The sequence below is a fragment of the Aurantibacter sp. UH7 genome (assembly GCF_056839165.1).
In genome coordinates this window covers 576,715-1,038,087 of record NZ_CM166388.1, presented here as the reverse complement: position 1 = coordinate 1,038,087, position 461,373 = coordinate 576,715, and the positions used below count along the sequence as shown (strand labels likewise).

Annotated in this window: 418 protein-coding genes, 7 tRNA genes and 2 riboswitches (2 of these 427 cut by a window edge); of the genes, 180 read left to right on the top strand and 245 right to left on the bottom strand. The window is 33.9% G+C overall.

The genetic code is table 11. From position 1 onward, the window contains the following. From porK to UH7x_RS04535, 5 genes are all read left to right on the top strand, one after another. A protein-coding gene (porK, locus tag UH7x_RS04555) for a T9SS ring complex lipoprotein PorK/GldK (protein WP_482362539.1) crosses the window boundary here: on the top strand, window positions 1-225 show its 3' portion. Its footprint begins 1,137 nt before the window's first position; 225 of the gene's 1,362 nt are visible here — the last part of the coding sequence; the start codon falls outside the window, past its left edge; it ends in the stop codon at window positions 223-225. Window positions 226-333: 108 nt separating this feature from the next. Next, on the top strand, window positions 334-984 hold the full coding sequence (porL, locus tag UH7x_RS04550) for a type IX secretion system motor protein PorL/GldL (RefSeq protein WP_482362538.1): 651 nt from the start codon (window positions 334-336) through the stop codon (window positions 982-984). Window positions 985-1,038: 54 nt separating this feature from the next. Beyond that, on the top strand, window positions 1,039-2,598 hold the full coding sequence (gene porM, locus UH7x_RS04545; protein WP_482362537.1) for a type IX secretion system motor protein PorM/GldM: 1,560 nt from the start codon (window positions 1,039-1,041) through the stop codon (window positions 2,596-2,598). Window positions 2,599-2,658: 60 nt separating this feature from the next. Further along, the gene (gene porN, locus UH7x_RS04540) at window positions 2,659-3,561 is read left to right on the top strand and encodes a type IX secretion system ring subunit PorN/GldN (protein WP_482362536.1); all 903 of its coding nucleotides are present in this window, start codon (window positions 2,659-2,661) and stop codon (window positions 3,559-3,561) included. Window positions 3,562-3,660: 99 nt separating this feature from the next. After that, window positions 3,661-4,716 (top strand): NAD(P)/FAD-dependent oxidoreductase, encoded by a 1,056-nt coding sequence (locus UH7x_RS04535; RefSeq protein ID WP_482362535.1) that lies wholly within the window; start codon window positions 3,661-3,663, stop codon window positions 4,714-4,716. Here UH7x_RS04535 and UH7x_RS04530 read toward each other — a convergent pair. Beyond that, window positions 4,706-5,095 (bottom strand): DUF983 domain-containing protein, encoded by a 390-nt coding sequence (locus tag UH7x_RS04530; protein ID WP_482362534.1) that lies wholly within the window; start codon window positions 5,093-5,095, stop codon window positions 4,706-4,708. The two genes, UH7x_RS04535 and UH7x_RS04530, sit on opposite strands and share 11 nt — an antisense overlap. Before the next feature lie 190 nt (window positions 5,096-5,285). On the opposite strand from UH7x_RS04530, the gene UH7x_RS04525 reads away from it, so the two are divergent. From UH7x_RS04525 to UH7x_RS04485, 9 genes are all read left to right on the top strand, one after another. Then, window positions 5,286-7,199, top strand: coding sequence for an ABC-F family ATP-binding cassette domain-containing protein (locus UH7x_RS04525; protein WP_482362533.1), 1,914 nt, complete (start codon window positions 5,286-5,288; stop codon window positions 7,197-7,199). 171 nt (window positions 7,200-7,370) lie between these two features. Then, complete coding sequence (locus tag UH7x_RS04520) at window positions 7,371-8,249, top strand: leucine-rich repeat domain-containing protein (protein ID WP_482362532.1); 879 nt, start codon at window positions 7,371-7,373, stop codon at window positions 8,247-8,249. 25 nt (window positions 8,250-8,274) lie between these two features. Then, entirely contained in the window at window positions 8,275-9,168 is an 894-nt protein-coding gene (locus tag UH7x_RS04515; RefSeq protein ID WP_482362531.1) for a leucine-rich repeat domain-containing protein, read from the top strand. Window positions 9,169-9,397: 229 nt separating this feature from the next. Then, a complete protein-coding gene (locus tag UH7x_RS04510) occupies window positions 9,398-10,276 on the top strand; it encodes a leucine-rich repeat domain-containing protein (RefSeq protein WP_482362530.1) in 879 nt (292 codons plus the stop codon). A 187-nt stretch (window positions 10,277-10,463) separates the two neighbouring features. Next, complete coding sequence (locus tag UH7x_RS04505) at window positions 10,464-11,600, top strand: efflux RND transporter periplasmic adaptor subunit (RefSeq protein ID WP_482362529.1); 1,137 nt, start codon at window positions 10,464-10,466, stop codon at window positions 11,598-11,600. Further along, a complete protein-coding gene (locus tag UH7x_RS04500; RefSeq protein ID WP_482362528.1) occupies window positions 11,600-14,818 on the top strand; it encodes an efflux RND transporter permease subunit in 3,219 nt (1,072 codons plus the stop codon). The genes UH7x_RS04505 and UH7x_RS04500 overlap by 1 nt, the downstream gene beginning before the upstream one ends. Window positions 14,819-14,892: 74 nt before the next feature. Then, complete coding sequence (locus UH7x_RS04495) at window positions 14,893-16,260, top strand: TolC family protein (protein WP_482362527.1); 1,368 nt, start codon at window positions 14,893-14,895, stop codon at window positions 16,258-16,260. A 72-nt stretch (window positions 16,261-16,332) separates the two neighbouring features. Next, window positions 16,333-17,355, top strand: coding sequence for a Gfo/Idh/MocA family protein (locus UH7x_RS04490; protein WP_482362526.1), 1,023 nt, complete (start codon window positions 16,333-16,335; stop codon window positions 17,353-17,355). A gap of 17 nt (window positions 17,356-17,372) precedes the next feature. Beyond that, on the top strand, window positions 17,373-17,555 hold the full coding sequence (locus tag UH7x_RS04485) for a CPXCG motif-containing cysteine-rich protein (RefSeq protein WP_482362525.1): 183 nt from the start codon (window positions 17,373-17,375) through the stop codon (window positions 17,553-17,555). Between the two features lie 6 nt (window positions 17,556-17,561). Here UH7x_RS04485 and UH7x_RS04480 read toward each other — a convergent pair whose 3' ends face one another. The 3 genes from UH7x_RS04480 to UH7x_RS04470 all read right to left on the bottom strand — a co-directional run bounded on the left by UH7x_RS04480 (window position 17,562) and on the right by UH7x_RS04470 (window position 23,778). Then, window positions 17,562-18,932 carry a c-type cytochrome domain-containing protein gene (locus tag UH7x_RS04480; RefSeq protein ID WP_482362524.1) on the bottom strand — a complete coding sequence of 457 codons (1,371 nt, stop codon included), beginning with the start codon at window positions 18,930-18,932 and terminating at the stop codon, window positions 17,562-17,564. Between the two features lie 167 nt (window positions 18,933-19,099). Next, complete coding sequence (locus UH7x_RS04475) at window positions 19,100-20,497, bottom strand: DUF1501 domain-containing protein (protein ID WP_482362523.1); 1,398 nt, start codon at window positions 20,495-20,497, stop codon at window positions 19,100-19,102. A gap of 80 nt (window positions 20,498-20,577) precedes the next feature. Further along, window positions 20,578-23,778, bottom strand: a complete 3,201-nt coding sequence (locus UH7x_RS04470; RefSeq protein WP_482362522.1) for a DUF1553 domain-containing protein — start codon at window positions 23,776-23,778, stop codon at window positions 20,578-20,580. 195 nt (window positions 23,779-23,973) lie between these two features. Between UH7x_RS04470 and UH7x_RS04465 the strand changes: the two genes are divergently transcribed. The 4 genes from UH7x_RS04465 to UH7x_RS04450 all read left to right on the top strand — a co-directional run bounded on the left by UH7x_RS04465 (window position 23,974) and on the right by UH7x_RS04450 (window position 26,388). Next, window positions 23,974-24,048, top strand: a tRNA-Val gene (locus tag UH7x_RS04465). Between the two features lie 729 nt (window positions 24,049-24,777). Further along, entirely contained in the window at window positions 24,778-25,350 is a 573-nt protein-coding gene (locus UH7x_RS04460; RefSeq protein ID WP_482362521.1) for an RNA polymerase sigma factor, read from the top strand. Then, window positions 25,350-25,523, top strand: a complete 174-nt coding sequence (locus tag UH7x_RS04455; RefSeq protein ID WP_482362520.1) for a hypothetical protein — start codon at window positions 25,350-25,352, stop codon at window positions 25,521-25,523. Before UH7x_RS04460 ends, UH7x_RS04455 begins: the two co-directional genes overlap by 1 nt. Before the next feature lie 25 nt (window positions 25,524-25,548). Beyond that, window positions 25,549-26,388 carry a mechanosensitive ion channel family protein gene (locus UH7x_RS04450; protein ID WP_482362519.1) on the top strand — a complete coding sequence of 280 codons (840 nt, stop codon included), beginning with the start codon at window positions 25,549-25,551 and terminating at the stop codon, window positions 26,386-26,388. Here the strand turns inward: UH7x_RS04450 and UH7x_RS04445 are convergent. The 3 genes from UH7x_RS04445 to gldJ all read right to left on the bottom strand — a co-directional run bounded on the left by UH7x_RS04445 (window position 26,380) and on the right by gldJ (window position 30,191). Continuing rightward, a complete protein-coding gene (locus UH7x_RS04445) occupies window positions 26,380-27,654 on the bottom strand; it encodes a UDP-N-acetylmuramoyl-tripeptide--D-alanyl-D-alanine ligase (protein ID WP_482362518.1) in 1,275 nt (424 codons plus the stop codon). The two genes, UH7x_RS04450 and UH7x_RS04445, sit on opposite strands and share 9 nt — an antisense overlap. A gap of 121 nt (window positions 27,655-27,775) precedes the next feature. After that, on the bottom strand, window positions 27,776-27,946 hold the full coding sequence (locus UH7x_RS04440) for a DUF6747 family protein (protein ID WP_482363575.1): 171 nt from the start codon (window positions 27,944-27,946) through the stop codon (window positions 27,776-27,778). A 568-nt stretch (window positions 27,947-28,514) separates the two neighbouring features. Continuing rightward, the gene (gene gldJ, locus UH7x_RS04435) at window positions 28,515-30,191 is read right to left on the bottom strand and encodes a gliding motility lipoprotein GldJ (RefSeq protein ID WP_482362517.1); all 1,677 of its coding nucleotides are present in this window, start codon (window positions 30,189-30,191) and stop codon (window positions 28,515-28,517) included. A gap of 471 nt (window positions 30,192-30,662) precedes the next feature. Between gldJ and porV the strand changes: the two genes are divergently transcribed. From porV to UH7x_RS04405, 6 genes are all read left to right on the top strand, one after another. Further along, a complete protein-coding gene (gene porV, locus UH7x_RS04430; protein ID WP_482362516.1) occupies window positions 30,663-31,811 on the top strand; it encodes a type IX secretion system outer membrane channel protein PorV in 1,149 nt (382 codons plus the stop codon). Window positions 31,812-31,888: 77 nt separating this feature from the next. Beyond that, window positions 31,889-32,371: a cytidine deaminase gene (gene cdd / locus UH7x_RS04425; RefSeq protein ID WP_482362515.1), complete on the top strand. Its 483-nt coding sequence runs from the start codon at window positions 31,889-31,891 to the stop codon at window positions 32,369-32,371. Window positions 32,372-32,517: 146 nt separating this feature from the next. Then, window positions 32,518-33,513 (top strand): pyruvate dehydrogenase (acetyl-transferring) E1 component subunit alpha, encoded by a 996-nt coding sequence (gene pdhA, locus UH7x_RS04420; protein ID WP_482362514.1) that lies wholly within the window; start codon window positions 32,518-32,520, stop codon window positions 33,511-33,513. A 6-nt stretch (window positions 33,514-33,519) separates the two neighbouring features. Continuing rightward, a complete protein-coding gene (locus UH7x_RS04415) occupies window positions 33,520-35,145 on the top strand; it encodes a dihydrolipoamide acetyltransferase family protein (protein ID WP_482362513.1) in 1,626 nt (541 codons plus the stop codon). A 44-nt stretch (window positions 35,146-35,189) separates the two neighbouring features. Beyond that, window positions 35,190-36,248 carry a M28 family metallopeptidase gene (locus tag UH7x_RS04410; RefSeq protein ID WP_482363574.1) on the top strand — a complete coding sequence of 353 codons (1,059 nt, stop codon included), beginning with the start codon at window positions 35,190-35,192 and terminating at the stop codon, window positions 36,246-36,248. Continuing rightward, window positions 36,248-36,928, top strand: a complete 681-nt coding sequence (locus tag UH7x_RS04405) for an SDR family NAD(P)-dependent oxidoreductase (RefSeq protein WP_482362512.1) — start codon at window positions 36,248-36,250, stop codon at window positions 36,926-36,928. Before UH7x_RS04410 ends, UH7x_RS04405 begins: the two co-directional genes overlap by 1 nt. Window positions 36,929-37,024: 96 nt before the next feature. Here UH7x_RS04405 and UH7x_RS04400 read toward each other — a convergent pair whose 3' ends face one another. From UH7x_RS04400 to UH7x_RS04385, 4 genes are all read right to left on the bottom strand, one after another. Next, window positions 37,025-37,237 carry a YgaP family membrane protein gene (locus UH7x_RS04400; RefSeq protein WP_482362511.1) on the bottom strand — a complete coding sequence of 71 codons (213 nt, stop codon included), beginning with the start codon at window positions 37,235-37,237 and terminating at the stop codon, window positions 37,025-37,027. Window positions 37,238-37,449: 212 nt separating this feature from the next. Continuing rightward, window positions 37,450-38,085, bottom strand: coding sequence for a hypothetical protein (locus UH7x_RS04395; RefSeq protein WP_482362510.1), 636 nt, complete (start codon window positions 38,083-38,085; stop codon window positions 37,450-37,452). Between the two features lie 148 nt (window positions 38,086-38,233). Beyond that, window positions 38,234-38,617: a DUF3037 domain-containing protein gene (locus UH7x_RS04390; protein ID WP_482362509.1), complete on the bottom strand. Its 384-nt coding sequence runs from the start codon at window positions 38,615-38,617 to the stop codon at window positions 38,234-38,236. Beyond that, on the bottom strand, window positions 38,607-39,386 hold the full coding sequence (locus tag UH7x_RS04385) for a HipA family kinase (RefSeq protein WP_482362508.1): 780 nt from the start codon (window positions 39,384-39,386) through the stop codon (window positions 38,607-38,609). Before UH7x_RS04385 ends, UH7x_RS04390 begins: the two co-directional genes overlap by 11 nt. A 343-nt stretch (window positions 39,387-39,729) precedes the next feature. Between UH7x_RS04385 and UH7x_RS04380 the strand changes: the two genes are divergently transcribed. After that, window positions 39,730-40,290, top strand: a complete 561-nt coding sequence (locus tag UH7x_RS04380; RefSeq protein WP_482362507.1) for a TetR/AcrR family transcriptional regulator — start codon at window positions 39,730-39,732, stop codon at window positions 40,288-40,290. Between the two features lie 75 nt (window positions 40,291-40,365). On the opposite strand, the gene UH7x_RS04375 is transcribed toward UH7x_RS04380, so the two are convergent. From UH7x_RS04375 to UH7x_RS04350, 6 genes are all read right to left on the bottom strand, one after another. After that, the gene (locus tag UH7x_RS04375; RefSeq protein WP_482362506.1) at window positions 40,366-41,439 is read right to left on the bottom strand and encodes a polysaccharide lyase family 7 protein; all 1,074 of its coding nucleotides are present in this window, start codon (window positions 41,437-41,439) and stop codon (window positions 40,366-40,368) included. A 129-nt stretch (window positions 41,440-41,568) separates the two neighbouring features. Then, complete coding sequence (gene arsB, locus UH7x_RS04370) at window positions 41,569-42,615, bottom strand: ACR3 family arsenite efflux transporter (RefSeq protein WP_482362505.1); 1,047 nt, start codon at window positions 42,613-42,615, stop codon at window positions 41,569-41,571. 3 nt (window positions 42,616-42,618) lie between these two features. Then, window positions 42,619-43,251: an arsenate-mycothiol transferase ArsC gene (locus UH7x_RS04365; RefSeq protein WP_482362504.1), complete on the bottom strand. Its 633-nt coding sequence runs from the start codon at window positions 43,249-43,251 to the stop codon at window positions 42,619-42,621. A 23-nt stretch (window positions 43,252-43,274) separates the two neighbouring features. Next, complete coding sequence (locus UH7x_RS04360) at window positions 43,275-43,742, bottom strand: DUF6428 family protein (RefSeq protein ID WP_482362503.1); 468 nt, start codon at window positions 43,740-43,742, stop codon at window positions 43,275-43,277. 48 nt (window positions 43,743-43,790) lie between these two features. Further along, window positions 43,791-44,123, bottom strand: coding sequence for an ArsR/SmtB family transcription factor (locus UH7x_RS04355; protein ID WP_482362502.1), 333 nt, complete (start codon window positions 44,121-44,123; stop codon window positions 43,791-43,793). Between the two features lie 172 nt (window positions 44,124-44,295). Next, window positions 44,296-44,808, bottom strand: coding sequence for a lactoylglutathione lyase family protein (locus UH7x_RS04350; RefSeq protein WP_482362501.1), 513 nt, complete (start codon window positions 44,806-44,808; stop codon window positions 44,296-44,298). A 118-nt stretch (window positions 44,809-44,926) separates the two neighbouring features. Here UH7x_RS04350 and UH7x_RS04345 point away from each other — a divergent pair, with 118 nt between their 5' ends. Then, the gene (locus UH7x_RS04345; RefSeq protein WP_482362500.1) at window positions 44,927-45,241 is read left to right on the top strand and encodes a winged helix-turn-helix transcriptional regulator; all 315 of its coding nucleotides are present in this window, start codon (window positions 44,927-44,929) and stop codon (window positions 45,239-45,241) included. Between the two features lie 8 nt (window positions 45,242-45,249). Here the strand turns inward: UH7x_RS04345 and UH7x_RS04340 are convergent, their stop codons facing one another. From UH7x_RS04340 to UH7x_RS04175, 34 genes are all read right to left on the bottom strand, one after another. Further along, the gene (locus tag UH7x_RS04340; RefSeq protein WP_482362499.1) at window positions 45,250-46,206 is read right to left on the bottom strand and encodes a tRNA dihydrouridine synthase; all 957 of its coding nucleotides are present in this window, start codon (window positions 46,204-46,206) and stop codon (window positions 45,250-45,252) included. A gap of 54 nt (window positions 46,207-46,260) precedes the next feature. Next, window positions 46,261-47,493: a PAS domain-containing sensor histidine kinase gene (locus UH7x_RS04335; RefSeq protein WP_482362498.1), complete on the bottom strand. Its 1,233-nt coding sequence runs from the start codon at window positions 47,491-47,493 to the stop codon at window positions 46,261-46,263. Between the two features lie 183 nt (window positions 47,494-47,676). After that, window positions 47,677-48,237: a DinB family protein gene (locus UH7x_RS04330; RefSeq protein ID WP_482362497.1), complete on the bottom strand. Its 561-nt coding sequence runs from the start codon at window positions 48,235-48,237 to the stop codon at window positions 47,677-47,679. A 51-nt stretch (window positions 48,238-48,288) separates the two neighbouring features. Then, window positions 48,289-48,825: a Crp/Fnr family transcriptional regulator gene (locus UH7x_RS04325; protein ID WP_482362496.1), complete on the bottom strand. Its 537-nt coding sequence runs from the start codon at window positions 48,823-48,825 to the stop codon at window positions 48,289-48,291. A gap of 57 nt (window positions 48,826-48,882) precedes the next feature. Continuing rightward, window positions 48,883-49,971, bottom strand: a complete 1,089-nt coding sequence (locus tag UH7x_RS04320; RefSeq protein ID WP_482362495.1) for a serine hydrolase domain-containing protein — start codon at window positions 49,969-49,971, stop codon at window positions 48,883-48,885. 195 nt (window positions 49,972-50,166) lie between these two features. Beyond that, a complete protein-coding gene (locus UH7x_RS04315; protein ID WP_482362494.1) occupies window positions 50,167-50,712 on the bottom strand; it encodes a cupin domain-containing protein in 546 nt (181 codons plus the stop codon). An 84-nt stretch (window positions 50,713-50,796) separates the two neighbouring features. Next, window positions 50,797-51,600, bottom strand: coding sequence for a helix-turn-helix domain-containing protein (locus UH7x_RS04310; RefSeq protein ID WP_482362493.1), 804 nt, complete (start codon window positions 51,598-51,600; stop codon window positions 50,797-50,799). Between the two features lie 298 nt (window positions 51,601-51,898). Next, window positions 51,899-52,489, bottom strand: a complete 591-nt coding sequence (locus UH7x_RS04305; protein WP_482362492.1) for a phosphatase PAP2 family protein — start codon at window positions 52,487-52,489, stop codon at window positions 51,899-51,901. Window positions 52,490-52,593: 104 nt separating this feature from the next. Then, the gene (locus UH7x_RS04300; RefSeq protein WP_482362491.1) at window positions 52,594-53,382 is read right to left on the bottom strand and encodes a glycerophosphodiester phosphodiesterase family protein; all 789 of its coding nucleotides are present in this window, start codon (window positions 53,380-53,382) and stop codon (window positions 52,594-52,596) included. Window positions 53,383-53,438: 56 nt separating this feature from the next. Beyond that, on the bottom strand, window positions 53,439-54,014 hold the full coding sequence (locus UH7x_RS04295) for a Crp/Fnr family transcriptional regulator (protein WP_482362490.1): 576 nt from the start codon (window positions 54,012-54,014) through the stop codon (window positions 53,439-53,441). Between the two features lie 384 nt (window positions 54,015-54,398). Further along, window positions 54,399-55,133 (bottom strand): flavodoxin family protein, encoded by a 735-nt coding sequence (locus UH7x_RS04290; RefSeq protein ID WP_482362489.1) that lies wholly within the window; start codon window positions 55,131-55,133, stop codon window positions 54,399-54,401. Window positions 55,134-55,351: 218 nt separating this feature from the next. Further along, entirely contained in the window at window positions 55,352-55,783 is a 432-nt protein-coding gene (locus tag UH7x_RS04285) for a DUF3995 domain-containing protein (RefSeq protein ID WP_482362488.1), read from the bottom strand. A gap of 24 nt (window positions 55,784-55,807) precedes the next feature. Continuing rightward, on the bottom strand, window positions 55,808-56,461 hold the full coding sequence (locus UH7x_RS04280; protein ID WP_482362487.1) for a hypothetical protein: 654 nt from the start codon (window positions 56,459-56,461) through the stop codon (window positions 55,808-55,810). Between the two features lie 157 nt (window positions 56,462-56,618). Beyond that, window positions 56,619-57,203, bottom strand: a complete 585-nt coding sequence (locus UH7x_RS04275) for a RidA family protein (RefSeq protein ID WP_482362486.1) — start codon at window positions 57,201-57,203, stop codon at window positions 56,619-56,621. A 262-nt stretch (window positions 57,204-57,465) separates the two neighbouring features. Further along, the gene (locus UH7x_RS04270; RefSeq protein WP_482362485.1) at window positions 57,466-58,194 is read right to left on the bottom strand and encodes a DNA alkylation repair protein; all 729 of its coding nucleotides are present in this window, start codon (window positions 58,192-58,194) and stop codon (window positions 57,466-57,468) included. Next, window positions 58,195-58,518 carry a hypothetical protein gene (locus UH7x_RS04265; protein ID WP_482362484.1) on the bottom strand — a complete coding sequence of 108 codons (324 nt, stop codon included), beginning with the start codon at window positions 58,516-58,518 and terminating at the stop codon, window positions 58,195-58,197. It lies immediately after the preceding gene. Between the two features lie 103 nt (window positions 58,519-58,621). Then, the gene (locus UH7x_RS04260) at window positions 58,622-59,365 is read right to left on the bottom strand and encodes a DUF6090 family protein (protein ID WP_482362483.1); all 744 of its coding nucleotides are present in this window, start codon (window positions 59,363-59,365) and stop codon (window positions 58,622-58,624) included. Between the two features lie 194 nt (window positions 59,366-59,559). After that, a complete protein-coding gene (locus tag UH7x_RS04255; RefSeq protein ID WP_482362482.1) occupies window positions 59,560-60,957 on the bottom strand; it encodes a short-chain fatty acid transporter in 1,398 nt (465 codons plus the stop codon). Between the two features lie 321 nt (window positions 60,958-61,278). Beyond that, a complete protein-coding gene (locus UH7x_RS04250; RefSeq protein ID WP_482362481.1) occupies window positions 61,279-62,043 on the bottom strand; it encodes a DUF6090 family protein in 765 nt (254 codons plus the stop codon). A 126-nt stretch (window positions 62,044-62,169) separates the two neighbouring features. After that, on the bottom strand, window positions 62,170-63,060 hold the full coding sequence (locus UH7x_RS04245) for an alpha/beta hydrolase (RefSeq protein ID WP_482362480.1): 891 nt from the start codon (window positions 63,058-63,060) through the stop codon (window positions 62,170-62,172). Between the two features lie 110 nt (window positions 63,061-63,170). After that, a complete protein-coding gene (locus UH7x_RS04240; protein ID WP_482362479.1) occupies window positions 63,171-63,632 on the bottom strand; it encodes a nuclear transport factor 2 family protein in 462 nt (153 codons plus the stop codon). Between the two features lie 54 nt (window positions 63,633-63,686). Next, window positions 63,687-65,009 (bottom strand): agmatine deiminase family protein, encoded by a 1,323-nt coding sequence (locus UH7x_RS04235; RefSeq protein ID WP_482362478.1) that lies wholly within the window; start codon window positions 65,007-65,009, stop codon window positions 63,687-63,689. 320 nt (window positions 65,010-65,329) lie between these two features. Beyond that, on the bottom strand, window positions 65,330-66,436 hold the full coding sequence (locus UH7x_RS04230; RefSeq protein WP_482362477.1) for a DUF6920 family protein: 1,107 nt from the start codon (window positions 66,434-66,436) through the stop codon (window positions 65,330-65,332). Window positions 66,437-66,524: 88 nt separating this feature from the next. After that, window positions 66,525-67,958, bottom strand: coding sequence for an amidohydrolase family protein (locus UH7x_RS04225; RefSeq protein ID WP_482362476.1), 1,434 nt, complete (start codon window positions 67,956-67,958; stop codon window positions 66,525-66,527). Window positions 67,959-68,310: 352 nt separating this feature from the next. Next, complete coding sequence (locus UH7x_RS04220; protein ID WP_482362475.1) at window positions 68,311-68,922, bottom strand: mobile mystery protein B; 612 nt, start codon at window positions 68,920-68,922, stop codon at window positions 68,311-68,313. Beyond that, window positions 68,913-69,374: a mobile mystery protein A gene (locus UH7x_RS04215; protein WP_482362474.1), complete on the bottom strand. Its 462-nt coding sequence runs from the start codon at window positions 69,372-69,374 to the stop codon at window positions 68,913-68,915. The genes UH7x_RS04220 and UH7x_RS04215 overlap by 10 nt, the downstream gene beginning before the upstream one ends. 336 nt (window positions 69,375-69,710) lie before the next feature. After that, window positions 69,711-70,217 carry a VOC family protein gene (locus UH7x_RS04210; RefSeq protein ID WP_482362473.1) on the bottom strand — a complete coding sequence of 169 codons (507 nt, stop codon included), beginning with the start codon at window positions 70,215-70,217 and terminating at the stop codon, window positions 69,711-69,713. A gap of 317 nt (window positions 70,218-70,534) precedes the next feature. Beyond that, the gene (locus UH7x_RS04205; protein WP_482362472.1) at window positions 70,535-71,125 is read right to left on the bottom strand and encodes a DUF1349 domain-containing protein; all 591 of its coding nucleotides are present in this window, start codon (window positions 71,123-71,125) and stop codon (window positions 70,535-70,537) included. 161 nt (window positions 71,126-71,286) lie between these two features. Further along, window positions 71,287-72,222 (bottom strand): 5'-nucleotidase, encoded by a 936-nt coding sequence (locus tag UH7x_RS04200; protein ID WP_482362471.1) that lies wholly within the window; start codon window positions 72,220-72,222, stop codon window positions 71,287-71,289. A gap of 240 nt (window positions 72,223-72,462) precedes the next feature. Beyond that, window positions 72,463-73,194, bottom strand: coding sequence for a phospholipase D family protein (locus tag UH7x_RS04195; RefSeq protein ID WP_482362470.1), 732 nt, complete (start codon window positions 73,192-73,194; stop codon window positions 72,463-72,465). A 249-nt stretch (window positions 73,195-73,443) separates the two neighbouring features. Continuing rightward, window positions 73,444-74,412: an HTH domain-containing protein gene (locus tag UH7x_RS04190; RefSeq protein ID WP_482362469.1), complete on the bottom strand. Its 969-nt coding sequence runs from the start codon at window positions 74,410-74,412 to the stop codon at window positions 73,444-73,446. 155 nt (window positions 74,413-74,567) lie between these two features. Continuing rightward, entirely contained in the window at window positions 74,568-75,176 is a 609-nt protein-coding gene (locus UH7x_RS04185; protein ID WP_482362468.1) for a hypothetical protein, read from the bottom strand. Between the two features lie 151 nt (window positions 75,177-75,327). After that, window positions 75,328-75,951 carry a GIY-YIG nuclease family protein gene (locus tag UH7x_RS04180; RefSeq protein ID WP_482362467.1) on the bottom strand — a complete coding sequence of 208 codons (624 nt, stop codon included), beginning with the start codon at window positions 75,949-75,951 and terminating at the stop codon, window positions 75,328-75,330. Between the two features lie 226 nt (window positions 75,952-76,177). Beyond that, on the bottom strand, window positions 76,178-77,590 hold the full coding sequence (locus tag UH7x_RS04175) for a KAP family P-loop NTPase fold protein (protein ID WP_482362466.1): 1,413 nt from the start codon (window positions 77,588-77,590) through the stop codon (window positions 76,178-76,180). A gap of 613 nt (window positions 77,591-78,203) precedes the next feature. Here UH7x_RS04175 and UH7x_RS04170 point away from each other — a divergent pair. The 9 genes from UH7x_RS04170 to UH7x_RS04130 are packed head-to-tail and all read left to right on the top strand — an operon-like array spanning window position 78,204 to window position 86,889. Next, entirely contained in the window at window positions 78,204-79,670 is a 1,467-nt protein-coding gene (locus tag UH7x_RS04170; protein WP_482362465.1) for a phytoene desaturase family protein, read from the top strand. After that, the gene (locus UH7x_RS04165) at window positions 79,670-80,506 is read left to right on the top strand and encodes a phytoene/squalene synthase family protein (RefSeq protein WP_482362464.1); all 837 of its coding nucleotides are present in this window, start codon (window positions 79,670-79,672) and stop codon (window positions 80,504-80,506) included. Before UH7x_RS04170 ends, UH7x_RS04165 begins: the two co-directional genes overlap by 1 nt. 21 nt (window positions 80,507-80,527) lie before the next feature. Further along, window positions 80,528-81,226, top strand: a complete 699-nt coding sequence (locus UH7x_RS04160) for a lycopene cyclase domain-containing protein (protein WP_482362463.1) — start codon at window positions 80,528-80,530, stop codon at window positions 81,224-81,226. After that, entirely contained in the window at window positions 81,223-82,683 is a 1,461-nt protein-coding gene (crtD, locus tag UH7x_RS04155) for a 1-hydroxycarotenoid 3,4-desaturase CrtD (protein WP_482362462.1), read from the top strand. The genes UH7x_RS04160 and crtD overlap by 4 nt, the downstream gene beginning before the upstream one ends. After that, a complete protein-coding gene (locus UH7x_RS04150; protein ID WP_482362461.1) occupies window positions 82,684-83,343 on the top strand; it encodes a carotenoid biosynthesis protein in 660 nt (219 codons plus the stop codon). It begins immediately after the preceding gene. A 23-nt stretch (window positions 83,344-83,366) separates the two neighbouring features. Further along, the gene (locus UH7x_RS04145; RefSeq protein WP_482362460.1) at window positions 83,367-83,960 is read left to right on the top strand and encodes a 1-acyl-sn-glycerol-3-phosphate acyltransferase; all 594 of its coding nucleotides are present in this window, start codon (window positions 83,367-83,369) and stop codon (window positions 83,958-83,960) included. Between the two features lie 41 nt (window positions 83,961-84,001). Then, window positions 84,002-85,057: a glycosyltransferase family 2 protein gene (locus UH7x_RS04140; protein WP_482362459.1), complete on the top strand. Its 1,056-nt coding sequence runs from the start codon at window positions 84,002-84,004 to the stop codon at window positions 85,055-85,057. Next, window positions 85,027-85,785: a tetratricopeptide repeat protein gene (locus UH7x_RS04135; RefSeq protein ID WP_482362458.1), complete on the top strand. Its 759-nt coding sequence runs from the start codon at window positions 85,027-85,029 to the stop codon at window positions 85,783-85,785. Before UH7x_RS04140 ends, UH7x_RS04135 begins: the two co-directional genes overlap by 31 nt. An 18-nt stretch (window positions 85,786-85,803) precedes the next feature. Next, complete coding sequence (locus UH7x_RS04130; RefSeq protein ID WP_482362457.1) at window positions 85,804-86,889, top strand: DUF4056 domain-containing protein; 1,086 nt, start codon at window positions 85,804-85,806, stop codon at window positions 86,887-86,889. An 86-nt stretch (window positions 86,890-86,975) separates the two neighbouring features. Here UH7x_RS04130 and UH7x_RS04125 read toward each other — a convergent pair whose 3' ends face one another. The 3 genes from UH7x_RS04125 to UH7x_RS04115 are packed head-to-tail and all read right to left on the bottom strand — an operon-like array spanning window position 86,976 to window position 90,467. Beyond that, a complete protein-coding gene (locus UH7x_RS04125; protein ID WP_482362456.1) occupies window positions 86,976-88,202 on the bottom strand; it encodes an adenylate/guanylate cyclase domain-containing protein in 1,227 nt (408 codons plus the stop codon). 49 nt (window positions 88,203-88,251) lie between these two features. Beyond that, on the bottom strand, window positions 88,252-88,968 hold the full coding sequence (locus UH7x_RS04120) for a class I SAM-dependent methyltransferase (protein ID WP_482362455.1): 717 nt from the start codon (window positions 88,966-88,968) through the stop codon (window positions 88,252-88,254). A gap of 41 nt (window positions 88,969-89,009) precedes the next feature. Next, window positions 89,010-90,467 (bottom strand): serine hydrolase domain-containing protein, encoded by a 1,458-nt coding sequence (locus tag UH7x_RS04115; protein ID WP_482362454.1) that lies wholly within the window; start codon window positions 90,465-90,467, stop codon window positions 89,010-89,012. 501 nt (window positions 90,468-90,968) lie between these two features. Between UH7x_RS04115 and UH7x_RS04110 the strand changes: the two genes are divergently transcribed. The 3 genes from UH7x_RS04110 (at window position 90,969) to UH7x_RS04100 (ending at window position 93,868) form a co-directional block, all read left to right on the top strand. After that, complete coding sequence (locus UH7x_RS04110; protein ID WP_482362453.1) at window positions 90,969-91,664, top strand: cupin domain-containing protein; 696 nt, start codon at window positions 90,969-90,971, stop codon at window positions 91,662-91,664. Window positions 91,665-91,834: 170 nt separating this feature from the next. Then, window positions 91,835-92,701 carry a helix-turn-helix domain-containing protein gene (locus UH7x_RS04105; RefSeq protein WP_482362452.1) on the top strand — a complete coding sequence of 289 codons (867 nt, stop codon included), beginning with the start codon at window positions 91,835-91,837 and terminating at the stop codon, window positions 92,699-92,701. Window positions 92,702-92,731: 30 nt separating this feature from the next. Further along, complete coding sequence (locus UH7x_RS04100) at window positions 92,732-93,868, top strand: acyl-CoA dehydrogenase family protein (RefSeq protein WP_482362451.1); 1,137 nt, start codon at window positions 92,732-92,734, stop codon at window positions 93,866-93,868. Window positions 93,869-93,971: 103 nt separating this feature from the next. Here UH7x_RS04100 and UH7x_RS04095 read toward each other — a convergent pair whose 3' ends face one another. The 11 genes from UH7x_RS04095 to UH7x_RS04045 form a co-directional block, all read right to left on the bottom strand. Next, the gene (locus UH7x_RS04095) at window positions 93,972-94,565 is read right to left on the bottom strand and encodes a hypothetical protein (RefSeq protein WP_482362450.1); all 594 of its coding nucleotides are present in this window, start codon (window positions 94,563-94,565) and stop codon (window positions 93,972-93,974) included. 69 nt (window positions 94,566-94,634) lie between these two features. Beyond that, window positions 94,635-95,204, bottom strand: coding sequence for a Crp/Fnr family transcriptional regulator (locus UH7x_RS04090; protein ID WP_482362449.1), 570 nt, complete (start codon window positions 95,202-95,204; stop codon window positions 94,635-94,637). A gap of 99 nt (window positions 95,205-95,303) precedes the next feature. Beyond that, window positions 95,304-96,497 (bottom strand): FG-GAP repeat domain-containing protein, encoded by a 1,194-nt coding sequence (locus UH7x_RS04085; protein WP_482362448.1) that lies wholly within the window; start codon window positions 96,495-96,497, stop codon window positions 95,304-95,306. A 72-nt stretch (window positions 96,498-96,569) separates the two neighbouring features. Then, a complete protein-coding gene (locus UH7x_RS04080; protein ID WP_482362447.1) occupies window positions 96,570-97,112 on the bottom strand; it encodes a DUF5655 domain-containing protein in 543 nt (180 codons plus the stop codon). Between the two features lie 508 nt (window positions 97,113-97,620). Then, entirely contained in the window at window positions 97,621-97,884 is a 264-nt protein-coding gene (locus UH7x_RS04075) for a hypothetical protein (RefSeq protein WP_482362446.1), read from the bottom strand. 660 nt (window positions 97,885-98,544) lie between these two features. Continuing rightward, a complete protein-coding gene (locus UH7x_RS04070; protein WP_482362445.1) occupies window positions 98,545-98,916 on the bottom strand; it encodes a nuclear transport factor 2 family protein in 372 nt (123 codons plus the stop codon). A 74-nt stretch (window positions 98,917-98,990) separates the two neighbouring features. Continuing rightward, window positions 98,991-99,662 carry a haloacid dehalogenase type II gene (locus tag UH7x_RS04065; RefSeq protein ID WP_482362444.1) on the bottom strand — a complete coding sequence of 224 codons (672 nt, stop codon included), beginning with the start codon at window positions 99,660-99,662 and terminating at the stop codon, window positions 98,991-98,993. 189 nt (window positions 99,663-99,851) lie between these two features. Next, window positions 99,852-100,745, bottom strand: coding sequence for a 3-hydroxyacyl-CoA dehydrogenase (locus UH7x_RS04060; RefSeq protein WP_482362443.1), 894 nt, complete (start codon window positions 100,743-100,745; stop codon window positions 99,852-99,854). A gap of 116 nt (window positions 100,746-100,861) precedes the next feature. After that, window positions 100,862-101,845 (bottom strand): NADP-dependent oxidoreductase, encoded by a 984-nt coding sequence (locus UH7x_RS04055; RefSeq protein WP_482362442.1) that lies wholly within the window; start codon window positions 101,843-101,845, stop codon window positions 100,862-100,864. An 82-nt stretch (window positions 101,846-101,927) separates the two neighbouring features. Beyond that, on the bottom strand, window positions 101,928-102,503 hold the full coding sequence (locus UH7x_RS04050) for a Crp/Fnr family transcriptional regulator (RefSeq protein WP_482362441.1): 576 nt from the start codon (window positions 102,501-102,503) through the stop codon (window positions 101,928-101,930). A 162-nt stretch (window positions 102,504-102,665) separates the two neighbouring features. Then, complete coding sequence (locus tag UH7x_RS04045) at window positions 102,666-103,412, bottom strand: DUF6090 family protein (RefSeq protein WP_482362440.1); 747 nt, start codon at window positions 103,410-103,412, stop codon at window positions 102,666-102,668. A 703-nt stretch (window positions 103,413-104,115) separates the two neighbouring features. Between UH7x_RS04045 and UH7x_RS04040 the strand changes: the two genes are divergently transcribed. Then, a complete protein-coding gene (locus UH7x_RS04040) occupies window positions 104,116-105,171 on the top strand; it encodes an IS110 family RNA-guided transposase (protein WP_482361459.1) in 1,056 nt (351 codons plus the stop codon). 291 nt (window positions 105,172-105,462) lie between these two features. Here the strand turns inward: UH7x_RS04040 and UH7x_RS04035 are convergent, their stop codons facing one another. The 12 genes from UH7x_RS04035 to UH7x_RS03980 form a co-directional block, all read right to left on the bottom strand. Next, window positions 105,463-105,975 (bottom strand): GNAT family N-acetyltransferase, encoded by a 513-nt coding sequence (locus UH7x_RS04035; protein WP_482362439.1) that lies wholly within the window; start codon window positions 105,973-105,975, stop codon window positions 105,463-105,465. A gap of 261 nt (window positions 105,976-106,236) precedes the next feature. Further along, complete coding sequence (locus UH7x_RS04030; protein WP_482362438.1) at window positions 106,237-106,719, bottom strand: hypothetical protein; 483 nt, start codon at window positions 106,717-106,719, stop codon at window positions 106,237-106,239. Window positions 106,720-106,912: 193 nt separating this feature from the next. Then, complete coding sequence (locus tag UH7x_RS04025) at window positions 106,913-107,980, bottom strand: DUF6090 family protein (RefSeq protein ID WP_482362437.1); 1,068 nt, start codon at window positions 107,978-107,980, stop codon at window positions 106,913-106,915. A gap of 268 nt (window positions 107,981-108,248) precedes the next feature. Further along, window positions 108,249-108,683, bottom strand: a complete 435-nt coding sequence (locus tag UH7x_RS04020) for a nuclear transport factor 2 family protein (protein WP_482362436.1) — start codon at window positions 108,681-108,683, stop codon at window positions 108,249-108,251. 72 nt (window positions 108,684-108,755) lie between these two features. Continuing rightward, the gene (locus UH7x_RS04015) at window positions 108,756-109,865 is read right to left on the bottom strand and encodes an alpha/beta fold hydrolase (RefSeq protein WP_482362435.1); all 1,110 of its coding nucleotides are present in this window, start codon (window positions 109,863-109,865) and stop codon (window positions 108,756-108,758) included. A gap of 357 nt (window positions 109,866-110,222) precedes the next feature. Beyond that, a complete protein-coding gene (locus tag UH7x_RS04010; protein WP_482362434.1) occupies window positions 110,223-110,990 on the bottom strand; it encodes a DUF6090 family protein in 768 nt (255 codons plus the stop codon). Window positions 110,991-111,264: 274 nt separating this feature from the next. Next, complete coding sequence (locus UH7x_RS04005; protein WP_482362433.1) at window positions 111,265-111,753, bottom strand: YybH family protein; 489 nt, start codon at window positions 111,751-111,753, stop codon at window positions 111,265-111,267. Window positions 111,754-111,908: 155 nt separating this feature from the next. Then, the gene (locus UH7x_RS04000; RefSeq protein ID WP_482362432.1) at window positions 111,909-112,736 is read right to left on the bottom strand and encodes a glycoside hydrolase family 16 protein; all 828 of its coding nucleotides are present in this window, start codon (window positions 112,734-112,736) and stop codon (window positions 111,909-111,911) included. Between the two features lie 102 nt (window positions 112,737-112,838). After that, window positions 112,839-114,716, bottom strand: coding sequence for a serine hydrolase domain-containing protein (locus UH7x_RS03995; protein ID WP_482362431.1), 1,878 nt, complete (start codon window positions 114,714-114,716; stop codon window positions 112,839-112,841). A 163-nt stretch (window positions 114,717-114,879) separates the two neighbouring features. After that, on the bottom strand, window positions 114,880-116,106 hold the full coding sequence (locus UH7x_RS03990) for a DUF418 domain-containing protein (RefSeq protein ID WP_482362430.1): 1,227 nt from the start codon (window positions 116,104-116,106) through the stop codon (window positions 114,880-114,882). 331 nt (window positions 116,107-116,437) lie between these two features. Then, the gene (locus UH7x_RS03985) at window positions 116,438-117,106 is read right to left on the bottom strand and encodes an RluA family pseudouridine synthase (protein WP_482362429.1); all 669 of its coding nucleotides are present in this window, start codon (window positions 117,104-117,106) and stop codon (window positions 116,438-116,440) included. Between the two features lie 98 nt (window positions 117,107-117,204). Then, entirely contained in the window at window positions 117,205-119,157 is a 1,953-nt protein-coding gene (locus tag UH7x_RS03980; protein ID WP_482362428.1) for a YgiQ family radical SAM protein, read from the bottom strand. Window positions 119,158-119,460: 303 nt separating this feature from the next. Between UH7x_RS03980 and UH7x_RS03975 the strand changes: the two genes are divergently transcribed. After that, window positions 119,461-120,288 (top strand): sugar phosphate isomerase/epimerase family protein, encoded by an 828-nt coding sequence (locus tag UH7x_RS03975; protein WP_482362427.1) that lies wholly within the window; start codon window positions 119,461-119,463, stop codon window positions 120,286-120,288. Between the two features lie 275 nt (window positions 120,289-120,563). On the opposite strand, the gene UH7x_RS03970 is transcribed toward UH7x_RS03975, so the two are convergent. The 13 genes from UH7x_RS03970 to UH7x_RS03910 all read right to left on the bottom strand — a co-directional run bounded on the left by UH7x_RS03970 (window position 120,564) and on the right by UH7x_RS03910 (window position 133,056). Then, window positions 120,564-121,214 carry a peroxiredoxin-like family protein gene (locus UH7x_RS03970; protein WP_482362426.1) on the bottom strand — a complete coding sequence of 217 codons (651 nt, stop codon included), beginning with the start codon at window positions 121,212-121,214 and terminating at the stop codon, window positions 120,564-120,566. Between the two features lie 277 nt (window positions 121,215-121,491). Continuing rightward, window positions 121,492-122,787, bottom strand: a complete 1,296-nt coding sequence (locus UH7x_RS03965; RefSeq protein WP_482362425.1) for an APC family permease — start codon at window positions 122,785-122,787, stop codon at window positions 121,492-121,494. Between the two features lie 379 nt (window positions 122,788-123,166). Next, a complete protein-coding gene (locus UH7x_RS03960) occupies window positions 123,167-123,667 on the bottom strand; it encodes a hypothetical protein (protein WP_482362424.1) in 501 nt (166 codons plus the stop codon). A gap of 2 nt (window positions 123,668-123,669) precedes the next feature. Further along, window positions 123,670-124,581 carry a helix-turn-helix domain-containing protein gene (locus UH7x_RS03955; RefSeq protein ID WP_482362423.1) on the bottom strand — a complete coding sequence of 304 codons (912 nt, stop codon included), beginning with the start codon at window positions 124,579-124,581 and terminating at the stop codon, window positions 123,670-123,672. Window positions 124,582-124,598: 17 nt separating this feature from the next. Further along, window positions 124,599-125,207, bottom strand: a complete 609-nt coding sequence (locus tag UH7x_RS03950; RefSeq protein ID WP_482362422.1) for an SRPBCC family protein — start codon at window positions 125,205-125,207, stop codon at window positions 124,599-124,601. A 33-nt stretch (window positions 125,208-125,240) separates the two neighbouring features. Beyond that, on the bottom strand, window positions 125,241-126,191 hold the full coding sequence (locus UH7x_RS03945) for an SDR family oxidoreductase (protein ID WP_482362421.1): 951 nt from the start codon (window positions 126,189-126,191) through the stop codon (window positions 125,241-125,243). Window positions 126,192-126,511: 320 nt separating this feature from the next. Continuing rightward, window positions 126,512-127,306: a cation efflux transmembrane domain-containing protein gene (locus tag UH7x_RS03940; protein WP_482362420.1), complete on the bottom strand. Its 795-nt coding sequence runs from the start codon at window positions 127,304-127,306 to the stop codon at window positions 126,512-126,514. Window positions 127,307-127,312: 6 nt separating this feature from the next. Next, window positions 127,313-127,687 carry a DUF3703 domain-containing protein gene (locus UH7x_RS03935; RefSeq protein ID WP_482362419.1) on the bottom strand — a complete coding sequence of 125 codons (375 nt, stop codon included), beginning with the start codon at window positions 127,685-127,687 and terminating at the stop codon, window positions 127,313-127,315. A gap of 60 nt (window positions 127,688-127,747) precedes the next feature. After that, entirely contained in the window at window positions 127,748-128,122 is a 375-nt protein-coding gene (locus tag UH7x_RS03930; RefSeq protein ID WP_482362418.1) for a Fur family transcriptional regulator, read from the bottom strand. A gap of 329 nt (window positions 128,123-128,451) precedes the next feature. Further along, window positions 128,452-129,609 (bottom strand): serine hydrolase domain-containing protein, encoded by a 1,158-nt coding sequence (locus UH7x_RS03925; protein WP_482362417.1) that lies wholly within the window; start codon window positions 129,607-129,609, stop codon window positions 128,452-128,454. Between the two features lie 250 nt (window positions 129,610-129,859). Then, window positions 129,860-130,288 (bottom strand): lipocalin family protein, encoded by a 429-nt coding sequence (locus UH7x_RS03920; RefSeq protein WP_482362416.1) that lies wholly within the window; start codon window positions 130,286-130,288, stop codon window positions 129,860-129,862. A 430-nt stretch (window positions 130,289-130,718) separates the two neighbouring features. Further along, complete coding sequence (locus UH7x_RS03915) at window positions 130,719-131,300, bottom strand: pentapeptide repeat-containing protein (protein WP_211061338.1); 582 nt, start codon at window positions 131,298-131,300, stop codon at window positions 130,719-130,721. A 280-nt stretch (window positions 131,301-131,580) separates the two neighbouring features. Continuing rightward, entirely contained in the window at window positions 131,581-133,056 is a 1,476-nt protein-coding gene (locus tag UH7x_RS03910) for a serine hydrolase (RefSeq protein ID WP_482362415.1), read from the bottom strand. Between the two features lie 170 nt (window positions 133,057-133,226). Here UH7x_RS03910 and UH7x_RS03905 point away from each other — a divergent pair, with 170 nt between their 5' ends. Further along, window positions 133,227-133,403: a tyrosine-type recombinase/integrase gene (locus UH7x_RS03905; protein ID WP_482363573.1), complete on the top strand. Its 177-nt coding sequence runs from the start codon at window positions 133,227-133,229 to the stop codon at window positions 133,401-133,403. A gap of 37 nt (window positions 133,404-133,440) precedes the next feature. Here UH7x_RS03905 and UH7x_RS03900 read toward each other — a convergent pair whose 3' ends face one another. Beyond that, window positions 133,441-135,912: a TonB-dependent receptor domain-containing protein gene (locus tag UH7x_RS03900; protein WP_482362414.1), complete on the bottom strand. Its 2,472-nt coding sequence runs from the start codon at window positions 135,910-135,912 to the stop codon at window positions 133,441-133,443. A gap of 87 nt (window positions 135,913-135,999) precedes the next feature. Beyond that, window positions 136,000-136,821, bottom strand: a complete 822-nt coding sequence (locus tag UH7x_RS03895) for a helix-turn-helix domain-containing protein (protein WP_482362413.1) — start codon at window positions 136,819-136,821, stop codon at window positions 136,000-136,002. 267 nt (window positions 136,822-137,088) lie between these two features. Between UH7x_RS03895 and UH7x_RS03890 the strand changes: the two genes are divergently transcribed. After that, the gene (locus UH7x_RS03890; protein WP_482362412.1) at window positions 137,089-138,564 is read left to right on the top strand and encodes an alkaline phosphatase D family protein; all 1,476 of its coding nucleotides are present in this window, start codon (window positions 137,089-137,091) and stop codon (window positions 138,562-138,564) included. 31 nt (window positions 138,565-138,595) lie between these two features. Here the strand turns inward: UH7x_RS03890 and UH7x_RS03885 are convergent, their stop codons facing one another. The 5 genes from UH7x_RS03885 to UH7x_RS03865 form a co-directional block, all read right to left on the bottom strand. Continuing rightward, window positions 138,596-139,384, bottom strand: coding sequence for a polysaccharide deacetylase family protein (locus tag UH7x_RS03885; RefSeq protein ID WP_482362411.1), 789 nt, complete (start codon window positions 139,382-139,384; stop codon window positions 138,596-138,598). A gap of 81 nt (window positions 139,385-139,465) precedes the next feature. Further along, window positions 139,466-140,503 carry an alpha/beta hydrolase family protein gene (locus UH7x_RS03880; protein ID WP_482362410.1) on the bottom strand — a complete coding sequence of 346 codons (1,038 nt, stop codon included), beginning with the start codon at window positions 140,501-140,503 and terminating at the stop codon, window positions 139,466-139,468. 64 nt (window positions 140,504-140,567) lie between these two features. Continuing rightward, a complete protein-coding gene (gene rlmF / locus UH7x_RS03875; protein WP_482362409.1) occupies window positions 140,568-141,527 on the bottom strand; it encodes a 23S rRNA (adenine(1618)-N(6))-methyltransferase RlmF in 960 nt (319 codons plus the stop codon). Window positions 141,528-141,598: 71 nt separating this feature from the next. Next, window positions 141,599-142,918: an APC family permease gene (locus UH7x_RS03870; protein ID WP_482362408.1), complete on the bottom strand. Its 1,320-nt coding sequence runs from the start codon at window positions 142,916-142,918 to the stop codon at window positions 141,599-141,601. A gap of 71 nt (window positions 142,919-142,989) precedes the next feature. Beyond that, window positions 142,990-145,038 (bottom strand): alginate lyase family protein, encoded by a 2,049-nt coding sequence (locus tag UH7x_RS03865; RefSeq protein WP_482362407.1) that lies wholly within the window; start codon window positions 145,036-145,038, stop codon window positions 142,990-142,992. A gap of 215 nt (window positions 145,039-145,253) precedes the next feature. Between UH7x_RS03865 and UH7x_RS03860 the strand changes: the two genes are divergently transcribed. Further along, window positions 145,254-146,807, top strand: a complete 1,554-nt coding sequence (locus tag UH7x_RS03860) for a M20/M25/M40 family metallo-hydrolase (RefSeq protein ID WP_482362406.1) — start codon at window positions 145,254-145,256, stop codon at window positions 146,805-146,807. 44 nt (window positions 146,808-146,851) lie between these two features. Here UH7x_RS03860 and UH7x_RS03855 read toward each other — a convergent pair whose 3' ends face one another. Further along, window positions 146,852-148,465: a M28 family metallopeptidase gene (locus UH7x_RS03855; RefSeq protein WP_482362405.1), complete on the bottom strand. Its 1,614-nt coding sequence runs from the start codon at window positions 148,463-148,465 to the stop codon at window positions 146,852-146,854. 284 nt (window positions 148,466-148,749) lie between these two features. On the opposite strand from UH7x_RS03855, the gene UH7x_RS03850 reads away from it, so the two are divergent. Beyond that, complete coding sequence (locus tag UH7x_RS03850; RefSeq protein WP_482362404.1) at window positions 148,750-149,379, top strand: class I SAM-dependent methyltransferase; 630 nt, start codon at window positions 148,750-148,752, stop codon at window positions 149,377-149,379. Window positions 149,380-149,383: 4 nt separating this feature from the next. Here the strand turns inward: UH7x_RS03850 and UH7x_RS03845 are convergent, their stop codons facing one another. The 11 genes from UH7x_RS03845 to UH7x_RS03795 form a co-directional block, all read right to left on the bottom strand. After that, the gene (locus UH7x_RS03845) at window positions 149,384-149,959 is read right to left on the bottom strand and encodes a Crp/Fnr family transcriptional regulator (protein ID WP_482362403.1); all 576 of its coding nucleotides are present in this window, start codon (window positions 149,957-149,959) and stop codon (window positions 149,384-149,386) included. Window positions 149,960-149,988: 29 nt separating this feature from the next. Next, window positions 149,989-151,644 carry a hypothetical protein gene (locus tag UH7x_RS03840; RefSeq protein ID WP_482362402.1) on the bottom strand — a complete coding sequence of 552 codons (1,656 nt, stop codon included), beginning with the start codon at window positions 151,642-151,644 and terminating at the stop codon, window positions 149,989-149,991. Window positions 151,645-151,800: 156 nt separating this feature from the next. After that, a complete protein-coding gene (locus tag UH7x_RS03835) occupies window positions 151,801-152,172 on the bottom strand; it encodes a DUF2200 domain-containing protein (RefSeq protein ID WP_482362401.1) in 372 nt (123 codons plus the stop codon). A 150-nt stretch (window positions 152,173-152,322) separates the two neighbouring features. Next, on the bottom strand, window positions 152,323-153,513 hold the full coding sequence (locus tag UH7x_RS03830; protein WP_482362400.1) for an MFS transporter: 1,191 nt from the start codon (window positions 153,511-153,513) through the stop codon (window positions 152,323-152,325). A gap of 6 nt (window positions 153,514-153,519) precedes the next feature. Further along, window positions 153,520-153,972 carry a GNAT family N-acetyltransferase gene (locus UH7x_RS03825; RefSeq protein WP_482362399.1) on the bottom strand — a complete coding sequence of 151 codons (453 nt, stop codon included), beginning with the start codon at window positions 153,970-153,972 and terminating at the stop codon, window positions 153,520-153,522. An 85-nt stretch (window positions 153,973-154,057) separates the two neighbouring features. Next, window positions 154,058-154,585 carry a GNAT family N-acetyltransferase gene (locus UH7x_RS03820; RefSeq protein WP_482362398.1) on the bottom strand — a complete coding sequence of 176 codons (528 nt, stop codon included), beginning with the start codon at window positions 154,583-154,585 and terminating at the stop codon, window positions 154,058-154,060. 221 nt (window positions 154,586-154,806) lie between these two features. After that, window positions 154,807-156,123 (bottom strand): acetolactate decarboxylase, encoded by a 1,317-nt coding sequence (locus UH7x_RS03815; RefSeq protein ID WP_482362397.1) that lies wholly within the window; start codon window positions 156,121-156,123, stop codon window positions 154,807-154,809. Between the two features lie 10 nt (window positions 156,124-156,133). After that, window positions 156,134-157,111 carry a permease gene (locus UH7x_RS03810; RefSeq protein WP_482362396.1) on the bottom strand — a complete coding sequence of 326 codons (978 nt, stop codon included), beginning with the start codon at window positions 157,109-157,111 and terminating at the stop codon, window positions 156,134-156,136. Next, window positions 157,104-157,511, bottom strand: coding sequence for an OsmC family protein (locus UH7x_RS03805; protein WP_482362395.1), 408 nt, complete (start codon window positions 157,509-157,511; stop codon window positions 157,104-157,106). Before UH7x_RS03805 ends, UH7x_RS03810 begins: the two co-directional genes overlap by 8 nt. A gap of 10 nt (window positions 157,512-157,521) precedes the next feature. Next, window positions 157,522-157,758, bottom strand: coding sequence for a thioredoxin family protein (locus UH7x_RS03800; RefSeq protein WP_482362394.1), 237 nt, complete (start codon window positions 157,756-157,758; stop codon window positions 157,522-157,524). Between the two features lie 51 nt (window positions 157,759-157,809). Then, a complete protein-coding gene (locus tag UH7x_RS03795) occupies window positions 157,810-158,115 on the bottom strand; it encodes an ArsR/SmtB family transcription factor (RefSeq protein WP_482362393.1) in 306 nt (101 codons plus the stop codon). A gap of 325 nt (window positions 158,116-158,440) precedes the next feature. On the opposite strand from UH7x_RS03795, the gene UH7x_RS03790 reads away from it, so the two are divergent. Then, window positions 158,441-158,917, top strand: coding sequence for a Dps family protein (locus UH7x_RS03790; RefSeq protein WP_482362392.1), 477 nt, complete (start codon window positions 158,441-158,443; stop codon window positions 158,915-158,917). A gap of 25 nt (window positions 158,918-158,942) precedes the next feature. On the opposite strand, the gene UH7x_RS03785 is transcribed toward UH7x_RS03790, so the two are convergent. From UH7x_RS03785 to UH7x_RS03745, 9 genes are all read right to left on the bottom strand, one after another. Beyond that, window positions 158,943-159,782: an SDR family oxidoreductase gene (locus UH7x_RS03785; RefSeq protein WP_482362391.1), complete on the bottom strand. Its 840-nt coding sequence runs from the start codon at window positions 159,780-159,782 to the stop codon at window positions 158,943-158,945. Between the two features lie 138 nt (window positions 159,783-159,920). Continuing rightward, window positions 159,921-160,868, bottom strand: coding sequence for an L-histidine N(alpha)-methyltransferase (locus UH7x_RS03780; protein WP_482362390.1), 948 nt, complete (start codon window positions 160,866-160,868; stop codon window positions 159,921-159,923). Continuing rightward, the gene (gene egtB / locus UH7x_RS03775) at window positions 160,869-162,017 is read right to left on the bottom strand and encodes an ergothioneine biosynthesis protein EgtB (protein ID WP_482362389.1); all 1,149 of its coding nucleotides are present in this window, start codon (window positions 162,015-162,017) and stop codon (window positions 160,869-160,871) included. It abuts the gene before it with no gap. Between the two features lies 1 nt (window position 162,018). Then, entirely contained in the window at window positions 162,019-162,648 is a 630-nt protein-coding gene (locus UH7x_RS03770; RefSeq protein WP_482362388.1) for a ferric reductase, read from the bottom strand. Then, a complete protein-coding gene (locus tag UH7x_RS03765; protein WP_482362387.1) occupies window positions 162,649-163,029 on the bottom strand; it encodes a nuclear transport factor 2 family protein in 381 nt (126 codons plus the stop codon). A 4-nt stretch (window positions 163,030-163,033) separates the two neighbouring features. Further along, the gene (locus tag UH7x_RS03760) at window positions 163,034-163,231 is read right to left on the bottom strand and encodes a hypothetical protein (RefSeq protein WP_482362386.1); all 198 of its coding nucleotides are present in this window, start codon (window positions 163,229-163,231) and stop codon (window positions 163,034-163,036) included. A gap of 7 nt (window positions 163,232-163,238) precedes the next feature. Then, window positions 163,239-163,865: an O-methyltransferase gene (locus UH7x_RS03755; RefSeq protein ID WP_482362385.1), complete on the bottom strand. Its 627-nt coding sequence runs from the start codon at window positions 163,863-163,865 to the stop codon at window positions 163,239-163,241. Window positions 163,866-164,070: 205 nt separating this feature from the next. Continuing rightward, window positions 164,071-164,520, bottom strand: coding sequence for a MoaF-related domain-containing protein (locus UH7x_RS03750; protein ID WP_482362384.1), 450 nt, complete (start codon window positions 164,518-164,520; stop codon window positions 164,071-164,073). Window positions 164,521-164,616: 96 nt separating this feature from the next. Continuing rightward, window positions 164,617-165,480, bottom strand: coding sequence for an AraC family transcriptional regulator (locus UH7x_RS03745; protein WP_482362383.1), 864 nt, complete (start codon window positions 165,478-165,480; stop codon window positions 164,617-164,619). Window positions 165,481-165,705: 225 nt separating this feature from the next. Here UH7x_RS03745 and UH7x_RS03740 point away from each other — a divergent pair, with 225 nt between their 5' ends. After that, window positions 165,706-166,845 carry an MFS transporter gene (locus UH7x_RS03740; protein WP_482362382.1) on the top strand — a complete coding sequence of 380 codons (1,140 nt, stop codon included), beginning with the start codon at window positions 165,706-165,708 and terminating at the stop codon, window positions 166,843-166,845. A gap of 45 nt (window positions 166,846-166,890) precedes the next feature. Further along, window positions 166,891-167,658: a helix-turn-helix domain-containing protein gene (locus UH7x_RS03735; RefSeq protein ID WP_482362381.1), complete on the top strand. Its 768-nt coding sequence runs from the start codon at window positions 166,891-166,893 to the stop codon at window positions 167,656-167,658. Window positions 167,659-167,667: 9 nt separating this feature from the next. Here the strand turns inward: UH7x_RS03735 and UH7x_RS03730 are convergent, their stop codons facing one another. From UH7x_RS03730 to UH7x_RS03695, 8 genes are all read right to left on the bottom strand, one after another. Further along, window positions 167,668-167,967, bottom strand: a complete 300-nt coding sequence (locus tag UH7x_RS03730; protein ID WP_482362380.1) for a DUF1905 domain-containing protein — start codon at window positions 167,965-167,967, stop codon at window positions 167,668-167,670. A 187-nt stretch (window positions 167,968-168,154) separates the two neighbouring features. Next, window positions 168,155-168,928, bottom strand: coding sequence for a TIGR03915 family putative DNA repair protein (locus UH7x_RS03725; RefSeq protein ID WP_482362379.1), 774 nt, complete (start codon window positions 168,926-168,928; stop codon window positions 168,155-168,157). A 203-nt stretch (window positions 168,929-169,131) separates the two neighbouring features. After that, complete coding sequence (locus tag UH7x_RS03720; RefSeq protein ID WP_482362378.1) at window positions 169,132-170,391, bottom strand: putative DNA modification/repair radical SAM protein; 1,260 nt, start codon at window positions 170,389-170,391, stop codon at window positions 169,132-169,134. 167 nt (window positions 170,392-170,558) lie between these two features. Continuing rightward, complete coding sequence (locus tag UH7x_RS03715; protein ID WP_482362377.1) at window positions 170,559-172,040, bottom strand: cryptochrome/photolyase family protein; 1,482 nt, start codon at window positions 172,038-172,040, stop codon at window positions 170,559-170,561. Between the two features lie 51 nt (window positions 172,041-172,091). Continuing rightward, complete coding sequence (locus UH7x_RS03710; RefSeq protein WP_482362376.1) at window positions 172,092-172,562, bottom strand: DUF4174 domain-containing protein; 471 nt, start codon at window positions 172,560-172,562, stop codon at window positions 172,092-172,094. Between the two features lie 46 nt (window positions 172,563-172,608). Continuing rightward, window positions 172,609-173,769, bottom strand: coding sequence for a DUF3095 family protein (locus tag UH7x_RS03705; RefSeq protein WP_482362375.1), 1,161 nt, complete (start codon window positions 173,767-173,769; stop codon window positions 172,609-172,611). 164 nt (window positions 173,770-173,933) lie between these two features. Further along, on the bottom strand, window positions 173,934-174,143 hold the full coding sequence (locus tag UH7x_RS03700) for a hypervirulence associated TUDOR domain-containing protein (RefSeq protein WP_482362374.1): 210 nt from the start codon (window positions 174,141-174,143) through the stop codon (window positions 173,934-173,936). Window positions 174,144-174,145: 2 nt separating this feature from the next. Then, a complete protein-coding gene (locus UH7x_RS03695) occupies window positions 174,146-174,556 on the bottom strand; it encodes an arsenate reductase family protein (RefSeq protein ID WP_482362373.1) in 411 nt (136 codons plus the stop codon). Window positions 174,557-174,721: 165 nt separating this feature from the next. Here UH7x_RS03695 and UH7x_RS03690 point away from each other — a divergent pair, with 165 nt between their 5' ends. Further along, window positions 174,722-175,315 (top strand): hypothetical protein, encoded by a 594-nt coding sequence (locus tag UH7x_RS03690; RefSeq protein WP_482362372.1) that lies wholly within the window; start codon window positions 174,722-174,724, stop codon window positions 175,313-175,315. A gap of 3 nt (window positions 175,316-175,318) precedes the next feature. On the opposite strand, the gene UH7x_RS03685 is transcribed toward UH7x_RS03690, so the two are convergent. The 14 genes from UH7x_RS03685 to UH7x_RS03620 all read right to left on the bottom strand — a co-directional run bounded on the left by UH7x_RS03685 (window position 175,319) and on the right by UH7x_RS03620 (window position 190,644). Beyond that, window positions 175,319-176,845, bottom strand: coding sequence for a GH3 family acyl-acid amido synthetase (locus UH7x_RS03685; protein ID WP_482362371.1), 1,527 nt, complete (start codon window positions 176,843-176,845; stop codon window positions 175,319-175,321). Between the two features lie 69 nt (window positions 176,846-176,914). After that, complete coding sequence (locus UH7x_RS03680; protein ID WP_482362370.1) at window positions 176,915-177,478, bottom strand: type 1 glutamine amidotransferase domain-containing protein; 564 nt, start codon at window positions 177,476-177,478, stop codon at window positions 176,915-176,917. Window positions 177,479-177,751: 273 nt separating this feature from the next. Beyond that, window positions 177,752-178,465 (bottom strand): SGNH/GDSL hydrolase family protein, encoded by a 714-nt coding sequence (locus UH7x_RS03675; RefSeq protein ID WP_482362369.1) that lies wholly within the window; start codon window positions 178,463-178,465, stop codon window positions 177,752-177,754. Between the two features lie 175 nt (window positions 178,466-178,640). Beyond that, complete coding sequence (locus UH7x_RS03670; protein WP_482362368.1) at window positions 178,641-178,967, bottom strand: DMT family transporter; 327 nt, start codon at window positions 178,965-178,967, stop codon at window positions 178,641-178,643. Window positions 178,968-179,083: 116 nt separating this feature from the next. Then, the gene (locus tag UH7x_RS03665; RefSeq protein ID WP_482362367.1) at window positions 179,084-179,266 is read right to left on the bottom strand and encodes a hypothetical protein; all 183 of its coding nucleotides are present in this window, start codon (window positions 179,264-179,266) and stop codon (window positions 179,084-179,086) included. Between the two features lie 93 nt (window positions 179,267-179,359). Further along, complete coding sequence (locus UH7x_RS03660) at window positions 179,360-179,554, bottom strand: hypothetical protein (protein WP_482362366.1); 195 nt, start codon at window positions 179,552-179,554, stop codon at window positions 179,360-179,362. Window positions 179,555-179,895: 341 nt separating this feature from the next. Next, window positions 179,896-180,987 carry an amidohydrolase family protein gene (locus UH7x_RS03655; RefSeq protein ID WP_482362365.1) on the bottom strand — a complete coding sequence of 364 codons (1,092 nt, stop codon included), beginning with the start codon at window positions 180,985-180,987 and terminating at the stop codon, window positions 179,896-179,898. Window positions 180,988-181,111: 124 nt separating this feature from the next. Next, on the bottom strand, window positions 181,112-183,175 hold the full coding sequence (locus UH7x_RS03650; protein ID WP_482362364.1) for a DUF349 domain-containing protein: 2,064 nt from the start codon (window positions 183,173-183,175) through the stop codon (window positions 181,112-181,114). 148 nt (window positions 183,176-183,323) lie between these two features. Beyond that, window positions 183,324-184,061, bottom strand: coding sequence for a shikimate dehydrogenase family protein (locus UH7x_RS03645; RefSeq protein ID WP_482362363.1), 738 nt, complete (start codon window positions 184,059-184,061; stop codon window positions 183,324-183,326). A 96-nt stretch (window positions 184,062-184,157) separates the two neighbouring features. Beyond that, the gene (locus UH7x_RS03640; RefSeq protein WP_482362362.1) at window positions 184,158-185,189 is read right to left on the bottom strand and encodes a DUF368 domain-containing protein; all 1,032 of its coding nucleotides are present in this window, start codon (window positions 185,187-185,189) and stop codon (window positions 184,158-184,160) included. Between the two features lie 7 nt (window positions 185,190-185,196). After that, entirely contained in the window at window positions 185,197-186,114 is a 918-nt protein-coding gene (locus UH7x_RS03635) for a polyprenyl-phosphate transporter (RefSeq protein ID WP_482362361.1), read from the bottom strand. A gap of 41 nt (window positions 186,115-186,155) precedes the next feature. Continuing rightward, the gene (locus tag UH7x_RS03630; RefSeq protein WP_482363572.1) at window positions 186,156-187,556 is read right to left on the bottom strand and encodes a tetratricopeptide repeat protein; all 1,401 of its coding nucleotides are present in this window, start codon (window positions 187,554-187,556) and stop codon (window positions 186,156-186,158) included. Window positions 187,557-187,656: 100 nt separating this feature from the next. Beyond that, a complete protein-coding gene (locus UH7x_RS03625; protein WP_482362360.1) occupies window positions 187,657-188,832 on the bottom strand; it encodes an aspartate aminotransferase family protein in 1,176 nt (391 codons plus the stop codon). A gap of 63 nt (window positions 188,833-188,895) precedes the next feature. Continuing rightward, window positions 188,896-190,644 (bottom strand): OstA-like protein, encoded by a 1,749-nt coding sequence (locus tag UH7x_RS03620; RefSeq protein WP_482362359.1) that lies wholly within the window; start codon window positions 190,642-190,644, stop codon window positions 188,896-188,898. A 138-nt stretch (window positions 190,645-190,782) separates the two neighbouring features. Between UH7x_RS03620 and UH7x_RS03615 the strand changes: the two genes are divergently transcribed. Genes UH7x_RS03615 through UH7x_RS03605 form a run of 3 tightly spaced genes read left to right on the top strand, consistent with a single transcriptional unit; the run spans window position 190,783 to window position 194,031 of the window. Next, window positions 190,783-191,385: a SprT-like domain-containing protein gene (locus tag UH7x_RS03615; RefSeq protein WP_482362358.1), complete on the top strand. Its 603-nt coding sequence runs from the start codon at window positions 190,783-190,785 to the stop codon at window positions 191,383-191,385. A 47-nt stretch (window positions 191,386-191,432) separates the two neighbouring features. After that, window positions 191,433-192,512 carry a mannose-1-phosphate guanylyltransferase gene (locus tag UH7x_RS03610; protein ID WP_482362357.1) on the top strand — a complete coding sequence of 360 codons (1,080 nt, stop codon included), beginning with the start codon at window positions 191,433-191,435 and terminating at the stop codon, window positions 192,510-192,512. A gap of 13 nt (window positions 192,513-192,525) precedes the next feature. After that, entirely contained in the window at window positions 192,526-194,031 is a 1,506-nt protein-coding gene (locus UH7x_RS03605; protein ID WP_482362356.1) for a DUF389 domain-containing protein, read from the top strand. Between the two features lie 28 nt (window positions 194,032-194,059). On the opposite strand, the gene UH7x_RS03600 is transcribed toward UH7x_RS03605, so the two are convergent. Next, complete coding sequence (locus UH7x_RS03600) at window positions 194,060-194,827, bottom strand: ABC transporter ATP-binding protein (protein ID WP_482362355.1); 768 nt, start codon at window positions 194,825-194,827, stop codon at window positions 194,060-194,062. Next, complete coding sequence (locus tag UH7x_RS03595) at window positions 194,827-195,564, bottom strand: MlaE family ABC transporter permease (RefSeq protein WP_482362354.1); 738 nt, start codon at window positions 195,562-195,564, stop codon at window positions 194,827-194,829. Before UH7x_RS03595 ends, UH7x_RS03600 begins: the two co-directional genes overlap by 1 nt. Before the next feature lie 359 nt (window positions 195,565-195,923). On the opposite strand from UH7x_RS03595, the gene pafA reads away from it, so the two are divergent. Next, the gene (gene pafA, locus UH7x_RS03590) at window positions 195,924-197,606 is read left to right on the top strand and encodes an alkaline phosphatase PafA (protein WP_482362353.1); all 1,683 of its coding nucleotides are present in this window, start codon (window positions 195,924-195,926) and stop codon (window positions 197,604-197,606) included. A gap of 9 nt (window positions 197,607-197,615) precedes the next feature. Next, the gene (gene murI, locus UH7x_RS03585; protein WP_482362352.1) at window positions 197,616-198,398 is read left to right on the top strand and encodes a glutamate racemase; all 783 of its coding nucleotides are present in this window, start codon (window positions 197,616-197,618) and stop codon (window positions 198,396-198,398) included. Between the two features lie 6 nt (window positions 198,399-198,404). Here murI and UH7x_RS03580 read toward each other — a convergent pair whose 3' ends face one another. After that, complete coding sequence (locus tag UH7x_RS03580) at window positions 198,405-198,902, bottom strand: dihydrofolate reductase (RefSeq protein WP_482362351.1); 498 nt, start codon at window positions 198,900-198,902, stop codon at window positions 198,405-198,407. Continuing rightward, on the bottom strand, window positions 198,862-199,287 hold the full coding sequence (locus UH7x_RS03575) for a 2TM domain-containing protein (RefSeq protein WP_482362350.1): 426 nt from the start codon (window positions 199,285-199,287) through the stop codon (window positions 198,862-198,864). The genes UH7x_RS03580 and UH7x_RS03575 overlap by 41 nt, the downstream gene beginning before the upstream one ends. Before the next feature lie 74 nt (window positions 199,288-199,361). Here UH7x_RS03575 and UH7x_RS03570 point away from each other — a divergent pair, with 74 nt between their 5' ends. After that, window positions 199,362-200,447, top strand: coding sequence for an aminotransferase class V-fold PLP-dependent enzyme (locus tag UH7x_RS03570; RefSeq protein ID WP_482362349.1), 1,086 nt, complete (start codon window positions 199,362-199,364; stop codon window positions 200,445-200,447). A 150-nt stretch (window positions 200,448-200,597) separates the two neighbouring features. Next, window positions 200,598-200,897 carry an isoamylase early set domain-containing protein gene (locus UH7x_RS03565; protein WP_482362348.1) on the top strand — a complete coding sequence of 100 codons (300 nt, stop codon included), beginning with the start codon at window positions 200,598-200,600 and terminating at the stop codon, window positions 200,895-200,897. 69 nt (window positions 200,898-200,966) lie between these two features. Here UH7x_RS03565 and UH7x_RS03560 read toward each other — a convergent pair whose 3' ends face one another. The 6 genes from UH7x_RS03560 to UH7x_RS03535 all read right to left on the bottom strand — a co-directional run bounded on the left by UH7x_RS03560 (window position 200,967) and on the right by UH7x_RS03535 (window position 206,799). Further along, a complete protein-coding gene (locus UH7x_RS03560; RefSeq protein ID WP_482362347.1) occupies window positions 200,967-201,830 on the bottom strand; it encodes an energy transducer TonB in 864 nt (287 codons plus the stop codon). A gap of 10 nt (window positions 201,831-201,840) precedes the next feature. Continuing rightward, on the bottom strand, window positions 201,841-202,665 hold the full coding sequence (locus UH7x_RS03555; protein ID WP_482362346.1) for a thymidylate synthase: 825 nt from the start codon (window positions 202,663-202,665) through the stop codon (window positions 201,841-201,843). 160 nt (window positions 202,666-202,825) lie between these two features. Next, window positions 202,826-204,277: a NupC/NupG family nucleoside CNT transporter gene (locus UH7x_RS03550; RefSeq protein ID WP_482362345.1), complete on the bottom strand. Its 1,452-nt coding sequence runs from the start codon at window positions 204,275-204,277 to the stop codon at window positions 202,826-202,828. A gap of 18 nt (window positions 204,278-204,295) precedes the next feature. Beyond that, complete coding sequence (locus tag UH7x_RS03545) at window positions 204,296-204,928, bottom strand: bifunctional nuclease family protein (RefSeq protein WP_482362344.1); 633 nt, start codon at window positions 204,926-204,928, stop codon at window positions 204,296-204,298. A gap of 88 nt (window positions 204,929-205,016) precedes the next feature. Then, the gene (locus UH7x_RS03540) at window positions 205,017-205,985 is read right to left on the bottom strand and encodes an electron transfer flavoprotein subunit alpha/FixB family protein (protein ID WP_482362343.1); all 969 of its coding nucleotides are present in this window, start codon (window positions 205,983-205,985) and stop codon (window positions 205,017-205,019) included. A gap of 73 nt (window positions 205,986-206,058) precedes the next feature. Beyond that, entirely contained in the window at window positions 206,059-206,799 is a 741-nt protein-coding gene (locus UH7x_RS03535) for an electron transfer flavoprotein subunit beta/FixA family protein (RefSeq protein ID WP_482362342.1), read from the bottom strand. A gap of 183 nt (window positions 206,800-206,982) precedes the next feature. Between UH7x_RS03535 and UH7x_RS03530 the strand changes: the two genes are divergently transcribed. From UH7x_RS03530 to UH7x_RS03515, 4 genes are all read left to right on the top strand, one after another. After that, the gene (locus UH7x_RS03530; RefSeq protein WP_482362341.1) at window positions 206,983-207,960 is read left to right on the top strand and encodes a pyruvate dehydrogenase complex E1 component subunit beta; all 978 of its coding nucleotides are present in this window, start codon (window positions 206,983-206,985) and stop codon (window positions 207,958-207,960) included. A gap of 256 nt (window positions 207,961-208,216) precedes the next feature. After that, window positions 208,217-210,718 carry a DUF5686 family protein gene (locus tag UH7x_RS03525; RefSeq protein ID WP_482362340.1) on the top strand — a complete coding sequence of 834 codons (2,502 nt, stop codon included), beginning with the start codon at window positions 208,217-208,219 and terminating at the stop codon, window positions 210,716-210,718. Between the two features lie 168 nt (window positions 210,719-210,886). Next, window positions 210,887-211,414: an inorganic diphosphatase gene (locus UH7x_RS03520; protein ID WP_482362339.1), complete on the top strand. Its 528-nt coding sequence runs from the start codon at window positions 210,887-210,889 to the stop codon at window positions 211,412-211,414. Between the two features lie 127 nt (window positions 211,415-211,541). Beyond that, a complete protein-coding gene (locus tag UH7x_RS03515) occupies window positions 211,542-213,917 on the top strand; it encodes a sodium-translocating pyrophosphatase (protein ID WP_482362338.1) in 2,376 nt (791 codons plus the stop codon). A 57-nt stretch (window positions 213,918-213,974) separates the two neighbouring features. On the opposite strand, the gene UH7x_RS03510 is transcribed toward UH7x_RS03515, so the two are convergent. Further along, window positions 213,975-214,673, bottom strand: a complete 699-nt coding sequence (locus UH7x_RS03510) for an energy transducer TonB (protein WP_482362337.1) — start codon at window positions 214,671-214,673, stop codon at window positions 213,975-213,977. A 190-nt stretch (window positions 214,674-214,863) separates the two neighbouring features. On the opposite strand from UH7x_RS03510, the gene UH7x_RS03505 reads away from it, so the two are divergent. After that, window positions 214,864-215,859 (top strand): App1 family protein, encoded by a 996-nt coding sequence (locus UH7x_RS03505; protein ID WP_482362336.1) that lies wholly within the window; start codon window positions 214,864-214,866, stop codon window positions 215,857-215,859. Here the strand turns inward: UH7x_RS03505 and UH7x_RS03500 are convergent. Beyond that, the gene (locus UH7x_RS03500; protein WP_482362335.1) at window positions 215,856-216,470 is read right to left on the bottom strand and encodes a deoxynucleoside kinase; all 615 of its coding nucleotides are present in this window, start codon (window positions 216,468-216,470) and stop codon (window positions 215,856-215,858) included. The two genes, UH7x_RS03505 and UH7x_RS03500, sit on opposite strands and share 4 nt — an antisense overlap. A 418-nt stretch (window positions 216,471-216,888) precedes the next feature. On the opposite strand from UH7x_RS03500, the gene UH7x_RS03495 reads away from it, so the two are divergent. From UH7x_RS03495 to UH7x_RS03475, 5 genes are all read left to right on the top strand, one after another. Beyond that, window positions 216,889-218,940: an HAD family hydrolase gene (locus UH7x_RS03495; RefSeq protein WP_482362334.1), complete on the top strand. Its 2,052-nt coding sequence runs from the start codon at window positions 216,889-216,891 to the stop codon at window positions 218,938-218,940. Window positions 218,941-219,141: 201 nt separating this feature from the next. Further along, entirely contained in the window at window positions 219,142-220,398 is a 1,257-nt protein-coding gene (gene metK, locus UH7x_RS03490; protein ID WP_482362333.1) for a methionine adenosyltransferase, read from the top strand. 75 nt (window positions 220,399-220,473) lie between these two features. Further along, window positions 220,474-220,596, top strand: a riboswitch (SAM riboswitch). Window positions 220,597-220,717: 121 nt separating this feature from the next. Beyond that, window positions 220,718-221,992 carry an O-acetylhomoserine aminocarboxypropyltransferase/cysteine synthase family protein gene (locus UH7x_RS03485; protein ID WP_482362332.1) on the top strand — a complete coding sequence of 425 codons (1,275 nt, stop codon included), beginning with the start codon at window positions 220,718-220,720 and terminating at the stop codon, window positions 221,990-221,992. A gap of 108 nt (window positions 221,993-222,100) precedes the next feature. After that, window positions 222,101-225,487, top strand: a complete 3,387-nt coding sequence (gene thrA, locus UH7x_RS03480) for a bifunctional aspartate kinase/homoserine dehydrogenase I (RefSeq protein ID WP_482362331.1) — start codon at window positions 222,101-222,103, stop codon at window positions 225,485-225,487. A 28-nt stretch (window positions 225,488-225,515) separates the two neighbouring features. Further along, window positions 225,516-226,679: a trans-sulfuration enzyme family protein gene (locus UH7x_RS03475; RefSeq protein WP_482362330.1), complete on the top strand. Its 1,164-nt coding sequence runs from the start codon at window positions 225,516-225,518 to the stop codon at window positions 226,677-226,679. A gap of 14 nt (window positions 226,680-226,693) precedes the next feature. Here UH7x_RS03475 and UH7x_RS03470 read toward each other — a convergent pair whose 3' ends face one another. Together UH7x_RS03470 and UH7x_RS03465 are read right to left on the bottom strand one after the other, a co-directional pair. Then, entirely contained in the window at window positions 226,694-227,848 is a 1,155-nt protein-coding gene (locus UH7x_RS03470) for a serine hydrolase domain-containing protein (protein WP_482362329.1), read from the bottom strand. 5 nt (window positions 227,849-227,853) lie between these two features. Then, window positions 227,854-228,438 (bottom strand): hypothetical protein, encoded by a 585-nt coding sequence (locus UH7x_RS03465; RefSeq protein WP_482362328.1) that lies wholly within the window; start codon window positions 228,436-228,438, stop codon window positions 227,854-227,856. A 154-nt stretch (window positions 228,439-228,592) separates the two neighbouring features. On the opposite strand from UH7x_RS03465, the gene UH7x_RS03460 reads away from it, so the two are divergent. The 22 genes from UH7x_RS03460 to UH7x_RS03355 all read left to right on the top strand — a co-directional run bounded on the left by UH7x_RS03460 (window position 228,593) and on the right by UH7x_RS03355 (window position 251,339). Further along, entirely contained in the window at window positions 228,593-229,006 is a 414-nt protein-coding gene (locus UH7x_RS03460) for an RrF2 family transcriptional regulator (RefSeq protein WP_482362327.1), read from the top strand. Window positions 229,007-229,195: 189 nt separating this feature from the next. After that, window positions 229,196-229,459, top strand: a complete 264-nt coding sequence (locus tag UH7x_RS03455; protein ID WP_482362326.1) for a DUF2061 domain-containing protein — start codon at window positions 229,196-229,198, stop codon at window positions 229,457-229,459. Window positions 229,460-229,470: 11 nt separating this feature from the next. Next, window positions 229,471-230,094 (top strand): phosphoadenosine phosphosulfate reductase domain-containing protein, encoded by a 624-nt coding sequence (locus tag UH7x_RS03450; protein ID WP_482362325.1) that lies wholly within the window; start codon window positions 229,471-229,473, stop codon window positions 230,092-230,094. A gap of 51 nt (window positions 230,095-230,145) precedes the next feature. Beyond that, window positions 230,146-231,048 carry a sulfate adenylyltransferase subunit CysD gene (gene cysD, locus UH7x_RS03445; RefSeq protein WP_482362324.1) on the top strand — a complete coding sequence of 301 codons (903 nt, stop codon included), beginning with the start codon at window positions 230,146-230,148 and terminating at the stop codon, window positions 231,046-231,048. A 95-nt stretch (window positions 231,049-231,143) separates the two neighbouring features. Further along, the gene (locus UH7x_RS03440) at window positions 231,144-232,391 is read left to right on the top strand and encodes a sulfate adenylyltransferase subunit 1 (RefSeq protein WP_482362323.1); all 1,248 of its coding nucleotides are present in this window, start codon (window positions 231,144-231,146) and stop codon (window positions 232,389-232,391) included. 87 nt (window positions 232,392-232,478) lie between these two features. After that, window positions 232,479-234,569 (top strand): HEPN domain-containing protein, encoded by a 2,091-nt coding sequence (locus UH7x_RS03435; protein WP_482362322.1) that lies wholly within the window; start codon window positions 232,479-232,481, stop codon window positions 234,567-234,569. Further along, window positions 234,570-235,376, top strand: coding sequence for a uroporphyrinogen-III C-methyltransferase (gene cobA / locus UH7x_RS03430; RefSeq protein WP_482362321.1), 807 nt, complete (start codon window positions 234,570-234,572; stop codon window positions 235,374-235,376). A 16-nt stretch (window positions 235,377-235,392) separates the two neighbouring features. Next, a complete protein-coding gene (locus tag UH7x_RS03425; protein ID WP_482362320.1) occupies window positions 235,393-236,454 on the top strand; it encodes an NAD(P)/FAD-dependent oxidoreductase in 1,062 nt (353 codons plus the stop codon). A gap of 196 nt (window positions 236,455-236,650) precedes the next feature. Beyond that, window positions 236,651-236,784: riboswitch (SAM riboswitch) on the top strand. A gap of 95 nt (window positions 236,785-236,879) precedes the next feature. After that, the gene (locus UH7x_RS03420; protein ID WP_482362319.1) at window positions 236,880-237,881 is read left to right on the top strand and encodes a homocysteine S-methyltransferase family protein; all 1,002 of its coding nucleotides are present in this window, start codon (window positions 236,880-236,882) and stop codon (window positions 237,879-237,881) included. A gap of 23 nt (window positions 237,882-237,904) precedes the next feature. Continuing rightward, window positions 237,905-238,261, top strand: a complete 357-nt coding sequence (locus UH7x_RS03415) for a four helix bundle protein (RefSeq protein ID WP_482362318.1) — start codon at window positions 237,905-237,907, stop codon at window positions 238,259-238,261. Then, a complete protein-coding gene (metH, locus tag UH7x_RS03410; RefSeq protein WP_482362317.1) occupies window positions 238,261-241,011 on the top strand; it encodes a methionine synthase in 2,751 nt (916 codons plus the stop codon). The genes UH7x_RS03415 and metH overlap by 1 nt, the downstream gene beginning before the upstream one ends. After that, entirely contained in the window at window positions 241,011-241,253 is a 243-nt protein-coding gene (locus UH7x_RS03405; RefSeq protein ID WP_482362316.1) for a hypothetical protein, read from the top strand. Before metH ends, UH7x_RS03405 begins: the two co-directional genes overlap by 1 nt. Next, window positions 241,253-242,206 (top strand): methylenetetrahydrofolate reductase [NAD(P)H], encoded by a 954-nt coding sequence (gene metF, locus UH7x_RS03400; RefSeq protein ID WP_482362315.1) that lies wholly within the window; start codon window positions 241,253-241,255, stop codon window positions 242,204-242,206. Before UH7x_RS03405 ends, metF begins: the two co-directional genes overlap by 1 nt. A gap of 70 nt (window positions 242,207-242,276) precedes the next feature. Continuing rightward, window positions 242,277-243,377: an acyloxyacyl hydrolase gene (locus UH7x_RS03395; RefSeq protein ID WP_482362314.1), complete on the top strand. Its 1,101-nt coding sequence runs from the start codon at window positions 242,277-242,279 to the stop codon at window positions 243,375-243,377. Window positions 243,378-243,388: 11 nt separating this feature from the next. After that, entirely contained in the window at window positions 243,389-244,210 is an 822-nt protein-coding gene (locus tag UH7x_RS03390; RefSeq protein WP_482362313.1) for a head GIN domain-containing protein, read from the top strand. A gap of 17 nt (window positions 244,211-244,227) precedes the next feature. Beyond that, on the top strand, window positions 244,228-245,331 hold the full coding sequence (locus UH7x_RS03385; protein ID WP_482362312.1) for a serine hydrolase domain-containing protein: 1,104 nt from the start codon (window positions 244,228-244,230) through the stop codon (window positions 245,329-245,331). A gap of 115 nt (window positions 245,332-245,446) precedes the next feature. Then, window positions 245,447-246,565, top strand: a complete 1,119-nt coding sequence (locus tag UH7x_RS03380; protein WP_482362311.1) for a hypothetical protein — start codon at window positions 245,447-245,449, stop codon at window positions 246,563-246,565. A gap of 133 nt (window positions 246,566-246,698) precedes the next feature. Then, window positions 246,699-247,166, top strand: a complete 468-nt coding sequence (locus UH7x_RS03375; RefSeq protein WP_482362310.1) for a hypothetical protein — start codon at window positions 246,699-246,701, stop codon at window positions 247,164-247,166. A gap of 227 nt (window positions 247,167-247,393) precedes the next feature. Continuing rightward, window positions 247,394-248,221 carry a prephenate dehydratase gene (locus tag UH7x_RS03370; protein ID WP_482362309.1) on the top strand — a complete coding sequence of 276 codons (828 nt, stop codon included), beginning with the start codon at window positions 247,394-247,396 and terminating at the stop codon, window positions 248,219-248,221. Beyond that, window positions 248,218-249,363, top strand: coding sequence for a pyridoxal phosphate-dependent aminotransferase (locus tag UH7x_RS03365; protein ID WP_482362308.1), 1,146 nt, complete (start codon window positions 248,218-248,220; stop codon window positions 249,361-249,363). The genes UH7x_RS03370 and UH7x_RS03365 overlap by 4 nt, the downstream gene beginning before the upstream one ends. A gap of 31 nt (window positions 249,364-249,394) precedes the next feature. Then, window positions 249,395-250,252: a prephenate dehydrogenase gene (locus UH7x_RS03360; RefSeq protein ID WP_482362307.1), complete on the top strand. Its 858-nt coding sequence runs from the start codon at window positions 249,395-249,397 to the stop codon at window positions 250,250-250,252. Between the two features lie 4 nt (window positions 250,253-250,256). After that, a complete protein-coding gene (locus UH7x_RS03355) occupies window positions 250,257-251,339 on the top strand; it encodes a chorismate mutase (RefSeq protein ID WP_482362306.1) in 1,083 nt (360 codons plus the stop codon). 86 nt (window positions 251,340-251,425) lie between these two features. Here the strand turns inward: UH7x_RS03355 and UH7x_RS03350 are convergent, their stop codons facing one another. Beyond that, window positions 251,426-251,872, bottom strand: coding sequence for a hypothetical protein (locus tag UH7x_RS03350; RefSeq protein WP_482362305.1), 447 nt, complete (start codon window positions 251,870-251,872; stop codon window positions 251,426-251,428). Between the two features lie 133 nt (window positions 251,873-252,005). On the opposite strand from UH7x_RS03350, the gene rsgA reads away from it, so the two are divergent. The 9 genes from rsgA to UH7x_RS03305 all read left to right on the top strand — a co-directional run bounded on the left by rsgA (window position 252,006) and on the right by UH7x_RS03305 (window position 262,367). Then, window positions 252,006-252,956 carry a ribosome small subunit-dependent GTPase A gene (rsgA, locus tag UH7x_RS03345; RefSeq protein ID WP_482362304.1) on the top strand — a complete coding sequence of 317 codons (951 nt, stop codon included), beginning with the start codon at window positions 252,006-252,008 and terminating at the stop codon, window positions 252,954-252,956. Then, the gene (gene dtd, locus UH7x_RS03340) at window positions 252,957-253,409 is read left to right on the top strand and encodes a D-aminoacyl-tRNA deacylase (protein WP_482362303.1); all 453 of its coding nucleotides are present in this window, start codon (window positions 252,957-252,959) and stop codon (window positions 253,407-253,409) included. Window positions 253,410-253,510: 101 nt separating this feature from the next. After that, window positions 253,511-255,415, top strand: coding sequence for a DUF3857 domain-containing protein (locus tag UH7x_RS03335; RefSeq protein WP_482362302.1), 1,905 nt, complete (start codon window positions 253,511-253,513; stop codon window positions 255,413-255,415). 4 nt (window positions 255,416-255,419) lie between these two features. Then, entirely contained in the window at window positions 255,420-257,405 is a 1,986-nt protein-coding gene (locus UH7x_RS03330; protein WP_482362301.1) for a transglutaminase, read from the top strand. Further along, window positions 257,371-257,697: a nucleotide pyrophosphohydrolase gene (locus tag UH7x_RS03325; RefSeq protein WP_482362300.1), complete on the top strand. Its 327-nt coding sequence runs from the start codon at window positions 257,371-257,373 to the stop codon at window positions 257,695-257,697. Before UH7x_RS03330 ends, UH7x_RS03325 begins: the two co-directional genes overlap by 35 nt. A gap of 117 nt (window positions 257,698-257,814) precedes the next feature. After that, a complete protein-coding gene (locus tag UH7x_RS03320) occupies window positions 257,815-259,044 on the top strand; it encodes a 3-phosphoshikimate 1-carboxyvinyltransferase (protein WP_482362299.1) in 1,230 nt (409 codons plus the stop codon). An 87-nt stretch (window positions 259,045-259,131) separates the two neighbouring features. Beyond that, the gene (gene queA / locus UH7x_RS03315; RefSeq protein ID WP_482362298.1) at window positions 259,132-260,181 is read left to right on the top strand and encodes a tRNA preQ1(34) S-adenosylmethionine ribosyltransferase-isomerase QueA; all 1,050 of its coding nucleotides are present in this window, start codon (window positions 259,132-259,134) and stop codon (window positions 260,179-260,181) included. Between the two features lie 74 nt (window positions 260,182-260,255). After that, complete coding sequence (gene rlmN / locus UH7x_RS03310; RefSeq protein WP_482362297.1) at window positions 260,256-261,296, top strand: dual-specificity RNA methyltransferase RlmN; 1,041 nt, start codon at window positions 260,256-260,258, stop codon at window positions 261,294-261,296. A 93-nt stretch (window positions 261,297-261,389) separates the two neighbouring features. Continuing rightward, window positions 261,390-262,367 (top strand): polyprenyl synthetase family protein, encoded by a 978-nt coding sequence (locus tag UH7x_RS03305; RefSeq protein WP_482362296.1) that lies wholly within the window; start codon window positions 261,390-261,392, stop codon window positions 262,365-262,367. Window positions 262,368-262,371: 4 nt separating this feature from the next. Here UH7x_RS03305 and UH7x_RS03300 read toward each other — a convergent pair whose 3' ends face one another. Next, complete coding sequence (locus UH7x_RS03300; protein WP_482362295.1) at window positions 262,372-262,608, bottom strand: zinc-ribbon domain-containing protein; 237 nt, start codon at window positions 262,606-262,608, stop codon at window positions 262,372-262,374. 136 nt (window positions 262,609-262,744) lie between these two features. Between UH7x_RS03300 and dnaG the strand changes: the two genes are divergently transcribed. Continuing rightward, window positions 262,745-264,724: a DNA primase gene (gene dnaG / locus UH7x_RS03295; protein ID WP_482362294.1), complete on the top strand. Its 1,980-nt coding sequence runs from the start codon at window positions 262,745-262,747 to the stop codon at window positions 264,722-264,724. A 57-nt stretch (window positions 264,725-264,781) separates the two neighbouring features. On the opposite strand, the gene UH7x_RS03290 is transcribed toward dnaG, so the two are convergent. Together UH7x_RS03290 and nadE are read right to left on the bottom strand one after the other, a co-directional pair. Beyond that, the gene (locus UH7x_RS03290) at window positions 264,782-265,411 is read right to left on the bottom strand and encodes a response regulator (RefSeq protein WP_482362293.1); all 630 of its coding nucleotides are present in this window, start codon (window positions 265,409-265,411) and stop codon (window positions 264,782-264,784) included. A 169-nt stretch (window positions 265,412-265,580) separates the two neighbouring features. After that, a complete protein-coding gene (gene nadE / locus UH7x_RS03285; protein ID WP_482362292.1) occupies window positions 265,581-266,369 on the bottom strand; it encodes an NAD(+) synthase in 789 nt (262 codons plus the stop codon). A gap of 77 nt (window positions 266,370-266,446) precedes the next feature. Between nadE and gldB the strand changes: the two genes are divergently transcribed. Together gldB and gldC are read left to right on the top strand one after the other, a co-directional pair. Next, on the top strand, window positions 266,447-267,409 hold the full coding sequence (gene gldB / locus UH7x_RS03280) for a gliding motility lipoprotein GldB (protein ID WP_482362291.1): 963 nt from the start codon (window positions 266,447-266,449) through the stop codon (window positions 267,407-267,409). After that, the gene (gene gldC / locus UH7x_RS03275) at window positions 267,409-267,744 is read left to right on the top strand and encodes a gliding motility protein GldC (protein ID WP_482362290.1); all 336 of its coding nucleotides are present in this window, start codon (window positions 267,409-267,411) and stop codon (window positions 267,742-267,744) included. Before gldB ends, gldC begins: the two co-directional genes overlap by 1 nt. 14 nt (window positions 267,745-267,758) lie before the next feature. On the opposite strand, the gene UH7x_RS03270 is transcribed toward gldC, so the two are convergent. Together UH7x_RS03270 and bla are read right to left on the bottom strand one after the other, a co-directional pair. Further along, window positions 267,759-269,387 (bottom strand): metallophosphoesterase family protein, encoded by a 1,629-nt coding sequence (locus UH7x_RS03270; RefSeq protein WP_482362289.1) that lies wholly within the window; start codon window positions 269,385-269,387, stop codon window positions 267,759-267,761. Between the two features lies 1 nt (window position 269,388). After that, on the bottom strand, window positions 269,389-270,132 hold the full coding sequence (gene bla, locus UH7x_RS03265) for a subclass B1 metallo-beta-lactamase (RefSeq protein ID WP_482362288.1): 744 nt from the start codon (window positions 270,130-270,132) through the stop codon (window positions 269,389-269,391). Window positions 270,133-270,178: 46 nt separating this feature from the next. Between bla and UH7x_RS03260 the strand changes: the two genes are divergently transcribed. Further along, entirely contained in the window at window positions 270,179-270,553 is a 375-nt protein-coding gene (locus UH7x_RS03260) for a GTPase (RefSeq protein ID WP_482362287.1), read from the top strand. Here UH7x_RS03260 and yihA read toward each other — a convergent pair. The 6 genes from yihA to UH7x_RS03230 all read right to left on the bottom strand — a co-directional run bounded on the left by yihA (window position 270,550) and on the right by UH7x_RS03230 (window position 278,519). After that, a complete protein-coding gene (yihA, locus tag UH7x_RS03255) occupies window positions 270,550-271,173 on the bottom strand; it encodes a ribosome biogenesis GTP-binding protein YihA/YsxC (protein ID WP_482362286.1) in 624 nt (207 codons plus the stop codon). The two genes, UH7x_RS03260 and yihA, sit on opposite strands and share 4 nt — an antisense overlap. 12 nt (window positions 271,174-271,185) lie before the next feature. Beyond that, complete coding sequence (locus UH7x_RS03250; RefSeq protein ID WP_482362285.1) at window positions 271,186-271,950, bottom strand: alpha/beta fold hydrolase; 765 nt, start codon at window positions 271,948-271,950, stop codon at window positions 271,186-271,188. 103 nt (window positions 271,951-272,053) lie between these two features. Beyond that, complete coding sequence (locus UH7x_RS03245; RefSeq protein ID WP_482362284.1) at window positions 272,054-273,814, bottom strand: hypothetical protein; 1,761 nt, start codon at window positions 273,812-273,814, stop codon at window positions 272,054-272,056. A 3-nt stretch (window positions 273,815-273,817) separates the two neighbouring features. Further along, on the bottom strand, window positions 273,818-275,020 hold the full coding sequence (locus UH7x_RS03240; RefSeq protein WP_482362283.1) for a DUF4249 domain-containing protein: 1,203 nt from the start codon (window positions 275,018-275,020) through the stop codon (window positions 273,818-273,820). Further along, the gene (locus UH7x_RS03235) at window positions 275,020-277,785 is read right to left on the bottom strand and encodes a TonB-dependent receptor (protein ID WP_482362282.1); all 2,766 of its coding nucleotides are present in this window, start codon (window positions 277,783-277,785) and stop codon (window positions 275,020-275,022) included. Before UH7x_RS03235 ends, UH7x_RS03240 begins: the two co-directional genes overlap by 1 nt. Window positions 277,786-277,790: 5 nt before the next feature. Beyond that, window positions 277,791-278,519 (bottom strand): hypothetical protein, encoded by a 729-nt coding sequence (locus UH7x_RS03230; protein ID WP_482362281.1) that lies wholly within the window; start codon window positions 278,517-278,519, stop codon window positions 277,791-277,793. 303 nt (window positions 278,520-278,822) lie between these two features. Between UH7x_RS03230 and UH7x_RS03225 the strand changes: the two genes are divergently transcribed. The 15 genes from UH7x_RS03225 (at window position 278,823) to UH7x_RS03155 (ending at window position 294,900) form a co-directional block, all read left to right on the top strand. Continuing rightward, entirely contained in the window at window positions 278,823-279,305 is a 483-nt protein-coding gene (locus tag UH7x_RS03225) for a division/cell wall cluster transcriptional repressor MraZ (protein ID WP_482362280.1), read from the top strand. Then, complete coding sequence (gene rsmH, locus UH7x_RS03220; protein ID WP_482362279.1) at window positions 279,286-280,188, top strand: 16S rRNA (cytosine(1402)-N(4))-methyltransferase RsmH; 903 nt, start codon at window positions 279,286-279,288, stop codon at window positions 280,186-280,188. Before UH7x_RS03225 ends, rsmH begins: the two co-directional genes overlap by 20 nt. 18 nt (window positions 280,189-280,206) lie before the next feature. Beyond that, window positions 280,207-280,548, top strand: a complete 342-nt coding sequence (locus tag UH7x_RS03215) for an FtsL-like putative cell division protein (RefSeq protein ID WP_482362278.1) — start codon at window positions 280,207-280,209, stop codon at window positions 280,546-280,548. Then, window positions 280,535-282,541, top strand: coding sequence for a penicillin-binding protein (locus UH7x_RS03210; RefSeq protein WP_482362277.1), 2,007 nt, complete (start codon window positions 280,535-280,537; stop codon window positions 282,539-282,541). The genes UH7x_RS03215 and UH7x_RS03210 overlap by 14 nt, the downstream gene beginning before the upstream one ends. Next, window positions 282,538-284,001 (top strand): UDP-N-acetylmuramoyl-L-alanyl-D-glutamate--2,6-diaminopimelate ligase, encoded by a 1,464-nt coding sequence (locus UH7x_RS03205; protein ID WP_482362276.1) that lies wholly within the window; start codon window positions 282,538-282,540, stop codon window positions 283,999-284,001. The genes UH7x_RS03210 and UH7x_RS03205 overlap by 4 nt, the downstream gene beginning before the upstream one ends. 14 nt (window positions 284,002-284,015) lie before the next feature. Continuing rightward, window positions 284,016-285,236 carry a phospho-N-acetylmuramoyl-pentapeptide-transferase gene (gene mraY, locus UH7x_RS03200; protein ID WP_482362275.1) on the top strand — a complete coding sequence of 407 codons (1,221 nt, stop codon included), beginning with the start codon at window positions 284,016-284,018 and terminating at the stop codon, window positions 285,234-285,236. 1 nt (window position 285,237) lies between these two features. Further along, window positions 285,238-286,572 (top strand): UDP-N-acetylmuramoyl-L-alanine--D-glutamate ligase, encoded by a 1,335-nt coding sequence (gene murD, locus UH7x_RS03195; RefSeq protein ID WP_482362274.1) that lies wholly within the window; start codon window positions 285,238-285,240, stop codon window positions 286,570-286,572. A 9-nt stretch (window positions 286,573-286,581) separates the two neighbouring features. Then, window positions 286,582-287,790, top strand: coding sequence for an FtsW/RodA/SpoVE family cell cycle protein (locus UH7x_RS03190; protein WP_482362273.1), 1,209 nt, complete (start codon window positions 286,582-286,584; stop codon window positions 287,788-287,790). Continuing rightward, window positions 287,777-288,871, top strand: coding sequence for an undecaprenyldiphospho-muramoylpentapeptide beta-N-acetylglucosaminyltransferase (gene murG / locus UH7x_RS03185; RefSeq protein ID WP_482362272.1), 1,095 nt, complete (start codon window positions 287,777-287,779; stop codon window positions 288,869-288,871). Before UH7x_RS03190 ends, murG begins: the two co-directional genes overlap by 14 nt. Window positions 288,872-288,878: 7 nt before the next feature. After that, the gene (murC, locus tag UH7x_RS03180) at window positions 288,879-290,231 is read left to right on the top strand and encodes a UDP-N-acetylmuramate--L-alanine ligase (protein ID WP_482362271.1); all 1,353 of its coding nucleotides are present in this window, start codon (window positions 288,879-288,881) and stop codon (window positions 290,229-290,231) included. Continuing rightward, entirely contained in the window at window positions 290,221-290,940 is a 720-nt protein-coding gene (locus tag UH7x_RS03175) for a cell division protein FtsQ/DivIB (RefSeq protein ID WP_482362270.1), read from the top strand. Before murC ends, UH7x_RS03175 begins: the two co-directional genes overlap by 11 nt. Window positions 290,941-290,945: 5 nt before the next feature. Further along, entirely contained in the window at window positions 290,946-292,292 is a 1,347-nt protein-coding gene (gene ftsA / locus UH7x_RS03170) for a cell division protein FtsA (protein WP_482362269.1), read from the top strand. 43 nt (window positions 292,293-292,335) lie between these two features. Continuing rightward, window positions 292,336-294,273: a cell division protein FtsZ gene (ftsZ, locus tag UH7x_RS03165; protein ID WP_482362268.1), complete on the top strand. Its 1,938-nt coding sequence runs from the start codon at window positions 292,336-292,338 to the stop codon at window positions 294,271-294,273. 89 nt (window positions 294,274-294,362) lie between these two features. Then, window positions 294,363-294,809: a GatB/YqeY domain-containing protein gene (locus UH7x_RS03160; RefSeq protein ID WP_482362267.1), complete on the top strand. Its 447-nt coding sequence runs from the start codon at window positions 294,363-294,365 to the stop codon at window positions 294,807-294,809. Between the two features lie 17 nt (window positions 294,810-294,826). Beyond that, window positions 294,827-294,900, top strand: a tRNA-Arg gene (locus UH7x_RS03155). Window positions 294,901-295,281: 381 nt separating this feature from the next. Here UH7x_RS03155 and UH7x_RS03150 read toward each other — a convergent pair. The 12 genes from UH7x_RS03150 to tamL form a co-directional block, all read right to left on the bottom strand. After that, entirely contained in the window at window positions 295,282-296,667 is a 1,386-nt protein-coding gene (locus UH7x_RS03150) for a BNR-4 repeat-containing protein (protein ID WP_482362266.1), read from the bottom strand. Continuing rightward, window positions 296,664-297,626, bottom strand: a complete 963-nt coding sequence (locus UH7x_RS03145) for a YpdA family putative bacillithiol disulfide reductase (protein ID WP_482362265.1) — start codon at window positions 297,624-297,626, stop codon at window positions 296,664-296,666. Before UH7x_RS03145 ends, UH7x_RS03150 begins: the two co-directional genes overlap by 4 nt. Then, window positions 297,626-298,285, bottom strand: coding sequence for a ribulose-phosphate 3-epimerase (rpe, locus tag UH7x_RS03140; RefSeq protein WP_482362264.1), 660 nt, complete (start codon window positions 298,283-298,285; stop codon window positions 297,626-297,628). The genes UH7x_RS03145 and rpe overlap by 1 nt, the downstream gene beginning before the upstream one ends. 140 nt (window positions 298,286-298,425) lie before the next feature. Continuing rightward, a complete protein-coding gene (locus UH7x_RS03135; protein WP_482362263.1) occupies window positions 298,426-301,080 on the bottom strand; it encodes a c-type cytochrome in 2,655 nt (884 codons plus the stop codon). 148 nt (window positions 301,081-301,228) lie between these two features. Beyond that, complete coding sequence (locus UH7x_RS03130) at window positions 301,229-301,681, bottom strand: tRNA (cytidine(34)-2'-O)-methyltransferase (RefSeq protein WP_482362262.1); 453 nt, start codon at window positions 301,679-301,681, stop codon at window positions 301,229-301,231. Then, window positions 301,681-301,920, bottom strand: a complete 240-nt coding sequence (locus UH7x_RS03125; protein ID WP_482362261.1) for a VF530 family protein — start codon at window positions 301,918-301,920, stop codon at window positions 301,681-301,683. Before UH7x_RS03125 ends, UH7x_RS03130 begins: the two co-directional genes overlap by 1 nt. A 178-nt stretch (window positions 301,921-302,098) precedes the next feature. After that, window positions 302,099-302,962 (bottom strand): sigma-70 family RNA polymerase sigma factor, encoded by an 864-nt coding sequence (locus UH7x_RS03120; RefSeq protein WP_027067982.1) that lies wholly within the window; start codon window positions 302,960-302,962, stop codon window positions 302,099-302,101. A gap of 166 nt (window positions 302,963-303,128) precedes the next feature. Then, window positions 303,129-305,345: a polyribonucleotide nucleotidyltransferase gene (locus UH7x_RS03115; protein WP_482362260.1), complete on the bottom strand. Its 2,217-nt coding sequence runs from the start codon at window positions 305,343-305,345 to the stop codon at window positions 303,129-303,131. Window positions 305,346-305,576: 231 nt separating this feature from the next. Beyond that, window positions 305,577-305,846 (bottom strand): 30S ribosomal protein S15, encoded by a 270-nt coding sequence (gene rpsO / locus UH7x_RS03110; RefSeq protein ID WP_482362259.1) that lies wholly within the window; start codon window positions 305,844-305,846, stop codon window positions 305,577-305,579. A gap of 162 nt (window positions 305,847-306,008) precedes the next feature. Further along, complete coding sequence (gene accD, locus UH7x_RS03105) at window positions 306,009-306,869, bottom strand: acetyl-CoA carboxylase, carboxyltransferase subunit beta (protein ID WP_482363571.1); 861 nt, start codon at window positions 306,867-306,869, stop codon at window positions 306,009-306,011. A gap of 43 nt (window positions 306,870-306,912) precedes the next feature. Then, window positions 306,913-307,980, bottom strand: a complete 1,068-nt coding sequence (gene fbaA, locus UH7x_RS03100) for a class II fructose-bisphosphate aldolase (protein WP_482362258.1) — start codon at window positions 307,978-307,980, stop codon at window positions 306,913-306,915. A 62-nt stretch (window positions 307,981-308,042) separates the two neighbouring features. Next, window positions 308,043-310,646 (bottom strand): translocation and assembly module lipoprotein TamL, encoded by a 2,604-nt coding sequence (tamL, locus tag UH7x_RS03095; protein WP_482362257.1) that lies wholly within the window; start codon window positions 310,644-310,646, stop codon window positions 308,043-308,045. Between the two features lie 27 nt (window positions 310,647-310,673). Here tamL and UH7x_RS03090 point away from each other — a divergent pair, with 27 nt between their 5' ends. Further along, window positions 310,674-311,399 carry a TrmH family RNA methyltransferase gene (locus tag UH7x_RS03090; RefSeq protein ID WP_482362256.1) on the top strand — a complete coding sequence of 242 codons (726 nt, stop codon included), beginning with the start codon at window positions 310,674-310,676 and terminating at the stop codon, window positions 311,397-311,399. 6 nt (window positions 311,400-311,405) lie between these two features. On the opposite strand, the gene porT is transcribed toward UH7x_RS03090, so the two are convergent. Together porT and ubiE are read right to left on the bottom strand one after the other, a co-directional pair. Next, on the bottom strand, window positions 311,406-312,125 hold the full coding sequence (gene porT / locus UH7x_RS03085) for a type IX secretion/gliding motility protein PorT/SprT (RefSeq protein WP_482362255.1): 720 nt from the start codon (window positions 312,123-312,125) through the stop codon (window positions 311,406-311,408). Window positions 312,126-312,129: 4 nt separating this feature from the next. Further along, window positions 312,130-312,858: a bifunctional demethylmenaquinone methyltransferase/2-methoxy-6-polyprenyl-1,4-benzoquinol methylase UbiE gene (gene ubiE, locus UH7x_RS03080; protein ID WP_482362254.1), complete on the bottom strand. Its 729-nt coding sequence runs from the start codon at window positions 312,856-312,858 to the stop codon at window positions 312,130-312,132. Window positions 312,859-313,098: 240 nt separating this feature from the next. On the opposite strand from ubiE, the gene trkA reads away from it, so the two are divergent. Both trkA and UH7x_RS03070 read left to right on the top strand, forming a co-directional pair. Then, window positions 313,099-314,448, top strand: coding sequence for a Trk system potassium transporter TrkA (gene trkA / locus UH7x_RS03075; protein ID WP_482362253.1), 1,350 nt, complete (start codon window positions 313,099-313,101; stop codon window positions 314,446-314,448). A gap of 2 nt (window positions 314,449-314,450) precedes the next feature. Continuing rightward, window positions 314,451-315,944 carry a TrkH family potassium uptake protein gene (locus UH7x_RS03070; RefSeq protein ID WP_482362252.1) on the top strand — a complete coding sequence of 498 codons (1,494 nt, stop codon included), beginning with the start codon at window positions 314,451-314,453 and terminating at the stop codon, window positions 315,942-315,944. Between the two features lie 2 nt (window positions 315,945-315,946). On the opposite strand, the gene UH7x_RS03065 is transcribed toward UH7x_RS03070, so the two are convergent. Together UH7x_RS03065 and UH7x_RS03060 are read right to left on the bottom strand one after the other, a co-directional pair. Continuing rightward, complete coding sequence (locus UH7x_RS03065) at window positions 315,947-317,137, bottom strand: pyridoxal phosphate-dependent aminotransferase (protein WP_482362251.1); 1,191 nt, start codon at window positions 317,135-317,137, stop codon at window positions 315,947-315,949. A gap of 151 nt (window positions 317,138-317,288) precedes the next feature. Beyond that, window positions 317,289-318,389 carry a fatty acid desaturase family protein gene (locus UH7x_RS03060; RefSeq protein ID WP_482362250.1) on the bottom strand — a complete coding sequence of 367 codons (1,101 nt, stop codon included), beginning with the start codon at window positions 318,387-318,389 and terminating at the stop codon, window positions 317,289-317,291. A gap of 125 nt (window positions 318,390-318,514) precedes the next feature. On the opposite strand from UH7x_RS03060, the gene rsmG reads away from it, so the two are divergent. After that, window positions 318,515-319,150 (top strand): 16S rRNA (guanine(527)-N(7))-methyltransferase RsmG, encoded by a 636-nt coding sequence (gene rsmG / locus UH7x_RS03055; protein WP_482362249.1) that lies wholly within the window; start codon window positions 318,515-318,517, stop codon window positions 319,148-319,150. A 5-nt stretch (window positions 319,151-319,155) separates the two neighbouring features. Here rsmG and UH7x_RS03050 read toward each other — a convergent pair whose 3' ends face one another. From UH7x_RS03050 to UH7x_RS03015, 8 genes are all read right to left on the bottom strand, one after another. Continuing rightward, window positions 319,156-322,482 carry a VCBS repeat-containing protein gene (locus UH7x_RS03050; RefSeq protein WP_482362248.1) on the bottom strand — a complete coding sequence of 1,109 codons (3,327 nt, stop codon included), beginning with the start codon at window positions 322,480-322,482 and terminating at the stop codon, window positions 319,156-319,158. Window positions 322,483-322,633: 151 nt separating this feature from the next. Further along, window positions 322,634-324,511: a RagB/SusD family nutrient uptake outer membrane protein gene (locus UH7x_RS03045; protein ID WP_482362247.1), complete on the bottom strand. Its 1,878-nt coding sequence runs from the start codon at window positions 324,509-324,511 to the stop codon at window positions 322,634-322,636. A 9-nt stretch (window positions 324,512-324,520) separates the two neighbouring features. After that, on the bottom strand, window positions 324,521-327,769 hold the full coding sequence (locus UH7x_RS03040) for a SusC/RagA family TonB-linked outer membrane protein (RefSeq protein WP_482362246.1): 3,249 nt from the start codon (window positions 327,767-327,769) through the stop codon (window positions 324,521-324,523). A gap of 760 nt (window positions 327,770-328,529) precedes the next feature. Beyond that, window positions 328,530-329,045, bottom strand: coding sequence for a DinB family protein (locus UH7x_RS03035; RefSeq protein WP_482362245.1), 516 nt, complete (start codon window positions 329,043-329,045; stop codon window positions 328,530-328,532). Window positions 329,046-329,164: 119 nt separating this feature from the next. Continuing rightward, window positions 329,165-330,793, bottom strand: coding sequence for an L-glutamate gamma-semialdehyde dehydrogenase (gene pruA, locus UH7x_RS03030; protein ID WP_482362244.1), 1,629 nt, complete (start codon window positions 330,791-330,793; stop codon window positions 329,165-329,167). Window positions 330,794-331,071: 278 nt separating this feature from the next. Beyond that, complete coding sequence (gene apaG, locus UH7x_RS03025; RefSeq protein ID WP_482362243.1) at window positions 331,072-331,458, bottom strand: Co2+/Mg2+ efflux protein ApaG; 387 nt, start codon at window positions 331,456-331,458, stop codon at window positions 331,072-331,074. A gap of 11 nt (window positions 331,459-331,469) precedes the next feature. Beyond that, a complete protein-coding gene (locus UH7x_RS03020; protein WP_482362242.1) occupies window positions 331,470-332,609 on the bottom strand; it encodes a DUF3667 domain-containing protein in 1,140 nt (379 codons plus the stop codon). Between the two features lie 72 nt (window positions 332,610-332,681). Further along, complete coding sequence (locus UH7x_RS03015; RefSeq protein ID WP_482362241.1) at window positions 332,682-333,929, bottom strand: type IX secretion system plug protein; 1,248 nt, start codon at window positions 333,927-333,929, stop codon at window positions 332,682-332,684. A 147-nt stretch (window positions 333,930-334,076) separates the two neighbouring features. Between UH7x_RS03015 and UH7x_RS03010 the strand changes: the two genes are divergently transcribed. The 8 genes from UH7x_RS03010 (at window position 334,077) to UH7x_RS02975 (ending at window position 341,718) form a co-directional block, all read left to right on the top strand. Further along, window positions 334,077-335,429 carry a Na(+)-translocating NADH-quinone reductase subunit A gene (locus tag UH7x_RS03010; protein WP_482362240.1) on the top strand — a complete coding sequence of 451 codons (1,353 nt, stop codon included), beginning with the start codon at window positions 334,077-334,079 and terminating at the stop codon, window positions 335,427-335,429. A gap of 3 nt (window positions 335,430-335,432) precedes the next feature. Further along, window positions 335,433-336,734, top strand: coding sequence for an NADH:ubiquinone reductase (Na(+)-transporting) subunit B (locus UH7x_RS03005; protein WP_482362239.1), 1,302 nt, complete (start codon window positions 335,433-335,435; stop codon window positions 336,732-336,734). 2 nt (window positions 336,735-336,736) lie between these two features. Beyond that, entirely contained in the window at window positions 336,737-337,483 is a 747-nt protein-coding gene (locus UH7x_RS03000) for a Na(+)-translocating NADH-quinone reductase subunit C (RefSeq protein WP_482362238.1), read from the top strand. Between the two features lies 1 nt (window position 337,484). Next, on the top strand, window positions 337,485-338,132 hold the full coding sequence (locus UH7x_RS02995) for an NADH:ubiquinone reductase (Na(+)-transporting) subunit D (RefSeq protein ID WP_482362237.1): 648 nt from the start codon (window positions 337,485-337,487) through the stop codon (window positions 338,130-338,132). 12 nt (window positions 338,133-338,144) lie between these two features. Then, complete coding sequence (gene nqrE / locus UH7x_RS02990; protein WP_482362236.1) at window positions 338,145-338,909, top strand: NADH:ubiquinone reductase (Na(+)-transporting) subunit E; 765 nt, start codon at window positions 338,145-338,147, stop codon at window positions 338,907-338,909. 2 nt (window positions 338,910-338,911) lie between these two features. After that, window positions 338,912-340,219, top strand: coding sequence for an NADH:ubiquinone reductase (Na(+)-transporting) subunit F (gene nqrF / locus UH7x_RS02985; protein WP_482362235.1), 1,308 nt, complete (start codon window positions 338,912-338,914; stop codon window positions 340,217-340,219). A gap of 103 nt (window positions 340,220-340,322) precedes the next feature. Further along, window positions 340,323-340,682 carry a Na(+)-translocating NADH-quinone reductase subunit F gene (locus tag UH7x_RS02980; RefSeq protein WP_482362234.1) on the top strand — a complete coding sequence of 120 codons (360 nt, stop codon included), beginning with the start codon at window positions 340,323-340,325 and terminating at the stop codon, window positions 340,680-340,682. After that, the gene (locus UH7x_RS02975) at window positions 340,639-341,718 is read left to right on the top strand and encodes an FAD:protein FMN transferase (protein WP_482362233.1); all 1,080 of its coding nucleotides are present in this window, start codon (window positions 340,639-340,641) and stop codon (window positions 341,716-341,718) included. The genes UH7x_RS02980 and UH7x_RS02975 overlap by 44 nt, the downstream gene beginning before the upstream one ends. On the opposite strand, the gene UH7x_RS02970 is transcribed toward UH7x_RS02975, so the two are convergent. The 11 genes from UH7x_RS02970 to UH7x_RS02920 form a co-directional block, all read right to left on the bottom strand. After that, a complete protein-coding gene (locus tag UH7x_RS02970; RefSeq protein ID WP_482362232.1) occupies window positions 341,719-342,483 on the bottom strand; it encodes a class I SAM-dependent methyltransferase in 765 nt (254 codons plus the stop codon). A 59-nt stretch (window positions 342,484-342,542) separates the two neighbouring features. Further along, window positions 342,543-343,361, bottom strand: a complete 819-nt coding sequence (map, locus tag UH7x_RS02965; protein ID WP_482362231.1) for a type I methionyl aminopeptidase — start codon at window positions 343,359-343,361, stop codon at window positions 342,543-342,545. Window positions 343,362-343,386: 25 nt separating this feature from the next. Next, window positions 343,387-344,889, bottom strand: a complete 1,503-nt coding sequence (gpmI, locus tag UH7x_RS02960) for a 2,3-bisphosphoglycerate-independent phosphoglycerate mutase (RefSeq protein WP_482362230.1) — start codon at window positions 344,887-344,889, stop codon at window positions 343,387-343,389. Window positions 344,890-345,265: 376 nt separating this feature from the next. Next, window positions 345,266-346,033, bottom strand: a complete 768-nt coding sequence (locus UH7x_RS02955) for a M48 family metalloprotease (RefSeq protein WP_482362229.1) — start codon at window positions 346,031-346,033, stop codon at window positions 345,266-345,268. Between the two features lie 43 nt (window positions 346,034-346,076). Continuing rightward, window positions 346,077-346,817: a M15 family metallopeptidase gene (locus UH7x_RS02950; RefSeq protein ID WP_482362228.1), complete on the bottom strand. Its 741-nt coding sequence runs from the start codon at window positions 346,815-346,817 to the stop codon at window positions 346,077-346,079. A gap of 147 nt (window positions 346,818-346,964) precedes the next feature. Further along, window positions 346,965-348,131 carry a T9SS type B sorting domain-containing protein gene (locus tag UH7x_RS02945; protein ID WP_482362227.1) on the bottom strand — a complete coding sequence of 389 codons (1,167 nt, stop codon included), beginning with the start codon at window positions 348,129-348,131 and terminating at the stop codon, window positions 346,965-346,967. A 7-nt stretch (window positions 348,132-348,138) separates the two neighbouring features. Beyond that, window positions 348,139-349,299 (bottom strand): hypothetical protein, encoded by a 1,161-nt coding sequence (locus UH7x_RS02940; RefSeq protein WP_482362226.1) that lies wholly within the window; start codon window positions 349,297-349,299, stop codon window positions 348,139-348,141. A gap of 7 nt (window positions 349,300-349,306) precedes the next feature. Then, a complete protein-coding gene (locus UH7x_RS02935) occupies window positions 349,307-350,407 on the bottom strand; it encodes a hypothetical protein (RefSeq protein ID WP_482362225.1) in 1,101 nt (366 codons plus the stop codon). A gap of 43 nt (window positions 350,408-350,450) precedes the next feature. Beyond that, a complete protein-coding gene (locus tag UH7x_RS02930; protein WP_482362224.1) occupies window positions 350,451-358,652 on the bottom strand; it encodes a hypothetical protein in 8,202 nt (2,733 codons plus the stop codon). Between the two features lie 367 nt (window positions 358,653-359,019). Then, a complete protein-coding gene (locus UH7x_RS02925; protein ID WP_482362223.1) occupies window positions 359,020-360,180 on the bottom strand; it encodes a T9SS type B sorting domain-containing protein in 1,161 nt (386 codons plus the stop codon). Between the two features lie 12 nt (window positions 360,181-360,192). Beyond that, window positions 360,193-363,618 carry a hypothetical protein gene (locus UH7x_RS02920; protein ID WP_482362222.1) on the bottom strand — a complete coding sequence of 1,142 codons (3,426 nt, stop codon included), beginning with the start codon at window positions 363,616-363,618 and terminating at the stop codon, window positions 360,193-360,195. Window positions 363,619-363,842: 224 nt separating this feature from the next. Here UH7x_RS02920 and UH7x_RS02915 point away from each other — a divergent pair, with 224 nt between their 5' ends. The 6 genes from UH7x_RS02915 to UH7x_RS02890 all read left to right on the top strand — a co-directional run bounded on the left by UH7x_RS02915 (window position 363,843) and on the right by UH7x_RS02890 (window position 369,392). Beyond that, window positions 363,843-364,589, top strand: coding sequence for a carboxypeptidase-like regulatory domain-containing protein (locus UH7x_RS02915; RefSeq protein WP_482362221.1), 747 nt, complete (start codon window positions 363,843-363,845; stop codon window positions 364,587-364,589). Next, window positions 364,576-365,355 (top strand): peptidase associated/transthyretin-like domain-containing protein, encoded by a 780-nt coding sequence (locus tag UH7x_RS02910; RefSeq protein WP_482362220.1) that lies wholly within the window; start codon window positions 364,576-364,578, stop codon window positions 365,353-365,355. The genes UH7x_RS02915 and UH7x_RS02910 overlap by 14 nt, the downstream gene beginning before the upstream one ends. A 144-nt stretch (window positions 365,356-365,499) precedes the next feature. Further along, on the top strand, window positions 365,500-366,006 hold the full coding sequence (locus UH7x_RS02905) for a DUF6702 family protein (protein ID WP_482362219.1): 507 nt from the start codon (window positions 365,500-365,502) through the stop codon (window positions 366,004-366,006). Between the two features lie 62 nt (window positions 366,007-366,068). Further along, window positions 366,069-368,375, top strand: coding sequence for a M1 family metallopeptidase (locus UH7x_RS02900; RefSeq protein ID WP_482362218.1), 2,307 nt, complete (start codon window positions 366,069-366,071; stop codon window positions 368,373-368,375). Window positions 368,376-368,490: 115 nt separating this feature from the next. Further along, window positions 368,491-368,817, top strand: a complete 327-nt coding sequence (locus UH7x_RS02895) for a Sec-independent protein translocase subunit TatA/TatB (protein WP_482362217.1) — start codon at window positions 368,491-368,493, stop codon at window positions 368,815-368,817. 11 nt (window positions 368,818-368,828) lie between these two features. Continuing rightward, on the top strand, window positions 368,829-369,392 hold the full coding sequence (locus UH7x_RS02890) for a phosphatase PAP2 family protein (protein ID WP_482362216.1): 564 nt from the start codon (window positions 368,829-368,831) through the stop codon (window positions 369,390-369,392). A 6-nt stretch (window positions 369,393-369,398) separates the two neighbouring features. Here UH7x_RS02890 and UH7x_RS02885 read toward each other — a convergent pair whose 3' ends face one another. Continuing rightward, a complete protein-coding gene (locus tag UH7x_RS02885) occupies window positions 369,399-370,040 on the bottom strand; it encodes an O-methyltransferase (RefSeq protein ID WP_482362215.1) in 642 nt (213 codons plus the stop codon). A 64-nt stretch (window positions 370,041-370,104) separates the two neighbouring features. Here UH7x_RS02885 and UH7x_RS02880 point away from each other — a divergent pair, with 64 nt between their 5' ends. The 3 genes from UH7x_RS02880 to UH7x_RS02870 are packed head-to-tail and all read left to right on the top strand — an operon-like array spanning window position 370,105 to window position 373,042. Beyond that, window positions 370,105-370,566: a GNAT family N-acetyltransferase gene (locus UH7x_RS02880; RefSeq protein WP_482362214.1), complete on the top strand. Its 462-nt coding sequence runs from the start codon at window positions 370,105-370,107 to the stop codon at window positions 370,564-370,566. Window positions 370,567-370,619: 53 nt separating this feature from the next. Then, complete coding sequence (gene kynU, locus UH7x_RS02875) at window positions 370,620-371,891, top strand: kynureninase (protein ID WP_482362213.1); 1,272 nt, start codon at window positions 370,620-370,622, stop codon at window positions 371,889-371,891. A 47-nt stretch (window positions 371,892-371,938) separates the two neighbouring features. Next, window positions 371,939-373,042: an MBL fold metallo-hydrolase gene (locus tag UH7x_RS02870; protein ID WP_482362212.1), complete on the top strand. Its 1,104-nt coding sequence runs from the start codon at window positions 371,939-371,941 to the stop codon at window positions 373,040-373,042. Window positions 373,043-373,064: 22 nt separating this feature from the next. On the opposite strand, the gene UH7x_RS02865 is transcribed toward UH7x_RS02870, so the two are convergent. After that, window positions 373,065-373,913, bottom strand: coding sequence for an AraC family transcriptional regulator (locus tag UH7x_RS02865; RefSeq protein ID WP_482362211.1), 849 nt, complete (start codon window positions 373,911-373,913; stop codon window positions 373,065-373,067). A gap of 138 nt (window positions 373,914-374,051) precedes the next feature. Here UH7x_RS02865 and UH7x_RS02860 point away from each other — a divergent pair, with 138 nt between their 5' ends. Next, on the top strand, window positions 374,052-375,203 hold the full coding sequence (locus tag UH7x_RS02860) for an MFS transporter (RefSeq protein ID WP_482362210.1): 1,152 nt from the start codon (window positions 374,052-374,054) through the stop codon (window positions 375,201-375,203). On the opposite strand, the gene UH7x_RS02855 is transcribed toward UH7x_RS02860, so the two are convergent. Then, window positions 375,200-375,853 (bottom strand): hypothetical protein, encoded by a 654-nt coding sequence (locus UH7x_RS02855; protein WP_482362209.1) that lies wholly within the window; start codon window positions 375,851-375,853, stop codon window positions 375,200-375,202. The genes UH7x_RS02860 and UH7x_RS02855 overlap by 4 nt on opposite strands. A gap of 224 nt (window positions 375,854-376,077) precedes the next feature. Between UH7x_RS02855 and UH7x_RS02850 the strand changes: the two genes are divergently transcribed. Both UH7x_RS02850 and UH7x_RS02845 read left to right on the top strand, forming a co-directional pair. Then, the gene (locus UH7x_RS02850; RefSeq protein ID WP_482362208.1) at window positions 376,078-376,626 is read left to right on the top strand and encodes a ClpP family protease; all 549 of its coding nucleotides are present in this window, start codon (window positions 376,078-376,080) and stop codon (window positions 376,624-376,626) included. A 199-nt stretch (window positions 376,627-376,825) separates the two neighbouring features. Continuing rightward, window positions 376,826-378,169 (top strand): FAD-dependent oxidoreductase, encoded by a 1,344-nt coding sequence (locus tag UH7x_RS02845; RefSeq protein WP_482362207.1) that lies wholly within the window; start codon window positions 376,826-376,828, stop codon window positions 378,167-378,169. 55 nt (window positions 378,170-378,224) lie between these two features. On the opposite strand, the gene UH7x_RS02840 is transcribed toward UH7x_RS02845, so the two are convergent. Both UH7x_RS02840 and UH7x_RS02835 read right to left on the bottom strand, forming a co-directional pair. Next, entirely contained in the window at window positions 378,225-379,004 is a 780-nt protein-coding gene (locus tag UH7x_RS02840; protein ID WP_482362206.1) for a zinc ribbon domain-containing protein, read from the bottom strand. Between the two features lie 2 nt (window positions 379,005-379,006). Further along, a complete protein-coding gene (locus tag UH7x_RS02835; protein WP_482362205.1) occupies window positions 379,007-380,101 on the bottom strand; it encodes a Nif3-like dinuclear metal center hexameric protein in 1,095 nt (364 codons plus the stop codon). A 46-nt stretch (window positions 380,102-380,147) separates the two neighbouring features. Between UH7x_RS02835 and lpxK the strand changes: the two genes are divergently transcribed. Further along, the gene (lpxK, locus tag UH7x_RS02830; RefSeq protein ID WP_482362204.1) at window positions 380,148-381,155 is read left to right on the top strand and encodes a tetraacyldisaccharide 4'-kinase; all 1,008 of its coding nucleotides are present in this window, start codon (window positions 380,148-380,150) and stop codon (window positions 381,153-381,155) included. Here the strand turns inward: lpxK and UH7x_RS02825 are convergent. From UH7x_RS02825 to UH7x_RS02785, 9 genes are all read right to left on the bottom strand, one after another. Continuing rightward, window positions 381,136-383,352, bottom strand: a complete 2,217-nt coding sequence (locus tag UH7x_RS02825) for a tetratricopeptide repeat-containing hybrid sensor histidine kinase/response regulator (protein WP_482362203.1) — start codon at window positions 383,350-383,352, stop codon at window positions 381,136-381,138. The genes lpxK and UH7x_RS02825 overlap by 20 nt on opposite strands. Continuing rightward, window positions 383,349-384,359, bottom strand: a complete 1,011-nt coding sequence (gene gap / locus UH7x_RS02820) for a type I glyceraldehyde-3-phosphate dehydrogenase (protein ID WP_482362202.1) — start codon at window positions 384,357-384,359, stop codon at window positions 383,349-383,351. Before gap ends, UH7x_RS02825 begins: the two co-directional genes overlap by 4 nt. A gap of 47 nt (window positions 384,360-384,406) precedes the next feature. After that, window positions 384,407-385,282, bottom strand: coding sequence for a lipoyl synthase (lipA, locus tag UH7x_RS02815; protein ID WP_482362201.1), 876 nt, complete (start codon window positions 385,280-385,282; stop codon window positions 384,407-384,409). A gap of 132 nt (window positions 385,283-385,414) precedes the next feature. Then, window positions 385,415-385,957, bottom strand: a complete 543-nt coding sequence (locus UH7x_RS02810; RefSeq protein WP_482363570.1) for an RNA polymerase sigma factor — start codon at window positions 385,955-385,957, stop codon at window positions 385,415-385,417. 65 nt (window positions 385,958-386,022) lie between these two features. Then, window positions 386,023-386,223, bottom strand: coding sequence for a membrane or secreted protein (locus UH7x_RS02805; protein WP_482362200.1), 201 nt, complete (start codon window positions 386,221-386,223; stop codon window positions 386,023-386,025). Between the two features lie 75 nt (window positions 386,224-386,298). Continuing rightward, window positions 386,299-387,057, bottom strand: coding sequence for an anti-sigma factor domain-containing protein (locus UH7x_RS02800; protein WP_482362199.1), 759 nt, complete (start codon window positions 387,055-387,057; stop codon window positions 386,299-386,301). An 88-nt stretch (window positions 387,058-387,145) separates the two neighbouring features. Beyond that, on the bottom strand, window positions 387,146-387,727 hold the full coding sequence (locus UH7x_RS02795) for an RNA polymerase sigma factor (protein ID WP_482362198.1): 582 nt from the start codon (window positions 387,725-387,727) through the stop codon (window positions 387,146-387,148). A 208-nt stretch (window positions 387,728-387,935) separates the two neighbouring features. Beyond that, window positions 387,936-388,952, bottom strand: coding sequence for a UDP-N-acetylmuramate dehydrogenase (murB, locus tag UH7x_RS02790; protein WP_482362197.1), 1,017 nt, complete (start codon window positions 388,950-388,952; stop codon window positions 387,936-387,938). Then, window positions 388,952-390,142 carry a pyridoxal phosphate-dependent aminotransferase gene (locus UH7x_RS02785; protein WP_482362196.1) on the bottom strand — a complete coding sequence of 397 codons (1,191 nt, stop codon included), beginning with the start codon at window positions 390,140-390,142 and terminating at the stop codon, window positions 388,952-388,954. The genes murB and UH7x_RS02785 overlap by 1 nt, the downstream gene beginning before the upstream one ends. A gap of 143 nt (window positions 390,143-390,285) precedes the next feature. Between UH7x_RS02785 and UH7x_RS02780 the strand changes: the two genes are divergently transcribed. Continuing rightward, window positions 390,286-391,623: an aspartyl protease family protein gene (locus tag UH7x_RS02780; RefSeq protein ID WP_482362195.1), complete on the top strand. Its 1,338-nt coding sequence runs from the start codon at window positions 390,286-390,288 to the stop codon at window positions 391,621-391,623. A gap of 67 nt (window positions 391,624-391,690) precedes the next feature. Here the strand turns inward: UH7x_RS02780 and UH7x_RS02775 are convergent, their stop codons facing one another. Further along, window positions 391,691-392,080, bottom strand: coding sequence for a DUF1573 domain-containing protein (locus tag UH7x_RS02775; protein WP_482362194.1), 390 nt, complete (start codon window positions 392,078-392,080; stop codon window positions 391,691-391,693). A 199-nt stretch (window positions 392,081-392,279) separates the two neighbouring features. On the opposite strand from UH7x_RS02775, the gene UH7x_RS02770 reads away from it, so the two are divergent. The 6 genes from UH7x_RS02770 to UH7x_RS02745 all read left to right on the top strand — a co-directional run bounded on the left by UH7x_RS02770 (window position 392,280) and on the right by UH7x_RS02745 (window position 398,918). After that, a complete protein-coding gene (locus tag UH7x_RS02770) occupies window positions 392,280-394,910 on the top strand; it encodes a valine--tRNA ligase (protein WP_482362193.1) in 2,631 nt (876 codons plus the stop codon). 43 nt (window positions 394,911-394,953) lie between these two features. Next, window positions 394,954-395,376 carry a hypothetical protein gene (locus tag UH7x_RS02765; protein ID WP_482362192.1) on the top strand — a complete coding sequence of 141 codons (423 nt, stop codon included), beginning with the start codon at window positions 394,954-394,956 and terminating at the stop codon, window positions 395,374-395,376. Between the two features lie 47 nt (window positions 395,377-395,423). Beyond that, on the top strand, window positions 395,424-396,017 hold the full coding sequence (locus UH7x_RS02760) for a hypothetical protein (RefSeq protein WP_482362191.1): 594 nt from the start codon (window positions 395,424-395,426) through the stop codon (window positions 396,015-396,017). 20 nt (window positions 396,018-396,037) lie between these two features. Next, the gene (locus UH7x_RS02755) at window positions 396,038-397,303 is read left to right on the top strand and encodes a sterol desaturase family protein (protein ID WP_482362190.1); all 1,266 of its coding nucleotides are present in this window, start codon (window positions 396,038-396,040) and stop codon (window positions 397,301-397,303) included. A 96-nt stretch (window positions 397,304-397,399) separates the two neighbouring features. Then, entirely contained in the window at window positions 397,400-398,014 is a 615-nt protein-coding gene (locus UH7x_RS02750; RefSeq protein WP_482362189.1) for an RDD family protein, read from the top strand. Window positions 398,015-398,156: 142 nt separating this feature from the next. Further along, a complete protein-coding gene (locus tag UH7x_RS02745) occupies window positions 398,157-398,918 on the top strand; it encodes a creatininase family protein (protein ID WP_482362188.1) in 762 nt (253 codons plus the stop codon). A gap of 36 nt (window positions 398,919-398,954) precedes the next feature. On the opposite strand, the gene UH7x_RS02740 is transcribed toward UH7x_RS02745, so the two are convergent. The 6 genes from UH7x_RS02740 to rsfS form a co-directional block, all read right to left on the bottom strand. Further along, window positions 398,955-399,215 (bottom strand): acyl-CoA-binding protein, encoded by a 261-nt coding sequence (locus UH7x_RS02740; RefSeq protein ID WP_482362187.1) that lies wholly within the window; start codon window positions 399,213-399,215, stop codon window positions 398,955-398,957. Continuing rightward, complete coding sequence (locus UH7x_RS02735; protein WP_482362186.1) at window positions 399,190-399,873, bottom strand: phosphatidylserine decarboxylase family protein; 684 nt, start codon at window positions 399,871-399,873, stop codon at window positions 399,190-399,192. Before UH7x_RS02735 ends, UH7x_RS02740 begins: the two co-directional genes overlap by 26 nt. Further along, entirely contained in the window at window positions 399,863-400,672 is an 810-nt protein-coding gene (locus UH7x_RS02730) for a phosphatidate cytidylyltransferase (RefSeq protein ID WP_482362185.1), read from the bottom strand. Before UH7x_RS02730 ends, UH7x_RS02735 begins: the two co-directional genes overlap by 11 nt. Window position 400,673: 1 nt before the next feature. Beyond that, window positions 400,674-401,282: an LUD domain-containing protein gene (locus UH7x_RS02725; protein ID WP_482362184.1), complete on the bottom strand. Its 609-nt coding sequence runs from the start codon at window positions 401,280-401,282 to the stop codon at window positions 400,674-400,676. A 78-nt stretch (window positions 401,283-401,360) separates the two neighbouring features. Beyond that, a complete protein-coding gene (gene ftsH / locus UH7x_RS02720; RefSeq protein ID WP_482362183.1) occupies window positions 401,361-403,358 on the bottom strand; it encodes an ATP-dependent zinc metalloprotease FtsH in 1,998 nt (665 codons plus the stop codon). A gap of 13 nt (window positions 403,359-403,371) precedes the next feature. After that, entirely contained in the window at window positions 403,372-403,746 is a 375-nt protein-coding gene (gene rsfS, locus UH7x_RS02715; RefSeq protein WP_482362182.1) for a ribosome silencing factor, read from the bottom strand. 95 nt (window positions 403,747-403,841) lie between these two features. Here rsfS and UH7x_RS02710 point away from each other — a divergent pair, with 95 nt between their 5' ends. Then, window positions 403,842-404,573, top strand: coding sequence for a biotin--[acetyl-CoA-carboxylase] ligase (locus UH7x_RS02710; RefSeq protein WP_482362181.1), 732 nt, complete (start codon window positions 403,842-403,844; stop codon window positions 404,571-404,573). Window positions 404,574-404,578: 5 nt separating this feature from the next. On the opposite strand, the gene UH7x_RS02705 is transcribed toward UH7x_RS02710, so the two are convergent. Beyond that, entirely contained in the window at window positions 404,579-404,971 is a 393-nt protein-coding gene (locus UH7x_RS02705) for an SRPBCC family protein (RefSeq protein WP_482362180.1), read from the bottom strand. A 1-nt stretch (window position 404,972) separates the two neighbouring features. After that, window positions 404,973-405,617, bottom strand: coding sequence for an orotate phosphoribosyltransferase (gene pyrE, locus UH7x_RS02700; RefSeq protein ID WP_482362179.1), 645 nt, complete (start codon window positions 405,615-405,617; stop codon window positions 404,973-404,975). A 7-nt stretch (window positions 405,618-405,624) separates the two neighbouring features. Here pyrE and UH7x_RS02695 point away from each other — a divergent pair, with 7 nt between their 5' ends. Beyond that, window positions 405,625-406,212 carry an NUDIX hydrolase gene (locus UH7x_RS02695; RefSeq protein WP_482362178.1) on the top strand — a complete coding sequence of 196 codons (588 nt, stop codon included), beginning with the start codon at window positions 405,625-405,627 and terminating at the stop codon, window positions 406,210-406,212. Between the two features lie 5 nt (window positions 406,213-406,217). Here the strand turns inward: UH7x_RS02695 and UH7x_RS02690 are convergent, their stop codons facing one another. From UH7x_RS02690 to UH7x_RS02670, 5 genes are all read right to left on the bottom strand, one after another. Continuing rightward, complete coding sequence (locus UH7x_RS02690) at window positions 406,218-407,966, bottom strand: M14 family metallopeptidase (RefSeq protein WP_482362177.1); 1,749 nt, start codon at window positions 407,964-407,966, stop codon at window positions 406,218-406,220. A gap of 48 nt (window positions 407,967-408,014) precedes the next feature. Continuing rightward, window positions 408,015-408,419: a response regulator transcription factor gene (locus UH7x_RS02685; protein WP_482362176.1), complete on the bottom strand. Its 405-nt coding sequence runs from the start codon at window positions 408,417-408,419 to the stop codon at window positions 408,015-408,017. After that, on the bottom strand, window positions 408,412-410,253 hold the full coding sequence (locus UH7x_RS02680) for a PAS domain-containing sensor histidine kinase (RefSeq protein ID WP_482362175.1): 1,842 nt from the start codon (window positions 410,251-410,253) through the stop codon (window positions 408,412-408,414). The genes UH7x_RS02685 and UH7x_RS02680 overlap by 8 nt, the downstream gene beginning before the upstream one ends. Window positions 410,254-410,452: 199 nt before the next feature. Next, window positions 410,453-410,908 carry a pantetheine-phosphate adenylyltransferase gene (coaD, locus tag UH7x_RS02675; RefSeq protein ID WP_482362174.1) on the bottom strand — a complete coding sequence of 152 codons (456 nt, stop codon included), beginning with the start codon at window positions 410,906-410,908 and terminating at the stop codon, window positions 410,453-410,455. A 35-nt stretch (window positions 410,909-410,943) separates the two neighbouring features. Beyond that, window positions 410,944-411,915 carry a D-alanine--D-alanine ligase gene (locus UH7x_RS02670; RefSeq protein WP_482362173.1) on the bottom strand — a complete coding sequence of 324 codons (972 nt, stop codon included), beginning with the start codon at window positions 411,913-411,915 and terminating at the stop codon, window positions 410,944-410,946. Window positions 411,916-412,098: 183 nt separating this feature from the next. Between UH7x_RS02670 and UH7x_RS02665 the strand changes: the two genes are divergently transcribed. The 6 genes from UH7x_RS02665 (at window position 412,099) to UH7x_RS02640 (ending at window position 419,014) form a co-directional block, all read left to right on the top strand. Next, window positions 412,099-412,686 carry a PASTA domain-containing protein gene (locus UH7x_RS02665; protein WP_482362172.1) on the top strand — a complete coding sequence of 196 codons (588 nt, stop codon included), beginning with the start codon at window positions 412,099-412,101 and terminating at the stop codon, window positions 412,684-412,686. A 2-nt stretch (window positions 412,687-412,688) separates the two neighbouring features. Beyond that, window positions 412,689-413,714, top strand: a complete 1,026-nt coding sequence (locus UH7x_RS02660; protein ID WP_482362171.1) for an RluA family pseudouridine synthase — start codon at window positions 412,689-412,691, stop codon at window positions 413,712-413,714. 93 nt (window positions 413,715-413,807) lie between these two features. Then, complete coding sequence (gene yaaA, locus UH7x_RS02655; RefSeq protein ID WP_482362170.1) at window positions 413,808-414,569, top strand: peroxide stress protein YaaA; 762 nt, start codon at window positions 413,808-413,810, stop codon at window positions 414,567-414,569. A gap of 56 nt (window positions 414,570-414,625) precedes the next feature. Beyond that, window positions 414,626-414,991: a hypothetical protein gene (locus tag UH7x_RS02650; protein ID WP_482362169.1), complete on the top strand. Its 366-nt coding sequence runs from the start codon at window positions 414,626-414,628 to the stop codon at window positions 414,989-414,991. A gap of 617 nt (window positions 414,992-415,608) precedes the next feature. After that, window positions 415,609-416,283 carry a uracil-DNA glycosylase family protein gene (locus UH7x_RS02645; RefSeq protein WP_482362168.1) on the top strand — a complete coding sequence of 225 codons (675 nt, stop codon included), beginning with the start codon at window positions 415,609-415,611 and terminating at the stop codon, window positions 416,281-416,283. A gap of 184 nt (window positions 416,284-416,467) precedes the next feature. Beyond that, complete coding sequence (locus UH7x_RS02640) at window positions 416,468-419,014, top strand: phosphoenolpyruvate carboxylase (RefSeq protein ID WP_482362167.1); 2,547 nt, start codon at window positions 416,468-416,470, stop codon at window positions 419,012-419,014. Here UH7x_RS02640 and UH7x_RS02635 read toward each other — a convergent pair. The 13 genes from UH7x_RS02635 to UH7x_RS02575 all read right to left on the bottom strand — a co-directional run bounded on the left by UH7x_RS02635 (window position 419,011) and on the right by UH7x_RS02575 (window position 435,249). Continuing rightward, window positions 419,011-419,442, bottom strand: coding sequence for a hypothetical protein (locus tag UH7x_RS02635; protein WP_482362166.1), 432 nt, complete (start codon window positions 419,440-419,442; stop codon window positions 419,011-419,013). The two genes, UH7x_RS02640 and UH7x_RS02635, sit on opposite strands and share 4 nt — an antisense overlap. 76 nt (window positions 419,443-419,518) lie before the next feature. Next, the gene (locus tag UH7x_RS02630; protein ID WP_482362165.1) at window positions 419,519-420,484 is read right to left on the bottom strand and encodes a carboxypeptidase-like regulatory domain-containing protein; all 966 of its coding nucleotides are present in this window, start codon (window positions 420,482-420,484) and stop codon (window positions 419,519-419,521) included. Between the two features lie 53 nt (window positions 420,485-420,537). Further along, window positions 420,538-426,759, bottom strand: a complete 6,222-nt coding sequence (locus UH7x_RS02625) for an Ig-like domain-containing protein (RefSeq protein ID WP_482362164.1) — start codon at window positions 426,757-426,759, stop codon at window positions 420,538-420,540. Window positions 426,760-427,136: 377 nt separating this feature from the next. Next, complete coding sequence (locus tag UH7x_RS02620) at window positions 427,137-427,361, bottom strand: hypothetical protein (protein WP_482362163.1); 225 nt, start codon at window positions 427,359-427,361, stop codon at window positions 427,137-427,139. Between the two features lies 1 nt (window position 427,362). Beyond that, the gene (gene trpA, locus UH7x_RS02615) at window positions 427,363-428,127 is read right to left on the bottom strand and encodes a tryptophan synthase subunit alpha (RefSeq protein WP_482362162.1); all 765 of its coding nucleotides are present in this window, start codon (window positions 428,125-428,127) and stop codon (window positions 427,363-427,365) included. A gap of 1 nt (window position 428,128) precedes the next feature. Further along, entirely contained in the window at window positions 428,129-429,313 is a 1,185-nt protein-coding gene (gene trpB, locus UH7x_RS02610) for a tryptophan synthase subunit beta (protein ID WP_482362161.1), read from the bottom strand. Next, window positions 429,314-429,937, bottom strand: coding sequence for a phosphoribosylanthranilate isomerase (locus tag UH7x_RS02605; protein WP_482362160.1), 624 nt, complete (start codon window positions 429,935-429,937; stop codon window positions 429,314-429,316). 67 nt (window positions 429,938-430,004) lie between these two features. Continuing rightward, window positions 430,005-430,802 carry an indole-3-glycerol phosphate synthase TrpC gene (gene trpC, locus UH7x_RS02600; RefSeq protein WP_482362159.1) on the bottom strand — a complete coding sequence of 266 codons (798 nt, stop codon included), beginning with the start codon at window positions 430,800-430,802 and terminating at the stop codon, window positions 430,005-430,007. Window positions 430,803-430,805: 3 nt separating this feature from the next. Further along, a complete protein-coding gene (gene trpD / locus UH7x_RS02595; RefSeq protein ID WP_482362158.1) occupies window positions 430,806-431,801 on the bottom strand; it encodes an anthranilate phosphoribosyltransferase in 996 nt (331 codons plus the stop codon). A gap of 73 nt (window positions 431,802-431,874) precedes the next feature. Next, the gene (locus UH7x_RS02590) at window positions 431,875-432,444 is read right to left on the bottom strand and encodes an anthranilate synthase component II (RefSeq protein ID WP_482362157.1); all 570 of its coding nucleotides are present in this window, start codon (window positions 432,442-432,444) and stop codon (window positions 431,875-431,877) included. 47 nt (window positions 432,445-432,491) lie between these two features. After that, window positions 432,492-433,889 (bottom strand): anthranilate synthase component I family protein, encoded by a 1,398-nt coding sequence (locus tag UH7x_RS02585; RefSeq protein WP_482362156.1) that lies wholly within the window; start codon window positions 433,887-433,889, stop codon window positions 432,492-432,494. Window positions 433,890-434,118: 229 nt separating this feature from the next. Beyond that, window positions 434,119-434,697, bottom strand: coding sequence for a YceI family protein (locus tag UH7x_RS02580; protein WP_482362155.1), 579 nt, complete (start codon window positions 434,695-434,697; stop codon window positions 434,119-434,121). A gap of 105 nt (window positions 434,698-434,802) precedes the next feature. Beyond that, window positions 434,803-435,249, bottom strand: coding sequence for a MarR family winged helix-turn-helix transcriptional regulator (locus UH7x_RS02575; protein WP_482362154.1), 447 nt, complete (start codon window positions 435,247-435,249; stop codon window positions 434,803-434,805). 501 nt (window positions 435,250-435,750) lie between these two features. On the opposite strand from UH7x_RS02575, the gene UH7x_RS02570 reads away from it, so the two are divergent. Beyond that, a complete protein-coding gene (locus UH7x_RS02570; protein ID WP_482362153.1) occupies window positions 435,751-436,365 on the top strand; it encodes an RNA polymerase sigma factor in 615 nt (204 codons plus the stop codon). A gap of 281 nt (window positions 436,366-436,646) precedes the next feature. Here the strand turns inward: UH7x_RS02570 and UH7x_RS02565 are convergent, their stop codons facing one another. From UH7x_RS02565 to UH7x_RS02555, 3 genes are all read right to left on the bottom strand, one after another. After that, window positions 436,647-438,383: a SusD/RagB family nutrient-binding outer membrane lipoprotein gene (locus tag UH7x_RS02565; RefSeq protein ID WP_482362152.1), complete on the bottom strand. Its 1,737-nt coding sequence runs from the start codon at window positions 438,381-438,383 to the stop codon at window positions 436,647-436,649. 10 nt (window positions 438,384-438,393) lie between these two features. Next, entirely contained in the window at window positions 438,394-441,954 is a 3,561-nt protein-coding gene (locus tag UH7x_RS02560; protein WP_482362151.1) for a SusC/RagA family TonB-linked outer membrane protein, read from the bottom strand. A gap of 129 nt (window positions 441,955-442,083) precedes the next feature. Continuing rightward, window positions 442,084-443,238 carry a FecR family protein gene (locus tag UH7x_RS02555; protein WP_482362150.1) on the bottom strand — a complete coding sequence of 385 codons (1,155 nt, stop codon included), beginning with the start codon at window positions 443,236-443,238 and terminating at the stop codon, window positions 442,084-442,086. 154 nt (window positions 443,239-443,392) lie between these two features. On the opposite strand from UH7x_RS02555, the gene UH7x_RS02550 reads away from it, so the two are divergent. The 24 genes from UH7x_RS02550 to rpoC all read left to right on the top strand — a co-directional run. Then, window positions 443,393-443,704 (top strand): rhodanese-like domain-containing protein, encoded by a 312-nt coding sequence (locus UH7x_RS02550; RefSeq protein ID WP_482362149.1) that lies wholly within the window; start codon window positions 443,393-443,395, stop codon window positions 443,702-443,704. Between the two features lie 97 nt (window positions 443,705-443,801). After that, on the top strand, window positions 443,802-445,085 hold the full coding sequence (locus UH7x_RS02545) for a DUF2851 family protein (RefSeq protein ID WP_482362148.1): 1,284 nt from the start codon (window positions 443,802-443,804) through the stop codon (window positions 445,083-445,085). Between the two features lie 9 nt (window positions 445,086-445,094). Next, window positions 445,095-445,322 (top strand): PspC domain-containing protein, encoded by a 228-nt coding sequence (locus tag UH7x_RS02540; protein ID WP_348148766.1) that lies wholly within the window; start codon window positions 445,095-445,097, stop codon window positions 445,320-445,322. A gap of 1 nt (window position 445,323) precedes the next feature. Beyond that, the gene (locus UH7x_RS02535) at window positions 445,324-446,331 is read left to right on the top strand and encodes a potassium channel family protein (protein ID WP_482362147.1); all 1,008 of its coding nucleotides are present in this window, start codon (window positions 445,324-445,326) and stop codon (window positions 446,329-446,331) included. A 102-nt stretch (window positions 446,332-446,433) separates the two neighbouring features. After that, window positions 446,434-448,038: an alanine/glycine:cation symporter family protein gene (locus UH7x_RS02530; RefSeq protein WP_482362146.1), complete on the top strand. Its 1,605-nt coding sequence runs from the start codon at window positions 446,434-446,436 to the stop codon at window positions 448,036-448,038. 6 nt (window positions 448,039-448,044) lie between these two features. Next, window positions 448,045-448,950: a ComEA family DNA-binding protein gene (locus UH7x_RS02525; protein ID WP_482362145.1), complete on the top strand. Its 906-nt coding sequence runs from the start codon at window positions 448,045-448,047 to the stop codon at window positions 448,948-448,950. A 2-nt stretch (window positions 448,951-448,952) separates the two neighbouring features. Then, the gene (locus UH7x_RS02520) at window positions 448,953-450,122 is read left to right on the top strand and encodes an acyl-CoA dehydrogenase family protein (RefSeq protein WP_482362144.1); all 1,170 of its coding nucleotides are present in this window, start codon (window positions 448,953-448,955) and stop codon (window positions 450,120-450,122) included. Window positions 450,123-450,273: 151 nt separating this feature from the next. Continuing rightward, entirely contained in the window at window positions 450,274-450,468 is a 195-nt protein-coding gene (rpsU, locus tag UH7x_RS02515) for a 30S ribosomal protein S21 (RefSeq protein WP_153755503.1), read from the top strand. Between the two features lie 146 nt (window positions 450,469-450,614). Next, window positions 450,615-451,505, top strand: a complete 891-nt coding sequence (locus UH7x_RS02510; RefSeq protein WP_482362143.1) for a tyrosine-type recombinase/integrase — start codon at window positions 450,615-450,617, stop codon at window positions 451,503-451,505. 125 nt (window positions 451,506-451,630) lie between these two features. After that, window positions 451,631-451,933, top strand: a complete 303-nt coding sequence (gene hpf / locus UH7x_RS02505; protein ID WP_482362142.1) for a ribosome hibernation-promoting factor, HPF/YfiA family — start codon at window positions 451,631-451,633, stop codon at window positions 451,931-451,933. Window positions 451,934-452,034: 101 nt separating this feature from the next. Next, window positions 452,035-452,108, top strand: a tRNA-Thr gene (locus tag UH7x_RS02500). Between the two features lie 25 nt (window positions 452,109-452,133). Then, window positions 452,134-452,215: transfer RNA gene (locus tag UH7x_RS02495), tRNA-Tyr, on the top strand. Between the two features lie 100 nt (window positions 452,216-452,315). Further along, a tRNA-Gly gene (locus tag UH7x_RS02490) sits at window positions 452,316-452,388 on the top strand. A 199-nt stretch (window positions 452,389-452,587) separates the two neighbouring features. Continuing rightward, window positions 452,588-452,659, top strand: a tRNA-Thr gene (locus UH7x_RS02485). 89 nt (window positions 452,660-452,748) lie between these two features. Beyond that, a complete protein-coding gene (gene tuf, locus UH7x_RS02480) occupies window positions 452,749-453,936 on the top strand; it encodes an elongation factor Tu (RefSeq protein ID WP_482362141.1) in 1,188 nt (395 codons plus the stop codon). A gap of 67 nt (window positions 453,937-454,003) precedes the next feature. Continuing rightward, a tRNA-Trp gene (locus tag UH7x_RS02475) sits at window positions 454,004-454,076 on the top strand. A gap of 91 nt (window positions 454,077-454,167) precedes the next feature. After that, on the top strand, window positions 454,168-454,356 hold the full coding sequence (gene secE, locus UH7x_RS02470) for a preprotein translocase subunit SecE (protein WP_482362140.1): 189 nt from the start codon (window positions 454,168-454,170) through the stop codon (window positions 454,354-454,356). An 8-nt stretch (window positions 454,357-454,364) separates the two neighbouring features. Further along, a complete protein-coding gene (nusG, locus tag UH7x_RS02465) occupies window positions 454,365-454,916 on the top strand; it encodes a transcription termination/antitermination protein NusG (RefSeq protein WP_348152605.1) in 552 nt (183 codons plus the stop codon). 91 nt (window positions 454,917-455,007) lie between these two features. Then, window positions 455,008-455,445 carry a 50S ribosomal protein L11 gene (rplK, locus tag UH7x_RS02460; protein WP_348152608.1) on the top strand — a complete coding sequence of 146 codons (438 nt, stop codon included), beginning with the start codon at window positions 455,008-455,010 and terminating at the stop codon, window positions 455,443-455,445. A 20-nt stretch (window positions 455,446-455,465) separates the two neighbouring features. Next, window positions 455,466-456,155: a 50S ribosomal protein L1 gene (gene rplA / locus UH7x_RS02455; protein ID WP_482362139.1), complete on the top strand. Its 690-nt coding sequence runs from the start codon at window positions 455,466-455,468 to the stop codon at window positions 456,153-456,155. Between the two features lie 22 nt (window positions 456,156-456,177). Further along, window positions 456,178-456,693 (top strand): 50S ribosomal protein L10, encoded by a 516-nt coding sequence (rplJ, locus tag UH7x_RS02450; protein ID WP_482362138.1) that lies wholly within the window; start codon window positions 456,178-456,180, stop codon window positions 456,691-456,693. A 52-nt stretch (window positions 456,694-456,745) separates the two neighbouring features. Beyond that, window positions 456,746-457,123 (top strand): 50S ribosomal protein L7/L12, encoded by a 378-nt coding sequence (gene rplL, locus UH7x_RS02445; protein ID WP_482362137.1) that lies wholly within the window; start codon window positions 456,746-456,748, stop codon window positions 457,121-457,123. 133 nt (window positions 457,124-457,256) lie between these two features. Then, window positions 457,257-461,066 (top strand): DNA-directed RNA polymerase subunit beta, encoded by a 3,810-nt coding sequence (gene rpoB, locus UH7x_RS02440; RefSeq protein ID WP_482362136.1) that lies wholly within the window; start codon window positions 457,257-457,259, stop codon window positions 461,064-461,066. A gap of 39 nt (window positions 461,067-461,105) precedes the next feature. Continuing rightward, window positions 461,106-461,373, top strand: partial view of a DNA-directed RNA polymerase subunit beta' gene (rpoC, locus tag UH7x_RS02435; protein ID WP_482362135.1) — the 5' portion only. 4,031 nt of this gene lie beyond the right edge of the window; only the first 268 of its 4,299 coding nucleotides appear in the window; its start codon is at window positions 461,106-461,108; its stop codon lies off the right edge, out of view.

Below are 461,373 nucleotides of genomic sequence, written 5' to 3'. Positions count from 1 at the left end.
AGTTACGATTCAGATTCATACGACTATGTTTCTACAATGAACCCTAACGGAAGTAATGGTCCGAACGAAAGAAAAGTTATTCGTGGCGGTTCTTGGAAAGACGTTGCTTATTTCTTGCAAGTGAGTACAAGAGATTATGAATATGCTGATTCTGCTCGTAGTTATGTAGGTTTTAGAACCGTACAAGATTACATGGGAGAAGAAGATTTCAACTTAACAAAATAAAAATTAACCTAAATAGTAACCTGTCTTTAAATTTTTAAGGATAGAAATAAAATCAAAAGTTAACCAAATCCTTATTATTAACATTAAACTTAAATTAAATTAAAAATTATGGCACAGTCAAAAGCAACAAAGAAATTATTCGCAATGGCCTATGGTCTTGGAGCATCAATTGTAATTATAGGTGCATTATTCAAAATTTTACACTGGGAGTTCGGCCCATTAACAGGTAGTTTATTACTTGCAATCGGACTTATTACAGAAGCACTTATTTTTGCTATTAGTGCATTTGAGCCTGTAGATGATGAATTAGATTGGTCTTTAGTATACCCAGAATTAGCTGGTGGTGCTTCTCAAAATAGAAGCAATGAATTAGCTGAAATCAAAGAAACTGAAGCTTCATTATCTGGTAAATTAGATGAGTTATTAAAAGAAGCTGGTGTTGATGCACAACTTATGGAAAGTTTAGGATCTAGCATCCGTAACTTCGAAGGAGCTGCAAAAGGTATCGCACCTACAGTTGATGCAATGGAATCTACAAGAAAGTATTCTGACGAAATGGTTCAGGCTGCTTCTCAAATGGAATCATTGAACAGCTTATATAAAGTACAATTAGAAAGTGCTAGCAAACAAGCTTCAGTAAATGAAGAGCAATTGCAAAATGCTGCCGCTTTAAAAGACCAAATGCAATCTTTAGCTACTAACCTTTCTTCATTGAATGGTGTTTATGGTGGTATGTTGACTGCAATGAATAAAAGCTAATTAGTTTTAGTAAATAACCCCAAATTGAGTATTAATTAAAACTGATTAGAAAACATGGCAGGAGGAAAAGAAACCCCACGTCAGAAAATGATAAACCTAATGTATCTGGTTTTCATTTGTATGCTGGCCCTAAATATGAGTAAAGAAGTTCTTGCGGCATTCGGAATTATGAATGAACGTATGGAAGCTTCTAACGTCAAGACCATAGAAAGTAATGAAGCTTTCTTGGCAAGTCTTGGAACAAAAGCATCTGAAGATGCAGCAAAGTATGACAAGCTGTATAAAGATGCTCAGAAAATCAAAGAAATGTCGAAAGACTATTATGACTATCTAGAAGGTTTAAAGTCAGGAATGCTGAAAGGTGTTGAAGACCCAAAAGATTATACCGTAATGGATAAGTCTGATTGGTTAGACCAGAAGTTTTTTCAAGGTGATGCGCTTGGAGCAGGTGGTAAAGAATTCATGAAAAGATTGAATGATTACCGCATAAATGTTGCAGCTATAGCACCAACAGCAGTTAAAGAAGCAGTTAAGACTCGTTTCGAAACTGGTGATGCTAACGGTAAAGTTGAAAAACGCGATGGTACGAAACAAGATTGGATTAACTATCATTATGAAGGTTTTCCTCTTGTAGCATCTTTAGCGAAATTAACTGCACTACAAGCAGATGTTAAAGCTACTGAAGAAGATGCTTTGAAGTCAATGTTAGCTGGTGAGTTAACTGAGCAAGTATCATTGAAAAACTTTGCAACTTCTCTTTTCGCAAGTAAGTCTGCTTACTATACAGGAGAAAAGTATGATGGTAAAATTATTATCAGCAAAACTGATAATTCTTCTACTCCAGTAAGAGCTGAATTAACTTTAGACGGAAGAAAACTTTCTGAAGGTAAAGATTATAAGATTGAAGCTGGTGGTATTAAAATGCTAATTGGATCTGGTAATGCAGGTGATCACGAAGTAGCTGGTAAATTATTCTTTAAGCAAGATGGCGATGAGATTGAAGTGCCTGTGAAAAATTCATTTGCTACTATAAGTAAGCCTAATGCTGCATTAATTGCTGCTGATAAGATGAACGTTGTTTATCGTGGTGTATCTAACCCAATGTCAATTTCTATACCTGGTATTCCTAATAACAAAGTACGTGCTTCGGCTCCTGGTCTTAAGCAAAGTAGTGGTAGTAAGTATATTATGAACCCTGGTACAGGAAGAACGGTTACTATTACTGCTTCTGGTACATTACCTGATGGTCAGGCAATATCTTCTAAATCTGAATTTAGAATTAAAGATATCCCAAGACCTTCTGGATCTGTTAGAGGTGAAGCTGGTAGCATTAAAATGCCTAGAAAGAACTTAGAAGTATCAACTGTTGGTGCTATGCTTGAAGATTTCGATTTCGATTTAAATCTTAAAGTAAGTGGATTTAAATTGAAAGTACCTGGACAGCCAACTGTAGCTGTAAACGGTCAGAAATTAGATTCTAGAGCTAAGTCTGCTCTTAAGAGAGCTAAGAGAGGTGATGCTGTTCAAATCTTTGACATCAACGCTTATATTACAAATAACAAGAGTTATAAATTGAAGAAAGTATCTCCGGTTGTTGTGGAGATCACAAACTAATAATTAATTGAAGTCCGGACAGTCACTTTGATTGTCCGGATATTTTAAAGTCAAACAGACATGAATTGGAAAAATGTTTTATTGATCGGAGCCGTTACCTTACTGCCCGCATCTATGATGGCTCAAGCGAATATATTAAACGCTAAATTGCCAGAACAGATTGGTGTAAAAACAGAAGCTCAAAAAGCTTTGGATGACGATACTCCACTCGAATACGGATACGTAGATGATAGAGATATCCTATGGTCTAAAACTACATGGGAAACAATTGACCTTGATGAACGTGTTAATTTCCCACTATATTACCCTATTGATACTATCGATATAGGTGCAGATAGAAGATCACTTTACGATGTGTTTATCAAAAACATTAAGAATGGAAAACTTCAAGATGTTTATGTAGATTCATACTTTACTGAGAAAAGACAGTTTTCTGATTTGCAAGCGACTTTGCAAAAAAAGGATACAACTGATCTTGGTTATGAGCAGATTAATGCTGGAGAAGAACTTTCTGCAGAGTATATTAATCAAAGAGATTTAACAGCTGCCGATATCGAAGAATACCGTATAAAAGGTATGTGGTATTTTGATAAACGACAAGGTGAACTTAAGTACCGTTTATTAGGTATTGCACCAGTAGCACCAGATGTTAACTTTATTGATGATGATTCTATGGATGCAAGTGATTCTATGGTTGAACTTTTTTGGGTATGGTACCCGAGTGCCAGGCAGATTTTACATGAAGCCAAAGTTTTTAATCAAAGAAACTCAGCGCAGCCAATATCGTTTGACGCATTGTTAAATTCTCGTAGATTTAACGGAGTTATCTATAGAGAAGATAATGTACATGGTGACCGTAAGGTTAACGATTATATTTCTGATAATGCTTTGTTCCAATTGCTAGAGGCCAAAAGAATTAAAGAGGTCATTAGAGATAGAGAACAAGATATGTGGTCGTATTAAGACAGAATTTATTCCAATTCAATAGATAAAAAAGCCTCAACAGCAATGTTGAGGCTTTTTCATTTCTACTATGCCAATTACAATTTCTACCTTTGCCAAATGTTAGATTATCTTGTAGTAGGATTAGGTATAGCTGGGGTTTCTTTCTGTGAGACACTAGAAAAAAATGGAAAATCTTTTAAAGTGATTTCTGATGCTTCTCAGATATCATCTAAAGTAGCCGCTGGTATGTACAATCCGGTAATTTTAAAAAGATTCTCGTTAACCTGGAAAGCACTTGAGCAAATGGAATTGGTTGTTCCATTTTACGAAAACCTGGAACACAAGTTAAAAGTAAAATTAGATCATAAGCTTTCTGTAGTTAGAAGGTTTGCATCTATAGAAGAACAAAACTTATGGTTCGAAGCTTCTGATAAAAGTGGAATGCAAGAATTTCTATCCACTACAATAATATCAAACAAAAATCCAAGTATTGATGCGCCTTTTGGCTTTGGCGAAGTATTAAATACGGGTAGAATAAATACGAAATTATTACTAGAGTCTTATAATGGTTATTTGATTGAAAAAGGTTGGTTTAAAAATGAGACTTTTAACCATAGCAGGCTAGAACAAGTAGAAAGTGGTATCACTTATGGCGGAATTAATGCCAAATGTGTAGTTTTTGCTGAAGGATTTGGATTGCATAATAACCCTTACTTTAATTATTTGCCTTTAACAGGTACAAAAGGAGAATTACTTACTATAAAAGCACCCGAACTAAAAGAAACATTAGCCATTAAATCATCTATTTTTATTATTCCTTTTGGTAAAGATTTGTATAGAGTAGGTGCAACCTATAAATGGAAAGATAAAACGAATATACCTACACAAGAAGCAAAAACTGAACTTTTAGAAAAACTAGAGACTTTTTTAAAGTGCGATTATGAAGTTGTGGATCATGTAGCAGGTATTCGCCCTACAGTCACAGATAGACGCCCCTTGGTTGGTAGGCATCCAGAACATAAAAACATATATGTTTTAAACGGATTTGGCTCTAGAGGGGTCATGGTGGGTCCTTATGCGTCGGAACAGTTGTATAATGCTATCGAAAATAATGAGCCAATAGTTGCAGAAATGGATATTGAGCGATTTAGAAAAAAATATACTACAGTTTAGCTTTCGCAGCATTTGGATCGTAATGGATGAAAAAATTAATCCAGATATTACGAGAAATACGCACAATAAAAGGCATAAAAACAATTAATGTACCTACAATAGCGATAAATATACCCATCAAAGAAGCATTAAAAACAAAATAAGAAATTACAGCTGCTGCAACAGCAAAAGCAATTCCAACGCTATAACTTACATACATAGCTCCAAAAAAGAAAGAAGGCTCTATCTTATATTTAGTATTGCAGTGCGAACATCTATCGTGCATTTCGAAAATATTTCCTAGATGATAGGGGTTTTTGTCCTTATACATGCTTTCTTCATGACATTTTGGACAAGTTCCTGTTAAAATGCTGTATGCTTTCGATCCTTTTTTTAACATTTGCAAATTCTTTGTGCAAAGATAATATTTTGCATTTTTTTTAATGTTAATATCTATAGCGAAAATCAGTATTAAAATGATTCTTTATAAGGAATATGTTTTCAATTAAATCGTATAGTTTTTAAAATAATGCAAAAACGAAGACTCACAAATAATTCAATATTAATCTCATAAGTTTTAAGGCAATAACATGTTAAACGTACACAATCTTTCTGTCTCTTTTGGTGGAGAATTTTTATTTGAAGAAATATCGTTTCGTTTGAACGGTGGAGACCGCGTAGGACTAATAGGTAAAAACGGTGCTGGTAAGTCTACTTTGCTGAAACTGTTGTCTAAAGAAATGGCTTATGATACTGGTACAATTGCCATTGAAAAGAATGTGAATATTGGTTTCTTAAAGCAAGATATAGATTTTGTTGTCGGAAGAACAGTATTGGAAGAGGCCTATCAAGCCTTTGAAGAGATTAAGTCATTAGAAGCTCAATTAGAAAATATTAACCAGCAACTTGTTGAACGTACTGATTATGAATCGGAAACGTATAATCAACTCATGATTGATTTAAGTGATCTTACACATCGTTTTGAGATAGTTGGTGGATACAATTACCAAGGCGATACTGAGAAAATTCTACAAGGTTTAGGTTTTAAGAGAGAAGATTTCGATAAAAAAACGGATACATTTTCGGGTGGTTGGCGTATGCGTATTGAATTGGCAAAACTTTTACTGCAGAGTAATGAAGTGCTTTTATTAGATGAGCCAACCAACCACTTAGATATTGAATCTATTATATGGTTAGAGCAATTTTTAAAAGGCCATACAGGTGCCGTTGTTATTGTTTCTCACGATAAAATGTTCTTGGATAATGTAACGAACCGTACTATAGAAATTTCTTTAGGCCGTATTTACGATTATAACAAACCGTATACCGAATTCTTAACCCTGCGTGGCGAAATAAAGCAACAGCAGATGAATGCACTAAAGAATCAAGAAAAAGAAATTCAGCAGGCAGAACGATTAATTGAAAAATTTAGAGCAAAATCGAGTAAGGCATCTATGGCCCAATCTCTTATCAAAAAATTAGATAAGATGGACCGTATTGAAGTTGATCAAGATGATAATGCTGCGATGAATGTTAGATTCCCTATTTCTGTAACTCCAGGTAAAGTAGTAACTGAAATTGAAGAGCTATCTAAAAGTTATGGAGATCATCAAGTTCTTAAAGATATTGATTTACTTATTGAACGAAATAGTAAAACAGCTTTTGTTGGACAGAATGGACAAGGTAAATCTACTTTGGCTAAAATAATGGTGGGTGATTTAAAATATGACGGCCACCTAAAATTAGGGCATAATGTTGAAATAGGCTATTTTGCCCAGAATCAAGCTGAATATTTAGATGGTAGTAAAACCATTTTAGATACAATGATTGATGCAGCTAATGAGAAAAATAGAAGTAAGGTTAGAGATATATTGGGTTCTTTTCTATTTCGTGGTGAAGAAGTAGAGAAGTATGTTAAGGTACTTTCAGGTGGTGAACGAAATCGGTTGGCGTTAGCAAAAATGCTCTTACAGCCTTTTAATGTTTTAGTGATGGATGAACCTACCAATCACTTGGATATTCAGTCTAAAAATGTTCTAAAAACAGCATTGCAAAATTTTGAAGGTACCTTAATAGTTGTTTCACATGATAGAGACTTTCTACAGGGGCTTACGAATAAAGTATATGAGTTTAAGGATAGAAAAATAAAAGAGTATTTAGGAGATATTGACTACTACCTAGAACAACGTAAAGCAGCAAATTTTAGAGCAATTGAGAAGAAACAAGAAGTTCAAAAAGCGAAAGTAGTCTCTGATAAGAGTCAAAATAACTTTAAAGATCAAAAAAAGATTAAATCAATTAAGAACAAACTTAGCTCAATTGAAAAGAAAATAGCTGATCTAGAAAAGAGTATATCTGAGAATGATCATGATTTATTGATGAATTATGATGCTACCATAGCGCAAACCAATTTTTTTGACTTATACAATCGTAAGAAAAAAGACCTTGAAGATTTAATGGTTGCGTGGGAAAAAGCGACATTAGATTTAGAGCAATTGGGGTAATTAATAGACGTAATGCACCTTCTATTTTTTTTTACCACAATATTCAGCCTTTTCACAACAAAAAGTTACCGTTCGTCGATATTATTTGTTTTTTAGCGGTCGTAAAAGTTTATTTGTAGGGTAATTCCTATGAGATATTACAATATTTTCTAATAGACCAAATTATTACAGATGAACACGAAACTATACTTTGTTTTACTCTTTATTGCTTGTCAAAGCATAATGGCTATTGTGCCAAAAAGCGAAAAGCGTGCCCTTATAGACTTATATAATAGCACAGCCGGTGAGAATTGGAATCAGAAATGGAATTTAAATGAACCAGTATCTACTTGGCATGGCTTGGTTATAGAAAAAGGAAATGTAGTTGCTATACATTTAATGGATAATAATTTAGAAGGCGAACTACTTGCATCAATTGGAGATCTATCTAAATTGAGAGAACTAGATGTAGCTTTTAATAAATTAGAAGGAAGCATTCCAACTACAATAGGTCAGTTAAAACGACTAGAAGTGTTGCGTTTTGGTAAAAATAAATTTTCAGGAACGATTCCTAATGAGATAGTCAACTTGCATAAGCTAAAAGTGCTCGATTTGTTTCATAATGAGTTGAGTGGAGAGCTTCCTAGAGAGATGGAAAATTTTCAAGAAGTTGAAATTATCTCTATTTCGGATAATTCTTTATCAGGTACATTGCCTGATGGTATTGGTACATTAAAGAATTTAAAAAGATTAGAAATATCTCATAATAAAATTGAAGGAGATATACCCGATAGCTTAAGTAATTTGAAAAATTTAAAGTCTCTTGTATTAGCTGCAAATAATTTTGAAGGTAAATTTCCAAGTTCAATTTTTAGTTTGCCGAATTTGAAAGTTGTCCAAATTCAAAGAAATAATTTTGACCAGTTGGATATTAAAAATAGCATGCCTGCGGAGACTAGTGTAGTTATGTTGGATTATGAGAATAGAGATAAATACTTTAATAATCCGATAGAATCTATACTTCTGGATACTGAAGTTAGAACTGCGGATACAAAATTTGAAGATGAATAATATTGACCGAAAAATGAATAACAATATGAAAATATTGAGACAAAATATTATCGTATTTACGGTGCTTTGTATCTCGGCTATTTTTAGTGTGAATGCACAGGTATCTTCAGTAGAAAAAGAAGCCTTAGTGGATTTGTATAACACAATGGATGGAGAAAGTTGGAATCAACCATGGAAAATTAATGAGCCCGTATCTAATTGGCATGGAGTAGAACTTTCTGGTAACCATGTTGTAGGATTAAATTTGTTTAGAAATAATCTTAATGGCCAATTACCTGAAAGCATTAATAAGCTGAAAAAATTACAGTATTTAAACTTAGCTTTTAATAATATAGAAGGTGCTTTGCCGAGTACCTTAACAGATCTTACACATTTAATAGTTTTAAAACTTGAAATGAATAAGTTGAATGGTACTTTACCTACGGAAATAGGTAAACTAAGAAACCTTAAGGAATTTACCATTTTCAATAATTTTATTTCGGGTACTATTCCAGAATCATTAGGTAAGATGAAAAATTTGAAAATACTAAACTTATCTAGTAATAAGTTTGAAGGTATTATTCCAAGTGCACTAGGTGATTTAACAAAATTAGAAAGTCTTGGACTTTTTGAAAATGGATTAAAAGGAGCTATACCAAGTCAAATAGGTAATCTAACCAACTTAAAAGAGCTGGTACTCGCTAATAATGAATTCAATGGTGAAATACCAATGGAGGTAGGTCAGCTTGCTAGTCTGGAGATATTCCAGATTCAAAATAACAAATTCGATTCTTTTAAAAGCTTAGAGCAATTTAGCTCGCGCGAGTTATTAGTGTTTGATTATGATAAAGAGGAAGCTTCAAAAATCGATTTTAAAGAAACAAATTTCAGCAAATCTCGTATGGCAGATACGAAATTTGAAGATGATGATAATGAGTAGTTGTGTGTAACTTTAGTTAGTTTGGTTAAAAGGGGTGTGAATAGCACCCCTTTTTTTTATTCAAAATGAAAAAAAAACTCGTTGAAAATATCAGAAAACCGGTTTTTTTACGTTAAAAGCTAACAATCAGTTCACTATTGAAAATTTTTAACCTGAAATTTAGGCCCGTAAGGCCTTCAACTATTGACAAAACAAGTGAATTTTTATTGTAACCCAAAATCTAATAATTATGACCAAAAAACTACTTTATGCATCATTTCTTTTCATCTTCTTCTTTCAAACTGCAATACATGCGCAGGTACCAGAGAATGAAAAGTCAGCCTTAATTGATCTTTACAATGCTACAAACGGTGATTCGTGGCTTGTACAATGGAATTTAAAAACACCAGTAAACCAATGGTATGGTGTAGACGTAATCAACAACCATGTTGTTGGATTAAACTTATACAAGAATAACTTGGTTGGTGAAATTCCAAATACTATACAAAATCTTAAAAAGCTTGAAGTACTAGATTTAGCTTTTAATAATCTTGAAGGTAATTTGCCTAGCGAGATTGCTAAGCTAACTAACCTTAAAGTTGTGAAACTTGAAATGAATGGCTTAAAAGGTAATTTACCAAAGAATTTTACTGCATTGCAGAATTTGGAGGAGTTAATATTGTTTGATAATAAATTGGAAGGAAACATTCCGTCTAGTATTGCTGAAGCTAAGAAACTTAAAATATTAGACCTTTCTAATAACTATTTTGAAGGTAATTTGCCTGCTACTGTAGCTGGCTTAACCAACTTAACTAACTTTAGTGTTGCGGGTAATAAATTAGGCGGTGAGATTAACTTTAGCTTTGCTAAAATGAAGAATCTTTCTGAATTAATGTTATCCTTCAATAACTTTAATGGTGAAGTGCCAGAAGGAATTGAAACATTAAAGGATATTCAATTTTTACAACTTCAGGGTAACGGTTTTAGTTCTTTTGAAAGCCTTAAAGAAATGAAAAGTATTGATTTAGTGGCATTTGATACAGATGACCTACAATTGAATATAAAATACAAGCAATTGCACGAAATTGATAATAGTGGAATGGCTAATAACAAATTTGAAGACGAATAATACTTAATTAAGTACTTAATAAATTAGAAGGGATGCATTAGCATCCCTTTTTTTTTGTCAACTATTTAAAAATTCATCTTACCAAAGTAAACATGGCTCATTACATTTAAGATATGTTTAACTTTAATAGCTTAAACTATTAGATAGTTTTGTAATCTTATAAGGAATCAATCTTCTAAACCAATACATGAATACTAGAAAAATTATACTATCAATACTTGGTGTCCTATTGATAATAGGTGCCTTTTATGCTGCAAACCTAATAGTAGACAGTAAAAAAAGTTTTAAGCCAAAGGCTCAAAAAGTGGTTAAAACTGTATTTGCTGAAGTCGTTGAAAACTCAGATGTGGCTATTGTAGTACCAGCTAATGGTAATCTTGTAGCCAAGAATAGAGTTGAACTTTATGCTGAGGTTCAAGGAGTGTTTAAAAGAGGGAATAAGTTGTTTAAAACCGGGGAAAACTTTAGAGCGGGTGAAACTATAATACGAATAGATGCTTCTGAATATAGTGCAAGTGTGCAATCTGCTAAAAGTAATTTATATAATCAGGTAACAGCAATAATGCCCGATTTACGATTAGATTATCCAGACATATTTCCTAAATGGCAATCTTATTTAAGTGGATTCGATTTAAATAAACCAACTCCAGATTTACCTGAAATGGTTTCTGAAAAAGAAAAGTTTTTTATTAGCGGTCGTGGAATACTTACAGGTTTTTATAATGTTAAAAATCTTGAACAGCGACTTTCAAAATATAGAATTGCTGCTCCTTTTAGTGGCGTACTAACAGAAACATTAGTAACTGAAGGTACACTTGTACGATCTGGTCAAAAACTAGGTGAGTTTATCAATACCGATTTTTATGAATTAGAAGTTGCGGTTAGTAAAAATTTTAGTGATTTATTAAAGATTGGGGAGAGTGTAGAATTGTCCACTTTAGATGAATCTAAAAAGTATGTAGGTAAAGTAGCCCGAATAAATGGAAGAGTTGATCAGGCATCACAGACAATAAAGGCATTTATTGAAGTCAAAAATAGTGATCTGCGTGAAGGAATGTATTTGGAGGCTAACCTAGATGCAAGAAATGAAACTGATGCTATAGAAGTTGATAGAGGTCTTTTGCTTGAAGGTGATAAGATATTTGTGGTTAGAGATACCATTTTGGATTTAATTGATGTAAAGCCTGTTTATTTTTCGGATAAAAAAGTGGTGTTAAAAGAAGTGCCCGATGGTACAGTTATAGTTTCTAAACCGATTTTAGGAGCTTACACAGGTATGGCCGTAAGAATCTTCGAAGACAAACCAACAAATACTGATAAATAATGCGGAAAGTTATAGAGTATTTTATTCGGTATCATGTAGCGGTTACTGTTGTGATATTGGCCTTCGCTGTTTTCGGTATTGTAGGTGCTGTTTCACTTAAATCATCGTTTTTTCCGCTTACAGATTCAAAAAATATTGCCATTGCAATTACATATCCTGGAGCCTCACCTCAAGAAATTGAGGAAGGAATTGTTTTAAAAATAGAAGATAACTTAAAAGGTTTAGAAGGTGTAGATCGAGTTACATCTACCTCTAGAGAAAATAGTGGTAGTATTAATGTAGAAATAGAAAAAGGCAGAGATATTGACTTTATGTTGCTTGAAGTCAAAAACGCTGTTGATAGAGTGCCAACTTTTCCAACGGGTATGGAACCTCTCATAGTTTCTAAACTTGAGGTAGTGCGCCAAACAATAAGCTTTGCTATTAGCGGTGAGAAAATACCTTTAGCAACGTTAAAACAGATTGGTAGAGAAGTTGAAAATGATATTCGGGCGATTGAGGGTATTTCGCAAATAGAAATTTCTGGCTATCCCGATGAAGAAATTGAAATCGCTGTAAACGAAAATAGTCTTTTGGCATATAATATATCTTTTACAGAAGTTTCACAGGCTGTTGCTAATGCCAATATTCTAGTTACTGGTGGTAATATTAAAACCAATGCAGAAGAGTATCTTATTAGAGCAAATAACCGTTCGTACTATGGTGACGAATTATCAAATATTATCGTTAGGGCAGATGCGTCTGGACAAACAGTTCGTTTAAAGGATGTTGCTGAAATTAGAGATCGATTCTCTGAAACCCCTAATGCTTCTTATTTTAATGGAAACCTATCTGTTAGTACTACTATCACAAGTACAAATACAGAGGATCTAATTACTTCTGCGGATAACGTTAAAATATATATCGAAGAATTTAACCAAAAGTATGATAATGTAACGCTTAGTATTGTCAGTGATTTATCTGAAACCTTAAAGGGTAGAACGCAACTTCTAATAACTAATGCATGGCAAGGGATGTTATTAGTACTCATCTTTTTGTCTTTGTTTTTAAACACGCGTTTGGCATTTTGGGTAGCTTTTGGACTTCCAATAGCATTCTTAGGGATGTTTATATTCGCAGGCTTCTTTGATGTAACTATCAATGTGCTTTCATTATTTGGTATGATTATCGTAATTGGTATTCTCGTCGATGATGGAATTGTAATAGCCGAGAATATATACCAGCATTACGAAAAAGGAAAATCTCCTGTAAATGCAGCTATCGATGGAACTTTAGAAGTATTACCACCTATTATCTCTGCCATAATAACAACTATTCTGGCGTTTTCTATATTCTTGTTTTTAGATAGTAGAATAGGTGAGTTCTTTGGTGAAGTTTCGGTTATAGTAATCTTGACCCTAGTAGTATCGCTGGTTGAAGCGTTAATTATATTGCCCGCGCATTTAGCACATTCAAAAGCATTGCAACCCGCAGAGAAAACTCCTAAGACCGCAATAGGTAGAGCATTCGCCAAGTTGCGAATTATTAATGAGATGGGCGATAGATTTATGAAATGGATGCGTGATAATTTGTATGCGCCTGCATTGAAATTCACGTTGAGTTATAAAGTATTGACCTTTGGAATTTTTGGTATGGCTCTAATTTTAACCCTGGGTTCTGTGGGTGGCGGTATAGTAAGAACTGCATTTTTTCCTAGGGTAGCTAGTGATAGAGCATCTATTGAATTATTGATGCCAAATGGTACGAATGAAAAAGTTACAGATTCAATTATTTCACTAATAGAAGAGAAGGCTGAAATTGTTAACCAAGAATTAACCAAAAAGTACTTAGCGGGTACGGATAAAATTCTTTTTGAAAATGTAATTAAAAAGGTAGGTCCTGGATCTTCTGCGGCTACACTAACCATTAACCTTTTGCCAGGTGAAGAAAGACCAGATGCTGTTAAGGCAGATTTAATTACTAGTAGACTACAAGAATTAGTTGGTCCTGTAATTGGCGTTGAAAGTCTTATTTACGGTTCTGGTGGTAATTTTGGTGGGTCACCAGTTTCTGTTTCGCTATTAGGAAATAATATAGAAGAGTTAAAAGCGGCTAAACTAGAATTGAAAACGGTTTTAATAAATAATCCTACCCTAAAAGATATTGCAGATAATGACCCAGCTGGTATTAAAGAAATAAGATTGCAATTAAAGGAGAATGCCTATTTATTAGGACTTGATTTAAGAAGTATAATGAATCAAGTTCGTGCTGGTTTCTTTGGTTCTCAAGCACAGCGTTTTCAAAGAGGGCAAGATGAAATACGGGTTTGGGTGCGTTACGATCGAGAGAATCGTTCTTCAATTGCAGATTTAGACGAAATGCGAATAGTTACTCCGAGTGGCGATAGAGTTCCATTAAAAGAAATTGCCACTTATGTAATAGAAAGAGGAGATGTAGCAATTAATAGATTAGAAGGTAGACGTGAAATACAGGTGTCAGCAGATATGAAGGATCCTAGAGATAGCCCTACAGATGTTATGACTCAAATACGGGAAGAAATTATGCCCGAAATACAATCTAAATATCACTCAGTAACGGCATCGTATGAAGGACAAAGTAGGGAGCAAGGCAAGCTTGTTGGGTCTTTGAAATTTGTTGGTTTAACAGTACTCGCATTAATTTACATAACTATCGCCTTTACTTTTAGAAGCTTTAGTCAGCCACTAATGCTAATTTTATTAATTCCGTTTAGTTTAACAGCTGTTGTTTGGGGCCATTGGATACACGATTTTCCTGTCAATATTTTGTCACTACTAGGTATTATTGCCTTAATAGGAATTATGGTGAATGATGGGCTGGTCTTAATTGGTAAGTTTAATACCAACCTGCGTGATGGAATGAAATTCGACGATGCAATATTCGAAGCTGGTAAATCGAGATTTAGAGCAATATTTTTAACTTCAATTACAACTATTGCAGGTTTAACTCCATTATTGTTTGAGACAAGTAGACAGGCGCAATTTTTAAAGCCAATGGCAATTTCAATTGCATATGGTATTGGCTTTGCCACGGTTTTAACACTCATGGTTTTACCGCTGTTTTTATCTTTTAGTAATAAGATGAAAGTAATTACAAAATGGTTGATTTCTGGTAAAGACATTACTAAAGAAGAGGTGGAAAGAGCTATTAAAGAACAACAAGATGATTTGCATTTACAAGGACAAAAAGCCAGACCATAAAGTAAATGTTTTCGACCCTCATTTTCAGGCGAAAATTAATTTTAATTCTACAAAGATTTAGAATGCATATAAAAATGAAAAATTTATATTTAAGTACATTGCTTTTATTATTAACCACCAGTACTTTTTTTGCACAAGAAAATTTACTTTCTAAAGAAGAAGCTGTACAATTAGCATTGGAAAATAATTTTGGTATTATGGTTGCAAAAAACCAGGTAGCAATAGCAGAAAACAACAAAAGTGTGCTTAATTCAGGTTTTTTACCCACCCTTACTGGAAGTGCTACCGCTAATTATGGTAGAAACGATAACCAGATAGAATTTCCAGGTCGACTTGAAACAGATCCAGATACTGGGGAGACAAGACCTTTTCCAGATGCCGAACTTTATAAGGCTGAGGCACAAAATTATAGCACTGCACTAACCGCTAATTATACATTATTTGATGGCTTAGGGCGTTTTTATAACTACAAGCGTTTGAAAGAACAATATCAATTAAGCGAATTACAGGCAAGAGAAACAATAGAAAATACGGTTTTGGAATTGTTCAGTGTTTATTTCGAAATTGCGAGGCTCACAGAAAATGAAAATGTATTACAGCAGACTTTAGAAACTTCTACACAACGTATAACACGTGCCGAATATGCTTTTGAATATGGTCAAAATACAAAGCTTGATATTTTAAATGCTCAAGTCGATGTTACAAATGATAGTATTAATTTGTTAAATGCAAAGCAACAACTACAAAACGCTAAACGCGATTTAAGTGTATTACTAAGTCAAGATTTAAACAGAGTATATGAGGTAGATACATTAGTGAATTTTATTCCTAAAATTAAACTTGAAGAGTACATGTCGCAAGTTGATATAAATAATGTTGCCTTATTGCAAACCGAGCGGAACTTAAATATTAATGCCTACGACATTAAAGTGAGTAAATCTGGTTATTTGCCAACTTTAGGTGTGTCAGGTACTTATGGGTGGGGATTAAATCAATCTGCAGCATCCGCATTCTTTCCAGGAACCAATAATGAAAATACACGGAATTTCGCATTGGGCGCGAGTTTATCATGGAATCTTTTTGATGGTGGGAGTACAACTGTACAAGTGAAAAATGCAAAAATTGCTTACGAAAATCAAGAGTTTTTGAAAGAACAAATACTTTTAGAGGTTAATAGAGACTTGCAAAACGCAAGAACTATTTATGAAAACCGGTTGAGTATTTTTCAAATTCAAGAGCAAAATGTTATAACAAATATCAATAATTTTGAACGCTCAAAAGAACAATTTCAATTGGGACAAATAACTTCGATAGAATTTAGACAAGCACAAATAAATTTGCTTAACGCCCAAACAAATAAGAACCTTGCTAAGTACGATGCAAAATTGGCTGAGTTACAATTATTACAATTAACAGGACAATTATTAAATGTTGAAATTTAGTATAGTTACAGCTTTTTCATTCTTGTTTTGACGTTTAAAAAAAGCTATCTTTTGTGGCTAAATAAAATGTAAATGGCCAAAATTGGAGTTGGAATAATTGGAACTGGATCAATTGTAAACACGTATAAAAAATGTATTTCAGAATTAGATGGCGCTGAATTGCTAGCGCTCTACACAAAATCTTCTTCAAGAGTTGCTGAGGTTGAGAAAAAATTTGGAATACCGGTATTTGACGATATTGATAAATTACTTGCCTTACCAGAAATTCAATTAATATGTGTCTGTAACGAAAGTGGCAATCACGGTGAAGCCATAATTAAGGCTGCTAGTGCTGGCAAACATATCTTAAGTGAAAAACCTTTAGAAGTTACTACAGAAAAAATAGATGAGGTTATTGAAAGCTGTAAAACTAACAATGTAATATTAGGCTGCGTTTTACAAAATAGATGTAGTAAAGATTATATGCTCGCTGAGCAAACCATAAAAGATGGGAAGCTTGGAAAATTACTTATGGGTAATGCCCATATTAATTGGTATAGAAATAAAGAATATTATGCCACAAATCCTTGGCGTGGTACCAAGCGTTTTGATGGGGGTGCTGCTTTTATGAACCAAGGAATTCACACTATCGATTTATTATTGAATTTAATGGGAGATGTAAAATCTGTTTTTGGTAATGTAAAAACAATGGTACACTCAATAGAAGGAGAAGATGTTGGAATTGGTGTATTGAATTTTAAAAGTGGTGCTATTGGTACTATTACCGGTGGTACAGCTCTTTATCCAGGGTATTCTGAACGTCTTGAAATTTATGGAGAGAAAGGTAGTATTATACTTGAAGGAGGTAAAATAATTCAATGGAATGTACTCGATACTGTGAAACCTCAGTTAATGAATGCTTCTAATGATGGTAGTGGGGCATCTGACCCAACGAGTATTGGTCATGAAAATCATAAAACTGTTATTTCAGACATGATTACTGCAATAAAAGAAAACGGAAAACCAATGGTAGATGGTGCAGAAGCTAAAAAAGCTGTTGCGGTAATTACAGCATTTTATCGTTCTTCTGAAGAAGAGAAATTAGTTCGGCTTTAAATTAAAAGACGAATATAATGTATGAACATTTTTTTCAATGCCCCTACTGTTGGGAACAAATATCTATGCTGATGGATACTTCAATACAACAACAGACTTATGTAGAAGACTGCGAAGTATGTTGTAATCCAATAGAAATTACAACAACTTTTACTATGGGTGAATTAACAGCTTTCGATATAATAGAATTAGGACAATAATTAAAATTATCCCTCACCTAGAATAATCTCTAAGTCTTTTTTATTTTCAGAAATGTTTTTAGCAGTTTCTACATTTACTTTAGTTCCCCATAGATAAACACGTTTTAGGCTTCCTATTTTTTCAATGTTTGATAGACATTCATCTGTGACATTAGTGCCATATAAGTTTAAAGATTCTAAATGCTTTAACCCTGCTAAATAAGAAATTCCTTTGTCAGTGATTCCCGTATTCTCTAATTGAAGTCGTGTTAAATTAGTAAATCCAGTGAACGAAGCTAGCCAATCGCTTTCAACATTTGTTCGGGCTAATGATAACCAAGTAATGTGATTTTTAACGGCTTCTAACGCTTTAATTTTTTCTTGCGTTAAGTCGTTTCCTGAGTATTTTATATCTAAAAGCGGATTTGTTGCGCCTAGAGTATTTACAGTAAAACCTTCGTTTAATAAATCAGCAATCTGCGTACTATCTGCAGGAGTTATGGTTACAGTTTCATACCATGGTTTTGGGTCAGTATCAAGACCGAACCTTCTTAATAAAACGGGCTTTATATTTTCATCTACTGCAAATGCAGAAGCGGGGTCTTCAAAAGAAGCTCCTTTGCTAATCCACCATTCTACAGTTTTTATTTCATCATATGTTAGCGCATTATTTGTTGGAGGCATAAATTTAATGTTCTTCTGCGGTAGTGTAATACGTCTAAATAATTCACTTTCTTCTAGATTGCCAGGTGCAATTGCTAGACCACCATCACCACCAAGTTGTAATGAATCGGCATGAGCCATGTTTAGTCCACCTCTTTTAGCTTCATCATTGTGACATGCAATACATTTTGCTTCAAAAATTGGTTCAATTAAATCTGTATATACTAAAACTGAATCTGGAGTGCCCAACAGTATTAAGGAATCTTTTTTAGCTGATACCCCTAAAATACTTTGTACCGATTCTGGAGCATATTCCGTTAAATATGTTTCACCATGAGTTAGATTTCCTCCTTTATGCCCTTCAATTGAAAGCATGAGTAATATCACAATGTTGAATCCGTTCTGAATTAATTTAGAATAGGAATTCGGTTTCATTTTTAACCGCCATCCCACAAAGGCAAATAGAACAAGTGCAATACCAAGCCAACGATGCGAAAATAGCATGTCTTCTTCGTAAAGCCCAGTTTCACCTAGCCACCAACCAGAAAAGGCTGCTGCTGCTGCACTAAGAGCTCCTAAAAGCCATGCAATCGGAATTAGTTTACTCTGAGTTTCAACTTTTCGAAAATTCTCAAACCATTCTAATAAAATGGCCAAGATTAAAAACCCGATAGGTAAATGAACGAATAGTGGATGGAAACGGCCTAAAAATGTTGAAAACTCTAATGCTAACATGCAAACTTATATTTGGTGTGATTATTAAATCCGGTTTATTCAAAATGATTCAGCATCAAATACTGATGCCATCTGTGTTACTAATTTTTACTTTTGTGTTTATTCCAATGGCAAATTTTAATATGATAACCTGACCATTGGTATTCAAATTATTTTTTTCATAATAATTATGCCAAAACTTCTTTTACTACATCTCCATGTACATCTGTAAGACGATATCTTCTACCCTGAAATTTAAAGGTTAAACGTTCGTGGTCTACTCCTAATAAATGCATTAAAGTTGCTTGAAAATCATGTACATGAACTGGGCGTTGAGCAACATTATAACCAAAATCATCAGTTGCTCCTAAAGTAAAACCTTTCTTGATGCCTGCACCAGCCATAAATATGGTAAAACATTTTGGATGATGATCTCTTCCAAAATTATCTGGAGTTAATTTACCTTGAGAATAATTTGTCCTTCCAAATTCCCCTCCCCATATTACTAATGTGTCTTCGAGCATACCGCGTTGTTTTAAATCTGTAATTAACGCTGCAGTGGCTTGGTCAGTTTCTTTACATTGTCTTTTAATGGCATTAGGTAAATTGCCATGTTGATCCCAACCTTGATGATAAAGCTGAATGAATTTTACATCGCGTTCGGCCAATCTACGTGCTAGAATGCAGTTGGCAGCGTAAGTGCCAGGCTTACGACTGTCTTCACCATACATTTTATATGTAGCATCTGTTTCATCTTTTGTATCCATTATTTCCGGAACAGAAGTTTGCATACGAAAAGCCATTTCATACTGAGCCATTCGTGCTAGAATTTCTGGATCTCCTACATCATTATGATTTAGTTGTTCTAATTTTTGAAGATGATCTAGTTGTTCGCGTCTACTTTTACCGTCTATTCCAGGAGGATTGGTTAAATAAAGAACTGGGTCTTTACCTGATCTAAATTGTACGCCCTGATGCTGCGAGGGTAAAAAACCGTTGCCCCATGATCTTGAATACAAGGGTTGGCCATATTTGTCTTTAGTTACTAAAACTACAAATTCGGGTAAATTTTTATTGTCGGTACCTAAACCATAACTTACCCAAGAACCTATAGAAGGTCTGCCTGGTAGTTGAGATCCAGTTTGAAAAAATGTCACTGCCGGATCATGATTAATAGCTTCTGTATACATCGATTTAATAAAGCAAAGCTCGTCGACTATTTTCGCAGTATGTGGCATTAAATCAGACATCCATGCGCCACTATCACCATGCTGTTTAAAATCGAAAACAGTTCCTGCAATAGGTAATGTTGCCTGGCCCGAAGACATTCCTGTTAAACGTTGTTCACCTTGTACACTTTTTGGCAAATCTTGCCCTTGCATTTTATTTAATAACGGCTTGTAATCAAAAAGATCTAATTGCGATGGTGCACCACTTTGAAATAAATAAATTACACGTTTTACTTTAGCAGGAAAATGAGGTTGCCCCAATATTCCTCCACCACCAAGAGCGCTAGTCAAATCTTGTTTGCTTCCTGCAAATAAGTCCATAGGATCTAACATAGATGCCATAGATAATGCTCCCATGCCTAAACTTGTCTTTGTTAGGAAGTCGCGTCTTGTATAATTTTTTTTATGATTGTGTGTACACATTTTGTTTAACTGTATTAACGTTTCATGTAAGCTTCATCATGATTAAGAATAGTATTCGCTACCATGGTGAGCGCTGCTGTTTCTTCATTAATATGAGCGTTATTTATTTTTTTATTACCTACAGATAAAAGCTCGCGTGCCTCAGCAGGATTATTTTGAAATCTTATGTTTTGAGTTTCGAATAACTCTTTAAGTATTGTAGTTTCTGCTGCTTTAGGTTTTCTGCTAACAGCCAATCGAAAACCATAAGCTATTTGATCGTCTAAAGTACTACCGCCTTCTAAAACCATCCGTTCAGCCAGCATTTTTGAGGCTTCCACAAATTGTATGTCATTCATAAGAACTAAAGCCTGTAATGGTGTGTTGGTATTTTCTCTTTTAACTATACAAACCTCTCTCGAAGGAGCATCAAAAGCTGTCATAGCCGGATGCGGAGATGTCCGTCGGATAAAAGTATATAGTCCTCTTCTATATAAGTTATCACCTTCAGATTCTTTATAGTTTAATAATTTGTGGGAGAAACTATTCTTTTCAATCCATAGATTTTTTGGTTGATAAGGTTTCACGCTTTCGCCACCTAAATGTTGTACTAGAAGGCCGCTAGCTGCTAGCGCATTGTCGCGGATCATTTCAGCAGGTAAGCGGTAGCTATTACTTCTTGCTAAGTAAATATTATTTGGGTCTTTTTCTAATAGTTCTTTTGTTGTTTTTGAGCTTTGTCTATAGGTATGCGACATTACCATAGTTTTCAAAAGTGTCTTTATATCCCAATTGTTTTCTACAAAATCTACAGCTAGCCAATCTAATAATTCGGGGTGTGTTGGTAATGCCCCTTGTACACCAAAATCTTGCGGTGTTGATACTAATCCTTTACCAAAAATCATTTGCCAATATCGGTTTACTGTTACTCTTGCTGTTAACGGATTGTCCTCTGAGAAAATCCACTTTGCCAGACCTAATCTATTTTTAGGTGTGTTTTCAGGAAAAGCAGGCAGTACTTCTGGGGTATTCGCATTAACTTCATACATGGGTTGTTCGTAATCTCCACGATTATAGGCAAATGCTTTTCTTTTTTCTGGCATTTCCTCCATCACCATAACTTCCATTACTGGTTGCATTAAATTGAGCCATTCGCCTCTTAAACCTTTTAATTCCTCTTCTAATTTTAGTATATCTGGGGCTTGCTTTGTAGTGACTTCTGCTATTTGTTCTTTGCTTGGTTTTGGTGGGGAATCTGAAGCTAAAGATTCAATCTCAAAGGGTGTTAGCTCTTTGGAATACATAAAAATATCATCAAGCGCACCTTTAAATATACCATACTCGCCAGTAAAACTTCGATAACTTTTAGCGACTTTTACCGGTCTGGTTTCTATGCCATGCACAGCAGATTGTAAAGTTTTAATCGATTTATATAAGTGATTATAAGGAATTACGGTTTCTGTTTTTTTTCCATTTATAAAAAGTGTTAACCCTTCAGCTTTTCCTGAGCCATCATAGGTGAAAGCAACATGTTTCCAATTATTTATCTTTAAAGAATCTTTAGATTTTACTTGAATATAATTATGAGGGAGCGAATGTATAAGTCTTGCGTTTAAGTGATTTAGACTATCTAAATAAAAATCCCAGCCACTCCAATAGTTATTTTTCTCTCCCGAAGTGCCAATTAATTGTTGTGTTTTTCCTTTTTCTCGTTTGGTGGTTTTTAACCAAAGTGCCGCGGAAAATTTATCATTTAATTCGAAATTTGGAGTGTCTCTTAAATAGACTTCATCATATTCTCCAGTAAAGACGAATGCTTTTCCTTTTTTACCGTTAACTATTTCAGGAGTTTTAGAGGCAGTTACTTTAGTATTGTTATCTACAATATAGTTTTCGCCACTTTTACTAATCTTGTCAAGAGGGTAGTGGCCTATTAATTCATTTTCTTTTGTGTTGGAAGGCATTTTTGCTATAAATGAATCAAGATCTTGAAGTTCTTTTTTAGTCAATTTTAATTGACTTACTTTTTCATTAATAATCTCTTCAACTTTTTTTAAATTAGCTTGTGTTTCTTCATCGGGTAGTGCTAACATTGGACCGTAATTACCATCATCACCAGTCATCCCTAATTCTTTTACATTATTAAAGAATGCAGTTAATTGAAAGTAATCTTTCTGTGAAATGGGATCGAATTTATGGTCATGACATCGCGCACATGCAACCGTTAAGCCCATAAGGGCTGTGCCAACTGTTTCAGCACGATCCCAAACATAATTTAAACGAAATTCCTCTTCAATAGCACCGCCTTCTGCGGTCATTGGATGATTTCTATTAAAAGCCGTAGCTAATTTTTGTTGTTTAGTGGGGTTTGGTAAAAGGTCACCAGCAAGTTGCCAAGTAACAAATTCATTATAGGGTCTATTTTCTTTAAATGAATTTATAACCCAATCACGCCAGGGCCACATTAAGCGCCATCCGTCCGCATGCAAACCATGAGAATCGGCATAGCGAGAGAGATCCATCCAATCTACTGCTAGGCGTTCGGCAATGGCATCTGAAGCTAGTAATCTATCAACAACCTCCTCATAAGCATCAGGATTTTTATCATTTAAAAAAGCATCTAATTGAGAAATAGAAGGAGGAAGGCCGGTTAAGTCCATCGATACGCGGCGCAATAGACGTTCCTTATCAGCCTGAGATGAAGGTTCAAATTCTTTTTGCTCCAATGTTTGATAAACAAAATTGTCAATTGCATTTTTTACAGGCCAATTATTAGATTTTACATTGGGTAATTTTGCTTTATTAGGTTTTATAAATGCCCAATGATCTTTCCAAACAGCACCCTGCTCAATCCATTTTACTATCATAGCCTTTTCATGAGCGGTTAATGATAGATGTGAATCTTTGGGTGGCATTTGAATTTCTGTGTCGTTGCTCAAAATTCGTACTACAATCTCACTTTTTTTTGGATTGCCAGCAACAAAGGCATAATTGCCACTTTCTAGTTTCTTGAAAGCTTCTTGCTCTATATCAAGTCTTAAATCTGCTTGTCTTGTATTGTCATCTGGTCCATGGCAGTTGTAACACCGATCTGATAAAATAGGCTTAATGTCAAAGTTAAAATCTAAAGTTTCTGGAAGTTCCTCATAAGCACTACTAACATCTTCTGGTAAGTTGACAGAACAAGATGTTATCAGAATTGCAAAAAAACAAACTATTAAATATTGAATTTTCATTTTTTATTTAGTGGTGTATATAAAAATACATTTTTTTGGAGGATATCTTATAAATGAAGGTTGAATAGCTATAATTAAATTCTATTGTACAGTTATTGTCTAGATTTAGGAGTTGATTAATATCAAATATAGAATGTGATGTTAATCATAACTTTTATTTATTTTTACTCTTCAGTATTAGAATACAAGTAGTTTGGGTTATTAGCTCAGTTGGTTTAGAGCGCTGCCTTGACAGGGCAGAGGTCACCGGTTCGAATCCAGTATGACCCACTAAGGTTACCGTTTCCCCCGATGCTTCGGGGCAGTATAATGCCCTTAATTTTTGATTTAACTGTTTCCTCTTATGCTTTGCGGCGGCATGATGTGTAGTTTATAGGGCTTCCAAAACTTTTAGGAAGCTTTTTTTATTGTCAAAATTCACTTTTTTTATTTTTTTTCAAAAAAAAGTGACTCTAGAAGTGACTTCTTTAAAATGTTGGTGTCTTATTAAATAGAACGCATATGAAAACTGACAATAATGATTAACATTTCTCAATTAGAAATATTTACTATGATGGGTTTACTAATTTTCTTAATCGCAATATGTATGATATTACCATCTTACTTTATTGTTAATTATAAGGAGAGACTAAAAGAGAAAACAAATTATTTGCCAGCATTGATTGCTAAAAAAAAATCTATAAGAAATTAAAAAAATTGTTGGCCTAACTATATAAACACTAGCCAGGGCCGAACAATATACAATCACTATGTAATTGACTATTACTAACACATACACAAGATTTTAGTACTGTGGTGTTCGAAGAAATCAGGATTGATGTTCCCCCTAATTCAGATTACGAAGTTCCCTCAATAGTTTTGAGTTTTGGTTGTAAGAATGAGCCTCATTTAATGAGGCTCTTTCTATTTATACGGTTTAATCTTACCTTAGTCTAAATATATGTGACATTTTTGTCAAAATGGTGTCAAACAGTATATAGGAAGTAATTAAAATAAAATTTGGAAACATCAATTGCCACTGGTAAACTTACCGATGAAGAGCTTGTGCGTAATATTGTAAAAGACAATAACACCGGATTGTTCGGTGAACTTTACGATAGATACGCTACAAGAATTTATAATAAATGTTATGGCTTTTCTAAATCACAGAAAGAGGCAGAAGACTTAACGCAAGATGTTTTTCTACAATTATTTATTAAGTTGGCAAGCTTTAATGGAAAATCTAAATTCTCTAGTTGGGTGTATTCATTTACATATAATTTTTGTGTCAACTATGTAAATAGAAATAGAGAGCGTAAAATTAGTGATGCTTCGGATTCTATTTCTGATAACGAATCTGGAGTAGATGATACTATTAGTGATAATAGTCTTTATAATATGCAGGCCGAAAAGTTAAAGCGTGCATTAGAACTTATTGACCCAGAAGACAAAAAATTACTCCTACTAAAATATCAAGATGATATACCTATAAAAGAGCTTACGCAGCTCTTGCAAATTGGTGAGAGTGCAGTAAAAATGAGACTTAAGCGAGCTAAAGCTCGGATTTTAGAAATATATAAAAAATTGGATTAATGGAAGAACAAAAAAACAATCCTTTTGAGGAGTTGGAACGTTCACTACATGAAGTTCCGCCGAACATGAAGAGTAAAGTAATGAGCGATATTGCAAATGCAAAGTTGGTTATGGAAATGGCCTCTCTTTTCACGTGTAATATAAAATCGGCTATTAACGATTCTTTAAAATAATTAGAAAACATAAATAACTAGTAACATGGAACAAATGAATGATTGGACGAAAATGGCAACAGATACCTTAATGGGTATTATGCGGGATATTGCTTCTGCATTACCAAATATATTTGGTGCTATAGTAGTATTAGTTTTCGGATGGATTATTATTAAGGTAACTAAGTTTATTCTTAAAAAAGTTTTCAAAGTAGCTAAATTAGATACAGTATCCGAGAAGATAAATGAAGCTAAACTTTTTGGGGATAGTAAGTTTAAAATTGATATCAGCAAAATATTGTTGGCCTTTGTTAAATGGATTTTGACTATGGTCTTTATCATAGTTGCTGCCGATATAATGAAGCTTACAGTAATTTCTCAAGAAATTGCGAACCTATTACGTTATTTGCCAATTCTTTTGAGTGCAATGGTCATTTTTATGGTGGGCATGTTTGCTGCAAAGTTGATTAAAAAAGCTTTATTAGGTGTTTTTGAATCAATGGGTTTTAGCGGTGGTAAATTAGTTAGCTCTATAGTTTTTTATCTCATTGCCATCTTTGTTGCTATTACATCATTAAATCAGGCGGGTATTGATACTTCGTTAATTACCAATAACTTTTCTCTTATTATTGGAGCTTTTTTATTGGCTTTTGCAATAGGTTTTGGTTTAGGTTCTAAAGATGTGGTTACAAATCTTTTAAAAACTTTTTATGCCCGAAAAACCTATGCAACGGGTGATAAAATTAAAACTAAAGATATTGAAGGTACTATAGAAAAGATTGATACCATCTTTATTACTATTAAAACTGAAACAGGAAAAGTAGTTGTGCCCATAAATGAAGTGACTGATACTAGAGTTGAAGTCACCGAAACGACATTAAAGTAAGTCTAGTACTCTTTCTAAGGCCATGCCTCTAGATCCTTTAATTAGAAAGCTGCTATTAGAAAATTTAGTTTCTAAGAGATAATCTTTTAGTAAATCGAAGCTCGAAAATGTGAGGTTCTTGGTGTTGGTTTTAGCGAAATTTGCACCAACCAAAATCACTTTATCAAAAGACATAGCTTCGGCAATTTCGGCAATATTTTGATGTTCCTTTTTTGCGGAATTCCCAAGCTCAAACATATCTCCTAAAATAATAACTTTATTGGGAATATGCATTGCTTTAAAATTGTTTAAAGCTGCAGACATACTAGTAGGATTAGCATTGTAAGCATCTAAAATTATTTTATGTCCGTTTTTATTGATTAATTGTGATCGATTGTTTTCCGGTATATAAGCAGCTATTGCAGCATTAATATCAGTAGATGGTACATTAAAATACTTACCCATTAATATTGCAGCGCAACAATTAGTGAAGTTGTAACTACCAATTAATTGTGATGTAATGGTTTCATCTTCAAAACTAAGTTCAACAAACGGGTTAGCTCCTATAAACTTAATGTTGTAATAATCGTGTTGGTTTTGACTGAAACCATATTTCTTGACATAGCCACTTAATATTTGCAGTTGAATTTGATCATCCGCATTCATGAATATCGATTTGTCGTTTTCAATTAAAAACTTATACAGCTCACTTTTACCTTTAATTACGCCCTCTTCTCCCCCAAAACCTTCTAAATGTGCTTTGCCAAAGTTTGTTATATAGCCAAAATCTGGTAAGGCGAGGGTACATAAAAATTCTATTTCTTTTTGATGATTGGCACCCATTTCAACAATGGCAATTTCTGTATCGGGTTTTATAGAAAGTAAAGTTAAGGGCACTCCAATATGATTGTTTAAATTGCCTATAGTGGCAGTAGTTTTATATTTTTTAGAAAGTACGGCATTAATTAATTCTTTGGTAGTGGTTTTACCGTTACTTCCTGTAAGCGCTATAATTTTAGCATCAGATTTTTTTCTATGATATGTTGCTAATTCTTGAAGCGTTTTTAAAACATCTTCGACTAGAATAATTTGATTGTTTATTGCATATTCAGCTTCATCAACAATTGCAATACTCGCTCCTTTTTCAATAGCCTGTACCGCATATTTATTGCCATTAAAGTTTTCACCCTTTAAAGAAAAAAACATACAACCTTCGTTGATTTTTCGAGTATCAGTACAAATAGTAGAATGTTTTAAAAATAAAGTGTGAAGCTTGGCTATTGTCATTAGATAAAAATTGTAGCTATTAATTTCAATTTAAGATTCAAAGCTACGAGTTTTTGATTTGAGATTAATGCAAAAAAAAGCACCCATTTCTGGGTGCTTTAATTTAAATCGCTCTTGTAACCTACTCAAAAGCGAAACCAGTCGAAACCCTAAAAACAAATGCGTATAGCATTATGAAATAATTCGCAAGGCAGAACCATGCAAATACCTTTAAATATTGTTTGGCGAACAAAGATCCTAAGTCTTTGAATGCTTCTAAATAAATCTCTTTAATTAATAGTAAGTTTTTCATCATAAGAATTAAAATTTGGGTTTGTAATTCTATTTTTTTGAGGCGAAATATATCATGTTAATCACGCTACATTATAAGAAAGAAAATTCTTACTTTTTATTTGATTTATTCGATGAACTGATTAAAATAAACGTTGAAATACAAAAAGAAGAAATTTGAACCTGAAAAATAGGCCTTTAATCGATAAACGTAGGTGAGCGCTCGATGAACGACATTTAAGTTTTTTAGAAGAATTTTGGCTTGCTTTAAGCGCTTCAGGAATTTGTATACCTAGATAAAAGTAAGTTGAATAAGCGACAAATTTAATTGAGAGTGTATTTTTCACTTAGTACTGCGGTTGGAAAAAGGGAATATCACTATTCTATATAAGAACTATGATGTGTCTTATTACATGCTAGGAATGCTTTTATGAAGAACTGTCTATTCTATGTTTAAATGTTCTATAGCGTTTTTGAAAAGCTATATGAAGAAGCAGGGGTGCAGGGGTAAATTCTTCTGGTTTAGGTTTTAAACAAAAAAAAACCCTGACGATAATTCGTCAGGGTTAATTTTCTTTTTCAAGCTTATATTATCTCGCCTTTTTGCCTCTTGGGGTTTTGTTCTTAGTTTTAGACTTAGAACCAACTCTGGACATTGCACATCTAAAGCCGATGTAATCTGTCGCCATATATTGAGGTAAGTAGCGCCTTTGAGCTGGATCTAACCAATAAGCTCTATCATTCCATGCACCACCTTTAAATACTCTTACTTCATCGTTGATTAAAGATGTTCTGTTGTTCGATTTGTCGTACTGACGTACTAAACTTCCTGCTGAATCACGCTCTACTTTATGTCTAGGTGAGTCATACATCTTTCTAGCATTTGGATCCTCTTCATCCTCCTCATCACTAAAGCGATCGAAGAATCGTGAAGAACCTGCATCACCATCTCTGTATCCTCTGTTATCACTAGAATCAAAATTCGTTCTTAAGTATGTTTCTTGCTCATCTACAGGCACCATTTTAATTTCGCCTGGTAAATTCACAGCAACGATTTTTCCGTTTGGTAATGTGTCATAAACAATAGAATCTCTAAGTACATTTACTTTACCATCTTCACCGATTGCAGATTTCATATAGATATTTCCTCTATAATAATTGAAATCACTTATTTCATCATCAACTATTGGTCGGTATACATCAGAAACCCATTCAGCAACGTTACCTGCCATATCATACAATCCTAAGTCGTTCGGCTTGTAAGATTTTACTTGAGCAGTAATATCAGCACCATCATCAGACCATCCTGCAATTCCGCCGTAATCACCTTTACCTTGCTTAAAGTTAGCTAATTGATCACCTCTTCCAACACGATTTCCGTTTCTAGTATAATCGCCTTCCCAAGGATATTTCTTTCTACCTCTATAGTTGTTGTATTCACGAGTACCTTGGTTTGCCTGAGCAGCATATTCCCATTCAGTTTCTGTAGGTAAACGATATTCTGGCATAATAACACCACTACTGCGCTTAGCATATGTAGCTGTACTATCTTTTTTCTGCTTTCCTTGTAAAGAATCTATTTGACCATTATAAACAGATTCTGGTCTGTTTAAATACGCCTCAGTACTAAAAGTACCTTGTACTTCACCAGAAACAGCTTGGTATTTAGCATCCTTAGCTAAGTACCCTTCTTTCTCAAGCATAGCTTCGTTAACACGATCCGTTCTCCATTCAGCAAATTGTGTTGCTTGAACCCAGTTTACACCAACTACCGGATATTCTGCATATGCCGGGTGACGTAAATAGTTATTCGTCATTGTTTCATTAAAACCTAAACGGTTACGCCATACCAATGTGTCAGGTAATGCGCCCGTATAAATATTCGTGTATTTAGGATTTTCTGGAGGATAAACACTTTTTAAATAATCAAGATACTCCAAGTACATAACATTGGTTACCTCTGTTTCATCCATATAAAATGACTGTACGTGCTGCGATGTTGGTGTGTTGTTCCAATCGTGCATAACATCATCTTGTACTTTACCTTTAGTAAACGTACCACCTTCTACAAATACAAGTCCGGGAGCAGTTTCTTGCTCCTTAAAATCTGTATTGAACTGAAAACCGCCTTCTTTGGCATTGATTTTCCATCCGGTTGCTCTTGATACGTTCTTTGAAGAGCCAGAAGACTTATTACAGCTGGTAACTGTAAAACCTCCCGCTATCACGGCACAAGAAAGTACAACTTTGATAAACTGTTTTTTCATAATTACGACTTGAGTTCAAACATTTGAACTACTTTAAATGTGTAGTTCGAGAATTGTGTTTTGATTAATTTAAAGGGTCACTTTCGGCTAATTAAACGATGAATTAGACATAATATTTTATGGCTTCAAAAAATAATTGTGTATCTATTATTAGTGTAATGCCTCATTGATCTAATTCGTCATAAATAATAACGATACAAAACATCATATAGTATGGGTATTAAGTTTTCTTTTAAATACGGGGTTATTTGTAACAACATTATTTATAGAAAATAAACTATTTTAATAATTCTTTTAAAATAACTTGGTTGTAACGTATTCACTTGTTAACGGAAACATCAATTTATTTTTATACAGACACAAGATATCATAGAAATGCTCGTTTACATGTTAACAAGGGGTGTCTATGTTACATAAATAGGTATGCTTGTTAGTTACTAATTGTAGACCAATTAAATTTACCGATTTAAGATGAAGAAATTATCGATACTAATTATACTGGTTTTTGCCATCAAATTATCTGCTCAAACCGAACAACGTGTAATTACCACTGCAGTACCGTTTTTAACGATTGCTGCTGATGCAAGAGCTGCTGGTATGGGAGATATGGGAGTCGCAACTTCTACAGATGCATTCTCGCAACAATGGAACCCTGCAAAATTTGCGTTTGCAGAAAGACAAATGGGTATTGGCTTAAGTTATACCCCTTACTTGGAAAGTATTATTACAGATATTTCTTTATTGAATGCTAGTTATTATAATAAAATAAATGATCGTAGTGCTTTCGCAGTTGGGATACGTTATTTTACACTGGGTAAAATTGAACTTAGACAATTTGCTAATGACCCAGGTACAACTGTTAAACCAAATGAATTGGCTTTTGATGGTACGTACTCTTTAAAATTGAGTCCAACTTTTTCAATGGCAGTAGGTGGTCGTTATATTAGATCAAACCTCAAATTACCACAAGATGCTTCAGTAGATTCTCAAGCAGGTAGTACTTTTGGTATAGATGTAGCAGGTTACTACTATTCTAGAGAGAAGGCATATAATAGTTTTGATGGCCGATGGAGAGCTGGTTTCAATTTTTCTAACTTAGGAGGAAAGATTCAGTATGACGAAGGTGGACAAGAAAATTTTATACCAGCTAATATGAAATTAGGTGTTGGTTTTGATTTTATCTTGGATCAAGACAATGTTATAGGTTTAACTACTGAATTTAATAAATTATTAGTGCCAACACCTAAAGATTTTAATGGAGATGGTGCAATTGACGCACTAGATAATGCAGAGTATCAAGAAATAGGTGCTTTTAGTGGAGTTTTCAAATCGTTTGGAGATGCTCCTGATGGATTTGGTGAAGAATTAAAAGAAATGACTTGGGCTCTAGGAGCAGAATATGTTTATCAAGATGCTTTTATGGTTCGTACCGGTTATTTTAATGAAAGTGAAGAAAAAGGTTCTCGTAAGTTTTTTACATTAGGAGCTGGTTTTCGATTTAAAATGACACAAATAGATTTATCATATTTGTTTGCCACATCACAAGTTCGAAATCCTTTAGAGAATACATTACGTTTCTCACTTACGTTTAATTTAGGACAAGAGTATTTTAACGATTAGATAAAATATAATATATAAAACGACCCTGATGGCAATCCGTCGGGGTTTCTTATTTTTGAGTATTACCTTATTGACTTATGCAAAAACAGAAATTAGAATTTGATTATAATTTGTTCGATTCTTTCGAAGAACTCTCTTCTAAACAACAAAATTTGATGCAAAGTGCTATTTCTGCTAGAGAAAATGCTTATGCACCTTATTCTAAGTTTCAAGTTGGCGCAGCTGTACTTTTAAAAAATGGTATAACTGTAATTGGAAGTAACCAAGAAAATGCATCATACCCCGCTGGTGTTTGTGCAGAACGTGTAGCGATACTATACGCAGGTGCAAAATATCCTGGAATAGAAATAGAAGCTATTGCTATTACTGCAACCTCTCAAAATCATAAAGTAGTTGCCCCAGTAACTTCATGTGGTATCTGCAGGCAATCAATGGCTGAATATGAACAGAAGCAAAAAAAGCCTATCCAAATTCTTATGATGGGTGAAATAGGACAGATTATTCAGTGCGACTCGGTTTTAGACTTAATTCCTTTTGCTTTCGATAGTTCTTTTCTCTAGAAGATTTATAGATGCCTTTAAGATTTATATCTATAAATCGTTTTAAAGCCCATTTTTTTCTAAAAATTAATATGTATTTTTGTCTCCCATCCAACTTTTATGGTATGGTAGACTAGCATTTATAAATTCTGAATAAATAGGTATAAATGGATAAAATTACAAAGGAAACATATCTAAAGTGGTATGAAGATATGTTGTTCTGGAGAAAGTTCGAGGACAAGCTTGCCGCAGTATATATTCAACAAAAAGTTAGAGGATTTTTGCATTTGTATAATGGACAAGAGGCTGTATTAGCTGGTTCGTTGCATGCAATGGATCTGACGAAAGATAGAATGATTACGGCATATAGAAATCACGTTCAACCTATTGGTATGGGTGTAGACCCAAAACGTGTGATGGCTGAACTTTATGGAAAAGTAACCGGTACCTCAAAAGGTATGGGTGGTTCTATGCATATTTTTTCTAAGGAACACAGATTTCATGGCGGTCATGGTATTGTAGGTGGTCAAATTCCTTTGGGTGCTGGTATGGCTTTCGGTGATAAATATTTCAAGCGTGATAATGTTACACTTTGTTATATGGGTGATGGTGCTGTAAGACAAGGTTCTTTGCACGAAACTTTTAACTTAGCTATGCTTTGGCAATTGCCAGTTGTTTTTATTTGTGAAAACAATGGCTATGCTATGGGTACTTCAGTTGCAAGAACATCGCATTCAACCGAAATATGGAAATTAGGCTTAGGGTATGAAATGCCTTGTGGACCAGTAGATGGTATGGATCCAGTAGCTGTGGCTCAAGAAGTGAGTAAAGCTGTTGAAAGAGCACGTAGTGGTGGTGGACCAACTTTCTTAGAAATGAAAACCTATCGTTATCGTGGACACTCAATGTCTGATGCTCAGCACTACAGAACAAAAGATGAGGTTGAGGAGTATAAGAAAATAGATCCAATTTCACAGGTGCTAGAGGTAATCAAAACAGAAGGTTACGCTACCGAAGATGAAATAAAAGGAATAGATAAGCACGTGAAAGATTTGGTTAAAGAATGTGAGAAATTCGCTGAAGAATCAGAATATCCGCCATTAAATCAATTGTATGATATGGTTTACGAGCAAGAGGATTTTCCATTTGTACAACATAAATAAAAAAGAATGGCAATAGTAGTAAATATGCCCCGGCTTAGCGATACCATGGAAGAAGGTACAGTTGCCAAATGGTTGAAAAAAGTAGGTGATAAAGTTGAAGAAGGTGATATTCTTGCCGAAATTGAAACTGACAAAGCCACCATGGAGTTTGAGTCTTTTAATGAAGGTACGCTTTTGCATATCGGTATTGAAGAAGGTGATGGTGCTCCGGTAGACACTCTTCTAGCGATTATTGGCGAAGAAGGTGAAGATATTTCTGGCTTATTAAATGGTTCATCCGATGGTGCTGCTACCGAAGAAGTAGCAGAAGCTCCAAGAGTAGAAGAACCAGTTGCAGCAGCACCTAGTGCTGTAGCTGAAATACCAGAAGGCGTTGAAATTATAAAAATGCCGCGATTAAGTGATACCATGGAAGAAGGTACAGTTGCTTCTTGGTTGAAAAAAGTAGGCGATGAAGTTGAAGAGGGAGATATACTTGCCGAAATAGAAACGGATAAAGCTACTATGGAATTTGAATCATTCTATAATGGTACGCTTTTACATATAGGGATACAAGAAGGTGAATCTGCACCTGTTGATGATGTTCTTGCAGTTATCGGACCGAAAGGCACTGATGTTGCAGCTGTATTAAGTTCAGCTGGAGCACCTGCTAGTGATTCATCTGAGGAAAAAACTGAAACTGTAGCTGAGGCTGCTACCACAAGTACTGCACAACCTGCCGCAACAAATGATGGTCAAAGAATTTTTGCTTCACCATTAGCTAAGAAGATTGCTGCTGATAAAGGAATCGATTTAAGTACAGTTAGCGGTAGTGGTGATAATGGACGTATTGTTAAAAAGGATATCGAAAATTATCAGCCTTCTCAAAAAAGTGCACCTGCTGTTGCATCTGCAGATGTTTCAGCATCTAGTGCTGTAGCTACTACACCTGTTAACTTGCCTGTTGGTCAAGAAAGTACAGAAGAAGTGAAGAATTCGCAAATGCGTAAAACCATTGCGAAGCGTTTAAGTGAATCTAAGTTTACCGCACCACATTATTATTTGACCATTGAAGTTGATATGGATAATGCTTGGGCTTCTCGCTTACAAATAAATGACTTGCCTGATATTAAAGTATCTTTTAATGATATGGTAGTAAAAGCTTGTGCAATGGCATTGAAAAAGCATCCACAAGTAAATACAACTTGGAATGGTGATACTACAAAATATAACCATAATGTAAATGTTGGTGTAGCCGTAGCTGTTGATGATGGTTTGGTGGTTCCTGTATTAAAGTTTACAGATCAAATGACGCTTACACAAATTGGAGCATCGGTTAAAGATTTGGCTGGTAGAGCAAGAGTTAAAAAATTAACTCCAGCTGAAATGGACGGAAGTACATTTACAGTTTCTAATCTTGGAATGTTTGGTATTGTTGAATTTACTTCGATTATCAATCAGCCGAATTCTGCAATTTTATCTGTAGGTGCTATTGTTGAAAAACCGGTTGTTCGCAAAGGGGAAATTGTTGTAGGTAAAACTATGAAAGTTACTCTAGCTTGTGATCATAGAACTGTTGATGGTGCAACAGGATCACAATTCTTATTAACTTTAAAAGCGTTCTTGGAAAACCCTGTTACAATGTTGGCTTAATTAAATAAACCAATATTTTTTAATTTTAGTAGCGTAAAGCAATGATGAAAAGATTATTCGTAGTATGTATTGCGATACTTATTTCAGCATGTGGTACTACTAAATTAAAACAAACAGACCCTGCCGATATTCAGTCCACATCAAAGGGAATGGATACAACTGTTGTTGATAGCGATACTAAAAATGTAGTCGACGACAATAGACTATCACAAAATAAATTAATTACTAATCTTCCAACATTTTCTAATTCGGAAAATGTTGGAAAGATTATATCTTTTTTAGCTTCCGATGAACTTAAAGGTCGCGAAGCTGGTACAGAAGGCATTGCTAAAGCTGCAAGTCTTATAGCATATACTTTTAAGGAAAATGGAATAGCTCCTTACTTTGATAGCTATCGCGATACAATTTCAAATTTTGAAGGGATAGCCTATAATGTTGTTGGCTTTCTAGAAGGAAATGATGCGAATTTAAAAAATGAAATTGTTATTCTCGGTGCGCATTACGACCATATAGGAACTGCAACTTTAGTGGGTACAGATTCAATAGCTAATGGAGCTAATGATAATGCTTCGGGAACTACAACGGTATTAGAACTTGCAAGATACTTTAGCACCAACAAACTAAATAAGCGTAGTATTATTTTTGCTCTTTTTACCGCAGAAGAAAAAGGATTATTAGGATCAAAACATTTAGCAAAAAGGCTTAAAGCCGAAAATATAAATTTGTATACAATGCTTAATTTTGAAATGGTTGGTGTGCCACTTCAAAATAAAGATTACTTTATGTATGTAACTGGTTTTCAAAAATCTAATCTTGCTGAAATAGCGAACAAATATGCTAAAGAAAATTTAATTGGTTACTTGCCTTCAGCGGCTCAAATGAATTTATTTAAGCGTTCCGATAATTATGCTTTCCATTTAGAGTTTAATGTTCCTTCACAAACTTTCTGCACTTTTGATTTCACAAACTTTAATCATTATCACAAAGTTGGTGATGAAGCTGCTATCATGAATTTTGATCATATGGCGGAAGTTGTCAATAAAACAATACCTGCTGTAGAAGGCATTGTAAATGCACCTATAAAAGAAATTAAGTACAACTAATGGCTAATGTTATTATTACGGGTACCAGTAGAGGAATTGGCTTTGAATTGGCTAAACTTTTTGCAGATAATGGCCATAAAGTTTTGGCATTGTCTAGAAATGTAACTGCAATAGAAAATTTAAATCACGAGAACATCAATTCCTTCTCTTTTGATTTATCAAATACAGCGGATTTTACAAAATTGGAAAACTTTTTAAATTCCGATTGGTCATCCGTGGATATTATTATTAATAATGCAGGGCGCTTATTAAATAAACCATTTTTAGATACGACATCAAAAGAATTTGAAGAGGTCTACAAAGTAAATGTTTATGGTGTTGCTGATATTACAAGAATGGTAATACCTAAAATGCCTAAAAACGGACATGTGGTAACAATTAGTTCTATGGGTGGTGTGCAAGGTAGTATGAAGTTTCCTGGGCTGTCTGCATATAGTTCTAGTAAAGCGGCTGTAATTACTTTAACAGAACTATGGGCTGAAGAATTTAAAGAATCGGGTCCATCTTTTAACGTACTGGCATTAGGTGCTGTACAAACAGAAATGTTAGCAGAAGCTTTTCCTGGATATCAAGCGCCTACCACGGCCTTAGAAATGGCAGCTTATATTAAAGAGTTTGCCCTGTCAGGAAATAAACTCTATAATGGTAAATTACTTCAAGTAAGTAACAGCACTCCGTAGATTACCAAATACAATTGGTTTTAAGGGAACATTACCAACATATACTTAAGTGAATTGAAATGCTGTGACCTTAGCTTTTAAGTTATTATTGTTCAGTTACTTTTTGCTATCTAACGGACAAGTGTTTAATCCAAACAAAGTATATAAAGGACAAAAACTAATAACACTGGTGAAAATAAATACTACTGATGCTATTAGTAGAATAAGGCCTAATGTACCTGAGATTATATTGGTAAAATAAAGAATACCAATAATTGCGGCTACAATAATTCTGATCATTCTATCTGTATTACCCATGTTTTTTTTCATCGTTATTTACTTTAATTAGTTATTAATGTATCAACAACGAGCGCTATTCCATAAATTATTGCAATGCATGTACGCATACGGCAAGTAGTTTAAGGACTTTGATTTTCATCATTGATTAGTTTATGATGCGAATCTCGACATATGTAATTACCTGTGCAGTGACTTTAGTCACATATGGATTTTTTATTTTTCAATATGGCTAAATATGGTGTTTATTCTGTTATAGTTCGCAAGTTTTGGCTTGGGGTAGGGTCATTCTCTTTAATTCTTTGACGGCATATTTTTTCTATTTTTAACAGATTATCGATGCCCGATATGTGAAGTGTTTCGGGAATAAATTTATCTGGACTATTCTTTCTCGAACTCATTTTACCTCTGCGCATTTCTAGTGAAATATTTTCCTTTTTAATATTAAGTTCTGTATTTCCTGTGAATTGTTCCCAGTCAAAATACTTGATATTCCCATTTCTATAGTTAATTAATCTCGTTGCTGTACCAACAAAAAAACCACCTTTTTTAGTGAGCATTATTATTCCCCAAATGAGCATTCCTAAACCAATTACCATAAATAGAAGTAGTAACAACGAAGGTACAATCATTGGCTCTAGGTTATCTATACTAGCTGTAGTGGGTACATCATTCGATTTAAAATGTACCTCTTCCCCTTTAAATAATGGGCCAAAAAAAGCATATGAACCAATAGCGGGTAATGTCAACCAAAAAAGAGAAAATAGTATTATACCATATGATAGCGATTTGGGTTGATTACGCCTTGCATATGTTGCAAAGTCTATTTCTTCGTCTCCTATTACTGTTTGTAAATCTTTTGGTAATTGCGCTTTATTCATGACATCATTTCTATTTATTCATGTATTTCAAACATGACCAGAATTTTGTAGCTATAGAACGGATATATAATAGATTAGTTGCATTTTGCACGATTCTAAACTATAGGCTTTACCTTATTATATTCAGATGATTTTATAATAAAGGCATTTACATAACACATCTTTTAAATATATTTTCTAATTCTTTTTTAGGGTCATCGCATAAGCCCGGATGCGTTTTAGAACTTTGTATTATGGTGCTTCTGCACGCTGTTAACCAACGAAATCTGTCTGAAATTTCCATTTTTCCAATAGGACCGCCAGATTGATTTCCATCGCAAATTAGTTTCCAAGCATCTAAATAGTCAGTTAGTAACCCCATTTCTAAATCAGGAGCAAAAGCTTTTAATTTCTCTTCATTAATATGATATTTAATATCAAGAAATCTCTTTGGCTTAGAAAAAAGAATTACGCCTACATTAAAAAATTCTTCGCGTTCAACTTTAGGAACAACTCTTATAATAGCATATTCAAAGGTAGATTTATCTTGCATCGCTAGCCTCTTTAACTAATAATGTAATCATCGCAAATTTTGTATTAATAAATTTGACATATGCAGCTCTCATTTCATCCGGACTTAAATCATCTATTTCATTAATAAGCCAATCTTCGGGAATATTCGATATAATTTCAATGATTTTTTCTTCATTTACTAGTTTCAATATTTCGTTTGCAGCCTCTTCTAATCTGGTAGCTTTTGGTAAAAGCACATGGTCTTTTATTAAAGGAAAGGTCCGCGTAAGATGACCCTCCCAATCTTTCCAATTATGATGGAAATAAAAGCTCGCTCCATTATCTATTATCCACAATTCATTATTCCACTGTAACAAATTTGTGTTTTTGGCAGTGCGGTCTATATTACTAATAAGGCTATCTAATACTACTACTTTTGAAGCTGTCATTGCATCAACATTTGAAACCAATGGGTCAAAAGTTATGGAGCCTGAAAGAAAATGTAATCCTAAATTCAAACCAACACTAAATTTAAGTAAGTCTTGTATTTCTTCATCTGGCTCTGTCTTGCTAAATGAATCGTCTAAATTTATAAAAACCAATTCTGGTACTTTTAGTCCCATTGCTCTTGCAAGTTCACCGCCAATGTACTCGGCAATTAAAGCCTTTTTACCTTGGCCAGCTCCTCTAAACTTTAATACATAAAGAAAGCCATCGTCCGCTTTAACTATTGCGGGTAGTGAACCTCCTTCACGCAAAGGCTTTATATATTGAACAACGGCTACAGTTCTAATATCGATTTTACTCATAAAAACTTTAATGAATATTATGGTCTTGGTTAACTACCTATAAAAGTAAATCTATTTTCTCATATAGTTCTATGCAGGTTACATTTTGAAATTTACGTTTTTATACCCTGAGAAGGTTATCTATAATTAATAAAACGCCAGTGTGATAAATTTGATAAAATGTGAAGTCCTATTTTTAGACTTTTGCTTAGTTTGTTGATGAAAATTTAAGTTATAATTTTTCGAATTTGAATGCTAAAATACAGACAATCAAAAATGTAATGTTGGTTTTGTTAAGGGATAAGGTTAAAAATTGAAATCGTACAGACTTGTCTGTATGTATATTTTTGATTAATTTTATAAAATGAGCAAAGTAAGTGTAAAGGATAAAATTATTACAGCTGCGTCTGATTTATTCTATTATGACGGATATAATCAAACCGGAATTAATAAAATCTTGGAAAAGGCTGAGGTTTCAAAAGATAGTATGTACAGGCACTTTGGGTCTAAAGAAGCTATTGCTGTTGCTTACTTGGAAAAAAGACAGGAAACCTGGATGGTAGATTTGAACGAGAAATTATCGGTTCACAAGACCGGATACGATAAAATTCTTGGACTATTTGACTATCTGATTCTTTGGCTGCAGGAAGTTGATTATAGAGGATGTGGATTTCAAAATATTATTACAGATATTCCGAAAGACCAGAATTCTATTAAAGTGGCAGTCCGAAATTCTAAAAATGAAATACATGATTTTGTCTTTAATCAACTTAAAGATACATCTCGAACCATTACTGAGTGTAAAGAATGTAGTGATGAGATAATGGTGCTTTTAGAAGGTGCTTTAATGTTATCTCAAATACAACAAGATTCTTGGCCAATTTTAGCCGCCAAAAAGGCTGGTTCGAAAGTTCTAGGAGAATAACTTCTTTTTATATGTACTTAAAGCAGAATTTTCTGCCTTAAAATAAATTTAAACCAAAGAATCTTGGCTAAGCAGCTATTCGTCGGTAGGTGCTATACTCGGACCTACAGTTGCATTTTTAAACCATACTTCTGCATAACAGCCGTTCGCATATTGCTTTTCAATATCACCACCATACGTTTCAGATCCAGTACTCCAAACAATATTATCTTCAGGTTTCTTTCCATTAGTCTGATTATAGGCACCCTGTTTAAAGTATTGTATTTCGCCAGCATAGGCAGTATCTATTTCTACACCGTCGCGGCCTATAGAAGCATATAGCGTCCATATTTGCTCTGGAATTTTTGCTTTGGTTGAGAAATCTGATTTTAATAAATTTTTCGTGAATTTTACTGTCTCGTGTCCTTCACTAGTAAAGGTGAGATACATTATTCCTTTATATACATTTACTTCATAGCTAAACTCCTCTCCAAGTTCAATGCCATCTACTGGTTCTTCTGGATACGAGGTTGCATTATCGCCAACAACAGACATATCATTACCCCAAACTGCTGTTGAATAGTCCCAGCGTTTAGCATTATCACCTTCCGTATTAATTTCATAATTCCAAAAAACAGAACCTTTTTTATGTCCAGGAAATTTTTTGTAAAAAATCTTAAGGGGTTCATTTTCATTTCCTTCATCACTATGAATTTGACCAACAACTACCGAGTAAGAAGCAGCTACTCGAGCATCAGCTGAGGTAGATACATGCATAACTTTTAACGTTCCTGTTAATTTTCCACCAACTTCAGGAATCCAATGTTCTTTTTGCCCTAGTTCGGTTCTTGTATTACTAGATGTACGAGAGGTAATTCCAGAATTAGGAGTTTTATAAACAACCCAGTCTGCTTTATCATCAGTTGCAACATAAAAGAAATCCTCCTTTTTATAGTTTACCAATTCATCAGATTTTGTTCCATCACCTAAAAGAATTTTCCATTCTTTCATAAACGGAATAACATCACTAGGATACTTGGTAACTACAGAATCTTTTTCAGTTGACTTTTCAGTGGTTTTTTTACCCGTATTAAAACAGCTATTTAGTGTTAGCACTAGGCTAACCAATAAAATAGAATGGAATAGTGACTTGTGATTTCTTGAATTCATCTGAAAGTGTTAGTGTTGCTAATATACTGCAATGTAAACATTCTGTAATAGATGTATTTATTTCAAAAAAAACACCGTATGAAAATATATTACTTTTCATACGATGAATAGTAATTTATGTAGCGGACTTTATGCGATTGCATTCCCGTAATACTTCTTTCGTAACCAAAAAGAAACGCGTACTAATAAAATTAAAGCTGGTACTTCAACCAACGGACCAATTACTCCTGCGAATGCCTGCCCAGAGTTAAGTCCGAATACAGCAATGGCTACAGCAATGGCTAATTCAAAATTGTTCCCTGCAGCGGTAAAAGCAACAGCTGCGGTTTTGTCATATTCTGCACCCATAGCTTTTGTAAAGAAAAAACCAATAATAAACATGAGGGTGAAATAGATTAATAAAGGAACAGCAATTATTAAAACATCCATAGGGATTTCAACTATTAATTCTCCTTTTAGCGAGAACATAACCACAATTGTAAAAAGAAGCGCAATTAAAGTTAATGGCGAAATTGTAGGAATAAATTTTTTGGTATACCATTCTTCGCCTTTAAGTTTTACTAAAATTAGTCGACTTAAAATGCCTAACAGAAATGGAATTCCTAAATATATGGCAACGCTTTCTGCAATGGTTGCGATTGAAATATCTACTATAGCACCTTCAAAACCAAAGTAGGGTGGAAGCACTGTAATAAATAACCATGCATAAAAACTATAAGCGAAGACCTGAAAAATACTATTTAAAGCGACTAAACCAGCGCCGTATTCGCTACTTCCTTCTGCTAGGTCATTCCACACTAAGACCATGGCAATACAACGTGCTAAGCCAATTAGAATGAGGCCTACCATGTATTCGGGGTACTCTCTTAAAAAGGTAATTGCCAAAATAAACATTAAAACAGGGCCAACTATCCAATTTAGAATGAGTGAAATGGAAAGGATTTTAGTGTTTTTAAAAACTTTTGGTAACAATGCATAATTCACCTTTGCTAATGGCGGGTACATCATTAAAATTAAACCAATAGCAATCGGAATGTTGGTTGTACCGCTACTAAAAGAGTTTATAAAATCTGGAAAAGTGGGTATAAAGTATCCAAGCCCAACTCCAATAGCCATTGCTACAAATATCCATAAAGTCAGATTTCTGTCGAGAAAACTTAATTTTTTTATTGCCATTTTTTAGGAAGTAATTTGTGAGAAAACGAAATGTAATTCGGTTGCAATCTGTATGCTTCTTTCATTATATTTTTCGGCTTGCTGTGGCGTATTATCAAATACTTTTGGATCTTCGAAAGTAATTGGTATTCGCTTTTCTGCTCCTGCTATAAACGGACAACCACCATCGGCTTGCGAACAGGTCATAATTGCAGCAAACTCAGATTTCGGATTAAAATCATCATCTAGCTTTTTAGAAAAACCGATTATTGGATGCTCGTTATCCGCATATTTAATGCTATAAATCGGGTTGCTACCTTCTGCTATTTTCTTAATCTGAAAACCAGATTTTTGCAAGGTCTCTGCGGCCATTGGAAAAAGTGCTGTGGCCTCTGTTCCACCAGAATAACACGATACATTTTTCACATTAAAATAATTTGCCAAAGTTTGTGCCCAAACCTGTGATAAATGACTTCTTCTCGAATTGTGCGTGCAGATAAAATTGATTCTGATTTCTTTACCTTCAGCTACTTTGGACTGAATAAATTCAGTTAAAGGTTGTAGAATAGCTTTGCGTTCTTCAGAAATAGTTTCAGGTCTTAACTCTTTAATAACTTCCGATATGCTAGCAAATACCGTTGATTTTGTATCAATCATTTTTTAAATTTTATGAAGTTTAATTAGCAACATCCGCCACCTGGTGTGCAACTAGTTTCATTACTTAAATCGGCAAATTTTAATTTTGGCTTTTCAGCAGGTACTCCGCATTGATCTTTTGCTAAACAGTCTGTTTGTTTGGTTGTTAATAGAAAATTAGTGCCGTCGAAATCTAGACCGAATTTTCCAATGGTATCACCTTGGTATTCTACTTCAACCTCTAAATCTTCTATTCCTAAAACTTTTTCTGAAAGTTCAATAATATGGACTAATTTCTCTGGATGTAATCGATGGTCGTAATCATTTGCATTCCAAAGTTGAAAGTTTACAACTTCTTCGTTTCTTACGGTACCGCCACAATCAATAAAGTGTTTTGTAACTTTACCTACTTCGGTAACATGAAAATGGTTTGGTACTAATTCCCCATTTGGTAATTTAAATGAAATTGTTTCTAATTGATTTAGTTTGTTTTTTATTTCTGATAGTTTCATAACTATATTTGTTTATTGCGATTATACGATTAATTAAAATAATTTTTTTTAGCAGCAGTTCGATTTTTTAGAAATGTCTTGATTTAAAAATTCGGACATTGTTTCCTTCATTTCTGTCCAATTTTTAGTATCAATACAATAGCAAACACTTGTTCCTTCTACGTTACCTTTAATCAGCCCTAAATTTTTAAGCTCCTTTAAGTGTTGTGATATTGTGGGTTGCGCAAGTCCAATTTCGTTTACCAAATCTCCACAAACACACGTATCTATTTTAAACAAGTGCTGTAAAATAGCTACTCTTGCAGGATGTCCAAACACTTTTGCAAATAACGATATCTCGTTTTGCTGGTCTGTAAACATTTCAGTTTTAGCTAAGCCCATTTGTTTTCTTTAATTTGTTCATTGCAATATTACGATTAATAAAATTACAAATCAAAATTTAATTGATAAAAATCTTATATAAAAAATACCTACTAACTTCTAAGATTAGAAAGTTAGTAGTGTTAATTTATAGGATAGACCCTAATTATGATGGTCTCAAAAGCTGAATAACTTAATCTTGGTAAGCTCCAGAAGAATAGGTTAATTCGTAGCTGTGGGTATAAATTTCAAATACAATACCGAAGGGGTCTTCAACATAAACCATTTTATAGGGCTTTTCATTTGGGTAATACTCACGAATAGGCATTCTTTGTTTTCCGCCGTGTTCCACTATTTTTTTGGTTAGATTTTTAATATCTGGATCTTGAACACAGAAATGAAATAAACCTGTATTGAATGGGTTAAATTCCGGCTTTTCTTTTACGCCATGAGGAAAAGAAAATAGTTCAATACCAATACCATCTGAAGTAGACATGTGTGCAATTTCAAAATATTCCCACGCTTCTCCGAAAACATCAATACACATTTGCCCGATAGCAGTATCACTTTCCTTACTAATTTTCGACGGAGACATAATTACATACCATCCCATAACATCTTTATAAAAACTAACTGCTTTATTTATATCAGGTACGGTAATGCCAATATGTGAAAATGATTTGGGGTAATTGCTGTTATTTTTCATTCAATGCTATTTTGAGTACAAAATTATTCTATTTTTGCCATATTGGCAATAACTTACCAAAAAGTAGTATAGTTACCCAAACGAGTTAATTGTTGATTATTAGTTATTTAATACAATTATGTTGAATAAAGAAATGTACTGCCCATTAAATTATACCATGAATCTTATTGGTACAAAGTGGAAACCTTTAATTTTATTCCATTTGTTAGAGGGTGCTTTGCGATCGGGTATTTTACAAAAAAAGATTCCTGGTATTTCGAATAAAATGTTTACGCAAACCGTGCGAGAACTTGAAAAAGATGGACTTGTTACTAGAAAGGTTTACCCTGTTGTACCACCTAAAGTTGAATACAGTTTAAGTAAGCGTGGAAAATCCTTAGAACTAGTATTGCGTAATCTAGATAAATGGGGATTAGAAGATTCTAAAAATTAACTGCTTTATTATGAATGTAATTTTTGAGTAGCGATAATATCCCCAACGGCCTGTACGTATTTATGAGGGTTTTCTGCTTTTTTAATTGCTTTATATACTTTTTGGGGATTATGAGTAGCTTGCGAGAAGAATTCCCAAAAGCCAAGCATTTTCATCTTAATAGGCGTAGGGCCAGAAAGTAAATCGTCGTATTGCTTATAAATAGTATCATGAAATTCTCTAAAAATATCCCATCGATTTTCAGGGTATTCGGTAGTGTCAGCTTTTATCATGCTTGGTAAAAACGGATTTATAATAAGACCTCTACCAATCATAAAATGTTTAATAGAAGGAAACCGTTCTTGCATAGCTTTAAATTGGGCTACTGTGGTTATATCCCCATTATAATATAACGTATGTTTTGCAACAGCTACACACTTCTGGAAGGCTTCAAGATCTACGCCACCTTTGTATAATTGTTTGCCAAGGCGCGCATGTATCGCTACATTTTTTAATGGATATTTTTCTAAGATTGGAAAAGCATCTAAAATTTCATTACTATTCTCATAACCGAGACGCATTTTTATTGAGATGGTAACATCTGTCTCGTTATGCGCACGATCCAAAATGTGATCTATTTTTTCTGTATTGCAAATAAGTCCAGAGCCCATGCCGCTATTTGTTACCATCGGATATGGGCAACCTAAATTCCAGTTTAATTCGGCATAACCTAACGATTGAATATATTTTATCACAAATAAAAAATGATCAACATCTGCTGTCATTACCTGCGGAATTACTTCTAAAGTAGTATTTACATCGGGGTTCAAATCGCGTTGGTACGAACCCTTGATAATCATTTTTCTATTAAAACGTATATAAGGTGCGTAATAAGTGTCTATTCCTCCAAAGTACTTCTGTTGTGCATTGCGAAAGTTATAATCGGTAAAGCCTTGTAAAGGGGAGGAAAGCAGTGTGTACGACATTAATATGATTTGAAGCCGTAAAGATAGTGGAATAAGAAATGTGAACCTTTAATGTTATTCTATCACATTTATAGGAATGCTAAATTTAAAAGTACTTCCCTTTTCCACTTCACTTTCTGCCCAAATGGTGCCTTTTAGTTTATGTACAAATTCTTTGCAGAGCACTAAACCAAAACCAGAACCTTTTTCCCTTTCTGTTCCAGGAGTTGAATTATTTGCTGATATTTCAAAAAGTGTTTTTACTTTTTCTTCTGACATACCAACACCATTGTCTGTAACCGATATTTCAACATGATTGTTTTTTGTAATAGCAGCTACTTCTATTTCACCTGCTACGCGTGTGAATTTAATAGCATTCGAAATTAAATTTCTAAGCACAGTTTTAAGAATGTTTTCGTCCGTGCATAGTATTATTTTATTGGAATTACTATAATGTAGCTTTATATTCTTAGCCTTAGCAAGTGATTTTTCGATTTTTATAGTGTCCTGGATAACCTTGGATAAACTAATGTCGGATGGTCTAATAACAAGTTCACCAGTTTGCGAGCGTGCCCAGTTTAAAAGATTGTCGAGTAAAACCAGTGTGTTTTTTGCAGTCGTATTTATTAACGAGACAATCTCTTTAGTTTCTAAATCCTCTGAAACACTTTTACTGCTTTTTAACAAAGTAGAAAGACTTATAATATTACCAAATGGTCCTCTTAAATCATGTGCTATAATTGAAAATAATTTATCTTTTGTATTGTTTAATAATCTAAGCTGTTCTTCGCTTTCTTTTAATGCCTTTTCTGCTTTTTTACGTTCGGTAATATCACGTATTACACCTACAAGTGATTTGTGTCCACTAGCATCTATAAATCTCGATTTTCTTGTTGAAATTACTAGACTTTCTTTTCCTGCTATAGAAAGCGTCTCTTCATTAATATTTTCGATTCCGTCTGTGAGTACCTGATTGTCAATTTTTAAAAAACTTTCACGCTCGTTAATAGGAACATGTTCGGCAAGTGTTTTACCTATAATTTCTTTGCGTGGTAAATTAAACATCTTAGAAAAAGCATCATTAACCATTATTAATTCGCTTTTTTCATTTTTTACAAATACCGAATCACCCATAGTGTTAAGAAGTGTTTGGGTGTATTTCTCACTTTCTTCTACTTCATCTTTTATACTTTGAAGTTCTAATTCTTGCGCTGTAGTTAATGTTATATGCGATTGAAGAAATTCATTTTGCTTTTTAAGTTTTGCAATCTGATTTATTAGTCCTTGCCGTGTAGGATTTATCTTCATCTTATAAAGTTCGGATAATCAGGGGAATAAATGCTATGATTTTCTAATCGTTTGTCGTTTTTATTAAATTCCTTGATATTATCTTAATAATTTGATCTTTTCTTAAATTTTAATGCAATTAATTATTTTATGGGTGGTTTTTGTTGAAAAACTTGCATAGTATTTAGCATATAAACTACTATTTTATAGTGAGCCTTCTAAGTTGTGGAATGTTTTATGTGCTTGTACTAAATGCCTTTCATTATGATAAACTACAACTCTAAACGTATCTCCTATTTTCAATCTTATTAGTTTTGATATACTTATTGCCGTTTTAGTCTTGTTTAAATTTATTTCTCTAGCGCTGTTCAGAAGTTTCAATAGTTGTTCTTGTTGACCAATATAGCGATCAATCGTCTTTTTATCTAATGTACTACCTAGGGGGTTTTTGTCCTTAAAAGTTTTCATCGTATTCAGTTTCTCTTTGGGTAACATGCTTTTTGCAAAATAATTACCTAAAAATCCTGATTTAAAAACTTCAGTGTCCGCCGTTTTTGAACTTTCAATTTGTGTTTTTATTTCTGGAATATAAAAATTTCCGTATAAGTTTAAATGCTCAAAACATTCTAAAATACTCCAACTACTTTCTTTAGCACGCCAATTGAGTTTTTCGGTTGATAGTGCACTAAATTCTTCAGCTTGATAAATAGTAGCTTGGGTTCGTTCTTTTAGGTCTTGAATTAATTTATCAGATGCTATTTTCATTATTTTTTATGCAAAAGTCGCTACTATGTTAATCAAAAACATTGATTTGGATTAAGACTTTTTAATTCGTGATAATGTTTCTGGCGTCATTCTTAAATATGATGCGATATACTTATTTGGAATTTCTTGAAACAATTGTGGACTCCGCGCCAATACTCTTTTATATCGTTCTATAGGCGAAGAAGTTAAAATATCGCGTTCTCTTTCTAACTGTTGAAAAATAAGGTCTCCGAGCATCTTAAGCCAGATGCTGGTGTTTTCTTCTGAACTTTCTATAAAGTTCATAAATCTGTTTTTTTTAATAATCTTTAGCTCGGTTTTCTTTATGGTCTGAATAATTAAATCGGATGGTTTCTCACTTATAAAGGAATCTAAAGATGCTATAAAATTATTCTTGTAACCAAACCGTATTATATTTTCTTCATTTCCATCCAATACATATATTCTTAAACTTCCACTTACTACAAAATAGAGATTCGTGTCTATGCTTCCTTCAACTTTTACATATGCCTTACGCTTTAATTGAAGTTGCTTATCCCACAAATCTTGTTCGTCAATTTTTGTAATAAAGTTGGTTATCGGATTCATTTTTTTACACTTAGTTGCGTTGGCCTAATATGAAATAATATTTTTATTAGTTATTTTTTATTTTGAAAATGTCGGCAGCAATACATCTTGCACAATTGCAAAAGGTAATTTGTCTTCTTGCGAATTATAAGCTCCCCCTGTAAAAATAGCCACCATATCCATTTCTGGTAAGATTATAATGTACTGCCCACCATTGCCAGTTGCTGTTTTAGAAGCAATCACTTTATCGTTTACTTTGAATGGAATGTTCCACCAAAAATAACCATAGTCAATTCCCGTTATTTGTGTTTTTGGGGTAGTAGCTTCTTCCACCCAATTTTTCGAAACAAGTTGCTTGCCATTCCAAAGCCCTTTATTAAGCACTAGTTGCCCAATTTTGGCCATATCCCTTGAGGTCATATATAATCTTCTGCCAGCAGGAATGATTTCTTTATTCGAAGTATGTCCCCAAGTGATATTCGTAATTTCTAATGGATTGAATAAATATTTTTCGGCGAATTCTGCAATCGTCATTCCGGAAGCCTGATTAATTATTTCTGCAATTAAGATAGCACCCATAGAACAGTAATTCGATACCGCACCGGGATCATTAAGCATTGGTAAGTCTAATGTATATTGAAGCCAATCTTTCTTCTTGTAAACTTTGTCTTCTTGGCCTTTAGATTTTTTGTCCCAATCGTTACAATCGAGTCCGCTAGACATCGTTAGCAGCTGTTTTATTGTGATTTTATTTTTTCTAGGATCTAAGTTTTTATTTGGAACGGGACTTTTTAAATATTTTGATATCGAGTCATTTACATTTTCAATAAATCCTTTGTCTATAGCAATGCCCATTAAAATCGCGCGTATACTTTTTGTGGTAGAACGTAGGTCGTGCGGTTTGTTAGCTGCTGCACCATTGAAATATTCTTCAATAATTAGTTCGCTATTTTTAATTAATAGCACGCTGTGTAGTTTGTTTGCTCTATTTTTTGCTTGACTGAAAAAATTATGAATTAAGGTGGTGTCAATATCTTGTGCGATTAGACTATTTGTTACCCACCCGTCGTTCAATTGTTTTGGCTGCGAATAAGAATATGTTTCTTGACCATAACAAAATGCGTTAATTACAAGCGCTATAACTATAGAAATAGTAAAGTTTTTCATGGTATAGAATAACGGCCGAATTAAGATTTGTTATCGTATATTTTATGAAGAATAATCTAGCCGATTCTAAAGATAGCCAATTGCACTCTTTTCCAAAGAGATATTTAACACGCTTTTAATTGATATACTTAATAAAACGCTGCTATTATTCTGATTTTAAAAATCTTAGTAGAAGCATGTGAATAGCAATGTTATTTATACAAAGCTAATACCGTGTTTAGCGCAAATTTCAGTTACTTTTTCAAAATCTGGAGGCCCGGGAGGTAGTTCAGATAATTCGGAGAACATTTCTTCGATTCCCGATGGAAAAGCAGAGCACATCATTTGGGCGCTTTCGGTTCCAACCACAGTCCAAGAGTGTGGTATGTTTTTGGGAGCAAAAGCCATATCTCCTGAATTCAGAATTGTAGCTACCCCGTCCACTATAATTTCAACCTGACCCTTAATAACTCGGAATATTTCGTCTTCTTTAGTGTGAATATGAGGGGGAATACCAACTCCAGGTTCAACATTAGAAACCCATTCTAATATTTGATTGCCTGTGTCGGACCCTAGAAGTTTATGGGTTTGTACATCGCCAATTACATTTAGTACACTGCCTTCAGCATTGGTAATTATTTTTGGGTCATTAGTGCTAACTGTTTGTGTGTCTTCATTTGATGATTGACCTTGTGCTAAGGTTGGTATTAGTGTTAACCCTAATCCTAATCCCGATGTTGTAATAAATTTTTTTCTATCCATGATTAAATCTTTCCTGTAAATTATATGGATAATGGTATAGTAGCAATGTTAAAATCACGGTAAATACCTTGATTTTAGTAGCTTTTAGTTTTTACGCAAGGTGGAAGGGGTAATACCGGTATGGGTTTTGAAAAAATAACTGAAATAATCGGGTGTCGAAAAACCTAATTCAAAACTGATTTCCTTAATTGTTTTATCTGAAAATTTTAAAGCATGACGAGCCCGCATGAGTAATTGTTCAATAATAATACTTTTAGAACCCATATGAAGGACTTCTTTTACACATTCATTCAAGTATTTTGGAGTTATATTTAGTAGATTGGCATATTCTGCTACCTCATGCTGTTCGGCTATATGTTTGTCTACAAGCTTTTTAAATTTATAGACCATATTCGATTTAGAATTATTATTCGAAACTATAGATTTAATGTTGCATTGTCCGTCACAGTAAACAAAAAATGCATTCAATAAAGACAATATAGCTTCTTCTTTATGATTGAGTTCTGACCCTAAAAGTTCGTCTATCATTTCAAGAATGGCTTGCGTTCTTTTTTCAATACCCGGACTTAATTTAAATAACGGAATTTCACCCGAATTGAAAAGGCGTACTTTATTAATATGAAGATTACTTAAAATAGGATTATTTAAAACTTCACTGGACAAGTGCAATACATAACCGGAAGAGGTGTTCGATTTTCTCTTATGAATGTTCCAATGGCACCTTGGGTCAAGAAAAAAAATTGAATTCGATACATTTTCGTAAAATATATTATCTATCTCAATTCCTTTAACCTGATCTTTTATCCAGCAAACAGCAAAATCATCTGTGCTAATCTTGGTAGTAGTTTCGTTTACTATTTGTGTTATGTTAATAGAATTTGTTTTCATCCATATTCACTTTTAATTTTGGGGGACGAAATAGAAATGTATTAATTTGATTATGGATTTAAATTTAATATTTATAGGCCAATTAATGAAAACAACGTAAACCTTAAATTGATTTTAATAAAATGTTTTGAATTAAGATTCCTGATTCAGGAAAAACAAGAAAAGATACTTGTAGCTCGCCTAGCTTTATATAACCTTCTTCATTCATGTTTTTGTCATTTTATGAACGGCCTAAGGAAATAAGTAGAATTATTAGTAATACATGTTTCATACTAACCATATTTAGGTGAACAATGATTTAAAATTTATAAACAATTGAAACTAGTTTATATTTACCCGATGAATTAAAACCTATTTCAAATTTTGGTTTTTCATATGGTTTTGTAAATAAATAAGTACTTCCTATTCCCACTATAGCCCCTCCAAGCACATCCCAAATATCGTGGTAGTCGTCTGGTCCTTCTAATCTGCTAACCCCTACTATTCCTGCCAGTATATAAGCTGGAATTCCATAATTCCAACCATATCGTCTTTGTAAAAAAGATGCTCCTGAAAATGCGGAGGATGTATGTCCAGATGGAAAGGAGTCAAAACGATCTCTACCTTCTGGTCTCTGTTTTTTTGTTAAATATTTTAATGAATACGTAATAGCCAAGGTCGTTCCATATGACAAGGCCAGTTTTTTAGTTCCTTGATAATCTTTCTTTATGATGGATACTATTCCTGCGGAAAGTGGTAAAGCTATTTGTAGAACATCGCCTGTATCCTCAAGGGTATATTCCCATTTTTCATGCCCAAACGCATCACTCTGTGAGAGCAATTCAGAACTCATTAAAAAGCCTAAAATAAAAAGTAAAATTCCTTTATTTAATTCTATTGTTTGTATCAAAATAAAAATTATTTAAAAAGTTTGCCATTAGTCTACTCCATAAGATTTTCTATCAAAATATGGTATGCAATGAAAAGCTAACAGATTACTATGAGGTGTTACCTTTAGTCTGACAGATGTAATGATTTACTTAATTTTTCTGGATAATCCGTAAATATTCCGACAACTCCTAATTCTTCTAATTTTTCTATTTCTTGAGTTGAATTTACCGTCCTTACCACCTCACCTTCATACATCCATGCCCAAATTGGTTTATTTCTTGTTTTAGCATGTTTAATTACTCGTTTGTTCAATACATTAATCATCCAGTATTTTTTAGGTAGCATTAGTATGTCCGTTTTTATTGGAAAAAAATTGTCTAAGTATAAAAAACTACTATACAACATTTTCTTTGCTTCCTTGGCAGGTACCCCATATGTCCAATTTGGTTTTAGATGTTTTAATTTCTTTATAATTTCATCATATTCACTTACCACTACAAAGTTTCCTTCATGAAATTCTGAATCAATTAATTGGATAAGGATTTTTACAATTTTTGGATTATTAGAATGGATGTCTAGCAAGAGATTCGCTTTGGGAAATTTTTTGAATACATCTATAACTTCTGGAATTCGTATAGGAGAAGATCTGTAGATATAAGTTTCATCTATTTTAAAATTATAGCCGGCATTGAGTTTTTTAACTTCCTCAAGGTTAAGGTCATTTATAAACTTATTTTTGCCAGTAATTCTTTTAGTATGGTCGTCATGAAATAAAACCAATTGTTCATCTGAGGTAATTTGAACATCCATTTCAATTCTCCAATTAGGATTTGTTGCATAGCAATGTTTTATACCTTGTAAGGTGTTTTCAGGATTTTCTCCACGTCCACAACTGTAGCAAATTACTTCCATCTCAAAGCAATGTTACAAGAATTAAAATCTAATTCCATTTACATATGTAAAGATTGTTAAGAACCTCCAATCTTTTTTCTTATCCTACTTAATTGTGTGGCAGTAATTCCCAAATAGGATGCAATATGATATTGAGGGATTTTTGATTCTATATTTGGAAATCTATCTTTTAACAGTAAATATCTTTTGGTGGCATCTAAAGTTGCAAATTCAATGATGCTTTGCTCTTTTTGCAAATAATAGAATTCAGCTATTTTTCTTCCTATCCTTTCTAATTCATGATACTTATCATAGAGCAATACAATTTTAGAATAGTCGGCTTTCCAAAGCGTACAATTCGTTTGTGCTTCTTGAATTATTCTATTGGGTTGGTTCGTCAATAAGGAAGAATAAGCTCCAATTAAGGTTGGTGCTTCAAAAAACTGTTTTGTATATTCTTTGCCATCATTTGTTCTAATAAAGGATCTGATAATCCCTTTTTCTAAGAAACCAATATGTTGGGCATATTCTCTTTCTTTTGTAAATATTTCTTTTTTATCTAAGTGGGTCTTTTTAAAAATCTCACTAAGTTCATTGAATGTATCATCCCCTAGTGTGACAAAATTATTGATGTATTTTCTAAAACCCTCCAATCTAATTCTTGTATTTATTTTTAAAACTGTAGTTAATGTCGCTGCTTAGAAAAACAGAACAACAAAAGAAACTTTTAGTATTCTTAAGTGCTACATTCCAGCCCCGACGCTTCGAGATAGTTTTGCCTGCCTTTACCGAAACCAACTCGATAAGTTCTTCTGGAGGTAGGCATGTTCGGGTAAATATTTATTTTTTTAATTGCCCACCACACATTATACAAAAGATTTGGCGTGCTTGTAATATGCACATGCCATTAAAGATAGCGTTTTATACCATATTTGTTAATGGCATTGCTTTGCCTTCGTATTTTTATTCTTTAGTTTCTCTCTGGTCAATAAAAAATTATTTAAATACCCCTTCATAGTAAAATTGATGTATTGTTTTTATCGGTATTCAGGATTTTCAAATTCCCAGCGTTCTCCATTATCCCATTCTTTTCTAGAATTACCATAACTAGCATAGCCATTATTCTTTTTAAGAATAGATGCCAATTGCAGTAAGTTATAAGTCATAAAAGTGGTATTTCTATTGGTGAAATCACTGTCAAAACCTACCGGATTTTCGAGTTGCTCTCCTTTCCATTCTTTATCACCGTAACTCGGTCCTGGTCCAACTTTTCCAATCCAGCCACAATCTGCTTGCGGTGGTATAGAATAGCCAATATGTTGCAGGGAATACAAGATACCCATAGCACAATGTTTTATGCCATCTTCGTTACCAGTAATAATGCATCCACCTACTTTACCATAATAAATGTATTGTCCTTTTTCGTTGGTTTTACCACTCATTGCATAAAGTCGTTCAATCAGTTTTTGGGCTTCAGAAGACTTTTCACCCAACCAAATTGGTGTTCCAATGATAAGGATGTCTGCAGCCAAAATTCTTTTTGAAAGGGAAGGCCATTCGTCTTTCTCCCAACCATACTCCGTCATATCAGGGTATACACCACTAGCTACGTCATGGTCTATCAAACGAATTTCATCAATGGTGACATTTTCATTAGTCATAATTGCTTTTGAAACTTCGATTAACGATTGCGTATGACTTTTTTCTGATGATTTTTTTAAAGTGCAGTTCACATAAATTACTTTCAAATCACTAAAATCTAATTTATCCATATCAAGGTTTTTAATTTGATTAAAATGTTAGGCGCTATTAAATGGTGATAGGTTGTGGTTATTTGGAATGTGAAGCAAAATATCGATTTACTTCTAGTATTCAATAGATACACATAAATATAAGTTTTTATACTTAATTTTTAGGTGCTCACAAGTATAATACAGCTTTGAAAATTATGCTATACCTTTTATTTCAAATACTATATTGTAGTACAAAATCAATTGCTTAACAACTGAATAGTTATGCCAAGTATTCCTATAATTAAACACAATGGGATAAATAGTTTGGTGTCTGCTTTTGCGAATGTTGTATGTTTTACTTTTTTAAATAAACCTACGTAATTAAATTCTCCAATAGCACGTAAAATAAATATTGTGGGAATAAACCAATATACGTAATTAGCAATCCAATTTGGAATTTGAATGTCGATTAGTCCAGATTTTAGTGCATATAATAATGCAAATGTTGTTAATACTATTCCGACTATTGCTGTTGCTAAATTCGGAATGGCTAAAGAATTTGCTGTATCACCTTTACTCGGAATAGCTTGCTCTAAACCCCATATTCCTCCAAAAAGCCAGTAGAAATGAAATCCTCCAAGAATGAAAAAAATTAAGCATAAAATAATTGAAAGGATAATAACAATCATAAGCATAAGATTTAAAATTCACTTTTATTTTTTTAGTGCAGTAAAGTCTACCTCCTGGAATTTTTCACGCTCATCGCTTTCAAATGGTGGCGGTATTAAATGCGCGTGGGTTGCATCATATATTTCGCCGGTTCCTTTTTTAACTTTATAGCTCGACTCTTGTGTCTCGGAAACTATTTCAATAGCATAAAAATTTTCGTGTTCACGAATTAGTATTTCATCTTCAAAGCCATCATCAACAGTTTCATTACCAATAGCCTTTTTTACAAAATCTATATTTTTCTTTAGTGCTTCAGTTTGTGTAAAATACGGAATGTCTCCTTCTTTAGAAAAGCCGATAGGGTTGGCAAGGGAGTTTTTATAAACGGTTTTGGAAGTAAGATTTACACTAACATCAAAATAATAAATGGAGTTTATTGGTAAATACTTATACTGGTTACGGAAGGAAACATACACTTCTTTACCATTCGTAAGTACTTTAGTTGTTGTAAAATTTTTAGTTGTTACGTTCTCATCTACCGACTTTAATGCCAAAGCTATAATAGCGTTTTCACCCAATGCAATGGTCTCTTGTACTTCTTTTGTCATTTTTACAGCTGTATTATTCGTTTCTTGAGAATAACATTCAAAACAAGAATGGGTGAATAGTATGAATATTAGGGTTGTAAAGTTTCGCATTATTAAACACTTTTTATAAAAAGTAAAGTACGAACATTTGGCTATATTACGGACTATGTGCAGTTGGTCTTTTTGTACTTCACTTAAAAAAAACCAACTTCTAAAAACCTGTTTTGCTTTTCAGAAGCTGGTGAAGCAATTGTTGAATGTTTTGTACTTATTCAGATTTATGAACTTCTAGTTCAATTTCTATCATAAATTCTGGCACTGCTAATTCCTTTACGCCAAGCCAAGAACCTGCCGGAAATTGTTTCGCGTAAATTTCACCTCTGTAGGCCGCGTTTTCGAGAAATAGTGGCATATCGGTTGTAAAAACATTTTCGACAATAACATCATCAAATGTGCAACCATAATGTTTTAAAATCTTTTCTAAGTCTGCATAACAATTTTTCATCTGTTGTCCTAAATCTCCAACTGCGGTGGGGTTACCTTCATCATCCATACTAACAGCTCCAGAAATTTTAATGTCATTTCCAATTTTTACTGCGTGTGTATATCCATACGCTTTTTCTACTTCTGGTCGCAGCGAAAAAAATTCAGGTTTTTCAGAAATAGCAACCACTTCTTTTTCAATTTCCTTCGTTATTTCTTTTGTCTTTTGTTCGCAACTTTGTGTTGCAAAAGCTAGAAAAAGGACTGCAATAATTAATTGGTTTGTTACTTTGGTTTGTTTTTTCATTTCAGTGGTTTTTTTGGTGCCTGCTTTATCGGTTTTTGGCGTTCCCGTTTTTCTTTTCTCCATTGCGTTTGTTATAATTCGCTATTTCAGGGCATACAGTAACTAGTACCTGTACCAATAAGAATAATTATAAATGTTTAGGGGGAGTGTGCACTATGTGTGCTACTGCAATATAAAACTTTTTTAAGGGAGAATCTAGTTTTATGTATAGCTAACTTGTAAGTGTATTTTCTGTATAGTCCAAAGCAAATTTTTAAAGCTTCCCGACGGTGCGAGATGAAAATTTGGCGACTTTGCAAACACGAACCTTTTGGAAAGCTTTATATCAACTATGTTTATAGCCATTGTTAACAACTGGACTTCTGTACTCTGCTCTTGGATAGTCCGACATTCTCAAATTGTCTTTTTGTAATTCGGTCAACGCATTTTTCGCAATCCATTTCGCAGATTTACTTTCAAATTCCAATATTTCGTTAGCAATTTCGATTGCACTTCTATTAAGGTCAATGTTGCGTTTTCCAATATTCCGTAACGCCCAGTTTACTGCTTTTTTAATGTAAAGTCTTTCATCATTTGCCTCGCGTTTTATTATTGGAAAAAATTGTTCAAATAACTCGTTTTCCGATTTTTTGTCTGCCATACAATAAGAAGCCAAAATAGAAAAACCTGCTCTTTTTTCAAATTCAGGTTCTCTTTCAGTCCATTCCAATATTTTGGCAAGTGCGAATTTACTTTTAGAAAAAAGTCCCATACTAAAACTGTCGCAAATTTCCCAATTCTCAAATGTTTTAACCCATTTTTCCATTAATGGTTCGGTCACATCTTTTGGTTTGAATATTTTGCTACATAAAAGTCGACCTTCGTAAATACCACTGTCAAGAAGTTGTAATGCAAGTTCATTATCTTGTCCAACCTCTTTGGCTATCATTTTCAATTCCTTTTGGTAAATCCCCAAAGAATTGTTTGATATTATTCCAAACTTATTTTCTTTAAAAATCACCTTTTCGGCATCTTTTAGGTCATAAAGACATGCTATGGTTTCGTTATAGGTCATTTATTTTTTCGAGTTTATTTCGATAGCTTGCATTATGTAATATTCCACCGCTTTTTTATTCAGTTCCTTTTGTGGCAAAACTCTTATCGCTTTTCCTTTACCGGTTAAAAGTCCTAAACTATCTTCCATTTTTGCACCTTTCAAAAATCCAAAATCGATTCCGTATGGCATCGTCCGCATATGACAAATTCCGCCTTTTTCATTTGAGTACGTTGTAATTCGTTCCTTTTTTGTTTCAATTATCCCCTCAAAGGACAGTAAAAATATCCTTGCTTTTTGAAATAATTCTTTATGTTCAGATTCCAAATCTTTATCGTATTGCATATGTTTCTTTGTCTTGTTGCCAACGTAGCGCTATAGGTAGTATGTAGGTTTTTCGTACGTAGGCCATTACTGGCAATGAATTACACAAGGTATTGTGCTTTCGTTATTTATTCAATTTTTGCTCAATACTTTTTATAGTTACATTAGCATCCTCTATTAAATCATTGAGTCTTTTAATAGCTGTAGTTGATGTATTCTTATTCCATAAATGAAAAGCTTCGAGTACAAGAATTAATTGAGGTTGATTGTCTGTAATTTTTAATTCGTTATTTAATTCTGGCTGAATTTCTAACCTTTTTCTTAAGGGTAAATTTCCTCCAAGCGTAGATGCATTTCGTAACATTCCGATTAATTCCTTTGCGTTGCCATTATTTTCATCAATCATTTTGTTTTGACGACCCAAATAAGTTGTCAAATTTTTATTGATTTCTTGTGGTAAAAGATTTATGTCTCCCGAACTTATTAGTGTATTAATAGTGTTTGTCTCAAAGTCCATAGACACAACGGTATATTCTAAATTACGTAGGTTATGCAAGGTTTTAGTAGTATTTAAATCAGGTTCTTTAAAGGTTTCTGCATAATCTTCATATGACTTTAGATAAATTTTAAAAGTTGAAATTAAATTTTCAACATACGCTTTGTCACTTTGTAAGTCTATTATAAGTTGTCGGTAATATGTTTCTCGTTTTTCATCAAGCTTTCGATTTTCATTCCAGGTATTAATACTCAAAGCAATCAAAATTCCAATAACCACGAGAACAATTTCTCCAATAGCATAAAGTAGATATTGGCTAAATTTATTTTCTGAGAGTAGTCGCTGTCTTATGTGTCTAAAGAACTTAATCATAAGAAAGGTTTTTAAATTTTCCGCAAGTGGCTATCTCCACCAAATGTCCATTGGACATCCGATTTTGCTTTGCAAAATTTTGTTTCGATAATCTAAATAATTTTATCATTGGTTATTTTGGTTTTCCTAATGAAGCACAACATTGTTTTGCTTTCGTTATTTTTAATAATATTATCCTTTTTTATAGAATTAAATTAAAAAGGACAGAAAGAAACTAACAGAGATTGAATAGTAAAAAGGATGATAAAAGGTAATACTAAATAGCCCATAATATCTCGTGCTTGTATCTTAATACCCGTTGCCATTATTGGTAATATTATTAACAGGTAAAAAGGTTGTAGCAAATTACTTAAACTTTCACCATAAGCTACAGATAAGGAGACTCTTGCAATCATTTTAGTAATTTCCACAGGCGGTAATTCCGAACCAATTTCTTTTACGGCATTAATTAAGCTAGGTCCGACCACCGCGAATTCACCTCCAGCCGATGGTATTGCAAAATTGACAACACACCCTGTTAAATAAGCGAAAAAAGGATACGAATTTATACTAGCTTGAGAGGCTAAAATTTGTCCTATTTTTTCACCCAAACCAGTATAAAGCATAATACCCATAATACCAGCATAAAATGGGTATTGAAATAATATTCCGGAAATATTACTACTCGCTTGTTTCATTGAAATAACATAACGCATTGGTGTTTTATGCAGGAGTAAACCAATAATTAGGAATATGAAAATCATAATATTGAAATTCAAATCAAATCCTTTTGTAACGAAATGATAAATGATATAGGCAAACCCCATTAACACAATAATGAGCTGAAGAATAAAACTATTGTTTAATTTATCAGAATATGATTTAAATGGTAACTGTAGACTTAAAGCTTCTTCTTTTATTGTTTGTGTACTTGAAGCTTCTTTTGCGATTATTAAATCTGTTATTTCTTTGTTACGGGTATTTCTTGGCCGTAGAAGGAGCAATATTAATGGTGTTACAACAAGCAGTGTAACAATCATTGTAATATTTAAAATTGACCCCAAGGTGTAAGCTGTTGGAATAACTTCCTTCAATACTCCAGATTTAATCAAAAAGTTATTATCTGTATTCAACAGCAGAGGTATTGAACTTGAAAACCCTGAAACCCAGATTTGACTCGAACAGTAAACACATGCAATCAAAAAGGGATAGTTAACACCTTTAACACGTAATGCCAATTCTCTTGCTAAAACAGCGGTAATAACTACCCATCCAAAACTTACAAGAGCTAATAATGAACCTATTAAAACGACTAAAAAATATACCTGTTTTGGGGAATTAATATATCGAGCAAGAGAATCAATTCCATTTTTAATTATTGGGGATAAAGCGATGCTAAATCCTGTAATAATAATTAATACGATTTGCATCGCAAACCCTAATAAATCAAAAAAGCCATCATACCATGCAGCTATGATTTTTATTGGAGACGTATCCAACCAAAGAAAAGCACTAAGCGCGGTTAAATACGTTAAGAGTAGTGCAAAAACATATGCGTTTGGCATATATTTTAAAAATAGATTCGTCAGTCTCTCTCCAATTTTTTCAATCATATTTAAATTTTATAAATGGTGCCCAACGTATAAATAAAGCAACTAGTTGCTATATTTCGTAATAGCATTGCATACAGCAACTAGTACGTCTATTTTTTTTACTAAAATGTAGGGGGAGTGTGCACGATACGTGCTACTGCAATATAAAACTTTTTTAAGGGAGAATCTAGTGGTATTTGCAGCTAACTTGTAGGTGTATTTCAGTTATGTCCATACCGCCCCGACGGTACGAGATGAAAATTTTGGGGTCTTTGTAATTAAACACAAACCTTTAAATTTAGCAGTTTCTAGCTATGTTTAATACAGGTTGTTGTGCTTTCGTTATTTACACTTTTTATCTTTTAATAGTTCTATAGGTTCTTGTATTTCTTGCTTTAAATTAGAAAAATGTTGTTTCTGCCTAATTTGCATACCCAAAATAAAAACAAGATTATCTTGAAATTTTATGAATATTGGGTGAGTAGGGTCATTTGTCCAATTAATTTTCGGCAAGAAGGCAATATGTTCCTTATCAAGTTCTTGTTTTATATATTCAATATCTTGATATCCTAATTCGGTTATAAGCTCATAATCCGTATATCTTTTAACAATTTCATTCCGGTTTTCTTTTAGTAGATTTAAAGAGTTGTATAAAAATGTACTGTGCTCAATCAGTCTGTTCTTTAATTTAATATCTGTTAACAGTTTTAATTGGCCCGAAGATGTTATATCTTCAAAAGTAATGTTACTAGGTACAGAAACATCTTGTCTTAAAGCAACTACAAATTTATTGAGGATTGTACTTCTATCATTTGGTATGTGGTTTAAATCTTTTATAAGTTCTTTGGTCAATTTTATTCTGTTGGTTGTCTGCTTATAATTTTCATCAATTAACTTCTCATTGAGTTCAAGGTCATCTAAAATTCTACAGTAATAATCAGCTTCAGTAATCTTATTTTTTCTGTTTTCATTCCAATTGTTAATTTGAAGAGCAATTATAATTCCAATAACGACAAGTACAATTTCTCCAACTGCATAAAGTAGATATTTGCTAAATTTATTCTCAGTGAGTAGTTGTTGTCTTATGTGTCTAAAGAACTTAATCATAAGAAAGTTTTTTAAATTTTCTGCAGGCGGCTATCTCCACCAATTGTCCATTGGACATCCGATTTTGCTTTGCAAAATTTTGTTTCGATAATCTAAAGAATTTTATCATTGGTTTTTGGTAGTAATTCATTCTAGTGTATATAGCATAGTAAGCGTCCTACTCATGCCAATGGGCATGATAGTCATGTGTGATTCATGCTCGATAATTTGCCATTTCAAATCTATGTTCTCATAGTTGGTATCTTTCAAATGCTGACTGAAGCTCACCATTGGCGATATCTCCATTGCGCTTTCTTTTTCACCAACCGAAATAAAGACTTTACTTGTTGGTATTTCCCATGTCTTATTTGATTTAAATTTTTGTACAGCCTCTTGCAGAAATTTCTCGTTTTTCCACCATAATGAAGGACTATTTAGTCCAAAACGGGTAAAATATCCATCGGAATTAACGAGGCAAAAAGTTGCAAATAAGCCACCAAAAGAATGTCCTGCAATTCCTCTTTCCTGATTAATTTTATAGTGTTTTTCAATAAATGGAGTGATTTCATTTTTAATGCATTGAAGAAAATTAGCTGCCCCTCCCGAAATCAATTTCCCCTCTTGAATACCAAATTCCACCTCCGCTTTTCTATCATCCAATACATCTGAAGTGGGCGAGTAGTCTAAGTGTCTGTTAGTGTACCAACTTTTCCTGTCATTACCGGAATGAATTCCGACAATTACCACATCTTCAATCATTCCTCTTGCACTAAGTCTGCTATTGATTTGATTAAAAGTCGGAAAAAAATAGGCTCCGTCTAAAACATATAATACGGGATAAGATATAGTGTCTTTTGCTGAATAGCTGGCAGGAAAAGATATATACAGTTGATATTCTTTACCAGTAATTTTAGAAATTATAACATGGTCAGGTTCTAATGACCTTATTTTAGGTTCTAACTTTTGCCCAAATAAGAAATTGCTGAAGAACAGAAACAGTAAAGTAGATAGTAGGTAAAATTGAGTATTTGAAATCATGTTTTTTATATGTTTCTAGTTTTCCTAGGTACTGTCAACGGTTGGTATAAGATTAGTTGGGTGTTTTAAGCAATTAATTTTTACGGTTTTAGCTGCAGGAATTTCTCTCCTCAATGAAGACTAATAACTCTTGTTACAGTCCAATTTTCATCTGTTTTTTTCCAAATTAGAATAAACCTACTTGCTTTTGATTTATTTTCTGGTGTTTCTTTAGCATTAAATGTGTGATACCCTATTTCGACAGCTCCGTAATCTTTTATAGGGTAAACCTCTATACTGCCTTTAATTAGGGTTCGTGTAGTCTTGTTGCAAATATTATTTTTGATGGCAATTAATACTTTTTCTTTGGAGGTGGACAAGCCTCCTTCATCGTGAAAAAACTCTAAATCTTCTGAATAAAGAGCGGTTTGTGTATCCATATCACAGGAATTGTAAGCATCAAATAATTTTTTATCTAAGGATACAATCGTTTCATGCAATTCTTGATTGATAGGAATATAGTCTCTTCCTAAAATATCTTTATATGTTTCTTGTGAATAGATTAATGAAGTATGCAAAAGCATAATTGACATAATAATACTTGCTTTTTGAAAAATCATGTCATTTTGAATTTAGGTTAATGGCGTTTATTTTTTGTTAGCATCAGTTTTTGGCTGTTGTTGCGTAGAGCAATGTATTCCTCCTCCGTCCCAATTTTGCGGCATGAAGTCAAGAAATATGATTTTACGACCAGGGAATTGCTTTTTAAATAGCTGCTCGACCTCTTTCTCTCTTTTTTCAGAAGTGCCCATTTTAGTATAAGTTGGTAGAATTACCAAGCCATTAGTGACTAGGTAGTTCATATAACTTGCTGCAGGTATTCTTAATAATGTGTCTCCTTCTTGGGGTCTTTCAGACGGAAGAAACCAACGAGGAGGCAAATCAAGTGAATTCTTAGAAAAGTCTATATTTTCTGTAGCTATAATTTTCGCAGTAATAAGTTTTGGCAATGGAACCTTAACAATAGTAAATGGCTTGCCATCCTGATCGGTAGAACTTTCAAGAATCCTAAGATTCTCACTCATTCTTTCATAGTTTATTTTATTTATATGATTCAAATCCTTTTCATCCTCGTCAACCCAAGCCAATAAAATCGTGCTTGGATCTGAAAATCGTACAAATTCGTCTGAATGCTGCACACCACCACCGACATAATTGGCAGCAATCCTTCTATAAAAACCATTTGGATCATCTGCCAAGCTTTGTTTGAGCCAAATGATATTTGAGACTCCAAGAACCCTTTTAAACTCTTTTTCAATTTCTTTTTTAGTGCGATTGGGATTTCTGTTGAATACCGCACTTTCACATACAATGAGTGTTCCTTTCCCATTTACTTCGATATTGCCTCCTTCATGTACAACACTGGTTTTTTTTAGAACAGCATTTTCAATTTTTGCCATTAGACTGTCAACCATTGCTGTTTTAGGGTTAATCCAAAGTTCTGAGTATTTGCGGATGCTATCGACATTACCCGCATGCATTAATCGTAAAAATTCAGGAAGGCCATACTGATTAAAGCCAAAATCTGCAACCCCTAATTCACCTTTTTTATTGACCAAAAATGCTGCGCCATAGTCGCGAATCCAATATTGATCGCCTGGTATGACATGAAATTCTACTCTAGTACTGTCCACCTTTTGATGATTCAGATATTTATTTGCCACCTGTAACAGGCTATCTGATGATACAGCAATTTTGACTCTTACAGTAGGGGTAAGCGTCTTTATTAACGCTGCAATCCCTTTGTGAAATTGTGTGTTTTTTCTTTCTCTCCAGCCTAACCAAATAGCATCGTGAGTTTCCCATTCGGCCGGCATATAAAACGCGGCGTCATAAATGTCTTGTTCACCATTTTTTTGATTGCAACTAAAAATAGTAAGGAGAATAAATATGGTTAATATATACTTCATTGGTGATGATTTTATTGATGCTAACAATCGGCAATACGTACTAATACGCTTATTTCGTAATAGCATTGCATACAGCAACTAGTACGTCTATTTTTTTTACTAAAATGTAGGGGGAGTGTGCACGATTCATGCTACTGCAAGATAAAACTTTTTTAATGGAGAATCTAGTGGTACGTGTAATTGACTTGTACGTGTGTTTTCTGTATAGTCTAAAGCCAATTTTTAAAGCTTCCCGACGGTGCAACATAAAAATTTTGCCGCATTGCAATCACGTTCAAACCTATCGGAAATCTTATATTAGTTATATTTTATAAACATTTCTAACCATCCGGCATTTGTTTCACATTGTATTTAATGTCCTTAATCTTTAATTTTAACCAAGTCCAATTACCACTCTCCAATTTCCAACTTGCTTCGCATTCAGTAGGCATTTTTATTCCATTCCGTTCTTCTATTTTTGTCGCAATAACAGTCCATTCGGTTGGTTCTTCTGCATTTGAATCTTGATAACGCATTGCTACAAATTTTTTGAAGTTTCCTTTTGCGTCAAAGTGGAATTCTCCCGAACCTTTTGTTCCTTTAAACTCCATAGTTGCCTTGGCTGAATTTTGGCCTAAAGACTCCCATGTTATATATGGGCTTAAAGACGCTGTAGGAAACCAAACGGTTTCTGCTAAATATCTCTGTAAAGTTGCTTGGTTTACTTTTTCGTGATTTTTAGCATTAGCAACTGGAATAAGTGAAAATAGTTTTATGGTCATTTCACCATTGCCATTTTCAAATTTATCGCGACCTGCAACTTTTAAAATTGAGTTCATTTCGGTTGTAATATTCCAATTAAATGCAGGCGGTTGAACTGTAAAATATTGTTCAGCTGTACCATTGTTCCATTCTAATTGTTCAGGTTTCATTTGTAGTTCTAATTCCTGTACTAAATGAACATTAGAAATTGGCATTTTACCGATAGTTCCGCTGTTAATCAGCCACCTTTGTACAACAGAAGGCAATTCTGATATAGTCTCTTTGGTAATCACTTTTTCACTAACAGGCGCTGAGTTTTCAAATAGTCCTTTCCTTTCTTCGGCAATTTTATTTTTAAAACCAAAGCTTGAATAGGCAATTATTGCAGCTATGAGAATTATAAGGTTTGCTATGGTACCAAATTTTGCATCAGACCAGTAGTTGAAAATTAAAAATTGTGAAACAATTACAGCCAAAAATCCGCTTAACCACCAGTAATTAGACTGAAATATTAATAATACCATTGCAAATGCAAAAAGAAGAAATGTCAATAGCCAAACTAATCCAAAAGTTTTAGAAATCGGCTGTGAAATAGCATTAAATTCAGATATACCAAATGCTTTCAGAAACCCGAATAAGTGGATAATTCCGTGTATTCCAATGAATATGATTAAGGCTATTCGCATTTTTTTTTCTGCTTGTGGCTAACATTGAGTATATGAAGCGCATCGACCAAAAAGGCGCTATGATTTTATATACAGTACCAGCGGTAGTTTATTTTTCAATGATTAAATTTTCCAAAGACCTAAGAGCAGAAGCTATTAGATTCTTCCGTTTCTTTGCTTTTTCATTAAAAGAATCCAAAGTCTCTCTGTTCAATTTTCGCCCGTTTACAAAAACATAAGTTGGATTCTGAAGTGACGATAACTCAATTAGCGGATTTTTATCCAATAATAAAAAATTTGCAATTTTGCCCTCTTCAATAGTCCCAAGTTGGTTCATAATTGAATGTGTTTGAGAAGGGTTTAAAGTAGCTGTTTTTAAAACTTCATAATTGGAAAAGCCAGCTTCTTTATAAAAGGCCAGTTCTTCATGAATTGAAAAACCTGGAAGAGTAATCCCAATGCCTGCATCAGTTCCACAAATTATAGTGGCACCCGCTTCATTTAGCTTTTTAACAATGGTAATGTGAAAATCATGCTGTTTTTTTATGCGCTCAACTGTCGCGGGATTTTCTTTCTTGGCATTAAACCAACGTTCAAACTGTTTTTTGCTATCAAGTCTTTTAATGAGTGGATTCATGTACTCCACTGATTCTGAATCTAAAATTGAATCATCCTCCATCATTTGATAGATTTTATTAAATCCTGTTATCGTAGGGCAAAAGCTGGCTTTCTGTGCAAGGGCAATTGAATCAATGACATTTTGCAGTTTAATTATATTTAAATCATACTGTAACGGTTGTTGTACAATTTCTTCTGCATGCTCAATAGATTTAATTTGTGGATTCAAATGATAAGAAAATGGTACTTTTTGAGAAGGATGAGAAACTATATCAATGTTAGAAATTTTGGCCTGTTCGATTACGGCATCAAAGATTTCTTTATCTAATCCATAGTAAGTTTTGATTAAATCGTAACCTCTTTTTTTAAATGAGATTACTTTTTCTTTAGCTTCATCTGGGCTGTTTAGGTTTAAATTATCATCACCAATAAATTCAGTTCCCGTTAGTTTTGGACCTGTTGTGAAAAAAGAAGGAGAAAAAATCTTGTCATTCGTAATAGCCTCCTTAATTCTTATATGCATGGGCATACCCCATAAATTTCTAATAGCAGTTACTCCATTTGATAGATAAAGACCAAGTTCATATCTATCCCAAACATGAACATGCATATCGATAAGACCTGGCGTCAAGTATTTATTTTTTGCGTCAAAGATTTGAACGCCGTTGACCTTAATTGTGTCTGCAATTTTATCAATAATACCGTCCTTTAAGTACACCATTTTATTAACTAAAACAGTGTCTCGATTCATTGGTATTACATTAACATTGATAATCATATAAGAATTAATAGATGTTAGGTCATTCTTATTGATTTTCAAATAGCTAGTCCTTAATGAATCAGTCCAAAGCGTAATAATTACGATTATAATAAGTACTCCAATTAGAGACAAGACAATTTTTATAGGTCGTTTTAATATTTTCATTTATCTAATTACCGCTAACAATTGAATACAGCAACTAGTTGCTGTATTTCGTAATAGCAATGCTTATAGCAACTAGTACGTCTATTTTTTTTACTAAAATATAGGGGGAGCGTGCACGATACGTGCTACTGCAATATAAAACTTTTTTAAGGGAGAATCTAGTGGTACGTGAAGCTAACTTGTAAGTGTGTTTTCTGTTCTGTCCAAAGCCAATTATTAAAGCTTCCCGAGGGTGCGAGAGGAAGGGATTTTGGTCGCCGCAGGTGTTCCAAGCGCAGCGAATACCTGAATACCATTAAAAACCGTCCCGAAGCTTCGGGATTCGTAAGTAGGGGAGAACAAGCAATTAATTTTATGCGATGTCGGTATTAGTTTTTGCAAATTCAATTAACTGTTTGAAATTTCCTTTATCAGCTTCTCTTAAAGCTTTTATATATTTATTTCTAGTTTCGTTAGCTTCAACCATATTTGATTGATGCCAAGAAAATAGTTCATTCCCAAATATTGATTCCATAAGTATATCAGCCATTATTCTTGAGTGTCTCCCATTGCCATTAGCAAAACAATGAATGGATACTATGCGATGCTTAAATCGTATGGCTATTTCTTCGGGTGGAAAAGTTTTATTTTCTATCCAATACTTAGTGTCGTCCAGTAAATTTTTTAATTCAATTCCAATTTGTGTCCAAGAAATTCCAAGGTTCTTTTCAGTCTTTCTAAATTCGCCTGCCCATTTCCATACATCACCATACATTCTTTGGTGCAAGTCTTTTACAAATTTTTCAGTTAAAATTTTTTCAAGTTTGAATTTTGTATGTATAGTCCATTCGACTGCTTTTTCAATGTTCAATTGTTCAAATTCATCTAGTTCTCCATGCGTAGTAATCGACTTTATTTTAAGACCTTCCTGTTCTTCTTCGGCTAAAGGTGTTTGTCCATCTTTATAATCGAATTCTAATCCCATAATGATTTTTTCATCTCTCGTTTTATTTCACTAGCAAGCTCTTTTATGTTTTCATCTATTTTTTCATCTCCAATTCCTTGGTCCTCCAATTTCATATTTTGGTTAGTTCTTAATACTATTTTTCGGGCCAGCTTTTCAGCTTTTAGGTTTACTAGATTTTCAATGGTGCCATCATTCGGAATAAAACCATAGATGAATTTCATATTCAAAGCATTGCCAACATCTTTTAATTTATTAATGGTTATCTGACCCGTAGCTTCGCGTTCCTCAATTTTTTGTATTGCTCCTTTAGTTACTTTGAGTTTGGTCCCTAATTGCTCCCTCGTCATATTAAGAGTAGTTCTAATCGTATTAACCCATCCCTTTTGTGGGACAAGGATCATTCCTGCATCTTTAAACTTTGCTAATTTTTGGTCCAGTTGTTCTATGAGTAATTTTTTTTTGTTTCTCATTTGATAAAATTTTATACATATAAGTATGCTATAAAACTCAAAAGTATACATATACGTATAAAAAAACAAATAATAAGATACATATATGTATTACTAAGTTTGTGTTGACATTAGTTTTTATTTGTCTCCAATTGCGGTTTGAATAGTGAAATAACCATTGGATTCGACTTATTTTCCTAGTCTTACAAGAAATAAGCATGATTAAAAACCGTCCCGAAACTTCGGGAGAAAATCAGCTAGTCCCGAAGCTTCGGGATTCGTGATTAGGTGATAACCTAGCAATTAATTTTATACGGTGTTTTGCGTTCGGATTTATTTTCTACTTACTTGTTCGTGTTAAATTGGTTCCCATAATTCAATTTTATTTCCCTCTTTGTCCAAAACATGAACAAATTTCCCATAGTCGTAAGTCACAATACTATCAAGTAGCGTTACTTCGTTTTCTTTAAGTTTTTTTACAAGTCCCTCAATATTCTGAACTTGATAATTAATCATAAATTCTTTTTTGGATGGCGAAAAATATTCGTCGCCTTTTTTAAACGGTTTCCATTGAAGAGAGTTAATCTGGTTAGGATTGTTTAAATCTCTGCTATCAAAACTCGAAGAACCCCAATCATTCATTTCAATTCCTAAATTTTCAGAGTACCATTTTTGAGTTTCTTCCAAATTTTCGGAATAAAAGAAAATGCCGCCAACTCCGGTTACTTTTGGTGTATTGTCATCAGGTAAAGTTGGCTTTTCCATTTGTTTTTTTTTATCTGCCATATAGTTTGTTTTTTCAGTTTTCGAGTTACAACTTGTAAAAATAGCAACAATCAATAGTGTTATTATTAGTTTATTCATTTCTGATATTTTTTACTGATAATTTAACGCGATATGTCCAATTTTTAATTTTCCTATGGTAAAAAATGTTGTTTTTTCTGCTTGTGGCTAAGGCTTGAGCTATGAACAGTACGGGAGTAAATTAGCGTTTGCTTTCTGCCTCGCATATTGAGAATTCATTTTGTTTTGAATTATCTTTTATTGTGTTAAGGCTACCCCGACACTTCAGGATAAAAATTTGTTGAACTTCGTAAACACGTCCAAGTCATTAAGTTTAGTACTAACCGCCCGATTTGCTATAGCGAATGTTGGCGGTAGTTTTTTCCGGTATGATGTTTCTATTCCCTATTATTTTTTAACCATTTTTTTCGCCCTGAATCAGGAAGGTTGATAACTTCAAACTCCTCGAACAATGCTTCAAAACCATCTCCATCTGGGGAAGCAGCGGTCATACCAACCATTACTGGTGTGTTTTCAGGAAAATATGCCAAGCGCATCATTTGGAAATCCTGACCGTTTAAGGAATACATTATTTTAATTGAATCCGTAATTCTTATAATTTTTAGCCAAACGGATTTTGGTTTCTTATCTAATGCTATAACGCTCCAATCACTCCATTTTCGAGTGACTACAGCGCTAAGGTTAATTTTCCCGTCTACATATTCAACTCCTGTTTTAATCCAGTTCTTCTGGTCTTTTCTAACCATAAGCCCCATTTGGTCGAACCTGTTTTTGTATGCTCCCGTTATTTTTACTTTTGCCTCGAATTCTCCACCCACTTCTAAATAGCAAAATGGTCCATCGTCAACTGTAAATCCATAATGGGTCTTTCTCCAAAAATCCGTCTCCGGGGTTACGAACATTGATAGTGAAGATTCATTTACTATCTCCCATTTTTCAGGTTCGTTAAACCATTGTATTTTCTTCATTTTGTGTGCTTCTTTAAAATTACTGTCTGCGTTTATATAAGAATAGTTGGGGGTTTGTATGCGAGGATTTTTAAAAGAAAAATCAGACGTTACATACGCGCAACGACCTTTGATTAAGCACTAAACCACAATTATTTTTCTATCGTGTTGTTCGTTCGTTTTTACTTTTTACTTTTCTCATATTTTTTCAAAGGTGAGTTAGTTTTATACAGAACTTTTCCAGATGGTACTACTTTACTGGAGCTATCTAAATGAGTTTCTTGGTCGTCAAAGAAAATATGTGCTCCAAATGCTTGTAGAACCTTATCTTTAGATAAACCACCCATGAAATAGGCTTCGTCAACATAAACGCCCCAATGACGAAGCGTTTTTATAACTCGCATATGACTTGGTGCATTTCTCGCTGTTACAATCGCTAGTCTTAAAGGTGTCAATTCTATAGTTGTTGGTAAAAACTCTTGAATTTTAGATAGTTTTCTTAATAGTTCAGCAAAAGGTCCGTCATTCAAGGGAACATCTTCATTTTCTAATTCGTGTTTATGAAATTCTTCAATTCCTTTCTCTTTATAAATTTGTTCTGACTCTTCTGAAAAAACAACAGCATCTGCATCAAATGCAAATTTAACTCTGTCAATTTCTGGAATATAGTCCGTTGGTGGTTCGTAAATTAAAGCTGTTGCACAGTTAGATGTGTCGCTTATTTTTTGGACTTCTTTTTCATCTTTTGATAAGAATAAATCAATGTCAAATGCATCTATAAATGGAGAAAGAGGTTCTCCGCCAGAAAAAGCCCACCTTGTAATAGGTAAGTTAAAATGTTTAATAGACTTTAAAACTCGAACTCCAGTTTCGGGACTGTTTCTTGACATAATTACAACTTCTACAATTTGTTTAGATGCGATGTCATTTAGTTTTAATAAACTCTTAATCAAAGGAAAAGCAGTTCCTTCGATTAATAATTCATTTTCGTGTTCTAGTTGATATTTCCTAAAACCTTCAATGTTTTCTTTTTCAAATATCTCGTTTTCTACTTCTAAATTGAAAAGTGCTCTCGAGGAAACACCGACTACTAATATTTTTGAAAAGTCTAAAGCCATAAATTTATTTTAATTTTCTTGATGTTTCTTGAAATGACGCACAACGTCTCCGTATATAAAACCTAGCCTGTAAAAGATGCTACATTTTAGGTTTAGCATAGAGCCGAATTATTGTGTTTTGTTTTTAGTTTTACTATTCTAGAAGCCAAATTTAAAAATTTGGTGGTCTTTGTAAATAAACAAAGAACTTTGGGATAAATGCTTAATAACAATGTTTTATAAACATTGCTCTATTCAGTTTTATTCCACAATGTGTTTTGCAATATCTTCTGGCCAAACAACGAATTTCCCATATTGACCACTTTTTTCAATTCCGCCAACTTCTTTCCCACGTTTAGTTGTAATCCAATCATCATCTTTTTTATACATCAGTTTTTTGTCGGTGAACCAGCTATTTACTTTTCTACTGCTCAGACCAGTTAATTGTGATAAATCCTTCGTTGTTAAAAGTTTTGATTTTGAGTTGTTTTTAGATAGTACAATTTCTGAAATTGTTTTTTCAGATTGTCTTTCAAAATTTTTATCAACTTTTTTAACAGAAACTCGAATTTCTTCACTTATAGCTAAAAGTCTTTCAGCTTCTTTTCTAATATCATGATACAATTCTTTGTCTCCTTCTTTGGTTACATAAATTCCCATTTCGTCATTATTCTGTTGTGAAAAAGAATATAAGTTCATAGAAGTCACAATCGCTTCTTTCTTGTTTAAATAACACTTAGCGTGAAGTGAATTGCAAAGACTTGTCCTAATTCCAATTTGACTCTCAAGCCAATTACTTTCTTCAACTTGTAATTTATTCTCTCGGTAGACAATTCGGATATCTTTTTTTTGAATATGTAAGTACTCTAAATTGTCTTTTACTCTTTTATGAAACTGAAGATATGGACTGATTAAAATCAATTGGTCTTCAGTATTTTTTATTAATTGTTCTAAATGATATGAAACACCTGTAGTGTCTAAAAATTTTGCCATATCTTATTCAGTTTATTAGTTTTTTCAAATTGTTTACAACGGTCTTGTATATGAAATGCAGCGTATAAATAGATGCTAAACTTTCGGATTTTACACAGAGCCGCCCCGACGCTTCGGGGTTATTTTTTGTTTTTATCTTTTTTATTTTAAAAGCCTCCCGACGCTTCGGGATAAAAATTTGGCAGACTTTGTTAATAAGCGCTATCCTTTCGATTAAGCACTTTCTAGCTATGTTTAATACACGTTATTCTACACGGTTTTTTCTTCTTCGTCTAGCGGTATGTTCTTTTCTTTACAATACTTTTCAATTTCTGAATCTGTTTTGAAAAAATCATCGCAAAAACTTTCAAATTCCTTTTTCGTTCCTTTTACATACTTTTCAGGAGCAATCAGCATAGTTTCTGTCTGCCCAATAAATTTTTCAAATTCAGGATTTATTTCGCACAACTTGTCCATTGTCTTAAAGTCCAATTCTTTGTAAGTTGGTTGAAACAAAATTTTACTTTCATATGGGTTTCCATTCAGCTCTATTATTCCAATTCCGAAAGATTGGTTAAGTCGCTCCATTTCATTCATTAGGTTTTTACTTATCTCAAATGCGACTAAATATCCATAATTCGCCCAACTTGAATTAGATACGGCTTGAAAGAAACATTTTTTCAATTCGTAATCAGATTTTATTTCTCTTTTTAATTCGTAAGATATTAAGTTAAAAGCATCTGCTTTATTAATAACTTTTAATAAAGCATTACTTGCTGAATTTTTAAGGTTTAAAAAATCTATTCCTAACATATCAGGATGAATCCATTTTTGATGGTCATCTTTACTGTTTGCCGATTTTTCGTGAAATATTGTTTTTGAATAAATGTTTTGACTTTTTAAGTAAGAACTTAAAAGTTTATGTAAATCTCTTTCTTGGTATTTTTTTGAAGCTGGTTTTTTGACAAGAGACTCCTTTTCAACAACTTCGGAAAGATTTAATTCGTTTTCATATTTAGCTAAATAATATTCAAATCCTTTTTTTCCTTTTACACGTTTAACTCTCGAATCATTTTGTCTAATAAAATGACCTAACTGTGCGCCAATAGTGTCAGAAGGAGTTTTTGCATTTCCCCAATCAACATATTTTTTTTCGTCAATCATTTCAAGAACTTTCAAATATGTGAAAGAACCAATGTTATCTTCTAATACTTTTAAAATAGCTTCTTTTATTGTCATTTATCGTGTTGTTGGTTAAATTGTGTAGAACGTATTGGTATAAGAATAGTTGCGGCTTTGTTTGCGACGATTTTCCGAAGGAAAATCGGATGTAGCAAACACGCAACTACCTTTGATTTAGCAAAAAACCGCAATTATTTTATACTGCATTGAGCTTAATTTTTTTTTCGATTTTCAATAATTCCCAGTACTCTTTCCCTATCAGGTCCAACTCGTTGATAGGTAATACCTTCTTCGTGCTTATAATGGTAAAGCTTATCAATTCGATAGTTTTTTGATTGACTTAAATTTGAGAATGTTCCATTGATATATAGATAAAGGCTAGTTATATTTTTGTCAAATGGTATTAAGCCTCTGTAAGCTTTAGTCAATATTTCAGAATTTTTTGGTATCAATTCAATTGGATATATTTTTTTCGAACCATTATTATATTCAGCAAGAATAACACTATTTAATTCGAAATTTGTTGCCCCAGCATTTAAACTCTCTAAACAAAGCCAAAAGTATGGTACAGAGGTCGTTTCTTGAATTTCGATTCCTTTAATGCTATTTATACTTAATATCGGTTCTTTATGTATTGAAGTCGAATTTAAAAGAATTTCCCTCTTTGTATCACTAATTTTTTCCAAAATTATTTTTTGACTATCTGAAGATGATTTGCTCCTTCCTTTTTGAATATAGTAATTGCCCAAAGCTCCAAACAAGGCCATAAGTATGACTCCTATGCATATTAATATTATACCTGTATACATTTCTTTGTTCATTGTTTTAATTAAAATCAACGTTTATGTAGAAGAATAGTTGAGTGTTTGTGTGCGAGGATTTTCCGAAGGAAAATCAGACGTAGTAAACGTGCAACGACATTTGATTAAGCACTAAACTGCAATTATTTTTATACGGTGTTGTAAGCAGTATTTATTTTCTTGCTAAATTCGGAAACTGATAATTATTTCCAATTTTTTCTACCTTAATATCTGCGTTAAACTTTTTGTTATCTATAATTTTTTTTAATTTCTCTTTTGATTTTGAATATGAACATTGATAGATTTCATCAGTTTTTTGTTTTTTACTGTCGTGTTCATAAATTTTAGAAACAGAATACTTGTCAAGTTCTTTCTTGATTTCAATTTCTATTTCTCCAGCATTTACACAACTTATCGCAAATAGTATTTCCCAATCGGAAAATCCGCCATATTTAGTCCGATTTAGAGATTCAGAACGTATTTCGACTCCACTTGTAAATCCAACTTTAATTAGTTTTCCATCTTTTGTTCCTGCTATATATACAAATCCTGCTTTATCATTTCTTTTTTGAAATCCTAAATGAGCAGTATTGCATTGAGCACAATGTCCAGACCTTGTTCGCAAAGTATGTCCTTCTTTCTTACAAGGCGAAACATTAAAAGCGATAACTTTTCCGTCTGGTTTCATTTTCGCTCGATATTCTGCTTTAGTCAAACCTTGCGCATCAAAAGTTTGGTTTAGTCCAATTCCTTGTTCTTCTAAAAACTGAATTTGTGATTTTGTCAATCCGTTCATTCGTTTGGTTATATTGCATTCAACGGTCCTGTGTATGAAAAGTAGCGCTGAAAATAAGCGATAACTTTTCGGATTATAAACAAGCCGAATTTTTAAATTTTACTATTTATCTTTTTACTTGGAAATCGTCAAATTTAAAAATTTGGCGACTTTCCAAAAATGCCTAAACCATTGTGTTAGCAATGACTTGCGCTATTTTTTATATACATTGTTACCTGCTGGCTTTTCACGTTTTTATATCTTCTAATAAATCAATTCGTTTCGTAAAATGTGATAAGTCTAAATCTCCTTCTCCACGACCTCTATTAATACTTTCCAGTATGTGCATAAAGTCATTTTCAGCTCCTTTTTTAATTATAGATGTGATTAATAGTTTATTCTCTCCCGTTTCCTTGTCTCTTTCGTAAAGAGGTTTTCGGTAATATCTTTCTTGGAAATAATTATTATAAACATTTACTAAATAGACTTCGAGCCACATTAGCTGTCTTTCTGTTTCTTCATTTATCTTAATTTTTACTAAATCTAAAAATCGCTCTTGTAATTCTTGAATGCTTAAACTTTTAGATTTCATTTTTTCGTAAAAGTCGTTGTGTCTTATTTTTATAAATGTTAGAAACAGAAAAATATGAGGAACTACATAAGTGTTCCAATTAAAACTTCTCAAAGCTAATCTTGAATGTGCAAAAATTTTCTCTTGCTGTCTTAAAGGGATTTTAGCATTGGTAAATAGTAGTTTACTAGTTTCAAGAAAATTTGATTTATCGGAATCTACATTTCTGTATTTAAGTCTTTCTGGTGAAATGAAGAACTCGTCAAATTTGAAATATTCGTATAAATACTTATAAAAAATATCAGCTTCAGGTTCTGGAATTGAGTATTCTAAGTCAATAAATCGTCTTAAATATTCATCTGCATCCAAATCAGCACTTCCATATACTCCTTTAACAGCATTACCTAATTGGACTTTATCTATAGACAGAATAAAAACAATATTTGGCACGGAAAAGAAGTGCTTTATTTGTTCTAAAATTGAAACCGCATAATTTGGTCTACATCTATCGAGTTCATCAACAATGAATATTAATGGTTTTCCTTCATTTGTACTTGCAATAAATTCGGATAAACTTTGACGAAAATCAGATATACTTTTTTTCTTTTTTTGATATTCATTGACTTCATTTTCGAATACATCGGATAATCCTTTTGTTACTCCGATAATAGCCTCTTTTACACCTTCTGTATCAATATATCTATCGGCTATTGCTTTAGCGATTATAGGTGCAATATGTTTAGTTAAAGTGGAAGCTTTTTTTAATGTTTTTTTGAATTCAGGTTCAGTTTTTTTGGTTGTTAGAGTTTTTAACTCTCCCATCAAAGCTGTTAACGGATTGTCTTCAAAATCATTTTCCCAAGCATTGAAATATAAAGTTTGAAAATCATTGTTTTTCAAGTCTTGTTCCCACATTTTCACAAAAGTGGTTTTACCAGTTCCCCATTTGTTATTTAGGGCAAGAACAAAACCATAAGGATATGAATTTATTATATTGGTTAATACGGAAGAATATTTTTTCCTGTCCAATTTACAATTCGTAAAAGGATTTTCTTCTTCAATTTCAATTTCGTAGTGCTTAATATTCATTTAATCGAGAGGTTTTTTCATCCATGCAGCTAACAATTGGCGATACGTACTAGTACCCTTATTTCGCAATAGCGCTTCCTATGGCAACTCGTACGCTTAGCTGTTTTTTTATTAAAATGTCGGGGGAGGGTGCACTGTAAATGCTACTGCAATATAAAACTTTTTGTAGGAAAATGGCGTAGTACGTGTAGTTAACTTGTAGGTGTTTTTTTGTGCTACACTATATTTTAATTTTGGTTCTTGCGTAGGTCTTACCAATAAAATGCTCGTTACTGCTACTAAAAACCTACAACGTATTGTACCGAAATAGCTGAATAATTTAAACCTAATTTTTTATCCGCTTAAATTCGAAATGCGCCTAAACTACACTTTGTACGAAATAATGAATATGAAGCAGTGCCAATTTCAAAACTAGGCGAGTTTCAAAAAGATTATTACTTTTGCAAAAGATAAATTATTGTCAAAAATTCAACGGAACAAGAAGTAAAAATCATACAGCTTTTTAAATAGTTTTAACGCCTAACCAGCTTTCGGAATGCTACCTTTAACAACAGGCTTGTAAACCGAATTAATGCTTTTAAGTAGTGATTGTATTGCATCAACGTGAAATTGCATGAAGAAAATTGCTATTATAGGCTCTGGATTTTCGAGTTTGTCTGCTGCGTGTTATTTAGCACAGGCAGGTAATGATGTTACCATTTTCGAAAAAAATAACGCTATTGGAGGTAGAGCGAGTCAGTTTAAAAAAGACGGATTTACTTTTGATACCGGGCCAACTTTCTATTGGATGCCCGACGTATTTAAGCGCTTCTTTTCTGATTTTAATCGTAACATTTCCGATTACTACGAACTCTCAAGATTGGATCCTGGCTACAAAGTATATTTCGATAAAGACGATGCTATAGATGTATCGGTAAGCCTCGATAAATTGTATAAAGCTTTTGAGAACGAAGAACCTGGTAGTAGTAAGTTCCTAAAAAAGTTTCTAAAAATGGCGGAGTTTAATTACAACGCCGCAATGGATAAAGTAATTTATCGCCCAGGGAAATCGCCAATAGAGCTAGTGACTTTCGCAACGGTGAGTCGGTTAAATCAATTTGCGACATCCATCAGTAAAACAATACGTAAGAATGTTAAAAGTCCGCGTTTAATTAAAATTCTAGAATTCCCAGTTATTTTCTTAGGTGCTAAACCACAAAATATTCCCACCTTCTATTGCTTTATGAATTATGCGGATATGATTTTGGGAACCTGGCATCCCAAAGGGGGCTTCTATAAGGTTATTGAAGGTTTTGGTAATCTGGCGAACGAATTGGGTGTAACAATTAAAACCAATGCCCCTGTAGAAAAAATTGAAGTCGCTAACAATGTAGCTACAGGTATACGCGTAAACAAAGAATCGCTAGCCTTCGACTTTATTATTTCTGGTGCCGATTACCACCATACCGAGACCTTATTAGACGCGCCGTATAAAAACTACAACGAAAAGTATTGGGAGAAAAAAACCTTTGCACCTTCTGCATTATTATTTTTTGTGGGCTTTGATAAAAAGTTGAAAAACGTTAACCACCATACCTTGTTTTTTGATACAGATTTCGATAAACATATTGATACTATTTATGGAGAACCCTCGTGGCCAACAGCTCCATTATTCTATACCAGCTTTCCTAGCATAACAGATGATACTATGGCTCCGGAAGGAAAAGAAGGCGGTATATTTTTAATTCCCTTAGCGCCTGGGTTAGAAGATTCTGAGGCTATTCGCGAAGAATATTTTAATAAATTAATAAAACGTATTGAGCGAATTACCGACCAAAGTTTAAGTGACAATATACTTTTTAAAAAATCGTTTGGTGTAAACGACTTTGTAACAGATTATAACGCATACAAAGGTAATGCCTATGGTTTGGCTAATACGCTTATGCAAACAGCGTTTTTAAAACCAAAAATGGAAAATAAAAAGATAAAAAATTTAGTGTATTCAGGACAACTCACTGTTCCCGGCCCGGGTGTTCCTACTACTATTATATCTGGTAAGATTGCAGCAGACCTTACTATCGAAAAATTAAAAAAGCAGTAATGAAGGAGTTATTTGATGAGGTATCATTTAAGTGCAGTAAAATTGTCACGCAAAATTATAGCACTTCATTTTCAGCGGGTATTAAGCTGTTTGATAAATCGATACGCAATAGCATTTATAGTATTTATGGTTTTGTACGTTTTGCCGATGAGATTGTAGATACATTTCACGATTACGATAAGGCTTCATTATTTTCAGCATTCGAAGAAGATTACTACCGTGCCTATGACCGAGGCATAAGTCTAAATCCAATACTTAATTCGTTTCAACTTACCGTTCGTAAATATAATATTGATGATGCCCTAATACAGGCATTTTTAAAAAGTATGCGTAGCGATTTATCTAAAAACGAATTTACGGATACAGAAATAGAAGAATACATTTATGGATCGGCAGATGTTGTGGGCCTTATGTGTCTTAAAGTTTTTGTGAATGGTGATGACGAACAATACGAAGCTTTAAAACCTTCTGCCATGCGTTTGGGTTCTGCGTTTCAGAAAGTAAATTTCTTGCGTGATATTAATAATGATATTAATGAGTTGCACCGTATCTACTTTCCAATTTTAAGAGATAACGAACTCACCGAAGACATAAAGAAAATAATAATTAAAGATATTGATGAGGATTTTAGTGTGGCCTTAGAAGGTATTAAACAGCTGCCTAGTAATTCTAGAAGCGGCGTATATGCTGCTTATCTGTATTACAGTAAACTAACTACCAAAATAAAGTGTACCCCTGTAGAGAAATTGCTTAATGAGCGAATTCGTATTCCGAATAGGGTTAAGATGTGGGCACTAATTTCTATATACACCACTAATAAATTTACACCGGCATAGCACATAAGAAAATTACGAACTATGTCACTCTATTTAATTATTCTTATTATTTCAATAGCTGGGCCACTGGCGATGAGTTTTGAGAAAAATCTTAGACTCTACAAACGCTGGAAATTTCTGCTTCCCGCAATTTTAATTACCATGGTATTTTTTGTTGCTTGGGATATCATCTTCACCCATATGGGTTGCTGGTTTTTTAACCCAAAATATAATTCGGGCATTTATATCAATAAACTGCCATTAGAAGAATACCTTTTTTTTATTGCTATTCCGTATGCCTGTGCGTTTTCGTTTTACGCGATACAATTTCATTTTCCGAACTTTAAATTCAATGCGAAATGGACAAAAATTTTGACGTTTTTAATTGTCGGGTTATCGCTTAGCGCTTCCGTTTTATATAGCGACCTTACCTACACTTCCATTAATTTTCTTATACTGGCTGTGATATTAGTATTAAGTTATTATTTTGCCAACAACGTGGTACAATACTATTTAGCAATTTATCCGATATTACTTATTCCGTTTTTTATCGTAAACGGTGTGCTAACGGGTACGGGAATAGAACAAGCTGTTTTTGATTATAACCCCGATGTAATTCTGGGTGTTCGCATACTTTCAGTACCATTAGAAGATATGTTTTATAATTTCTCGTTGTTGTTATCACCATTGGCGCTTACGTATATTTTTGAAAGGCGGTTTAATACAGCTAAAAGATTATGAAAATTGCAGTTATCGGTTCTGGAATTGGTGGTTTGGCGGCAGCATGTAGATTAGCATCTAAAGGACATGAGGTAACTGTAATTGAAAAAAATGATGCTCCCGGTGGAAAAATTAGTGAGATTAAAATAGATGGATATCGATTTGATACGGGTCCATCTTTATTTACTTTACCAGAATTAGTAACAGAACTTTATGCCGCAGCTAATGAGCCTATTCCTTCAAGTTTTGCTTATAAAAAACTCGAGGTACTTTGTAAGTATTTTTTCAATAGTGGTGAACAGCTTAATGCTTGGTCTGATCAAGAAAAATTTACGGATGAATGCGTTCAAAAGTTTGGCGAAGATCCAGTTAATATTACCAAATATTTAAAAAGCGCAGCTTTAATATATAAAATCACCGCAGATATTTTTCTTTTTAACTCGCTGCACAAGGTTAAAAATTTAATGAAATTTTCTGTTTTAAAATCGCTGCTTCAGGTACATAAGATTCGATTTTATAAAACCATGCATGGGGCTAACAAAAGTAATTTTAAAAGTCCGTTGCTGGTTCAGCTGTTTGATAGATATGCTACGTATAATGGTTCTAATCCGTATAAAGCACCCGCTACTTTAAATGTAATAGCACATCTCGAAAATAATTTGGGTGCCTATTTTCCTGAAAAAGGAATGTACACTATCGTACAGCATGTGTATGAACTCGCCCTTAAAAAAGGAGTTCGTTTTAATTTTAATTCGTTGGTAACTTCCATCGATATAAAAAACAAAAAGGCCGTGGGCATAACGGTAGGGGAGACCCAACATGCTTTTGATAAAATAGTATCAGATTCAGATATTAATTATGTGATTAATAACCTGATGGATCACCCAAAAGAAAAGCAAATTAAAAGCTTAGAACCTTCATCATCGGCCTTGGTATTTTATTGGGGAGTGAACAAAGAGTTCCCTGAATTAGATTTGCATAATATTCTTTTTAGCGGTGATTATAAAACGGAATTTAATAATCTGTTTCAAGCGAAAACTATAGATGCTGATCCTACCATTTATATTTTTATCAGTTCTAAGGTGATTGAAAGCGATGCGCCTAAAAATTGTGAAAACTGGTATGTTATGGTGAATGCACCTGCTAATAGCAAAGAAAATTGGGATGAACTAATTCAGGTTACCAAGAAAAATATTATTGAAAAAATAAATGCATCGCTAAAAACTAATATTGAAGATTATATCGAATGCGAAAAAATAGCATCACCGATAACTATTGAACTAAATACACTGAGTAAAGGCGGAGCACTGTACGGAAATTCTTCTAATTCTAAATTCGCTGCATTTTTAAGACACCCGAATTTTCTTAAAAGTGTACAAAACTTGTATTTTGTAGGCGGTAGTGTTCACCCAGGTGGCGGAATACCACTTTGTTTAGCTAGTGCCAAAATTGTTGCGAACGAAATACCTGCATCATAGATGAACCGGACCATAAAATACTTAGTTAACGATGGACTTCCATTAACCTTTGTAGTTTTTTACTGTGTTGGTTTGGCTTTATTCTTTTCGCCGCTTACCCATGAATTGTTTAAACTAGTAACACCATATACCTTGGTATTAGTTACTGGGGCTATCTTCTCGCATCATAAAGGATGGAGTTTAAAAACGATTGCAGTTTTAGTAAGTATTTTTATCGTGAGTATCGTAGTCGAAATTATTGGCGTATCTACTGGTAAATTGTTTGGTGTTTATTCTTATGGAAAAGGCCTTGGTTATAAAGTAGCAGATGTGCCAGTTGTTATTGGTCTTAATTGGGTTTTCTTGGTGTATACCTCCAATAGTATTCTTACGAAATACACCTCTAAAAATATTCCGATTATTATCGGCGCAGCAACTCTCATGATTGTTTACGATATTATATTGGAAAAAGTAGCTCCGTTAATGGATATGTGGCAGTTTTCAGAAAACAATCCGCCCATAAGTAACTATGTGGTTTGGTTTCTACTTGCTTTAGTTTTTAATGCGGCAATCCAGTATTTTAAAGTGATTACACATAATAGACCAGCACGCTGGCTGTTTTTTGTGCAATTTGGCTTTTTTGTAATTATAATAATTCACAATTTATATTTTCAAAAATGATACGAGCCAAGCATACTAAATTCATGATTAAGTTTTCTAATCTTTATACGAAGATTTTAATTCGTATTTTTTTTAGTGGTCTTAACGATATTGGTTCTTATGAGGAAAAGGGACTACCTATTCTTATGATTAGTAATCATTTCTCGTTTTACGATGGCTTTATACAAATCTTATTAAACCTTAAAATATTTAAACGTAGGCTTCACTTTATGATGTTGGAGAAAGAGCTTCGTAAAAATGTTTGGCTAACTAAACTCGGTGCATGTTCAATTAGTAAAGGCAAACGTTCTAGTTTAGAGAGTCTGGATTATGCTGTTGAAGTATTAGAAGATAAAGAGAACATGTTTTTGTTTTTTCCACAAGGAAAAATTCAGAGCATTTACACACGCGATTTTACATTTGAAAAAGGCTTGCTTACCCATATTTTAGAAAATAAAAGAACAGATTTTCAATTGGTGTTTAATATCAACCTTATTAAATATGGCACTAATCTTAGACCAGAAATTTATGCTTACTATGAAACGCAAGACATAAATGAAGCGACCACCACTGCAGCTATAGAAATGGCATTTAATCGTTTTGCAAAAACATGTTTTTCAAAACAAGGTGCTAAATGATATATTGTTGCTACTTTCTTATAGGTTTATTATGCATCAGATTGCTTGTAGCACTGGTTAACTATCTTTCGTTTGCGTATTTGCCAAAAGTAGTTTCGGTCGCGCATAAGCCTTTGGTTTCAATTTTAATTCCCGCTCGTAATGAGGAAGAAAGTATTGGAAATCTACTAGAACAAGTTTCAAAGTTAGCATACGATAATTTAGAAATCATCGTGTACAATGACCTTTCAGAAGATGCTACGGAACGAATTGTCAATGACTGGGCTACGCGAATGCCTGCATTACAATTGATTAATGGTGAGAAACTACCGAAGGGTTGGTTGGGCAAGAATTATGCATGTCACCAATTAGCACAAGCAGCAACAGGTGCGATCTTACTTTATTTAGATGCAGATGTTAGTGTGAAAAAAGATTTAATCGAACGTAGTATTAGTCACTTTCAGAAATACGAGCTTCACTTGCTATCGATATTTCCGAAGCAAATAATGACTACCATAGGAGAAAAAATATCGGTACCCCTAATGAATTGGATTTTGCTAAGCTTATTACCACTAGCGCTCATTCGAAGGTCAAAAAATGTAGCGTTTTCAGCAGCAAACGGACAATTTATGATGTTTAATGCAGTTACATATAAAGCTATTTGGCCGCATGAAAAATGTAAGTCACACCGCGTAGAAGATATCGCTATCTTAAGATTGTTTAAACAAAAAGGTCTTGCAAGTGATACGCTATTAGGCGATGATGCTATTTCATGCCGAATGTATTTTGGACTTGATGACGCAATAGAAGGGTTTACAAAGAATATATTTCAATTTTTTGGGAATAGTATTTTGACAACTATTTTATTCGGAATTGTAACCACAATAGCTCCATTCATCTTATATTATTACATGGGTGTTTGGTGGTCAACAGCATATATTGCTGGCATAGTGGCAATACGAATTTTTGTAAGTTTGGCAAGCCAACAATCAGTCGTTCAAAATGTAGTATTAGCAGTGCCACAACACCTGGTATTTCTGGGGATAATACTAAAAGGACTAATTAATGATCAACAGAAGAAATTAATATGGAAAGGCCGCAACATACTACAAGACTAGTACTGGTGATTTTCACCTTGTTGCTATCCATGCAATTTGGTTTTTCTCAAAGTACTACGTACCGAGATGCCATTTATAAAGCATATTCACGAGGTTATATGGATAAGTGGCTAGTGCTAATGAATGCGTGCGAAAAAAGTGCAAGTCAAGATAATGTAGCTGAGCAAATGGAATTGCTCAGTTATTACTACGGGTATACCGCTTGGTTAATCGGTGCAGAAAAACACGATACGGCTGAGGTCTATATTGATAAATCTGAGGAAATTATCGATAAGTTATTAGAAGACACACCCGAAGACGCAACACTACAAGCATACAAAGGAGCGTACATTGCTTTTACGATTGGTATATCTAATTTAAAGGCGATATACTTAGGTCCGAAAAGCATGCGCTATATCAATAAATCTATAGAATTAGACCCCGAGAATATTCAAGGTAATATTGAAAAAGGAAACTCTATGTATTACCGTCCATCTGCATTTGGTGGGGATAAAGATGAAGCTATTGAATACTATGTAAAGGCAGTTAAAAGCTTTGAAAAACAAGGGCTAGTAGTTAATAATTGGATGTATATCAATACAATGACCGCTTTAGGACAAGCATACGAAGCTACCGATCAAATACAGAAAGCCAAATTGTGTTATGAAAAAATAATTCGCATTTTCCCAAATTTTATGTGGGTTGAAGATGAACTCTATCCAGATATGCTGAAGCGTCACCAGCTTTAAAACTTAGCACCACCTTCCATGAAATCTGATATTTCTAAAACTTTATTAAATAGTATCACACTAGTTGTACTCTTGGGCCTTGTGCTCAGTCCGATAACTTTGCGCGCGCAAACTGCAGCTATTGCCGATGTTAATTTAGATAAAATTCCACCGCGTATTATTCGGGCATGTTGTGCGTTTGGATACGATTTAAAATTATGGGGTGTGCCGTTTGTAAATGTGGATCAAGTGATAAGTGTAGCCGACTTGGGTGAACATCATTACATGGGGAATAAAAGTGAAGGTACAGGTACTATTTATACGAATAAAGGTGGCTTTATTGATATTGGTCACATGCGCGATCAAATAGATTGGACACGCTATTTATACACTACTATTTTAGATAGTAGGGGCAAAGGGGAAGTAATTCTGAATTTGCGTAATGAAGCTGGTCGTAAGACGTTATACTTAAATGTTCCTGCAGCGTTAACTAGTAGCGATTGTATTTTGTTGGCTGGAAAAATAACATACGATCTCTCGCTATGGCACGAAATCTCCACATGGTTTGGTGCATCAACCATTCCGTTAATGCCAGAAAAATTTTCTAGTTTTTCGGTTGAGGATGTATATTCCAACTTATTGGGAATACATGTGGGCATGAAAACCTTGCGCTCTACGTTTCCCTTTAACCAAGCTGCAACAAAGCATATCTCAGCAACATTAGATAGTTTAGCTGTTGTACAAACAGCACAAGAAACCTATGACGCTTATGATGCCGTAAATAGTTTGTGGTACACGAATAAAAAACGAATACCCCGTTCAAAAGTTACGCTAAAAAGAGATCCCGATGTGCTTACCTCTAGCCGCCCATGGATAGTGCCGAAGGAGATAGGAACTAGTGGCGCTCCAATTGTTTTAGAGGTGCCACTGATAACTGCTAATGGTGAGGCGCTTACCAACTACTATCAATTTACAATTGATCTTAATCACAGAATTCCCGTTAAAGAAATTTTCCCTAACAGGGATAGTAAGCTTATCAACCAAAATGATTTTGGGGTTTTACTACATAGAATTACCGATGATATGCAGACTATGGAAGAAAATGCCACGGCGGAAAATGAATGAAGTTTTTTGCACTTGGGTAACGTTAGCGCGAAGTGTAGTAGGACCTTTTGGGAGCATTGATTGACATACCCATGGTTAGCTATAGTTTATTTTACAAAATACATGCCCAATTCTCCTTTTCCCTTTGCAAAAATATTACCTCGAGAAAGACATGTAAAGTCGTCCTTAATTAGTTCATAAGTAGATGATGAGATATTGATTTTGCCAGCTTCACCAGCAGATTCTATCCTGCTCGCGGTATTAATGGTGTCTCCAAAAAGATCATAAGCAAACTTCTTTTTGCCCACAACACCTGCTACTATAGTTCCGGTATGTATACCAACTCTCATTCTCCATTTTGTTTCATGACTCTTATTCCGCTCCTCAAGAAAGGCTAACATTTTTTGTGCCGCTGTGACACACCTAGCAGCATGATTAGTAATATTCCCTTCAAGACCAGATGCAGCCATATATGCATCTCCAATAGTTTCAATCTTTTCGACTTCTGTTTCCTCCATAATTTCATCGAATCTACCAAAAATCTCATTGAGTTCATTGACCAGAGTGATTGCCGAGATGGATGCTACAAGCTTAGTAAAACCTTCAAAATCAGTAAATAAAATAGTTACATTCTTATGCCTTTTCGGAATTGTCTTACCACTTTCTTTTAGGTCCTTTATTATGTTTGCTGGTAAAATATTATGGAGCAGGTCATCTGACTTTTTTTGCTCAGCTTTTAATGAATCTTCTGACTTATCAATTAGCACCGACAAACTCCATATAAGTGTGAGACAAATCAATCCTGTTATGCTGATATTGACAACTTGTGATAAATGAGCATCCATTCTCTCATAGTGCGCATTAATTTTTGATTGAAGTACAACGGTAGCGATTAATGTAACGCAAGCCAACAAACTGAAACTATGGGCATATACCCTTGCCTTTCGTGGAAAAGTCATGTAGGGTAAGATGATGATTAAGAAAAAAATGGTGGCCACCCCTGACGAATATCCCAACAAATAAAGAAATATTAGAACCGAAATATAGGATGTAATAGCAAGCCATATGGAGGCAACTACCCGCCAACCTTTCTTGTTAAGCACTAACACCATAAGAAACATCAACCCCATTAATCCGTTGCTTCCGTAAATTAGAGCGGCTTCTGAACTGTAAATTGTAATTAGCATCCATATTACATTAAACAAAACCCCTAGAATGGCCGCAACGTTTGTAACACGTAAATATCTTTTCTCAGTTACAGAATACTCTTTCTTAGCGCCAATATCAAGAATTCTTTGTGAGAACCGAATTTCGTTTTTATCATCAATTGACATTTGGTTCTTCTTTTTTCCTTTAGATTATTGATTGCTTTTTAATTGTCGCTTACCGTTGCACTTGTAAGTTTGGTTCTTTGTTTGAAGATACTATTATTATATAAACAAAGGCGTCAATAGAAGCGAGAGATTTAGGCTTTATTGTGGGTAGTTTTTTTTCGCACGTTATCATCCATAATTTTTCTTTTGGACTTTCTACTGGCTCGTTAATTTCTTTTGCTTCAAGAATATTGTAACTCCCAAACTCTTCATGAACAGACTTTTCATCATAAAAGTAAAGATTTAGTCCTTGTGGGGAACGGAAAGTGTTTTTTTCTAACTCTTCTCCTACACCATATCGTTTGTCTTTTGTAGACAATGCCACAAAAATCATAATTCCATTATCCTCTATTTGTGAATAACTAGCAGCAATTAGTTTTTTCCTGTCGGCTGAATTCAAAAGGTGAATGAGTGCGTAGCAGTATATTGATTGATATTTAAATCTATCAAATGGCATTTCAGTTACTGAGCCGTAATGTATGGTTACATCACTTTGGAAATATTTACGAGCTCTTTCAATAGCTGTCTTAGATATTTCAATTCCAGTTACATCAAATCCATTATCGTAAAATATCTTCGCATTTCTTCCATATCCGAAACCCGGAATTAATATGTTATTTATATTGCGTTTTTGTAATAATTCAAAGACCGAACGTGCATTTTCAGTGGGGTTCTCTCCCCACATTTTGTTATTACTGCTAAAGGCAGATTCCCAAAATTCAGTCATAACATAATTCGTTTTAAAAGTGCTATTTTATGTATTTAATGCTAGTTTCTTAAATTAAGTTCTGTAATTGAATTCAAACCAGTCTGGTTTTCTGGATTAATTTGAACGGACTTCTGATAACTTTCTATGCTCTCTTCAAATCTACCTTTTTTTCGTAGCGCTTCACCATAATTATTATAGGCGTTCCAATCATTAGGAAATAGCTTTATGTTGATTTCGAAAATGGCAATAGCGGCATCAATATTTTCTTTAAGGTATGTACGGCCCAATCGGTTGAGTGGAAATGAGCCATAACTGAATTCTTCTAGGTTATTGATCACAGAATCTTCAAAAAACGTTTTGGTTATTTTAGGACCGACTACATCAATTTTTCGTGCAAGTTCAGTTGACAAAGATCTTTTAATTTCTTTCAAGGAATCAGAATACATTAAATAGGCACCAATGTCACTTGGATCATGACCAGTAGCAAGAACTACCACGCCCTTTTGCATTGTTTTATTGAAACCAATATAGGTGGTATACCCACCTGTACTTCCGCCATGCCAATAATTATTTCCATCAGAATTTGTAAAGATTATCCAGCCTAAACCCATACCAAGAGGATTATCTCCCCTCCTCACACGGTACATTTCATGACGTTTATGGTGTGTCAGTTCAATGGCCTGCGTCAATGGGGTTTGAGTAAATCCTAATTGTGCTGAGAGGTACTTAATCATATCTGTAGTCGAACTTCTAATCGCACCTGCGCCAGCAAGAGTAGAGAAATTCCAGTTTTGGGTACTTTGCCCAAATTCATTTTTACCTACCGCAAGATTATTTATCATTTGCTCATCGAAAGTGATTTTTGTTTCATTCATCCCAAGTGGACCTGTAATGACTTCACTAACTAAATCCTCATACGTTTTTCCCACATGCAGCGACAGGGTATGACCTAATAATCCAAAAGCTAGGTTTGAGTATTCAAAGTTAGTACCAGCCTCTTGCGTTGGCGTATAATTGGAAATAAACTCATACATCTGTAGTGGGGTATAGTCCGCAAAAGGATTTTTTTGGTTCGCTGGTTTAAAATTTCCAGGCATATTCGGAAGCCCTGAAGTATGATCTGAAAGATGCCCAAGCGTTATTTGTTGCTTTACTAAAACCGGAATTTCGACAGAGTCTGGAAGTAGCTTATTGATAGGATCATCTAATTTTAAATCTCCATTTAAAGTCTGGTCGGCTAATAGCGTAGCAGTAAACGTCTTGGAAATGGATCCTATCTCAAAAATTGAATGTTCATTAATCGCTGCGCCAGCGGAATCTTGTGTTCCAAAATTATAATAACGAATACCGTCCTGGTCGATAATTCCGATGGCAATCGCACCATTAAGTCCGTATTCAATTCGTTTCTGGATATTCTGAGTAATATCGTCTGGTAGCGGCTCTATTTGTGTTGAACAATTAGTAAATAAAATTGTAATTACTGCCAGCCAGATTGATCGATTCAGGTACGATTTCATTTATTTACTTTTTTTATGGAGCATAACAATTGACTAAACGTACTAGTGCGCTAATCTCGAAATAGCAATGCATATAGCAACTAGTTCATATATTTTATTAAATTAAAATGTAGGGGGAGATAGCAATAGGTGCGTTATTGCAATATAAAACTTTTTTAAAAAACACACTACAGGGCGAAAAGGAGCATGTTAAATTTCGTTTTAGCGCGAAGTTTATATTTTTTTTTGGTGATTTTTTTGAGCCTTATATGAGAAAATTTTAATGGGATACGGTGATGGTAATTGTTATTTATTTTTATTACTAATTAAAGTGTGAATATCACTGGTGATAAAAGTTAGTTAGGGTTTAGTAAGTTTTCTAATGTATATTATTCTTTCAAAATTTATATTTTGACATGCTCGGTCAATTTATTGAAAGCCCTAGTCAGTTAAAGTATTTATTTTCTCTATAGTTTTGATTTGTTCAATTGAAATTTAATAATAATCGTAAATAATGCAACCATGATTAAAAACAAAAAGAAGAATGCTATACTAAAATTAGCTGCCTTTACCATGATATTTACCATCGTACAAGGCTGTGGTGATAATGGAAATAAATCTAAACAAGAAGCGGACTCCATTGCAACACTGACTGTCGAAGAAAAAGAAGAATCTCATGTTCATGATAATTCTACGCATTCACATACTTCTGAAAGAATAATCAAGCCCGAAGATGCACAACAACTATGGATATTTCCAGAAAATAAAGACAAACTGGGGTCAGGAGGTTTACTTCAAATTTATATGGATCCTGAAAGTCATCCTGATGCTTCATCTGGTTTTTCAAAATATGAGTTGGGCGTAGGTGGAGCTTTGCCAGAGCATAAGCATGAAAAAACTGAAGAAATTGCTTATTTTATTTCAGGAACTGGTATTGTTATAAGTTATGAGAATGATGAACGTAAAGAAACAGTTGTTAAAGAAGGCTACGTATGGTATACCGCACCAGGAGAATGGCATTCCTTTAAAAATACTGGTACTGAACCTTTAAAACTTGTATTTGCTACAGTTCCAAATGCTAAACATGGTTTGTTAGATTTTTTTAAAAAAGTAGGTGTAGGGCCAGGAACAGCACCGTCTAATGGGCTAAGTGCTGAAGAATTTGCGAAATTAGCTGCAGATAACGATCTAATTTTAAAACCTGCAAAAATTGAATAGAAATCAATTTTGGGTTAGTAATACTTTAATGTCAGCGTTAAAATTTTATTGTATTTAGATGTTTTTTAGCGGCTATTAATCTAGTTAAAAATTGATTTTTTAATGTCAAATTAGAACTTTCTATAGAAAAAATCTTGTACTTTTCAGAGTGTTAAATTTATTTATTAATAATGGGTAACGGTTACGACATAGCAAAAAACACACCGACGTTCAAGAAGATTGAAGTGTCGTCACTAATGTTTTCGGAGTATCGATGTGCGGAGCAAAAGTCGATATTCACTACATGGAATCATCTAAATTATTTTATTTATGTTCTAGAAGGAAAAAAGAAATGGCGAACGTTAGAGCATAGCTACATGGTACATGCCAATGAAGTGCTTTTTGTTAAAAAAGGAGCAAATATTATTGAGAAGTATTTTGATTCCGATTTTTGTGCTATGGTAATTTTCATTCCCGATTCTTATGTCAAAGATTTCATATCTCAAAAACCTGAAATAGGTGCAAATCAAAATAGTAGCCTCCAAAGTGATAGTGCAATTCCTTTAAAAATGGATAGAACATTAAGCACTTATTTTACTTCGATGTTAGATTATTTTTTTAATCAAGAAAAACCATCAAAATATCTGATGGAAATTAAATTTCAAGAACTGTTGGTCAATATTCTTTCACTGCAGCACAACCCTGAAATTGGGAGCTATTTTAAACAGATTGCCCAAGAAGTTAAACCATCGATTAAAAACATAATGGAGGGCAATTATATTTACAATTTATCACTAGAAGATTTTGCACGACTATCACACAGAAGTTTAAGCACTTTTAATCGTGACTTTTATAGTGTTTATGAAACTTCACCAGGTAAATGGCTTACTAAAATGAGACTTCTTCATGCAAAACGATTATTGGAGAATACCACTCAAAAAGTTTATGAAGTTGCTTTTGATAGTGGCTTTGAAAGTCCTGCGCATTTTACAAGAGTGTTTAAGAAAGAGAACGGAATATCCCCTTTAAAATTTCAAAAAGCGCAGCTGTCTTTTTAAGCAGATTAATAGAAAAAATTCAGTCGTAATATGAATGTTCATAAAGAGAGGGTGACAGAATCGACATCAAAACAATTGTTAAATAAAATAGATCAACTTGGAGGTCAATTAGCTTCGAATGGAGTTGCCCATGATCAGACTGATACCTTTGTAGCGGATAATTATAAGTTGTTGAAAGCGCATGGATACCTTACAGCCATGATACCAATAGCACTAGGTGGCTTAGGAGTATCCTTTTCTTGTATGTGTGCCATATTGGTTAAAATTGCACGGTATTGCCCATCTACGGCCTTGGCTTTTTCAATGCATCAACATTTACTTGCGGCCAATATCTGGAAATATAAACAAGAAGGTGCCGGTGAAAAATTCTTAAAAGAGGTAGCTGATAAAAATCTTGTACTGGTAAGTACCGGTGCACGTGATTGGCTAGACTCTAATGGTAGCATGACAAAAACCAACAATGGCTATTTGGTTTCAGCAAAAAAGCAGTTTGCAAGTCAATCTGCGATAGGTGATGTATTGGTCACTAGCGTACCGTATAACAATCCTGAAGAAGGATGGCAAGTTCTCCATTTTTCAATACCTATGAAATCTGAAGGGATTTCCCTTTTGGATGATTGGCACACTTTGGGAATGCGCGGTACTGGTTCGCAAACTGTAATTCTCAATGATGTGTTTGTTCCAGAAGACTCTATTGTGATGACAAGAGCAAAAGGTGAATTTCCTATGTTTTGGAATGTTGTATTAACGGTGGCTTTGCCATTAATTATGGCTCCATATATAGGGATTGCTGAAAAAGCAATGATGATTACTTTAGAAAAGTCAAATGCAAAACAAAGTAAATCTCATCATATTTCTTTCTTGTTAGGAGAGCTGTACAATAGTCTAACATTGGCCCAGGTATTACATAAAGACATGATTGAAATAGCCAATAATTTAGATTTTAAGGCTGAAGAAAAAATAGGTGTTGAAATGCTGTCTAGAAAAACCTTAGTAGCTAAGGCGTGTACAGAAACTGTTAATAAGGCCATGGAAACGGTAGGTGGACAAAGCTTTTATCGCAAATTTGAACTTGAACGACTCTTCCGCGATATGCAGGCCATTGGGTTTCATACTTTACCTGAAAAGAAACAATTGTATTTTACTGGAGAATATTTATTGAAATAGTGTAATTGTTGGTTAGTTACAGTTTACATACTTGTTTACAGGCCAATCTAGTGATACTAAGAACTTTTTATAATTACAGATCTCTTTCGTTTTAGCGCGAAGTTTATATTTTTTTAGGTGGTGTTAGTTCCTGTTTCGATTTTCTTTCTTTAATTTTTAGCATCAGCCAATTTATAGCATATACTACAATTGTTATCCAAGCAATAGCTGTCAATACCCCCTTTAATACCGTAAACGTACTTGCAAGAAGTACAATGGTTTCAGATACCTCAACTGACCTTGTAATTAGTAAAATAATACAAATGTTTTCTAAATAATCGAATAACATCGCCAAGAAAGGAGTGAAAATTAACAAGGAGGCTATTTTGTTTTTTACACCTGTTATTTTAAGCAAACGAAATAGTAAACTACTTAAAAGCAAGGCCAATAAAAAGGGGTACAATAAATCTAAGAAAGTTAACTGTGGAAATAGGTATAATGCTGTAGTCTGATTATCTAAATTGTTTACAATAGATTCCGCCGTGGCCACCGAATATCCAAAAGTTTGCAAGTCAAAAGCTTTGGTTTCAATTTGATTATTTATCACCGGAAAAGTAAATACCATCATAGCTAACAAAACCAAATGGCTGGCTATAAAAAGCAGACATATGCGCTTTACGGAGGACGTTTTTTGAAGTAAGCTTGTGAAAATTGACATACTACTAGTTTTGATTAAAAATCAAAGGTTGTCAATTTATTAGCCTATTCCATTAACAAATGTTAAGGGTTACGATTTTGTGCGTAATCTGCTTAAAGATATGGTTGTAAGGCCTAAATATGACGCTATATCGGCATGCGGTATGCGGTTTTCTATATTTGGGTAGTTCTTTCGTAATAGGAGTAATCTATCTTTTCCTTTAAGTGATGCCAAAGCTATTTCTTTTTGGACCTTCGCCATTAATTCATTTCTTAAGACTGTATTTCCGAAATCTCGTATTTCTAAATTTTCAACCATTAATTGTTCGAAAGCTGTTGCATCCATAGTTGCTATTTCTAGGTCTGTTAATGCCTGAATATTTAGTACAGATTTGCCATCTTTATTTCGTGTTGTACTCGGTGATAGTATGGATTGTGACATGAAAAAAGAAATGGTTACCCCATCACCATCAGGCGTGGTTAGAAAACTTTTACAAATCCCATCAATAATAAAATATTCTAAATTATTATTTTGTCCAATCGAAGTGATTAATGCTCCTTTTTTTACATGAATACATTCAACCAGGTCTACAATCTTCCTTTTAGACGCATCCGAAATAGAAGTTATCGAATTAATAATTTGGCTAATCTTGTCGTACATTTTCTTTTTCTTATTCTAAACGCAAATTGTAGGCGTAGTAGATTTATGGTAATATAGTTATCAGGCTACACTATAGTTTTATGCAAAACTATTCATTCGTTATTTGTTCGGGTTTTCATACCAAACAATACCAAGTCCTTCACTATTAGGACCGTAATTTTCTTCACAAATTAAAATATCCAAATCACCATCTTCATCCAAATCCATTAGCTCAACTTTATCATACTTGGCTTTATGTACTCCTGAAATACTAACCCAATCATGCTCAGTGGCTGTTTTTAATTTTGTTCCACTTAAGTAAATTAAACCATCTTTTTCTTCTTTTAGGGTATTTGTACTCACTATTAAATCGGCAATAGAATCGTTATTTAGATCACCCACTTCAATAGACTTTGCTCGCCCTGTTTTTTTAGGAAGCTGAATCACTTTTTCTGTCCAGCTATTGTTGGTTTTCGAATAGATACGAATGGTGTTTTCTGTGCGTTCCGATACAAGAATGTCATCCGTGCCATCTTTATTTATAGCTGCAATACACATAAACATAACCTCTAGACCTTTGGCTCCTATGAAATGATTTTTCCAAGGTTGCTTTTGGTTTTTGCCAGTTGCAGGATTCTCCAGCCAACGGCAAGCTGCTAGTTCTCCTTTTCTATCCGTTATTACCAAATCTTCGTCCCCATCTAAATCCATATCTTTTTTTAGGATAGACATAATCCAACCGACCTTAGAAATTTCATGCCATTTCCAATTACTTAAATCAGCCGGATTATTAGGGGCTTCATACCAACCGAGAGTGGCATTCGCCCCCTTACTCGCAGCAATTAAATCTATTCCATTTTCAGAATCGACTTGCAGGGGTAAGGCATACATCCAACTTGTTTTTTCGGCGGATACTGGAAATACATCTTGTTGCCAATTCGAAGGATTTAAATAATCATTAGCAAGATTAAAATGCACAAAAATCTTTTGTGTTTTTCCTTCTGTTAAACTTACCACATCCATTTTGTTGTCGTTATTGACATCAAAAAAAACGGCATCTTCAACACTTGGTGTATTTCCAACAAGTACACTTGGCCAATTTTCTTTAATATTTTCAAACTCCGGCTGAAGGTATATTTTGGTAAATCCACTTTCTTCCCAACCAGTAACAATATCGAGCTTCCCATCATTATTAATATCTGAAAATTTAATTCCATCAGCTCCATTTCCATTAGTATCTATGCTATGGCGTTCCCATTGTGCCCATGTGCAATTAGGTAAAACACAAAAAATAAAAATCAAGAAATATTTCATCTTATTATATTCACATTGCGGGTAGCGAATGCTTTAATCAATTTTAGTGTTATCCTCGTTTGTAGTTACTTTTTAAATGGATTTAGTATAGGCCTCAGTAATCCATTTTTTTAATTCACTATCAATTTCAGTGAGCTCCGATAATCTTACGCGGTGCGTGCACATAGTGCCAAATGGACCTGAGTTTTCAAGTCTTTCAGTAATTGGTTTGTCTTTCAGTTTAAAGCCTAGGTCAATTCTAGTTTTAGTAGCAGGTTTAATTAAAATAAATTGTCTTTTGCGTATAATGCTCACACTTCCTTTTTTAGGAGTTATTATTACATCGGAACCCAGGGTATTTACAAAGGCAATTAGTTTTTCATATATAGGAAGTAATAGTTCTTTTCCTTTGTACTGAGCTACTACTAAGTCTTCCGACGTGTTTTTTTCTTCTTTAGATAAAGTCACAATAGTATTTGCAAAGCCGTGCGTTACGTTGTGTTCAGATTTTAAAAACGTAACACCTTCAGAATGTTTAGCAAAGGATTTTTCTTGCAGAATTTTTTTCCATTCGGCTAATGATTTGCCTGTTTTTTCAGGCATATTATCAATCATTGTTTGTAAAGCTTTGTCCATCCTTTTAATTTTTGGCAATCTGTTTCGAAGAACTGATGTTATTACTTCCCTTTTAGCTATTTAATTTTTCATTACAATTTATGAAATTTTAATTAACGTCTGGGTTATGCGTAGTGCGGAGGCACGCCGACTGCGAGAGCAGCGGTCGAGTTGGTGCGGCTGCTTCGTTTCCATCTACCGACGCAGCTAAAGCTTATTGTTTTGCTTTTTCTTTTTTTGTATCAAAACGACCCCGAAGCGTCGGGGCCAAAGATTTAGCGGCATAAGAAATATACACAGACCTTGGCGTTTAGACCGAAGTCCGTATTAAGTATAGGCATTGTTATCTTCTGTAGCGACACACAAGAGTAAGCACGTAACTCTGCGTTTCCGTATGTTCTCCGTTCGAGATGAAAGTCCATCCGCAATAGTTGCGTAGGAGTGAAGTCCATTTGCGCAAACAAGCTAAAAAGTCCATCTGCGTTACGATTAGAAATGAGTGAAGTCCTTTCACGTAAAGTTGCTCAATCTAGTTATTATTTTTCCTCGATTCCAATTCGTTTTTTATTCTTTTAATTGTGCCATGTCCAGTCGGAATATTTGCAATACTAATAACTACGAATACAATCATACCAAAGATAATTGCGTATTCATGGTCTATTATTACACCATAAATAGTTATTGCTAATAAAACAAAGGAGATTCCAAATATTATTCCAGAAATAGCCTTTATTTTCTTAATCTTGGATTTTAACTCGGGAACAGTTTTGTTTTTTAACTCTTCTTTTTTCAAGTATTTCTAAATTTTTGAGCTATTGAAGATAACGCAGCGCTATGGGCAGTTCGTCGTTTTTTTATGGAAATATAGTAAAATCCATCAACGATGAAACGGGAATAGCACTAATTATGAATATGGATCCCGATTTCATCGTTTATCAAGTAGCCCCGTTTTTTCTACGGGGCGTGACTTGTGGATTTTGCGGTATTGAGAATAAAAAAACGACAACCGGATTGCGTATAGCGACTTGATATGTAGCGTTGATAAGCCGCAGCGGCGAACTTGGCAAATAATCACTTATTTTAGATTAGGCTAGCAAGCCGCCATAGCGCTGCGATGATGTAGCATTTCCAAAAGACCGAGAATCGAGGTACGAGATGAAGGGATTTTGGTCGACGCAGGCGTTCCAAGCGCAGCGAACATATGAATACTTTTAAAAACAATAAAAATGATATGAATAATGCTACATCGGTTGTGTATATGAAAAGTAGCGCTGAAAATAAGCGGTTACCATTCGGATGAAACACAAGCCGAATTTTTAAATTTTTCTATTTATTTTTCTTTTCTCAAATAGCCAAATTTAAAAATTTGGCGACCTTTCAAATGCGCGCTAACCTTTTGTTAAGCAATGACTTGCGCTATTTTTTACATACGTTGTTGTAAGCAGGCTTTCTTTTATAATTGCTCCACTAGTTTCCTAGCAGTAACAGTATCATATATAATTTTTAGTTTACTAATCTTGTTTTGATTATTGAATTCAATAATGTCTACTACATCAAATTCCACTTTTTGATTATTCTTTAAAGTCCATTTATAAGTGAAATAAAGAGCTAAATCATTTGAGTCATTATCTTCAAAAATTCCTTTTAAATAAAGTTCAGAATTTGAAGTATCGTTATTCAATTCACGATAAAATTCATCTGCTTTTTTTATTCCGTATAGTGGTGAATCAACCATTCCATTCTGATTGAATAAAGCAACTACTTGTCCAATATTTCCATTTTCAAGGTGAGTTATATATTTCCTTGCGATATCTTTTTTATTCATTATTTCATCAATTTTTAAATTTCAGAATTCGTTTCTCAGTTTGCGTACAAACGGTGTTGTAAGCTGGCTTTTTTTCAATTCTGTCTATTATCAATTAATTGCTGAATTAAATTGGGTAAACTGGAATCCTTAAAATCTGCTTGTAAATAGAAAGGGTGATAGATTTCTTCCTTTCGCTTTACATAGGCAGTTCTAAGACCTGCCTTTTTTGCTCCAAACAAATCCCAATCATGCGTTGCAACCATTACAATATCCTTAGTACTTAAGCCTTCTTGTTTAGCTGCTGATTGGTAAATACCCTTGAATGGCTTGTACTTTTTTACATCATCAACAGAGTAATAAGCATCAAATAGGTCAATAATTCCTGCATTGGTAAGCTGTTCTTTTATCATTGCCAACGATGAATTTGAAACAGCAATTACCCGAATATCTTTATCGCTCAAAAGTTTAAGTGCTGGTTTAACATCATCATAAGCAGGTAACTTTCTAAATTCACCTAATATTTCAGCTTTTGTCTCGGTGCTAAGCGTTTTATTATTTTCAAAAAATAGATTTTCTAAAGCCACATCTGCTAATTCGCCAAAATTTTTATACTCGTCCATAATTCCCATTATACTAGAACTGTATAATAATTTTGTGAACCAATATTTCAAAACATACTTATCGTCAAAGTGCTTATCAAACTGTTTCTTAAGTAAACCCAAATTCAATAAGGTTTCATTCATATCAAAGAATACTGCTTTCATTATATTATTTTTTAGATTAATAATCTGTTTTAATTGGCACTACGTTTCATCGAGCTTGGTTACAACATTTATATATAAGGAAAGCTGCATTTTTGTGTGCTAGGGTTTTATTAAAGAAAATCAGAAGCTTCGAAACATATTTTTAAATATATCAAGATACTTCTGTAAATTTTCTTTCTAGTTAGGCCATTATTTTAGGAAATCAGGCATTTTGTATGCTGGATTTGGATAAGTATATACCCCTTTACCGTTTGCGGTTCCCATTTTTCCTTTGTCTAGATATTCTGCTTTTAACCATTGGGCAACCTTAGCAGAAAGTTCATCTCCATTTTCTCCCAATTCTTTGTACAAATTATAAGGTGAGTTTGGACCAATGATATCTATGAATCCGAACGGACCCATTGGTGCACCCGTTGCAATCATCCAGGTCTTATCTATTATTTGAGGTTCAGTAATGCCATCTGCAGCCATTTGAATACTAGCCTTAAAGTGCGGAATTAATAGCGAGTTTGTAACATAGCCTGGTTGTTCTTTATGCAATGGAATTGGAACCATAGCTATCGCTTTTGCAAACTCAATAACTTCTTCAAATACTTCTGTAGACGTACGCTCATGCTTCATAATTTCAGCAAGATTTAGTCGCCAAATTTCGTTAGCAAAATGCAAATGCAAGTATTTTTCTGGACGATCTGTGTAATCAACAATTTGACTTGGCATCATAGAAGAGGAATTAGAAGCAAAAATTGTTTCTTTTTTCGCAACTTTTGATAATTTTTGATAGAAGTCTTGTTTAATTTTTAGCAATTCTGGAACCGCCTCGATTACCAGATCAGCATTCTCTACTGCTTTAGCCAAATCTGTATATAAAGAAATACGATTGACCGCTTCATCTACTTCTTTTTTTGTAGCATAATCATCTTCTTGATAGCGTTCTTTTAAAACGTTAAATCGTTTTTTTACCTCCTCTAATGCTTCATCACTAATATCGTAAGCTGAAACGTTAAATCCTTTAAGTGCTGTTTGAAAAGCGATTTGGCTACCTAGAATTCCTGTTCCGGCAACTGTTACATTTTTGATTTTCATAATTTTGTTTTTTAATTTAATTGATTGTCTTTCTCTGAAATACAGCTACAGGTTAATCCCGAAACTTCGGGAGATTTTAAGCTGATATTTTATGTGTGATAAAGGGGGGTATTCGTCTATTTGATTTTTACCACAATTTTTCCTTTTGCTCTTCCCGTTGCAAGATGTTCGAATGCTTCCATACTCTTAGAGAATGGATAGGTTTTATCAATAATCGGTTTGATCTTTTCGTCTTCGACCATTAATTTAATTTCACTTAAATGTTCACCGTTTGGGTGCATAAAAATGAATTTGTATTCCGCGTCTTTATCACTACTTGCTTTAGCCAATTCCTCTGGTAATTTATAATCGTCCATACCAAACATTTTAGCACTTGCTTCATCCAAAGGACCAATAATGCTAACTACTATTCCGCCTTTTTTAACAACGGTAAAAGCTTCAAGAGTATAGTTTTGACCAAGTGTATCAAACACAATGTCTAAATCTTTGACTATGTTTTTGTAATCTTCGGTTTTGTAGTCGATTACGCTATCTGCTCCCAATTCTTTAACCCATTTTACGTTGCTTGTACTGGTGGTTGTATATACATAAGCTCCTTTTGCTTTGGCATACTGAATGGCAAAGCTTCCAACGCCACCAGAACCTGCATGTATTAGAACCTTATCATTTTCTTTTATACCTGCGTAGTCTAAAGATTGTAAAGCAGTAAGTCCTACTAAGGGTAAGCTTGCTGCTTCTTCGAATGAGATATTTCCTGGTTTTTTTGAAACGGCATCACTAGTTACAGCAATGTATTCTGCCAATGTACCCATTTGCTCTTGAGGAACTCTTGAATACACTAAGTCTCCAATTTCAAAATTGCTAACGTTATCTCCTTTTTCTATAACAATTCCACTTACGTCGTAACCAGAAGTGCTTGGCAATTGTAAAGGCACCATAGCTTGTAGATCTCCAAGAATAATTCCCTTATCTATAGGGTTAATGGCGGCTGCCTTAACATCTATAAGTACATCATTGGCTTTAACTGTAGGTTTTTTAACCTCGTTAAAGGTTAAACTATCTTTAATTTCGCCGTATTTTACTATTTGTAACGCTTTCATATCTGAATCCGTTTATTTTATTCTTATTCGATACAAATGTAGAATGGGCTATCCGAGAAAAATTTACCCTATGGTAAGAAAACTACTTTTTTACTCTTTCTACCTTAATACGGCTCAAGCTTTGTTGGGTGATACCTAGATAAGATGCGATATGAAAATTTCGAGTATGCTGCTCTATGTCCGGATATTGCTTTAAGAATAAATCATACCTCTCTAAAGCACTTAATTGTAGTTGATTCAAAATTCGTTTATATAAACCAACTGCATGACGCTCTAAATTATGTCTATGACAAGATTCAAGTTCAGGAAAACGTGTGATAATATCATCTAGTTCTTTGACATTGAACTCAACAACTTTTGATTCGGTAAGGCATTCTATAGTTAGTGATGCTAGCTCATTGGTATGTATGGCTATATAATCGCTTATCCACCAACCTTTAATTGCAAATAGTAAGGTGTGCTCTTTTCCATTTTTATCGATAGCGTAAGATCTTAAGCAACCTGAGGTAACAAAAAATGTCTTTTTTACAACTTGTCCTTGGCGGATTAAAACGTGTCCTTTAGAAAGTGTTTTTTCTTTTGAAATGGAATAAAGAAACTCTTCAGCTTCTGGCCTTAAGTGTAATCTGCCTTCTATTTTTTTTATGAGCTCTTCCAATTTCTAAAATAGTAGTTCCAATCACTTAGAACGTGTTTTAAGCACTAAAGTTAGTAAATATATCACAGCTAGAAAGTCCGTCCTGCCACGCATTTGGGCGTGGGAGGATTTTCGGAAATTGGCTAAAACCAGCAATTAATTATACTTGTTGTTGTGCTTTCGTTATTTTTTCAATTCCTTATTAATAAGAATTTTTATTTCTTCCATATCGGATAGAATTTTCTTGAATCTTATAAGACTTCCTTTTTCCGATTCAACCTTCATAAATTGATGCCTTTCTATTATAATAAGAAGCTTGATTAAGTTTTTTTCGTCAAATACATATTCCGATAGTTTGGGTTGATTTTGTATGTTTTTAAATGCAAATTCTACACTCCCATATCTGTTAGCTGCCGTTGAACCCGCTTTAGCAGCTTCATCATTATTGTATTTAGAAAAATTTTCTGTTTCTTCTTTATATTTATCTAAACGAATTAATTGTTCTCTAATAGTTGGTGGTATTAATTTGATGTCACCCGTATTCTGTAATGTATGTATGGTGTTAGATTTGAATTGAACATTAAATAATGGCCAATCTAAATTGTTAGCTTGAGAAATTATTTGGAATACTGGCAAGTTTGGCTGATTATAAATTTCTTTATAGGCTTTAAATTTTACCATATTAGAATCTATGGCTAAAGATGTCTTCTCTATATATGCTTTGTCATTCTTAAAATCTTGTAATAATTGTTTATAATAAACCTGCCTTAAATTTTCAGTTTTTCGTTCATCATTAAGATTGTTTAATTGTAAGGCAATTAAAATGCCTAGAACAACAAGGATAATTTCACCAATGGCATATTTAAGGTATTTTCCAATTTTGCCTTCAGCAAGTAAGTTTTGTCTAATTTTTCTGAAAAATTTTATCATTGGTTAATGATTTGTTATAATGAAGCACAACGCAGCGCTATGGGCAGTTCGTCGTTTTTTTATGGAAATATAGTAAAATCCATCAACGATGTAACGGGAATGGTACTAATTATGAATCTGAATCCCGATTTCATCGTTTATCAAGTAGCCCCGTTTTTTTTACGGGGCGTGACTTGTGGATTTTGCGGTATTGAGAATAAAAAAACGACAACCGTCCCGAAGCTTCGGGAGCGTATAGCGACTTGATATGTAGAGTTGATAAGCCGCAGCGGCGTACTTGGCAAATAAGCACTTATTTTAGATTAGTCTAGCAAGCCGCTCCCGAAGCTTCGGGACTGCGATGATGTAGCATTTCCAAAAGACCGAGAATCGAGGTAGGAGATGAAGGGATTTTGGTCGACGCAGGCGTTCCAAGCGGAGCGAACATATGAATACTTTTAAAAACAATAAAAATGATATGAATAGTGCTACATCATCGGTTAGTATATGAAAAGTAGGGCAGTTGTTAAGCACTTTTTTTCAGATTTGCACTTAGCCATATTTTTCATTTTATTTTTATCTTTTTCTAAAATACATATTAAAAATATGGCGGACTTAGCAGAAAAGCACTAGTCTTTGTTTAAGCACTTTCTCCCTATTTTTTATAGCATCGATGAAAAAGCAGTAAGTCGAGTATCTTTAAAATGAACTAAAGATTAAAGATATGATTACTCAAATTACTGCTGTACCGAAGTTATACATTGGCATTGACATTCACAAGAGAAGTTGGAAAGTACATTGTGCTACAGATTTGTTTTCAGGCAAGTCTTTTTCAATGAATCCGAACCCGGAACAACTTAAAGATTATGTTGATAAACATTTCGCTAATTATGAAGTATCGACCGCATACGAGGCGGGTTGCTGTGGATATTCAGCGCATCGTTGTTTCGAATCTTATGGTTGGTTTTCGTTAGTAGTTAATCCTGCTGATATTCATAGAAAGGGTAAGGAGAAACATACCAAGACCGATAAGATAGATGCCCAGCTTATATCCAGAGAACTTAAAGATGGTAGATTAGAAGGTATTCATATTCCTGATGTTGACCGTGAAGAACTTCGAAGTCTTTTTCGTCGTCGCAATGATTTGGTAAAGGATTTTCGGAGGATAAAGAGTTATATAAAAATGCAGCTTTTATATTTCGGTATTAAAGAGCCAGAAGAATTTGACAACGACCATTGGAGTCATAAGTATAGGAAATGGTTAGATGATATTGTGTTTAAAAACCCAACAGCAAAAGCAACTTTAGAGAGCCGTATGCGTTTCTTTCGTTTTGTAGACCAAGAGCTTCGAGATGTTTCTACTCAGCTTCGTAGGTATTGCAAAACGTACCATAAGAAGGATTATATGTTGCTTCGCAGCATACCTGGCATTGGAGGAATTGTTGCTTGTGGTATTTTATGTGAATTGGGAGATTTACGACGTTTTAATAGTGTCAAACATTTGGCTGGTTATGTTGGTCTGGCACCTGGAGTTCACCAAAGTGGAAGTAACTATAAAACCCTTGGTATAACTCCACGTGCACATCGTTTAATACGGAGTTATTTTGTAGAGGCATCTTGGCAGGCGATACGAGCTGATCCAGTGATGCAAGCATACTATCGTAAGCACCAAGGTAGAAATGTAAAGAGTATCATTATCAAAGTAGCGAGAAAACTACTTAGTAGAACATTAGCTGTTATTAAAACAGAGACTCCTTATTGCATAGGAGTACTAGAATAAAAAAATAACCATAACAAAGCTCACAAAATAGTAGTGAAACTCGTACCACAAAACAACGTGGGTGATCCAAGAAATTGGAATCACATCTTTATAGCAAGTGGCCGAGTTTATTATAATTTATAATCATACAGATGCTGGTGAACCCTGAAAATAGGTGTATCACAAATAGGATGCGGAGCAAGTTATATTAAAAGAAAAAAAGGTGGTTTAAAGCAAAAAGAAAATATTAATTAACTTTAGAGAACTGGACTAGGGCTTTTCATAGGATACATTGTTAGCTACTGGCTTTTCTTACTTCAGCTCTAATTTCATCATTATGTCAGACTGTTCGTCATTCCCAAGTTTAAAAATATGTTTGTCAAATGGCACAAATCCATTTTTTTCATAAAATCGAATTGCTCTTGGATTTGCCTCCCAAACAGATAACCAAACAAATTCCGCATTTTTCTCTTTCGCCAATTTAATAGCTTTTTTATAAAGGTTTTGTCCAACTTTTTTTCCGTAAAATTCTTTTAGTACGTAAATCCGTTCTATTTCGAGTGCATTTTTGTCCTTATTAACGGATTGAGATTGTCCTGTATTTACTTTTAAATAACCAATTATTTTCCCGCTAAATTCACTAAAATAAAATTCAGAATTTTTATCATTCAGTTCTGTCTTAAGCTCTTCGATAGAAAATTTGTTTTCCAAATATTCGGTCATATTTTCTTCGCTATTTACTGAGGAATAAGTCTCAACAAAAGTTCGTTTTGCTATTCCTTTTAAATGTTCAATATCTAGAATGCTTACTTTTCTGATTTTCATTTGTTTTCGATAATGTCTTTTAGCTTGTAGCTAACAATTGGCTATGCGTACCGTGGTACGTATATTTCTATTTTCTAGGTAATTTAATCAAATCTGATAGAACATCAATGTTTCCAATAGTTTAGTGGTATTTTATACGTATAATATGCGTTTACAAACAACTAAGATTAAACTAAGCTCTAAAGTGCTAGTCATCCTTTATTTATAAATTTATAACAGTCTTGTTTATGGTTGGTTGCGAGTTGTGCCCAACTAAAACACTTACTCTTTTTTTTCGAAACGCTTTCTTAAATTTTCTCCATATTCAATAAAAGCGCCATCGAAAAATTGTTTATTCGGACTTTTTAGCAAAGCTCCAAAACCAGGTGATAGTATCATGCCATCAACCAATGATTTTCTGGATTCCCAATTTTTTTTACTTAACATTTTGTTTTCGTTCTGCAAAAATAAATTCTCAACGTGCCGAATTTCCGCAGCAAATAAGTGAAAACCATGGTTATGTTCATCTTCCGATAAGGCATCTGGATTCGCTCTAAAAGTTGAAATTATTCTTGATGATTCTTTAGTAGCACCTAAACTTAAAAGTATATTAATATCTAAAGCAGCAATCTCATGAAACGTTGATGCTTGTGTTGCTTTTGTATTGGCCTTAATTTGTAATCCTACAAAAACCAAGGAAATAACCACAGCAATAGCAGATATGATTTCAGCAATTAAAGCATATTCTTCAAGTATTTCTTTCATAATTATCTTTTACATGGTTATTAATTAAAAATTCTTTAAGTGTTAATTTTGTTGCATTACGTTAGTGGAATCGGAACATATTCATCATTTAAAACAAATACTAATCAGAAAAAATACTGACGAAATTTTCCAAATAAGAACTAGCCAAGGCAATTAAATATACAGGGCTGAATTTTAATTTCTTTTAATTCGTTTAAAGTTTATTTAAGTGAGCTCTCAATCCATTTTTCATAACAATCAAAGATGTAATTTCATTCAAACTATCTCTTACAAACTCTCCTTTAAGGTAAATATCAGTCTGACCAAATATCTTATCTTTTGTTTCAAAATAGAAATGATCCATATCTTCAAGATCACCATTCATAACGCCTACTAGGTTATTGTCTTGTATCTGAATTTTATAGTTTAAATCTGGAATTGGACCATCGTACCCTTCAAACTTTACAACCTTAAAAGTACCCACATATTCATTTAGTTGTGCCGTTGTTAAATGAACTAAATTATGTGGTATAAAATCGGGAAGCGGTTCATTACTTTCTATAAGTGTGTTAATTTGTTTGTATGAATTAATTGCATTTTCTCTAAATATAGTAACATGATTTGTCAAGTTTATCCAGCCAGCATTTTGGTATAGAGCTACATCATTTTTATAGTAAGGGTCATTCAGGAAAAAATCAATCATCTCATCTTCTAATTGAGGCTGATCTAATCTGTAATACCAATCTTTACTTTTGGCTAACTCGTCCATCACTCTATCTGTAATCAAGTCCAATCGATTATCGAACTTGTCTATTTCGTATTTGTTATAAATATATATCTTGTGTAATGGTTCAATAACTGCTTTCAGTTTTTTTGAAACATTATCAACATTTTCTATGAGGTTGGTATATCCATTTGTATGAATTTTCATGTGGAAAGCGTCCATAATTGCAAATCTTAAAGCATTTCGATTATCGTTTTTATAATCATCATAGGTGAGTTTATCTGCTTTTACTAAGTTGATGATTGAATCTCTTGTTTTATAATAGGCAATTAGTTCGTCCGATATTTGAATATCTTGTCCTAAATCATTTTGTACTTCTTTTAAAATAGAAACAATTTTATTTTCGGATTTACGCTGTTCGTTTTTATTATTTATTTGAAGTGCGATAAGAATACCAATAATAACAAGCACAATTTCTCCAATTGCATAAAGTAGATATTTGCTAAATTTATTTTCAGAGAGTAGTCGTTGTCTTATGTTTCTGAAGAACTTAATCATGTTTAAGGGTTTTAAATATTTCGCAAGCGGCTATCTTCGCCAAAGGTCTGCTAGACCTTTGCTTTTGCTTTGCAAAATTTTGTTTCGATAATCTAAAGAATTTAATCATTGGTTGGTGGTTGATTTTAATGAAGCATAGAACGTAATAGAATAGTAATCGATTGCAAGACACTTTTTTGTATAGCTCCAAGAAACTTGATGCGGACTATATATGTTGCATGTACTACTGTCTGGGCTATTATTTTGTGCATTGTAGTCTACAGTAGTTTTATTTTCTAACAGTGGAATGCAAAAAATCCATTTTCCATTTGCCGTCAATTTTCTTAAACGTAGCACTTTCTATCCAGTCAAATTTTACCGTAGTTGTATCGTTGAATACAAAGGCACCATGATTAAAATAATGTATGTTTCCAGAATTATAATCCACATTAATTTTCAGATTATCAAACGTATATTCAGCAGTAAATTTTGGAAAATTATTTATCATTTTAAAAAGACTGTCGTTATTAAAAATTTTGCCATCTTCAAATAACTCAAAGTCAGTTGTGGTTAGGTCTCGCATTTTTTGAAAATCCTTTGTTTCAATTCCGTTAAAATATCCGACTAACACATTCTCTAATTGTTCTGGATGGTCTGTCTTATTTTCTTGACAAGAACTAAGTAGTAGAACTTGCGTTAGAATTAAAATTGATACGTATTTCATATGTTTTAGTTTAGCTTACTTCAGTCCCCTTAATTTATTGGTGTTTTACTTATACATTGTTTACGGTAGTCATTATTTTCCTAGTATTTCATTGCTATATATTGAACGATATTTTTCTGGATATTCAACCTGTACGCCGTGCGTTCCATTTTCAAATAAAAACCATTTTTTGGATGGTGCAATAATTGAGTCAAAGTACGCTTTTGCTACTGGTGTTTCGGTAAAATGGTCGTTGTCTCCTTGTAATATATAAACTGGTACTTTCAATTCGGGAATATCACGCATTAGATTCATATCGATAGCAGTAGGTTGTAAAATCTTAGCAGCAGGATAGTAGGATTCTGGACTGTTTATCATATCAGTAAATTTTTCGCTAAACGTTAATCCATTATCTAAAAACATACTTTTAATAAAATTAAAATCGGTTTCTAATTTTATGGGTGCATACTTCATTACAATTTGTCGTTCTATTTCAAAGGCTTCACCTACTGAGTTTTTTGAATTTTTCACATAAGGTGGCCTTCCAATTTGTTTTAATAGATTGACCGAAATGGTATCATTGTGCTTTTGCGATTCCGATAGTGCAAATTCGTAAGACAATTCTTCTGAAAGTGATAGATTCGCCATCAGACCACTACCAATATAGGCGTGGTATAATTCAGGTTGTTTTTGAACCATATAAGCAGCTACCGCTGTTCCCCACGATAAACCTTCGATGTAAATTTTGTCTTTGTTAAAAGTCTTTTTTAAGTGATTTGATAGTTCTAAACCATCATCTACGATTTGATTTAAGGTAATGGACGAATCAGGTATGCTGTCATTATAAGCTAGTCCGGAGCCTCTTTGATCCCAATAACAAACTGTAAATAAATCTTCTAAATCAATTCCTGTGAGTTTATAAATTATAGGTAAAATGGGTGCTCCTGGTCCGCCATGAACTATTAACAACACAGGATTGTTTTTGTCTTTTCCTCTAATGGTAATCCTTTGGGGTACTCCATTTATTGTCATATCCTCATGCATGGCAATACTATTCGGAAGCACATTACCCTTTTCATCTAAAAAAGGTTCTTCTTCTCCGGAACTATTGATTCTAATAATCAATAATACAACTAAAACAAAGCCAATAAGTGCTCCCAATAAAATCAGAAACCACTTACCTATTTTCTTTACTATTTTCATAAATTATTAATTGGTTGGTTGGTTGGTTTTTTTTAGTACCGACAACAGGGACTATGCCTACTATTTCGCAATAGCAATGCATAACGTAATTCTTACGTTTAGCTGTTTTGTTACTAATATGTTGGGGGAGTGTGCACTATAAATGCTACTGCAATATAAAACTATTTTTTGGAGAATCTAACGCCACGTGTAATTGACTTGTACCCACTTTTTTTATGCAAAAGCTACCTATTTCTGTTTGATTTTGAAACGCCTCCCGAGGCTTCGGAATATAAATTTGGCGGGATTTAAAAATATGCACAAGCTTTTAATTACGTACTATGTACACTATATGGTTATAGCATTGCAGTACCTTCATTATTTCGCTAGTTCTTGCTCGATTTCCTTAAGTATGGTTTCTATCTCCGTTTTTATACGACCAAATAATCGCGGTCCATTTGTAGCCTTAGCTAACAATTGATAACCCAATAGGTAATTTTCAAATTCAACAGATTCGAACATCTGCTTGTTATCCAGTTTTTCCGAAATCGACTCGTGTTCAAAATCCATAAATCCTATATCCATCACTATTTTTCGTATACTTCCCTTTTCATAAAGAATAGTACGCAATTTTTCATCTGTGAATTCTACTCCATTTAACTGCTTGTTTAATAAATCCAATGAACTATCAAAAGAGGCTAAGTTATGTCGTAAGCTTTTATTCAAAATGATATTGAGTTTACCTGAACTAATGATGTCATTTAAAACTCCTGTTGCCGGTATATAACTAATTTCACTGCCAACAATAGGAGCGAACTTTTGAGAAATTGTTTGACTACTGACGGTGTCAAGCACATTTTTATCAAATAAAGTCAATAGATAATCAAGAGATGCTATTCGTTGATTATTTTCTTCAATAGAGGCATCTATTTTCTTCAGGTTCGTTTCAAATTCTGTTTGTAGTGACAACAAATATTCTTGCTCTAGACTTCTTTGTTCGTTATAATTATTGCTGTTATTAATACTCAAAGCAATCAAAATTCCAATTACCACAAGCACAATTTCTCCAATGGCATAAAGTAGATATTGGCTAAATTTATTTTCTGAGAGTAGTCGTTGTCTTATTCGTCTGAAGAACTTAATCATGTTTAAGGATTTTAAATCTTCCGCAAGCGGCTATCGCTACCAATTGTCCACAGGACATTCGATTTTGCAATGCAAAATTTTGTTTCGAGAATCTAAAGAATTTTATCATTTGGTTGTTGGTTGGTTATAATGAAGCATAATGTTTATGTTTAAGAATAATTGCGGTTTTGTATGTGAGGATTTTACTAAGGAAAATCAGACGTAGTAAACATACAACGACCTTTGTTTTAAAACAACACCAACGATTTTTTATATATGGTGTTGCGTGTAATTTTTAATGATTTTGTAAAGTTTCAAAAACTATTTTCCAGGTATCATCTGTTTGTCGTTTCCAATTGACAATGTAAGTTCCAACATTTTTAATTGTATCTGAACTTTCTTTGTTAATGAATATCTCATTAAAAGTATTATAAGAAATAGCCATGTCCTCAGAAGGAATTATAGTTGGTCTTCCACGATGAAGAAGTTTTACATCATATTTCGCGTAAATCTCTTCCCATTGTGTTTTTAGAGAATCTTTTGTTAAATGCTGAATAGGTGAATCTGGATATATGGCTGTATAGTTGTCAGCATAAAATTCAATCCAATCGTAGTCAAATCTTTCATAAACTGAATAAAGACTATCCACTTGTTTTGTTATTAAGGTTGTCAGTTCTGAATCACTTGTTTTGGTTATAGGCTCAATTTTATTTTCATTTTTGCATCCTATTAGGAAGCTAAATAATAAAGTAATTAGTGTTAAATGTAGTTTTAAATGTTTCATATTGTCTAGTTTTAATTGTATACAATGCATATTGTATGATTACCTAAGGGGTTTCGATCAGTTTACCACCCAAAATTGAAGTGGGTGACAATGCTCGCTTACCTCAGAAACCCTTATGAATTTTACATATTGTTATGCCATTTTTAGTATAAAAATCATTGATACACTTTTATAAAATCAATAATCATTTGAACAGGTAAATCATCTTTATTGACCTCTCCAACCCATGATCCGCCAAGTTGTTGGTCTATTAAAACATAAAAGGGTTGGTCATATGGCCATTGTGAGGAATCAACTCCATCAACTCTTGGGTATACAAAAGTTTCTTCGCCATTCAAAGTAAACACTATTTTTTCTGGATTCCACTCCAAGCCATAAGTGTTAAATTCATCTACATTTACTTTTGTAGTTTTTTGATGTGGTGGATTATCATATTGTTTAAGGTCTAAAGTATAATAGGAGTGTGTTGTTTGGTAGACAATATCTTCAAAATTGATGTGTTCCATAATGTCAATTTCACCATTCTTTGGGTAATCACCATACTTTTTTTGTTCAGCTAACATCCATATGGCAGGCCAGGCACCTTGGGCAGACTCTAGCTTCGCATGTACCTCGATTTTGCCATATTGAAAAGCAAATTTTCTTTTAGTATAGATTCCTCCCGTTAAAAATGGTCTTGGGTCAGTCAAAGTATCTGGATTAACAATCCCTTTTAAGTATAGTTTTCCATCTGAAATCGCATAGCATTTTTGATTGGATGTCATGTGTTTTCCCCAGTCCGCTTTTTCTGGTGGAATATAGGTCCATTTGATTGTATCTAAAACAGAATCCGAAAAATTGTCTTGCCAAATTATTTGCCAATCCTTTTTCTCTCTACCATCTTTTTGTAAATAAATATGCGATTCAATAATTTTGGATGGTGTTTCTTTGCACCCTATTATTAAAATGGTTAAAAGTGATATTAGGTGATAGTGTTTTTTCATTTACCATATATTTAAATTTAGCGACTTCCTAAAAATGCCTGAACCTTTGTGTTAGCTAGTACTCGCGTTATTTTTCATAAGACACGTTGTTGGCAACAGTAATTATTTCCAAGTAGTTAAGCCAATGAATCCATTAATACCCAGATAAATTGTACTTAACATAAGGGCGAAAGTCATTAGTCCTAAGTATATATTAAATATTTTAGATTGAGATTCCTTCCATTTTTTAACATAAAAGTATAGTGCACCAATTGAAAATACCCCAAAACATAAAGTCAATAAAAAAATAAGCAATGAAAGCCACGATACCGAAAATATTGTTTCCATTTTTTCATAAAAATTCTCAATACCAGACGCTTCACCTGATGAAAATACAGTACCTACTATTACAATTACAACAACCGAAGTAATAGCAAGTAGACCCATTCGCAAAATTTTACTTGATATGAACTTTCGTTTTTTTACTTTGGCTATTATCCAGCGACCTATGGCTACAAATGGAATACTAAATAGTAATGTAATACAGGTAAAAAACAAAATCAGATTGAACCATATCTTAACTTTGGAAATTTTCTCCCAATTACCATCTGTTTCTCCTCTTTGGATAACCTCATTACCTAGCACATCTTTTCCTCTGTACAAAGACCATTTCTTGGTACTTGGACTGTGGAAATAAGGTCTTTCATTTCCATTTTGATATAATAGATACTTATGGTCATTAAATGCCTCATTAAGATGTAGTCCTTCTCCATCCTTGGAAATAGTGTAAAATTGGAAGAATTTTTCAAAAGGTCTTAAATATGCGTGTTCAGAATTGATAGTTCTATAATACCCTATCCAAGACTCATCTTGAAGGCGGTCATCAAGTTCAGGTTTCCATTCTTTTCTGTCGTATAAAATTTCATTTCTAACTAATTTAGTTACTTCTGAAACTATATCAAACTGGTCATTGGTCATTGCTAAGAAAACGCCTCTATCATAATCATTAATGATAAGAAAGTTAGTCCCAAACGTAGGTGCAGAGCCTCCGTGACTGAACATAGGAACACCTTTTATAGTATAATGAAATACGCCTTTTCCATATTCAGAATGGGAATGATCTCCAATAGGATTACTGGATAAGGTACTTTCAGAATATAGCATCCGCTGTATTGTTTTTGGCTTTACCAATTGTGTACTATCTACTTTACCATTGTTTAGGTAGAATTGTAAATAGTTTGCCATATCACCTGCAGTCGTAAAAATTCCAGAGGCTGGCATATCTACAACAGGCTTGTAAATAAGATTATTGTCACCCATATCTGTCGCAAGCTGTCCCTTAAGTCTTTCATCTGTTGTATTGAGTGTTGTTGAATACATTTCTAATGGTTCCAAAATGCGTTGGGTTATAAAATCTTCATAAGATAATCCTGATAACTTTTCTATGACATAGCCTGCAACGCTCGGGCCATCGTTTGTGTAAGAATAAAATTGACCTGGTGGATATCGAGAGACTCTAGAATCAGGAAAAGCTTGTAAAACTTCTAAAGTACTCTTACCATTTCTGTTGTAAAAAAACTGATGTAATTGGTCTTTGTCCCAACCTGTGGTATGTTCTAAAAGATGAATTATTCTTATTGGATATTCTTCTTCCCACTCATTTGTATATTCTACTTCTGGTACAATATCCTTCAACTTATCTTCCAACTTTAGCTTACCTTCTTCTAATAGCATCATAATGCCTAATGCAGTAAAACTTTTAGTAATCGAAGCTATATTAAAATACGTTTCATTGGTAATGGGTAAGTCATTTCCATTTTTAGTACCAAATGCAGTTTGATGTAGAATACTGTCTTTAGAAACGACGACCATTTGAAACCCATCAACATTGTTTTGTTTCAATATTGAATCAATTTTTGGTTCTAGTAATTCAAACTTATTTTTTTGAGCTTGAGTTGCCGTTGAAATCAGTATGAGAATTAAAATGGTTAGTTTTTTCATTGTTTTGGTTTATTGTTGCCAACAATTGGCTATACGTACTACTATGTTTATTTTGTGATATCATGCGATATACAAAAAAGTTGAAGTGGGCTAAAATCCGTTAATTTATTACTATTTCGGCTATTGTTTTTATACATTGTTACCATGCGCTAATTTCATTTGTTTAGTTATTTTGATAACGGATATTTATTCTTTTTTTGTAAGTCAAGCTACGCCAGATCCATTCCAAGGGTCCAAATTTGAAATGTCTTAACCAGATATTGCTAAGAATAATTTGCGATACTAAAATAAGAATCGCAATACCTGATGTATGTAATAAACCGATTTTACCAATCAGATTAAATCCAAAATTGTAAAAAATAATAATCATGATAATAGTCTGAAACAAGTAATTGCTCAGCGCCATTCTTCCCATAGGAATTAAATATCTAAATGCTCTTCTACCTATCGAAGTTTGAACAATTTTAAATATGGAAGTTATATAGAAAATGCACATAAATATCTGGCCGGCTAATACTAAAAACTTAAAAAGTATATTTAATAGCGTTGGTGGGAACATATAGGAACTTCCACCAATTATTTTCGCTGAAAAAGTAGCCAGAAGACCTACTGTTAAACTGGTTATTAATAATAAGGTTGATTTTGATTTTTTTGTAAAAAAATCTATTGAGGCTAAATAGTAGCCAAGAAGAAAAATCCCAAGAAACTTAAAATAACCCCCTGATGGAATATAACCTAAGTATTTCCATACAAGATTATGAATGTTTAAAAAGAATATGTCAGCAATTGAACCATTCTGGAATGTACTTATAACTGCTTCAACTGTCATGTCGGGATAATGAACGTGTGCAATGGCAGTCGTTTTTTCAGGACTAGCAGAACTCAAAGCCTCAGAAAATGGCAAGAGAGATAAATCGATTAAAAGTGGAAATAGCAGGAAAAATAGCGACCAGCGAATAAGATTCTTTGACTTGACATTCCGGAATAAAATGAGGATAAAACCAAATATCGAATAGGCAAGTAAAATGTCTCCAAACCAAATTAAACTGTGTAAAAGTCCTATCAATAACAAAAAAAACAGCCTTCTTCGATATGTTTTTAAAAAATTAATAGAATCTTCTTTGTTCTTTTCATATTGAATATAGAACCCAACAGCAAAAAGAATGGAGAAGAGGGTGTAAAACTTTCCTGTGACTATGATTCCTAAAAACGAATAAAATTTTTCATCTAACTGAAAGTTAGTTATTTGTTCTAGGTCATCAAAGGGCATAAAAACGTATCCGCTAAAAAATGCCATGTTCATGAAAATGATTCCAAGTAAAGCGAAACCTCTTAGGATGTCTAGAATTTCAATTCTTTGTTTCGGTTCTATTGGCTGATTAGATGTCATTAGTTCAATATTTTATTTGAAAGAGAAATTATATTCTTAGCATAAATTTTAATAAAGTGGTTTTGACTTATGCATGGTACCAATTGGCTATTCGTACTAGTATGTTTATTAGGTGATATCATACGATATACAAACAAGTTGCTTTATCCGTGTTTAATAAATGATGCTAAATTTTAGGGGGAGTATACGCTATGTACGTTACTGCAATATAAAACTTTTTTAAAAGTTAATCTAGCGCTGCGAGAAGCTTTTTAAATACTTGAAAATCTTACGAATTGCTACTACAGGCTAATTAGTAAAGCTACTTTAAAAGTATAAATATTGGAGGTGTCTATATTGACTGAAATGTCCAAATTTCGTTTTGAGGTAAAGTTGCTTCGAAAGTTTGCGTTTCTTTAGAGTCAGTGATTTCGTACGTTAACTTCCATGCGTGCAAGCAAATAGAAAGCGGTTTATATTCTTGATCGGAACCATATTTTTTATCGCCAATAATAGGAAGACCAATATGCGATAATTGCGCTCGTATTTGATGAAAACGTCCCGTTTTTGGTTTAACTGCTAAAAGGTATCCAAATTTGTTTTCGTCAATTACCTCATACGAGAGCATACAGTGTTGCGTGTTTTTGGATTTTGATTCAACGATATCCGCTCTTTTCTCTTTGTTATTTTTCACGAGAAAATTTACCAAATTTCCTTTATTCTTTGCAGGCTTATTTTTAACAACGGCTAAATATGTTTTTTGAACTTTACGACTGCTAAATAGCGTATTAAAGGCAACAAGAATACTTTTTTTCTTGGCAAGAATTAGAACCCCGCTAGTTACACGATCTAAGCGGTGTATGATACCTATATAAGGCTTTCGTTTACTTTTTAAAAGGTGATTTAAAACTTGAGTCTCTACGGTAAGGTCTTCGTAAATACTTTTTTCACTTATTAGGCCAGCAGCTTTGTTTACAACAATAAAATCGTTGTTTTCATGTATTACTTCAAGCTTTGGCATTTATACGTTTCTTTCTTCAAATTTATAAATGGTAGTACTCTAAACAAGATTTTAAAATGCGAATAATTCGCTATTAAAAATAAAGTTTAAAAGATACATTAGCGCCGTTTCTTTTTAGCCTTATGTTTTCTTTTTCTGCGAGAGTGACTTGCAGGTATGGCATCATCAAACGTATTTTTTACAGCTACAGGCTTAACGCTTTTCCAAGTTTTATTTTCTTTTTCAGGCACCAAAACATCAACCAAATCTTTTCTACCCAATTTATTTAAGGTATTTCTAATCCAATCTTTATTGTTCTTTTTATACCAAAAGAAAAAACGATGCTGTTCATCTTTTTCTTTTTTAGATTTTGGTGTTTTTGTTGGCTTTAAAGTATACGGATGATACCCACTATAATAAATAACCGTAGCCACCGTCATTGGAGTAGGAGTGAAGCCTTGTACTTGCTCTAACTGAAAGCCCATGTCCTTGGTTTCAGCCGCTAGATTTGCCATATCTTCTACTTCACAAGCAGGATGATTTGAAATAAAATAAGGAATGAGCTGAAGTTTTAAATTCTTCTTGATATTAATTTTATCGAAGCGCTCTTTAAACTTATGAAAATATTCAAAAGACGGTTTACGCATCAATTTTAAAACAGGGTCAGAGGTGTGTTCCGGTGCAACTTTTAATCGCCCAGAAATATGCTTGGTCATTACCTCTTCTGTGTAATCATCCAATTCTTTTGGGTCCGCGTTTTTATTGAATTCTGGCACCAACATATCATGGCGAATACCACTGCCAATAAAAGATTTTTTTATTTTCGGATGTTTGTCTACAGCCTGGTATAACTCGGTTAACGGTTTATGAGAGGTATCCAAATTACTGCATATTACAGGTGAAATACAGGAAGGTGCAACACATTTATCACAAATGGATTGAACTTTCCCTTTCATCTGGTACATATTGGCCGATGGACCTCCAATATCTGAAAGGTAACCTTTAAAATCGGGCATATTAGCCACCTTGTCAACTTCTCTTAATACCGATTCTTTACTTCGGCTCGCAATGAATTTTCCTTGGTGCGCAGAAATGGTACAGAAACTACAACCGCCAAAACAACCCCTATGAATGTTAATAGAAGTTTTAATCATCTCATACGCCGGTATCGGTCCGCGCTTGTTATATTTTGGATGCGGTAAACGGGTGTACGGTAAATCAAAAGAAGCATCAATCTCCTTCTCTGTCATGGTAGGGTATGGTGGATTAATCACCAATGTTTGCTCTTTTACCCCTTGAAAAATTCGTCTTGCTTTAAGTTTATTAGATTCTTGCTCTATGACTTTAAAGTTAGAAGCAAACTTCTTTTTGTCCTTTAAACAGACCTCATGCGATACAATTTCGACATCTTCCCAATTTTTGTTCTTTGGAATAGCCTCATCTTTATGTACTAGAAACGCAGTTTGTTTTATAGTTCTTAAACTTGAAAAAGGCACTCCCTTTTGCAATAGCTTAACAACTTCTCGCAAGGGCTGTTCTCCCATGCCATAAACCAACATATCTGCCTTTGAAGTTTCTAAAATAGTGGGCAATAGTTTATCACTCCAATAGTCGTAATGCGTTACCCGACGTAACGAAGCTTCAATGCCACCTATTAAAACAGGAACATCTGGAAATTTATCTTTTAAAATCTTGGAATATACTGATGTAGCATAATCTGGTCGAAAACCCTTATCACCATTGGGTGTATAGGCATCCTTATCTCTACGTTTTTTACTGGCCGTATAATTACTCACCATCGGATCCATACAACCACCAGTAACTCCGAAAAATAATTTTGGTGTTCCTAATTTTGTAAAATCCTGTAAATCATCGGTAACACTTGGTTGTGGAACAATGGCCACTTTTAAACCATAACTTTCTAAAATACGACCAATAACCGCAGGGCCAAAGGAAGGATGATCCACATAAGCGTCGCCGCTAAATAGAATAACATCTAGCTCTTCCCAACCTCGAATTTTTACTTCTTTGTTCGTTGTTGGCAACCAATCTGAAAGTTTGTTAATCTGCATATGGCTGCAAAGGTAAGGCTAAATTCGTTTGGCTACCCTACGCTAACGTCCATCTACACACTAGTTTGGCTTAATTACAGCCTAGAAATAAACTTGCTACGAAGACTTTTAGTGAATTGGGTGATTATGAAGGTAATTTACCTTTCAGGATGGGTTCACATTTCATTTTAGTAAAGGAAACACAACGAATAGGCAACGACGTGTTTTTAATACTTTATTTTCGCTCCTAAAGAAATGATAGCATTAGAGTGAAAACTGGGTGTGGATTATACTGGTGATAGAAAAGTAAGAGACAAATAAAATATGGAAGTTAAATTTATTTATCCACGTTGGGGTACTGCAGACAATGCATTTCCAGTATTTTTAGATGTGGTGAAACAGCATGGTTATCAAGGAGTGGAAATTGATTTGCCATTGGGTGAACAAAAGAAGAAAATTACATCTGTACTTAAAGATTTTGAATTAGATTTTGTTGGTCAACATTGGGAAACTAAAGAAGTAGATTTTAAGAAGCATAGGGAAAAATATAAGCGATACCTCTATAACTTAGCGGAAGCAGAACCATTATTTATCAATTCGCATACTGGAATGGACTTCTTTTCCTTTAGTCAAAATGCAGAATTAATTGAATTGGCTCTTTCAATAGAACAGGAAACCGGTATTGTAATTACACATGAAACACATCGCTCTAGGTTTTCTTATGCTGCTCACATTTGTTTCCGTTTTTTAAAAGAGTTTCCTGAATTGAAATTAACCTCAGATTTTTCTCATTGGTGTTGTGTAGCAGAATCAATGTTAGAGAATCAGCAAGAAGCAACAGCGTTGGCTATAAAACATACGTATCATATCCATGCCAGAGTAGGCTCTGCGCAAAGTCCGCAAGTGATAGACCCTAGAAGTAATATTTATGCTCCGGAATTAGCCCAATTTAAAAAATGGTGGATTGCCATGCTTAAAAATGCGCAAAACCAGCAACGTTCTTTTATTACCATTGCACCTGAATATGGCCCATTTCCATACGCGTTATTACACCCAAAAACGAACGAGTTATTAGCAGAACAAATGGATATTAATCAATTTATTAAAAGGGAGCTAGTGAAAGATTGGGATGAAATATCCTCAAAGCAATGATGTAATTTATTGCTATTCAAATAGGTAACAATAATTAGTTGTTTTTTTTGTATCTTATACATATGGATGTATCCTATGAGGTTGTATATATAATGGTTCCAGTTATTCTACTAGCAGCGGCAGTGGCTTTCGTTAGTTACTTTACTAAAAGTAGCAGGAATTTCAGAAGCAGTAGAAATAGAAGAGCTAGGAAACAGTTTTAAACTGTTACAAGTTACTTTTTATAACGAGTGACTTATTACTTGATTGAATATGGTTGTTTATAAAAAACTGGTTTAGACTAGTCTTTTTAAGGCTTCAATAATTTCATCAGGTTCCGAACGTGTTCTATAATCAACATTAACATAGTTCCATTTAACCACACCGTCACTACCTACTATAAAAGTTGCTGGAATTGGTAATATACTCCCATTGCCATTATTTATTTTTTCTAAATCTAGTTCGCGATCTACACGCATATGCTCCAGTAAAAACTCCGGAACTTCCCAAGCAACACCATACGCTGAAGCTACTTTTGCATCTTGGTCAGATAAAACCGTAAACTCCATTTCACTTATTTCACTCTTTGTCAAAGACCCGTCGGGTACTTGCGGACTTATTGCAACCAATGTAGCTCCTAGTGCATGAATATCAGGTAATCTTGCTTGTAATGCTCTAAGTTGTAAGTTACAATACGGACACCAATCTCCGCGATAAAATGTAATAACAACGGGTCCGTTATCTAGTAAGGCCGCTAAAGATGTCGATTTTCCTACTGCATTTGGTAGTGCAAAATTTGGCGCTTTTTGGCCAATTTTAATAGCATTTTTTCCCTGTTCAAATGCTTTAGCCTGGGCAATGATATCATCAACACCTTTCATGAAGTCCGGTTTAGCTTTTCGACCGGCTGCAATTTTAGCATCTGTTTGTTCCCTTAAGTTTTTCATTTTTCTTTTTATTTAAAGCTAAATTTCAGCGTATCGAATTACCAAAATTAAATTTCTGATGAATTAGCTAGCATGCAATATTTTTGGCGAAGTTCTGAATTATTCGGCCGTAAATCTGATAAAATATTAATAATTATTTCATAATTGTTTTAATATTTTATTTTCCTTTTTTAAATCATTGAAGGTAAATTTTGTTGAATATCTGTGAAGAAATCTAGCAACGTGTATAGGGTAGGTTAAAATAAAACACTGGTTTTATATGGGCTGCAAGACAAGGTTATTTTTTATTCAGCTTAGTTTTAAAAAAATATATGAATGTCAAAATAACTACAGCTATTAAAATTACTGCAAATTCATTTCGAGCAAGCTTAGATAATACATAAAGAATAGTTAAGCTCGACAATACTGGAATTATATAACCACCTGGAATTTTAAATTCATTACCAGAGCCAATATTTAGTTTCCTCAATTTAAGTACAGATAAAGACACTCCTAAATAAATCAATAAAATTGTTGCACTAGAAATAACTGCTAATTGTTTAAAGCCACCAAACGAGGCAAACAAAAAGCCAACAGTTGTATAACAAATAATAGCAATGTAGGGTGTACTAAATTTTGGATGAATTTTAGTTAGCGATTTAATCGGTAGCAAATTGTCTTTGGATACGCGAAATAATATTCTTGGCATACTCAATATAGAACTACTTAAATAGCCCAGCATAGAAACGGCTGCAGCTAAGGTCATTGCCGTAAACCCAACAGAGCCAAAGACTTGATTTGCAACTGCTCCTAATGGATTTTCTTTAAATGTAGCCAATAAACTTCCAAGCACTCCCTGGGATACAGTTTGTATTAGAATATAAATAATTAGTATTATACTAATACTTAAGAAAATTCCTTTCGGAATAGTTCTTTTAGGGTTTTTGACTTCACCGCTAATACATAAACCAGATTCGGCTCCTTGAAAGGCAAAAAATAGAATTAATGAAATTTCAGCGATATCACTAAGTGGTGCTATAGTTTCAATGGTAAGATTGTCTAAAGAGATGTGACCCCAAGAAAATAAAATGAGCAACAGCAAAGGAACTAATTTTGTAATCGTAATAAGCTTAACCACCTTCACTCCGTTCTTAACACCTTTTATGTTGACGAGACCAAAGCCTGCGAATAGGAAAAGAAATGTACCTATTTTTACAAAGTGTACTTTGAATACTGGTACAATAGAGCCAATTATATCAACGATAGCATTGGCTACTGCGGCATCTGCTGAAATAGTTGCCAAGATAAAAAGTACTGAAGTGAGAAAACCCAAGTATGGACCAAACGCTGTTTTAATGTAACTATAAGCACCTCCAGAATCGGATATTCTACTACCAGCTTCTGCGAAACAGAGCATAACAAGAGCGATAAGAATTCCACAAAGTAAATAAGCGAAAATACTTGAAGTGCCTAGTCCGGCGGCAATAATTGCGGGTAGAACAAATATTCCAGAACCAACCACCATATTAATAATATTAGTGCTGAATCCAAAAACTCCAATTACCCTTTTTAATTTTTCTTTATTCTCCTCCATTCAATTTTTAAGAGTAATTATATCTACCGTAGCGATATAAGAACAAGTCATTATATTTTGTAGAAACGAAGCATATGACACCGAGTACGCATACTTGTTTATGAAATAAAATTCGCTAAAGTTTAGGGGGAGTTTGTTTTAAAGGGGTCTACTGCAATATAAATCTTTTTTTAAAAAAAATTCAGTCAGATTTAACAATTGTTTTTTGCTCTGAATTTATTTTGTTTAAAACTACTATGGGGCGTAAAGGATGTAAATTTCGCGACTTCACAAATACTCCTAGATCATAATGCTAATCTCTTTTGCACTACTTGTTATCGGCAATGTTGCGTGTGGTAAGTATTAAGGTTCACTTTATGCAACACCAGTCGCTTTCTGTTTATTGATTCTCTATTTTCAATTGCTCTTTATAGGCTTCAATTCTTGCGTGTGCAGTACCATCTATTAATAAAATAACTATCATCATAGCAATAGTGGTAATGCTAATTGCTCGCCAAGTAGGACTATCTACAAAAATGATTAGCAAAGCAGCTACAATTATTATAATCGGAATAGCCTTGAAAACTATTGTTTTGTATTCCTTTAATGTACTATCTGCACGTACAATTTCTGATGCTACAAATGCAGATGCATCTGTATTGTAAGCATTTTCAAATTCTGATATTCTAGATTTATTAGTGAAAAATAATCCAAGACCAATAATCAAAAGTAAAACCCCAGCGACTGCGGTAGGAATAATATATGCTCTTGCTATTTCTGTTTTTCCTAACTGCCAAAACCCAAAACTTGCTGCCACAAAAACAAGTCCGAAGAGAATGAAAAATGGCGTTGAAAAAAGTTCGGCTTTTGCCCAATCGGTTGCTGCTTTTAATATATCCATAATTAATTCATTTTATATAACGCTCTGAATTCTGTTGGGCTAATGCCTTCTTTCTTTTTGAATAATCTTGAAAAATATTGTGGGTATTCAAATCCCAATTCGTAAGCTACTTCTGAAATACTTTTATTTGGTTTCAATAAAATATTCTTGGCTTCATCAATCAAATATAATTGTAAGTGTTCGGTTGTGGTTTTGCCGGTTTCACTTTTAAGTGTGTCGCTAAGGTAGCGCTGCGAAACAGACATTTTGTTTGCTATTTTCTCTAAGCTTGGAATTCCTTGTTCGTGTAATTGTCCCGATTCAAAATAATCGTTTAATTGTTGGTTAAATTGTACTAACAAATCATTCGATAATTCTTTTCGATTTAAAAATTGCCTTTCGTAAAATCTATTGGCATATTTTAAAAGCGTGCTTAATTGAGATATGATAATATCTTTACTAAATTCATCTTGGTTGTTCTGATATTCTATTTCAATATTTTCAACTATAGATTCTATTTGTTTTTCTTCTTTAGGTGAAAGATGAACAGCTTCATTTACCGAATAGGAAAAGAAACCATATTTCTTTATTTGGAGAGCTAATTCTGTGCCTTTTAGAAAATCTTCGTGGAAGTTTATTGAAAATCCTTTTTGCTCAAAAACCACCCTATTGTCCCATTGCAAAACCTGTCTTGGCGCAATGAATATTAATGCACCATTGGTAAAATCATATTTTGTTCGCCCATAGTTTAAGTCTCCTTTTACAAATTTCTTTAAGCTAATAGAATAGCAATCATTGGTAATGGGCGGTGAACTTTCTCTCGGACATGGAAGATAACCATCTCCACTCGCAGTAAACACACTTAACATAGGATGCTCTGGACGAGGAAGCTCTAAATATTCTATATACGATGATAATGTTTTAAAATGTTGCATATTACTTCCCTAAGGTTTTATGATTGATTTCTTGAACCTAATTTACTAACAATTTTTGCTGGCCCTTCTGGAAACCAAGTTTTTATTAGAAATTTTGGAACAGATACTACCGGAATATAGTTTGCATTATAGGTTATTTTTGTTGTTGAATTATCAATTTTTTCAAATTCATAAATGACCTTGTAGCTTGACATTCTTTTAACCTTTGATTTTTTATAATTATTTGAAATTGCAGTCGCAGTAAAAATAAGTTTATTGTCTGTTTTAGTTCGGTTAATTTTTAGTACTACATCACTATTAGCGAGCGGCCAGGGAGCATCAAAAAAATAGTACGCCAACCACTCATTAGCTGATATTTTTTTTATTTCCTCGGTTTCTGTGCCGTCTAAAAATTTATTGTGATTCCCTGTATTAGAAAAATAGCTATTTAATTCATCTAATGAAACATTTGCTGTTGTTTGAGCAATGTAATAAAAATGTAATTTTTTATTTTCCTTTACTAACTCATACTTTACTGTAGACTTGCCATCTTTAGATGATTTAACTGTCCAATTTCTGTCTTGAGAAAAAGCTCCATATGAAATTAAAATAAATGCGATTATACAGCTGTTTTTTATAATTTTCATTTCGTATGGATTCTAATTGTTAGATTGAAGCGTTCAAAAATTCCATTTAAAGCCTGTTGCTTCTTCCGATACATTCCAAAGCTTAGCAGCCACAACCTTATCTTTAGCGTGTGGTTCTAATTTATGCGCTCCAACAGGCCCTGTCCAATTATTTCTACCTGTCGGTCCATAAAAGCCGCTTTCATCAAGATCTGGTTCTGTTGCACACATTAATTGCGGATAAGCACCTTTTTCTGCAGATTGAACCATTGGTGATAGTTTCATTAGTTGCCAAACAAAGCGTGTCATTAAACTACCGCTGGTTTTGATCAAAGATGTTCTGGAAGCACCTGGGTGGCAAGCATATACTTTTACATCAGTTTTACCAGCTTCTTTCAATCGGTCTTGTAATTCATAAACCGACATAATTTGTGCTAATTTACTTTGGCTATAAACTCCATTAGGATTGTAGTTTTTATCCCAATTCATATCGTCAAACTGTATGGTTTTAATCCCTAAATTATACCCCATACTACCTACAACAACTATTCGTCCTTTCGATTTTTCAATAAGAGGATAAAGCAACCCTTGTAGTAAAAAGTTGCCATAGTGGTTTACACCCAACTGACTTTCAAACCCATCAACGGTATGGGTTTGCTTTGGAACTTGTGCAATTGCAGCGTTACATATCAGTGCGTCTATTTGAGGAACCGACTTAAGAACTTCTGCTGCAGCTTTTTTCACAGATGCTTGTTCTGCCAAGTCCATTTGTATGTTAGAAACATTTATATGGCTCCCAAGCTCTTGTTTCAAAGTAGCAATAGTATCCGCTGATTTTTTTGCGTTACGATTAAGCATTACCACTTTAGCTCCCTTTGAAAGCAAAATTTTAGCTGCTTCAAATCCTGTGCCGCTGGTAGTACCTGTAATGACATAAGTTTTGCCATTTAAATCTCCGATGCTATCAGGTGTCCACCCTTTTTTGCCAAATTGATTAGTTTTCATATTTGCCTATTATTTCTAATTAATAAGGCAAAGTTCGGATGGAAGTAGGCTTAACTTCTTATACAGATTTTCGAATGTTGTATACTTTTTCGTTTTAGTGGTATAATTACACACAACGTGTTTGTGTAAGAATAGTTGCGGGGCGGAAATCCAGCGGATTTCCTGTCTCGCGCTAAGCAAAATCTTTTGGTTTTGTTTTTTCTTTTTTATTTAATGCCAAATCCAAAAGATTTGGCGGTGATAGTCGATATTCCGGGTTTATAACTTAAGCAGCCAAGCCCGTATTGTTTATAGGTTTTGTTGTAAGTAGTGCTTTCCGCTCACTTGCTCAATTTCAGTATCCGAAACGCTCCTTGAATTACCAGCACAAAAACGATTGTTCCGATAATCAAATCAGGCTTATTAGAACTTAACCAATTTACCAAAATCCCTGCGATTATTACTCCTAAATTAATAATCACATCGTTCGAGGTGAAAATCATACTTGCTTTCATATGTGCTTCTTCTTTACTTTTTGACTTTTGTAAAATATAAAGACAAATTCCATTTGCGATAAGTGCAAAAATAGAAACGACAATCATTGTCGAGAAATTAGGAAGTTTCTCGTCTCCAAAAAACCGTCTTAAAACTTCCATAAATCCAATAATCGCAAGTGTAATTTGAAAATATCCAGCAAGTTTTGCGATCCGCTTTTTCTTAATTACAGTTCCACCAACCGCAAACAAGCTAATTCCATAAACGAAACTGTCGGCAAGCATATCCAAACTATCGGCAACAAGTCCCATAGATTTTGATATTATTCCAGTTGTCATTTCGATTATAAAAAAGATAAAATTTATTGCAAGTACAGACCAAAGTAGCTTCTTCTGATTTGCATTTTCTTTAAATTCCGTTTGGTCGGTTTGTTCAGTTGCTATTTTTTTTCCTCCTAAATTCAGTTCGCTAATAGACTTTTCGATTTGGTCCATTTCACCACTGTGAAAAATTGTCAACTTTCTATTCGGAATATCAAAGTTCAAATTCGCAATACTTGAAATTCCGTCAAGTTTCATTCGGATTAGATTTTCCTCAGAAGGACAATCCATTTTGGTTATTTCAAATATTGTTTTATTCATTATTAGTTAAATTGTAACGCCAGCTTTTTTAAAAATTTCTTGTAGTTCGTTTTCTATTGGAAATGGCTTTAAAGGTGGAACATTTGAACCGCCAGGATTTCCAACGGGAATTTTGCCAACAAAAGATTTAACTCCTCCAAAAATCAAGCGTGGGATTTGACCAATAATTTCTTTATGGTTTTTGATTTTAAATCCAAATTGTAACATTTTCCAATGAACAAAAGTGTGTGCGTAAGGATATTTTTGTCCAATTATGTGAGCACGTTCTAAATGATTCCACGCATTAATTAAATTTCCAGATGTTTTTTCAGCTCTGTATTTTATTAATTCTGTATTGAAATATGGTTTTAATTCTTTTGGTATTGAAGTGTAAAGTTTCATAATAACGGTTTAATGATATTACAAATTTAAATATCTTATGGTGCAACTCGATTGCAAAGATTAGTTGTTACAGTTGTTGCATAAACCTTTCACAACCATATTAGCTTGTTGTATTTTGAAGTTTTCGGGAAGTTCTATATTTTGAAAAGGAACGTCAAAAAGACAAAATGTTTTATTACACTTATTACAATAAAAGTGATAGTGTAAGTCTTTTGGGTCACAGTTACATCCTTCTGCGCAAACTGCATATTTTACCATACCAGAACCATCCTCGATACTGTGTATAATTTTGTTCTCCTCAAATGTTTTTAAAGTTCGAAAAATAGAACTTCTGTCTGTATAAGCTAATGCGTTTTCGATGTCTTTTAGTGACTGTGCTCTTTCTTGGCTTAAAAGGTGTCGTAAAACCACAGTTCTAACTGCGGTATTTTTCACTTTTTTTATTTTTAGGATTTCATCAACGGTTTGCATATTCCTATAAATATAGTTTTTAATTTTTTTGCATTACTTACAACGCAGCGCTATGGGCAGTTCGTCGTTTTTTTATGGAAATATAGTAAAATCCATCAACGATGTAACGGGAATAGTACTAATTATGAATTTGGATCCCGATTTCATCGTTTATCAAGTAGCCCCGTTTTTTTTACGGGCGTGACTTGTGGATTTTGCGGTATTGAGAATAAAAAATCGACAACCGTCCCGAAGCTTCGGGAACGTACCCGCCTGCCGGATAGGCATGTATAAATCAAGTTTAGAGAATTGGACTAGGGCTTTTCATAGAACACATTGTTAGCAGCTGTATTAAAATAATCGTTTACAATTGAATAGGTTTTATCCGCTAATCTATTTTTAAAAAAATCATTGTTGTTCGCAAGCATTACTATTGTTAATGGGCGCTTTCGCTCATAAATCACAAAAGTATTTGTGCCATTCCAAATGCCGCCATGCATAGCAAGAGAATCTGTGACTTCCCAACCCATAGAATAAAAAGATGGTTTATTCTTTAACAACTCTAAATCCTCTGAACATAATTCAATATCCATTGACAGGGGCTCAAAAATGATATCATGTGATTCATGTTTTAAAATCGATTTACTTCGTAAAGCCTTAATGAAATTTTGATAGTCGTTAAGGCTAAAATAAATTCCTCCGGCTCCTACTACTTCATCCATTGGATGGCCCTCAACTGATTGCCATAGGTTTAGGCTGTCTCTCTCATAACGATACGCATATTCAGGAATTTTTGATGAATCTGCATCATCAATAAATTGAGTTCGACTCATTCCAGCCTTATCAAAAACATACTTTTTAATATAATCCTCATACCTCATTCCGCTCACCTTTTCAATAATTTGGGCCAGTGTGGTGTAAGTTCCATTATTATATTCAAATGCAGTTCCGGGCGGGAAACGTATTATATTATTGTTAGCATACCATTCTATTATATCTTCATTGCGTGTGTATTCACTTGAGTTTTTTGTACTATTTTCTATTATCCAATCGGCATCTTCAATGCCAGAAGTATGCGAAATGAAATGTTTGATTGTTACATTCTTAAAGATTGGATATGGATAGTATTTATAAATTGTATCAGTTAATGAAAGCTTGCCTTCTTCCATTAGTTTTAATAAACCAAGACAAGTAAATTGTTTGGCCATAGATCCTGATCTTAAATTAGTAGAAGGGGTTATTGGCTTTTTTGTTTCAAGATTACGCAAGCCATAACCTTTATTAACTATTTTCTTATTGTCGTATAAAACTAGTAATGCAGCTCCAGGACTATTTTTATTATAGTGAGCACCATATAAAGAATCTAATTTTACTTGAAGATCAGCATAATCGGAATGGTTATTAGCCCTTTCTTTGTTTTCAGTTTTACAAGAAAAAAGACTTAAAATAAATAATACTAAAATTACTCTCATATGGTTTTATTGCTGCTAATCGTTCAGGTTATGATTAGTACGGCGCAGAAATCCAGCGGATTTCGAGCTATAGGCTAAGCAAAAGCTTATTGCCCGCCCGAACGTACCTTTTCGGTACGGGCGGGTTTTGTTTTATTTTTTGTTCTTAGCAAACCCGACGCTTCGGGGCCAAAGATTTAGCGACATTATAAATATAAACAGAACTTTACTTTAAATCCTTAGCCCGTATTAAGTATAGCCATTGATGGCATTAGTTATTTTCGCTCTGATATTTATAGCTGCAACCTTCAATACAAATCGGTCCGCTAGTTGGGGTAAGGATAAAATGATTTGAGAACAATTCTAAATCATATGTGATAAAGCCATCATTATTTTCCGATTGAGTTTCAAATCCATCACAATCATACTCAAGAGATAATTTATTTTCTTCGAGTGAAAATGTTCCAGTTGTACATTCAGTAAACCTATTCGAAGAAAAAGTTCCATTACTATAAAATTCAATTTCTTCTCCATTTTCTATATCGATCCAATATTGGGGTCCACCCGCACTTATAAATGCCTCGTTTAGTTTCCATTGTCCTTCTATCAAATTTGCATTTGGAGGTATTGGTTTATCCGCCACTTTATCACAGGAGGTTAATAAAAATAAAAGCAACATTAAAGAACAGAGATTATTCATTTTCAGGAGTATTATTTATTAGATGCATTTAAATATAAATGGTTGCTTATGATAAATGCCAACATAATGTAAGATATGACAGCTGCAAAGCAGTGTGCGAGTAGGAGCGCTGGCAAAACGAGATGAAGGAATTTTGGTCGACGCAGGCGTTCAAAGCGCAGCGAACACATGAATACTTTTAAAAACAATAAAAATGATATGAATAATGCTACATCATCGTTTACGTATAAGAATAGTTGCGGGTTTTAAGCAACTAATTTAGCAAATACAAACCGAATAGAAAATCTGCGAGTCCCGAGGCTTCGGGATTCGTAAGTAGGCTCGTACTAGCAATTAATTTTATACGTTATTATGTGCTGGCATTACTTTATCAGAGTTCAAATTGTCCGTTTCTATATTTTCAGTAATTAGCACTATTCTCGATTGTAATCTAAAAGCCAGGTTCTATTTTGATATTATATTTTGTTAAAAGTCCAACTACCGTTTCTAAAGTAAATTTAGCTCCTTTAATTTGATTATTTTCTGGGTCAATTGAAAAGTTGTAAGAACTTCTAAAATCAGTATTTTGCAAGTTTGTGTTTTTGAATATTGCATTTTGTAAGTCACAATCATCAAAAACGGATAAACTCAAATCACACTCCGTAAAATCAACTTCTTGAAGTTTGGTTTTCTGAAATGAAAATTTTGAAAGTTTCCGTTTAAAAAATGACGAATGATTTAATTGGCATTTGTCAACTTTTATTAAAAATCCAAAGTCGTTACATTTATCGAATTGTAAACCTAACATTTTACAATCTTTAAAAAGTACATTTTGAAATCCTGTTTGTAAAATATGAGCTGAACTTAAATTACAGTCATAAAATTCGCAGTCTATAAACCTAATTTTCGACAAATCAGAATTCGAGAAATTACAATTTAAAAAAGTACATAATTCATATTCGCCTTTTTCAAGTCCATTTTCCGAAAAGTCCTTTTTTTTAAATGTTTTTTCTTCTATAAACTGTTCATTCATTTAATCTCGATGTTTCTTTCCGCTTGCACATAACGTAGCGCTATGGGCAGTTGGTCGTTTTTTTATGGAAATATAGTAAAATCCATCAACGATGTAACGGGAATGGTACTAATTATGAATATGGATCCCGATTTCATCGTTTATCAAGTAGCCCCGTTTTTTTTACGGGGCGTAACTTGTGGATTTTGCGCCCGCCTGCCGGCTAGGCATGTATAGATGAACTTTAGAGAATTGGACTAGGGCTTTTCATAGGAGCCATTGTTGGCAACAGTTTTTTACTCTAGTCTTTTTTTAACAATTCATTCAATGTTTTCTTTGAGCCTTCACTACCTAATTCCACTGCTTTTGTGTAACTCTTTATAGCTTCTTCTTTTTTATCATATTTTAAGTAAGCTTCACCAAGTGAATCCCATAGATTGCCATCTTCAGGGAATAACTTCACATTAAGTTTAAATAGTTCTAACGCCCAATCAGGTTTGTCTTCTTTTTTCAATCTGCTATATCCTAGTTGATTAAGAATTGCATGATTACTAAAATTGTAATTAAGATTTATTTTTAAATAAGCCGGTAATTTTTCTGCATTTACTGATGGATTCGTTTTCATAAAGTCATGAATTAATTCATAAATGTTCTTTGAAATTGGTGTTGCAGTATAATTGGAATCAAAAATCATTTTGCCTATTTCTCGAGCAACGTTTTCTGATTCACTACCTAAAAACGCATTTGTTATGTATATAAGAACTACATCATCATCTATAAATCTAACAAAATCTGCAAAATACAATCCATTACTACCATTATGAGCAACGATTTTGGTGTCTCTATTACTTTGAGATATTGCCCAACCATAACCATAGTAAGAAGTCATTTTATCATTTTCGGCTACATACGGTGTTTCTTGGATTTCTTTAGATTTTGATGTTAAAACAACGTTGTTTTTTAAAGCTAAATCCCATTTATATAAATCTTCAATGGTAGAATGAATGTCTCCCTTACCTATACTATACCAATGTTTGTCATTGAAAGGAAGGTGCTGTTGGGTTGTTCCCCAATCTTCCCATTGCTCATCATTTCTGTTATAGTAGTAGCCATGTGCTAGTCGTTCTGTACTAAAGTTGATGCTTTTATATCCTGTGCTTTTCATTTGAGAAGGTTCAAACAAATAGTCATTTAGAAAAGAACTAAACGTTTGCCCTGAAACGGACTCCAATATAACCGTTAACATGATGTAGTTGGCATTTGCATATTGGTACTTTGCGCCTGGTTTAGATTGTAATTCTGATTCAAAGAATTCTTTTAGAAACTGTTTTTTACTTGCTTCATCATATCGAAAACCACCAGTTCTATTAGCAATTCCTGATGTATGAGTTAGTAATTGATGAATAGTTATATCCCTTTTATCAATAGGTGTCTGAATAAAATATGAACTTATTTTATCTGATGTTTTGATTTTCACTTGTTCTACAAGTTTTAAAATAGCTGATGCTGTAAACTGTTTAGTTACAGAACCAATATTAAAAACTGTTGATGGTGAGTTGGGTATTTTATTTTCCCTATCTGCCCATCCATATCCTTTGGATAAAATAATTTCTCCCTTTTTAGAAACTAAAACAACTCCAGAAAAGCCATTTGTTACGCTTGCCTCCAAATAAGTGTCAATTCTATTGAATAATTCTTCATTTGTGCTTTGAGAAAAAGAATTTAATGTTAAAAAGGTTATGAAAGCGAAAATTAGTGCTTTAATAGATGAATTCATTTTATGATTTTTTGATTGATTGATGAATAAGTCTGTTAGTTTTCTATTATGTTACAGGCTTTATTCCAATTGTTACCAACGACGATAACGGCTAATTGCAGTCATGGCCTTAGCCTTTATTGCATTTAGCCCATGTTGTATGGTGTTTTTTAACTCCTTAAAGTTAAAAAATAAAAGAACAGGTTTTTGATCCAAGCATTGGCCAGTATTGTTTTTTAGAAGCTGGGGCCGATATGCGTTTTATACAAGAATTACTAGGGCATAATTCAATAAAAACCAAGCAGATTTATACAAAAGTTACTCCACGTAGTCTGGCCAAGATTGCTAGTCCGCTCGATAATTTATAATCTATCTATAGCGAAACTACACCTAAAAAAAATTACTTTAGAACTCACGTTTACCAAATTCACTATCGATAAACTTCGCTTTGTTTTTACCGTTCTTAAAAGTGTAAGCAACATTAAGCAATATCATATCTACTTCGTACACATAATTGGTAGTCGTATAAAATTCATTTGGTCGATAAGTGGTTATGCGCTGTTCGTTAGTATCTAACAAGCCCATATCTATATTTTGCCATTGCAAGGTTGCTGTTAGCCTATCATCTAAAAACGATTTCTGAAAAGTTAAATTCGGAGCATAAAAACGGGAATCTTCACCCTGGGCCGTTATTCTCTCAGACAAATAATTAAAAGTAAATTGTAGCGATGCGTTTTCCCAAAAGTTATAGGTAGAATTTAAATTTATAGAATAGACAGTTGCCTCCGTATTAATTGGTTGACTATCAAAAGAACCATTAATATTATAATTGTAAATATTGACTCCTAAAAAATTAGACCAATTTTGCGTAGCTTTTAATTGCGCGCCAACTTCTATTCCGATTGCTTTTGCCGTACCTACATTCGAATATATTCTGTTTAAAATGGTGTCGTTATAAATAGTATTGACCCGGTTTACCACATTTTTTACATTTCTAAAATAAGCGGTGGCAAAAATAGAATTACCACCTTTTAGTTTCTGAGTAATTCCTAATTCTATGAGATCAATAAATTCTGGTTTTAATGTTGGATCACCCTGTTCTAAAGTTTCTGAATGTTCTCGTTCCGGAAATGGATTCATTTTAAAGGTTGGTGTTCGCTCAACCCTTTTACTATACGAAGCTTTTATATTTGCCTTTTCACTTACGGCATGTTGTAACGATGCCGACGGATATATTTTGGTAAAGTTGTAGGTATATGTAGTGTCTACTGTATTGGCCTTGTCGCGCAACTCTAATGTTCTATTCATACCTTCAATACGAGCACCAGCAGCGTAATTCCATTTGTTGCTTTTTCCAGAAAATTGGGTGTACGCAGAATTTATAGTCCTTTTTAAATCTACCTCACTAGAAAATTCTGGTACGAGTTGGAAGGGTGCAGCGTAGTCGGTTCTTCTTTCATAAACAAAATCGCCAGTATGGTTTAAATTGCGAAACTGATAACCAATTTCTAGCGTTCCAAAGCTAAACGACTTAAAACGATAGTCGGCTTGTAAACGAACTCCGTTTAAGGGGTTGTCATTGGTGTTGTATTCATCTTGATATAAAATTGAACGATCCGGTTCTCCTAAATTTTCACTCACAGTAGGGCCACCCAAGAGGGTATATTCATATAAGAAAGAAGTGGATAGACGTGCATCGTTTTTAAAGATATGTTCGTAATCAAAACTACCCAAAGCAAAATCACTTTTTCGTATTCTTAAATTGTGATTGTAATATTGAAAAGTGCGAAAGCTATTTGCATTATCGGCAGGCGTTCGTGCATTGTTATTATAATAAACAATATCGGCCAAACGATCCTTACTGCGCTTACCTGCAAAAAAACCTAACGAAAAGGTATTGGTGGTATCTGGAGTGAAATCTACCGTAAGCCTTCCGTTGTAATTTACTTCATCAAAACTGCGTTCTCCTGTAGATGGAAACTGCGTTAGCGTATCATTAATAATCGTATAAACATCGCCTTCTCTTCGTCCGCCTAAATCGTTTCTTTGGTAATTGGCTCCTAAAGAGATATTCCACTTTTCATTTCTAATATTGTAGGTGGCATCTATGCCATAACGCTGGTGGTATTTATCGTTATCATAGGTTTCTATAGACGGTAGTCCGCCCTTAATATTCAGCTGTCCATAAGCGCCATCGGTTGCGCCCTTTTTAGTGATTATATTTATAATGCCTGCTTTGCCTTCGGGATCGTATTTTGCAGAGGGTGCAGTAATAACTTCAACACGTTGAATAGCATTGGCTGGCAGTTGCGCCATTAATGCACTAGTATTTCCTTGTGTAGGTTTGCCATTCAATAAAACCATAAACCCAGAACTACCGCGTACACTTATTTCACCTTGCGCATCGATACTAACCGATGGTAAATTTCGAATTACATCTACACCAGTACCACCTTGGGCATTTTTAAACTTTTGGGCATCAAATACCTGACGGTCAATTTTATTAATTACAGTTGCACGTTCGCCTTTTACAATTACCTCGTTTAATTGATTGCCAAGTGTTAGTTGTATGGGTTCTAAGTTTTTAATTGTTTTTGCTGTATAGCTAATGTTGTTTAGCGTCTTTATATCATATCCAATAAAAGATGCCTCCAAATAATAGCTGCCGCTTTTTAAATCTTCAATAAGAAATACACCATTTAAATCGGTGATAACTCCTGTAATTAGGGTGCTGTCTTTTTCATTAAATAAAGCAGCTGTTGCATATTCTAACGGAAGACCTTGCTCGTCTATAATTTTTCCTTGCATTTGTGAAAAACCTGTAGTTGCAGACATAGCGAAAACAAGAAGTACTAGCAATTGATGATATTTTGCCATAATCGGTTTGGTAGTTTAATAGATGTGCAAGTTATAAGTAGCATACAAAGTATAATGGTGTATTCTACAATTAAATGGTATTCCTTGTTATTTAACTACTTTTCTAAATTGTAATGGTGTTACCTTGGTATGGCGTTTAAAGAACTTGGTGAAATTAGAATTGTCTTTAAAATTTAAGTCATAAGCGATATTGCTTATATTCTTTGAAGTATATAATAACTGGCGCTTTATCTCTTTTACTAACTGTTCGTTAATTACGGTTGAAGCAGATTTATCAAAGACTTTCTGGCATACGGCATTTAAATTTTGCGAAGAGGTGTTTAGTTTGCCAGCATAATAATCCACATTATTGTTGAGGTCTTCAGACAATAATTCCATAAAATTATGTTCTAAAGAATTGTTTTGATCTTTGGTGATATTAGATACTGCGATAATTTTTGATAGTAGCGCTTTCAAACAACTCTCAATAACTTCTTGGTTTATGGTATTGGCTTTCATCTCTATATGTAAGGCCCTAAATAAAATGTTAAGTACTTCATCATTTTTCGGCATTACTACCTTTTGTAGCGACTTTAATTCTATCAATTGCATATGAATCGATTGGTCTAAAATAGTGTCTAAAAAAGATGCTTTAATAATAATTACATAGCCTTCCGGAATTTTATCAATATGCCAATGGTGTACTTGGTTTTTATGAATTAAGAAAAGTACCGGGGGTGTAACTTCTAAAGCTTCTTCATCCAAATAATGAAATCCACTGCCTTTGGTAAAATATGCTAACTCAAGATATTTATTGTGCTTATGAGGCTTGGTGTACCTTTTGTTCACATCAAACGGTTCAACCTTTATATCATTATAGGTTGATATTTTATTGTAAACAGGAATGTCGTCATTAAAACCGCCGCTCATTGTAAAATTCTTGTAGACACGATTATCGAAGTTTAGTAGATATTCTTAAAACCATTACGATAAAAGTATGAGGTTAAATTTAAACTATTCCCTTCAATTTGTTTATTCAGATTGTCTTTTTAAAGGGTAATTTTTTATTGTAAAAAATATGATTTGTGGTTTTTTTATATTTTGAATAATGGTAGTCGTAATCTTCAGCTATTGTCTTTTATATTTATTAAATTGATGTGACAAACAGTCAACCTTAATTTTAGTTCAGTTAATAGTATGAAAAGAAGAAAGTTTATTAAGAATACAACCGCAGCTTCAACCGCCGCTATTATTTTACCAAGTTTTGTAAATACTGAATCAGCACCTTTTTTTGGTAACGGAATTCACAATGGTTGGGCGGATCAGAATTCGATTGTATTATGGACGCGTTTAACCGCAAATCCAGAACTGAATTCAAATGGTAAAATGTTCACAGAAATTACGAATGAAGACCATAAGAAATATTCGAAACTAAAAGATGGGGCGTTCTTAGAAAGTGTTCAGATTCCTAAAAATTTATCACTAAAAGATATGGATGGGGCTTGCCCGGGTAGTGCTGGTGAAGTGCAACTTACGTATTACCCTGCAGCTAATAAAGCCGCTAAAATCACAGTAGATTGGCTGGAAGTAGATGCTACTAAGAACTTCACTAAACAATGGCGCTTAACAGACTTGCAACCCAATACGGAATATACCGTTGTAATTAATGCTAGAAAATCAGCTAAACATAGTAGCACAAATACCATAACCGGAACTTTTAATACACCTCCAAGTAACGATGTGCAGCAAAAGATTTCTTTCGGGATTGTTAGTTGTCACGATTATAATAGAAGGGATAACGAGAAAGGACATCGCATTTATAAAGCGCTAGAAAAGGATAACCCCGACTTTTTTATTCATACTGGAGATATAGAATATTACGATAAGAAAAACCCCTATGCATTTACAGAAAAATTAATACGCTTTAAATGGGATCGTATTTTTGCGCTTCCTTTTCAACGGAATTTTTATAGCAATACCACTTCTTATTTTATGAAAGATGATCATGATACCTTAAAAGATGATGCCTTTCCGGGTACTACTTATGGTACGGTCTCTTTTGAGCGTGGACTTGAAATTTTTGATAACGAACAGTTTCCATCTAACGATAAAACTTATAAAACTATTCGTTGGGGAAAAGATTTGCAGATTTGGGTTTTAGAAGGTAGAAATTATCGAAGTAAGAATACAGATCCAGACGGACCAGATAAAGTTATTCTTGGGGAAACACAAAGAGAATGGTTGTTTAAAACCATTGATGCATCTGATGCTACTTTTAAAGTGATTATTTCCGCCTCGCCAATTATTGGGCCCGATAGACCAAAAGGGAAAAATGATAACCACTCCAATAAAGCTTTTGAACATGAAGGCAATATGATAAGAGAGTTTATAAATAAACACGATAACATTTACATGTGTAATGGTGATCGCCATTGGCAATATGTAAGCCATGTTAAAGATTCTAATTTATGGGAATTTTGTACCGGTGCTGGGTCCGACAGTCATGCCGGTGGTTGGGAACAGGAAAATGTAAAACCGCTGCATCGTTTTCTTAGAGTAAAAGGAGGATATTTATCGGGCGAAGTTTACCATGAAGAAGAAAAAACGAAGCTGAAATTTGAGCATAAAGACGTTGATGGTAACGTAATGCACCAAGAGGTTTTTACACGATAATGTTTTAGTATTAAATAGGACATGGCAATACTTAATTGCTGAGCGCTTTATTTAAATCGGGACTTAGTAATTCTTTCGCTTTTTCAATATTGATGTAGGTGCTTAATTCCCGTAGGGAAATAACGGTAAAATTATTTTCTGCTAGATACTGCAAATACTCCTGAAACAATTCAGGTGGTGTATCTACCCAAGGGTGTTCAATATCAGGCACGCCATGTAAGGTTAGCACAACAATTTTTCCATTTTCAGCTTTGTTAAACGCTTCTAATATTTCAGTTTTGTTATTGGCATTGGTTGCCCAACTTGGAATTAAAAAAGGGTGATCTATTAGAAGGTCATAAACACGACTTCCTCCTGCTCGTGCAAATTGGTAATCGCGCTCCTCTAAAAACGGCAATACTTCAGTATTTAGACCGTACCCCGGATAGGCAAAATTCGTAGGTTTCGATATACCTAAAGAGTCGCATTTATTTTCAATATAAGCCAATTCTTTATGAAATTCTTTCGGGGATAATTTAACAACATTGGCATGCGTTTGAGTATGATTGGCAATCTCAAAACCCATTTTGTCCAATGCCTTTATTTGTCGCCAATTCATATAAAGCGTACTGTCTTTATAATTCGGTGGAAATTCACAAATAAAAAATGTGGCTCCAAAATTAAACTTTTTTAATAATGGTGCAACTACTGAATATTGACTAGCTGGGGCATCGTCAAAAGTGAGCACGACCAGTTTTTCTGGTAAAGGTTTTTTTATTATTTGAGAAGTGCTAGAAAATGTAATAAAGAGAGCAAATAGAAAGTGGCTAATTGGTTTCATAATAGTTTCAATAATAAAAGTAGTGCAGGAGTAAGGCTTCACTTTTGCTTAGCTTTCTATACAAAGCTATTACATTCTACTTTACAATGTTTTTTTGAAAAAATTAATGGCTAGCTGTATAGTTTCTTCATGAATGTTTTTTCGATTTACAGTTTCATGGTCAACGGTGATTGCTGGCATTATTTCTTTTCCAAATTCGGTTGCCTCGTTTAAAAATACATAATGACCGACCTGCTTATTAAATAAATGCATTGTACTCGTGTCAATCAAACTATCAAATTTTTCAGCATTACTTTTAACAGGTGCAACTGTATCTCCTTTACCAGCAACTATGTATATAGGATTCTTAATTTTGGCTGTCTGTTCTTTAGAATGAAATCCGAATCCGATTGCTGGAGCCATTACAAAAAATGCTTTTAGGCGTTCATCTTTTACCAAATCTTTATACTGATTGTAAGAAGCAACAATAAGACTGTCATTTTCAAAATCGATAACCTCGTCGGTTTCCGGAAATTCAGCGGGTAAAACGCTGCCTTCTTCATTACTAGCTTCTTGTAATGTTCGATCTACATAACCACCTGCCAATGCTATATTGGTATATCCGCCTAATGAAAATCCAACTCCTCCTAAGCGCGTAGTGTCGATGTGTGTTCCAATTTTTGGGTCCTTTAAAACTTGAGACAAAACATGTTGTACATCAATTGCGCGTTCCCACCATTTTACAAATTCTCGTGGTATTTTATTAAAAGTAGAATTACCATAGTGGTCGAGTGAAACTACAACATAACCTTCTTTAACCATTTTTTCGATAAACCAGGTTAATGAAAATCGGCTGCCACCAGTGCCATGAGAGATTATTAAAAGCGGAAATTTTTTATTTAAAAAAGTCGCATTCGGAATCGTTGTTATGGTTTTAAAAAGTGGTTTGTTTTTTGTTTCCAGAGAAGTATTTGTTATGGTATCTAAAGTTGGATACCATATTTCTGTAGGTAATGGTCGATTACGGGTTTCATCTATATAGGTTAAAGATTTTTGCCCTATGTTATAGTTGTCTTCCTTTGTTTGCTGACAAGAAATAAGGGTTAAAAATACTATTAATAGTACTGCTACGATTTTCATTTATAGTCGTTTTGATTAAAGACAAACGAAAAACCTATTTGTTACAATTTTTAATTTTTTTCACTTATTTCCATCGTGTTGCTTGCCACTGTTTTTGTTCTTCATTCGAAAGAAATGTCCAGGCTACTATGCGACTCGATTTGTTACTGGTGCCCAAAGCAATCGTTTTTACCTGTTTGGCGCTAATCTTTTCTAAGGTTTTGTAAATTCCTTTAAGATTAGATTCTTTTGAAACTATAGTTGAAAACCAAAAGATATTTTTAGCGAAGTGTTTGCTTTCATAAATCATGTTTCGAATAAACTGCTGTTCTCCTCCATCATAAATTAATTCATTGCTAATTCCTGCAAAATTGAGCTCCGGGGTTTTTACTTTTTTTCCTGTCAGATTTTTTATTTTCCGACGCGTTCCTTTTAGAGCATCCTCAATAGAAGAATGAAAAGGAGGATTACAAATACTTATATCTATTTGCTCTTGGTCAGTTAAAACACCCTTAAAAATAGCCCTAGAATTTGCCTGTAAGCGAAGGCTGATTTTATTTTTAAGTGACGGATTCTTTTCTACAATTTGTTGTGCGGCAGCAATAGATTTTGAATCAATATCTGAACCAATAAAATTCCAGCCGTATTCCGTAACCCCAATAATCGGGTAAATGCAATTTGCCCCAACACCAACATCAAGACAATTGATTTTTTCACCCTTAGGCAACCTTCCAAAATTACTTTCACTTAAAATATCTGCTATATAGTGTATATAATCTGCTCTGCCAGGTATCGGTGGACATAAATTTTCGTCTGGAAATTCCCAGTTCTTTATGCCGTAATAGTGATTTAAAATCGCCTTGTTTAAAAGTTTTACTGCTACCGGATTTGCAAAATCGACAGAATCATCTCCTCTTTTATTGGGCTTTATATACTCCTTTAATTCTGGAGTGGACTTTAGTAATGCCTCTAAATTATATTGCTCTCGATTTTTGTTGCGTTCATGTAATCGGGCCCTTACCGGTTTGTTTTTTTCTGAAGACATTTTTTTATTGTTACTGCGATGAAATTTGAATTCTACTTTTTAGTTTCAATGCGATTTCGATTTGATGCAAGTTAATCCTGTACCTTATTTTTTTTGTTTTTTGAAAACCACCTTGCACCAATGGCAAGTAAAATATAAAGTGATACTATTGCTAACATTTGTTCCCAATTATTAGTTAGTTCATAATACAGAATTAAAATTCCACCGATACTTAATCCAATGATTGATAATAAGGTTAAAAATGTAGATGAGTTTGTTTTTTTTCTGATTTTAAAATTGGCTATCGCCATTAATAATGATACCAATAAAAAAGTAACACTCCCGAACTCTAAAATTAATTCTAATCCACCAATTAAGATTAAGAAACTAGAAATTAGCGCCATGGCAATAATTGCATTTTGCGGACTATTATTTTTTCTAATCGAAAGTATTCGAGGAAAATACCCATCTTTAGCAATTACAGACATTTGCCGCGATGATCCAAAGACAGTTCCGCTTATCGCGCTACTCGTAGCTAAAATGGCGCCAAAAATAACCAGATTAGTTCCAAGTTTACCTAAAACATTTCCTGCACCAGCCGCAAGGGCAAATTCTTTATTTTTTATAATCTCTTCTGTTGGTATTGCAAATAAAGCCCCCATCGATATCACTACATAAATCAATATTGCCAATGTAATTGCACTATAAATTGCTCTTGGAATATTTTTTTCTGGATTCGACATTTCATTTACAGCATTTATTACCAGTTGAAAGCCTTCAAAAGCAACAAAGGTTAGCGAAGCAACAATGAGTATCGAGAAAAAATTTGAATTTTCTAAATCTAAAGCCATGTTCGCAACAAAAGAACCAAAGTCTGTGGTTCCATGATACATGAGCACAACCGAAATTATAGTTAAAACGACCAGTTTTGTATACACCATTAGGTCTTCAAGTTTCCCCATGCCGTTTACACTCCAAATATTTATGAAAGTGAAAATGCCTATCACACCGACTGCAATACTTTTACGTATCCAAATGTTATCTGCGAAATCGGTACTGCTTATGGCATACGAAGAAAATGTATACGCATAAAGCGCTAACGTGCTTATATATCCGAATATAATAAACCAGCCTATTGCAGAAGCAGAAAAATTTGAACCTGGATAAGTTCTTTTAAAAAATGAATATGTGGCTCCTTCATCTTTGTAATACAATCCTAATTTCACATAAGAGTATGCGGCTAAAGATGCTATTAAACCACCAATTATTATAGCAAAGGGAGTTAGGTTTCCTATCAGAGAAACAGAAATTCCAAGTATAGTGAATATACCCCCACCAACCATACCACCCAAAGCAATAGCAATTAATTCAGCTAAACCTAAACTTTTATTTCTTTTCCTGTGCTGCGTCATTAGTTCTGAATCGGTATTACATTTTACTACTGGAAAAGAAGCAAATTTAAGGTGTTATATATACTTTCTCCTTATTTAACTTTCAATTTAGCCTTCGCACTATTTTCAAACGGAATTGTCATTTGCCATGATTTCGTTTTCGATTTTACCGATAGCTCAATTTGGTCCGAATCATCTTTAATAATTTTGGACTTTAACTTCGGAGTCGCTCCTTCAGAAGGTACAAGTAACCAAACAAAGGTAGTGTCATCTGCTATCTTAGCGCTATAAGAACTCGAAATGTTTGGTTCAAAAAGATTGTACTCCGGGCTATACCAGCCTTGAATTTCTGGAACTTCTTGTCCTTTAGTAAATTTAATATCAAACTTTTGAGTTCCTACAGGAATAATAGCAAGATTTCCACGCTCATTATTTGTGCGAACTATCTGTTTGTGCTGTTCAACTTTGTTTTCTGGATGCCAATGCCATAACGCATCAATAGTTCTGGGTTTGTCAGTTTCAATTCGATCTACAACCACCCAAAACTCTCCACGTACATAGAAAATAGAACGCGTATGTTTTGCCTCACCCTCTAGATCTATATATTGATCAAAAGAATTAGAGGCATAATCAAAATTATCCTCTAGTTTAAAAAAAGAATCTTCCAATGGTTTTTTAGCGAGTTTGGGACCTGGCTTTTGACCTTTACCATCAATTAAGATGAGGTTATGCCCAGCACTCCCTTTCGCGTAGGGACGAAATTTTTCGGCTACTTCACCTGTATAAGCAAAGCGTCCGGAATCAACTAAAAGATCTCTGCCAAAAGCATGTATCGAGAGGTGTAATTTATCGTTATGTTGGTGGCCACTGCCCCAAGGACCTATATCAAAAAAGGACCAATGCGCATCTTTGTTAAAACCACTTCGTGAAATTAAATGCCCTGCCCATGGATAAAAATAGGAGGGACCGTCTGTAGGTTTTACTCCCGATGTACCATTAGTAGCAATATACTCCCAGTCCGGATGATTAAAGTTTTTTGCTCCTTTTAAAATGTAATTTACATCACTGCCTTTGTCGCCATCATTATTTAACAATCGTAGTCCATTTGGTCGTACCATATGCGATATATACTGGTACATATCTTCTATAGTATTATTGAAAAAGTCAGGTAGTTTTTTGTTTGCCTTTCTGCAGATGTTCTTGAACAATTCAAATTGTAACATAGATACATTGTGGTAGTGCGAGGTTAGTTCGGTTTGCACACCGTCAGCATAAATTTGCTTTTTCATACTTTCAGTCATGGTTTCTATCGTATAGTTTAACCAATCATCCGATTTTTTTAATTCCGGAAAATAAGCAGCGACAGTTGCCAATGCCGAAATTTCCATAGTTAACCAGTTATTTTGTGAATGAAAATTTCTATTGTAATGGGCATGGTCGGGTAAACTTGATAAAATTAAAAGTTTAGTTGCCGGGGTGACATACTCATTGTTAATCATCCCATAGAAAATTTTAGTCCATCTTTTTGCGCGTGCCGCTACTTCTAATCCGCGCCATATTGAAGTGCCACTTTTAACAGCAGGGTAGGGCATACTTTTAATAATGAAATCGCGTAAAAACAAATCGATATATTCGGCGTATTTTGGATTTCCCGTATTTAAATAGGCTGTATAGACTTCGAAAAGCTGCGTATGGCGATTGGAAAGCCATGCCCACTCTTTATCATTATTTGGCCCTTTGTAATACCAATCGCGATGACCATCTGCACCCACAGGGACTTTTCCTCTAACATTTTGTATGATGTAAACATCGGTTAAAGTTGTATCTGCAATAGCAGAAGTATTATTAGTTTGTGGGGGTGTGTCTTGTCGTAAGTCGGGCGCCGTATTCCCATTTTTATAGTATGCAAGTAATTGCTTAGACGCCTCAACAAAATTGTCGTTCTCACGCGCTTGCTTTGCTTTTTCAAGACCTTTGTAGTCTAGATTAAATTGGTCTAACATGTTTTTTACGACTACAGGATAGCTGTCGTAAAGGTCTTCTATTGTTGTTATTTTTTCCCAACTTTCTTGGGCTGAGGTTTGTATAGCTATTCCAAATAAAAATGCAATGAGTAAAAGTGATTTTGAGATTTTTAACATGAGTTTTAAAATGTTTTTGGATTGGTTTTGTCTAGTATAAAGTTGTTGGTCGTAACTTTTGTTTTGCACCTCTAATTTAACGAATACAAACCGAATTAGGAATCTATAATTACAGTAAAAAGAGATGAATTAATAAATGTTACGTGCGTACGTTGACTTTCATATTTCTTTATTAAATTCATAGTATCCAAACCAATTAAATCTTCAGTTACATTATGAAAAGAATTTCCAAAATATGTACGTTAGTATTTTTGATTGTAACAGCTACAATGTACAGTCAAACAAAACCGCAAGCACTATCAAAAATTAATACCGAAGGTTTTCAGAAATCTCAAGTAATGACTTTAATCACAGACTTGTCCGATGTTTATGGTCCTAGATTAACAGGAACAGATCAGTACTTAACAGCTGCAGAATGGGCGAAGAAAACCATGGAAAGTTGGGGTGTAGATAAAGTGTATTTTGAAAATTATTGTGACGATTGTATGGGTTGGGAGGTGAACTCATTTAATATGGAAATGACGGAACCAGCATACATGAAAATACAAGCTTACCCGTATGCATGGACCGAAAGTTCTAACGGTGAGCAAATAGGTGATTTAATATGGATTGAAAGTCATAGCGATTTAGAAAAAGTAAAAAATGAATGGAGTGGTAAACTGCAAGGAAAAACAGTTATTATTGGCGCAGCTCCAAAATCGAATATGTTGTTCGATGCACTGTCATCACGTTATACCGAAGAGGAAATTGAAGAAGCAGAAAAATCGATTGTACCCGCGCCAAATAATCCTCTAGGGCCATCAATTGGTAATGTTGAATTAATAAAAAATATAGACGCTATTTTTAATAGCATCATGAGAAAGAATGATGGCTTTTTTGAATTCTTAAAAGAAGAAGGTGCTTTGAGTATTTTAGGAACTACACCTTTTTACCCTGGTATTCTTCACCCAAGTGGCACCTATAACTTTCGAGAAAGTCATGTAAAACCATTGCCGTATTTTGCACTTTCACCAGAAAATTTTGGAAAATTAACGCGTTTAATAGGAAGAGGGATAAGTCCAAAAATTAAATTCCATTTAGATTCTGAACTCTATTTAAAACCAGAAAACAACGTAAATATAATAGGGGAAATTACAGGGTCTGATAATAAATTAAAGGATGAAGTTGTAATGATTGGTGCTCATTTCGATTCCTGGCACCCTGCTTCTGGAGCAACAGATAATGGTGCAGGTTCTGCGGTTATGATGGAGGTGATGCGAATTATTAAAGCAACAGGATTAAAGCCAAAACGTACGATTAGAATTGCCCTTTGGGGAGGTGAAGAACAAGGATATGTGGGTTCTATGGCATATGCTCAAGAACACTATGGAAAAGTTAAGGAGACGAAGCGGAAAAAAGAAGTTGAGAAAATCTCTGCCTACTTAAATATGGATAATGGAGCAGGACAAATGCGGGGTATTTATTTGCAAGGCAATGAAGCGGTAAAACCAATTTTTGAAGAAATGTTAGCACCCTATTCGCATTTAGATGTAGATAATCTAACGATTCAGAATACAAATTTTACCGATCACGATGTTTTCGATTATTATAAGATTCCTGGGTTTCAGATTATTCAAGATAAACTAAACTATAGCACGGTAACACATCATACAAATTTAGATGCTTTAGAATATGTTCCGGAACGCGATATGAAAATTAATGCCACTGTAATTGCAGCACTTGTGTATCAAATAGCGCAAAAAGAATCACGTTTGCCAAGGGAGGACTAGTTGTTTGATAAATCTTAATTAAAAATAAATGAAGTAAGCAAAAATTACTCTCTTGCGGCCTTAAACTCACTACCCTCGTTCCATTTTGGATAATAATCTTCATTGGCTAATTTTAAACCTACATTAAATAGTAATTGTAAATCTAATCGCACGCCACTTAATTCGGTTGTTTCAGAATCGTACTCATCGGAGGGTTGATGGTATTTATTAATAAGATAATAATTCTTAAGCTCTTTTATTTCATCAATACTATATTCAAAACCTTCGTAAGAACCACTAGCGTATAAAGCAGGAATGCCAATTTTAGCAAAATTAAAATGATCTGATCTAAAGAAGTACCCTTTTTCAGGGTCTGGATCCGGAATTATATATCGGTCTTGTTTCAGTGCTGCTTCTTTAGCATATTCGTCCATTTCAGATTGACCATAACCGGTAATCGTCAAATCTTTCATTTCTCCAGGACTAGCCAAAGCATCTATATTAATATTCGCTACTGTTTTTTTAGGGTCAAATATTGGGTTTTCTGCATAATATGCTGATCCTAATAATCCTTGCTCTTCGCCAGTAAGCGCCATAAAAACAATAGAACGTTTTGTATTTTTACTATTTTTGAAGGCTTCGGCAATTGCCAACAGACCCGCAGTACCAGAAGCATTATCTATTGCTCCATTGTATATTGAGTCTCCATTAATCGCCTTACCAACTCCAAAATGATCCCAATGCGCAGAGTAAATTATATACTCATCTTTTCTATCGGTACCCGGCACGACAGCAATCACATTTTTAGAAACGTCTTTTTTTATAGTGTTTTTAATCGCAACGGAGGTGTTTAAATCTAATGGAATGGGTTTAAAGTTTTTATTTCTTGCTAGTACTTTATAATCTTGTCCTTTCATGACTGATGCATCAAATATTTTTTGAGCGCTCTCACCACTTATCCATGACTCAACTTTTAGTAAGGGTAAATCACTGGTAATAATTAATCGGGAACCAGACCAACCAGATTCTATTACATTCCAACCATACGATGCTGGTTCTGTATCATGAATGATGATTAGGCCATCGGCGCCTTGCCTTGCCGCTTCTTCGTACTTATACGTCCAACGGCCATAGTAAGTCATTTCATTACCCTTAAATAAAGTTGAATCACCAGATTTAAAACCCGGGTCATTAATTAATACTACAGCAGTCTTACCTTTCCAATCGACACTCTCATAATCATTCCATTCATATTCTGGAGCAACAATTCCATAACCTGCAAATACAAGTTCAGAAGTATCAAGACTAACTTCAGAAACTGCTTTATTGGTGGTTGCAACAAAATCTTTTAAAAGGTCTAAATTAAAACTGCCTTCTTTTCCAGAAATAATCATTTTTTCAGATGGAGTTCCAGTAATTTCTACCATCGGTACCTCTTGAAAAAAGCTGGCTCCATTTCCAGGTGAAAGCCCCAATTTTTCAAACTCATTCTCTAAATAATTTACCGTTTTTACTTCACCTTCAGTAAATGGTTTTCGCCCTAGAAACTCATCAGAAGCAAGCCGCTCAATATGTTTGGCTAAAGTAGCTTGATTAACTTTAGCCAATTCGGATTTTTTTGTTTCCGTAGTACAACTAATGATTAGAATGAAAACTAAAAATGTAATGTAATTTTTCATAATTGATATTGTAAATATATTACTAGAAGTAATCTCTGTTATTGCTAGAAAGGGGGGAGAGTGCTGTATTGATTAATACATAATTTAAAAATACAAAAAAGTACTGGACCATAAACAGATAAAATTTTCTTCGCTTTTAGCATTCTAATCCGAGTAGTGCTACACAATTATTTTATATGCTGCCACAGGTGCTTGAGCTAATATTTTCATTTCTTGACTGAAGTCAATGAATTATTCCACTATCTAGCAGACCTTTGTGTTTAATGTATATTGAAAATAGCACCATGAACAAATCTGAGAAATTTTGGAATAAGCTTTCTAAGAATTATGACAAAAAAGCTAAAGACAAAACCTATGAGCAAATATTAACTAGAACTCCTAAATATTTAAAAGAGGATGCTGTAGTACTCGATTTTGCTTGTGCTACAGGCTTGTATGCAATTGCGTTTGCTAATGATGTTAAGCGGATTGAAGCTTTCGATACATCATCTAAAATGATAGCCATCGCCAAAAAAACAGCCAGCGAAAAGGATAACATAGCATTTTCGCAAACAACACTTTTCGACGAAAAATATAAAGAAGGTAGTTTCGATACGATATTGGCATTTAATATCCTGCTCTATTTTAAAGACAGTACAGCAGTATTAAATCGAATGAACAAACTTTTAAAGCCAAACGGACGAATAATTACATCTACAGCTTGTTTAAAAGAAAAGAGAACTTCTATAGGTGTTTTCTCGGGTTGTATAATCTATCTATTAAGAATGTTGACCATCTTGCCTTATTTAAAATTTTTAAGTATCGCAGAATTAAAGGAGTCTATTTTAAATGCTGGTTTCGAAATAGTAGAAGCCGATATTTTAATCGATAAACCTGCAACAGAATATTATATTGTAGCTCAAAAAAAGGAGTAGGGAACTATTTTTGGGTAATTCTTTTACGAATCCGACTTAGTGTTTCTGGTTTAATACCGAGATAACTCGCTAATTGATATTGCGGAACTTTATTGATTAATTCAGGTTTATTTTTTAATAAATCGATATATTTATTTTCAGGACTTAAGCCATTAAAATTTTCAATGGCAGCGATTTTTTCGCCCATCATTTTTTCAAACTCTACGCGACATATTGTTTCGAACCGGGGATATTTTTTATACAATGCAGCTTCTTTAGCTGTATTTAAAACGGCAACCGTAGTTTCTTCGGTACAGACGAAAAAATAATTAGATGGCTTTTTACTCGATAGGCTATTGAAATCGGCAGCGGAATCTCCTTCGATATAAAATTCCATGGTATTCTCCTCACCGTCTTCAAGCGAATATTTTCTAATACAACCCTCAATAACTAAATATGAATCTTTAGCAATTTGTCCTGGCTTTAATAAAAATGTTCCCTTCTCAAAAGTCTTCATGGGAAAACTCTCTTCAATAGACAAAATCTCTTCTTCCGATAATTTCGTTATTTGGTTTAATTGCGCTGCTAATACGTTTGTCATCCTTTAATATAGTTGTATTCTAGGATACTTTATTTAGTAATTACTTTTACGTCTTTAAACATATAAGGGTTACTGCTTACCATTAATTCTTTTCCGCTCGCAGTAGTCACATTTTTAAGAATAACTTCTTTAGTTTTTACAGAAGGATACTCTTCCTGGTATGTGCTATCTGTCATATTCTTATTAAAATTATTGAAAATTGCCGGACCTTCATAATCTTCAGGATGACTAGAATCTTTTATTTGAAGGTTTTCAATAGTGATTTTTTCTGGCATATAACAGATATATCCAAAATCGTGCTTACCAGTATATGTACCACCAAATAAACTAGCGCTGGCAGGTTTTTTTCCTCCTGAAGGTACAAAAACACAATCCTTAATAAATACTTCTCCTTGCCAAGTACTCCCATAATCTGAACGGAGATTGATTAGGTTTCTACCATTAATAGTGCTGTTCTCTATCGTTAAGGTTCCACAGCCAATTGCATTAATTCCCATATGGCCCAATGTTGAATTGCGGATGGTTGCATTGGCAACTCCCTTATGTGCATCGAATCTAGAAAAGGTGCAATTATCATACACTAGATTTTTGGAATAATTAGAACTTTGAAGTCCCCAATAAGCTCCATCGTTTATATCATTAGTTTGACTACAATTTTCTATGGTAACATTTAGTGAACGCGTAAGTGAAAGATCATAAGTGCCCATCGAAACAGGTTTTCCTGCAGAACCTATAGTGCGATAGGTTTTATGGCCCGTTAGTATACTGTTTTTAATTGTTATGTATGCACAATCTCGGGTGCTAACAAAACCTCTGTAGGGTGCTCCATGTTCTCCTTCACCTTTAATATGGTGTTGCAAACCATCAACAATTACATTGGAACGACCAATTACCATATTACGACTGTAATAGGTGTACTTAGATGCTGCCTTATTTGCAATGGTTGTAAAAATACCTCCGGTAATTTTTAAAGTTGTATTGTCGATTGGTAAAGCCGTTACCTCTGTTATTTGGTCAAAGTCCCAAATAATGGGTGCGTCCATATCTACATTTCCATTTTTATCCACTACGAAAATATCGGTCTGATCTGATCCGTTGTCTTGGTTTAATCCATACCGGATGTAGTGTTTGGTATTCGAATTGGTTACCGTAATTAAGCTAGATTCTTCTAAAGAAACATCAATTTTCTTTTGATTCTTTTTTAGTGATGTTAAGCCATTCAGTTTAAATGGTTCGTTGCTCGAGCGAACTAGATAAATAGAAGTGTCTTTATTTTCAACATTCGTGTCATCAATTATAAAAGATGCATTTCCAAAATCGGTGTCCGTTTTTATAACAGCAGAACGATTTTTTCCACCAATATAATAAGTGAAACCTTCATCTGCCTTCACTTTTAAATTGTGAGAATTGGCAAATGCATGCGTTGCCGCAATAGCATTCATATCATCCGTTTTACCGTCGCCTTTTGCATTAAAATCGCTGTATTGAATAACCCCTTTTTTCTTAAAATTTTTGATGTTTTTTCGTGAAACATTTACGTGTAACACACCACTTTCATTTTCAAATACTTTGGTCTCTTTCTTTTTTGAAGAAATTACCACATTTTCAGGTGGATTTTCAACTTGACCGTAGGCTACAAATAAAAAGGAAAATAAACTGGCAATTAGTAAAGAACGCTTTATCATGAACTCATATTAGTTATTAATAATTTTTATTAAAATTATCATATTTATATGTGGTTAGTGACATGTAATTTACACCAATTTAGCAATTAAATGTTGAATAGAAAATTGGAAAGAAATCTATTTATAAGATTTTTTTTAACCTAGAAATTTTTAGCATTACGTTTTTTCGACACGTAGTATTTTTTCCATTTTTCTACCCTTAGCTAACTCATCTACCAGTTTGTCTAAAAATCGAACCTGTTGGGTTAAAGGGTTATCTATTTCCTCAATACGATACCCGCAAATAACACCTTTAATAAGATGGGCATTCGCATGTAAATTCGCCTTCTCAAAAAACGATTTAAAAGTAGTTTTATTCGCTACATAATATTCAATTTTTTTATCATCATATCCCGTTAACCAGGAAATTACAGTGTGCAATTCTTCCTTTGTTCTCCCTTTGTTTTCAACCTTCGATAAGTAATGCGGATAAACGGATGAAAATGTCATTTTCGCCATACGCTCATTATGTGCTGCTGTAACTTTCATTGCTTTTAATTAGGTATTAAGATTAAATAACTTCAAAGGTGTTTCTGAGTACAATGGTAATTTGATTATAAGATAAGAAAAACTAAATATTATTTTGGCTAGATGGTATTTCTTGAGAAAGGAAATATGTTAAGTAAGTGAATTACTTTTTTAGGGAAATACAGTTACTGTTTTATTATATTTCTTTAATAAAGCTATTATTCCAAAAATTGGACCTATCGCTAACAGCGTATACATAAGATTAGTATTATAAATATCAATTAGAAAAGTTAGTATTTGTATGCTGATAATTGATATAGAAAAACCAATACAATTGACGATAGTAAGGGCAGTACCTTTTATTTCAGAGGGTGCATTTTTGGCTACTAGTGTTGATAAAAGTGGCGAGTCTGCCACAACTACCATTCCCCAGAAAGTAAGAAATCCAATAAATAAATATTCAAATTGAGTATTGATTAGTAAGGGAGAAATTAGGCAACATAAACCCGATAATAATAAAGCAATAGTGGCAGTTTGTTTAGTGCCTATTTTTTGGGAAAGATAGCCTCCACAGATACAGGCTATTCCACCTATTCCGATAATTATAAATGATAATAGTGGAATATTAAATGCTGTTTGCGGATGAATAATAGTATAAGTTTTTAGGAGTATCGGTACAAATACCCAAAAGGTATATAGCTCCCACATATGACCAAAATAACCAAATGCAGCCGAACGAAATTCTTGTTTTTTAAATACACTAAAAAAGGCTGATAGATTTGATTGCTGACTTGCTTTACGATAGGGTCCGTCGGGTACTAAGGTCACCATTAATATACCGCCAAGTACTGCAAGAGTAGTGGTTGCAATTAATACTGATTTCCATGAATAGGTTGCTGTAATTTCTTTTAGTAAATGAGGAAATGCAGTGCCTATAACTAATGCGCCTACCAAAAATCCTAAAGATTTACCCAATCCTTTTTCATAATAGTCTGCAGCTATTTTCATGCCTACGGGGTAAATACCAGCAAGAAAAAATCCAGTAAAAAAACGAAGTGTAAGTAAGCTTATTAAATTATTTCCTTCCCATATAATTCCTAGATTGAAAATAGAGCCCAAAATAGCACTCACTAAGAACACTTTCGATGGCGAAAATCGGTCGGCGATGGTCAGAATTGCAAAAACCAAGGTGCCAATAATAAATCCAAATTGTACTGCAGATGATAAATGACCTAAAGCATTACCATTTAAGTTGAAATTTAATAGGAGGTCATTTATTACACCATTACCAGCAAACCAAAGTGATGTACAACAGAATTGCGAGATTACAATTATTGGAAGTATGAGTTTAGATTGTTTCAAATATGCTTATCCTAAATTTTTGTACACATTCGGATTGTGTTTTTCCATATAAAATTCTGGATGGGGTAGTTCGGTAAAACCGAATTTTTTATAGAGCCATTCGGCGGTATCAGTTAACAAAATCCACCTTCTTAAGCCCTGAAGGTTTGGATGTGCTATGATTTCGCTCATAAGCCATTTGCTTAAACCTTTTCCTCTAAATTCTTCTAGTATATAAACATCTCCTAAATATGCAATAGTGGCGTAATCTGAAATTATTCTAGCAAAACCAATTTGTTTGTTTTCAAAGTAAAGACCAAAATTAAGTGAGTTTTCAATGGAAATGGTAAGTGTATCTATCGGAATATTTGCACTCCAATCCGCATCGTTTGCAAGGAATTTATGAATGCTAGATATATCTAGTTTATCTATATCAGTAGAAATAGTGAATTCACCTTTATTACTTTCTATTATTTCCAATTGCTGGTATTTAGGATTATGGTATATTTTGTCGGTATTTGTAAAAGAACCAAACAATAAAATTAATAAGTATTACAAAGCTATATTATTCATCTCTAAATATTATAGGATGACACTTTTTTACAAACAGTTCAATGTCATTTTTAGAAATAAGATTTGGATAGGACAATACTAATAATTGTAATGGCGGTAACCCTATTTCCATTGGCGGTGTTTCGTAATAATGTTGATTTAGTTTAAATCCAACTCTTTCGTAAAATTTTATTCTTCGTTTATTTATGTTTGAATTAGGTAATTCTACTTCCAATAAAATAGGCTTCTCCGAATTATCCATCACTTTATGGAGAATTAATTTTCCGAAACCTTTATTCCGTTGCTCTTTTACAGTTGCAAAATGATCGATGTATTTATAATTTTCAAAATCCCACCAAAGGATAAATCCAATAAATTCTTCCCCTTCAATTAAAATATCAAAATGATAATTTTCTTTTTCTAAAACATCTGCCTGACCTTGCAAAGATCTTTTTTCTTCAATAGGAAAAGCTTCTTGGTAAAGTTCCCATGCTTTTTGAAAGTTATTATCTGAGGTATTCTGAAGTCTTAATTGTTTCATTTAAAATTTTGCAAGCGAATTGTTTTATTTAGATATACGCAATAGTAGACGAATTTAATCATCTAAAAGTATACCAACAATTGGCCAAAGGTTTAATTGAAGAATTTGAAGCTGGGTATTCTTTAATTCATATCGTACTTGTAGAAACTATTATTCTATAAATAAATCAAATTACAACTGTGTTTCACAAGTGTTTACCAGCATCGTCGCAGACTTGTAATTTACTTAATACATTTTACTTTGTTTTTATTTAAAATGTCGGTTTTAGTATAATCGTTTACTAAAACTGGATTCCATTTAAAGTTAGTAATCTCAGTCGTTTTAAAATTATCATTAGGATTTGTAGAAAGTAACATTTCGGTAAAATCATCTTCCATACTTCTTAATTTATCTAAATCACAAGCCGGTAATTTTCTTTTCACAGCAAGTGAACCTAGTTTGTCAATTTCTGCGGGTTTCACTCCCTTTTTCATTGAAACTTTTACCACCTTTTTTGTGTCTATGCGCTGTACGTTAAACAATCCATCTATATCATCGGAAACATAAAAGGTATTATATTGATACCTGCCGCCGGTTGTGTAGATAGCGGCATCGGTTAAACAGGGCGAAGATTTACTTACGATTCGAGTATTTGTACGATCATAAATTCCATCTGAATATAGTTCGCCTAAAGCTTGTTGCAAGGCTAGATGGCCTACGACCAGTCCATCGCAAAGATGTCCGTGAAATTTAACCAGATCATTAAGGTCTATGTCCTGAATATTACCTAAACGACCTTTTGAAAAATCGGTATCATTTACTCGCATACCTGTTTTAATCTTCGATTGCCTTTTGGGGAGATAGAGTTTTAAAGTAGTATTGCCAGATGAGATTTTATCTAAATGCCCCATAAATGTTTGGTCATCTTTTAAAAAGTGGACATGTATAAAACTTTTGGATCCTGTAAATATTCCTTGATGTTGTTTTGAATAGAAACCTATTATTTGACCTTTAACCTTTTCTAAATTGAATTTTTGAGATTTTACGTTTGCTCGATATCCTTCAATAGCAGCACTTCTAGGCGTTACAATATGAACAGTTAATTGTTCCATTTTACCTACAATTCTAAAAGCAAATGGTTCGTCTAAATTGTAACCTTTGCTCTTTGCTATTTCTGCTACCTTATTCTGTATCTCATCAATACTATTTAGTGCACCGTTTAAACTAAATTCTTCCCATTCTTTTACATTGCTATAAACGAAAAAAGGAGAACGAATATCCCAACTTTGGCTAACTACAGCTTTGTCTTCAATAAATGCTGTGGCGTAAAAAGGTTTGCCATCAACAACGGTTATTTCACCTTTCATTTTATCATATGGTCCCATGGCAAACAAATTAGATTTGTTAGGTAAAGTGTCCAACCAAACCTTCAGGTTATATTCGGTACCCATATCTTTCATAGCTCCTTTAGTATAAACTTTTGGAGTGGTCTGCGCTCTTAAAGATTGTGATAAAGAGATAGTAATTGTTAGTAAGAACAGTAGCTTTAATTTATTCATAAATCAATAATTATAAAATGAGATTAAATAGATACCCAGAAATGATAATACAGAGGGTAACAACAGTGAAAAATATCGCTATTAGTTTTATGGTCATTACTTTCTTTAAAAGCATTGCTTCTGGTAATGATAGGCCAACAACGCCCATCATAAATGCGATTGCTGTTCCTAGTGGTATGCCTTTCGATACTAATACTTGTACTACTGGTAAAATACCAGATGCATTAGAATACATGGGTACCGCAAGAATTGTGGCTATAGGTACCGCAAAAAGGTTGTCTTTGTCCATATATTTTTCAAAAAAGCCTTCTGGAATATATCCATGCATTAGTCCACCAATTGCGATCCCTACAATTACATAGGGAATAATGCCTTTCAATATTTTTATTACCTCATTCCAAATTATAGGTAACCGTTGTTTTAATGTTTGCTTTTCTGCAATAAAGGCATCTTGATCTTTTTGTGCATTTGCTAAAACCTCTTTTACCCATGGGGTTAAAAAAGATTCAAGTTTTAATTTCTGAAGAATAATACCCGATATGGTGCCTAAGAGTACACCACTTACTACGTAAATTAAAGTTGTTTTTATACCAAATAAACCAACAAATAGCCCAATAGCAACTTCGTTAACCAAAGGAGAAGTAATTAAAAAAGCAAATGTAACTCCTAACGGAATTCCACCTCTTACAAAGCCAATAAATAGGGGTACTGATGAACAAGAGCAAAAAGGTGTAACTACCCCAAAAATGCTAGCCATTAAGTATTCTAACCCGTATAATTTATTTTTTGAAAGATAATTTTTAACCTTATCTATAGGGAAGTAGCTATTAACAATTCCCATAAAGAAGATTACAACAAAAAGAAGGATTAAAATTTTTGTGGTATCGTAAATAAAGAAATTTAGAGCTTCTGCTAAATGTTGACCTTTATTTAGATTTAAGACATTATAAACTAGCCAATCTGCAATATTTTGAACCCAATCAAACATTCTCTATTTTATTAATCGTGCCCGATATAGTGCAAGATAATTTTACAGTGTTGTAAATGGTTCCGAACTTTTCAATGTTCTTTCGTAACAATGCAGTGTTTAATTTCTGGTCATCACTGTAAATTGTTAAGCTATAAATTATATGATCCATTCTTGGCGGATGCTCTAGCCTAGTAGCATTTACCTCTAGTGTAGTTTTTGTGTACGTGAATTTCATCATAGATGAAAAACGTTCAACATTTTTTAACATACAGGCTGCAAAAGAACTTAAAAATAGTTCAGCAGGGTTTGGCAATGTATCTGCAGTTTTTAAAGTAGTTCCAAAACCTATATTCGATTCCTTTACATGAATTACTGCATCGTCATTAAAAATGGAAGTGGCTTTTATCTGATAATTCATTGTATTTTTTTTAGTTCAATAGTGCTAAAACTTCATCTTTAGATGGTACCCTACCTTTTATAGTGATTACATCATCTATCACTAAAGCTGGCGTGGTCATTACATTATATTTCATAATTTCCATAATATCTTCAATTTTTTCAATACTTGCATCAATGTTATTTTCTGCGATAACATCCCTTACTACACCTGTCATTGTCTTACATTTTGGACAACCAGTTCCTAATATTTTAATTACTTTACTCATAACTATAAAATTTGTTTATCGCCAATAGGCGATAGGTTAATTAAAAAAATATCATTCAAAAAATTGTTGAAATAATACTTTAGCGATATTCCAATTTTTCTTATTAATACAATACTTAATCTTAGGGGGTTCTAATTCTCCTTGAATAAGACCAGCATTCTTCAATTCTTTTAGGTGTTGCGATATAGTAGATTGCGCTAAAGGAAATACCTCTACTAAATCTCCTGTAAAACAACATGATTGACTTTCGAGATGTTTTAAAATTGCAATTCTCGTGGGATGTCCTAAAGCTTTAGCAATCTTTGCTAGTACTTCTGTGTCTTCTTTGTAAATGATATGTTCTAAACTTCTTTTCATAATTCTTATCGTAAAATTACGATGAGTTTTTAAGGTGAAATGTGACTTTTGTCACATAAGCCTATTTTTTTTGCAAATAAATAATTGAACAAAAGATGTCAGTTCTTCTTTTGCTAATATTTGGCTATAGCATTGTGTTAGGTCTTAAAAATCACCACTATGTTTTATATATAAGTGATAGGTGATTATTTAGTTAGGTTTATTTTTTGCAATCATTAAATTATGAATAATAGTATAGTTTAAATCTATAGTGTGTGTAACCTAAGTTACGTTGTAATAGTGCCTTAAGGGCTACTTTTACTTCATAATAAAAAACAATACAATTATGGAAACTTTAAATAAAACAGTAGGATTGAACCAAGAGTATAAAATTGATGTTGCTAATAAACTTAATACGCTTTTAGCAGATTTTCAGGTTTATTATATGAATTTAAGAGGTTTGCATTGGAATGTTAAAGGCAGAAATTTTTTCTTTTTACATGAAAAGTTTGAGGAACTTTATACAGAAACAAATGAAGTAGTTGACGAAATTGCAGAGCGTATTTTGTCTTTAGGGTTAAACCCATTGCATACGTATGAAGATTATATGGAAAACAAATCTATTAGAGTTACTAAAAATGTATCTGATGGCGATACGGCAATTAATTCCATTAAGAACAATCTAAGTGTATTATTAATTCAAGAACGGGAAATTTTAGAATTAGCTTCTGATCATAGTGATGAAGGAACTTCTTCTTTAATGAGTGATCTAATTTCTGGACAAGAAAAATTGGTTTGGATGCTAAATTCCTATTTAAGCTAAATTGATTTAATAAATATGTTGTTTTTTAAAATGCTTTTACAAGTGCTAAAGCAGATTTGTGGGGCCTTCCTGCAGCTTTTTCATAATCGGAAGGAACATTATTTGCACCACTTTTTATTCCCTCATAAATACCTGCAATCACAGTTCCGATGAAATCGCCTAAAGCTGCTTTTCTTTCATTTAAATAGGCTTCAAAAGATACCGGATTGTAAACTAAGTTAGTATTGAAAACTTCATTTATATATTCAGCAAGTTGATGTTGCGTAATCGGTTCACCCACCAAATTGTATGTATTGCCATTGTGTTTGTCTTCTACAAGCATTTTAGCATAAGCAAAACCTAATTCTTCTCGGCTTGTATAAGTGCACTTTCCTTCACCTGCACAATTTCTAATTTCGCCTTCTTTTAAATAAGTTTCTAGGTATTCTAAATCCGGTTCAATATAAATTCCGTTTCTTCCTATGACCCATTCCAAACCGGAATTTTTAACATCTTCTTCTGTTTGGCGATTACTTTGTACGACAGGGCTAAAAGCATTTTTTTCCTCGTCACCCACTATGCTGGTATACACTATTTTTTTTACGCCATTATTTTTTGCTGCATTAATTACGTTTCTGTGTTGTTGAATTCTTTTTTGGGGCTCGTCCATGCCAGAGACTAAAAGCACAGCATCTATACCTTGTAAGGCGCTATTAAATTCCTCAATACTATTATAATCTCCTTTTCTAATTTCTACATCCAAATGCTCAGCCCTTTCTGGAGTTCGAGCGATGCCGATGACATTCTCTTTACCTATTTCTTTAATGAGATGTCTAACAATACATGCACCTAATTTTCCGCTTGCCGATGTAACTGCTATTTTCATAATATATTTTTTATAATCTTTTCACTATTGTTATACAAAGATGGAAATTATCTCCAGCGTGATTAAGATATATCTTGGGTTAAAAATGGTAAATATGAGATGCTGAAAAATAGCTGTTATGAAGGTATTGTTAGCAATTTAATGTCTAGTAAGTATATAGTCGGCAAAATATTCTTTGCTATCCATTATTTTCTTTTCGAGCGTAAAATCTGTTTTGTCAATGATTTTTTCAATTAACACATCGTTATATTTTCGAGAAATTTCTGTTCGTATTTTTTCACCTGCTTTAAAGTTGTACGATTTGCCAATAGCTTTTATTGCTACTGTTTGATTTATAGTGCTGACGATAAAACTTTTTGCAATCCCATCTTTTTCATTGTATTCCGGTTGATGTTCAAAATTAGCTACATTAAAATCGGCGCCTAATTCTTTGTTAATTCTATCTATTAAATTTAGATTGAAAGCTGCAGTTACTCCACTACCATCATTGTAAGCTGGTAGTACTATTTCTTTGGCTTTAATTAAATCTACTCCTAATAATAGTTTGTCTCCTTCGTTTAGATTTGATCCTAAATTATAAATGAATTGTCCTGCTACTTCATCGGTCATATTACCAATATTTGAGCCTAAAAACAATATTACTTTGGGTTTGTTAGTCTTTTTTAAAGAATCTAAGACCCTAAAATAATCTCCTTGTTGAGGTCTTACAGATACATTGGGTAATTCGGTGTTCAAGTCTTTTTGAAGTAACTCGAGTGCATTTGAAGAAATATCAATTGGAAAATAATCAAACTCAAAATTTTGAACGTCTAGTTGCTTTAATAGTTCCTTAGTTTTTAAACCATCACCAGCACCAAGCTCAATAAGTTCGAAATATGAATTTGACTTTACGTCTAAGGCGTCAATTAAATGTTGCGTTTTGTTTTGAAAAATATCTAGTTCACTTCGTGTAAGATAATACTCAGGTAAATTCATTATTTCAACAAAAAGTGCATCTCCTTTTTTATCGTAAAAATATTTTGAGGGAAGTGTTTTCGGACTTGCATCAAGACCTTCTTGCACGTCGATTTTAAATGTGTCTATCATCTATTTAGCTAATCTTATTCCGGTATATTGCCATCTTTCGACCGGGTTAAAAAAGTTTCTATATGTCGGTCGGCTATGGTTTTTAGAAGTAGCTACAGAGGCTCCTCTTAATACCATTTTGCTACTCATAAATTTACCATTGTATTCCCCAAGAGCCCCATTTTCTTTTTTAAAGTTGGGGTAGGGTAGATACGCACTATTTGTCCATTCCCATCGCTTGCCCCAATCTAATTTTTGAGCTGCTATTTCCCATTCAAATTCGGTTGGTAATCGCATATCTTTCCATTCGGCATAGGCATTGGCTTCAAAATAATTGATGTGACTTAGTATAGCATTTTTGTCTACTTTTTGTAATCCAGAAAGTGTATAGTAGTGCCATTCGCCTTTTATATTGTGCCAATACATGGGCGAATTAATATTGTTTGTATTTACCCAAGACCAACCTTCGTCTAACCATAAGTTGAAATCTGTGTAAGCGCCGGATTCTATAAAATCTATAAATTCACCATTAGTTACCAAGTGATTATTAATTTCAAAATCAGATACATAAACTTGGTGTACTTCCAATTCATTATCATAACAAAAATCTTTTCCTTGATGCCCAATTTTGTAGGTGCCACCTTCAATTTTTACACTTTCGTCACTCGAATTATTATCTTTTACTAAATTAAAAGCTGAATCGAATTCAGGAAAAATTGGATTATGTCCGAGCATATATTTTACATCTGTAATTAATAACTCTTGGTGTTGTTGTTCGTGATTTAAACCTAAGGTTACTAAATCGATTATTTTCTTATCAGAATCACCTTTTAATAATTCTTGCATGTTAGCATCTACATGTTCACGGTATTCGAAAATTTTGTCGATACTAGGTCGTGACATATTACCTCGGTTGGCTTGTAGAATTCTATCGCCAGCATTGTTGTAATAACTATTAAACAAGAAATTAAAATTGGAGTTATACGCTGTATACCCTTTTAAATAGTTTTTTAAAATGAAGGTTTCAAAAAACCAGGTAGTATGGGCTAAATGCCATTTCGCAGGACTCGCAAATTGCACCACTTGAATTGAATAATCCTCAATTTCTAAATGGCTACAAAAATCAATAGTTACTTGTCGTACTTGTGTATATTCTTCGCTTATGTTCATCTTATAGTTTTGCAGCTTTTCTACTTTTACGCATTTCAAATATCTTGCCCTTAATTATAGGCATTCTAATAATAAAACCTAAGCCCACGATTACAGCATAAATTATCCAAGTTTTATCTAATATGGCTACATGAATTAAGCTCAATAAAATAGCGGCGTAGGCTAAACTTTGTAACTTCTTCCATTTCGCTTTTAAAAATTTCATTGATTTTCGGTTTGATGTAAAAAGCAATGGAACTATTATTAATATAGCGATAAATCCTGCAACATAATTTACCTGAGTAAAAGTTTCTAAAAAGCCTTCTGCAGCTATGAAAATTATAAAGTGAAGAATGCTCCAAATAGCAGTCGCAATACCCATAGCTTGCCTTACAAAAAGATTAGTAATACCGAAAATAATAAATATAGGTGTTAGTGTTAATACAGCGGTCATCCACCGAATTGCGAATTCACCAGAAACGTGATATAACATTTGTAAAGTAGTTTTACCTTCGCTACCAGAACCTTCAATTAATGAAATTGATATACCATTTGAGAAATCAAAATGAAGCATATTAAAAATAACAAGTAAGGGTAATGTGGCTAAAATGGCCACTATCAACCAGCCGTAATTTCTTTTTAGAAGTTGCATCTATTTATACATGGTATTAGAATTTAATGCAGTTTGTGGTATTTGCTGAATACTGTCCCAGTGCTCAACTATTTTACCGTCTTTAGTAAACCTAAAGAAATCCATAGTGATATATTCATCATTGTCTGGCCAAACTTGATGCGTGTGCAAGGCCACTAAATCTTTTTCGGCTACTGCTCGTACAAATGCTATTGATTTTTTAGGATACTCCTTTTGCATCTGCTCAAAATAATTAATAAATGCTTGAGGACCATCGGCCACTAAAGGATTGTGTTGTATGTATTCTTTGCCAACATATAATTCAACTGCTTTAGTAGGGTTTCCTTCATAAGCCATTTTGTAAAAGGCAATGGCATTACTTTTATTTTGAGCGATATCCATAATTTTATTGTTTTGATTTTAGTTTTTCCAATTCAATTTCTAAAGCCGTTGCTTTAGCTTTAAATTTTTGCATAGCTTTTTTAAGTTGTCCTACTTTTTTTAATACTTCTTCGTCTTGTAGGGCTTCATAAATAGTGTTGCCTTCTTTTTCTTTTATTTTTGATTTGCCACCACATGTTGGGCAACTTGCTACATCACTCATTGTTTAATTATTTTATGTGTATTAATACAGCTTTCCCTCCGAATGTAGGATGTATTTGATATTTTATATTTTGATAAATAGTTTTTAAAAATAACTGGGTGTCTGCCATTTCAGCATTGTCTACGTAAATTATTGTTTTGCTATGGAAGTTAGGTTCTAGCATTCTAAAAAGTGGTAAGTACAAATCTTTCCAACCATCTAGAAATAAAAAATCTATAGGTTCTGTGTGCGTTTTTAAGGTATCCATAGCATTACCAATTCTAACCTCAATTGCATGCTCTACCCCAGCTTTTTTAAAATTTTCAATCGCTTTCTTGGCTTTCGATTCAATTAACTCTGTTGTGATAATACGACCACCAGTATGCTGTGCACCTTGCGCTAAGAATAAAGTAGATATGCCAAAAGAGGTGCCAAACTCCACTATATTTTTTAGGTTATTTTGCTGTATTATTCGAACTAAATGCTGCCCTTGTTCTTTTGTAATTGAAAGATAGGCGTCTTTAAAATCAATTGGTTGCATTTCCCTATTTCTGCTATTGGTCAAACCTTTTAGTATTCTTTTTTCGTCGAACTGCGCATCAATGAAAAGCTCCGACAAAGTATGTTCTATAAGGTTGTTTTCTAATGCTAACATGCTTTTTGTTTAAATAATTAGATAATAGTGCGAATATTCTTTTTTAATTAAAAGACCTAGATTATCAATACAAAGTTGAAAAAATATGCTTTTGAATTCTTTATCAATACGATGATAAAAATGGTAAATGTGAAACCTTTTAGGAGTATAAGTATCTTCTAAGCCTATTAAAGTTTAGAAGATATTTCTATTGAAGAATTATTAATTATTCGGGTCTTTTCAAATGATCAATAATTCCACTGCTGAATACAGTTTTTAAAGTTCTTTCTGGTTTGTTTTCGTAACCGATTATAATAGAGCTATGTACAATCATTTTCTTAAAATCAAAAACAATAGTTAGGTAGTCTTTTATTCCTGTTTCGTGCCAATTAATTAAATACTGGTCGTCTCCTATTTTGCGGGAACGATATGAAATATCTCTATTTCCATTGCCCTTAGCAGGTCCTGCTACCCATTCATATTGGGCCTTCCCGTTGTTAAATTCCATGTGGATAGCAGTACCATTTTGGTATTGAAAATTTAATGAATACCCATCCAAGAAATGTTCAGGTTCTCTGAATTCAAATTTATTTATTGCTGTTGTTTTGTCTTGAGCAGTACTAAGTCCTGTACTAAGTATCGTGATTAATAATAAGAAGGTCAATTTTGTTTTCATCATATTCAATTTTAAAGTTTGGAACAAAATTGAAATAATATGTCGAAATCAAACAGGTGAATATTCGAATAAAAATGGTGAATGTGAGAATGTAGTTTACAATTCTGACTTGAACTGCTTTGGCGTTATTCCAGTATGTTTTTTGAAAAATTTGGTAAAGTTTGTCACTTCATCAAACCCAATAGCATATCCAATTTCTTTTAAACTACTATTAGTGCTCGCTATGGCTCTTTTTGTTTCGAGGATAACAAAATCATCAATAAAAATTTTTGCCGTATTTAAAGTAAACTCTTTTACAACTAAGTTTAGTTGTTTGGTAGATGTAAAAAGCATATTCGCATAATCTTTTACATTTCTGGTAGCCGTGTATTTTTCTTCTACCAAATCTTTAAAAGCTAGGAATATTGGGTAATATTTTGAATTGCTGCTTTGTATTATATCAGTATTTGATTTGCGTTCTAATCGTAATAAATATAAACTTAAGAGCGAAGCAATTATATTTTTTTGCGCATAAGTATTTTCAGATTGGGTTTCTAAAATCAGTTGATTTAGAAAAAAGTCGTTGCCTATTTTATCATTAAAAATGGGAGAGGAGAGGTGGTAATTATATAAATGACTAATAATTTTTACTGAAGATTTAGAGAAATGATTAACTAGAAATTTTTCGGTAAACAGTATAAGGAACCCTTCGTAATTTTCGTTTTTATGGAAAGCATGAATTTGCCCTTTTGAAATTTTAAGCACAGTACCTTCTTTTATAGAATAATCTTTTAAATCTATTTGATGACTACCAGTTCCTTTAGTTACAATCAGCAAAGCAAAAAATGATATCCTATGGGGTAGCATTGGATTATGATCTATTATGCTAGGTATTCGAGCAAATAATTGGGTTAAATTTAAAAGTTCAAAATCTTTGGTATAACCAGAACTATCAAAAGATATGTTGGGAATGTTTTTCAAATATTTCTCCTATTTGTATGAAAGCTAAAACCTAATAAAATAATCAATTGCTATTTCAAATCTTTTCGCTTTATAAAGATACATAAAACAATAGTCAAGATTGAATACTCCTCATTGTCAGCAATAGTAAATACTATAATGCTATTGTATCTACGTGTCCATTTTTGCACACTTTATTAGAAATCTGGTAAACTCAAGACGCAAGATTTAATTGAATTTTGCGGTATGAATAAGATATCAAATTTTGGAATTTTCACATTGCTGTTTGTAAGTAGTTTAACTATAATGGTAGGTACAGTGATTGCACCTTCCCTTTCGGGAATTGTAACTCATAAAAACTTATTTTTTTCGCCGAGTTGGTTGCTAACTTTACCTTCTTTAGGCGTGGTTATTTTTGCTCCCTTAGTCGGACGATTACTGCCTAAGTTTGGATCAATTAACCTATTGTACATGGGTCTTGTGCCTTATGCTATTTTAGGTGTAATAGGAGCATTTATTACCAACGATTATATATTAATTCTGGATCGAATTCTTCTTGGAGGGGCAACTGTGGCTATTCAAGTTTCAGTAACAGCTTATATTGCTGATTTATTTACTGGAGACTCCCGAATAAAAATGATAGCCTGGCAGGGGATGGCTATAGAATTAGGTGGCGTAGTTTTCTTAGCTATTGGGGGTGTTTTGGGTGAAATAAATTGGCAATACCCTTTCTATATTTATTTGGTTGCTTTGGTGTGTTTCTTTTTAGTAATGAAAACATTGCCTAAATCGAAATCTAAGCAGGCAGAGAATGCCATCACTTCTGAAACTGTTAATCACGGTCAATATAGCATTAAATTAATTTTTAGCGCTTCGTTATTGGCAATGATGTTGTTTTTTATAGGCTTCGTTACTTTGCCGTTGTACCTGCCTTTATCTTTTGATTTTAGTGAATCTCAAACGGGCTACCTTATGGCTTTTATTTCGGTAATTGCAATTGTGACTGCAAGTCAAATGCCAAGGATGGTTAAAATTTTTGGTGAAGGTAATACTGTGGTTTTGGGCTTTCTATTTTTTATGATGGGCTATTTGGTGTTAGCTACGACCCTGAGCTTACCCTTTTTAGTGTTAACTGTACTATTTATTGGGATAGGTTTTGGTTTTACCATACCCTTATTAAATCATATGATGCTTGAAGCAAGTACAACTAAAAACCAAGGCAAGAATTTGGGTTTGTTTTCAATGGGAGTTTTTGGAGGGCAGTTTTTATCTACATTTATTGAATACATTTCTAGTAATTATATGGCCATTTATGCGGTCTCTTCGGTTTTGGCATTAGTAATCGGTTGTGCTATTTATTACCTGTTTCAAAAAATTACGAAATAAGAACTTTGATAAAATCATTTACTTTTGTGGTATACTATAAAGTACATGCCGAACGAACATTGGAAAAATAAAATTCAATTGATTAAAGAATTTGAAAGTAATAAAGTATTGCTTTCAAATAATTCAATGGGTATTTACTTTGAATTTGAGAAGGAAGGCAGTATAATTATCCATTTTAAGCCTTTAAACGAGGTGTTTAAAAGTGAAGTATTCAATTGTAATAATGGTCTTTTATTAAATTTTGAACGCGATTTAATAGATGAAGACGACATTGAGTATGTATTAGATGTGATGTCCCTTTTCAATAAATACCCACTTTTTGTTTTAAATGAAAAAACTGAGGTAGAGCAACTTAAAAAATTAATTCAATTACTTGAGATTGAATTTAATAATAAAGCAGTTTCGTATATAATGCTGAAAACGGTATTAAAAGTTCTATTGCTCCATTTAATTCGGTATCAAAATGACGGTTTTTTGGAACAGGATTTAAATCAAAAAAGGGTGTTTGAGTTTTTAGAACTTATGGAAACAAATTTTTTGAATGAAACCAACACTTTGTATTATGCAAAAGAAATAGGGGTTAGTAGTAAACGATTAAATCAAATTCTAAAAGAGAAACTGAACTTAACTGCAAAACAAATTATTCAACAGCGTCAAATTACAGAAGCAAAACGAAGGCTTGTACGAAGCGAAATTTCTACAAAGGAATTAGCTTTTGAATTGGGATTTGATTCTATGAGTAGCTTTTCAAGATTTTTTAAAAAATATGTGGGTGTGCCTCCCTCCGAATTTAAAAAAGAGCGTCTGGAGTAGAACTAAAACTTAAATCCAAACTACAATTTCAACATTATTGTTAATTTCCAAACGTGTTTTTTTTCTGATTTCCGATTTAATTGGAAGTACATAGGTGTCTGATTTAGAATCGAACCAAATTGCTGTATCCCAGTGTACCTCGTCAATTTCCGCATATGCTTTCATTCTACCCCAACCTTCTTCCTGCCAACCGAGATTTTCTCTTATTTCTTTTGATATAATTTTCGGTAATGAAACAAAATACCAACCGCCAGGTGAATCGTGCTGCCACATTTTAGTTGTAAATCGATATTTAATCTTGCCATTCATTTTTTGATGCTATGGGTTCTAATCTCTTAAGAGATTGGTTTACCTAATTCTGACAATTGTATTGTAATCGTCGACTTAAACGAGGGGGAGAAATTTTAAATGTACTTTAGAAATTAAGTGCTGTATTTTATAATAATCATTAAATTAAAAAATAAAAGTATTGTTTTTATCCATTATTACACTTTTATTAAATCTCTTTCTTCTCTGAAAGATACTTCCAATATCTTTTAGGAACGTGCTGTACGTGTAGTTTTAAGTTAATACGTGATTTAATCGAAGTACTTCTAAAATAATTATTCCATAAATCTTGATATTCATATTCTATATCAGAAAACACTGTGTTTTTCGTAGTGCTATTGGAAGGTATGTTTTTTAAATCTAGGGAAATTATTTCTAGTTTTTCTATATCATAATACAAACCATAATTACGTTTAACATCGTAGATAATCCATTGTTGGTCTGCATATCTATTTTTAAAATGTTTAGATATCAATGGCAATAAATCAAAGTCGGGTTCAATAATCGCAAAGTACACATTGTCTTTGGTCAATTGAAAACGAACAAAAGCTTCCATACGATGTTTTTCGCGCCCTACTTTTTTAACTAATTGTTTTATTTTTATTACACAATCATCACTATAATCGGTTGATTTGTGCTGTTTTGTTTGCATTAGTTTTTGAACGAAAATGTACACTAAAGAGTCAATATTTTTTTGTTCACTTAGATAGGCGTAGTATATATTTTTAAGCGCGTTCTTATTTCTTTTCTTTATTCCATTTCGTACACGGTCTGCTTTTTCATGACATGAATAAATGTTTTCTATTTCATTAAATAAACCACTTTGGAGCAGTCCTTTTCGTTGAATATCGACTTGATTTAGTTTTTGTTCGAATGCATAAAAAATGGCCGTCAGTAAACCATTAAAACTGCCGTCATAAACTAGTGTTTTTTCAGTATTCATAGGCGAACCCTACTTTTTATGCAATAATAGATATTTCAAAAGTCGAAGACGTTTTTTTAATTTATGCTTGAGTACTACTACCTTATAGCCCAAGGATAAAAATTGATTCTTACTTCGTAATAGAATTATATGAATAATAGAATTTGGGACGTTTGTAGAGCTGGTAAGGTGTTCCATAGTATAGGTTTTGATGGTTAGTTAATTTAGTTGAACAATGACAATTGATTATTAAAATGGTTTTTGAACTTACTATTTTGAGATTGTAAAATCATGCTTTTAATCGTTGCAGCATCTAAGTCCCGTCGTTCCCAGTCTCGAGAATTACAAATGATAAAATACTTCGCACGATTTAATGATATTCCCATTTTTTTTAAATGGTTCCAATTTAAATTTCGATACTTCCTGCCACTTATAATTTTATGTACAGAACCCATGCCTATCCCTGGTATTCTGGCTAGCATTCTCTTATCAGCTTTATTAATATCTACTGGAAAATAATTTAGATTACGTAGCGCCCACATCAATTTAGGATCAATATCCATCTCTAGATTTGGGTTTTTTGCATCTAAAATCTCGTTTACACTAAAACCATAAAAGCGAAGTAACCAATCGGTTTGATAAAGTCTATTTTCTCTTAGCATGGGTACTTCAGACCCTAATGATGGTAAGCGACTATCTGTGGAAATAGGAACATAGCCGGAGTAATAAACGCGTTTCATTTTATAATTTTTGTAAAAATGGGTGGCGGAATACATGATGTCTTTGTCAGATTCTCCAGTGGCTCCCACAATCATTTGAGTACTTTGTCCTGCTGGTGCATATTTAGCGGTACTACGTATTATTTTTCGCTCTTCTTGGTACCTAATAATTTCGTTTTTCACCTTTAACATCGGCTTAATAAAATCTGCATGTTTTTTGTCTGGTGCTAAAAGTTTAAGACCAGAGATGGTAGGTATTTCTATATTAACTGATAAACGATCTGCATATAGGCCAGCTTCATACATGAGTTCGTCGCTTGCTCCTGGAATCGATTTTAAATGTATATAACCATTGAAATTCTCTTCTTCGCGTAGTTTTTTTGCTACAGCAATTAAGCGTTCCATGGTGTAATCGGGACTTTTAAATATTCCTGAACTCAAGAATAATCCTTCAATATAATTTCTTCTATAAAAATTGATTGTTAAGTCTACTACTTCCTGAATTTTGAAGGCGGCTCTTTTAATATCATTACTCTTTCGAGTTACACAATATGCGCAATCGAAAATACAATGGTTCGTAAGTAGTATTTTTAATAGTGATACACACCTACCATCCTCAGTATAGGTATGGCAAATACCACTGCCAGTATCGCCCAAACCTTTGTCTTTGTTTTTACGATTACTACCACTACTAGAGCACGATACATCATACTTTGCAGCATCTGCTAAAATGTTCAATTTTTCCTTAATTCGATTAAAATCCATAGCAATATGTATTTAATCCAAAATTATGGAAATATTCCTAAATTTGGAAATATTCCAAAATAATAAATGGAAATATTCCAAATTGAAACATATTCGGTATAGTTTTTATAGTGATGTTTAAGAGGAAATCGTTTAAGATAAGTAGAGATGCAGGGTAGGTAGTGTACCTATTTGGTTAGAATGGAGTTAATAAATGAGGTAGCATTATTTACATGTGTAGTTCTTTTTTCTGTAGACATTCTATTTAAAGAATGAACTAACATTGATGTTCGAGGATTAGATTTAAAAAAATCTTGATGGTTGATTACAAAGTTCCAAAACATACCATCCCACAAACTTTCCCAGTTTCCTTTAGGATAATTACTCATTTTTTTAATATAATTCGACCCTCCGATATAGGGTTTTGTGGCAAATGTTCCTCCATCTGCAAACATGCACATACCGTACACATTCGGTACCATAACCCAATCATAAGCATCTATAAACAGTTCCATAAACCATCGGTACACCTCTTTGGGGTCAAATTCACATAGAAGCATAAAATTACCCAATATCATTAATCGTTCTATATGGTGACAATATCCCGTTTTTAGCACCTTTTTAATGGTATTATCAATGGGATCTATACCAGTGGTGCCCGTGTAAAAAGAAGCAGGAATTTTACGGTGAAAATTCCAAAAATTACGTGTTCTTGAGAACTTTCCTTTACAGAGATACATACCTCTTATAAATTCGCGCCAACCTATAATTTGACGTATAAAACCTTCAGTTGAATTTATGGGTATATTTTCTTGTTCTGCAAATGAAAGGCTTCGTTTTATAGTTTCCTCAGGAAGAATGAGTCCGGTATTTAGAAGCGGAGATAAAATACTATGATTTAAAATAACTGCTTCTTTCACAATAGCATCTTCGTAAATTCCAAAATCATAAAATCTATATGTTAAAAATTGCTCAAACCATTGAGTAGCCTCTAAGTGGGTAATGGGATAAAAACGATTTCTTGAAACACTGCCAGGGTTCTCAAAGAAATTATCATTGGTATATTTTATAGCCTCATCCCAAATAGGGGAGGGATTAGGAAAATGAACTGCAGGGGGAATTTTAGTTTTTGGATATTTTTTTCGATTTTCTACATCATATGTCCACTTACCTCCCAATGGTTTTCCATCAGAATTCATTAAAATATCACATTTTTTACGCTGCTGTTTGTAGAAAGTTGTTTGAAAAAATGATTTTTTATCAGGTCTAAAAAAACTATTTAAACTTTCTTTAGTATTTAGGAATTGTGGGTCGGTGTAAGTCTTAAGTTCACAGAGCTTAGCTAAAGCCAGTACCCGCTGTTCAAGCCAGTCATCAGTTAATTCAGTTAAGTGGATGGAAGTAATATTTTTATCTATTATTTCCTTATGGAAGTTTCTTATATCTGATAATACATTTGTAGATTCTATATAATGAACAGTGCAACTCAAATCCTCTAAATGCTCTTGATAGGCTTTCATTGAAGCTCTATGAAAGGCTATTTTCTGTTTGTGAAATTTAAATTGTTTAAAGAATAAAAATTCCTCAATAATGTAAATGTCGAGACCGTTTTCTAAAAGTGGACTATTAAGAAATAATTGATGCGGAAAAACTATATTAATAGCGTACATGAACCTTTAATTTACATTTTATGATGTTTATTCAATTTTTAAAATATTAATTTAATCGTCGGACCTTTTTCTTTTAATCTCAGCACTTCTCATTGGCATAGAATCAACAATTTGATAAAGTTCTTCTTTCGTTAATAAACTTGTTTGGCGAAGTTTTACACCTCCATCTAATCCTATTAATATTATTTCAAAATTTTTATTTTTGGTTAGCGTTGCTTGGGCAAATTCTTTTGTTATGCTTCCTGATTTATTGGGAGTGATATTTTTAAAATCGACCATCTCATACGTTTCTCTAGTTATTTGATACATAACAAATTTTCTTTGTATTTGCTCCTGTTCCGAATTTTTAAATTCATTTAATTGTGCTAGATAAATTTTTGAATGTTCATCAGTAGTTTTAATAATTAAAATTCTTTGCTTCCATTTATGTTTTTGTAAATCTTGGGCACTTAAATTCCAGAATGATAAACACATAATTAGTATGAGATTTAATGTGATTGTACGTAGTTTTTTTGCCTTCATTTTTATTTCATTTTTTGATCCTAGTTTTTAACTTATTATAATAATATCAAACTATTCTTTTCAGTTTAGATTTAAACATTTTGGCAGCAGCGGTATAACCTCCCTCCGTGCCATCTACAAAGTGTGCATGGTTCTTTTTTCTGTCAAGAACATAACAAGACATTATTGAGGCATGTGTAATATGAAGACCATATATTATTTTTTTATCTTTTTCTAGTGCATTTAAATAATTTATAAAAGCGTCTATTTTATTTTGTTCGGCGGTAAATATGGTGTTAATCATACCATCGAGCATGAACGTATGCGATAATTGACCAATCTGATTTAAATATTGTTTTCCGTTAGATGTTAATGTTAAGTAGAGTTTGCCAATGCGTACAACAAACCAATTCTTAATTAAATAAATCCAACTTTTATCTGCAAGCGTAATTTTCATTTCTTGCCAAATTTTAGAAATGCCGTTGTCTAAACTTAGATTATTATTTTTAATAGGTCTTCTACTTTGAAAAGTTCCGAATATGCTATCCATCTGGGTTAATACGTCTTTGTATATCGCCCTCTGGTCTTCTTCATTAATAGCATCTAATAATAAACAAATTACTTTTTTTTGAGTTTTTAAGGGGTTAATTACTTTCCATCTACACTCCATGCCTTCTAAATTTAAAAGGTCTTTTTTAAAATCACTTATATTGTTTTCTATGAAGTTCTTTTTGATAATTTCTTCAGCAATTTTTAAGCCATTTCCGAGTATAATCGGAATCGCTAGTTGTTTGGTGAGTTGATGCTTTGCAAGATTTAAACTATGGTTATTATCAAGTAATCTTTTAACAGGTATATGACCAACTCTAAGAATTAAATTGGTTTTAATTTTTATATGAATACTATAGTTTTCTAAGACAACAATAATTTTTTCTAATAGGTATGTTGGTAGTATAAACGTAGCGCCATCACCACCGAAAAAATACGGAATTTCAACTTTTTGATTTTCTTTTCTAATTGTATTTAAGACAGAAATAATTGCACCTGTAGCGGTTAAATTAATCTGATGATGTTTGCCATTATCAACAGCTTGTGTAGAATTTTGAACATCTACTACAACTACATGCCAGGTGTTTGGAACAGCGGTGAAAGATGTTGGTGTGCCCAATAGATCTACTAGTGACTTATTAGAATTCTTAAGATTGGTATAGTATTTTATGTCGTCCATTACTTTAGTTACCCATTGATAAAGTAACAGGATAAATTAATATCTATAATTATTACCAATAGTTTGTTTATGAAAAGCTGGGCAGTGGATAAGCGCAATTTTAATGGATTAACACGCGGCCTCGCGTTTAAAGTTTAATGCTGCTAAAAATACTACTATTAAATCTAAGCTTTTTTTACTTCGCTTTCAATCTTTAGTACCATATCACCATCGGCTTGTTCTATATATAATGCTTTATTACCTGTTTCACCATTTCTAGTTACCTCAGTACCCTTAATGGTTTTAGTAATTTTATCAGTATAAGTCTCAATAACTTTCCCTTTTGCGGTGCCTTCGCCCCAGTCCCAAATTACTTCTGATCCTTTCCGTATCATGTTTATTTATTTTGATTTTCTAATTCGGCACTGTCTGGATCAATAAATTTCACAATTTCAGATGGAGTATTGATTGTATAATAATTATTACCATTCAATAAAATTGGTTTTGAAACTAATTGCGGATTTTTATCTAGGATTTTTAACCATTCCGATTCATCTAAATTAGCTTTGCTATCCCCATACATTTTTTTGAAATCAGGTTTTTCAATATCAATTAATTCTGAAACTTTAATTTTTAAACCATCCGCAATTTCGGCCCATTGCGTGCCCGTTAGATTTTCTTTTGACGTATCAATCGTAAGTATTGATTTATCAGCAGATAGTACATAAGCCTTTGTTTGTTTCCCTATGGAATTATCTGAGTTGTAAAATAATTTAATCTGATTTTCTGATGTTGCTATTACGCCCATAATTTTGTTTTTATCTAATTTAAGAGCAAATGCAACTTAATATTAGTGCTATCGATACAGATGCTAACGCAAATGCTATTTGGGCTTGCATCTGCTGTAATCGTTTGCTATATTAATTTTAGCTACAACTACCAAGTACAGAATTATTAGTGTTAAAGTATAGAAATGCAATATTTATTAATATTTATTTTAATGTCCATGTCGATTACCGCACAACATAAAATTCCGGATAGTATTAAAGAAGAAACTAAAATCGCTTTGTCCTATTATCCGGAATTAGAAAATACAGTGATACATTTTAAATTTAAAAAGAAGATTAAAAAGTCTACGATGCAGGCACAACCGCTTTTTAAAACGCTCTTTTCAAAAAAAAGATATTATATTATTCTAATAAGTGAAAGATTTACGATTGGTGATACAACCTATCTAACAAAGGATATTCCTGAAGATATATTAATTGGTTGGCTCGGTCATGAGCTTGGCCATGTTATGGATTATCAAAATAAAAGTGCTTTTGGATTAATATGGTTTGGAATTAAGTATGTCTTTTCTAAAAACCATATAAAAATAGCTGAACGAGCAGCTGATACATATGCGGTTAATAGTGGAATGGAAGATTATATTTTAAAAACAAAAAAGTTCATATTAAAACAAGCAGGTATCCCAGAGAAATATAGAAGCAGAATAAAAGCATTATATTTATCCCCTGAAGAAATTATGCAGTTGGTAGAAGCACGTGATATACATAAAGTACTATAAACATTATACTTGTTCGCTAACAAAATTTTCCCAAGTTTCAAATTTATCCTGTCCCATAACACGCTCCATTTTTACCTGTCCTCCTTTTTTCTTGTTTTCGCCACTCCATTCATGAAAAACAGATTGATTAACAACATTTACCTTAACACCTTGTAACGCTTTTGAACGCGCAACTTTATAATTTTTATTTGCAGCTTTTAAAAAACCATCCAAAGAACGTGCAATATTTTTAGGATCTTCATTGGTTTCTGATCCTAAATACCAGGTATGATAAAAACCATCTTCATATTTTTTTGCACATAAAGTATATTCGGGAATTTGAATATCATATTTAGCTTCTACTTCAGAAACCGCTTTATCAAGTTTATTTACAGAAAGCTGAGAACCAACTGTGTTTAAAAAGAACTTTGTACGCCCTGTAATTTTTATTTCTGCTTTTTCTACATCTATGAATTCAATGGTATCACCAATTAAATAACGCCATGTACCAGACACCGTACTCATAATAAGTACATAGTCTTGGTCAACAGTTACCTCTTCTAGAGTTAGCGCTTTGGCATCTTGTTTTATAGATCCGTCTTCATTAATTATTTCTGCAGTAAACGGAACAAATTCAAAATAAATACCGTTGTCCGTGACAAGCTTCATGGCATCTGTCTCGGGTCTACTCTGAAAGGCGATAAACCCTTCTGAAGCAAGATAAGTGTCTATTACGGTTATGGGTTTTCCCAATAATGCATTAAAACTTTTTTCATAAGGACCGAAGGCAACACCACCCGAAGTATAAACTTGCAAGTTTGGCCAAATGTCGTGTATGTTATTTAGTTGATGTGCCGAAATTACTTCTTCGAGCATCAATTCAATCCAAGAAGGAATTCCGCTTAGTGCCCCAATATCCCAATTTGGTGCTTCTTCTACGATTTTTTTTACGCGCTCATCCCAGTCATCAATTTCAGCTATTTCTTGTCCGGGTTTATAGTAACCTCTAAACCACGATGGAATGTTGCTAGCGCTAATACCACTAATTTCACCTTCTACATGATTCTTTTTTTCCGTTAAATCGGTAGAGCTTCCTAACATTAAAATCCCTTTTTCAAAAAATTCAGTTGGAAGATCAAAATTTTTCAGTGCTAAAACTTGTTGTATTCCAGCATTTTTAATAGACGAAATCATGTCTTGCGTCACTGGTATGCGCTTACTCGTTTTTCCTGTTGTTCCTGAACTTAAAGCATAGTGGTCTGCACTACCAGGCCATGTGATATCTGCTTGGTTGTTTTTATATTGTTGTTGCCACCAAACGTCGTGTATGCTATTGTAATCGAAGTAAGGAATTTGTTCCGCAAATGATTTTTGTAGATTATCAGCGGCTAATATTTTATTAAATTTATAGGCTTCGCCAAACTTTGTAGAAGCTGCTTTTTCCAATAACTCCTTCAATACCTGTTTTTGTTCTTCAACAGGGTTGCTATCTGAAGTTATTTTTTCAGCAGTATTAATAAGTCCTTTTATTAAAGATCCTAGAATTGGCATAAGCTTTGTTTTTTAATTGATAAAGTTAAAAGAGCGGAAATTAATTCCGCTCCTTAATATATTTAGTAATTAGGCATTAACCACTTGGTCTTCATGCTTTCCCTCTTTAATTTCCTCAATTATCTTATCGATAAAAGCCGGTAAATCATCTGGATTTCTGCTGGTTACCAAACCTTGGTCAACAACTACTTCTTGGTTTACCCAATTTGCGCCAGCGTTTATAACATCGTCTTTAATACTGTGATACGATGTTACTTTTCTATTTTCAATGACATTTGCACTAATTAGTAACCATGGTGCGTGACAAATTGCTGCTACTGGTTTTCCACTTTTAAAGAATTCACGAATAAATTTTAATGCATTTTCATGGGTGCGTAATAAATCTGGATTAGCAACTCCGCCGGGTAAGATTAATGCATTGTAGTTATTTTCAGTAATGTCGTTTACCAAATAATCTACATCAATGTTTTCACCCCAGTTATCACCGTCCCAACTTTTTATGGGCCCTTTTTTTACAGAAATGACATCAACTCGCGCACCTTCATTTTTTAGTGCTTTCAGGGGTTCAAAAAGTTCTGATTTCTCGAATCCGTCTGTAGCTAAAATAGCTACTCTTTTGTTTTCTAACTTCATATGTGATGTTTTTAATTAATTGAGAATTGCTTTAACTCTCTGATGTAAAATTAGTTATGAAGACTATGAAAGACGTGCTGTTTTGATTCAAATGTTAATGCATTTGAAATACGGAATAACGAATAATTTTTTTAAAAGAGTGGATTAATAATTTAGAAACAACTTCCTTACAAATCTATCTTTTTGAGGGTGATTTTTCTGTTTTAGATGATTAAAAAGCCTTAATAAATAGTAGCATTATTATGTTTAATCAGTGATAATTGAAACGTAAGACTATTCAAAATAAGTCATAATTTCATCTGAGATTAATTGGTGCCCTTTTACGTTCGGATGATTTACTTGCGACATAAAAGTAGAAATGATATCGCCAGCAATAACTTTTTCTTTAAATAAATTATAGCTATCAATAAAGCCAACACTGTACTTATTGGCTAATATTTCAATCTGATTTCTGTGCTGTTCTAATCTATTATTTGCTTCAAGAATATTAATTCTTTGATCTGGTGAGGGTGTCAATAGAAATAGTTTAATTTCATTTTTTAATGATTTCTTTATCATTGTATTCCAAGCCGCTTTTGCTGCTTCCAAGCCTATACCAACATCATTTAGTGCATAGTCAATAAAAAGAATATCTGGTTGATGAGTAAGAACTTCGCTCTCAAATCTCGCTGCTCCACTTACAGAATGTTCACCACCAATAGCTGTGTTAATTATATTGACCACAGCATATGGATATCGCTCTTTTATTTTTTTTAGCAATTGATACGGATAAGAACCAAAGGTGTTTACCACTGGAGTTTTAAAATAACCTGAGGGAACGGAATGACCATGAAATACGATATTAATAGTTTTATTGTTAGGCCACTCTTTTTCAAGTTCTGTTTTTATTTCCTTTAAGTAACTCGATTTATCTGCAGTTCCTTTTGATGTTGTAGTACATGATAATAACAGAATTAAAAGGAAAATATATTTTGTGTTTTGTATCATTAACGGTTTTTTATCCTTGTACTACCTTACTAATTTAATCGCTATTAATAAATAAACCTACTGCCGCAGCGAACGAATTAATTAGAGCCATAGCACTAAAGGCCGTTCTAAAATAAAAGGCTAGTAAATTAAATTTGGGCAAACGGTTACTAAAGTTACTTTTTATGCCAACCGTTTAATTTGAAACTACTTTCAGCCCGATAATTGAAGCAATTAATGTTGAAATGAAAAATAGTCGCCAAAATGTTGCGGGTTCTTTAAAAATTAGAATTCCAACCAAAACTGTTCCCACAGCACCAATACCTGTCCAAACGGCATATGCTGTTCCAATTGGGAGTTGTTGCGTTGCTTTTACAAGAAGAAACATACTTATTCCTAAACAAACTAAAAACCCTATGTACCAATATGTTGTTTCAACTCCTGTTGCTTCTTTAGCTTTACCTAAACAAAAGGCAAAAGCAACTTCAAAAAGCCCGGCAATAACTAAAATTATCCAATTCATTTGTCTTTAATTTCTAAATGTAGTGCTTGTTAGGCTTCAATTTTGGTCAGCTATTGCATTACTCCAAATGAATTGACTCTAATTATCATTTGTGTAAAAATATATTTTACCTTCGGTTAGTCGCATATTTGTGGTCTTTCAATGCCAATTGCTCTCAAATAACTCAACATTTGCCCTGCATGAACAGATTCGTGATATGCAATTCGATTGAGATAATCTCCAAGTTTTTTACTTTGCCCAACTTCTTTTCTCTCAATTTTAATGTTTTCCAAATCAGATTCTTTTAGTTCACTTATCATACTCAAAAAACTACTTCGATATTTTTCAGATAATTCCAGTTCGTTATTTAAATCAAAATATTTTAATTCTTTCCAAGGGGATTGGTAATTTCCTTAATTCCCACGATTTTCGATTATTTTATGGAACAGATGTTCGCCTTCTAAAACGTGTCTAATCATTTCGATAATTGTAAATGCACTTTCATCAGGTTTCCAATTTAGATATTCGCTCGGAATTCCACTCCATAATTTTATACTACGTCTTCTAATTTCGGAAAAATTTAATTGAATAATTTCAGTAGAATTCATTGTTGGTTTTTTAATATGAGCTCGATTTTCGCTTTTTCGACAACCTCAGAATTAAGCATTATGCAAGGCAGTTAAATTTATTTGATTATATGTAAAAATGAAGCTACATCTAATTATTGGACCTAAGTTGCTGATAAAAATGGGCCGTTAGAAATGTTAAATGTTTCTATTCTATTTTTTTAAATAACTACCATCATCAATTCGATAACAAATGATGGTGAATAAACTATAAATCCGGAATGACTTCCAGAGTTTAATACAAAAACACTATTGAATTCAAATCCGTCTACACGTGTAATAAAGGAATTGGCTACAAGTTACTTAGCAAAAAAAACTGTCGCTTATTCTACTTCTAAAAAATCCGCAAAATTTTGATAATACACTTTATGTAATATCTCTTCAGATAAACCCAAACCTTCCGATTTTTGACTGCGAATTTCAACCGAATCGGTGGTGCTTAAATACTGTATGCGCAATGCATATTCTTCTTCTAAATATGCTCGTTCCGAAGCAAGTTCTGTAGCGGTTAATGAATCTTGTTGTACATGATTTCCAAAATCGGTACCGAACATTATTCGGTCTTGGTATTTGCTAAAAAATGCCCGAACTTTTTCTTCATCTTGTCCTACTAAATCTCCAAATCTAGCGGCTGGTTCTACGTACAAGTTATCGTATTTGTCTAAATGCTCTGCTACCATATCAACGTCATGAGACATACTGCCCATATGTGCACATAGTATTTTTAAATCCGGATTTTTAGAAATCCAATTGTCGCGTGCGGCAATAATGGTTTCGTAAGTTGGTATTTCGGAGTGTTTAAATGCGTGGTACTCGGGGTGCTCGTTGTAATATCCGTAATGTGGGTTTTTAGGGTCGTCAAGTGGTCGCCAAGCTTGCACAGGTTCGGCAATATGTGCCATAACCGCTATGCCTTTAGAAGCTAAAAAATCGAAAATAGGCTGTAATCGTTCATCATCTATTTGTATAAATTTTCCGCTTTTGTCTTTGGTAATCATTCCAAAATTCTTCCAGACTTTTACCATTTTAGCACCCTGTTCAATCTCTTTTAGTAAGCGTGCTATTTCTTTCTCGGCATAATCGGCATCATCAATACCCGCACCTATTAACGAAGAACACAACCAAAATAAATCCGGATGCTTCTCTTGTAGCGCCACATATTCGTTCCAACTTCTGTCAGTTCCGTCTGGGGTGTGAAAGGCTACATCTACAAGAACAGCTTGCATGTTCCACTCTTCAAAAAAATCTGGCAAATAGTCGCGGTCATATTGGTAATGAGCATGCACATCTACTTTTTTAAGACTTTTTTTGTCTAAGGAAACTGTGGTTTCAATTGCTTCTTCTTTTTTCTCCGCTTTTGGTTTACAAGCCATGAAGGTTAGAAAAACTAGGAACAAAATGGTGGTATTTTTCATTTTCAAAAAACAAAGATTAATAATTAAACAACGACATTTATTCTCAACTAGCCAGAATATTAAAGGGTACTAATGCGCACAAAATATTTTTTACTATCAAATTGTTATTTAGATTCTTCTCCAACTATTCCTCTTCGTCGATTGTTTCTTCGGCATCGCGAATTAGTTGATTTTCCATAATATTCAACTTTTTTAACTTGGCTTTCCAAGTCTCAATAGCCTCTTTATGGGTTTCAATATTCTTGATTACATTTTGTACTATCGGACTGTCTTCAGATGCGTTTGAAAAGAATTGCATGTTATTTTCTAACTGGCGTAATTCAGTTTTGCTTTCCGAAATTTTACGTCTAATAAAAGTACGTTCGTTAGAAATGGCCGAATCGTTATCTGCATTTGCTAACTGTTTTATCTTGTTGCCGTATTTTAAAAGTTCCGACTCTTGTCTACTAACATCTAGCTTTTTAAAGAGTGCATCTAAAATGGTATTGAACTTCTGGTTAATGTTTTTTCGTTTAAATGGCACACGACCATACGATTTCCATTCTTCAATAAAAGTTTTTATCTGAGCCAAGTCTGCATCTCTTTCACCAGTTAGTTTAAACGCCTTCAGTTTTTCTAAGCAAGCAATTTTTTTATCAAGATTTATGGTTTCTTCTTTTCGCTCGGTATTCTTCGATGCGTGTAGTCGGTCGAAATAATGATTACAGGCAGTTTTAAAATCTGTCCATAGTTTATCGGAATATCTACGAGGTACATGACCAATTTTTTTCCATTCGCCCTGTATTCGTTTCATTTCTTGGGTGGTAGTGTCCCACTCTTCACTATCTTTTAATGAAACTGCAATGTTTAATAGTTCACGTTTCTTACTTAAATTATCTTGTTGTTCTTTTTTTAAATTTTTATAAAAAGAATTTTTGTGCTTGTTAAAATCACGAACTGCCTCTTTAAATGCGGCCCATGTTTTTTCGTTTACTTTTTGGGGTACTTTACCAGCCTTAAAAAATGCATCTCGTAAGGCATCTATTTGTTTTATTTGCTGTTGTAAAACCTTGTGGTTGTTGGCAACGTTGGAAGATACTTTAGTAATATCTGCAATTATTGCTTTTTTCTTTTCAAGATTTTGTTCGTAAACAGCATCCAATTCTTTGTAATGATCTTGTCGTCTTTGGTGCATTGCTTTAGTAGCATTGCTGAAACGTTCCCAAATTTCTTCGCGATGTTCTTTTGCAACCGGACCTATTTCTTCTTTCCAGAGCTTATGTAAAATTTGTAATTCGCGAAATGCCTGCCCTAAATCGTTTATTTCTGCTAATGCTTCGGCACGTGCTACAAGCTTCTGTTTTTCTTCTAAATTATGTTTAAAATCTAAATCACGTAACTCTCTGTTTAGATGAAGAAAATCGTAGAAAATTTCGATGTGGTGGTGGTAGGTACGCCAAACGTCATTATAATGTGTGCGAGGTATTGGACCAGCATTACTCCAATTTTGTTGTAGTTCTCTGAAGTTTTTGTAAGTAGTATTAATGTCCTCTTCTACATTAATTAAACCTTTGAGTTGCTCGATAATAGAAAGACGAGTAGCAAGATTCTCTTTTAAGTTTTTCTCTAAACTTTTATGATACCCGTTACGTTTTTCTCTGTAGTCTTGATACACCTCATTGAACTGTCGTTTGGTGACAGAATTGTATCTAAAATCTATTTCATTACCACCATTGGTAATAAACTCTTCTTTTTTATGTTCTAAAAATTCTTGAAATTTTAAATCAAATTCGTGCTTTATACCATCAACATGTTTTTTTATGGCTTGCACTTTTTCATTTCGCACCAAACGTTGTAATTCCCCAACTAAATTTTCCATAGACATGGCATGGTAATCTAATTCGGGAATATCATGCCGTTGATGGTTGTCGGTATCTTCTGCATCTTCCGCTACAGATTCATCTATTTCTTCAAGTACATCATCTGTAGCTTTTTCTGAAGATTCTTCGATTTTATTCTCGGCATCTTTCTCTTCTGTAGTTTCGGTAACTGGTTCAGATACAGTTTCTTTTGCGGTCTTAGCCGCTGTTCCTTCATCAGAAGTAGCTGTTATGTTTTCTTCTAAAGCATCATCCTGTTTTACCTCGGTTTCTGCAGCTGCAGCTTCAGTAATTTTTTCTTCTTTATTCTCTTCGTTTGCTTCAAGCATTGCCCCCTGTATCTTTATTTTACTATAACGTTAATGTAAGATACTAACTCAAGGGGTAACAACAAAGATTATGTGCGCTCTTTTTAAAAACGACAATTTATATAATGGATTCTGATTTGCTTTTTACTTAAGGATGGAATAGTATTGATTACGAATTCCAGATCTCCCAAGAAGCTTCTGCCTGTAATTCTAACATTTTTAATCCGTTTATAATTGCAGCACCTTTTGCCTCCCCAGCTTTTAAAAAGGATGTCTTAGCCGGATTATAAATTAGATCATATAGTAGGTGTTGTTCAGTTAAGAATTCATACAAAATATTCGGTCTTTTTTCAATATTGGGATGCGTGCCAAGTGGAGTACAATTAACAATTATCGTATGCTCTTGCATAATTTTTTTATTCAAATCATCATAGCTGAGTTGGTCTTTTTTTGGCTGTCTAGACACAAATTTAAAATTAATGCCTATCGATTTAAAAACGAAAGCTACTGCTTTTGAGGCACCACCTGTACCGAGAATTAATGCACTTTTATGATGTGCTTTCAAATGTGGTTTTATTGATTTCTGAAAACCTATCACATCTGTGTTATAACCAGTTAAGTTTCTTTTTGTAATTTTAATTGTATTAACAGCTCCAATTTGTAATGCTGTATCATCAATTTCATTTAAGTATGAAAGTATATCTTGTTTATATGGTATGGTTACATTAAAGCCTTTTATCTCAGAATTATTAATTAATAGCTTATCAAATTCTTCAATTGATTGCAGATCGAAATTCTCATAGGAATAGTTTTCAAGATTTAATTTTTCAAATTTATCTGCAAAATATCCACGCGAAAAAGAGTACGATATGTTTTTTCCTATGAGTCCGAATCTATTTTTTTTCATTTATTTTTTTGCGCTTTTCTGCTTGTAACTATTTAATTTAAAAATGTTTTAATCTTTAGTCGAAATATTATAGATTAATTTAAAACTTGTTGGCAATCATTTGCCTTTCGTTTTCAATCTTTCTTCATTTTTCCCGTACCAACCTAAGGCTAACAAAATTGATATACCAAGAACAACATAAAACAAAGCCCACCAAGTTTCAGAAATAGTAAAGTCTGGTAAGTATCGTTCGTAGTTTGCAATAATTTCTTTACCATTAGAGTCTAGTAGGGCATTTCCATTTTCATCTACTTGCAATAATGTTCTTTTCCAAGGCCAAACAACACCTAAAGAACCTGTAATAAAACCTATTATAACGGCATTGGTAATATGTTTATAATGCTTAAGAACAAAACCAAGTAGGTGAGATAATGTAACAAGACCGGTAGCAGAGCCTAATGTAAAGACTACTAATATTTTTAAGGTTGCAATGCGTTCCTTATTATTTACAAAACTAAAATTGCCTTGAAGAACATCGGCAAAAGTATCATAAAGTGCATTTACAGAATCGACTAAAAGCAAAACATAATTGCCTAATAAAATAAGAATGAATGATCCTGATAGACCTGGTAACGTCATTCCGGATACACTAATCATTCCACAGAAAAAAATAAATATTAGATTGTCATTTTCTTTTGCAGGATTTAAAAAACTAATGGATATTCCTATAATCAAACCTATTATCCCAGCAGGAATTGTGCGCTTATTCCAGTGTTCAAAATCTTTTGAGATATAATAAATGGATCCTAATATCATACCAAAAAAGGCAGACCAAACATAGAGTTCCTTATGTTCTAGAAAATAATCGAGGAGTTTGGAAACACTGAAATAACTTACAAGCATACCAAAAATTAACAGCGTAAGAAATTGACCGTTTATATACCGATAAAAACTTCTTAACCTTCCACTAAAAAATAGTTTGAAAGCCTTGCCATTTACCTTCTGTAGCGAATAAATAAATTCTTCGTAGAAGCCGCCAACATAGGCCACAATACCACCAGATACACCGGGTACTTTGTTCGCAGCACCCATGCACAATCCTTTAATGACCAAAAAAAATCGATCTATAAAAGTACGTGGTTCATACATGTAATTCTCACTTTTTTGAGGCGGTTTTTTCCAAAATAAAAATAAGGGAAAAACCGATGATAGCAGCAATAATCGCATACATTAATTGCGATTCGCCCTCAAAAGCAAAAGGAGAGATACTTTGTTCAGCTATTATTTTTTCTTTATCACCGTACATACGGGTTTCTAAGACTTCTTTCCATGGCCATATTTTATTTAATGACCCCAAAATAAAACCTGATAAAATGGCCAAGGTTATATTTTTGTAATTGTTAAACATCCACTTTAGAACCCTAGCAAAGCTCAATAGTCCGAAAACCACACCAAGACCTACTGTAATAATTATTTTGAAATCTCTTTCGTCTACGGCGTCTAAAACGGTTTTGTATGACCCTAAGAGAACCAGTATAAAAGAACCTGATATGCCCGGCAAAATCATTGCGCAAATTGCAAGTGCTCCTGAGAAAAACAAGAATAATAAACTATCAGAATTTTCAGCAGGCGGTAGTTTTGTAATATAAAAGGCAACTACTGCACCTAATAAAAATAAAATAACCTTAGCAGGGTTCCATTTTTCAATAGCTTTTGCAACAAAAAATACACTTGCCAAAACAAGACCAAAAAAGAATGACCATAATGGAATCGGATGGTTTTCTAGCAACCAACTAATTAGTTTCGAAAATGAAAATATACTAATTAGCATTCCAACGAATAATGCTACGAGAAAATTCCCATTAAGTGCATTCCAAAAACTTTTAAACCCATGACTGCGCCATAAATTCAATGTTTTTAAATTAATGTTGTTTAAAGATGAAATAAATTCTTCGTAAATGCCTGCTACAAAAGCAATGGTGCCACCAGAAACTCCTGGCACAAGTTCGGCAATACCCATGCCCATTCCTTTTAAGGCGATTATTATGTATTGGATAGGATTTCTTGATTCCATTTAATGGGTATATGTGAACTATAAACGGTAAAAGTGGTTTTTTATTTGGATGACTTTTTTATCCCTGCAATTACCTGTTGTGCCCACTCAGTATTACTAAACTGTGGAAATTCCTTTTCAAAAAATGTAAACTCGTCAAAGTTGTTTTTTAATGCATCCACAAGACTAATTCGTGCATTTATTTTATCATTATTCAACAAATAAAAACCTGCCTTTTTAAAAGCTAGCTTTGCGCTATCTGGAAAATATTCTTGCCCTTGATTAAGTACTTGGATAGCACTTTCAAAATCGTGGATATGTGATAAAACATTTGCCCATTTTAACCATGTCTCTAATTCTTTGTTGCCTAATTCAACAGTTTGTTTGTAGGCAAAATCAGCTTCGTGATAATTTCTTAAGGCATTATTTATTTGAGCACACTTTTTCCAATATTCTGAATTCTCTCCATCAATATTTATCGCTTTATTGATATAGTAAAATGCCTTTTTGTAGTTCCTTTTCTTAAAGTAAAAATCTGTTATTGCTAGCCAACCTTTGTCCAGTAAAGGATCTTCGTGTACGGTATGGTAAAAATAATACTTCGCCATTTCGTCATTGCGTAAACGCTCATAACACTTACCAATTCTTAGATAAGCATGTGAAGTGGGATCCTCCATTTTAATGGTGGTCTCATAATTATCGATGGCATCTTTAAAGCGACCTAATTTTTCGAGCATTCTGCCCTTCTCGAAATAGGCACCCATAAAAGTGTCATCAGAAATTATGGCAAATTCATAAGCGGTTAAAGCCTCGGCATATAATTTTTTAGTAGCATATTGCTTTCCTAATTGATGCCAGGCCACGCCACAATAGGGATTCTTATCTAAATAATCATTCAGATAATAAATGGCGCCATCAAAATCTTCTAAAAATTCGAAGCAATAAATTACATTGTATAAAGCAGTATAATCTTGGTCATCAAAATCAAGACATTTTATAAAACACTCTTTTGCTTTTTTAAAATCATCCATAAACAGGTATTCCATACCCATCATAGACTGAATTTCGAAACCGTTTGTTGCTAAGGTTAATGCTTTCTGAAGCAAGGTTACTGCACCTTCATGGTTGTCTTGCTTCGAGTAAATATTAGCACGCTGAATGTATATTTCTTCGTTTTGCGAATCTAATAATTGCAATTCGTCTAATATTTTTTCAGCAAGATCTAGATTGTTTTCAAATACCAAAACTTCTACATCTAACAGCTTAAGCTCAATGCAGCCAGGGTGTTGTTGTAAGCCTATCTTAATTGCTTTTTTAGCTAAAGAAATTTTACCGTTGTTCAAATAATGATGCACAATATCTTCAAAGTCTTCTGCATCGAAGAAATAGATATCGTCTGTTTTTAGCATCGATTCGAACTTTATTACCGGTTCGTCAGGTCGTTCATTTGACTCTGGAGTCATCATATATTTTGGGTTGAACTTCGGATTTAAAAGTAATTGTTTGTGATTGTTTTTTGCTTGAAGTCGAACGATATTATCAACAAATTAGTTAACATCGGTTTTAAATATCATTCAATATACTTAAAATAGTACTGCAGCCTTGCTCAATTTCTTCAATAGATATGGTTAATGGCGGTGATATACGTACAGCATGTGGTTCAAACAAAAGCCAAAATAAAAGCAGGCCTTTTTGCATGCTTTTTAATATAATTTTATTGGCAACTTCTTCATCTTCGACTATTAGCGCTAGCATTAATCCTCTACCTCTAATTTCTATTATTCTTTTGTGCTGCAATAGTTTTCTAAACAATTTTTCTTTTACAAGGGTATCTGCAATTAATTCACCCTGTGTTAATTCTTGTAAAGTGGCTAGACTTGCTGCTGCAATTACTGGATTACCTCCAAATGTTGTTATATGGCCCAATTTTGGATTGCTTTGCAAAGTAGCCATCATTTTGTTAGCGGCTGTAAATGCCCCTACTGGTAACCCTGAGGCCATGCCTTTTCCCATTACTAATATATCGGGGACACAATTGTAGTGTTGAAAAGCAAATAGTCTTCCAGTTCTCCCGAATCCTGGTTGTATTTCATCAAGTATTAATATACTTCCTGTTTCATTGCAACGTTCCCGTACTTTTTCTAAATACCCATCTTTAGGAAGAATAAAACCTGCTCCACCTTGTATTGTTTCTAAAACTACGGCTGCAGTCTTGGCTGTTATTTTTTGTAAATCATCTACTTTATTAAACTCAATAAAGTTTACATCGGGAATTAAGGGGCGAAAAGCGCTTTTACGTTCTTCACGACCTAGTAGGCTTAAACTGCCCATTGTATTGCCGTGATATCCGTTTTTCGCAGCAATAAGTTCGCTTCTTCCGGAATAACGTCTCGCTAATTTTATAGCGCCTTCTATAGCTTCTGTACCAGAATTCACCAAATAAGTGGTATCTAATGTTTTAGGTAATTGCTCTGCTAATAGTTTGCAAAAATTTATGGCAGGGGAGAGGGCAAATTCGCCATACACCATAACATGCATATATTGTTCAGCTTGTTTTTGAACAGCACTTACAATACTTGGATGGCAATGTCCTAAGGTACATGCAGATACACCAGCCACAAAATCTAAATACGCTTTTTCTGCCGTGTCATATACATAACTACCCGATGCTCGTGCTATTTCTAATCCGAGTGGATGGGGACTCGTTTGTGATTGATATGTTAGAAAATCTTCTTTCATATTAATATGTCTTATTGCTTTGGCTGATACCTAATTTAAAGCCTTTTTTGTAAACCAAATAACTTATTGTGTATCGGATTTTTCCTCTGGAAGTTCACTAGACTTTGACTTGTCTGTTGCAGGTTGTGCTTTTGGATCTATAGCTTTTGGTGTTGAAATTGGAATTTTATTAATTGGGTCACCCGCATTTTTAGAACGTGCTTCTTCTTCGGCGTCAATATCAATGGGGCTCTCAATTCCATTGATGGTTACCAACTCTATAGTATTGTCGTCTTCGTCGAAAATATCATCTTTGGTTAAAAGACGTTCGTCTCCACGCCAAATAAATCCTTTTAATAGTCGACTGTTTTCGGGGAGCTCTTTCTCCGGAAATATATCGCCATTAGGATCGGTAATAAAAGTAAGTTCCTCAACATCGTTATTTGCAAGGGTAATATTAATTTCGCTGCATATGGTTTTATCAATACCTATTAATTCATTGTCATCATTATACATGTAGTAAATAACTTCGGTGTTCTTTACTAAATCTATATACTTCATTTCATTTTCAATAAACTTACCATAAAGATTGACTCCTTTCGCTTGATTAAAACCAACTTTGCCAATGCTATCTTGTGAGACTAAAAATGCATTTTCGATTACCTTTAGGGAGTCTATTTTTTCTGTTTTTAAGTCGGATATGATATGAATACTATCACCTGTCATTTGGTTTTCACCATTCCAAACCACCGGATTTTTAATCAATTGTGTTAGGCCATTATATTGCTCTGAATGTATAGAATCACATTTACCGCTCATATCGGTTTTAAAAATTTTAGCATTTCTAAAAGCACGCAATACTCTTTTGTTGGGTTTGCCAGTAGCCATTAGTGTGTCTCCATGAATAAAAACAGAATCGTTTTCCATAAGGCCAATAGATACAGCACGTTTGGTTGCAAAAACAGAATCTTTTGCTTTAAAAACTTCAGCGTAATGTGCTTTAATAAGTCCTTTGTTAATCGTATCTAAAACAGTAATATTGTTGGTTGCTGAGGCAAATTCTGATGCTCTATCAAAATAAACACTATCGCCCTCCATTATTCTATTGTTGTAATGTATGGTTGTGTTTTTAATACCATAGCCATTTTCAATTTTAGTATCATAAAAACCTCTTTCGCAATACATTTTATAATCGGCACCGGTAATTGTTGAGGGGCCATACATGTAAGCGTTTTTAGAGGTGGTATAATAATCTAATTGCTCAGAATCTAATATGTATTTCGCATTATTTATATGTACGCTATCTAAAAATTGGTATTTTTTGGTTTCTAGAAAATACTTACCGATTTCACTAGTAAGGGTATTTGCAGAATCGATTACTGTACCAAAGCTATCGTAATACGATTCTTGTTTTTCACGATCAAAATAGAGCGTATCGGTTTGCAACGTCATGTTACCATTAGCATTGGTTTCGCTTTTTAATAGCACATTTTCCCAAGCCTTTGCCATTTTAAGGTTGCCATCATAATCTACCTTGCCACTTGTCATTAATACTGAGTCACCTTGTTGTACGCGTACATTACCAATAGCTTTTATCTTGTTTTCCTTAATATAGTAAATAGCGATGTCGCACCACATATCAGCGCCTTCGTGCTCGAACTGCACTTGTAGTTCATCTTTCTGAAAAATGGCAGCGTCCGGAAATTTGGACTCATCTTTCGTGAAGTTCGCACCATGTACAATATTAATTTGCGCGGGCTCTTTTTCAGTCTCTTGAGCAAGTAATTGCACTGTTGTACACAATAGCAGTAATAATGTAAAAGCTTTGTTCAAGACTAAAATTTTGGCCAAAAATAGGGTTTTTTTTGAGGAGGTATGTGCTGATTGGCATAGATTTAGGATAGCGATTTATTAATGTTAGATTTTCTTAAAGTTGTACATCTACAAAATCAAATATGTATTTTTGTTATCATGGATAACATCCTAAATAAATATTTGCCCGAAACTGCTGTGTCACCTTGCCTAGAATTGATTCAGCACTCTGGTGTGCATTTAAAAATTGTTAACGATCGCGTTACACGACATGGTGATTATCAAAAACTGGCAAATGGAAAGCATAAAATTACTGTCAACGCATCACTAAATAAATACCGATTTCTAATAACTTTAATTCATGAAATTGCTCATTTAATAGCTTTTGAGAAATTCGGTCGGAATATTAAACCTCATGGTTTAGAGTGGAAACGTACTTTTCAGCATTTAATGCTTCCGTTTATTCGCCCAGAGGTTTTTCCGCCTCAATTATTACCACTTTTAGCGAAGCATTTTAGAAATCCGAAAGCGAGTAGTAGTACAGATGCACGCTTATCAATAGCATTAAAACATTTTGATACGCAACAATCAGAAAATTCCTACGTTTTTGAAATACCATTAGGTAGCATATTTCGTTTATACAATGGTAAAATCTTCAAAAAGGGCAATAAACGTGTAAAACGCTATGAATGTATAGAAATAGCGACGGGTAATATGTATTTATTTCAACCCAATGCTGAAGTAGAATTGATAAAAACTTAAAATAGGCCAAGAATGTTAGTTTTGAAGCTTATTGTAAAACAAACAACATGAATAAGAATTATTACGCAGTACTAATGGCAGGTGGAGTCGGATCACGTTTTTGGCCAATGAGTACAACAGAAAATCCGAAACAATTTCACGATATGTTGGGAACTGGAGATTCTTTGATTCAAAAAACCTTCAAACGCCTAAATAAATTTGTACCCACAGAAAATATCTTAATCTTAACCAATGAACGTTACAACGATTTGGTATTAGAACAATTACCATTAGTTAAACAAGAACAAGTGGTGCTAGAGCCAGCAATGCGCAATACTGCTCCTTGTATTCTGTATGCTGCGTTAAAGATTCAGAAAATGAATCCGGATGGTATTATGATTGTAGCACCTAGTGATCATTGGATAGAAGATGAAACTGCGTTTTCTGAAGATGTAACTACTTGTTTTAAGAAATGTGAAGATGAAGACGTTCTGTGTACTTTGGGAATAAAACCTTCATTTCCGAATACTGGATTTGGTTATATTGAATTTGATAAAGAAAGTACTACAGCGATAAAAAAAGTAAATCAGTTTAGAGAAAAGCCTGATTACGAAACGGCAAAAGAATTTTTGGCGCAAGGTAATTTTTTATGGAATGCTGGTATTTTTATGTGGAGCGTAAAAACAATTGTGAATGCGTTTAAGAACTTTCAGCCTGCGCAATACGCATTATTTGAATCTGGCATGTCTGTTTATAATACAACGGATGAAAGTAGTTTTATAAAAGAAAATTATCCGAAGGCAGAAAATATATCAATAGATTATGCGATCTTAGAAAATTCAAAATCGATTTATGTGCTTCCTGCAACTTTCGATTGGAATGATTTAGGTACATGGGGTTCTCTTTATGATAAGTTAGATAAAGACGAAAACAAAAATGCCATCGTTAATAGTAAAGTAATAGCAGAAGATGCGCATGGAAATATGATTCGTTCACCAAAAGACAAAATTGTTGTGGTAGACGGGCTCGAAGATTATATTATTATTGATAAGGAAGATGTATTAATGATCTATCCGAAGTCAAAAGAACAAGATATTAAACAAGTAGTGGCGAAAGTCAAAGAGAAATTCGGAGATAATTACGCATGATTAATTTATTAGTATGAGCGAGGATCTGAATAAAAAGGAAAAAATTGTTGTAGAAGAAGAGCCGATTAAAAGTAAAGAGGATGTCAAAAAAGATTTTGAAGGTCTTCTAGGAAGTATAAAAAAGTTTCTTTCAGAACTTTTAGATATTAGAACTAATACGGATCAAGAAGCTACGAAAGAGGCTATAATTGCTGATATTCCATTTAAAGGGCATACGTCTTGGATTCTTGTTTGTTCAATTTTTATTGCATCTATTGGGTTGAATGCAAATTCTACTGCAGTGGTTATTGGTGCCATGTTAATTTCGCCGCTTATGGGGCCGATTTTGGGCATGGGAATGTCTTTGGCTATTAATGATATTGATACCCTAAGAAGGTCATTAAAGAATTTAGCGGTAATGGTTGTTTTGAGTGTGCTTACTGCATACTTATTTTTTCTCTTTTTTCCACTTCAAGCAGAATCTTCAGAACTTTTAGCAAGAACAAAACCAGATATTAGAGATGTACTAATTGCCTTTTTTGGTGGATTAGCCCTGGTAATTGCTAGAGCAAAAAAAGGAACTGTAGCCAGTGTTATTTTTGGTGTTGCAATTGCAACAGCTTTAATGCCACCATTGTGCACGGTAGGTTTTGGCTTAGCTATTGGTAATTTTAGCTATGCAGGAGGTGCGCTTTTGCTTTTTGGTATTAATACTATTTTCATCGCCTTGGCGACATTTTTGGTGTTGAAGCTATTGCGTTTTCCTATGGTGCGTTATGCGAATTCCCAAAGACGACGGCTAATTGCGCGTTTGGTTTCTTTAGTAGCTTTTGCTGTAATGATACCAGCAGGACTCATATTCTGGGGGGTTTATAAAGAATTTGAATTTAAAAGTGAGGCCAATCAATTTATTATTGAAAATGTACTGCCATATCAGTTTACAGAGGATGGTAGGTTTTTAAAAGATTTGTCTGTTTTACAATATAATAGTAAAGATTTATCTGGAACAGATCTTCTTTTTAAAAGAAATATTACTTCTACTATTGAACTTATTTTTATGGGTAATGAAGGTGTGCCAGATGGTGTGCTAGCTACCTGGGAAGCTAAAATGAAATCGTATAGTCATTTGGAAAATGTTGAATTAAAAGTAATTCAAGGTTCGCAAGGTAAAGATGCTAACCAACTAAAGTATGTTAGTGAATTGTATGAATCACAAAAAGACCAATTGTCTAGTAAAGATGATAAAATTCTATTATTGGAATCTGAAGTAAATCGGTTGAAAAAGTCATCTAGTATGCAAATACCTTTTACAGATATAAGTGCAGAAGCTCGAACTAATTATGAAAATTTAGTTTCATTAAGTTATGCGCCAACTATAGTTACAGATTTTACTAAAACGGATACTATACCTGTATTTGAAGTACAATGGAATAAAGATGCTAAAAAAGATATCACAGAAAAAGATGTAAAAAAACTTGGTGATTGGTTGAAGCTGCGATTGAAAAACGATAAAATTCAATTGAAAGAAGTAATTGAATAGTGCCTAACTATTTGTCTATTAATTAGAACTAGTTTCTTTCTTCGATATACATCTGACGTACTTTTTTAAATAGTTCAGAAGAATAAACAAAATCGGTAACGGCTTCATTATCAGTTTTGAAGATTTCTTTGTTGGTGCCTTCCCATTCTTTGAGTCCGTTTTTAAGGAAAAGTATTTTTTCACCAATCTCCATCACAGAGTTCATATCATGAGTATTGATTACAGTCGTAATATCGTATTCCTCTGTTATCTCTTTAATAAGGTTGTCTATAATAATAGCTGTTTTCGGGTCCAGACCAGAATTAGGTTCATCACAAAAAAGATACTTCGGGTTCATTACAATAGCTCTTGCTATAGCAACCCTTTTCTGCATTCCGCCAGAAATTTCTGAGGGATATTTATGATGGGCATCAATTAAATTTACCCGCTTAAGAACAAAATCTGCTCGATCTTGCATCTCAGAAGCCGATTGTTTGGTGAACATTTCTAAAGGAAACTTAACATTGCCTTCTACTGTCATAGAATCGAAGAGCGCACTACCTTGAAAAACCATGCCCATTTCTTGCCGTAAATTTCGCTGTTCGCCAGCCGAAAGCTCGTCGTATATTTTTCCGTCATAACTAATACTACCTTCTTCAGGAGTAAATAAACCCAATAGACATTTTAGGAAAACAGTTTTTCCAGAACCACTTTGTCCAATCACTAAATTTGTTTTCCCAGTTTCAAAAGTGGCCGTAACTCCTTTTAATACTTTTGCATCACCGAAAGATTTATGAATGTTGTCTACATGTATCATTATCCGAGAAACAATTGGGTTAATATTAGATTTAAAAAGATAATAGCAACACTTGTCCAAACAAAAGAAGTGGTACTTGCTTTGCCAACTTCTAATGCGCCACCTTTCATATAAAAACCATGATAGGAAGGTATGGTTGCCAATAAAAAAGCAAAAACTAAGGTCTTTATAAAAGCATAGGTAACATGAAAAGGAATAAAATCTAGTTGTATACCTTCAATAAAATCTGCACTTGTTCCATGACCACCAGAAACCGTCGCAAGCCATCCACCAAAAATTCCTAAATACATACCTATTGCAATTATAAAAGGATACAATAATAGTGCGATAATTTTTGGAAATACTAAATAGTTTAAGGCATTTATACCCATAACCTCTAGTGCATCTATTTGTTCTGTAACACGCATAGTGCCTATGCTAGATGTAATATAGGAGCCTACTTTACCAGCCATAATTATGGAACAAAAGGTAGGAGCAAATTCTAAAATAATAGATTGTCTCGTGGCAAAACCAATTAAATACCCAGGTAATAATGGGTTGGTTAAGTTTAATGCTGTTTGTATTGCTACAACACCGCCAATGAAGAAAGAAATGAAAATAATGATTCCTAAGGAACCAAACATGAGCTCGTCAATTTCTTTTAAAATCAACGTTTTCATGATTTTCCATTTGGTTGGTTTTTTAAAAACCTCCCGTATCATAATGGCATAGCTGCCAATTGATTCAAAATAGTTCATGGATTGTTTATAGACTTCAACTTGTAAAAATAAGAATATAATATATCAGAAGGCTTTGATTCGTTGTAAAATTTCCTACATAAAAGGAGTTTTACATTCTAATTGCCTCTTGCCAAATGATGTTTATTCCTTGTATTCTAAAGATATCTTAGATTATTCTATCCATTTATGTGCATTACTTAATGTTTGATTTTTATTTTTTCTTTAAAAAAAGTACTTCTCAAAATGCAATGTTAAAAAAGTATAAAAAATAGGTTGGTGAAATTTGTAAAGGGTGAAATTTCCATAATTTTATGCTAAATATCTACATCGTTTTGAGTACAGAATTCTTTACATTTACTGAATCAAATATCATAAATATGTATTCCAAATTATTAAAGTCTTTCATTCTAATTTTTGTTCTAGTATTCAGTTCAAATTTTGCTAACGCACAGCGGAAATCAAAAAAAAATAATGAAATTGTAAATGAAGTTGCAATTAAAACCACACCAAAGTTGGTTGTTGGTATTGTTGTTGATCAAATGCGATATGATTATCTAACACGTTTTTGGAGTCATTATGAAGAAGGTGGATTTAAGCGTATGGTTAATGAAGGCTTTAATTGTAAAAACAATCATTTTAATTATGCACCAACAAGTACAGGACCTGGTCATACTTCTGTTTATACAGGAACCTCTCCTGCTACGCATGGCATAATTGGTAATGATTGGTATGATAAAGAATTAGGTGAATCGGTTTATTGTGCTGGTGATGACAGTTATACCTCTGTAGGTTCTACTTCAAATGCTGGAAAAATGTCTCCACATCGGATGTTAACCACTACAATAACTGACGAATTAAGATTGCACACTCAAATGCGAGGCAAAACGATAGCTATTGCTTTAAAAGACAGAGGTGCCGTGTTGCCAGGTGGTCATACTGCAAATGCTGCCTATTGGTTTGAAGGTAATACTGCTGCTAATTGGATTACAAGTAGTTATTATATGAATGAATTACCAAAATGGGTGGCCGATTTTAATAGTGCTAAATCCGTAGCGAAATATAAAAAGCCTTGGGTAACCGCTAAACCAATCAACACTTATGTTGAAAGTGTAATGGATAATAATGCTTATGAAGGATTGTTTAAAGGTGAAACAGCACCTACTTTTCCGCATGATTTTCCTAAATTATGGGAAACAAATGGTGGTTACGATATATTAAAAAGTTCGCCATACGGAAATAGTTTAACTGCTGATTTTGCAATAGCCGCTATTGATGGTGAGAATTTGGGAGCTGATAATATTCCAGATTTTTTAGCCGTTAGTTTTTCAAGTACTGATTATGTGGGCCATAAGTTCGGCGTAGATTCTAAAGAAGTACAAGATACTTACATACAATTAGATAAAGATTTGTCTAGACTTTTTAGCGTATTGGATAAAAAAGTTGGTGCTGGAGAATTTACTGTGTTTTTGTCTGCAGATCATGCTGCAGTTCCCGTTCCAGCATATTTGAAAGATAAAAAAATACCGGCTGCTTATTTTGATAGTAAAGGAATGCAAGAAAATTTAACCGAGTTTGTGAAATTTAAATATGGCACTACGGATATTATAAAAGACGTTTCTAATTATCAAATCTTTTTAGACCATGATGTTATTAAAAACTTGGATATGAGTCTTAAAGATGTTGAAGAAAGTTTGGCAACAGAAATACTTAGTTATAAAGATATTGATCGTGTTTATACCGGGTATCAAATGTGGCAAAATGATTTTACACACGGTATACCCTATATCTTACAAAATGGATACAATCAAAAACGTTCTGGAGATGTGCTATTTGTATTAAGACCAGATGTTATAAATTATTCTAAAACTGGATCCACACATGGTTCGCCACAAATTTATGATACACATGCACCACTTTTATTCTTTGGAAAAGGAATTAAAAATGGTAGTACCGTTGCACGAACAGAAATTCCGGATATAGCTCCAACAATGGCAGCTTTATTAGGCGTATCTTTCCCAAGTGGTACAACTGGCAAGCCTATAGTTGAGGTTTTGGAATAAAAAGTATTTATGAGTAAGCAACCCATTGGTATGTTCGATTCTGGAGTAGGGGGTACTTCTATTTGGAAGGAAATACACGAACTTTTACCAAATGAGAATACGATTTACTTAGCAGATAGTAAGAATGCGCCCTATGGTGAAAAATCTGAAAAGGATATTCTTGAATTAAGTATAAAGAATACCGAAATTCTGCTAAATAGAAAGTGTAAGATTATTGTTGTTGCTTGTAATACTGCGACCACCAATGCCATTGATTATTTACGCGCAAATTATGAGGTTCCTTTTATTGGTATTGAGCCTGCTATAAAGCCTGCCGCGTTACGGTCTACTTCTAAGACTGTTGGAATTTTAGCAACAAAGGGCACTTTGTCTAGTAGTCTTTTTCATAGTACTTCGGAAAATCATGCAAGTGGAATTAAAATTATTGAACGCGAAGGTTCTGGTCTCGTAGATTTAATTGAATCTGGGAAAGTAGAAAGTATTGAAACTAAAATACTACTTGAAAAATACTTAGAACCGATGATAGTTGCTGGGATAGATTACTTGGTGCTCGGATGTACGCATTATCCATATTTAATTCCTGTATTGCAAGAGATGCTTCCTTCAGATGTAAAAATTATAGACTCTGGTGAAGCAGTAGCGCTACAAACGAAAGCTATTTTAGAGAAAAATAAGCTGCTAAATTTTTCGAAAGATAAAAGTGCTATACAATTCTATACAAATACCGATGTGGCCGTTCTTAATAGTTTTGTGGATGATGATAGTGCAATGGTTTCTTACCTAAACTTTTAGTCAAAGTTATTTTCTAACATAAGTTAGATAGGTAAAAGCATATTTATGTCGTTCGTCTGCTGGGTGATATTCTTCAAAAATTAATTCCCATTTCTTAAAATCTATTACCGGAAAATAGGTGTCAGCATTTTCAAATGAGCCATGTACACGAGTTAATTCAATTTTATTTGAAAATTTTTCGGCCTGAGCATAAATTTCTCCACCTCCTATGATATAGCTTAGCGATTCACTTTTGCATAACTCTAATGCCTCTAAAAGTGAATTTACTACGAAACAATGTTCATAATCAACTTTGTATTCAGAATCTCTTGTTATAATTATATGCCTTCTATTTGGTAATGGTTTTGGAAAACTATCATAAGTTTTTCGCCCCATAATAATCGAATGCCCTGTAGTTAACCTTTTAAAACGCTTGAAATCGTCGGGTAAATGCCAAAGTAAATCGTTGTCTTTGCCTAGTGCATTATTTTCCGCTGCAGCTGCTATCATACAAAGGGTACTCATTGCTCTTTTTTTTATTGATTTGCGATAGTGGAAAATCTGTTTCAATTTCTTTTTGAAGTTCTGCTATTCTAGCTTTTTGCTTTGCAACTAATTTTTCACGCTGTTTTCTTTCCCAATCTTTACCCATGAACTGTTGCGTAATAAAAACATTAAAAGCATGAATTACAAACAAAAATGCCCAAAAAGTTATGGCCCAAATAAACCAATCGTATTCAGCACCGTATTTTAAAATCTTATTTAATAAGATTAAAAACACACTACCAATTAAAAATATTACAAAATGCGAATACAACCTTTTCTTTTGCTTAACACGAGATTGCGCCGACTCTAGCATTTCATGCTGTTCTAAATCAACTTCCGACATTTTCTTGCTCTTTGAGAACATACCAAATGGTTATCTTTATCACAAAGATAAGATTTAGTAGCACTATCTAAAATGGTCTTATTAAAATTGATATAATGGAGCACATACGAAACGATTTTCCTGTTTTTAAAAAATGTATTTATGCAAATACTGCATCATCAGGTTTGCCATATTCTAAGTTGATGCAATGGCGTAGCGAACATGATCAGGAACTATTGCATGGCGGCAGTATTATGCGAGATAATGCCCGTGAAATCTTAAATGAAACTCGAGAAACTGTTGCGCGTTTTTTTAACTGTAAATATGATAACGTGGCGCTTGTTCAGAATTTTTCTATCGGGATTAATATTTTATTGGAAGGATTAGATAGCAAGGAAAAAGTTCTTTTAATAGAAAACGATTACCCATCAGTTGCATGGCCTTTTGAACGAAGAGGTTTTTCAATCTCTTACGCTAAGTTGGATGAAAATCTTGAAGAAAATATAAGACAAAAAGTAGTAGAAGAAGATATTACGGTATTTGCAATTAGTGTTATACAATGGTTAGACGGAATTAAAATTGATTTAGATTTTCTTAAAAGTCTAAAATTAGAATTTCCCGAATTACTTATTATAGCTGATGGAACACAGTTTTGTGGTACCGATGTATTTGATTTTAATAATTCGGCGATTGATGTTCTAGGTGCTAGTAGTTATAAATGGATGTTGAGTGGTTATGGAAATGGTTTTATGCTTTTTAAGGATACAGTAAAAAGTCGTTCGGATTTAAAAACAATAGGCTTCAATTCCGCTAATGCTGAACCATCTAAAAAAGATTCGCTTCGTTTTGCAAAATTTTTCGAACCTGGACATTTAGATACATTAAACTTTGGAAGTTTAAAGATGTCGATGGAATATTTTGAGAATATTGGAAAAGACAAAATTGAAGAAAAATTGTTGGAATTATCTAACTGTGCAAAAGAAGAATTATCGGCTTTAAATTTATTAAGTTCTGCTGTTGTAAACAGAAAAAAACACAGTACCATTTTTAATATAACTGGTAATACTAGTTTATTTAAAAAGCTAGAAGCAAAAAATATAATTTGTTCGCAACGTGGTGACGGAATACGTTTAAGTTTTCATATTTATAACACCAAAAACGATATAAAAGAAATTGTAAAAATCTTAAAAACAGAGACTTAACAATTGCTTTCTGTTAATAAATGAGTGCTTAAAAATGCAATACTAATTTATTTGATATCCAAATATTATCAAAATGATAAAAATGCAATGGACATTGCATTTGAATATTTTAGTGTAGTAGATTTACGGTGAATTTTAAACTCAGTTATTATGTCAATCGCAAAACAATATTTAAAAACGAAACCAGTTTGTAAAGTTACTTTTACTGTACCTGGTGAAGAAGCGAAAAAAGTTGCAGTTGTTGGTGATTTCAACAATTGGAAAGCAAATAAAGCTAGCGCTTTAAAAAAATTAAAAAATGGTAGTTTCAAAGGGTCTATTGAATTGCCAAAAGAGAGTACTTACGAATTTAAGTATATTATTGACGGGAACTACGTAAACGAAAGTGAAGCTGATCGTTACCAATGGAACGATTTTGCAGGTAGTGAAAATGCTGTATTAGAAGTATAAGCATTTAAGAGAAAAAATCGAAAGCCGAATTGTTTAATGCAATTCGGCTTTTTTGTTTTTAAAATAATACTAATTTTTTATTTTAATGTAACCACTATCATTAGGTCCTTTTATTAATTTGATATCTGTGGTAAAAAAACAAGCTATAAATTCTCCAGAACTATCTTTTGCAGCTTCTTTTATGCTTTTAGTAGTGGTTAAAAATTGCTCAATAGTACTCTTGGTCTTCTGATTAGAATTTAATACGATTACGTTTTTGATTGATTTATCAATAGTTATTTCAAAATAAATTTTGGCGGTGAATTCAGGTTGTTTTGAATTATTTTTAAGCATCATGTTAAATAATTCATCAGTCAATTTTTCTTTAAAACAAACAGAAGTGTTTTTCTCATCTTCGCACCCTATAAATAGTGGTGCTCTGGCAACTGTATTGTACGCCTGTAAAGAATTAGAGTTTTTGCGATTATCTGTATCTATAAAGATTGTTTTTGGTTTTAATTTACCATTCTTATCAGTCGTCATATTAAATGAAATTGGTAAATTGTAGTACATAGCAACGGCAACCCCTTTAATTTTTCCTGGAGTTAATTTAGGTATTAGTGATATAATTCGCGCACCTTCTGTTTCAAAAGATTTGTGTTTTGATCTTGTTTTTATGTCTTTTATAGTGCCATCAGCGTTAATAATAAATTGCACATATACATTGCCAGTTATATTCTTTTTTAATGCATCTAAAGGGTAATTAAAGTGTGCTGTTATATGTTCGTTTAACTGATTTTTAAAACACGCCTTAGAACTATTATCGTGAATACATTTTTTCTCAATGAAATGAGGATACTCGTCAATATCATTTGAATTGTATATGGTTGTATTTTGTGAATTGATAGTGCTAGAAGTGAATAAAATAATTGTTACTAGGACTATTACTCTCATTTTAACTTTATTAAATTGCTACAGCACCTTTAATATGCGGATGTGGATTATAATCTACAAGTGTAAAGTCTTCAAACTTAAAATCGAAGATATCTTTTACATTAGGGTTTATCATCATTTTTGGAAGTGGCCTACAATCTCTACTTAATTGTAATTCTACTTGGTCCATATGATTATCGTAAATATGTGCATCACCAAAAGTGTGAATAAAATCTCCGGCTTCAAAACCACAAACTTGCGCCATCATCATTGTAAATAGGGCATAAGAAGCAATATTAAAAGGTACACCTAAAAAAATATCGGCACTTCTTTGATACAATTGACAAGATAATTTTCCATTGGCAACATAGTATTGGAAAAAGGCATGACATGGTGGTAATGCCGCTTTACCATTCGCAACATTTTCTGAAAATGATTTTGAAGTATCAGGCAGCACACTTGGGTTCCATGCTGAAACTAACATTCTTCTACTATTAGGGTTGTTTTTTAAAGATTGAATTGTTTCTTTAATTTGGTCGATTTCGTCATTATTCCAATTGCGCCATTGATGACCATAAACAGGACCTAAATCTCCATTGTCATCGGCCCATTCATTCCAAATGCGCACGCCATTTTCTTGAAGATATTTAATATTTGTATCTCCTTTTAAAAACCATAGTAATTCATAAACAATGGATTTTAAATGTAGTTTTTTGGTGGTAACCATTGGAAAACCTTCACTAAGGTTAAAACGCATTTGATAACCAAATACACTTTTAGTTCCGGTACCAGTTCGGTCACCTTTTTGGTTGCCAGTTTCGAGTACGTGCTTTAGTAAATCGTGATATTGCTTCATAAGAAAAACCCTAAGCTCCTAAAAGGAAACTCCATTTTGGGTGAGTTTATTTTAACAAAAATAAACAAAGAAGATTTTTTAATCAGCTTAAAAATTTCTCAGTTATCAATAATTATTAACGAAATAAGATAAAAAATCCCTTTTGGTAGCACAGGGGTATTTAGCCTAAAATCATGCCTGCAATAGTAGCAGAAAGTAATGAAGCAATTGAGCCACCTAAAACAGCACGCATGCCAAATTCAGAAAGTGTTTTTCGTTGGCCTGGAGCTAGTGATCCAATACCACCAATTTGAATTCCTATAGATGCAAAATTTGCAAAACCACAGAGCATATACGTTGCCATAATTACCGATTTGTTATAGGTAAAATGTGTTGCACTTGCTACATTCTTTAATTCAGATAATTGTATGTAGCCTATAAATTCACTAGCAGCTAATTTAATTCCTAAAAGTTGGCCCATCAACATAATATCTTCATCGGCTACGCCAATTAGCCACATTAAAGGAGCAAAAACGGTTCCTAGAATCGCCTCTAAAGAAAGTTTGTCGTACATGCTATTTTCGGCAATCCATGTGTTTATAGTAGTCCATTCACCTATCCAACCGAAAATACCATTGAACATGGCAATAAATGCCACGAAAACTAAAAGCATAGCACCAACATTTACAGCTAATTTTAAACCTTCTGTTGTACCATTGGCAATTGCATCTAGAAAATTTGTACCAATTTTTTCTGAAGAAACTTGTACGTCGGTATTTACCACTTCGGTTTGTGGGTATAATATTTTTGAAACTACAATTGCGCCTGGTGCTGCCATTACTGAGGCTGCTAATAAATGTTTTGCAAATTGTAGGCGAAGAATGGGGTCGTCACCACCTAAAAATCCAATATATGCTGCCAATACTGCACCCGCAACAGTGGCCATGCCGCCAACCATAACAAGTAACATTTCTGACTTGTTCATTTTTTCTAAGTAGGGCTTTATTAGCAATGGTGCTTCGGTTTGACCTAGAAAAATATTACCGGCTATACTTAAACTCTCTGCTCCTGAAATACCAAGTGCTTTTGATAGTAACCAAGCTAAAGCTTTAACTACTTTTTGAATTATTCCGAGATAAAAAAGAACAGATGTTAGTGCTGAAAAGAAAATGATTGTTGGTAATACTTGAAAAGCAAATATGTAACCAAAAGTGCTCATGTCGGCCACCAGACCTTCAAATAAAAATTGACTTCCAGCTCTTGTAAAATCCAATATACTTACAAAAACTTGTCCTATTTTTTCAAATATTATTTTTATAAAAGGGACTTTTAAAACGCCTATGGCGATTAGTAATTGAATGGCTAATCCAACGCCTACAGTCTTCCAATTAACTGCTTTTCTATTTGCACTAAAAAGGAAAGATATTAGAATTAGTACGGCCATCCCAAGCATTCCTCGCCATAAACTATGTATAGTAAAACCTTCGTTTGGAATTAGAGTCGCGTTTGCTACATCATTTAAATTAGCAGATTCAACTACATTCTTTAAGTTTTCGGTAATTGGTGTTTCTTGAGATATTACAGGTAGTGCAACAAATAAAGCAATAAGTAAAAACCAGTAGTTCGGTTTCATAAAATGCTTTTATGACAATTAATTTCTTTTTGAGATTTCGTCTCGCAATTTCGCTGCCTTTTCGTAATCTTCGTTAGCAACAGCTTTGTCTAACTCTTTATTTAATTCATCAATAGTAAGCTCTGAATAACCACTTGTTGCGGCTGCAGTATCAATTTCAACAGTTTCGCTTTCTTGTAAAATTTCATCTACGACAATACTGTCGTCTTCATCTTCATTTTCTTTATCTTTTGAAGAAAACTTAAGATAAATTCCAGCTTTGTCTAGAATAGTTTTATAAGTGAATATAGGGGCGTCAAAACGCAATGCTAAGGCAATAGCGTCACTTGTTCGTGCATCTATAATCTCCTCAATTTTCTCGCGTTCACAAATAATACTAGAGTAAAATACTCCATCAACTAATTTATGAATGATAACTTGCTTAACAACTATATCAAAACGATCGGAGAAATTTTTAAATAAATCATGAGTGAGTGGTCTTGGGGGTTTAATTTCTTTCTCAAGAGCTATTGCTATAGATTGTGCTTCAAATGCACCTATTACTATAGGCAACTTGCGATCACCATCAACCTCATTTAAAATTAGGGCATAAGCGCCATTTTGGGTTTGACTGTATGATATTCCCTTGATTTTTAACCGTACTAAACTCATAGTCTATTTAAAAAAAATAAAAGGCCGTTTAAATGTAAGGCGTACCAACTATTTAAACAGGCCTTTATTGGGCGCAAATTAACAAAATTTAGGCGTTTTGCGCCTTAAATTCTTTTAATTTTTGAACTAGTTGTGGAACTACTTCAAAAGCATCACCTACAATACCGTAATCGGCAGCCTTAAAAAAAGGTGCTTCTTCATCAGTATTTATTACAACTTTTACTTTAGAAGCACTAACCCCAGCTAGATGCTGAATGGCTCCAGATATACCTATTGCAATGTATAAGTTACTTGCTACAGGTTTTCCGGTTTGGCCCACGTGTTCACCATGTGGTCGCCATCCCATATCTGATACCGGTTTAGAACATGCTGTTGCTGCTCCTAAAACTTCTGCTAATTCTTCAATCATGCCCCAATTTTCAGGACCTTTTAAGCCTCTACCTCCAGAAACAACAATATCTGCATCGGCAATAGTTACTTTACCAGCGGCTTTATCAATTTCTATAGATTTCACATTAAAATCTCCTTCGCTTAGAGAAGGAGTGAAATTTTCAACGGACGCCGTTGCACTATTTTCATGAGCTCCAAATGCATTGTTAGAAACACCAATGATCTTTACATCGGTATTTATCTGAGTTTGAGCAAAACCCTTATTACTAAAAGCAGTTCTCTTTACAGTAAAGGGACTTGTACTTTCAGGTGAAGCTACCACATTGGGAACATAACCAGCTTTTAACTGAGCTGCCAATATAGGAGCTAAGAATTTTGAATCTGTACTTGAGCTAATAACAATAACTGTTGTACTTTCTGCTTTTGCTGCTTCTACTAGAGCATGGGCATAAGCTTTGGCATTAAAAGTTTTTAGCTTATCATCTGTAATATTTAAAACTTTGGAGACACCGTAAGCGCCTAAAGTATCTGCTTCAGAAGAATTAAAGCTAACAGCTGTAACTGTTGTGCCCATTTGTGTAGCAACCGCATGAGCATATGATGCTACTTCAAAAGCACTTTTCTTAAATGACCCGTTTTCCGATTCTGTATATACTAGTACTGACATAAATTTTTAAATTTCAAATTTGTAAATCCAAATACTACAATTGTCGTAGTTATTTGATACTGAGTATTTATTTTTAAATGACTTTCGCCTCATTATGTAATAAGTTGATTAAATCATCAACATTATCTACCAATTTAACAGCTCCTTTTGCAGCTGGCTTTTCAAACTTAGTGTCTTCAGTAGCACTATTTGCTTCAATAGGCTCTACAACTGACAGGGTTTTTTTACGAGCCATCATAATACCACGCATATTAGGTATACGTAAATCACTTTCAGCAACAAGACCTTTTTGGCAACCTATTACTAGTGGTAGCGCAGTACTTAATGTTTCTTTTCCGCCATCTATTTCGCGAATCGCAGTTGCATTATTTCCGTCTATTTCTAAACTAATGCATGCATTTACGAAGTTCATATCTAATAGACTAGATATTATACCGGGTACCATTCCGCCATTATAATCAATAGATTCTCGGCCACCAATTATTAAATCGTATTCACCTTTTTTAATAACATCTGCCAATTGGCTAGCTACAAAATAACCGTCTGTTGGGGTGGCATTTATACGAATAGCCTCATCAGCACCAATGGCTAATGCTTTTCTCATGGTTGGTTCTACCGAAGCATCACCAACAGTTGCAACATGAACAGTCGCTTGTTGTTTTTCTTTAAACCACATGGCTCGAGTAAGACCAAATTCGTCATTTGGATTAATTACGAATTGTACCCCATTTGTATCAAATTTGGTGTCACCTTCTGTAAAGTTGATTTTTGACGTGGTATCAGGTACGTTGCTAATACATACTAATATTTTCATAGGTATTTATTAAGTAAGATATCATCTAATTTAGAAGGCTAAGATAAGTATTAAAAATCGAAATTACTATGCATGCATAGTAAAATTTCCTGATAATTTTGATTTGATTGAGTGAATTTCTGTGTGTTAATTTGTTATTTTTGTTACCGCTTTGCAAAAATTGCAATTCTGATATAAAATTATATGAAGACACTACAATTTAGACAGGCCATCGCTGAAGCAATGACAGAAGAGATGCGCAAAGATGAAACCGTATATTTAATGGGTGAGGAGGTTGCTGAATACAACGGCGCTTATAAAGCCTCTAAAGGAATGTTAGATGAGTTCGGTCCGGACCGAGTTCTCGACACACCTATTTCGGAACTTGGTTTTGCAGGAATTGGGGTTGGATCTACAATGACAGGTAATAGGCCTATTATTGAATTTATGACTTTCAACTTTGCTTTGGTTGGTATTGATCAAATTATCAATAATGCCGCAAAGATTCGTCAGATGTCTGGTGGTCAATTTCCTTGTCCTATTGTATTTAGAGGGCCTACTGGTTCTGCAGGTCAATTAGCGGCAACGCATTCACAAGCTTTTGAAAGCTGGTATGCTAATTGTCCAGGATTAAAAGTGGTAGTACCTTCTAATCCTGCTGATGCTAAAGGATTATTAAAATCAGCTATACGAGATAATGATCCAGTTATTTTTATGGAATCGGAGCAGATGTATGGAGATAAAGGTGAAGTGCCTGAAGGTGATTTTACTATTCCACTTGGTGTGGCCGATATTAAGAGAGAAGGTTCTGATGTGACTATTGTTTCTTTCGGAAAAATAATAAAAGAGGCATATAAAGCTGCTGATGAACTTGAGAAAGAGGGTATTAGTTGTGAAATTATTGATTTACGTACCGTTAAGCCTTTAGATTACGAAGCTGTCTTGAAATCAGTTAAGAAAACAAATCGTTTGGTAATTTTAGAAGAAGCTTGGCCATTTGGGAATGTAGCAACCGAAATTACATTCCATGTTCAATCTCATGCATTTGATTATTTAGATGCGCCTATTGAAAAAATAAACACAGCTGACACACCAGCACCATATTCTCCGGTATTACTAGAGCAATGGTTGCCAAATAGTAACGATGTTGTTAATGCTGTTAAAAAAGTAATGTATAAATAAAAGAATACAATTTTGTAAGGTTACATTTGCTTCGCTGACAGAAAAGTCTGCGAAGCAATTTTTTTTAATATGTTTTTCATTTTTTAATAATTGTTATAAGACGATTAGCCCTTTTAATTTAGGATGGGTTTCGGTCTATAAATTATTCATTATTAATAGTGATGAAAAAAAGAAATGAGCATATGCAACATCTAGATTTTAAAATTGTCTTTTCTGGTATGTTATTTGTTTACATCAGTTAGAGAATACTTCTACTATGAAAAAAATATTTTTCCTTTTTCTTTTTGTGATTTCCTTTTTTGCTACTGCACAAAGTAAAGTAGGTGGTATTGTTGTGGATGATTTTGGCGATCCAGTAGCGTTTGCTAATGTCCTTTTTAAAAATTCGACAGAAGGTACCATTACTAATGATAATGGGCGGTTTTATATGGAATCTGATAATACTTATGAAACTTTGATAGTTTCTTTTTTAGGATTTAAAACTCAAGAAATTACTTTGACGCAGAAAGTAACGTACGAGATGAATATTAAGATGGAAGAAGAAACAGAACAACTAAATGAAATAATTTTAATCTCCGGGAAACAATCTAAAAAGAACAATCCAGCTGTAGAAATATTAAAGAAAATTTGGGCGAAAAAGCGAGAGAATGGAGTCCGAAAGTTTAAACAATATGCTTTTAATAAATATGAGAAAATAGAATTTGACTTAAATACTATTGACAGCGCTCTAATGAAAAAGAAAATCTTCAAAGGACTTGAATTCGTTTTTGATGATTTAGATACTTCTCGAATTACAGGGAAAACTTACTTGCCAATATTTTTAAATGAGACCTTCTCCAAAGTAAATGGAGATAATATTCTGAATGAAGAAAAAGAAAAAATTCTAGGTAATAAAAATTCTGGTTTTGATAACAATCAGGCGATACTTGCTTTTGTTTCAGACCTTTATCAAGATTACGATATATATGATAATTATTTAAAATTCTTCGATAAGAGCTTTACAAGTCCTTTATCTCGAACAGGGGTAGATACTTATAATTATGCTTTGCGCGATAGTGCTTTTGTAGATAATAAATGGTGTTACAATATCGTGTATTACCCAAGACGAAAGAACGAACTTACTTTTAAAGGAGATTTTTGGGTGAACGATTCTACATACGCAATTAAAAATATTAACCTTGAGGTAACTAAAAGTGCTAATATAAATTGGGTGAAAGAAATTTATATAGAGCAAGAGTTTGATGTAGTTAATGATTCTGTCTTTCTTTTGAAAAGAGATTATATGCTCAGTGACTTCAGTTTTCAGAAAAAGGAAAAATCACGTGGCGTTTACGGTAAGCGCACAACTGTTTATGATAATTATAAGTTTGACCAAGAACTTCCGAAAGAATATTATAAGGTAGATAAAAATCCGTTTGATCCTGCTGCAATTGTTAAAGACGATTCCTTTTGGAAAGAAAATAGATTAGAAGATTTAAATAAAGATGAGACTGGAATTTATAAATTGCTCGATACTCTAAAAACGGTTCCTAAGTTTAAATCGTACTATAATTTGGTGAGTATTTTAGGTTCTGGATATGTAGAAATAGATAAATGGAATTTAGATATTGGTTCTGTTTATGATGTTTTTGGGTATAATGATGCCGAAGGTGCAAGAGTGCGCGCAGGTTTGCGAACTTATTTCGGAGAAAATGACCCATGGCGGTTAGAAGGATATATGGCTTATGGTTTTGCTGATCATAAGGTCAAACATGGTCTTGCTGGGAAATTCTTATTGGATAAAAAGAGCAGGTTAATTGTTTCTGGGGGTAATAGAAGAGATATTGAGCAATTAGGTGTTAGTTTAACAGCCACTAATGATGTTTTAGGAAGAAGTATAGCTTCATCATCCTTATTAACAGTTGGTGCAAATAATAGACTAACGAATATAAACCTTAGTGCATTCAATATTGAAATGGAGCCTTTAACCAATTTTAGAATAGGGGTAGGTGGTACTTTTCGAACGCTGAGTTCAGCATTACCTCAAGATTTTAGTCTCGAATATATGAACCCCAATATGCCAGGTGGTATTTCATCAGAAATAGAACAGTTCGATTTTCAGACTGTTATTATATACACTCCAGGCAAGAGAACCATTGGTTATGGTGTAGAAAGAAGGGATATTAATGATAATTATAGTACAATATTGCTAAAGTACACGAAAGGGATTGATGGTATATGGGGTAGTGATTTTGATTATGATAAATTGCAATTCTCGTATAGTCAACCTTGGCAAGTTGGTGGCTTTGGGAGGCTAACAAGTACTGTTGAAATAGGTAAGACTTTTGGCGAAGTTCCGCTAGGTCTTCTTAGTGTAGTACCTGGTAATCAAACGTTTTTCTCAAATTATGGAACTTTTCCAAACCTTGATTTCTACGAGTTTGTGACCGATACGTATGCATCTGTTCATTTAGAACATAATTTTAATGGAAGACTTTTTTCAAGAATTCCGTTAATTCGAAAATTGAATTTGAGAGAGATAATAGGTTTGCGCGGGGTATGGGGTGAACTTTCTGATGAAAATTTAGCATTAAATGCTCCTGCAGTTGGTACAACACCATTACAAGCTCCTTCCGATAAAATCTACTATGAATATTCATTTGGTATCGGTAATATCTTTAAGATTTTTAGAATTGATTTTAACTTTAGAGGTAATTATTTAGAAAATCCAGACGCAAGACGATTTGGTGTTACTGGTACTTTCGGATTCAACTTTTAGTACTGCTTTGAGATTAATTTGATGTTTTATTCATGTGTAATATTTTCTTAAGCTTACCAACTAATCTTAGAAAATTAAAATTCGTATAATTTACTTGGCTTTTTGTCGTTTCATCAAGTACAAACTTCTATTTTTTAGTACCTTCGCAGCTTTAAAAAAATGATATAAATGGCTAAAAGTAAACCTATAGTTTTTGATGTTTTAATTGAGATTCCTAAAGGAAGCAGAAACAAATATGAATACGATTTTACACTAAATAAAATTCGATTTGATAGAACATTGTTCTCATCAATGATGTATCCGGGTGATTATGGTTTTATTCCTGAAACCTTAGCCTTGGACCACGATCCTTTGGATGTTTTGGTAATGTGTACAGAGCCAACTTATCCGATGGTTGTTGTAGAAGTAAAGCCAATTGGAGTCTTTTATATGGAGGATGAAAAAGGACCAGATGAGAAAATAATTTGTGTCCCTGTATCAGACCCTATATGGAATCAGAAGAATGATTTAGCAGATATAAATCCGCATAGAATTAAGGAAATTGAACATTTCTTCCAAGTATATAAAGATTTGGAAAAGAAAAAAGTTGATGTTGGTGGATGGGGTAATGCTGAACAAGCGATTAAAATTTACCATGAATGTGTAAAAAGATATAATGAAAGCGAGCACAAAGACAAGCGAACTTTTATGATATAAATAAAAATACACCCTAAAAAAAGCCATTCTTTTAATTAAGAATGGCTTTTTTTTATTCTCATCAATTTTACTACATTAGGCCTCGTTTAAAAAGAACGTATAAACCAAATTAAATAACTAATTAAATATGGAATTATTAATTCAATTATTACCAGTTTTTGGAGTAGTGGCCCTACTATTTGTTTTTGTAAAGAACATGTGGGTTTCTAAACAAGAAGTGGGTGATGCAAAAATGGCGAGAATTGCGAAAAACATAGCCGATGGTGCAATGTCTTTTCTAAAAGCGGAATATAAAATTCTTGCAATCTTTGTGGTAGCAGTGGCTATTTTACTTTTCTTTAAAGGAAGCAATGAAGTTGGTTCTAACGGAATGGTAGCCTTATCTTTTGTGATTGGAGCTATTTGTTCTGCATTAGCAGGATTTATTGGTATGAAAGTGGCAACAAAAGCAAATGTAAGAACTACGCAGGCTGCTAAGACTTCTTTAGGTAAGGCACTAGAAGTGGCTTTTGCAGGTGGAGCCGTTATGGGATTAGGAGTTGTTGGACTTGGTGTATTGGGTCTAAGTGGCTTATTTATAGTATACCAAACAATGTGGCCAGGAGCTGAAAACTTAAGTTTAGTATTAAATGTGTTGTCAGGTTTTTCATTAGGTGCATCTTCAATTGCTCTTTTTGCAAGAGTTGGTGGTGGTATTTATACAAAAGCAGCAGATGTAGGTGCAGATTTAGTAGGTAAGGTTGAAGCAGGTATTCCTGAAGATCACCCTTTAAACCCAGCAACTATTGCAGATAATGTAGGTGATAATGTTGGTGATGTTGCGGGTATGGGTGCTGATTTATTTGAATCGTATGTAGGTTCTATTATTGGTACAATGGTATTGGGTGCTTTTATTATTACTCCAGACTTTGCTGGTTTAGGCGCGGTTTATCTTCCTTTGGTTCTAGCCGCTGTTGGTATTTTAATGTCTATTATCGGTACTTTTTTCGTTAGAGTTAAAGATGGTGGAAACCCACAAACTGCTTTAAATATTGGAGAGTTTGGATCCGCTGGTTTAATGGTAGTAGCTTCTTACTTTATAATTACGGCATTAATTCCAGAATCTATAGAAGGCTTACCAATGGGTGCAATGGGTATTTTTTATGCGACACTTGCTGGTTTAATAGCCGGTTTAGGTGTTGGTAAAATAACAGAATATTATACAGGTACTGGTACGAAACCTGTTAACTCAATTGTTAAGCAATCTGAAACTGGCGCAGCAACGAATATTATTGCTGGTTTAGGTGTTGGAATGATGTCTACAATGATTCCTATTCTTTTAATTGCTGCTGCGATTTTAATATCTCACTATTGCGCAGGACTTTACGGTATTGCGATTGCAGCGGTAGGTATGTTAGCAAATACAGGTATTCAATTAGCTGTTGATGCATACGGACCAATCTCTGACAATGCAGGTGGTATTGCAGAAATGGCAGAATTAGATCCAGAAGTACGTGAGCGTACTGATAAGTTGGATGCTGTGGGTAATACTACTGCCGCAATTGGAAAAGGTTTTGCAATTGCTTCTGCAGCGTTAACAGCTTTAGCTTTATTCTCTGCTTTTATGAAAGTTGCAAATGTTACCTCTATTGATGTTTCTAAACCGACAATTATGGCTGGACTATTAGTAGGAGGGATGCTTCCTTTTGTTTTCTCTGCTTTATCAATGAATGCAGTTGGTCGTGCAGCTATGGCGATGATTGAAGAAGTTCGTCGTCAGTTTAGAGATATTCCGCAATTAAAAGCTGCATTAGAAGTAATGAGAGCTGTTGATTCAGATATGTCTAAGGCAACGCCAGAACAACGCGCAATATTTGATGCGGCAGACGGTTTAGCTGAATACGATAAGTGTGTTGATATTTCAACAAAAGCTTCAATTAGAGAAATGGTATTACCAGGCTTGTTAGCAATTATCGTTCCTGTTGCTGTAGGATTTATTGGAGGTGCAGAAATGTTAGGTGGACTTTTGGCAGGCGTAACAACTTGTGGTGTTCTTATGGCCATCTTCCAGTCTAATGCTGGTGGTGCTTGGGATAATGCGAAGAAGATGATTGAATCTGACGGTCGTAAAGGAACAGATGCTCATAAAGCAGCTGTTGTTGGTGATACAGTTGGAGATCCATTTAAAGATACTTCTGGTCCTTCATTAAATATTTTATTGAAATTGATGTCAGTTGTAGCTTTAGTAATTGCACCTAGTATCGCTATGGATGCAACAGGAATAGCTGTTAATGATTCCTCCAATGAGATACATGTTGAAACGACTGCGGCGAATAATGATTTGGCTCAAGCTACAATAGCGTATTCGTCCGTAATTAATGGTGTAAAAGTAACTGAAGAGAAGGTTTTTAAAGGAACAGAATCTGAAGTGAAAACACAATTAGAAATATTTGAAAAAGAAACAATCGAATCAAAAGGAAAGGAAACTGAGATTAAGATTGAAAAAGTTGATATTCGAAAATAGAATTTTTATTTTTTTATAATATGAAGAGGCAAGCCATATAAGCTTGCCTCTTTTTTATTATTGTAGTTTGAAATTAATAGGTATTGTAAAAGCTACTTTTACATTTTTATCTCGTTGTTTACCCGGTTTCATTTTGGGTAATTTATCTATTATACGATTTGCTTCTTTCTCTAAAATTTTGTCGGGACCTCTAAGTAAAATGTTTCCAATATTACCATCAGCTTTAATAGTGAATTGAGTATAAACTTTACCTTCTATTCCCATTTCTTGAGCGGCTTCTGGATATTTAAAAACTTTAGAAATATGCTTATTCATCATTTTTTGAAAACATGCGCGCTTGTCTTTTTCTTTTTCACAACCAGGAAAAATAGGAACTTCTTCTATTGACACCCAATCTACTCTTATTTCAGGTTCTATTTCTTCATACTGAATTTCGGTTATTTCTAGAACGGGTGCTTCTGGGTCAGTTTCAGATGTTTCAATGATCGTTTCTTCTATTATTTTTTCATTATCTACTATTTCAATTATAGTAGGTGCTACTGGTGGAGGCGGTGGTGGTGTAAATTGGATAGTAATTGGCACCTCTTCTAATAACTCTTCGTCTATGTTCATACTTTGCGAAACATAATCTGTTTTATAATAAGTTTTCCATTCCAAAGCAACATAGGTTAAAAACATAATTAATGCTAAGCCGGATACGAAATAAAGACCTCTATTTTTGTTTAGGTCTTTTTTGGGATTCTTTTTTAGTTCCATAATATAAAGTTTGTGTTCAATATTTATATCGAGAATTGATTGAACTTGGTTAAACAACATGATAAACTTAGAGTTTTGTGTTCCTTTATAAAACGTAGAATGAGTGAACGATACTTTTTAATTAGTAAACACGACTTTTTATAAATTTAGACTAGTAAATTGCAGCACTACTTTTTCAAAATTTGATTCTATGGCATTATTTGGAAAAAAGGATAAACTTCAAATTATCTCTTTTCAGACTTACGGAACTAAATCGCATCTTTATTTGCGCGGAAGAGCTTTGGAGGACGAAAGAATAGATTTAGCTGAAAAAGGCTTTTTTAATTTATTGAAGAATACTTGGAAGCGTTTTGAAACGGATGAAATTAAGCACGCGGACATACGAGTTAATTTAGGTGTTAGTGGAGTGGTTCATGGTAAAACAGATAATCATGGTTATTATTTAATAGACGAAGCTAAGGCTGATCTATCGGAATTGACCAATACGGAAGGTTGGTTAAATTTTGAAATTTCTTATGCTGATACATCCTTGAAGCGAGAAATTTTACATCAAAATCGTTTTCCAGGCGAAATGTTGATTCCAACAGAGAGTGCAGAATACGGAATTATAAGTGATATTGATGATACAATTCTGCATACTGGAGTGGTTTCTTCAGTTAAGTGGAGAGTATTAATTAATACTTTTTTTACGCGTGCTGCCTCAAGAAAGGCATTAGATGGCGCCGCTGATTTATATCACTTATTACACAGGGGGAAATCAAGTGAAAATGCTAATCCAATTTTCTATGTAAGTCATAGTCCTTGGAACCTGTATCGCTATTTAGAATTATTTCTACAAACTAATAATTTTCCAAAAGGACCAATTCTCTTGCGAAGCATGGAAAGTTTTGGTAAGAAATTGGAGAAACCTCAGAAGCAACATGAGATTTTGAACATCCTTAAAACCTATCCCGATTTATCTTTTCTATTATTTGGAGACTGCGGTGAAAAAGACGCTGATATCTATATGAATATTACTAAAGAATATCCAAAACAAGTAAAAGCAATTTATTTGCGAAGTGTAAATGATAAAAAGCGAATGATGAGAATTCGAGACTTAGTAAAGAAATTTAATCAAGCTCCTATTTTAATAGCAGATAACAGTCAAGAAGTTATTGAACACGCAAAATCGAACGGGTATATCTAAAAAAGCCCGTTAATTTCACCATCTATTCTAGTGATAATAACTCCTAAGTCTTCTGGGTTTTCTACAACATCGAGATTGTCAACGTCAATTATTAGAAGTTTACCTTTTTCGTAACTATGCACCCATGCTTCATACCTTTCATTTAGTCTACTCAGGTAGTCTATAGATATTGTGTTTTCGTATTCTCGTCCTCTTTTATGTATCTGTTTTACTAAATTTGGAATTGAACTTCGTAAGTAAATCATTAAATCTGGTGGTTGAACCAGACTTTCCATTAATTCGAATAGGCTAGAATAATTCTGAAAATCCCTGTTCGTCATTAAACCCATAGCATGAAGGTTTGGTGCAAAAATATGCGCATCTTCATATATAGTTCTGTCTTGTATAACACTTTTACCACTTTCTCTAATCTGTAAGATTTGACGGTATCTGCTGTTTAAAAAATAAATTTGAAGATTAAAACTCCAGCGTTCCATTTGATTATAAAAATCATCTAAATAGGGGTTGTCCACGACTTCCTCAAAATGTGCATCCCATTTATAATGTTTAGCTAGTAATTTGGTTAGTGTTGTTTTACCTGCTCCTATATTTCCTGCAACAGCAATATGCATGTGTTATTTCGCTTTATGGTTAGCTTTTATAAAAAATTGTGAAGCACAAGATACGAGTTATCATGTCCACGTAAAAATGTTTATTTATTAATTGAAATATAATTTCATACAGTGCTGATTAACTAGTTGGAAAATGTGAGAATTGAAATTGATTTTTTAAATATTTTTAAGTTAAAAACTTACTCACTTCTTGTTCTTTTTAAACGTTTTCTATTTTTTTTATGGATAAGATTGTTAAAATGAAAGATTGAAGTGTAACTTTGATAATAATATTTGCATTTTTCGTAATCGAAAAGTTGAGAATTTGCGTATATATTATAAATAACTGGTTTAAATGATTTTTCAACAATTGATAATTGTCTGATATACAGTTTAAAATGTTAAAAATCTATTAAACAAGTACTGAATACCGCCCCAAATGAATAAACTATTTAGTGCCGTGGAGAATTCCACAGAATGTACTACGGTCTTTTGTGACTTGTATGATACCCTACTTCACCGAACGGTACACCCTCATTACGTTTTAAAGTTGTGGTCAAAGGCCATGATTAGAGAGCTCGGACTGGATTTGGCAATTGATGATTTGTTCTTTATTAGAAAAGCTTCTTTGGAGTACCTTAGTGAAAAACTCGATAAAAAATCTTCTGAAATACCGTATCGAATTCAAATTCGTGAAGTTTATAACAGACTCATGAATCATGATCTTGTTAAAAATTGGACTTTTGAACAATTTCTATCATATTCAAATGCTGCTGATATTCAATCTGAGTTTGATGTTCAGTTTGTAAACAAAAAAGTAAAGTCACAACTATTTAAATTAAAAGATAAGGGTTATAAACTTTATTGTGTTTCAGATTTTTATATGTCTAAAATGCATATTGTAGAGTTACTTAAACTTCATGGTTTAGCAGATTTGTTTGATGATGTTTTTGTGTCTTCAACACGTGAAGCAAGTAAAGAAAATAAAGGTAGTTTGTATTTAAATATTCTAAGAGAATTAAATTTAAATGCAAGTGAAGTGATAATGTTTGGAGATAATAAACAAAGTGATAGCATTAATGCAAACAAACACGGGATAGCATCAGTGCATGTAGCAAATATGCAGCGGAAAATCTCTAGTAAGTTTAAGTTATTTGGTAGTGACAAAAACGATTACGAAAGAGTTAACCGAGAGCTGGAAGAGAGAAGTAGTCGAAGTAGTTATGCTTATGGTGAATATATTATTCTTTTTCACACCTTTATGGAACGGCTTTATAAAGAATCTAAAAAGAAACAAATAAAGAATTTGTTTTTTATTTCTCGGGAAGGTTATTTTTTAAAGAGACTTTTTGATTACTATCAAAAGTCTGTTCAGTTAAGGCCGGAAGACACTATAAATGCTCATTATTTTAAAGCGTCTAGAGCATCTACTATGCAAATTTCACATAAAGAATTAGATGTGGAATATTTTGAGCATATGCAAAGAAAAGATGCGAATATCTCTGTGGAGAATTTTTTGAAGTCATTTTTGTTTAAAGATGATTTAATTAAAGAAATAGCAGAAGAAATTGATTGCGATGCGAGTGAAATGATTATTGATTTTTATGATTCTGAAGTTTTTATAAGATTGAAGAATAATGAAAAATTTGAAAACTATTACGAGGAAAGTAGAAATAAACAAAGAGTGGCATTTCAGAATTATCTTGATACATTCGATATAGATTTCGAAGAAGAGGGTATGAATGTAGTTGATGTTGGTTGGCGGGGTACCATGCAGGAATGTATCCATGCTTTTTTTGATGATAAGGTAAATGTTCAAGGTTTTTATTTGGGTCTAAAAGAAGGGTATAAAATAACAGAATCTACAAAAAGATATGGATTAAATTTTTCTGTTTATCCAACTGCTAGTCCATCGGATAATGTTTTGATGGCGAACAGACAATTGTATGAGCAATTACTAGCTGCACCTCATGGTAGTACTATTGGTTATAGAAATAAGGCTGGCGATTATTCTATTGAGCGTTATGAAGAAAGAGAACGTACCGTTTATTTCGAGCATATTGCTCCTATGCAAGAGTTTATGTTTGCAGAATATTGTCAATTAATTAATGACTTAAATGTTATTTGTTATGAGCACAATGTTGTGCAGGAATACATGACTGATCTCGCTCTTAGATTAGGGTTGTTTGCTGATAAGAAGAAAATCGAGTTCATGCATGAAATCTCAAAAGGATTTTATCAGAACGTAGGTAATAATGAAGTTGGTGTTAGTTATGAGCATTCTCAATTGAGAGAAAGTAAGTTTGGCCTTATTCGACGTTTTATTTTGTTTCCAGAGAAAACATTTCGATTTTTAGTTAAAATTAAACCGATGCTATATGCTAAAGGGTTTTATAGATTGTCGTATCCGGTTAATTTAATTTACTATTATATTAAGTTTGTAAATAAGCTTAAAGGATTGATTTTTAAGAAAAAATTACTTGAATACTAGTTGTCTGTTTTATTTGTTTCTGTACTTCAGTTTTTATTTCCAAAAGTAAATTGTAATTTTGGCCTATTAATAAATGAGGAAGGATTTGTCTGATTGCAACCTCGATAAAAATGCTAAAGCAGTAGATATTGATTCACTTCAAATCAAACTTCTTTCGTGTTAGTTAGCAATTGAAATCTTTTCTTGGATAAAAAGAAGTTTATGTCGTATTTGTTTACTTCAGAATCGGTTAGTGAAGGACATCCAGATAAAGTTGCTGATCAAATTAGTGATGCGTTATTAGATCATTTTTTAGCTTTCGACCCAGAAAGTAAAGTGGCTTGTGAAACTCTTGTTACCACAGGTCAAGTTGTTCTTGCTGGGGAAGTTAAGAGCAATACATATCTAGATGTGCAAAATATTGCCAGAGATGTTATCAATAAAATAGGTTATACCAAAGGAGAGTACCAATTTAGTGGAGATTCATGTGGTGTTATTTCTTTAATTCATGAGCAATCACAAGATATTAATCAAGGTGTTGATCGAGGAGAAAAAGAAGAACAAGGTGCCGGTGATCAAGGTATGATGTTTGGTTATGCTACCAAAGAAACCGAGAATTATATGCCTTTAGCATTAGATATATCGCATAGGATTCTTCAGGTTCTTGCTGAATTGCGAAGAGCAAATGACCAAATTGATTATCTACGACCAGATGCAAAATCTCAGGTAACAATAGAGTATTCAGATGATAATGTACCTCAAAGAATAGATACTATTGTGGTTTCAACCCAACATGATGCTTTTGATCAAGATGATGAAAAAATGTTGGCTAAAATCAAGAGAGATATTGTTGAGATATTAATTCCATTAGTGAAGAAACAATTACCTGAGAATATTCAGAATCTTTTTGATGATCAAATAGAATACCATATTAATCCTACAGGTAAATTTGTAATAGGTGGACCTCATGGTGATACAGGCTTAACGGGTCGTAAAATAATTGTGGATACTTATGGGGGAAAAGGAGCTCATGGTGGTGGTGCTTTTAGCGGAAAAGACCCTAGTAAAGTTGATAGAAGTGCAGCGTATGCTTCTAGACATATTGCTAAAAATTTAGTTGCTGCCGGTGTTGCAGACGAGGTTTTGGTACAGGTTAGTTATGCAATTGGTGTAGTAAAGCCAACTTCTATTTTTATTGACTCTTATGGTACTTCAAATGTAGATTTGACAGATGGGCAGATTGCTAAAAAAGTCGAAGAATTGTTCGATATGCGCCCTTTTGCTATTGAAGAGCGATTAAAATTACGAAACCCAATATATTTAGAATCAGCAGCTTATGGTCACATGGGTAAAGAATCCAAAATAGTTAAAAAAGTGTTCGAATCACCTTATAATGGGCGTATTGAGAAAGAGGTTGAACTTTTTACTTGGGAGAAACTGGATATGGTCGATAAGGTTAAAGAAGCCTTTAAATTGTAAATTTTTCAAAAAAAGTAAGGAATTTTAAATTCCTGAACATATATTTGTTTTTTCTAAGTTCAAACACTTATTGAATTGTTATCAAGAAAGGTTGAGGGAATAGACCCTTTGATGCCTTAGCAACCCTTTGAAATACCGATAACCTGTCGGGTCAAAGAAGGTGCTACGTTCTATCGGCCATTGGCGGACAGATAACGAAAACGAATTACTATAGTAATTTCTACTTTCTTAATAACTTTTTGATTTTATACGACTGCTTTTGTAGCTTTTCGTTGTTTGGATTTTTTAATCGAACTAGTAATATTAAAAATCAAAAGTTATGAGTGATCTTAAATTCTCGACAAATGCCTTACATGCAGGGCATGACACAACACAAACCTCAGGAACTAGAGCAGTTCCTATTTATCAGACATCGTCATATGTATTTAACGATACAGATCATGCGGCGAACTTATTTTCTCTTGGTGAATTAGGTTTTATTTATACACGATTAAATAATCCAACTAATCAGATTTTACAAGAAAGATTAGCTGCTTTAGAAGGTGGTATTGGTGCGGTGGTTTTTGCATCTGGTGCTGCGGCTATTTCAGGTGGACTTATGACCCTCTTAAAAGCAGGTGATCATATTGTAGCTTCAAGTAGTTTATACGGTGGTACATTTACCTTGTTAAATGTTACTTTACCAAGATTAGGTATTACAACTACCTTTGTTGATGCTGCTGATATCGATAACTTTTCAGCTGCTATAAAAGATAATACACGTGCTATTTTTGTTGAATCTTTAGGAAATCCTAAGTTAGATGTGCTTGATTTAAAAGCAATTTCAAAAGTAGCTAAAGAGGCGAAAGTCCCATTTATTGTTGACAATACTGTTGCAACACCAGCGCTATTAAACCCAATTGAACATGGTGCAAATATTGTAATACATTCGCTTACCAAGTATATCGGTGGTCAGGGTACTTCATTGGGTGGAGCTATTATTGATGCAGGGACTTTCGATTGGACTAGTGGAAAATACCCTGAATTTACAGAGCCATGTGCTGGTTATCACGGATTAGTCTATAGTGAAGCACTAGGTGCGGCAGCCTTTACTTTTAAATTAATTTTGGAGGGATTAAGAGATTTCGGTGGAGCATTAAGTCCATTTAATGCTTTTCAAATTATACAAGGTTTAGAAACGCTTTCTGTTAGAATAAAGCAACATAGTGCAAATGCTATGGAATTGGCTACTTGGTTAGAAGGTAGAGAAGAAGTTGAATGGGTTAACTATCCTGGATTAAAAGGCAATAAGTATAATGAACTTGCTAAAGAATATTTGCCAAAAGGACAAAGTGGATTAGTGACATTTGGTGTGAAAGGTGGTTTTGAGGCAGCTAAAAAATTGACTGATGCAACAAAGATATTTTCATTGTTGGCAAATATTGGTGATACAAAATCATTGATAATTCATCCTGCAAGTACAACGCATCAACAGTTAACAGTTGAACAACAAGAGGCTGCAGGTGTAAGTCAAGATTTAATACGTCTTTCGGTAGGATTAGAGGACGTTGAAGATTTAAAAAATGATTTAGAAAATGCTTTTGCAGCAATCTAAATAGCAAATTCAATTTATAATTTCACAAGTTATTTACGGAATCAGGTTAATTTTTAGATTTTACTTGATTCCGTTTATATAGCTATTAACTCTTTAGGTAGGCAAATCATGCTAAACGAATTAAATCTTAAAAAGTTTACAACATTAAGTGGTGTTTCCCAAGATATAAAACTTTCTTATCAATTGTTTGGTAAGGAATTGCATACTGCTCCAATTGTACTAGTTAATCATGCATTAACAGGAAATTCAAATGTAACTGGTAAAGATGGGTGGTGGACTGCCTTAATTGGTGTTGATAAGTGTATTGACACAAAAAAGTATACGGTATTATCTTTTAATATTCCTGGAAATGGTTATGATGGATTTATTATAGATAATTATAAAGATTTTGTTGCTAGTGATGTAGCTAAAATGTTTTTACTTGGATTGGATGAGTTGAATATTCAAAATTTGTTTGCAATAATTGGTGGCTCTTTAGGGGGGGGTATTGCATGGGAAATGGCAGCACTGAAACCGAATATTACGGAGAATTTGATTCCAGTAGCATCAGATTGGAAATCTACCGATTGGTTAATTGCAAATTGTCAAATTCAAGAACAGTTTTTAGTTAATTCTAAACAGCCTGTGCATGATGCACGTATGCATGCAATGTTATGCTACCGAACTCCAGAATCTTTTAAAGAGAGATTTAAAAGAAGTACCAATGAGGAATTACAGGTATTTAATGTTGAGAGTTGGTTAATGCATCATGGTGAAAAGTTAAAAGACCGTTTTCAGCTGTCAGCGTATAAATTAATGAATCAGTTATTAAGAACAATTGATATTACCAGGGAAGGAGATAAGCGTTTTAACGCATTACAAAATAGCGACACCAATATTCATATTATTGGGGTTGATTCCGATTTGTTTTTTACGGCCAAAGAAAATAAAGATACTTTTCGTCAATTGGCACAGGCAAATAGTAATGTTACCTATGGAGAAGTCCATTCATTACATGGACACGATGCCTTTTTAATTGAGTTTGATCAGGTTCAGAATTTACTTTCGGGTATATTTAATAATAATGGAAAAACGGGTAAAATAAAAGTTCTAAAATTTGGAGGAAAATCACTTAGTAATGGTGAAGGGTTAGGTAATGTTCTTGAGATTGTTAAATCTAAAGTAGATAATGATGAAAATATAGCATTAGTAGTTTCAGCTAGAGAAAAAGCAACGGATCAACTAGAGATTATGCTTGATAAGGCTGCGAACGGACAAAATTTTGCTAAAGATTTTTCCAATTTTGAAAAGTATCAAGGTCAAGCTTATAAAAATGTGAATCTCTCAAAAGAGTTCGCAAGTTTGTTTAAACTTTTAGAGGGGGTTTCATTTTTAGGAGATTATAGCGCTAAAATTAAAGACCAAGTGATGGCTTTTGGTGAGATTATTTCGGCAAAACTCATTACAAAATTACTTATCGGTAAGGGTGTTAAGGCTAAATTTATTGATTCTAGAAAGTTGATAAAAACCGATGATAATTTTGGTGATGCACAAGTTTTAGAAGCTATCTCTAAAGAGAATATGCTTCGTGAATTTTCTAAACTTCGTGGTGATACAGTACCCGTAATTACTGGATTTATTGCTTCAACTATAGAAGAGGAAACTAGTACATTAGGTAGGAACGGTAGTAATTATTCTGCAGCTTTAATTGCTAATTTTTTGGATGCATCAGAATTGCAAAATTATACCCATGTAGATGGGATTTTTACCGCTAATCCAGATTATGTGGTCGATGCTAAGAGAATTTCAGAATTATCATATGCAGAAGCTAATGAGCTTGCCAGTTTTGGTGCAAATATTTTACATGCAAAAACGATTATCCCTTTAATAGAAAAGAATATTCCATTACGAATTCTAAATACCTTCAATAAAGATAACGAAGGTACTTTAATAAGTGCCAAGACGAATAAAGAGGGTATAAAATCACTCTCTGTAATTGAGAATGTGGCTTTAGTTAATCTTGAAGGTAGGGGTTTACTGGGTAAAGTAGGGGTTGATGCCCGAATTTTTAGAGCATTAAGCGAAAATAATATTAGTGTTAGTATTATATCCCAAGGTTCGTCTGAAAGAGGAATTGGTTTAGTGGTAAATGCTGAAAATGCATTGCGTGCGAAAACAGTATTGAAAAGAGAATTTGAAAGCGATTTTCATGCTAAAGATATTAACTTAATTAAAGTGGTTAATGATGTTTCGGTAATATCAATTGTTGGTCAAGATTTAAGTTCTTTTCATAAACCCTATAACGCATTAATTAAAAATCAAATTACACCGCTTTTATTTAACAATACTGTTACTGGAAAAAATGTGAGTTTGGTTGTAAGGAAGTCTGACTTGCATAAAGCTTTGAATGTAATGCATGGTCAAATTTTTGGTATCAGTAAAAAGATTAATCTAGCACTCTTTGGTCATGGGAATGTAGGTGGTACTTTGGTGGATCAAATTTTGAAATCTTCGCGTACTATTGAAAAAAGAAAAGGAATTGATCTAAATGTTTTTGCGATAGCGAATTCAAAAAAATTACTTTTGGCTGAAAAAGGCATTCCAAGAACTTGGAAAACGGCTTTAAAAGATAGAGGGCGAGAATATAAGGTTCAAGATATTTTCGATTTTGCTAAAAAGCATCATTTAGAAAACTTAATTGTTGTTGATAATACAGCCAGCGAGGATTTTGTAGCAAATTATTTTGAGTTTGTTGAAAATGGATTTGATCTAGTTTCCTCAAATAAAATTGCTAATACTTTAGGATATGATTATTATCAGTTGCTTCGTGAAGAATTGTTGAAAAATCAAAAACAGTATTTGTACGAAACTAATGTTGGAGCTGGGCTTCCGTTGATTGATACAATAAAATTATTACATCTTTCAGGAGAAAATATCACTCAAATAAAAGGAGTGTTTTCTGGTAGCTTAAGTTATATATTTAATACATTTTCTGAGGTTGATGCACCATTTTCTTCCATATTAAAAGAAGCAATGCGTAGTGGTTTTACAGAGCCAGATGCTCGTGAAGATTTATCTGGTAATGATGTTGGAAGAAAGTTATTAATTCTTGCTCGCGAACTGGAATTAAAAAATGAGTTTTCTGATATTAAAATACAAAATTTAATTCCATCAAACCTACAAAAGGGAAAAGTTGATTTCTTCTTGAAAAACCTTGACTTATTAGATGATAAGTTCAACGAAATAAAAAAGAATCAGAAACCGGGTCATGTGCTTCGTTACGTTGGAGATTTACATGGGGACTTACAAAAAGAAAAAGGTATACTTGATGTAAAATTAATCTCTGTTCCTAAAGAAAGTGCTTTAGGACAGGTAAAAGGTTCGGATTCGATTATTGAAATATATACGGAGTCTTATGGAAAAAACCCATTAGTTATTCAGGGGGCTGGGGCAGGGGCTGCAGTAACGGCTAGAGGTGTTTTCGGAGATATTTTAAGAATTGCAGAAAAAGGATAGTTTTGATTAAGAAGATTTAAAGACAAAAATGGAAAAGAAATTTGAAACCAATGCCGTTCGTACACAATTAGAACGTTCACAATATTTAGAGCACTCTACTCCAATGTATTTAACCTCTAGTTTTGTTTTTGAGGATGCTGAAGATATGCGCGCTTCTTTTGCCGAGGAAAAGGAACGTAATATATATTCGCGTTACTCTAATCCGAACTCTTCTGAATTTATTAAAAAGGTGTGCCTAATGGAAGGTGCTGAAGATGGCTTTGCTTTTGCTTCAGGTATGGCTGCGGTCTTTTCTACTTTGGCTGCACTTTTGGATAGCGGCGACCATATTTTGTCAGCCCGAAGTATTTTTGGATCTACGCATTCACTTTTTAATAATTTTTTTCCGAAATGGAATATTAGTCATTCGTATTTTAAGATTGATGAATTAGATACTATCGAGGGATTAATTACACCAAAAACTAAAATTATTTATGCAGAAACACCAACTAATCCTGGTGTAGATGTTTTGGATTTAGAGGCTTTGGGTAAAATCGCGAAAAAGCATAATTTAATCATGGTTATTGATAATTGTTTTGCATCACCATATTTACAACAGCCCATAAAATTTGGTGCCGATTTGGTAATCCATTCTGGTACAAAATTAATGGATGGTCAAGGGCGTGTATTGGCAGGTATAACAGTAGGTAGTAAGGATTTGGTAGAAAAAGTGTATCGTTTTTCTCGGATTACAGGTCCAGCACTTTCACCTTTTAATGCATGGGTATTATCTAAAAGTTTAGAAACTTTGGCACTTCGTGTAGATCGCCATTGTGAAAATGCTTTGAAATTAGCGGAGTTTTTGGAGAATCATGAAAAGGTAAATTGGGTGCGGTATCCGTTTTTAAAATCACATCCAAAGTATGTTATAGCGAAAAAGCAAATGAAAGCTGGAGGTTGTGTAGTTGCTTTTGAGGTAAAAGGAGGATTAAGTGCTGGTCAAAAATTCTTTGATTCTATAGCGCTATTATCTTTGTCAGCTAATCTAGGTGATTCAAGAAGTATTGTTACACATCCTGCATCAACTACACATAGTAAATTATCTGTTGAAGAAAGAGCTCAAACCGGCATTACAGATGGTATGGTGCGTGTTTCAGTTGGATTAGAACATGTAGATGATATTATTGCAGATGTGAATCAGGCCTTAGGATAAACCCTTATAAATTTTTATTCTGAAAGTATTTGTAGTAAATCTGAGATGAAATCTCGTCTACCATCTATGTTAGCAGAGGTTTTATTAAATAGTAATACCAATGCTGTTTGATTTTCTACATTGATTAGTAACTCTGTGTTAAATCCTCCGGTTAGCCCATCATGTCGTAAAAATGTTTCATCAGGTAAGTTCGTTGGGACGTATTTAAACCAGCCTAGGCAAATTTGGCTTTGACCATAATTATCAGACTCATACTCTTCAAAGTATACTTCATGAGTTAAGCGAATAGCATTGCCGATTTGAGTTTCTGGTGGATTAATATTTGCCTGAGCATAAATTAATACATCGGAAGCAGTTGATTTAATTACACCAGCGCCATCCAAGGCATTCAATGTTTTCCAGTAATCTATTTCTTTACCATTATAATTATAGCCAGTAGCCCAATCTTCTTGCGTAGTATCTTCAAAATATGCTGTGGTATTTGCTAAACCGAGGGGAATAGTTAGTTCTCGTTCAAGCACTTTTCCGTAATCTATTTCATAATTTCGTTTTAACATAGTACCCACCATTCCCATGCCAACATTGGAATATAAAAGTTGTGTAAATGGGTCAGCGTGTAATCTTGCGTTTTCTATATAAGAATATAGGAGGCGTTCGTTATAAGCTGCAAATTCTTTACCAGGATCTTTATTGTTGTTATAATTGTTAGGCATACGGCCTAAACCGGAAGTGTGAGTTAATAGATGTTTAAAGTTGACCTCAATTCCATTTCTATTTAAGGTAGGTAAATCTTCTGGTAGATACGACCTTATGTTAGTTTCAATATCTAAACCTTGCTCTAATAGCATATTAACTGCGAGAATAGAAGTAAAAGTCTTGGTAATAGACCCAATTTCATAAAAGGTGTTTTGGCTAGGAATAATACCACTTCCCTTTTTTGTTTCACCGTAACCATAAAAATAGGTTTCACCATCTTTTAAAAGCCCTATGGAGAGACCAATTGTATTTAGATTGTTTCTGTGACTATTGTAGATATCGTCAATCGCAATATCGATATCTGTTGATAAGTTATTAGTGGTTAGTTCTGCAGGTATATCATCTTTTATGGAACATGAAGCAGTCATTAAACATGTAAATACAAATACAGTATAGTTTTTAATTTTCCTCATCTAGTTTAAAATTTACAAATTATACCCAATGATATACTAGGTGAAAAACCCTCAGTTATTTTGGAATAATCCCCTCCTTCTAATCCTATTAACTTATAACCAATAATGGGTGCAAATGTGGCTGATTTAATTCTTAAGATATCATAACTGTATTGTAATCCTATTGAGGGACCAAAATTACTTTTCAAGTTTTTTTGTGCTACACGTTCATTTTGTGTATTATATTCAAACCGATCATATAGGAATTGAGTTAGAATATAATTTACGGCAAGGTTTATCCTAATGTTCGAACGTTTGGTGGGCTCGAATCTATATTGGGCACCTAAACCTAAAATGTAGCGATTTTCTGTGTCTATTGAATTAAAAAAGCCAATAGATGGGTTGTAGGCAAAATAATGTTTTCCATAACTGTAAAAATCTCTTGTGTAAGAAATAGAGCTGCCAACGTCCAAGCCATCGTATAGGTCTATTATGTACGTGTCTAAAAATGCCGCTATGGTAGTTGTTCTATTAGAATTAGATGCGTCATTGGTTTGTGCATTGACTATTTGAGTTATACATAGGAGCACTAATAGTTTTATAACTTTCATAAGTAATTAGTTTGTCCTTTTTTATATCAGAATCTATGCTATTTCTGACTTTCAATGTTTAAGTCATGGCGAATATAACTTGTGGTTAATTAGGTTTTAATCAAGGTTTTCCCAATTAAAAATTAAAAAGTGTTAAATTGCCTATCTTAGCGAAATGCTCTCTAAAAAGACAAAATACGGCTTAAAAGCATTGACCTTTCTTGCAGCGCAAAAGGATAAACAACCGGTGCAAATTGCTGAAATCTCTAAGAAAGAGAATATATCGCAGAAATTTCTTGAGAGCATATTGTTATCATTAAGGAAAACTGGAATTCTAGGTTCTAAGAAAGGAAAAGGTGGAGGATACTACCTTATAAAAGAACCGAAAGAAATTTTAATGACAGATGTAATGCGCATTCTAGAGGGGCCAATAGCTTTAGTGCCCTGCGTTAGTCTAAATTTTTATGAGAAATGCGATGATTGCCCAGATGAGAAAACATGTTCGGTTAATAAGCTGATGCTAAAGGTTAGAGATGCAAACTTAGCTGTTTATAGAAATACTACTTTAGCTGATTTGGTCGTTTCTTGATTAAATCTTCCCAAAATTTTAAAATTGATCTGAATAATCCTCATTTTCTTGCCTCATTTGTTAATAATCTATTAAATCTATAGGGTAATAGAATATTCTTCTAGTTTTATGGCTTGCCAACAATAATTTTGATCTATTTTTGTTTACTCTATTAAACATATAGGGTAATTAGATTAAAAAGTATTTCCAATGATTGTTGATCAAATTGTTTTAAATAAAAAAGAGAATAAAAGCAAATACGCTGCAGATTCTAAATCGGAAAAACCGATTAGAAGTATTGCAAAAGCAATAAGTTGGCGTGTAATCGGAACTTTAGATACCTTATTGGTTTCTTACTTGTTGACTGGTGAGATGGCTATTGCAGCATCAATTGCATCAATTGATTTTGTTACTAAAATGTTTCTTTACTTCTTTCATGAAAGACTTTGGAATAAAATTGGTTGGGGAAAATAATAAAGATGGGTATGGCATTTACACAAGATCAAATAGAAAAGTTAAATATTCAATTTAAAAGTAAATCACCACAAGAAGTAATTTCGTGGGCGATTGAGAATAGTCAAAATGCTGTTGTCACAACTAATTTTCGACCTTATGAAGTGGCTATTTTAAGTGCGGCTGTAGGGGAGAAGAGTGATATTCCAGTAATTTGGTGCGATACCGGGTATAACACTCCAAACACCTATAAACATGCTGAGGAATTAATTGAGCGTTTAGGACTTAATATTGATTTATATGTGCCAAAACAAACATCTTCACATAGAGATGTAGTTATGGGAATACCGAATATAGATGATTCAAGGCATGCAATATTCACTGAACAAGTGAAATTAGAACCTTTTAAAAGAGCAATGGCTTATCACAAACCTGATGTCTGGTTTACAAATTTGCGTAAAGGTCAGACAGCATTGAGAGATTCATTAGATATTCTAAGCCTTAGTAAAGATGGGGTTTTAAAAGTAAGTCCTTTCTATCATTGGTCTGATGCTGATCTTGATACTTATTTGAATGAGCAAAATTTGCCTAACGAACATAAATACTTTGATCCAACTAAAGTTTTAGAAAATAGAGAATGCGGTTTACATACTTAAAAATCTACAGTTTTTAAAACTTGAATCAACGAACTAACGAATTATAATATTATGAATAACAGTACAGCAAATATAAACGCATTAGAAAATGAGTCTATCTACATCTTTAGAGAAGTAGCTGCGCAGTTTGAAAAACCTGTTTTGCTTTTTTCTGGTGGAAAAGATTCAATAACACTAGTGCGATTAGCACAAAAGGCTTTTTGGCCAGCTAAAATCCCATTTCCATTGATGCATATTGATACAGGACATAACTTTCCTGAAACTATTGAATTTAGAGATCGTTTGGTTGAAGAATTAGGACTGGAACTAATTGTGAGAAATGTACAAGATTCTATTGATGCTGGAAAAGTGAAGGAAGAATCTGGAAAATATTCAAGTCGTAATTCATTGCAAACCACAACTCTTTTAGATGCTATTGAAGAATTTAAATTTGATGCATGTATTGGTGGTGCCCGTAGAGATGAGGAGAAAGCTAGAGCTAAGGAACGTATTTTTTCAGTCCGTGATGATTTTGGTCAATGGGATGAAAGAAATCAAAGACCAGAGCTTTTTGATATGTTGAATGGGCAAATTGAGTTAGGACAAAACGTACGTGTTTTTCCAATTTCAAATTGGACTGAACTAGATGTTTGGTCATATATAGAGAAAGAAGAGATTGAGATTCCATCAATATATTTTGCACACAAACGAAAAGTCTTTTTAAGAGATGGACTTATTTGGTCTCATTCTGAATTTGTTTTTCAAGAAGATGATGAAGAGGTGTTAGAACACATGGTTCGGTTTAGAACTGTTGGTGATATGAGCTGCACTGCAGCGGTGTTTTCAGAAGCATCTGATATAGCGTCAGTTGTACAGGAAATAAGAGATTCTTCAATTTCTGAACGTGGTGCACGAATCGATGATAAAAGATCTGAAGCTGCAATGGAAAAAAGAAAACAACAGGGTTATTTCTAAAGAAAATTTTACCAATAGCTTCTGGCTATTGGTCCCCTGAAAAACAATTAATAATTAGCCGAAGGCAATACGTCAAAGGCCAAGAGCTTAAAAGAATGGAAGTACTAAAAATAGCAACAGCGGGTAGTGTAGATGATGGTAAGAGTACCTTAATAGGTAGGCTTTTATATGACACAAAATCATTGACTAGTGATAAACTTGAAGCCATTGAAAAAACAAGTAAGCAAAAGGGATATGATTATTTAGATTTCTCTTTAGCTACAGATGGTTTGGTAGCTGAGCGTGAGCAGGGCATTACTATTGATGTTGCTCATATTTACTTTTCAACTGCCAAAAAGAGTTATATCATTGCGGATACACCAGGTCATGTTGAGTATACAAGAAATATGGTGACCGGGGCTTCTACGTCTCAAACAGCGATTATATTAATTGATGCTCGAAAAGGAGTAATTGAGCAAACCAATCGTCACTTTTTCATCAATAACCTACTACGAATAAAAGAGGTTATTGTTGCTGTTAATAAAATGGATTTAGTAGATTTTTCCGAAGAAAAATATAATGCAATTAAAGCTGATTTTGAGGCTTTAATGGCAAAACGTGATTATCAAGATCAGAAAATAACTTTTATTCCTGTTAGTGCTTTAAAAGGAGATAACGTAGTGAATAGATCTGAACATACACCATGGTACAATGGTGAAACATTATTGGAACACCTAGAAGGTTTAGATATGGCTGCAGTTTCGAATTTAGGTACACCTCGTTTTCCAGTACAATACGTAATTCGTCCAAAAACTGATGAGTTTCATGATTTCAGAGGATTTGCAGGTAAGGTTTATGGTGGTGAATTAAGTGTTGGTGATGAAGTAGTTGCTTTGCCTTCGCAAACGAAATCAAAAATTAAGGATATTTACTTTTATGATAAAAAATATCAAACGGCTTCAAGACGTTCGTCGGTAACTATTACATTAGAAGATGAAATCAATGTAAGTAGAGGTGATATGTTAGTAAAAGCTGGTGATTTACCAACTATTGAAAAAGAATTTACCGCAACTATCTCTTGGATGGATTCTCAGCAATTGGTTGCTGGTGGTAAATACGTTGTGCAACATGGTGTAAATAAAGTGTTGGCCAAAGTAGAAAAGATTCATCATAAAATTCACCCTGATTATTCAGGTATTGATGAAAGTGCATCTGCTTTAGGAATGAATGATATTGCACAAGTTACATTCAAATTAAACAGGCCTATTTTTTATGATAAGTTCAAGAATCACCGCACAAACGGATCTTTTATTTTACTTGATACGCAATCAAATAGTACTGTGGGAGCTGGATTTATAAATTAAGAAAGTAAGGGTTAGTTAAATAACAACTAGGTATTAAGAATATTATTTCTACGGGATAATAGGTTGGTACGAAATCAGAAGGAAGAAATGCAAAGTTTTAGATCAGAAATAGAGAATCCAATTGTTGAAAAGGATATAATCGATTTAGCTAATAAAATTGATATGTTCCATAATGGTAAAATCGACGAAGAAAAGTTTCGTAGTCTACGTTTAGCAAGAGGAGTATATGGACAACGTCAAGAAGGCGTGCAAATGATTCGTATAAAACTGCCTTATGGTAAGGTTTCGTCAGAACAATTAAGAACAATTTCAGATGTGTCTGAAGAATATTCAATTGGTCGTTTACATATTACGACAAGACAAGATATACAAATTCACTATGTAGATTTAGATAGAACTCCTGAGTTATGGGCGCATTTAGAAGAATCAGATATTACACTTCGAGAAGCTTGTGGAAATACGGTGCGTAATGTAACTGCGAGTGAAACTTCTGGGATTGATGTTGATGAGCCTTTTGATGTTTCTCCTTATGCACATGCATTGTTCGAATACTTTTTAAGAAACCCTATAAGTCAAGAATTGGGTAGAAAATTTAAAGTTTCTTTTTCTTCTAGCGATTCTGATACAGGACTTTCGTACATGCATGATTTGGGTTTTATTGCTAAAATCGAGAATGGAGAAATAGGATTTAAAGTAATGCTTGGTGGTGGTTTAGGTTCGCAACCAAGACATGCAGATGAATTATATTCGTTTTTAGCTGCGGATAAAATAATTCCATTAATGGAAGGAGTTGTTCGTGTTTTTGATAGATATGGAGAACGTAAGAGTAGAGCGAAAGCACGATTGAAATTCTTGTTGAAGGATCTAGGGTTAGATGGTTTTAAAGCTTTGTTGGAAGAAGAGCAAATAGCCGTTCCTGTTAAATCATTTCCAATAGATGCAGAAGCTTATCCAAAAGTGAAAATTGCCAAGGTAGCTACTCGTGAAGTAGTGATTGAAGATCAAGTGGAATTTGAAAATTGGAAATCGACGAATATTATTTCACAAAAGCAAGAAGGATATGTTGCTATCGGTATTAAAGTTTTGTTAGGAGATTTTTACCTTAAGGAAGCACGGGCATTGGCAGATTTGGTTGAGAAATATGCAGCGGATGAAATTCGATTAAGCTTACGTCAGAATATTGTTATACCCTATGTGAAAGAAGAATTAGTTCCTTTCTTCTACACAGAACTTAAGAAACTTGGTTTTACTGAAGCTGGCTATGATAAGGCTGTTGATATTACAGCTTGCCCTGGTACCGATACCTGTAATTTGGGTATAGCAAGTAGTACAGGTATTGCTGAAGAGTTAGAACGAGTAATGAAAATTGAATACCCTGACTATATTAATAATCCAGATGTGGTTATTAAAATAAGTGGATGTATGAATGCTTGTGGACAACACAACATGGCAAACATTGGTTTTCAAGGTATGTCTGTTCGTACAAAAGATAAGTTAGTTGCGCCAGCACTTCAAGTGTTGTTAGGTGGTGGAAATATTGGGAATGGTGAAGGTAGATTTGCAGATAAAGTAGTTAAAATACCTAGTAAAAGAGGACCAGAAGCTTTGCGTTTAATCTTAAATGATTTTGATGCAAATGGAGGTGAATTATCATTTCCTGATTACTATGCTGAAAAAGGAGAACATTATTTTTATGACTTCTTAAAAGATTTAACCAGTGTAGATAATTTAACTCCAGATGATTTTATCGATTGGGGTAATTCAGAAAATTATGTAAAAGCAATTGGTGTTGGTGAATGTGCAGGTGTTGTAATTGATTTAATCGCTACGCTTTTGTTTGAAAGTGAAGAGAAAATACAAACGGCGCAAACTACTTTGGAAGAAGGAAAATGGGCGGCAAGTATCTATCATTCATATTCTTCAATGGTAAATACTGCAAAAGCAATACTTACTTCTGAAAATCAGAAAACAAATACGCACGCTGGAATCATTAAAGATTTTGACGAAAAATTTGTTTCGAATAAACGAATAGTCTTGGATCGTGGTTTCGAAGAGTTTATTCTTCAAATTAATAAAAATGAACCAACAGAAGTGTTTGCTAAAAATTATATAGTTGATGCTAAAAACTTTTTGGAAGCTGTTGCACAATTTAGAAAACAGGAATTAGCAGAGGTATAGATGATGAAGGAGCAGGATACAAAATTTATCAATCGGAATGGGCAAAATAGACCATTTTTAACAGTTGTTGGTGCAGGTCCAGGTGACGTTGAACTGATAACTCTAAAGGCTATTAAAGCACTTCAAAATGCGGATGTTGTTTTGTATGATGCACTTGTTTCCGTTGAATTGTTACAGTATGCTCCTCAAGCTGAACATATATTTGTAGGTAAACGTAGAGGGTGTTATTCATATCAACAAGAGCAGATTAATGAACTTATTGTTAACCGTGCCAAAAGTCATGGTCATGTTGTTCGCTTAAAGGGCGGTGATCCGTTCGTATTTGGTCGTGGTGCCGAAGAAATGGAGTATGCTACTGATAATGGCATCGAAGTTTCAATGGTACCAGGAATTTCATCTAGTTTATCTGTACCTGCTGCTCAAAATATTCCGGTAACTAAAAGAGGTGCAACCGAAAGTTTTTGGGTGATAACAGGCACAACCAAAGCACATAAATTATCAAATGACGTAGCTCTAGCTGCTAAATCAAATGCAACGGTAGTCATACTTATGGGTATGTCAAAACTTTCGCAAATTGTCTCCCTTTTCAAAAATGAAGGAAAATCAGAAACACCAATTGCAATTATTCAGGATGGAACTAAAGAATCAGAAAAAATTGGAATTGGTAGAATAGATTCAATTGAGCAAGAAGTCGAAAAATTAGAATTAAGTAATCCAGCGATTATAATTATCGGGGAAGTAGTAAAACATAGAGCTAGAATATTAGAAATTCAAAAGCAGCATAGAACACAAGAGTTTATTTATTAAGTATAGATATTAAAGGATGATAAAGACAGATTTGATTATAATAGGAGCAGGACCAACTGGCCTGTTTACAGTTTTTGAAGCGGGCTTACTTAAGTTGAAATGTCATTTAATAGATGCTTTGCCGCAACAAGGTGGGCAGTGTTCTGAAATTTATCCGAAGAAACCTATATATGATATTCCAGCTTTTCCTGAAATCCTAGCAGGAGATTTAGTAGAAAATCTAATGGAACAAATTAAACCTTTTGAGCCTGGTTTTACTTTAGGAGAACGTGCAGAGACGCTGGATAAACAAGAAGATGGTTCATATATAGTTACAACCAATAAAGGTACTCAACATCATGCACCTGTAGTTGTAATTGCTGGTGGATTAGGTTCTTTTGAACCAAGAAAACCACCTATAGAGAATATAGTTGATTTTGAAGATAAAGGTGTCGCATATATCATTAAGGACCCTGAAGTTTATCGCAATAAAAAAGTAGTGATTGCTGGGGGTGGAGATTCTGCCTTAGATTGGGCAATCTTTTTGGCTGATGTTGCTTCTGAAGTATCTCTAGTACATAGAAGAAATGAATTTAGAGGTGCTCTTGATTCTGTTGAAAAAGCTGCTGAATTAGCAAAATTGGGCAAAATTAAATTGTTTACTGAAGCTGAGGTTAAAAAGATATTTGGCGATGAGAAACTAGAGGCTGTAGGTATAAAACATAAGGACGACGCGAAAGGTGAAACCTATTTAGAGGTAGATAACTTTATTCCTTTATTCGGCTTATCACCAAAACTCGGCCCGATTGGTGATTGGGGATTAGAGATTGAGAAAAATGCTATTAAAGTTAATAACTCTAAGGATTATCAAACAAACCTACCGGGAGTATTTGCTATAGGTGATGTAAATACATATGAAGGAAAATTAAAGTTGATACTTTCTGGCTTTCATGAAGCAGCTGTTATGTGTCAGTACGCTTATCAAATGATTAATCCTGGTAAACGTTATGTTATGAAGTATACCACGGTTGGCGGTGTAGAAGGCTTTGATGGCTCTAAAAAAGAAGCAAAAAAAGAGGTGGTACAAAGTATTTCCTAGTCATATTTTTTAAATTACCATGTTTTGTATAGTCGAGAAATAATGTCTTTTACTGAAGAGTTTTAAGAACATAAATGGCTATATTATAATTAGTTATTATATTATTTAAAACTCAAGTAGTATAAAAACCACGGACATTCCTTGGTTTTCATAGCCATGTGATGTTTCTTTGTACTTAGTTCTTACAAATCTGTTTAAGTTATCAAGAAAGGTGGAGGGATTAGACCCTATGAGACCTTAGCAACCCTTTGGATTTCTTCCATAGAACTCTTAAGAAGGTGCTACATTCTACCGATAATTGCTACATCTTGGCATTTCGGCAGATAACAATAAAGTTTCTGGTTTTTACCAAATTCCTTTTTTTGATAATTAGTAGCTATAAACGCCAAGTTGGTGTTCATAGTTTTGAAAATGTAATTATTTAAATGAGGAATATAAAAGAAATACTTGCCGAAAGAATTTTAGTGCTTGATGGTGCCATGGGTACTATGCTACAGCGCTATAAATTTACTGAAGAAGATTTCCGTGGTGAACGGTTTAAAGACTGGAAGTACCCGCTTCAAGGTAATAATGATTTATTATCATTAACACAGCCAGATGCAATAGCTGAAGTGCATAGAAAGTATTTTGCGGCGGGTGCCGATATTGTAGAAACCAATACATTCTCAGGTACAACCATTGCCATGGCAGATTATTACATGGAAGATTTAGTATACGAGTTGAATTATGAATCTGCCCGTATTGCTAAAATGGTAGCAGATGAATTCACTTTAAAAGAACCTCACAAACCAAGATTTGTAGCTGGTAGTATCGGACCCACAAATAAAACAGCCAGCATGTCTCCTGATGTTAATGATCCTGGATATAGAGCAGTTTCTTTTGACGAACTTAGAGTTGCATACAAACAACAAGTGGAGGCCTTAATTGATGGGGGAGCAGATTTGTTATTGGTAGAAACAATATTCGATACTTTAAATGCCAAGGCCGCTCTTTTCGCTATTGAAGAGGTAAAAGAAGAAAGAAATATAGATGTGCCAATTATGGTGAGCGGAACAATAACAGATGCCTCTGGTAGAACACTTTCTGGGCAAACTGCTGAGGCTTTTTTAATTTCTGTTTCTCATATTCCCATATTGTCTGTTGGCTTTAATTGTGCTCTTGGTGCAAATCAATTGGTTCCGCATTTAGAAGTATTAGCTAATAAAACAGATTATGCCGTTTCAGCTCACCCAAATGCTGGTTTGCCAAATGCTTTCGGAGAATATGATGAGACACCAGATCAAATGGCGGAACAGATAAAGGAGTATGTTGAAAAAGGACTTGTAAATATAGTAGGTGGTTGTTGCGGTACAACACCAGAACATATTACAGCTATTGCCGAATTAGTGAATCAATATAATCCTAGAAAGTTGACCGAGGTCGGTTGATGGTTGACAGTAATATAATAGGAATGGAATATACAGAGTTGGAAGTTTGGAAAGAAGCAAGAGTTTTGGTGAATTCTGTTTACCAAATCTCAAAAACTTTTCCAAAGGATGAAGTTTATGGTTTGACAATTCAGATACGACGATGTGCAGTTTCTATACCTTCTAATATTGCTGAAGGTTGCGGAAGAAGAACATCTGCAGATACCATTCAATTTTTACATATTTCTAGAGGGTCTTTATATGAATTGGAAACTCAAATGTTCTTGGCTTTGGACCAAGGATATCTAAATAATGAAAAATTTGATGAATTATTTATACAGATTATAAAATGCAAAAAACTCATTAACGGATTTATCAAATATTACAAAAAGAACAACTGATGTCCGAAAACAAAACAGAAATACCGACTACCTACAACCGACAACGAACAACTAAATACCTAAAGTTAAGCGGACTAGAACCACTTATCGTTACGCCTGAAAGTAATTTCGTAAATGTTGGTGAGCGCACAAATGTTGCAGGATCTAAGAAGTTTCTTAGATTAATAAAGGAAGAAAAATTTGAGGAAGCTTTAGATGTCGCTCGTGATCAAGTCGAAGGGGGTGCGCAAATCATTGATATTAATATGGATGATGGACTTCTAGATGGTAAACATGCTATGGTGAAGTTCTTAAACCTCGTAATTGCCGAACCTGATATTGCCCGTGTACCTATTATGATTGATAGCTCTAAATGGGATATTATTGAAGCAGGTTTGCAAGTTGTGCAGGGTAAATGTGTGGTGAATTCTATTAGTTTAAAAGAGGGAGAAGAAGAGTTTATTCAGCGTGCTAAACTGATTAAACGATATGGGGCTGCGGTAATTGTAATGGCTTTCGATGAGGTTGGTCAAGCAGATGATTATCAGAAACGATGTGATATATCTAAACGTTCATATGATATTTTAGTAAACCAAGTTAATTTTCCACCAGAGGACATTATTTTTGATTTAAATATTTTCCCAGTTGCAACTGGTATGGACGAGCATAAATTAAATGCTTTAGATTTTATTCGTGCAACAAAATGGGTGAAAGAAAATCTGCCATATGTTAGTGTAAGTGGCGGTGTTAGTAATGTTTCTTTTTCTTTTAGAGGAAATAACCCTGTTCGTGAAGCCATGCATTCAGTCTTTTTATATCATGCGATTAAAGCAGGTATGAATATGGGTATTGTAAATCCTACAATGTTAGAGATTTATGATGATATTCCTAAAGATTTACTTGAGCATGTTGAAGATGTAATGCTCAATCGAAGAGATGATGCGACAGAACGATTACTTGATTTTGCAGAGTCAGTTGTTGGAAAAGCAAAAGAAAGTAAAGTTGATTTGTCTTGGCGTGAAGAACCATTACAAAATAGAATTACTAGAGCATTAGTAAAAGGAATTGACCAATATATTGTTGAAGATGTAGAGGAGGCGCGATTAGCAGCCAATAAACCTATTGAGGTTATTGAGGGCAATCTAATGACTGGAATGAACGTTGTTGGTGACCTTTTTGGTAGTGGTAAAATGTTCTTACCTCAGGTTGTTAAATCTGCAAGGGTAATGAAAAAGGCAGTGGCGTATTTACTTCCATATATAGAAGAAGAAAAATTATTGAACCCTCAAGAGAACGATTCTGAAGGTGCCGGAAAAATATTAATGGCAACCGTAAAAGGTGATGTACATGATATTGGAAAAAATATTGTGAGTGTCGTTTTGGCTTGTAATAATTATGAGATTGTAGATCTTGGTGTTATGGTGCCTCCCGAAAAAATTATAGCGGCGGCTATTGAACATAACGTGGATATTATAGGCTTAAGTGGACTTATAACTCCTTCGCTTGATGAGATGGTGCATTTAGCCAAAGAAATGGAGCGCAAAGGCTTTGTAGTTCCATTATTAATTGGAGGTGCCACAACGAGTAAAGCCCATACAGCAGTAAAAATTGACCCACAATATAGTCAGTCTGTAGTTCATGTAAATGATGCTTCTAGGGCTGTAACAGTGGTTGGCGATTTATTGCAAAAAGAAACTTCAGATACTTATAAAAAAACTATCAAAGACGATTACGAGGTTTTTCGTGATAAATTCATGAACCGATCGCAGCATAAAGAATATAAGTCTATTAAAGCTGCAAGAAAGAACAAATTTCAAATTGATTGGAATACATCGGAAATAGTTAAACCTAATGAATTGGGAATTCAAATTATTGAAGATTTGGATTTACATAAATTGGTACCTTTTATAGATTGGACTCCATTTTTTAGAAGTTGGGAGCTTCATGGTAAATATCCAGCAATATTAACAGATAATGTTGTAGGTGAGCAGGCAACTGATTTATTTGCTGATGCCCAAGATATGTTGAAGAAGGTTTTAGATGAAAAGCAGTTAACGGCAAAAGCTATTTTTGGTCTTTTTCCCGCCAACTCAATTAATGATGATGATATTGAAGTTGATGTCTCTTTTAAAGATGATCTTCAAGTGTCTGATGATAGTAAAATGATCTTCAGAACGCTACGGCAACAATTAAAGCGTAGAGATGGTATAGCCGATAATGCATTAGCAGATTTTATAGCTCCAAAGGAAAGTGGAAAACAAGATTATATAGGATGTTTTTGTGTGACAACAGGTTTTGGAACTGATGAACTTTCTGATCAATATAGAAAAGACCTAGATGATTATAATTCTATTATGATTAAAGCTATATCGGATCGTTTAGCTGAAGCTTTTGCAGAATATTTACATAAAGAAATACGTACTAAGCATTGGGGTTATGCGGATAATGAGGAATTATCTAATGATGACTTAATTAATGAATCGTATAAAGGAATACGGCCTGCACCAGGTTATCCTGCGTGTCCGGATCATTTGGAGAAAAAGACTATTTGGGAAATGCTCCAAGTAGAAGAAAAAATTGGAGTGAAGCTAACTGAAAGTTTGGCTATGTGGCCAGCGGCTTCAGTTTCTGGTTATTATTTTGGAAATCCGGAAGCTAAATATTTTGGACTTGGAAAGATAAAAGAAGACCAAGTTGAAGATTTCGCAAACCGTAAGGGAATTCCAATAGATTTAGCCACAAGATGGTTAGCACCAAATATAGTAGACTAATGAGTGATAAATTTATAGAATTAAAATTGGGAAGTCACATGATTTCACATGGCTATGATGAGAATAATAAAGAAATTTTAGAAGATGTTGCTGTTCCTTTCGCTCGAAAATTAGTCGCTGTGTCGCGAATAAAATCTGTTAGCAAAAAGTTTATCTTAACAGACTATTTAGATGGTCGGTGGGTATATTGGGAGTATGAGGGCGATTTTAAAACTTTAAAAAAGAAATTAACCAAGAAATAATGAAGGTTACCGAACATATAGAAAATGCCAAAGGAAAAACGTTATTCTCTTTTGAAATAATCCCACCCGTAAAGGGTAGAAAAATTCAAGAATTATACAATAATATAGACCCATTAATGGAGTTTAAACCCCCATTTATTGATGTAACAACTTCTCGTGAAGAATATATTTATATCGACAGAGAAGGTTTGTTAGATAAGAAACTAACACGCATGAGACCGGGTACGGTTGGTATTTGTGCATCGATAAAACATAAGTATGATGTAGATACTGTGCCGCATGTGCTTTGTGGCGGATTTACGCGTGAGGAGACTGAATATGTTTTGGTTGATTGTCATTACTTGGGCATTGATAATGTAATGGCTTTACGTGGTGATGCAATGCGTGAGCAGCAATATTTTGAGCCTACAAAAGGAGGACATAAATATGCGTTGGAACTTGTTGAGCAAATTCAAAACCTTAATTGTGGTAAGTATTTGCATGAGGTTATTGAAACTGATGATTGTGCTGATTTTTGTATTGGAGTTGCAGGTTATCCAGAAAAACATATGGAAGCTCCATCACTACAAACCGATTTAAAACGTTTAAAACAGAAAGTTGAAGCTGGTGCTGATTATGTTGTAACACAAATGTTTTTTAATAATGACAAGTATTTCGAATTTGTCGATGCAGCTAAAAATGCCGGGATTAATGTACCAATTATACCTGGTATAAAACCGATAGCCGTAAAACGTCATTTAAATATATTGCCTCAGGTTTTTAAAATAGATTTACCGCAAGATTTAATTGATGCTGTAGATGATTGCAAAGATAATAAAGCAGTTCGGCAAGTAGGTATAGAATGGGCTATTCAACAATCTAAGGAATTAAAAGAAGCTGGTGTGCCTTCATTGCATTACTACTCCATGGGTAAATCTGATAATATACAATCAATAGCAAAGACTTTGTTTTAATTCATTTTTTGAAATAAAAGCCTTTGTTTGCTTTAAATTTTATCCCTGAATAGTTTTACCTTTACTTTTTATGAGGTTAAAATCCCTGCTTTTTTCTTTGTTATGTAGTCTAACTTTGTTCGCCCAAGACAAAGTTGTTGCAAAAAGATATGTAATTGATGCTAATCAATTCTATGGTTCTATTCTTTTACATAATCCAGATATTACTCATTTAATACAAGATCACCCAACCGGATTTATTCTTGGTTTTAATAGAAAGACTTACGGGCAAGAAGAATGGGAAGAACTTTATAATTATCCTGATGTAGGGTATTCATTCGTTTATCAAGAGATGAATAATGAAACGCTGGGTAAACATTATGGTCTCTATGCGCACTACAATTTTTACTTTCTCAAAAGAAACTTACAATTAAGATTTGGTCAAGGTGTTTCGTATGCTACTAATCCTTATGATAAGAATACCAATTTCCGTAACAATGCATATGGCTCAGACTTTTTGAGTTCTACGTATATAATGTTGGGTTTTCATAAAGAAAATATCTTAAAGGGTTTGGGTTTTAAAGCAGGGCTCTCTGTAATTCATTATTCAAATGCTAATGTTAAGTCACCAAATACGTCTACAAATACATTTGCTCTAAATGCTGGATTAACCTATGATTTGGATGGAGGCAAAGAAGTAGCTTATATAAATGACTCAGAAAGAAAAAAAGTAACGGAACCAATTAGACTTAATCTGGTTTTAAGAACAGGAGTAAATGCTAGTGATGTTATAGGATTAGGGCAACATGCTTTTTATGTTTTTTCTGGATATGCTGATAAACGTTTGGGTAGAAAAAGTGCAATTCAATTAGGAGGAGATGTATTCTTTTCTCATTTCCTAAAAGAATTAATTCGTTTTCAAGCAATTTCTTTTCCAGAATACGGAGTTCAAGAAGATGACGATTTTAAGCGCGTAGGATTATTTATTGGTCATGAACTTTTTATTAATAGAGTTAGTTTTATAACGCAGTTGGGTTACTATGTTTATTATCCTTTTGATTTTGAAGGAAGGGTGTACAATAGACTTGGAATGAAACGATATTTTGGAAAAAATGTATTCGGTGCAGTTACTTTAAAAGCGCATGGTGCGGCGGCTGAAGCTGTAGAATTTAGCCTTGGCATTAGGTTTTGAAATTATTATTTATGATTGATTTAATTACATTTAGAAGTACAAACTACCCTGGAAAGAACATGGGGCAGAGGGTATTTTTTATTGTAAGAATACTTTTTTCTGCATTTTTATTTTTTTTAATAAATTCCTGCAATTCTGAATCCAGTTCAGATTGCTTGCAAAATTCTGGTGCAATTGTTCGAAAAGAAATACAGTTGCCTGAGTTTTCTCAAATAACGGTTTATGAAAAAGTTGTACTAGAAATTAAGCAAGGTGCTACTCAAAAAATTGAGATTGAAACTGGTGAATTTCTAATAAATGAAATTACTGCTGAAGTTGAAGATGATCGTTTAATTCTTCGTAATGATAACGGGTGTAACCTTTTTCGAAATTATGGCATTACTAAAGTTTATGTTACCTCACCAAATATTACGCAAATTAGAAGTAGTAGTGGATTGCCAATTACAAGTGATGGCGTTTTGGAGTACTCGTCTATAGAATTATTGACAGAAAGCTATTTAGAACCAGATGCGTTAACCACCGATAGTGAATTTGATTTAGAACTTAATGTAGAGACTGTTAGCGTAGTTGTAAATGGTATTGCCTATTTTAAATTGAGAGGTGTAGTAGAAAATCTAAGTTTATATATTGCGTCTGGCGATTCCCGTATTGAAGCTGAAAATCTAATAGCAGATAATGTTACAATAAATCATAGGGGTAGTAATGATATGTTTGTAAATCCTCAAGAATCTATCAAAGGAATTATACGTGGAAATGGAGATGTAATCAGTAGTACTACGCCACCTATTGTTGAGGTCGATGAACAATATAAAGGGAAATTGATTTTTAAATAGTTTAAGCCTTTTATTACATGAATCCAATTTTAAAATTCTTACGAGATTTATCTGCATTTCAAAGAGTTGTAGGTGATTCCTCTGAATTAAAAGGCTTAGTAAAAGTTGACGCATTACTGAACAACTTAATTGAAAATCGGAAAGTTCCAGGTATTGCAATAACAGTTTATAAAGAGGGTGATTTAATATTGCAAAAGGGCTATGGATTTGCTGATTTAGAAGCTAAAACCTTAATTAAGCCGAAGAAAACAATTTTTAGAATTGCTAGTGTATCTAAAAATATTGCAGCTGCTACTTTAGCACATTTGGTTGATGAGGGAAAAATAAATTTAGATGATTCTTTTTACGATTACGTTCCGTATTATCCAAAAAAGGAGTATGATTTTACAATACGTCAATTGGCTAACCATACCGCTGGTATTAGAGGTTATAGAGGTTTAGAATTCGGATTAAATAAACCCTTATCAATAAAAGAAGGTGTTGCCATATTTAAGGATGATCCACTAATTTTTAAGCCAGGTACCGAATATCTGTACAACAGTTTTGATTGGACATTACTGTCTTTAGCAATGCAAGAGGCTAGTGATATTCCTTTTGAAAAATTGGTAAAAGACTTGGTTTTAAGCCCTTTAAAACTTAGTAATACTTTTGCTCCGCCAAATAATTCTAACAAAGATTATTTAAATCAGGATTTGACTGAGGATTTAGAGCAAAAGGAATGCGTTACTTTTTATTCAAAGAATAAGCTAGGTTTTCGTAAATCTATTCCAGTAGATAATTATTATAAATTAGCTGGTGGAGGTTACTTATCTACTTCAGAAGATATTTCAAAATTTGGTCTTGCTTTATTAAATGATGAGGTTTTTAGCAAAACTATGAAGTCTGAATTCTTGACCTCTCAAGAAGTTAATGGAGCGAAAACTTATTATGGATTGGGTTGGCAAGTAAGCGAAGATAAACATGGAAGACCTTTTTATGGTCATGTTGGTAATGGGGTTGGTGGGTATTCTAACTTCTTTGTGTACCCGAATGAAAAAATAGTATTTTCAATACTAATAAATTGTACCGACCCTAAGGTGCAAGATGAATTAGATAAAGTAGTTTCACTGTTGTTAGATTAATTACTTATCACTAAAATATCGGACTTCATTTCTCGTAAAAACTACAATAAAGTTAAATGGTTATCCGTTTCCGATTAGGATTAATCCTAAAAACAAATAACCAAAACCTAAAATTATGAGAAGAGTAAACGTATTATTAATGGGCTGTTTAGCTTTTGCCGCATTTTCTTGTTCTAATGATGATACAGCAGAATTAGTGAGTAACCCAGATCCAGATGGCGTAAATGAGAAAGAAGAAATTTTATTAGATGTTAATGCTGTTACAAGTGGTGTAAGTATTGATGGAGCTACTGAAAAACAAGGAAGCCCTGTTCCCACTGGGGATTTAGCTTTTAGTTTGGATTATGAAAAGCAAACTGCTTTTCAAAAAAATGGATTTAATATAGAGTTTAAGGCACCGGAAGGTTTTGCAGGAGCCTATGTGCAATTGAAAGATGAAAATGGAATGGCGGATTCTTATTTTGATATTCCTTCAAGCGCTACATCCGGAGTCAACAATAAAGCGCCCAAAACAATCGAAAGAGGATTTTTTAATAATAAAAATGCAGCGAAAGGAAACTTGGCAGGAAAAGGCGAAGATACTTCAGTAAATGTGAATTTTAGTGCGGCAGTTTCTGCTGGTACTTTCTGTTATGTAATTTGTGTGTATGACGGACAAGGTAATATTAGTCAACCTTCAGAAGTTTGTGTTACTGTAGAATCTTGGGGTGGCAATGTTAACCTTGTTTCAGATTGGGATTTTTCGAAAGAAGTAGATAATGGTGAGACAATAAATGTAGGTGAAGAATATTGTGATGATTATGACTATACCAGAAACTTAGATTGTAGTAGTGGGGAATCCAAAGAAGTTACAGTAGATTATTGTTATACCACTAATGGATTAGAGATTACTTTTAAGAGTGATGGTACGTATTCCTATGTTTCAGAAGATACAGATAAAGAAGTAGATTGGGATGCTTCAGAGGCATCATGTGAGTTAGTTTATGTTGACGATAATGAAGTATATACTTCTAGTGGAAATTGGGCCTTTGATGAAGAAGAAAGTAGACTTACTTTAGTAGAATTTGAGTATACGGAAACCTATGATGGGCAAACAGAATCTGGTGTTGAAGAAGATGGTTATTTAGCATTTGATGGAAAAATAACGCTTACAGCAAGTAATTTAGTTATTACAGAAACGGACACCTATGAAGGTGTAGAAGAAGTATACGAGTATCATTTTAATAAAAAATAAGATTAAAGTATTTTAATTTAATAGAAAGGCTTCCAATCTTGGGAGCCTTTTTATATTTGAACTCAGAAAGTACTTTCTCAATTTTGAACAATGTTGAATTGCAATTATCTTTTTTATTTATACCTTATTTAAAATGAAATTATTTAATTCTTGTATATCGTTGGTGTTGATATTAGTTTTCTCCACCAATATTAGCGCCCAAGAAATTAGTGTAAAATCAGGTCTTTTGAAATTGAAATATTTTCAAGGTGATGAACAAATAATGAAACAAGAGTTCAAGGATATTCTTGCAACAAATACAGAGGCTTTTGATTTATGGAATAAAGGGAAAAGGCAAGAAAATCTTTGGTGGACCTTCGCTGCTGTGGAAGCAGGCTTTGGTGTTTGGTTTTTTACTGTGGAAAGAGAAGCAGAAAAACAGCGCGCTCCTTTGATTGGTGTTGTTGGTTCATTTGCAATAGGTTCAATTTTCTTTTGGAAGTCTGTTAACTCCAAAAAGAAGTCGATTTTGACATATAACAAACAATTTGATAAGAAAACTACGTTTCGATTATTTCCAGTAGGTAATCATAATGGACTAGGTTTAGCCCTTAAATTTTAAGAAATTGTAATCAAATCAAAATAAATTCTTCATAAAAGGAGATTTTTAAATTAAATTCATACATTAGCCGCAAGTTTAAGTTTTATGAATACGCAATTCTTTTTTAACAGATTCTTTTTTTACTTCTTTTTTAAGAGAGGTACGGGACTGTTGTGAAGTATTGAATATATAAGCAAATTGAAGTCCCGTTAAAAACGGGACTTTTTTGTTTATTAGAATTATTAAAAATGTCAGTAAAAATAGCAATACAAGGTATCAAAGGTTCAAATCACCATCAGGTGGCTCACGAATATTGTAATGTTGATGCCGAACTTATAGAATGTATGTCTTTTGATTATTTAGTCGATAGGCTCTTAGATGGTTCCGCCGATAAGGGAATTATGGCTATTGAAAACTCTATAGCAGGCTCTATAATTCCCAATTACGCTTTAGTGCATGATAATAACCTCCATATAATTGGTGAACATTATTTAAATATTCATCACAATTTAATGGTGCTAAATGGACAGACAATTAATGACATAGTTGAAGTTCGGTCTCATCCTATGGCATTGTTACAATGCAAAGATTTTTTTAGAAAATATCCAAACATAAGATTGGTCGAAGATGTTGATACAGCGGAGACAGCAAAACAGATTCAAGATAAGCAATTGAAGGGTATAGGTGCCATTGCACCGAAAGTAGCCGCTGATTTGTATGATTTGAACATCATAGCATCTGATATACAGACGATCAAAAATAATTCTACTCGTTTTATTATTGTAAAAACAAAAAATAAAGAACTGCCTAAGGAAGAAATAAATAAGGCTTCCGTAAGGTTTATAACTGATCATAAACGTGGCAGTCTAGCGACAGTAATGAATGTTATGAGTGATTGTAACTTGAACCTAACCAAGATTCAGTCATTACCTATTATTGAAAAACCTTGGAAGTATGCTTTTTTTGTAGATGTGAAATTTGATGATTATGCCCATTTTGAGAAAGCAAAATCGTTGTTGGACATCATGTTAGATGATTTTAAAATATTGGGTGAATATAAAAATGCAATGCTATGATTCGCACCGCTGATCGGTTACATACTGTTGAAGAATATTACTTCTCTAAGAAATTAAGAGAGGTTAGGGGGTTAATGGCTGAAGGCCGACCTATAATTAATATGGGTATTGGTAGTCCCGATTTAATGCCTGCTGCTGAAATTGTTACATCTATACAAAATGCGGTCATAGAAGATGGTGCGCATCAATATCAGAGCTATCAGGGTTTGCCTGCCTTACGCGAAGCTTTTGCTGAATTTTACCTTTCTAAATTTGGAGTATCTGCAGATCCAGTTTCAGAGATTTTGCCTTTAATGGGATCAAAAGAAGGAATTATGCACATAAGCATGGCCTTTTTAAACCCAGGAGATGAGGTTTTAATTCCGAATCCTGGATATCCAACATATAGCTCAGTTACCAAATTGGTAGGAGCTGTACCTAAATATTATGGGCTTAAAGAAGAGAATGGTTGGTTTCCTGATTTAGAAGCCCTAGAAGAAGAGGATTTAGAGAAAGTGAAAATTATGTGGGTAAATTACCCACATATGCCTACCGGAGCAAGTGTTGCTAAAACGGAATTAGAGAAATTAGTGTCTTTCGCAAAACGGAATGATATTCTGTTGGTGAATGACAATCCATATAGCTTCGTATTAAATAACGATCCTACCAGTATACTTGCTGTGAAGGATGCAAAGGATGTGACTTTAGAACTAAATTCTTTGAGTAAAACTTTTAATATGGCCGGATGGCGTGTTGGTATGGTACTCGGTAACACAGAGCATATAAATGCAGTATTGAAAGTAAAAAGTAATATGGACTCAGGTATGTTCTATGGTATTCAAAAAGGAGCTATAGAAGCCTTAGGAAGTAGTCAACGTTGGTACGATGATTTAAATGAAGTATATGGGAAGCGAAGAGGTTTGATATACAAATTAGCCGACAAACTTAATTGTACGTATGATGTTAATGCAGTAGGAATGTTTGTTTGGGCTAAGTTGCCATCAGGTAGTGTGAGTTCAGAAGAATTTATTGATAAAATCTTGTATAACAAAAATTTATTCCTAGTCCCAGGTACAGTTTTTGGAAGCAATGGAGAGGGTTATATTAGATTTTCACTTTGTGTGCCTGAAGAAAAGATACAGGAGGCAATTGAAAGATTTTGAAGGGAGTAATTAGTAATAAGTAAATAGTAAAATGAATTTATTTATAATCGGTATAGGTTTAATTGGTGGCTCTTTTGCAAAAGACATCAAAAGAATTCAGCCAGAAACTAAGGTTTTTGGTATCGATAATAATCCAGCACATCTAGATGAGGCCATGACTTTAAACATTATAGATGCGAAAGCAAATTATAATGATTTGAGTACGGCCGATATGGTGATTGTGAGTATTCCAGTTGATGTTTTGGTTGCTGAGCTTCCGAAAATATTAGATGCCATAAATGATGATTGTGTTGTTATCGACGGGGGTTCTACTAAGAATTTAATTTGTGAAACACTTAAAGATCATCCAAAGAGAAGAAATTATTTAGCATGTCACCCAATTGCTGGTACAGAGTTTTCAGGTCCTTCTGCGGCAATTGAGAATTTATATAATGGTAAAGCAAATATTATTTGCGAAGTAGAGATGACTGCATTTAAGTTGCAGGAAAGAGCTTTAGCTATTTTTCAGCAAATGGGTATGAGAATTAGATATATGAACCCCGTGGCGCATGATAAGCACATTGCGTACGTGTCTCATCTATCACATATCAGCTCTTTTATGTTGGGAAAGACTGTTATTGAGAAAGAGCGAAATGAACGTGATATTTTTGACATGGCGGGTAGTGGATTTGAGAGCACTGTACGATTGGCAAAAAGCTCACCAGCAATGTGGACGCCCATATTTGAACAGAATAAAGAGAATGTTGTAGCATCTTTGAATGAGTACATACAAAACCTTCAAGAGTTTAAAGAATTATTGGAGAAAAGTGATTATCAAGGAATTTATAACGAAATGAACGATACAAATAAAATAAAGGAAATTTTAAAAGGAATACCGCTTAACAAATAATAAAATGGAAAACAAAAAAGAGATGAGAGGTTGGTTAGATAACATGAAGTTAGACCATCCATTAGTGATTGCAGGGCCGTGTAGCGCTGAAACAGAAGAACAAGTTTTAGGCATTGCCCATAGCTTAAAAGATACTGATGTTAATTATTACCGTGCTGGTATATGGAAACCTCGTACTCGTCCTGGAAATTTTGAAGGTGTTGGTGCTTTAGGATTAAAGTGGTTGCAAAAAGTGAAGGCTGAAACTGGTATGAAAACGACTACCGAAGTTGCGAATGCTGCTCACGTAAAATTAGCACTAGAATATGATGTAGATATGTTGTGGATTGGTGCCCGCTCAACAGTAAGCCCTTTTATCATGCAAGAAATTGCAGATGCATTAGCTGGAACAGATAAAACAGTATTGGTTAAAAATCCGGTAAATCCAGATTTATCTTTATGGTTAGGTGGTATCGAGCGTTTATATACTGCTGGAATTAAAAATTTAGGTGCAATTCACCGTGGGTTTTCAACATACGAAAAAACAAAATATAGAAATATTCCAGAGTGGCAATTAGCTATAGAATTTCAAAATAAATTTCCAGATCTTCCATTAATTTGTGATCCTTCACATATTACTGGTAAGCGTGATATGATTTTTGATGTTTCTCAGACTGCTCTTGACCTGAATTTTGATGGATTAATGATTGAAACACATCATGACCCAGACAATGCTTGGAGTGATGCTGCACAGCAAGTTACACCAGCTGCATTAGTTCAAATTATGAAAGACCTTCGAATTAGAAAAGAAACTGATAGCGAAGCAGAATACAATGCTAAACTAAGCAACTTAAGAGCTCAAATAGATATTTTTGATCATCAGCTAATTGAAACCATGGGAAAACGTATGAAGATTTCTGATGGTATAGGTGAACTTAAAAAGCAAAAGAATGTTGCTGTGCTTCAATCTAATCGTTGGAACCAAATTCTAGGTGCAATGATTCTTGAAGGAGAATCTAAGGGATTGAGTGAAGAATTTGTTTTAAAAATGTTTAAAGCAATACACCAAGAATCAATAAATCATCAAGAAAAAATAATTAATGCTTAATTCAAGCTTTTAGTTTCTTACTTGGATTTCAATAAAAACAGCCTTTTGATTTAAATCATAAGGCTGTTTTCTTATTAACTAAATTATTACTCATTTTTCTTAAAAACGTAACGCGTAATAAAAATACCTTGGCCATCTTTATCGCCAGCATCTGCCTCTACGCCACTGGTTACGAAAGCAAGCTCCCATCCATCTGCAGCCATTTTGCTTAATTTTGAAGAAATAACAGCATCGTTTGCGGCAATATTCTGAAAACGAATTCCTGCAATATTATAAAAATTAAGAAGCTTAGTTTCCTCAAAATTCTTTACTCTGATATCTGCGCGTTTCGACTTGTTTCTAGTATTGTCTTCTTCGGTTTGTTCTGTTGTGTAGCTTTCAAAGTCTTTTTCTTCCTGGGCATCTATAATTCTGGACCTGCCAATACCACTAGGTACAATAGATTCTACACTTGTAATTACTTTAAATTGTTGTGAATTAGCATCCAAATAGGATATGAAAGCTAAGCATGTTAAGATTATAATTTTTTTCATGATAAATTTTTAAGGTTTACAAATAAGGACAAACAAATTATGCGATGGTTGCATATTAATCGAATACTGTAAGAATATTAAATATCAGTGTATTATAAAAGTATTGCTTTTCTTTGTACCCTAAATAGAATGAATGCGAGGTGTTGTCTATAAATCTACAGGAAGTTGGTATACCGTTAAAACGGCGGATGGCGATTTTTATGAATGCCGTATAAAAGGAAAGTTTCGAATTAAAGGAATTAAAAGCACAAACCCGGTGGCTGTAGGAGATTATGTTAAATTTGAATTAGACAATCAAGGAGATGTTACTGTTGGGGTTATTTATGAAATTGAAGATCGCAAGAATTATATCGTCCGAAAGTCTGTAAATCTATCAAAGCAAACACATATAATTGCTGCTAATTTGGATCAGGTTTTTTTAATGATAACATTAAACAATCCAAAAACCTATACTGTTTTTATAGACCGCTTTTTAGCAACTGCAGAGGCTTATGATGTACCAACCGTATTATTGTTTAATAAAGTTGATTCATACAGCCCAGAAGAGCTAGGTGAGATTAAATATTTGGCGGAACTTTATAGGAATATTGGATACACATGTATTGGAATTTCAGCTACTACTGGTAAGAATGTAGATAAGGTTAAAGAATTAATGCGAAACAAAACGAGTATGTTTGCAGGTCATTCAGGTGTTGGTAAATCTACATTGGTTAACATTCTTGAACCGAGATTAAATATTAAAACCACCGAAATTTCCGAACAACATTTACAGGGCCAACATACTACGACTTTTGCCGAAATGTTTGATCTTGATTTCGGCGCACGTATTATCGATACACCTGGTATTAAAGGTTTTGGTATCGTTGATATGGAGAAAGAAGAAATTGGCGATTATTTCCGAGACCTTTTTAAATTGAAGGGTAATTGTAAATTTAATAATTGTCTTCATTTGGACGAGCCGAAATGTGCTGTAAAAGAAGCATTGGAAAAGGATGAGTTAGCCTGGAGTCGTTACCGTAGTTATGTGCAAATGGTAACAGGTGACGATGATGGATATAGAACTGATGATTTTGCAGAAAAATAGATGAGAGCAATTATTCAAAGGGTTTCAAGAGCTAGCGTGACAGTGGATCTAGATGTAATATCAGAAATCAATTGTGGTTTATTGATATTATTGGGAATAGTAGCAGAAGATACACAAGAAGATATTGAGTGGTTGTCTCGGAAAATAGTAAACCTTAGAATTTTTGGTGATGAAAACAATGTAATGAATAAATCACTTATTGCTATAGCTGGTGATGCTATCGTTGTTAGTCAGTTTACCTTACATGCTTCTACTAAAAAAGGAAATCGGCCTAGTTACATAAAAGCAGCTAAACCTGATATTGCTGTGCCTTTATACGAGCAATTTATAAGTCAAATTGAGAAGGATTTGGGTAAAAAAGTTGGAACGGGTGTTTTTGGTGCCGACATGAAAGTCGATTTAATAAATGATGGTCCAGTCACTATTTCAATAGATACAAAGAACAAAGAGTAATCAACTTAAACAAGTAAACGGTCTTTTAGTCGGTTTTTTTTGGCAAAAAGTAGGAAAAGTAATTATTTTTATTTTCTTATAACAACCCCAAAATATAATTGATGCGAGTATTTTTGGCACTTAGTGCCTTGTTAATGTGCTTTTTATGTACGGCACAAGAGAAGCAATTTTTATCTTCTACAATAGAGAAGAATCTTACAGAGAACGCAAACGCCGTTGTGCGTTTAGATGAAACTGTGGTTGATGTTTCTTCTAAAAAAAGCATGACCGTTACCAAACGGCGTATTGTTACTGTGCTTAAAAAGGCTGGCCGTTCGGTGATAAACCCCTATGTCTTTTATGATCCTGCTACTAAAATTCAAGATTTAAATGTAATCGTTTTTGATAAAAATGGGAACGAAATAGAGAAGTTTAAAAAGAAAGACTTTAAAGATGTTAGTGCTGTTGATGGTGGTACTCTATATGGTGACTCTCGTGTAAAGTATTTTAATTATACACCAATCGATTATCCTTATACAGTCGATTTTTCTTTCAGTTATAACACTTCTAATACAGCCTTTTTGCCTAAGTGGTCGCCAATTGAAGAATATCTGGTAAGCACTGAGAAGAGTACTTATAAAATTTCTCAACCTTCTGTATTGAAAATTAGAAAAAAAGAAAAGAATTTTGAACTTTATCCTATAGAAAATCACTCGTCAGAGAAAGTTATTTCTTATAGTCTAAAAAACGTACCGGCTACTAAAAGAGAAATATTAAGTCCTGCTTTTTACGAAATTGAACCGAGTTTATTAGTTAGTCTTTCAGATTTTCATCTTGAAGGAGTTAACGGACAAGGTAGCGACTGGGTTTCAATAGGTAAATGGCAATACGAAAGTTTATTATTAGAAAAAGATATTGTTTCAGAAAGTACTAAAAATCTGATAAGTGACTTGGTTTCTAATATTGATAATAAATTAGAAAAGACAAAGAAAATTTATCAGTACGTTCAAGACAATACGCGTTACATAAGTGTTCAATTGGGAATAGGTGGGTGGATGCCCATTGATGCTAATGAAGTGGATAGGGTTAAATATGGTGATTGTAAAGGACTAACTAATTATACCAAAGCACTTTTAAAATCTCAAGGAATTGAATCTTATTACAGTGTAGTTTGGGCTGGTAATTATAAGCGAAGTATTGAGTCTGATTTTGCTTCTATGGAGGGGAATCATGTTATCTTAAATGTGCCTCATGAAGGTGAAGATGTGTGGTTGGAATGTACCAGTCAAAGTATTCCGTTTGGCTTTTTAAGCACTTTTACAGATGATCGTGATGTATTAGTAATAACACCAAATGGTGGGGTTGTAAAACATACAGATGCTTATTTGAATGAATATAATTCAAAATTTACCACAGCAAATTTTGGACTTTCGGAAGAAGGCGGTATTAAAGGATCAGTTGAGATAACTACAGGTGGTGTTCAGTATGATAGACATTCTCGAATCGATAAATTGTCAGAAAAAAAACAGGATGAATACTATAAGGAATATTGGAGTAATATTAATGGATTAAAGATTAACACTATTTCACTAGAAAATAATAAAAGTGAAGTTCTTTTTAAGGAAAAAGTAGCTGTAGAAGCGAAAGCTTTTGCGAGTAAAGTTGGTGAGGAGCTTCTTTTTAAACCAAACCCTTTTGATCAAGATAATTTTGTGCCAGACCGTTATAGAAATAGAAAGCTGCCATTCGAAATTTCAAGAGGTTATTTTAATGAAGATGAGTATACTATTAGGCTTCCTGAGGGTTTTGAAATATCTACTCTACCAAAACCTATTACTATTAAAAATAAGTATGGATCATATGAAGTAACGATTGGATCTATTGATGTTAATACTTTGATCTACAAAAGAAAAATTATGATGTTAAGTGGCACATATTCTAATGAAGAATATACTGATTTTAGAAACTTTAAAAGGGCTATTGCAAAAGGTGATAACCTTAAAATGATTTTAAAAAGTAAAATATAGAACTATGACAAAGACTTCAATATTATTAGTGCTGGTTTTTATATGTTGTGTTCAATCACAAGCTCAAGAATTAAAATTTGGAAAGGTTACAAAAAGTGAACTTTTAGAGAAAGTATATCCCAAAGATTCTTCAGCAAATGCTGCTTATTTGTATCGTTATCGCAATTCTTACTATGAGTATAATACGAGTGTCGGGTTAGAATTAATTACTGAGATTCAAGAGCGAATAAAAATTTATAATAAAGATGGTTTTAAGTATGCTACCAAAATTATAAACCTATATAAGAGTGGTAGTACCGATGTTGAAATTAGTGGGCTTAAAGGATATTCTTATGCGTTAGTTGATGGTGAGGTTGTAGAAACTAAACTAGATAAGTCATGTATATTTAAGTCAGAGTATTCTAAAAATATAAATCAGGTAAAATTAACAATGCCCAATTTAAAAGAAGGCTCTGTTGTGGAATATAAATACAGATTAAAGTCTCCGTTTATACAAAGTATTAGTGAATTTAGATTTCAAGAAGAAATACCTATTCGAAAGGTAGAAGCCTCAATGCGAATTTTTGATTATTTTAAATTTAATCAGCGACATAAAGGTTTTTTAAGTATAAAACCTGTAACTACCAGTGTTTTGAATAATACATTAAATGTAAATGCAGTAAGAACAGAGTTTAATTTAAATGATATTCCTGCATTAAAAGAAGAACCATTTGTAACTAATATTGATAATTACCGGTCTGCCGTTAAGTTTGAAATTGAATCTCTTGAAATACCGGGTTCTACGTTTAAGAATTTTTCTAAATCTTGGGATGATGTTGTAAAAAGTATTTATAACAGCAGTTCTTTTGGAGCTGAATTAAAAAAGAAAAAATATTTTGAAGATGAGTTAGATGTTGAATTGGCCACAATAAGTGATCAAAGAAAGCGATTAGATATTGTTCTTAATTTTGTTCGAGAGAAAGTCAAGTGGAACGAATATATGGGTGTAGGATGCGATGAAGGTGTGAAAGATGCGTATAAAGAGAAGTTAGGTAATAGTGGTGATATTAATTTAATGATAGTAGCAATGTTAAAATATGCAGGTATTAATGCATATCCAGTATTAATAAGTACTCGTGACAACGGTATTCCACTTTTCCCGACTATCCAAGGATTTAATTATGTTATTGCATCAGCGAAAATTAATGGTAAAGAATACCTCATAGATGGCACAGACCCTTATAGTACAGCTAATATATTGCCATTACGAGCATTAAATTGGTGGGGTAGAATGGTTTCTGATACTGGAACATCGACTATGGTAGAATTAGCTCCAAAAAAGAAGTCAGTAGATTTATCAATGTTAAATATAACTTTAAATGAAGATGGCTCAATAGAAGGTAATTGTAAACAGCGTTATACAGAGTATAATGCAATGCTTTTTAGAAAAACATATAATAATAGTACTGAAGATAGTTTTTTGGAAGAATTAGAAAAAGAGAATGATGATATAGAAATTTCAAATTATGAGCTTAAATATAATGAAGACTTATTAAAACCCATTGTTCAATCTTATGACATTTTTAAAGAGGATGTAGTGGATCAGGTAGATGAAAAATTATATTTTTCGCCGCTTTTTTATAAATCTGTTTCAGAAAATCCATTTAAATCTGATAAAAGAGAATTTCCGGTTGAATTTGGTTACCCTTGGGAAGATAAATTTGTGGTTAAAATAAAGATACCTGAAGGTTATCAAGTGGAATCTATACCAGAAACTACTATGCTTTCTTTGCCAGAGCGAATGGGAGATTTTAAATATGATATTACTGAACAACAAGGTTTTTTAGTAGTAAATAGCGTAATATCTTTAAATGCCAGTTTAGTACCTTCTCAAGAATATCAATTATTAAAAGAATTTTACAATCAGTTGGTTCAAAAACAATCAGAAAAAGTAGTTTTGTCAAAAATGACTAATAATGGGATTGAAAACAGCGCAGCAGGAGGTAGATAATTGGATTAAAGACCATGGAGTTCGTTATTTTAATGAACTTACGAACATGGCACAACTTACAGAAGAAGTAGGTGAGGTGGCGCGCATAATAGCTAGGCGTTATGGTGAGCAGAGTGAAAAAGAATCTGATAAGAATAAAGACTTAGGTGAAGAATTGGCAGATGTACTTTTTGTAGTGCTATGTTTGGCGAATCAGACTGGTGTTGATATTGAAGATGCTTTTTACAAGAAACTCGACTTAAAAACAAAACGAGATCACGATAGGCATCAAAGCAATGAAAAACTGAAATAGTTTATCTTTGTTGAATAGATTGTTCTATAATTGGAGCAATAAAAGTAATCTTGAAAATATTCATTTTTAAGATGCTTATAAATTAGCTACTATTCAACTCAAAAAGAGAAACAAGCATTGAAATTACACCTCGGCCCACCTCCACAAAACCTTCTTAAAGCTAATATTAGAATTACAGGCTCAAAAAGCGAATCAAATCGATTGCTTTTGTTAAAAGCGTTATTTCCTAATATAAAAATTGAAAACCTTTCAAATTCTGATGATGCTCAAGTAATGGCGAAAGGCCTTGCTGTAGAAAATGGAACTGTAGATATTCATCATGCAGGTACTGCCATGCGTTTTTTAACAAGTTATTTTGCATCACAAAATGGGAAAATGGTTTTGCTTACTGGGTCGCAACGAATGACGGAAAGACCTATTGGTGTTTTAGTTGATGCCTTACGGGCACTTGGCGCTCATATCGAATATGCAAAAAATGATGGGTATCCACCTTTAAGAATTAAAGGTTCAACTTTATCAAAAAATAAAGTGAGTATTCCTGCTAATATTAGCAGTCAGTATATCTCATCATTATTAATGACTGGTGCAAGTCTTCCAAATGGTTTGGAGTTGGAGTTGGTAGGTAAAATAACATCTGTGCCATATATTAAAATGACTTTGGCATTGTTAGATCAAATTGGTGTTGAAAATTCTTTTGAAGGTAATTTGATAAAAGTAAGTCCTAAAGAAGAAGTAAAAGATGATACGTTAGTTGTGGAGTCCGATTGGAGTTCTGCTTCTTATTTCTATAGCATTATAGCCTTAAGTGAGGTGGGTAGCGAAATAAAACTATCGGCATACAAGAAGAACAGTCTGCAAGGTGATAGTATTCTTGCTGAGATTTATAAAGAATTTGGTGTTTCTACAACATTCGAGTCGAATGAAATCAGCATAAAAAAGATTGCGAAAGTAGAACAATCAACTATTGAATGTGATTTGTCAAATGCACCAGATATTGCGCAAACTATTGCTGTTACTTGTTTTGGACTGGGTATTGGATGTTATTTAACAGGATTACATACCTTAAAAATTAAAGAGACAGATAGGTTAGAGGCGTTATATACTGAACTCTCTAAGTTGGGATGTGTTATTTCTGTAACAGATAAAAGTTTAACTATTGATGTAACTTCAACGATAAAAAGTGGTGTTGCGATTGATACGTATAACGATCATAGAATGGCCATGGCGTTTGCTCCACTTGCAATGAAAACGGAGCTTTTTGTAAATGATGCTGAGGTAGTTTCGAAATCATACCCCGATTATTGGAAAGATTTAAAAAGTCTAGAATTTGCGGTTACAGAGATATAGTTGTAATTAAACATCAATTTACTTGACAACGCCTATTTCCAGATTGTATATTTGCAGCCGCAAAAATTGCTAATCTAAATACGATAAATGAAATTATCAAACTTCAATTTCGAACTGCCCGATAACCTTTTGGCAGAGTATCCTGCAGAAAATAGGGACGAATCAAAATTAATGGTCATCCATAGAGAAACGGGTAAAATTGAACACAAGATGTTCAAAGACATGATTAATTACTTTGATGAAGACGATGTAATGGTCTTGAATAATACTAAAGTTTTTCCCGCTAGATTGTATGGTAACAAGGAGAAAACTGGTGCTCGTATCGAAGTTTTTTTATTGAGAGAACTTAACGAAGAACAACGTCTTTGGGATGTTTTAGTTGATCCAGCAAGAAAAATTAGAATTGGTAATAAATTGTATTTTGGTGATGACGAAACGTTAGTTGCTGAAGTTATTGATAATACAACCTCTAGAGGTAGAACCCTTCGATTTTTATATGATGGGTCTTATATAGACTTTAGAAGAAAACTTAGAGATTTAGGTCAAACTCCTTTGCCTAAGTATATTAAGCGTGATGTAGAGGCGGAAGATGAGGATCGTTACCAAACTATTTATGCAAAGCATGAAGGTGCAGTAGCAGCTCCAACAGCTGGGTTACACTTTTCTAAGCATTTGCTAAAACGTCTTGAGATAAAAGGCGTGAAATTTGCTGAGCTTACTTTACATGTTGGTTTAGGTACTTTTAACCCTGTTGAGGTTGAAGATTTATCTAAACATAAAATGGATAGTGAAGAACTTATTATTGATGAAAAAGCAACAGAAATAGTAAACGATGCTAAAGAAAGAAAACGTAGAGTTTGTGCTGTAGGTACAACAGCTATGCGTGGATTAGAAAGTGCTGTTTCTTCACAACATACCTTAAATACTTTTGATGGTTGGACGAATAAATTTGTTTTTCCACCGTATGATTTTAGTATTGCAAATGCAATGGTGACTAATTTTCACCTACCTAAATCTACTTTATTGATGATGGTTTCAGCATTTATGGGTCACGATTTAATGAAAAAAGCATATAAAGAAGCAATTCTTGAGCAATATAAGTTCTACTCGTACGGTGATGCGATGTTGATAATATAAATTAAATTTCAATGTAAGAATCCCGCTTTGCTAATGCATTAGCGGGATTTTTTTATTGCACTATCTTTAATATAATGAAAACGGATAAGAAAGACATAAGAGCGTTAACAAAAGAGCAATTGCGTGATTTTTTTGTCTCTCAAGGTGATAAGTCCTTTCGAGGTAATCAAGTTTATGAATGGCTATGGCAGAAATCTGCACACTCTTTTGAGGCTATGACAAACCTTTCTAAGGAAACCCGTCAAATGCTAGAGGATAATTTTGTAATCAATCATATCAAGGTTGACCTTATGCAACGCAGTAGTGATGGTACAATTAAGAATGCCGTTCGTTTGCATGATGATTTGGTGGTAGAATCTGTTTTAATTCCAACTAAAACGAGAACTACGGCTTGTGTTTCTAGTCAAGTTGGCTGTAGTTTAGATTGTAAATTTTGTGCAACCGCCCGATTAAAAAGAATGCGCAATTTAAATCCAGATGAGATTTATGATCAAGTTGTTGTTATAGACAATCAAAGTAAACTTTATTTTGGTCGTCGCTTGAGTAATATTGTTTTTATGGGGATGGGAGAGCCTTTAATGAACTATAATAATGTTTTAAAGGCAATTGACAAGATTACTTCAGATGAAGGACTAGGGATGTCTCCAAAGCGTATTACTGTTTCCACTTCTGGTGTACCTAAAATGATTCGTAAAATGGCTGATGATGAAGTGAAATTTAAGTTGGCTGTCTCCTTACATTCGGCTATTGATGAAGTGCGGACTTCCATAATGCCCTTTAATGCTAATTTTACATTGGCAGATTTACGTTCGTCATTAGTATATTGGTACGAAAAAACGAAAAGTCGTATCACTTATGAGTATGTTGTTTGGAAAGGGATAAATGATACACAGGAGGCTGCTAATGCTTTAGTAGACTTTTGTCGTTTTGCTCCTTCAAAAGTCAATTTAATTGAATACAACCCTATTGATGATGGTGATTTTAAGCAAGCCCCAGACAGTGCAATTCAGATATATGTGAATACATTAGAAAGAAATGGTATAACTGTTACGGTCCGTCGATCGCGAGGTAAAGATATTGACGCTGCTTGTGGGCAATTGGCTAATAAACAGTAAATCTGAATTCATGTTGTATAACCAGGGCTTATCGTCCTATTTTAACTATTTTTACATTTACACATGAGCCTTTATTTAATATCGCAATAACTGTTGAAAATAGTATCCCAAATAAAAGAACCGATTGAAAAAGAAATGGAGCTTTTTGAAGCTAAATTTCTTGAGTCTATGACGTCTAAAGTTGCGCTTTTAAACCGAATTACATATTACATTGTAAACAGAAAAGGAAAACAAATGCGGCCCATGTTCGTGTTTCTTACCGCTAAATTATTGAACAATGGTGTGGTAAATGACCGAACGTATCGTGGTGCTTCTGTAATTGAATTAATTCATACAGCCTCTTTGGTGCATGATGATGTAGTAGATGATAGTAACAAACGCAGAGGATTCTTTTCTATTAATGCCTTGTGGAAAAATAAAATTGCTGTTTTAGTTGGCGATTTTTTACTGGCTAGAGGTATGTTACTTTCAGTTGATAATGATGATTTTGATTTGTTAAAAATCATTTCTGTGGCAATGCGTGAAATTAGTGAAGGTGAACTTTTACAATTAGAAAAGGCTCGTAGACTGGATATTACTGAAGATGTCTATTATGAAATTATCCGTCAGAAAACGGCAACACTTATTGCAGCTTGTTGTGCACTTGGTGCTTGTTCTGTTAAACCCGATAGTCTGGAAGTAGAGAAGTTTAGGAAATTTGGAGAACTATGTGGTATGGCCTTTCAAATAAAAGATGATCTTTTCGATTATGGTGCGGCTAAAATAGGAAAGCCTATAGGTATTGATATTAAGGAGCAAAAAATGACGCTTCCATTAATTTATGTTCTAAACAATTCTTCGAAAAAAGATAAGAGTTGGTTGATTAATTCGATAAAGAATCATAATCGTGATAAAAAGCGCGTAAAAGAAGTAATAGCATTTGTTCAAGCTAATGGCGGGTTGGATTATGCCGTTGAAAAAATGCTAGCGTTTAAAGAAAAAGCATTACAATTATTACAAGATTACCCCGATTCGGATTATAAAAATTCACTAGAGCTTATGGTGAATTATGTGGTTGATCGTAAAAAATGACAAATTAAATTTCCTGTTTCATTTCTTCGGAAAATTCATTCTCAAAATATACCCTTTTACAATGAGAACATTCGATAATCGAATTATTTGAAATTTTAAAAATTTTTATCCAGAAAAAATGAAACCAGTTACTAGTTTTCGATAAGGTTAGAGTGCCAATTTGCTTACAATGAGTGCAAGAAACTGAATCGAGTGTTTTTATTTCTGTTTTACCTGGACGTGTTCCGAGAAAAAATATCATCTTTTAAATAGATTATGAATAAAAATAATAAATTCAAAACTAGTTTGTGATTAACTTAGAACTATAAATGGGCTTTTTAGAAAGCTAGATTTTAGCTTATATTTACAGGCTATAATAGTATTAAATAAAATATAATTTGATATCAAAGTCAACAATAGACCAAGTTTATGAAACCGCCCGTGTTGAGGAGGTTATTGGTGATTTTGTACAATTGAAAAAGTCTGGGACCAACTTTAAAGGTTTAAGTCCGTTTACGGACGAACGTTCACCTAGCTTTATGGTTTCACCAGTTAAGCAAATCTGGAAAGATTTTAGTAGTGGTAAAGGAGGCAATATTGTTGCTTTCTTAATGGAACATGAACATTTCACCTATCCTGAAGCCATAAAATATCTTGCTAAGAAATATAATATTGAGATAGAGGAGACCGAACGTACTGACGAAGAAAAAGCGGTAGCAGATGAGCGTGAGAGTATGTACTTGGTTTCAGAATATGCAAGTAAGTATTTTCAAGACACTTTAATTGATACGGAACCTGGTAAGGCAATTGCCTTAACTTATTTCAAAGAGAGAGGGTTTACTGATGAAACTATAAAAAAGTTTAGTCTTGGTTATTGTTTGGATCAATGGGATAGTTTTACCAATACCGCTCTCGATAAAGGATACAAACTTAATTATCTTCAAAAAACAGGTTTAACCATAGTAAAAGAAGATAATTTTGATGCTGGTAAAACCAAAAAGTTTGATCGTTTCAAGGGGCGTGTGATGTTCCCCATTCATTCCATGAGTGGCCGGGTACTCGGATTTGGCGGCCGTATTCTAACAAATGATAAAAAAGCTGCTAAATATCTTAATTCTCCAGAAAGTGATATCTATCATAAGAGTAAGGTGTTGTACGGCATTTACTATGCTAAACAGGCGATTGCAAAAGAAGATAATTGTTATTTGGTAGAAGGTTATACTGATGTTATTCAATTTAATCAAAGAGGTATCGAAAATGTGGTGGCTTCTAGTGGTACTGCCTTAACACCAGAACAAATTCGATTAATAAATAGACTAACAAAAAACATTACGGTGCTTTTTGATGGTGATGCAGCAGGTTTACGTGCTTCTTTGCGTGGTATAGACCTTATACTAGAGCAAGGAATGAATGTTAAGGTTTGCACCTTTCCAGAAGGTGAAGATCCCGATAGCTTTTCTAAGAATAATTCTTACGATGAAGTAGTTGAGTATCTTGAGAATAATTCCAAAGATTTTATCCAATTTAAAGCATCTATATTGATGCAAGAAGCATCGGATAATCCTATAAAAAGGGCAGATACGGTACGCGATATTGTAAATAGTATCGCTAAGATTCCTGATCAAATAAAAAAGGAAATTTATATTCAGGAATGTGCTCGTATTATGAAAGTTTCTGAAAATGTTCTTTTTAATACCCTGGCCCAAATTGGTAAAAAAGACCAATCGGATCAACATAAAAAGGCACGTCAAGGTCAAAAAGCTTTTGAAGTTGTTAAGCCAGAACCTGTTGCAGAAAAAGTAGATGTGCAATATGAGTTAGAGCGAAAAATTATTGAAATGCTATTGCTCTATGGAAATGAAAAACAGCTTTTCGAAGATTTGGTTTTAAAGGAAAATGAAGAGGGTGATTTGGAATTGGAACCTGAATCTTCTGAAGTGAAAGTATACGAGAAAATTTATTTGGACTTACAAGAAGATGAAATTGAATTGACAAATGAGCAATTTCGTGATATCTACTATAAACTGATTGCTGAATTGAATGAAAAAGAGAATTTTTCAATTAATTCCTTTCTAGCAGAAATTGATCAAGATTTAGTCACAGAGATTTCTTCCATTTTAATGGAAGAAGAAAAATATAGTCTACACAATTGGGAGAGTAAGCAGATTTATCCGAAAGGTAAAAAAATAGGTGTATCACAGTTGGTTAGTGAAACAATACTCACATTACGTTGTTTTCTTATAAAAAAGAGAATGGAAGCACTGCAAATGAATACTGAAAACAAAAATGATGATAATCGTGAGACTTTAGAAGAGATTGTAAATTATTTACAACTAAACATGTTGCTCAATAAAAAGCTAAATAGAGTTTTGTCATAAAAAAAAGCCCCATCTGTCGGTAACAGATAGGACTTTTCAACCTTTTTGGTAAGGTATTTAGTATAACTCTAAAGCTTTTGCTTGTTGTAAAAGGTCAACCATATTGTCAACATTTAACTTTTTCATCAAACGTGCTTTGTATGTGCTCACAGTCTTTTCATTTAAGTTAAGACCTAGAGCTACATCTTTATTTCGTTTTCCACTAGCCAATAGTTTTAAAACTTCAACTTCTCTTGTAGATAGTTTTCTGAAAAATCTTCTTGGTTTTTGGGTGCCTTCATCAAATGCTAAGCGCTGTGCAAGTTCATTTGTAATGAACATATTACCTTCAGCAACTTTTTTAACAGCTGATACTATATAATCTACTTCCGATGTTTTTGCTAGGTATCCGAAAGCACCTGCTCTAATAGAACTTAAGGCATAAACATCTTCAGATTGTCCACTGTACATAAGTACTTTAATATCTGGAAATGATTTTTTAATCTTCCGAAGTGCAGCTATTCCATTTATTTCAGGAATGTCCATCTCCAACATTACCACGTCAGGTGTTGTATTTTCTAGTTTTTCAAAAAGCTCTCCGGTAGTGGAAACATCACCAACAACTTCAAAGCCATTTGCTGCTTCCAGAACGCTTCTTACTCCCATTCTCACGATAGGGTGGTTGTCCGCTATTAAAATTTTAATCATTTTGATATTTTTTGGGATAAATTGAATCCCTTAATGGTTGTCTATAAATACTGACATCCAATGTAAGGTTTATTTATCTAATTTGGTAAACAAAACTCCTAATTTTTATCTAAAAAACACTATTTTCTAAATTATATTCGTTTTATATACCTGAAATTCAGTTGAGTGGTTACTTTAATGCACTAGGGATAGTGCAAACAGGTATAGGAACCATCTTGTGTTTGTTAGCAGAGTTTAGTTTTGTAAATATAAGAAAAACCTTTTTTTCTCGGTCAGTAAAATCATTTTCCGTTTTTCCTTCTTCTTGCATTTGCATTGCCCACTCTAATTCCGGGTAAGAAGCACCAATTTGATCTTCGTCCGTACGATCATCACCCCAAAGTCCATCAGTTGGAGCTGCTTCTTGTATATCTACATTTATATTTAAGAATTTTGCGATTTCGTATACCTCAGTTTTTAACAAATCGGCTATTGGACTTAAATCAACACCACCGTCACCATACTTAGTGTAAAATCCTACGCCAAAGTCCTCTACTTTATTACCTGTACCTGCAACAAGGTAACCATTTAATGCTGCAAAATAGTACAGTGTAGTCATTCGTAAGCGTGCTCTTGTATTCGCTAAAGACATAAAACGCTCTTCTTCATTTACTACTGGTGGTAATGCCTCAATAAGACTATCAAACACAGGAGTAAGGTTTACTGGTTGTCTTTTAACCGAATTGTAATTCGATTTTAACCAATCAATATGTTTAGATGCGCGTGTAACTTGGTTTTCTGCCTGATGTATGGGCATTTCTAGGCAAAGTAGCTCAAGACCCGTTCTAGCACATAAAGTAGATGTCACTGCAGAATCTATTCCTCCAGATATCCCAATTGTAAAACCTTTAATTCCAGCCTTGGTGGCATAATTTTTAAGCCAATTTACAATATGATCAACAACTTTTTCGGTCTGCATGAAGAATTCATTTAACTTTGTTCGCTAAAAATAACGTGTAGCAACGAAAAAATAAAATGAACTTACAATTACTTTACATGCTTAGACGAATTTTTACTTTATTCTTAATATCTATAGCTATTTTTTCATGTAGTGATGAAAATAAAGTGAATGAAGCTATCGAAAAAATTCCGATGGATTTAAAAATTGTGCGTTTTGATCGCGAATTAGCAGCAACCACTGCAGCAACTTTTTCTGAAACAAAGAAAAAATACCCCTATTTGTTTCCTGCACAGTACCCAGATAGTATTTGGATTCAAAAATTAGATGATACCATACAAATAGAACTTTTAAATGAAGTAGGTAAGGCTTTTCCTGATTTTGAAGATGAAAAAGTAAATTTAGATCTGCTTTACAAACATATTAAGTATTACTTTCCTCGTATAAATGGACCAAAAGTTTTAACAGTAACCTCTAATGTTGACTATCGTAATAGAATTATTTTAACTGATAGCCTATTGTTAATTGGTTTGGATAATTATTTAGGCTCAGATCACAAGTTTTATCAGGGTATGCAGAAATACATTGCTGCCATTTTAGATGAACAATTTATCACCAGTGATGTTGCCGGTGCTTTTGCAACTAAAGTATTAAACTACCCTACTGAGCGAACTTTTCTTTCCAAAATAATATACTACGGTAAAATCCTTTATTTAAAGGATAAGCTTTTGCCCAATATAACTGATGCACAAAAAATTGGTTATTCTGAAGAGCAGTATGATTGGGCTATGGCTAATGAAGAGCCTATTTGGCGTTATTTTGTGGAACACGAATTATTATATAGCACTGATAATAAATTAGAGTTAAGTTTCTTAGATCTTGCTCCATTTTCCAAATTTGGACTTGAACTTGATAATGAGTCGCCTTCGAGGTTAGGTAGATATATCGGATGGCAAATAGTTAAAGCTTATATGGAAAAAAACGAAATAACTCCGCAACAACTTTTACCTTTGTCTGCTGAAGAAATCTTTAAGGAGGCTAACTATAAACCTAGAAAATAATGGCTGAATTGCATAAATCTCAAATTACACTTACGGTTGGTCTTGATGAAAACCGGGTGCCAGAGAAATTAAATTGGTCTGCTCAAGATGGCGGTATAAATAATGAAGAGGCAAAAGCCATGTTGCTTTCTGTGTGGGATAGTACGAATAGAGAATCACTAAAAATTGATCTTTGGACAAAAGATATGCCGGTTGATGAAATGAAAATATTCTTTCATCAAACATTAGTCTCACTTTCTGATACCTTTATGAAAGCAACACAAGACGAAAAAATGACGGCTACAATGAAAGATTTTTGCGATTATTTTGCTGAGAAATTAGAATTGAAAGAATAGATTTTAATTAATTACTATTCTCTAATAGATACTGTCATGGGCCAACCTTCAAACTGTTGCGCTTCTGCTTTCGTAACATCAACATATCTTGGCCAGCATTCGAAAGTTGCTGTCTGTGCATTTTTATTAAAATGAATTAGACCGTAACCACCGCCTTTTGAACTACTCTCTGGGTTTACATAGGCCATCATGCTTATTTTGTTATTAAAGCCATCTAAATAATCCCCCGTCCATGGTAGTGTTGTGTTTTTATTTGGGTTTGCACCAGCTTTTTCATCCAAGGGCCACCACCATCGGCTGTAATAGTCATTCACAATAGCAGGAACTATAAACGACCATGGTCCGTCACCATGTTCTTTAATACCTTGTTTAATTATTGTAGCCAAATGTTGATCGCCTGCAATATGTACTGCGTTGGCCTTCTTAATCTTTTCTAAAGCCTTATTGCGACCAGTTTGTGGCCAGCCATTAGAATCTAAGTCAGCATGTAGCCTGTTTTCTATCTGACCATGTATATGTGCACCTCCACAAAACCCAGTTTGTGATAGTACTACCTTAACTGCATCGGTATTTGTAGCACCCCATTCATCTAAAAATTTTAATTGACGCTCGCCTAACAACTTTAGCTCTGGTAAATCTATGGAATCTGGGTCGTAATCTGGATTCCGAATATGATCTGGTCTAGGTCCCTGTTGGGGAATTTTCCCATTGGGACCCGTTTTAAACTTTCGATCTTCCAAAATTGCAAAATCAACTCCTCCCCAAAGTATATTAGTGTAATAAACTTGAATTCCTTGCTCAACAGGGGTAGCGTCATACGGGTCGGGTAAGTGCGAAGTTTGACAACGTTCAACCATCTTGACATATTCAGGGTGATAGGTATATCCGCCATCATTTGATCCTTTTTCAATCGATTTTTTTCCATTTTCACCCCATAGATTTCCTTGTCCAATGTCATGATCATCTGGTATTGCTACTGCTGGTCTATTTCTAAAGGTTTCGCGAAACTGGAGTCCAAATTTCAACCAAGCAGCAGTATGTTCGGTATGGTCGTACGATTGATCGCCTGCGAAAAATATTAAATCAGGATCTTGATGATTTATATTTCTAACATAATTCTCTCGCATTCCTCGATCTTTGTTAGAGTTACACGAAAGTGCAGCTAAAGAAATTTGTTCTCTATCTTTCGGATTTTTTCGAATCAATCCTTCAAATTGCGAATTATCTGAATGCCGAATTCGGTATTTTATATCCTTAGTGTCATCCCAATTTTCAATTCTAAATAAAGTAGACCAGCCTAAATCGTTAATTGTTTGTTTTTGAATTTCTTCCCATTTATCATTATTGAGAATCTCTAAGCGGACTTCTCTTGTTTCTTCTGGATACAAGGGATATAATTGAGCACTTAACTTTAAAGTGTTGTTAGAGACTGTGTATATTCCGAAAGCAATAACACTGTCACGATTAACTTTTAAGTCTATTATTGGGTTTTCAGCTCGGTTCCACCAATCATTTATGGCTAAGGTGTCCACATTAGAAAAAGGTGCAATGACTGGTGGTATTTGCGCTTTAGTTGTATTTACTTCTGATTTGCAGCCGAATATAAAGGTGAATAAAAGAAAGGCAATCGATAGATTTTTCATTTTAATTTACTTTAAAAAGTTCAATTGTATAATCAAGCAATTCAGAATTTCCAAAATTGCCATGACCAGGAACAACGGTTGTTACAGTAGGGTAGTGGTCTTTTATTTTTTGTATAGTATTACTCCACTCATTTGTATTTGCATCTTCAAGATTTCCTTTAGAGGCATTTAATGATTTTATCATGCAGCCACCATAGATTAGATCTTCGCTAGGTATGTAACTTATAATGTTGTCTTTAGTGTGTGCCTCACCTAAAAATGTATTTAAAACTATATCACCGCCAATCGTTAATTCATTTTTTAGGTCAAAACCATTATTAGGAATAGGATATTCTTTTGATTTGGCTAAGGCAATTGTTTTGTTACTTGCATATGATGGAATCTTGAAACTATGAAATGCTTCAAGACCACCTAGGCAGTCAAAATGATGGTGATTAACTACCACCGCTTTAATTTCTGATTGTTTAACTTCTAAAATCCATCTTATTAATTCTTCCGACACCTCATTACTGGTTGGTGTATCAAAAACTACAGCTTCCTTATTTTTTATAAGTAGTAAGCCATTACAGGCTACTTTTCCAAAATCAGTGGTGTTTAAATATGAAACATGCACATAGCTATTTGCGGAAATAGAAATTATTTTTAAGTTTTCTGTACTGTAAGCTTCTGATATAGCCTGAGACTTACCCTGCAAATGAATTAATGTGATTAAAAGAAAAAGAAATTTAATTCTGAAGAATAACATTGATTAGTAAATTTGACTGATAAATATATAGTTTTAATACCCAATTATGAAGCCCAATAAAATTCATAAACTGATTTTTGTGTATAATGCTGAAACTGGTTTCCGAAACCAATTGATAGATGGAGCACATAAAATATTGAGTCCAAGTACCTATGATTGCCAGTTATGCGCAATTACCTTTGGAGCTTTTACTGAAAATTATACTTGGAAAAATTTTAGAAAAACTTCTGAAATTGATATGGAGTTTTTATATAAGGATGAATACAGAAAAAAATATGCATCAAAGTTTAGTCCTAAGTATACTTTTCCGATTGTACTAGGTCAAACAGATAATGAATTAGAAGTTGTTATAAAAACAGAAGAATTGAATGCTATGGTAGACTCTGAATCCCTTATTAAATTTATTAGCGAACGTGTTTAGAGGGTATCTTTCTGACGTTGATAGAAGTCATTATTTATTGATGTAATAAATTCTAAAACATTATCGCGGCCAATATTTTTAGATGAAGATGTAACGAAGTGTTGCGGTGCTTCTTCCCAAACACCAGTTATTAATTCTTTAAGGTATGCATTTACGTTTTTTTCTATAACCTTTGGTTTCAACTTGTCCGCCTTTGTGAAAATAATGCAAAATGGAATCTGATTCTCACCTAGCCATTGCATAAACTCCATGTCTATTTTTTGGGGCTCATGTCTAATATCTACTAAAACAAATGAACAGACCAATTGTTCGCGTTGTAAAAAATAATTAGTGATATATTTTTGGAAGGTCCTTTTGTCTTTTTTTGACACTTTGGCATAACCATACCCAGGTAAATCTACTAGAAACCAATTATCATTAATTTTAAAATGGTTTATTAGTTGAGTCTTTCCGGGTCTTCCAGATGTTTTTGCTAAACTTTTACGTTGCGTAAGCATATTTATTAAAGAAGACTTGCCCACGTTTGAACGACCAATAAAGGCATATTCGGGTATCGTTTCTTTAGGGCATTTTGCCACTTCTGTATTGCTGATAATAAAGTTCGCTGATTTAATCAACATGGAATAATAATCTTAAAAGCCTCTTTTAGTAAGCCAATTATCTAAGATTTCATTGAATCTCTCTGGGTGCTCCATCATTGGAGCGTGACCGCATTTCTCAATCCAAAATAGCTCTGAATCGGGTAGTAATTCATCAAATAACTTCGCAACATCTGGCGGTGTAACCGTGTCATTTTCTCCCCAGATAATGCAAGTTGGTGTTTTCATGTCTGGTAAATCATCAGACATATTATGTCGAATAGCACTTTTAGCGATTGCAAGTGTCTTTAGAATTTTATTACGATCATTAACAGTTGCAAAAACTTCGTCAACGATTTCTTTGGTGGCTATTTTTGGGTCGTAAAAAACTATTTCAGCTTTGGCTTTTATGAATTCATAATCGCCTCTTCTTGGATAGCCATCACCCATTGCACTTTCGTAAAGTCCCGAACTTCCTGTGATTACTAAAGCTTTTACCATTTCAGGAAAAAGTTTTGTATGTAAAAGACCGATATGACCACCCAATGAATTACCTAAAAGTATAACATCAGTTAAACCTTTAAATTCAATAAATTTTTCTAAAAATTTTGCGAATTGCTTGACGTTGGTTTTTAACATCGGCATATCGTAGATAGGTAATTCAGGTATAAGTACTTTATATCCTTTTTTTGGAAAATAATTAATTACACCTTCAAAATTACTCAATCCGCCCATTAGGCCGTGTAAAATAATTATTGGGGTACCTTCCCCAGTTTCAATGTATTTAAATTTTCCTTCTGAAATTAAGTTTTCATTCATTCAAGAGCGAATCTAATCTTAAGACAAATATAGGCAATTACCTATAATAAGAGTTAAACATAAATGTAACACATTTAATAACTTTATCAGGAAAAATATGTTCTTATTCTATATATATGTATTCTACCATTGAAATTGGCTTGCCATTTTCAGTAAATCCTTCAATAGATATCTCATAGGTTCCAGTGTTGTCTGATGTGTAAAATTCAAATGAGTAATTCTCATTCAATTCCACTTTAGGTAACCATAATAGTTGTTGTCTAAAATCGGCTATATGTTTCTTATTCAAGAGATTAATTCCCGAATAATCTTGAAAGTAATATTCTTTTACTGAAAGAGTGCCTTTCAAATTAACATTTAACATGTTGTTGGTTATTAATTGCGGTGTATAATCACCTTCTTTAGTTTCAACAGAAAATATACCCTGATATTTTTTTGGTCCAATATAATATTCACTTCTAGCTATCCCAATCCGTTGTATTTTTTTCACATCATAATTGAAAAGATCTGATGAATTTTGAACTAAAATATTATCGATTAATATTAATGGGGTGTCATTAGAATCGATGAAGAAATGATCGTTTTCTCTAATTTGTATTTTGTACTTTCCTTTTCTTTTTTTAACCAACACATTATCTAATATTTCTATTAGTGTTTCTTCTAAACTTGAAAATCGCGTATAGTCATCAAGATTATAGACTTCGTCAAATATTTTATATATGGGTGTAGTGTTTTTTAATTGCACTAAGCTATCTGACTTCTGTTCATAAAAAGCATTTTCAATTTGATTGTAAATACTCCGTTTTTCTAATAAATTGTTTAGCATTTTCGAAACTCCAATGTCTGAAAAATGAAAAGAGTTTATGTTAATAGCTGTTGTATCTAAAATGATTTCATAGTTATCATTTTGAGTGTCTATTATTTTAAAAAATAGTTGGTTACTTCTACTGCTGTTATTTAGGTTAAAAAAGAAAGCACCATTTTTATTCGATTGTGAAATTTTCGTAAAACCTGTATCTCCACTAGTTGATAAGCTAATGTTTTGATTTGTTACAGGCTGCCCGTCTGATTTGTTGATTATTTTACCAGAAATAAGTTCTCCTCGAAGTTCAGGTAGAAAAATAGATGTATTATTTTCTAGTGAGAAACTATCTGTGGACTTGTTTGTAATTGAAATTGATTTATTCTTATGAAATGGTCTAGTAATTGAATCTTTTTTTCTGACCGAAATAGATACGCTAGCCCTTTCGTTTTTGGCTAATGCGTTTACCTTTATTTTAACCAATTCTCGTTTTTGATAATATTTTTTTGGAAGTATTATTTTGTTGCTTATAGTTTTTTTTGTTTCTGAAACAGTATTATTAAGACTATCTGTTTTTGAATGATTAATCGTTAATTGGTCAGAATTATCGGTGCCTTCAGGCATTTCTTTAAAAGGGTTTATAATTGCTATATCTGCAATAAAAAATGAATTGACTCTTAAGTTCCGCATCCAGTTAGTATAACCCACAAGTTTATAATGACCTGTATCTATGTTTATTGGTATAAAGAAATCACCTTGCCCTAAACCGTTAGTTAAGCTAATTTTATGCTTAAAAATAGTTTGTCCATTCTTATCTACTAATTCAACGTACCCAATTTTACTGATTTTAGTTGGCGATTGGTCTTTATTATTTAAACAGTACATCTTATAGTATAGATATTCTCCAGACAGTAAAAGATTGTCATTGTAATGTATGAATACCTGTTCTTTTTCAATAGAATTAAACTTAACTAACTCTTCATTTGATTGCAAGCGATATTGTCCCAAAATTCCATTAGGTATCAATAATATTAGTAGGATTAAAAGAATTGTTTTTTTCATATGTTATTCAATCCAAAATTCAGGTATTTCTGCGCTACCTAAAACCGTACAATCACCACAGGCCCTCGGAGCAACAATATAAGCCTCTACGGCACCTGTCATGGCATTTGTAATATTATTTACGTAACTAACCGTGTTTGCTTTAACGTATTGATATACCGAAGGTTCACCACTAACCGGATATGTTGTTTGATTGCAATCACCAATATAAGGGGGCAAACTTTCTTCAGGATAGAAATCAGTATAGTCGATAAAAGTTCGCTTCTCCGATACCGATGAAACTTCAAAGAAGCCCACAACACGTTCGTTATCATTCTCTACTGAATAGATATTTCCATTTATAAAACCTGGTTGGCTTTGTGAGAATAAACTTTCTGAGCCTGAGAAGTCTTGTAATTTTTTGTAAAAATTGTATGCCTGTTGTGAAATTACATGTTGTTTAATTAAAATACTGTATCTATGAGAGAAAATATAATTTTCTTGATTTAAAAAACGTACCTCGAAATTAGAAACACGATCCTCTGCTGCACCAGAAGTTTTAGTAAGTATAATTGAATTTGAATAATCAGTCGAATAACAAATACGTTCTTCTTTATCTCTATTAACTATGGCAACTAATTGTTGTTCATCGGAGGCAACTACTAGTTGGTCTGGTATCCAATTTGGTGCAATTATCTTATATGTTTCTTCATAATCGTAACGATAATAAACGGATTTCCCTGTTGGATCATAACTGTCTACGGAAATAGAAACACCTACATTGCCTGTTTGCGTTGTTGTTTTTACCGAAGTAATATTTTCTATTTGTGTTGTCTGGGGCACTGAAACAGCACTTGATGAATATGCCTTACCTGATGTAGTGTTTATAAATAATTGATAGGTGCGACCAGTTTCTGCCTTAAAAGCAACATCTGAAATGTAAGTGCCAGCTTCAGTTTCAGTAAAACTGAATGTTTGCTGATTGTCGTCTGTGATTTTAACTATAGCATTTTGTTCTAGTGTTACCTCACCTTGCTCTGCTGAAGACCTACTTAGAATAACCTCATGATTTTTAATTTCATTGGTAAGCACGGCTTCTACAACAAGTAAACTTTCAGTTTGTGGTAAAAGGTCAGGTGAATATGGTTCTGTACAGGTACTGAAAAGACATCCTATAAAAACAAATAGAATGCTAGTTGAATAATATGTAACCTTATATTTTCTCATTAAAATTTAAAATTATAGGTTATTGTAGGAACGGGTATAGCAAAAATTGAGCTTTGATACGCTTTTAAAGTTCCATCTTCTGTTACAAAAAAGACCGAGTAAGGGTTGTTTCTTCCTAAAACATTATACACTGAAATATTCCAAAAGCTATGTGCGAATTTCTTAATCTTATGATTTCCTTCAATATTGAAACTTAAATCTAAACGATAAAAATCTGGAATGCGAAATTTGTTACGATCACTATATAAGGCATATTCTGAACCATTTAAAATGTAAGAACCAATAGGGTATGTTACGGGCCTTCCAGTCTGATACACAAAGTTTGCAGATAAACTAAATCTTTTAGTAAACTTATAGTTTGTAACTAAACTGAAGTCATGCGGTTTGTCGAAATTCGAGGGAAAATATTCGCCGGCATTAATTTGTTCTTCAGGAAATTCACTAGCTAATTTTGTAAATGAACGTGAATAGGTATAGCCGAGCCAACCATTTAATTGACCTTTGTTTTTTTTAAGTAATAGTTCTACACCATAAGCTTTGGCTTCACCTTGTAAGACTTCGGTTTCTATAGATTCGTTTAATAACAGTTGTGCGCCAACTTTATAGTCTAAAATATTGGCAGTTTTTTTGAAGTAACCCTCTAAACTTAACTCATAAGTATTAGTATTAAAATTCTTAAAAAAACCTAATGAGATTTGTTTTGCTCTTTGTGGCGCTATGTTAATGTCGGATAATTTCCAAGTGTCGGTAGGTGATACCGTGGTATTACTTGAGATGGTATGAATGTATTGGTTTGAGTTGTTATAGCCAGCTTTTATAGATAAACTAGGACTTATTAAATACCGTGTTGATGCTCTTACTTCGAGTCCACCATAGGTATTTATTATTTCGTTACTATCAAATTCTTTTATCTCAGTTAATGTGCCTTGGTCTTTTGGTAAACCATTTTCATAAATATTTTGCGAAGATTTGCCCAGGGCAGCATAAAAGGAATATCGCAAACCAAGGTCCACAGATAATTTCTTGGATAGTGTAATATTATCCGAAATAAATAATGCTGATTCCCAGCCTTTTTCATTTTCAATTTCTAAAGGCGCTACTATTGATGTGGCGCCTTTTGGTTCTACTCTACCTGGGCTAACAAGATACAATTTGCTGGAAAGACCATAATTAAATTTATGAGTTCTACTATATAAATTTAAAAATTTCAACTTTAATTCGGTCTCATTTATTTTGTATCCTAAATTAAAATTTTGGTCAGCATTGCCGTCAAAATCTATATTAAAGCCATATTGACTATTTGCTAATAATGCATTCATAGATTTTTTATCACTTAGTTTTTTATTCCAATTCAATGAAACTAAACGGTTGTCATAACTATAAACAGAATCTGAAGTAATACTAAATGCATCTCTACTGTAATATGCGGTTGCAGAAATGTTATTTGCTTCGTTAAGCTGTGAATTGTATTTAGTAACAATATCGAAGAATGATGCCTTGCTATTTTTTAAAGATTCCTCATCTAAAGAATTTAAAATCCAATTCGAATAGGTGCTTCGTCCGCCTAATAACAGCCCAGATTTTTCTTTTACAATTGGAATTTCAAGCATTAAATTGCTAGTTACTGGTCCAATAGAGGCTTCGCCAGAAAATTTTTCAGTATTTGCATCTTTAGTATTAATATCAAAAACAGAAGATAACCGTCCACCAAATTCTGCTGGAATACTTCCTTTATAAATTGTTACACCTCCAGTAGTAAAGGGGTTTAAGGCTGAGAAGACTCCGAAAAAATGAGATGGGTTGTAGATTACTGCATCATCTAATAATATTAAATTTTGGTCTGTACCACCACCACGAACATTATAACCTGAAGCTCCTTCGCCAGCATTTGTAATACCAGGAAGTGTGATAGCGGTTTTAAGAATATCCCGCTCACCTAATACTAAAGGAATTGTTTTTATTTCAGCTACATCAAGTTCAACTACCCCTGTTACAACTGTTTCAATATTTTTTAATTGATTACTTTCTACAACTACTTCATCTAATTGTTCTACATTTTCTGCCAAATTAAAATTTAGTTGACCATCGTTGTACATAATAATTTTCTTCTCCGAAGTTTCAAAACCAATTGCTTTGGTCTGAAGGATGGACTGTCCAGCTGGTAATTCAATTTTATAATAACCATTTTCATCAGTACTTACACCTCGAGCTCCACCTTTTATAATAATCGCTAAATTTTGTATTGGTTCACCCGTCATAGTATTAATGACTGTGCCTGTTAAATTGAATTTTTCTTGATTAGAGCTGCGTTGTTCCCTGCCAATTCTAATGGTTTTAGTATTAGAAGATTTATCTTCTTTTGCAGTCAAATAAAAGTTTGGAATTTTGGTGTCGTCCTCAGAAGTCAAAATTGATGATATAATAGAATCCTGATAAAAGCTAGCATGTAGTTTGTCTTTTATAATTGCATTTTGGGTTAAAACGATTTTATTTGTTTCAAGAAAATAGAAGTTGATGGTCGTATTTTTAAAAATATCTTCAAGAATGTAATTAATAGAAGTATTTTGATAACTACCGGAAATAAGTTCATTACCAAGCCATGCTTTGCTGTAATAAATGTGGACGTCGGCAATTTTCTCTAGCTGCAGAAGTACATTTTCCCTATTTGCATTAGTATAATTGATAGAAATCGCATCAGTTTCTTTCTGAGCATATGAAAATTGAATAATGAAAAGTAAGAGAAGAAAGGTGTAAACTAGTTTCAATATTCTTAGATTTTGATGGGTGTACTAGTTAATAAAACATCTAAATGCGCTATTAATTTTTTCAATCTTGATTCGAAATTAAGATGTGATTCTAATTCGTTGTGATAAGAAATTAGTTCAGTTTCATGTTGAGGAAAAAGAGAAGTAAAATCGGTTTGTTTTTCAATGAGATATAAATTGTTATTATAGGCTAAGTAGTATTCGTTTTTTGCATCTTCAAATTCATAAAAAACCAACTTTTTGTCTAAAATTTCATGGATAGATTTTTTATGTTTTACTAATAGTGTAATGTTTGTTTTTTTTGATAATATTTCAAAATAACCTTGTCCTAATTGTTTGTCATCTATTTTGACAAAAGTGTGGTTATTAATGCTGAAACCATTGACTTTAAGTTTATGCAGCTGTAAAATTTCACCTCCAAATTTCTTGTTTACGCGTAATAATAATTCATCGTCAAAAACATTGTATTTGACCTGTACATTAAAGTAAGGTTGATTATTAAAAATAATAGAGCCAGTTACAAAATTTGGCTCTTGAAAAAATTTGGATTTTCTGCTTTTTAAACGATGTTTTTCTTTGTAGATAAGTCCAGAATGTAAATCTGAATTTTCAATTTTTGTAATACTATCGAAAAAAGTATAAAGGAACAGTTGGTTATCATCTTTTTGGGCCCTTAAATCTTGAAGTAAACCTTGGAAAACTAAAAAGATAATTATAAAATGAAATCGGCTCACAAATAGAATTTTGATTATTAATTAACCAATGTTCGGGGATTTTAGTTTTTCAAATAGAATTGCTTTGCAGAAACTAACTTGTATCATAAAGTTATCCGTTTTTTATAAATAACAGCACTTTTAAGAGTTAAATATTACATTTTATTTACTATCGACTTTTTTGCTGTTTAGCTGCACTGTGGACTTTTTACACCTATATATACGAAGAATCACTTCGTTTTATCAACAAAGTGGTAAAATGTGGTAAAAAGTGGTAATAATATTTATATATTTGACATAGTAAATAAAAAATCAACGATTTAGGTGATTCATTTTAACAACTCATACGATTGTAAAGTTGATGCCAAAGGTAGGCTAATGCTACCTTCTGGCCTAAAGAATCAGCTATTGCCATTATTGAAAGATGGATTCATAATTAAACGATCTGTAAACGGTAAATGTTTGGAGTTGTGGCCTAAGGTGGAATGGGATGTTGAGATGAGTAAGCTTAAAAAACTGAATAGGTATGTAAAAAAGAATAACGATTTCATTAGAATTTTCATGGCAGGTGTAAAGGAAATTGAAATTGATAATGCTGGTAGGTTGTTGATACCTAAGAACTTAGTGTCAATTGCAGCAATTAAAAAGGAAATATCATTGAGTTCAGCAGTTAATTACATAGAAATATGGGATAAAGAGCGCTATGAGCAAGAGATTGAAATTGAGCCTCTAGATTTTGAGGCTATGGCCGAAGAGGTTATGGGTGGTGATATTATTGGTTCTGAGAATGCTCCGGATGTATCATAATCCTGTATTGTTAGCCGAGTCTGTTGCTGGACTTAATATTAAAGAGAATGGAATATATGTGGATGTGACCTTCGGTGGTGGAGGACATTCAATTGAAATATTGAAACAATTGGGGCCTCAAGGTAAATTGGTTGCTTTTGATCAGGATACTGAGGCGTTAGAAAATTCTATTGATGATGAACGATTCACATTGATAAATGAGAATTTTAGATATCTCAAGCAGTTTTTAAAGTTCTATGGCATTCGGAAAGTAGATGGAATCTTAGCAGATTTTGGCGTTTCGTCGCATCAATTTGATAAAGCAGAACGTGGTTTTTCAACTCGTTTTGAAGCAGATCTTGATATGCGAATGAATATAAAAAGCAAACTATCTGCTTATGAGGTGGTTAATAGTTATGACCACGATAGTTTGAGAAAAGTGCTATTTCAATATGGTGAATTGCGAAATGCTGATGCAATGTCGCATACCATAATTGAAGCACGAACTGAAGAGCCTATTAAAACAACTATGAGGTTAAAAGATGTTTTAAGAAAGTTTTTGCCTCAGCGTAAAGAACATAAAATTATTGCTCAGGTATATCAAGCTATTAGAATAGAAGTGAATCAAGAATTAATGGCAATTGAAGAATTATTACAGCAAAGTGTAGAGTTGTTAGATGTGGGTGGTAGGTTGAGTTTAATTAGTTATCACTCTTTAGAAGATCGTTTAGCGAAAAACTTTATAAGAGCTGGTAAGTTTGAAGGGGAGGCGGAAAAAGATTTTTATGGTAACGTAGATGTGCCTTTTAAAAAAGTTGGCAAGTTGGTGGTTCCATCAAAAGAAGAAATAGTAAAGAATAATAGAGCACGTAGTGCGAAGCTCAGAATTGCTGAGCGTATTTAATAAGAATAAATAATTGTGATGAAAAACGGAATACTCGATATATTGAGGGGAAAATTTTTAGTGAGTGGAGATGCTCCTAAAAATTGGATGTTTATCATTTTCACTTCTTTTCTAGCTACTATAATGATTGGGAGTTCGCATAGCGCGGATCAGCAAGTGCATAAACTTGCTGCTTTAAATGAAGAGGTAAAAGAATTGCGTAGCGAATTTGTAGATATACGTTCAGATGTGCAACGTCTGAAACTTGAGTCTAATCTATCGCAAACATTATTAGAAACAGGATTATATCCGTCTGAAATTCCGCCAAGAAAAATAAAAGTTAAATCTAAAATTACCGAAAGAGCTAATGCCGGTTTCTGAAAAGAAAATATTGAAACGCCTATATGTGGTATCGGCAGGACTTTTCCTGTTTGCGATGGCTGTTGTCGTGAAATTGGTTAGCATACAAATGGTTGATGGTGATAAGTATCGTGATCTAGCAGAGAAGCGTACTGAAAAAATGTTCACTATAGAACCTAATCGTGGTAACCTTTATTCTGATGATGGGAGTCTCTTAGCGACTTCAGTTTCAAGATATACAGTTCGTTTTGATGCGGTTACAGTTTCGGATGAAGATTTTCAAGAGAATGTAAAACCATTGGCTAATGAGTTGGCTAAGCTTTTGGGTAAATCCTCTTCGCATTATCAACAATTACTTCGTAAAGCAAAAGCACATAAAAATAGATATGCGCTTATCGTACGAAATTTAGATTATTCAGAATACACCGCGGTAAAACAGTTTCCTCTTTTTAAAAAGGGACCATATAAAGGTGGATTGATTATCGAGCAAAAAACTGTTCGGGAACATCCTTTAGGTAAAATAGCAGAACGTAGTGTTGGTTATGAACGTTTTGATGAGAATGGCTACTCTACAAGAGTTGGTCTTGAGGGCGCTTTTGGTCAATACCTAAGAGGAATAGAAGGTAAGCGATTAAAACAGAAAATTGCTAAAGGTCAATGGAAACCTATTGGATTAGATAACATTGTTGAACCTAAAGATGGTTATGATGTGGTTTCTACGATTGATATTAATATACAAGATATAGCACATCATGGTCTTTTAGCACAATTAGAAAAATATAATGCAGATCATGGATGTGTAATTGTTATGGAAACTGCTACGGGCGAGGTAAAGGCAATTTCCAATTTAGGCAGAACAAAAGAAGGTAAGTACTACGAACGTTTAAATTATGCGATTGGAGAGTCTAGTGATCCAGGTTCAACTTTTAAGTTAATGAATATGGTAGCTGCTCTTGAAGATAAAGTGATTGATACAAGTACAGTAATTGATACTGAAAAAGGTCGATGGAAAATTTACAGAAAGACAGTTAAAGATTCTAAACACGGTGGTTACGGTGAAATTTCGATGGCGAAAGCATTCGTTGTCTCGTCAAATACTGCGTTTGCAAAAATGATTCATACGAATTATAAGAATAACCCCGAAAAGTATGTAGATCGTTTGCGTGAAATGAAAATACATCAGCAGCTTGGCTTGCCTATTAAAGGTGAAGGCAAACCACTTTTACGATACCCTGGGGATAAAGGTTGGTCTGGAATTTCTCTTGCTCAAATGGCTTATGGATATGAAGTGTTAATGACGCCTTTGCAAATTCTCACCTTTTATAATGCCATTGCCAATGATGGTGAAATGGTGAAACCACGATTAATTAAGGAAGTTAAAGAGTGGAATACAACCATACAGAAATTTGAGAAAGAAGTTATTGATCCTTCAATTTGTTCGAAAGAAACAGTAAAGAAAGTGCAGGCACTAATGGCTAATGTGGTTTCAGAAAAATTTGGAACAGGCCATAGATTGTATTCACCTAATTTTTCGATGGCTGGTAAAACAGGGACTGCGCAAAAGAATTATGGTTCTAGTGACCCTTCTAAATTCGGTTATATCTCAAGTTTTTCAGGATATTTTCCTGCTGAAAATCCAAAGTATTCTTGCATTGTAGTTATCCATGAACCGGACAAAAGTGTTGGTTATTATGGGGCAGATGTTGCTGGGCCAGTTTTTAAATCTGTAGCACAAAAGATATATGCTAATAATCCATTGGTTAATGAAGTGGAATTGATGACAGCTGATAATGAAAAGCTTGATGCTGAATATCAAAAATATTATACAGAAGCACAAAAATCGCATAGCAGTGTTCCAAATGTAAAGGGAATGAGTGGTATGGATGCTGTTGCAATACTAGAAAATTTAGGCCTGCAGGTTGAGGTAATTGGAAATGGAAAAGTAAAAAAACAATCTATTTCTCAAGGAACGGCAATAAAAAAGGTTGATAAAATAATACTCGAACTTTCGTGAAGACATTGAAAGACATTTTGTTTGGAGTTAGCCTAACTGCTGTTAATGGTAGTACTGATGTAAAGGTAAATTCTATTTGTTTTGATTCCAGAGCTGTTGGTGTCAACGATGTTTTTGTGGCTATACGTGGCACAATAACAGACGGACACGAGTATATAGAAAAAGCTATAGCATTGGGTGCAAAAGCTGTTGTTTGTGAAGAACTACCAAAAGCAATAAATAGTGATGTCACTTTTGTTGCCGTTAAAAACGCAAATGAGGCTTTGGCTTTCATGGCATCTAATTTTTACGAAAACCCTTCTAAGAATTTGAAATTAGTTGGAGTGACTGGTACTAATGGTAAAACAACAGTAAGTAGTTTGTTGTATCAGTTGTTTAAAAAGGCGGGTTTTAAAGTTGGATTAATATCAACTATTAAAATTATGGTTGATGAAACAGAATATCCAACAAAACATACAACTCCAGATGCATTAACAATTAATCAACATCTCGATTTAATGACGGAAGTTGGTGTTGAGTTTTGTTTTATGGAAGTGAGTTCTCATGGTATTCATCAAAAAAGAACTAAAGGTCTTGTTTTTGAAGGTGCCATTTTTACAAATCTTTCTCATGACCATTTAGATTACCACAAAACATTTGCAGAATATAGAGATACTAAAAAAGTCTTATTTGATGAACTTGGTAAAAATGCTTTTGCATTAACCAATATAGATGATAAGAACGGTGAGGTGATGTTGCAGAACACAAAAGCTAGGAAGCATACGTATGCTTTAAAGACTTATGCAGATTACAGGGCACAAATATTAGAAAACCAATTCGATGGTCAGTTGTTGAAAATTAACGACAATGAATTATGGTCAAGATTAATTGGTGATTTCAATGCTTACAATATGTTGGCAATTTATGCTACAGCAGAATTATTAGGATTGGAGAAATTGGAAACACTGCGTTTACTTAGTGAATTGGAAAATGTAGATGGAAGGTTTCAATATTTTATATCAAAAGAAAAAATTACGGCTATAGTTGATTATGCCCATACACCGGATGCGCTAAAAAATGTGCTTGAAACTATCAACACATTGAGAACTGGAAATGAAAACGTCATCACCGTTGTGGGGTGTGGTGGCGACAGAGACAGATCAAAGCGTCCGGTTATGGGTTATATCGCATCAGAAATGAGTAACAAAGCCATATTTACTTCTGATAACCCACGATCAGAATCGCCCTCTGCTATTATTGAAGAAATGGAAGCAGGAGTAGAGATGCAAAAAAAACAGAATGTTTTGTCTATTGAAAATCGCGATCAAGCTATTAAAACGGCTTGTCAATTAGCGATGGCTAAGGATATCATTTTGGTTGCAGGCAAGGGTCATGAAACATATCAAGAAACAAACGGCAAACGAATTGATTTCGATGATTTTAAAATCATCAGGAATCATTTAGATAGTCTTAATAAATAGAGTAATAGAAAAAAATGCTGTATTATCTATTTGAATATTTAGAAAAACAATACCAAGTGCCCGGCGCTAGTCTGTTTCAATTTCAGACTTTTCGGGCAGCGTTGGCAGTATTGCTTTCTCTTATTTTGGCTACTACTTACGGTAAAAGAATTATTCTTTTTCTGCAACGTAAACAGATTGGTGAAACTGTTCGCGACTTAGGCTTAGATGGTCAAAAACAAAAATCTGGCACACCAACAATGGGTGGTTTAATTATCATCATGTCTACTTTAATTCCAGTTATACTTTTTGCGGACATTTTAAATATCTACATCATCTTATTAATTATTACCATTATTTGGATGGGTATAATTGGTTTTATTGATGATTATATTAAAATTTTCAAGAAAGATAAAAAAGGTTTAAAAGGTAGGTTTAAGATTATGGGTCAAGTTGGCTTGGGACTTTTTGTGGGTACAGTATTGTACTTCCATCCAGAGGTTACCATGCGTGAGAATAATCAAACTATAATTACAGAACAATATACTGTTGAAGAGGTGAAAGGTAAAGATGTAAAATCTACCATGACTACTGTTCCATTTCTTAAACATAATGAGTTAGAGTACAGTAGTCTTATATCTTGGGCTGGTGAAGGTGCTAAAGATTATGGGTGGTTATTGTTTATTCCTATCGTAATACTAATTATTACAGCTGTTTCGAATGGTGCAAATTTAACAGATGGTATTGATGGATTGGCCGCGGGTTCCTCAGCGATTATTGTTTTTACGTTAGGAATCTTTGCTTGGGTATCTGGTAATATCATTTTCTCAGAGTACTTAGATATAATGTATATCGTGGGTGCTGGTGAACTTTTGGTATTTATTACTGCATTTGCGGGTGCACTTATTGGGTTCTTATGGTATAATGCTTTTCCTGCTCAAGTATTTATGGGCGATACCGGTAGTCTTACCATTGGAGGTGTTATCGCGGTAATTGCAATTATTGTTAGAAAAGAATTGTTGCTGGTTATTCTATGTGGAATATTTCTAGCAGAATCTGTATCAGTTATGATGCAAGTAGGTTATTTCAAATACACAAAGAAAAAATTAGGTGAAGGGAAGCGTATCTTTTTAATGGCGCCTTTACATCATCATTATCAAAAGAAAGGGTATCACGAAAGTAAAATTGTTACCCGTTTTTGGATTGTAAGTATCGTGTTAGCAATTCTGTCTATCGTGACCTTAAAAGTCAGATAAGATGGCAAGGTTAGTTGCATTAGGCGGAGGAGAAAGTGGAGTAGGTACTGCAATTTTAGGATTAAAAGAAGGATTTGAAGTCTTTGTTTCTGACAAAGGACTCATTAAGGAAAAATATAAAAAAGTTCTTGAACATTTTGGGATTGATTGGGAAGAAGGTAAACATACCGAATCAAAAATTTTGAATGCCGATATCGTAATGAAAAGTCCTGGTATACCTGATAAGGTTGCTTTAGTACAGGAATTAATTGCGAAAGAGATACCGGTTATTTCAGAAATTGAATTTGCCACTAGATATACTGATGCAACTATTGTTGGTATAACAGGTAGCAATGGTAAGACGACTACCACTATGCTAACAAATCACATTTTTAAATCAGCTGATTTAAATGTAGCGATGGCAGGCAATATTGGTGATAGTTATGCTAAAATGGTAGCGGAAAATAGTTTTGATTTTTATGTTTTAGAAATCAGCAGTTTTCAACTAGACGGTATTACAACTTTTAAACCACAGATTGCGATAATTACAAATATTACGCCTGATCATTTAGATCGGTACGATTATAAGTTTGAAAATTATATCGCTTCTAAATTTCTGATAACAAAAAATCAGACTGAAACAGATTATCTGATTTATGATGCTGATGATGAGGTTTTAGTCAGTTGGTTAGAAAAACATCCAGTCCAATCCCACTTAATACCATTTTCCATCGAAAAAAAAATGGAAGAAGGTGCATATCTCGAGAACAATAAAATAGTAATAACAATTAATAATAATACAATACACATGACCACCGACTCATTAGCGCTTGAAGGCAAACACAATTTGAAAAATACCATGGCAGCTTCATTAGCAGCTACTTTGGTGAATATTCGTAAGCAAACCATTAGAGAAAGTATTACAAGCTTTCAAGGTGCGCCACATCGCCTAGAAAAAGTGTTGAAGATTCATCATGTACAATACATTAACGACTCAAAAGCAACGAACGTTAATGCCACCTTTTTTGCCCTAGATAGTATGAGTTCCCCGACCGTCTGGATTGTCGGCGGGGTTGACAAGGGCAACGACTATAAAGAGTTGATGCCTTTAGTACGAGAAAAGGTAAAGGCAATTGTTTGTTTGGGAGAAGATAATACCAAGATTAAAGAATTTTTTGGCAATGTAGTCGACTTGGTGGTAGAAACGTATGCAATGTCGGAAGCAGTTAAAGTGGCTTACAAAATAGCAGAGCGCGGTGATACAGTTTTACTTTCACCTGCCTGTGCAAGTTTTGATCTTTTCGAGAATTATGAGGATCGTGGCAATCAATTTAAAGAGGCAATTAAAAATTTGTAATAGATAAAAGTGAAAACATTATTCCAAAATATTAAAGGAGATAAAACCATTTGGGCTGTAGTGGCACTCTTGGCTTTGTTTTCGTTCTTGCCGGTTTATAGTGCCAGTAGTAATTTGGTTTATGTTGTTGGTAGTGGTACCACTATGGGGCATTTGGTTAAACATGCCATGTTGTTGATTCTTGGTTTTGGAATTATTTATGGAATACATCGAATACCAAGTCATTATTTTAAAGGCTTATCATTAATTGCGATGCCTATTGTATTGGTATTGTTAGCTTTTACTATAGCACAGGGCACAACAATAGATGGTGCAAATGCTAGTCGTTGGATACAATTACCACTTGTGGGTATTACTTTTCAAACTTCAAGTTTGGCTTCGGTGGTTTTAATGATTTATGTTGCTCGTTATTTATCTAAAATTAAGGATCAAGAAATTACTTTTAAAGAAAGTATACTTCCCTTATGGGTGCCAGTTTTTTTGGTGATAATTTTAATTTTACCAGCTAACTTTTCTACGGCTGGAATCATTTTTTCAATGGTGCTTTTACTGTGCTTCCTAGGAGGATATCCCACAAAATATTTATTAAGTATAGTTGGAACGGGGTTATTATTTCTTACACTATTTATACTTGTAGCGAAAGCATTTCCAGATTCATTTAGTAACCGAGTTACTACTTGGGAACACCGCATTACGAGCTTTACTGATGGTGAAGATGGTGAAGCGGGTTATCAAATAGAAAAAGCGAAAATAGCTATAGCCACTGGTGGTATTGTTGGTAAAGGTGCTGGTAAGAGTATACAAAAGAATTTTTTACCGCAGAGTTCATCGGATTTTATTTATGCGATAATCGTTGAAGAATACGGACTTGTTGGTGGAATTGTAGTAATGTTTTTCTACTTGTTATTACTATTTAGAATCGCGGTCGTAGCAAATGCTAATTCATCAATTTTTGCAAAATTATTGGTGTTAGGCGTAGGCTTGCCGATAGTGTTTCAAGCCCTAATAAACATGGCGGTTGCCGTTGAGTTATTCCCGGTTACAGGGCAAACATTACCATTAATTAGTAGTGGTGGTACATCGAGTTGGATGACATGCTTAGCAATAGGAATTATCCTCAGTGCTAGTGTAAAAGATAAAGACAGGAAAAAGAGTAAAGAAGAAAGCACAGATATGGAAATAACAAACCCTTTAGAAGTTTTAAGTGGGCAGTTATAAATTTATTTTATCTGGAGGTGGTACAGGCGGACATATTTATCCAGCTATTGCCATAGCAAATGAGTTGAAAAAAAGACATGCTGATGCCGAGTTTTTGTTTGTAGGAGCAAAAGATCGCATGGAGATGGAAAAAGTACCAAATGCCGGATATAAAATTGAAGGTCTTTGGATAACAGGATTGCAACGGAAACTGACATTAAAGAATTTGATGTTTCCCTTTAAATTGATAAGTAGTTTGTTGAGAGCACGAAAAATAGTATCGCGATTTAAACCAGATGTCGTTATCGGCACCGGAGGTTTTGCTAGTGGGCCACTTTTGAAAGTTGCCTCTGGTCGTGGTATTCCTTGTGTTCTACAAGAGCAGAATTCATATGCTGGTATGACTAATAAATTGCTTAAAGATAAAGTCGCCAAAATATGTGTGGCTTATGATGGTATGGAAAAGTTTTTTCCAGCTGATAAAATTATAAAAACCGGTAATCCTGTTAGAGGTGATTTGGTTGCAATGAATGTGGATAAGCAAAAAGCGATTAATTCTTTTGAATTGAGTACTGAAAAGGAGACCATTTTTGTTTTAGGCGGAAGTCTTGGTGCAAGAAGAGTAAACCAGTTAATAGAAAAAGAACTCGATTTTTTTAAGACTAAAAACTTACAAGTTATTTGGCAATGTGGTAAGCTATATATCGAAGAGTATAAAAAATACAATTCTGATTCAGTGAAGGTTCTTGACTTTATTAATAATATGGATTACGCTTACGCAGCTGCTGACTTTATAATTTCTAGAGCAGGAGCAGGGTCGGTTTCTGAACTATGTATTGTTGGCAAACCAACAATATTTATTCCATCACCGAATGTTGCAGAGGATCATCAAACCAAAAATGCGCAAGCTTTAGTCTCTGAAAATGCGGCATTAATGTTGCGTGAAAAAGAATTAGATAAAAATTTTGAAACAGTGTTTTCTGATTTATTTCAATCTCAAGAAAAACAAGAGCAGCTAAGTGCTAATATTAAAAGTTTGGCCTTGCCTGATGCTACTAAAAACATTGTTGATCAAATAGAAAAATTAATAGAAAAGAAATAATTAGATTTTGGACTTAAAAAACATACATAGCGTTTATTTTATCGGTATCGGAGGTATCGGTATGTCTGCTCTTGCACGTTATTTTATGTTTATTAACAAAGAAGTTGCTGGCTATGATAAAACTAAAACGCCATTAACAGAAGAATTAGAAGGTTTAGGTATTGCTATTCATTATGAAGATTCAATTGAACAAGTTTCTGAGAATTTTAAAGATTCCGCAGGCGCACTTATTGTTTACACGCCAGCCGTTCCTAATGAACATTCGGAGTATCAATTCTTTTTAAACAATGATTTTCAGATTAAAAAACGTTCTGAGGTTTTAGGCTTAATTACAAAAGATACTTATTGTCTTGCAGTTGCAGGTACGCATGGTAAAACTACCACTACAAGTATTCTAGCACATTTACTTAAAGAAGCTGGTACTCCATTTACGGCATTTTTGGGTGGTATTTCAGAAGATTTTAATAGTAACTTTTATTTTCAAGGCAATGAAGTGTCGGTTGTTGAAGCCGATGAATTTGATCGTTCTTTTTTAAGATTATTTCCAGATGTGGCTTGCATTACATCAATGGATCCAGATCACTTAGATATTTATGGCAATGTAGAAACACTGCAAGAATCTTTTAAAGATTTTGTGGGATGTATAAAGCCAAACGGAAAATTGTTTGTTAGAAATGGATTACCGTTAGCGGGGTTCACTTATGGCATAGAAGATGATTCGGATTATTGTATTCGAAATTTAAAAATAGTACATGGCACCTACGTTTTTGATTTGGGCACTCCTGATTTTAATTTAACAGGGGTTAAGTTCAGCAAACCAGGAAGGCATAATTTGCTCAATGGTTTGGTTGCTTTCGCGATGGCGGTGCAAACTGGTTCCCCACCAGACCGCCTTGCTAAAGCTCTTGAAACCTTTAAAGGCGTGCAACGTAGATTTTCATATAAAATCAAAGAAAAAGATTTTGTTTTTATTGATGATTATGCGCACCACCCAACAGAAATTAATGCCATTTATGATGCAATTTGTGAAATGCATCCAAACAAAAAAGTGTTAGTTATTTTTCAACCTCACTTATTTTCTAGAACTAAAGATTTTGTTGATGATTTTGCAAAAAGTCTAGCAAAATTTGATAGTATTCTATTGTTGGAGATATATCCGGCAAGAGAAAAACCAATGGAAGGTGTTAGTTCTGAGTGGCTTATGGGGAAAATTGAAAATCCAAACAAAAAAGTAATTCAAAAAGATAAATTAATTAGTGAAATAAGAAGCCAAAATCCTGATGTACTAGTTACTATGGGTGCAGGAGATATTGGACTAGAAGTTGAAAAAATCACAAAAGAATTTGAATATGCGAATTAATAAGAACTTTATTAAGTTATTAGGCTTATTGTTATTGGTTACAGGGCTTTATGCATTTTCTAATCATAGAAATATGCAGAAAAAAGTAAACGGAATCAATGTTGAATTCGTTGGTGATCAAAATTTGTATATCACACAAGGAACGGTTAATAAATTGTTAATACAAAATTACGGACCGCTTACTAATGTGAGCAAAGAAAAATTAGTTTTGAATACGATTGAAGAAGTCATCGAAGCCAATGAAATGGTTAAGAATGCAGAAGTTTTTTTAACAGTAAATGGTGAGCTCACGTCGAAAATTACACAACGAAGACCAATTGGTCGTGTTGAAGGAGAAACCAAGTTTTATTTGGATGATGATGGAAAAAGAATGCCTTTTTCAAGAAGTCATTCGGCAAGAGTGCCAATTATTACTGGTGACATAACTGGTAAAGGTCTTGAGGATGCATATGAAATATTGAAATTTATTAATACAGATGATTTTTTGCGAAAAAATGTGATAGGTATACACATAGAAAGTCTAGAAAATTATCAACTAAAATTCCGAATGGAACAGTTTGTGGTGAATTTGGGAAATATAGAGAATCTAGCAGTGAAGTTTAAAAAGTTCAAAGCTTTTTATAGCAAAGCTGATAAAGATGAATCTTTGAACGAATACGCAATGGTCAATTTAGAATTCAATAACCAAGTAGTGTGCACCAAAATTTAAAATAAATGGAAACAACAAAATATTCAGTAGGTCTCGATATCGGTACAACCAAGATTGTTGCAATTATTGGTAAAGAAAATGAGTACGGTAAAATTGAAGTGTTAGGTATCGGTAAATCGAAAAGCCTTGGTGTGCATAGAGGTGTTGTGAACAACATTACACAAACAATAAAATCTATTCAACAGGCTGTTGAGGAAGCGGAAGCTAACTCAGGACTTAAGATAGGGTCGGTTGTAGTCGGTATTGCTGGGCAACACATAAGAAGTTTACAACATAGTGATTATATCACACGCACAGACTCTGAAGAAGTTATTAATGATGATGATTTAGATCGTTTGGTAAATCAAGTTTATAAATTGGTTATGCTACCTGGTGAAGAAATTATTCATGTGCTTCCACAGGAATATAAAATTGATGGTCAAGCTGAGATAAAGGAACCTATTGGTATGTATGGCGGACGTTTGGAAGCAAATTTCCATGTTGTAGTTGGTCAAATATCATCCATTAGAAATGTAGGAAGATGTATTAAAAGTGCTGGTTTAGATTTAGGAAATATAACGCTTGAACCATTAGCCTCTTCAGATGCAGTTTTAAGTAAAGAAGAGAAAGAAGCTGGTGTAGCACTTATTGATATAGGTGGTGGAACTACAGATTTGGCCATTTTTAAAGATGGCATAATTCGTCATACGGCTGTTATTCCTTTTGGTGGAGGTGTAATTACAGAAGATATAAAAGAAGGCTGTTCAATTATTGAAAAGCAAGCTGAGTTGTTAAAAATGAAATTTGGTTCTGCATGGCCTGGTGAGAATAAAGACAATGAAATAGTTTCCATTCCGGGGTTACGAGGTAGAGAGCCAAAGGAAATTACACTTAAAAATCTTTCTAAAATTATTCATGCAAGAGTAGTTGAGATTATTGAGCAGGTTTATGTCGAAATCAAAAACTACGGTCACGAGGAGCAAAAGAAAAAATTAATTGCAGGTATTGTACTAACGGGTGGCGGTAGCCAATTGAAACACCTGAAACAATTGGTAGAATATATTACCGGTATGGATACGCGTATTGGTTACCCTAATGAACATTTAGCTGGTAATTCTGATGAAGAAATTGCTAGTCCATTGTATGCCACAGCAGTGGGTTTGTTAATGAATGCCGTACGAAACGGTGAGTTTCAAACTAATGAAGAAGAAACAGTAGTTGCAGAGGAACAAAAAGAAGAAATAGCGGAAGAAGAGCTTGTATTAGCAGGTGAGGATGAAGCTATAGAAACCCCCCAAGGAAATAAAGAACGTAAGTCCGTTTTTGACAAATGGTCTGAGAAGCTCAAAGACTTTTTAGATAACGCGGAATAAACGAGAATAAAGAATAAGAACATTAACCAGTAATAAAAGTACTATGAGCAATAACACCGAGTTTGAAAATATTTCATTTGATCTCCCGAAAAACCAGAGTAATGTAATTAAGGTGATTGGAGTCGGTGGTGGCGGAAGTAATGCCATCAACCACATGTTCCAATCAGGAATTAACGGAGTCGATTTTATAATTTGTAATACAGACTCTCAGGCATTGAACAATAGTTCGGTACCTAATAAAATACAGTTGGGAGTTTCATTAACAGAAGGATTGGGAGCTGGTGCTAATCCTGAAGTAGGTGAACAGGCTGCGCTTGAAAGTATGGAGGAAATCAAGCAAATGTTATCTACAACAACTAAAATGATTTTCATTACTGCAGGAATGGGCGGTGGCACAGGTACTGGTGCTGCTCCTGTAATCGCAAGACAAGCCAAAGATTTAGATGTTCTTACTGTTGGTATTGTTACTATGCCTTTTGAATTCGAAGGTAAGATGCGTTGTGAGCAAGCTCAGATTGGAATTGAAAAATTACGAGCAAATGTTGATTCATTAATTGTTATCAATAACAATAAGCTTCGTGAAGTATATGGCAACTTGGGCTTTAAAGCTGGTTTCTCAAAAGCTGATGAAGTACTATCTACAGCAGCAAGAGGGATTGCGGAAGTAATTACACACCATTATACTCAGAATATTGACCTTAGAGATGCTAAAACAGTTTTATCTAATAGTGGTACAGCTATTATGGGTTCTGCTACAGCTTCTGGTTCAACTAGAGCTAATGAGGCAATTATGAAGGCATTAGATTCTCCACTTTTAAATGATAATAAAATTTCAGGGGCGAAAAATGTACTGTTATTAATTGTTTCTGGGTCTCAAGAAATTACCATTGATGAAATAGGAGAAATTAATGATCATATACAAGTTCAAGCTGGTCATGGTGCAAATATCATTATGGGTGTTGGTGAGGACCAAGATATAGGAGAAGCTATTGCGGTAACTGTAATTGCTACAGGTTTTGATATTGATCAACAGAATGAAATTGTAAATACTGAAGCTAAAAAAATAATTCACACACTAGAAGAAGAGCAACGTGCTGAAAGAGATTTAACTGCACAAAATGTTGTTCATCGTATTGAAGAGGAAGTAGAAGTTGTTCCAGATCCTGTAATTAAGCATACATTAGTAGATGACTCTGAAACTGAAATAGGTATGGATTTAATACCGACTTCAAACTATATCAGAAACTTTAATGTTTTTTATGATGAAGTAATTGAAGAAGTAGCTAAAGGAGAAGTGTCTGAAGATGATTTTGTTATAATTGATTCGACAGAAGCTGCTAGGAATATTGAAGTAGTAGACCCACAAGAACTTTCGGCTGATGAAGAAGATCAGTTTTCAATAGGATTCGATTTGCCTTTGGTTACAGAAAATGAAAAACAAGAGGAAGAGAAGGAACGAATGATAAGTTTTGACTTGGATGAAGAAGTTAATAATTTGGATGTGAAAGATCACGTTGAAGTTATACCTGTTCTAGAATATAATAAGCAAGGTGAGACTCGCTATAGTCTAGATGATTATATGGAGTTGGAAAATAAATTAACTGGTGCTAAATCTAAAGCAGAAGAGTTTGAGCCAAAAATAGTTGAAGATGAGTTAGTGTTCGAAAAGAAAGTTTTACAGCCTAATGAACAAGTTAAAACTGAAGTAGAAATTGACCCTATGGATAGCCCATTAGAAGAGCTTTTAAAGGAAAGGGCAGATGAGCGAAGAAGAAAATTAAAGGATTTTAATTATAAGTTTCAGAACAATGTAAATAGCATTGAAGAAATTGAGAAGGAACCTGCTTACAAAAGACAAGGTGTTAATCTAACTGAAAGAAATGCTGAAAATAAAATTTCGAGAACTTCTTTAGGTGAAGATAGTAACGGAGAGATTCAACTTCGTACTAATAATTCTTTCTTAGAAGATAATGTAGATTAAATTTTAAACATACTTTATTTACAACCCGAAAGCCAACCTTGCTTTCGGGTTTATTTTTTATCTTCGCTTTCTTTTAAAAATTAATAGTTATGGGTTTACAACAAGATGTAATGGAGCAAATGAAGGCAGCTATGAGAGCTAAGGATAGCGTTGCCCTTGAATCATTACGTGCAATTAAATCAGCTTTACTATTAGCAAGTACCGAAAGTGGAGCAGAAGCATTATCAGAAGATGATGAAGTTAAATTGATTCAGAAATTAGTAAAACAGCGAAAAGATAGTGCAGCTATATTTACTGAACAAGGTCGTGCTGATCTTGCTGAGCCTGAATTGGCTCAAGTTGCCGTAATTGAACAATTTTTGCCAGAGCAGCTAACAGAAGAAGAAGTTGAAAAGGTTGTGGTAAAGACTATTGAATCTACTGGCGCTTCAGGTATGAAGGATATGGGTAAGGTAATGGGAATGGTTTCAAAAGAGTTAGCGGGTAAAACAGATGGAAAAACTATTTCTACCATTGTAAAGAATAAATTATCTTAGCCGTCTAATAAAATAAAGGCCGCGTGGCGCAACTGAATAGCGCATCAGATTTCGGCTCTGAGGGTTGGGGGTTTGAATCCCTTCGCGGTCACGAATAAATCAAAAACCACTCGACAAATCAAGCTTGCTTGAATTTGTAAGAGTGGTTTTTTGATTTTCAAAGCGGAGCTTTTAGGGAAGGGCGCAGCCAATCCCGAATAATGACAAATCAAGCTTGCTTGAATTTGTAAGAGTGGTTTTTTGATTTCAAAGCGGAGCTTTTAGGGAAGGGCGCAGCCAATCCCGAATAATGATAAATCAAGCTCGCTTGAATTTGTAAGAGTGGTTTTTTGATTTTCAAAGCGGGGCTTTTAGGGAAAGGCGCAGCCAATCCTAAGTATAGACAAATCAAGCTTGCTTGAAATTGTAAGAGTGGTTTTTCGATTTTCAAAGCGGAGCTTTTAGGGGTAATTTACCTCAAGAATATTTGATGTTACTTTACCTTAGTAGGTTTCTCAAAGTCTGCCTTCATATCATAAGGCAGTTTCCAAATATCACCTTTGAAATTCCCGAAATATAATTCCGATTTGCTAAAAGTATGAGAATCTCCATCGGACCAGAAAAAGTTGAACGGAGCTTTATTGTTAACTGGTCTTCTAACATAGGAATGACTTTTTGGGCTATTAGTCGTTAGTGATTTTTGTTTTACCCAAGTTTCTCCTTTATTGTTCGATTGCCATATAGCAACTTCGCCACCAACGCCCCAAGGTTGTGGCCCCTTTTCAGTAGGACCTACAATGTTCCATTTATTTTTTTGAATATAAAGACTACCCATATCGTAATTGTGATCCGATGTTGTTACGATAGACGTTTCCCAGTTGTTACCATTCCATTTGGTTATACACCATTCATATGGTGCACTTGTTGGACCTGGCTCATGTCCATTACTTCTAACATACAAACAAGCTGGGTTTCCATTATTGTCAAATCCCATGTCTTTTACATATACATTTTTATTTAAAGTGGCATAGTTCACCACTCTAGCTTCACTTTCTTGCGTTTTAATAGGTAGATTAAGTTCTATGTCATCAACATTAGTCCAAGTGCCGCCAAAGTCTTTAGATTGCACGTAATAGAGGTCTGTTCTCTTATCAACATTTCCATTTGGGTGTCTATTGAAAAAAGTGCCGACAACCTTGTTGTTATAGGTATTACTCGTTTGATAATGCCCAGATTTTTCACCTTCGTTTACGGGAATTGCTGCTAACATTTTATCTTGTGTCCAATTTATACCATCTATACTGGTTTCATAATATAATTGTCGAACGCCAGTGTATTTTGTGAAGAAGTGAAAAAAACCTTTTTCAATTTTCCAAGGTTGCGGGTAGGTCATTTCTTCTTCTGTTATCTGAGTAAATGCCTGTATCGAATAGGGTTTTATGCTTTTGTATTTAAAACCAGGTCTTTTTTTGCCGCGCCCGCTTACAAAAACCCATATAAAACCTTTTTCATCAATTAATAAAGATGGATTGTCATGTGGGTCATTTACTCCCTGTTTATCATAAACCACTATAGGTTTAGAAACCATTCCTGTTTTATGGTCAAACTCGCCTATCATACATAATAAGTATTTCTCTTTATCTGATGTAGTGCCTCCGTAAACAAAATATGTTTTGTCAACTGTTTTTGAATAGATAGCTAAAGGAACATGTTTCGCTGTATATGTACTAAGTGCTCCTGAATATTTATCTCCAAATTCATATTTTTGGTTCAGTTCAAACCAAATTCCTTTGTATCCATTAATTTTTGATCCAGAAAGGCCCTGACTATTAATAGTACTAAAAGAAAGACAAAAAAATGCTACGAAAAGAGTTTTCAATTTTTAATGATGTGTTTCATTATTTGCTTCGCATGAATTCTTGAATTTTCGATAAACCATTTATGAGTCTCCATGCCTCCACAAACTACTCCAGCTAAATATAATCCTTTAATATTGGTCTCCATTGTTTCAGGATTGTAATTCGGAAGTCGCTTTTCATCCTCAGAAAGCTTAATTCCCATATTTAGTAGAAAATCAAAATTTGGAGTGTATCCTGTTAAGGCAAGAACAAAATCGTTCTCCAATTTAATTTTACCTTTCGGTGTATTTATAATTACATCGGTTTCTGTAATTTTATCGACTGTGGCATTATAAAATGCGGTAATACTACCTTCCTCTATTCTATTAATTATATCTGGACGTACCCAGTACTTTACACGCTGACCTATTTCAGGTCCTCGTATAATTAAAGAAACTTCAGCGCCTTTTCGCCAACATTCTAACGCTGCGTCAATTGCAGAATTACTGGCTCCTAAAATGGCTACCTTCTGCCCAGCAAAATAGTGCGGGTCGTTATAATAGTGAGATACTTTGGATAAATCTTCACCGGGAACATTTATCTTATTTGGTAAATCGTAAAAACCAGTGGCGATTATCACATTTCTTGATACATAGCTATTCTTACTGGTTTTAATTTTAAAAGCAGTACCATTTTTAACTACTGTTTCAACTTTTTCAAAAAGATTAATTTTAAGATCATTTGTCGTAACAATTCTTCGATAGTATTCAAGAGCCTCATTTTTTTTTGGCTTTGCTTCCGTACTAATAAATGGAATATTATCTAATTCTAGCCGTTCAGAAGTGGAGAAGAATTGCATGTTTTTGGGATAATTGTAAAGTGAGTTTACAATTGGACCTTTTTCTAATATAACATATTTTAGGCCTTTTTTCTTTGCCTCCAACGCACAGGCAATCCCTATAGGGCCACCGCCAACGATTATAACATCGTACTGCTCCATTATGCTGTAATTTCTTTTAATTCACTAATTGTTTTCGTTGGATTTTCACTTTTAAATACAAAACTGCCCGCAACTAAAACATCCGCACCTGCATCTACAAGTGCTTTAGCGTTTTTAGATGTAACTCCGCCATCAATTTCAATTAAAGTTTTTGCACCTTTTCTGTCGATTAGGGCTTTTAAATCTCGGACCTTATTGTACGTGTTTTCTATAAAAGATTGGCCACCAAACCCGGGGTTCACACTCATTAAGCAAACTAAATCTATATCATTTATTATATCTTCTAATAGACTTACATTAGTATGAGGATTCATAGCTACACCGGCTTTCATGCCTGCATTTTTAATAGCTTGAAGAGTTCTGTGTAAATGTGTACATGCTTCATAATGTACCGTTAAATTAGTGGCGCCCAAATTTGCAAATGTTTCAATATATCGGTCTGGATCGATAATCATTAAGTGAACATCTAATGGTTTTGTAGCATGCTCATTAATTGTCTTAATAACCGGCATTCCATAAGAAATATTTGGTACGAAAACTCCATCCATTATATCTAAATGATGCCAATCGGCAGCACTATTATTTACCATTTCAACATCACGCTGTAGATTGCCAAAATCAGCAGCAAGTAATGACGGGGCTATTTTTGTATTACTCATTTTTGTACTCTTATTTTTATATAATACGGTCTATTTAAAAACTAAATGTTTTAAACTTCTTTCTTGAATGATGAAAATCGCCTGATTTCCCTTTGAGGTAAAATAAGGCGATTTTATTTACTATTTTAAATTATAAGGGTTTATTTTTTACCAGTGTAAATCTTATGATTTTTATCACCACCAGATAATAAATAGGCATAAAGATCTGTAAGCTCTTGCTCATTTAGCCTGTTTAATAAACCTGGAGGCATTGGTGAAACTGGTGATAATTCTTGTTTTTCAACATTAGTCTTGGCTAATTTTAACGTATATGATGGGTTGTAAGCATTCGGCATAATACTTAAAGAATCGCCTTCTTCGGAAATTAAACGACCAATCACTTTTTTACCATCTTTGGTATGAAAGATTGTATTTGAATATTGATCTGAAATTTCCTCACTTGGACTTACTAATGCAAAGGTTAAATCATAACTACCAAACTTCGTATGCATTTGCGTTAAATCTGGTCCGGTAGCTCCACCTTCTCCTTTCATTCTGTGGCAAGTGATACATAAAGCAGCTTTGTATGCGCGTTCTCCATCGGCAATAGCTCCTTTGTAAGGTTTGCTATTTGCATCGAATGCGGCTCTTGCTTGAGGCATAGTATAAGCTTTTCCTGGGCCAATAGGATCTGGAATATCAGCCATGTCATCTGCTGGTGAATAAATTCCAGAAATTTCTTCGAAATATTCTTTATCCTTTTTAGGCACCTTGGCCATGGCCTCTTGCCTAACATTTTCAATGTAGGCTTTAAAACTCATTCCTCCTTTGGAACTCATAACATCAAAAAACCATTTAAAATATTTTTCACGTAATTCTTTTGTCCAGCCTTCTTTCGCATGACTTAAAAGCATACCATAGTAAATAGATTCACTTGGTGGCATTTTTGCTATTACATCTCTAATTAATGGCCCATATTGCTCACTTCGCATAGATGCCTCTTCAGAAAGCATTTCAACACCTTCGGTAATGGTTTTTTCTTTAGCATGCTTCTCAAGAAGATTTACCAAACCTTCTGTTGCTCCATCTGCTTTCAAATACAATAATACTTGTGCCAATTCTCTATTAACGGTATTATTTGCATTTGGGAAATAGGTGTTTAATTTTTTCCCAGTTGCAATTCTTGTTGCGTTGTTTGGTTCTCCCATTCTAATAAATAGAAGCTCGTATGCTCGCAATACATTAATCTGATTTGTTTCTGTTAGCGTTTCTAGATTTAATTGGTTTAATTTTTCTAAAATTCTAGATTGTAAACTTTTATTTCCTTGATGTGCTAAGGCAATGCTTGCCTCCACAATTTTGGTCGGCTCTTTTTCTTCAAAGAAGCGTTGTTGCCAATCTGCTATAGGTTGATGTTCAAGCGCAACTCTAGATGCGTAACGTATAAATCTGTCGTCACTATCTAAGTTATCCCAAGCAAGTGAAATACCTTCTGAAGATTGTTCGGAGTGAAATTTTTCGATACTACGTCTTAATTGTCGCGCTTCTTTACCTACAGTATTTTCAGCTAATGCAGCTTTTTCAGTATCATCACCTGTGTATTTAAGTCTGTAAAAATGCGAATCTATTCTTCTTCCACCAGTTGCAAAGTATAAATTACCATCTGCCCCGGCGATCATATCAGTTAAGGGTAGGGGAGTTCCAGATAAAAATTCTTCTCGTTCTCCTTTATAAGTACTTCCTACTGGTTCGATATCAATAAAATAAATGGTGCCAAAACTCCAGTCCATAATTAAAATTCCATCATCGTATTTAGAAGGAAAATTTAAGCGGTCTCCAGCTAATACGGCTGTTGGTGAGCCTTGTTCTAAATTATGTACAGCAGGTAATGCATCTGGGTAGTATGCAGGCCATTTTCCTGAACCTGTTCTCCACCCAAATTCGCTACCACTAGTTACATGACAAATTCGTGTAGGTCTATACCAAGGCATGCCTATATCCCATTCCATATCTGCATCGTAAGCAAATAACTCGCCATCTTTATTGAAAGCCATATCAAATGGATTTCTATAGCCAGCTGAAATTAATTCCCAATCTGTACCTTCTGGATTAAATTTAGCAATCCAACCACCTGGTGCTTTTATATCATTTGCATGACCACGGGCATCAAGATAAGGAGTAAAAAGATTGTCTTCACCCCAGTTCGATGGTAGTCTAGTTTTTTCTTTAACGGCATCGGGAATTATTACATGATTTCCGGCAATAAAATATAATTCTTTACCATCAGGAGAAGTCAAAAAGCTATGAGGGCCATGTTCACCAGCGCCATCTAACTTCATTAGTGTATTAATTTTATCTAATTCACCGTCGTTATCAGAATCAGTAATTCTATAAATACCACTTCCATATTCTTCATCATCAGGCACATCATCTTGCCACCTTTTATTTACAGCCACATACAAGCTGTTAAATGCCCAATGCAAACCATGTGCTTCACCAATGGGTAAATTTATCGGTTTAACATCAGTTGCTTTTAACGTTGCACCGTCGGCAGGTGCATTAAATTGGTAAATTTTCCCATACTGATCACAAGCAAACATTTTGTTATCAGGGCCTTGTGCTAAAGCTACCCACGAGCCTTGCTCATGATCGCTAGGACTGTACAATTCTTCAAGTTCGAAACCTGAGGGAAGATTAATTGTAATACTATCAAGAACTACGGTATTTAGCTCTGCTGTTTCATCGGTTTTTTTGTCTTCTTGTTTACAAGAAAAAACAATAATTAGTAATAAAAATAGGAGTTTGGTCGTCTTCATTTTATATAAAATTTTGAGAATTGAAGGTACCAAAAATAATTTGACCTAAAGGTCAGAAAATTAGGTAATGATTGGAGTTTGATAAATTTATAACCAATTTTAAAATGAATGTTGATTATTCAATTCGAAGAATAGAATATTTTACTTATCATTTTAATTGCCGTAGCCCTTCATAAATAGCTATGCCCACTGAATTTGCTAAATTTAAACTTCGAATATGTTCACTGTATAATGGGATTTTATACAACTTAGCGGAATTGATATTTAGTAATTTTTCGGAGAGGCCAACAGATTCTTTTCCGAAAACCAAATACATGTCATCTTCAAAAGGTATAGTCCAGTGATTTTTTGAACCATGACTAGAAAAGTACACCATAGTTTTGTCTTTATTAACCGCGTAGAATTCTTCGATATTTTCATAAATGTGTAGCGAAATGTGTTTCCAGTAATCTAATCCTGCACGTTTTAAACGAGCATCATTTATTTCAAAACCGAATGGTTTTACTAAATGCAATGTTGAACCTGTTGCTAATGCTAAGCGACCAATATTACCTGTGTTGTTAGGGATTTCTGGTGCAATTAGTACAATATTAAATCCCATTACTTAACTATTGATTTTAAATATAAATGCTCTACTTTTTCTCTGGCCCAAGGGGTTTTACGTAAAAATTTTAATGATGATTTTATTGATGGATTACTTTTAAAACAATTAATGTCTATTTGACCAGCAAGATCTTCCCAATCATACTTTTTGGTAAGGAACTCTAATATTTCAACCAATTTCACACCATGAAGCGGATTGTTTTGTTGTTCCTGCTTTTTATTGACTTTTTTATCCATCAAAAAGATACTTTAGAATAAGTGTTATTTATTATAAATGAAAAAACTCCGGTAATCAGCCGGAGTTTATTCATCAATCAAAAAACGAACAGTCATGATAAACTGTTGTTACGTTGTACAAAATACAATTAATATGCCAAAAATACAATCAAAGCATTTTTAACATTTTATATTTTGTCTATCCAAGATAAGTTTTCAAGATTTTACTTCTTGAGGTATGCTTTAATCTACGAATTGCTTTTTCTTTAATTTGACGAACTCTTTCTCTTGTAAGATCAAAAGTTTCACCAATTTCTTCTAAAGTCATAGAATGTTGACCTGCCAAACCAAAGTACAAACGTATTACGTCTGCCTCACGTGGAGTCAATGTTTCTAATGCGCGCTCAATTTCAGTACGCAACGATTCGTGTAACAATTCTCTGTCTGGGTTTGGAGACTCTCCACTACGAAGTACGTCGTAAAGGTTAGAATCTTCACCGTCGATTAATGGAGCGTCCATTGATACGTGACGACCAGAATTTTTCAAAGATTGTTTTACATCTTCAACAGTCATGTCCAATTCTTTCGCTATTTCTTCTGGAGAAGGCATACGTTCATGCGCTTGCTCTAGGAAGGCAAAAGTCTTGTTGATTTTGTTAATAGATCCAATTTTGTTTAATGGTAAACGAACAATACGAGATTGTTCTGCTAACGCCTGTAAGATAGATTGACGAATCCACCATACTGCGTATGAAATAAATTTGAAACCACGAGTTTCATCAAAACGTTGTGCCGCTTTTATCAATCCTAAGTTTCCTTCATTGATTAAGTCAGGCAGAGTAAGGCCCTGGTTTTGGTACTGCTTGGCAACTGATACAACGAATCGAAGATTGGCTTTTGTTAGTTTTTCAAGAGCGATCTGGTCGCCTGCCTTGATACGTTGTGCCAATTCTACTTCTTCATCTGCTGTAATCAAGTCAACTTTGCCGATTTCTTGCAAGTACTTGTCCAAAGATGCGGTCTCCCTATTGGTGACCTGTTTTGTAATTTTAAGCTGTCTCATGTAAGTAAATTAAGTTCAATTTGCATAGACTGCATATACTTATACGTAGAAACATGAGAAATGTTACAAAATGAGTAAAAAAACTTTAAATAATAGTTAAACGGTATAAAAAACCCCATCTGCTATGAACAGATGGGGTTTTTACAAATAAAAGTAAAGGGATTTATTAATCTCTTCTTGGCTTACGATCTCTGTTGTCTCTTCCACGACGATCATCTCTACGATCATTGTTTTTACGTGGTGGTCTTTCAACAAAACCTTCTGGTTTTGGTAAAAGTGCTTTACGAGAAACTTTCTCTTTACGAGTTCTTGGGTCAGTACCTAAATACTTCACTTCGAATTCATCACCCATATTAACAACATCAGAAACATTTTCTGTACGTTCCCAAGCCAATTCTGATACGTGTAATAATGTCTCGTTACCTGGAGCATCAAGATATTCTACAACAGCACCAAAATCTAACATTTTAATTACCTTAACCTTATACGATTCATTCAATTTTGGTTTGAACATTAAAGAATCAATCTTGGTTAAAACAGCATCAATACCAGTTTGATCGGTTCCTAATATTTCAACAATACCTTCTTCTGTTACAGGGTCTTCATTAATAACAATAGTTGTACCTGTTTCTTTTTGAAGTTCTTGAATAACTTTTCCACCTGGGCCGATTAGTGCACCTATGAATTCGTTAGGTATAATACGCGTTACCATTTTCGGAGAGTGTGGTTTCACATCTGAAGCTGGCGCCGCAATTGTATCTGTCAATTTAGTAAGAATGTGTAAACGACCTTCTTTTGCTTGATTTAGTGCATTCACTAAAATCTCATACGAAAGACCTTTTACTTTAATATCCATTTGGCAAGCTGTAATACCGTCGGCAGTACCTGTTACTTTAAAATCCATATCACCCAAGTGATCTTCATCGCCTAAGATATCAGAAAGCACTGCATATTTTCCAGAATCAGCATCAGAGATTAACCCCATTGCAATACCAGAAACTGGTTTTTTCAATTGAACTCCAGCGTCCATCATAGCCATTGTACCTGCACATACAGTTGCCATAGAAGAAGAACCATTTGATTCTAATACTTCGGAAACCACACGTACCGTGTAAGGACAATCATTTGGTACCATTCCTTTTAATGCACGTTGCGCAAGGTTACCGTGACCAACTTCTCTTCTAGAAGTTCCACGAATTGGCCGAGCTTCACCTGTTGAAAAAGGAGGGAAGTTATAATGTAAATAGAAATTTTCTTCGCCTTCGTAAGATGGCATGTCTATTTTATTTGAATCTCTAGATGTACCTAAAGTTACGGTTGCTAATGCTTGGGTTTCACCACGTGTGAAAATTGCTGAACCATGTGTAGATGGTAAATAATCTATTTCACACCAGATTGGGCGTATTTCATTAGTCTTTCGGCCATCTAAACGTAAACCTTCATTTAAGGTTAGGTCACGAACAGCGGCTTTTTCAGCTTTGCTGTAGTACTTTGAAACCAAACCACCCAAATCAGCTAATTCTTCTTCTGAGAAAGTTGCTTTAATTTCTTCTTTAATTTCACTAAATGCAGCACTTCTTTCATGCTTAGCTGAACCAGCTTTAGCAACAGCATATACTTTGTCATAAGCCAAGTCATATACTTTTTTAGCTAAATCTTCATCAGCTCTTTCTGGTTCGTATTCACGAACTTCCTTCTTACCGAAAGCTTCAGCTAATTTAATTTGAGCTGCACATTGTACTTTTATAGCTTCGTGTGCAAACTTGATAGCTTCTGTCATTTCTTCTTCGGAAATTTCATCCATCTCACCTTCAACCATCATTACTGAATCTGCAGAGGCACCAATCATCATATCGATGTCAGATTCTGCTAACTGAGCTCTAGTTGGGTTGATTACAAATTCACCATTAACACGACCTACTCTTGCCTCAGAAATAGCACATTCAAATGGGAAATCTGAAAGTTGGATGGCAGCAGAAGCAGCTAAACCTGCCATTGCATCTGGCATAACATCATCGTCATGAGACATTAATTGAATCATCACCTGAGTTTCAGAGTGATAATCTTTTGGGAAAAGTGGACGCAATACGCGGTCAACTAAACGCATGGTTAATACTTCGCCATCACTAGGTCTTGCTTCTCTTTTGAAGAAACCACCTGGATAACGACCAGCAGCTGCAAATTTTTCACGGTAATCTACCGTAAGTGGTAAAAAGTCTACATCACTTTGTCTGTAATTTGAAACTACAGTACATAATAACATACATTTACCAGATTGAACAACAACAGAGCCATGTGCCTGTTTTGCCAATTTTCCTGTTTCGATAGAAATTTCTCTACCGTCACCGAGGTCAATGACCTCTTTAAATACTTTTGGAATCATAAAATTGATTTGTATCTGCCAATAGACAGACTGTTAAACAATGGTCATCCGGATGTTGAGGCCGGAAGGTTGTGTTGTTGTATGTGCCTTTGGCACTGACCAATGAAAAACTGTGAGTAGCTTTTAATTTGCCTTAAATAAATAAGGGCTTTTTACTAAAATATTCATATGCTAAAAATGAATTCAGCATAATTTAAAAAAGGGGAAAGCTAACTTTCCCCTTTTTAAAAATTATTTTCTAATACCTAATTCTACAATAAGCTCACGATATTTAACAATATCTTTCTTTATCATATAATCTAAAAGACTTCTTCTTTTACCTACTAGCTTCACTAATGAACGTTCTGTGTTGTAGTCTTTGTGATTCTTTTTTAAATGTCCAGTTAAATGATTTATTCTGTGTGTGAATAAAGCAATTTGACCTTCAGTAGAACCTGTGTTCTCTGCTTTTCCGCCGTGTTTCTTAAAAATCTCGGCTTTTACTTCTTTTGTTAAGTACATGCAAATATTGTTGTAAATGATTATTATGTATCTGACTGATTTTCAATCAGCGTGCAAATATAGTACTATTATGCGTTTTTTTAAATGGAAAGGCACTTTTTTTACATACCAATAGATATATGGCTAAAGTGCCTCCTGTTATTTTAACCCAAAAAGTGTATTTTATTTACGAATTGGATTGTTTTGAATTAAATCGATGTATTGATTTACTTTCTTTTTCAGATTCTTTCTATGTACTATAAAATCTAAAAAACCATGTTCTAATACGAATTCTGCTGATTGAAAACCTTCAGGTAAATCTGCACCTGTAGTATCTTTTACAACTCTTGGTCCTGCAAAACCGATTAAAGCACCTGGTTCAGCAATGTTTATGTCTCCTAACATCGCATACGATGCAGTAGTACCACCAGTTGTTGGATCTGTACAAAGAGAGATATAAGGAATGCCAGCTTCTGCCAATTGCGCTAATTTAGCCGATGTTTTAGCTAATTGCATAAGTGATAATGCAGCTTCCATCATTCTCGCACCACCTGATTTTGAAATCAGTAGAAAAGGTATCTTCTTTTTTATCGAGTAATCAATAGCACGTGAAATCTTTTCACCAACTACACTTCCCATTGATCCACCGATGAAAGCAAAATCCATACAAGATATTACCAAATCTTTACCAAGCGATTTACCAACACCAGTTCTAATAGCATCTTTTAATCCTGTTTTTTTCTCGGCCGCCTTTAAACGTTCGGAATACTTTTTTGTATCCACAAACTTTAAAGGATCTTTCGAAGACAACTTGGCGTCTAGCTCTTTGAATTTATTATCATCAAAAAGTATTTCAAAGTATTCCTTGCTACCGATTCTAACATGATAATCATCTTCTGGACTAACATAAAAGTTTTGTGCAAGAACCTCAGATTCGACTATTTTTCCGGTTGGTGACTTATACCATAAACCTTTCGGGGTGTCTTTTTTTTCTTCAGTAGCAGTTTGAATTCCTTTTTCCTTCCTTTTAAACCACGACGACATATTATCCATTATTTAGGGTTATATAGTTTTGGAAAACTACCTTTTACAAGGTATTAATATTATTAAGATCTTCAAAGGCCTTTTTTAATCGCTCAACAAAAGTTTTTTCACCTTCACGTAACCAAACACGAGGATCGTAATGTTTTTTATTAGGCTCATCTGCACCATCAGGATTTCCGATTTGACTCTGAAGATAATCTTTTTTGCCTTGAATATAATCTCTTACACCTGCAAGAAAAGCATACTGCAAATCAGTATCAATATTCATTTTGATAACACCGTAGCTAATTCCTTCTCTTATTTCTTCTACTGTAGAACCTGATCCACCGTGAAAAACAAAATCGATATGATTATGTTCAACACCATATTTTTCTGAAATAAATTCTTGTGAATTTTTTAGGATTTTTGGAGTCAATTTTACATTTCCAGGCTTGTAAACACCATGCACATTTCCGAATGCTGCTGCAATTGTGAATTTAGGACTTACCTTAGATAATTCCTCATATGCATAAGCTACTTCTTCTGGTTGTGTATATAATTTTGAATCATCTACATCTGAATTGTCTACACCATCTTCTTCACCTCCTGTAATACCAAGCTCTATTTCAAGTGTCATTCCCATTTTGCTCATACGCTCAAGGTAACCTTTGCATATTTCAATATTTTCTTCAATTGGTTCTTCAGAAAGATCAATCATATGTGAACTGAAAAGTGATTTTCCAGTTTCAGCAAAATGTTTTTCGCTTGCATCTAATAATCCGTCAATCCAAGGAAGTAATTTTTTAGCACAATGGTCTGTATGTAAAATAACAGTGGCCCCATAAGCTTTTGCTAATTCATGAACATGTTTTGCTCCGGCAACAGCTCCTGCAATAGCAGCTTTTTGGCCTTCGTTTGAAAGACCTTTACCAGCGTTAAATTGAGCACCACCGTTAGAAAATTGGATTATTACAGGGGCATTCAAAGTTGCAGCAGTTTCTAAAACACCATTAATTGTGTCCGAACCAATTACGTTTACCGCAGGTAATGCGAAACCTTTCTCTTTTGCATAGTTGAAAATTGCTTGTACTTCATCACCAGTGGCAACACCTGCCTTTATATTATGGGACATATTTTCTTCTTTTTTTGTTAAGCGACAAATGTAATAAAATATTTAGCGTTAGACACGAATAGCTAAAAAGGATAGTTTATTCCAATCTGAAGTACGGAATTAGCAAAATTATAGTCTCTAAACCAACGTTTTGAAACCTCTTCTGCTGGATTATAAGTTTTGAAACCTAAATCTAGTCGAAATAAGAAGTATGTAAAATCATATCGAACGCCAAACCCTGTGCCTAATGCTATATCACCCAAGGAGCTAATTCCATTAAAAGTTGCATCGGGATCTTCTACATTGTCGAAAACATTCCAAATGTTGCCGGCGTCAGCAAAAAGGGCCCCGTTGATATCTCCAACAATAGGGAAGCGATATTCTAAACTAGCCGCCATTTTTAAGTTTGCCTCATTAAAATCATTAATTGCATTGGTTCGTCCCGGACCTAATGAATAAGGTGTCCAAGCTCTAATGTCATTAGACCCACCCGCAAAATAACTTCGCACAAAAGGAATGTTGTCTGCATTGCCATATGGTACAGCTATACCGAAGAAAGTTCTGAGTGCTAATACTTTAGAATTAGAAAGATCCCAATACTTTACATAATCAAATTCAGTTTTTAAGTATTGCGAATATGGAACATTAAATACTAATAAATCACCATTATCATCTTCACTAAAAGGCAATAAATAGGATAGTCCAGAAAGTAAGTTTCCAGCACTTTCTACTTTAAAACGAAAAGAATAAAACTGATTGTCTGTAATTCCATTTCTGTTTGTTAAATTTAAAGTGTAGTTGGTTGCAAAAATTAAATTGTTTTGTGTAAGTCTGTCTCGTCTTTCTTTTATATTAATTACATCAACATAATCGTCTGAAGTACTACCTAGTGTTCCATTTTCGATTTGAGTAATGAATTCATTAGCCCCATCTGGTATGATTAATTGAGTGTCATCAGTATCTTCGCCTATAGTAAAAAGTTCTGGCGCAACAGTAATATAATCGTACGATGTGGTTGCAGTAGCAATATCATTTAATGAGGAAAATGAATTTGTGTATACATTGAAAAATCGTTCTTGGTTAACGTTCCTAACAAACTGAACATTTAAAAGTTCAACATTATGTTTTTTAAAATCGGAAGGTGTCCAATTGTAACCTAAGACTGTATTGAATGTTTGCTTGTCTAATCCTATATTTTGTTGTGCGCTGGCACCAATAGACATTCGTGTTCGTGGTAAGGTGTAACTTGGAATTATTTTATCTGTATTTATAAATGGTAACCAAATTCTAGGAAAGTTTAAATTTAAATCTGCACCAAATTCTAGAATATTAAAGAATTGTTTATCTACAATAGATTCATCTCGAGAATTACCAATGCTCAATCTGCCAGTTAAACTCAAATTTTCAGCTCCTTTAAATATGTTCCGTGCTTGCAATGACGGACTGTATGCTAATCCGACTCTTTGAATATTTGAATGATTAATATCAAAATCTGAACCTAAAGAATATTTAGGTCTTGATTGAAGATAGATATTTGCAGTAAGATCTGATGGTTTTTCCGGATCTTGATCATAAGATATAGTTGGATAGCGAAAAACATTAAGGTTTGCAATTTGCCTATTCGTTCTTACGCGGTCTATGTCTCTGTAAACACTATCTTTTTTAAAGAAGACTGCGTTTGCTAAGGTTTTTGGTTTAAAACGTAATTTGCCTCTATAAAAAATTGTATAATCATTATATCTAATAAACTCTTCGTTCTCTTCTCCAGTAAAATCATAATCTGTGTGAATATTTATATTCTTAAAACGATGTACTTCATATTTTGAAGTTGATGCGACACCATCACCTCGTCTTCTTTGGTCTTCAATATTTAATTGAATATCCATTTCTTGATCATCTCTAAATACGAAAGTGTCACGTTCTATGGTATATGAAATAGAACTTTCTTGAAAATTATATATACCTGTATTTCTGAATAAGGTAGTTAAACGCTCGCGTTCATTATTAAAATTGTCAATATCAAATTTTTCGCCAGGTACAACATACGATTCCGCGGTATTTAGTTTATAAATAGAATCTAATGCAGGTGAACTTATTTTCTGCATTAACGTGTCAATCATATAAGGTTTGCCTAAATCTATATTATAATTTACACCAATACGTTTTTTCTTTTTTAAACTATCTATAGTAAAGGAACCAGTATTATTAAAATATCCTTTGCTATGATAATAAGCATTAAGGCGTGTTAATGATCTTAATGTTTTTGTGGTATCTAAAACTGCAGGGGGTTCTCCTATTTTCTTTAGCCATTCATGAATACCTTTGACAGCAAAAGATTCGCCTAACCTACGAACTTGTTTCTTGGATAAAAGTTTGTTTAATCTTTGTTCTCTTTTTTCCTTACCATACAACCAAGCATTGTATGAAGAATCAGGATTTTCTTTTGCAAGGTTAAATAAATTAAGACGCAACGGATATCCTAATAATGCACTATTTGGTTTTTGAACTATTAAACTATTTATGTCTTCACTGCTCACTTTTAGACTGTCAGCGTAAATAGTATTTTTTATAATTAAAAGTTCATTATCGTCTACTCGCCTAAGTGTATTACATGAAGCCAAGAATACAGCTAAAAATAATAGACTTATTTTAGCGAAGTAAACTCTAGAACATGAGGGGTTATACATATTAAAAATCAAAAATACATTATTTGCATGGTTGTTAAAAGCCAAATAAAACTTATAAAAAGTCTACTACAAAAAAAGTACCGATCTCAACATTCGCTTTTTGTAGTTGAAGGTGTAAAGACGGTAAAAGAATTATTAAAATCTGACATTGTAAATCACCAAGTTTATACGACAGACCTATCTCTTTTTGATGAAGACGAATCTCTAGTACAACAAATTACTGAAAAAGAGTTAAACCAAATTAGTAATTTAAAAACTCCGAATAAAGTTTTGGGAATTTTTAAAATACCGAAAGCAACCACTATAGATTTTTCTGATTGGGTTGTTGCTTTAGATGGTGTTTCTGATCCCGGAAATTTAGGTACGATTATTAGGCTATGTGATTGGTTCGGAATTCGTCATTTATTATGCTCGACCAACACTGTTGATTGTTTTAACCCGAAAGTACTCCAAGCTACTATGGGGTCAATTTCTAGAGTGAATGTCGTTTATGATAATTTGTTTCACGTGCTTGAGGATATAGATGTACCAATTTATGGAACCTTTATGGATGGAAAAAATAGTTATAAACAAGAATTTCTAAATTCTGGAATTTTGATAATGGGAAACGAGGCAAATGGTATCTCAAAAAATATTGAGTCAATTTGTAACGAAAGAATAAGTATTCCTCATTTTGGAAATTCTACAACAGAAAGTTTAAATGTTGCCACGGCAACAGCTATCTTCTTAAGCGAAATTAAAAGGAGTAATTAGCACAGTTTATTCAAACGTAAAATTGATAAATAAACCACGTGAGCGCATGGCGTCAACATTACCCGTCCAAGGGCTATTAGCATCCACATCACGAACTAATTCATCATTAATTGCAAAAACTCCACGTATAGAAGGTGTAAACTTGAAGTATTCTAAGTAGAAATCAATACCAAAACCCATTTCGTAATTATTCACCCATTTTTTCATTCTAAAAGTGCCACTACTATTGTCGTCTAAACTTGTTTCATTACTTCCTAAGTTTAGGGTTCTAGAAACGCCGCCAATTATAAATGGTTTCCAGTTTCCATAACGTCTGGTACTTAATTTTAAGAGTATAGGGAAGTTTATATAAGTAGATTTAACATCTCTAAATGCTTCTCTTTTTCCTTCATCTGTATTATTAAAGCCTGGAAACCCTAAGGTTCTTTGTGTATAATGTAATCCTGGTTCAAAACGAATATCAACAAACTCATTAATGTTCATTTCTCCAATAAGCCCAACATTAAATCCCATGGACTTATCAACCAAAATATCGGTTAAGTCCGTTCCTCTATCATTGGTATAGTCGAATTTAAAATCGTACTGATTAAACCCTAAGAAATATCCATAATTTAAGAACTTCTTGTCTTTGTTCTCTAAATTAAGTATTGGGTTTTCTTTAAACTGAGCGGATATTGGCTGGCTTAGAAGCAAAGTGCCAATTAATATAAAAACAAAGTACTTCATTGGTTTATTTTGTGGCAACATATATTGATGCGACCCCAAATGTTTGAGGTCTATTCTCTACACCTATAAACCCCGATTTTCTCAAAATATTGTTGAAATCTTCGCCATGTGGAAAAATCGATGCAGATTCACTTAAGTAAGTATATGCAGAAGCGTCTTTAGAAAAGATTTTGCCAATTGTAGACATTATGTATTTTGTGTAAAACTTATGCCCCTGTTTGAATGGGAACTTAGTTGGAACAGATGTTTCTAGGACTACAAAGGTACCTTTTGGTTTTAATACTCTATATATTTCTTGTAAACCTTTTTCTAAAGTTTCAAAATTACGTACCCCAAAAGCAACGGTAATAGCATCAAATGAGTTTTCTTCAAATGGAAGATTTTCACTATCACCAATAATCATTTCAACCTTATTGCTTAGGTTTTTTTCTAGAACTTTTTGTTTTCCTACTTCTAGCATACCCGGTGAAATATCTAGACCTACAACTTTATCAGCGCCAGTTTGTACTAAATTAATAGCTAGATCACCCGTTCCTGTAGCTATATCTAATATAGAATTCGGTTTGTTTTTCGCAACAATTGCTACAACACGTTTCCGCCATTTAATATCTATTCCGAAAGAAATTACCCGATTTAATCCATCATAGTTTTTCGAAATGGTATCGAACATTTGAGTTACTTGTTCTTTTTTGCCTAAATCTGAATCTTTGTATGGTGTTACTTTTTCTGCCATTGGGTAATTTTCGGGTAAAGATACGATATACCCACAATTTTACGTTTGTAATACACTGATTAAGGTTGATTTATAGGAACGTATTATAAATTGCTTTTTTACTATGAAAACCGAATAATTGCGTAATTTTGACCTCGTAAATTGATTGGATTGAATGCGATAGTCCCTTTAAGTAAAGTGCTTTATCGCAAATATTAAAACGGGTGAACCAATCCCCAGAATAAAAAATATTGTTTATAGATGAAAATCTTAATAGCTGGAGCTGGTGAAGTAGGTTTTCATTTAGCCAAATTACTTTCTTTCGAATCACAAAATATTACTTTAATTGATACTGATAAAGAAAGTCTTGCATATGCTGATACACATTTAGACATACGAGTAATTAGGGGTGATGCTACTTCAGTTTCTTTGTTATTAGAAGCAGATGTCGCCAAATCTGATATGGTTATTGGTGTTACATCCTCAGAAACTACAAACCTCACTTTTTGTATGTTGGCTAAACAACTGGGTTGTAATAGAACTATTGCCAGGATATCTAACACAGAGTTTATTGATAATAAAGAACTTATTAAGTTTGAAGAGCTAGGTATCGATGAATTAATTTCGCCTGAGGAATTGGCAGCTACTGAAATTCAAATGTTATTAAATAAATCTGGATTTAATGATACTTATGAGTTTGAGGATGGAAAATTAATTATGGTTGGTGTTTCTTTGCCAAAATTAGCACCGTTTGTCGGTAATAGTGTAAAAGAAGCCGCACAGATTTTTCCAGAACTTAATTTCATGCCAATAGCATTAAAAAGAACTGGAACGCAGCGTACTTTAATTCCACGTGGTGATACAATTTTTAAACCAGGAGATCAAGTTTATTTTATTACTACCAAGGAAGGTGTAGATGAGTTGTACAAACTTACTGGTAAGAAAAATCAAGACATAAAAAATGTTATGATTTTGGGTGGTAGTAAAGTCGGTTTTAAGACAGCAAGAGATTTATGTGCAAGTAGGTTTAATGTAAAATTGATTGAACAGAATAAAGAAAAATCAATTGATTTGGCAGATGATTTGCCAAATGCTTTAATTATCAATGGAGATGGGCGAAATGTTGAACTACTTGATGAGGAAAGTCTGGAGTCTATGGATGCCTTTATTGCAGTAACCGGAAATTCGGAAACGAATATTATGTCGTGCTTAGTTGCAAAATCAAAAAATATTAAGAAGACTATCGCCTTAGTTGAGAACATGGACTATTTTCAATTGTCTCATTCAATTGGTATAGATACGTTGATTAATAAAAAACTACTTGCGGCTAATAATATTTTTAGACATATTCGTAAAGGTGAAGTTGTTGCTTTAATGCGACTAAACAGTTTGAATGCTGAAATTTTAGAGTTTGTGGTTAAACCTAAGTCAAAAGTGACCGGTCGTATAATTCGTGAACTTGATTTTCCTAAAACAGCTACTATTGGTGGAGTTGTTCGTGGAGAAATTGGAAAAATTGCATTGGGTGATTTTCTTATCCAAGCAGGTGATAGGGTAGTGGTTTGTTGCTTACCTGAAGCAATTCCAAAAATTGAAAAACTTTTTCTATAATTATGGGATTGAACGTTAAAATAATTGTTCATCTCATGGGCTTGTTGCTACTCTGCAATGGCTTTTTTATGCTTTTAGCAACCCTTGTTAGTGGTATTTATGACGACGGTGCTACACTTAGTTTGTTAACAGCCGCTGGTTCTACATTATTTATAGGTGTGCTTGCTATGATTTATACCAAGGATCATAGAAAAGTAGTAAAAAAGAAGGAAGGATATATTATTGTAACCTTTGGTTGGTTGGTGATGACCATTTCGGGTATAACCCCTTATTTGTTTTCTGATGCGATTCCGGATATTACCGATGCTTTTTTTGAAACCATGTCTGGCTATACAACAACAGGGGCTTCTATACTAAATGATATTGAAGCATTACCAGAAGGAATATTGTTTTGGCGAAGTCTTACACATTGGATTGGAGGTATGGGTATTATAGTTTTAGCAATTGCTATTTTACCGCTTTTAGGAATTGGAGGTATGCAGTTGTTTGCAGCAGAGGCACCCGGTCCAAGTGCAGATAAATTACACCCTCGAATTACCGATACTGCAAAACGCCTTTGGTTGATTTATGTTGGTTACACCCTAACAGAAACTTTATTGCTGAAATTAGCAGGTATGAGTTTTTTCGATGCAATTAATCATTCTTTGGCAACGCTTTCTACTGGTGGTTTTTCTACAAAAAATGCTAGTGTAGCTTATTGGAATAGTCAGCCAATAATTCAATATATTATTATTGTTTTTATGTTTTTGGCAGGTAGTAATTTTGTGTTGAGTTATTTTGCTTTTAAGGGAAAAATACAACGCGTATTACAGGACGAGGAATTTAGATATTATGGAGCATTAGTGTTTGGTTTTACGATTATAGCGGCATTAGTAGTCTATTTTAATGCAAATATAACTGTGGATACTCCGGGTTATGAAATGGTTTGGGGTAAAGCAGAAAGCTCATTTAGACATGCTTTGTTTCAGATTGTAGCTGTAGTAACTACAACTGGTTTTGTAACGGCAGATTTCACGAGTTGGTCACCATTTTTGACCGTGTTTTTCTTCGGACTGATGTTTGCAGGTGGTTCTGCAGGTTCAACAGCGGGAGGGATTAAAGTGATGCGACACTTATTGATTATTAAAAATGGTGTATTGGAATTTAAACGTACACTTCATACCAATGCAATAATTCCAGTGCGCTATAACAATAAAACAGTAGGACAAGATATTATTTATAACATCATCGCATTTTTTGTATTGTACATGCTGTTATTTATAATAGGAGCGATGGTTCTAGGAATGATGGGTGTAGATTTTGTAACTGCAATAGGAGGCGCAGCTACTTCTTTGGGTAATGTTGGACCCGCTTTTGGAGAATTAAACCCAATGAGTAATTTTAGCGGATTACCCGCACCAGCCAAATGGTGGTGCGGATTTTTAATGCTATTAGGAAGATTAGAACTTTTTACAGTTTTAATTTTATTAACTCCCTACTTTTGGAAGAAAACCTAATCCTATTTTAAAGCTGCTTCAATACGTTTGATAGCCTCTCTAATATTTTCTTCAGATGCTGCATAAGAAATACGAATACAATTTCCATTGCCGAATGCATCACCTGTAACAGTAGCTACATTGGCATGTTCTAGAAGATACATTGCGAAGTCTGATGCATTGTTAATTGTGACTCCATTTAACGTTTTTCCAAAATATGCTGTTACATCTGGGTATACATAAAATGCTCCCTCTGGTTCGTTGCATTGAAATCCTTCAATATTATTTAATAAACCTAGAATAATTTTTCTACGCTCTTTAAATTCATCAACCATATAATTAATACGTTCAGGCGACTCAACTAATGCTGTAATTACTGCACGTTGAGCAATACAATTGGCACCACTAGTTACTTGCCCCTGAAGCTTGTTACAAGCTCTAGCGATGTAAGTAGGTGCTCCAATATAACCAATGCGCCATCCTGTCATTGCAAAAGCTTTGGCAACTCCGTTTACAGTTACTGTGCGATCATACATATCATTAAATGCTGCCATAGATGCATGTGCTGTTACACCATAATTAATGTGTTCGTAAATTTCATCACTAACCACAATAATTTGAGGGTGTTTTTGTAAAACGTCAGCAAGTGCACGTAATTCTTTTTGACTGTATATAGAGCCACTAGGGTTACAAGGAGAGCTATACCACAACATTTTTGTCTTAGGGGTAATTGCTGCCTCTAATTGTTCAGCGGTCATTTTAAAATCACTTTCAATAGATGTTGGTACTTCTACCGGTACACCATCTGCTAATTTAACAATGTCACTATAGCTTACCCAATAAGGGCATGGAAGAATAACTTCATCACCTTCGTTTAATATTACTTGAGCAACATTGTATAAAGCTTGTTTGGCTCCTGTAGAAACTACAATTTGAGATGGCTCGTAAGAGATATTGTTATCTCTTTTAAACTTAGTAATGATTGCTTCTTTTAGTTCACCATAACCATCTACTGGTGTATATGAATTGTAACCATCATTAATGGCCTGTTTAGCAGCTTCTTTTATGTAATCTGGTGTATTAAAATCTGGTTCGCCTAGACTTAATCCTATAATGTCTTTACCTGATGCTCTTAATTCACGAGCTTTAGCAGCCATTTCTAATGTGGCCGATGGTGTAAGACTGTTAATTCTGTCGGATAAATTATTGCTCATTTGTTCTTAGTTAGTTGATACATTAAACCGTAGACAAAATTATTACTTTTTAGAATCTTTCAAGTAAGAAAACTACGGATTGTACAATATTGGTGAATCTTGTGCGAAAAACGATATTTCGACTTAAAATGGAATATAAAATACAACCGATTTAGTATTGCAATGTTGGCTGTTTCCCCAATTCTTTTAAATGTTTGAAGTGTGAAATAATTGCTTTCCTTGTCGTTTTATATTCATGATAAGGTAAATTGAATTCCTTTGCAGTTTCCTTTACAATTTTAGAAATATTGGTGTAGTGAACATGGCTTATATTCGGAAAAATATGATGCTCGACTTGATGGTTTAATCCACCAGTAAACCAGTTTACTATTTTATTCTTCGTGCCAAAATTAACTGTGGTAAACAGTTGGTGTATGGCCCATGTGTTTTTCATATTTCCGCTTTTGTCTGGTAAAGGTGTCTGTGCGTCATTAACAATATGTGCTAATTGAAAAACAACACTTAAGATAACACCAGCAACATAATGCATAATGAAAAATCCTAGTAAAATCATATACCAAGGCATTTCTACAAATATTAAAGGTAATACTATCCAAATGGTAATATAAAGCACTTTAGTAATTACCAATGTACTCCAATTAACTACCGGGCTAGGTAATTTTCCATAAGAAAGCTTACGCTTCATATACCGATACATTTGTTGAAAATCGGTAGTAATGGCCCAATTAAAAGTCAGTAGTCCATAAAGTAAAATAGAATAAAAGTGCTGAAATTTATGATGCTTTCGCCATTCGGTATGTTTTGAGAAACGAAGTATTCTTCCTGCTTCCATATCTTCATCATGATCTTGAATATTCGTATAGGTATGGTGAAGAACATTATGCTGTACTTGCCAATTATAAACATTGCCAGCTAAAATGTATATGCTGCTTCCCATTAATTTATTAACCCATTTTTTGTTTGAATATGAGCCATGATTTCCATCATGCATTACATTCATTCCTACTCCGGCCATTCCTACTCCCATTACAATGGTTAAAAGTAAATTTGCCCAATTCGGTAAGCCCAAAGTGAGGATTAAGAAATATGGAGTTAAAAACATGGCAAACATGATGACCGTCTTAACATGAAGTCGCCAATTGCCTGTTTTTTTGATTTTATTTTCTTTGAAATAATCGTTAACTCTTTTATTTAAAATTTTAAAAAAGTTAGTAGCGTCTTTTCTGGGGAATTTTATTGTAGTCTTATTCATTTGTAACAATTCTTATGTAAAGATAATGCAAATGTCCTACTTCATTTGGCTCATTAACTAAATTTGGCAAAACAATTTAATGCAGGAGTGAATATACTATTTTTGCCTAAATAATTAAAATACGAATGAAGATAGCTCTTGTTTATAAATATTTTCCCAATTTAACTGAAGAACAAAAACATCAATTTAAACTTTTAGAGACCTTGTATCAAGATTGGAATCAGAAAATTAATGTTGTTAGCCGTAAAGATATTGACGAATTGTATCTTCGTCATGTGCTGCATTCACTGGCGATTGCTAAGTTTCAAGAGTTTAAAAAAGGTGCATTAGTTTTAGATGTGGGAACAGGAGGTGGGTTTCCTGGTATACCACTTGCTATTCTGTTTCCTGATGTGAAATTTACATTGGTAGATTCTATTGGTAAAAAGATAAAAGTAGTAGAGGAAGTAGTAGTGGGTCTTAATTTAACAAATGTTACCGCTATAAATTCTCGTGTTGAAGAAATAAAAGGTCAATTTGATTTTATTGTGAGCAGAGCTGTAGCTGCAATGCCAACCTTTACATATTGGGTGAAAGGAAAGGTTAAAAAAGAGTCGCAACACGAAAGGCGTAATGGAATTCTTTATTTAAAGGGGGGTGATTTGGCCGAAGAATTGAAAGAATATAAATCAGCCCAAATAATTGATTTAACCGATTTTTTTGAGGAGGACTTTTATGAGACCAAAAAACTGGTCTATTTACCTCAGAAATTTAAAGGTTAGTTTCTCTATAAAGTTGAATTTATTTTGATGAGTTGCATTTGTGCATCATTTTTAGCCGCTAGAATATAGTTTTCACCTCCAATTGATATTTTTTCCAGCCCACGAACATCACCAATTATTTTAAGTCCGGATTCTAACATAGATATTGCGTCAAAATTACCCGTGCCATCACCTTTAAGATAGAGTCCAAAGCTTGAATCATTTCTTGGTGTTTCTACTTCCGCATTGTATAAATTCCCTGCTAAAACAACATCTAAATTGCCGTCAGAATTAAAATCATTTACCAAAAATTTATTAATACTAGATAGTTGCGTAAGCTGAGGTAGGGGTTTCGACTTAAATTTTCCGTTATCATTTTCAAGGTACACGCTGGCGAATGAAGTTATTTCGTAGCTCAAAGAATTTTCGAGCATTTCGGTTGTGTAAATTTGTTTTAAGGAGGCACTCGCAAAAGAATTGTAATCTTTGAATTTAGCCTTAATTGCTGGCATTTGTTGCGATGAACATTGACGACCACGAACTGGGAATTCGATATCACCTTTTTTATAACTTAGAACAATATCGGGCCTATCATTTTCATCAAAATCATTTAAATAAACTTTGAAAGGAGAATCCTTACTCGCTTGGTATTTATAATTTTTACCAAGGTTGCCTACAATCAAATCTAAATCCCCATCATTATCAAAATCACCTTTTTGTATGTCAAACCACCATCCATTGGATTTTTCAGGAAGTAGGTCATCTGAAACATCTTTAAAGATTCCTTTATTGTTTTTAAAAAACTTTATAGGCATCCATTCGCCAACTAATACTAAGTCTTCCCATCCATCTTTGTCAAAATCTATCCAGCTAGATGAAGATACTAACCCGATACCTTTTAATTCTGGAAGCACTTTTTCTGTAGCATCTTTAAACTTTATTTCTGATGCTGTACTTACATTCTCATAAATATAAGAGTCAGCAGGGTAGGGGTATTTCTTTGGTATTAATCTGCCGCCAACAAATAAATCTAAATCACCATCATTATCATAATCTACAGTAGATACAGCCAAACCACTTGTTCGAATTTCTGGTATCGCTGATTTGTTTCTACGAAAATTTCCGTTTCCTAGATTTTCATAAAAGCGATCTTGGTAGCCCATAGACCCTGGTTTAAATTCATTACCGCCACTGGCTACATAAAAATCTTGATCACCATCTTGGTCTGCATCAAAAATTACGATTCCTAAATCTTCATAATATTGATCTTTTTTTAGATCTTGATTTTCCAATTCTTTGAAGTCTCTATTTTCTTTTTGAATGAAAACGGAAATTGGTCTACCCACCGCTGCACCCACGATATAATCTTCTAATCCATCTCCATTTAAATCACCAGTAGCCAATGAAGGCCCTAAGGTTGAATTTTTATGAGGCAGGAGTACTTCTACTTCAAAATCATTAAAATTGTTCTCTTCATGGGTGTATAGGTTGGTAGTGTCCATGGTTTGGAACAATCTTTTATTAACTATTGCAGATTCTGAGTTTTGATTTGATTTTGTGGCATCATCAGAATTAATGGTAAGTTTTTGATTCGCTTTTACATTTTGGAGTTTTGTAATTGAATTGCTAGGCCATTTAACAATAAGACTATCAACAGTTGTATTTGTACCTAAACCAAAATGTATTAGAGGCGATACGGACGAAAGATAACCTCTTACTGTATTGTATTCATGAGTTTGCAGGCCATCAGTAGTATAAATGGTAACTTTACTTCCGTTAGGTAATTCTTTGTTTTTACCTTTTAAATCAACCGTTAATTGGTTGTTATTGGTAGAATTATTTCTATAAATGCTTGCTGTATCTTCTAAATTATTAATCACCAAGTCTAAATCACCATCGTTATCTAAGTCAGAATAGGCAACGCCATTTGAAAATGTTTTTTCGTCAAAACCCCATTCTTTAGTTTTCTTTAAAAAGGTTAAGTCTTTATTGTTTTGAAACATATAATTACTTAGTTTTTCAGAAGGTAATTCCTCAAGATAATTCAGTAATTCTACCTCATCTTCTTTGTTTTTGTAATTAGGGTCGCTTTCCATTTTTTTGAAAAACTCCTTATACTTAGCATAAAAATCTTTATTGTTTACATCTCTTCTTATTCCATTGGTAACAAACAAATCTTTGTAACCATCATTATCAAAATCTGCTAATAAAGCCCCCCAGCTCCAGTCTGTTGAAGAAACGCCTGCTAATCTTGAAACATTGCTAAAAACGGGTAATTCGCCATCTTTATTTCCATTATTCAGCTGTAATGAATTTTGCATATACTGGTAATGCAACCCAACATCAACAGATTCGTAAAAGGCAGCTGGATCCATTGCAGACATGTTTGCCTTGGATCTGAAATTATCATCGGCCGACATATCCAATTGGAAAATATCCATAAGGCCATCATTATTAAAATCGGCTATGTCGGCACCCATTCCAAAAAAGGAAGTCTGTTGTAAACTTGTATCTATTTGATTCGTAAATGTGCCATCTTGATTATTAATAAATAAGAAATCTGGGGCGTTAAAATCATTAGAAATAAAAATATCTTGATAACCATCATTGTTTACATCAGATGCTACGACACCTAAACTTAGACCAAATGAACTTAAGCCAGATTCTAAAGTAACATCAGTAAAATGCCCATTATCGTTTCTAAATAATCTATCGGAATCCTTTAGTTCGTGGTTTTGTAGCATATAGCTGTAGTAGGCTACTGGTGCTACAAAACTTGTTGGGGGGTAATTAATTACATATAAATCTAAATCACCGTCTTTGTCATAATCGAAGAAAGTTGCTTGCATACTATGCCCGTCACAATCAATACCATAATCTTTTGCTTTTTCAGTAAAAGTATTGTCTTTGTTGTTAATAAAAAGCACATTTTTATGGGGTGGTTTTTTACCATTTACAGAACAATAAATGTCGAGATAACCATCTTGATTAATATCCACAAAGGTTGTGCCTGTATACCATCTTTCATCACCAGATATACCGGCAACATCAGAAATATCTTCAAATTGCATATTGCCTTTGTTCAGATACAGCTTATTTGGAACCATATTCCCTGTAAAGAAAATATCTTCTAAACCATCATTATTTATGTCACCTACCGAAACACCGCCACCTAAATACATGTAGGGGTAAGTGAAATAATTGTATTTGTGCGTTTCTGTTAATTTGTTTGCAAAATCTACACCAGAATCTTCACTGTTGATTTTTGAAAATAGTTGTGTCGATTTTTTTTCCTGATTGCAAGCTGTGATAATAAAAACAATGAATATGAAATATATAAAATTGATCTTCATAAAAAGGAAGTCTGTTTTTTAGTTTAAGTATGAAACCTACTCTAAAATGTATTGCGTTTCATTTACTTCGTAAGAAGTATCCTAAAATAAGAATAACCCTTGACATTTATAGCAAGGGTTATTCAAAATAATTATAATAAATTAAAGTTGTCTATTTGTAACCAGGATTCTGAATAATAGATGGATCTTTATCTATTTCTTCCTGTTTTATAGGCATAAAGTAAACCTTGTCTTGCCATAGTCTGTTTTCAAAAACAATGTCAGTTGGTTTATAAACATAATCAAACAAAGAAGTATCCTTTCTATAATCCTCTGCTGCAACAGTGGTACCAGCTTTTTGTGTTGCTTGTATCAAAATCTGTTGCACTGGTTTATTTAATGATTCAGCTCCTTCTAACCATCGTTTCATATCGAATAAGCGTGCATCTTCATTTACAAGCTCTTTGTTTCTTTCTCTTTTATAAAGTTCAAGAAGCGCAGCTCCTGTTTCTGTAACTGCAGGTAGACCGTTTCTGAATCTAAGTTTGTTTAACCAAGCCACAGCTTCACCTTCGTCGTTGGAATTTATTGATGCTTCTACATAGTTCAATAGAATTTCTGAATATCTAATATATGGAGCATCTACTTTTTGTAAATCATTTGGCCATGATGCTGGAGTTGTAGGGTCAGCGAATTTTCTGAAATAATATCCTGTTCTAGAACCGTTCCAATCTTCTATTGGTCCTTGGCGCGTATCTACTCCATTAATTATTGTACCATCGGATAAGGTGTAGTATCCAGTTTGTATTTCATTAAACTTATCAAATTTTACTACATCATCGGTTCTGTCTTTCCAAGCACCTCCATCATATAAAAAGGTCGAGTAAAAACGTGCTTCTCTATTTTCATACGGTGCAGCGGCATGAGCTGGGTTGTTCCAATCAAATTCTGTACCGTCTGCAAAATCATACTTAGAAACTAAAGCTTCTGTAGGCGTGGTTCCTGCCCACTCATGATATCCGTTCGGACCATGATATAGTGCAACCATTCCAGGTCCTTGTGACCAACCATCTCCACCGGGATAAGTTCTAGAACCAAAACCAAATTCCTCAACTGATCTTCCCCAAATATAATCTTGATTTTGATCTCCTTGCAACCAAATATCCTCATAATTTTGAATAGCTTCCGCTTGTGTAGCTGGGGCTGTATAGTCTAATTTGTATCCAGTAGTTGCATCTAAAAGTGCTTTTGATGCGGCTTTGGCAGCTACCCATCTATCTGCTTGTGAACCACTCGTCCAGCCAATTAGTTCTGGGTTGCCGTAAGAAGCAATTGTTGAAATTGAAGAAGCTTTAGAAGGTTCGTATAAATCACTTGCCACATGCGTTAATACTCTAGATTTTAAGGCCATTACAGTTAATAGATGAGCTCTTTGTTTGCTTGCAGGCGCATCTGCTAAAAGTGTCATTGCTACATCGATATCAGATAGAATTAAATTTACAGTTGCCTCAAATGTGCCTCTTGGATTATTTGCTTCACTATCTAAACCTAAAGGTTCCGTTAGAAGAACTACACCTCCAAATTGACGCATTAACTGCGTATAATAAAAAGCTCTCATATAATATGCTTCACCTAATAATTGGGTAACAATAGCATCATCAAAACCTGCTTCATTTGCAGTAAGTTTTTGAATTGCGAGATTTGCGCTTCTGATAAAAGGATAAAGTTCAGGCCAACTAAACCATTGCATATCCATAAAGTTACCTGCTGGATTCATTTTACCTTCAGTGTAACCGTCTACTCCACGACCTGGATGTGTAAACACCGCTTGATCTGTAAAAGCATCTGTTGTTTCCTCACGTGTTAAGGTACCAGCCCACGTTCCTTGGTATAGATCTAAAACTGCCGCTTCTGTAAGTTTTTGATCCGACCATACTTGATCCTCTGATGCTTGACTCAGAGGTTGTGTCTCTAAAAAGTCATCATTACATCCTACGGCTAGCACCGAGAATATAATTAACGCTGTAAATTTTAATAATTCTTTTTTCATTTTTTTTTTTTAAAAAGTTATTTGTACGCCAAAATTAATTGTCCTCAACATAGGGTAAATTCCTCCATTTGCTGTTCGCCCTCCGCTAACTCCTTGAGTTCCTGAATCATCATCTGTTCCATCGGTATTTTGGCCATTATTTGTAAGAAGATCATTGCTTATCTGCAGCACTTCAGGATCGAAAGGATAATCAGTAAATGTTATTAGATTAGTCCCCGAAACAGATATTCTTAAATTTTCAGCTCCAATTTGTTCAATGATGCCTTTATCAAATGTATAGCCTATCTCTAAGTTTTTAAGTCTTAAATAATCTCTAGTTAGCAAATAAGCATTTGTTTGGCCAGAATACCACTGGTCACCACGGTCAGCTAATCTTGGACCATAAGCATCTGGGTTATCTAATGACCATGAACGATCACGTACATCGCGTTGTACATTCGCTAAAGTACCAGACATAAAACTCCACTCGTAATTGCTGTAACCACCTGTAGCACCAGCCCAATACATACTAAAGTCTATGTTTTTGTAATTAATGGCGGTATTAAAACCAAATTGAGTATCTGCAAAAGCACTGCCTCCAGTTCTGATTTTATCTTCAGGACCAATTTTACCATCACCGCTCGTATCAAGTACTCGAGCATCACCTGGTTTAAGTTCTGGAGTTACATCGCTATAATCTAGTGGTTCTGCATCAATCTCTGACTGAGAGCGAAAAACACCGGCATACTCATATAATAATGGTCTACCTATTTCACCACCAGTTTCTCGTTGCCAAGGACGATCTGCTAAAGCAGGCTCATCAAAGAAAATTAGTTTATTGTTAGAATCACTAAAATTCAAAGTTAAATTGTAATTAAAGCCTTCATCATTGCCACCGTTAAACCCTAAACTAATTTCATAACCGGTATTCTCAAATTCCCCAATATTTACAGCAGGCGCATTAATACCACTGTATTCTGGGAGCGTTTTTAAGGGTACTGTTAAAATGTCTTCTCGTGTATTCTTATACAAGTCAAAACCGATAGTTAGTTTATTATTTAAAGTTCTTAGGTCAAAACCTATGTTTCGTGAAGTAGCAGTTTCCCATGTTATATTTGGGTTTGCCACGTTGCTTTCATAGGCTGTAGTAACAGTAGACCCTAAACCTGTAGCTGATAGTTCGTAAGAATTTAAATATTGAAACCTACTTACATTATCATTTCCTAATTGACCGTATGACCCACGTAGTTTAAAGTAATCTATAAAGGGTAATGCTTTTTCAAAGAATGGTTCTTTGGATACAACATAACCTGCAGATACTCCTGGGAAAAATCCAAATCGATTATCTTTCGGAAATAAATATGAACCATCATATCTAAAAAGAAATTCTAATAAGTACTTTTCTTTGTACGCATAATTTAAACGCCCAAAGTAGTTTAATCTTCGATTTTCAAATCCGCTACCTTCACTACTTTGGCCTTCCGTGCCTCCTAAATCTAATTGTGCTAAATCACTAGACAGGAAAAACCTTTTAAAAGCTCCAAAGAATTGTTGGTCTGTTTCTTCACGGGTTACGCCACCAAGTAATTTAAAATAATGCGAGTCCCATTCTTTCTCGTAAGAACCTGTTAATGTTGCGGTAATATCCGTTTTAGTCGTGTGTTGTTGCCTTAAGCTTGGATCACCAGGTCCTCTTTGGGCAGCGGTTAATCCAGACGAATTTCTATTTTCTCCGTCCCATGTGTAAAGTGTCCAAGGACGATTCCATTCTTTATATTCATAGTTTGCCTTATCATAAGATACGTTGCCTCTAAATTCCAGCCCTTCTACTCCAGGAACTTTATAAGTTAAACCAATATTACTTTGTACAAAATTGTTACCTGTTTCAATATAACCTGGACCATCAGTAACTCTTACCGCAGGGTTATTTCCATTTTCGATATCTGGCCCTAATTCTCCTGAAGGCCAAAATGCTGGGAACCATGGATATTGACGTATTAAATCATCAAAAACGCCATTAGCAGAACGGGTGGCTCGAACGTTATCCTCTTGTCTTGAATAGAGGCCAACATCCATACTAAGTGATTTGCTAATGTTGGCATCTAAATTTAACCTTAGGTCATATTGGTTATATCCTTTTGGTGCATTCTTAAAATTTAATTCTTGCTTTAAATACCCAAGAGAAGCTAAGTACCTCACATCTTCGGTTCCACCAGAAACTTGTATGTTTTGTCTTGAAATAGGTGCAGCCTTTGTCGATACTGCGTCCATCCAATCTGTATCTGGATATAACCATGGGTCAGTACCTGCTGCAGTTTGTGCAATTCTATCATTTGTAAAAGTTGGGTTTACTATCTCACCATTATCTATTCTAGTGTAAGGAGCTCCTCTACCTGCATGTGCAGTATTCCATTCTGATACAGGGAGTTTATAAACATTTAAAATGTTTACTAAATCCATATATTCTGCACCTTTAAGCATTTCGGGAGTTGAAGTGAAACTTTGAGTACCTACAGTACTTGTAATTTTTACTTTCGGAGTGCCAATTTTACCTCGTTTAGTAGTCACAAGAATTACACCGTTTGCAGCACGTGCACCATAAATAGCTGCCGATGCATCTTTTAATACTGAAATAGTTGCAATGTCAGCAGGATTAATTCTTGCAATACCACCTTCTCTTGCTGGGATACCATCAATAACCACTAGAGCTCCAGAATTGTTGAAAGTATTTGTTCCACGAACACGAATAGCCGGAGTGTCTGCACCAGGAGTTGCCTGGCCAGTGTCGATAAATAAACCAGTTACCTTACCTGCAAGTGCAGCTCCTAGGTTAGGAGAGGCTGATTTTTCCAATGCCTCGCCACCTACACTTGATACTGAGCCTGTCATAGTTGCTTTTTTCTGCGTACCGTAGCCTACTACTACAACTTCTTCAAGATTTTGTACATCTTCTTTCATTTGCACATCTATGGATGTGTTGGATCCAACAGTTACGTTTTGCGAAGCAAAACCTATATATGAAAAAACAAGTACTGCATTTGAATCATCTACAGAAATAGCGTAAAGGCCATCAAAGTCAGTTGTTACACCTGTTGTTGTGCCTTGTATTACAACACTAACGCCAGGTAGCGGAGTTCCAGATTCATCTGAAACGGTACCAGAGATATTGGTTTGTGCAATTGCGGAGGTAAAGAGAATACCGCTAAAAAATAGAAGTAAAGAAAGATAATTTTGCTTCATAAGCGTACCACCCCCTTTAAGTTTTAGTTGGTTAATCATGAGATATAGGTTCTTTAAAGTTAATTTTAAAGCTTGGAAATTAGTTAATAATATCTTAAATGCAATAAGTGTGTTAACATTTTTTTAAAAAAATATCTAATAATTTTATGTAAAATCAATTTTTTGTTAAAAAAATAAGAATATGTGAAATATATAAAACACTTGGAAAGTCTTATTAGTAGGGTGTTTACATGAATTTTCTGTAAGGATACAGGGGAGGAATTCGAAAAAAGTACGTGAAGCGTAGGAGTTAAAAATATTTTTTAGAAAAATGAAGTACTACTGCGTAAATAGCAATTAAAATATCTAAAAAAAAAATTATAATAAAGAAATAAAAAGACCTAATATATTATATCAGTTTAATATAGTAAAGTCGAAGATAAGTAGAATGTTACTATTTTATAAAGTTCGTATTTTTTAAGTATTTAACATTCTATTAAATGAATAACGACAGTTTTTGGCGTAGTTCTTTATGAATGAAAATAAGCTTTGTAAATTCATATTTTCATGTTTTGAATCAGAAGTATTGCTTTCGTTCGATTTCATAAGCTCTAAATTTAATGTCTTTTGGGACGTGTAATTACTTTAGTTTACAATTACTTAACGTTAAATTTACATTGAAATTGTGTATAAGTCAACTTTTTGACTTGTAAATTATTGGTATACAGCTTTTTCTGACTGATATGGCTTGGAAATGAGCTAGTTGTAGAAAATAGAAAAAGGTGCTAAAAAGCACCTTTTATTTAAAATTAGTAAGCAATTACTTGCTCCAAGGTGGTGTAACCCCATTGGATCTAGCGTAAGCAATAAGTTGTCCTTTATGCTCTCCATTATGTTCCATGATGGCTAATAAGCCTCCTAATTTGTTCATTTTAGCAAATCCAAAATCTACTTCATCAGTTAATGAAGCATTCTCTACTAACATTATCTTTTCTAGTACAAACTCGTTAGATTTCTTTAAGGTGGCAATAACATTTTCTTTTCCAGTAATTTCACCTAAGGTCATCATATCGATATCTTCAGGTGGAGCAAACCCCATTTTAGAAGCTAAATAATAATTACCGCCCGCAACATGTAAAATTGCCTCTCTAACTGAATTTACACCTTCCATAGGTCGCCAATCGTATTGTTCTTCCGAAAAAGCCTCAGCCAATTGTATTACTTGATTTTGATTGCCTGATAGCACGCCTTGTATTGTGCTTTGCGTTAATTTGTCTTGAGCAAAGCTGAAGACCGTGGTCATTAACAGCAATGCTAGTGTTGAAAGTTTTTTCATTTTCTGATTGTTTAAGTTACTATTGTGTTAGTCCTTTTGCTTAATTTTTTAAGCAAAGGCGTTTGGAAAGGTAACCTTTTTTAAATATAAAGCCTTCAAACACTAGCGATTATGAATAATTATCCTAAAAAAGGATAACGGTAATCTACCGGTGTTACAAATGTTTCTTTTATTAATCTAGGTGATACCCAACGCAATAAATTTTGCGCTGAACCAGCCTTATCATTTGTTCCTGATGCTCTAGCTCCGCCAAAAGGTTGTTGTCCAACCACAGCTCCGGTTGGCTTATCGTTTATATAGAAATTACCAGCAGCATTTTGCAAAGCTTTGGTTGCCTCATCAATCGCATATCTATCGGTTGATAGAACAGCTCCAGTTAATGCGTATTCAGATGTGGTATCTACTAATTTTAAGGTTTTGGCCCAATCTTTATCATCGTAAACATAAATAGTAACCACGGGTCCAAAAAGCTCAGTTTCCATGGTAGTATATTTAGGGTCTGTCGTAAGAATAACAGTTGGTTCTATAAAATATCCTTTAGATTTATCATACTTTCCACCAGCAATAATTTTTGCTTTCTTATCCTTTTTCGCTTGGTCTATATATTTTGCCAATTTATCAAAAGAACCTTCATGAATCACAGCTGTAATGAAGTTAGACATATCTTCTGGCGAGCCTGGAGGATTGAAAGATTCAACATCCTTTTTAACCAATTCTAGAATTTTATCCGCCTTAGATTTTGGAAGGTATACTCTAGAAGCTGCACTACATTTTTGTCCTTGAAATTCAAAGGCACCACGTACAATAGCAGTAGCAACTTGCTCAGGATTAGCTGATGAATGTGCTACGATAAAATCTTTACCACCTGTTTCACCTACTATTTTAGGGTAGGTTTTATAGGTATGTATGTTATTGCCAATTTGTTTCCATAATTCTTTAAAAACGTGAGTCGAACCAGTAAAATGAATTCCTGCAAAATCAGGACTAGCTAATATGTTTTTTGTTATCATGACGGGGTCGCCATATATAACATTAATTACACCGTCGGGTAAGCCAGCTTCTTTAAACACATCAACAATTACTTTTGCTGAAAATATTTGACTATCACTAGGCTTCCAAACCACAACGTTACCCATCATTGCTGCACTTGCAGGTAAATTTCCAGCTATAGCGGTAAAATTAAATGGGGTGATTGCGTAAATGAAACCTTCTAATGGTCGATATTCTACACGATTCCAAATGCCTTCAGCTGAGTCAGGTTGTTCCTGATAAATCTGAGACATATATTCTACATTAAAACGCAAGAAATCTATAAGTTCACATGCTGCATCAATTTCAGCCTGATGTATATTTTTGGACTGAGCTATCATAGTAGCCGCATTTATTTTAGCTCGGTAAGGTCCTGCAATTAGTTCTGCTGCTTTTAGGAAAATAGCTGCTCTTTGCTCCCATGTTAAATTTGCCCATGCATCACGTGCTTTTAAAGCAGAATCTATTGCGTCTAAAACGTGAGATTTGTCAGCTACATGATAGCTGCCTACTTTATGTTGATGATCATGTGGAGGAGACATTGGCTTCGTCTTTCCAGATTTCACTTTTTTCTTGCCAATGTACATTGGTACTTCTACATTGCCCTTGTAATAAGCCTTATATTGTTTAAGAACTTCTTCGCGCTCTGCTGAACCAGGTGTATAGCCTAAAATTGGTTCGTTAATAGCAGTTGGTACTTGAAAAAAACCTTTACCCATGTCATTTTATTTAGGGGTTAAAAACTGATGCAAAGGTACTTGTTGTTTTTGAGAATAAAAAGAAATTAACCTTAACTAACAACGGGCATTAATGTAAGAATTACTTGCTTTAAAAAGAGGTTGAAAGTTAGGTTTATTGTAATAAAGATTGGGAGGATTTGGTGTTGCTTAAAACTTTTGTAGTTAATTGTGAAATCTTAAATAGAAGCTTAAGTCAATTGCTTTTATTTTATTGATCTTAAGTTATATGGTAGTGCTATTTGTTTTGAGGTGTACTACTAGTTTAATGCAAAAGGAGCATGGAATTTGAAAGTGGGAATGTACACTCTAAATTTTTCTGATGTGCTAAAATTTACCATGTTATAATGACCCTTCATTGCTCCAATAGGAGATGCTAAAAGACAACCAGAATTATAGGTGTGCGACTCACCTGGTTCAATAACAGGTTTCTTGCCTATTACGCCTTCACCATCTAAAACCTCCATGTCATTTAAAGAGTCATAGATTTGCCAATGTCTACCAGTAAGTTGGACAGAATCTTTACTTTGGTTTTCTATAGTGATTGTATAACCAAATGCGAAATGCATTTTGTAATTTTTAAAGAACGTACCTTCAAAAGTAGTTCGTACAGAAATTTTTATGCCTTTTGTAACTAGTGTTGTCATGGTCTCTTAATCTAAAATGTAAAAATGTTCGCCGCAAATAATATTGCCATTGAAAACATTGCCAATATAAAAAAAATCGAATTTAAAAACACGTATTTAATACTTGTTTTGATAAAACCCTGTTGATAGAACCTTTTCATCGATACAAACAGGTAAATACAAAAGAGAATTAGAAAAACCCAATTGACTTTAATGTTTGTTATCCATTCAATCAAATAACTAATAATCAGCAAGATAAAAAACAAAGATGTATTGTGAAAGCTAAAGATCAAATGATCGGTATAACTGTATTTTTTTCTGATATAAACCAGCCAAATAAAGAGTGCGAACACTGGTAGAAAGAAAAATATGGCAAATGGGAGCTTAGATATCATCGAACTTATAAAAGTTCCTGGTTGTTGAATTAGTCCAATTGTGCCATGGGCAAGGTTGAATGTAAGTTTATTTTCGTTTGTGTTTGCTATATTATACTTCTCTAAAGTTTGGTCAAAGTCATAAATGGTATCCTTGCTTATCACTGTTCTAAAAAAATCTTGTTTCTTATTCTGTCGAACAATAAAGTTTTTGTTTTTTATGGAACGAAAATAAGCACTGGGATTAGCTAATATTGTGGAATCTTTACTTTTTGTTTGATTTAAAGTTTCTCTAAAACCTGTTTTTATGTTTTCGACATTTAAGATTGTATCTAATTCAGGTGCGTAATTTGCATTTTCAATGTCGTCTGATTCGAATTTGAAATCATTTACTCGGTTAAAAATTTCATCCTTGTCATGCAAACCATGTTTGTCTAAGCTTGAGTAATTTCCGCCATAATTAACCATTAAAAAATAAATAATCGTAAGGCTTAAAAGAAACCGAAATGGATTGGTATATGACGCTCTTTTGCCGTTTATAAAGTCTCGTGTGATTTTTCCAGGTTTTATCAGCATTGCGCTAAGTGTTTTTAGCAACCTTGAATCGTACGAAATTAATGTTGCAAAAAACTCGTCGAAGAAATCTTTTAAGGATAGTTTTTTGGTACTATTTGCCTGAGAGCAATTTGGACAGAATTTGTCTGTTAGCTTTAGTGGTTGTCCACAGTTTAAGCATTCAGTACCTCTGAATTCTAGTTTAAATCTGCCTTTGGATGTTGTGCTCGGTATATTGTTCATATCAAGCTTCCAAGATATAAAATCTTTATACAAAAAGTTCTAATAAAATAAACCAAATATGAAGACAATTGGTTAATTGGTGATGTTTCTGGAGTTGGCTGATCCTACACCAATAATACTGTCATATAAATCACCAAAATTGCGATAATAAACTAAAATTAAGTAATTGTTTTCTGTGAAATGATAATTACCTGAAACAGTGTTAAGGTCTATTAGTCCGTCTTCTTTTTGCACAATGTATTTGTAGTTGTAAAACCCTTGTTTTAGTTCTAAAGAGCCTTCCATCATGCCATTATCTTCATTGTATATTAATTTATTTTCCTCAGTAAGGGCGTAATTGTTGAATTTACCAAAAACGTAAACATCGTCAAGTCCTAGAATTTCGTTGTATGGCAAGCTGAAATGTATTTTGGTGTATTCTGCTTCTCTAGAAATATCATCCCCCTGTAAGGTTCTAATAATATAGTCGCCATTTACATCAGGAAAATAGGTGTATGGTATATTGTATCTTAAATTATCAGGGAATAAATAATGCTGGTAAAGATCTTCAACTTCAATTCTGGCTATTTCTGAGCTAGGAGCTCTTAAATCTTTTGTGTCAAAATACAAGAATTCGTTACCTCCAAAAAAACTGGTTTCATAATCGTATTTATATACAAGTTCGGTGCCAATTGTAAATTGTGGTGGCACGTTGTATAATGCGGTAGGCCAATGATAATTTTGTATAATCGCTATTTTAACCTCCTTTTTTGGGTTGATTAATTGTGTGTTGCCTGAGTTTATTGTGAATTGTACTACTTGTTTCTCATTTAAAAAATCAAAATCTCGTGACCTCTTTACTGTACCACCTACGGTAACCAAATCTTTGTAAACAACAAACCTTCTTGAGAACTGAATTTCATCGCTAGAATTATAAATTTCCAGAACGTAGTTGCCACTAACTTTCAATCTAACGGCATCATTCGGAATGCTTAGTTCGTAGTTGGAGTAGGGTTGTAGCGTATTGTAGCTATTGCCATAATTTATTATTCGTTGGTTGTCTACACCGTCTAAATATTGAGATTTTAAAAGACTAGAGCTTTGCCAGTCATAATCGCAATGAACTATTTTATAGTAAAAATCTTGTTCACTTGCAGAAAGGTCATCAAACTCTAGATTAACAGATTCACCTAATTGAACTACTGGAAATTGATCTTCGGTTGGCCCTTTAAATACAATGGATTTAATGTAGTCTGGAGCATTTACTTCTTCATGCACCTGAGCACAGACTGAGGAAGAGATAAAAAAGAGTAAAACTAATCGTAAAGCAATCGAGCTCATGAGCCTTCAAATTTCTGGTAAAGTTAAGCAAAAAGCATACCTAAAAAATTAACCTCGATATAATGCCTAAATTAATAGGTAATAATTATGAAAAGAATCGTTTAAATGCTAAATTTGCCCGAATTTTAATATAAGGTCTACAAAAATATGTCTAAAGACATCCGAATTAAGAAAGGGTTAAATATAAACCTTGTCGGCACCGCAGAAAAGACTACTTCTAAGGCTGTTTTAAGCAATGTGTATTCGCTTAATTTAAGTGATTTTCATGGGGTAACGCCTAAAATGCTAATAAAACAAGGTGCTGAGGTTAAAGCTGGTGAGGCGATTTTTTACAATAAAGACAACGAAAACATGCTTTTCGTGTCGCCCGTAAGTGGTGAATTGGTAGAAATTGAACGCGGTGCTAGAAGAAGAATTCTTTCACTGAGAATCTTACCAGACAAAAATCAAGAAAGTTTAGAACATACCACTTTTGATGTGCAATCGGCTACAAAAGAAAGTATTAAGGCTTTTATGTTAAAATCGGGGTGTTGGCCGTTTATTAAACAGCGTCCTTATGATATTATAGCGAACCCAGATGTAAATCCGAAGGCTATATTTATATCAGCTTATACTACCGCTCCCTTAGCGGCAGAAGCAGATTATGTGTTGCAGGGAAAAGAAAAGGAATTGCAAACTGCCATTACTGCTTTAAGTAAATTAACTCCAGGTAAAGTTCATCTTTCAGTTGGAGCTTCAAGTAGTTCAGTTTTAACTAGTTTGTCAAATGTAGAACTACACAAGATATCAGGTCCTCATCCAGCTGGTTTAGTTGGAACTCAAATAAATAAAATTGACCCAATAAATAAAGGAGAAGTTGTTTGGACAGTTACTCCACAAGACCTTATTATTATAGGTGAAGCTTTGTTGACAGGGAAATTTAATGCTGAAAGAACAGTTGCTTTAGTAGGTTCATCAGTTAAAAATCCAAAATACTATACAACACTCATAGGGGCTGAGATTTCAACCTTTTTATATGCTAGTGGTGTAAATGAAGATAATATTAGAGTTATAAATGGTGACGTGCTTACTGGTTCTAAAAGTAAGCCAGACGGTCATTTAGGATTCTATAATAATACAGTAACAGTTATTCCAGAAGGCGATGATTATGATTTCTTCGGATGGAATAAACCGATTTTTAATAAAATCTCAGCAACAAGAGCTTTAACGTTTTCTTGGATGCAGCCAAACAAGAAATTTACGTTAGATACCAATACCAATGGTGAGCATAGAGCTTTCGTGGTAACTGGGCAATACGAAAAAGTATTTCCTTTAGATATTTTTCCAATGCAGCTTTTAAAAGCATGTTTGATTAAAGATCTTGATGAAATGGAACAATTGGGGCTTTACGAAGTAGCTCCTGAAGATTTTTCTTTGACAGAATTTATCTGCATATCTAAACAACCACACCAACAAATTATTCGTGAGGGATTAGATTTGCTTTATAAAGAAATAGGATAAAAGATGAGTGATAAAAGACTGACCTTTAAGAAAAGACTACACATCTTAAAGCACCATTACCGAGGTAAAAAGATGGCTCCTGCATTTAATGCAATCCATACTTTTTTATTCGCACCAGACGAGACTACACATTCAGGTTCACATGTTAGATCAGCAGATGATCTAAAGCGAACTATGAATACCGTGATTATGGCGTTGGTGCCGGTACTTATATTTTCAATGTTTAATGCAGGGTATCAACATTTTTCTGCAATTAATGGTTTTCCAGAGAATTTCTCTGTCATGGAACATTTCTTGACTTGGGATAATTTTTGGATTGGTATAATTAAAGTACTGCCATTGTTGATTGTGTCTTATGGTGTTGGACTACTTATTGAATTTATATTTGCCGTTATAAAGGGACATGAAGTAGAAGAAGGTTATTTAGTTACGGGTATGTTAGTACCTTTAATTGTGCCTATTGATACACCCCTTTGGATGTTAGCAATTGCTGTTATTTTTGGCGTTGTTATCGGAAAAGAGGTTTTTGGTGGTACAGGTATGAATATTCTAAACCCAGCATTAACTATACGTGCATTTCTTTTCTTTGCCTATCCAACATGGATGAGTGGGGATAAAGTTTGGGTCTATGAAGCTCGTGAACGAGCAGAAATGATTGCTGATGGCGCTACGAATGTGGATGCAATATCAGGGGAGACTGTACTTGGATTTTTGGCACAAGGTAAAGGGGCTGAAATGGATGCAGTATATAGTACTTGGGATATGTTCTGGGGCTTTATTCCTGGTTCTGTAGGTGAGACACCTACATTCTTAATTTTGTTAGGTGGTTTATTTTTAATCTTTTCAAAAATCGCAAGTTGGCGAATAATGTTAAGTGCTGTAATAGGTTCTTTAGTTATGGGCTTAATATTTAATGGTGTTGTTGATCAAGGATGGATTTCAGGAAATAGTCCGTTCTATGGATTAATGAGCTTTGACTTCTGGAAACATTTACTAGTTGGTGGTTTAGCATTCGGTATCGTATATATGGCTACTGACCCAGTTACAGGCGCACAAACAAATAGGGGTAAATGGGTATATGGATTTTTAATTGGTTTTATGTCGGTGATGATTCGTGTATTTAACCCAGCATACCCAGAAGGTGTATTCTTGGCTATCTTGTTAATGAACGTATTTGCTCCTACAATTGATCATTATGTGGTGCAAGGCAATGTTAAAAGACGTTTGAAACGATTAAAAAACGCTACTATTTATCCTAAAGATTCAGAAGGAGAAGCAAAAGAACTAAAAGCAGAAACTGTATAAAAATGGCAATCAATACTGATAAAAATAGTTATACCATAATTTTTGCAACTATTATGGTAATGGTGGTAGGATCAATTTTGGCTTTTTTAGCCTCAGCCCTACGACCAAATATTCAAGAAAACGAAAGGTTCGAAAAGCAACAGAACATTCTTTATGCTATGGGTATTAATGAGAATGACGAGTCTAGTGTGAGTTTCATACCTACCGATAAGGTTGAAGGAGAATTTAAGAATTATATTAAAGAGCAGTTGGTTATTGAAGGTGATAAAGTCACTAAGAATGATGAAGCTTATTTAATAGATTTAAAAAAGCAGTTAGCAGCAAAAAAGAAAGGCGAACCATTTAAATTACCTCTTTTTATAGGTGAAAAGGAAGGTAAGAAATTCTATATAATACCAATGTATGGTAAAGGATTGTGGGATGCAATTTGGGGTTTTATAGCTTTAGATGATACCATGACCGTGCAAGGTGTTTATTTTGATCATAAAGGAGAAACTCCAGGATTAGGTGCTAATATTAAGCAACGTTATTTTATGGATGATTTTACAGGAGAAACCATTTTAAAGGGCACTAAATATTCTGGTGTTGCCGTGGTTAAAGGGAATAACGATCCTTTAAACAATACTAAAGATGATAATGAAGTTGATGCTATGGCAGGAGCTACTATTACTGGTAACGGTGTTTCAGCAATGATTAAAGAAAGCGTTAATTTATATAAAGGTTATTTAGAAACCATTAGAGTTAAATAATATGGGATTACTTTCAAAAAAAGACACGAATTTAATTTTAGATCCTCTTGCAGATAATAACCCTATTACTATTCAAGTACTAGGTATATGTTCTGCTTTAGCAATTACCGCTGAATTAAAGGCATCAATTGTAATGGCTGTTGCGGTTTTATTTGTATTAGGTCTTGGTAACGTAGTTATTTCACTAATGCGTAATATCATACCTTCTAAAATACGTATCATCGTTCAATTAATAGTTGTTGCCGCATTGGTAATTATAGTGGATCAAGTACTAAAAGCTTATCAATATGAATTGAGTAAAACATTGTCTGTTTTTGTTGGGCTGATTATTACCAACTGTATTATTATGGGACGTTTTGAGGCTTTTGCTTTAGCAAACGGACCATGGAAATCTTTTCTCGATGGAATAGGTAACTCATTAGGATATGGAATTATTTTAATCATTGTTGGCTTCTTTAGAGAATTGTTAGGATCAGGTACATTATTAGGTTTTCCTGTTTTAGGAGATCCAATAGCTAAAACAGGACTTTATGCTACCGGCTATGAGAATAATGGTTTTATGATTATTCCACCAGCGGCGCTTATTGTTGTAGGTATTATTATTTGGGTGCAACGTTCGCGTAACCCAGCATTAGTTGAAGACAATTAATATTTGAGTATTATGTTAGAGCATGTAGAATTATTTTTTAAGTCCATTTTTATTGATAACATGGTTTTTGCCGTGTTCTTAGGAATGTGTTCTTATTTGGCGGTTTCTAAAAAAGTGGCTACCGCTGTAGGTTTAGGAGCTGCTGTGATTTTTGTACTGGCAGTAACGGTTCCTATGAATTGGTTGCTAGATAAATATTTATTGCAAGATGGAGCTTTAGCATGGCTAGGACCAGAGTATGCAGGATATAATCTAAGCTTTTTATCCTTCATATTATTTATTGCAACAATTGCTACTATGGTACAATTGGTTGAAATAGTAGTTGAAAAATTCTCACCATCACTTTATAATTCTTTGGGCATCTTCTTACCATTAATTGCTGTTAACTGCGCAATTTTAGGAGGTTCTTTATTTATGCAAGCGAGAGAAATTGAAACATTAGGTCTTGCATTTAATTATGGAGTAAGTTCAGGGATTGGATGGTTTTTGGCCATTTTAGCAATTGCAGCTATTCGTGAAAAAATTAGATATTCAAATGTTCCAGCACCATTGCGAGGATTGGGTATAACTTTTATCATTACAGGTTTAATGGGTATTGGTTTTCAAAGTTTCGGTGGTATGTTAACCGGTGGAGGTGATGCTGAAGAGACGGCAGAAACTGAAACTGCTGTTGATAAAGTTGATACGGAAGAATTAGGAGTATTAGATACAAATAAGAAGAAACAAGAGGAAATTGACGAAAATGATATTTCTTATAACGATGCTATAAAAAAGTAGAAATGATATTAGCTACAAGTACCGGAGGAACCATATTAATAACAGTTGTTGCATTCCTCATTCTTTTATTATTATTGGTTTCATTATTGTTGTTTACCAAGGAAAAACTATCTCCTTCAGGACCGGTTACTATAACCATAAATGGAGAGAAGAAAATTGAAGTAGGCTCAGGAAGTTCATTGCTTACAACTTTAGGTAATCAAAAAATATTTTTACCTTCTGCTTGTGGTGGAGGTGGTACTTGTATTCAATGCGAATGCCATGTACTTTCTGGAGGTGGTGAAGCTTTACCAACGGAAACACCTCATTTCTCTAAGAAAGAATTAAACCATGGTGCTCGTTTGGCCTGTCAAGTAAAGGTGAAGCAAGATATGGAGATTACAATTCCGGAAGAAGTATTCGGGATTAAAAAGTGGGATGCAACAGTTGTTCGTAATTATAATGTTGCGTCTTTTATAAAAGAGTTTGTAGTTGAAATTCCAGAAGATATGGGATATAAAGCAGGTGGCTATATTCAAATAGAGATTCCTCCATGCGAAATTAAATATTCTGATATTGATATTACTGCTCACCCCGAAGAGCATGAAACTCCTGATAAATTTCAGGCAGAATGGGATAAATTCGGACTTTGGCCTTTAGTGATGAAAAATACAGAAACGGTTGAACGTGCTTATTCTATGGCTTCTTTTCCAGCTGAAGGACGTGAGATAATGTTGAACGTACGTATTGCTACACCACCATGGGATCGTTCTAAAAATGGCTGGATGTCTGTAAACCCGGGTGTGGCGTCTTCATATATTTTTGCCCAAAAGCCAGGTGATAAAGTGGTTATTTCAGGACCTTATGGTGAGTTCTTTATTAATGAATCTGATTCTGAAATGTTATATGTTGGTGGAGGTGCAGGAATGGCTCCTATGCGTTCACATTTATACCACTTGTTTAAAACATTAAAAACAGGAAGAAAAGTTACGTATTGGTACGGTGGACGTTCTAAAAGAGAATTATTTTACCTAGACCATTTTTACGAATTAGAAAAGGAATTTCCAAATTTCAAATTCTATTTGGCTTTATCTGAACCAATGGAAGAAGATAACTGGAAAGTGAAAGAAAATATTGATGCACCAGGAGATGGCTTTGTTGGATTTATCCATAATTGTGTAATAGATAATTATTTAAGCTTACATGAATCACCAGAAGATATTGAATTGTATTTCTGTGGCCCGCCGTTAATGAACAAAGCTGTTCAAAAAATGGGCGAAGATTTTGGTATTCCTGATGAGCATATACGTTTTGATGACTTTGGTGGATAACATTAATGTTTATATATTTTTTTTCTAAAAGAGAAAGGATAAAACTAAAATTACAAACCTGACAGATTTTCAAACCTGTCAGGTTTTTTGATTCATATTTAAAATGAGTAAACCACTTACAACACAAGAGCTTCATAATCTAGCCATGAATATTGTGGGTAGAAAATTAGAGGAAGATGGTTTTGAATTTATGGGTATAAATAGCAAGCCTAAGAAGAACCCGCAATTTGTATGCTTAAAGGATAAACAATTACATTTTATTATTGTCAGAAACGTCGCTTTTCCCGAGGATCCAACAAATTATAATCATGAATTTATGATTAAAATGAAAGATCATGCTTTAAAACATGAAGCAAAAGCATATTATGCAGGTGTTGGCTTATCTAATGCAAAAGATAGATTACTACCTGTTTATTTGAATGAAGAATATATTGTTGATTATGATGGACTTATTGAAATCTGATAGTATGGGTGTTAAGGATGGTACTGCCTTTTTAATTATTCGTTTTGCTCTTTTATTGTTACTAGTTTCTTGCTGTAATAGTCAACCAACATTAATAAAGAATCATAATAGTGGTGCGGCCTTGGGTACAAGCTATAGTATAACCTATATTTCGGAGTCTTCTCAGGACTTTCAAATGGAAATTGATTCTGTATTTGCAGCGATTAATCAATCCATGTCCACTTATATTCCTACTTCTGATATTTCGAGAATTAATAGTAGCGATTCAACAATTGTGGTTGATCATATGTTTCAGGAAGTATTTCTTTTGTCTAAAAGTATAAACAGTGCAACAGATGGCTATTTTGATCCCACTGTGGGTGTTTTAGTTAATGCGTGGGGATTTGGACCCGGAGAGCAAATTCAATTAGATAGCGCTAAGGTAGATAGTCTTTTAGATTTTGTCGGTTTTAATAAAGTTGTGTTGCAAGAGAATCGCACCATAAAAAAAGAATTGCCTGAAATTAGATTTGATTTTAATGCGATAGCCAAAGGATACGCAATAGACCGTTTGGGGGTTATGTTAAATCAGAAAGGAATTGAGAATTATTTAATTGAAGTAGGGGGAGAGGTTGTTGCTAAGGGAGTCAATAGTATAAAAGAAAAAGACTGGGTTATTGGTATTGATGATCCAGAAGCTGATTCACGAATTAGCCCGAAGCAATTAATTTATTTGAAAGATAGGGCAATGGCTTCTTCAGGCAATTATATCAAATATAGAATCGATGAAGAAACAGGTGAAAAATATGTTCATACAATTAATCCACTAACTGGATATGCCAAGAATTCTACAACATTGGGAGCTACAGTTTTTGCTAATAATTGCGCTACAGCAGACGGTTATGCTACGTCTTTCATGGCTATGGATTTAAGCGATGTAATGAGTTTATTAAAGACTCATAGCGAACTAGACGCTTATATTGTTTATTCTGATGATCAGGGGGTAATCCAAGAATATATGACAGAAGGGTTTAAAAAGCTTTTAATTTCGAAGTAATTATTTTCTAACCAATGGGATGATTTCATCCTTTGCAAGTCTATATTTTTCTAAATCTTCACCAGAAAATTTAGCGGTATAATCAACCTCTTCTACAGTAAAACCAATACTACGTAATTTATCGAAATAATCGCGACCATAAATTCGCACATGATCATATTGGCCAAAAATCCTCGCTCTTTCTTTCTTGTCAACAATGCTATTGTCTTCAAAGGTTTTAAGTCTGTTTAGATCTTGCGGTATTTGAAAAATTCCCCAACCTCCAGGTTTTAAAACACGGTACATTTCTGTCATAGCCTTGGTATCGTTTGGTATATGTTCTAAAACATGGTTGCAAAGTATAACGTCAAAAGATTCGTCATTAAATGGTAAAGCGCAAATATCTGCTTTTACATCGGCTAAAGGTGAATTTAAATCAGTTGTAATATAATCTAGATTTTTTAGTGCTCTGAATCGTTTGTAGAACGCTTGTTCAGGTGCAAAATGTAAGAGGCTTAATTTAGCTGTAAAGAAATCAGTTTCGTTTTTCAAGTATAGCCAAAGTAAACGATGTCTTTCTAGTGATAGTGTTGCTGGAGCAAGAACATTTTCTCTCGGACTTTCATAGCCATACGGAAGAAAACTTTTAAAACTTTTTCCATCAATGGGATCCACATATTTGTCTCCTCGCATAAAAAAAGCAAGAATAGGTCGGGCCCAATAACTCATTTTAATAAGTAAGGGTCGCGGTATTATATTCAGTACAATTTTGAAAAATTTCTTCAAGTTATTGTTCAGCGTAGTGCCATGAATTAATAAAGTTCTTTAGTATTCGGTAAATAAACTTAAACTACTAATTTTTGTTTTCTAAACTCATCTTCCTCATTACTTTCTAAACCGAGAGCATCGTATATATATTTAAAAGTTGACAATAATTCTGGTTTGCCGTCTACAAGTGCTACATCATGTTCAAAATGAGCACTAGGTTCACCGTCAGCTGTAAGAATTGTCCAGCCGTCGCTAAGTTGTTTTATACGACGAGTACCCATGTTTGTCATTGGTTCAATTGCCACAACCATTCCGTTTACAAACTTCTTACCCCGACCACGTTTTCCATAATTTGGCATTTCTGGATCTTCGTGCATTTTTTTTCCTAAACCATGTCCAACTAATTCACGTACGACACCATAACCATGGTCTTCTGTGTATTTTTGAATAGCAAAACCAACATCGCCTACGCGGTTACCGATTTTAAATTCTTTAATACCAATATAGAGTGATTCTTTAGTAATTTGTAGTAGTTTTTTAATTTCAGGTTTTACTTCACCAACTTCAAAAGTATACGCATGATCACCATAAAAATCATTTTTTAAAGCTCCACAATCAATTGATATTATGTCGCCCTCCACTAACGGTGTGTCGTTGGGTATGCCATGAACAACCTGAGAATTTGGACTCATGCAAAGTGAATTCGGAAAATTATAAAGTCCTAAAAATCCGGGTACTGCACCATGGTCTCTAATAAATGATTCAGCCAATTTGTCTAATTGTAAAGTAGTAACCCCTGGCTTAATTTCAGCGGCTAACATCCCTAAGGTTTTTGAGACAATTAATGCGCTTTCACGCATCAGTTCAATTTCTTCTGCAGTTTTAATCTTAATCATAATTTACAAAGGTAAGTAAGACTTTTTAAATTAATGATTTACAGGTCATTGCTTCTGGTTGAGCTATGCCAATCATTTTTAAAATGGTGGGCGCAACATCTCCAAGTACGCCATCATTAATTTTCTTCAAATCTTTATCTATTAAAATAATAGGAACTGGATTGGTAGTGTGTGCTGTATGGGGAGAACCGTCAGGATTAATCATGGTCTCACAATTTCCATGATCTGCAATCAATAGGGTAGAGTATCCATTTTCTAAGCCAGTTTCAACTACATTTTTCACACAAATATCTACAGCTTCACACGCTTTTATTGCTGCTTCCATAATGCCAGTATGACCAACCATATCGCCATTTGCGAAATTAAGACAAACAAAATCAGCTTCTTGTTTCTTTAAATCTTCAACTAAAGCTTCAGTAAGTTCGTAAGCACTCATTTCTGGCTTTAAGTCATAAGTTGCTATTTTGGGTGAATTTCTTAAAATTCTGCTTTCTCCTTCAAAAGGCTCTTCTCGTCCTCCAGAGAAAAAGAAGGTAACGTGAGGATACTTTTCTGTTTCCGCAATTCTTATCTGTTTTTTACCAGCCTTAGATAATACTTCACCAATAGTTTCTGTAATGTTGTCTTTATTAAACACAACATGAATTCCTTTAAAACTATCATCGTAATTGGTCATTGTAACATAATACAATGGAATTTTTTTTGTGTTAAATTCAGGAAAATCATTTTGAGAAAGCATGTTTGTAAGTTCTCTGCCACGATCAGTTCTAAAGTTGAAGAAAATAATTACATCATCCTCGGCAACAATACCATTTGAATTCGCAATAAGCGGTTTTATAAATTCATCAGTAACATCATTATTATAATTCTCTTCAAGACTTTTTATAATATTGTTGGTTGGAGTTCCAATACCTTTGGCAATTGCATCATAAGCTAGTTTTACTCTTTCCCATCGGTTGTCGCGATCCATGGCATAATAGCGGCCAGTTACCGTAGCAATTTCACCTACGGTTTTAGACATGTGTTCTTGTAGGTCTTTTACGTAACCAGAACCAGCTTTCGGGTCAACATCTCTACCATCGGTAAATGCATGAACAAATACATCTTTTAGTCCATTATCATTCGCAGCTGTGAGCAGCCCTTTTAAGTGATTAATATGTGAGTGAACTCCACCGTCACTTAATAATCCTAGGAAATGAACTTTTTTATTGTTTTTCTTAGCATAATTAAAAGCATCTACTAAGACTTTTTCGTCTTTTAAAGTGTTGTTTTTAACGGCTAAGTTGATTCTAGTTAATTCTTGATAAACAATTCTTCCAGCTCCCAAATTCATATGACCAACTTCGCTATTGCCCATCTGACCTTCAGGTAGACCAACATTAAGTCCATCTGTACGCAATGTGGCATTCGGATACTTTAAATATAAACTATCTATATAGGGCGTATGTGCATTATCAATGGCAGAAACTTTAGGGTCCGGTGACATTCCCCAGCCATCTAATATCATCAATATAACTTTCTTGTTCATGTGGAATATTTATTTCTTATTCAAAAGTAGAACGATTATAGTACTAATGCCAATTTTTTGAATCTTGTTTTTATCTTTTTAAGAATATTTAGCTAAAAAGTTCTACAAATAGCAAATTTGGTGTTAATTGTACTTAAAGTTGATTTCGAAGCGGGGGTGTCTCATGATCTGATCTTTAAATTGATAAGGGTTATTAAGCAAGGAAATGGATTTAGAAATTGTAACCTTGATTCTATTAAAAAAACCAATGATTAAGTCAATGTTACTTAATAAATTAAAGGAAAAAGGGATTAATTCTAAGATAGTATGAGACGTACCATAATATGGATTGATAATAAAATTTACTAAAAATCAATCATTTAGGTATTACGAAAGTTTACTGACTGCTATATTTTTGAATCGCCTCTTTTATTTTTTCGATTCGGTTTTCAGGGTCAGGGTGGGTGCTCTGCATTTCGGGTACTCTATTTGGACCAGCAGCGGCCTTTAATATCTTCATAACCTCAATCATTTCATATGGATCGTAACCCGATTGTATCATAAATAAAACACCAAGATCATCACTTTCTAATTCATCACCACGGCCATTAGTTAATAAGGTATTTTGGCCTATACCACCAACAACATTACCAATGTCACCAGCGCCAACAGTTGCACCCATTGTTGCGGTTTGCCAGAAATTACTATCTGCAATTCTTTCTGCTGAATGTCTTCCAACTACATGACCTATTTCATGACCTAAAACACCAGCTAATTGAGCTTCAGTTAATTGCTTAAATAGGGCATAGGTGATAAAACATTGTCCACCAGGTAATGCAAATGCATTTATAGTTTGGTCATCAGCTAATAAATGAAAATCATATTTATAAGGGGTTTCACGGGCAATGCTACTTTGTACTAATTTCTTCCCAACTGCATCTACAAAAGATTGTAAACGCTCGTCTGGGTATAGCCCACCATGTTGTTGCGCCATTTCTGGAGCACTTTGAAGACCAATAGCAATTTCTTGCTCAGAAGACATGTTTATGTGCTGTGATCTTCCAGTGTATGGATTTTCTTCAGTATTGCTGCATTTTTGAATAAATGCAAAAGCTACAATGGCAAGACCAATGAATATTCGTATCTTCCAACTACTTCTTCTCATGTGTTTTATCTTCTTTCAGTACGGTTATAAGGTACAAAAAGAGTTATAAAAGCGAAGTGTTTATATCTAAAATATTGTTTCTCACGTAGTTTTTAATAAATCCTGTGGTGAATTCTGAACTACCTTCGAATTCCTCATTCTTTAAAATTTGCATTAGATTTTTACTTCGGAATTGAGTTAGCATAGGTACAGATAATGGAGCGTAACTATAATGCCATGGTTCATATTTAAAACCATTCCGCTTTTCCACATCTGTATAAACTAAATGAAAATCGAATTTTTCAGAATTTTCGTCCATCCATTTCTTAAAGTTCTCGAAAGGGCCTCCACTTTTAAACAAATTAGGCACTAAAACATCACCTTCAACTTTAGGATAGCCATCTATTATATCAATATCAGTACCCCAATGGTGCCTACTTGTACCTGGAATAGTAGAGTATTCAATTATTTTATCAATTGCATCTAAAGGAGCCATTCCTTCATCATCAATATAGCGTAAATATTTACGCTCAAATATTGTGGTTTGTCGTTCAAAGCTTCTGTAACTAGATACTATTTTAATATCAATACCATCGCTATAAGCTGCTTTTTTCATTTCTAAAAATGCGTCGTGTGCTTCTTGCCTAAGGTTGATACCCTCACCATAAAGGTCAATATCTACCTTGCCCATTAGCTCTAGAATGCTGTATTCAACATCATTATCGTTCGCGAAACTTAAGCTTGGTAACATAGTTAATGCTAAACCAGATAAGCTACTTTTCTTAATAAATTTTCTTCGTTGCATAAGTTATGTGTGAATTTCTATAGTTTTAGATGATTGGTTAAAAGCAAATATGCTGCCAAGTTTGTGTGCTGCAATGGATAAATGCTTTTTGTTTTCTAAATTGTTATTTAAAATTAAATAAAATTAATTATATAGTTTTCTTACGGTTTATTCTGTTGTGGCTAAGTACATGTAACCTTGATGTCTTTGTCTTATATCTAACATGGTAATGATATAAAAATATACACCTGAAGCTAAACCAGTATCTCTACTAATAACAGTATTTCTGTTCGAAATTCCATTGAAAGTATTCTGGTAGTTCATTTCGGAGTATACTAAAACACCATATCTATTGAATATTTTTAATTCATTGTTGGGTGATTGTTCTAGACCATCTAACACTAAATAATCATTTTTGCCATCACCATTAGGAGTGATAAAATAATTGTCTAGCTCAATAGTTATAAATTCTCCAACTCTCTGGTCAGCACCGCCAATTGTTAAAAGTTCGTAGTCGTTTGGTGTGAATATTTTCGATGTTAAAGAGCCTTTGTTCATGGTGCCTTGGGCAAAAACATTACCTAAATCTACCCATTCATCTTTTTCTATATGCCAACCAACAACTTTTAGTTCATCAATAGTTTGTCCTAGGGTCCGTACATCACTACGATCATCCCATGTTAGGGTTACTGATGAAGGAACACTACCTCTCAAATGCCAAAATTCTATATCACTTACTGATAAATATTCGGATTCCTTTCTACCGGTTTCAAAGCTTTTCGAGAATGTAGTTGGTGCATTCGGACTTTCGTAAAAATAAGCACATGTAGATTGCACATTAATTCCTGTAGAAGCAATAGTTAAAGGTCTTAGGTATTCTCCATCACCGACTGGGAATGTGAAATCTTCTTTATTGGTTGCACCAGCATAACCGTTTACCAATGCTGCATCATTTTCACCTACATAAAATGCATTATTAATAAAGTTAGTATAAATATTAGTTTCGTTTCGTGGGGTAATTATATCACCAACAATAAGGTTTCCATTGTTTACAACTCCCATAGAAGTATCGAGATACAACCCATAATCCACAGCAACTTCTGCATCATAGAAAACTGGACTAAATGCACCTGAAACAGTTAATGATTTATTATAACCATAAAAACCGGCAAGGCCTGAATTTTGATCAAAAGTACCATCATTAATTAAGTCCAAATGAAAGCCGACACCAACAGAACCATGCATTTGCAAGGAGCCGAAATTGTGCACCGCTTCTTGGGCCACAATTGTATATTGTAATAAAAAGAAAACCATTAAGATTTTTAATACTTTCATATCATTTTTAATAGGTCATAGTAATATTAGATATTGATCCATCTACACCGTGAAAAGAAGAATCTAAATATAATGGGTAATTCGCTTTTTTAGATGAACTAAAAATGATTATACCATTCTTTAAATAAGTTACATTACCAAGGCAGTCAATATTAATTCTTAATTTGTCACCAGCGCTATATCCGTCTACATAGCCTAAACTACCGCCATCTTCTCTAATTTGTATACGACTGTTTGATACCATATACATGGCATAGTCCAGTGATGTGTATGATGCATTTGATTGCGGACTAGAGCTTAAACCAATCATAATATATTTATTCGATTGATCTGCGGTCCAGTCTAAATGTCCTCCAATGTTGGGTCTAATGGAATAAGCTTGCGAATACCCTTGAGCATTCCAACCCGCAGTTGCCGTTTTCTTTAAATACATACCGTCATAAGTCATTGAACCAGTCATAATCATATCAGCAATAGCTATTCCAGAAGTAGTTAGACTCGAGGAAGCCTGTAATTCGAAACCTCCGGATAAAGTACTTGAACCGATATTATTGGTTACCGAAATATCATAAGTGCCGAATGAATTTCCTGAGGTAACATTTGCTGTTATCTGAGTTGAACTATTTATTACAACTGAATTTACAGTTTGCCCTGTAATCGCAACGGTAGATGCACCATCAAAATAGGCGCCTTGAATTGTTAAATTACGAGTTTCATTAAGTCCAAATTGTGCACAATTACCAATTCCAGCATCTGTATTAGAGACAATTGGGGTGTTACCCTGTGTAGTTGGAAAAAAGGTTACATCAGTATCAATACTATTAGAAAACGTATAAGATCCGTTAGCATTCGAAGTTAATTTTGCAGGTATAGATGAAATTACATACGGATTAGCATTAGTGCCGGTTCCAGAAATTAGAATATTACTGTCTGTTACTATAATGGTTTCATCTCCATTAGCATTTACTTTCTCCCAAACTGCCCCGTCATATTGATACAAGGCTTTATCACCTGAATTATACACTAAAGATCCTTCATACGGATTCGCAATTGCATTAATTTCTGCTAAAGTTGCCATATGAGTTGCAATTAATTCACCCGCGGTTGGAGCTTGTGAAAACACAAACTTGAAACCTAAAAGCAGAATTATGATTAATGTATTTTTCATGTAAATTTTAATAGGTGAATTCAAAGGTTAATGATGTATAACTTAAACGATTTGAACCAGAAGCTCTACATGCCCATACTAACAAATCACCTTCTAATAATGTAAAGCTGACATTTGTTGTTTGTATCGTAACATTGGTTGATGTGTTGAGTATGTTATAAGTGCCAATATCAATAACAGAACCATTTCTAATTACGGATAAATTTATTTTTGGACCAACCGATGCTGCATTGAAATCACTTTTGATTGTGAATTTAGATAAGTTTACGTTTGAAGTGATGGGTACGCCAAACTGACTTGTGTTGGAATAGGCTGGCATTGTGCTGCCACCTTTAGATTGGTTCCAGTGTACGTATGAGTGGCCATAAGCATCACTTGGACCATACCAGGTGTTAACATAATAATAGGCTCTACCACTAAAATTCATAAAAAATTTACCATTCGTGAATGAAGCGACAATGTCTTGTTCGCTAATTTGACCTGTATCTGGATCTTTAGCTAGGAATTTGTTTGAATTTATTATAGTTGGCGTTTTTTCAATTTTAGCAGTACCACTTACCTCTAAGGTATATTCAGGTTTAGCCGTGCCGACACCTACGTTACCACCATTTGCTAAAAATAAACGATAGTCGGCCACTTTGGTTTCTACAAAATTTAACCCATCAGATAATAAGTTCCAATGCCATTTTGGAGTTCCATCTTCATCTTCAAATGCTAAAACATCTATTCCATTGGCTTTTATAACAAGCGGATGTTCGTTAAAGGGTTTTGCTTCATTCACAAGAAGTTGGCCGTTATCTTGATTTAGTCTTAAACTTTCTCTGTTGTTCGATTTTAATACTAAGTCTTGAGCATCGATTGTACCAATGAATTGTTTTCCAGCAGTAGTTCCTTTATTTCCGGAAAAGGTCCAAGTCGGGTTAGAACTTCCTGCAGCAATCCAAGAACCTCCAATGTATTGGTATACATCATTTTCTGTGGTGTTATAAATAACAGAACCAACAATAGGGCTACTTATAGCATTCATCTCACTAGTAGTCGCGTTTGTTAGGCCTAATAGTAATTGGCCATCGATTTGCGAATACGTATTGCTTGTAATTATTAGCAATAAAATTAAAATTAGTCTCTTAATCACTTCTTAATAGTATTTATTATAAATCTAAAACAGTAAACATAAACTCAGAATCGAATCGAGCTCTATCACTTGCACCATTATCATTGTCGCCAATAATTACTTGGAATCCGCTTGCTGTTTGATTCGAATATGAAATTCCAGGATCATCATTTCCAGCACCACCTCTTCCGGGTTGTGTTAATTGAATGATATAATTTGCATCCGATACCATACCCGATGGTAAATTCACTTGATATCTACCTGCACTAATTCTAGACGTGGTAATACCACTAGTAGCTTTAATAATACTACCAGCACTGGCTATTTTACCAATAGCTTTTATAGGACTTAATGAGCTTACCCATGCTGTACCTGTTCCTGTTGAACTTAAAACTTGCCCAGCAGTACCTGCGGAATTACTAGTATCTAAAACATCACCTTCTAATTCTAAGGTTTCATTTACAGTAACTGTAGAATTATCAATTTTTAATACTTGACTTCCGCCGACTGAAAAACCAATTTCATCTGATCCCGGACTATACATACCGGTATTAGAATCATCAGAAAATCTATATGAAGGTTGCCCAACGGTTCCATCAGAATTGTTTAAACCACTAGTTCTTGTAGCACCATTAATCGTTAGTTTATTTGTACCCGCTAATGGGTTACCAATACTTAATCTATTATTTGTATTGTCCCAGAATAATTGTCCATTATTTTCTGTTGGAGAACCATCTGATCCTGCAAAAAATACGGAGCCAGTTGTTCCAGAATGTGATAGGCTAGAAACAGGTACATCTAAATCGCCATTTGAATCTGAAATTCTTAAGTAATTTGTTCCTGCAACAGTTACAGTAGAAAAACCGGTATTCGTTTCATTTGTAATACTTCCATCAACTTCAGTAAAAGTATTGTATATACCATATGGCAATGATGCAGAACCATCTCCTGTTATTGTTATTCCAGTATTACCTGCTTCAATTTTCGTTTCTGTACCATCCGCATGTAAAGACGATAAATTTGCTATTCTAGTTGTGGGGTCATTTTCAAGTCCAAGCATTAGCTCAAAGGTAGAGCCGTTAAAAGCAAATAATTCAATCTCTTGATCATCACTAGAAACAAACCCTGAAAGGTCTACTTCATTTGTGCCTGTTGCTGGATTAGTAAGGGTAAGTACATTGGAAGCATCTAAGCTTAAATCTGAAAGTTCGTTTGTTGCACTCTTGTCATTGTCTAATGCTGCTGAAGCTGCAATTGCACTGCTTAGTTGTGCGTCAGTAGCAAATGTGCCATCTAGATTAACTGTACGGTCAGAAAGTCCATCTCGAATTAAGGATAACTCTAAGAAGGTTCCATTTAGTGCAAATTTATCTGGATATTGATCATCAGAACTTACTGAACTTAAATTTACTGTCTCATCGGCAGCTCCATCTTGTTCTAGTGTTAAAGTAGTTCCATCAAAAGTTAAAGCAGTTACAGATTCGTTTCCAATTGCCTTATCATTATCTAAGGCTTCGGAAGCTGTAATAGCAGTGTTTATTTCTGTACTCACTTGTGCATCTGTAGCAAAAGTACCGTCTAAGTTTACCGTTCTGTCAGAAAGTCCATCTCGAATTAAAGATAATTCTAGGAAAGTTCCATTCAATGCAAATTTGTCTGGATATTGATTATCGGTACTTACTGAGCTTAAGTTCACAGTCTCACTTGCTGCACCATCTTGAGCTAATGTTAATGTAGTACCATCAAAAGTTAATCCTGTTACAGATTCGTTTCCGATTACTTTATCTAAATCCAATGCTTCAGAGTCAGAAATAGCAGTAGCTACTTCAGCATCTGTGGCAAAAGTAATTCCTAGGTCAATAGTTTTATCCGCTTCTCCATCACCTTCGTTAGAAACAGCGATAGTTGTACCAGTTAAGGTAAAGGCATCAATTTTTTGATCATCTGTAGAAACAAAACTAGAAAGGTCTACTTCATTCGTACCTGTAGCTGGATTCGTTAAGGTCAATACATTGGAAGCGTCTAAGCTTAAATCTGAAAGTTCGTTAGTCGCTGATGTATCTTGATCTGCAGCAACATGCGTATCTAAATTTGTTTGTACTGTTGCAATTGCATTATCCGCATCTGTTTCGTTTTGGTCCACATCTGCTTGTACCGCAGCAATAGCGTTATCGGCATCGGTTTCGTTTTGGTCTACATCTGCTTGCACTGCAGCAATGGCAGTATCGGCATCTGTTTCGTTCTGATCTACGTCAGCCTGTACTGTAGCGATAGCAGCAGAATCATCTAAAGGAGATAAATCAACTGTTACATCGTTACCACCTTCAATATTAATTCCTAATTCGCTAGTAGCAGAAAGTGTAGCCGATTCTAAGTTTTGATCATCTGTAGAAACAAATCCAGCTAAATCTATTTCATTGGTTCCTGTAGCAGGATTCGTAAGTGTTAGAATATTTCCAGTAAGGTCTAAATCAGAAAGTTCGTTTGTTGCAGAAATATCTTGATCTGCAGCAACATGCGTATCTAAATTTGTTTGTACCGCAGCAATCGCATTATCCGCATCCGTTTCATTTTGATCAACATCAGCTTGCACTGCAGCAATGGCAGTATCGGCATCTGTTTCGTTTTGGTCTACATCAGCTTGTACTGTAGCGATAGCAGCAGAATCATCTAAAGGAGATAAATCAACTGTTACATCGTTACCACCTTCAATATTAATTCCTAATTCGCTAGTTGCAGAAAGTGTAGCCGATTCTAAGTTTTGATCATCTGTAGAAACAAATCCAGCTAAATCTATTTCATTCGTTCCTGTAGCAGGATTCGTAAGTGTTAAAATGTTACCAGTTAAATCTAAATCAGAAAGTTCATTCGTTGCTGAAGTATCTTGATCCGCAGTGTTATGTGCAGCAATTGCAGCTGTATTAGCAGCAATAGCAGTATCAGCATCGGTTTCATTTTGATCTACATCAGCTTGCACTGCAGTAATCGCAGTATCGGCATCTGTTTCATTTTGGTCAACATCAGCTTGTACTGCAGCTATTGCAGCAGAATCATCTAAAGGAGATAAATCAACTGTTACATCGTTACCACCTTCAATATTAATTCCTAATTCGCTAGTAGCAGAAAGTGTAGCCGATTCTAAGTTTTGATCATCTGTAGAAACAAATCCAGCTAAATCAACTTCATTCGTGCCTGTAGCAGGATTCGTAAGTGTAAGAATGTTACCAGTTAAATCTAAATCAGAAAGTTCGTTAGTTGTAGAGATATCTTGATCTGCAGCAACATGCGTATCTAAATTTGTTTGTACCGCAGCAATCGCATTATCCGCATCTGTTTCATTTTGATCCACATCTGCTTGTACCGCAGCAATAGCGTTATCGGCATCTGTTTCGTTTTGGTCTACATCAGCTTGTACTGTAGCGATAGCAGCAGAATCATCTAAAGGAGATAAATCAACTGTTACATCGTTACCACCTTCGATATTAATTCCTAATTCGCTAGTAGCAGAAAGTGTAGCCGATTCTAAGTTTTGATCATCTGTAGAAACAAATCCAGCTAAATCTATTTCATTCGTTCCTGTAGCAGGATTAGAGAGCGTAAGAATATTACCAGTTAAATCTAAATCTGAAAGTTCGTTAGTTGCTGAAGTATCTTGATCCGCAGTGTTATGTGCAGCAATTGCAGCTGTATTAGCCGCAATTGCAGTATCCGCATCTGTTTCATTTTGATCCACATCTGCTTGTACCGCAGCAATAGCGTTATCGGCATCTGTTTCGTTTTGGTCTACATCAGCTTGTACCGCAGCAATAGCAGTATCAGCATCTGTTTCATTTTGGTCAACATCAGCTTGTACTGTAGCAATAGCAGCAGAATCATCTAAAGGAGATAAATCAACTGTTACATCGTTACCACCTTCAATATTAATTCCTAATTCGCTAGTAGTAGAAAGTGTAGCCGATTCTAAGTTTTGATCATCTGTAGAAACAAAACCAGCTAAATCAACTTGATTCGTCCCAGTAGCAGGATTAGAAAGCGTAAGAATATTACCAGTTAAGTCTAAATCAGAAAGTTCATTCGTTGCTGAAGTATCTTGATCCGCAGCAACATGCGTATCTAAATTTGTTTGTACTGTTGTGATTGCATTATCCGCATCTGTTTCATTTTGGTCCACATCTGCTTGTACCGCAGCAATAGCGTTATCGGCATCTGTTTCATTTTGGTCTACATCAGCTTGTACCGCAGCAATAGCGTTATCAGCATCTGTTTCATTTTGGTCTACATCCGCTTGAACCGTTGCAATAGCAGCAGAATCATCTAAAGGGGATAAATCAACTGTTACATCGTTACCACCTTCAATATTAATTCCTAATTCGCTAGTTGCAGAAAGTGTAGCCGATTCTAAGTTTTGATCATCTGTAGAAACAAATCCGGCCAAATCAACTTCATTCGTACCTGTAGCAGGATTAGAGAGCGTAAGAATATTACCAGTTAAATCTAAATCTGAAAGTTCGTTAGTTGCAGAGATATCTTGATCTGCAGTATTATGTGCAGCAATTGCAGCCGTGTTAGCGGCAATAGCAGTATCGGCATCTGTTTCGTTTTGATCTACATCAGCTTGAACCGCAGCAATGGCAGTATCGGCATCTGTTTCGTTTTGATCCACATCTGCTTGAACCGTTGCAATAGCAGCAGAATCATCTAAAGGAGATAAATCAACTGTTACATCGTTACCACCTTCAATATTAATTCCTAATTCACTAGTTGCAGAAAGTGTAGCCGATTCTAAGTTTTGATCATCTGTAGAAACAAACCCAGCTAAATCTATTTCATTCGTTCCAGTAGCAGGATTAGAAAGCGTAAGTATATTTCCAGTTAAGTCTAAATCAGAAAGTTCATTCGTTGCTGAAGTATCTTGATCCGCAGCAACATGCGTATCTAAATTTGTTTGTACCGCAGCAATAGCGTTATCGGCATCTGTTTCGTTTTGGTCTACATCAGCTTGCACTGCAGCAATCGCAGTATCGGCATCTGTTTCATTTTGGTCCACATCAGCTTGTACTGTAGCAATAGCAGCAGAATCATCTAAAGGAGATAAATCAACTGTTACATCGTTACCACCTTCTATATTAATTCCTAATTCACTAGTTGCAGAAAGTGTAGCCGATTCTAAGTTTTGATCATCTGTAGAAACAAATCCAGCTAAATCTACTTCATTAGTTCCGGTTGCAGGATTTGTAAGCGTAAGAATATTTCCAGTTAACTCTATATCAGTAAGTTCGTTTATTGGGCTACCGTCTAAATCAGGACTTGCATTACCACCAACGGCTTCCCAAGCTGAGCCATTGTATACATATAATTGTCCTGCCGTTTGATCTACATAAGTTACACCGGAATTACTAGGAGTAATTGAAGGTGCTCCGTTACCTAATAATGAAAGCTCATTTGTCTCATCTAAATCTTGATCTGCAGTATTATGCGCAGCAATTGCAGCCGTGTTAGCAGCAATAGCATTATCGGCATCTGTTTCATTTTGATCCACATCAGCTTGAACTGCAGCAATGGCAGTATCGGCATCTGTTTCGTTTTGATCTACATCAGCTTGCACTGCAGCAATCGCAGTATCGGCATCTGTTTCATTTTGGTCTACATCTGCTTGTACTGTAGCAATAGCAGCAGAATCATCTAAAGGAGATAAATCAACTGTTACGTCATTTCCACCTTCAATATTAATTCCTAATTCGCTAGTAGCAGAAAGTGTAGCCGATTCTAAGTTTTGATCATCTGTAGAAACAAATCCAGCTAAATCAACTTCATTCGTGCCTGTAGCAGGATTCGTAAGTGTAAGAATGTTACCAGTTAAATCTAAATCAGAAAGTTCGTTAGTCGCTGAAGTATCTTGATCTGCAGCAACATGCGTATCTAAATTTGTTTGAACTGCAGCAATCGCATTATCCGCATCTGTTTCATTTTGGTCAACATCAGCTTGCACTGCAGCAATGGCAGTATCGGCATCTGTTTCGTTTTGATCTACATCAGCTTGCACTGCAGCAATCGCAGTATCGGCATCTGTTTCATTTTGGTCTACATCCGCTTGAACCGTTGCAATAGCAGCAGAATCATCTAAAGGAGATAAATCAACTGTTACATCGTTACCACCTTCAATATTAATTCCTAATTCGCTAGTTGCAGAAAGTGTAGCCGATTCTAAGTTTTGATCATCTGTAGAAACAAATCCAGCTAAATCTATTTCATTCGTTCCTGTAGCAGGATTAGAAAGCGTAAGAATATTTCCAGTTAAGTCTAAATCAGAAAGTTCGTTTGTTGCTGAAGTATCTTGATCTGCAGTATTATGTGCAGCAATTGCAGCCGTGTTGGCAGCAATGGCAGTATCGGCATCTGTTTCGTTTTGGTCTACATCAGCTTGTACTGTTGCAATAGCAGCAGAATCATCTAAAGGGGATAAATCAACTGTTACATCATTACCACCTTCAATATTAATCCCTAATTCGCTAGTAGCTGAAAGTGTAGCCGATTCTAAGTTTTGATCATCTGTAGACACAAAACCAGCTAAATCTATTTCATTCGTTCCTGTAGCAGGATTCGTAAGTGTTAGAATATTTCCAGTAAGGTCTAAATCAGAAAGTTCATTAGTCGCTGAAGTATCTTGATCTGCAGCAACATGCGTATCTAAATTTGTTTGTACTGTTGCAATTGCATTATCCGCATCTGTTTCATTTTGGTCAACATCAGCTTGAACTGCAGCAATGGCAGTATCGGCATCTGTTTCGTTTTGGTCAACATCAGCTTGTACGTTATTAATACCAGTAGTATTTGCTGTAATATCTGCAGACTCTTCTAAAGCTGATAAATCCACCGTTACGTCATTTCCACCTTCAATATTAATTCCCAATTCACTAGTAGCAGAAAGTGTAGCCGATTCTAAGTTTTGATCATCTGTAGAAACTAAACCAGAAAGATCTACTTCATTCGTTCCTGTAGCAGGATTCGTAAGTGTCAGAACATTTCCAGTTAAATCTAAATCTGAAAGTTCGTTAGTCGCAGAGATATCTTGATCTGCAGCAACATGCGTATCTAAATTTGTTTGTACTGTTGCAATTGCATTATCCGCATCTGTTTCATTTTGATCCACATCAGCTTGAACTGCAGCAATGGCAGTATCGGCATCTGTTTCGTTTTGGTCAACATCAGCTTGTACGTTATTAATAGCAGTAGTATTTGCTGTAATATCTGCAGACTCTTCTAAAGCTGATAAATCCACCGTTACGTCATTACCATCTTCAATATTAATACCTAATTCACTAGTAGCAGAAAGCGTAGCCGATTCTAAGTTTTGGTCATCTGTAGAAACTAAACCAGAAAGATTTACTTCATTCGTACCTGTAGCAGGATTCGTAAGTGTCAGAACATTTCCAGTTAAATCTAAATCTGAAAGTTCGTTAGTCGCAGAGATATCTTGATCTACAGTATTATGTGCAGCAATTGCAGCCGTGTTGGCAGCAATATCGTTATCGGCATCGGTTTCGTTTTGGTCTACATCAGCTTGTAAAGTTGTAATTGCAGCGGAATCATCTAAAGTTGAAAGGTCAGCACTAAAAGAAGTTGTACCTTCTTCAACAGTTAAATTTGTTCCATCAAAATTAACATCAGTAATATCATCGTCAGTATTTAGATTTGCTAATCCAGCAATAGCGCTTTGGACATCATTTTCAGCAGTTCCATCACCATCAACATCAATTGGTGTATTTAATAAGACTTCGGTAGCATCTTGATTATCAGTACCTGTAAAAGTAACTGGACTGCCGTTGTTATTGGTGAAAGTGTAATTGCCATTCCCATCATTAGTTATATTCGCTTTGTTAATTACTACTGCTTGATTGTTTTCATTGGTATATGAAAATGTGCCGTCGTTATTATCTATTATTACAGTTGTGGTTTCATTTAAAGTACTTCCAGAATTACATAATGATGACCAAGTGGTACCGTTATATTGAAAGATACATCCTTGCTCTGTATTATAAACCATACCACCGGCTAGTGGGCGTATAGCATACATTTCGATGTCATCTACTCTGGTTAATACGAGTACTTTTGAATCACTTTCTAGTTCGATAATTGATGACTGATGTATCGTATCTGGATTCTCACCAACCTTTACCTGAGCATAGCCTAAGGCTGTAGTAAAGAATATTAGGATAAGACTTATTTTCTGGAAATTCATAGAAATGGGGTAATAGTTAACTTAATAGTTACCAACAAATTTAGCTTCCGTTAGCCCCTTAATTAAAAATATGTTGTGTACCGCCATATATATGTTGTAAAAAGCAGCGGAATTGATTTTAATAGAAATATATCGACTTTTTATCCTGATTTTTTGTTAAGATAAAGTGTGTTTTTTATCGATAGCATACTGTTATAGGCGATGCGCGAGGTGATAGATACTGCTAATTTTTTGAATTTATTTAGTAGTAATATCACAACCATAATAGGGGTGGTATTTTATAAAATAGGGTAGCTGTTTTAAGAAAATCATGGTTTTCTTAAAACAATTAAAAAAGTATGTAAATAGATTATAGGAGGGAAGAAGCTTATTGCTGATTTTGAGTACCTAAATATAAATAACCTTGGAAATCGAGTCCTAAATCATCCATAGCTATAATGTAGAAATATACGCCAGATGGTAAACCTTCTTCTTTGTTTATCACAAAACCATTAACGTTTGAGAAACCGCTAAATTCATTTACATAGTTCTGTTTATCAAATACTTTTAAACCGTTGCGATCAAAAATGCGCATATGATTGTTGGGCGAAAGTTCCAATTCAGGAAATTCTAAAACATCGTTAATTCCATCACCATTAGGCGTGACCAAATAATTGTCTAGGGTCAATAGGTCGGTAGGTTCACCGCCGCCGCTAAATGTGATAATTTCATAATCATCTGGTACAAAACTCGCAGAAACTGCAAAACCTTGCGTTAGATCACCTGTTGACGTACCACCCAAACTTACCCATTGGTTGGTTGCTTTGCTCCATCCAACAGCAATTACATTATTTGGGTCATCTGTTAAAACACCTATGTTGCTACGACTATTCCAACTAATATTAATTGTTGAGGGTACACTGCCTTCTAAATGCCAAAATTCTTCGGTGCTTACAGTGCCTATAGTAGATGATTTTGCATTGGTATTAAAATCTGTAGTAAAAGTTGATGGATTATTAGGGTCTTCATAGAAATACGCACATTTCGCAATAGCATTAGTGCTGCTTGAATTGAGGATTAAAGCCCTTAATTGCGTGCCATCGCCAACAGGAAAAGTAAAGCTCTGTTGGTTGTTAATACTAGCATAACCATTGACTTTAGAAATGTCTGATTCTCCTGAAGAAAATCCGATATCCAAATAATTTAAAGTGATTGCCGTTTGTGTTCGGTTAGTTATGACATCACCAGATATAAAATTAGAATTGTTCGCGATGTTAATCGGAGTACTTAATAATACGCCATTTTGCGACATAAATTCTGTATCATAAAAAGTAGCTGCAAAAGCACCGCTAACTTCTAAAGTATTTGCATCGCCATAAAAACCTGCCAAACCAATATTGTCGTCAATAACCCCGTCGTTAATTAGGTCTGCATGAAAACCGATTTTTCCATCTTGGTGTATGCGCAGATTCCCCTGATTGTAATTACCAGATTGGGCATTGCCAAAGGCAAATACCATAAAAACGAATATGTAGCGGAGGTGTTTCATGTTATTTTATACCTAGTTTGATTCCTTTAAAAGTGCCTTGATTTCTTCTAAATCTTTTTTCAAAGCATCCATTTGGCTCGATAAAGTTTCATTTTCGGTTTGTAAAGTTTTTATTTTATTTTCTTGTTCGATGGTATGTAAAAATAGCTCTTCGATTTTTTCGAGGTTTTGGATGTTAGAGGTTGTTAAGTTCCACTCACCCTCTTCTTTAACAGTAGCAGCCGATTTAATTCCTGGAAGATGATGATTTGTTTGAATAAAGGTTTTAATTTCTTCTAATGATTTAAAATTATAATCTGGCTTTATTTTAGATTGTCCTATAAAATAATGTTGAAAAACATAGTCAGGAATGCCTGCTATCACTCCGCCACTTATAGAATAAAAATCTCCATTTTCTGCATATATATTGCCATTTACATGTAATTTGGCATTTGCATTTATTGCTGCACCTGTACCGATGCCAACATTTTGTATGGCATCAATTCTTAATGCTTCAGTACCTAAAGTAGAAAAACCTAATTCATTTACAGCTGGTAAAAACATACCGGAATTAGCATCATTTTCAAACCGATAAGCTGGTAAATTAACTCCTCCGTTTCCTGCACGAAAGGTTGAGCCTCTTATTTGTCCATTAACTCTTAATTTAACTAAAGGGTCGCCTGGAAGGATTCCTATTCCAATGCCACCAGCACCACTAAACAACAAATTATTGCCATCTAAATCTAAAGTTCTATCTGCTGAAAGGGTTAAATCTGAGGCACCTATATTAAAATCTTCAGACCAAATTACGTCTGTTCCGCTTGTTTTTAGAATTAGGCCATCGGTAAGTGATGGAGCAATTTTGTCGGCCGTGACTGCATCTGTAGCTATTTTTACTGTGGTCACGGCGTCATTAGCGATAACTGTTGCCGTTGTTGGGCCCTCTACATCTCCATCTAAATCATCAACAGAAAAAGTGCTACCACTTAATGAAAGTCCAGCTCCAGGAGAATAGGCGCTTCCTCCAGCATCAACCGCTGGTGCCCATTCGGAGCCATTCCATTTTAGAACATTGTTCAGAACAGCCCCCATTTGGTTTAAATCTTCTGCGACAATGGATTCATTTATTATTTGAATAGAACCAACACTATTATCCTTTAAATGATTTAATCCAATTTCGTCATCACCAATTTCATTTGCTGTAATTCCATCAGCCTTGACTACCAATTCGTCTCCAACAATTTCTATAGTAGAATCATCAACATTTATATTATAACCGGTTGCAGCTACATATTCGCTTAGTCCGTCGTTTGCTTCATTATCTGTTGGTGAAATTCCACTGCCTTTTGCTGTCCATTGGATTCCAGAGCCTGTTGAAGTTAAGACTTGGCCTGCGGTACCCGTACCAACTCCTGTTAGAAGACCGTCGCGAGTTCCATCGATGTCAATACCTCCATAAACCATAATATCCTTATTATTTTGAACAGTAAATGCTTTGTCGGCTAAATCTGTGCTTATCTGACTTGTAGTTGAATTTTGAAGAAAATGAAAATCGCCTCGAGCATAACCTTGCGTTCTTTCGTAAACAAGTCCACCTTTGCCATAAGTCGTTGAGCCTTCAGTTGAGAATAATATACCAGTGGTTGTTCCAGTACCATTATTACGATTTTGCAATTCTAATGCATATGCAAAGCCTGGTTTACTATCTGCGATATGAACTTTAACCTCATCCGATTGCGGATTTCCATTTAAACCAACAAATAAAGCTCCGTAATTATCTCCGCCAACTTCTCTCGCATTACTATCCCAATAAAACCCCCCATCGTCAAAAGTATTTAGGTTATTATCTGCTGTAGTTAGTTTACCTAAATTAGCTGGGTCGTTATTTGCAAAGAATATTGCATTCGCTGTACCGGTAGGGGCCGCTGCTTGTGCTTCTATGACCCATTCTAGTGCTGTATTATCCCAAACCATAACATCTCCATCAGCAGGAGGAATAACGGCCGCTGGGTCCGGATGTGCTAACTTGTCTAAAGTGACTCCATTTTCAGCTATTTGTATGACATCATCAGTACCATTATTTGCAACTTCTACTGAAGTGCCATCAAGTTTTACTGATGAGCCTACAGTTGTACCGTCATCATCTAATAATTCAATCTCATTTGCAGTTTCATTCAGGGCAATAGACTGTTCGTTAATTGTTCCTGAACCTCCAGCCACAATGTTCCAGCCTCCAGCTCCAGCATTTAATGCCGTGTCCCATTCTAATATTTGGCCGTCAGCCGTACCTGGAGCTATACTTATATCGATTTCATTGTTAATTAGGTCATCACCTACATTTAGAACAGCAGTTGATGAATTTATATTTTTGAATTCTAAAACAGTACCGTTATTGGCTATATATGGACCAATACCTGCGCTTCCTATATTATTTCCACTATTTACTTCTCCCACTCCAGGAGCAACCGTTTGCCAAATGACATCACCACTAGCATCGGTAGTTAAAAATTGGCCATTAGTACCTGGTTCTATAGTAAAGGGATCCCCAGCTGTTCCAACACCTGTAATTGTTGCTTGATCCGCAATTTCAGTGCTTCCACCTGTTGCACCTGCTTGCCACTGGATAATACCGCTTGCATTGGTTGTTAAAACTTGATTATTCCCTCCAGGTTCAATAGTAAAAGGATCAGCAGCAGTACCTGCACCGGTTATTGTTGTTTGATCTGCAATTTCGGTACTGCCACCTGCTGGTAATGTAATCACATGATCACCATTTGGATTCGTAAGCGTAAGAATATTTCCAGCAATAGATAAGGTCTGTATCTCGTTATTGGCATTCGTATCATTATCAAGTGCTATATCTGCTGCATTTTGTGCGATATCTGCAATAAGAAAAGAATCGTCATAGTATGCACCTCCGTTGTCTGTAATAACATTACCTGCAGCAGCACTTACAATGTCTAAATCAGCAGCAGTTATATACCCTGCATCATTATCAAATGCCGTAACCCCTATATTGGCATTATCTAAAGCATAGGCTCCAACAGAATTTTCGCCTAGTTTTTCTTGAGTTACCGATTCATTTTGCAATTTTCCTGGACCGATAGAACCATTTTGTATATCGTCGCCAGTAAGACTAAAATCTATAACGTGTATGCTGCTAATGCTATTTTCTGCAACTTCAAAACCTGCAGAATTACATAAATTAACCCATTGTGTACCATCGAAATAATGAATACACTGTGTGTCCGTATTATACACTAGTGCACCTTGGTTAGGCACAATTGCATTCATTTGCGTGGTGTTAATCCTAGTAATTACCAAAACACGGTCGTTACTTTCAAGTTCTAAAACCGAAGTAGGTGAAATAGCCTGAGGATTATCGCCAATCTTAATTTGCGCGAACAAAGCGGGCATGGCAAAAAGTGCGATAAGTAGGGTTAATCGTGAGTTTCTCATAGGGAGGAGATTTATTTTCCTTTTCAATATTATAGCATTACCAAAAATACAATTAAGCAATAACATAGTAAATATTTAACGATTAAATGGTTAAACGAATGGCTTAATGGTTCATATGCATAAGTAAAATCATACATTAGCATAATAATTTACGGATACAAATTAACAAAAGTTTAGTTGCATACTTTTTTTTTAGAGCTAAACTTGTTTTTACTTTAAACCCTATGAAAAATTTCTACATTATTCTAATCTTTATTGGTTTCACCTTCGCTAATGCTCAAGAGAATACGAGAACATTATTGCGTGGGCAAGTTATTTACAGAGATGTAAATGTACCCAATGAAAATGTTATTAATATAACTACCGAAATGGCAACAATTACCAATGCTAACGGGCAGTTTGCCATTAACGTAAAAGAAGGAGATGAATTGGCATTTACTGCCTTGAATTATGAGTTGGAAGTAGTGAAAATTACAGCGGCTATTTTAGAAAATAATAGATTGGTGGTCGAAGTAAATGAAAAGGTTACTGAACTAGATGAAGTAGTTGTTTCGCCAGAAGATAAGGAGAAATTTTTGCAAGCTCAGAGCGAAAAATTTAAGGAAGTGGAGTACGAAATAGATCGTACCACGGAAGTTGAGAATATTTCGTTGTCGCAATCAGAACGGGGAATGAAAGACGGAATTAATTTTATAAATATATTTAAGGCGATTTTAGCTAGTGGTAAAAACAAGGAAAAAGAAAATTTACCGAAATTAAAACCTAGTGAGATATTACGCCAAGTATATAGCGATGATTTTTTTGTAATCGATTTAAAATTGCCACAAGAAAATATAGAGAATTTTCTATATTTTGTAGATGAAAATATGGATGAGAAAGCATTGTTGAAAAAAGACAATGAATTTCAGTTATTAGATTTTTTAGTTAATCAAAGTAGAGAATACCGAACCCAAATGGATGCGGATAAATAATCTTCTTAGTGCTATTTTTATTTTATTGACCACAATAGTGTGTGCCCAGGATCAGTTTCACACCGAATTGCAAGGTCGCATTTATAGTGCGGATGGAGATGTGGCCGCAACTCATATATTAAATATTTCCAGCAATAAATTTACAATTTCAGATATTGATGGATTTTTTGAGATTCCAGTAAAGATTTTTGATACTTTAGTTATTTCTGCAGTACAGTTTAAGCGCAAAGAAGTAGTTGTTACACTGGCATTGTTAGAACAAGAACTTGTGCAAATACAAATGGATGATGCGCTAACTCAGTTATCGGAAGTGGTGGTCAGACCCTACAATCTTTCGGCTGATTTGTCGCGAGATGCCGCTAATTTATATACAGGTAGAATAATTACAGCTTCTACTTTAAACTTACCTAATGCCTATGTAAAGTTACCATCTAAGGCAGAACGTGAATTGTTTGCAGCCACTGCGAATCCGATTATGAGCATAGATCCGCTTATTAATGCAATTACTGGGCGTACCAAAATGTTGAAGCAACGTGTACAGCGAAACTTTCAATATAGTCGAACACAAAGAGTGCGTGCTTTTTATGTGGATTCACTTTTTAGAACGGATTTAAAAATACCTGAAGATGAGATTGACGCTTTTATGTATTTCTGTGAAGTAGATGAGGGTTTTCAGACTATTGTCGACAGTCATGATCGTTTGAAAATATGGGAATATATGCGGAGAAAAAGTATTATTTATCGAAAAAATAATGATCTAGATTAAATTATAACTATTTGTTATTGTGATATATACTGTTCGTGGGTTATTGCTGATTTTTAAGTGATTGTAATGACTAATTTTTAATAAGCAAGCTAATTAAATAATGGCATAGCCTTTGCTTATTTTTGCTTGTCTAATTAAATGAATATGAAGAATTTTAAACATACTGTGTTCTTGCTGATTTTGCCGCTTCTGGCATTCGCAACAATACACAAGTTTTACATGAGTGTAACGAATGTTAGTTATTCAGAGAAATATTCTTCTATTCAGATTACTTCAAGAATTTTTATTGATGATTTAGAGGCTTTACTTAAAGCACGTTATGATATAGAAGCTAAACTTGCAACAGAAGATGAGTCTGATATAGCATCAGAATATCTGCAAAAATATATAAGATCTAAATTTGTGCTAGAATTAAATGGTGCCCAAGTTGAGTATCAATTTCTGGGTAAAAAGTACGACAACGATCTTGCTATCTTTTATTTGGAAGTACCTAATATTGATATAAAAAAAATAAAATCTATTGCTGTTCAAAATGAGGTGCTTACCGATTTGTATGATGAACAACAGAATTTGCTTCATATTAAGGTTAATGGACTCAAAAAGAGCTTTGTTTTAGTAAAGAATAATGATAAAGGAATGTTAAAATTGTAACTCATTATTAACAAATCATTAAAAATCTATTAATTTTCCAAGATTATAAATTAACCCAACAAATGAATAAGATAAAATACGGTTTTACAGCCCTAATGTTTCTATTTAGTGCAGTAATATTTGCACAAGTGCAAGAAGCAGAAAAAACGAAAGAGCCTGGTCATGTAAACCAGAGCAAATTTAAACAACTTTATGAAGAGTTCGCAACTCCAAACAGCTATCGTTCGGCTTCTGGTGCGCCTGGTCATGAATATTATCAACAACAGGCTAACTATGTGATGGATATAGAACTTGATGATAAAAATCACAGAATTAGTGGTAGTGAGACCATAACATATATTAATAATTCACCAGATGATTTAGAATTTCTTTGGATTCAATTGGATCAAAATATTAGAGAGAAAGATTCTAAAGCAAAATTAAAAAATGGTGGAGGAGTGCCTATGGCAGAACAGGCAAGTACTTTTGCTGGTAAATATATGGGTGAGCCTTTTGATGGGGGATTTATTATTGAAGAAGTAAAAGACGCTTCAGGTAAACCTTTGACACATACAATCAACTTTACAATGATGCGTATTGATTTGCCTAAACCTTTAAAAAGCAAAGAGCAAATATCATTCTCTATTAAATGGAATTATAATATTCCAAACCATACTGTAGATAGAGCTCGTTCTGGTTATGAGGAATTTGCAGATGGAAACCGTGCCTATGTAATTGCTCAGTTTTTTCCTAGAATGGCTGTTTATAATGATGTTGAAGGTTGGCAAAACCATCAATTTTGGGGTAACGGTGAATTTGCTTTAACTTTTGGTGATTACGAAGTTAATATTACAGTACCTGCTGACCATATACTTGATGCTACTGGTACGTTACAAAATAGAAAAGAGGTTTATTCTAAAGAGATGATGAAACGCTATGAAAAAGCGAAAAAATCATACGATAAACCAGTACTAATTGTAACTGAAGATGAAGCTGTTGAAGCTGCAAAGGGTTTTTCTGATAAGAAGAAAACTTGGAAGTTTAAAGCTGAAAATGTTAGAGATTACGGTTTTGCTACTTCTAGACGATTTATTTGGGATATGCAAGCTGTAAAAGTTGGTAATAAAGATGTAATGGCTGTTTCATTATATCCGAAAGAAGGAAATCCGCTTTGGGAAGAATATTCTACTAAGGCCGTTGCACATACGTTAAAATCATATTCATCGCATACTTTTGATTACCCTTATCCAAAAGCAATTTCTGTACATGCGAAAAATCAAGGTATGGAATATCCGATGATTTGTTGGAATTACGGGCGACCAAACGAAGATGGTACTTATTCTGATCGTGTTAAATACGGAATGATAAGTGTGATTATTCATGAAGTTGGACACAATTTCTTTCCAATGATTGTAAATTCTGACGAACGCCAATGGGGTTGGATGGATGAAGGCTTGGATACTTTTATGCAATATATGGCAGAACAAGAATTTGGTGAATTATATCCTGAAGCTGTTGCGCCAAACAAAGCATATCCGTCTAGAAGAGGAGAACCCTCTAAAATAGTGCCTTATATGGCTGGTGACCAAAGTACGATTGCACCAATAATGTCTAACCCAGAAAATGTATTTCAATTAGGACCAAATGCTTACGGTAAGCCGGCAACTGCATTAAATATATTACGTGAAACTATTATGGGTCGCGAACTTTTTGATCATGCTTTTAAAACGTATGCCCAGCGTTGGATGTTTAAACACCCTACACCAGAAGATTTCTTTAGAACTATGGAAGATGCTTCTGCGGTAGATTTAGATTACTATTGGAGAGGATGGTTCTATACTACTGATTATGTGGATATAGGTGTAAAAGGAATTAAAAAATACTATGTAACAGATAAGCCATCTAAAAAGATGCAAGAGTATATGGAAGCAAGAAACTTAACTGCTGCCGATTTACCACCACTTGTATATTTGGCTGATGAAGATGCTGAGGATTTTGACCCTAATTTAAAAGGAAAAGCTCCTTCTGAGTCTTCTACGACTTTGAAAGAATTTATGATGGATAATATGTCTGAAGCTGAAAGAAAGGCTGTTAAAGAGCCTAAGTATTTCTATGAGGTTACTTACGAAAGTCCAGGTGGAATACCCATGCCAATTATAGTAGAATATACATATGCAGACGGATCTACTGAGGATATTACGTATCCGGCAGAAATATGGAGAAAGAATGGCAGTGAAGTGAAATTGGTGTTATCATCACAAAAAGAACTTACTAACATTGTTATCGATCCAAAATTAGAAACTGCTGATATTGATACGACGAATAATTCATGGCCGAAAAAAGAGCAAGAGTCTGATTTTGACCAATTCAAAGAGAAAATAAAAGGGTAACTTAAAGATTTCCTTTTCGTTCGAGAAACCTGTTAGATAAAATTCCGCAATACTTTTTTGTTAAGGTGGTAATCTAACAGGTTTTTTCTGTTTAAACTTCATTATATTTGTTCTTATGTTTTTAACGATTTCTTTATTTATAAGTGGAGGCGAAATATTCTTTATCATGTTTATCGTGGTAATGGTATTCGGAGCTGATAAGATTCCTGGTATTGCTAAGGGATTAGGGAAAGGTATGCGTCAACTTAAAGATGCTACTGAGGATATAAAGCAGGAGATTCAAAAAAGTGCTGATAAGCAGGGTATTGATACTAGCTTTGTTGATGATATTAAAAAAGATATTAAAGACGTAAAAAGTAATTTAACTTCTGGTCTTACCGATGAAATAAATGAAGTTAAAGATGGTGTTGAGAAATTTTCTGGTTCTATAAAAAGAAAATAATATAACACTGTATGCTTGATAGGCTATTAGAAATAGATCGTCAAGTTCTAATTTATTTCAATAATCTGGGAACTGATTCTTACGATTCTGTTTGGCAAACATTAACAAAGTTTCCGCCTTGGATTCCATTATTTTTAATTGTAATTGCACTTCTCTTCTGGAAAGAATCTTCTAAAATTGCTATTTGGAAATTGGTTACATACATCGTTATGCTGCTCGCGTTGCAAGCTTTTGTTACTTTAACTAAAAATACTATTGGTCGTTTAAGACCAAATAATGATGAAACAATTAACCAAATAATTAGGGTGGTAAAAGAGAGTGGTAATTTTAGCTTTTTTTCTGGGCATGCTGCATTTTCTTTTTGCTTTGCAACTATGGCGGTTTTGCTTTTAAGAAAGAAATTACCATTAATTAATCTCATTTGGGTTTTTCCTTTACTCTTCTCTTATAGCAGAATTTATCTAGGTGTACATTTTCCTAGTGATATACTTGTTGGGGCGTTTGTTGGTGTTGTATTTGCATTTCTATTTAATAACCTTTACAAAAATCTTTACAGAAGATATTCAATAGAATAATTTGCTTTACAAGACTCTACTGAAGGTGAGCCCATCTCTAATAGGTAATAAAACGGTTTCTAATCGTGGATCTTCTTTAAGCTTTTTATTATAGTCTAAAAGTATTTTTGTTGTTTTGTCTTTGGGACTTAATGGTGCTACAACCTTCCCTGACCACAATACATTGTCTGATAAAATGACACTTCCTTTTTTAACCTTTTTTAAAACAACTTCTAAATAATTTGGATAATCTTTTTTCTCAGCATCAATAAATACAAGGTCAAAAACTGCATTTAATTCTGGTACAATTTCTAAAGCATTACCTGTATGTTGAACAATTTGATTTCCATACTCACTTTTATCAAAATAACGACGCTGCATTTCATGTAATTCAGCGTTAACATCAATGGTATGTAATGTTCCGTTGTCTTGTAATCCTTCTGCTAAACACAGCGCTGAATAACCAGTGTAGGTGCCTATTTCCAGAATGTTCTTTGCATTAATTAGTTTAGAAAGCATACTTAGTACTCTTCCCTGAAAATGACCAGTAATCATTCTTGGTTGTATAACTTTTAAATGAGTTTCGCGAGTGAGTTCTTGTAAAAGCTTTGGCTCATCTTCGGAATGATTTTGAATATATTCTTCTAAATCTGGTGATAAAAAATGCATTGGTAATTTTTTGTAAAAATATAGATTTAAAACTACCTTGAAATTTCAAATAAGCATGAATTTTATGGAGGAAATTATTTTTAGAAAGGCTACTATTGAAGATTTACCGTCGCTTTTGGAATTTGAACAAGGGATAATAAAAGCAGAAAGACCATTTGACCCATCTTTGGCTAAGGACCCAATAAGTTATTACGATTTGCAAAAATTAATAGTTTCGTATGATGCCGAAGTTTTGGTTGGTGAACACGAGGGTAAATTAATTGCTTCTGGCTATGCACAAATTAAAATTGCAAAACCATATTTAGATCATAAACAATTTTCGTACCTCGGCTTTATGTACACTTCGCCAGACTATAGAGGGCAAGGCGTAAATAGAAAAATAATAGATGGTCTAAAAGAATGGTCATTTCAAAAAGGGATCAAAGAAATTAGACTTACAGTTTATGAAGAAAATGTCGGAGCTATTAAGGCATATGAAAAAGCAGGCTTTAAAAATCACTTAATAGAAATGCGTTTAGAAGACTAATTTACCCATTTAAATTGTAGGGCATTATGCGTATTTTTGAACAAATTTAGTACATGACATTTCAAAATTCTTTAGACTTTGCACGTAAACTTGATGCACAAGATTCGCTCTCAAAATATCGCACTGAATTTCATATTCCACAAGTAGACGGTAAAGATGTAATATATTTTACAGGCAACTCTCTTGGCTTACAGCCTAAGCGTACCCAAAAGTATGTTGATGATGTAATGACAGATTGGAAAAATCTTGGTGTAGAGGGTCATTTTCACGCAGAAAAGTCCTGGTGGGATTATCATGAAAGACTTGCAGCGCCATTAGCTAAAGTTGTAGGAGCAAAGCCCAAAGAAATTTGTGTTTTGAATACCTTGACAGTTAATTTGCATTTTCTAATGGTATCTTTTTATCGCCCTAATAAAAAACGGTTTAAAATTATTTGTGAAGAAAAGGCCTTCCCTTCAGATCAATATATGCTTAATAGTCAGGTGAAATTTCATGGTCTTGATCCCGATGAAGTTATAGTTGAAGTGAAAAAACGTGAGGGTGAAAATGCTTGGCATACCGAGGATGTTCTTGATAAAATTAATGAAATAGGTGACGAGTTGGCCTTAGTTCTAATAGGGGGTGTTAATTATTATAACGGACAAGTTTTTAATATGGAAGCCATTACAAAGGCAGGCAAGGCAGTTGGTGCTAATGTAGGTTGGGATCTTGCTCATGGTGTAGGCAATGTTGAATTGAAATTGAATGAATGGGATGTCGATTTTGCTGCATGGTGTAGTTATAAATATATGAATAGTGGGCCGGGGAATGCATCCGGAATTTTTGTAAATGAAAAACATTTAAGCGAAAAAGACATTCCACGTTTTGAAGGTTGGTGGGGTACTAATAAAAAAACTCGCTTTTTAATGAAACCTGAATTCGAGGCCACACAAAGTGCAGACTCTTGGCAGGTTAGTAATCCACCGGTTTTGGCATTAGCTCCGTATTTAGCCTCATTAGAAATGTTTGAAGAAGTTGGAATGCAAGCATTAATTGAAAAACGAAATAAAATAACTGCGTATCTAGAGTTTGTGCTAGAAGAAATTGCCAAAGAGGTAAAAGGATCATTCGAAATAATTACACCAAAGGAACGAGGATGTCAATTGTCGGTATTTCTTCATGGTCACGACAAAACATTATTTGAATATTTAATGCAAAATGGCGTAATACCAGATTGGCGCGAGCCTAATGTTATTCGATTAGCTCCAGTTCCTTTTTACTGTTCGTATGAAGATATGTATCGATTTGGACAAATTTTAAAAGAAGGCATACTTGCTGAAGCATAAGTTTAAAATCGCTATCCATGATTAGTTCAATAAAAAAATTCTTAAAAATGATAGTATCAGTCGTGGCTTCAATAGTGGGTATTATAATACTTATAGCTATAATATTTCTTTATACTTCACCCGAATTTGGAGCAAAAAGTAAAGGTGCTTTTAAGGAAAATATTGAAAAGTCTGAAAATTTTAAAGATGGAAAATTTCAGAACTTAACCAAAACTGTAGTATCAACGGATATGAATTGGAGAACAATTCCAGAATATTTTACTAATGGAAATAAAGTGCCCGATTGGTCTATACCTGTTGAAAAATTACCTCTTGATTATTTCGAAAAATTACCTGATACAGTAACTAGATTAACTTGGTTTGGACACTCTTCATTATTGTTAGAAATCGATGGTAAGAAGTTGTTTTTAGACCCCATGTTAGGCAGTGTACCGGCACCACACCCAATGTTGGGTTCCAATCGTTTTAATGATACACTACCAATGGCAATTGCTGATTTACCAAAGTTAGATGCAGTTTTAATTTCACACGATCATTACGATCATTTAGATTATGGTTCTATAAAAAAGTTGGATTCTAAAGTTGGACATTTTTATGTGCCTATGGGTTTAGGAGCGCATTTGCGTTCTTGGGGTGTTGCTGATAAAAAGATTACGGAAATGGACTGGTGGCAGCAGATTGATTTTCATGATATTACTTTGGTTTCAACACCAGCAAGACATTTCTCAGGTAGAGGCTTAATAGATCGTTTTAGTACTTTATGGTGTTCATGGGTGATAAAAGGAAGTACTAAGAATATTTTCTTTGGAGGCGATTCTGGCTATGATGCAAGTTTTAAGGAAATTGGAAAAAAATTAGGTCCTTTTGACTTTGCCATGCTTGAATGTGGGCAATATGATGAGCAATGGGCTGAAATTCATATGATGCCTGAAGAAACAGTACAAGCGAATATCGACTTAAATAGTAAATTATTAATGCCTATTCATTGGGGTGCATTTAAATTAGGATTGCATCCGTGGGTAGAACCAGCTGAGCGTGTGTCCAAAAAAGCAGCAGAGTTAAATGTGCAATTGACAACGCCTAAAATTGGGGAGCCTATACTGTTAGGTGAACCCGTACCTACTTCTAAATGGTGGGTGAAACCTAATTAATAATTTATATATCCTAAGTCAATTAACTTTTTGAGGTAAAATAAGAAGGAACGTTTCCTTGGTGCTTCTTAAATTGTCTCGTAAAATAAGACGGGTCATTATAACCACATCTATACATTACCTCAGAAACTGATAGGTTATTTTGAATAAAAAACTCTAATGCTTTTCTTGTTCTAAACTCATTTAAAAATTGAACAAAAGATTGATTCGTAGTTCTTTTAAAGAATCGACAGAACGAATTGGTTGTCAAACTTAATAATGATGCCAATAGCGGAATCGTAATTTTTTCTGCATAATTTTCATTAACATATTCGAATACATATTCTAAACGCGCTACATCATGATTTTTTACTTGATTTAAAGCAGTTTTTGATTGTATTAAGGTGTTGTAATTATTTATTGATAGTTTGTGAAGAATCCCAATAAAGCTAATAAGCATTTGTGTATTGTCCATTTTTTCGAGTGCCTCAAAGTCAGGTCCAAATTGTGTTTTTATCTTAGAGTCAAATATGATTATACGTTTCGAATCTTGAATTAATTTTTTGATTTCTTTGAACTCGGGAAATACCTCTATTTTCTCGTTTAAAAATTCTTTGCCAAACTGAATTACAACTTCAAAATTGTTGCTATTTTCTTTGTTGCCAAAGTCGGCATGTGGAATATTGGGACCTAAGAAGAGAAGGACGCCATCTTTATATCGAAGTGTTTTTCCATTTATTTGTAATGTGCCACTACCGTTTTTCACATACACTAATTCATATTCTGGATGTATATGCCAGTTCGAAAGTTCACAACTTTCGCCATGTGTAAAAGTTTGAACTTTTAACGAACTATCAACAGCAACTTCTATATTTTCAAAAATGGGTTTCATGTATCAAATTTATCATTTATGATTCATAATATTCATATTTAAGAATAAATCGTCTTAAGATGTGAATATTTCAACCCTTAATTTAAGAAGCAAATACAATTTCTTTGTGCATATTAAACAACTGCGATAAAACCTCAAATGAAATCACTACGTCTTATTCTATCAAATCCAAGATACTTTGCACCAGCATGGGTTTTTACGAGCTTAAATATATTATTTGGTACTTGGGCAATTTATATACCTACGGTAAAAGAGAAATTAGATATTGATAAGTCTGAACTGGGAATAGCCATTTTCTTTTTGTCATTAGGCGTCTTTACTGTTTTTCCGGTTGCGGCAAAAATTATTAATAAGATAGGAGTAGGAAAAGCAACTTGGTATGGTGTATTGCTGATATGCCTTACTGGAGTGTTACCGCTTTTAGCGCCAAATTATTATTCTTTGATGGCGGCACTATTTGTTTTTGGTGCTACCCATGGCTTTACAGATATTGCCATGAACACTTTGGTTACAGAAATAGAAAAAGAAGACAATCAGAACTTTATGTCTGCGGCACATGGTTTTTTTAGTCTCGGTGGTGTTTTTGCAGGTCTCGGAATATTTCTAATTGCTTTGCTCGGTAACCCTGTGCTACATATGTTACTTGCAATTATATTAGTATTGGTAGTTAACTTTGCTTTTTATAAGAATTTCGTGGCCATTACAGCAGCGCCAGTGGAGAAAGAACCATTTAGCCTAAAATTATTTAAACCACTTTTAATAATTGGTCTTGTTTCTTTTATGGTAATGGGTGGAGAAGGTGCAATAATAGATTGGAGCGGACTTTACCTAAAAGAGGTAAGTATAGCCCCTGAGGCACTTTGGGGAGCAGGTTTTTTGGCGTTTTCAATTACTATGACTACAGGTAGATTTTTTGGTGACAGTATCAGTCAAAAATTTGGCTCTATAAAAATTGTTGCTATTGGATCTCTTGTTGCTATTATTGGTTATTTGGCCGTATTAAGTTCGCAAACTTATTTAGCTATTCTTGGATTTGCTTTAATTGGTTTAGGTTTCTCAGTAATTATTCCAGAGTTATTTCGAATTGGCGGTAACGTTAAAGGGATAGAGTCTTCACAAGGAGTTGCATTTATAGCAGGAACAGGGTATTTGGGATTTTTAACCGCTCCTCCAATTTTGGGCTTTTTAGCCGATAGTTCATCACTATCACTCAGTTTTATTGTGCTATTAGGATGTTCAGTGCTAGTATTTTTATCAACCTTTATTTTAGGCAAGAAGAAATCTAGTTAATTTTTTACAGCGATATCTGTAAAGAATAAGTTAAAATTTCCTTCAGCCATCTTATGCGATTTGGCTATTTTAAGTCCATTAATAGTTTCATGGTCTTCAAAAGTAGTAATCATAGATGGCTCTTTTTGATTCGATTTTCTAAATACCCATTCTTTTATAATAAAATCATCTCCAAAGTAGAAATCATAGGCGTCACCAGGAGTATACCCACCTTCATTTCCATAAATAATTGTTAGTTTTTGCATTGATTTTTTGGTGATTGGTGCCTCAGATTTTACAGTATGTTCATGCTTAAAATTGTTGCTATCCCAAACCAACTGAAAAGGTGCTAATAGCCAATATTTATCATTAATAAAACCACTATTGGTTTTGTAAGCAATACTATCCATGGAGGCCCAATTATAATCTAAAGTTTTTTCAGCTGTTATTGAGGTGATATCATTGGTTTTAGGTTTCCATACCCAAGTACGATCAAAATGAGTTGTGTCTCTATCGACGTTAAAAGTAAATTTGATTTCTTTTACTTTATTCCAATTTTCTATTCCATGGGCATTGGCAATTTTATCTAAAATACTTTTATCTTGGGATAGTATATTCTGACTAGCGAGTATGTTAAGTGTAAATAGAAATATAAAGCTGAATTTTCGCATGGTGTAGTTTTTTTCAAAAATAAACTAATTAGATTATATGATAATTTTTTATGAATTCAGTATTAATCTCATAGAGAAAACCTCCCCGTTTTATGTTTTAATAAACTATAGTATAGATGTAATACGTATAAATAAGCCAATTTGACACTTTTGAGAAGATTGAATGTATACTGTTATTATCTATAAAATATTTGCGTAATTTTGATACTTATCAAATTATAAATATGAGTACAAAAAAAGGAAAAGTACAACAGGCCATTGAAGAGAAACTATTAGAAGAACGTAAAGTTTTTTTATGGGGAATGGTCGATGATGATTCTGCTAAACATGTGATTGATAGGCTTTTGTATCTTGATATGTTAAACAATAAAGAGATACAATTGATTATTAATAGCCCAGGCGGGTATGTTACCTCTGGCTTTGCTATGTATGATACTATAAAATCATTAAAAAGTCCAGTTTCTACAGTTTGTTCTGGTCTTGCTGCTTCTATGGGGTCTATATTACTTTCAGTAGGTGCAAAGGGTAGACGTTTTATTCAGCCGCATGCTCAGGTAATGATTCACCAGCCTAGTGGTGGTGCAAGAGGGCAAGCTTCTAATATTGAAATTCAGGCGCAAGAAATTATAAAAACAAAAGAGTTAAGTGCTCATATTTTGGCCGATAATTGTGGGCAAAAATTTGAAAAAGTACTTAAAGATTTTGATCGCGATTACTGGATGAACGCCGAAGAATCAGTAAAATATGGTATCGTAGATGGTATTCTAGAATAGTCATAAACTATTCGTTAATTGAAAAAAGTCCTTCACAACGAATATGTGAAGGACTTTTTTTGGATATATATAGACGCTCTCGCGGAATGTTCTGTTTTATATACGTAACAAAAGTCGCTATTAGATGTTATAAACTTGTTAATGTGACGTGAAGAAATTGATTACTTTTACGACACTTACTTTCCACATTGTTTAAAAAATGAACCAAACTTCAAAGAATATTGCAATAATCGGCTCCGGATTAGTGGGTTCTTTATTGGCTATTTACCTTAAAAGAGCTGGGCATCAAGTAACAGTTTTTGATCGTAGACCAGATATTAGAACAATTAAATTTTCTGGACGTTCTATTAACTTAGCAATGAGCAATAGGGGTTGGAAAACCTTGCGTGATGTGGGTTTAGAAGAGGAAATCAAGAAAATTGCTATTCCTTTAGATAAGCGTGCGATGCATGTCGTAGGCAAACCAATGTATTTTCAGCCTTATGGCAAAGAAGGAGAGGCAATTTGGTCTATATCTAGAGGGGTTTTAAATAAAACAATGATAGACCTTGCTGAACAGGCAGGTACGGTGTTTAAGTTTAATGAAAAGGTATGGGATGTAGACCTGCCGGAAGCAAAATTATTTACTGGCGAATCTGAGAAAGGGGAGTGGAAGGCTTACAATTATGATATGATTTTTGGTTGTGATGGAGCATTTTCACGAGTTCGACATAAAATGCAACGTAGAAGTAGATTCGATTATTCTCAGAAATTTATTGATGTAGGTTATAAAGAATTAACCATTCCAGCTAATGAAGATGGGTCGCATAAATTAGATATGAACTCATTTCATATATGGCCGAGGGGTAGATTTATGTTTATAGCAATGCCAAATTTAGATGGTAGTTTTACGTGTACTTTATTTATGCCTTTTGAGGGTGAAGTGTCATTTAATAGTATAAAAACCAAAAGTGATGCAGTAATATTTTTTACGGAGTATTTTCCTAATGTTATGCAAGTCATAGAAGATTTAGCCGATGATTTTTTTGAGAATCCAACAAGCGCATTGGTGACCATGAAATGTTATCCTTGGACCTATTGGGATAAAATTGCTCTTGTGGGCGATTCGGCGCATGCTGTAGTTCCTTTTTACGGACAAGGTATGAATGCCGGTTTTGAGGATATTTCTATCTTAAATGAAATGATGATAGCGCATGGTGATGATTGGGGAGCTATATTTAAGAACTACCAAGAAGATAGAAAACCAAATGCAGATGCTATTGCTGAATTAAGCTATAGAAATTTTATTGAAATGAGTAGTAAAACCAGTGATTCTAAATTTTTACTACAAAAGAAAATAGAAAAACGATTTTCAGAAAAGTATCCCGATAAATGGATTCCAGCATATTCAAGAGTTACTTTTTCGGAAAGACCTTATGTAGAGGCTTTGGGAATTGGTGATGCGCAGGAAAAAATTATGATGCAGGTTATGCAAATGGCAGATATCGAATTAAAATGGGATAGCCAGGAAGTCGAACAAAAAATACTAAGTCTACTCCAATAAAAAAACCATCCGCTATAAAAGTGGATGGTCTTAAATTTGAGTTAGCTTTATTCGCTTATAATTTTGAGAACATTTTTTCCATTTTGGCCTGCTCTTCTTCTGCTAACACAGGGTCAACCAATATACGACCACTATGTTCATCAGTAATTATCTTTTTTCTAGAAGCTATTTCTACCTGTACTTGAGGTGGAATAGTAAAGAAAGAACCACCTGAAGCACCTCTTTCAATTGGCACAACAGCCAAACCATTCTTTACATTCTCACGGATACGTACATAAGCTAATACTAGACGCTCCTCAATATCTTTTTGAAACTTAGCGGATTTTGCTAATAATGCTTCTTCTTCTTTTTCCGTTTCAGCTAAAATATCATTAAGCTCACTTTTCTTGTGTTTTAAATGTGCTTCACGTTCAGAAAGTTTTTCTTTTGTTTCAGAAACAACAACTTTCTTCTGCTCAATTTGAGCCTTAAATTCCTTGATATTCTTTTCAGCTAATTGAATTTCCAATTCTTGAAATTCTAATTCTTTAGAAATTGAATTGAATTCACGACTATTACGAACATTCTTTTGTTGTTCGCTATATTTCTTAATTAAAGTTTTGGCTTCTTCAATAAGATTCTTTTTTGCACCGATTTCGAAGTTTATAGTTTCTACATCAGTTTTAAGCTTGTCCATGCGTGTTTTAAGACCTAGCACATCATCTTCAAGATCCTCAACTTCTAAAGGAAGCTCGCCTCTAACATTTCTAATCTCATCTACTCTTGAGTCAATCAACTGAAGATCATATAATGCTCTAAGCTTATCTTCTACTGTAGCTTCTGCTTTTTTTGCCATACTTATAAATACTTGATAGGATTGGTGTTACTCTCCGATAAACGGATTGCAAAATTAGGAATTTTTTCCGTAAGATAGTCAACTAAAAGGTTTTTTGTAAACTGCTCACTTTCATAATGTCCTATGTCGGCAATAACCACATCATTCTCCGCTTCGTAGAATTGATGATATTTTAGGTCAGAAGTGATGAAAACATCGGCCCCCTTTGCTTTGGCAGCCGCTATCGCAAATGCGCCACTACCGCCTAAAACAGCTACTTTATTAACTTTTCGGCCTAGCAATTGAGAATGCTTAATTACTGAAACATTCATTTTTTGCTTAACATTCGATAGAAAATCAAGCTCATTTAGTGGTTCAGCGAGTTCACCTACCATTCCCATACCAGTGTTTTGATCTTTGTTATCTAATGAAAATACTTCGTAGGCTACTTCCTCATAGGGATGATTTTTAAATAAAGCCTTTAAAACCTTAGGTTCGATTCTAGCTGCAAACGTCACATTAATCTGTGTTTCTTCCGCTACATGTAATTTTCCTTTCTCACCTATTACCGGATTACTATTTTCTTCACCCAAATAACTTCCAGTACCATCAACAATAAAACTACAATTACTATAGTTGCCTATCGTACCAGCTCCCGCATTGAACAATGCATTTTTGAGCATTTCGGCATCGTTTTTAGGTACATAGGTTGTAAGTTTTTTAATGCTTCCTTTCTGGGGTATTAGTATTTTGGTATTCGTTAGCCCTAGTATTTCACATATTTTAGCATTTACACCTTTTGGGCTATTATCTAGAGCTGTGTGCATGCTATATATTGCAATATCATTTTTAATTGCTTTCAGCACTACGCGCTCAACATAGGTTGCTCCTGTAATCTTTTTTAAACCACTGAAGATTATAGGATGAAAACTGACTATTAAATTGCAATTAGTAGCAATGGCTTCATCAACTACACTTTCTAAAGTATCTAGAGTAACCAGAATGCCATTTATTTTTGTGCTTTTATTTCCAACCAAAAGACCAACGTTATCAAAGCCTTCTGCTTGGGCTAATGGCGCTAATTCTTCTAAAATATCTGTAACTTCTTTAACTATCATATCGAAAAAATATCATTCCAAAGTTAAATATTATATTTTCGTCGTGATGAAACTGCTAAGAATTATTGGATTGCCTGTTGCTTTTGTCTACGGATTGATTATTCATGTGCGCAATTTTTTATATGATGCTGGAATATTTAAATCGAAATCGTTTCAAACACCTACTGTTTGTGTTGGTAATTTAAGTCTTGGGGGAACCGGAAAGACACCTATGGTAGAATTTTTGGTTGCTGCGCTACAAGATCATTTAAAAGTTGCTGTGTTGAGTAGGGGTTACAAAAGGAAATCTAACGGATATGTTGTTGCAAACGATGATAGTACTGTAGATTCATTAGGAGATGAACCTTATCAAATTCATAAAAAGTTTAAGGAGATTACTCTTGCGGTCGATTCGGATAGAAGTCATGGTATTACTACCCTTGAAAAGGAGGAGAAACCCAATATAATTATTTTGGATGATGCTTTTCAGCATCGAAAAGTAAAAGCTTCATTTTCTATTTTATTGACTGCTTATGACAACTACTATAGCAATGATTACTTTTTGCCATTTGGCAGCCTTAGAGATAGTAGAAAGCAAGCTAGAAGAGCGCAAATTATTATTGTTACAAAATGTCCGCCAAACCTTAGTTTTCAAGAAAGAGAAAATATAAGTAATAGCCTTAAGCCAGAAAAGAATCAAAAAGTACTGTTTTCATATTTAGCTTATAATAATATACTAAAGGGGCTGGCGGCAGAAACTTATTTAGACGGTATTAGCGGTATAAAGTTTACATTGGTTACTGGTATTGCCAACCCTAATCCATTAATTGATTATTTAAAGGCTAATAGCTTGCAATTCGAACATTTACGTTTTAAAGACCATCACGATTTTAGTGCTAGTGAAATTGAAAAACTAAATTTAAAGGAGTTTGTTTTAACAACAGAAAAGGACTTTGTTCGACTGCAGGGCAAAGTTGAGAAACTGGCTTATATTGAAATAGCGCACAAGTTTATTGATAACGGTAAAGCGGAATTGATAAACGAGTTAAAAGACGTTACGAAGCTGAATTTTTAATTTTTCGGTCAAAAATATTCTCACCAATCTTCTGATAGAAGATTTCCGGTTTAAATGGTTTTGTGACCACGTCATTACAGCCTGCGGCATAGAATACTTCAAGACTATCATCTAAAGATATTGCCGTTAATGCAATAATTGGTGTAGAAGGGTCGAATTCTCTAATTTGAATTGTTGCCTCATCACCACTTATGCCGGGCATATGAATATCCATTAAAATAGCGTCGTATTCATTTTTGCCAGCTAATTCTACTGCTTCATGACCATTACTTGCAATATCGCTAGTAATTCCCTTTTTAGTAAGCATTTTCTTTGTGATGACCTGATTTATCTTATTGTCTTCAACAATTAAAATATGCAAGCCTTCAAATTCGTATTCTTTAGTTGTCATTTCAAAAGCAATATCATCGATAATGCTGTCTTTACTCTTAATATCTAACTCAAAGAAAAATGCGCTTCCAACATTTAATTCACTTCGTAACTCTATTTTACTATTAAACAAGCCTAAAAGGCTTTTAACAATAGTTAAGCCGAGACCAGTTCCACCATATTCTCTGTTTATTTGAATTGAACCTTGTTCAAATCCTTCGAAAATACTTTCTTGTTTTTCTTTAGAAATTCCAATTCCATTGTCGCGTACCTCAAAATAGATGGTAACATCTTCTTCTACCTTTTTAAGTAATTTGGCTATAACTTTAACTTCACCATTTTTGGTGAATTTTAAAGCATTACCCACTAAATTCATTATGATTTGTGACAATTTTAAAGGGTCACTCATTAAATGTGAAGGAATCTGTCTGTCGTATTCTAGAATGATTTTGGTGTTGTTTTCATTTGCACTTTGTTGCAATGAATCTATAACCTCTTTCAATACTTTATTCAAATTGAATTCAATATTTAAAGGTTCCAATTTATCGGCATCAATCTTATTAATATGTAAAATGTCATTAATGAAATTCAACAAATAATCACCTGAAAATTTTAGTGCTTTTAAGTGTTCTTTTTGTTCAGGATTAGGGTTTTCTTCTAAAAGTAAATGAGTTAATCCTGTAACAGCGTACAGTGGTGTTCTTAATTCGTGACTTACAGTAGATAAGAAATTACTTTTGGCCTCCATAGCTTGTACCGCTTCATCCCGAGCTACCTGTAATTCATTATTTTTTGTATGTAATAAGTCGTTTGTTTTTAATTTTATCTGGTTATTTCTATATAATGAAATTGCCAATAATGAAATTATCATTAAAAAGGCTGTTGTTAAAATAGCAGCTATTTCTGAACGGTTTTGAGAAGCTGTTAATTCCTCAATTTTATCATCTTGTATTTTGATTTGGTCACCCATAAAATCGAACTGGATTTTATCGGCAACCTTCATTTCAGTTTTAATTTTATCTAAATTATAAACTGAATCCCGAAGCGTCAATAAATTCTTATTATTGATTAATGCTTGGTCAAAGGACTCAAGCTTTTCGTAAATAATACTCAATAATTGGTTCGCTTCAAAAATTTCATTGAAAAAACCATTTGCTTGAGCAATACTTAATGCCTTTTCTGCATTTTCAGAAGCTTCAGGAAATTTTTCTGTTTTAATAAAAACTTTCGCAAGACCTAAATGTGCATTTGTAGCTAAATACTCTTTCTCATAAATGTCGGTATTGATAACAAGTGAATTAAAATTCTTTTGAGCATCGTCGAATTTTTCTTGATTTAGAAAAATGTTACCCTCAACTAATAATATGTTATTAAACATATTACGGTCATTGTTTAATTGTTTTGCTTCATCTAAAAGGTAACGTGCTTGAAAACTTTTCTCATTTTTAAATTCGATAACACCTTCTATGTATTTATGAATTGCATTACCATATGGGTATTCAATGTCTTTAAGTAGGGCTTTTGCTCGGTCCCAATAAAAAAGTGTAGTATCCTCTTTGTCTAATCGTAAGTAAACAATAGCAAAACGATGATAACAATCTATAAGAGCTTTTACATCTTCATTTTTTTCAGCAACTTTTGCCGCTTTCTGAAGTGAAAGAATTGCTAGATCGTTTTTATCTTGATTCCCATAAACACGGGCTTCATCTAAATAGGTTTCTAAATTTTTAATGGGAATAGAGTCTTGAGCTAATAACATTTGTCCAATAAAAAGACATGCTACTAAAAAAGATAACCTAAATCGAATATGTTGTGATATGATTTTCAAATATATTTTTTAATGACCATCATATTAATTAAATCTATAATTCTGCTGCTATAGCCAGTTTCATTGTCATACCAGCCGATTATCTTAACCATTTTACCGATAACTGAAGTCATCTGAGAATCAAACGTACAAGAATGACAACTATTGTTTATGTCAATAGATACTATTGGGTCTTCTGTATATAAAAGTATGGTTTTTAGCTCATTAAGCGATTTATTTTTAAAAGTTCTATTTATTTCTTCAATTGTGGTTTCTCGTTTTACATTAAAAGTTATATCTGTTAATGAACCGTTAGGTACTGGCACTCGTATGCCACAACCGCCTATGGAATCTGCTAATTTGGGAAATATTTTTGTTAATGCTTTTGCTGCTCCAGTAGTGGTTGGTACTATTGATTGTCCTGCAGCCCGCGCCCTTCTTAGGTCTTTATGTGGTTGATCATGTAGGCTTTGGTCAGACGTATATGAATGTATAGTGGTAATGTATGCTTGTTGAACCTCACATAAATCATCTATAACTTTAATCATTGGTGCTGCGTTGTTTGTGGTACAAGAAGCACATGAAACTATTGTGTCGTCAGCTGAAATAATGCCTTCATTTATACCGAAAACCACCATTTTTATATCGTCTTCGATGGGTGGTACAGACAGGATTACTTTTTTTGCTCCATTTTTAAGATGTTGCTCTAAAATTTTTCGTGTTTTAAACTTTCCTGTGCATTCTACAACGATATCAACATCATTATCTGCCCAATTTATGGCATTGGGACTATTATAATTCGTTAAAGCGATAGCCCTTTTTTCAAATAATATATCACCGTTCTTATGTGATATTTCATGATCAAATACACCATGTATACTATCGTATTTAAGCAAATGTGCTAAGGTTCTTGCATCTGCTAAATCATTAATAGCTACAACTTTTAAATTTTCGTGTTTTTGTAAGAGTCTAAATAAGGTACGGCCAATTCTTCCGAAACCATTAATGCCAATTTTAATTTCTTTCATTTGGAATGGAACCGCTTATAATTTTTAAAGTGATTATTTTCTAATATCTAATTGATATGCTTGTGAGCTTTATAAGATGACCGAACCAATGCGCCGCTTTCTACGTGTCTGAAACCCAGTTCTAATCCAATTTCTTCGTATTTTTTGAATTGCTCAGGTAGAATAAATTGTTTTACCGGAAGGTGTTTCTTAGAAGGTTGAAGGTATTGTCCAATAGTTACCACATCAACATTTGCTTCGCGTAAATCTTTTAAGGTTTGAATTACTTCATCTTCTTGCTCGCCCAAACCTAACATAATGCCTGATTTAGTTCTTTTTGCGCCATTTGCGCGTAGATATCTTAAAACTTCTAAACTACGTTCGTATTTAGCTTGAATTCGTACTTCTCGTGTCAACCTTTTTACTGTTTCCATGTTGTGAGATACCACTTCTGGCGCTACATCAATAATACGATCTAAATGACGTTCGATTCCTTGAAAATCAGGAATTAAAGTCTCAAGTGTCGTTTCAGGATTCATTCTTCGAATGGCCTTAACAGTTTCTTCCCAAATAATAGACCCCATATCCTTTAAGTCATCTCTATCGACTGAAGTTATAACTGCATGTTTAATGCTCATTATTTTTATGGAGCGTGCTACCTTCTCAGGTTCTGACCAATCTACATTCTCTGGTCTACCCGTTTGTACACCACAAAAGCCGCAAGACCTAGTACAGACGTTACCTAGAATCATAAATGTTGCAGTCCCTTCTCCCCAGCATTCGCCCATATTCGGACAACTACCAGAGGTGCATATGGTATTTAAATCGTATTTTTCAACTAAGCCACGAAGCTGAGTGTATTTTTTACCAGTTGGTAATTTAACACGGAGCCATTTCGGTTTGCCTTTTGGTGGTTGTATGCTTTCTGCGGTATCTGTACTCATTATTTTGGCCATTTAAATGGAACTACAAATATACGATTTCAATAAGCAGTACTAATACCGCTATTGTAGTTTTAACGTGATAAGATCTAATATCGTTATTGTAGATGATAGTAATGGTTTAAAACGCTATAGTTACTTGCGTTTTAAAGATTCGGCTAAGAGTTTTTTTGCCCGTAATAATTTAACTTTTACATTGTTCATAGGCTCATTAAGCTCTTTTGCTATATCAGCATAGCTGAGTTCATTAAAGTATCTAAGATTTATTACTTCTTGATAATGTGGTTTCAGTTTTTTTATATGCTGTAGTAAAGTGGCTAAATTTTGATCAGTAATTAATTGATCCTCCGCTGAAGGTGCATCATCTAAAACCTTCTTAATAGCATCATTACTACTAGCTGTTTCAAGAATAGTTCGCTTTCTCTTGCGAATTAAATCAATATGAATATTTTTGGAAATAGTAATTAACCAAGTTTTAAATTTATAATCGTCATTAAATGTGTCGATTTTATCAAAAGCCTTGGAAAATGTCTGAACTGTAATGTCTTCAGCGTCGTTTTCGTTTTCAGTACGAATCAATTGAAAGCCGTAAACGTCATTCCAAAAATGGTGTAGTAATTTACTATACGCTATCTGGCTTCCAGATTTAGCGTTTTTTATGGTTTCCTGAAGATTTATTTTATCCAATAGGAAAATGAAAAAAGTGAGTTTATAATTGTCAGCTATTAACCTGACTTAAAATATTAATTCGCAGATTCCATTTGACAATCTTGTTCATCTGGCATTTTGCCACACATGCCACAAGCTTCTCCATCTTTGTTTAAAAAAGGACTTTGACTAGCGCAAGTGCCCGCGAATTTTCCATCTTTTTTGGCCCATATTTTAATTGCGATACCTGAAACCGCAAGTGCCAAAAGGCCAATTGTTAAAAGTATTAATTTCATGCTACAAAGATATAAAAAAATAAGCCCCATTATCAAAGATAACAGGGCTTAACATAAAGTTTTGTATTCTAAATATTAGTAGTCAATATTTGCAACAATATTTTCTACTGTTGGTGTGTCATTGCCGCCTTGTGGCTCTATAGTAATATAGCCTACAGCATGGTCACTATAGGGCATAGCTAGCAATTTTTCTTGATTAGTGGCTTGTTTGATAATACCAAGATTCACCAATTTTCCATTCACTTCTGTCCACATTTGAAAGCATTGATCTTCAGGTAATTTCGGAAGATTACTTACATTGATGTATGAAAGCTTTTTAACAGGGTTTACATAAGCTACAGCTTTCAACTCTTTAGCCTTCTTATTGCCTTTCACAGTGTACTTTTTAGTCTGCGGATTTTGAAGTACGATAAACTGATTACGAACATCTTCTAATTGTTCGCGCATGTTTTCTTCTAAATCTTTAATCTTATTACTTACAATAGTATTTTCTTCTTGTAAACTTTGGTTTTGATCCCAAAAGAAATATGAAGAACCGGCGAATATTAATACAGCAATACTTGCGGCTATACCATATTTGAAATAATTTCTACGACCAGCATTTTCTGCTTTTATTAATGCTACAATATTTTCTTTTAATCCTTCAGGAGTTTTTATAGCATGTAGGTTCGCATATGCTTCAAGATTGTCTTGAAGTTCGTTGTATGTGTCTCTTACTTCAGGGTACATAGCGATATAGCGCTCTACTTGAAGTGCTTCTTGATTGTTCGTAGTGCCTAAAAGGTACTTTTCGAGTAAATCAGAGTCTAAGAATATTTTAATTTTATCTTTCATCTGTTAAATTTGTTTTGTTTGTTCAGTCAATTCTGTATTTAAACAGGTAGAATCTGCAATATTAGCTGGTTTTAAACCTTCTAATTTATTAGATTACACTTATTAGTTCGTCAATATTTATAACTAAGGATAATAATAGTATTGTCACATAAATTTTCCGAAGTTCTCTCAGTCCAATTTTTAATCTAGATTTAATGGTTCCCAACGGTATATCTAGTTCATCACTAGCTTCTTGTTGTGTCATACCTTGAAAAAAAAGTGCCTCTAAAACGATTTGGTACTTTTCTTCAATCTTTTCTAAATTCTCTCGAACGTCAATAAACTCGGGTCGTATACTATTAACACCCAAATTATATACGTCTGAAACATCAATTTGGACTTCTTTATCAGATTTTGTGTTTACGCTTCTAAGTTTATCAATTGCAGTGTTCCTGGTAATTCTAAATAACCAAGTGAAAAGCTTAGCTTTTGAAGAGTCATAAGAATCTGATTTTTTCCAGATTTTAACAAAACTCTCTTGTAAAACGTCTTGAGCAAGTTCTTCATTCCGAACAACCTTATTGGCAACCCCGAATAAGGTATCGCCATAATGCTCATATAGCAGAGAAATTGCTTTCTCATCTCGGTCTTGTAGTAGTTCTACGATATGTTTTTCAAGTAGTGTGCTCATAAATCGCAAATGGGGCTTAAAAAAAGTTTTTGTTTAAGCATCTAAATCCATAGTTCATTCCGTATATAGTTAAACGCTAATTTATAAAATTGATTGTTATAGTAGCGTTTCTCAAAAATTTAATTAGATAAATGTGCAACTGGTAATTGTACATTTAGTTTTTGGTTAGTTTGGTTTGGTATAACCCTTAAACATTAATGTTTAAGGGTTATTTTATTATATTAACTTCTGGCGATATGCTGATTCCAAATTTCCTTTTTACATCAGAAATTATTCGAAATGCCAATTCTAGTATTTCTTTTCCAGTTGCATTATCATAGTTTACTAAAACTAAAGCCTGATTTTTGTGCACTCCCGCATCTCCAAACCTTTTCCCCTTATATCCACATTGCTCAATTAGCCAACCGGCAGGAATTTTATATGTTTCATTAGAAACCTTATAAAATGGTGCTTCTGGATGCGCTTCTGAAAAGATACCAAATTCATATTTAGAAATCACTGGATTTTTAAAAAAACTACCACTATTCCCTAATACTTTTGGGTCAGGTAATTTGCTCTGTCTTATGGTAATAACAGCATTGGATATGTCTGTTGGGGTCGGATCCGTAACCTTATTACTTTCTAACTCATTTTCAATAGCTCCGTAAGAAGTATTTAATTGATGATTTTTTGTAGTTAGACTAAGAGTTATAGCGGTAATTATATATTTTCCCTTTCCTTCATTTTTAAAGAATGAATCGCGATAACCAAATTTACAATCTGACTTCGAAAATGTTTCAATTTCCTGAGTGTCAACGTTCATGGCTTCACAGCTCACAAAATTATCTTTTAATTCAACGCCATAAGCGCCTATATTTTGAATAGGGGCAGTACCTGCATTTCCTGGTATTAGAGACATGTTTTCGAGACCACCATAATTATGCTTTAATGTCCATAATACTAGTTCATGCCAATTTTCGCCGGCCGCAGCTTTTATAAGGACATTATTGTCATTTTCGGCTATAAGAGAAATGCCTTTAATATTAATATGCAATACAAGAGCATCGATAGGGCCTGTTATTAACATATTACTGCCGCCACTAATAATAAATTTCTCCGGATACTCTTTTAACTTAAGTGCTTTTCTAAGATCTTTTTCAGAGTTTATTTCTAAAAAGTATTTGGCATTAGAATTAATACCAAAAGTATTGTACTGTTTAAGAGATATATCTTGTAGAATCTTCATTAACTAATATAACTCTTTAGGGCTTCCTTTAGTATGTTGACAGCTCTTTTTAAACTTTCCTTTTCAAGTACATAAGCGATTCTAATCTGGTTTTTTCCTAATCCTGGAGTTGCATAGAAACCGCCAGCAGGTGCGACCATAACTGTTTCATTATTTACTCTAAAATCTTCCAATAACCATTGGGCAAAATCATCTGCATCTGTAATTGGTAATTCTGCAATACAATAAAAAGCACCTTTTGGTCGAGCAACTTTTACACCTTCAATTTTTTCAAGTTCTTCAATTAGTACATCTCGTCTAACAACGTATTCACTAATTACATCATCAAAATATTTTTGTGGTGTTTCTAAAGCAGCTTCGGCAGCTATTTGGGCATATGTTGGTGGTGATAGGCGAGCTTGAGCAAATTTTATAGCAGTTTTTATCACTTCTTTATTTCTTGTAACTAAGCAACCTATTCTAGCACCACACATACTGTATCGTTTAGAAACTGAGTCGATTACTATTGCATTGTTGTCCAATCCTTCTTCTTGTAATATGGAATAATGCTCAACGCCGTCGTAAGTGAACTCACGGTATACTTCATCAGCAATTAAGAAGATATCATGTTTTTTAACCAATAGGGCTAATTTTTTAATTTCTTCTTTAGTGTATAAATATCCTGTCGGATTACCAGGATTACAGATTAAAATCGCCTTCGTTTTTGTTGTAATTAGCTTTTCAAAATCTTCAATTGGAGGTAAAGCAAAATTATCTTCTAGACTAGAACTAATAGGCACCACTTTAACACCTAGTGCAGTTGAAAAACCATTGTAATTGGCATAAAAAGGCTCGGGAATGATTATTTCATCATCTGTATCAGCAATGCTTCCTATCGTAAATGATAACGCTTCTGAACCACCAGTAGTAACAATAATATCATCGGCATTAATATGTATGTCGTTTTTTGCATAATATGCCGCAATCTTTGTTCTGTACGTTTCGGAACCTTCTGTTCTGCTATATGCCAATACTTCTATTGTATTGTTTTTTACCGCATCCAAAGCTATTTGAGGTGTTTTAATATCGGGTTGACCAATATTAAGGTGTAATACATTTATCCCCTTTTTTTTTGCTTCCTCTGCAAAAGGAACCAATTTACGAATCGGTGATTGAGGCATGGAAAGCCCTTTTTTTGATATTGATGGCATTATCTAATAATTTATAACAAAAATGGGGAATCAAATGGTGGAAAGCAATAAACTTCAGTGTTATTCGTGAAATGAAAATATGTTAATTAACAATGCCTACCTGTTAATTATTAACTATCTTTAAGAGTGTAAGTGCTTTGATAATGAAACGTTTATCTATATTTATTTTGATTTTTGCTCTTTGCGCGCCACTCTTTGGTACTTCGCAGTCATTTAAATTGCCCTATGGTCAAAAGTATCAAAAGATAAAATTTCAGCTTATTAATAACTTAATTGTTTTACCTATTGAAGTTAACGGCGCTAAACTATCCTTTATTTTAGATACAGGAGTTAGAAAGCCAATTCTATTTAATTTAAACGATCATGACCCGGTTCATTTAAATAATGTTTCAGAAATAACCATTCGAGGCTTGGGTGAGGGAGAGCCCATAAAGGCTCTTAGTTCAAAGAGGAATTCTTTTAAATTAAATGCTATTGAAAATAATAATCAACAGTTGTTTATTATTTTAGATAGTGATTTAAACTTTTCTCCAAATTTAGGCATACCTGTTCACGGCATAATTGGGTATGATTTGTTTAAGGATTTTGTGGTAGATATTAATTACTTTTCAAAAACAATAAAATTCTATTCTCCTGAAGGATATAAGTATAAAAAAAGCAAGAAAATTGAGGTCCTACCTTTATCTATAAGAAATAGTAAAGCCTATGTTGAGGGTCAGATTACGTTAAATGATAAAAGTGATTTACCTGTTCGATTGTTAATAGATACGGGTAGTAGTGATGCGGTATGGCTTTTTAGAGATGACCTCATTGATGTTCCAGAGAAACACTATGATGACTTTTTAGGAGAAGGTTTAAACGGTAGCATTTTTGGTAAACGAACCAAAGTGAATAAAATTAATTTGGGCTCATTTGAGCTAAATGATGCTAAAACAGCTTTTCCAGACAAAGAATCTTATAATTCTATTAGCAACTTGGGTAATCGTAATGGAAGTCTAGGCGGTGAAGTATTAAAGCGCTTTAATATTGTTTTTGATTTTCCGAATCAGAAAATATCATTGAGAAAAAATAAATATTTTAAAACACCATTTCATTATAATTTGAGTGGAATTACTTTGCAGCACAATGGCTTACGTTACGTGGCTGAAAGTTTAGCTGATAATAAGGGTGTGGTGAATATTGAAGAACGTAAATTTGGCAATGTTGAAATAGTACTTGAAAATAGAACAAAAGTGAGCCTGGTTCCTGAAATTGTGGTGTCTGGTATACGGGCTGGTAGTCCGGCACATGATGCTGGTTTGCGTGAAGGTGATGTTGTTCTTGCGGTAGATGGAAAAAAAATTCATCATTATAAGTTACAAGATGTAATGTATATGCTCGATAAACAAGAGGGAAAGAAAGTTCGTGTTATGATTCAGCGTTCTAATAAAGACTTACAATTTTCTTTTACACTTAAAAAAATGTTTCAACCAATGCCTTAAAGTATATTATAATGTAAAAAGCCCCAACCATTGGTTGGGGCTTTTTTATATTTTGAAAAATTATAATTTATTTTCCAGCTGGAGCTTTAATCTCTCCTTTAATTTTTAATACTTTGGTTGGTGTATCAGCATTCGAAATAACTGTAATAGCCTTTCGGATTGGACCAACCCTATTTGTATCATATTTTACTTGAATTTCGCCTGTTTTACCTGGTAAAATCGGATCTTCTGGTTTTTTAGGAATAGTACAACCACAACTAGAACTTACTTTACTAATAATTAAAGGTGCGTTACCTGTGTTTGTAAATTCGAAAATTCGAACTCCATCAGCTCCTTTAGCGATTTCACCGTAATCAACTGTTTCGGATTTAAAATCTATTTTGGCCTTAGCCTCTTGAGCCGTAAGGGTTAATCCCATTAGGCCTACAAATAATACAAGTACTATTTTTTTCATCATTATTCAGTTTTGGGTGAATTTCAAATGTAAATCTTTTGCGATGAACGTCCAAAATTCTTTTGTTATATACTAACGTTACTTATTTTTGTTTCGTATTTATATTTCGGCCAATTGCCCGCATAATCTGATATTTTAACATATCATTGACAACGGGTTTTTTTTAACGCCGTATTTCATTAACCAATAACCGTTCCAAAAAATGGAAATTCCGTCAAAATATATCCCAAATCAGGTAGAGAACCGTTGGTACGAATATTGGATGCAAAATGGGTATTTTCATTCAGAGCCAGATGATCGTGAACCATTCACAATTGTTATTCCTCCACCAAATGTTACCGGTGTGCTTCATATGGGGCACATGCTTAATAATACACTACAAGATGTTTTAACCCGTAGGGCGCGTCTTATGGGTAAAAATGCCTGTTGGGTGCCTGGTACAGACCATGCTTCTATTGCTACCGAAGCTAAGGTAGTTGCTCGTTTAAAAGAGCAAGGTATTAATAAAGCTGACATTACAAGAGATGATTTTTTAAAACATGCTTGGGAGTGGAAGAATGAATATGGTGGTGTTATATTAGAACAATTAAAAAAATTAGGTTGTTCTTGTGATTGGGACCGTACTGCGTTTACCATGGATGACAATATGTCAAAATCTGTCATAAAAGTATTTATAGATTTGTTTGATAAGGGGTTGATATACAGAGGCTATCGTATGGTTAATTGGGATCCTGAGGCACAAACTACACTATCTGATGAAGAAGTTATCTATGAAGAGAAGCAAGGGTTACTTTATTATATATCCTATAAGATTGAAGGTTCTGATGAGCGTGTAATAATAGCTACTACACGTCCGGAAACTATTTTAGGTGATACAGCTATTTGTATTAACCCCAATGATGAACGTTTTAAGCATTTAAAAGGCAAGAACGTTATTGTGCCCATATCTAATAGAGTAATTCCTATTATTGAAGATGAATATGTTGATGTAGAGTTTGGAACTGGGTGTTTGAAGGTTACACCAGCTCATGATATGAATGATAAGGTTTTAGGGGAAAAGCATAACCTGGAGACCATAGATATTTTCAATGCAGATGCCACTTTAAATTCTTTCGGACTACATTACGAAGGGCAAGATAGATTTGTAGTACGTAAGGCTATTTCTAAGGAGCTAGAGGAAAAGGGTGACTTAGTTAAAACCGAAAACTATATTAATAAAGTTGGTACTTCTGAACGCACAAAGGCGGTTATTGAACCTAGATTATCAGATCAATGGTTCTTGAAGATGGACGATTTGGTAAAACCTGCAATTAAAGGGGTTTTAGATTCTGATGATATTCAGTTTTTTCCAAAGAAATTTGAGAATATGTATCGTCATTGGATGACGAATGTTCGTGATTGGAATATTTCACGTCAATTGTGGTGGGGACAAAGAATTCCTGCATACTTCTATGGCGATGGACAAAATGATTTTGTTGTTGCAGAGAATATTGAAGATGCTTTAAAATTGGCAAAAGATAAATCTGGGAATAAAACATTAGTTGCAGACAACCTGCGACAAGATGAAGATGTGGTAGATACTTGGTTTTCTTCTTGGTTATGGCCTATGACTGTTTTTAACGGAATTTTGGAGCCTGATAATAAAGATATTAATTACTATTATCCTACCAGTGATTTAGTAACAGCACCAGATATTATTTTCTTTTGGGTAGCTCGTATGATTATTTCTGGTTATGAATATAGAGATGAACGACCTTTTAAGAACGTCTATTTTACAGGTATTGTTCGCGATAAGCAGCGTAGAAAAATGTCTAAATCATTAGGGAATTCTCCTGATGCATTAAAATTGATAGAAGATTACGGAGCAGATGGTGTTCGTGTAGGTCTACTGTTAAGTTCTGCTGCAGGAAATGATTTAATGTTTGATGAAGATTTGTGTCAACAGGGTAAAAACTTTTCAAATAAAATTTGGAATGGTTTCCGATTGGTTGAGGGGTGGGAGGTAGCTGATATTCCACAGCCAAAATCTGCTAAATTGGGAATCAAATGGTATAATGCCAAGTTCCAACAAACTTTGGTTGAAATTGAAGATCATTTTAGCAAATTTAGAATATCAGATGCCTTAATGGCAACTTATAAATTAGTTTGGGATGATTATAGTTCTTGGCTTTTGGAAATTGTAAAACCAGCTTACCAACAACCAATAGATAAAGTAACTTATAATGCGGTAATTAAAATTTTAGAACAGAATTTAAAATTATTGCATCCATTTATGCCATTTCTAACAGAAGAGATTTGGCAGCATATAGCGAAACGAACCCTTGAAGAAGCATTAATAGTTTCCGAATGGCCAACAATTACATCAGTTGATAATGAATTGATAAGAGATTTTGAATTTGCTGCTGAGGTTGTCTCTGGTATTAGAAACATTCGTAAAGAGAAGAATATTCCAATGAAAGAAGCTCTTGAAGTTTCTGTTTTAAATGAAGAAAAAACCTCAGATGAATGGGATGCTGTTATTTGTAAATTAACAAATACTGCTGCTATTGCTTATGTTAATGAAGCTGTAGACGGTGCACTAACTTTTAGGGTGAAAAGTAATGAGTATTTTATACCTGTAGGTGGAGCAATTGATGTGGAAGCTGAGATTCAGAAAATTCAAGAAGAATTAAAATACACCAAAGGCTTTTTGCAATCAGTCCAAAAGAAACTTTCAAACGAGCGTTTTGTAAATAATGCACCAGAACAGGTTGTGGCCATTGAAAAGAAAAAAGCAGCAGATGCTGAAGCTAAAATTGAAACATTAGAAAAGAGTTTGGCGAGTATTTCTTAATCTATTCTTTTGCTCTAGCACTGGTTGTATTTATATTTAAAATATGAATGCTGTTCGTTTATGGCTAAAAAATTTAATAGCACATCCAAAGCAACTATTTTTAATAGATGCTCTTGGTGCGGTGATTTCTGCTTTTTTTCTGGGTTTTGTATTAGTTGAGCTTAAGAATTACATAGGCTTGTCAATTAATACGCTCTATATTTTAGCAGTGATTCCATGCTTTTTTGCGGTTTATTCTTTTTGTTCATTTTATTTCTTGAAGTTTAAATGGCGTCCATTTTTACGAATAATTGGTGTTGCAAATTTGTTGTACTGTTGTTTAACAATAACCCTATTGTTTATTCATTTTGAAGCGTTAACACCATGGGCCATAGGTTATTTCTTGTTGGAGTTGATTATAGTTGTTGTTATATCGGTAATAGAGTTGATGGCTTCTAATTTTAAAACTCAGGTAGTTGAAAACTGACTTGAAGATTAAAAGATTGTTTTCTATCTTTAAAGAAACCTTTCAAAATGAAAAAGTTATTCAGATTATTTGTAGTACTATTTGCTGTAAACACTTTTGCGCAAGAAATTAAACCTGACATTCTGCCATCGGAAATTCAAATAAAAACTGCTCTGTTACCGGCGCCAGAAGCTGATAAAGCTCAGGCCATGGTTTATGGGTATAATCCCGATGGAGAATTAGTTGTATTACGAGAAGGTTCAAACAATTTAGTTTGTATAGCTGATGATCCTTCTAAAGAAGGAATAAGTGTTTCTTGTTATTCAGTAGCGTTAGAGCCTTTTATGAAAAGGGGCCGAGAATTAACAGCTGAAGGGAAAAACACCAAAGAGAAGCGCGAAATTCAAGGAGCTGAGGTTGCCTCAGGAAAATGGCAAATGCCCATTGTTCCGAGTATGTTGTATGTTTATTACGGGAGCGATGATAACTACAATAAACAAACAGGAGAGCTATCAGATGCTCAATACAGATATGTTATTTATACGCCATTTGCAACAGTGCAATCCACTGGATTACCAAGTAAACCTCATGAAAAAGGAATGCCTTGGCTAATGGATCCAGGTACTTTTAGAGCCCATATTATGGTTGGTCCGTTTAATTAATTGAATAAGATTACCTATAAATGGAAACTTATGCCACGGCATTACTTTATGCCATTCCTTTTTTTACCATATTGCTGATTGTTGAAATAGCTTATGGTTATGTTGTAAAAGATCAGAAATATAAAGTTTTCGACACGGTCTCTAGCTTAAGCTCAGGATTTACTAATATTTTAAAAGATACGCTGGGTTTAGGGTTGGTTTTAGTTTCATATCCATTTTTATTGGAGCATTTGGCTATTTTCGATTTAAAAGCTACATGGCTAGTTTGGTTAATTGCTTTCGTAGTTATTGATTTTGCAGGTTATTGGAATCATAGACTTAGCCATAAAGTAAATTTTTTTTGGAATCAACATGTAATTCATCATAGTAGTGAAGAATTCAATCTTGCCTGTGCCTTACGACAACCAATCTCCAACCTTTTGGGTTATTTTGCTCTTTTCCTTATTCCTGCAGCAATTTTTGGTGTACCCAATGAGGTAATATTAATATTAGCACCAATTCATCTTTTTGCTCAATTTTGGTATCACACGAGACATATTAATAAAATGGGATGGTTAGAGTATATAATTGTGACACCATCTCAGCATAGGGTTCATCATGCAATAAATCCAGAATATATTGATAAAAACCTAGGACAGATACTATGTGTTTGGGATCGTTGGTTTGGGACTTTTCAGAAAGAATTAGAGAATGTGCCTCCGCAATATGGGGTGTTGAAACCGGCTAGTACTTGGAATCCAGTTTTAATTAATTTTCAACATTTATTTCGTTTGATTAAAGACGCATGGCATACCAAAAGTTATTGGGATAAATTGCGTATTTGGTTTATGCCAACTGGTTGGAGACCAAGTGATTTAGTAGCTAAACATCCTATTGAAATAATTGAAGATGTATATAATTTCAAACGTTATCAAACGCCCGCTTCTTTAGCTTTGAAAGTATATGTTATTTTTCAACTAGTCTGTACTTTGTTATTATTACTTTTTATGTTTTACAACTTTTCCAATATTGAATTTGCAAATTTATTTATATTTAGTACACTTCTGTTTCTTGGGGTTTATGGCTATACAAGCCTTATGGATGGAGCCATTTTTGCTGTTTGGATAGAAGTTTTTAGGGGGATTGCTGGTTTGGTAATAATCATATTTTTAGGAGATTGGTTCGGACTGGATAATTTCCTCCCATTTGGAAGTAAAATAGTAGCTCTATACTTAATACTTACCATATTTGCTAGTATTTATTTTACATATTTCGAAAAATCTATGGAGCCTAATATGGCAGCTTAGAGTAATAGAAGCTATTTCTAGTTCCTTTGGTCGAATAATTATATGATACTTCTATTGGTGGCGTTTTAACAAAACCACTGTTAAAACCAAAGGAGTATGACACGCCAAGCGCAATTACAATTCTGTAAAGTATGTGTAAATCAGGAGAAGGATTTGAATTTAGGTATAATCTGTAGCTTAAATGGACAAACTGCTGACTTTGATAGTAGTTGTGAGTCGTATCGTGAAGATAGTAGCTTAAAGGCTAGATTATCTATAAATTCAACAGCATATGGAATTGATACACAATTGGCGACAAGGGGACAGAGATTTGTGAATTACCTAATCGACTTTATCTCTACCATGTTATTTATAATGGTGTTTAGTTTTTTCTTAGGGGTTATTTTGGCTTTAGTATCTCCAGAATCGTTATCTATTTTTGAAGGAAATAATAAACTTTTAGAATATGCGATAGGTTTTATTGCAAGCACTATTTATTATACGCTTTTGGAAGGAATCTCGGGGCAGTCTATTGGTAAGGTAATTACAAAAACTAAAGTTGTAACAGAAACTGGCCAAAAACCTAATATAGGTACTGTCTTTTTACGTACCATTTGTAGGTTTATTCCATTTGAATTTCTGTCTTTTTTTGGCACTGATCCAATTGGTTGGCACGATTCGCTATCTAAAACTAGAGTTGTATCAACCTCATTTAATATGAGCGAAAAATAGCTTTTGCATATTTATTCTGGACTGAATAGGGGAGCGGATTATTTCTCGATTTTAAACTGTCTTTGATGCTTCTTATTGCTAAATAATAATAATTTTTAATACTTTCTCATCACCGATTATTAAGTTTGTATAAAGACTTAAAATGAGACCATATATTCTAGCTGAAACAAATTGGGAGGCGTTGAAAGATGCTAAAGTGGAATTAGCTGTATTGCCTTGGGGAGCTACAGAAGCACATAATTATCATCTACCCTATGCTACTGACAATTTTCAAGCAGATTATTTAACGGCTGAATCTGCTAAACGAGCTTGGGTACAAGGTTCGAAGGTAATGGTATTGCCAACTTTGCCTTTCGGAGTTAATACTGGGCAATCAGATATTTATTTGGATATTAATTTAAATCCAAGTACACAGTTGGCTATCTTAACCGATATTGTGGAGGTGTTGAATAGACAGGGTATTTATAAGCTACTTATTTTTAATGGTCATGGAGGTAATAATTTTAAGCCCATAGTACGCGAATTAGGACTTAAGTTTCCTAAAATGTTTATCAGCTTTTGTTTTTTTCCACAGATGTTAGACAAGGATTTGTATTTCGAAGAAAAAGGTGATCATGCAGATGAAATGGAAACAAGTCTTATGCTTTATTTACGACCAGATCTTATTTTACCTAAAGATAAATGGGGAGATGGAGCATCCAAAAAATATAAAATAAAATCATTTTCAGAGGGCTGGGTGTGGGCCGAAAGAAAATGGTCGGAAATAAGCGCAGATACAGGTGTGGGAAATCCACATAAGGCAACAATTGAAAAAGGCGAAAAATTTTTCAATGCTATTTCAGAAAAATTAGCGGGCTTTATGGTAGAATTATGTGAAGCTGATCTAAATGATTTGTATGAGTAAGAAATTAAGTTGGTAAAAGACTAAATTTCTAGTGCTTCAGGCTTTTAATTCTTTCTTAACTAAAGAGATATATTCTTTCATTGCATCTTCTCTGGTCATCTTCTTTGCTTGAATTAGTGCGTTAATTTTAAATGCATTAATTAATGGTGTTTTGCCATTCGGATATTCTGAGTTATTGGTAGCTATTTTAAAATAAGCATATAACTTAAGCATTAAATCGGGTGGCAACGAACCAGTATAGTCATTAGCTAGTTCTACAGCTTCTGTGAAATTAGTATGTAAGTTCTTCTTTGTCATCCTTTGATAATGTAGTAGCAATACAGGTTTTCGCACCTATGACCTTTTGGTCTAACTTTACAGTAACTGCACAATCTAAAGGTAAGAACAAATCTACTCTTGAACCGAATTTAATAAAACCGGCATCATCTCCTTGCTGCGCATTTTGTCCTTCTTCTGCATAATTTACTATGCGTCGAGCCAATGCACCTGCAATCTGTCTGTATAAAATGTCTCCAAATTTTGGTGTATTTATAACTACTGTTGTTCGCTCATTTTCAGTGCTAGATTTTGGGTGCCAAGCTACTAAGTATTTGCCAGGATGGTATTTGGAATACTTAATAGAACCACTAGCAGGGTAGCGAGTTACGTGGACATTTGTAGGTGACATAAAGATTGATACTTGGCGACGTCTATCATTAAAATATTCAGTTTCTTCTACTTCTTCAATTACAACTACTTTGCCGTCAACTGGTGATAAAATGTCATCAAAATTTTTAATGACATTTCTATTTGGGTTTCTAAAGAATTGTAATATTAGAATCAAAACAATTAAAGCTGCTACCTGTAGTGCAATTTTAAGCCATGGAATACCAATATAATATTGAGCTAGCAATACGGTTGCTGCAACCAGAAAAAAGGTGAGTAAAATAATTTTTTGTCCCTCTTTATGAAACATTTGCAAAAATATTTAAAGTTAAATAGGCAAAAGGTGCCGCAAAAATTAAACTGTCTAATCGGTCTAGCATTCCTCCATGACCGGGCATTATTGCTCCACTGTCTTTAACACCAGCAGAACGTTTTAGCTTCGATTCTACTAAATCTCCTAAGCTTCCAAAGATAACTATTACTAAAGCAAGTGTAACCCATTGCATTGGATTTACTATTGGTTCTACACGAGCCATAAAATATGCCGTAGCTATAGCGAATACCATCCCGCCTATAGTGCCTTCCCATGTTTTTTTTGGTGATACTCTGGGGAAAAGCTTTGTTCTACCAAAAGTTCTCCCAACAAGATATGCAAAACTGTCGTTAACCCATATTAAAATGAATATGCCAATAATTAAATATTTCGCAAATTCATTATTTTTATATGGAATCATGGTTAAAAAAATACATCCTCCACCTATATAGAATAAACCAGCGATGAACTTTTCGGTTGTTGTGAAAATTTTTTCTTTTTTGGTAAACAAGTATATTAGCATGCCAATATTTACAGCAATCGTAGTAAACATTAAAATGTTAATAGGCACTTTGTTTTCCTCTTTAACGAGATAAATAAATATCCACCAAAGCACAAGATAAGCAAGGAAAATATAATACCCTTTTAGGCCGACAAGACGTTTGTATTCATAAATACATGCTAGCCCAAATATCATGAACAGGAAATCAAAAGCATCGGAGCTTAAAAAAACTGCAGATAATAAAAGAACAATATATATGACCCCAGTAATGGACCGACGAAGAATTTCCTTCATATTATAAATCTTCCAGAAGTAAAAGATATAAATTTTTAGAAGAACTACCGTAAGTTAGAAAATCGTGATCGTTTTCTTCGTTTGCTTGAAAATGTTTTAATGTAGTAATATTGGTTGGAATGCTCCGACCATATTTTTTCTTAATCATTTTTAATCCCCCACCAATTGTTTCTACAAGTTGACTAGTAGTTGCAAAAACAATTACATTATCTGGTAAATCAATTAATTTGTTTTCTAAAAGTTGGTTAGAACAAACTAATATAGAACCATCTTGTGCAATTAAATGTTCGCAAGTGGTAAAGAATATTTCGCTTTTACCAGTTTTATCGGTGTAATTAATATTTTCTTTAGAAAATTTTTTCGAAAGGCGATCATCTAAGACTAAGAATGGTGCACTTTGCCAATTGTTTTCACTTACAATGTTTGTTAAAGCTTGTGAAATTTCTTTTAAAGAATCGCAATACAAAAACTTACCACCATTTTTTTTGAAATGTATTGTAAACTTTTCATCAACAGGTATATTTAGGTCGGGCATATGAGCACCCCTAGTTTGTGCAGTTTCTCTTGAAACCTTTTTTCCTCCCCCAAACAATTTATCAAACAGCCCCATTGATGTTTTAAAATTTCAATTGGTATTTTTGGTTAGTTTATACTTGAAATATAAATGTAATTATTTTTTTTCGTTTCCTTACTCTTCAGTTTTCGACTGATCAGCAACTTCATTTTCTTTTTTTGCACTAATATCCTCAGCCAAAGGATCTTCCATTTCTTCTTTTGCAAATGGACGCTTACCAAATATTTTTTCAAGATCTTCTTTAAAGATAACTTCTTTCTCCAATAGACGTTCTGCAAGAATAGTTAGCTTGTCTTCATTATCATGTAATACTTGAATAGCTCTTTGATATTGTTCTTCAATTATTTTAGAAATTTCAGCGTCTATTTTTCGAGCAGTGTCTTCACTATATGGTTTAGAATACCCAAATGAATCTTGACCTGAAGAATCGTAATATGTTATATTTCCAATTTCTTCGTTAAGCCCGTAGACTGTAACCATTGCGCGGGCTTGTTTTGTTACCTTTTCAAGGTCACTTAAAGCTCCGGTAGAGATTTGGTTGAAAATAACCTTTTCTGCTGCTCTACCACCCATTGTCGCACACATTTCGTCTAACATCTGTTCTGGTCTAACTATTAGTCGCTCTTCAGGTAAATACCACGCGGCTCCTAAAGATTGTCCTCTTGGTACAATAGTAACTTTTACTAATGGTGCAGCATGTTCTAACATCCAACTAACAGTTGCATGGCCTGCTTCATGGTAAGCTATAGTTTTCTTTTCACCAGGAGTGATAATTTTATTCTTCTTTTCTAAACCACCAACAATACGATCTACAGCGTCTAAAAAGTCTTGTTTAGTAACCGCTTTACGTTCTTTTCTAGCAGCAATTAATGCAGCTTCATTACAAACATTTGCAATATCAGCACCGGAGAAACCTGGAGTCTGACGTGCTAGGAAATCTAAATCAAGTGTTTCTGCAGTTTTTATAGGTCTTAAGTGTACTTCGAAAATTTCTTTACGCTCACGAATGTCTGGTAAGTCTACATAAATTTGTCTGTCAAATCTACCTGCACGCATTAATGCTTTGTCTAAAACATCTGCACGGTTTGTAGCAGCTAGTACAATAACATTCGTATTTGTACCAAAACCATCCATCTCGGTTAGTAATTGATTCAGCGTATTTTCACGTTCATCATTTGATCCAGTAAAATTGTTTTTACCACGAGCTCTACCGATAGCATCAATTTCATCAATAAAAATGATGGCCGGAGATTTATCTTTTGCTTGCTTAAATAAGTCACGCACACGTGAAGCACCTACACCAACAAACATTTCAACGAAATCTGAACCTGATAAAGAGAAAAAAGGAACCTTTGCTTCACCTGCAACAGCTTTAGCTAAAAGTGTTTTACCTGTTCCTGGAGGGCCAACAAGTAATGCACCCTTAGGAATTTTACCTCCTAATGAAGTATACTTATCTGGGTTTCTTAAAAACTCTACTATTTCTTCAACTTCTTCTTTAGCACCTTCTAATCCGGCAACATCTTTAAATGAAGTTCTAGTATCAGTTTTTTCATCAAAAAGTTTCGCTTTTGATTTACCAATATTGAATATCTGACCACCGGCTCCACCACCGCCACCGCCAGACATGCGGCGCATGAGGTAAATCCATATACCAATAATTAATATAAAAGGTAAAATACCTACTAATAAATCAATTAAGTAACTAGATTCTTTATCAAATTCAACAATAGTATCTAAACTGTTTTCTTTTTTGATTTCAGTTATTTCGTTTTGAAAAATCTGTAAATCACCATAATCTAGAACGTATTGTGGAACCACAGCTGTACCTAAAGAGAAAGGTTTGTCATGTACGTCTTTGTGTACATCTTTTTGTAATGCTTCTTCTGTTAAGAATACCTTAGCTTGATTCGTGTTTGTGATGATCGTGATTTTTTCAATATCACCATTTCTTAAATATTCCTGAAGCTCAGAAGTAGTTGTTGTGCGAGTGCCTGAGAAATTACCACTATTTAGAATCTGAAACCCAATAAGTAATATTGCAATTAAGCCATAGATCCACCATGAGCTAAATTTCGGTTTTTTCGGATTCGAATTATTATCTTTTGCCATTATTTTTTTTTACCTATTTAATACTGCCTTCCAATGCGGTTACCTTCGCATCGCCCCAAAGACCTTCAATGTCATAATATTCTCTAATGTGTTTCTGGAAGACATGAACTACTACGTTTACATAATCCATTAAAATCCATTCGGCATTTTCACTGCCTTCAACATGCCAAGGTTTATCTTTGATAGCCTTGCTCACTGTTTTTTGTACGGATCCAACTATAGCATTCACATGTGTATTTGAAGTACCATTGCAAATTACAAAGTAGTCACAAACTGTGTTTTCTAATTCTCTGAGGTCTAATAACCTTATGTCTTGGCCTTTTACCTCTTCTACGCCTTGTAGTATCACAGCAATCAACTCGTCTGCGCTAGCTTTACCTTTCTGCATTCAAATTATTTAGTTTACGCAAAGTTATTATTTTTTTGTTCTTTTAACCCCTATTTTTTAACATAAGATATCAATACTTAATATCAGGGCTGTTTATGCATATAATCAAACTTAATGCCACGGACTCTACCAACCAATATCTAAAAAATCTAATGCTTACCAGTTCTGTTAAAGACTATACTGTTGTAATTGCCAATGAGCAAACAAAAGCAAGAGGTCAAATGGGTACAACATGGCAATCTACAGCTGGTAAAAACTTGACCTTTAGCGTTTTGAAGCAGTTTGATAGTTTTGATGTACAAAACCAATATTATTTAAATATAACTGTTTCTTTAGCGGTATATGCCTTTTTAAGAGCTCTTAAAACTCCAAATTTATCAATTAAATGGCCAAACGACATTCTGTCAGGTAACCAAAAAATTTGCGGAATTCTAATTGAAAATACCTTGCAAGGTCAGCAAATTAAAACTTCAATAATTGGCATTGGTCTAAATGTTAACCAGACTGAGTTCCATAACCTTTTTAACGCTACCTCCCTAAAATTGTTGTTAAAGGAAAAATATAATTTAGAGGAGTTACTTTACAAACTACTTGAAGAGTTAGAGCATTATTTTAATTTGCTTAATTCAAGTATGTTTAAAACGCTCGAAAAAGAATATTCAGAGGTGCTTTATTGCAAAGGAAAAGTCTCTAATTTTAAGGATTCGAATAACCAACTATTTACCGGTGTTATTACAGGAGTCTCCTTAGAGGGACGATTAATTGTGCAATTAGAAAATGGAATGTTAAAGGAGTTCAACATGAAAGAGATTAAACTGCTTTATTAGATTATTTAAATCTTAGCCATATTTTGTGATAAGGTACCAATGAAATTAGTAATTGGGTTTTTAATCATCATAGCCATCATAGCATTAAATTCTCCGTTAAAATGTAAAGTAACATCCGTAGATTTTTCGGTTAACTCTAAAATATCTGCTGTTAATGTAAAATTTAATTTACCCTCGGCTGAGCCTAAAACTATTTTGTCGTAAGGAACCTTTTCTTTTAATTTTAAAGTAATTTCTGGCATACCTTTTAATGCGAAAATAAAAGTGTCTTCACTTAATACTTCAAACTTGCTTATGTTGTCTGGCATTAACTGTTTGAAGTTTTTAATATCGCAAAGAAATTCGTAAACTTCTTCTTTGCTTTTTTCAACTGTTTTTTTAGGTGATTCTAAGTGCATCTTATTCTTGTTTCCAATCTGAAGGATTTTTTCTCCATTCAGATAATGTGTTTAATTGTTCTTCTTTTATATAATTGGTATCGGCAGCCTGCTCAATTAAATTAGCATAGTCGCTTAGAGTATGCAATTCTATATTCTTTTTTTCAAAATTCTTTACAGATACATCAAACCCATATGAAAATATGGCTAGCATTCCTTTTATATTGGCTCCGGCCTCATTTAATGCATCAACAGCATGTAGGCTACTTTTTCCAGTACTAATTAAATCTTCAATTACGACTACTTTTTGCCCAGATTCAAATTGCCCTTCTATCTGATTTTGACGTCCATGAGCCTTAGCTTGCGGTCTTACATATATAAATGGCAGACCCAAATAATCAGCAACTAACATGCCAATACCGATTGCTCCTGTAGCAACACCAGCAATAACATCTGGTTTTCCGTAAAGGTCCTCAACTTGTTTCGCCATCTCTTGTCGAATAAAATTACGAATAGTAGGGTATGAGAGAACAATTCTATTGTCACAATAAATTGGTGAACGCCAACCCGAAGCCCATGTAAATGGATTTTCAGGATTCAACTTTATTGCATTAATTTGCAATAGAAGTTCTGCTGTTTTTTTTGCGGTGTCTTTATTTAAAATCATAGAGCAAATGTATAAAGTTTTTGTCAATGAACGTCCTCTTGTTTTAACGAGTAATCTTTCTGATGTTGGAGAGAGTAAATCTTTTCCACTTAATGAGGATTCTATACAAGTAGCGATTACTTCTTTAAGAAAAGGAAAGTTAAACGAAGCTTATATTTATCACCCAAATCAAGAAGAGATTTTAAAAAAATTTACAAAGCGAATTCCGCTTGTGGTAGCCGCTGGTGGGGTTGTGACCAATAAAGAAGGTAAGGTTCTTTTTATTTATAGAAATGATAAATGGGATTTACCCAAAGGCAAATTAGAAAAAGGGGAGTCAATTGAAGTTTGCGCCATTAGAGAAGTGATGGAGGAAACTGGTGTTAAAGATTTACGCCTTGAGAATTTTTTAAAAACGACGTATCATGTTTTTAAAAATAACGGTGTTGATACCTTGAAAGAAGTGCATTGGTTTGCTATGAAGACTTATTATGAAGGTAAACTAAAAGGACAAAAAAAAGAAGGTATTAATAAAGTAAAATGGAAAGGTCCTAAAAAAATTAAAGAAGCTCTCGAAAATTCATATGTAAATATTAGAATTTTATTCGGTTACTGAACTAGTTAGTTTTTTAATAGTCGATAAATAGGGTATTGCATATGAGCTGACTCATAATGTGCTGATTTTTCAAATAACCAATTTAATTGCGTATACCAATTTGATCTAAAGTCTATTTCACTTTCTTTTTTCTTATTAAACTCTTTTAATAATATAGAATCGTTGTTCAGCATTGCCTCGGCTTCATCTTCAAAAACATAAGGAGAGAAACCTTCTTTTTGTTGTAAAATTGGATCAAAGAAATTCCAATTAAAAAAAGAGTCTACCGCTTCAGGTTCTAAGGTTTCCATAATATATCTGAAACCAGGTTGATCTGTATAAACTATAATATCGCCCTCTGTGAAATTTATTGGTTTAATTTCTGATTTAACTTTGGTATTGCTATGTAAATAATGTCCTTCGTATGCTTCTGATCGACTTTCGAAATTTTTTATTTTATACGATTCAACAGAGAGCAAGGTGTCTGAATTTAAGGTTTCGAAAGCTATTTTGTTTTGATTGAAAAGTGTGGAGATATTGTCATACCCTTTTTTTATTATATATGCTTTAGGTATAAGAACAGAGTCGATTGCTTTAAAAAAATTTTGATATTTAACAGGTTTTGAAAATGGTTTATTTCTATTGTATTTTAATCTTGAAAACCCAGTAACCAAGCTTTGCAATGTGTCCGCTTCGTAACCTTTGAAATTTAAAATAGAAGTTTTGGTAGTGTCTATCTGCCATTGGATTGGATAGTATGTCCAATTTCTATGTCTGGTAAGAGCTGATTTACGTAATTCTTTTATTTTAGCACCATCAGTTTCAGATATTTTTATAATCTGTTTCATTAGTTCATAGGTACCTTTAACTCTTTGTTCATATGGCTTTAGCATATGAGTTTCTACCATTAAACCTAATGTGTTGAATAAGGTGGTATAACCTGTTGAGTACCTTGGGTGATCCATAAATTGTGAGAAACCATTTTCGGGTACTTCATTAAAAACATTAACATAAGGTGTAATGTCCCATTGCTCAGATGCCAAAGACTTTTCTAGATTAGGCATTAATTTGTCATTCAGATAAGTGCCTAAGTTGCCGCCTAATTTATTATGCTGTGTAAATAAGTGGGTAAGTGTGTACTGGTAATCTGCACCATTACTTACATGATTGTCTATAAATAAATCAGGATTAACTAAATGAAAAATTTTAGCAAATGAATGTGCATTTTTTGTATCAGCTTTTATAAAATCTCTATTGAGGTCATAGTTTTTAGTGTTGCCTCTAAATCCGTATTCTTTAGGACCGTTTTGATTTGCTCTTGTACCTGTATTTCTATTTAAAGCACCACCGATATTATAAATAGGAATTGTTGCTATTATCGTTTTTGTTGGAACTTCTATTTTTTTTGTCGCTAAATCGCGAAATAATAACATAGTCGCGTCGATACCATCAGATTCACCAGGATGTATTCCATTATTAATCAGTAAAACAAGTTTCTCTTCTCCAACTTTCTGGTAATTAAAATCGCCATCATTATTGTAGGTAACAATATGTAAGGGCTTACCACTATCGGTTTCTCCAATAGATTGAATATTTATTTCAGGAAACTCTTTTGCTAGGTGCGTGTAGAAATTTATAGTCTCGAGATAAGTAGCGGTCTCTGTACCTTTGGATTGTTCGAAATGAGTGGGGAAATTAGATTCGTGTTGCTCTTTTTTTTCATTACAAGAAAATATAAAGAGGCTTAGTGCTATTAGAAGAATATTTTTTAACATCGGCTTTGATTAAGATGTCAAAATTAAACAAAATCTTAATCCGATGTTTTAAGCAGGTATAGTGATTTTTTTAATTTCAGAGCGCTTCGCTGGTTTGTGAATGTAATCGACAATATGGTGCGTTTTATTTCTAAAAAATTCCCAGTTTTCATAATCGGTGGCATCAATTGAAGAGGTTATTATATTTATTCTGATTTTTTTAGAAATCGGTAGTTTGATAAACTCAGCCATAAACTGCCAACCGTCCATTATTGGCATATTAATATCTAAAAAAATAATGTCGGGAACATTACCTCTATTTTCTACTACTTCTTTAATAGAATCAATGGCTAGCTTTCCATTTTTAAAAGTTTCAATATCCTCGCATTCTACTATACTATTTAGAATTTTGCGAATACCAAAAACTGTTATAGGGTCATCATCTACAATGTAAATTGAGTTAATTTTAATCATTAAAATATATCTTGAAAGTAGTGCCAATAGCCACTTTACTGTTAACTGTTACCTTGCCATTCATAGCTTCTATTTGTTTTTTGGCAAAAAATAAACCGATTCCTTTTGCGTCTTCATTATTGTGAAATGTTTTATACATTCCAAAGAGTTTGTCTCCATGTTTTTTTAGGTCTATTCCTATTCCATTGTCTTGGATTAATAATATAGTGGTGTTTTTTTCTTTGGTTGTTTTAAGTGTAATTACGGGGTCTCTAAAAGGAGATTTATACTTTATGGCATTAGTGATAAAGTTAGCTATAATATTCTCTAAATATTCTGGAATAACGTTAACCGTAAGCGCATCATTAATTTCATTTATTATTGTAGCATTGCTCTCTTTTATTACATATTGTAAATCTGTACACGTTTTATTAACGGCCTTTATTAAGGAAATTGGTTTTTTCTCAGTTTTAATATTTGTACTAATCGCAACTACTTCGTTAAGATTATCTAGGGTCTCTAATAAACCATCAGATGCACTAACGAGCATTTCTGTAATTTTCTTTTTCTCTACGTCACTTTTTTCTGTTAATAAAAACTCTAGTAACATGGAGAAATTAGCAGCATGTGATCGCAAATTATGAGAAATAATATGGGCAAAATCTACTAATTTTTTATTCTGTAATGTTGTTACATTTATTAGCGTTCTAAGTTCTTCTTCTTTTGCTTTTAAATCTGAAATATCTAAACTAAAACCTACCAAACCGTTAACATTTCCATGTTCATCGAGCATTGGAATTTTTGATGTTAGGAATGTAGTCAACTTACCCGATTTATTTATAATACTATTTTCTTTCCCTAGAATGGACTTCACATTTCTAATAACATATTGATCCTCTTCAATACAGGCTTGCGCAGAGGCTTGATCCATAAAATGAAAATCATCTTTACCAATTGCTTCATCTTCATGCCGTAGGCCACAAAAATCAAGTTCATTCTTATTAACTAATAGCTTTTTGGAGTCAAGATCTTTTAGGAATACATTTATAGGTAAATGATTAATCAGTGTTTTTAGTAATCGCTCACTTTCCTTTGTTTTGGCATCTAACAGTACTCTTTCAGTAACATCTTGAAATGTTCCGATAAGTCCTTTAATCTTCTTTTTCTTATAAAGTGGTTTTCCAGCGCTAATAACCCACTTTTCTTCTCCATTTGGAGTTATGAGTTGAACTCTTTCACTCCAAGGTTCACCCTTTTCATAAGCTAGTTTTACCGCATTCATTATTTTCTTTTTGCTATTACCATCTTTGTAAAAAGAAAATATAGTATCTCTAGAAGGTTTGTAATCTGTAGAGACACCGTGGATTTTTTTAGTCATATCATCCCACCAAATATCTCCATCATTAATAGACTCCCAACTACCTATGTTTGCTTTTTCTGATTTTTCTTGTAAAAATGCCCCTAATTTTTCAAGCTTCTCCTCATTTGCAACTTGTTTTGATATATCTTCATTTTGAATGATAGCGCCCACAATATTCTCATTTTCATCATACCAGGGTAGGTTTTTCCATTGTATGTGTACTTCATCGCCTTTTTCATCAATAGAAGAATAAATGTATAACTCAGTCGTCTGGCCATTAAAACAATTCGTAAGCTCAGCGTGCCATTTTTCTGAAACTTCGCCAAATAAATCATATAGCGTAGCACCGAAAACTTCGGGGGACGAAAAGTTAAAGGAATCTATCCAACGGTCGGAGGCCTGCATTACCTCAAAATTTGTATTAATAAATGCAGTTGCACTAGGTAACTGTTTTATTAGATAGTCCCTTACATAAGATTTGGTACTATTGAGCATAGTAAGGAAATTTCCTACTAAATTATGGTGATTTTTTGATTTTGATTAGTTATTGTTGTGAATACATCAAAACTCGTTGTGTGATTGCCTAAATAGGAAGGGAGCAAGTATATTAATTGAATTTTAAACGACAAATCTTTAAAATTTCACAATTACAGTATTATTTCATTATGTCCTAATTTCCTACAAATAATGCCGGTTATTTAACTTTTACCGAATTGGGTACTAATACTGAAAAATCGCCACCATTCTTTATTACATCACGGACAATAGACGAGCTAATATAAGAAGTTCGGGCTGCTGTTAGAAGAAAAACAGTTTCGATTTTCGCTAATTTTCTATTAGTATGAGCTATGGCCTTTTCAAATTCAAAATCTGCAGGGTTCCGTAAACCTCTAAGAATGAAGTCTGCATTTACTTCTTTGCTGAAGTTTACCGTAAGCCCTTCATAGGTCATTACCTTTATTTTTGGTTCATCTTTAAAGGTTTCTTCTATAAATTGTTTTCTTTCTTCAAGTGAAAACATGTATTTCTTTTCAGAATTTACACCAATAGCAATAATCAGTTCATCAAATAAGGTGACGCCACGTTTAATAATATCAGTATGACCTAATGTTAAAGGGTCGAAAGAACCAGGGAATATAGCGCGCCTCATATTACTTATTTAGATTATCAAATTTAGCCTTTTATCTACAATGCTTCACGTATGGCACTTTCGAAGAGTTCTTCTAAAGAAATACCGGCTTTTTCGGCCTGTTGCGGTAAAAGGCTTTCAGTGGTTAAACCTGGTGTTGTATTCATTTCTAACATAAAGGGTTCATCATCAATAAATATAAATTCACTACGTGAATATCCACTCATTTTAAGTACTTTGTATGCTAACTTTGCTGCCGCTTCAACATTTTTAGTTTTTATTTCAGTTAAACGGGCAGGTGTTATTTCTGTGGACTGATTTTCATATTTGGCTTTATAGTCGAAAAAATCATTATCACTAACAATCTCAGTAATAGGCAATACCGTTATTTCACCTTTATATGTAATAACTCCTACAGAGACCTCTGTGCCATCTAGAAAAGATTCAATAATTATCTCATCATCGTGTTTGTAAGCTTCTTCAATTGCATTTTTTAATAACGATTTTTCATAAACCTTGGAAATGCCAAAACTACTACCTGCTTTATTCGCTTTCACAAAGCATGGTAGGCCAACTTTCTTTACAATTGCATCTTCATTAATGATATCACCTAGATTTAAAAAATAGGAGGGAGCAGATTTTATGCCGTAAGGTGCTAAAACACTTAATAAATCTCGCTTATTAAAGGTTAAGGCAGATTGGTAATAATCGCAAGAAGTTTGCGGAATACCTAATAATTCGAAATAAGCTGGCATTAAACCATCTTCACCTGGCGAACCATGTATGGCATTAAATACACAATCAAATGTTATTTTACTGCCATTATAGTCTACACTAAAATCGTGTCTATTTACTGGATGTTCAACGTTAAACTCATCAATATAAACCCATTTATCACGTAGGATGTGAATACGATAACTATTAAATTTTTCTTTATTAAGATTCTTATATACTACGTTTCCTCCTTTTAAAGATATTTCCCATTCATTTGAAAAACCACCCATGATTATGGCAATATTTTTTTTCATGCTCGCGTTAAATTTAATAGTAGTCGATTGAAGTTTTCTTATTTTAACTAAAATAATTGTCAATAATATAAATTTAGCTGTTATTCCAGTTTAACGAAAAAAACGATACTTGTTTATATTGACTAATTCAAAGTAAAGAAAAAAGCTATCGGTTTCCTATATTTGTCAGGTCAATTCTAGTCAATGAAAAACTTTTTCAACTTTTTAATAAGTAGAGCCTTTTTAATTCAATTAGTGCTAGCACTGGTAGTTACAGTGTTATTGGTGTTTCTTGTCTTACGATGGTTAGGTAGTTCTACAAATCATGGTGAATTCGTAGAGGTGCCAGATTTTGCGAAAATGTCTGTTATGGATATGCGAATGGCTGTTGAAGATGCAGGCCTTCGGTACGAAGTATTAGATTCAGCAAATTTTAATCCGGATTATCCTAGGTTTTCTATCATTGAACAGGATCCTAAAGCAGGTAGTCAGGTTAAAGAAAACAGAAAAATCTATTTCACAGTTAATCCATCTGGTTATAAAAAGGTCACGGTTCCTAATATCATACAGGTTACGCAGCGAAATGCAGCCTCTATGCTAAAGGCTGTAGGTTTAGATGTGCAGCAAGTTACTTATATTGATGAATTAGGTGAGGACATGGTTTATCAAATTAAATATAAGAGCAAGTATATTAAACCAGGAGATAAACTTCCTAAAACTTCTAAAATAGAATTAGTATGTGGTAATGGTAGAATACCTGACCAAGCACGTATTAAGGCCGATTCTGAATAATTATGGGGCCGCAAAACGATCCTGATTTGCAGGAAAATGAACTTTACGAGCATTTTAATATTACTGCTTCCAATGGTCAAGAACCACTTAGAGTAGATAAATTTTTAATGAATTTTATTGAAAATGCTACTCGAAATAAAATTCAACAAGCTGCTAAATCTGGTAATATTAGAGTTAATGATGCTGTTGTTAAACAGAATTATAAGGTAAAGGCCGGTGATGAGGTGCGAGTTTTTTTTGAACATCCACCGCATGAAAATTTACTGGTTCCAGAAGATATTCCTATTGATATTGTTTATGAGGATGATGCATTGTTGGTGGTAAACAAACCAGCTGGAATGGTGGTGCATCCGGGTCATGGTAATTATACTGGTACCTTAATTAATGCACTTTTATTCCATATTGAAAACTTGCCAGTGAACAGCAGTGAACGCCCAGGTTTGGTGCATCGAATAGATAAAGATACCTCTGGTTTGTTAGTTGTTGCTAAAACTGAGGCTGCTATGACACATTTGTCTAAACAGTTTTTTGATAAAACTTCTGAACGTGAATATATTGCTATAGTCTGGGGTAATATGGAAGAAGATGAAGGTACTGTTGAAGGTCATATTGCTAGGCATCCAAAGAATAGACTGCAAATGCAAGTTTTTCCTGAGGGTGATCATGGTAAAGAAGCCGTTACTCACTACAAAGTTTTAGAGCGTCTTGGATACTTAACACTTGTTTCCTGTAAATTAGAAACAGGAAGAACACATCAGATTCGGGTTCATATGAAGTATATTGGTCATACTTTATTTAATGATGAGCGCTATGGCGGAGAAAAAATTTTAAAGGGGACTACCTTTACCAAATACAAGCAATTTGTTGAAAATTCTTTTAAAATATTGCCCCGTCAGGCTTTGCATGCCAAAACCCTTGGTTTTGTTCATCCAGTGACTAAAAAGCAAATGCGATTCGATTCTGAAATACCGCAAGATATGGCCGAGTGTATTGAAAAATGGAGACAATATTCGAAACACAGTCAATAGCATAAATTACTTCAATACTGTTATTGATAACTCTTCTAAGAAATATATTTTATTCTGAAATAAGCTTATTATTTTTATAGAAAATTATAAGGAATGAAAGTAGTACTATCCCCAGCTAAATCGCTTGATTTTGAACGTGAATTGCCCACTAAGATTAATACCGAAGCCTTATTTCTTTCGGAAGCAGAACGTTTAAATAAATTACTGAAGAAAAAGTCTGCGAAAAGCCTTTCTAAATTAATGCATATTTCTGATAATTTAGGTCAACTAAACTATGATCGTAATCAAGAATGGAGTTTGCCTTTTTCTTCAGAAGATGCAAGGCCTGCTGCGTACGCATTTAGTGGTGATGTTTATAGGGGAATGGATGTGTATTCTTTGCCAGAATCTAAAATTGAATTACTTCAAAATACAGTGCGTATTATATCGGGTTTATATGGTGTTCTAAAACCGCTAGACTTAATTAAGCCCTATCGACTAGAAATGGGGACTAAATTTCCGGTCGGAAAAAATAAAAACCTATACGAATTTTGGAAATCTAAAATAGTAAAGTCCTTAAATGAAGATTTAGTAGCAGATGAGCTTTTCGTAAACCTTGCTAGTAATGAATATTTTAAAGCTATTGATAAAAAATCATTGAAAGTGCCAGTAATAGATGTTGTTTTTAAAGATTTAAAAAATGGAGAGTATAAAATGATTATGACATTTGTGAAATTAGCACGAGGGTATATGGCGCGTTATATTGTGGATACTAATGCAAAAACTATTGATGACTTAAAAGGGTTTAATTATCAAGGCTACGGTTTTAGTGAAGCTTTATCCACAAAAGAAAACGAACTCGTTTTTGTTAGATAGAATATTTTTTCTTCAAAAACGTTAATTAAAGTATACCATAAATAAATTGGATACTTATGAAAAAGTTAGCGTTACTTCTTTTTACTATCGTTTTAGTAGGTGTTTCTTGTACTGATCGAGATGATGAGATAGGTGGAGTTAATATTCGAATTAAGAATGATTCAAATATTAATTTTAATAGTGTTGAAGTAGGTGGGTCTGAAGAGGTTTACGAAAATATAGCTACTGGAGATTATTCTAAATATTTAGAATATGAAACAGCCTATCGATATAACTCTATTCATATTGAAGCAGATAGTACTAATTATAATTTAACTCCAATAGACTTTGTTGGTGAAGACAGTTTGGCTTTTGGATTTTATACATATGAATTGAGTATAAGCGAAGACGGCGTAGTCGACCTAGTTTTTAAAGTAGATTAATAGGCTTAGAATACCTTGCTCTTAAAAATAAATTTTCTTCAATTTTTCTGAAATAATAGAATAATAGCTTTTTATTTAGTTTATGTTGATCTTTAAGTTCGACTCATAAATGTCTGATTATTAAATTTTTATGCATATTTTTTCTTTTAATTCTTATTTTTTAACAAACTCTACTACTAATTAGGCTACTTTATTGGTTTTTGATTTATGTTGATCTTTAAGTGTTTTGAGTAGGCTGTTGATTTATAGTTATTTATGATTTTTATTTGTATGTTGGACTTCAATTTAACGGTAGTGATTTACTTTATGAAAGATAATTCTTGTTAATGATATATGTTGATCTTTAAGTGAGTTGTCTAAGATGTTTATTGTCAATTATTTATAAAATGTTTATATAATTTTGGTAATTAGGTTGATTTTAGCCTGAATAAGCTCTTAAAAGCACAAATTTTTGAGATAATATATTTATATATTTTTGATGCAGTTTATGTTGATCTTTAGGTGATCGTGATGACTTGTTGACCTTTAAATAGTTGCGTTTATTTGTTTTCTGTTTTATTAGTATAAAACATCCACTTTTTTAATTAATAGTTTTTAATTTTTAATCACTTTTTATTTTGTTTCTGCACAAACATCCCTACGAACCTTTCTTATTTAATGAGGCTACTAAGCTGATTGTGGGTACGTTACCTCCGCCTAGGTTTACCACTGGTATTCTTAAGAAAGGTGATGTCGATTTTTGTTATGGTAGTAGAGATGGACAGCTATGGTCTATTTTGAATATCATTTTTGATTTGAATTTAAAGTTTGAAACAACGCAAGACGCTGTAAGTCAGCGCAAAGAATTTTTGAAAAAACGTAAAATAGGAATTTGCGATATTGTCCAAAGTGCAGAAAGGGATAAAATTGATGCTTCAGATTTAGGAATGCAGAATATTCAATTGCGTAATGTTTTAGGTTATTTGAAAAAATATAAAAATATTGACACATTAATTTTTACAGGGGGTAATAGTAAAAACGGACCTGAGTATTTTTTTAGAAAACATTTAAAAGCAAACAACTTGAAGTTGAAAATTATTTCAAATGAAGTGCCTCGAATACATCAATTTGATTTATCTAATGAAAGTGATTTTTCTCATTCTAGAATAATTAAAACGGTGTCTTTAACTGCGCCATCTGGTGCAGCAAATAGGGCAGTGGGTAGTTTGGCGTCTTATAAAAAAATGAAAAGTGAAAATACTAATTTTAATACTTTAGATTTTAGAGCTTTACAGTATCAACCTTATTTTTAGTATTCATCAATATAAATTGCTGCTAATTGTAATTATTGTTGCTTATATCAGTAACATGCTCTATTTTGTTATTTCGAAACGCACTATAAGTGCAATGCTGATTTTATGTCGATATTTGTAAATTGAGATTGAAGCATCCGAGACACACAACACTTTTATATATTAGAAAATTTCAAGAAACTTTATGTCACAAACAGAAAGATTAAAAGAATTTAAAAAATCGGTAAATAATAAGTTCAACGTTTATAATAGCTTGTTCTTAAACTTACCATATCAAAATACCGAAAATGTAGGTATTCTTATTCCACTATTAGTGCATCAATGTCAAGAAGGATTAAAGAATGGTAAAAACCCCCAAGATATATTAGAAGAGTTTTTTGAAAATTTTGCTACGCTAGATACCGAAAAGTCACGAATAGACTTTATGTTCCGAATCATTCAATATGTTGAAAGACAAGTTGTGCTTTTTGATAGTGTTGAAGATGCAGCTTTTCCTAAAATGCATGAGCACAGTCTTTCTCTTTCTATTAAAGATTATTTTCAACTTGTAGACAAACATAAAAGTTGGGACAAGGTTGCTGATAAATTATCGAATTTTAGTGCACGAATTGTGCTTACTGCTCATCCAACACAGTTTTATACGCCAGCAGTATTAGATATTATTGATGAGCTTAGATCACTAATTTTGGAGGATCGTATTGATGATATTGATATTACCTTACAACAATTAGGCTTAACATCTTTGATTAATTTAAAGAAGCCTACGCCTTTAGATGAGGCTAAGAATATAATTTACACCTTAAGAAATGTGTATTATGACGCTGTTGGTAGTCTTTACTCATACATAAAAGAGAATATTAAGGATGATAAATTTGAGAATCATAAAATTATGCAATTGGGCTTCTGGCCTGGTGGAGATCGTGATGGTAACCCTTATGTAACTGCTAAAATAACGAAAGAAGTAGCCGATGAGCTTCGTGTTAATTTAATGAAGTGCTATTACAACGATTTAAAAATCTTACAAAAAAAGCTCACCTTTAAAGAGTTAGATGCGCATATAAAAGAACTGCGTGGTAATTTGTATATCGCCATGTTTGATACTAGAAAGCATGTTGGTTATGAAAACATAATTCGTCCATTAGAAGCTATTAGAGAGCTTTTAGTGGATAAGTATCACAGTCTTTATTTAAAAGATTTAGATGAACTAATTGATAAAGTGAAGATTTTTAAAACTCACTTTGCAATTTTAGATATTAGACAAGATCATAGTCAGCATACCAAAGCAGTAGAGGCAATTCTTAAAAAGAATAAAATAATTGAGAATAGTTTAAGTGAATTAACTACAGCCAAGCTAAGAGATATTCTTTTAAAAGAAGATTTAAGTGTTTCTGTTAAGGATTATGATGATCCAATAGTAAAAGATACTATTAGAAACATTTCACAGCTTAAAGGAATTCAGCGTAAAAATGGAGTAGAAGGCTGTGATAGATATATAATTAGTAATTCAGAAGATATGTTTTCTGTGCTATTTGTTTATGGCTTATTCCGTTGGTGTGGTTGGGAAAGTGATAAGATAACTTTTGATATCGTTCCACTTTTTGAAACCATGAAAGGTATGGAAACTTCTGAAGCGACTATGGAGGCGTTATTTAAAATTCCACAGTATCGAGAACATCTAGAAAGAAGAGATAATAAACATACCATTATGCTTGGTTTTTCTGATGGAACTAAGGATGGAGGCTATGTAAAAGCCAATTGGTCTATTTTTAAGACTAAAGAAAATCTTTCTAAAGTTTGTAAAAAGAATGATGTTAAAGCCATATTTTTTGATGGTAGAGGTGGACCACCGGCTAGAGGTGGTGGCAAAACACATCGGTTTTATGCTGCACAAACAAAAGATATTGCAAATCACGAGATACAATTAACTATTCAAGGGCAGACTATTACGAGTACGTACGGTACAAAAGAACAGTTCATGCACAATAGTGAACAGTTATTAACCGCTGGTTTGTCGAATAATATCTTTGGAAAAGAAAATGTGATTTCAAAAGATTCTAGGAAGTTACTTGAAGAACTATCTGATTTAAGTTTTGCAAAGTATGATGACCTAAAGCATCATGATAAATTTATGTCGTATTTAGAAGACATGAGTACGCTTAAATATTATACGAAAGCTAATATTGGGAGTAGACCTGGTAAACGTGGGAATAAGAAAAAATTAGAGCTTTCTGATTTAAGAGCTATTTCTTTTGTTGGTTCATGGAGTCAGTTAAAACAAAATGTGCCAGGTTATTTTGGTATAGGAACTGCCATTCAAACAATGAAAGATGATGGAAAATTGCGTGAATTAAAGAAGTTGTATAAAGAAGTGCCTTTATTTAAAGCTTTAATGTTGAATAGTATGATGTCGCTATCTAAATGTTATTTTGAGTTGACTTCTTATATGAAGGACAATGAGGAATATGGTGAATTTTGGAATATTCTTCACGAAGAGTATTTACTTTCTAAGAAGATGTTATTGTCAATTTCGGGGTCTAAAATTCTTATGGAGAATGAAGCGGTATCACGTGAGTCTATTAAAATTAGAGAGAATATTGTACTGCCACTTTTAGTTATTCAACAAAATGCATTGCAGAAAATTGGACAGAAATCTGAGTTTTTAGAATTGTATGAAAAAATTGTTACTCGATCTCTTTATGGAAATATTAATGCTAGTAGAAATTCCGCTTAATTAAATTCTAGTTCAAGATGCCGTAACAATGCTTTCCCAAAAAAATTGGAGCAAGTATCGTCTTTGTATACTTTTCTTTTGGAGCCGAAATTTATAATATACGTGTCAACCGTAGAACAGCCTGCTGAATTAATATATTTTAATTGATTTTCGAAATTTCTAAGGGCTTCAATTTTAGAAGCATTTAAAATTGTTTCGGTGTTATTGAGTATGGCTGCGTAGTTCGAATTATTTCTAACTATTGTAATGGTTTGAGAAGTGTTATTAAAACATCCTAAGGATTGAATGGTAATATCGTAAGATTCAGATATTGCCATTCGGTCTATAATAGCTAATTCTGAAGTTTCTTGATGAGCTTGCTTTTGTGTGTAACCAGTGAATTGATATCCAAAAAAAAGAATAAATAATAATGCAAATGGTAGTTTCATAATTATCTTATTGCAAAAGACTTGCCATAAATCAATTTATTCTTAAACTGAATATAATTAGAAGGGTTGAGGCTAATTATTCCCAAACTTTATATTCGGCACCCATACCATAATTTTTGTTTCCTGTCTGAATTAGATTCGAATTCTTATTATAATTACGATCAAAAATTTGCCATTTTTTGTCATTGTAAAAAATTCGTCGAACAAAAGTATTTTCATTATGTTCACCTTTTACAAATGGGAGTAATGGTCTAAATGAAGTAGAGATTTTTTGGATTCCGCGAGCAGTTTTTATTTCTCGATACTTCTTAGTGTCAAGTAGCTTGCCAAATTTATCAGCATAACCCAATACTTGAATAGAGACAAAAATTCCGTTTTCTGGAATGAATATTGATTTATCAGAAATATCAAGCTGAAATATTTTGTCGGCCTCCTCATTTATTGAAAAGATCTCGTTTTCATACCCTAATGGTTCATCTGGTTTTCCACCTTTATTTGTGTAGTATTGTATCCTAAATATTGTCGCGAACTTTCCTTTTCCTTTAGATTTATATTCACGCTCAGCGTTTATGGGTAGATTTAATTTCAAAATCTGGGTAGTCTTATTTTCATACTTATTAAATAAAACAGCCACTTCACTTTCTACAGTTGGTAACCAGCATGCAAAAACATCGGTATGCGTTTTGCCTTTTTGTTTTCGTATTCTAAACTTACCTTCTTTAGGTGCCGAAACAATAACTTCGCTTAATTGAGATACTTCAGACTCTAGAAATACCTTGTGAACAGAATTGTCTACTTTAATGCCTTTTTCGGCATAGCCAATTGCTGAAATAAATAAAGAATCGATGTCGGTATATTTCTTCTTAGAAAACGAAAAGGTTCCATCTTCATCAGCAAAAGTCCCCATTCCATCACCAAAAGAAATGGTAGCAAATGGTATGGTTTCATTACTCATACTATCTACTACCACTATTTGTTGCGCGTATTGATTTGCACTAAAAAATAAAAATATAAAATAAGCCAAATTCCTCATAATAGACATAAACTAATTGTCTTGTAAACGAGACTATGGTGTATAAAAGTATCTTTTACATGCTATTTAACTATGATTTGCTCACTTAATATTTTATCCTCAATACGTGCAATCAAAGTATAAACACCTGTTGGCAAAGTACTAGTGTCAATATCTTCTTTTGTACCACCTCTTTTATAAACTACTTGCACTCCCGATTGTGAATATACGTGGTATTCTATAACACGCTCTTCTATATTGGTTACTTCAACATCTATATTGTCTGTAACGGGGTTTGCACTAATTTGTAATGTTATTGGGCTTTTGTCAGATATGCTGTTATTCGTAGTAGCTTCTGATGCACTGTAACCTTCAGGAGGTGATAAATAAGTCCCAGGAATAATTTCAATTGGTGCGCTGCCATTACCATCGCTTGGTTTTCGCCAACCTACTGTTAAATGATCTCCTCCGTCACCCTCTTTTACCAAGGCTTCGATGTAATATTTTTGCCCAGCGTATAATTGAATGCCAATTGATTTCTGAGTGCTGAAAACATTCCACTGTTTGTATTCTGTATACTCATTATGGTAGGCAATTCTTGTTTTGTTTTTCTCTTGACTGTTTGATGATAAGCTTAATTCCACAAAATCGTCTCCAGCAACCCAAAAGTAATAAATTCCAGATTCAGGCGCGCACAGGTATCCATGTACTCTAGCTCCGTAATAATCTACATTATTTCTTGGTATATCAAATTCGGTCAATTCTATTGTTGCCGATGGTTTATCAGGGTAATTACTAGAATTTTTAAGTAAGTTCAAATCTTCACCAAAAATATCATCATATCGCTGCATGATAATCATACCTGCTGCTGAACAATCAGATTTATTAACTACGGTTATTTCTGATGTAGCTGTATAATTTCCATCATTTGTTTTTACCGTAATAATAGCGCTTCCTGATGCAACACCAACCACAGAGCCATTTGCATTAACTGTAGCAACTGCTGAATTATTTGAACTCCATACTACAGAATTATCTGTAGCATTTGAAGGTGATATTAGAGCTTCTAGTTTAATGTTGCTATAAATAGCAATCGATGTTGATTTTGGGGTTACTGAAACACTAGTAACAGCGGTAGGTACGAAACTCGCTGGTGATAAATTTGAACCGGGAATTACTTGTGTTGGTAAATTACCATTACCATCGCTAGGTTTTCTCCAACCAACACTTAAATGATCTCCACCATCACCTTCTTTCATTAGCGCTTCAATAAAATATGATTGGCCTGCCTGTAATTCAATTCCTGTAGATTTTTGCGAACTAAAAACATTCCATTCTTTATAACCTGTATATTCATTATGGTAGGCTATTCTCCTTTTCTTTGTTGCACTAGTATTTGTTGAAAGATTTAGCTGTACATGGTCATCACCAGCAATCCAGAAATAATAAGTTCCAGTCTCGGGAGCACATAAGTAACCATGAACTCTAGCGCCGTAGTTTTCAGCTGCATTTCTTGGTATATCAAAACTTGACAACAACATAGTTTGTGATGGGTTATTAGGATAATTAGTTGAACTAAGTAGCTGACTAATAGGTTCACCTATAATACCATCAAAACGATGCATTAATATTACACCTTCTGCATTGCATATTTGATTGCTTGACACTGTTACGCTCGTTGAATCAGAATAATCACCATCCTTTGTAGTTGCTGTTATAGTTGTACTACCTGCACTAATACCGCGAATTAGTCCGTTTGAATTAACCGTAGCTATAGCATTATTACTTGATGACCACTGCACTAAGCTATCACTTGCATTTGAAGGTGTAATAATAGCTTGAATTCTTGTTGTTTCATCAACTTGAATTGAAGCTGTGGTTGGATTAATGCTAATTCCAGTAACCGCAATTGGTTTAGCTGTAATTGATACCTGTGCTGTAGTCCTGAAATTACCATCTGTGGTTATTGCGGTAATAGTCACTTCACCGGCTGAAATTCCTCTAACAATACCGTTTGTATTAACCGTTGCGATACTAGTATCACTTGAGGTCCATGTTATAGTTTTATTACTTGCATTTGTTGGAGCCACAGTAGCTTGAATTGTTGCTGTTTCATCCACTTGAATTGAAGCTGTGGTTAGATCAACTGTTATTCCAGTTACTGCAATCGGTTTAGCGGTAATCGATACCTGAGTAGTAGCGCTAAAATTGCCATCAGTAGTTGTTGCTGTAATAGTTACTTCACCCGCCGAAATTCCTCTAACAATACCGTTTGAATTAACAGTAGCGATACTGGTATCACTTGAGATCCATGTAACAGATTTATCACTTGCATTTGTTGGAGCCACAGTAGCTTGAATTGTTGTTGTTTCATCAACCTGAATCGAAGCTGTGCTTGGATCAATACTAATTCCAGAAACCGCTATGGGTTTGGCTGTAATTGATACCTGAGCAGTAGTTCTAAAATTACCATCCGCAGTTGTTGCCGTAATAGTTACTTCACCCACCGAAATTCCTCTAACAATACCGTTTGAATTAACCGTAGCGATACTGGTATCACTTGAGGTCCATGTGACAGATTTATCACTCGCATTTGTTGGAGCCACAGTAGCTTGAATTGTCGTTGTTTTATCTACTTGAATTGAAGTCGTGGTTGGATCAATGCTAATTCCAGTAACCGCTATAGGTTTAGCTGTAATTGATACTTGAGCAGTAGCGCTGAAATTACCATCCGAAGTTGTTGCAGTAATAGTTGCTGCACCCGCCGAAATTCCTCTAACAATACCGTTTGAATTAACCGTAGCGATACTGGTATCACTTGAGGTCCATGTAACAGATTTATCACTCGCATTTGTTGGAGCCACAGTAGCTTGAATTGTTGTGGTTTTATCTACTTGAATTGAAGTTGTGGTTGGATCAATACTAATTCCGGTAACCGCTATTGGTTTAGCAGTGATTGTAACTTCAGTAGCAGCTCTAAAATTACCATCTGTAGTTGTTGCGGTTATAGTTGCTGCACCCGCTGAAACCCCTCGAACAATACCGTTTGCGTTAACCGTAGCGATACTAGTATCACTTGAGGTCCATGCAACAGATTTATCACTCGCATTGGAAGGCGTTATAATAGCTTGAATAGTTGTCGTTTTATCAACTTCGATGAAAGCAGTTGCCGGATTAACTATAATACTTGTTACCGGTAACTTAACTGTGAATACTGATTGAGCGGTAAAAGCTCCATCATTCGTAGATACAGTAATTGTGGCGCTTCCTTTTGCGTTTGCAGATACTAGTCCGTTAGTATCTACCGATGCAATAGAGGAGTTAGAAGAGCTCCAGGTAACAGAAGTGTCATCAGCATCAATTGGACTTACCGAAGCAATAAGAAGTTTTGAGGCTCCAACATCTAGTGTGGAAGTATTAGAGTCTAATAATACTCCAGTTACCTTTACAATAGGAGTTTCACTGAATTCATCAAAAGCTGTACATGGAATGACTTGAAATGGAGTAGTGCCATTTCCGTTATTAGGTTTGCGCCATCCAACGGACAAATTATCACCGCCTCCGCGCTCATTCATCAATGCCTCTATGTAATAATTTTCACCAGCTACTAATTCAATTCCTACTGATTTTTGAGTCGTAAATTTATCCCATTCAACATCGTAGGACCAACTATTGTGGTATGCTATTCTTGTTTTATTTGTTTCACTAGCATCTGTACTTAAGTTTAATTCTACATTGTCATCACCAGCAATCCAGAAATAATAAGTTCCAGTCTCAGGTGCTTTTAGTAAACCTTTTACTCGAACCCCATAATCATCACCAACGTTTATTGGAATACGGAATTCATTGAGTTCACTTGTAGCACTAGGGGCATCCGGAAATTTAGCATCATTTTTTAGTTCTGTAATACTCGTGCCAGCAACATTATTAAATGTTTCCATTATAATGCGATCAGAACATGGGTCAGGATCTAATTGACCAATCCAATCATTGATTAATGCGACCGCTTTAACATCAATTTTATTTTTTGATATAGGAGGCATTTTTATTGACGGATCAATACTATTCATTCTATGATATAAAATAGAGCTACCGACGTTACCTGCTGAAACTATTCTTTCATCAGGTATACCAAGTGGAATATATGGTGAAGCTGTTAAAACTCCAGTTTGTACAAGATCTAAATTTAGGCGAAGATCAAAATCACCACGATTACCTGTACCCGGCCTGTGACAATAAGCACAATTTAAATCTAAATAAGAACGGGCTTTATCATCTAAACTGGCTGCAGGGTCATCAATTGATTTTGATGTGAGAATGCTATTTGTATCAGAATCTGTAATAGCTTGATCTAAAATTCCTAGATGACTTAATGTTACTAATTGGTTACCAGTATCACCTGTTTTAGGGTAGGTGTAGTCCTTATTAAGAAATCTAGATTTTGCACCGATAACACCTCCAGTGGTCGGATTATGACAACTAACACAATCTATAGTACTTGGATAACTCCATGTTTGAGTTTCTGTACTTCCATTGGATTTTGTAATGCTAATATTCTCATCTAAACCACTAGTTAGCAGTGTTGCATCGGTTTGTTGTTCATTCCATTTGTACGTAACAAAATAAAAATTTCCATCACTAGCCTTCACTGAAAATCGAGTCTCTAACCGTTTAGTTACGGTAGGGTTTCTTTCGTCAATAGGCAATTCGAAATGTTTTACTAAAACTGAACCAATTGGGAAATCCCAATCATCAACATCTGTAAACTTTATTTTTTCGTCGGTTGCATTGTGGCTACCATCATTAGGAATTGCCATCCAGCGTTTTTTCTCTGCACCATCAGACCAAAACGATTCGACAAGATCGTAAGGGATTAATCCATCTGTAGGGGTCAAATTCTCTAAGTTCGAAAATGCTCCTGTTTGTGATAATAATTGTGGCGTGTTGCCAAACCCAGTGTTCTTAGAAGTGACTTTATATAAAGATGATACACCTTGTTTCATTATATAAAGCTCGCCTTCTTTGTCTTCTCCGAAAGAAATTATGTTGGTTGAGGTGAAATTTCCATACTGTTCGTATGTGCCATTATTTATATCTACGGTGAATATTTCTTCGCCGCTTCCATAATCAGCACAAATATATTTTCCGACTAATTCAGGTACATCACTTCCACGATAAACATAACCGCCAATTATTGCATTAGCTTCAGATCTGGGAAACGCTACTAATGGTTGTTCGTGAGACATGTTATTATACAAATCCTGAACACAGATTGTACTTTTGTATAAACCTTCAAATAACGGCCAACCATAGTTTTTGCCCTTTTTTACGATGTTTATTTCTTCATGTCTTCCACCGCCTATTTCACCTACATACAATTCACCAGTCTCTCGGTCTTTTGTCATTCTATGAGGATTTCTATGCCCCATACTGTAATACTCTTCAAAGTTTGTTCCGGTGGGACTTAAAAATGGATTGTCGTTTGGTATCCAATAGCCAATTCCTGTAATTTCGTCTGTAAACCCATGGTCATTGGGCATGGTTCTAATAGGAGCATGACTTTTAGAATTGTTTTTATCTACGTCTAATCGTAAAACACCTCCATCAAGATTATTAGCTATATCCTGAGCTTTTTTAAATGCCGTTTGATCACCTGTAGTTAAATACAAGTATCCATCATCTCCAAATAGAAGTCCACCACCTCTATGTGTTGTACCATACATTCTAAGTTTTAGCATTACTTGCTCAGAAGATGCTTGAACACTTAGCGTATTTGGGTTTGCTTCATATCTCGCAAGTACTAAAAAGTTACCCCAGTATTCTTCGCTATCGCAATTTTGAGTTGTATAACTGTTTGGAAAGTCGTTGCTATTGGCATCTTCTGTTGAATACCATACGTAAAAGTAATTCTTGCCAGTAGTGCCAAATTGAGGATGTAATGCCAAACCTAAAAACCCTCCGTCCCAAACGAGACCAACTTTTTCTGATAAATCAATCATCGAATTTTTGACAGCAACATTTGGATCTTTATCAAACCAAAATATTTTACCATCACGTTGCCCAACAATTATTTTGTTACCATTAGGAACTTCGTTAAATGTCAACGGAGAGTCAAAATTAATATTCGGAAATACAGGTTGATATGGTAAACCTTGCGGTAATGATCCAGGAAAATTTCCATTTAGATATTTGCCGATTGGTTCGGCTTTTGTTAGTCCAGGGCCAAATATGAATGGTACTGCGGACATTAAAATAATAGACAATAGCAAAAGGGCTACTGTGCGTAGATTGTAGTGTTTTTTCATTTTTATAGTATAAACTAAGAGGTAAACACGGAAAATTGGGGAAGTAAATAAAGAGCATTTTAACTTAATTATAACACGTAATGTGTTGAAACGTAATAATTAACGGCAAACTGCGTCTTAGCTAATACAATGTAAAAGAAGTGAGGCCTTTCGATCTAAACCTTCTTACAAGACAGGTGTTTTTAATATATTATATAATTCAGCTAAATAACTGATATACATTGTAATCTAAAAATTAATGCGATTGTATTATCAAATGGGGGTGTTAATGATTAGTATTTTAAAAGCATAAGGAGAAATCAGTAATAAACTAAATAAATGTTGGGGTATTTTATTTTGCCTGATCTCGTTGTTGTTGCCCTTAGTTTGTTTAATAATTACTTTAATTTTTTTATTAATACTAATACCAAAAAACGAAATAAAAGAACAAAAGGAAACCCATGTAAAACAACATCAAACCAATCTTGAAATTGCATCCCTATTGCTCCACCGAAAATCCATTTTAACTTTCCCCAGATATGTGGTTCAGGAAAAAAGGGAGCCATGCCCAATGTAAGGCATAATAAAACTAATATTTTCCAATCGTTTAATAAACTAGACATATTAACGGATGGTATTTGTAAACTCTGCTATTGAATTTATTCCTTTTTCTGTCAAGTGTTTTATAAAAGCCGATCCGATTATTGCACCCTTTGTATTTTTAGTTGCCTGCAGAAAAGTTTCTGAATCTTTGATTCCAAAACCAACTATTTGTGGATTTTTTAAATTCATAGCGGCAATTCGTTCAAAATAATCCGTTTGCTCATTGCCGAATCCAGATTTCGAACCAGTTACGCTTGCAGAACTCACCATATAAATAAAACCATCGGAAACTGAATCTATAAATTGAATGCGCTCTTCAGAGGTTTGAGGTGTAATTAAGAACACATTTCTTAGGCCATATTTCTCAAAAGTTTCACGATATTCTTCATTGTAAACATTAACAGGTAAATCTGGAATTATCAATCCATCAATTCCAACTTCTTGACATTTTTTGCAGAAAGCTTCAACACCATATTGCATCATTGGGTTAAAATACCCCATGATAATTAAAGGAATTGATACACTTTTTCGAATATCTGCTAATTGATTGAAAAGTACTTCCGTAGTCATGCCATTTTTCAAAGCTGTAGTTGAACTCGCTTGTATGGTAGGGCCATCTGCAAGAGGGTCGCTAAACGGTAAACCAATTTCAATCATGTCGACTCCGTTTTTTTCTAACTCTTGAATAATTGTAACGGTGTTCTCTAATGCAGGATAACCAGCTGTAAAATATATTGAAAGAAGTTTTTTGTCTTCTTGTAGCTTATTTGTTATTCGATTGCTCATATTATGCTAACTTAAAATAATCAATAAAGGTGTTTAAATCTTTGTCCCCACGGCCTGATAAATTCACAACTACAATATCATCTTCTTTGAATTTTCTATTTTCAAAAATTGCAAAGGCATGGGAAGATTCAATTGCAGGTATGATTCCTTCAAGTTTTGAAACCATTAAACCGGCTTTCATAGCTTCATCATCGGTAATTGAAATAAATTCACCTCTACCTGTAGCAAATAAATTTGCATGCATAGGCCCTACACCTGGATAATCTAAACCTGCGCTAATTGAATATGGTTCTGTTATCTGACCATCAGGTGTTTGCATTAATAGGGTTTTGCTGCCATGGATAATACCTATTTTGCCTAAAGCTGAGGTAGCTGCACTTTCGCCTGAGTCAATACCGTGACCAGCAGCTTCTACTGCAATAATACCCACTTCTTCTTCGTCTAAATAATGATAATATGCACCTGCAGCATTACTTCCGCCACCTACACAGGCTACTACAAAATCTGGATTTTCACGACCTTCTTTTTCCTTTAGTTGCCATTTTATTTCTTCCGAAATAATCGATTGAAAGCGTGCAACCATATCGGGGTAGGGGTGTGGTCCAACAACAGAACCAATAATGTAATGTGTGTCTACTGGGTTGTTAATCCAATCGCGTATAGCTTCATTAGTGGCATCTTTTAAGGTGCGACTACCAGATAATGCTGGGCGTACTTCTGCACCCAACATTTTCATACGTGCTACATTTGGAGCTTGGCGGGCGATATCAATTTCACCCATGTATACAACACATTCAATTCCCATTAAAGCACAAACAGTGGCAGTAGCAACGCCATGCTGTCCAGCACCAGTTTCTGCAATAATTCTGTTTTTGCCTAATTTCTTAGCCATCAAAATCTGCCCAATAGTATTATTTACCTTATGTGCTCCGGTGTGACACAAATCTTCTCGCTTGAGATAAATTTTGGTATTGTATTTTTTCGAAAGTCGTTCTGCAAAATATAATGGCGTAGGTCGGCCTACATAATCCTTAAGCAATTGGTCGAATTCTTTTTTAAAGGATTCTTCTTGCATTATGCGAATATAGTTCTGTCTCAATTCTTCGCAATTAGGATAAAGCATTTCAGGAATAAAAGCTCCGCCAAATTCGCCGTAATATCCTTTTTCGTTTGCTTGGTAACTCATTTAGTTGTCAGTTTTTAGTTGACTATTGTCAGTTAGCAATTTTTTAAATTCAATCAATTTATTAATGTTTTTTAGCCCAGGAGCATCCTCAAATTTGCTATTTACATCAATGGCATAGCAGTATTTAGATTCAGGTCTTTTTCCAAATTCTAAAATAGAATCTACTTCTTCTAATCCTATGCCACCGCTTAAGAAATAAGGTTTGCTTGATGGGTATTTTTTTAATAATTCCCAATTAAACGTATATCCATTGCCACCGGGGAGTTTGCCTTTTGTGTCAAATAAATAATAGTCGCAAACATCCTCAAAATGCCGTAATTGTCTAAAGTCGAAACTGCCTTTTATAGAAAAGACCTTTATAATTTTTAACTGTGGTATTTGTTTTTTTAATTCATCACAAAAAGCAGGACTTTCATGTCCATGTAATTGTGCATAAAGAAGCCCGAATTGTTTTACCAGCACTTTAATTTCGTTAATAGTAGCATCAACAAATACACCTACTTTTTTTATGCTATGAGGGAGGTTAGGCATAGTCCCTTCAAAATGTCGTTTTGATGGTTCCCAGAATATAAATCCTAAGAAATCTGGTTTTAGCACTGCAACTTCTGTGGTATTTTTATTCATACCACAGATTTTTAATTTAAAAGTTTTTGCCTTTAAATCAGTTTCATTATTCACTATTTTAGAATATTTATAGTCCAAAGGATGATCTTAAATTTTGAATAAATTCTTTTGCACTTTTTCCTGGTTCATCTGTTTTCATAAAATTTTCACCAATTAAAAATCCTTGATAACCATATTGTTTTAATTCTTGAATCGCTTCAATAGAACTAATGCCACTTTCAGAAACTTTTACAAACTCATCTGGAATTAATTTCGACAAGTCTTTACTCGTTTTTAAATCAACATCGAAGGTTTTTAAATTTCTGTTATTCACGCCTAACATGTCTAAACTTGGCATTATAGATTTTTGCAATTCTGCCTCATTATGTACTTCTAGTAAAACGTCTAAATTCAAAGTTTTAGCTAATTCAGAAAAAATTTTTATTTCTTCTTTTGATAAAATTGCTGCTATTAGTAAAATAACATCTGCACCATGTGCTTTGGCTTCAATAATTTGATATTCATCAATAATGAATTCTTTACGTAACAAAGGCATTTTAACACATGCTCTTGCAAGAATTAAATCTTCCAAAGATCCGCCAAAATATTTAATATCTGTTAAGATACTCATACCGCAAACACCGGCATTTTCATAGCCTTTTGCAACTTGCCCAACATTAGTATTTTGGTTGATGATTGACTTAGATGGCGAACGTCTTTTGTGTTCCGCAATTATGCCGATACTACTTTTACGCAAGGCATCGGCTAACGAACTGCCATTACTATTAAACAGGGCAGATTGCTCAAATTGCGTAACGGGTATTAGTGATTTTTTTAAGCTAACTTCTTTTCGTTTATCGCGAACTATTTTGTCAAGTATGTTCATTTTTTAAATTGCACTTAATTCTTGTAATTTTTTTAATGCCCTTAATCCGCTACCATTTAGTAACGATTCTCTTGCTTGTTCAAATCCTTCTTTTGGACTCAAATCTTTAACCGTTGCAATGGCAATTCCTGCGTTAGCACAAACAACATTATTTTGTGCATCTGAACCTCTACCTTGCAATACATCCATGAAAATTTGCGCAGATTCTGCAATTCCTTCCCCTCCAACTATTTCTGATTGCATTATCTTCTGTACTCCAAAGTCTTCAGGTTTGAGCATGCCTTCAGAATTGTTAGAAATTGTTTTAGTATTACCCGTAAGTGATATTTCATCATAACCATCAAGCGCATGTAATACCGTGAAGTTCTTATCTGTATTCTGATAAAGATAGCCATACATTCTAGCCAATTCTAAATTAAATACACCTACCATTTGATTTTTTGGAAAGGCTGGATTTACCATAGGACCTAACATATTAAAAAATGTTTTCACTCCCAATTCACGGCGTATGGGTGCAACATTTTTCATAGCTGGATGGAATAAGGGAGCATGTAACACACAAATACCGGCTTCGTCAATAGACTTTTTTAGAAAGTCAGATTCGTTACTAAATTTAATTCCTAAAAACTCCATAACATTACTACTTCCACATTTAGAAGATACCCCGTAGTTACCATGTTTAGTTACCTTAACATCTGCACCTGCAGTAACAAAAGAAGCTAAAGTAGAGATGTTAAAAGTGTCTTTTCCATCACCACCTGTGCCACATAAATCTATTGGGTTATATTCAGATAAATCTATTGCTAAACAAAGTTCTAATAAAGCATCTCTAAAACCTTCCAACTCTTCTATGGTTATGCTACGCATCATAAACACCGTTAAAAATGCTGCGATTTGACTCGTATTATAATCACCTTTAGCAATATTCACTAAAATCTGTTTGGCATCTTCTTTCGAAAGGATGTCATGATTGATTAGTTTGTTTAATGTCTCTTTCATGTTTTAAATTGTCTTAAGTAAATGGAAGTATGTATTCAAGATTAACTCCCTACAAATTACTTTTTCCTAAACTTTAATTATTCAACCAATTTTCTAAAATCTTTTTTCCTTCTGGAGTCAAAACAGATTCTGGGTGAAACTGCACTGCAGAAACATCGTATTCTTTATGTCGTAACGACATTATTTGTCCATTTTTATCTACTGATGTTGCAACCAAAACTTCAGGTAAATTTTTATCTACAACCCAAGAATGATAGCGCCCAACTTCTATTTCTTTAGAAATTCCATTAAAAAGTATATCATCTTTAATAACGTCAATTTTGGTAGCAATACCATGATAAACTTGATCTAAATTCACCAATGTTCCTCCAAAAACTTCCGCTATAGCTTGTTGTCCTAAACATACTCCAAAAATACTTTTTGTCGCAGCATACTTGCTAATGATAGCCTTTAATAAACCAGCTTCATCAGGTATGCCTGGGCCCGGTGACAAAACTATTTTATCAAAAGCATCTACTTCTTCTATGGTAAGCTGGTCGTTTCTTTTTACGGTAACCTTACATCCTAAATCTTCTAAATAATGAACTAGGTTGTATGTGAAACTATCGTAATTGTCGATTACCAAGACATTTTTATTATTCATTTTATTTTTTTTAATCCGCTCTAATTAAGAGGGGTTAGGGGAGTGCTTTAAATATTTTCCGCTATTTCCATGGCCTTTGTAAGCGCACCTAATTTATGATATGTTTCTTGTAATTCTGTTTCTGGGTCTGATGCTGCAACTAAACCTGCGCCAGCTTGATAATGCAATTGATGATTTTTGCTTAAAAAAGTCCTAATCATAATTGCGTGATTAAAGTTTCCGGAAAAATCCATGAACCCTATTGCACCACCATAATAACCGCGACTAGTTTTTTCATATTTCTCTATCAGTTGCATCGCCATATGTTTAGGAGCCCCACTTAAAGTGCCCGCCGGAAAAGTGTCTGCAACCACTTTCATGGTCGGAATATCTTTTTTCTTTTGCCCAATAACTTTAGATACCAAATGAATAACATGCGAGAAGAACTGGACCTCTCTATAATTCGCAACTTTTACCATATTTCCATTTCTACTAAGGTCATTTCTAGCAAGGTCTACAAGCATTACATGTTCGCTATTCTCTTTGTCGTCTTCTGTTAATTCCTTTGCAAGAATAGCATCTTTTTCGTCATTGCCTGTTCTTTTAAAGGTACCCGCAATCGGATGGATTTCTGCAGAACCATCTTTTACAATTAATTGCGCTTCGGGTGAACTACCAAAAATTTTAAAATCCCCATAATCAAAGTAAAATAAATAAGGCGAAGGGTTTACGGAGCGTAACGCACGATATACATTAAATTCATCCCCTTTGAAGCTCTGCGAAAACCTACGTGACAGTACAAGTTGAAAAACATCTCCCCGCTGACAATGCTTTTTAGCCAAACGAACATGCTCTCGGTATTCTTCGTCTTGAAGATTAGATTCAACTTCCCCTTCCATAGAAAAATTATAGGAAGCAAAATTTCTAACATTTAAAATTTGTTCTATTTCGGCTATATTAGCATCACTATTAAAGCAATGAGCGAAAATATAAGCCTCATTTTTAAAATGATTTATGGCAATTATATTCTGATAAACAGCATAATAGATATCTGGTATTGCGTGTGAGTTTTCTTTTTTAGAAATTTCTACATCTTCATAATAACGTACAGCATTATATGCCATATAACCAAAAAGACCATTATTTATAAACTTAAAATCATTTCTTTCTGACGTGAAATTTTTACTAAAATCATCAATAATATCTACCACATTAGTTTGTGGGTTTATTTTGGTTTCTCTTGAGCTCCCATCAGGAAAATTCTCTTCTATAATTTCATTTTCAACCTTAATTGAAGCAATTGGATTACAACATATATATGAGAAACTATTGTCATTAGCATGGTAGTCACTACTTTCTAAAAGAATACTATTTGGAAAACGATCTCTTATTTTAAGATATACGCTTACAGGGGTAATGGTGTCTGCAAGTATTTTTTTATACGTTGTTTTTAGTTGAAACTTCATAAATCTTATTAATTAAAAAAGGCCTGTCGTGAAGACAGGCCTTATATAGTTTGACTATAATGATGCTCAGCTCACGATTGATTTCGAGAGTTGTTCCACCACCATATTTTTGTCATGTAAATATTCATTGGTTCAAATATAGAAATCATTTTTAAACTTGCAAATTAATTCAAATAAAAAACCCCGTTTCAATTAAGAAACGGGGTTAAACTTGTGAGGTCAAGTTTACTTAATACGCTAAATCAACAACGAGGTCGAATTCATCGTAGATAGTTTTGTCACCAAGGTTTTCAAAGAAATTACCAGATCTGAATTTAATATCATATTTGGTACGATCTACTTTTAAAGTAGCAGTTGCCTTGTTTTCGAATAATGAAATTACAAAAGTTATTGGTTTTGTAATGCCTTTTATAGTTAAATCTCCCGTTACAGTATACGATTTGTCATTAAATGGTTTAACGCTTGTGATTTTTAAGGTTGAAGTTTTATGATTTTCGACGCTGAAGAAATCATCAGATTTTAAATGACCTTCTAATTTGCCTTTCATTTCACCTTCTACATCGGTAGAAACAAGAGTTGTCATATCTACTACAAATTCTCCTCCTGCTAATTTTTTGCCATTAAAATCTAAATGTCCAGATTTTAAAGCAACTGTGCCTTCGTGGCCGCCAGCTACCTTATACGCCTTCCATGAAACAGTACTTGCTTCTGGTTTTATTTGCTTTTTTTCGCCATCAATAGGCTCTGTGGCAGTTGCAGTTACTCCAAATACTAATGCCAATGCTAAACTTAATACTGTTTTTTTCATGATAATTCAAATTTGTGTTTTCCCAGATTTGCCTGGAACTAGTTAATAATGTGTTGTTATTTTCACTCGCTTTTATAATTCAATTAATATGCCAAGTTCATGGAATTACAATTTGTTGAATAAATTGTTTAATTGATTTAATTCTGACTTTGAAAGATTTTTCAATATTTCTATCTCAGCATTTTTCATTGCAATATCCATTTTTTTAAGTTCTTTTTCACCTAAGCTAGTAATGCTAATCTCAACTTTTCTTCTGTTTGACGGACATGTAATCCGATCAACATATCCTTTTAATAGTAGCTTATCTACAAGTCTAGTCGTGTTACTCATTTTTGTTACCATTCTTTTATTTAAGGTCGATAAATTGGCAGGATTACCATTTTGTCCTCTTAAAATTCGTAAAACATTAAACTGTTGTGACGAAATATCAAAGGGTTTTAAGACATTAGATATAGCTTCGTTTATTTTATTGTTTACCAACAGAAAATGAATAATGGTTCTGCTTTCTAATGGAATTTTCGTTTCTGTTTGTAAAATCTCCTCTACATTCATGTCTCTACAATAATTGTATATACAAATGTATATTTATTTTTAATTCAAACTATCAATAAAAAGCCAATTAATTGTTAATTATTTTTTAAGATTGCTTTTATAATGATTAGTTTATTTTATAGGTTTCAAACCTAAATACTCGAGTTAGGTCATATTTATAGCAAATGAAGTAGGGGGATATTTGCGAATTTTTGAGAATAATTTTACATGTATTTTCAGTATGCATCTGAAAGGGTTATTTTCTAAATTCTATCCAAATTAATTTTTACTTAGAATATGAATTTGCTATTTTAGTGATGAACTAATTAAGGGGGCAATTAGTATGTAAACTGCAGAATTAACTGAGAATTTTGTCTAATGTTATTCGTTCTTTAATTCCCCTCAATTTCTCAAATTAGTAATGGTTTCATGTTATTATGGTAATGTTGTAGTAACAGAATTTATTAAGATTTTAATTTCCTTGCAGATTAATTAATGCATTGGAAAATTAAGTTTTCTAAAATGACAGATACGGATAAAAAAAATTCCTATTTATTAGAAAAGCTTATAGAAGGTGATGAGGAGGCTTATTTATTGCTGGTGGAAGCGTATTATAGGAATCTTTTAGTCTACTCCTATGGTTTGACAAATAACTATGCGGTTTCTCAAGATATTGTTCAAAATGTATTTTTGCGCCTTTGGGAATTGCGGAAAGGTCTAATTATAAAAAAATCACTAAAGAGTTTTTTATATAAGTCGGTATATAATGAGTTTATTGATGGTCTTCGAAAGGATCAATCGACTTCAGTTTTGAATAAAGTTTATTGGGATGCTTTAAATGCTACAGTTAATGATGATGGCGATATTACTTTAGTTGAACAGAAAATGGCTGTGATTAAAAAAGAAGTTGAACGTTTGCCAACAAGATGTAAACAAGTCTTTTTATTAAGTAAAAGGGATGGGTTGACTAATCTTGAAATTGCTGATCATTTAAGTATTTCAATAAAGTCAGTAGAAGGGCATATTTCAAATGCTTATACTAGTATTAGGAAAAACACCAAAACTGAAATAAAATCTTCAAATTTGGTATTGCTTTTTCATTTATTGAAGCGCAGGAAAACTAAAGAAACATGCTAGAAAAACATTACGTTTTTTGCGGAAAAGGTTGTTGAGTATAGAATTCAGTATCATGGAAATATTTCGTTTATAGATGTTTTAAAATAGAGATTTAGAACAATAACCTTAAGCTAAATTTGGCTGAGTATAATATCTTTTAAAGTGGTGTGGCTTTAAAAGGTTTAAATTCAATTTTTATTAAAGAATTTTGCCGCACACTCGATATTAAATAAAAAAATCTCCAAACTCAGGAATTGAAAACTCCCAAGTTCAGAGATAAACTAATCACTCACACAAATTCTTTATTGCATTAACCACATTTTAGACCACTGATCGTTTTCAGCAGGTTGTAATTTGCCAATGGCGTCCAACATATTCGCCTCATTAAACGGATCATCATAATAAAATCTAATAGGTATTTCTTGCCCTTTGGTCCCTGCTATTATATTTACTTTTAAATTCGGAAGACCAGTTCTACGCCAATCAAACCACGATTCTGGAGTAAGCCATTGAGAAATCCATTTTTGGTGCATAATGGGCTCCATCTTATTGGTTGCATCATTAAAAATCTGTTGCACATGTGCCATATAGACTCCTTCGTCAAAAGCAATTAGGGCATTGTTCTCTGGATCATAAACCGCAGCTGAATCGCCATCTGAAATTCCGTATTGCGTTAATGACAATTGAATTCCGCTATTGTAGTAATCCAATGCGCTGTTCGGTATCCACCCGCGTACACTAGCCTCAGCCAGAATAAAGCTTACCTCGGCAGAATTCATAAGTACCGCTAATACCATAGGATTGGCATCTTCTTCATACATTTCTGTTAGATACGAAGCATGAGGGTTTGATGCAGCAGCCAGATAAACGTTTTCATCTAAACCTGCAATCAATTCATTAGCATTGAGTCCATCTGAAAATTTTTGAAATTGGTTTGGATCCGTTAAGGCTACGGGTAAACCAACGAAAAGGGAGGTATTCACATCATTCTCTAGATCCCCATCGTTATTAATTGCGTTAACATCTACAGTGGTATATCGTTTTATAACGCCATCCTCTTGAACAATATCATCAGTGGTGCCCTCAAAAATTTGAACATCTACTGGTCGTACCCAACTCGTTAGTCTTGGATCGCCTAAGGCGGTCAAATCATCAACAATAGTAGCTGATGGTTTTCTACGGTAAAATTCAGAGCGATTACTACTTCGTAAGGGACCTCCGTACCAACTGTTGTCACTATTTGTGCCAACAAATGCTATGGATGCATTGTCATCATTGTTTGCTAAAATGGGATATTCTGAACTATTACCAACAATTGCAGCAATTTCTTGGGCCGGGTTAATATCGGTACCTCCCTTTTCTGATAAACGCATATAATATCTAAGGCGCAACGAATTCGCAAATTTACGCCACTTTAAGGCATCTCCGTGAAATATCAGGTCTGCATCTGTAGCTTCTTGTATGACCCCAGCACCAGTTAAAAGGGTATTGGCTTGGTTTAAATCGCTTAATAATCCCTTAAAAATGGTAAGTTGATCATCATAAACGGGTTTAAAAAATTCATCTCCTCCATTTTCTGCAAGCAGTGCATTTGTATAGGGTAAATCACCAAAAGCAGAGGTTAAGACTCCATACCAATACGATTTCATGATAAGGGCAACCGCCTGATAGTAGTCTTTAACCTCCCCTGTTTTTTCGTTCTCGGCCCTATCGAAGATATATTGACTATCTTTTAAAGGTTGGTAATAGCCAGCAAAACTCTTTGCCCCCCATTGATAATTATTCTCCTCGTAACTTGTAAAGTCGCGTTGCAAGTATTGGGTCGCACCAGATAACTCTGCACCACTCATGTTTAGATCAGAGGTAATCGTTGCAGATTTAGCCAAAATGCCAGTCAATATAAATTTTATATCTATCTCGGTATCTGGTAAACTATTAGGGCTAACATTTATCTCCTCCAAAGATTCGGAGCACGATGTGGCAAAAAGCACTGCCATTGGCAGTAAAATTGCTATTATATTTTTCTTTATTCTATTCATCTTATTTTTTTTAGAAACTTATATTTAGTCTAAGGCCTACTGGAGCAGTCCAAGGAGCGATATTCCATTCTTCAAATCCTTGAGCTCCCATGTCATAAGCTAGTTCAGGGTCGATTCCGATTCCTGCTGCGGTCCAAAGCATTATGTTTTTGGAATACACAGATAGCGCTATATTATCTGCCGAAACCAACTTGGCAACCTTCTCAGGAAATTCGTAAGTCAAGGTGATATCCCTTAACTTAACAAAGGATGCATCATACAAAAATGCATAACCTGTTCTCCAGAAACTACCGCTGGATTCTACTACTCTGTAGGCATCAAATAATACTGTACCATCATCCCCAAAGTTCTCGGTATAGGTGCCATCGCCATTGTCTATAACGCCTGGGAAGAAAGCACCATTATAATTGCCATTAAATTCAAATCCGCCTAATTCTTCGTTACGTCCACCAACCCAAACATCGTTGTCTCTGTAGATAGGGTTTGATTTGATTTCATTGGCCAATGCGGCTCCATCTGAAAAAGAATTAGCATCTAGAATACCAGAATAGGTACTTGAACTGATCCCATTTTGCCAGTCTTCAATTTTACCCGAACGCGCCATACGTTTCATGGATTCGGAATAAAAATCTCCACCCTGTCTCCAGTCAAAACTCGCCGAAAGTGTCAAGTTTTTATATCGAATTGTGGTGTTTAAACCAACGGCAAAATCATTGTTAAAATTTCCCATTTTAATCTGGTTTTCCCTGTTTCTATCTACTTCCCATCGGCCATTAGAATCCAATATATTCCATCCTGCATACTCACCTTCCTCAACCTTTTTTATATATGGGGAGTACATATCTCCAATAATTCCTCCCACTTTTGTATGAGCACCACCATCGGTTCCTCCACCAAACCTAACAAGATCAATACCGTCAACCAATTCAACAAGTTTACTTTCTTGTGTGGTGAAATTAGCGTTCAAATTCCATTCAAAATCCTCAGTTCTAATGGGCACCATATTCAACCCAAATTCATACCCGTAATTTTCAACGTTCCCGGCATTAATGGTTGTACTGGTATACCCGGTAAGCGGAGATACGCTCACATTCAAAATCTGGTTTTTGTTTTGGGTTTTGTAGTAGGTGGCTTCTAGGCCTAACCTTCCCTTAAAAAACCCAAGATCGGTACCTACTTCGTATGAAGTGGCTATCTCTGGTTTTAGCTTGGTATTTGGCATACTGCTAGGTAGCGTATAGGTGAAGTCACTGCCCCAAAACCCTTGTGTTAAAGTAGGGTTGATTAAATATGGGTCGGTATCCTTTCCTACCTGAGCCCATCCAGAACGTAATTTAATCAATGATACCCATGATGGCATTTGGAACATTTCAGAGACTAGTGCACTTCCTGAAGCGGAAGGGTAAAAGTATGAACTGTTCTCTATTGGTAGAGTGCTCGACCAATCGTTTCGTGCAGTTAAGTCTAAAAAGAGCATGTTTTTATAGCTCATGGTGGCCATGCCGTAAACGCTGTAAACTGCCTTTTTAAAAGAACCACTTCTATAATCTAGTCCTCCTCTTGTTACATTAGAAAGTGTAAACAGCCCTGGTAGTACCAAATTGTCCCCTCCAGAATTATAGGTTGAGATTTCGCTATTCAATATATTAGCACCTACAGACGGGGATATACGGAAATCACCTATTTTTTTATCATATGAAAATAGAACATCTACGTTGGTCTCCTTAGAATTGGTATTGTCTAGGTTATACGCCCCAGTAGGTTTTGTGGTACCCCCACCAAAACCTTGAAAGGACCATGGTTTTAATGTTTCTTCCTTATTACTAGTACCACTATACGCCACACGGGCCATAGCATTAAAATTTTTGGTAATTTCCCAGTCTAGTTTAATATTTCCGAAACCGCTTAGTTTGTTAAATTTATTTATCCGTTCATTGGCCGAAAAATAAGGGTTATTGTAGCCATCAGTTACATTCCGCTGTTGAACGTTCGGTGTTGCCCAATAATCATCTTTTAGGTCATTAATATTAATATGTGGCGCAATATTGAATAAATCAAAATATTGATTGTCTCCACTTTGATACCGAATTGGATTATTATCTGAATTAGGATTCGAAATATCAATATTCGTAGAAACGGTAACCTTGTCAGTTATTTTATAAGACGTACTCAAACGGAAACCAAGTTTTTGTAATTCAGTGTTTGGCGAATAGCCTTCTCCCTTTAAATGGGATACTGCAAGACGAAAGCTCCCCTTATCATAATTACCACTAATACTAGCATCATTTATTGTAGTTAGCCCTGTTTGAAAATAATCTTTCTGAGGATTATCGTAAAACTGTAAAGGCACCGCCTGTCCATCGCTGTTATATTGTACAGCAGAACCGCCTTCTTCGGGACCATACCAATGTTGCCATGTGGCTTCATCAAAAATTCCTCTTTGCCCATTGGTAAATCTGTTCTGAGTTTCAAAATATTTGTAAGGCGTATTCAGCGTAGCAGTAGATGAAAATGAAACACCAATGCCCTTTTTAAGACCCGCACCAGATTTGGTAGAGACAAGGATTACTCCGTTACCTGCCCTTGAACCATAAAGTGCGGCAGCACTTGCGCCTTTTAGTATCGAAACACTTTCGATATTTATTGGGCTGATATTGGCCAAGACAGCAGTACCTCCAACAGGTGAACCGTCTACAACTACCAAAGGCTCATCATTTCCTGCCAATGAAGTTCTACCCCTTATATAAACATTAGTTTCAGCATTTAAGTCGTTTCCCGAACGACGAATATCAAGGCCAGACACCTTACCTGATAAGCTTCCCAGTGCATTCTCTTGAGGTACAAGGTTCAATTTTTCGTCGTCAACGGTACCTACCGAGTAACCCAAGGCTCTTTTTTCCCTTTTCATACCCAAAGCAGTAATGACTACTTCATCCATTTTTTGTGCCGAGTCAGATAGAATGACATTTAAAACGGTTTGGTTGCCAACTAAAATTTCTTTGGTTTCCATTCCTATATAAGAGAAAATAAGAACTGAAGTAGAATTGGGTACATCAATAGTAAAATTACCATCGAAGTCTGAAACAATACCTTTATTTGTTCCCTTTATAATGATGTTTACACCTGGTAAAATTACACCGTCAGAGTCTTTTACGGTCCCTGTAATCTCTAATGATTGTGGGATTTCGGCTTTTTGAAGAATTATTTCAGGTTCTTTTTTCTTGTTAGCTCGAATAACGATATGTTTTCCCGACACTTCATAAGATTCTTTTGTGAAAATGTCTTGTAGAATATTTTTAACTTTTTCATTTACAACTTTCACTGTAACAATTCTGTCGATGTCGACATCTTTTAAATTGTAAATAAATTTAAATTCAGTGAGCGATTCAATTTCATTCAGTACTGTCTCAATAGTAACCTTATTTAGGTCTAGTGATATTCGAGTGCCCTGCGCATTATTTGCCCTTATATTGAAAAGGGCAATAAACAAGAGAAAAGTGGTTAACTTCATTTTTAAACTAAATTCTGGAGGGCATATTAGCCTTCTCCCGATTTTGAGATAGATTTTCATATTTTTGTCTAGATTATTTGGTGAGTATTGATTTACTTACTCGTTAAGTTGCTGAAAGGTGTTGGCGCATCTTTCAGTTTTTTTGGTTTTCTACTAGTTAATTGGTTTATTTCATTCGCTATTTTTTTTTTAATTTATGGTTATTATATTTTGGTTAATGGTGTATTTAAATGAATAGCTTTTATTAAACGAAGAGAAAATATGTTCCATTTCTTCTTCTTTGTCAAAACTGGCATTATAGTATTGTTCACCTAGTTTTTTATTATTGTTTATAATCGTAATGTTGTAGGTTCGTTCTAATTTTTTAATAATGTTTTTAAACTGTTCATGTCTAATAACTAGCCTTCCGTTTCTCCAGCTGGTATATAAATCCGTATCTACTTCAGCTGTTGAAAATGTGCCATTTGTTTCGTTGTAAACACCCTTGAATCCTGGTTTTATTATAGTTGCGGTCTGCTGGTCAAAAGTTTTATTATTATAGAGGCCAACTGAGCCTTCTATCAAAACAGTGGTTATATCTGTATCTTCTTGGTATGCCGTTAGATTGAACTCAGTGCCTAGGACACGTACTTTTAAATCATGCATTGTTACTATGAAAGGATTGTTAGTGTCTTTGGCTACCTTGAAATAGGCCTCCCCAGTTAATACTACTTCTCTGTTTTGATTTGGTGCGAACTGAACCGGATAACTTATTGATGAACCTGAATTAAGAGTGACCATAGTACCGTCTGAAAGGGTAAGATCAATTTTTTTACCGTTCGGAATGTTTAGTTTATTATATTGAAACGAAGACTGTTCATGAGTGTTTTTATAGCTAAGCTGATTACCTCTTTGTAACCCGACTTCGTTCCCTGTGGCATCTATTATCTTTCGCTGCCCATCATCATTTATTACTTCGATACTTCCATCGTCTAATTGAAGTGTAATTTGATCCTTGTTGATAATAATTTTTTTATTAGAAGCTGTTGAATTATCAAAATATAAATAGCCTATTGTCACTAATAGAATTCCAATTGCTGCATATTTTAATAAGTTTCGTTGCGCAATTCGCATGTTAATTACATTCTTCTTTTTGTGTATTTTCTTTGTTAAATATTCTTTAGTATTGGCACTGTTAACTTTGTTTAGAGCCATATTTAGAGAATGATTGTATTGAACATACTCTTCAAAAAGCTTTTTATTTGATGGCTTTTTTATCCACTTTTCTAATACCTCAAGTTCTTGATCTGTAGCTGTTTTAGTGAGGTATTTTATGATACAATTTTCAATATTATTTGGAATCATAGATGTAATTATACAAGTATGACGTAGCCGAAATTGCGATACCCTTGTTTTTTTAACATAAAAAAATAAATACAATAATATTTAGATATAAATTTTAGTATTACCCTAATAACAAAAAACGTATTTTTGAATTTCAAATCTTAATAGTAAAATTATGTCAGATTTATCGCAAATAGAGTGGGAGGAACAGTTGGAAGCAGATGAGAATGCTATTATTCTTGATGTTCGTACGCAAGAAGAAGTAGATGATGGTTATATTCCCAATTCTATTCATATTGATATTTACAAAGGACAAGGGTTTATTGATGAAGTTGAAAAACTAGACAAGAGCAAAAATTACTACGTCTATTGTAGAAGTGGAAATAGAAGTGGGCAAGCATGTGCTATTTTAGGCAGTCTTGGTATTGAAAACGCCTATAATTTAGAAGGTGGTTTTATGAACTGGGAGGGGGAAGTAGCCGAATAGTTTCACACAATTAGAAGCGGTAGGTAGTAATTTAAGTAATAGTCATGTTTCCAGACTATTGTTTGATTGTATTTTTCTAACACCTAACCGATTTAAATTGCGCGAAGACCTCTTACATTTTATATGGAAGTATAAAAAACTTCAGTTGGAAGAATTAACTACTTCTGATAATGAGGTGCTTAATATTATTGATGTTGGTTTGCATAACTTTCATACAGGACCTGATTTTTTTAATGCTAAAATCGAAATTGATAATCAGCTTTGGGCTGGCAATGTTGAAATTCATTTAAATTCTTCAGATTGGTTTGTACATAACCACGAAAAAGATCCAAATTACAATAATGTAATACTTCATGTTGTATGGCAAGATGATGCCGCAGTTTTTAGAAGTGATGGCTCACAGATTCCTACGCTAGAATTAAACCAATATATCTCTTCAGCTTTACTAGAAAACTACCAAAGGTTATTTAACCAGAGTAATAAAAATTTTATTAATTGTGAAAAAGAAATCGCTAACATCGATGATTTTCAATTTAATAATTGGAAAGAAAGAATGTTTTTCGAAAGGTTAGAAATAAAATCTAACCTTATTTTTGAATTGCTTAAAAAGTCTAATAACGATTGGGAACAAGTTCTTTTTAAACTACTACTTAAGAATTTTGGCCTAAAAATCAATAGTGAAGCATTTATTAGTTTGTCTAATGCTATAGATTTTTCTATTGTAAAAAAGTTAGCTGTAGATATTAATGCTCTAGAAAGCGTTTTGTTTGGAATGACTCATTTACTGGAAAATGAGCAAATTGTAGATGAGTATTTCATTCAGTTAACTAAAGAATATAAGTACCAGAAAAGCAAATTTAATTTACAAAATGCGGCGGTCTTAAAACCTGAATTTTTTAAACTTCGACCTCCTAACTTTCCTACGATTCGCTTGTCACAACTTGCTAATCTATATGTTATTAATCAGAATATTTTTAGCACAGTAATTAGTACTAATAATTTGAATACGTTCTATAGTTTGTTTAATGTTCAGGCGAGTGCGTATTGGAATACACATTTTATATTTGGAAAAACTTCAAAGATGAGCACGAAAAAATTGACTAAAAAATTTATCGATTTGTTGGTTATTAATACGGTATTGCCATTGAAATTCTGTTACGCGAAATATACAGGTAATGATGTTAATGAATTGATAATAAGTATGGTATCCATGATGAAAAAAGAAGAAAATTCAATAGTTTCTAACTTTTCACAATTAAAAGTAGATGTGAAAAATGCAGCTGACAGTCAAGCAATTTTGCAATTGTATAATCATTATTGTACAAAAAATAGATGTTTACAATGCGCTGTTGGTGTAGCTTTATTGAAAGGAATTAGTTAGTTTTATAAAATGAATTTTTTCTACAATATTCTTTATTACTTTCAAAAAAGAGGCTTCGAAGTTTGTAGAAGAATTGCAGAGCGAATAGGTATTCGTGCTAGGGTGGTGAGAACATCGTTTATATATTTAACTTTCGCTACTTTAGGCTTTGGTTTTGCACTTTATTTGTTTCTTACCTTTTTGCTGAAAATTAAAGATTTGATTTATACCAAAAGAACCTCCGTTTTCGACCTTTGATATGCTAAAACTATTTCGTTCTAAAATATATCTGGCGATTTTTTTATTGGTTACTGTAGTGCTTATTGGCGTCTTTGGATTTCATTTTTTTTATGAATTCGACTGGTTAGACGCATTTTACATGACGGTGATTACAATTACAACCGTTGGTTATAATGAGGTGAATCCTTTAGGTGATTCTGCCAAGATTTTTACCATACTATTAATCATTACCAGTATTTTTATAATAGGTTTTGCAATTTCTGTAATAACAGAGTATATACTTAGTAGGAATACATTACAAATTCTTAAAAAGAAAAAAGTGAAAAATAAAATTGAAGCACTAACCGGTCATATTATTATTTGTGGTTTTGGTAGAAATGGTTCGCAAGCCGCAATGAGTCTTGCTAATTATAAACGACCATTTGTAGTTATAGAGCGCGATAAAGAGATTATTGAAAAATTTGAGGAGGATTTTCTTTTTGTAGAGGGTGATGCTAATGAAGATGAGGTTTTACAGCAAGCAGGAATAGAAAATGCTAAGTATTTAATAGCAGCTTTGCCAGATGATGCAGACAATCTTTTTGTTGTCTTGTCGGCAAAACAATTAAATCAAAAGCTATTTATTATAAGTAGGGCATCACAAATTAATTCACAAAAAAAATTACGATTAGCTGGTGCTGATAAAGTCATTATGCCTGATAAAGTTGGTGGAGATCATATGGCTGCACTGGTTGTAAATCCTGATCTTATAGATTTTATGGATCGTATTTCGAATGTTACGGATGGAACGCCGAATTTAGAGGAAGTTGCAATCGAGGAATTAAGAAATAAAATTGACTGTAATTCTATCTACGATTTAGATTTAAGAAGAAAAACAGGTTGTACAATTATAGGTTATGTCTCACCAAATGGTGATTATATTATAAATCCGGCGCCAGAATTAAATTTGGAGTCGAAAAGTAAAGTGATAGTATTGGGTAATCCTGATCAGATAAAAAAACTAAACCAAATGTTTAATATTGAATAAAAGGTTTCAAAAAGTTAATACTTGACCTATTACTTGATAGTGTTGTGATTTTTTAGGATATTGTTGGCCTAACCATACTTTAAGATAACCAAAATATAATTTATGAAATATAGGCTTCTTTTTTTAATCGCCATGCTTTTTCCAATATTGACCAATGCCCAAGAAGCCAAAGAATTAGGTCTCGATCAAAAAATTGACCAGGCCTTTAAGCCAGTTTCAGATTTTTTCTCCGCCGTTATTTTCTTCGAAATAGGTGGTATTCCTTTCGTTTTAATCTTACTGGTATTAAGTGCTTTATTTTTTACAATCTACTTTGGGTTCCCTAATGTTAGATATTTCGGGAAAGCGATAAATACAGTGCGGGGTAAGTATGATGAAATAGAACAACCCGAAGGTCATGGTGTCGAAAAGTCAGAATTGGCTATTGATGGAGATATTCCCGATACAATAAGGGATGAAAGTGAAGAAGGCGAAGTAAGTCATTTTCAAGCATTGGCTACCGCAGTTTCTGGTACTGTTGGTAACGGTAATATTGCTGGAGTTGCTCTGGCAATAGCGTTAGGCGGACCAGGTGCTACTTTTTGGATGATTATTTGTGGTTTGCTTGGTATGTCCACAAAATTTGTGGAATGTACGTTAGGTGTTCAGTATAGAGATGTAGGTGAAGATGGTACGGTCTATGGCGGGCCAATGTATTATCTAAGTAAAGGTCTAAAGGATAGAGGTTTTAAAACGTTAGGAAAAGTAGCTGCCGTAATCTTTGCAATTTTCTGTATTGGTGGATCTTTTGGAGGTGGAAATGCTGCGCAATCTAATCAAGCTACCATTGTCCTTAAGGAGTTAATGGGCTTCGAAAGTACAAGTGCAGGTGCACTTATCGGTGTAGTTCTAGCAATTTTGGTAGGAATAATTATTATAGGTGGTATTAAAAGAATCGCATCTGTAACAGAAAAGGTTGTGCCCTTTATGGCAGTTATGTATTTAATAGCTTGCTTGTATATCATATTTAGTAATTTCTCTATGGTAGACGACGCAATTGGTTTAATTATATCAGAAGCATTTAATCCTACAGCAGTTGGTGTAGGTAGTTTAATAGGCGTGCTTTTGGTAGGTTTTAAAAGAGCAGCATTTTCGAATGAAGCAGGGGCTGGATCTGCTTCTATAGCCCATTCAGCAGTAAAGACAAAGTATTCTGCTTCAGAAGGTCTTGTAGCGCTTTTAGAGCCGTTTATTGATACAGTTGTTATATGTACTATGACTGCCTTGGTCATTATAATTTTCAACTTTGGAGGTTATTTTGAGTATGGTGGAGATGGTAGTGGAGCTGTATTAATCGACGGTGTTTCTTATGAAGGTGCTGGAATAACATCAATGGCATTTGCGAAATACATTCCATATTCAAATGTGTTTTTAACCATCGCAGTTGTTTTGTTTGCAGTTTCAACAATGATATCTTGGTCATATTACGGTCTTCAATCTTGGAAATTTTTATTCGGAAGAGGTAAAACAGCTGATATGGTATATAAACTTTTGTTCTTAATGTTTATTATTATTGGAGCGGCTGCTAGTATGAAGTCTATATGGGATTTCTCAGATGCAATGATTTTTGCAATGGTCTTTCCTAATATGATTGGACTCTACTTTTTATTCCCTGTAGTGAAACAACAATTAATTAAATACCTAGAAGCAATTAAAGGTGTAAAATAGAAGCAATTGAAAAATTTGAAATCCTACTTTACGTTCAGTAAGCAAGAACGAAGTGGGATTTTCTTTTTACTCTTGTTTATAATATTAGTGCAAATAGGTTACTTTATTTGGGTTAGTTTTTCAAATGAAAACCCGATTGATGATTTGCTATTAGATTCTGAAACACAGCAGCAAATAGAATTGATTAAAGAAAAAGCAAGTCAGAAAGATTCATTAAAAATTTATCCATTCAATCCTAATTTTATTACTGATTATAAAGGTTATTCTTTAGGGATGTCTGTAAAAGAAATTGATAGACTTCATGAATTTCGAAATGGAAATAAATTTGTGAATTCGAAGGAAGAATTTCAGCGGGTAACTAAAGTTTCAGACAGCCTATTAATTGTGATAGCGCCATATTTTAAATTTCCAGATTGGATAAAAAATAGTAAGCAAAGTCAAGATAAGTACCCAAAACCCACTTTTAAAGAGCAGAGGAGACAAGGTTTAGATAAAATTTCTAAAGATGTTTTTTCAGATATAAATATTGCAACAGCTGAAGAATTAAAAAAGGTGAAAGGAATAGGAGAGAAGCTATCTGCGCGTATTATTAAATTTCGAGATAGATTGGGTGGCTTTTTAGTTAAAGAACAATTATATCATGTGTACGGACTTGAGCCAGAAGTAGTGGAAAGGTTGTTTAAAAAGTTCAAAATTAAAACGTTACCAACTGTAGAAAAAATTAATATTAATACTGCATCCCTTAATGAATTAACAAAATTGGTATATATAAATTATGATTTAGCTCAGGAAATTATTAATTATAGAGATACTAAGGGTCAATTTATGACGTTTGACGAATTAGCAATGTTAGAAGGATTTCCTAAAGAAAAACTTGAGATTATTCAACTATATTTGTTCCTCAAAAATTAGATATGCAAAGTATGTACTTCACTGAAGAACATCAACTATTTAGGGAAAGTCTAAAAGATTTTTTACAAAAAGAAGTTGCTCCCAATATAGAAGAATGGGAAGAAAAAGGTGTTATCGATAAATCTATTTGGCCCAAATTTGGTGAAATGGGTTATTTCGGATTATCTACCCCAGAAGAATTTGGTGGTTTAGGGCTCGATTTATTTTATACGGTCATTTTGCTTGAAGAGTTGCAAAAAATCAATTCTGGTGGTTTTGCAGCTGCGGTATGGGCACATGTTTACTTAGCGATGACTCACTTAAATAAAAATGCAAATGAAGAGCAGAAAAAAAACTATCTCATACCAAGTGTTCACGGTGAAAAAATTGGGTGTTTAGGTGTTACCGAACCTTTTGGCGGAAGTGATGTTGCTGGTATGAGAACAACCGCGACTAAAGATGGAGATAATTATATAATAAATGGTTCTAAAACCTTTATAACTAATGGTGTTTACGGAGACTATATTATATTGGCTGCAAAGACGGATGCTACTTTAGGTAATAAAGGAATTAGTGTTTTTATAGTCGATTTAAAAAGTGATGGAATAACCGCGAACAAATTAAATAAATTGGGGTGGCGGGCTTCAGATACAGCTGAATTAGCATTTGATAATGTAGTAGTGCCAGAATCAAATTTAATGGGTGAAGAAGGAAGTGGCTTTGGGTTTATAATGCAGGCATTTTCTTTAGAAAGACTGATAATGGGTATAAATGCCCACGCGCGAGCAGAATATGCATTGGATTATGCATTGCAATACATGTCTGAACGTGAAACTTTTGGTAAGCCAATAAATCAATATCAGGCACTGCGCCATCGTTTTGTTGATTTGTATGCTGATATGGACATGTGCAAACAATATAATTATTCTGTTGTTTATAGAATGAATAACGGAGAATATGTGGTGCGTGAAGCTACAATATCGAAATTGAAATCTACCCGGGTGGCTGATGATGTCGCTTATGATTGTTTGCAATTTTTAGGCGGTTACGGATATATGGAAGATTATCCTATGGCTCGTCTATTTCGTGATAGTAGGTTAGGTCCTATAGGGGGTGGAACCTCAGAAATCTTAAAAGAGATTATAGCAAAAATTGTAATTGACAAAAAGGATTATCGCCCACCAACAAAGTAAAAAAATGGAGCTTTATTTTTTACTGTAAATTACGTTCAAGATTTAATAATAATTATTTTACAGTAATCTTTAGCTATTCCATTAATTAAATATATATTTGCATTCCCGTTTTCAGAACGGAGTTAATTTTAATGAAAGGAGGTTGTAGCCTATGTTAATAATACCGATTAAAGAAGGAGAGAATATCGATAGAGCTTTGAAGCGTTTCAAGCGTAAATTCGATAAAACTGGTACGATGCGTCAATTGCGTAAACGTCAACAATTTTCTAAACCATCTGTTGTTCGAAGAGCACAGATTCAGAAAGCACAGTATATACAAGGATTGCGAGATCAAGAGGATATCTAGAATTCGCTATTTTTGAATAATATTTAATCTCATCTGTCTTACGACAGATGAGATTTTTTGTTTTATAGTTTTTTATTCTTTTAAGAACTAAGGTGTTGCTGGAATATGTTTATAACCAACAACTGAAACTTTGCTAACTTTGTGTTATGTCTATTCAAGCATTTACTGACTATCTTTTACATGAAAAGAATTATTCTGTTCTTACTGTAAATGCGTATCAAAAGGATATAGAAGCTTTTGCAAATTTTTGCAGCTTAGAATTTGATATTGAAAATATTGATGCTGTTAATTATAGTTTAATTCGAAGTTGGGTTGTTAAACTTGTTGATGATGAAATATCCAATAGAACAATAAATAGAAAGATAGCTTCTTTAAAGGCATATTATAAGTTTCTACAACGAATAGGATTGATTGATGCAAATCCGTTAACAAAACACAAAGCACTAAAAACACCCAAAAAGATAGAAGTGCCATTCTCTGAGGAAGAGATGACCAAGGTGTTGTCTCAAATTGTCTTTGAAGATGATTTTGAAGGCGTACGAGATAAGCTGATGATTGAGTTACTTTACACTACTGGAATGCGTAGAGCGGAGCTTGTTAATCTAAAAATTAAGAAAGTTGATTTAAGAAATAGAGTTGTAAAGGTTTTAGGTAAGAGAAATAAAGAACGCTTGGTGCCATTGTTGCCAAGTACTATTGTGCTTTTTAATAATTATCTACTAGAAAGAGAATCTCTTGAGATTATTAATGATAAAGCGTTTACTTTTCTGTCAAAATCAGGTAACAAAGTTTACGGTACACTTGTCTACAGGGTTATAAATCATTATCTTAGTAAGGTTTCGAGTAAGGTTAAAAGAAGTCCACATATACTTAGGCATACTTTTGCAACACACCTACTTAATAAAGGGGCGGATTTAAATTCAGTTAAAGAATTATTGGGGCATTCAAGTTTAGCGTCAACTCAGATTTATACACATAATAGTATTGCTGAATTAAAAAAGATTCATTCTTTAAGTCACCCTAGGAGTAAAGATTGATTGATTTAACATCATTTAAACAAAATAGATGAAATAATTATAGGTAAATTTTGTTCTTGATAAACCTAGCTGCCTAAACAGAAATGCAGGTTCTAACACTTTTATTAACATTAAAATTAAAATAAATGAAAGTAAACACGCAATCAGTAAATTTTAACGCGGATCGAGAATTAATTGATTTTGTTCAAAATCGATTAAATAAGTTAGAAGTTTTTTACGATAAAATTGTAAGCTCTGACATATATATGAAGGTTGAGAATACCAGTTCAAAAATCAATAAGATTGTGGAAATCAGTATACATATACCAAAAGATAAGCTGGTTGTGAAAAAACAATGTAAGTCGTTTGAGGAGTCAATCGATTCCGCTTGCAGCACTCTAGAACGATTACTTGTGAAAAAGAAGGAAAAAATGAGAGCATATGCTTGATTAAAATTTTTCATATTTGTTTTTGATTAAACAAAAAAACATATACATTTGCAGTCCGTTAGAAATAGCGGGCTTTTTTTGTGCTAAAATGTACATAAATCGCCGATGTAGCTCAGCTGGCTAGAGCAGCTGATTTGTAATCAGCAGGTCGTGGGTTCGAGTCCCTCCATCGGCTCTAAGGTCTTTAAAATAGTGGGTTTGGGGAGATACTCAAGCGGCCAACGAGGGCAGACTGTAAATCTGCTGACTACGTCTTCGCAGGTTCGAATCCTGCTCTCCCCACTTTTTTTATCATTTGCACATGTTGTGTGTGAATTTTAAAATTTTTGATAACTGAAGTAGAAGTTTAACTTTTATTAAGTTTTTATTGAAAAATAATATTGCGGGAGTAGCTCAGTTGGTAGAGCGTCAGCCTTCCAAGCTGAATGTCGCCGGTTCGAACCCGGTCTCCCGCTCAAAATTTAAAAAAGGAAATTTGCTTTCCTTTTTTTGTTCTTTGAGCGATTTGAATAAATGATACAAGTAATTAAATGCTTGTGTGGGGTAGAGTAGTGGTTAACACACTCTGTTGTTCAAAATGACATTGTTGTCATTCCTGCTGAAGTCAGCAATTTTCTCCCTTAATAATTAAGGAGAAGATGTTAAACACTTTACGCCGGCGTAGCTCAGGGGTAGAGCGTTTCCTTGGTAAGGAAGAGGTCACGAGTTCAAATCTCGTCGTTGGCTCAAAAAAATATAGAATCGTTTTTCGATTCTGATTAAAGAGGTATTAATTATTGTACACTAATATAAACTAAGATTAAAATTCATTTAAAATGGCAAAGGAAACTTTTGATCGTTCCAAACCGCACTTAAATATTGGTACTATTGGACACGTAGATCACGGTAAAACAACATTAACTGCTGCTATTACTACGGTATTAGCAAATGCAGGACTTTCTGAATTGAGAAGTTTCGAATCTATCGATAACGCTCCTGAAGAAAAAGAAAGAGGTATTACTATTAACACGTCGCACGTAGAATATTCTACTGCTAACCGTCACTATGCGCATGTTGACTGTCCTGGTCACGCGGATTACGTAAAAAATATGGTTACTGGTGCTGCACAAATGGATGGAGCTATTCTTGTTGTTGCTGCAACTGATGGTCCAATGCCACAAACTCGTGAGCACATCCTTTTAGGTCGCCAGGTTGGTATTCCTAGAATTGTTGTTTTCATGAATAAAGTTGACATGGTTGACGATGAAGAGCTTTTAGAGCTTGTTGAAATGGAAATTAGAGAATTACTTTCTTTCTATGAGTATGATGGTGATAACGGACCTGTTGTTGCTGGTTCTGCTCTTGGTGCACTTAACGGTGAGCAAAAGTGGGTAGATACTGTAATGAAATTGATGGAAGAAGTTGATGCTTGGATCGAGCTTCCTAAAAGAGATGTTGATAAAGATTTCTTAATGCCAGTTGAAGATGTATTTACAATTACTGGTCGTGGAACTGTTGCTACTGGTCGTATAGAAACTGGTGTGGCAAACACAGGTGATGCGGTTGATATTATTGGTATGGGTGCTGAGAAATTATCTTCTACTGTTACTGGTGTTGAAATGTTTCGTAAAATATTAGATAGAGGTGAAGCTGGTGATAACGTAGGTATCTTGTTAAGAGGTATTGAGAAAACTGATATCAAAAGAGGTATGGTTATTTGTAAGCCTGGTTCTGTAACGCCACATGCTAAATTTGAAGCTGAGGTTTACATCCTTAAAAAAGAAGAAGGTGGTCGTCATACGCCATTCCATAACAACTATCGTCCTCAGTTCTATGTAAGAACTACTGATGTAACTGGTACAATTAATTTACCAAGTGGTGTTGAAATGGTAATGCCTGGTGATAACCTTACTATTATTGTTGATTTGCTTCAGCCTATCGCATTAAGTGAAGGTCTTCGTTTTGCTATCCGTGAAGGTGGTAGAACTGTAGGTGCTGGTCAGGTTACCAAGATTTTAGATTAAGATTATATAAGATAGTTTATATTAAGGGTGTCCGCCGCAAGGCGGATACCTTTCAATGTAAATAAATACGGGTGTAGCTCAGTTGGTAGAGCACTGGTCTCCAAAACCAGGTGTCGGGAGTTCGAGTCTCTCCTCCCGTGCTAATAAAATCCGAAGTGGTAGTTTAGCAATTTTACAGAAGATTTAAGAGGTATTCTGTACTGAACTATAAAGATTATTAAAACGCTAGATATGTTCACCTATATTAAAGAGTCGATAGACGAATTAAAAAATAATGTTACTTTGCCACCCAAGGCAGAGTCAACTAATTTGATGGTTGTAGTAGCTATTTTTTCAATAATTTTCGCTTTAGCGACATGGGGTGTTGATTCGCTGTTTGGTAAATTGGTGAAATTGTATTTTAATAACATATTAAATTAAAAGTCACTATGTCTGAAGTGTTAGAGAAAAAATGGTATGTAGTTAGAGCGGTCAGTGGTCAAGAGAATAAAATCAAAGGCTATATTGAAAGCGAAGTAGAACGTCATGGATTTTCTGATTATTTAGAAGATGTTTTAGTGCCAACTGAAAAAGTTGTTCAAATAAGAAATGGAAAGAAAATAAATAAAGAACGTGTTTACTTTCCTGGTTATATTATGATAAAAGCCAATTTGGCTGGTGAAATGATTCACATCATAAGATCTATTACTAACGTAATCGGATTTTTAGGCGAAACTAAAGGGGGAGATCCCGTTCCGCTTAGAAAGACAGAAGTGAATAGAATGCTTGGTAAGGTCGATGAGTTAGCGGTTAGTACAGATGCGGTAGCAATACCTTTTGTATTTGGTGAAACGGTAAAGGTAATTGATGGACCATTTAATGGTTTTAACGGAACCGTTGAGAAAATTAATGAAGAGAAACGTAAGCTTGAAGTAATGGTGAAAATTTTCGGAAGAAAAACTCCGTTAGAATTAAGCTACATGCAAGTAGAAAAAATATAAGACCACCTAAAGTAGGTGGTGTAAAAATAATTGTTACATAGTTATAAGTTGTGTTGCTTCCAATAACACAATTTGAATTTAATTTAAAACAATGGCAAAAGAAGTAGGTAAAGTAGTTAAACTACAAGTTAGGGGAGGTGCAGCGAATCCGTCGCCACCGGTTGGACCCGCCTTAGGTGCTGCCGGTGTTAACATTATGGAGTTCTGTAAGCAGTTTAATGCTCGTACACAGGATAAACCAGGTAAAGTTTTACCAGTTGTTATCACGGTTTACAAGGACAAGTCATTTGACTTTCTTGTAAAAACACCGCCAGCGGCAGTTCAACTTTTGGAAGCAGCTAAGATTAAAAAAGGATCTGGCGAACCGAACCGAGTAAAAAATGGGAGTGTTTCCTGGGATCAAGTAAAAACAATAGCAGAAGATAAAATGGTAGACTTAAATGCGTTTACTGTAGAATCAGCTATGAGTATGATTGCAGGTACTGCAAGGTCTATGGGCCTTAAAGTAGCAGGAAAAAGACCTTTTTAAAATCTTATAAAGCAATTTAAATGGCAAAGTTGACAAAAAAGCAAAAAGAGGCGCACGGTAAAATCGAAAAAGATAAACTTTATTCGATTCAGGAAGCTTCAGCTTTGGTAAAAGAAATTACCAATGCGAAGTTTGATGCGTCTGTTGATATTGCGGTTCGTTTAGGGGTAGACCCTAGAAAAGCGGATCAAATGGTTCGTGGTGTAGTTACACTTCCGAACGGAACTGGTAAAGATGTCAAAGTATTGGCATTGGTTACACCTGACAAAGAAGCAGAGGCTACTGAAGCTGGAGCAGATTTTGTTGGATTAGATGAGTATTTGGATAAAATTAAAGGCGGTTGGACAGATGTTGATGTTATCATCACTATGCCAAGTGTTATGGGTAAATTAGGACCTTTAGGACGTGTTTTAGGACCAAGAGGTTTAATGCCAAATCCAAAAACTGGAACGGTAACTATGGATGTTGCAAAAGCAGTATCTGAGGTAAAAGCCGGTAAAATAGATTTCAAAGTAGATAAGACAGGTATTGTGCATGCGGCTATCGGAAAGGCTTCTTTCTCGGCAGATAAAATTGCAGGTAATGCCATAGAGCTTCTTGAAACTTTAAATAAATTGAAACCATCTTCGGCAAAAGGTATTTATATGAAAAGTATTTTCATGTCTAGTACAATGAGCCCAAGTATTCAATTAGATCCTAAGACAGTATAACTGATAGTCAAATAATTTAATCATGACAAAAGAAGAAAAAGGAGTCGTAATAGAAGATTTGACAAAGCAGTTAGCTGAAAGTTCGATTATATATTTAGCCGATATTTCAGGTTTAGATGCACAAACAACTTCTGATTTAAGAAGAGCTTGTTTTAAATCTAATATACAACTGTCTGTAGTTAAAAACACTCTATTAGCGAAAGCTATGGATGCAGCCGAAAAAGATTTCGGTGAACTTCCAGATGTGTTAAAAGGAAATACTTCACTGATGTTCTCTGAAGTTGGTAATGGTCCAGCTAAAGTAATTAAGAATTTCAGAAAGAAATCCGAAAAACCCTTATTGAAAGGTGCTTTTATTGAAGAAGCAATCTATGTAGGGGATGATATGTTAGATACTCTTGCAAGTATCAAATCTAAAGAAGAAATGATTGGAGAAATCATTGGGTTGTTGCAATCGCCAGCTAAAAATGTTATCTCTGGACTTAAATCTGGTGGTGGTAAACTTGCAGGTATTCTTAAGACATTATCAGAACGTTAATTTGCGCACTAAAAACAATTATATTTTAAAATTTTATTAAACGATAGAAAGAATGGCAGAATTAAAAGATTTCGCAGAACAGTTGGTTAACTTAACCGTAAAAGAGGTTAATGAATTAGCTGATATATTAAAAGAAGAGTATGGTATCGAGCCTGCTGCTGCAGCTGTAGCTGTTGCTGCTGGTGGTGGTGGTGAAGGTGGCGAAGCTGCTGAAGAAAAATCAGAATTTGACGTAATTTTGAAAGCAGCTGGTGCTTCTAAATTAGCTGTAGTTAAATTGGTGAAAGAATTAACAGGTCTTGGCTTAAAAGATGCTAAAGATATCGTTGATAGCGCACCAAAAGCAGTTAAAGAAGGTGTAGCTAAAGATGAAGCTGAAGGTATCAAAAAATCTTTAGAAGAAGCAGGAGCAGAAGTTGAGCTTAAGTAATAGCGACAACTAATAGCATATTATTGGTTTAGGTCTTTCCATGTTTTATGGATAGACCTAAACCTATTTATAAGTATTACGTCTACGAATAGTAGATTACCAATTAATATTCACGATCAAAATTTTATCATAGATGTTGACAAAACAGACTGAAAGAATAAATTTTGCATCCGCTAAGAACACTCCGGAATACCCGGATTTCTTAGACATTCAGATTAAATCATTTCAAGACTTCTTTCAACTTGAAACAAAATCTGACGAAAGGGGCAATGAAGGATTATACAATACCTTCATGGAAAACTTCCCGATTACGGACACTAGAAACCAGTTCGTACTCGAATTTTTGGACTACTTTATAGATCCACCAAGATATTCTATTCAAGAATGTATTGAACGCGGATTGACGCATAGCGTTCCTTTGAAGGCTAGGTTAAAGTTGTACTGTACTGATGAAGAGCATGAGGATTTCGAAACTATCGTTCAAGATGTATATTTAGGTACTATACCTTATATGACACCGAGCGGTACTTTTGTTATTAATGGAGCAGAGCGTGTAGTTGTATCTCAATTGCATAGATCTCCAGGAGTTTTCTTCGGACAATCTTTCCATGCAAATGGTACTAAATTATATTCTGCAAGAGTAATTCCTTTTAAAGGTTCTTGGATAGAATTTGCTACGGATATCAATGGAGTAATGTTTGCGTACATTGACCGTAAGAAAAAATTACCAGTAACTACACTTTTCAGAGCTATTGGTTTTGAAAGAGATAAAGATATTTTAGAGATTTTTGATTTATCAGAAGAAATAAAAGTTTCTAATGCTGGATTGAAAAAAGTATTAGGTCGTAAATTGGCTGCCCGTGTCTTGAATACTTGGCACGAAGATTTTGTTGATGAAGATACCGGTGAAGTAGTCTCAATTGAAAGAAATGAAATCGTACTTGATCGTGATACGATTTTAGAAAAAGAACATATTGAGCAAATTATTGAAGCCGATGTAAAATCTGTTCTTCTGCATAAAGATAATAATGGACAATCAGATTACTCCATTATCCATAATACATTACAGAAGGATCCAACAAACTCTGAAAAAGAAGCTGTTGAACACATCTACCGTCAATTACGTAATGCTGAGCCGCCCGATGAGGAAACTGCTCGCGGTATTATAGACAAATTATTCTTTTCTGATCAACGTTATAACTTAGGTGAAGTTGGTCGTTATAGAATGAATAAGAAATTGCAATTAGATATTGGAATGGACAAGCAAGTCTTGACTAAGGAAGATATCATTACAATTATTAAATATTTGATTGAGCTTATCAATTCTAAAGCAGAAATTGATGATATCGATCACCTTTCTAACCGTCGTGTACGTACTGTTGGAGAGCAGCTTTCATCTCAGTTTGGTGTAGGTCTTGCTCGTATGGCAAGAACTATTCGTGAGCGAATGAATGTTCGTGATAATGAGGTGTTTACACCTATTGACTTAATTAATGCGAAGACATTATCTTCTGTGATTAATTCGTTCTTTGGTACAAACCAGTTATCTCAGTTTATGGATCAAACAAATCCGTTAGCAGAGATTACGCACAAAAGAAGATTGTCTGCCCTTGGGCCAGGTGGTCTTTCTCGTGAAAGAGCAGGTTTTGAAGTTCGTGATGTTCACTATACACATTATGGAAGATTATGTCCGATTGAAACACCTGAAGGTCCGAATATTGGTTTAATTTCATCTTTAGCAGTGTTTGCTAAAGTAAACCCAATGGGCTTCTTAGAAACACCTTATCGTTCTGTTGAGAACGGAAAAGTTGATACTGAAAACTTTAGATATTTAAGCGCTGAAGAAGAAGAAGGAATGAAAATTGCGCAAGCAAATATTCCTTTGGAGGATAATGGTGATATTAAAAATGATAAGGTAATTGCACGTGAGGAAGGAGATTTTCCAGTTGTTGATCCACATGAGATTAATTATACTGACGTTGCTCCGAATCAAATTGCATCTATTTCTGCATCTTTAATCCCATTTTTGGAACATGATGATGCAAACCGTGCTTTGATGGGCTCTAACATGATGCGCCAAGCTGTTCCTTTATTACGTCCGCAAGCTCCGATTGTTGGTACTGGTTTAGAAAGACAAGTAGCTTCTGATTCTAGAGTTCTTATAAATGCTGAAGGTGATGGTACTATTGAATATGTAGATTCTCAAAAGATTACCATTAAATATAAAAGAACTGAAGCAGAGCGTTTAATAAGCTTTGAAGATGATTCTAAAACGTATCAATTAGTTAAATTTAGAAAAACTAATCAAGGAACGAGTATCAACTTAAAGCCAATTGTAAGAAGAGGTGATAAGGTTAAGAAAGGTCAAGTTCTTTGTGAAGGTTATGCAACTGAAAAAGGTGAATTAGCTCTAGGTAGAAACCTTACTGTGGCATTTATGCCCTGGAAAGGTTATAACTTTGAAGATGCAATTGTAATCTCAGAAAAAGTCGTTCGTGAAGATATTTTTACTTCTATCCATGTTGATGAGTACTCTCTAGAAGTTAGAGATACTAAGTTGGGTGCAGAGGAACTAACACACGATATTCCTAATGTTTCTGAAGAAGCAACTAAGGATCTTGATGAGAATGGAATGATCCGCATTGGTGCTGAAGTAAAACCTGGTGATATTCTAATTGGTAAGATTACTCCAAAAGGGGAGTCTGACCCAACACCAGAAGAAAAATTACTTCGTGCAATTTTCGGTGATAAAGCTGGTGATGTTAAAGATGCGTCATTAAAAGCTTCTCCATCGCTTAGAGGGGTGGTTATTGAAAAGAAATTGTTCTCTCGTTCAGTAAAAGATAAGCGTAGACGTTCTGAAGATAAAGAAGAATTGAACAAGTTGGAGCTTGAATATGAAGTGAAGTTCCAAGAGCTTAAAGACGTTTTACTTGATAAGTTATTTACATTGGTAGGTGGTAAAACATCACAAGGTGTAATGAACGATTTAGGTGAAGAAGTTCTTCCAAAAGGCAAGAAGTATACTCAAAAAATGCTTAATTCAGTTGATGATTATGCGCATTTAGTAGGAGGAAGTTGGACTACAGATAAGACTACTAATGCTGCTGTTGCGGATTTACTTCACAACTACAAGATTAAGTTAAATGATCTTCAAGGTAACTTAAGAAGAGATAAGTTTACGATTTCAGTAGGTGATGAATTACCTGCAGGTATTATGAAATTAGCTAAGGTTTATGTAGCTAAAAAACGTAAGCTTAAAGTAGGTGATAAAATGGCAGGTCGTCACGGTAACAAAGGTATTGTATCGAGAATTGTACGTCATGAAGATATGCCTTTCTTAGAAGATGGAACTCCTGTAGATATCGTATTGAATCCACTTGGTGTACCTTCTCGTATGAACATTGGGCAGATTTATGAAACTGTATTAGGTTGGGCTGGTTTAAAACTTGGAAAGAAGTTTGGAACTCCAATTTTTGATGGTGCTACTTTAGATCAAATCAATGGATATACAGATGAAGCAGGTATTCCAAGATTTGGACATACTTATCTTTTTGATGGTGGCACAGGTCAGCGTTTTGATCAACCAGCGACAGTTGGTGTCATTTATATGTTGAAATTAGGACACATGGTAGATGACAAAATGCACGCTCGTTCTATTGGTCCATATTCTTTGATTACACAACAACCACTTGGTGGTAAAGCACAGTTTGGTGGTCAGCGTTTTGGAGAAATGGAGGTTTGGGCTCTTGAAGCATACGGTGCTTCTGCAACATTACGTGAAATATTGACTGTGAAGTCAGATGACGTAATCGGTAGAGCTAAGACCTACGAATCAATCGTAAAAGGTGAGACAATGCCAGAACCCGGTTTACCGGAATCTTTCAATGTATTAATGCACGAACTTAAAGGTTTGGGCTTAGATATTAGATTGGAAGAATAGTTTTAGAACACACATTATAATTTAGTAGCATAGTATATTATGGCTAGAATAAACGATAATACCCCTCAAAAGAGGTTTGATAAAATTTCTATCGGATTGGCATCACCAGAAGCAATTTTGGCGGAGTCAAGAGGAGAAGTTCTTAAGCCTGAGACCATTAACTATAGAACTCATAAACCTGAGCGTGACGGTTTATTTTGTGAGCGCATCTTCGGCCCTGTAAAGGATTACGAATGTGCTTGTGGAAAATACAAGCGTATTAGATACCGAGGAATAGTATGTGATCGATGTGGAGTGGAGGTAACTG

Bases quoted from the DNA above. Each gene is read 5' to 3' on its own strand.
- porL (WP_482362538.1), top strand. From the start codon at position 334: ATGGCACAGTCAAAAGCAACAAAGAAATTATTCGCAATGGCCTATGGT.
- porM (WP_482362537.1), top strand. From the start codon at position 1,039: ATGGCAGGAGGAAAAGAAACCCCACGTCAGAAAATGATAAACCTAATG.
- porN (WP_482362536.1), top strand. From the start codon at position 2,659: ATGAATTGGAAAAATGTTTTATTGATCGGAGCCGTTACCTTACTGCCC.
- UH7x_RS04535 (WP_482362535.1), top strand. From the start codon at position 3,661: ATGTTAGATTATCTTGTAGTAGGATTAGGTATAGCTGGGGTTTCTTTC.
- UH7x_RS04530 (WP_482362534.1), bottom strand. From the start codon at position 5,095: ATGTTAAAAAAAGGATCGAAAGCATACAGCATTTTAACAGGAACTTGT.
- UH7x_RS04525 (WP_482362533.1), top strand. From the start codon at position 5,286: ATGTTAAACGTACACAATCTTTCTGTCTCTTTTGGTGGAGAATTTTTA.
- UH7x_RS04520 (WP_482362532.1), top strand. From the start codon at position 7,371: ATGAACACGAAACTATACTTTGTTTTACTCTTTATTGCTTGTCAAAGC.
- UH7x_RS04515 (WP_482362531.1), top strand. From the start codon at position 8,275: ATGAAAATATTGAGACAAAATATTATCGTATTTACGGTGCTTTGTATC.
- UH7x_RS04510 (WP_482362530.1), top strand. From the start codon at position 9,398: ATGACCAAAAAACTACTTTATGCATCATTTCTTTTCATCTTCTTCTTT.
- UH7x_RS04505 (WP_482362529.1), top strand. From the start codon at position 10,464: ATGAATACTAGAAAAATTATACTATCAATACTTGGTGTCCTATTGATA.
- UH7x_RS04500 (WP_482362528.1), top strand. From the start codon at position 11,600: ATGCGGAAAGTTATAGAGTATTTTATTCGGTATCATGTAGCGGTTACT.
- UH7x_RS04495 (WP_482362527.1), top strand. From the start codon at position 14,893: ATGAAAAATTTATATTTAAGTACATTGCTTTTATTATTAACCACCAGT.
- UH7x_RS04490 (WP_482362526.1), top strand. From the start codon at position 16,333: ATGGCCAAAATTGGAGTTGGAATAATTGGAACTGGATCAATTGTAAAC.
- UH7x_RS04485 (WP_482362525.1), top strand. From the start codon at position 17,373: ATGTATGAACATTTTTTTCAATGCCCCTACTGTTGGGAACAAATATCT.
- UH7x_RS04480 (WP_482362524.1), bottom strand. From the start codon at position 18,932: ATGTTAGCATTAGAGTTTTCAACATTTTTAGGCCGTTTCCATCCACTA.
- UH7x_RS04475 (WP_482362523.1), bottom strand. From the start codon at position 20,497: ATGGGAGCATTATCTATGGCATCTATGTTAGATCCTATGGACTTATTT.
- UH7x_RS04470 (WP_482362522.1), bottom strand. From the start codon at position 23,778: ATGAAAATTCAATATTTAATAGTTTGTTTTTTTGCAATTCTGATAACA.
- UH7x_RS04455 (WP_482362520.1), top strand. From the start codon at position 25,350: ATGGAAGAACAAAAAAACAATCCTTTTGAGGAGTTGGAACGTTCACTA.
- UH7x_RS04450 (WP_482362519.1), top strand. From the start codon at position 25,549: ATGGAACAAATGAATGATTGGACGAAAATGGCAACAGATACCTTAATG.
- UH7x_RS04445 (WP_482362518.1), bottom strand. From the start codon at position 27,654: ATGACAATAGCCAAGCTTCACACTTTATTTTTAAAACATTCTACTATT.
- UH7x_RS04440 (WP_482363575.1), bottom strand. From the start codon at position 27,946: ATGAAAAACTTACTATTAATTAAAGAGATTTATTTAGAAGCATTCAAA.
- gldJ (WP_482362517.1), bottom strand. From the start codon at position 30,191: ATGAAAAAACAGTTTATCAAAGTTGTACTTTCTTGTGCCGTGATAGCG.
- porV (WP_482362516.1), top strand. From the start codon at position 30,663: ATGAAGAAATTATCGATACTAATTATACTGGTTTTTGCCATCAAATTA.
- cdd (WP_482362515.1), top strand. From the start codon at position 31,889: ATGCAAAAACAGAAATTAGAATTTGATTATAATTTGTTCGATTCTTTC.
- pdhA (WP_482362514.1), top strand. From the start codon at position 32,518: ATGGATAAAATTACAAAGGAAACATATCTAAAGTGGTATGAAGATATG.
- UH7x_RS04415 (WP_482362513.1), top strand. From the start codon at position 33,520: ATGGCAATAGTAGTAAATATGCCCCGGCTTAGCGATACCATGGAAGAA.
- UH7x_RS04410 (WP_482363574.1), top strand. From the start codon at position 35,190: ATGAAAAGATTATTCGTAGTATGTATTGCGATACTTATTTCAGCATGT.
- UH7x_RS04405 (WP_482362512.1), top strand. From the start codon at position 36,248: ATGGCTAATGTTATTATTACGGGTACCAGTAGAGGAATTGGCTTTGAA.
- UH7x_RS04400 (WP_482362511.1), bottom strand. From the start codon at position 37,237: ATGAAAAAAAACATGGGTAATACAGATAGAATGATCAGAATTATTGTA.
- UH7x_RS04395 (WP_482362510.1), bottom strand. From the start codon at position 38,085: ATGAATAAAGCGCAATTACCAAAAGATTTACAAACAGTAATAGGAGAC.
- UH7x_RS04390 (WP_482362509.1), bottom strand. From the start codon at position 38,617: ATGCAAGATAAATCTACCTTTGAATATGCTATTATAAGAGTTGTTCCT.
- UH7x_RS04385 (WP_482362508.1), bottom strand. From the start codon at position 39,386: ATGAGTAAAATCGATATTAGAACTGTAGCCGTTGTTCAATATATAAAG.
- UH7x_RS04380 (WP_482362507.1), top strand. From the start codon at position 39,730: ATGAGCAAAGTAAGTGTAAAGGATAAAATTATTACAGCTGCGTCTGAT.
- UH7x_RS04375 (WP_482362506.1), bottom strand. From the start codon at position 41,439: ATGAATTCAAGAAATCACAAGTCACTATTCCATTCTATTTTATTGGTT.
- arsB (WP_482362505.1), bottom strand. From the start codon at position 42,615: ATGGCAATAAAAAAATTAAGTTTTCTCGACAGAAATCTGACTTTATGG.
- UH7x_RS04365 (WP_482362504.1), bottom strand. From the start codon at position 43,251: ATGATTGATACAAAATCAACGGTATTTGCTAGCATATCGGAAGTTATT.
- UH7x_RS04360 (WP_482362503.1), bottom strand. From the start codon at position 43,742: ATGAAACTATCAGAAATAAAAAACAAACTAAATCAATTAGAAACAATT.
- UH7x_RS04355 (WP_482362502.1), bottom strand. From the start codon at position 44,123: ATGGGCTTAGCTAAAACTGAAATGTTTACAGACCAGCAAAACGAGATA.
- UH7x_RS04350 (WP_482362501.1), bottom strand. From the start codon at position 44,808: ATGAAAAATAACAGCAATTACCCCAAATCATTTTCACATATTGGCATT.
- UH7x_RS04345 (WP_482362500.1), top strand. From the start codon at position 44,927: ATGTTGAATAAAGAAATGTACTGCCCATTAAATTATACCATGAATCTT.
- UH7x_RS04340 (WP_482362499.1), bottom strand. From the start codon at position 46,206: ATGTCGTACACACTGCTTTCCTCCCCTTTACAAGGCTTTACCGATTAT.
- UH7x_RS04335 (WP_482362498.1), bottom strand. From the start codon at position 47,493: ATGAAGATAAATCCTACACGGCAAGGACTAATAAATCAGATTGCAAAA.
- UH7x_RS04330 (WP_482362497.1), bottom strand. From the start codon at position 48,237: ATGAAAATAGCATCTGATAAATTAATTCAAGACCTAAAAGAACGAACC.
- UH7x_RS04325 (WP_482362496.1), bottom strand. From the start codon at position 48,825: ATGAATCCGATAACCAACTTTATTACAAAAATTGACGAACAAGATTTG.
- UH7x_RS04320 (WP_482362495.1), bottom strand. From the start codon at position 49,971: ATGAAAAACTTTACTATTTCTATAGTTATAGCGCTTGTAATTAACGCA.
- UH7x_RS04315 (WP_482362494.1), bottom strand. From the start codon at position 50,712: ATGGATAGAAAAAAATTTATTACAACATCGGGATTAGGATTAGGGTTA.
- UH7x_RS04310 (WP_482362493.1), bottom strand. From the start codon at position 51,600: ATGAAAACAAATTCTATTAACATAACACAAATAGTAAACGAAACTACT.
- UH7x_RS04300 (WP_482362491.1), bottom strand. From the start codon at position 53,382: ATGGAAGTAATTTGCTACAGTTGTGGACGTGGAGAAAATCCTGAAAAC.
- UH7x_RS04290 (WP_482362489.1), bottom strand. From the start codon at position 55,133: ATGGATAAATTAGATTTTAGTGATTTGAAAGTAATTTATGTGAACTGC.
- UH7x_RS04285 (WP_482362488.1), bottom strand. From the start codon at position 55,783: ATGATTGTTATTATCCTTTCAATTATTTTATGCTTAATTTTTTTCATT.
- UH7x_RS04280 (WP_482362487.1), bottom strand. From the start codon at position 56,461: ATGCGAAACTTTACAACCCTAATATTCATACTATTCACCCATTCTTGT.
- UH7x_RS04275 (WP_482362486.1), bottom strand. From the start codon at position 57,203: ATGGAGAAAAGAAAAACGGGAACGCCAAAAACCGATAAAGCAGGCACC.
- UH7x_RS04270 (WP_482362485.1), bottom strand. From the start codon at position 58,194: ATGACCTATAACGAAACCATAGCATGTCTTTATGACCTAAAAGATGCC.
- UH7x_RS04265 (WP_482362484.1), bottom strand. From the start codon at position 58,518: ATGCAATACGATAAAGATTTGGAATCTGAACATAAAGAATTATTTCAA.
- UH7x_RS04260 (WP_482362483.1), bottom strand. From the start codon at position 59,365: ATGATTAAGTTCTTTAGACACATAAGACAGCGACTACTCTCAGAAAAT.
- UH7x_RS04255 (WP_482362482.1), bottom strand. From the start codon at position 60,957: ATGATTGAAAAAATTGGAGAGAGACTGACGAATCTATTTTTAAAATAT.
- UH7x_RS04250 (WP_482362481.1), bottom strand. From the start codon at position 62,043: ATGATTAAGTTCTTTAGACACATAAGACAACAACTACTCACTGAGAAT.
- UH7x_RS04245 (WP_482362480.1), bottom strand. From the start codon at position 63,060: ATGATTTCAAATACTCAATTTTACCTACTATCTACTTTACTGTTTCTG.
- UH7x_RS04240 (WP_482362479.1), bottom strand. From the start codon at position 63,632: ATGTCAATTATGCTTTTGCATACTTCATTAATCTATTCACAAGAAACA.
- UH7x_RS04235 (WP_482362478.1), bottom strand. From the start codon at position 65,009: ATGAAGTATATATTAACCATATTTATTCTCCTTACTATTTTTAGTTGC.
- UH7x_RS04230 (WP_482362477.1), bottom strand. From the start codon at position 66,436: ATGCGAATAGCCTTAATCATATTCATTGGAATACACGGAATTATCCAC.
- UH7x_RS04225 (WP_482362476.1), bottom strand. From the start codon at position 67,958: ATGAAAATATTAAAACGACCTATAAAAATTGTCTTGTCTCTAATTGGA.
- UH7x_RS04220 (WP_482362475.1), bottom strand. From the start codon at position 68,922: ATGGGATTAGAATTCGATTATAAAGATGGACAAACACCTTTAGCCGAA.
- UH7x_RS04215 (WP_482362474.1), bottom strand. From the start codon at position 69,374: ATGAGAAACAAAAAAAAATTACTCATAGAACAACTGGACCAAAAATTA.
- UH7x_RS04210 (WP_482362473.1), bottom strand. From the start codon at position 70,217: ATGAATAAACTAATAATAACACTATTGATTGTTGCTATTTTTACAAGT.
- UH7x_RS04205 (WP_482362472.1), bottom strand. From the start codon at position 71,125: ATGAAGAAAATACAATGGTTTAACGAACCTGAAAAATGGGAGATAGTA.
- UH7x_RS04200 (WP_482362471.1), bottom strand. From the start codon at position 72,222: ATGGCTTTAGACTTTTCAAAAATATTAGTAGTCGGTGTTTCCTCGAGA.
- UH7x_RS04195 (WP_482362470.1), bottom strand. From the start codon at position 73,194: ATGGCAAAATTTTTAGACACTACAGGTGTTTCATATCATTTAGAACAA.
- UH7x_RS04190 (WP_482362469.1), bottom strand. From the start codon at position 74,412: ATGACAATAAAAGAAGCTATTTTAAAAGTATTAGAAGATAACATTGGT.
- UH7x_RS04185 (WP_482362468.1), bottom strand. From the start codon at position 75,176: ATGAACAAAGAAATGTATACAGGTATAATATTAATATGCATAGGAGTC.
- UH7x_RS04180 (WP_482362467.1), bottom strand. From the start codon at position 75,951: ATGAACGGATTGACAAAATCACAAATTCAGTTTTTAGAAGAACAAGGA.
- UH7x_RS04175 (WP_482362466.1), bottom strand. From the start codon at position 77,590: ATGAATATTAAGCACTACGAAATTGAAATTGAAGAAGAAAATCCTTTT.
- UH7x_RS04170 (WP_482362465.1), top strand. From the start codon at position 78,204: ATGAAGAAAATTGCTATTATAGGCTCTGGATTTTCGAGTTTGTCTGCT.
- UH7x_RS04165 (WP_482362464.1), top strand. From the start codon at position 79,670: ATGAAGGAGTTATTTGATGAGGTATCATTTAAGTGCAGTAAAATTGTC.
- UH7x_RS04160 (WP_482362463.1), top strand. From the start codon at position 80,528: ATGTCACTCTATTTAATTATTCTTATTATTTCAATAGCTGGGCCACTG.
- crtD (WP_482362462.1), top strand. From the start codon at position 81,223: ATGAAAATTGCAGTTATCGGTTCTGGAATTGGTGGTTTGGCGGCAGCA.
- UH7x_RS04150 (WP_482362461.1), top strand. From the start codon at position 82,684: ATGAACCGGACCATAAAATACTTAGTTAACGATGGACTTCCATTAACC.
- UH7x_RS04145 (WP_482362460.1), top strand. From the start codon at position 83,367: ATGATTAAGTTTTCTAATCTTTATACGAAGATTTTAATTCGTATTTTT.
- UH7x_RS04135 (WP_482362458.1), top strand. From the start codon at position 85,027: ATGGAAAGGCCGCAACATACTACAAGACTAGTACTGGTGATTTTCACC.
- UH7x_RS04130 (WP_482362457.1), top strand. From the start codon at position 85,804: ATGAAATCTGATATTTCTAAAACTTTATTAAATAGTATCACACTAGTT.
- UH7x_RS04125 (WP_482362456.1), bottom strand. From the start codon at position 88,202: ATGTCAATTGATGATAAAAACGAAATTCGGTTCTCACAAAGAATTCTT.
- UH7x_RS04120 (WP_482362455.1), bottom strand. From the start codon at position 88,968: ATGACTGAATTTTGGGAATCTGCCTTTAGCAGTAATAACAAAATGTGG.
- UH7x_RS04115 (WP_482362454.1), bottom strand. From the start codon at position 90,467: ATGAAATCGTACCTGAATCGATCAATCTGGCTGGCAGTAATTACAATT.
- UH7x_RS04110 (WP_482362453.1), top strand. From the start codon at position 90,969: ATGATTAAAAACAAAAAGAAGAATGCTATACTAAAATTAGCTGCCTTT.
- UH7x_RS04105 (WP_482362452.1), top strand. From the start codon at position 91,835: ATGGGTAACGGTTACGACATAGCAAAAAACACACCGACGTTCAAGAAG.
- UH7x_RS04100 (WP_482362451.1), top strand. From the start codon at position 92,732: ATGAATGTTCATAAAGAGAGGGTGACAGAATCGACATCAAAACAATTG.
- UH7x_RS04095 (WP_482362450.1), bottom strand. From the start codon at position 94,565: ATGTCAATTTTCACAAGCTTACTTCAAAAAACGTCCTCCGTAAAGCGC.
- UH7x_RS04090 (WP_482362449.1), bottom strand. From the start codon at position 95,204: ATGTACGACAAGATTAGCCAAATTATTAATTCGATAACTTCTATTTCG.
- UH7x_RS04085 (WP_482362448.1), bottom strand. From the start codon at position 96,497: ATGAAATATTTCTTGATTTTTATTTTTTGTGTTTTACCTAATTGCACA.
- UH7x_RS04080 (WP_482362447.1), bottom strand. From the start codon at position 97,112: ATGGACAAAGCTTTACAAACAATGATTGATAATATGCCTGAAAAAACA.
- UH7x_RS04070 (WP_482362445.1), bottom strand. From the start codon at position 98,916: ATGAATAAAAAAGATATCGCAAGGAAATATATAACTCACCTTGAAAAT.
- UH7x_RS04065 (WP_482362444.1), bottom strand. From the start codon at position 99,662: ATGAAAGCAGTATTCTTTGATATGAATGAAACCTTATTGAATTTGGGT.
- UH7x_RS04060 (WP_482362443.1), bottom strand. From the start codon at position 100,745: ATGAAAATCAAAAATGTAACAGTTGCCGGAACAGGAATTCTAGGTAGC.
- UH7x_RS04055 (WP_482362442.1), bottom strand. From the start codon at position 101,845: ATGAAAGCGTTACAAATAGTAAAATACGGCGAAATTAAAGATAGTTTA.
- UH7x_RS04045 (WP_482362440.1), bottom strand. From the start codon at position 103,412: ATGATAAAATTTTTCAGAAAAATTAGACAAAACTTACTTGCTGAAGGC.
- UH7x_RS04040 (WP_482361459.1), top strand. From the start codon at position 104,116: ATGATTACTCAAATTACTGCTGTACCGAAGTTATACATTGGCATTGAC.
- UH7x_RS04035 (WP_482362439.1), bottom strand. From the start codon at position 105,975: ATGAAAATCAGAAAAGTAAGCATTCTAGATATTGAACATTTAAAAGGA.
- UH7x_RS04030 (WP_482362438.1), bottom strand. From the start codon at position 106,719: ATGAAAGAAATACTTGAAGAATATGCTTTAATTGCTGAAATCATATCT.
- UH7x_RS04025 (WP_482362437.1), bottom strand. From the start codon at position 107,980: ATGATTAAGTTCTTCAGAAACATAAGACAACGACTACTCTCTGAAAAT.
- UH7x_RS04020 (WP_482362436.1), bottom strand. From the start codon at position 108,683: ATGAAATACGTATCAATTTTAATTCTAACGCAAGTTCTACTACTTAGT.
- UH7x_RS04015 (WP_482362435.1), bottom strand. From the start codon at position 109,865: ATGAAAATAGTAAAGAAAATAGGTAAGTGGTTTCTGATTTTATTGGGA.
- UH7x_RS04010 (WP_482362434.1), bottom strand. From the start codon at position 110,990: ATGATTAAGTTCTTCAGACGAATAAGACAACGACTACTCTCAGAAAAT.
- UH7x_RS04005 (WP_482362433.1), bottom strand. From the start codon at position 111,753: ATGAAACATTTAAAACTACATTTAACACTAATTACTTTATTATTTAGC.
- UH7x_RS04000 (WP_482362432.1), bottom strand. From the start codon at position 112,736: ATGAAAAAACACTATCACCTAATATCACTTTTAACCATTTTAATAATA.
- UH7x_RS03995 (WP_482362431.1), bottom strand. From the start codon at position 114,716: ATGAAAAAACTAACCATTTTAATTCTCATACTGATTTCAACGGCAACT.
- UH7x_RS03990 (WP_482362430.1), bottom strand. From the start codon at position 116,106: ATGACATCTAATCAGCCAATAGAACCGAAACAAAGAATTGAAATTCTA.
- UH7x_RS03985 (WP_482362429.1), bottom strand. From the start codon at position 117,106: ATGCCAAAGCTTGAAGTAATACATGAAAACAACGATTTTATTGTTGTA.
- UH7x_RS03980 (WP_482362428.1), bottom strand. From the start codon at position 119,157: ATGCAGATTAACAAACTTTCAGATTGGTTGCCAACAACGAACAAAGAA.
- UH7x_RS03975 (WP_482362427.1), top strand. From the start codon at position 119,461: ATGGAAGTTAAATTTATTTATCCACGTTGGGGTACTGCAGACAATGCA.
- UH7x_RS03970 (WP_482362426.1), bottom strand. From the start codon at position 121,214: ATGAAAAACTTAAGGGAACAAACAGATGCTAAAATTGCAGCCGGTCGA.
- UH7x_RS03965 (WP_482362425.1), bottom strand. From the start codon at position 122,787: ATGGAGGAGAATAAAGAAAAATTAAAAAGGGTAATTGGAGTTTTTGGA.
- UH7x_RS03960 (WP_482362424.1), bottom strand. From the start codon at position 123,667: ATGGATATATTAAAAGCAGCAACCGATTGGGCAAAAGCCGAACTTTTT.
- UH7x_RS03955 (WP_482362423.1), bottom strand. From the start codon at position 124,581: ATGCAACATTTTAAAACATTATCATCGTATATAGAATATTTAGAGCTT.
- UH7x_RS03950 (WP_482362422.1), bottom strand. From the start codon at position 125,207: ATGAAAATTATAAAAAACAGCTGTATAATCGCATTTATTTTAATTTCA.
- UH7x_RS03945 (WP_482362421.1), bottom strand. From the start codon at position 126,191: ATGAAAACTAATCAATTTGGCAAAAAAGGGTGGACACCTGATAGCATC.
- UH7x_RS03940 (WP_482362420.1), bottom strand. From the start codon at position 127,306: ATGAATAAAACAATATTTGAAATAACCAAAATGGATTGTCCTTCTGAG.
- UH7x_RS03935 (WP_482362419.1), bottom strand. From the start codon at position 127,687: ATGAAACTTTACACTTCAATACCAAAAGAATTAAAACCATATTTCAAT.
- UH7x_RS03925 (WP_482362417.1), bottom strand. From the start codon at position 129,609: ATGAGAGTAATTTTAGTATTATTTATTTTAAGTCTTTTTTCTTGTAAA.
- UH7x_RS03920 (WP_482362416.1), bottom strand. From the start codon at position 130,288: ATGAATAATCTCTGTTCTTTAATGTTGCTTTTATTTTTATTAACCTCC.
- UH7x_RS03915 (WP_211061338.1), bottom strand. From the start codon at position 131,300: ATGAATGAACAGTTTATAGAAGAAAAAACATTTAAAAAAAAGGACTTT.
- UH7x_RS03910 (WP_482362415.1), bottom strand. From the start codon at position 133,056: ATGAATTCATCTATTAAAGCACTAATTTTCGCTTTCATAACCTTTTTA.
- UH7x_RS03900 (WP_482362414.1), bottom strand. From the start codon at position 135,912: ATGGCAAAATATCATCAATTGCTAGTACTTCTTGTTTTCGCTATGTCT.
- UH7x_RS03895 (WP_482362413.1), bottom strand. From the start codon at position 136,821: ATGAGCGGCGGTTTTAATGACGACATTCCTGTTTACAATAAAATATCA.
- UH7x_RS03890 (WP_482362412.1), top strand. From the start codon at position 137,089: ATGAAAAGAAGAAAGTTTATTAAGAATACAACCGCAGCTTCAACCGCC.
- UH7x_RS03885 (WP_482362411.1), bottom strand. From the start codon at position 139,384: ATGAAACCAATTAGCCACTTTCTATTTGCTCTCTTTATTACATTTTCT.
- UH7x_RS03880 (WP_482362410.1), bottom strand. From the start codon at position 140,503: ATGAAAATCGTAGCAGTACTATTAATAGTATTTTTAACCCTTATTTCT.
- rlmF (WP_482362409.1), bottom strand. From the start codon at position 141,527: ATGTCTTCAGAAAAAAACAAACCGGTAAGGGCCCGATTACATGAACGC.
- UH7x_RS03870 (WP_482362408.1), bottom strand. From the start codon at position 142,918: ATGACGCAGCACAGGAAAAGAAATAAAAGTTTAGGTTTAGCTGAATTA.
- UH7x_RS03865 (WP_482362407.1), bottom strand. From the start codon at position 145,038: ATGTTAAAAATCTCAAAATCACTTTTACTCATTGCATTTTTATTTGGA.
- UH7x_RS03860 (WP_482362406.1), top strand. From the start codon at position 145,254: ATGAAAAGAATTTCCAAAATATGTACGTTAGTATTTTTGATTGTAACA.
- UH7x_RS03855 (WP_482362405.1), bottom strand. From the start codon at position 148,465: ATGAAAAATTACATTACATTTTTAGTTTTCATTCTAATCATTAGTTGT.
- UH7x_RS03850 (WP_482362404.1), top strand. From the start codon at position 148,750: ATGAACAAATCTGAGAAATTTTGGAATAAGCTTTCTAAGAATTATGAC.
- UH7x_RS03845 (WP_482362403.1), bottom strand. From the start codon at position 149,959: ATGACAAACGTATTAGCAGCGCAATTAAACCAAATAACGAAATTATCG.
- UH7x_RS03840 (WP_482362402.1), bottom strand. From the start codon at position 151,644: ATGATAAAGCGTTCTTTACTAATTGCCAGTTTATTTTCCTTTTTATTT.
- UH7x_RS03835 (WP_482362401.1), bottom strand. From the start codon at position 152,172: ATGAAAGTTACAGCAGCACATAATGAGCGTATGGCGAAAATGACATTT.
- UH7x_RS03820 (WP_482362398.1), bottom strand. From the start codon at position 154,585: ATGAAACAATTAAGACTTCAGAATACCTCAGATAATAACTTTCAAAAA.
- UH7x_RS03815 (WP_482362397.1), bottom strand. From the start codon at position 156,123: ATGAATAAATTAAAGCTACTGTTCTTACTAACAATTACTATCTCTTTA.
- UH7x_RS03810 (WP_482362396.1), bottom strand. From the start codon at position 157,111: ATGTTTGATTGGGTTCAAAATATTGCAGATTGGCTAGTTTATAATGTC.
- UH7x_RS03805 (WP_482362395.1), bottom strand. From the start codon at position 157,511: ATGAATTATCAGATAAAAGCCACTTCCATTTTTAATGACGATGCAGTA.
- UH7x_RS03800 (WP_482362394.1), bottom strand. From the start codon at position 157,758: ATGAGTAAAGTAATTAAAATATTAGGAACTGGTTGTCCAAAATGTAAG.
- UH7x_RS03795 (WP_482362393.1), bottom strand. From the start codon at position 158,115: ATGAAAAGAAGTTTAGAACATATCATTTACAAAGAAGACACAGAAGTA.
- UH7x_RS03790 (WP_482362392.1), top strand. From the start codon at position 158,441: ATGGAAACTTTAAATAAAACAGTAGGATTGAACCAAGAGTATAAAATT.
- UH7x_RS03785 (WP_482362391.1), bottom strand. From the start codon at position 159,782: ATGAAAATAGCAGTTACATCGGCAAGCGGAAAATTAGGTGCATGTATT.
- UH7x_RS03780 (WP_482362390.1), bottom strand. From the start codon at position 160,868: ATGATAGACACATTTAAAATCGACGTGCAAGAAGGTCTTGATGCAAGT.
- egtB (WP_482362389.1), bottom strand. From the start codon at position 162,017: ATGAACATAAGCGAAGAATATACACAAGTACGACAAGTAACTATTGAT.
- UH7x_RS03770 (WP_482362388.1), bottom strand. From the start codon at position 162,648: ATGCAACTTCTAAAAAGAAATTACGGCTGGTTGATAGTGGCCATTTTA.
- UH7x_RS03765 (WP_482362387.1), bottom strand. From the start codon at position 163,029: ATGGATATCGCTCAAAATAAAAGTAATGCCATTGCCTTTTACAAAATG.
- UH7x_RS03760 (WP_482362386.1), bottom strand. From the start codon at position 163,231: ATGAGTGATGTAGCAAGTTGCCCAACATGTGGTGGCAAATCAAAAATA.
- UH7x_RS03755 (WP_482362385.1), bottom strand. From the start codon at position 163,865: ATGTTAGCATTAGAAAACAACCTTATAGAACATACTTTGTCGGAGCTT.
- UH7x_RS03750 (WP_482362384.1), bottom strand. From the start codon at position 164,520: ATGAAAACAAAATTGACCTTCTTATTATTAATCACGATACTTAGTACA.
- UH7x_RS03740 (WP_482362382.1), top strand. From the start codon at position 165,706: ATGAATAAGATATCAAATTTTGGAATTTTCACATTGCTGTTTGTAAGT.
- UH7x_RS03735 (WP_482362381.1), top strand. From the start codon at position 166,891: ATGCCGAACGAACATTGGAAAAATAAAATTCAATTGATTAAAGAATTT.
- UH7x_RS03730 (WP_482362380.1), bottom strand. From the start codon at position 167,967: ATGAATGGCAAGATTAAATATCGATTTACAACTAAAATGTGGCAGCAC.
- UH7x_RS03725 (WP_482362379.1), bottom strand. From the start codon at position 168,928: ATGAATACTGAAAAAACACTAGTTTATGACGGCAGTTTTAATGGTTTA.
- UH7x_RS03720 (WP_482362378.1), bottom strand. From the start codon at position 170,391: ATGGATTTTAATCGAATTAAGGAAAAATTGAACATTTTAGCAGATGCT.
- UH7x_RS03715 (WP_482362377.1), bottom strand. From the start codon at position 172,040: ATGTACGCTATTAATATAGTTTTTCCGCATCAATTATTTCTTAATAGT.
- UH7x_RS03710 (WP_482362376.1), bottom strand. From the start codon at position 172,562: ATGAAGGCAAAAAAACTACGTACAATCACATTAAATCTCATACTAATT.
- UH7x_RS03705 (WP_482362375.1), bottom strand. From the start codon at position 173,769: ATGGACGACATAAAATACTATACCAATCTTAAGAATTCTAATAAGTCA.
- UH7x_RS03700 (WP_482362374.1), bottom strand. From the start codon at position 174,143: ATGATACGGAAAGGATCAGAAGTAATTTGGGACTGGGGCGAAGGCACC.
- UH7x_RS03695 (WP_482362373.1), bottom strand. From the start codon at position 174,556: ATGGGCGTAATAGCAACATCAGAAAATCAGATTAAATTATTTTACAAC.
- UH7x_RS03690 (WP_482362372.1), top strand. From the start codon at position 174,722: ATGCAATATTTATTAATATTTATTTTAATGTCCATGTCGATTACCGCA.
- UH7x_RS03685 (WP_482362371.1), bottom strand. From the start codon at position 176,845: ATGCCAATTCTAGGATCTTTAATAAAAGGACTTATTAATACTGCTGAA.
- UH7x_RS03680 (WP_482362370.1), bottom strand. From the start codon at position 177,478: ATGAAGTTAGAAAACAAAAGAGTAGCTATTTTAGCTACAGACGGATTC.
- UH7x_RS03675 (WP_482362369.1), bottom strand. From the start codon at position 178,465: ATGATACAAAACACAAAATATATTTTCCTTTTAATTCTGTTATTATCA.
- UH7x_RS03670 (WP_482362368.1), bottom strand. From the start codon at position 178,967: ATGAATTGGATAATTTTAGTTATTGCCGGGCTTTTTGAAGTTGCTTTT.
- UH7x_RS03665 (WP_482362367.1), bottom strand. From the start codon at position 179,266: ATGATAAGTGAACTAAAAGAATCTGATTTGGAAAACATTAAAATTGAG.
- UH7x_RS03660 (WP_482362366.1), bottom strand. From the start codon at position 179,554: ATGAATTCTACTGAAATTATTCAATTAAATTTTTCCGAAATTAGAAGA.
- UH7x_RS03655 (WP_482362365.1), bottom strand. From the start codon at position 180,987: ATGAAAAATACCACCATTTTGTTCCTAGTTTTTCTAACCTTCATGGCT.
- UH7x_RS03650 (WP_482362364.1), bottom strand. From the start codon at position 183,175: ATGCTTGAAGCAAACGAAGAGAATAAAGAAGAAAAAATTACTGAAGCT.
- UH7x_RS03645 (WP_482362363.1), bottom strand. From the start codon at position 184,061: ATGAAAAAAAATAGATTCGGACTCATAGGAAAAAACATATCGTACTCT.
- UH7x_RS03640 (WP_482362362.1), bottom strand. From the start codon at position 185,189: ATGTATGAACCACGTACTTTTATAGATCGATTTTTTTTGGTCATTAAA.
- UH7x_RS03635 (WP_482362361.1), bottom strand. From the start codon at position 186,114: ATGGAATCAAGAAATCCTATCCAATACATAATAATCGCCTTAAAAGGA.
- UH7x_RS03630 (WP_482363572.1), bottom strand. From the start codon at position 187,556: ATGACTCCAGAGTCAAATGAACGACCTGACGAACCGGTAATAAAGTTC.
- UH7x_RS03625 (WP_482362360.1), bottom strand. From the start codon at position 188,832: ATGAAAGAAGATTTTCTAACATATCAATCACAAACGAGTCCCCATCCA.
- UH7x_RS03615 (WP_482362358.1), top strand. From the start codon at position 190,783: ATGGATAACATCCTAAATAAATATTTGCCCGAAACTGCTGTGTCACCT.
- UH7x_RS03610 (WP_482362357.1), top strand. From the start codon at position 191,433: ATGAATAAGAATTATTACGCAGTACTAATGGCAGGTGGAGTCGGATCA.
- UH7x_RS03605 (WP_482362356.1), top strand. From the start codon at position 192,526: ATGAGCGAGGATCTGAATAAAAAGGAAAAAATTGTTGTAGAAGAAGAG.
- UH7x_RS03600 (WP_482362355.1), bottom strand. From the start codon at position 194,827: ATGATACATGTAGACAACATTCATAAATCTTTCGGTGATGCAAAAGTA.
- UH7x_RS03595 (WP_482362354.1), bottom strand. From the start codon at position 195,564: ATGAACTATTTTGAATCAATTGGCAGCTATGCCATTATGATACGGGAG.
- pafA (WP_482362353.1), top strand. From the start codon at position 195,924: ATGTATTCCAAATTATTAAAGTCTTTCATTCTAATTTTTGTTCTAGTA.
- murI (WP_482362352.1), top strand. From the start codon at position 197,616: ATGAGTAAGCAACCCATTGGTATGTTCGATTCTGGAGTAGGGGGTACT.
- UH7x_RS03580 (WP_482362351.1), bottom strand. From the start codon at position 198,902: ATGAGTACCCTTTGTATGATAGCAGCTGCAGCGGAAAATAATGCACTA.
- UH7x_RS03575 (WP_482362350.1), bottom strand. From the start codon at position 199,287: ATGTTCTCAAAGAGCAAGAAAATGTCGGAAGTTGATTTAGAACAGCAT.
- UH7x_RS03570 (WP_482362349.1), top strand. From the start codon at position 199,362: ATGGAGCACATACGAAACGATTTTCCTGTTTTTAAAAAATGTATTTAT.
- UH7x_RS03565 (WP_482362348.1), top strand. From the start codon at position 200,598: ATGTCAATCGCAAAACAATATTTAAAAACGAAACCAGTTTGTAAAGTT.
- UH7x_RS03560 (WP_482362347.1), bottom strand. From the start codon at position 201,830: ATGAGAGTAATAGTCCTAGTAACAATTATTTTATTCACTTCTAGCACT.
- UH7x_RS03555 (WP_482362346.1), bottom strand. From the start codon at position 202,665: ATGAAGCAATATCACGATTTACTAAAGCACGTACTCGAAACTGGCAAC.
- UH7x_RS03550 (WP_482362345.1), bottom strand. From the start codon at position 204,277: ATGAAACCGAACTACTGGTTTTTACTTATTGCTTTATTTGTTGCACTA.
- UH7x_RS03545 (WP_482362344.1), bottom strand. From the start codon at position 204,928: ATGAGTTTAGTACGGTTAAAAATCAAGGGAATATCATACAGTCAAACC.
- UH7x_RS03540 (WP_482362343.1), bottom strand. From the start codon at position 205,985: ATGTCAGTACTAGTATATACAGAATCGGAAAACGGGTCATTTAAGAAA.
- UH7x_RS03535 (WP_482362342.1), bottom strand. From the start codon at position 206,799: ATGAAAATATTAGTATGTATTAGCAACGTACCTGATACCACGTCAAAA.
- UH7x_RS03530 (WP_482362341.1), top strand. From the start codon at position 206,983: ATGAAGACACTACAATTTAGACAGGCCATCGCTGAAGCAATGACAGAA.
- UH7x_RS03525 (WP_482362340.1), top strand. From the start codon at position 208,217: ATGAAAAAAATATTTTTCCTTTTTCTTTTTGTGATTTCCTTTTTTGCT.
- UH7x_RS03520 (WP_482362339.1), top strand. From the start codon at position 210,887: ATGGCTAAAAGTAAACCTATAGTTTTTGATGTTTTAATTGAGATTCCT.
- UH7x_RS03515 (WP_482362338.1), top strand. From the start codon at position 211,542: ATGGAATTATTAATTCAATTATTACCAGTTTTTGGAGTAGTGGCCCTA.
- UH7x_RS03510 (WP_482362337.1), bottom strand. From the start codon at position 214,673: ATGGAACTAAAAAAGAATCCCAAAAAAGACCTAAACAAAAATAGAGGT.
- UH7x_RS03505 (WP_482362336.1), top strand. From the start codon at position 214,864: ATGGCATTATTTGGAAAAAAGGATAAACTTCAAATTATCTCTTTTCAG.
- UH7x_RS03500 (WP_482362335.1), bottom strand. From the start codon at position 216,470: ATGCATATTGCTGTTGCAGGAAATATAGGAGCAGGTAAAACAACACTA.
- UH7x_RS03495 (WP_482362334.1), top strand. From the start codon at position 216,889: ATGAATAAACTATTTAGTGCCGTGGAGAATTCCACAGAATGTACTACG.
- metK (WP_482362333.1), top strand. From the start codon at position 219,142: ATGTCGTATTTGTTTACTTCAGAATCGGTTAGTGAAGGACATCCAGAT.
- UH7x_RS03485 (WP_482362332.1), top strand. From the start codon at position 220,718: ATGAGTGATCTTAAATTCTCGACAAATGCCTTACATGCAGGGCATGAC.
- thrA (WP_482362331.1), top strand. From the start codon at position 222,101: ATGCTAAACGAATTAAATCTTAAAAAGTTTACAACATTAAGTGGTGTT.
- UH7x_RS03475 (WP_482362330.1), top strand. From the start codon at position 225,516: ATGGAAAAGAAATTTGAAACCAATGCCGTTCGTACACAATTAGAACGT.
- UH7x_RS03470 (WP_482362329.1), bottom strand. From the start codon at position 227,848: ATGAGGAAAATTAAAAACTATACTGTATTTGTATTTACATGTTTAATG.
- UH7x_RS03465 (WP_482362328.1), bottom strand. From the start codon at position 228,438: ATGAAAGTTATAAAACTATTAGTGCTCCTATGTATAACTCAAATAGTC.
- UH7x_RS03460 (WP_482362327.1), top strand. From the start codon at position 228,593: ATGCTCTCTAAAAAGACAAAATACGGCTTAAAAGCATTGACCTTTCTT.
- UH7x_RS03455 (WP_482362326.1), top strand. From the start codon at position 229,196: ATGATTGTTGATCAAATTGTTTTAAATAAAAAAGAGAATAAAAGCAAA.
- UH7x_RS03450 (WP_482362325.1), top strand. From the start codon at position 229,471: ATGGCATTTACACAAGATCAAATAGAAAAGTTAAATATTCAATTTAAA.
- cysD (WP_482362324.1), top strand. From the start codon at position 230,146: ATGAATAACAGTACAGCAAATATAAACGCATTAGAAAATGAGTCTATC.
- UH7x_RS03440 (WP_482362323.1), top strand. From the start codon at position 231,144: ATGGAAGTACTAAAAATAGCAACAGCGGGTAGTGTAGATGATGGTAAG.
- UH7x_RS03435 (WP_482362322.1), top strand. From the start codon at position 232,479: ATGCAAAGTTTTAGATCAGAAATAGAGAATCCAATTGTTGAAAAGGAT.
- cobA (WP_482362321.1), top strand. From the start codon at position 234,570: ATGATGAAGGAGCAGGATACAAAATTTATCAATCGGAATGGGCAAAAT.
- UH7x_RS03425 (WP_482362320.1), top strand. From the start codon at position 235,393: ATGATAAAGACAGATTTGATTATAATAGGAGCAGGACCAACTGGCCTG.
- UH7x_RS03420 (WP_482362319.1), top strand. From the start codon at position 236,880: ATGAGGAATATAAAAGAAATACTTGCCGAAAGAATTTTAGTGCTTGAT.
- UH7x_RS03415 (WP_482362318.1), top strand. From the start codon at position 237,905: ATGGAATATACAGAGTTGGAAGTTTGGAAAGAAGCAAGAGTTTTGGTG.
- metH (WP_482362317.1), top strand. From the start codon at position 238,261: ATGTCCGAAAACAAAACAGAAATACCGACTACCTACAACCGACAACGA.
- UH7x_RS03405 (WP_482362316.1), top strand. From the start codon at position 241,011: ATGAGTGATAAATTTATAGAATTAAAATTGGGAAGTCACATGATTTCA.
- metF (WP_482362315.1), top strand. From the start codon at position 241,253: ATGAAGGTTACCGAACATATAGAAAATGCCAAAGGAAAAACGTTATTC.
- UH7x_RS03395 (WP_482362314.1), top strand. From the start codon at position 242,277: ATGAGGTTAAAATCCCTGCTTTTTTCTTTGTTATGTAGTCTAACTTTG.
- UH7x_RS03390 (WP_482362313.1), top strand. From the start codon at position 243,389: ATGATTGATTTAATTACATTTAGAAGTACAAACTACCCTGGAAAGAAC.
- UH7x_RS03385 (WP_482362312.1), top strand. From the start codon at position 244,228: ATGAATCCAATTTTAAAATTCTTACGAGATTTATCTGCATTTCAAAGA.
- UH7x_RS03380 (WP_482362311.1), top strand. From the start codon at position 245,447: ATGAGAAGAGTAAACGTATTATTAATGGGCTGTTTAGCTTTTGCCGCA.
- UH7x_RS03375 (WP_482362310.1), top strand. From the start codon at position 246,699: ATGAAATTATTTAATTCTTGTATATCGTTGGTGTTGATATTAGTTTTC.
- UH7x_RS03370 (WP_482362309.1), top strand. From the start codon at position 247,394: ATGTCAGTAAAAATAGCAATACAAGGTATCAAAGGTTCAAATCACCAT.
- UH7x_RS03365 (WP_482362308.1), top strand. From the start codon at position 248,218: ATGATTCGCACCGCTGATCGGTTACATACTGTTGAAGAATATTACTTC.
- UH7x_RS03360 (WP_482362307.1), top strand. From the start codon at position 249,395: ATGAATTTATTTATAATCGGTATAGGTTTAATTGGTGGCTCTTTTGCA.
- UH7x_RS03355 (WP_482362306.1), top strand. From the start codon at position 250,257: ATGGAAAACAAAAAAGAGATGAGAGGTTGGTTAGATAACATGAAGTTA.
- UH7x_RS03350 (WP_482362305.1), bottom strand. From the start codon at position 251,872: ATGAAAAAAATTATAATCTTAACATGCTTAGCTTTCATATCCTATTTG.
- rsgA (WP_482362304.1), top strand. From the start codon at position 252,006: ATGCGAGGTGTTGTCTATAAATCTACAGGAAGTTGGTATACCGTTAAA.
- dtd (WP_482362303.1), top strand. From the start codon at position 252,957: ATGAGAGCAATTATTCAAAGGGTTTCAAGAGCTAGCGTGACAGTGGAT.
- UH7x_RS03335 (WP_482362302.1), top strand. From the start codon at position 253,511: ATGCGAGTATTTTTGGCACTTAGTGCCTTGTTAATGTGCTTTTTATGT.
- UH7x_RS03330 (WP_482362301.1), top strand. From the start codon at position 255,420: ATGACAAAGACTTCAATATTATTAGTGCTGGTTTTTATATGTTGTGTT.
- UH7x_RS03325 (WP_482362300.1), top strand. From the start codon at position 257,371: ATGGGATTGAAAACAGCGCAGCAGGAGGTAGATAATTGGATTAAAGAC.
- queA (WP_482362298.1), top strand. From the start codon at position 259,132: ATGAAATTATCAAACTTCAATTTCGAACTGCCCGATAACCTTTTGGCA.
- rlmN (WP_482362297.1), top strand. From the start codon at position 260,256: ATGAAAACGGATAAGAAAGACATAAGAGCGTTAACAAAAGAGCAATTG.
- UH7x_RS03300 (WP_482362295.1), bottom strand. From the start codon at position 262,608: ATGATATTTTTTCTCGGAACACGTCCAGGTAAAACAGAAATAAAAACA.
- UH7x_RS03290 (WP_482362293.1), bottom strand. From the start codon at position 265,411: ATGATTAAAATTTTAATAGCGGACAACCACCCTATCGTGAGAATGGGA.
- nadE (WP_482362292.1), bottom strand. From the start codon at position 266,369: ATGCAGACCGAAAAAGTTGTTGATCATATTGTAAATTGGCTTAAAAAT.
- gldB (WP_482362291.1), top strand. From the start codon at position 266,447: ATGCTTAGACGAATTTTTACTTTATTCTTAATATCTATAGCTATTTTT.
- gldC (WP_482362290.1), top strand. From the start codon at position 267,409: ATGGCTGAATTGCATAAATCTCAAATTACACTTACGGTTGGTCTTGAT.
- UH7x_RS03270 (WP_482362289.1), bottom strand. From the start codon at position 269,387: ATGAAAAATCTATCGATTGCCTTTCTTTTATTCACCTTTATATTCGGC.
- bla (WP_482362288.1), bottom strand. From the start codon at position 270,132: ATGTTATTCTTCAGAATTAAATTTCTTTTTCTTTTAATCACATTAATT.
- UH7x_RS03260 (WP_482362287.1), top strand. From the start codon at position 270,179: ATGAAGCCCAATAAAATTCATAAACTGATTTTTGTGTATAATGCTGAA.
- yihA (WP_482362286.1), bottom strand. From the start codon at position 271,173: ATGTTGATTAAATCAGCGAACTTTATTATCAGCAATACAGAAGTGGCA.
- UH7x_RS03250 (WP_482362285.1), bottom strand. From the start codon at position 271,950: ATGAATGAAAACTTAATTTCAGAAGGAAAATTTAAATACATTGAAACT.
- UH7x_RS03245 (WP_482362284.1), bottom strand. From the start codon at position 273,814: ATGAAAAAAACAATTCTTTTAATCCTACTAATATTATTGATACCTAAT.
- UH7x_RS03240 (WP_482362283.1), bottom strand. From the start codon at position 275,020: ATGAGAAAATATAAGGTTACATATTATTCAACTAGCATTCTATTTGTT.
- rsmH (WP_482362279.1), top strand. From the start codon at position 279,286: ATGCTCCGGATGTATCATAATCCTGTATTGTTAGCCGAGTCTGTTGCT.
- UH7x_RS03215 (WP_482362278.1), top strand. From the start codon at position 280,207: ATGAAAAACGGAATACTCGATATATTGAGGGGAAAATTTTTAGTGAGT.
- UH7x_RS03210 (WP_482362277.1), top strand. From the start codon at position 280,535: ATGCCGGTTTCTGAAAAGAAAATATTGAAACGCCTATATGTGGTATCG.
- mraY (WP_482362275.1), top strand. From the start codon at position 284,016: ATGCTGTATTATCTATTTGAATATTTAGAAAAACAATACCAAGTGCCC.
- murD (WP_482362274.1), top strand. From the start codon at position 285,238: ATGGCAAGGTTAGTTGCATTAGGCGGAGGAGAAAGTGGAGTAGGTACT.
- UH7x_RS03175 (WP_482362270.1), top strand. From the start codon at position 290,221: ATGCGAATTAATAAGAACTTTATTAAGTTATTAGGCTTATTGTTATTG.
- ftsA (WP_482362269.1), top strand. From the start codon at position 290,946: ATGGAAACAACAAAATATTCAGTAGGTCTCGATATCGGTACAACCAAG.
- ftsZ (WP_482362268.1), top strand. From the start codon at position 292,336: ATGAGCAATAACACCGAGTTTGAAAATATTTCATTTGATCTCCCGAAA.
- UH7x_RS03160 (WP_482362267.1), top strand. From the start codon at position 294,363: ATGGGTTTACAACAAGATGTAATGGAGCAAATGAAGGCAGCTATGAGA.
- UH7x_RS03145 (WP_482362265.1), bottom strand. From the start codon at position 297,626: ATGGAGCAGTACGATGTTATAATCGTTGGCGGTGGCCCTATAGGGATT.
- rpe (WP_482362264.1), bottom strand. From the start codon at position 298,285: ATGAGTAATACAAAAATAGCCCCGTCATTACTTGCTGCTGATTTTGGC.
- UH7x_RS03135 (WP_482362263.1), bottom strand. From the start codon at position 301,080: ATGAAGACGACCAAACTCCTATTTTTATTACTAATTATTGTTTTTTCT.
- UH7x_RS03130 (WP_482362262.1), bottom strand. From the start codon at position 301,681: ATGGGATTTAATATTGTACTAATTGCACCAGAAATCCCTAACAACACA.
- UH7x_RS03125 (WP_482362261.1), bottom strand. From the start codon at position 301,920: ATGGATAAAAAAGTCAATAAAAAGCAGGAACAACAAAACAATCCGCTT.
- UH7x_RS03120 (WP_027067982.1), bottom strand. From the start codon at position 302,962: ATGAGACAGCTTAAAATTACAAAACAGGTCACCAATAGGGAGACCGCA.
- UH7x_RS03115 (WP_482362260.1), bottom strand. From the start codon at position 305,345: ATGATTCCAAAAGTATTTAAAGAGGTCATTGACCTCGGTGACGGTAGA.
- rpsO (WP_482362259.1), bottom strand. From the start codon at position 305,846: ATGTACTTAACAAAAGAAGTAAAAGCCGAGATTTTTAAGAAACACGGC.
- accD (WP_482363571.1), bottom strand. From the start codon at position 306,869: ATGTCGTCGTGGTTTAAAAGGAAGGAAAAAGGAATTCAAACTGCTACT.
- fbaA (WP_482362258.1), bottom strand. From the start codon at position 307,980: ATGTCCCATAATATAAAGGCAGGTGTTGCCACTGGTGATGAAGTACAA.
- tamL (WP_482362257.1), bottom strand. From the start codon at position 310,646: ATGTATAACCCCTCATGTTCTAGAGTTTACTTCGCTAAAATAAGTCTA.
- UH7x_RS03090 (WP_482362256.1), top strand. From the start codon at position 310,674: ATGGTTGTTAAAAGCCAAATAAAACTTATAAAAAGTCTACTACAAAAA.
- porT (WP_482362255.1), bottom strand. From the start codon at position 312,125: ATGAAGTACTTTGTTTTTATATTAATTGGCACTTTGCTTCTAAGCCAG.
- ubiE (WP_482362254.1), bottom strand. From the start codon at position 312,858: ATGGCAGAAAAAGTAACACCATACAAAGATTCAGATTTAGGCAAAAAA.
- trkA (WP_482362253.1), top strand. From the start codon at position 313,099: ATGAAAATCTTAATAGCTGGAGCTGGTGAAGTAGGTTTTCATTTAGCC.
- UH7x_RS03070 (WP_482362252.1), top strand. From the start codon at position 314,451: ATGGGATTGAACGTTAAAATAATTGTTCATCTCATGGGCTTGTTGCTA.
- UH7x_RS03065 (WP_482362251.1), bottom strand. From the start codon at position 317,137: ATGAGCAATAATTTATCCGACAGAATTAACAGTCTTACACCATCGGCC.
- UH7x_RS03060 (WP_482362250.1), bottom strand. From the start codon at position 318,389: ATGAATAAGACTACAATAAAATTCCCCAGAAAAGACGCTACTAACTTT.
- rsmG (WP_482362249.1), top strand. From the start codon at position 318,515: ATGAAGATAGCTCTTGTTTATAAATATTTTCCCAATTTAACTGAAGAA.
- UH7x_RS03050 (WP_482362248.1), bottom strand. From the start codon at position 322,482: ATGAAGATCAATTTTATATATTTCATATTCATTGTTTTTATTATCACA.
- UH7x_RS03045 (WP_482362247.1), bottom strand. From the start codon at position 324,511: ATGAAAAAAGAATTATTAAAATTTACAGCGTTAATTATATTCTCGGTG.
- UH7x_RS03040 (WP_482362246.1), bottom strand. From the start codon at position 327,769: ATGATTAACCAACTAAAACTTAAAGGGGGTGGTACGCTTATGAAGCAA.
- UH7x_RS03035 (WP_482362245.1), bottom strand. From the start codon at position 329,045: ATGAAAAAACTTTCAACACTAGCATTGCTGTTAATGACCACGGTCTTC.
- pruA (WP_482362244.1), bottom strand. From the start codon at position 330,793: ATGGGTAAAGGTTTTTTTCAAGTACCAACTGCTATTAACGAACCAATT.
- apaG (WP_482362243.1), bottom strand. From the start codon at position 331,458: ATGACAACACTAGTTACAAAAGGCATAAAAATTTCTGTACGAACTACT.
- UH7x_RS03020 (WP_482362242.1), bottom strand. From the start codon at position 332,609: ATGAACAATATACCGAGCACAACATCCAAAGGCAGATTTAAACTAGAA.
- UH7x_RS03015 (WP_482362241.1), bottom strand. From the start codon at position 333,929: ATGAGCTCGATTGCTTTACGATTAGTTTTACTCTTTTTTATCTCTTCC.
- UH7x_RS03010 (WP_482362240.1), top strand. From the start codon at position 334,077: ATGTCTAAAGACATCCGAATTAAGAAAGGGTTAAATATAAACCTTGTC.
- UH7x_RS03005 (WP_482362239.1), top strand. From the start codon at position 335,433: ATGAGTGATAAAAGACTGACCTTTAAGAAAAGACTACACATCTTAAAG.
- UH7x_RS03000 (WP_482362238.1), top strand. From the start codon at position 336,737: ATGGCAATCAATACTGATAAAAATAGTTATACCATAATTTTTGCAACT.
- UH7x_RS02995 (WP_482362237.1), top strand. From the start codon at position 337,485: ATGGGATTACTTTCAAAAAAAGACACGAATTTAATTTTAGATCCTCTT.
- nqrE (WP_482362236.1), top strand. From the start codon at position 338,145: ATGTTAGAGCATGTAGAATTATTTTTTAAGTCCATTTTTATTGATAAC.
- nqrF (WP_482362235.1), top strand. From the start codon at position 338,912: ATGATATTAGCTACAAGTACCGGAGGAACCATATTAATAACAGTTGTT.
- UH7x_RS02980 (WP_482362234.1), top strand. From the start codon at position 340,323: ATGAGTAAACCACTTACAACACAAGAGCTTCATAATCTAGCCATGAAT.
- UH7x_RS02975 (WP_482362233.1), top strand. From the start codon at position 340,639: ATGAAGAATATATTGTTGATTATGATGGACTTATTGAAATCTGATAGT.
- map (WP_482362231.1), bottom strand. From the start codon at position 343,361: ATGATTAAGATTAAAACTGCAGAAGAAATTGAACTGATGCGTGAAAGC.
- gpmI (WP_482362230.1), bottom strand. From the start codon at position 344,889: ATGAACAAGAAAGTTATATTGATGATATTAGATGGCTGGGGAATGTCA.
- UH7x_RS02955 (WP_482362229.1), bottom strand. From the start codon at position 346,033: ATGAGAAGAAGTAGTTGGAAGATACGAATATTCATTGGTCTTGCCATT.
- UH7x_RS02950 (WP_482362228.1), bottom strand. From the start codon at position 346,817: ATGCAACGAAGAAAATTTATTAAGAAAAGTAGCTTATCTGGTTTAGCA.
- UH7x_RS02945 (WP_482362227.1), bottom strand. From the start codon at position 348,131: ATGAAAGTATTAAAAATCTTAATGGTTTTCTTTTTATTACAATATACA.
- UH7x_RS02940 (WP_482362226.1), bottom strand. From the start codon at position 349,299: ATGAAAAATACATTAATCATAATTCTGCTTTTAGGTTTCAAGTTTGTG.
- UH7x_RS02930 (WP_482362224.1), bottom strand. From the start codon at position 358,652: ATGAATTTCCAGAAAATAAGTCTTATCCTAATATTCTTTACTACAGCC.
- UH7x_RS02925 (WP_482362223.1), bottom strand. From the start codon at position 360,180: ATGAAACACCTCCGCTACATATTCGTTTTTATGGTATTTGCCTTTGGC.
- UH7x_RS02920 (WP_482362222.1), bottom strand. From the start codon at position 363,618: ATGAGAAACTCACGATTAACCCTACTTATCGCACTTTTTGCCATGCCC.
- UH7x_RS02915 (WP_482362221.1), top strand. From the start codon at position 363,843: ATGAAAAATTTCTACATTATTCTAATCTTTATTGGTTTCACCTTCGCT.
- UH7x_RS02910 (WP_482362220.1), top strand. From the start codon at position 364,576: ATGCGGATAAATAATCTTCTTAGTGCTATTTTTATTTTATTGACCACA.
- UH7x_RS02905 (WP_482362219.1), top strand. From the start codon at position 365,500: ATGAAGAATTTTAAACATACTGTGTTCTTGCTGATTTTGCCGCTTCTG.
- UH7x_RS02900 (WP_482362218.1), top strand. From the start codon at position 366,069: ATGAATAAGATAAAATACGGTTTTACAGCCCTAATGTTTCTATTTAGT.
- UH7x_RS02895 (WP_482362217.1), top strand. From the start codon at position 368,491: ATGTTTTTAACGATTTCTTTATTTATAAGTGGAGGCGAAATATTCTTT.
- UH7x_RS02890 (WP_482362216.1), top strand. From the start codon at position 368,829: ATGCTTGATAGGCTATTAGAAATAGATCGTCAAGTTCTAATTTATTTC.
- UH7x_RS02885 (WP_482362215.1), bottom strand. From the start codon at position 370,040: ATGCATTTTTTATCACCAGATTTAGAAGAATATATTCAAAATCATTCC.
- UH7x_RS02880 (WP_482362214.1), top strand. From the start codon at position 370,105: ATGGAGGAAATTATTTTTAGAAAGGCTACTATTGAAGATTTACCGTCG.
- kynU (WP_482362213.1), top strand. From the start codon at position 370,620: ATGACATTTCAAAATTCTTTAGACTTTGCACGTAAACTTGATGCACAA.
- UH7x_RS02870 (WP_482362212.1), top strand. From the start codon at position 371,939: ATGATAGTATCAGTCGTGGCTTCAATAGTGGGTATTATAATACTTATA.
- UH7x_RS02865 (WP_482362211.1), bottom strand. From the start codon at position 373,913: ATGAAACCCATTTTTGAAAATATAGAAGTTGCTGTTGATAGTTCGTTA.
- UH7x_RS02860 (WP_482362210.1), top strand. From the start codon at position 374,052: ATGAAATCACTACGTCTTATTCTATCAAATCCAAGATACTTTGCACCA.
- UH7x_RS02855 (WP_482362209.1), bottom strand. From the start codon at position 375,853: ATGCGAAAATTCAGCTTTATATTTCTATTTACACTTAACATACTCGCT.
- UH7x_RS02850 (WP_482362208.1), top strand. From the start codon at position 376,078: ATGAGTACAAAAAAAGGAAAAGTACAACAGGCCATTGAAGAGAAACTA.
- UH7x_RS02845 (WP_482362207.1), top strand. From the start codon at position 376,826: ATGAACCAAACTTCAAAGAATATTGCAATAATCGGCTCCGGATTAGTG.
- UH7x_RS02840 (WP_482362206.1), bottom strand. From the start codon at position 379,004: ATGGCAAAAAAAGCAGAAGCTACAGTAGAAGATAAGCTTAGAGCATTA.
- UH7x_RS02835 (WP_482362205.1), bottom strand. From the start codon at position 380,101: ATGATAGTTAAAGAAGTTACAGATATTTTAGAAGAATTAGCGCCATTA.
- lpxK (WP_482362204.1), top strand. From the start codon at position 380,148: ATGAAACTGCTAAGAATTATTGGATTGCCTGTTGCTTTTGTCTACGGA.
- gap (WP_482362202.1), bottom strand. From the start codon at position 384,359: ATGAAAGAAATTAAAATTGGCATTAATGGTTTCGGAAGAATTGGCCGT.
- lipA (WP_482362201.1), bottom strand. From the start codon at position 385,282: ATGAGTACAGATACCGCAGAAAGCATACAACCACCAAAAGGCAAACCG.
- UH7x_RS02805 (WP_482362200.1), bottom strand. From the start codon at position 386,223: ATGAAATTAATACTTTTAACAATTGGCCTTTTGGCACTTGCGGTTTCA.
- UH7x_RS02800 (WP_482362199.1), bottom strand. From the start codon at position 387,057: ATGAAAGATAAAATTAAAATATTCTTAGACTCTGATTTACTCGAAAAG.
- UH7x_RS02795 (WP_482362198.1), bottom strand. From the start codon at position 387,727: ATGAGCACACTACTTGAAAAACATATCGTAGAACTACTACAAGACCGA.
- murB (WP_482362197.1), bottom strand. From the start codon at position 388,952: ATGAAGATTCTACAAGATATATCTCTTAAACAGTACAATACTTTTGGT.
- UH7x_RS02785 (WP_482362196.1), bottom strand. From the start codon at position 390,142: ATGCCATCAATATCAAAAAAAGGGCTTTCCATGCCTCAATCACCGATT.
- UH7x_RS02780 (WP_482362195.1), top strand. From the start codon at position 390,286: ATGAAACGTTTATCTATATTTATTTTGATTTTTGCTCTTTGCGCGCCA.
- UH7x_RS02775 (WP_482362194.1), bottom strand. From the start codon at position 392,080: ATGATGAAAAAAATAGTACTTGTATTATTTGTAGGCCTAATGGGATTA.
- UH7x_RS02770 (WP_482362193.1), top strand. From the start codon at position 392,280: ATGGAAATTCCGTCAAAATATATCCCAAATCAGGTAGAGAACCGTTGG.
- UH7x_RS02765 (WP_482362192.1), top strand. From the start codon at position 394,954: ATGAATGCTGTTCGTTTATGGCTAAAAAATTTAATAGCACATCCAAAG.
- UH7x_RS02760 (WP_482362191.1), top strand. From the start codon at position 395,424: ATGAAAAAGTTATTCAGATTATTTGTAGTACTATTTGCTGTAAACACT.
- UH7x_RS02755 (WP_482362190.1), top strand. From the start codon at position 396,038: ATGGAAACTTATGCCACGGCATTACTTTATGCCATTCCTTTTTTTACC.
- UH7x_RS02750 (WP_482362189.1), top strand. From the start codon at position 397,400: ATGACACGCCAAGCGCAATTACAATTCTGTAAAGTATGTGTAAATCAG.
- UH7x_RS02745 (WP_482362188.1), top strand. From the start codon at position 398,157: ATGAGACCATATATTCTAGCTGAAACAAATTGGGAGGCGTTGAAAGAT.
- UH7x_RS02740 (WP_482362187.1), bottom strand. From the start codon at position 399,215: ATGACAAAGAAGAACTTACATACTAATTTCACAGAAGCTGTAGAACTA.
- UH7x_RS02735 (WP_482362186.1), bottom strand. From the start codon at position 399,873: ATGTTTCATAAAGAGGGACAAAAAATTATTTTACTCACCTTTTTTCTG.
- UH7x_RS02730 (WP_482362185.1), bottom strand. From the start codon at position 400,672: ATGAAGGAAATTCTTCGTCGGTCCATTACTGGGGTCATATATATTGTT.
- UH7x_RS02725 (WP_482362184.1), bottom strand. From the start codon at position 401,282: ATGGGGCTGTTTGATAAATTGTTTGGGGGAGGAAAAAAGGTTTCAAGA.
- ftsH (WP_482362183.1), bottom strand. From the start codon at position 403,358: ATGGCAAAAGATAATAATTCGAATCCGAAAAAACCGAAATTTAGCTCA.
- rsfS (WP_482362182.1), bottom strand. From the start codon at position 403,746: ATGCAGAAAGGTAAAGCTAGCGCAGACGAGTTGATTGCTGTGATACTA.
- UH7x_RS02710 (WP_482362181.1), top strand. From the start codon at position 403,842: ATGCATATAATCAAACTTAATGCCACGGACTCTACCAACCAATATCTA.
- UH7x_RS02705 (WP_482362180.1), bottom strand. From the start codon at position 404,971: ATGCACTTAGAATCACCTAAAAAAACAGTTGAAAAAAGCAAAGAAGAA.
- pyrE (WP_482362179.1), bottom strand. From the start codon at position 405,617: ATGATTTTAAATAAAGACACCGCAAAAAAAACAGCAGAACTTCTATTG.
- UH7x_RS02695 (WP_482362178.1), top strand. From the start codon at position 405,625: ATGTATAAAGTTTTTGTCAATGAACGTCCTCTTGTTTTAACGAGTAAT.
- UH7x_RS02690 (WP_482362177.1), bottom strand. From the start codon at position 407,966: ATGTTAAAAAATATTCTTCTAATAGCACTAAGCCTCTTTATATTTTCT.
- UH7x_RS02685 (WP_482362176.1), bottom strand. From the start codon at position 408,419: ATGATTAAAATTAACTCAATTTACATTGTAGATGATGACCCTATAACA.
- UH7x_RS02680 (WP_482362175.1), bottom strand. From the start codon at position 410,253: ATGCTCAATAGTACCAAATCTTATGTAAGGGACTATCTAATAAAACAG.
- coaD (WP_482362174.1), bottom strand. From the start codon at position 410,908: ATGAGGCGCGCTATATTCCCTGGTTCTTTCGACCCTTTAACATTAGGT.
- UH7x_RS02670 (WP_482362173.1), bottom strand. From the start codon at position 411,915: ATGAAAAAAAATATTGCCATAATCATGGGTGGTTTTTCAAATGAATGG.
- UH7x_RS02665 (WP_482362172.1), top strand. From the start codon at position 412,099: ATGAAAAACTTTTTCAACTTTTTAATAAGTAGAGCCTTTTTAATTCAA.
- UH7x_RS02660 (WP_482362171.1), top strand. From the start codon at position 412,689: ATGGGGCCGCAAAACGATCCTGATTTGCAGGAAAATGAACTTTACGAG.
- yaaA (WP_482362170.1), top strand. From the start codon at position 413,808: ATGAAAGTAGTACTATCCCCAGCTAAATCGCTTGATTTTGAACGTGAA.
- UH7x_RS02650 (WP_482362169.1), top strand. From the start codon at position 414,626: ATGAAAAAGTTAGCGTTACTTCTTTTTACTATCGTTTTAGTAGGTGTT.
- UH7x_RS02640 (WP_482362167.1), top strand. From the start codon at position 416,468: ATGTCACAAACAGAAAGATTAAAAGAATTTAAAAAATCGGTAAATAAT.
- UH7x_RS02635 (WP_482362166.1), bottom strand. From the start codon at position 419,442: ATGAAACTACCATTTGCATTATTATTTATTCTTTTTTTTGGATATCAA.
- UH7x_RS02630 (WP_482362165.1), bottom strand. From the start codon at position 420,484: ATGTCTATTATGAGGAATTTGGCTTATTTTATATTTTTATTTTTTAGT.
- UH7x_RS02625 (WP_482362164.1), bottom strand. From the start codon at position 426,759: ATGAAAAAACACTACAATCTACGCACAGTAGCCCTTTTGCTATTGTCT.
- UH7x_RS02620 (WP_482362163.1), bottom strand. From the start codon at position 427,361: ATGTCTAGTTTATTAAACGATTGGAAAATATTAGTTTTATTATGCCTT.
- trpA (WP_482362162.1), bottom strand. From the start codon at position 428,127: ATGAGCAATCGAATAACAAATAAGCTACAAGAAGACAAAAAACTTCTT.
- trpB (WP_482362161.1), bottom strand. From the start codon at position 429,313: ATGAGTTACCAAGCAAACGAAAAAGGATATTACGGCGAATTTGGCGGA.
- UH7x_RS02605 (WP_482362160.1), bottom strand. From the start codon at position 429,937: ATGAATAAAAATACCACAGAAGTTGCAGTGCTAAAACCAGATTTCTTA.
- trpC (WP_482362159.1), bottom strand. From the start codon at position 430,802: ATGAACATACTTGACAAAATAGTTCGCGATAAACGAAAAGAAGTTAGC.
- trpD (WP_482362158.1), bottom strand. From the start codon at position 431,801: ATGAAAGAGACATTAAACAAACTAATCAATCATGACATCCTTTCGAAA.
- UH7x_RS02590 (WP_482362157.1), bottom strand. From the start codon at position 432,444: ATGAATAATAAAAATGTCTTGGTAATCGACAATTACGATAGTTTCACA.
- UH7x_RS02585 (WP_482362156.1), bottom strand. From the start codon at position 433,889: ATGAAGTTTCAACTAAAAACAACGTATAAAAAAATACTTGCAGACACC.
- UH7x_RS02580 (WP_482362155.1), bottom strand. From the start codon at position 434,697: ATGAAAAAAACAGTATTAAGTTTAGCATTGGCATTAGTATTTGGAGTA.
- UH7x_RS02575 (WP_482362154.1), bottom strand. From the start codon at position 435,249: ATGAATGTAGAGGAGATTTTACAAACAGAAACGAAAATTCCATTAGAA.
- UH7x_RS02570 (WP_482362153.1), top strand. From the start codon at position 435,751: ATGACAGATACGGATAAAAAAAATTCCTATTTATTAGAAAAGCTTATA.
- UH7x_RS02565 (WP_482362152.1), bottom strand. From the start codon at position 438,383: ATGAATAGAATAAAGAAAAATATAATAGCAATTTTACTGCCAATGGCA.
- UH7x_RS02560 (WP_482362151.1), bottom strand. From the start codon at position 441,954: ATGAAAATCTATCTCAAAATCGGGAGAAGGCTAATATGCCCTCCAGAA.
- UH7x_RS02555 (WP_482362150.1), bottom strand. From the start codon at position 443,238: ATGATTCCAAATAATATTGAAAATTGTATCATAAAATACCTCACTAAA.
- UH7x_RS02550 (WP_482362149.1), top strand. From the start codon at position 443,393: ATGTCAGATTTATCGCAAATAGAGTGGGAGGAACAGTTGGAAGCAGAT.
- UH7x_RS02540 (WP_348148766.1), top strand. From the start codon at position 445,095: ATGAATTTTTTCTACAATATTCTTTATTACTTTCAAAAAAGAGGCTTC.
- UH7x_RS02535 (WP_482362147.1), top strand. From the start codon at position 445,324: ATGCTAAAACTATTTCGTTCTAAAATATATCTGGCGATTTTTTTATTG.
- UH7x_RS02530 (WP_482362146.1), top strand. From the start codon at position 446,434: ATGAAATATAGGCTTCTTTTTTTAATCGCCATGCTTTTTCCAATATTG.
- UH7x_RS02520 (WP_482362144.1), top strand. From the start codon at position 448,953: ATGCAAAGTATGTACTTCACTGAAGAACATCAACTATTTAGGGAAAGT.
- rpsU (WP_153755503.1), top strand. From the start codon at position 450,274: ATGTTAATAATACCGATTAAAGAAGGAGAGAATATCGATAGAGCTTTG.
- UH7x_RS02510 (WP_482362143.1), top strand. From the start codon at position 450,615: ATGTCTATTCAAGCATTTACTGACTATCTTTTACATGAAAAGAATTAT.
- hpf (WP_482362142.1), top strand. From the start codon at position 451,631: ATGAAAGTAAACACGCAATCAGTAAATTTTAACGCGGATCGAGAATTA.
- tuf (WP_482362141.1), top strand. From the start codon at position 452,749: ATGGCAAAGGAAACTTTTGATCGTTCCAAACCGCACTTAAATATTGGT.
- secE (WP_482362140.1), top strand. From the start codon at position 454,168: ATGTTCACCTATATTAAAGAGTCGATAGACGAATTAAAAAATAATGTT.
- nusG (WP_348152605.1), top strand. From the start codon at position 454,365: ATGTCTGAAGTGTTAGAGAAAAAATGGTATGTAGTTAGAGCGGTCAGT.
- rplK (WP_348152608.1), top strand. From the start codon at position 455,008: ATGGCAAAAGAAGTAGGTAAAGTAGTTAAACTACAAGTTAGGGGAGGT.
- rplA (WP_482362139.1), top strand. From the start codon at position 455,466: ATGGCAAAGTTGACAAAAAAGCAAAAAGAGGCGCACGGTAAAATCGAA.
- rplJ (WP_482362138.1), top strand. From the start codon at position 456,178: ATGACAAAAGAAGAAAAAGGAGTCGTAATAGAAGATTTGACAAAGCAG.
- rplL (WP_482362137.1), top strand. From the start codon at position 456,746: ATGGCAGAATTAAAAGATTTCGCAGAACAGTTGGTTAACTTAACCGTA.
- rpoB (WP_482362136.1), top strand. From the start codon at position 457,257: ATGTTGACAAAACAGACTGAAAGAATAAATTTTGCATCCGCTAAGAAC.